Here is a 457759-nt window from a genome sequence, read left to right as displayed (position 1 = left end):
CGGCCGGCAACGCGCGGGCGGCGGACGGCGGAACCGCACAGCGGGACCGCGGACAGCGACGGGGAGGTCGGGATGGTGCTCCAGCCCATCGGGCGGGTGGGGACGCCCCTGGCGGACGAGGCCTACCGTCGGATCAGCGAGGCGATGCTGGCCGGGGACCTGCCCCCGGGCTCGCGCCTGGTCATGGACACGATCGCCGAGCGGCTCGGGATCAGCCGGACCCCGGTACGGGACGCCCTGCGCCGCCTGGAGCGGGAGGGACTCGTCGAGCCGACCGGCCGCAAGGGGTACACCGTCCGCGCCATCGCCGCCGCCGATCTGGCCCACCTCTACGACTCCCGGATCGCTGTCGAGGCCTACTCTGCGCGCCGGGTGGCCGAGCTCGGCGAGCCCGCGATCCGCACCATCGAGGCCGTCATCGAGACGGCTGTCGAGAAGGGGGCGGAGACCGCGGCCGAGGCCTACCACCTGAATCGGCTGGTCCATCGGTCCGTCGTCGAGGCCACCGCGAACCCCATCCTCGTCGAGCTGTTCGACAGCGTGTGGGACCGCGCCAAGGCCCTGCAGATCTTCGAGCAGTTCCACACCTTCGCCCACGACGGGGGAGGCGAGCAGCTCTCCGAGCACTACGATCTCACCGCGGCGATGCGGGTCGGGCCGGATCAGGCCTTCGCAGTGATGGAACGCCACATCGTCGACGGGTTCGGGGCGCACCGCAACGGGCGCTGACGCCCCGCGTTTCGGGGCCGGCGCCGAGGAGCCCCGCCTCTCGGACCCGGTCAGTCCTTGAGTGGGTCGAGTCCCAGGCCGCGCCCCTGTTCCGCCGGTCTGGTCGCGCTCGAACGGACCGGCCCCCTTCAAAGCCTGACTCAGGGCAACAAGAAGCAGCTCGGTCAACTTGTAGGTGATCTCGCGCCCGAGCTGATGGGCAGAGTCGGTATCGGGCCGGTCGACGCAGCTCAGGCGATCGTGTCGTATGCACATCGTGACCGCTGCCGCGACGATGCCGCATTCGCTGCGCTGACCGGGGCCAGCCCGCTGCAGGCCAGTAGCGGCCGGATCGTGCGTCTCACCGGGCCACTCGCGGCGGGGATCGTCAGCTCAACCGTGCCCTGCACGACGTCGTGCTGACACACTGGCGGATCTGCCCGCGCACCCACGCCTACGTCGCGACCCGTGGGCATGGTGATCGCGTCGGTGCGCGATCACGTCGCCTACGTCGAGGAGATGGACGTGCTGCCCGAGCACGGCCGGCGTGGCCTGGGGTCCCGGATGCTCGCCCGGGTTGCCGAGTGGGCGCAGGAGCGCGGGTACGTCGCGGTCACCCTGTCCACGTTCCGTGACGTCCGTGGAACAGGCCGTTCTACCGCCGCCACGGGTGTCGTGACCTGCGCCCGGACGAGCGGAGCCCGGCATGGGCGCGATCCGGTGCCCCGAGGCATGCCACGGGCTGCGGGTCGACGCCGGGTGTTCATGCGCTGCAACCTGCCCCGGGCCGACCGGCGCGGTTCGCAGGTCCGGGTGGCTCGTCGGACCCGCCGGATCGCCGGGATGATGCTGGAGATGACCGACGTGAACCTGCCGCTGCATCCGTTGTTGGCCGCGCGCTGGAGCCCGGCGGTGTTCGACCCGTCGCATGTGGCCACCACCGAGCAGGTCGCGGTGATGCTCGAGGCCGCTCGCTGGGCGCCCTCGGCGGGCACCTCGCAACCGTGGGCGTTCCTCGTCGGGCTGCGGGGCGATCCGGTGCATCAGCGGCTGGTCGCGCACCTCGCCCGGAGCTCGGCGGCGTGGGCGCCTGCTGCAAGCATCCTGGTCGCGAACCTGGCGCACCGCTTCGTCGAGGGCACGGACTGGGACTACTCCGAGTTCGCCCTCTACGACCTCGGTCAGGCGGTCGCCCACATGACGTTCCAGGCCCAGGCGCTCGGGTTGTCCGTGCGCCAGTTCCGCGCCTTCGACCGGGCCGGCGTCGAGGCGGAGTTCGCGGTGCCGGCGCATTGGCAGGTCACCACCATGGCGGCTTTCGGTGTGTCTCCTGCCGGCGCCGCACCCGGCGACGATCCCGCAAGGCCGGTTCCGCAGCGTCATCGCCGTGCCCCGGAAGAGATCAGCTGGCCGTCCCGCCCGCAGTCGGCACCGCACGCAGGAGAGACGCCATGAACACCGGGGCGCTTGCGCGGCCGTCCCTATTGCTGGGTGGCGAGGTCGCCGGCCTCTCACCCGCGATCGGGTTCGGCGTCGGCACCTCGGTCTCCGTACCGGTCCTGCGCGGCCTGCGCCCGGCCGATCTGTCGGCCGTCGAGCCGGGCGGCTCCGCGATGGTCCTGCTGACCGTCGCGACTGCCACCGGTCGGCTCCGTCGGGCCGGGGCAGGCCGCGGTCTGCTTCAAGGAGCCCTCACCAGGGGTCTGAGCTTCCTGCTCGGCGACCTCGGCCTGGCCCGGACCAGCGACCACCGGGTCGCTGCTGCTGGGGAGCGAGATGCTCCTGACCGTGCTGCTGGCCGCAGTCGTCCTGCGCGAGCGGGTCGGCCCACGGTCCGCCGATGCGCTGGCCCTCGGGCTCGCGGGCACCGCACTGGTCTCGTTCGGTATCGCGCCGAGCGGCACCATGAGTGATTCCTTCGCCGGCAAACTTCTGTTCCTCCTTCTGTTCCTCGCCGCGGTGGCCTGCGGCGCGGCGTTCACCGTGTGGTCCGGCACGCCAGGGACGGGAACGGTGTGGGCCTTTCGCCCACCGCCTGGCAGTTCCTCGTCGCCACCATCGCGATGAGCCCGTTCGTCCTCGGATCGTGGGTCACCGGTGGAACCCGACTGGTCACCGCCGATCCCCACACCATCGTCGCCGCCCTCGTGGTCCTGTGCTGCGGCCTGGGCGTGCTCTTCGCCTTCAACTTCGGGATCGGGACCGTCACCGCGACCCGCGCCGCCTTGCTGGAGAACCTGCAGCCGGTGCCGGAACGGCGACGGCCGTCGCTCTTCTCGGCGAGTCGCTCGGTGTTTGTTCAAGCACTCGGCAGCGGCCTCGTCATCGTCGGGCTCACTGTGCTGCTTCAGCGCCGCGCGCCCGTGCCCGGCACCGCCGACAAGTCGCAGGACCCGCCCGCCGCCTCCGCGACCCGACCGCCCACAACCCCGCCCTGCGCTCTGCCCACCAGCCCGCGTGACCCCACCGAGCCCGACGAGGACGGACCGAGGCCACGTACGAGCATGTACTTCGATCGCACACCCCTGTTCTGTGACACCGTGCTCGCTGCGCGGGTCGAGCGGGCCGAGGTCGACCTGATCTCCGCGGCCGCACGGGCCGCCCGTCGACGGCGAGACGGCGGGCGGGGACTCCTGCTACCGATCGCCGGGGGCGTCGCGAGCTTCGCCGACGACGGCTCGCCCTACAAGGTCGCCGGCCCGGGCTTCGCCGGCGTACCGCGCGCCGACGAGCTCGACGCGATCGAGTGCGCGTTCACCGAGCGCGACGCCCACCCAGGTCGAGCTCGCTCACCTCGCCGACCCCGACATCGCTGCGTTGCTGACGACCCGTGGCTTCCGGCTCGAGTCCTTCGAGAAACGTCCTCGGTCGACGGCTCGACCGACACTCCGGGCCGCCTGCACCGCCTGGCATCGAGGTCCGTCCCAGCGGGGACGACGAGTTCGACGCGTGGCTGGGCGTGGTCGCCGACGGCGTGGCCCGGCCCGACGTCCAGGGCGTGCCCTGGCACGAGGAGTTCCCGCGTGCGACCTACGAGCTGGCCGAACGCGACGCCGCGGCCGCCGGTGTGATGCGCTACGCCGCCTTCCGCGACGGCAGGCTCGCCGGCGGAGCCGGCCTTCGCCTCACCGGCGGCATCGCCCAGTTCGCCGGAGCCGCCACGACGCCCGCGCACCGCCGGCACGGCGTCCAGACCGCGCTCCTCACGGCCCGCCTCGTCGACGCGGCCGCCGCGGGATGCGAGATCGGGGTCATCATCATGCAGCCCGGATCGAAGTCCCAGCAGAACGCGCAGCGCCGGGCTTCGACCTGCCGTACACCCGCGCCGTTCTGGTCACGAGCCTGCCAACTCGAGCACCCGGGAGGAATCGGTCTGATCGGCCGGGCAGGTAGCTACCGAGGCCGGGTCCTACCGCGCCCGTAGCCTGCAGGAAGCAAACCTCGACCTGCGCCTGCTGTGCCGGGTCGGAGCCGCCCTCCACGGACGGCCTTCGAAGGCCTCACCGCGACCGACCTCGCTCACCAGACCGGACAACAGGTCCGCAGCCCGGGCGTCGAACCTGTGTACACCGGACGCCGGCGGGGCAAGGCATTACGGATCGAGGACGGCGACGAAACATCCGCCCAAGTGATCCCTAGCGTGAGCCCGTGTCCAGGACCGAGGTGCGCGGTGGCGATGTCGTCGCCGTGTTCACCGTGATGTTGCTGGTGGTCGCCGCCGCCGTGGTGGGGCGATGGCTGCTCGCGGCAGGGGTCGGCATCTTCCTCGGTTGGCCACCGTTACTGGCGGAGTGGCTCCCGCACGTCGGCCCCGGTACCCCAGCCGTAGTCGTCGTGGCTGTCGCGGTGGCGGCGTGGGGCCCGAGCGTCGCCGGCCGAGCCGCATGGGGGCCCCTGCTGTGTACTGCGTGGGCGGCCGCGTCTGCCTGGACGCTCGGCCTGGCGCTGGTCGACGGCTGGCAGCGCGGCGTGGTCGAGCGGCTCTCGAGCAGCCAGGAGTACCTGCACGACGTCCCGCGGGTCACGTCGGTCGCCTCGATGCTGCGTGAGTTCGGCGACCACATCCTCACCACACAGGTCGACCCGGCCCAGATCTGGTTCTGGGCAACGCACGTCGGCGGGCATCCGCCCGGGGCGTTCCTGCTGTTCGTGTGGCTGGACCGGCTCGGGCTCGGCGGCGGGGGACCGGCAGGGATGGTGGTGATCCTGTCCGGGGCGTCGGCGTGCGTGGCGGTGGCGGTCACGCTGCGCGGCCTGGGGCAGGAGGACCTGGCGCGGCGCGTGCTGCCGTTCTCGGTGCTGTTCCCGGGCGCGGTGTGGGTGGGGGTCTCGGCCGACGGCTTGTTCGCGGCCTGGCTCGCCTGGGGGGTTGCGCTGGTCGCGGTGGCGGCCTCGCTGCGCGGTGTCCGGGCCGATCTCGTCGCGCTGGCGGCGGGGCTCCTGCTCGGGTACGCGCTGTACCTGTCCTACGGGCTGGTGCTGGGGGGCCTGTTCCCCGTCGCGGTCCTCGCGGCGACGCGCCGGTGGCGCGTGCTCGCCGGCGCACTCGGAGGCGTGGTAATCGTGGTCGCAGCCTTCACCGCTGCCGGGTTCTGGTGGGTCGAGGGCTATGAGCACGTGCGGGTGATCTACGCGGCGAGCATCGCTGCGAGCCGTCCCTACTCCTACTTCGTGTGGGCGGACCTCGCGGCGGTCGCGTTCGCGCTCGGCCCGGCCGTGGTGGCGGCGCTGCTCCGGATCCCCGTACTGCCGCGGCCGGCGGCGTTCCTCGTCCTCGCGGCGCTCGGGGCGATCGTGCTGGCCGACGTTTCGGGCATGTCGAAGGCCGAGGTGGAGCGGATCTGGCTGCCGTTCGCGGTCTGGACGGTGGTGGCGTGCGGGGCGCTTTCGCATCCTCGGCGGTGGCTGGTGGCCCAGGCTGTCCTGGCGTTGGCCGTCAACCACCTGCTGCTGACCGTCTGGTGACCCGCACGACCCACACCAGGGCGGACGCTCCGGCCATCGCGAGCACGAGCCACAGCCAGCGGGTCAGGTAGGGGGCCTGGTCGAGGCCGGTCGCGCCGAGGTGGACCGGCCCGCCCTGCCGGATGATCCCGGGCAGGAAGACGAGCAGCGTGAGACCGGCGCCGAGCAGCGGGACCCGGACGTGGTTCACCAGCGGCACCGGGGCCGCCGGCAGGCGCACGAGCATCCGGTCGACCGCGGTGTACAGGGGGGCCAGGACGAGATCGTGGAAGAGCAGCGCTCCGGCGAACCAGGCGAGCATCCAGGGGATCGACGGGTGCAGCGACGGGTCCCGCACCACGATCGTCGCCGCGTACGCGCCCAGCGCCAGGCAGGCGAGTACTCCCACGGCGCGCAGCCCGGTCACGTCCGCGGTCCGCTCGTGGTGAAGGCGATCGAGCGGACCCACTTCGTGCAGTGCACGCCCGGCAGCGCCGGAACGATCACCCGGGCCGGGAAGCCGTGATCCGGGCTGAGGTCGGCGCCGTTCACGCGCAACGCGAGGAGGGCGTCGGGGTCGCGCACCTGCGCCCCGGTCAGGGTCGCTCGGGCGAACGGGCCTACCTCCACGGACGACACGAGCGCGCTCGTCGGTGCGGGCACCCCGGCCAGCGCGGCGAGGTCGTGCAGCCGCACGCCGCTCCAGGTCTGCTGGGTCGACCAGCCCTCGACGCAGGCGATCGGCAGGGCAGCGGTGTGCTGCGGCAGCGCGATGAGCTGCTCCCGGGTGAGCCGCAGCGAGCCGAGCTCGAGCCGCCAGCCCGCGCTCACGGCGGCCAGGGCGACGCCGGACGCGGCGAAGGTGCGGTTCACGGGGAAGTCCCCCGGCAGGGTCCGCCCGCGGGGCAGGAGCAGGGCGGTGGCGCGAAGCGGCCCGTCGACGGTCTGGCCGATGGTCATGCCGGCGAGCAGCAGCGATCCGCCGGCGACGAGGGCGAGAGCGCCGCGTCGGCTGAGCGTCGGTGGGTCCGGTTCGGGGGCGACGAGGTCACCGGGTGGCTCGGACCGGGTCTGCGCGAGCGGAGTACGCAGCTCGGTCCGGAAGGAGCGGGAGCGGAGCCCGCGCGTCATGGCCGGGAGCTTGAGGGCGACGTGCAGAACGAAGCCGGCCGTGAACACCCAGGCCCCGGTGTAGTGGGCGGCGTAGAAGCTGAAGCCGAACACGTAGTCGTACTGGATGTTCAGCAGCCCGGTGACGATCTCGAACAGGATCCCGCCGACCAGGAGCACCAGCGTGGCGCGCTCGGCGGCCCTGAGCGGGTTGCGGGGGAGGGCGGTGAACAGCTTCGGGATCACCGACCACAGCTTCGCCAGTACCACCGGGACCAGCACGATTCCCAGGCCGACGTGCAGTCCCTGGGTGAGCCGGAAGAGCCAGGACGGCCGCGTCGGCCAGCCGAGGAGCGGGAGGTGCAGGGCCCCGACGTCGGCCGGAATCGTCTGTCCGGGACCGTAGGCGACCCAGTCGAGCAGCCCGGTCACGATCACCAGGGGGAGTGCGCACAGCAGCACGAGCCCCAGCACCGACGTCAGCCACGGGCCCCGGATCGGGCTCCGCCAACGGATCCGCATGGCCGGCGACGCTAGGCCGGGTATGCCCGCCGCGCGGGCGCTGCGGGGAATCGGTAAGCAGCTCGTCAGACCCCTTACCGACCGGTGACGAACCGGTTCGGGAGAGCGCGTTCGGGGACTACCGTGAGCCGTGTGTGCGCCCGTGTCCTGGTGGTGGACGACGACGAGACCGTCCGTGACGTCGTCGGCCGTTACCTCGGCGCCGCGGGGCATCGCGTGGCACTCGCGGCGGACGGCCCGGGCGCGCTGCGGGCGGCCCGGACCACACCGCCCGATGTCGTGGTGCTGGATCTGATGCTGCCCGGGCTCGGGGGTCTGGAGGTCTGTCGGGCCCTGCGCGCCGATGGCGACCTCCCGCCGATCGTCATGCTCACCGCGCTCGGCGAGGAGGATGACCGACTGCTCGGTCTGGAGCTGGGCGCTGACGACTACGTCACCAAGCCCTTCAGCCCGCGGGAGCTGGTGCTGCGGGTGGGCTCCATCCTGCGTCGGACCGGCACGGCCTCCAGCGGGGCCGGCCCCGTGCTGGTCGACGGGGGACTCCGGGTGGATCCGGCGGCCCGCAGCGCCGTGCTCGACGGCCACCAGCTGGCCCTCACGGCCCGGGAGTTCGACCTGCTGGCGTTCCTGCTGGCCCATCCCGGGCAGGCCTTCACGCGCGAGGAGCTGCTCGCCCGGGTGTGGGGGTGGGAGTTCGGCGACCGCTCCACCGTCACCGTCCACGTACGTCGGCTGCGGGAGAAGGTGGAGACCGATCCGACGGCGCCCCGGCGGATTGCGACGATCTGGGGAACCGGCTACCGCTACGACCGCGAGAGCTGACCGTGCTCACCGAGCTCGCCCGGGCGGTGCCGCTGGCGCTGCTGTTCGCGCTGCCCGTCACGGTCGTCGGCGGGTTGCTGCTGCATCGAATGCGGCGGCGGTCGATCACGGCGGCGATGACGACGCTGGCGCTGGTTCCGCTTGCGGCGGCGCTCGGCGGTGTGGTCGGGGTGAGTGGGCTGATGTACACCCCGCAGCTGGTCGGGACGATCGCGGTGTGCGTGGTGGTCGGGCTGGTCACGGTGCCCGTGGCGTGGTGGCTCGGCAGCCGCTTCGCGCGGGAGGCACTCTGGCAGCGGGAGGCGAGCGCCGCGGAGCTGGAGACGGTGCGACGGGGCGAGCGGGCGCGCCGCGAGCTGGTGGCGTGGATGAGCCACGACCTGCGCTCGCCGCTCGCCGGGATCCGTGCCATGACCGATGCCCTGGCCGACGGGGTGGTGCGCGAGCCGGCCGAGGTCGAGGACTACCTCGGGCGGATCCGCCGCGAGTCGAACCGGATGGCCGGCATGGTCGAGGACCTCTTCCAGCTGTCCCGCGCCACCTCGGCGGGCCTGACACTACGGCTCGTCCCGGTGGCGCTCGGAGAGCTGGTCTCCGACGCCGTCGCCGCCGAGGCGCCCGCGGCCGAGGCGGCCGGGGTGCGGATCGTCGCGGAGGACCCGGAGGGCTGGCCGGTGGTGCACGGCAGCGACGCCGAGCTGACCCGCGCCATCCGGAACCTGTTGACCAACGCCATACGGCACACTTCCGCGGGCGGCCGGGTCGTGCTCTCCGGCGGGATGCGCGAGGGCCGCGTCCGGCTGGGAGTCCTGGACGGTTGCGGCGGCATTCCCGCGGAGGACCTGGACCGGGTGTTCGACGTCGGGTTCCGCGGCAGCGCCGCCCGGACCCCTCGGGAGGGGCCGGGAGCCGGTCTGGGGCTGGCGATCGCGCGGGCCTTCGCCGAGGCGCACGGCGGGAGCCTCGAGGTGCGCAACCAGGGTCCCGGCTGCCTGTTCGAGCTGTCACTGCCGGGGCTGCGACCCGAGCCGGCCCCGCCGCGCGCGGTAGCCCAGGCCTGACCGGGCCCTCAACCCGCGATCGGGGTGAGCTCCACGAACGTCCGACCGCCCACCGTTGCCGAGCAGGCGGTCGGGACGAGGCCGGCGTTCCCGGCCAGGGCACACAGCGCCTCGGCGCCGACGCACGCCCACGGCACGGCGGCACCCACACGGCGTCGCGCGGAACCAGAGACCTGAGCCGTGCCGGACCAGAACTCGCGTGGCTCGGGCCCGGCCTCGACCAGCGCGGTCCCGCCCGGCACGAGCAGGGCTGCGACGCGGGCGAGCAGCCGGACGGGGTCGCCACCGATGCCGATGTTGCCGTCGGCGAGGAGCACGTGCGCCCAGGCCCCCTCGTCGGGCAGGGGCCCGAAGACGTCCCGGCACACCATCGCCGCGCCCCGGCGGCGGCACAGTGCCCGGGCGACGAACGAGCTGTCCACGCCGAGCGCGGGGACGCCGCGAGCGGCGAGCGCCGCGACCAGCCGGCCAGGCCCGCAGCCCAGGTCGAGGGTCGGTCCGGTGCACCGGTCGAGGAGCCAGACGTCGTCGGCGTCGGCGACAGCCCGCCAGCGGGCTGCGTCCAGGAGCAGCGGCCGGCCGTCGTCCCGGACGAGGCTGCCCGGGTGGCCCGCGAGCAGGGCGTCGAACGCGGCGGGGCGGAGCGCGTTCGTCACCGGGCGTCGCCGAATGACGCCGCGCGGAGAGCCTCCACGCGCTCGACGGCCCGGGCGAAGCGTGAGCCGGGAACGTCGGCGGCAACGGAGCGGGCGTCCTCCGCGGTGTCGACGTCGGTCAGCTCGGGCAGCAGGGCCACCCGCAGGCCAGCGGTGCGGAGGGCGTGCAGCGTGCGTTCGCCCGTGTCGGCGCGGGACATCGGGACGTCGGCGACCGGTCCGGCCCCGCGGGGGTCGCGCAGCCCGAGCGCCCACCAGCCGCCATCGCGCGCCGGACCGAGGACGGCGTCGGCACCGCGAAGCCGGTCCACGCACTCGACCAGCAGCAGGACGTCGAGCTGCGGTGTGTCCATTCCGACCTGCAGGGTCGGGACGCCGGGATGCCGTGCGGCGGCGTCGGCGTGCGCGGCCGCGATACGTTCGCCCAGACCGTCTCCGCGCTGTCGAATCCCGCCGGCTCGGACGAGCGCCCGGCGGAGCTCGACCCGCCGGGCCGCGCCGGCCAGCCGGCCCGTGAACGCGACGAGGGTGCGTCCGCCGGGCACGGCTGCGGTCGCGTCGAGCGTGTCGAGCAGGGCGGCCGCGGCGACATCGGCCGCCTCCTCGGCCGAGGCGGGCGGGCACAGGCGCGTCTTCACGCGACCGGGCTCCGGCGCCTTGGCCAGCACGAGCAGGGTCGCCGCCGTCCCCGCTGTCGTCCCGGCCGCTGCCGCCCCCGCCGCTGTGGTCGCCCTCATCGGAGCAGCCCTGCCATGTCCCGTACCGCCCGCGCCGTGCCGGCGACCGAGCCGGAGACCTTCGAACGTCCACCGGCGCGGCGGGCGTACCGCACCGGCACCTCCTCGATCCGCCAGCCGGCCGCGCCCGCACGCAGCAGGAGCTCGAGCGGGTAGCCGAAGGCCCGGTCGACGATCCCGAGCCCGAGCAGCGCCGCGCGCCGGGCCACCCGGATCGGCGCGACGTCGTGCACCGGCACCCCACGCCGGCGCAGCTCGGCCGCGATCAGCGCGTTGCCCACGCGGGCGTGCCAGGGCCAGCTGCCCGGCTCCGGTATCCGGCGGCCGACGGCGAGGTCCACCCGGCCCGCGGCGACGTCCGCAGCCATCGCGGGCAGGACGTCGACATCGAGCGACCCGTCGCCGTCGAGGACCGCGACGAGCTCGGCGCCGGCGTGCTCCAGCCCGGTGTGGACGGCGGCGCCGTAGCCGCGGCGATCCTCCACGACGACGCGGGCGCCGTGCGCCCGCGCCACCTGCGCGGTGCCGTCGGAGGAGCCGTTGTCGACGACGAGGACGGGCCACCCGGAAGGCAGCGCGGTCAGGACCCAGGGCAGAGCCTCGGCCTCGTCGAGGCAGGGCAGGACGATCTCGACTCGGTGCACGTTCTGATCTTCGGTCCTGCCGGGCGTATCGGACCGGGTTCCGGTGCTTACCGATCGATGACGGCCGGGCGCGAGAGAGACGCCGGCGCGCGCAGCGGGTCCGTCGCGAAGGCTGTCACCCCGTCGGTGAACGCGACCCGGGCCGTGAAGCCGAGCCGCTCGTGGGCGAATGCCGGATCGGCGACGACGTGTCGTACGTCCCCCGGCCGCGCGCCCCCGACGACCTGCGGCTCCGGGCCTCCCATGGCCATCGCCAGCGCCATGGCGAGCTCCCCGACCGTATGCGGCTCACCGGAACAGACATTCGCGGCGGCGAACCCGTCGACCGGCGCGGTCAGCGCGGCCATGTTCGCCGCGGCGACGTCGGCGACGTGCACGAAGTCGCGTCGCTGCCGCCCGTCCTCGAGCACCCGCGGTGCCTCCCCGCGCTCCAGCGCGGAGCGGAACAGGGACGCCACGCCCGCGTACGGGGTGCCGAACGGCATCCGCGGCCCGTAGACGTTGTGGTACCGGAGCGACCAGACCGCACCGCCGGTCTGCCGTGCCCACGCCGCCCCCAGGTGCTCCTGCGCCAGCTTCGTCGCGGCGTACGTGCTGCGCGGGTCCGGCGGGGCGCTCTCCGGCACCAGGCCCGGCACGAGCTCGCGTCCGCAGGCCGGGCACCGCGGCTCGAAACGACCCGCGTCGAGATCGGCGACGGCGCGCGGACCGGGCCGGACGGTGCCGTGCTCGGCGCAGTCATAGCGCCCCTCGCCATAGACCACCATCGACCCCGCCAACACCAGCCGGCCGATCCCGGCGCGGTGCATCTCGGCCAGCAGCACCGCTGTACCGAGGTCGTTGTGCGCGGCGTAGTCCGGCGCGTCGGACGGGTCGACACCGTGCCCCACCATCGCCGACTGGTGGCACACCGCGTCCATCCCGGACAGCAGGGGGCGCAGCACCGCCGCGTCCCGGACGTCCCCGTGGACGAACCGGTGTGCCCGGGTCCACGGCGGCGCCTGCGCGGCGTGCGCCTGAGGCAGCAGGGCGTCGACCACGACGACCTCATGTCCCTCCGCGGCCAGCAGATCGGCGGCGTGCGACCCGATGAACCCGGCACCGCCGGTGACGAGAACGCGCACGATCTCGGACCGTAGAGCGCCGCTTGCGCCGCGGGTGCGTCTCGTCATCGCTCCGTAAGAAGCGCAGCTCCGGGCCCTCGTGAGGCGGCGGCTCCTGCCCTGGTGCCGGCCCGGCGGGCGTCGGAACCACCCGCGGACGGCCTCACGCCGGTCGGTCGCCGGTGCGGGCCGCTGGAGGCCGGCGCGAACGGAGGATCTGTTCACTCTGCTGTCGCCGGCATCTCCCAGTAGTCCTCCTCCGAGAGCTCCTCGTCCTCGACCTCAGTCGTCCGCTGGGGTGCATCACGCACCTTCTTCAGCAGGTCGAACAGCTGGCGCGCCTCCTGCTCGGACAGCGCACCGAGACCGAACTCGTTGCCGAGGAGCGCAGGCGCGCTCGCCTCGACGGCCGCGCGGCCGGCATCGGTGATCCGTGCGAGGGTGGCGCGTCGGTCCCTCGGGTGCGGAACGCGCTCGACGAAGCCGAGTTTCTCCAGCCCGGCAACGGTGCCCGTGACGCTGGTGGGATGCACCATCAGGCGTTCACTGATGCGGCCCATCGGCATCTGCCCGTAGCGGCTGAAGTGCAGCAAGGTGAGCAGCTCGTGCCGGGGGTAGGTCAGCTCGTGCTCTTTGAGTAACCTGCTCGCCTGCTCGCGGATCATCGCCTCGACCCGCAGGATCGACAGGGAGGCGGCGAGGCGCTCGCCGCCGTCCCAGCCGTGTTCCCGCCATCTCGCGGTGATCTGCAGGATCGAGTCGGCATCCCTCTGTGTTGGCTCGATCGTCGTGCCCCCGTCCCTCGTCAGCGGCCGGCCCGTCGGTGGGGGCCGAAGCCTACCCGGGGTCCGGCTGCCTGCAGGCAGTGTCAGCAAGTTACTCGTAGCCCCTATTGATTTACTAGGGATCCCTAGTACTTTGCTGTGCTGAGACGCCGGTCACCTCTCCGGAGATCCGGTCGTCGTCCAACGAGGACGGTGTTGTCCTCGTGAGACGCAGGGGAGTGCGCACCGGGATGCTCGAGAGCGCCGATGTCGCGGGTCGATGGCCCGGCGAGGAGCCACTGGCCGAACGCCGTCGCCGGATCACGCAGGAACTGGGCGGGCCGGATCGGCTCGCCCGGCTGCGCACACGCGGGAAGCCGACGGTGCGGGACCGGATCGCCGCACTCCTCGACCCGGGATCGTTCGACGAGATCGGGATGCACGCCCACTCGGCGCGTCACGAGGATGCGGCGGACACGCCCGGTGACGGCAAGATCGGTGGCTACGGTCGGGTCGACGGGCGTCGCGTCGCCGTCGTCGGGGACGACCTGACGGTGAAGAGCGGGACCAGCTCACAGAACGGCGGTCGCAAGGTCGAGCGCATCTACGACCAGGCCCTCCGGTCCAGGATCCCGTTCGTCTTCCTCGGCGAGTGCGGCGGTGGGCGGATACCGGACATCCTCGCGTCGTCGGACTTCTCACGGCTTTCGGCCCTGCCGGTGTACGGCCACCGTGCCCGGCGCATCCCGTCGATCACGTTCATCACCGGCGACTCGTTCGGCGGCTCGTCCTTTCACGCCGCGCTGTCCGACGTCGTCATCCAGCTGCGGGGGTCGTGCATGTCGGTCACCTCGCCCCGGGTGGTGGAAGCCGCGGCCGGTGAGATCGTCACGCCCGAGGCGCTCGGCGGGGTGGACGTCAATGGCTCCCTCAGCGGACAGACCGACGTGGTCGTCGACACCGAGGAGGAGGGCGTCGCGACGATTCGCCGCCTGCTCTCGCTGTTGCCCTCCTCGGCCCACGAGATGGCTCCGCGGGCACCGGTCGCCGACCGGGACCGGTCCACGCCGATCACCCGGTTCGTCAGCTCGGACCGCCGGCGCGGCTACGATATTCGACGGGTTCTCCGACTGATCGCCGACGACGACCCGCTCGAACTCGGAGCCGGCATCGGTCGAGGCATCGTGACCGCGCTCGGCAGGATCGGCGGGCATGCCGTCGGCATCGTGGCCAGCCAGCCGCTGCATCACGCGGGGGCGTTCGGCGTCGACGGCCTGAACAAGATCACCCGGCTGGTCCTGCTGTGCGACTCGTTCAATCTCCCACTGGTGTTCCTCCAGGACACGCCGGGCCTCATGGTCGGCCCGGACGAGGAGCACCGACGTCTGCTGTTCACCGCGATGCACCTGCAGCAGGCGCTGGTCAACTCGAGCGTGCCCAAACTGACGGTGGTGCTGCGGAAGGCCTACGGCCTTGCCCACCATCTGCTCGCGGGCTGCGGAATGGGCGCCGACCTGCTCTGTGCCTGGCCGGGCTCGGAGTTCGGGTTCATGGATCCCGAGGTCGGCGCGAACGTCCTCCACGGACGGGAGCTCGCCGACCTCGAGGGCGACGAGCGTCGGGCGCGGCGGCGGCTCCGCGCCGAGGAGCTCCGGCGCGAGACCGACGTCTGGGGGCCGGCCGGCGCCATGTCCATCGACGACGTCATCGAGCCCGACGAGACGCGCCAGGTCCTCTGCGCGCACCTGGACCGGCTGATGGACGGCCGGACGCCCGCCGATCACGACCACGCCCTGGCGGGCTGGCCGACGTCTTGGTGAGTGCCGAGCGCGAGCGCACGCGCGACATGACCACACCCACGACGCGGCCGAACGGGTCGCCAGAGCGAGTGGAGCGAGATGCAGACGGCTTCCGAGTATCTGAAGTCCCTCGATGACGGTCGGCAGACGTACTTCGAGGGCAGCAAGGTCACCTCGATCCCCGACCACCCGGTCATGGGGACCGCCGCCGAGTGGGTGTCGACGTCGTACGACACCTACTACGACCCGGCGGAAGGAGCCACGAGCCCGATCCTCGAACCGCCCCGCTCGGCGGACGAGCTGCGCGAACGAATTCCGCAGCTGCGTCGGGTCGACATCGTCACGCGCACCACGTTCGGCTCGCTCATGGCCATGCTCACCGCGGCTGCTCGGCTGCAGGGGGTCGAAGCGGCCCGCAGCGACAACGTCCTGGCCTACCGTGAGTCCGCGGTAGTCGGCGACATCCGGATCACCGAGTGCATCACCGACGCCAAGGGCGACCGAAGCCTCGCACCGAAGGACCAACCGGATCCGGACGCCTACGTCCGCATGGTCGACCGCGACGACTCCGGAATCGTCATCCGAGGCGCCAAGCTGCACATCACGGGTGCCTCCTTCGGACACGACCTGATGGTCATGCCCACCAAGCGGATGAAGACAGGCGAGGAGGACTACTCCGTCGCCTGCGCAGTCCCCGTCAACACCTCCGGCGTGAAGATCATCAACTCGTCCTACGCGCCGCGCTCGGCCGACACGCGACATTTCCCCGTCACCTCGCGCGAACACATGCCCGACGGCTTCGTGATCTTCGACGACGTCTACGTGCCCAACGAGCGGGTCTTCCTCGCGGGGGAGGGGCGCTATGCAGCAGTGTTCGCGCACTCCCTGGGCCTGTGGGAGCGGATCGGCGGCACGTCGGCGATGGCCGAGCAGGCCGACCTGCTCGTCGGCTTCGCCCACCTCGCGGCCGACGCCAACGGCACCCTGAGGTACTCACACGTCAAAGAGAAGATCGCCGAGATGGTGATCCACGCCAGTCTGATCCGAGCGGGTCTGGAGGCGGCGATCCTGCACTGCGTCGAGACCCCGGAGGGCTTCGTCCACCCCAACGAGCTGTACACGAACGCCGCGAAGTATCACGGCGCGGCCAACTACAACCTGATGGTCCGCCACGTGCACGACATCGCCGGCGGCGTCGTCCTGACCGCTCCGACGATCGGTGACCTCGAGAACGAGGAGACCGGGGTCTTCGTCAGCAAGTACATGCAGGGGCGCAAGGGCGTGGAGGCCGAGCACCGGCTGAGGCTGATGCACGCGATCCGCGACCTCACGGCCGACTCGCACGGCGGATGGCACTCGGTCACGAACGTGCAGTCGGGCGGCGGTCTCTACGCCCAGCGCATCGTGTCGTCCAATCACTACGACCTCGAGCGCGCACGCGAGCTCGCGCTCGAGGCGGCCGGCATCACCGAGTGGGCCAGCTGATGCTCAGTCACTCGAGAATCCTCGCGGCTGCCACGTCCGGCTACGGTGCGCGTCCGGCGGTGGCCAGCGCCGAGGCGGGCACGGTGACCTACGCGGAGCTCGCCGCGCGGAGCCGCGCCGTCGCCGCCGGGCTCCTGGGGATGGGCCTGCAGGCCGGGGACCGCGTGGTCTGGCTGTCCTACAACAGGGTCGAGTACCTGTACACCTACTACGGCACCGCGCTCGCCGGTCTCGCCCTCGCACCGCTCAACTACTGGCTCCGGCCCACGGAGATCCGTGGCCTACTGGAGCTGCTGGAGCCGAAGGTGGCGTTCGTCGAGCGCGAGCTGCTCGAGCCCTTCACGCAGGCCGCCGACGGGGTGACGATCCGAGTCGTCGCCATCGACGGGCCCGCGCCCGAGGTCGAGTCGGTCTCCTGGGACGCGTTCCTCGACGCCGCGGCCGACGGCGCGCTGCCCGAGGTGCCGGACGACGCACTGCACGAGATCGTCTTCACGAGCGGAACGACGGGGCAGTCCAAGGGGGTCATGCGCTCGCAGCGCAAGCGCATCATCGACTCCCTGGCCGCGGCGACGACGTTCCGGCTGCACCGGGACGACCACCTGCTCGGATCCGGCCCGCAGTTCCACATCGGTGGGGGCGCGGTGCCGGGCCAGCTCCTGGTCCAGGGCGGTCGGGTGACGATCATGCGGCGCTTCGACCCCGGGCACATCGCCGCGGCGATCGGCACGGGCGTCACGTACTTCATGGGCGTGCCGGCGCACTTCAACCTCCTGTTCGCCTCCGGGGAGCTCGATCGCGTCGACACCCGCGGGGTCCGCGGGGTGTACCTCGGCGGCAGCGTCGCCACGCTGGGCCTGTTCGAGCGGATCCGCGAGGCCTTCCCCAACGCCGAGATCAGCCACGGCTACGGCTCGACCGAGTCCGGTCCGCACTCCATCGGGGTTCGCGGCGAGGTGTTCCTGCAGCGCCCGGGCACGATCGGGCTGCCGGTGCCGGGTACCGAGGTCCGTGTCGAGGTCGACGGGCGACCGGCCGGCCCCGATGAGGTCGGCGAGCTCGTCCTCCGCGCGCCGACGACCATGGATGGCTACTACGGCAGGCCCCAGCTGACCGCCACCGTCCTCGACGCGGCCGGCTGGTACCGCACCGGCGACCTGGTGCGCCGGGACGCCGACGGGTACTTCTACGTCGCGGACCGGAAGAAGGACATGATCATCTCCGGCGGCGAGAACGTGTACTCCCGCGAGGTGGAGGACGTCCTGAGCCTGCACCCCGCAGTCGACGAGGTCGCGGTGATCGGCACGAAGGACCCGATCTACGAGGAGTGCGTCACGGCGGTCGTCCGGTTGCGCGATGACGCGCCGCCGGCGGATTTCGACGTACTCCGGGCCTTCGTGCGCGAGCGGCTCGCCGGCTACAAGGCGCCGCGGCGGGTCGAGTTCGTCGACGAGATGCCGCGGAACCCGGTCGGCAAGATCGACAAACTGCAGCTGCGCGAGCAGTTCGGATCGGTGTTCGCCGGGTCCGACGCGCCTGTCCACACGGAACAGGGGGCACGATGAGGTACCCACGAGTCCCGAGGTTGCTCGGGGCCCTGGCGGCAGTAGCGGCGATGCTCGGTCTGGCCGCCTGCGGCGGCTCGGACAGCTCCGCCGCCTCCGCGGGTGGACCGATCACCTACGCGGACTGGCAGATGGAGGGAGCCGGGCGTGGCGCGGCGCTGAAGTCCGCGGTGGAAGGCTTCGCGACCTCGCCCGGTGGCGGCCCGATCACCGCCGAGCAGATCGCGTTTCCGCAGTTCCAGGACACGTTGCTCACCCAGCTCGGCGGTGGGAACGGCCCTGACGTCTTCAACCTCACCGTCGACGACTTCTACAGCCTGCAGTCCCAGGGTCTGCTCGCCGACATCGGCGACGTCGTGCAGCGACCGTCGTCGGACTTCATCGAGCCCGACCGCTATGCCTTCGTCGACGGGAAGCGCTACGGCGTGATCCACAGCGTCCAGAACTACGCGCTGTTCATCAACAAGGAGCTCTTCGCCAAGGCCGGTCTCACGCCGCCGACGACGTACGAGGAGTTCCGGGTAGCCGCTGCCACGCTCACCACCAGCGACACCTTCGGCTTCGCGCTGCGGCACAGCATGAGCGATGAGGCGGGCTGGTGGTACGACCTGTCGAACTGGGTGTACGGCTTCGGCGGCCGCTGGTCGTCCGACGACGGCACTCCCACGGTCAACAGCCCGGCGGTCGTCGACGCCGTCACGCAGTTCGCGGACATGGTGAAGAGCAAGGATCACCCCTATGGCAGTGACGGGGCCACCAACCGTCGGATGTTCTGGGAGAACAAGCTCGCCATGATGATCGACAACGCGGCGGTGCCGGCGAACCTGCTGGGAGAGAACCCGAACCTGCAGCTCGAGGTCGTCCCCGTGCCGTTCCCGACGAAGTCCACGGTCATCATCCCGATCTTCACCGTGCAGAACGTCGACACGAAGCAGCCCGAACAGTCCGGCAAGTTCCTCAACTACTTCCTCAGCCAGCCCGTGCAGGATCAGCTGACGACCGCGACCAGGGGCAACATCCTCGCCACGTCGACCGCTCCTCCCCAGGACCTGCTGGCCGCCAGCCCGTGGTTGAAGACCTTCTCGGACGGGACGAAGGACGCGGTCCTGGCTCTGCCGACCGGCTTCGAGACCAACGCCGCCGAGTTCCGGACGACCGTGCTGCGCGAGGTCGACCAGGTCATCACGAACGGCAAGCCGGTCCAGCAGGCCCTGGACGACGCGCAGGCCGCGGTCGGGGGCCTGAAGAGGTGACGCTCGCCGAGGCACCGACGTCGGTGACGCCCGTGCGACGGACTCCCGTCCGTCGCACGGGCGGTTTCGGCCTGGCCCTCGTCATGCCGACCGTGGTGCTGCTGCTGCTCGTCCAGGCCTACCCTCTGGTGGAGGGACTGCGCCTGAGCTTCACCGAGACGTCCTTGGCACGGCCACGCGCGGGACGCGCGGTCGGGCTGGACAACTACGCCGAGCTGCTCGGTGATCCGCGCCTGCTGCACGTGCTCTGGGTGACGTTGGTGTACACGGTGGCGTCCGTCCTCGGATCGCTCGCCCTGGGACTCGTCGCGGCCCTCGTGATGAACCTCGGCTTCCGAGGGCGTGGCGTGCTCCGATCGATCCTCACGGTGCCGTGGGCGGCGCCCGGAGTGGCGACCGCCCTGGTCTTCATCTGGATGTTGGATGGCCAGTACGGCGTGACGAACTACGTCCTGACGTGGCTCCCGTTCATCGAGGACTACCAGCGGTGGTTGAGTGATCCTGCCCTCGCCATGCCCGCCGTCGTGGCGGTGACGGTCTGGAAGGTCTTCCCGTTCGCGGCCATCGCCCTCCTCGCGGCGCTGCAGTCCATCCCGGGCGAGCTCTACGAAGCCGCCAAGGTCGACAAGGCGTCGGCCTTCAACCGGTTCCGCCAGGTCACGATGCCGGGGATCACCGCGACGCTGCTGACGCTCGCGCTCTTCCTCACGATCTGGTCGTTCCGTCGCTTCGAGATCATCTGGCTGCTGACGGGGGGTGGTCCGGTCGACGCGACGAACACGCTGATGATCGACCTGTACCGCGAGAGCTTCCGGAACCGGCAGTTGGGCTACGGCTCGGCGATCGGCATGCTCGGCCTGCTCCTCTCCGTGGGAGCGGCGATCCTGTACTTCTTCGTGAGCCGCAGGCTCGGTCGGCGCTACGGAGGGACGGCATGACGATCTTCGGCCGGTTCGGGCTCGTCGGGAAGCTCCTCGGGGTCCTCGTGCTCTGCGTCCTCTGCGTCTTCCCCGTCTACTGGATGTTCGTCACCGCCACCCTCCCGACCGCCCGGCTCTTCGACCGGACACCGGTCTTCTGGCCGGACCTGGGCAACCTCTCGGTGTTCGTCGACGTCGTCACCCAGACCCCCATGGCAGCGTGGCTGCTCAACTCGACGCTCATCGCCGTCGGCACCACGATCGTCAGCGTGGCCTTCGGCGTCACGTGCGGGTACGCCCTGTCGCGTATCCGCTTCCGCGGACGCGGCGTGCTGGGGTTCACGCTCTTCGTCACGCAGATGCTGCCGGAGGCACTGCTCGTCGTGCCGCTCTACGCCGTGTTCGCGGCCGTGGGTCTGCTCAACGACCTCGGTGGCCTCGTGATCGTGAACGCGGCGTTCGTCCTCCCGATCGTCGCATGGATGATCAAGGGTGCGGTCGACGCCGTTCCCGCCGAGATCGAGGAGGCCGCGCGGGTGGACGGGTGTCCCCGCCTGGCCGTCCTTCGTTTCGTGGTCCTGCCTGTCATCAAACCGTCGGTCGCGGCGGCGGCTGTGCTGGCGTTCTTCGCTGCATGGAACGAGTACCTGTTCGCGGCGACGTTCGCGACCGACGACGCCGTGAAGCCGACCTCGGTGGGCCTGACGACCTTCATCGGCGAGTACTCGACGCCGATCAACGTCGTGATGGCGGGTTCGCTGCTCTACGCGCTACCCGCCGTGGTCTTCTTCATGCTCCTGCAACGTCATGTCGTCAGCGGCCTGGGCGCCGGCGCGGTGAAGGGATAGGTGGGCCGATGGGCCGCATCGAGATCCGGGGCGTCACGCGGCGCTTCGGGGCCACGACCGCACTCGACGACGTCGATCTCGTGGCCGAGGACGGCGAGTTCCTGGTCCTGCTCGGCCCGTCCGGCTGCGGAAAGTCCACCCTCCTGCGGATGATCGCCGGGCTGGACACGCCGACCTCCGGACGCATCGCCGTCGACGGCGAGGACGTCACGGACCGGGCGCCCGGGGAGCGTGATCTCGCCGTCGTGTTCCAGTCGTATGCGCTCTATCCACACATGACCGTCCGCCGCAATCTCGCCTTCCCCCTGCTCATGGACGACTTCCGGTGGTGGCACCACATCCCGTTGCTCGGCTCGGCGTTGTACCGGCGCGAGCGAACCGACCGGGAAGTCGCGGAGCGGGTCGAGCGAGCCGCGGAGATGCTTGCGATCACGGAACTGCTCGACAGGCATCCCCGCACGTTGTCCGGGGGCCAGCGGCAGCGCGTAGCACTCGGTCGAGCCCTGGTGCGCGACCCCGTCGCGTTCCTCATGGACGAGCCGCTCTCCAACCTGGACGCCAAGCTGCGCTCGGAGACGCGCTACGAGATCCTCGCCCTGCATCAGCGGACCGGGCGCACCGTCGTCTACGTCACCCATGACCAGGTCGAGGCCATGACCATGGGAACCCGTGTCGTCGTGCTGCGCGACGGTGCGGTTCAGCAGCAAGGCCCGCCGGCCGAGATCTACCGTGACCCCGCAACGGTCTTCGTCGCCCGCTTCCTCGGCAACCCACCGATGAACATCGGGCCGGGGGAGTGGGATCCGGGCAACGGGCTCCGGTGGTGGGGTGGCCGACTGCCGTGCCTGCCCGAGCCCGGCCTCTCGGTCGCCGGCGACACGCTCGTCGGCGTGCGGGCCGAGGACCTCGTGCTCCGCTCGGACGTCGGGTTGATCGACGAACCCGGCTTCCGAGGAACCGTCGAGCTCCACGAGGAGATCGGACACGAGACCCTGGTTGCGGTCACCCCCCTCGCGGACGACACGTCTGCGGCGGTTCACCGGGCGCGGATCTTCGTCCGGCACGTCGGTGACGCACCCGAGGTGGGGGCCGGGGTCAGAGTGACGGTGCGTGACGGTGGCCGGATCACGCTGTTCGACCCGGTCACGGAGGAGCGTCTCGGTGCTGCCCACGGGGCGGGCATCCCGTCGTCCCTCGGGTCCTGAGCCCGAGCCGACAGAAGCACATCAGCAGAACTCGACAAAGGAGGACGGATCTGATGGTGCCCGCGCGGGCTGACGTGACCGGGAGCGTCGTACTGGTGAAGGTCGCCGTGGGCGACACGGTGGAGGCGGACCAGGAGATCATCATCCTGGAGTGCATGAAGATGGAGATCCCCGTCCTCGCGCCGGTTGCCGGCATCGTCGAGCGCGTCGACGTCGCGCCTCACGATTCCGTGAAGGAGCGGCAGGTCGTCGCCGCCATCCGCGAGGAGCGGTAGCGGGACGCCATCCAGGCGCCACCGGCTCCGCACCCGGAGCTGGACGCTCCGCATCTGACGAGCGCGGCGTGGTTCGGCTTTCTGGGGTTGGGGGATCGCCTTGCGCCACAGGACCGACGTGGTCACCTGCTCGGTATCCTGCTGGTGAATCCAGCTGTCCTCGGCCTTGGGTTCCGCCTGTGGCTCCACCTGCCGAAGGGGTTTGACCTGAGGTTCCTTTCTTGTGAGTAGCTGGATCGACAAGCCTGACGCCGAAAAAAAGATATCCTAGTTCTCTTCCCTCGAGCTGCAGGCGCCCGCTATGGTCGCAACAGTCGCTCCGTCTCGCTCACCGTCCACAAGCGACTCATCCCCTCAACGTGGAGGAGTGGTCCGCATGTCGCGACCCTGGATCTCGCGTGCCCGAATGCTGGTCGCCGCAGTCGCAGTGACCGTCCTGGCTGCATGTGGCAGCACGGGCGGTGGAGCTCCCGCCGCGCCGTCCTCCCAGCCCGCGGGGGAGCCCGATGTCAACGCCAGCGCGGTGTTCGCCTATGCGATCGGCCCCTCGACCCTGGACCCCGCCAAGAACACCCAGCGCGGCGGCCCCGATCTCTACCTGTTGCCCTTGTACGACCGCCTGACCCGAATGGGGACGGACTACTCGGTGCAGCCGATGCTGGCGACCGAGTGGACGTTCGCCCCGGACGGCAGCACGCTCACCCTCAAGCTCCGACCCGACGCCACCTTCGCCGACGGCTCGAAGATCGACGCCGCTGCGGTCAAGGCGAATCTCGACCGGATGCGCTCGATCCCCGGCGGGGTGAGTGTCGCCTCGCTGAAGCCGATCACGAACATCACCGCGGCCGACGCCACGACCGTTGTGATCGACCTGCAGAAGGGCACCGGAGCCCAGCTGCCGGTGCTGTTCGCCGAGAACACCGGCATGATCATGAATCCGAAGGCCTTCGCGGACCCGAACGCCGACCTCACCACGAGCATCGGGGCCGGTAACGAGTCCGGGCCCTACACCCTGGCCGCGATGCAGCCCGGGCCCGGCGGCAAGATCGACTATGCCCGGCGGACCGACGTCGCGAACTACTGGGACAAGGACGCGGCGAAGATCGCCAAGTTCACCTGGCTGAACATCCCCACCGCAGCGCAACGGATCAACGCGGTCCAGGCCGGGGACATCACGATGGGCCAGGTCACCGGTGTCGACGTCGCCCGGGCCAAGCAACTCGTCGACAGCGGGCAGGTCGCGGGGGAGTTCTTCCGGCAGCCGCTGATCGACCAGGTGTTGTGGCTGCAGGCCTCCCGCCCGCCGCTGGACAACGTGAAGGTGCGGCAGGCGATCCAGCTCGCGTTCAACCGGGACGCGATCAACCAGGGCCTGTTCAGCGGCAACTGCACGCCGACGGCTCAGGACTATCCCGCGGGCACGCACTGGGCGTCGAGCCCGGAGCTGGCCCAGCTGAACCCCTACGACCCGGAGAAGGCCAAGCAGCTGATCGCCGAGTCCGGCGTCGGCGTTCCCAAGTTCACCCTCTACGCCTCGGAGACCTGGAAGGCCCAGGGACAGGCCGTGCAGCAGGCGCTGCGGGACGTCGGGATGGACGTGACGCTGGCGGTCGACACCCGCGCACCGGGCGGCCCGACCTTCGCGAAGGGTGACTTCGACGCCCAGCAGGGTGCGTTCGTGATCAGCACGGACCCGGCTCAGCTGGTCAACGACCTGTACTTCGCCAACGTCAACCTGGTGCCGCAGGCCGACCGGGCTCCGTACGAACCGCTGCTGGCCAAGGTCGGGGACCCGACGCTGAGCCGCGACGAGCGGGCGAAGGCCTTCGACCAGATCGCACAGATGCTCTACGAAGGCGCCTACTCGGTGCCGCTGTGCTACGGCTCGCAGGTCTGGCTGACGGACGGCACGGTCGGGAACCTGCACACGATGCCCGGCACGGACATGGGTCTGGTCGACGTCCGGTACCTCTACATCGCTCCGAAGAAGTAGCCGTGCTGAAGCTCGTCGGACGGCCGCTGCTCGCCCTGATCCCGACCCTGCTCGTCGTCACGTTCGCCGTCTTCCTGCTGGTGGAACTCGCACCCGGGGACGCCGCTCACGCCCTGGCCGGCGAGAACGCGCCGCAGGAGGTGGTCGACGCGATCACCGCGGAGCTGCACCTCGACCAGCCACTGCTGGTGCGGTACGGGGAGTGGCTCTGGGGGGCGCTGCACGGCGACCTCGGACGGTCGTACCTGTCGAACCAGCCGGTGTCCGATCTGCTGCTGGAGAAGCTGCCGGTGACGCTGTCGCTCGGCGTCCTCTCGCTCGTGCTCGCGGTGCTCCTCGGGTTCGTCCTGGGGATCCTCGCGGCCCGGTGGCCCGGTGGCCTCGTGGACCGCACGGTCACCACGGTCTCGTCGGTGATGCTGGCGATCCCCTCCTTCTGGCTCGCCCTGGTCCTGGTCCTGCTCTTCGCGGTGACCAGGAACTTCTTCCCGACGATCGGCTACACCCCGCTCGGGGAGAGTCCGACGGACTGGTTGCACCACCTGACGCTGCCCGCGATCGCCCTGGCCATGAACCCGGCCGCGACGATCGCATTGCAGCTGCGGTCCGCGATGATCGCCGAGGAGGGCAGCGACTACCTGATGGCGGCTCGCGCAAAGGGCCTCACGGTCCCGAACCTGCTGTACAAGCACGCCCTGAAGAACGCAGCCGTGCCGGTGGTCGCAGTCCTCGGCTTCCGGATCGCCGCCCTGCTCGGCGGCACGGTGATCATCGAGACCATCTTCGTGTTGCCCGGGCTCGGGCTGCTCGCCCAGCAGACGGCGCTCAACCAGGACGTCCCGGTCATCCTCGGCATCGTCACCGTCACCACCCTGTTCGTGATGGTGGTGAACGTCCTGGTCGACGCCTCCTACGGCCTGATCAACCCGAAGCTGCGAGGTGCGCGATGAGCGACGGTGTCCTCGTCGGTCCCACCCTGACCCCGCCGGCTGCCGCGCCGACCCGCGCGGTACCGCGGCGCGGGCGCGTGCTGCGCCGACTGCTCCGCCAGCCCGTGGCCACCGGCGCGCTGGTGTTCCTGCTGCTGGTGGTGCTGGTAGCGGTCCTGGCGCCGTGGATTGCACCCTATGACCCCGACCAACAGGACCTGATCGGGCGGTTGGCGCCGCCCTCGGGCGCTCATTGGCTCGGCCAGGACGACTTCGGCCGGGACGAGCTCTCCCGACTCATGTTCGGTGCGCGTATCTCGCTGCTCGCGTCCCTGCAGGCGGTCGGGATCGGGGTGCTCGTCGGGGTGACCGGAGGACTGCTGGCCGGGTTCGTCGGCGGCCGGCTCGACGGGCTGTTGGGCAGGCTGGTCGACATCCTCATGGCCGTCCCGGGGCTGCTGTTCGCCATCACCGTCGTCGCGGTGCTCGGACCGGGACTGACGACCGCGATGCTCGCTGTCGGGCTGCTGCTCGCACCCCCACTGTTCCGGGTCTCCCGCGCGACGACCCGCGCCGTGCGGGAGGAGACCTACATCGAGGCTTCCCGGGCTCTCGGATACTCCACTCGCCGCACCGTCTTCCACCACGTTCTGCCCAACATGGTCGCGCCGGTGCTGGTGCAGATCACGATCCTCCTCGGCCTGGCGATCACGATCGAGGCGAGCCTGAGCTTCCTCGGACTCGGCGTGCAGCCGCCGACCGCGACCTGGGGCTCGATGCTCTCGGACGCCAACGCCTACATGGCCCAGGCGCCCCACCTCATCTACGTGCCCGGCGCGATGATCGCCGCGACCGTGCTGGCGTTCTCGCTGCTCGGCGACGGTCTGGCCCGAGCACTCGGCACCTCCCGCTTCGCGGTGACGGAGAAGTCATGAGCGAGCTTGCGAGCGAATCGTGGGCACAGCGCCTGCGCGAAGCGCCGACCTCGCGCAGCGAGGGAGAGCAATGAGCCTGCTCAGCATCCGCGACCTGACGGTCTCCTTCCGCGGCCCCCGCGGCTGGACCCCGGTGATCGACCGGGTGTCGTTCGACGTCGAGGCGGGATCCGTCGTCGGCCTTGTGGGGGAGTCCGGTTCGGGGAAGACCGTGACGGCGCTGAGCGCGCTCGGGCTGACGCGCACCCAAGGCGCCCGGGTGAACGGACAGGTGCTCTTCGACGGCGAGGACCTCACCGCGATGAGCGAGAAGGAGCTGTCGACCCGGCGCGGCCGCTCCATCGGAATGATCTTTCAGCAGGCGATCCGCACCCTGGACCCGGCGTTCACGGTCGGCGAGCAGATCGCCGAGGCGGTGCGCCGGCACGAGGGTCTGTCCCGGTCGGCGGCCTGGGCCCGCGCGGTGGAGATGCTGGACCGGGTGCACATCCCGCGGGCCGCCGAGCGCGCGAAGGAGTACCCGCACACCTTCAGCGGCGGGATGTGCCAGCGCGCGATGATCGCGATGGCGCTGGCCTGCTCGCCCCGGTTGGTGTTCGCCGACGAGCCCACCACCGCCCTGGACGTCACCGTGCAGTCCCGGATCCTGGCGCTGCTGCGGGAGATCCAGCGCGAGACCGGCGTCGCCATCGTGTTCATCAGCCACGACCTGGGCGTGATCGCCGAGCTGGCGCAGCGGGTCGTGGTCATGTACGCGGGGCAGGTCGTGGAGCGGGCGACCGTGGAGGACCTGTTCCTGCGGCCGCGGCACCCCTACACCGCGGGCCTGCTCGGCTCGATCCCGGCCGTCGGGCGCGGTCGCCGCCTGGTAAGCATCCCTGGCGTCGTGCCGCCCCCCGGTGGCATGCCCGTCGGCTGCCGGTTCCATCCACGGTGCGCGCACGAGCAAGCCGGCCTGTGCGACGCGACGGCGCCGGAGCTCGAGCTCGGCGACGCGGCCCGTTGCCTGCGGACCGGCGAGCTCGACCTGCGGGGCATCACCCTCGACCCGGTCGGGGGTGTCCGGTGAGCCTGCTGGAGGTCGAGGGGCTGGTGAAGCGGTACCCCGTGCGGCAGGGCTTTCTCGGCCGCGCCAAGGAGTGGTTCACCGCGGTCGACGACGTGACGTTCACCGCCGAGCGGGGCGAGACCGTGGCGCTGGTGGGGGAGTCGGGGGCGGGGAAGTCCACGACCGGCCGGCTGGTGCTGCGCCTGATCGAGCCGGACGCGGGCACGGTCCGGTTCGACGGCGTGGACGTCACCACGCTCGACCGGGCCGGGCTGCGCCGGATGCGCCTGCGGATGCAGATGATCTTCCAGGACCCGTACAGCTCGCTGGACCCGCACCTGCCGGTCGGGGAGTCGGTCGCGGAGCCGCTGGCCGTGCACTTCGGCATGGGGCGCACGGACCGGCTGCGGCGCACGGCCGAGCTGCTCGACGTCGTCGGGATCTCCTCGGACGTGGCGGAGCGGTACCCCGCCGAGCTCTCCGGCGGACAGCTTCAGCGCGCCGCGATCGCCCGGGCCCTGACGATGAAGCCGGACCTCATCGTCGCCGACGAGCCGGTGGCGGCGCTCGACGTGTCCGTGCGGGCCCAGGTGCTCAACCTCATGTACGACCTGCAGGCCGAGTTCGGCCTGACCTACCTGTTCATCACCCACGACCTGTCGCTGGTCGAGGTGATCGCCGACCGGGCGATCGTCATGTCCACCGGCCGGATCGTGGAGCAGGGGCCGGTGGCGTCGCTCTTCGCGGCGCCGCGCGAGGCCTACACCCGGGCGCTGCTCGACGCGATTCCGCGCCCCGTGCCGCTTTCACTGCGCCGACAGCCCGTGCGCCCGGACCCGGAGCCGGACCTCGAACCCGCCCTCGAAGCCGCGAAGGACTGAGAACTCATGACCGACCCAGGACCGTTCGAGATCCGCGGCCGCACCGCGGTCGTCACCGGGGCCGGCAGCGGCATCGGGGAGGGCCTTGCCCGTGCGCTCGCCGCCGAAGGCTGCTCCGTGGTGGTGTCCGACGTCGAGGGCGACCGTGCGGCCGCCGTGGCGGCGGACATCGGACCGTCGGCGCTCGGCGTGCGCACCGACGTCGCGGACCGGGACTCGGTGGCGGAGCTGGCCGCGGCGGCGCGGGACCGGTTCGGCGCCGTGCACCTGCTCTTCAACAACGCGGGCGTGTCCTACCACCGGCGCGGGATCCACGCGACGTACGAGGACTGGCAGTGGGTGTTGGGGGTGAACCTCTGGGGCGTCGTCCACGGGGTCACCGAGTTCCTGCCCGCGATGCTGGAGTCCGGCGAGGACTGCCACATCGTGAACACGGCCTCGATGAACGGGATCGTGCCCAGCGCGCACAGTGCGATGTACTCGGCGTCGAAGTACGGGGTCGTCGGGCTGACCGAGACCCTGCACAACGAGCTTCAGGGCACTCGGGTCGGTGTGACCGCGCTCTGCCCTGCGGGCGTCACCACCAGGATCACGGACTCGGTGCGCAACCGACCGGACTGGGCCGCGCAGGCGGACGGGACGCGGCCGCCGCACGCGCCCAGCTCGTCCTTCGACATCTCGCCGCCCCTGCAGCCCGCCGAGGTCGCGCAGCTGACCCTCGACGGGGTGCGGAACCGGGCGCTCTACGTCTTCACCGATCCGAAGGTGCAGGCGCTCCTCGAGGCTCATCACGCGACGATGCTGGCGGCGTTCGCGCCGCTCACCGCGGCGGCCGCCGGATGACCGCCGGGGAGTACACGGGCTTCACCGTGGACGTGTCCGAGGGCATCGCGGAGATCACGCTGGGCCGCCCCGACCGGCTCAACGCGCTGTCCATCCCGGCGCGCCGCGACCTCGTCGAGGTGCTCACCGCCTGCCAGCTCGACGACGCCGTGCGGGTCGTCGTGCTCACCGGGACCGGCCGCGGCTTCTGCGCCGGGATGTGGCTCGGCGGGCTCGACGAGGGCGAGGCTCCCACGCTCGTCCCGCCGGTCGCGGCCGGGCACAAGGCGCCGGTCAACCTCGCCGCGCAGCTGCGGACCTACAGCCAGGAGCTGGCCCGCACGATCCGCAGGCTGGACAAGCTCACGATCGCCGCGGTGAACGGGTACGCCGTGCAGATCGGCCTGAGCATGGCGCTGGCCTGCGACTATGTGCTCGTCGCGAGATCGGCCACGCTCGGCAGCGGCACGTTGCGGATGGGCTACCAGCCGGACGAGGGTGGGCACTGGCTGCTGGTCGAGCACCTCGGCGTGAAGCAGGCGCTGGATTTCGTGATGCGCAAGCGGATGGTCGACGCCGAGGAGGCGGTTCGGCTCGGGCTCGCCACCGAGACCGTCGACGACGCCGACCTGGGCAAGCGTGCCCGTGAGCTGGCCGCCGAGCTGGCCGCCGGCCCGCAGGTGGCGATGCGGCTGCTCAAGCGGGCCGTCTACAACGCCGCGCACCAGACGCTGGACCAGGCGGGCGACGACATCGCCGTCCGCACCGCGATCAGCGACTTCCACCCGGACGCCCGCGACGGGGCGAAGGCGTGGCTGCGCAAGGAGACCCCGACGTTCAACCGGTGGCTGGAGGAGCCCGATGGATCGTGAGCTGGCGGGCGACCGGCTGTTCTTCCAGCAGAACACCCGGCGCTTCCTGGAACGCGAGAGCCCGCTCGAGGCGGTGCGTGCGCTGCACCCCGGCGGCCCCGGCTTCGACGCCGGATGGTGGCGGAAGGGCGCCGAGCTGGGCTGGACCTCGCTGCTCGCCACCGAGTCCGACGGCGGCGGGAGCCTCTCCGACGGCCCGCTCGCGGACGCCGTGATCGTGGCCGAGGAGGGCGGCCGGATGGTGGTCCCGGGGCCGTTCCTGCCGGTCAACGTGGTGATCGCGGCGTTGACCCGGGCCGGGAGCGCCGAGCAGCGCGAACGGCTGCTGCCCGGGTTGCTCGCGGGCGAGACCGTCGCGGCCTGGGCCCGCGCGGAACCCGACGACGGCCTCGCCACGCGGGCGGAGGTCGACGGGGACGCGGTCGTGCTGGACGGGGTGAAGGACGTCGTGGAGGCGGGGGACGCCGCCGAGGTGTTCCTGGTCGTCGCCCGGAGCGTGGACGGGATCGCCCAGGTCCTCGTGCCGCGGGACGCTCCCGGCGTCACCGTGGAGCCCTGTCGCAGCCTCGATCTCGTGCGGCGCTTCGCCCGCGTCCGGTTCGACGGCGTCCGGCTCCCGCTCGATGCGGTGCTCGGTACGCCGGGCGGCGCCGAGGCCGACGTCGAGCATCTGCTGCAGGTCGCGCTGACCCTGCAGACCGCCGAGTCGGTGGGCGCGATGGACCGCGCCTTCGAGTTCACTTTCGCCTACCTCGGCGACCGGCACGCCTTCGGCCGCCCCATCGGCTCCTACCAGGCGCTCAAGCACCGGGTCGCCGACATGCTGCTGGTGCTGGAGTCGGCCAAGGCCACCGCGGACGGCGCGGCCCGCGCGGTCGATGCGGGCGATCCCGAGGCGGGGCGGCTGGTCCGGGTGGCCGCCGCATACGTCAAGGACGCCGCGCCGCGCTTCGTGCAGGAGTGCGTGCAGCTGCTCGGCGGCATCGGGGTGACCTGGGAGCACGACGTGCACCTCTACCTGCGCCGGGTCACGGTCAACCGCGCGGTCCTGGGCACGCCCGAGCGGCTCCGCGAGCAGATCTGCGTCCGGCTGGGCGTGTGAGGGGGAGACGATGACGAGTACCGCAGCACGGTCGGAGACCGATCGCGCGGACGAGCCGCTCGAGGACTTCCGGGCCCGTGCCCGGGCCTTCCTCGCGGCCGAGATGCCCCCGCAGCGGGAGGGCGCGGGTCCCGTCGGGATGGCGGAGGCGCGCCGCCTGCAGGCCGTGCTCTTCGACGGCGGGTTCGCCGGCATCGCGTTCCCCCGCCGCTACGGGGGAGCGGGGCTGACGCTGGACCACCAGGCCGTGTTCGCCCAGGAGGCGGCGGGCTACCGGATGCCGTTCCCGCTGGCGGTGTCGGTGGCGATGATGGCGCCGACCCTGCTCGACCACGGGTCGGACGAGCTCAAGGACCGGCACCTGCCGCGGATGCTGCGCGGGGACGAGGTGTGGCTGCAGCTGCTGTCCGAGCCCTCCGGCGGCTCGGACATGGCGGGCGCGCTCACCCGCGCGGTCCAGGTGGGCGACGAGTGGGTGATCAACGGTGCCAAGATCTGGACCACCGGCGCCGACCAGGCGCACTACGGTATGTGCCTGGCCCGCACGGATCTCGACCGGCCGAAGCACACGGGGCTGTCCATGTTCGCGGTGCCGCTCGACGCCCCCGGCGTGCGGATCGAGCCGATCGTGTCCGCGCACGGCGGTGCGGCGCATTTCTTCCAGGAGTTCCTGGACGAGGTCACGCTGCCCGCGGGGAACCTGATCGGCCCGCTCAACGACGGCTGGAGCGTGGCGCACTCGCTGCTCTACCACGAGCGCAACGCCACGGCGGGCGTCGGGCACGGCCGCGGCTACCGTGCGGAGTCCGATGCCGGCGAGGCCGACGGCTCCGGTGTGGACGACCTGGTCGCGCTGGCCAGGAGGGCCGGGACGCTGCAGGACCCGGCGGCCCGGCAACTACTGGCCGAGGCGCACATCGCGGCGGTCGTGTCCCGGCAGGTCAGCGACCGGGTGATGACCGGGCTGCGGATCGGTGCCCTGCAGGGCGACTGGGGCTCGCTGCTGAAGCTGGGCATGGGGATCGACGCCCCGCGCCGCGGCGAGATCGCGCTGGCACTCGGTGGCGCGGCCGGGGTGGTCTGGCCCACGGAGGCGGGCGACAACCTCGACGCGCACTCGGTCCGGTGGCTCACGAGCCGCTCGATCGCGATCGCGGGGGGCACGAACGAGATGCAACGCAACATCGTCAGCGAGCGGCTGCTGGGCATGCCGCGCGAGGCCGCCGCGGATCGCGGCGTGCCTTTCCGGGAGGTGCTCGCCCGCCGGGCTGAGCGCCGGAAGCAGGGGGAGTGATGCCGTCACTCGACTCCCGCGCCGTCGTCGTCACCGGGGGAGGGTTCGGCCTGGGTCGGGCCTATGCCCTGGCCGCGGCGGCCGAGGGCGCCGCTGTGCTGGTCAACGACATCGACGGGGACCGCGCCAAGGCTGTCACCCAGGAGATCGTGGACGCGGGCGGGCGCGCCGCCGCCCATCCCGCGACGGTGACCGACCTCGACGCGGCGCACGGGATCGTCGCGGCCTGCGTCGCCGAGTTCGGGCACGTCGACGGCCTGGTCAACAACGCCGGCGTCATCGCACACGGTGATCCGTGGGCGGTCACCGCGGAGGAGATCCGGCACCTCGTCGATGTCAACGTCGTGGGCGTACTGAACGCCGGGATCGCCGCGATGTCGGCGATGCGCGGGCAGGGTGGCGTGATCGTCAACGTCACCTCGGGCGGCCACCTCGGCATGCCGGGGCTGGCTCTCTACGGGGCCACGAAGGGCGCGGTCGCCTCGCTCGTCTACGGCTGGGCGATCGACCTGGCCGGCACCGGCATCCGGGTCACCGGGTTCTCGCCGCTGGGCCGCTCGGGGATGGGCACCTCGGACGCGCTGCCCGAGGCCGAGCACGTCGCCCCGGCCGTCGCCTACCTGCTCTCGGACGCCGCAGCGCCGCTGCACGGCCAGGTCGTGCGGTTCGACGGGACCCGGCTCAGCCTGCTCCGTCCGCCGGCCTATGCCGAGCCCGTGGTGACCGCCGACCCTGGGTGGTCTGTTTCGGCCGTCGCCGACGCGGTGCGCGACACCCTCGCCGCCACCACCCATCCCATCGGCCATCCGCCCGTCCGACCGGTCGCCTGACCGGCCCGCCCGCGAAAGGACCCCCAATGACGGCGATCGACCCGGACAGCTACACCGGTCTGATCCTGCGTAAACAGGGCCGAGTGCTGCACGCCGAGCTCCACAACCCCGGCCGCAAGAACGCCCTGAACCACACGATGATCCAGGAGCTGCACCGGCTCTGGACCGAGGTGGACGAGGACGACGACGTGCACGTGGTCGTCCTCTCCGGACACGGCGACGCCTTCTGCGCGGGCATCGACCTGCGCAACCTCTCGCAGACATCGGGGCCCGAGAAGAACTCGTCCAAGCGGCTGTCGGTGAAGGGGCCGCGCGACACCTTCTGGCGGATGCTGGACTGCGAGACGCCGATCATCTCCAAGGTCCGCGGCCCCGCCTACGGGCTCGGCGTCAACATCTGCCTGAGCGCCGACATCGTGATCGCATCAGAGAACGCGCGGTTCTGCGACTCGCACGTGAAGAACGGGATCGCCCCGGGAGACGGCGGGGCCGCGCTGTGGCCACTGCTGATCGGCTTCCACCGGGCGAAGGAGTACATCATGCTCGGCGACCCGATCCCGGCGCAGAAGGCCGCGGACATCGGGCTGATCAACTACTGCCTGCCGGACGAGGAGCTCGACGCCTTCGTCGACAAGATGGCCGACCAGCTTGCCCACGGCGCGCCGATGGCGATCGCCTTCGCCAAGCTGTCCGTCAACGTCATGCTCAAGCAACTCATGGCGGGCGCCTTCGAGACGTCGATGGCCTACGACATGCTCACGCTGAAGTCGAACGACGTGAAGGAGGGGGCCACGGCGTTCGTGGAGAAGCGGGCACCCCGGTTCACCGGGACCTGACCGGGTGCGGCGCCGCGGGGACCCTGCGGCGCCGCACTGCGCGCTCAGTCCGACGAGGGAAGGGTCTTCGCCTGCACGGGCTCCAACGGCTCTGCGCCCACGGCGAGCGAGCCCGCGCCCGCCTTCGTACACAGCAGCTCCAGGCCGGAGTCCGGGTGACCGTAGCGCTTGCCGACCAGGGTGCCGCCTGCACGCGCCGCATCCGGGGTGCCCGTGGCGGCCCCGCCCGTGAGGTCCGCGACCGGGGCGCCACCACAGGTCAGCTCGATCTCGGTACTAGGCGGTCGGACCACGACGAACTGCCCCTCGCAGGTCGTGCTCCGCAGTCGCTGACCCGGCTTGAGCATCATCAGGGGCCTCCTCGCGCGTGGACTCCCGCCCATTAGATACCCTATTTCGCCGTTCTGGAAGAGGTCATGACTGCTAGAACGCTTGCCATCGCAGTACCAGTACGGTCAATTGGTGGCGGCCTGGTCGCGCTCGGCGGTTCCGGCGTGCGGCCGGACGACGGGCCGCACCTGCTCGAGGTGGTCCCGCATGAGGGTCTGCGCGGCGGTGGCGTCGCCCGCCTCGATCGCGTCGATGATCTCGGTGTGCTCGCGGTCCACCCAGCGACGCATAGCCGGGTCCGGCTGCACACCGCGAGTCTCGGTCAGTCGCATGAGCGCGAGTTGGAAGAGCCAGATGGCGCGGTTGCCGGCCGCCTCCGCGAGTTGGCCGTGCCAGCCGTGGATGGCGCGCCCGGCCCTGCCCTCGACCTGACGGTGCGCCTCGAGCGCCGCGCGCAGCCCCGCGACCACCGCCCGGTCGGCGGACCGCGCCAGTCGGTCGACGATCGCCAGCTCCAGCGCCGCGCGTACCTCGAACAGGTGTGCCGTGTCCACACCCTCGTAGTCGAGATGGATGGCGAGCGACTCGGCCACGGCGTCGGCCGACGGCACGGCGACGAACAGCCCGCCACCGGGGCCACGTCGGGTGCGGACGACCTGGTGGAACTCCAGCAGCCGCACCGCCTCGCGGACCACCGCCCGGCTGGCGTCGTACCGGTCCGCGAGGATGAGCTCCGAGCCGACGTGGCGGTCGACGGGCCAGCCCTGGTCGATGATGTCGGTGAGGATCTCGGCGGCGATCACGCTGGCGAGCTTGGCCGCCGGCTTACCGCTGGACATGTCGCCGAAGGTCGGCGTGCGCCGGACCTTCCGGGTGGTGAGGTAGCCGGTGACCCGGTCGAGGTGGTCGGCCATCTCCCGGCCGGCGAGCTGCGGATCCCCCGCGCCGACGGCGTCGACGATCCGCCGGTGGGACGACTCCGCCGCCCGCCGTTCCCGGCGGATCTGGGCGTGCGAGCGCCGCTCCGACGCCGAGTACCAGCTCGTGACCTGGACGAGGATTCGGGTGAGCAGCTCGAGCGCGGGGTTCGCCGAGAGGGACGCGAGGCGGCCGTGCAGATCCGTCCAGGGCTCGTCGCCCTCCTCGGCGCTGTGCTCGGCCAGGCCGGCGGCGAGGGCCTCGTGCTCCGCCGGCTTGGCGTGCCGAGCGGCGAGCTCGGCCGCACGTCGCTCGATGATCGTGCGCGCCTCCAGCATCTCGGCGACGCCGACCTGCGCGTAGGCGAAGTAGACCATCGCAGCCGTGCCGACCGCCGTCTCGTCGGGGGCCGTGACCATGAGCCCGCCGCCCGAGCCCGCCTTCATGCGCGCGACGCCCAGGTACTCCAGCAGCCGGATCGCCTCTCGCACGACGGCGCGGCTCACGCCGTGCCGGAGCACCAGTTCGGTCTCGGTGCCGATGATTTCGCCGACCGGCCAGCCGCGCTCCATGATGTCGAGCCGAATCCGCCTAGCCACCCGGTCGACCAGGCGGGGGCCAACCTGGCGGGCGGTCGTCATCTCGGGTCGCCCGGCGGGACGGGGCGCGGCGACCAGCGGGCTGCGCTGCGGAACTGCTGCACGAGAGCCTCTTCCACCCGGGGTCACCTGACCGACGACCCGAGGAGTCTAGCGAACCGGTCGACCGGGTCCGGCGACCGTAATTAAACAGCCTAGTTGAGTCAAGACATAGCTATTGCCCCAGATGAGAGGGAGACTTCGGTGGTGACAAGTGGACCTGATCCGTCATCGGCAGTGCCGCCTCTCGACGGTGTTCACGTGGTCGACCTGAGCCAGGGCGTCGCCGGCCCGTTCTGTGCCGAGCTCCTGGGTGAGCAGGGTGCCACCGTGACCAAGGTGGAGCCGCCGGGAGGGGATCCGACGCGTCGCCGGGGCCCGTTCCCCGGCGATCGGCCCGATCCGGAGTGCAGTGGGCTCTTCCTGCACCTCAACCGGCACAAGCGCGGGATCGTCGTGGATCCCGGCAGCCCCGACGGCGTCGATCTGCTGCGCCGGCTCGTCGCGGCGGCCGACGTGGTCGTCGACTCCTGGACCCCGGGTGCTGCGCCCACCGGGCTCGAGCCCGAATCGCTCCGCGCCCAGCGACCGGACCTCGTGGTCACCTCGGTCACGCCGTTCGGCCAGACCGGGCCGTACCGCGATTACCAGATGACGGAGATCGTCGCGTTCGCCATGGGTGGGCCGATGAACTCCAGCGGGTTGCCCGACCGGGAGCCGGTCAAGATGGCCGGCGACGTCGTGCTGATGCAGAGCGGGTGCACGGCGGCCTCGGCGACCCTGGGTGCGCTGTGGCACGCGCAGGAGCGCGGCGTCGGCCAGCACGTCGACGTCGCGACGTACGAGACCCAGAACGGCAGCCTCGACCGGCGGCGCTACTACCTGCTGTCCTACCAGTACTCCGGCTACGTCACCCAGCGCGCGCACAAGGTCGGCGCGGCCCGGATCGCGATCGGCGGCCGGTTCCCGACCAAGGACGACCGCATGATCACCACCGGCGCGGTGTGGGCGGCGCACCTGCCACGGATGGTGGACGTGCTGGGGGACAGCGAGCTGCAGCGACGCTTCGCCGAGCGCGGAGAGACGCTGGTCGTCGAGGAGCCGGAGTGGATCAATGCTGCCATCGCGGCCTGGGCAGCGGGTCGCACGGCGCGCACCGCGATGCGGGAGGCGCAGCGCGCCGGCTGGCCGGTGGTCGTGGTCAACGACCCGAAGACCCTGCTGAGCGACGAGCACCTCGTCGCCCGAGGCTTCTGGGTCCGCGGCGGATCGCCCGTCGGTCCGATCCCGTACTGCGGTCCCGGCTGGCGGGTGACCGACGATCCCGTTCCCGCGGTTCGCGAGGCGCCACGACTCGGGGAGCACACCGACGAGGTCCTCTCCCAGGTGCTCGGCCTCGATGCGGCGCGGATCGCCGAGCTGCGGGAGAAGGAGGTGATCGCGTGACCGGGGTGCACGGTGTACCGAGCCCGGACGGCATCGCGGACTTCGGGCCCCTGCAGGGCATGCGGATCCTCGACCTCACGGCTGCGCTGGCGGGCGCCTTCGCGACGATGCTCCTCGCGGACATGGGCGCCGAGGTCATCAAGATCGAGTCCGTTCAGCACTACCCGACACCGAGCCGTGGGCCGCGCAACCCACCGCGGGGCGATGCGCCGGGCGCCGTCGCCGCGAGCCGGGACTACCCGGACTCCGACCCCGGGGAGGACCCGTGGAACCGCTTGTCCTGGTTCAACTCCCACTCTCGCAACAAGCGCAACGCCACGATGGACATCACCAGGCCGGAGGGGCGCGAGCTGTTCCTGCGCCTGGTCGAGGTGTCCGACGGACTGGTCGAGAACAACGCTGCGGGTCTGCTGGAGAAGCTCGGTCTTCCACCCGAGGTGCTGCTCGAGCGCAACCCGCAACTCGTCGTGGTCCGCATGCCGCCGCTGGGATCCACGGGCCCGGACGCGAACGCGACCGGCTTCGGCTGGCACTTCGAGGAGCTGGCCGGGTTCCTGGAGGTCCAGGGCTATCCCGACGGGCAGTCCGTCGGCTCGATCTTCATGGACGGATCCAGTGGTCCGGCCGGGGCGAACGCCTTCCTGACGGGCCTGTTCCGCAGGAGGCGCACCGGCAGCGGCTGCGTGGTCGAGGTCGGGCAGGTCGAGAACATGATCGTCCACATCGGTGACCTCGTGATGGACGCCGTGCTCAACGACCGGGTCCCGGCCCGCGACGGCAACCGCTCGCCGGACTTCGCCCCGCAGGGTGTGTACCCCTGTGCCGGGCCGGACGACTGGGTGGTCCTCAGCGTGCGCGACGAGCGGGACTGGGAGGCGCTCCGGAGCCTGGTCGGGGACCCGGCACTCGCCGACCCCGCCCTCGAGGCCGTCGACGAGCGCAGACGACGGCACGACGAGATCGACGCCGTGCTCGCCCGGTGGACCCGGACGCAGTCGAAATTCGACCTCTTCCACGCACTGCAGGGCGTCGGCATCCCGGCCGGGCCCGTGATGGACGAGGCCGACGCGACCTCCGACCCGCAACTGCACGAGCGGGGCTTCTTCCACCTCCTCGAACACCGCCGTGCGGGCTGGCACTTCCATCCCGGGGCCAACGTGCAGCTCACCGGCACCCCGACGCAGATCGTTCGGGCCGCACCGATCACCGGACAGGACAACGAGTACGTCTACAGGTCCGTCCTGGGCGTCGACGACGAGGAGTACGCCGCGCTTGTGCGGGCCGGTCACGTCGGCGACACCTACCTGTGAGGAGGCCACACATGGACCGCACGACCCCTGCGCTCGCCCTGGCGTTCAACCTGCGCGCTCCAGCGTGGGGCCCTCCCGCGGAAGAGCTCTACGCCGCCGCCGTCGACATGGCCGAGTGGGCCGACGAGCTGGGCTTCGACGAGATCCTTCTCAGCGAGCACCACGTGACCGACGACGGCTATCTTCCCTCGCCCATCGTGATGGCAGCGGCGATCGCGAGCCGCACACGCCGGATCCGACTACGGCTGTCGGTAGTCCTGGCGACCTTGATGCACCCGGTGCGCCTGGCAGAAGACCTGGCCGTGCTCGACGTCCTGTCTCGCGGACGGCTGACCGTCGCGCTCGGCGCCGGCTATCGCAAGGAGGAGTTCCTCGCGTTCGGGGTGAACTGGAAGCGCAGGCCCTCGATGATGGTCGAGACCGTCGAGACGCTGCGCGCGGCGTGGACCGGCGAGGCCTTCGACTTCCGCGGCGCCCGTGTCCGCGTACTGCCACGCCCGGTTCAGCCCGGCGGGCCGCCCCTGCTGATCGCGGGCACGTCAGAAGGGGCGGCGCGCCGGGCCGCAAGGTTGGGCGTGGGCTGGGAGCCTCTCGGCGGTCAGTTCGTGGCGGAGTACCGTGACGAACTCGCCCGCCTTGGCAACCCGACCCCGCCGGACGAGGCGCCGGCAGCCGCGCATCCGCCCTTCGTCCATGTGGCCGAGAATCCGGCGGCCGCCTGGGCCGTCGTCGGCAAGCACGTGCTGCACAACGTCAACGAGTATGCGAGCTACGCGCGGCGCAAGGATCTCACGCCGTTCCAGGCAGTGTCGGACCCCGACGAGTTGCTGGCGACCGGCGCAGCCGTGGTCCTGACCCCGCCCGAGTGCGTGGACCTGCTCCGGAGGATCGGCCCCGAGGGACGGTTCCGGTTGAACCCGCTCGAAGGCGGGATCCCGCCGCAGACGGCCTGGGAGAGCCTGCGACTTGTCGAACGAGAGGTGCTGCCGGCGGTGCGGGCCAGCGCGCCCGTCGCGACCTGACAGCCACACCCTCGACGCCGGGCGCGCTCTGCGACGACCTGGCCGGGTCGTGGGGTTATGCGAGGCAGTCCATTGAGGCTGTCGCGACGCGCGTTAGTGGTGGGAGAGAGCGAAGCCCCAGCCGGGCGTTCGGGACTGCCCAGGGTTCGGTTGACTCCTGGCCTGTGAGGACGTGCTCCTCGCTGGAAGGATCGACATCGTGCACGGCCTGCAGGAGGGCTGCGCCGCCGGACGCTTCGGCGGGGAAGAGTTTCATCTCGGTGATCTCACGCTCGGCAAGGGCCATCATCTCCGAGACGGTTGAGTGCCGTCCAAGGGGGCCGGAGAGGGATATCTCATCAGCGCTGCCGCCGCTTCTAGTACTGCAACGGCAGTCGCGGCGTGTCGTGAGTGGCTGAGCACCGTTCGGCGGTGAAGATCACCGCGTGGTGGATCTTGCCGGTGGGTGGCCTCGTTGGACGAGCTGGTGGAGTGGGTCGGGTCGTCGGTTCGCCCGTGCGGAACCGCGGGTCCGCGTCCGCGCCTACGTGCGAGGGCTACTGGCGGGTTTGGAGGGCAAGAACGGGTGGACGTTGGCCGAGCATTCCGGGGCGGTGTCCCCGGATGGGATGCAGCGGCTGCTGCGGACCGCGGACTGGGACGTTGAGGGCGTGCGCGATGACGCGCGCAGCTAGGTCCTCGATGAGCTCGGGGACCCGGCCTCGGGGGTGTTCGCGGTCGACGAGTCCGGGTTCATCAAGAAGGGAACCCGCTCGGCCGGGGTGGCCCGCCAGTACACCGGCACCACCGGGAAGATCGACAACTGTCAGGCCGGGGTGTTCCTGGCCTACGCGAGCTCGCGGGGGCGGGCGTTGATCGACGGGGAGCTCTACCTGCCGACCTCGTGGACCGAGGACCCGGATCGCTGCGCGGCTGCCGGGATCCCCTCCGAGGTCGGGTTCGCCACGAAACCGCAGCTCGGGATCGCCATGCTCACCCGCGCCTGGCGGGCCGGGCTGCTCGACCGCGAACTCGGGTCGACAGCCGGGGCGCCGTGGGTGACCGCGGATGAGCTCTACGGGCAGAACCCGACCTTTCGCAACTGGCTGGTCGACCACGAGATCCCGTTCGTGCTGGCCACCCGCAACGACGATCTGCTGACCAGCCCGGACGGGCACCGCCGCCAAGCCAAGGTGCTGGCCACGATCGCCGGGGCGCGCGACCCCGACACCGACACCTCCGGCTGGGAACGGCGCTCGATCGGCGCCGGCGCCCACGGCGAACGCGTCTACGACTGGACCGCGGTCGCCCTGCACACCGAGGGCCTGCCCGACGGGTGGGGACACTGGCTGCTGGTGCGCCGCCAGACCGAACCCCCGCACGGCAAGACCGTCCGCGAACTGGCGTTCTACCGCTGCGCCGCCCCCTCGGCCACCTCGCTGCGCGAGCTGATCCGGGTGGCCGGGGCGCGCTGGGCCATCGAGGAGTGCTTCCAGGCCGCGAAGAATGAAGCTGGCCTCGACCACTACCAGGTCCGATCATGGCGGGCCTGGTACGCCCACATCACCCTGGCCATGCTCGCCGCCGCCTACCTCGCCACCACGCGCGCCCACGAGATCGACCGGGACGACCATCGGGCGACCGAAAAGGGGGACCTCCAGGCCGTCACGGCGAGTCCGATGACGAGCTGATCCCGCTTTCGGCCAACGAGATCCGCCGCCTGCTCGCCGCCCTTGCACTCGCCCCGGCCACCTGCCTGACCAGCACACTCGCCTGGTCGACCTGGCGCCGCAGACGACAACACCAAGCCCGCGCCTGTCACTACCGCCGCCGCGGCCAACGACCACCCGTCTGATCAACTGCCGGTTCAGTACTGATGAACACCAGCGATGGCAGCGTCATCTCGTCCGGGATCAACTACACGTTCTGGTGCGAGCTGCTCGGCGGCTGAGCGCTCCTAGTACTGCAACGGTGGCGGGCGAGCTCACCGGATCTGGGGCGGCTCAGAACTGATCACCACAGGCCGCCCTGAGGATTCGCATCACCCGTCTGCATGAACGATCCATGTCGAGCTGATCGAGTGGTGAGAGGTAGAGGTTGCGCTGAAGATGTGGTGAAGCCCTGTGCGGAGGATCGAGGTCGTTGAGGAGGTTTAGTGACCCTCACTGTGTTCGTCCTGGACGATCACGAGATCGTCCGGCTCGGCGTCACCTGGCTGCTCAAGAGGGAGGGCGATCTTGAGGTCGTCGGCGAGGCAGGCACTGCCGCTGAAGCGCTGGTCCGCATTCCGGCACTCCGGCCCGACGTCGCCATCATCGACGTACGCCTTCCTGACGGCGACGGGGTGTCGGTGTGCCGGGAGGTGCGCGCCACGATGGAGCTACCGCCAGCATGCCTGATACTCACCTCGCACTCCGACGACGAAGCCTTGTTCGGGTCGATCCTGGCGGGCGCCTCGGGCTACGTGCTGAAGCACGTCGCGGGCGCCCGTCTCGTCGACGCCGTACGCACTGTCGCTGCTGGGGGCTCGCTGCTCGATCCCAGAGCCACTGCCATGGTGCTGAACCGCCTTCGCAATGGAAAGGAAGACCACGAAGAAGACCCCCGCTACGCCGCCCTCTCGGCACAGGAACGTCGCATCCTCAAGCTGATCGCCGACGGGCTGACCAATCGACAAATTGGCGCGGACCTCTACCTGGCGGAAAAGACAGTCAAGAATTACGTCTCCACGCTGCTGCGCAAGCTTGGCCTCTCCCGCAGAACCGAGGCCGCCGTCTACGCCATCGAACGCCGTGACGGCCTGCCGTCTCGAAGGGTCCCGCGCGCCGGTCCGTGATGGAGGCTGGGAACGCACACACCAGGAGCGCCTCAGCGAATGATGCCCCTCGGCGGCGCCGCGTGCTCAGCGCACGAAGCCGGCCGCCCGGCTGGTCTGCATGTCCTCGTGGCCGTTCGCTCGGCCGACCAGCTCAAGCACCGCCGCGTGGGAAACCGTCGTCCACTCGGCGTGGAAGCCTCTGCCGAAATCGTCGCGGCGAATGGTCAGCTTCTCGTCGTCAAACTCCGTCAGGATGCCGCCGGCGGTGTCCGTGACGGGGTTCGGCCCGACGCGCGGAGCTCGGGTGTAGACCAGCACGACCTCCCGGCCGAGGAGCTCGGCCAAGACGTCGGCGAGGACGCGCGTCGGCATGTTGGTCAGCGTCCACCAGAACGGGGACGGGGTCGATCGCTTCATCTACTCACTTCGTCACACCTGCGCAAGTTCGCTTGGTCAAGATGGCGCCGCGAACGCCAACATCAAGTCCGCGCATGCCACCACGGACAACGCGGCCACCGGTCCAGGGCTGGCTCACCGACGGAGCCACCATCCTGCGCCGGCGTGGAAGAAGCCCGAGGCGCCCCACCTTGTGGGTCCGGCCCGGGCGCGCCAGTTGGCCCGTCGGACGCTGTAGGTGGCGTTGACGAGGAGCAAGAGGAGGACCGCATAGGTCCGTCGTCCCCTTGTGACGTAAGCCCTCCGTCGCTTGGCTACACCGCAGTCAGCAGGAGGTGTTCATGATCGATCGCGTGACGCTTCGCCTCTCGGCAGCACTGCTTGTCGTGGGCTTCATTCTTTACGTAGTGGTGGGCCTCCTCCACCCCGACGGGCCGGCCAACAACCACGAAGTGGTGTTTGCCGAATACGCCAGCAGCGCCAGCTGGACTGCTGTGCATCTCGGCCAGTTCGCTGGGATGGCGGTGATCATCGCCGGACTTCTCGTCCTCTATTTCGCTCTTGACGTTCGAGCTGGAGGCGCGGCCTGGGTGGCACGACTGGGAGCCGTCTCTGCAGCGGTGGCGCTTGGACTTTACGGCGTCCTGCAGGCGGTGGACGGGATCGCTCTCAAACGGGCCGTTGATGCCTGGGCGAGCGCGCCGGAAGCGGAGAAGGTGGCCCGCTTCGCCAGCGCCGAGACGATTCGGTGGCTGGAGTGGGGCACCAGGAGCTATCAGAGCTTCATGTTTGGTCTCGCCTTGATCCTTCTCGGCAGCGCAGTGGCCTCGACGGCAAGACTGCCGAGAGCCCTTGGCTACGTGATGGGGCTGTCCGGTCTTGCCTATGTCGTGCAGGGTTGGGTGGTCGGATCCGAGGGCTTCCCGGTAAGCAACACGTTCGCGATCCTGGGCGGCTATGTCCTCATCCTGGCCTGGATCATATGGCTTGTTGTGGTCGCCTGGCGAACAAAGGAGTCGTCCGGAGCACCTTCATAGCGATCGACCCGTGGCTCTTCGCACGATCGGCGTCGGACTAGACCCCGGGCAGTCGTCCGCTGGCCCGCAGCACCCTACGGCCACCGATCCGGCCTCGCCGCGCCAACGATCCGGCCTCGCCGCGCCGCCGAGCTCGTCGCCGCAGTTCAGACCCTCATGAGCGAGTGCCGTTGCAGTACTAGGAGGCCAGGCAGGGGAGTAGTTCGCGTCTACCGACCTGTGCTTGCAGCGGCGACGATGTTGGTCCTGCACGCGATGCCGAGGGGACTGCCCGGACCGTTGTGCACCCCGGTTCGGGCAGGTGCCGAGGGTGGGCGGCCGGATGCCGCACGGCCGGCGAACCTCACCGCTCCACCCACACTGGATCGGCCTCGGGCGTCCTGTGGGGAGGTCAGGCTGCTTGCGGCATCTCCTCGACCGCCTGAGCGCCGGTCAGGCCGATCAGCCGGTGGCCCCGGTTGCGGGCGTGGCGCAACGAGCGGAGCCAGTCGTAGAGCGTGCCCAGCCGGTTGCCCCAGCCGACCAGGAACATCACGTGCACGTAGCGCCAGAGCAGGTAGGCGAGGTACCCGGTGATCGTGACGCCACGTACCTGGGCCACTGCCTGGCGGGCGCCGATCGTGGCCATGCTGCCTTTGTCGACGTAGCGGAACGGGGTGGGTGTGCTCGTGTCGCCCTTCACCCGGTCCGCGATCCGCTTGCCCACGTAAGTGCCCTGCTGCATCGCCACCTGCGCCACCCCGGGCAACCGGTCCGCCGTGGTGACCATGTCCCCGATGGCGTAGACGCCGTCCGCGCCGGGGAGGCTGCAGTCCGGGCCCACGGCCAGTCGGCCGGCGCGGTCGGTCGGGGTGCCGGTCGCCTTGGCGAGCATCGCGGCCAGCGGCGAGGCCTGCACCCCGGCCGCCCAGATCTTGGTGCGGGCGACGATCCGTTCCTGGCCCGCCGAGCTCCGCACCGCGATGGACTCGGCATCGGTGTCCGTGGCGGCGGTGTTCAGGCGGACCTCGACGCCCATCGCCTCGAGCCGGCGCCGGGTGTACCTCTGCAGCTTCGGCGCGAACGGGGGGAGTACGGACGGGCCCGCGTCCAGCAGCACGATCTTCGCCCGGCGGGTGTCGATCGAGCGGTAGTCCTCGGGGAGCACGTGCCGGGCGAGTTCGGCCAGCTGACCGGCGATCTCGACGCCGGTCGGCCCGGCCCCGACCACGACGAACGTCAGGTAGGCCGCCCGCTCGGTGTCGTCGGTGGCGAGCTCGGCCAACTCGTAGGCGCCCAGGATGTGGCTGCGCAGCGTGCGCGCGTCCTCGATGGTCTTCATGCCCGGCGCGAACTGCGACCACTGCTGGTGCCCGAAGTAGGCGTGTGTGGCCCCACCGGCGACGACGAGGTAGTCGTAGGGCAGCTCGATCTCCTGTGCGGTCGGGGTGGCGGCGCGGACCACCTTGCGCTCGAGGTCGATGTCGTGGACCTCGGCGAGCACCGTGCGGGTGTTGCGCTCCTTCCGCACCACCCGGCGCAGCGCCGGCGCGATCAGACCGGGCGGGAGGATCCCGGTCGCGACCTGGTAGAGCAGCGGCTGGAACAGATGGTGATTGGTGCGGTCGACGAGCGTCACCTCGACGTCCGTGCGGGCGAGCGCCTTCGCGACCCGGACCCCGCCGAACCCGCCGCCCACCACGACGACCTTGGGGCGGTGGCTCTCCTGCGCGCGCCGAGGAGTCGACTTGTGCATTTGTATCCCCTTCATGGCGGCCGGCCCGACCTGGCCACCGGCCAGCGACGGTGGCCTCCGGCGGCGACCTACCCGATTTGTTGCCCTCGTCCGGTAATCCGGCTCCGAGCCCGTCAAGCCGGCCAGGGCGGTTTCGCTCAGCGGTGAGGCTGACGAGAGAAGGATGGTCGCCGTGGCCCTCGCAGCCGATCCCGTTTCCCCTACGGCTGCAGGGGCGTTCCCGCCAATCGAGGTGGGGCTAACCCCTCGGGCACGGCTGGATCGCCGATGGCAATCTGCGCTTCAGGCGCCCGGACGTCGACATCGCCGTGCCGTCACCAGAGGCAGCTGACCGGGGCGTGCCACTCGCCGGCGCTTCTGCTCGATGAGGAGCTGCGCCGCAGGTCGAGTGTGGAGTTCCCGTGTCGGGCACGCGGCCCGCACCCCTGAGTCTGCTGCCTGCGCTTCCCGACTCGGCGCCGGCGCCTCGGTCCCGCAGCGGTTCCAGCTCCACCGGCCCGCAGCTCGTCACGGCGGACCGATCGCCTGACGCGGACGGGCAAAGGGGGACGCACAGGCGGCGGCAGGCTCGTGGTGTTCGCACGCTCGGCCGGTCGCACACCCGAGGTGGCCGCGAGCCCATCGGGTTTCGAGCATCTCCGCGCCGAAGTGTAAGTGGGGCTCGACGCGAGCCGCTGCAGCAGCGGGTCGAGAACACTGGCGAATCACGCCGGGTTGCACACTCTTCCCGCTGCCCGGGGTTGCTCGGGGCTGAGCGCAGGGACAACCTCGGGCCGCTCTGGTCATCGACGATCGCGTCGTCAGGAGCGTCGTCCTGCCAGGAGGTCGGTGTGGTGCACGGCGGCCACGTCCGGGTGTGCCCGGAGCCGTGCTTTGAGCAGGTTGTCCCCGAAGGTGCCCGAGATGACGTTCGCGGGGTCCTGGGTGATACCTCTCGCCTCGCCGGCCAGGTCGGCCGGGAGGTCGATCCGGGGGACGGTGGAGTCGAGGGCGGGGTTGAAGAAGAACGGGATCGAGAGGCGGACCTCGCCGGCGGGCGGGGACACGACGCGGTGGATGGTGGCCTTGAGGTAGCCGTCGGTGGCGTACTCCATGAGCTCGCCGATGTTCACGACGAACGCGCCGGGGATGGCGGGGGCGTCGATCCAGCCGCCGGGGGTCTCGACCTGGAGGCCGCACTTGCCCGGCTCGATCATCAGCAGGGTGAGCACGCCGGGGTCCTTGTGCGCGCCGACGCCCTGCCCGCGCTCCTCGCGGCCCGGGTAGCGGACGAGCTTGTTCAGGGTGGAGGGGCGGTCGCCGAAGGTCTCGGCGAAGGCCGCCGCGGGGCTGCCGAGGGCCAGCGCCCAGGACTGCATGAGCCGCCGCGCGATCGCCGAGCAGCGCCGTTCCCAGTCGGTGACACCTCCCGGAGCTCGGGCTGGGCCGTCGGCCAGAGGTTGGGGCCCTCCAGGCGCATGTAGGCCGGCGCGGTCGGGTCGTCGACGGGGGCGCGATCGGCGCCGATGTCGATCTGCTCGCGCCAGTCGACCCGGCCCTGGGTGAGCTCGCCGCCGGTGCGGGTGTAGCCGCGGAAGTGCGGGCTGCGCAGCATCTCGACGCGCTGCTTGTCCTTGAGCGGCAGCGCGAAGAACTGCTTGGCGACCGTGAAGGCCCCCGCGGTCACGTCCTCCGGGATGCCGTGTCCGACGAGGTAGAAGAACCCGATGTCGTGGGTCACCTTTCGCAGGGCGGTGCGGAACTCGGCCGCCGCCGCGTCGCCTGCAGCACGTGTCGGGGCGTGGAGGTGCTCGGGGGCAGGGCGCCCCAGTCGTGCAGGAGCTGGAACCGGTCGTCCTGGGCGCTCTCCTCGCCGTAGCCGCGCAGCACGGAGAAGCCGTCGAGCCGCTGCACCGCCGCGCGGAGCAGCGTGCTCTTGCCGAAGCCGGCCTCGCCCTCGATCGCCAGGACGGCGGGACCTCCCGCCCGAGCTCGCGCCGCGGGCGTGTCATCAGCTTCTCCAGGTGGTTCACGGCGCAACATCCCGGGTAGTCGGTGGACCGGGTGGTCAAGGGCCGCGCGTTGCCTCGGAGGGGTCATGGAAGATCGAGACAAAGCCCAGGGGGAGGTTCCGGCGCTTTCTGCGGTCACGCGTGCGGCCGTCCGCGCCGCCGTTCTTGCAATCCTGTCAGACGACCACAGCTACGAGGCGGGGCTGCACAAGGCTCGGACCGTCGCCGAGGGCGTGCTGGCCGCGCTCGGTCCCCAAGGACTGATCGAGTTGGTCTTGGCGCTCACGTCGCAGCTCGCCGCGGAGATCGAGGAGAAGGCCAGCGAGAACGGGCTGCTCGCGGCCGACATGGCTGAGATCCGCTTCCTCGATTGAGGGATCGGGTCATCGAGTGATCGCCTTCCGAGAGCTGTGAGTCGCGCGGTCCGAGACCTCGATCAGGTGCACGGTCAGCACGTGCACCAGAGCCTCGACGGAGACGGGGTGCCACCAGCACCGTCGAGCCCTACAGCCGGTCTTGCCGCCGGCCGCGGCGCCCGAGGAGCGTCCGCCGAGGGCCGGCCACTCATCATTGTCGTGTGATGCCCGCCGGGGGCCCGGCTCGGATCGTCGAAGGATGACCCCGCCTCTCTGTCATTCCGGCAGCGCGTGTTGCCCGCCGGTGGTCCCCCGCGCAGGGACGGCCGCTCGAAGGCCCACAGGTACCCCTTCCGCATCGGGACCGGCAGGTTTCATGATCGCGTTGTCCGGTGGGGTGTTCACGATGGGGTCGGACGAGCAGCGCTACCCCGAAGACGGCGAGGGCCCAAAGCGCACCGCCCACGTCGCGCCCTTCGGGATCGCCGCGCACGTGGTGAGCAACGACGACTTCGAGGGGTTCGTCGCCGCCACCGGGTACCTGACGACAGCCGAGCGCGAGGGCTGGTCGTTCGTCTTCGCCGGCCTTCTGCCCGACGACTTCCCGCCGACCCGGGCCGTGGTGGGCGTGCCCTGGTGGCGGCAGGTGCACGGCGCGACCTGGCGACGCCCGGAGGGCCCGCACTCGGACCTCGACGGTCGCCGCGCCCATCCCGTCGTTCACGTGTCGTGGCTGGACGCGCGCGAGTACTGCCGTTGGGCCGGCGGTCGGCTGCCCACCGAGACCGAGTGGGAGTACGCCGCACGCGGCGGCATCGACGCCGCGCGCTATCCGTGGGGCGACGAGCTCACTCCCGGGAGCGAGCACCGCATGAACGTCTTCCAGGGCCGGTTCCCCGACCTCGACACGGCCGAGGACGGCTTCGCCGGCACCGCACCGGTCGACGCGTTCGCGCCCAATGGCTACGGGCTGCACAACATGACCGGCAACGTGTGGGAGTGGTGCGCGGACGAATTCGGGCCCGGCCGGCCCGGTCAGCTGAGCATGCGCGGCGGCTCCTACCTCTGCCACGAGTCCTACTGCTGGCGCTACCGCTGCGCCGCACGCTCTGCCAACACCCCCGACAGCAGTGCCGGCAACATCGGCTTCCGCATGGCGACGAGCGCGGGTGCGTGCGATCAGGACAGATAGCGGACGTTGACGCTGTGGATGGTGCCGTCGAACGGGAACGGCGCCCGGTCGTAGTAGTCGAGCGAAACGGGGCCACCGTGGCAGACGCCGATGTCGAGGCAGTCGTTGGCGGAGAACAGCAGCGGGGCACTCACCGGCACCCGGCCGGAGGCGAGGTCGCTGCCGTCGACCGAGATCGTGACGTCGAGCGGACCGCCGGGTCTGGCCTCCGCGTACACGGTCTCGATCTTGATCTTCGCCGGACCGGCCGGGAGCGCGCGCAGCGACCGGATCTTCGTCCGCATCACGATGAACAGGTTGTACTCGTAGCAGAGCACACCGTCCTCGAGATAGCAGGTGAGGCCGCCACCGGCTCCCCCCAGCGCGTAGAGGACACCGTTCGCGCGGTCGGGGAGCTCCGCGTCGATCATGACGACGTTCGCGCGGTTCCCGAGCGCCGGCGCGCAGAACTCGGGCATGCGGACGATGCCGCCGGTGAAGTTCCACTCCCGGTAGGGAGTGGAGATCCGTTGCTCCGGGTGCAGGGCGATGTAGAGCCCGCCACCGACCGGGTAGACGCTGTTCTTCGCCGCCTCGATGGCGAAGGTCTCCTTCATCTGGGCGAGTTTCTCGGGCATCTCGGCGGCCAGGTCGTTGGCCTGCGACCAGTCCTCGTCGAGGTGGTAGAGCTCCCAGGTGTCGCGGTCGGGGGTCCAGTCGTCGATGCCGGCCGGCCGGCCGACGGCCCAGGGGGTGCGCGGGCCGAAGGCGGAGGCCATCCACCCGTCGTGGTAGATGGCGCGGCTGCCCATGATCTCGAAGTACTGGGTCCGCAACCGGCCCGGCGCGTCGGCCCGGTCGAACGTGTACGCGAAGCTGACACCGTCGATCGGGTCCTGCGGGACGCCGTTGACGACCCGTGGTGGGGTGATGCCGACCACGTCGTAGATCGTGGGCACGACGTCGTTGCAGTGGTGGAACTGGGTCCGCGGAGTCGCGTCGGGCCGGATCTTCGCCGGCCACCGGACGGCCATCGGGTTGCGCGTCCCGCCCAGGTACGACGCAAGGAGCTTCATCCCCTTGTACGGCGTGCTGCCGGCCCACGCCCACGCGGCGTGGTACTGGTTGTCGACCTTGGGAGAGCCGAGGACGTCGAGGCCGCCCAGCTCGTCGAGGGCCTCGATGTGCATCGCGACCGTGGTCGGAATGCCGTTCTGCGACAGCAGCTCACTGATCGTGCCGTCCGCGCCCTCTCCCGACGAGCCGTTGTCCCCCCAGATGTAGAACACCAGGGTGTTGTCGGCGTAGCCCAGCCGTTCGAGCTCGTCGATCACCCGGCCGGCCTGTACGTCGGCGTGCTCGGCGAACCCGGCAGCCACCTCCATCAGCCTGCGCTGGAACGGGCGCTCCTCCTCCGGGACGTCGCCCCACGCCGTCATGCTCGGGTGGCGCGGGGTCAGCTGCGTCTCCGGCGGGATCCACCCCATCTCCTTGGCCCGGTGGAAGACGCGCTCGCGGTAGGCGTCCCAGCCGTCGTCGAACTTGCCGGCGTACCGGTCGGCCCACTCCTTCATCACGTGATGCGGACCGTGCAGGCAGCCGGTGGCCCAGTACAGGTAGAACGGCCGGTCGGGCTCGAACGCCTGGTGTCGGCGCAGCCAGCCGATCGCGTCGTCGGCCAGGTCCTCACTGAGGTGGTAGCCCTGCTCGGGAGTCCTGGGCGGCAGCACGATCGACGTGTTGCGGACCAGGTTGGGTTCGTACTGGGACGCCTCCCCGGCGAGGAAGCCGTAGAAGTACTCGAAGCCGACGTTGACCGGCCAGTTGTGGAACGGCCCGGACGCGGTCGTCTCGATGGCCGGGGTGTTGTGCCACTTGCCGAACGCGGCGGTGGCGTACCCGTAGTCCTTGAGGACCTCGGCACCCAGTGCGCTGCTCCTGGGGATCTCGCCCGCGTACCCGTCCCAGTCGTTGGCCAGCTCGGCGATCTGGCCGTTGCCGATCCGGTGGTGGTTGCGCCCGGTCAACAGGGACGCCCGCGTGGGTGAGCACATCGCGGTCGTATGGAAGCGGTTGTATCCGATGCCCTCGTCTCGGATGCGGGTCAACGTGTCGGTACGCACCTCGCCGCCGAAGGTGCTCGGCAGCCCCGGCCCGGCGTCGTCGATCAGGACGATCAGGATGTTCGGTGCGGTCTCGGGCAGTCGTCTCGGTCGCTCGCGCTGCCGATAGACCGACTCCTGCATCGTCCGGCCGGCGGTGCTCGCCGACGGCGTCGGCGGGAACGGCAGCACATCCTGCGGGTTCATCGGCGACTCCTCGAGAGGCGACCAGGCTGGCGCTCGATCGCGACCTCGCGACACGCCGTCGGCAACGCACGCTAGGAGACGAATCGGGCGGGACGACTCACCTGGACGAGGTGAATGCGGCCTGCCCGAGAGCCGGCGCTTCACCGAGGACGAGTGAGGTACGACGCTGATCGCCGAGGTCCAAGGCAAGGCCGATGAATCAGGAATCGAGCCGACATCACCCACGGTCAGCTCCCATGCCGCCCGGGCCGAGGACCTGCACCACGCCCCGGAACACAACTCGGGTGCCCCGAGTTCCAGACCCCCGACGCAGAGAACACGGTTGCCCGCGAAAAAGTACGGGCCCTGCGACAGGACCGTCAGGAACCAGGGCTCAGATGACGTGCGCAAGGGACCACGGCGCGCGTGAGGGTTGTGCGGCCGTCTGTGCTTAGCCCGTTCGAGTGGCCGCGCTGCTGGACGGGCGTCGAGATCTGCGGAGCTTGGACCGATTGCGTAGGTTTCGGTCGGGTGATGATGCGCCCCTCTGGCCCTACAAACCCGCTCGGGTCCTGCGGCAGGCTGGAGCCCCGACAGCACAAGGCTCCCCTCGCGAAGCTAGGACGGCGTCGTGGACAGCTCTGTGAACGACGCAGTGAACGATGTGGCGAACGGCGTCCGGATCGGGGTCGTAGAGGGCCGCTGGCGGCTGAGGGCGCCAGCGTCGGACACGGCCCCGCGTCCGGGTTCGGGGCGAGCTTGGGCAGACGCTGAGTGGTGTGGGGTGGCCGGAGGAGCAGGCCCACGACGTCGAACCTCGGTCGACGTGGACGTGCCCGCCGAGGTGGAGGTCACCGCCGACGTGGTGCCCGACGGGCGGGCGCGTCAGCTCCGCTGTCGGGTGGGTGACTGGGGACGCTGGCGACCCAAGCCGGTGGATCCCGGGGCGCGTGGCCGCGGCCTCGACGTGATGGTCGGGTTGATGGCGACGGTGGTCTTCCGCCCGGGTGAGGCGGGGTCTCGGACACTGCGATCGGCACCGAGGTCACACTGGTCAGCCGTCCGGTCGGGGCGCTCGCTGAATGAACCTGGGGCCGGCCAACCGGCCTGCTCTGCTGGATGTGGCGGCCCGTTCGCTGTCTGCCTCGACCACGACGGTGACGGGCTTCGAGGTAGTCGGTCGGGCGGTCTTCGCAGGGGGTCTGTCGTTTGAGCGAGCCGAGGACTAGAACAGCGCGGAAGCCGACTCGCTCGACCGGTCTCCGGGCCGGGCCCCGGCCTGTCGGCGGGCTGTGATGGTCGGGCCGACTGCTACCCCAGTAGGGACCGACCCGGGCGGCACGTTCCAACGCAGCATTTCGCCCGAGCCCGGACAGATTGCTGCGTTGAGAGCGGGGCTTCTGCGCTGGCTCGGTAAGGCGGCGTGGCCCGAAGAGCGGGCGCAGGAGATCGCGGCTGCGACCGGTGAGTCCGTCGCCGGCCTCGTCCAGAGCTCGAGGCCGGCGGCCGGGGCGGACGCCGTGGTGTGGGTGGAGGCGACTGTCCTGGCAGGTGGCGAGCAGCGGCGAGTACTGGTAGTGCTTCGCTGCCGCGGATCCGCGAAGATGCTGGACGGGCGGCCGACAGGTTTGCGTGCCCTCGGCAACCTTGTGGACGAGGTCGTGATCCGTCCGGCCGAGATCAAGCCAGGTCAGGACCCCGTGGCCGAGGTCTGCTTGCTGAGCAAACGGATCCGTGTCTGAGCGCCCCGGTTGGACCTGACACCAGTTGTCTGGAGCCTCCGAGATCCTGGCTGGCCGGTTGCAGGCGTAGGTAAAGCTCATCGGTGCTTGCAGCAGTGGTTGGGGATCATGCGGCGGCAGTCCCGGCGCAGCCCGGTGTGGACGGCGGCTCCAGAAATGACCCAGCAGCCCCGACCGACTCGTGCACAGCTCGAGACGGCCTCCGACCTGCGCTGGCCGAGTTCGGAACCACCGCCTGACCGAGTTGCACGGCCGCTTCGCGGCCAGTTGCACGGCCGCTTCGCGGCGTGGAGACGGTGGAACTGCTCGAGGGAAGGGCAGGCGCTTGTCGGTGAAGGACGGTGCTGTGGAGGACGTGCGCGACGACTGGGACGACGCCCTGCGTCTCGAGGCGTGCGTTGTTCGCCTGCCGGAAATATCGGTCAGGTGCCGCGCTCGTCATTCTGGTAGGCGTGGACCCTCGCCCCTGATCGGCAGCCAATAGAAGACGTTGAAGGCGACGATGAGGGCCACACCTGAGGCGGGAACGAAGGCGCCGGACAGGGTGGCGATGGCCAACCAGGCCAACGCCAGCTGGAAGCGTCTCCCGACCGACGTCGCGCCCCCGGGATCGATCGAGTCGCGGAGGAGCCGGTGTCGGCGCGCATACCGCCAGATGGCGTTGAACATCAGCGCGGTGACCGCGAACGCGAGACCGTAGAAGACCACGGCGACCCGCTGGTCGTCTGCGCTGCGCAGCGCCTCGGCAAGGACCGAGGTGGCGAACGGGAGGAACGCCACGATCATCAACAGAAGTGTGTTGAGGAGCAGTACGAGCCGGTCGGCAGCACGGATGTGGTCGAACATGACGTGGTGGTTGGCCCACACCTGCCCGATGAACAGGAAGGTGACGGCGTAGGCGAGGTAGGACGGCCAGAGCGCGAGGAGCTCGTGCAGCAAGGTACGACCGCCCTCGGGTGGTCTGATCTCCAGGACCAGCAGGGTGACGGTGATGGCGAAGACGCCGTCGCTGAACGCGACCGTCCGGACCGTCTCTCGGTGCACCGCGGCGGGATCCGCCTTCGCCCTCCCTCTGAAGGCCCGAAGGGTTGTCGATGCCCGCACCCTTCTCGCCATCACCGAACCCCGTGGTGGAGGCGTGCCGCCCAGGCTGCGGCGCCGGAGCTGACTGATGGCGGTCCAATCCGTGACGGTGGAACGAAGACGGGCGGAAGGGGGCCGATGGCGGGGCTGACGGCGAGCTCGCGCGGCGCCGGGGCGAGGACGTCAGGGGCGGGCGTCGGCTGGCTTCCGCTGCAGCCCCGCGGGCCTGTGGCTCCGGTTCTCATCGTGCTCCTCGGTGCTACATGTCCAGGACGAGATCGGTGGCGGGCCGGGCGCAGCAGATGAGCACCTGCCCGTCCGCCGGGGGCTCGAGCGGCTCGGGGGAGTAGGACGTGTCGCCGGCCAGCACGGGGGTGACGCAGGTGTGGCACACACCCGATCGGCAGCTCCAGCGGGTGGGGACGTCGCAGGCGTCGGCGAGCTCGAGCACGGTGCGCAGCCCCGTCGGGAAGGGTGCGGTGATGCCGCTGCGGGCGAAGGTCACCAGCGGTCCGCTTCCCGGCGGTCCGGCGGGCTGGTGGGGCGATCGACGGGGCTGCCCGACCACGCCGGGGTTGAGCGACGGCACAGCACCGAACAGCTCGGTGTGGATGCGGCCCGGGTCCATGCCCATCGCGGTGAGCCCACGCTGCATGTCGGTCATGAAGGACGCCGGCCCACAGACGTAGGCGCTCGCGTCGGTGGGAGGGCTGAGCGTGGCCAGGCCGTGCCGATCGAGTCGGCCGCTGTGTGCGCCGTACTGGTGGCACTCCTCGATGGTGGCGGCACTGAAGAACACGTGCTCATGGGTGTGTGGCAGGGCCTTGAGCAGGGCGTGTGCCTCGTCCGCCAGGGGCTGCTCGCGCGGTTCCCGGGTGCCGTGGAGCCACCAGATGTCCCGCTGGCTCCGCCGGGTGGCCAGCTCGTGCAGCATCGACAGCACGGGCGTGACACCGATCCCGGCAGAGATCAGGAGAACAGGCTCGGTGCCCTCATCGAGGACGAAGTCCCCGCGGGGCGCGGCCACTTCGACGACTGCTCCGGGCTGCAGGGCCGTCGTCAGATAGCCGCTGGCGACGCCGTGCGGCTCGTGTTTGACGCTGATCCGGTAGGTGCCGGCGTCGGGTGTCGAGGACAGGGAGTAGCTGCGTACCGGGACGGGTTGTCCGGCCGCCGGTAACCGCAGCGTCAGGTACTGGCCGGCGCGGGCGGGCGGTAGCCGACGGCCGTCCGTAGCGGCCAGCCGGATGGAGGAGACCGTGCTGGTCTCGCGGCGCACCGCGGCGACGCGCAACGTGCGGAATCCGGCCCACGCAGGCTCGGCGGCTACCGGGGCGACGGCTGCGGCGGTGTCGGCGGTGAGCAGGTCGCGGAAGGAGTCCCGCCAGCCGGGGCTCAGGGCGGGGATGTGCGCTGCGAGGCGCAGCTTCGACAGGTCCCGGTCGGGAAGGTAGAGCAGTGCGTCGGTGTCGGCGACGCTCAGGGCGCCGGGGCCGTTGCGGGTCTTGACGATGTGGTCTCCGGCGTGAATCCGGCCCTCGGTGAGGACGCGCATGTAGAAGCCGGGACGGTGGTGGCCGACCAGCAGCGCGGGGAGCTCGGGCTCGCCGAGGCGCATACCGACGCGGTAGCAGGTGACTCGCGGCTGGGTGACCTCGAACTCGGCCTCTCCGATGCGGTAGCGGTCGCCGATGCAGACCTCGTCGTCGGCCATGCCGTCGACGGTGAGGTTCTCCCCGAACTGGCCGTACTCGAGGTCGCCGCGTCCGAAGTAGTGCTGCCAGTGCGCGTAGGACTGGATCTGGTAGACCAGCACGGCCCGCTGCTCGCCGCCGTGGCCGGCCAGGTCGCCCTGCCCGTCGCCGTCGATGTTGAGCCTGCGCGCCGGCACCGGGCCCTGCACCGGTCGCTTCCAGATCCCGGTGTGCACGGTCCGGCCCTGCCAGGACACGTCCTTCGGCATGCCGACGTTCACCGAGAGGACGCGGGGAGCCGGAGTCGCTGCCGCAGCGGCGGTCGTCTTGTCCGGGCCGGTCATGTGCTTCTGCCGGGGGCGAGTTCGTCGGGAGTGAGGTCCCGGTCGATGCCGTGCGCGACGACGGACTGGCCGGGTTCCAGCCGCAGTCGGGTGCCGTCGAGGTGCACCTCGGCCTTGTCCGGCTCGAAGGACACCATCCCGCTGATGCGCCGGACCTCGGTCCACGCGTTCTCGTAGGACCAGGCCGCGCGAGGGGCATCGCCGATGTCGTAGTAGCTGCAGAGTCCCTTGTAGGGGCAGAACGTCTGGCCCTCGACCGGTGTCGTCGCGGACTCGTCGGTGTCCTCGCGCGGCACGTACCACCGCGGCGCGAAGCCGGATTCGTAGAGCGCCAGCGGCCGGGTCGTGTCGGCCACGAGCCGGCCCTCGCGGTGCACGGTGAGATGGCGACTGGTCCGGCGGATGTCGATGCGGTGGTAGCTGTCGGCGGCATGCCCGACGATCCGCTCGTCCTCCTCGTAGAAGGCGTCCATGGCTCGCCACGCGAACGCGACCCGAGCCTTCAGCTCACCGGCACAATCGGGCAGCTCGACGTGCTGGTAGGCCGCGCGCGGTCGGTCGCCGGTGCCTGCGCGCACCGTGTACCAGGTCGTCAGCCCGAGGTCGCGGTGCCGCGTCGCGTGCGGGATCGGGTGCAGGACGCCATCGACGATGCCGCTCGGCGGGAAGTAGGCCACCGGGTAGCGGCCGGGCTCGTGCAGCAGCACGACATCGTCGCTGTCGGCGATCCACTCGCCGCCGAAGCGGACCCGCATCCGACGACGCAACGGCTCGGCGTAGAGCAGGCGCTCGGGCAACGGGTCAGGGACGAGGAAACGTCCGACCGAGCCGACGGCGAGTGGTCCTTGCTGCCAGGAAAGGCCCATCGTTCCAGTCCTCCGATCATCCAGGTGGGGCGTCGGTGCGTCAGGTCAGGGGCTCGCCGCCGTCGATGTGCAGCGTCTGCCCGGTGAGGAAGGCGCTGGTCATCGCGAACAGGACCGCGTCGGCGACGTCGGCGGCGGTGCCGATGCGTCGGATCGGGTTGCGGACGCTCCCGTCGGCGGAGTAGTCGGTCTCGGCGTGCTCACCCAGGGCGCCCCGTGCGTCGACGTCGACCACACCCGGGGAGACCGCGTTCACCCGGAGGGGGGCCAGCTCCAGGGCCAGCGACCGGACCAGGACGTCGACGGCGCCGTCGATGACGGCCACCCCGAGCGAGCCCACCGAGATCTTGGCCGCGGCCACGCCGGAGAACAGGACGAACGATCCGCCCTCGTTCATCCTGGAGGCGAGCTGCTCGACGACCATGAGCGGGCCGATCACGTCGCTGTCGAAGGACCGCTGCAGTGCGGCCCTCTCCAGCTGCGGGAGGCGCCCCCGGATGCGCGCCGAGGCGGTGAAGACCGCGTGGTCGATCTCGCCGAGCCGTTCGGTGAGCGCCCCGATCGAGTCGTCGTCGGTCAGGTCGACACTCTCGGTGCTGATGGCGGGCTCGCCGAGGTAGGCAGCCGCCAGGGCGGGTTCGTCCGGACCTGCGGCGATGACCTTCGCCCCGGCGTCGCGCGCGGTCAGGGCCGTTGCGTAGGCGATCCCGGTGCCTCGCCCGAGCACGAGCACGGTTTGGGCGTGCAGGAGGCCGGTCACAGCAGAGTTCGGGCCAGGAAGCCGCGAACGAGGCTCGCGGCGAGGTCCAGATGGCTTTCCAGGAGGAAGTGGCCCCCGTCCAGCAGGTGGATCTCGACGGCGGGGACGTCCTGCGCGAAGGCCAGCGCGCCCTCGGCGCGGAAGATCTCGTCGTTACGGCCCCATACCGCCAGCACGGGCACACCGCTGTCGCGTAGCCAGGCCTGCAGCTTCGGGTACAGTGGCAGGTTGCTCGCGTAGTCGGCAAACAGCGCCAGCTGGACCAGGTCGTTGCCCGGGCGGGACACCTGGGCGAAGTCGTGCTCCCAGGTGTCCGGACTGACCAGGCTCTCGTCCGACACCCCGTGCAGGTACTGCCAGCGGATCGCTTCACGGGTCAGTGCCTGCCGCACTCCGACCTCGGTCTGCGGGTTCTGGTCTTGCCAGTACGCCCGCACCGGTCTCCAGAAGTCCTCGGCGAACCCGGCCTCGTAGCCGTTGCCGTTCTGGGTGATGACGGCACCGATCGCGTCCGGGTCGGCGAGCGCGAGCCGCCAGCCGACGGGTGCCCCGTAGTCCTGGACGTAGAGGACGTACTTGTCGGCCCGTAGTTCGCCGAGCAGGTCCGCGGTGAGCCCGGCCAAGGCGTCGAAGGTGTAGGCGAACTCGTCGACCGGCGGCGCGTCCGACAGGCCGAAACCCAGGTGGTCGGGCGCGATGACCCGGTACCGATCGGCCAGTAGCGGGATCAGGTGGCGGAACATGAACGAGCTGGCCGGGAAGCCGTGCAGCAGCACGACGGCCGGCGCATCGACCGGGCCTGCTTCCCGGTAGAACAGCCGTCGGCCGCTCACGGTGGCGTAGCGGTGGTGGACCGACGTCATCTCGACTCCCTCCAGCGTCCCCGGTGCCCGACGGCGGTTCGCGAGCCCTCTCGGAGGGCGGTCGACCGTCGCCTGCATCGGACTCTGCCTGGACCGCCGGGCATCTCGAATCTCTCGGTGGGTAGCCCCGACGGGTAGTTCTTCCCCGGCCACGGCGCTAGCGTGAGTTCTGTGCAGGTGCCCGACGGCTCGTCGGTACGGCGGCCCGCGGCGGGACTCTTCGGCCGCCGCACCGAGTGCGGCGTGCTCGACCGTCTGGTGGAGGCAGTAGCGCACTCCGGGGAGAGTCGGGCCCTGGTGGTGCACGGCGAGGCGGGCGTGGGCAAGACCGTGCTGCTGGAGTACGTGGCCGAGCATGCTGCGGGCTGTCGGGTGGCTCGCGCCGCAGGGGTGCAGTCGGAGATGGAGCTGGCCTTCGCCGGGCTGCATCAACTGTGCGCGCCGCTGCTCACGCACGTGGCGGCGCTGCCGGTACCGCAGCGTGATGCGCTGCGAACCGCCTTCGGCGTGGTTGCCGGGCCGGCACCGGACCCGTTCCTGATCGGGTTGGGCGTGCTGAGCCTGTTGTCCCACGTCGCCGAGGAGCAGCCGCTGATCTGCCTGGTCGACGACGAGCAGTGGCTCGACCATGCCTCGGCACAGGTCCTCGCGTTCGTCGCCCGTCGTCTCGGCATGGAGTCCATGGGGATGGTCTTCGGGGCCCGAGTGCCGAGCGACGACCTGGCGGGCCTGCCCGAGCTGGTGGTCCGCGGCCTGCCCGATGCCGACGCTCATGCGTTGCTGGACTCGGTGCTGACCGGGGCGATCGACAGACGGGTCCGGGACCAGATCGTTGCAGAGACACACGGCAACCCCCTGGCGCTGTTGGAGATTCCGCGGGAGCTGAGCACCGCGGAGCTGGCGGGCGGGTTCGGCCTCCCCGGCGCGACATCAGTGGCAAGCAGCATCGAGGAGAGCTTCCGGCGCCGCATCAACGCCCTTCCTGATCAGCCCCGGAGGCTCCTGTTGCTGGCTGCTTCCGATCCGACCGGCGACCCGGTGCTGGTGTGGCGAGCGGCCGCACTGCTCGGGATCGACACCGACGCGGCGGCGTGGGCAGCCGACGCCGGTCTGGCCGAGTTCGACACCCGCGTCCGGTTCCGCCACCCGCTGGCCCGCACGGCCGCCTACCGCTCGGCGCCGACTCAGCACCGGCAGCAGGCACATCAGGCCCTGGCCGAGGTCACCGACGAGCGCCTCGATCCCGATCGGCGGGCCTGGCACCGCGCGAAGGCGGCCCTCGGGCCGGACGAGGACATCGCCTCCGAGCTCGAGGACTCGGCCGGACGGGCCCGAGCGCGCGGCGGCTTCGCCGCGGCGGCTGCGTTCCTCAAGCAGGCAGCGACGTTGAGCCGCGACTCGGAGAACCGAGCCAGGCGTGCCCTGGCCGCCGCGCAGTCCAAGATCCAGGCAGGAGTGTTCGTCGTAGCCCGGGATCTGCTGGCCATGGCGAGCTCCGAACCGCTCGACGACGTCCAGCAGGCGACACTGGACATGACGCAGGCTCAGTTGGCGTTCAACACCAGCCGGGGCGGAGACGTCCCGGCGTTGCTGCTGGTCGCGGCCAGGCGGCTCGAAGCGATCGACCCGGATCTCTCGCGTGCCACCTACCTGGACGCCTTACTGGCCGCGATCTTCGCTGCACGCCTCGCGGGTCCGGGCGGTGATGTCCTCGAGGTGGCTTGCGCGGCCGGCGCAGCCCCGCCACCGCAACACCCCCCGACCGTCTCCGATCTTCTGCTCGACGGCACGGCAGTGAGCCTGTACCGGGGGTACGACGCGGGCATCCCGATGCTGCGCCGGGCTCTGGCCGACTTCGGCACGGGCATGCCCCCGGACGACCAGCTGCGGCGTCTGTACTTGGCGTGCATCACCGCCGCTCGGCTCTGGGACGACCATCGCTGGGACGAACTCTCGGCACGGTATCTCCAGCTCGCACGCACCACCGGCGCACTCAGCGAGATCCCGCTGGCCCTCACCGCCCGCGCCCACATACTGCTGTTCACCGGCGACCTGACGACGGCGGCGGCGTTGACCGACGAGTTGCAGACGGTCATGGAAGCCACCGGCAGCGGCCTCGCCCCCTATGGCGCCATGGGGCTGGCCGCGCTCCGCGGCGACGAGGCGACGGCCCACGTTCTGATCGAGGCCACCATTCAGGACGTGACCCGGCGCGGGGAGGGCATCGGCATCACCTTCGCCGAGTGGGCGAACGCCGCGTTGAACAACGGCCTCGGTCGCTACGACGAGGCGGCGGCCGCGGGTCGACGCGCCATCGCCTATGGCAACGATCCCGCTTCGTTGTGCTGGGCACTTGTCGAGTTGATCGAAGCCGCCGCGCGTTCCGGGATGACCGACACCGCGGCCGACGCCTGCGGCCGGCTCACCGAGCTGACCGCCGCGAGTGGCACCGACTGGGCACTGGGGGCTCAGGCGCGGTCACATGCGCTGCTGAGTGAGGACGGCGACGCCGAGCGCCTGTACCGCGAGGCGATCGCCCGCCTCGACAAGACCCGCCTCGGCGTCGACCTCGCTCGCGCGCACCTTCTGTACGGAGAATGGCTTCGCCGGGAGCGCCGGCGAAACGATGCACGCCGACACTTGCGCACAGCACACGAGATGCTGGGGGCGATGGGTGTGGCGGCATTCGCGGAACGCGCGAGGCGGGAGCTGAGAGCCACCGGCGAGACAGCACACAAACACAGCTCGGTCGCACTGCACCAGGAACTGACCGTCCAGGAGACACAGATCGCCCAACTCGCCCGTGACGGGCTGACGAACCCCGAGATCGGCACCCGGCTGTTCATCAGCGCTCACACGGTTCAATACCATCTACGCAAAGTCTTCGCCAAGCTCGGAATCACGTCACGAAGCCAACTCGATCGTGTGCTGCCCTAGAGGCCTGTCGAACGAAATCTGTCGCGCTGCGTCGTCACGACGACTATCTCGAGCTCTCACGGAGATCGGTCGGGCTGCCGGCGCTGTACTCCGCGGGCGACCCGGTCGAACTGGCTTACCTGCTCGGCACGGACTCACAGCAGGTCAGCGCGCGGTCGCTCGCCTACGTCGGGGGTCTTCGCGGCCGGGGCAGTCGGCGACGGCGTCCTTGCTGGGTGCACCGCGAGTGCGGCCGCGAGTCGCGGGTAGACCCGCAGTGCGTTGCCGGAGTAGATGGCCTCCCGCTGCTCCTCGGTGAGCGAGGCGGCGTCGACATAGCGCTTGGTGTCGTCGAAGTGGTGACCGGTCCGGGAGTCGATCCCGCGCACCGCCCCCACCATCTCCGAGCCGAAGAGCACGTTGTCCGTGCCGACCACACCGAGCAGCAGGTCGATGCCCGGCTGGTGGTAGACGCACGTGTCGAAGAAGACGTTCCGCATGAGGTGCTCCTCCAGCGGCGGGCGGCCGAGCATGTCCGCCAGGCCGCGGTAGCGCCCCCAGTGGTAGGGCACGGCGCCGCCGCCGTGCGGGACCACCAGGCGCAGCGTGGGGAAGCGGCCGAACAGGTCTCCCTGCAGCAACTGCATGAACGCCGTCGTGTCCGCGTTGAGGTAGTGCGCACCCGTCGCGTGGAACACAGGCGTGCAGCTCGCGGACACGTGCACCATCGCCGGCACGTCGAGCTCGCACATCGCCTCGTAGAGCGGGAACCAGTAGGCGTCGGTCAGCGGCGGCGAGTCCCAGCGGCCACCACTGGGGTCCGGATTGAGGTTCACCCCGACGAACCCGAGCTCCGTGACGCACCGGCGGAGCTCGGCCACCGCGGCCTCCACCGGCTCACCCGCGGTCTGCGGGAGCTGACCGACCCCGGCGAAGCGGCCCGGGAACAGGCCGACCACCCGCGCGATCAGGTCGTTGCACGCACGGGCCCACGCCGTGCCGACTGCGAGATCGCCCTCGTGGTGCGCCATCGCCGACGCCCGCGGCGAGAAGATCGTGAGGTCGGCACCGCGCTCCCGCATCAGGCGGAGCTGGTTGACCTCGATGCTCTCGCGGATCTCGTCGTCGCCGATAGCCGGGTACGCGGGTGCCGCGTGCCCGCCGAGTGCAGCCTGGAGCTGGTCCTGCCTCCACGACGTGTGTGCCGGCGGCGCGGTGGTGTAGTGGCCGTGACAGTCGATGATCACTGGTACCTCCGTGGAGAGCAGCAGGACGGCGCCCGCTGATCCCACTTGGACTGTTGGCGATGGAAGACATCGTGCTGGCAGCATCGAACCCGGAACTGGCCGGAACTCGACGCCCCACGTGGCCGTGGTCGGGCCGGCGTGGGTCAGGGGTTCAGCGGGTTCGCCTGCTCGTTTCCACGGTCGGGAGTGCCTCGACGACGCTCTGCAGGTGCGCGCGCATCGCCTGTTCGGCCGCGTCGGCGTCGCGCGCGCACAGCGCGTCGATGATGGTCAGGTGCTGGGGCAGCGACACCGACGGACGTCCCGGCTGCATGGCCAACCTGAACTGGTGGCGCACGTTCTGCCCACGGAGGCGCTCCAGGATCGAGCCCGCCGTGCGCTGCCCGGCGGTGTCCCGGATGAAGGCGTGCAGGTCGCGGTTGAGCGCCGAGTAGCCGAGCAGGTCGCCCGTGGCGACCGCCTGCTCCATGGCCGTCCCGATCCTCCGCAGTCGCTCCCGCCCTTCGTCGGTCAGGCGAGTTGCGGCCTTGGCAGCGAGCAGCCCTTCGAGGACCATCCGGACCTCGGTGATCTCCACGGCCTCGTCCAGTGAGACGGCTCGGACCCGGGCGCCGCGGTTCTGCACGCGTTCGACCAGGCCTTCGCTGGTCAGTTCGAGCAGGGCCGCGCGTACCGCCGCGCGGCTGGCCCCGAACTGCTCGGACAGGTCGGCCTCGACGAGCCGCTGGTTCGGCGCGAAGTCTCCGGCGGCGATCGCGTCGCGGAGCGCGTCGACGACCCTGGCCGCCGGGCCGGTGCCCTCCCGACGCTCCGCCGAACTCATTGTCGCCATCCTCCGCGCCACGATCGGGACCAATGCTGTGTCAGGGTAGCCGTCCTGCGCGCGGACGGAACCTCTGACGCTCATGGCCGCGGGTGGGCGATGCCCTCGAAGAGCGCTCGGGCGGTGCGTACCACCGTGGACCGGGCCACGCGGGGCGGCTCGCCGTCGCGCAGGGCGACGTCGACCTCGAAGGAACCCGTCGGGTGCTCGACGGCGAGCGGTCCCCCCGTGCCGCGGGCGAGCAGGTCGTGCCCGACGCTGCCCTCGAGCAACGCCGACGTCACCACGCTGACGGCGCCGAGCACGCCGATCGCCGGGTGCGGGCGGACCGGGATGAAGGTGCGGGTGCTGATCGCGCCGCCGTCCCTGGGTGGTGCCACGAGGGTCGTCTTGGGGACCGGTGCCGTGGACACGTCGCCGAGGCCCATCAGCGCGGCGGCCCGCGTCCGCAGGTCGTCGATCCGCGCCGCGAGACCCGGAGCGGCGGCGAGCTCGGCCGGGGTCTCGTAGCCGCTCAGTCCCAGATCGGCTGCGCGGATCACGACGACCGGCATGCCGTTGTCGATGCACGTCACGTCGATGCCGTCGATCCGGTCGACGACGCTCCCGGTGGGGAGCAGGGAGCCGGTCGTGGAGCCCTCGGTGTCGAGGAAGTCGAGCAGCACCGGCGCGGCGGTGCCGGGCACGCCGGCGATCGCCGTGTCCCCGCCGAACTCGACCCGACCGCCGGGCGTGGCGAACCGGGAGACGGCCGACGCGCCCGTGTTGAGCATCCGGATGCGCACCTCGGTCCGCTCGCGACCGGCGGGCACCAACCCACGGCCTACGGCGAACTGCCCGACCGCAGCGAGCAGGTTGCCGCAGGTCTGCCGCTCCGACACCGTCGCGGCGTCGACGCCCACCTGCAGGAACAGGTAATCGAGATCGTGGTCGGGGTCCGTGGAGGGCCCGACCACGGCGACCTTGCTCGTCACCGGGGTCGCCCCGCCGAGCCCGTCGATCTGCGCCGGGTCCGGGCTGCCCATCAGCCGCAGCAGCAGGTCGTCGCGGTCGGCCGGGTCGGCGGGCAGGTCGGAGGCGAGCAGGAACAGGCCCTTCGAGGTACCCCCGCGCATCAGGGACGCCGGCATACCGGGGCTCATCCGATGGCCTCCTGTCCGGACGGCGAGGCGGGGAGGTAGCGGACGCCGAGGCCGGCCAGCACGTCTCGCAGCCCGTACCGGTCCAGGCTCAGTTCCCCCTCGCGGAACGCCCGACGCGCGGCGTCCTCCTTCGCCAGCCGCGCGCGGCCTGCGGTGACGGCCTCGGCCACCCGGTTCCGTGCGACGACCACCGCCCCGTCGTCGTCGGCGAGGACGGCGTCGCCTGGGTGGACGACCTCCCCACCGATGACGACGGGGACGTTGACCGCGCCGGCGCTCGCCTTGACCGAGCCCTGGGCGCTCACCGCCGCCGACCATACCGGGAAACCCATCGCGCGCAGGTCCGCGAGGTCGCGCACGCCAGTGGTGGTGACCAGGCCGCGGACGCCACGTCGCACCAGGGCGGTCGCGAAGAGCTCACCGAAGAGGCCGTCGACGCACGGCGAGCTGGTGGTGACGACCAGCAGGTCGCCGGGGCGGCACTGCTCGACGGCAGCGTGGATCATGAGGTTGTCACCGGGGCGGCACAGCACGGTCACCGCGGTGCCGCCGGTCTTGACCCCGTCCTGCCGGGCGCGGACGTCGGGACCGAGGTAGCCGGTGCGTCCGAGTGCCTCGTGCACGGTGGCGACGCCGTAATCGGTGAGCGTGGCGACGTCGTCGAGGTCGGCTCGCGGCGGGTCGGTCACGATCACTCCGCTGCGAGGGGTCGTGGCCGGCGTGGTGGTCGAGGTGCTCACGTGGTTCCTTCCTGTGGGCCGGTGGACGTCGCGGCCGCACGGCGGCGCGCCGACGACGGGCGGGTGCGCTGGCCGAAGAGGGCGAGCACGATCGCGCCGAAGGTCCAGGTCGCGGCGATGAAGATGAAGACGCTCTGGTAGCCGCTGCCGGTGTAGAGGGCGGCGATCACGAGGGGGCCGATGGCGTTGGACAGCCGGCCGATCCCGTATGCCAACCCGGTGCCCAGCGAACGTCCGCGGATGTCGAACTGCTCGGGGGAGTAGGCGTAGGCCAGCGCCGTGTAACCCCGCTCCATCATGTTGACCAGGAACCCGAAGACCACGATGAGCACCGGGTCGAAGGTCAGGCCGTACAGCAGACCGGCGACGGCGATCGCGAGCCCGAAGACGACGAGCAGCCACTTGCGCTCGAAGCGGTCGGTGACCAGCGCCGCGAGGAGCGAGCCCAGCGGAGCGCCGACCGTGGTCAGGGCGACGTAGAAGATGGACTTCTCCACACTGAACCCCTCCGAGCTCAGCAGCGTCGGGGCCCAGCTCGAGTAGCCGAAGAAGCCGATCGTCTGGGTCACCCACAGCACCGTCAGTACCGCGGTGGGCACCAGGTAGCGGCGCTGCAACAGAATCCGCAGCGGAGCCTTCTGCGCGGGCGCGGTGGTGTCCGGTGCGGCCTGCGCCGGCTCGGGTAGCGGACCGTGCTGGGCCTCGACCTCACGCTCGACCCTGCTCAGGGCGGCCTCGGCCTCGGCATACCGGCCGCGGCTCTCGTACCAGCGCGGGGACTCGACGATCTTGCGGGAGAAGACCAGGAAGACGATCCCGAGCGCCCCCCAGAGGTAGACCAGGCGCCAGCTCCAGTCCGCGAGTGGCACCACCGCGCTGGCGATCAGGTTGGTGACCGGCGTGCCGCAGATCCCGATCACGATGGCGTAGGCCTGGTACCGGCCGCGGACGGCGGCCGGGTAGATCTCGTTGACGTAGATGACCGCGACGACCGTCATCGCGGCCAGCCCCGCCGAGGTGAGCACCCGGAACGCGCCCATCGACACGATGTCCCAGGCCAGGGCGGAGGCCAGGGAGAACACCGAGAACCAGATCGTGGTGGCGATCAACGTGGTCTTGCGCCCGAGGCGGTCCGCCAGCCTGCCGGCGACGATCGAGCCGATGAACATGCCGACGAAGGACAGCGAGGTGACGTAGGCGACCTGGTTGACCGTCACCCCCCACAGCTTGACCAGCTTCGGTGCCGTGGTGGCGAAGGTGTTGATGTCGGCGAACTCGAAGAAGTACGCGAACGCCACCGCAACGATCGTGACCTTGTGGAAGCGGCTGATCGGGAGCCGGTCCAGGCGGTTCGTGGCGTTGGTGTGCACGACGGCGCCGTCGCCGTCGGGGTGGGCGCTCATGCCGTCTCCTCCGGCCAGTACAGGGCCATGGGGTTGTCGACGAGCAGCTGTCGGCGCTGGTCGGCGGTGTCGGTGACGTGGGCGAGGTGGTCCACGAGGAGCCCGTCGTCGGGCATGTGGTCGGTCAGGTTCGGGTGCGGCCAGTCGGTGCCCCACAGCGTCCGGTCTCCGAACTCGGCGAGGACCTTGCGGGCGAAGGGGACGACATCGGTGTAGGCGCGGCGCTGACCGTCGAGGGCCGCCGGGCCGGTGACGGACAACCGCTCAGGGCAGCTGATCTTGACCCAGCACCGGTGCCGGCCGGCGAAGCGCAGGAAGCGTGCGAACTCGGGACCGTTCGGATCGCGGGTGACGTCCGGTCGACCCATGTGGTCGATCACCAGCGGCACCGGCAGGGTCCCGAAGAAGTCCTCCAGGTCGGCGAGGTCGGCGGCCTCGAAGTACACGACGACGTGCCAGCCGAGCGCCGCGATCCGGGCCGCGATGCGCGAGAGGGCGTCGGTGGGGGAGGCGTCGACCAGTCGTCGAACGAAGTTGAACCGGACCCCGCGCACGCCGGCCTCGTGGAGGGCCGTCAGCTCGGCGTCGGTCACGTCGGGTCGGACGGTGGCGACACCGCGCGCACGGCCCGCCGCCGAGCGTACGGCATCGACCATCGCGCTGTTGTCCGCGCCGTGGCACGTCGCCTGGACGACCACGCGGCGCCTGATCCCGAGCCGATCGTGCAGCGCCTGCAGGTCCTCCTTCCCGGCATCGCACGGCGTGTACTTGCGCTCCGGGGCGAACGGGAAGGTCGCGGCGGGCCCGAAGACATGGCAGTGCGCGTCGACCGCGCCGGCCGGCAACTCCAGCGCCGGCCTCGACGGTGCCGGGTGGGGGGCGAGCCAGCCAGGGGTGACCCCGGAGAGGGCCGAATCCGGCGGCGTCGTGTCGGTGGGCAACTTTGGCCTCCTCTGCGAACGAGACGTCGTGGACGTCCGGTGCAGAGGGACCGTACGTGGGCGCCACCTCTCCACACAAGATGGGTCGCAAGATTGTTAACAATTTTGGGGACGTCGGGACAGAGGTTGCTGGGTAGAACCAGGCCTGCCGCTGTACTGGGTTGCGTTCGACCTGCTGAGCCTGGCCGCTGCTCCCGTGACGCGCGCGGGCTGGAGGTCGTCGCCACGACGACAGCGTCTCTTCGGTGTTCACCGCGAGGGGTGCCTACCGCGGCAGCGTGGCGACCTCCTTCGCCGCGTCCGCTACGTGGCTCCAGGGGTTGTCGGTCAGGCCACGTTCAACTCAGGGGTGCGTGGTGGGCGCGGGCGGTCACGACCCGCCGCACGAGGTCCGTCATCGCCCGGATCTGCAGTGGATCCGCAGGAATCCGCGACAGTGCCCGCGCTGCGCGCGTGATCGTCCGGGACGCGAGATCGCCGAGAGCCGCCACAGCAGGGAGGTCTACACCGCTGGATCGCCTAGCTCACCCAAGGGCACGCGGTAGCCCGGGCGTCATGCCTACGCGATGGTGAACGCCGTCCGAGCATGCCGCTGCCCGAATTTCCCACAGCCGCTCACTCCCCAGCGTAGGAAGGACCCTCGACGATGAGTGAACTCGATCAGGAACGCGTCATCATCGGAGCCGGTTTCGCCGGTGTCGGGGCGCTGATCGAACCGCGCAGGCGAGGCATGAGCGCACGTCTCATCGAGGCGGGTACGGATGTGGGCGGGGACGTGGTACTGGAACCCCTATACCGGAGCCGGGACGACCCGGCCGACGGGCCGGTCGACGAGCAGGTCCGCGCGGTGCTCGCCGAGGGCGTGACTACGCGATCGACACCACCGGCGTCGCGGCGGTGGTCCAGCAGGCGTGGCCGCCCTGGCGCAGCGCGGCAGCCTCGGCATCATCGGCGTGCCTCCGACCCCGAGGCGGCGCTGACGCTGGGCTTGATCCACGCCCAGGTCATCGGGATCACGGTGAAGGGCATCGTCGAGGGCGACAGCGACCCGGACGTGTTCCTGCCCGAGGACCGTGGCTGATTCGTGCAGCCGACGGCCTTCGCCGACGTCGACAACAACTACACGATCTCCCAGGAGGAGATCTTCGGTCCGGTGCTGACGGTGATCCCCTACGGGGACGAGGACCAAGCCGTCGCGATCGCCGATGACAGTGGCTTCGGCCTCGGCGGCTCGGTCTGGACCGCCGACGGGGACCGAGGCGAGGCCGTGGCCCGACGGGTCGCGTCCGGCACGATCGGGATCAACGGTCACGTCAACGACCCGACCGCGCCCTTCGGCGGGATCAAGGCCAGCGGTATCGGGCGCGAGCTGGGGCCGGAGGGCTTGCACGGCTACCAGGTGTTGAAGTCGATCTACCTCGACTCGACGTCCTGACTTGTTGGATCGTGCACATCCCCGTCGTCTCCATCGCGGGGATCGTGCACGCGCAGACCTTCGATCACGGCGAGGAAGCGAGGGGCGACGGGCTCGAGGTGCATCGCCCTTGCGTCATCGCACCATCACTGTCAGCGATCGGGCGGCTCGGTAGGATCCGGGACGTGGGTCGGACGGGGAAGGAGCAGCTGCGCGGCAACGTCGCGAGCGCGATCCGGGACCAGATCATGGCCCGGACCGTGCAGCCGGGCGAGCCTCTGCGACTGGGCCAGCTTGCGGAGCAGCTCGGGGTGAGCGTGACGCCCGTCCGCGAGGCGCTCCTGCTGTTGACCCAGGACGGCTGGGTGACCCACGAGCCGAACCGCGGCTTCCGGGTGTCGGCGGTCCGCCGTAAGGACGTCGAGGACACCTACCTGATGTGGGGTACCGCCGAAGGGGAGCTCGCGGCACGTGCTGCCACCCGGGCCACGGCTCGGGACGTGGACGAGCTGCGGAAGCTGGACGCGCAGATCCGCGACGCAGACCCGTCCGACGGGCACCTGGCCACATCGCTGAACTCGGCGCTGCACCATTACGTGTCGGTGATCGCGGACGCGCCCAAGTTGGAGTGGTTCGCCGGGGCGGCGAGCAGGCTCGTCCCTCTGCAGTTCCCGGAGAACTTCCACGTCGTGCCGGGGTGGTCCGACGTGAACCGCACCCAGCACACCCCACTGATCGACGCCATCGCCGCAGGGGACGTCGACCAGGCACGCCTGCTGGCCAAGGACCACTTCATGGGCACGGGCGATCTGCTCATGCAATGGCTGGACTCTCTGGACTTCTGGGGCGAGCCGGACGTGCCGCAGGCCCCTCGGGGTCCGGGCCGCCTCGCCGGCTGACCGGCCGGGAGCAGACCGGAATCAAGCGCCCGAGCGCCCCGCCGAGGGTCCGGGTTGGTGTCGAGGCGTGCAGCTCCTCGGGGTCGCGGGGCGCGCACCGCCGCCCAGGGTGTGACGATCACACGTCCTGATGCGCGGCTGAGTCGAGGAGCACGACCCGATGACTGCCGGGATCACGAGGCCGCGCTTCCAGCAATCAGCACACGTGCAGGCGAGGGCCGCGTGCGCAGGGGCGTCGGCGGACGTCGAGCTTCGCCGCGTCGTCGCGCAGGCACCCAGGTCGCAGGCTCTGGACAGTGCGCCGACAGAACGTATATTCTTCTGCACGAGAATATACGATCGGGTAGTCGCCTGATCGTGCTCCCATCACGGAGGTCGACGGTGACCGACTCGCAGATCGCTGCCCCCAGTGCCGACGGCACTCCGGCAGTCGATCCCGCCCAGCAATCCAGCCGCCGCATGCGGAACCGGGTGCTCGTGTCGAGCTTCTTCGGGTCCGTCATCGAGTGGTACGACTTCTACCTGTTCGGCATCGCCTCGGCGGCGGTGTTCAACCAGCTGTTCTTCCCCGAGTTCAGCTCCACGGCGGGCACCCTCGCCTCCTTCGCCACCCTTGCCGCCGGCTTCATCGCCCGGCCGGTCGGCGGCATCATCTGGGGACACTTCGGGGACAAGGTCGGCCGTAAGGGCATGCTCGTGCTGTCCATCGTGCTGATGGGGGTGTCCACCACAGTCGTGGGTCTGTTGCCCACGTACGCGACGCTCGGTGTCGCCGCGCCTCTGCTCCTGGTGCTGATGCGGCTGATCCAAGGTGTCTCCGCGGGCGGTGAGTGGGGCGGCGCGGTGCTCATGTCCATGGAGCACGCGCCCAGGCGTCGGGGCCTGTCCAGCTCGGTCGCGCAGATGGGCCTCTACGGCGGCATCCTGCTTGCCAACGGGGTGTTCGCGCTCACCTCCGCGCTCACCGGGGACGCCTTCCTCAGCTGGGGCTGGCGCATCCCGTTCCTGATCTCCGCCGTCCTCGTGGTGATCGGTCTGTGGATCCGGCTCGGGGTCGAGGAGAGCCCGGTGTTCAAGCAGGCCCGCGAGCAGGCGGAGCAGGCAGCGGGCGTCAAGCCCCGCGTGCCACTGTGGGACGTCCTTCGTCACCCGAAGAACCTGCTGCTGTCGATCGCGCTGGTGCTGGGTGCGTTCGCGGCGAGTGCCGTGTACGGCACCTGGATCGTCAGCTACGGCATCGAGGACGGCTTCCCGCGGGCCGACGTCCTCAACGCGGTGCTCGTCTCCGCGGCGATCGGCCTGGTGTTCCAGCCGGTGTTCGCCTACCTGTCCGACCTGTGGGGGCGCAGGGTCGTCGTCGGGGTCGGTGCGGTGCTGCAGGCGCTGAGCATCCCGGTGATGTTCGCGCTGATGGACACGGGCGGCGTGGGTGCGATGTATCTGGGCATCTCGCTGGCGGCGTTCGCGCACGCCATCGTCTACAGCCCGCTGGGGGCGTGGCTCGGTGAGCTGTTCCCGACGACCCAGCGCTACACCGGCGCCTCGCTGGGCTATCAGATCGCCGGCACGGTCGGCGGCGGTTTCACCCCGCTGATCTGCGCCTCACTGCTCGCCGCCTCGGGCGGTGGCACCGCCGGGATCTCCCTGTTCATGGCGGCGACCTGCCTGCTCACGGTGATCGCGGTGTTCTTCGCCGCCGAGACCAGCCGCAGCGCCCTCTAAGCCGCAACCCCCAGAGGAAGTTCATCATGACCCTCACCGACGTTCGCCCGGCCGAGACCCAAGTCGAGGAAAAGCTCGGCATCATCGACACCGACTTCCACCCGATGCCGCTGCCGACCGACCCGCAGGTCGCCGAGCACCTGCCGCAGCGCTGGCGTGACTACATCGCGCGCTACGGCCCGGGCAGCTTCGGCGGCGGGATCGCGCCGTCGCAGCGCGAGTTCACCCACCGGCTGGACGCGCTCGACGCCGACGGGCGCGTGGGGGTGGACCCGCACCTGGCCGTGGAGCAGGTGGTCGACAAGTACGACATGTCCGCGGTCGTGCTGACCTGCCCGCAGACCTACATCATCACCCACGGCGGGGCGAACATGCCCTACGAGTGCGCGTTCGCGATCTACCGCGCCTACAACGACGCCCTGGCCCACACCTGGGCGGGCGCGGACGACCGGTTCAAGGCGAGCATCACCCTGCCCCGCGACCTCGCGGGCGCCGCCGACGAGATCGTGCGCTGTAAGGAGGGCCCGAACGGCGACTCCTACGTGCAGGTGCTGATGTCGCCGGCCGGGCAGGACCCGCTGGGCAAGCAGCGCTACTGGCCCATCTTCGAAGCGTGCGAGCACTACGACATCCCGCTGGGCTTCCATGTGCCGGGTATGGGTCGCCAGCCCACCGGGGCGGGGCGGCAGAACTTCTACGCCGAGATGCACGCGGCGTTCGCGGTGCTGCCGATCTCGATGGTGCCCAGCCTGATCTTCGAGGGCGTGTTCGAGCGCTTTCCGAAGCTGAAGATCGCGCTGCTGGAGCTGGGCTGGGACTGGGCGGTGCCGTTCTCGTGGCGGCTCGATGCGACCTTCGAGAAGCTGCGCGACGAGCTTCCGCACCTGACCCGGAAGCCGTCGGAGTACCTGCGGGAACACTTCTGGTTCTCCACGCAGCCGATCGAGGAGCCCGAGAATCCGCAGTGGACTCCGGACGTCTACGCGATGTTCGAGGATTCCGGGTTCGCGGACCGGTTGATGTTCTCCTCCGACTACCCGCACTGGGACTTCGACTCGCCCTACGAGTCGGTGCCGCGGACCATGCCGCTGGAGCGGCGCCGTCGCATCCTCGGGGCCAACGCCAGCACGCTCTACAAGATCCCGCTGCGGCCGGGCCACGGCATCCCCGCGGTGGGGGCCTGACATGGCCGAGCTCCCGACGTTCGTCGAGAAGGCCCGCCGCAGACGGGCCGGCCGGCTCCTCGACGCCGCCGACGCCCAGCGCGCCGCGGCCCGGGTGCTGCCGCGCGGTATCCGGGAGTACGTCGACGGCGGCTCCGAGGGGGAGGTGACGTTGCGGCGCAACGCCTGTGCCTTCGAGGACGTGGCGTTCGCGCCACGGATGGCCACCTGGGTCGACCAGCCCGACCTGTCCACGAAGGTGCTCGGCACCCCGGTCGACCTGCCGGTGCTCACCGCGCCCTGCGGCGGGATGCGGCTGGTGCACCCGGACGGCGACCTCGGCCTGGCGACCGGGGCCGCGCGGGCCGGGACGATCCACGTCGCCAGCTCGGCGGCCGGGTACACGCTGGAGGAGATTGCGCAGGTCGAGGGGCCGCAGTGGTTCCAGCTCTACCGCTTCTCGAGTCAGGCCACGATGGAGAACCTGGTCGGTCGGGCGCAGGCGGCCGGCTACTCCGCGCTGGTCGCCACGATCGACACGGCTGTGGCGGGCTTCCGACCGCGGGACTACAAGAACGGCTTCAGCTACTCGATGCGGGTCAACGCCCGCAACGCCGTGAAGCTGGCGCCGCAGCTGCTGCCGAAGCCGGCCTGGCTGACCCGGTACCTGCTCGACGGGCTGCCCTTCGAGATCCCGAACACCGCCGAGGTGACCGTCGACGGCAAGCCGATGGTGCTCACCGAGATGACCAAGGGCGGCACGGGCTCGCACTCGCCGACCTGGACCGACCTCGAGTGGCTGCGTGCCAACTGGCACGGCCCGCTGGTGGTCAAGGGGATCATCACGCCCGAAGACGCCCTGCGGGCGGTCGCCACGGGAACCGATGCGGTCATCGTGTCCAACCACGGGGGCCGCCAGCTCGACGGCTCATCGGCCACGCTCACCGCGCTCCCACGGATCGTCGACGCCGTCGGCGACCGGACCGAGGTGTTGCTGGACAGCGGGATCCGGCGTGGCAGCGACGTGCTCAAGGCGTTGTCGCTGGGCGCCCGCGCCGTGCTGGTGGGCAGGCTGCCCGCCTGGGGCCTGGCCGCGGCCGGCACCGCGGGCGTCGAGCGGGTGCTGGAGATCCTGCGCACCGAGATGGTCCGCACGATGCGGCTGATGGGCTGCCGCAGCGTCGCCGACCTGGACCCGAGCTGGTTGGACCCCGAGACGGTCCCCGGCCACCGCACGAAGGAGGTGGAGGTCCTGTGACGACCTCGCCCACCCGCCCGGCCCGCACGACCCGCTTCGTGGTCGGCCGGGTCGATGAGATCCCGCCGGGGGAGCGCCGAATCGTCGAGGCGAACGGCCGCGAGATCGGCGTGTTCAACATCGGCGGCACGTTCTACGCGATGCTCAACCGCTGCCCGCACCTCGGGGCGCCGCTGTGTGAGGGCGGGGTCGTCAACCAGATCGAGTCCCCGGTCCCCGGCGACGTCCGCCTGGACGAGGGTCAGACGTTCGTGACCTGCCCGTACCACAACTGGGAGTTCGACGTCGAGGACGGCCGGTCCTACTGGAACCCGCGGCTGCGCGCCCGGCCGTTCTCCGTCGCCCTCGAGGGAGCGGACGAGGTCAAGGCCGCGCTCGACCGCGGCGAGCTCGGCCGGATCCCCGGCCCCTACACCGCCGAGACCGTCGACGTGGCGGTCGAGTCCGACTACATCGTGCTGTCCCTGCGGCCGGCCCGCCAGGAACGACAGCCCGGAGGATCGTCATGACCACCCCCCTGCTGCAGGGCACCACGCGTGACGCGTTGTGGACCGGCCCGGTGATCGACTGCGACGTGCACGCCACCCCGCCGTCGCTCGAGGCGCTGTTCCCCTACACCGACCCGGTGTGGGTGCAGGGCGCCCGGGAACGTGGCTGGAAAGGGCCCAACGGTCAGGCGCTGGCGTACCCGCCGAACGCACCGACGACGGCGCGCGACGAGTGGCGCCCCGAGGGCCGGCCCCCGGCGTCCCGCCTGGAGGACCTGCAGCAGCACGTCCTGGACCCGTGGCGGACGGAGGTCGCGCTGGTCAACACCGCCTACGGCGTGGACTCGCTGCGCCACCCGGACTGGGCCCCGGCGCTGGCCCGCGCGGTCAACGACTGGCTGATCGCCGAGTGGCTGGACCGCGACCCCCGCCTCGTCGGCTCGATGGTGGTCCCGGCCCGCGACCCCGCCGCGGCCGCAGCCGAGATCGAGCGCGTCGGCTCGCACCCGCGGATCGTGCAGGTGACCATGCCGGTGCGCTCGGAGCGGCTCTACGGGCAGCGGGTGTTCTGGCCGATCTACGAGGCGATGACCCGCCACGACCTGGTCCTGGGCCTGAGCTGGGGCGGCACTTCGGAGGACGCGCCGTCCCCGACCGGTTACGCCTCCTGGTATGCCGAGGAGTACGCGGCGGAGATCCAGGTCTTCGGCGCGCAGATGACCAGCCTGATCTACGAGGGGATCTTCCAGAAGTTCCCGGACATGCGGGTGACGATGCTGGAGAGCGGCTTCGCCTGGGTTCCCACCTGGAGCTGGAGCGTCAACAAGAAGTGGAAGGGCCTGCGCCGGGAGATCCCGTGGGTCGACCGGCTGCCCACGGAGATCATCCGGGACCACTTCCGGTTCTCCATCGCCCCGGCCGACCTGGGCCCGGACGCGCACGCCCGTCGGGTCATCGAGTGGCTGGGGTCCGAGGACATCTTGATGTTCGCCACGGACTACCCGCACCTGCACACCGACGACCTCGCCCGGGTGCTGAGCGTCATGCCGGAGTCCATGCGGCCCAAGGTGATGCACGAGTCCGCGCGGCAGTGGTACCGGCTGGACAAGGCGCTGCAGAAGACCGCGTCGTGAGTTACGCCGTCGTCACCGAGGCCCACCCCAACCGGCTGCGGGGGATCCTGGAGTCGGGCGGGACGGCCGTCGGTCTGGCCTGCCACACGGGGGACCCGCACGTCGCGGAGACCCTGGCGATGGCCGGGTTCGACTACCTCTACCTCGACCAGCAGCACAGCGTGGGCGGGCTCGCCAGCCCGGTCGAGATGCTGCGGGCCACCGCCCGGACCGGCACCACTGCGCTGGTCCGGGTCGCGGCCAACGACCCGGTGCTGATCGGCAGGGCGCTCGACGCCGGCGCCGAGGGCGTGATCGTGCCGAACGTCGAGTCGGCCGACGCCGCCCGCCGGGCCGCCGCGGCGGCGCACTACCCGCCGCTGGGGGTGCGCAGCTGGGGGCCGACCCGTTCGGCCTACGGCCTCGGGCCGGACCCGGCCACGGTCAACGGCCAGGTGCTGTGCCTGGTCATGATCGAGACCGCGGAGGGCGTCGCCCGGGCGAAGGAGATCACCGCGGTCCCCGGCGTGCACGGCGTGTACGTCGGGCCCGGTGACCTCGCCGTGAGCCTCGGCCTCGACCCGGTCACCGGCCCCCGCGACGAACGGCACCGCGCCGCCGTCGCCGAGATCGTCGCCGCCTGCGCCACAGCCGGCATCGCCGCCGGGATCACCGGCGACCCGGTCACCGAGGCCGACCGGGGCTTCCGCATGGTCACCGCGGGCTCCGACGTCGGCTTCCTCAAGGCCGGCCTGGCCGCTGCCCGCGCCCGTCGCGACGCACTCACCACCGCCACCGAAGGAGAAGTCCCCGCATGAGCACTGTGAACACATTGCGCGGCCCGATCGACAGCACGCAGATCGGCACCACGCTGATGCATGAGCACATCATGGCCCGCAACCCGGAGCTCGAGCAGAACATCGTGCACCCGGAGTACGACGAGGCCGCGATCTTCGAACGCGCTCGGAAGAGCCTGACCTCGCTGCACGAGGACAAGGGCATCGACACCTTCGTCGACCTGACGGTGCTCGGCCTGGGTCGGGACATCCCCACCGTGCAGCGCCTCGCCGAGGGCGTGCCGCTGAACATCGTCGTGGCCACCGGCTACTACACCGCCAAGGACCTCCCGACGTACTTCCACACCCACGGCCCGGACGGGCTCGTCGGCAAGACCCTCGGCGGCCCGGACGTGCTGGAGACGATGTTCGTCGAGGACATCACCAAGGGCATCCCGCGCACGGACGGCGTCAAGGCCGGGATCATCAAGATCGTCACCGACGAGCACGGCATCACCCCGGACCTCGACCGCGTCTACCGCGCCGCCGCCCGCGCGCAGGCCGAGACCGGCGTGCCGATCTCCACCCACACCAACGTCCATCACGCCAACGGCCGCGACCAGCAGAAGTGGTTCAAGGCCAACGGCGTCGACCTCGAGCGCACCGTCATCGGGCACAGCGGCGACTCCACCGACCTGGACTACCTCCGGGAGCTGATGGACAACGGCTCCTTCATCGGCATGGACCGCTTCGGCATGGAGTTCGTGCTCGACGACGAGTCCCGCGTCGACACTCTCGCGAAGCTCCTCGAGCAGGGCTACGCGGAGAAGATCACGATCTCCCACGACGCCGGGTTCTTCTCGATCAACACCCCGCCGTCGTGGCGCGCGAAGCACACCCCGAACTGGCACCACCACCGCATCTCCGACTACGTGCTGCCCGAGCTACGCAAGCGCGGAGTCACCGAGGACCAGATCACCCAGATGATGGTCGTCAACCCCGTGCAGGTGCTCACCGGTGACGCCGAGGCAACCAAGGCCGTGGCCGCGAAGGTGCTCGGGCCGTGACGGAGGACCTGACCGCAATTGTCGCGGCGATCGAGGCCGAGGCGGACGGGATCGTCTCGCTGCGCCTGGAGCCCGCGGTGGGGGAGAAGATGCCGGCCTGGGAGCCCGGCGCGCACGTCGACCTCGTCCTCGGCCCGGGCCTGGAGCGGCAGTACTCGCTGTGCGGGGACCCGACGGACCTGTCGGCCTGGCGGCTCGGGATTCTCCGGGAGCCGGAGAGCCGCGGCGGGTCGGCCCATGTCCACGAAAAGCTGGCCGTCGGCGACCAGGTGGTTTGCCGTGGGCCGCGGAACAACTTCGCCCTGGTCGAGGCGGACGAGTACCTCTTCATCGCGGGTGGCATCGGGATCACGCCGATCCTGCCGATGATCGCGGCCTGTGAGGCGGCGGGGAAGCCGTGGCGGTTGTTCTACGGCGGTCGTCAGGAGTCGACCATGGCGTTCCGGGCCGAGCTCGCGGCCCACGGCGAGCGGGTCGTGTTCTGGCCGCAGGACAGCCACGGCCTCCTCGACCTGGCCTCGATCCTGGGTACCCCCACCGCCGGCACCGCGGTCTACTGCTGCGGGCCCGGGGTGCTGCTCGACGCCGTCGAGCAGCAGTGCGACCCGTGGCCCACGGGGTCGCTGCACCTCGAGCGGTTCCGGCCCAAGGAGGGGGCGCTCGACGGGGCCAACATTCCGTTCGAGGTCGAGCTCGACGCGTCGGGTGTCACCCTGACCGTCGGAGCCGGCGAGACCCTGGCCGAGGCGATCGAGGCGGCGGGGGTGGACCTGCCGACCTCGTGCCGGGAGGGCACCTGTGGGACCTGCGAGACCTACGTCCTCGAGGGGGAGCCGGACCACCGTGACTCCTACCTGAGCGCCGAGGAGCAGGAATCTGGTGAGGTGATCATGCCCTGCTGTTCGCGATCTCGGTCTCCCCGCCTCGTGCTCGATCTCTGACGGGTCCGCTCAACCCGCCAGGCGCCCCGAACCCGGGGCGCCTTCGGCCTGCTCTGCCTCCTCAGAAGCCGGCGGGGCCGACCGCGGCGTGAGCCATCTTCGACTGCTGCGGCTGACGTGCGCAGCAGTCCGGTCTCAGCATCAGTCACGCCAGGCGTCATCCGGGTCCGGAGCCCCACTCGAGTGACACTACGTATGGCACGGAATTGCGGCCGCTTGCCGATTCGCGGCCGAGCTCCCCGCCGGCTGGGGCGTCATCGCCGGCCCGCCAGGTTCCGCACAACATGGGTGCGGTCGATCTTCACCTGGTCGTGGTCGGGGAGAACGACCGTCTACGTCCGACACCGTGATGCCGTCGACCGGGCGGCGCCGCTGCCCGGCTGGGCCGTCGACACCGGCGTGCGACCGCTCGTCCTGGTCAGTCTCGGCACGGTCTTCCACCGCACATCGTGCGCCTACGAGGCGATCATCGAGGCGCTGGCCGAGGAGCAGGTCGTCGTTGGTGTCGCGCTCGGAGCCGATCAGGATCCAGCGCGGCTCGGTCCGCTGCCGCCGCACCTGCACGTCGAACCCGCCCTGAGGCTCACTCGCCTGCTCGACCGTTGCGTGCTGCTCGTCACCCATGGTGGCTTCAACAGTGTGAAGGAGGCGATGAGCCGGGGCGTACCGATGGTGATCATGCTGCTCACGTCCGACCAGCACCTCAGCCCGAACGATGCGCCGCGCTCGGGTCGCGGAGACCGTCGCCCCGGACCAGCGGCACGCCGACCGCGTCGGCAAGGCGGTGCGGGCTGTCCTGTGGGGATTCCGGTCTTCGCCCGCGCCGCACGACGGCTGGCCACTGAGATGGCCGCCGCAGCCACCGTTAGAGGAGGCGGCCCGGCGCTCGAGAGCTGATCTGATCGTCTGCCCGAACGGGACGTCGTTTCCGTGCGGTGCCGCGGAGCGCTTTCAAGGTGGGCGCCAGCAATGGCAGCGAAGGACCCAATCTCGAGCAGGACGCGAAGGAAGCAACGGGGGCTCCACGAGCGGCTGCGGGAGAGCTGTGCCCTTGCTCGGGCCCTTCGCGAACACGCCAGTCTGACGACAGCCTTTCCTTGTCAGGTCGGCAACCGTCATCGGCAGGTGCGTGAACTACGTATGGTCCTGATCCCCGGGATCGACCAACGTCATGGCCTCGCCACTATGCAGGGATGAGCGTTGGGAGATCATGAGCCGGGGCACCTGCGCGTGATGACTCCCGGCGCTCGGCCACCACCTGAGAGTGTTGGAACGTATTGAGTGAAGAACCAGCCCGACCGGGGCGACCGCCGTCGCACGGTCGGACTCTCCGGCGATGAGTGGAGCGCCCGATGTCGATGATCGTGATGACCATGCCGATCCCGCCTGAGAAGTACGAGGAGTGGCGCGACGGGATGAGCAAGTTCAGTGGAGCGCGCCGAGACGAATACAACGCGGCGAGGACGCGGCAGGGCGTGACCAGGCAAGGTGTGTTCGTCGACCACACCCCGCAAGGACCAGTGGAGATCATGGTGTTGGAGGCGGACGACCCGGAGCGGGCACTCCAACTCATCACCACCTCCGAGGAACCGTTCGACGTGGAGTTCCGAGAGTTCTTGATGAACATCTTCGGCCTGGACCTGTCCAAGCCGCCTCCTGGTCCGCCTCCCGAGAAGGTCCTCGACTGGAGCGCACCCGTGGCGGCCCAAAGCCGATAATCGGCGAAGCCGTGCGTGCCTCGAGCTCGCACCTGAGGACGAGGCAAGAAGTTCGTCACTCCGTAGGTCTTGACCAGTGAGCGGTCGACCGAGGCCGAGGACCGGGCCGTCCCGGCCAGCGAGGCCTCGGCGGTCGAACTGCATGCTGCCGAGACCGAGACCTCAGTGACCCGCGACGCAATCAACGGAGTGCGGTCGGGTGTCGTGGGTACTTTCCCAAGATGTCTGAGCGCACTGCGCACCTGCTGACCCCGACCGGGGTCCGCACGCTCTTCTTCGAGACCGTCCCCACCGGGGACGGCACCTTCCAGCTGGCCGCCTCCGAGCCGTTCTCGATGGCGCAGGGCGATGTTCTGAACTTCGGCGAAGTCGGGCTGAGTCTCGGCGACTACCTCAACTTCCGCACCTTGGGCACCTTCACCGACGAGTAGGCGGACCTCACCCGGGCCGGAGCCTGCCGGGGCGCACCCCGGCGGGGGCCAGAGTGGCTCGGACCCCCGGACGGGTCGCAACCGCACCAGCCCGGCCGATGAAGCGCGTGTGGTGGCCGCGGTGAGCTCAGGTCTCGGGCCGGCGCATCGCCGCAGCGACCGGGTGCCCGAGCGCATGGCGTCGAGGAACCCTGGCCCGCCGCACGTGCCCGCCCTGCCGACTGCGACCCGATCACCGGCACCCGGAGCCGGGCGAGCCGTCACAGGTGTGGGCCAAGTCGACCGGTAGGCACGTCCGAGAACGCCTCATACGACCAGCGCGTCACACGGGCCCGATCCTGTGAAGTCGTCCGCGCCGGAGCGCAAGTCGTCGCCGACAGCGTCGATGGCTCGTTGCGAGCGGCCCCGCATGAACTGCCCCGGCGTGTCCGAAGAGCTCCGGACCCGCCGGGGCGGTTCTTCGTGCAAGTAGGCAGCGTCCTCGGGCTCGAGGTGCCCGCGGACGCGGGTCAGCGGATGCCCTCGGTGATGATCGCCGTGAAGCGGGCGGCGTCGTCCGGGTCGCCGTCGATGGCGATGCCCGACCCGACGGGGCGGCGCCACAGCCAGGCGTCGAGGTCCGCGGCGCTGGCACTGATGGTGAACGTCGACTCCGCGGCCGGCGCTGTCGTGTCGGCGACGCGGAACCCGGGCTGCCGGTCCTGGTGGTTGCGGCCGTCGCGCGTCGGGCCGGTGACGTCGCCGAGCTCCACGACCCAGTCGGCGCCGGTGTCCGGTGTGCGTAGGGAGCCGAGGGGACCTCGGCGGCGGAACTGCGCCCCAGCCGTTCCGCCGAAGAAGTGCCTCAGGACCTCGTCGACGCCGTCGGTGGCCAGCTGTGCGTCGACGGGCGTGGCCGCCCCGGCGGTCAGTTGGGCGTCCAGCCGGTGGATCAGGGTCTCGTGCGCGACTCGCCGGCGCACGAAACCCACCGTCCGGTCGTTCGACCACGTCCACACCGCGGTGCTTGCGGGGGCGTCCTGCAGCACCCGGACGAGGCGCGCGAGCTGGTGGTCGAAGTGGTCGAGCAACTCGGGGCGGTGCGCTTCTGGGCTCGGTTGCTCCGGGGCCGGCGGGGTGGTGAGTCGGCCTTCCACGACCGTCGCCCAGAAGCCGAGGACGACACTCAGGTGGCGCAGAAGGTCATCGGCGTGCCATCCCGGGCAGCTGGGGACGGCCGCTGACGGCTCCGCGGACGTCAGGGCTGCGCGTAGGAGCGATGCCTCGCGGCGAATGTGGTCGATGTGGTCCAGCGACACGGTCTGCACCCGACCCCGATCGTGCTCGGTTCTGGGGAGGACTATGCCAGAACCGCGGCTCGTCGCCTGCCGTTCCTCCTCGAGGGACCGGCTGAGCTGACCGAGTCGGTGGCCGTCTTCCTTCAGCGGGTCGACGTCGTGCGGGGTCAGGCCGAGGGTGGTGTCCGGTCCAGCACGTAGGAGCCCGGCGCCGGCTCCAGCGGTGGGTGGTTGGCGTTGCTGCCCGTGGCGGGGGCCGGGCGTTCGTCGCCCGACCTCTCCACGAGCCAGTCGGCCCAGGCCTCCCACCAGGTCCCCTGGCGCCTCTCCGCGGTGGCGCGCCAGTGCTCGGGGCCGTGCGAGGGGTCCCCGCCGATGAAGTAGCTGGCCTTCGGGTTGCCGGGCGGGTTGACGAGGCTGGCGATGTGGCCCGCGTTGCTCAGGACGTAGGTGCTCGGACCGCTCACCAGCTCGGTCGTCCGGTAGCACCCGGTCCAGGGGGTGAGGTGGTCGTTGAGCGCTCCGGTGACGAACACCGGCACGGTGATCTTGCCGAGATCGATCGGCGTTCCCAGCACCTCGAGGTGTCCCTCGGCGAGGGTGTTGGACCGGAAGATGCCGAGGAACTCCGAGTGCAGTGCTGCGGGCAGGTTGGTCCCGTCGGCGTTCCAGGCCAGGATGTCGAAGACCGGGGGACGTTCGCCCATCAGCCAGTTGTTGACCACGTAGTTGAAGATGAGGTCGTCGGGGCGCATCCAGCTGAACACCGTGCCCAACGACCGGGCGGTGATCACTCCGCGGCGCTGCGAGTCCGCCCGGGCCATCTCCAACGCCCGCGGGGCGGAGAAGGCGCCGAGCGGCGCCCGGACGCCGAAGTCCAGCAATGTGACGCCGTACGACGCGGAGTGGATGGTGTGCTCGCCCTGAGCGGCGAGGTGGCCCAGGACGACCGACTGGAGGATGCCCCCGGCGCAGAAGCCGAGGGTGTTGACGTCCTCGACGCCCGCCACGTCCTTGATGACCTCGCAGGCGCTGAGGATCCGCCGGGCGTAGGTGTCGATGTTCCAGTCCGCCTGTTCGGCGGTGGGGTTGCGCCAGCTGAGCATGAAGACGCGAAGCCCGCGGCTCGTCGCGTACTCCACGAAGCTGCGTCCCGGCCGTAGGTCCAGGAAGTAGTACCGGCCGATGGGCGGCGGGACGACCAGCAAGGGCCGTTCCCGGACGGTCGGGGTGCTCGGCCGGTACTCGATGAGCTCGGCCACCTCGTCCCGGTGGATGACGTCGCCCGGGGTGAGGGCCAGGTCCTCGCCCACCGTGAAGGCACTGCGATCGACCTGCGAAGGCAGCCCGCCGTTGTGCCGGACGTCGTGCGCGAACTGGCGGGCCCCGCGCACGAGGCTGGCCCCCGCGGTGTCGAAGGCACGCTTCAGCGCCGCGGGGTTCATCGGCAGCTGGTTGGTCGGCGACAGCGCGCTGGTCAGCGCGGACACGGCGAACCGGGCCCGCTCGACGTCGTGCCAGTCCGCGGAGCCCTTCTCGTACTCGTCGACCAGGCGGCCCAGCTCGGCCCCCAGGGCGAGGTAGCCCTGACCCAGCCGCCGGAAGATCGGGTTCATCGACCAGGCCGGATCGACGAAGCGCTTGTCCTTCGGGTGGGGCGTGTGCTCGTCGGTCCCGCGGGCGATCGAGACCAGGTCCCGGACGAGCCGTCCGGCACCCCGGCTGACGGGCCCGGGCTGCGCGAACGCCGAGGTGATTCCCTTCAGGACCCCGACGACCGACGGGATGCCGACCGCCTCGCCCCCCTCGACCACGCCGAGCGCCTCGGCCTCGTCGACGGGGACGGGCTCGGCCACCGGTCCGGGCCGCGCTGACCGGGTGGTCCGCTCCTGGTCGGCGCGGCCAGGCACTGCCTTGGTCATCGAGCGGCTCCCATCCTCGCGTGGTGAGGCGACTTTCGAGCTAGGACGCTGTGCGGGCGGCCGAGCGGGCCGCGACGAAGTCCCGGATCACCGGGTAGATCTCTTCGTTCCAACGGGAGCCCGCGAACACCCCGTAGTGCCCGACGCCCGGCTGCAGGTGGTGGTGGTGATCCCTCGTGGGGAGCCCGGTGCACAGCCCATGGGCGGCCTCGGTCTGCCCGGGCGAGCACAGATCGTCCTCAGCTCCCTCGACGGTGAGCAGGGCGGTCCTCCTGATGAGGGAGAGATCGACCTGCTGCCCGCGCCAGACGAACTCGCCGCGGGGGAGGGCGTGCTCCATGAAGACGTGCTGCAGGGTCTCGAGGTAGAACTCGGCCGGTACGTCCATGACCGCGCCGTACTCGTCGTAGAAGCCGCGGATCCGCTCGGCGGTCGCGCCGTCGCCCGCGACCAGCGCGCGGTAGAGCTGGACGTGCGAGCTCAGGTGCCGCCGCGTGTTCATCGACATGAACGCGGTCAGCTGCGCCAGCCCCGGGTACACGCGCCGCCCGGCACCGGCGTACCGGCGGGGCACCCGCGAGACGAGGAACCGCTCGTAGAACGACAGCGGACGCCGCTCGGCGAGCTCGTTGATCTTGTTGGGGTTCACCCGGGTGTCGATGGGGCCCGCCATGAGCGTGAGGCTGCGCGGCTGGGCGGGATCCTCCGCCCGTGCGAGTACGGCGACGGCCGCGAGCACCAGCGGGGCCGGCTGACACACGGCCAGTGCGTGGTGGCCCGGGCCGAGGTGGCGCATCGCGGCCAGCACGTGGTCGATGTACTCGTCGAGCCCGAAGCGGCCCTCGTCGACCGGGATGTCCCGGGCGTTGTGCCAGTCCAGCACGTAGACGTCGTGATCGGCCAGCAGCGTGCGGACCGTGGGCCGCAGCAACGTGGCGAAGTGCCCGGAGATCGGCCCCACCAGCAGCATCGGCGTCCTCCCGGTCGCCCCTGGCGTGGCGAAATGCAGCAAGGTGGCGAAGGGCGTGGCCAGCACGGGCCGGACATCGACCTCGACGGGCTCGCCCGCGACCGTGACCGACTCGATGCCCCAGTCCGGACGGACGTGGGTGGGGCGGCTGCCCGCGACGATCTCGCTGACGGCCCTCAGCCTGCGGGTTCCGGCAAGCCCCGCGACCGGCGCGGGCAGGCCCGACAGGGAGCGGTGCAGCAGCTCGGACGACATCCGCGCCGGCTCGGTCAACCGCCGATGCCATTCGTATACGGGGTAGAGCATCCGCCCGAGCTCCGTTCGCTATGCGACCTGCATCACAGAGAAGGTAACTCAGCGTCGTGGCATCGACCACCGCTGTGGCGACAGATCGATCATCTCCGGCGCTCAAGGCCGTCCGGGCTGCAGATCCTCGGCGAGCGCTTCGCCGGCCCGGACGGAACCGACCACGCGGGGTTGGGCGTGCTCGACGTGACGACGACCCGGCGGGTCCGGCGAGCGGTGGGAGAGGTCCTGACCGCGGCGCCGCGCGCGCAGACGCCGCTCTTGCTCACCCCGTACCCATTCCTCCCGGCCGTCGCGGTGATCGTCGTCCTCTCCCTCTTGCCGCTGGTCCGTGAGCTGTACAAGGAGCGCGGCACGACGCGACCGCTGACGACGATCACGGCAGCCGGCGATTCCTTCCTGCGGTGGCGGAGGTCTGCATGGTCGACAGTGCGTTCCGCCGGAGAGGCCGGCGGGACGAGGTGAGCCCAGGAGAGGGAGCCGATCGCCATGAGCATTCCCGCCACCATGCGCGCGCTGCAGCAGACCTCGTCGAAGGGTCCGCAGGACACCAGTCTGATCACCAACGCGCCGGTGCCGCGCCCCGGCCGGGGCGAGGTGCTGATCCGGGTCGCCGCTGCCGGCGTCAACTTCGCCGACATCTCGAGGGCCCACGGCACGTTCCCGGGCGGCCCGCGGCCCCCGTATCTCGCGGGCTTCGAGGGCGCCGGCGAGGTCGTGGCGATGGGCGAGGAGGTGACCGGCCCACGGCCGGGGACCCGCGTGGTCGGCGTGGGATACGGGGCCTTCGCCGAGTACATGGTCCTGCCCGCAACCGCGGCGACGCCGGTGCCGGCCGGTTGGACGGCCGAACAGGCGCTGGGCCTGGTCGTGAACTGGCCGACCGCACTCGCCGCGCTCAAGCCCGTGGGCCGCCTCGCCGCCGGGGAGACCGTGCTGGTCCACGCCGCGGCGGGCGCGACCGGCCAGGCCGCGGTGACCATGGCCAGGCACTACGGCGCGACGGTCGTCGCCACCGCTTCGCCGAGCAAGCACGGGACGGTGCTCGGGCTGGGCGCCGACCACGTACTGGACTCCCTCGACGGCGACCTCGCCGCCGAGGTGCTGCGGCTGACCGGTGGTGCCGGTGCCGACCTGGTGCTGGAGTCGGCGGGCGGTGCCACGTTCGAGGCCAGCCTCGCCGCGGCGAAGCCGGTCACAGGCCGGGTCGTCGTCTACGGCGTGGCAGGCGGCCAAGCCTCGATCACCAACCGGGACCTGGTGTACAGACACCAGGTTCATGTCATCGGCCTCAACATCGGCGTGCTGATGCAGGCCGCGCCCAGGATCTTCGGCGAGATCGTGGATGAGCTGTCGACCCTCGTCGCCGCCGGTGTCCTCACCCCCGCTCACCCCACCGCCTACGACCTGGTCGACGGCCCGAGGGCCCTCGCCGAACTGGAATCCCGGGCGACCACCGGCAAACTGGCCCTGCTGCCCGGAGGCCCGTCCACCGCGTGAATGCGCGTTGAGCTGGGATTCGATTCCTGTGGAACGGCGTCCCGGTCGTCATGGACGACGGCTCCGACGAGCGGGGCCGGTCCGGACGAGGGGCAGCGGCGCATGAGGAGCACACACCCGGCGGCGGAGGTTTCCCCTGTGGTCGACGGTCCGGGCGGCGGATCGCGAGCGGACGCCGCGGGACCACCGCCCGCCGGGGGAGGACCGCGAATCGATCGCGGGCCCGACCACCGGGGCGCGGCCTACGCTCGCGGGATGACGGCGCACATGCGGGAGGCGGCGGACCAGGAACGGTTCGTCGCCGAGACCGAGCGGTTCCGCCGGGAGCTGTCGGCGCACTGTTACCGCATGGTCGGCTCGGCACACCAGGCCGAGGACCTCGTGCAGGAGACGTATCTTCGGGCCTGGCGTTCCTACGCCGGCTTCGAGGGCCGTGCGTCGATCCGGTCCTGGCTCTACAGGATCGCCACCAACGTCTGCCTGACCGCCCTGGAGCCGCGCCGGATGCGGGTGCTGCCGACGGGCCTGACAGCTTCCTACGACGGACCCGACCGCCCGCCGACTCACGTTCCGCCGGGCGAGGTCTCGTGGCTGGAACCGTTGCCGGACCACCGGGTCGCCCCGGCCGCCGATGACCCGGCCGCGACGGTGGTCGCGCGCGAGTCGCTCCGGCTGGCTCTCATCGCGAGCTTGCAGCACCTGCCGGCCCGCCAGCGTGCGATCCTCATCCTGCGCGAGGTCCTGGCGTTCTCCGCGGCCGAGACCGCGCAGATCCTCGGCACCACCACGGCGGCGGTCAAGAGCGGACTGCAGCGCGCCCGCGCCCGGCTGGACGAACTGGACCCGGAGCCCGGGGACGTGCTCGAACCGACCGACCCGCGGGCACGTGCGCTGCTCGACGGCTACATCGCCGCCTTCGAACGCTCCGACGCCGGCCTGCTGCAACAGGTGCTGCGCGCCGACGCCACGCTGGAGGCCACCCCGTTCCGCGAGTGGTACGCCGGCCGGATGAACTGCATCCACATGCTCGACAGCTACGTGCTGGGCGCGCCGGGCGACTGGCGCATGATCGCCACGATGGCCAACGACCAGCCCGCCGCCGTCGTGTACCACCGGCACGCCGACGGCGCACTCCGGGCACACGGCATCGTGGTGCTGACTGCCACCGCCACCGGCGTTTCACGCGTGACCGAGTTCCACGAACCCGCGCTGGTCACGATGTTCGGCCTCCCGGATCTGCTCGCGGGCTCGTCCTGACGGACGGCAGTGCCGCCTGTGCTCTCCCGCTGTCATCGTCGCCGCGTCGAGATCCGGAGTCGCCGCCTGCGGTGTCGGGTTCGTCGCGCTGCGGGTGCTGCCGACCAGTCGCCGTCGTCTGCCGTAGCGAGAATGCTCGGCCTCGACGGGGTCTCCTCCTGCAGTTCGACTCGAGCGAGGCAGGCCTGTCAGAAGGGGCCGGATGTCGTTCGCGCCGACAACTGTCTCGATATCCCCAGAAGTGGTGCGACTCGAGCAGCGAAGTCGTACAGCAGTGCCTCGTCGTCGTCGGTGAACGCCATGTCGACCGAGAACCGGATCAGTGAAGCCCCGCCGACCAGCCGTCCCTCGTGCTCCAGAGGCACACCGAGCATCGCGGTGAGCGGATAACGCAGCAGGAACTCCAGCTGCTCCGGTGAGGCCCCCGGAAGAAGTTGATCTCGGTCGATGCGGAGACGGACGGCTCGGCGAGAGTCGACGACGGGGCGCCAGATTCCGCTGCGCGGCCGAGTGCCGTGCGGTCCATGACCGATGCGATCTTCGAACGCAGGTGAGGATCGGGGTGGTGGGCTGCCACGGGAAGGAGCAGCGAGTCGTCCTCGGACAGCATCCGCACGGAGGCGGCCGTGGCGGACGCTACGGCCAGTGTTTCCGTCGTCGAGCTCAGCAGGGTGCGCAGCGTACTGTCGACCTGGTTGTCGACCCGGGTGCGCAGCCAGGCCCTGGTTGCGGCCGGTTCACCCACGCGTCCCCGCATTCCGCGCCCGAGCCGTGTCGACGCGCGCTTCCAGGCCGTCGCGCAGGACTCCGGTTGCCCGATCCCGGTCCGCGCGCGAACCCGACGTCTGATTCACAGACGATACAAGTCCCGACCTGGGCCAGGGCTGTGTCTCGTTGTCTCAGCCCGGACATGCGCCGCCGTCGCAGACTTCGCGGCAGCTGCGACCGAGGGGAAGCCGCCGGCGGTCGAGACGCCCTTTCCTCTGTGTGCCAGCCGGTCGCCGCGCTCCCAGACCACCGTCTCGTTGCCCTACGCGTCTGTCCTGCTGCTGCCCGCTCTGCACTTTCTTCTTTCGGGGGTCACCTACCGCCCGGCCCACCCATGAAGAGCCCGGCTAGCGCGTCAGTAGGACTGAGGTACATCTCAGGCTGGTATTCCTGGAGCAGAGCAAAGCCATGGTGAGGGACGGTTCCTCGGGGCGCAGATCACGCACAGCTCGCTGCCGACGGCGACGGCCTCGTGGACGAGCTCTTGATACGAGGCTTCGACAGGTTCGTCGCCCTGTGCATGCGTACCTGCGGCCAGGTTGACGACCACCGGCTGTCGTGATCTGCGGTCCAGCAATTCGTCGATCTCGTCGCGAAGGGCCTGGGTGGATTCGCGGCCAGGTTCTCCTCGCAGGATGACGATCCAGGCGTCGGCCCGGGATTGTGTGAGCACAAGCCGTTCGTACCCGGTGGCCATATTCCAGACCATGCGCCTTGGCTGCTGCAGCCCGGAAGCGGCCACCACATGATTTGGCCGAGATTTAACCTTGAGCGCCTCAGAGTCGCATGTCATCCGTGGAGGCAGTACGACCGCATTCGAAGTTTCCCAGATTTGCGCATCCGGTGCCGCGCGCCGCTGCCGTCGATTGTTCACACCGATGCGGCCTCGACGAGATCCGTCAATGCAGAGGAGTCCGGGCTCGCGCCTCAGCTGTCGGCTGGTCGCGCCGGCCGTACGTGCCGACGTCAGCTCGCTGTGGTGATATCGGCGCGCCAGCGGGCCAGGAGCCGGGCGATCGGATCGGGGTGGTGCTCGTCTACACGCTCGGCTCGAACGGCCTCGATCAACTGGTCGTCGGCGAGCAGCTGATCGCACGGCACGTCAGCCGGCACTGCCCAGCGGGCCGACCGGTCGATGTGAGGACGCCGCGGTGCCCTCGTCGTGTCCTCGCCCGTGCGAGGCATCAGGCGATCGTGCCGAAGCGACCGGCGTGGTCTGTGGCTCCAGCAGTGGCCGATCCGGTGGCAGTGGCGCCGTCGTGGGGCTGGGGGGGTTCCCAGCCGAACAGGTCGGGCGCTGCGGGCAGGGTTATTCCGGGATGCGTCCCTGCTGGCACTCTCGGTGATCAGTGCGTAGCCGATGGGTTGCAGATCGGCGTCGAACGCCAGCTGGATCTCTGTTGTGGGCGTGCCGCTCCGTCGCCTCCACGGACGTCACCTGCTCGGATGACGCAGCGCGTGGCAGGCTTTCGAGGGCGGGCCGGTCCGATGATTGCTGTGCCGCCCATCGGCTTCCCGAGCGAAGCCGAACGTCCTTACCGGAACCGGCCTGCCGGTGGGCGGCACGGGCGCGTTGTCGTCGGCGTGCACGGGCTCATCTCAGGTCGGGACTGGTCGCCAGCGATGAGGCTCCGGCCCCGGCAGCACCCATCTTGACCGCCAGGACCTCGAAGCCTGAAGGGTCCGGACCCCTCGAGCGCCGTGTGCTCACGGTGACAGTGACACCGGTGCTGGGAGTACGGGCTTTCGGCCCTCCCGGCCTCAGACGGGCGAATCAACGTCCAAGGCTCCAGAAGCACGGTGCGACCGCCCGAGGGAGGGGTCACGCGACGGCCACGCCGCTCACTGGATTTCCTGGGTATCGGCACACCTCTTCTCGGGTCGCGAGGCCGCGCTCGAATGGCTCACGGCGGTGGGGTTCGAGGTCGTCGCGGGCGGCCCGTAGCGCGGGCTCAGCAAGAGCAACCAGTTGGGGCCGGTTCACGGAACCGGCCCTCTCCCCGTCGAACTGCTCGGCCACGACGACGCCGACAAGCCGTTGGCGGCCGGTCTGCGTCGGTGCCGGCTCGCTACGCTGCGCCGGAAGCTCGAGGCGTTCGGCTTCCTTCAGAGGCCGCGACCGAAAGGTTCCCGGACGGACAGACTCGCGGTCGTCCAGTGCCGGAGAGTCCTGCCTGGGGGTCGGAGCGGTCAGTCCGCCGGACGGTCAGCGAGGCGTCACCGGCGTGCCGAACCTGCTCCGGCGAGGGGGCGGCGATGAGGTGACGCCGGCCGGATGCCCGGTGCCGCGCTCGCGCTTCCACGGGAGGGAGTCGACCGCCACCGGACCGGGCCCGAGCGCGGCGATCAGCAGGAAGATCCAGCAGTAGAGGGCGGCTGCTTCGCCGCCGTTCTGGATCGGCAGCAGCGCCGTGCCCTGATGAACCATGAAGTAGGCGTAGCCCATCGAGCCCGAGCAGACGATGGCCGCGGTGCGCGTAGCAAGACCGAGGGCAACCGTCGTGCCGCCGACGAGCTGGATCAGGGCGGCCCACCAGCTCGGCCACTCGGCGAACGCCACGACGCCGCTCTCGCGTCCGTGTGCGCCTCCCAAGATGCCGAACAGCGACGCCGCACCGTGGCAAGCGAACAAGAACCCGGCGACGACGCGGAAAGCGGGAAGGGCCGCCCGAGCGGCGCGCTGCGTGATGGTCGGTCTCGAAGAACCACCCTCCTCTACGCCGTACCGCTTCGACGGGAAGGACGAGCTACGTCCGTCGGACATGAAGGCACCTCACCGGGGGAGCGACGTCGGGGTTCTCGTCTCGACGCCGGTGCTTCTCAACTTCGGAACAATGTGGGTCGTCCTGCGTCAGGCAGGTCGTCGTCTGGTTCCAGGCGCGGCTCCTGTGAGAGCGAAGAATTCCTGGTCGGTTGTCGTTGGCGCTGTCAGCTCACACCGACTCCCAGCGTGGCCAGGAGCACGAGCACGACGGTGGCGACCGCCACGAGTCCGTGTGCGGCCACCACGGCGACCGGGAAGTGCTGCTCGGCGGGACGGTTCGGCTCGGCAGAGCCGCCGGGTGCCGGGGCGGTGGCGCCCGTGTGCGCGGGGACCCCGGAGGCGGTGTGGGCGCGGTATCCGGGGATCCAGCGGGCGAGCATCGTGAAGCCGAGCAACGCCACCACGACCAGCAGCGCGAGCGCGACCCAGGTCAGCACCGCCCGGTCGGTGACCAGGTAGACGATCCACACCACCAGACCCGCGGCAGCCAGCAGGAAGTGCCCGAAGATCAGCGCGGGCGGGAAGCTGCTGGTCCGCGGGCTCCGCGCGCCGCCGTGTGCGATCCACCTGCCGAGCAGGACGAAGCCGCCAGCGGCTGTGACGACCCAGGCGATCAGTGCGGCTGTACTCATTGCTCGTCTCCTCGCAGTGGCGGTGGCAATCTGCTGGTGGGGAGCTGTTGGCCGAGGGCACATCTGTCGGGGTCCGGCCGGATCACGCGGGGGTCACCCAGGCTCGTAGCCCTCGGCCTGAGTGGTTTCCTCGGCGACCCGCACGCCGTACCGGTAGGCCAGCTTGCCGCCGAGATAGCCGGAAACGCCCAGCACGACCAGGCTGATCGTCGACAGCGTCAGCGGGCCGATCTCGACCGGCACCACAGGCCCGGCGCCGGCGCCTCGCCAGAAGAAGTTGCCGATGTAGGCCCCGGTGACCCCGAGGTTGAGGGTCATGTGAACCAGGCCGGTGCGAAACGCGCGGGTCCCGCCCGGGATGGCCATCAGGTCCAGGAACCCGATCATCGCCGCCGCCAGCGCGCCGACAACGCCGATCGCGATCAACCATCGTGACCCCTGCTCGAGACCCGCCGGAGTGGCCACCACGTACGACCCGATGTCGAAGACCAGGCTGGCCACCCATGCCCCGATGGGCACGGTCACGAGGATCGGGTGGAAGGGATGCCCGTAAGGGCCGGCCAGCAGCGCACTCACCGGCCGCTTTGCCCGAACCCCAGCAGTCATGACGGCTCCAGCCCCTGGCTTGATTCGCCAACGAAGTTTGGTCTTATCCGGTTCGGCAGTCAAGATGCCCTGCACTGCCCGATCGCGTGAACGATCAGGACACAAGCCTTGGTGTTACCCTCGCCCGGTGAGCGGTGATCCGGCGATCCGGGCGGTTGCCGCCCTCGAAGGTCCCCTACGGCAGGCGATGTTCTCGTTCATCCGCGCTGCGGGCGGCCCCGTCACCCGGGACGAGGCCGCCGAGGCGGTCGGGATCAGCCGGAAGCTTGCCGCCTTCCACCTGGACAAGCTCGTCGACGCCGGGGCGCTCCGTGCGGACTACCGGCCGGCCACCGGGATCCGCAAGGTCGGCCGGGCTCCCAAGGTGTACTGGCCGACAGAGGCCGACATCCGGATCAGCATCCCGCCTCGCCGACACGAGCTGCTCATCGACATTCTTCTCGACGCGGTCCTGGTCCGGAGCGACGAGGTGGACGGCGCGGCTGACGCGGACACAGATACCACTCACGACGCATACCGAGCCGCCCACCAGCGCGGGTACCAGATCGGGATCGCCGAGCGCGGCCACACACGTCCGGGGCGTCTGGGGGCAGAACGTGCGCTTACCGCCGTCGTGAACATCCTGCAGCGCCAGGGATTCGAACCCCGCCGCGAGGCGTCCGACTGCGTGCGGCTACGCAGCTGCCCGTTCCACCCCGCTGCCGCCAAGGCGCCCACACTGGTATGCGGCATCAACCAGGCCTTCCTCGCCGGCCTGATCGAGGGGTTCGGCGGCGCCGACGCGCTCGAAGCAGCGCTCGTTCCACGACCTGAGGAATGCTGCGTCGAACTCCGCAGTCCGCGTCGATCAGCGTAGGTGCGCCAGACGTCTGCTTCAGCCGCAGCGATTGCCGCCCCGTGCCGACCAGTTGACGCCTGGTGCGGTCGGATGTGATGGCGGATCCTGAAGCAGCCGCTGCTGGCCCTCCTCACGGCCGTCGCCGCTGTCGTCGCGGTCGCCCTGCGCGCGGTCGTCGCGGTCGCGGTCGTCCTGGTGCAGGTAGTGACCGTGGGCATCAGCGCCATGATCGCCGCGGGCGCGCTACTGGTCGGAGGATCAGACAACGGCACGAGGTCGGGGCATCCCAGGTCACTCTGGCCGACGTGAGTCGCCCTGCGCCGCCGGTCCGGCAGACATCTCGGTGGTGGGTTCGACGACCGCGGCGGCTCCGGGGAGGTCGGCGTCGCCGGCGGGTCGCTCCGGGTCCGGGCCGGGCAGCGGGACCGGGCGGGTGTGGAACAGCACCGTGACGCACAGGGCGAGCCAGACCCCTCCGACGAGCCAGCCGTCGAGAACGTCGGTGAGCCAGTGCACGCCGAGTTAGAGCCGGGACAGTCCGACCGCGACGATCAGGACCGCCGCAAGTACGACCTCCGCTGTTCGGGCCACGGTGCCGCGCAGGACGAGCACCGCCACGGCGGCGACGATCCCGAGCACCACGGTCGAGCCCAGGGCGTGTCCGGACGGTAGGGAGTAGTTGGTCTCGACCACCAGCCGGGTCGCCTCCGGGGGCCGCGGTCGGTCGTAGATGTTCTTGAGCGTCTCCACGAGGAGGCCGGCGCCGGCCGTCGCCACGGCCACGACGCCGGCCTCCCAGCGGCGGCGGCGGAACCACAGCACGAGCACGACGACGGCGGCGAGGACGGCCATGGCCGCCGTCCCGCCGACCAGGCTGACCGCCATCGCGGCTGCGGTGGCGAAGGGTGCGCGGTGGTCGACCAGCCACTGCAGCGCGGGGATGTCCGCGACAGAGATGCCGTCCGGGTCGGCGACGGCGTCGACGACGCCGGCCTGGAGCGCGAACAGCCCGGCGGCGGTCCCGGTACCGGTCAGCGTGACCGTCGACAGTCGCCTCACTCGCGGCACCTGTCGGAAGGCCGACAACCCAGCGGCGACCAGCCACACCATCAACAGCGCCGCGGCCAGCCACTGTTCGGCGTCGGCGAATCCCATCCCTGCTCCACTCGTTCTGACGCCCGACCGGGGCGGCGTCTCGACGATAGGGATCGCACTCCCTGCGGGGACCCAACGGAGGGTTAGCGCAGGGCAAGGCATCGCGGACGGACGCGCTATGGAGGGGCGGCGCCAGGGGGCCGGTTCGGCGACTCGAAGGAGGACGGTGAAGGTGGTGGGTCGGGTGCGGGTGAGGGTGAGCCGCCCGCCCTCGGCCTTTGCCAGGCTGCGGGCCAGGGCGAGCCCGATGCCGTGACCGTCGGCGCTCGTAGCAATCGTCCAGTTACTCGTCCCAGCGTGGTTGTGCTGGGCACGCCGCGCTCGTCCGTGTTGCGCTCCTGGCGATCCCGGGCTGTGGGAAGGCCCGAACTCCGGCCTCACCCGAGCGGTGAGGGGGGTCCCGCTCGGGTGAGGCACTCGGACAGCGGCGGAGCATGGCGCTGCCCGCCAGCGCGGCGCGCCCGCTGACCGCTGCCCCAGGAATCTAGAACCTCCAGTCGGGTGGAGGGTCAAGCGCTGCCGGCGCTACGGTCGCTCGGTGCGTATCGGGCAGCTCGCCGCGCGGACCGGAGTGCGCGTACGGACGATCCGCTTCTACGAGCAGGCAGGACTGCTCCCCGCCCCGGAGCGCACGCCCGGCGGCTTCCGGGAGTACGACGAAGAGGCGGTGACCCGCTTGCGCTTCACGCGATCGGCACAGTCGCTCGGCCTGTCCCTGGCCCAGATCGCCGAGGTGCTCCGGGTCCGCGACCAGGAAGGGCCGCCCTGCGAGCACGTGACCGAACTGATCGAGAACCACATCGAGACCGTGGAGGCGAAGATCAGAGACCTGACCACTCTGCGCGACGACCTGCGCGCCCGCGTCCCGCGGGGAGCGCGACCGGATCCGGGTCGCTGCAGAGGCGGGCAGGTCTGCTACCTCATCGAGGATCCGTCCGAGGTCCACGCGGAGTAGACGTCGTTCACGGGAGGCTCCGCCGCGCATCCCCGGGCTGCTCCTGGTGACCAAGAGCGCGAATGCCGACGGCTGCAGGTGGGCGCGATCTGAGCTCACGGGACCATGTCGCGATGACCGCCACCCATGCCACCGTCGCGACGTTCGCGTTGGACCTCTCCCGCGAGGAGGAGAACGGCCGGGCGCTCCGGGAGCTCATCATTCCCGGTGCCCGGCGACATGCCGGATTCGAGTCGGGCAGCTGGCTGCTGGACCGGGACGCTCGGCAGAGCATCGCCGTCGTGACCTTCAGTTCCCGGGAGGCGGCCGAGTCGTTCCGCGTCGACGTCGAAGGCAATGAGGAGGGTCGCTCGACCCGGGGCATCGCGTTGATCGACATCCGGGTTCTAGAGGTCACGGCGACAGCGGCCCCGTAGGCGGCCCCGGGCGCGGCCGCGCAGCGATCGCGACGGCCCCTCACCGGGGCGGGCGAACGGGACGTCACCACGACCTGGCGACGGTCAGATGACGAGCGCCGAGGACCTCGTGGACGTAGGTGGCTGGGCGGTGGTGACCACGCCGGTGGCCTTGCCGGCCGCCTTGGCCGATCGGCGACACTCGTCGGGAGCCGGGCTCAGTACTCCTTCTTGATGGTGAAGTACGAACCGCGGATGGTCCCGGCCAGCTTCGACTTCTGGCGGGCGAACTTGAAGCGGGAGGCGAGCTCCTCGGGGATCTCCATCCCGTCGGACAGCTTGAAACCGACCGCCCGCTTGCCGGTGTCGTCGAGGGTGTACATGACGTTGATCGACAGGCCGCTCTCGTAGAAGACGTAGGCCATCCGGATGTTCTCGACCTGGAACGCCGTTGCCTCGAGCGGCGGGGACGAGATGACGATGTCGCGTTCCTCCCGCAGGATCCGGTGCACCCACTCGATGGTCTCCTGGGCGTCGGCCGCGGGCTCCACCGTGAAGTCGTGGTCGTACTTGTTCTTGAAGTAGCGGGCCTCGTTCGCCCGCAAGCCCGCGAGCGCCGACGCCACCGGCGACGACTCCACTCCGGTGGTCGACACGGTCTGGAAGTCCACGGCGTAGGTCATGACACGAAGTCCCCTCGGTCGGCCGGATGATTCTCGAGCCCGTCGCTGGGCATCCTGCCCGTGAAGTGCCTGTCCTCAAAGATCCGTAGCTGCGGCAGACCGCGAACCACCGTGGCGTCAGGTCCCGGCAGTGCCGCCTGCTGGACGCCGCCTCTGTGCCAACGGGCCCGCAGCCGCGCCTGAAACCCTCGCCGAGGAAGTCACCCGGGCTGCTCCTCGTGCCGGGCTCGGGCGGCTTCGGTGGCCTCGGCCGAGATGGCCTCTGCGGCTCGGGAGGTGGGAGGCGGTTCTTCCCCTCCCGTCGGCGGGTAGCCCTGGCTGCGGTTGGGGGTTGGACGACGGGATCCGACGAGGGCTGGAGAGTCGATGGGCGAGATGCGCGTCGCGAGCGCCGAGCTGCGCCGCAAGGTGGTTCCGGCCGACGCGGCGGCGGCGTTGATCCCCGCGGGAGCGAACGTGGGGATGAGCGGCTTCACCGGGGCCGGCTACCCGAAGGCGGTTCCCCTGGCTTTGGCCCGGAGGATCTCCGAAGCCACGGCCGCCGGCACCCCGTACCGCGTGAGCGTGTGGACCGGTGCGTCCACCGCTCCGGAGCTGGACGGTGCCCTCGCCGAGGCCGACGGCATCGAGCTACGACTGCCCTACCAGTCCGACCCGGTGAGCCGCCGGAAGATCAACGCCGGGCTGATGGAGTACATCGACGTGCACCTGTCCCACGTCGCGCAGCTCGTGTGGGAGGGCTTCCTCGGCCACCTCGACGTGGCGCTCGTCGAGGTCAGCGGTATCACCGAGGACGGGCGGCTCGTGCCGTCCTCCTCCGTCGGGAACAACAAGACCTGGATCGACCAGGCCGAGCGCGTGATCGTCGAGGTCAACTCCTGGCAGAGCACCGAGCTGGAGGGCCTCCACGACATCTACTACGGCACCGCCCTGCCGCCCCACCGCGTCCCCATCCCGCTCGCCCGTCCTGGCGACCGCATCGGCACCCCCTACCTGATGTGCCCACCCGAGAAGATCGTGGCCGTCGTCGAGACCGACCGGCCGGACCGCAACACCCCGTTCACCGAGCCCGACGACGCCTCGCGACGGATTGCGGGGCACCTGCTGGAGTTCCTCGAGCACGAGGTGGCCCGTGGACGGCTCCCCGCGAACCTGCTGCCACTGCAGTCCGGTGTCGGCAACGTGGCCAACGCCGTGTTGAACGGGCTGGGCGCGGGCCCGTTCGAGAACCTCACCGCCTACACCGAGGTGATCCAGGACGGCATGCTCGGGCTGCTCAGCTCGGGAACGCTGTCCGTCGCGTCGGCCACGGCGTTCTCGCTGAGCCCGGTCGCCGCCGAGGAGATCAACGCGAACGCAGCTGCGTACCGGGACCGGATCGTGCTGCGGCCGCAGGAGATCAGCAACCATCCCGAGGTGGTGCGCCGGCTCGGTGTCCTCGCCATGAACGGCATCATCGAGGCCGACCTCTACGGCAACATCAACAGCACGCACCTGATGGGCAGCCAGATCCAGAACGGTATCGGCGGCTCGGGCGACTTCGCCCGCAACGCCTACATCTCGTTCTTCCTGACCCCGTCGACCGCGAAGGCCGGCGCGATCTCCAGCATCGTGCCGATGGTGTCCCACGTCGACCACACCGAGCACGACGTGCATGTCCTCGTGACCGAGCAGGGCCTCGCCGACCTACGCGGCCTCGCTCCGCGACGGCGGGCGCGCCAGATCATCGACCGCTGCGCCCATCCGGACTACCGGCCCCTGCTCGAGGACTACCACCAGCGCGCTCTCGCCGGGTCTCCGGGCAAGCACACGCCGCACCTCATCGGCGAGGCGCTCGGCTGGCACGAGCGATACCTGGCGACCGGAAGCATGCGGGCCTGATCCTCACCAGCCCGGACGGGCCGGCCGGACTCCACCTGCCGACCACGTCCGACCCCGCCCGGGCGCACATCTCGGTGCTGGCGGGCACGGCTCGGGCGAGCGGCCGACCCGCCACGAGCCGACCACGGTCCGGCCGGCCGCGGCTCCGGCTCATCGCCCGCAGCGGGTGAAGTGCCGCCGCGGCGCACCGGGTCGAATGCCGGACGCGGTCCCCGCCGCGGGCGGCGGGGCGGCGCCGAAGGGCGGCGCCGGGGCCGCCTCGACAGGGATGGAGCTCCTATGGACACCGTCGACTCCACGGGTCGTTGGGCACTCCGTGGAGATCCGGCCCTGCTCACGGAAGCGGCCACGGCCCTGCGCGTCGCCCGTGCGGAGCAGATCTTCGGGGACCGGTTCCCCGGCGAGTACGTGATGTCGGCGATCGCCCGGCTCCTGGAGGCCATCGCGCGCGAGATGCGCGAGAAGGACACGCCCAGCCACGGCGTGGTGTCGGCCGCCACCGACATCTCCGCACACGTCCTGAGGTACCTGCCCGAGCTCAGGGAGGCGACGAGCCGTCGCCACGACGCCGCAGGAGCCGATCCCGCCCGCACGTACCCCCGGACCACCTGATCAAGGCCGCGCTCGCCCCCCGCGGGCGAGCCCTGAACCGACGCTGACGGTCCCCGTGGCCGTCCTCCGGGAAGGATCCTCCGATGAGTGGCCGACCGAACATCGTCCTCGTCCACGGCGCGTGGGCCGACGGCTCCAGCTGGAGCGCGGTCGTCGAGCGCCTGCAGGCCGACGGCTACACCGTGAGCGCGCCGCAGTTCGCCGAGGGGGCGCTGGCGGCCGACGTCGCCCGGCTGCGCCAGGTCCTGGCGCGCCAGCACGGCCCGACCCTCCTCGTCGGCCACTCGTACGGCGGCCAGATCGTGACCGCGCTGGGTACCGACACGCCCAACGTCGTCGGCCTGGTCTACATCGCGGCCTTCGGCCTGGACGAGGGCGAGTCGATCGGCAAGCTGCTGGCGCAGGGTCCGCCCGGCCCGGCCCTGGCGCACCTGGACGTCGACGAGCAGGGGTACGCCTGGATGCCCGAGGACGACTTCCTGAACCAGTTCGCCGCCGACGTCGACCCGGTCAAGGCGCGGGTCATGTACGCCGTGCAGCAGCCGCTGGCCTGGTCGGCCGTCGACGAGGTGATGGGCGTCCCGGCGTGGAGGTCGCTGCCGTCGTGGTTCCTCGTCGCCGAGGGCGACCGCACGATCCCGCCCGACGCGCAGCGCGCCTTCGCCGCCCGGATGGGGGCCACGACCGTCGAGGTCGCGACGAACCACGTGGCGATGGTCTCCCACCCGGACGACGTCCTGCAGCTCATCGTGACGGCGGCCGAGGCAGTGGGGGCCACGCAGTAGCGACCCCGCGTGGTCGGCCGGGCGTCAGCTGAGCACGGTTTCCTCGTAGCGGGTCGGTGCTGTGATGTCGAGCAGTTCCCATTCGCGCATCCAGCCCTGGGTGCGGTCGAACATCTCGCGCGTGTAGGGCTGCGGCACGATCCGTTCCCCTGGCCCGAAGCGGCGCACGTCCACCAGCTCGAGCAGGTCCGCCGGCATCTCCCGGGCCCAGTGGGGGGTGTAGCGGTGCGGCTCCAGGTCGATCTCCTGCTGGGCCCGTAGCAGCGCCCGGAAGTAGCGCTCGACGTCGTCGGGGTTCACCTGCGCGGAGAGCAGGAAGCCCATGACGAAGGTGGTGTCCACGAGCTTGCGGAATCCGCGCTGCTCCAGCACGTAGGCGGCCGCGCCCCAGACGTTCACCGCGGGCGCCCGGCCCTGCAGCAGCAGTCGGGCGCGGTCGAACGGCCTGCCGAAGAAGCCGAGCGTCACCTGCTCGCGCGGCATGAACGCCTCGAGGGCCTGCAGTGCGGAATAGTGGCTGCCCGAGTGGTACCCGACGCCGACCTCGACGCCGGCAAGGTCGGCGGGTTCCTGCAGCGCGGAGTCCGCGGCGACGTAGATCCCTGCCGGGCACACCGAGTACGCCTTGCCGTACATCTTCCCGTGCTCGGCCGTGGCGGCCGCGTTCACCGCCCAGTGGCAGGCGCAGGACACATCCGAGGGTCGGCCGGCCTGCATGTCCTCGAAGGCGCCGCTGCGCACCTGCAGCGGCGCCTCGCCGGCCGCGCTGACCCCGCTCGCCGAGCCACCCGCGAACCCGGCGTCGAACTCGTAGTCCAGACCTTCCTCGGCGAAGAAGCCCCGCTCCTCGGCGACCCACTCGTGCAGCCGCACGTGCGGCTGGATCCGGAACACCATCGTGATCACTCCCACCCGGTGGACCCCGGGCCGACGCGGCCGTGGACGCCCACGATTCTACGAACACGAGTCGAGCACCGACAGCGTGCGAGAGATCCGCCCACCACGATCTCGTGTCCGGACCCGAGAGGCCCGTTCGGATCCGCGAGTCGCCACATCCGCATCGTGTGGTTCCTGCACACGGCTTGGATCGGCCGTGGTGTCGGTTGGATCTGTCGGATGAGGAATGGAGCACCCGGGCGGAGCTGCGGGCGCCTGTCCTCCGGCTTCAGGCTGCCGTATCGCATCCGGTCATGCGGCAACAGCGTAGATGCTGCCGGAGGTGGCGACGAAATGCCGAAGATAATCGTTCCTGTTCCTGTCCCTCGCGAGACGCCACTTCGCAGGAGCCGCCAAGGGCTGCGGCGCAGATTTCTCGCACCAGACAACCGATGCCGATGCAGATTCCGCCCGTAACCGAGACAGGATCATTCTGCTTCGGACGACGCGTTCGGAAGGCCGCACATCGATCTACTGGTCGCGCCGGGTCAGCACAAACCCTGGGACACGCAGAGGCCCGGGCGCTGGGCGCAGGAGGCCCTCGCCCTCGCTGTACTGCTGTTCGTCCGGGCGTGCCTCGAGGAGGCGGGCGGGCTCGTCGAGCAGCCGCGGGCGTACTCGTGTGCTCCGTGGCCGCCGAGGCGGCTGTGGTTGTGGGGGAGATGGTGACGACGGCCGCGGGCAGGTAGCTCGCCGGTTGGTCGACGTGGTCGAAGGCGTTGACCTCGCCGGTCGGGTCGAGCATCGCGGGCCCTCCTTCCGAGGCGGGTGGGGCGGCCGGGCCGCCGCGTCCGCGCCGCGAGCACCCGGGGTCACCTGTCCCTGGGGGAACCTGGAGCTGCCCCGGCCCGCATCGAGCCGGAGAAACCTGGTCGGTCGCCGGACACGTCGTTGACAGCTTCTTCCAGTGGGAATAGTTTCCTTAGGAAGGAATTCTGCACGCAGAGACGGGAGGGATAACGGTGCCCGAGGTCGTGTTCAGCGTGGATCAGTCGAAGTCGATGCGAGATCAGGCGGTACCCGGCCACAACCGCTGGCACCCGGACATCCCGGCGGCCGCGTCGGTCCGGCCGGGTGCGGAGTTTCGGGTCGAATGCCGGGAATGGACCGATGCGCAACTCGGCAACAACGACTCGTCGAACGACGTACGGGACGTCAACCTCGACGTTGCCCACATGCTCAGCGGGCCGGTCGAGATCCAGGGTGCCGAGCCCGGCGATCTGCTGGTCGTGGACATCCTCGACCTGGGTCCCTGCCAGCCACCGCAGGAGTACGGCGACGCCCCCGGCCAGGGCTGGGGTTACACCGGGATCTTCGCGAAGGCCAACGGGGGCGGCTTCCTGACCGACCACTTCCCCGACGCCTACAAGGCGATCTGGGACTTCCACGGTCAGGACGCCACCTCGCGGCACATCCCCGGGGTGCGCTACACCGGCATCACCCACCCGGGCCTGTTCGGCACGGCGCCGTCCGCCGAGCTGCTGGCCGAGTGGAATCGCCGCGAGCAGGCGCTGATCGACCAGGACCCGGATCGGGTGCCGCCGTTGGCCCTGCCGCCGCTCGAGGACGGGGTCCTGGCCGGCACGTTGAGCGGGACGGAGTTGGAGCGCGTCGGACGCGAGGGTGCGCGCACGGTCCCGGCCCGGGAGAACGGCGGGAACCACGACATCAAGAACTTCACCCGGGGCAGCCGCGTCTACTACCCGGTGCACGTGGCCGGGGCGAAGCTGTCCGGCGGCGACCTGCACTTCTCGCAGGGCGACGGGGAGATCACCTTCTGCGGCGCCATCGAGATGGGCGGTTTCATCGACTTCGGTGTGGACCTGATCAAGGGCGGGATGGAGAAGTACGGCATCACCACCAACCCGGTGCTCATCCCGGGGCGTGTCGAGCCGCGCTACAGCGAGTTCCTCACCTTCATCGGGGTGTCGGTCGACGAGACGTCGGGGGACAACCTCTACCTGGACGCCACCGTCGCCTACCGGCGGGCCTGTCTCAACGCCGTCGAGTACCTGAAGAAGTTCGGCTACTCCGGAGAACAGGCCTACCTGCTGCTCGGCTCGGCGCCGATCGAGGGACGGGTGTCGGGCGTGGTGGACATCCCGAACGCCTGCTGTTCGCTCTACCTGCCGACCGGGATCTTCGACTTCGACATCCGGCCGACCAGCGAGGGCCCGCAGTCGGCGGACCGCGGCGCGTGCGCGACCAGCAGCTGAGGACGCAGGTAGGACGCAGGTAGGACGCGGAAGGACGCGGAGGAGACCTGAATGCGGGTCGACGTCTTCGCCTGCCCCCACTCGGGGCGGAGGGGGCGAGCGCGCACGAGCTGCGCGTCGTCAGCGAGAAGCGCGGCAGCCCGGTCCGCCACCGGCCGGAGCCGCCGCCGTGGGTACTGCACCGACCATCGAGAGTGAGAGGCGAACCGATGCTGCTCGCCGTGGTGTTGTTGTACGTCGGAGCCGTCCTCGGCGTGAACGGGATCTGGCTGATCGGCCAGGCGCGGGCGGCGGAGGACGTCGAGCGGGTCCCGGCCCACGCGGCTGCCGCCGCCGGCGAGTCGGCGGACGTCCCGAGCTCGGTCGGCGGCCGGGGAGCCGAGCCGGCCCCGGCGCGGGCAGAACGCTCGCCGCTGTTGCTGCAGAACCGGGAAGTCGCGGTGATCAACATCTTCACCGGCTTCGTGGGCGTGGTGATTGCGCTGATCTTCCTGGTCCAGGGCGCGGTCGGCAACAACCTCGCCGCCGTGCGCGGCGGGGGATTGATCCTGCTGTTCGCGTTCACCTACCTCTGGGTGGCGTTCAACCAGTACCTCGACGCGGGCGGCCGCGCCTTCGGCTGGTACTGCCTGTTCGTCGCGATCACCGCGGTCCCGGCCGGGGTCTACACGCTGCAGAACGCGAACGGGAACATCGCCCTGATCTGGCTGGGGATCAACTGGTTCCTGTGGGCCATCCTGTGGGCGTTGTTCTGGGCGCTCCTCGCGCTCGAGCTGCCGATCGCCCGTCCCACCGGATGGCTCACCATCTTCGAGGGCGTCGGCACGGCGTGGGCCCTGGGCTTCGCCGTGCTGATCGGGGTGTTCTCGTTCTAGCCGGACGTCGACCGGTCGGCACCGAGCAGGCCCGGCACCGAGCAGGCCCGCTGCCGGGCGGCGGCGGCCGGGTGTTCCCGGCTCAGCTCCGGGGCGGAGCTGCGAGTTGGGCGATGACGTCGAACTCGAGCCCGTCCGCCCGTGCGAGGTAGACGCTCTGCAGCAGGTGGTTCCCCGCCATGCGCACCACCCCCCGAGGGCTCTCGTAGGCCAGCTCGTCCGCCGCCGCGCACAACCGATCCAGCTCGATGCTGCCGGCCCGCTCGGCGAGCCTCGCCATGAAGGTCAGCGCCTCGTAGCAGGACTCGCCCATCGAGTTCAGCGTCGGCGCGGTGTGCCCGAACCGTTGGACATAGCGGCGGGAGAAGTCCAGGCCCGCCCCGGTCACCAGCGTCTCGAAGAACCCCGATGTGGCGTACAGGCCGTGGGTGTTCTCCGCGCCGCTGGCCAGCAGCATGTTCTCCTCCATCAGCGGACTCAGGCGCACGCACCGCCGGTCGAGGTCGGCGGCGACGAAGGTGCGGTTGAACCGGACCGCGTCCGATCCGACGAGGAACATCAGCACACCGTGCGCCCCGCTGCGGCCCACGCGCCGCACGGCCGAGGAGAAGTCCTCCGTACCGAGCGGCACGAACACCTCGTCAAGGACCTGCACGAGCGGCGAGGACCGCGCGAACCGTCGCGCCACCTGCGCCGACGCCCGCGGCCAGACGTAGTCGTCGCCGGCGATGCACCAGGTCCGCACGCCCAGCTCCCGCGCCATCCATTCCAGCGCCGGGAGCACCTGCCGGTCCGGGGTCTCTCCGGTGAGGAAGACGCCCTCGGTGCGCTCCCCGCCCTCGTACAGGGTGGAGTAGACGTACGGCACGCGGCCGGCGACCACGCGGTCGATGCACTGCCGCACCGCGGAGATGTGCCAACCGGCAACGGCCTGGACGGTTCCCGCATGGACCAGGTCCGCCACCTCGCGCGCCACCCGCGCCGGCGTCTGCCCGCCGTCGACGACGTGCAGCCGCAGCTCGCGGGTGAGCACTCCGCTCCCGGAGTTGATCTCGTCCACCGCGAGCTCTCCGCAGGCCTCGCAGGACGGCCCGAAGATGCCCGCCGGGCCGCTGAGCGGAACGACGAAGGCGACGTCCAGCGACTCCGGACGTCGACCCACCAGGGCGGTCGTGCCTCGCATGGCACCCCCTCCGCGACGTGCGGCACAGCCTCACCCGACACTTCGAATCGGTAGTGTTTACGATGACAGCGATTTCGTCACCCGTCGGAGAGGACTTCCCGTGGCCTCAACGTCCCTCGTGCCCCGAGGGGCGTCGTCGACGGCCCGGCCGACCCAGTCGCTGCACACGCTGCTCGCCCGGGTCACGCACCGGGTGGCGCGGCAGGTCGAGGCCACCCTGGCCGGCTGCGGGCTCGCCCTCGAGCAGTGGCGCGTCCTGGACCTGCTCGCCGACGGGCAGGGGCACTCCATGTCGGAGATCGCCGAGCATGCCATGGTGCCCGCCCCGACACTGACGAAAATTGTCGATCGGCTCGTGGACAACGCCGTGGTCCACCGTCGGGTCGACGAACGGGACCGCCGCCGGGTCCTCGTCTTCACCACCGATCACGGCGCCGACCTGCACGCGCGCATCGCCCCGCAGATCAGCAGGGCGGAGGACGATGCGGTGGCGGAGCTGGAGCGTGACGACGCCGCGCAGCTCGTCCGGCTCCTCGCCCGGCTCGCCACGTGAACAGCCGGGGCGCTCGCGAAGCAGCGCCCGCACCCATGATCGAGCTCGGCGACCTCGCAGGCGACGTAGGGTTTCACGCGAAGCGGTCAGCGATGGTCGATGACGGGGCGCCAGTGACCAGGCCGGCGCGAGCGGTGGCGAGTGCCAGAGCGACGCATCCGGTGATCTTCTCGGCATCGGCGGCCCAGCGCATCGGCTGCTCGGCCTCCGGGACCGCGTAGCAGCTCGCGAGGAGATCCGAGAGCTCGTCGAGGAGGTCCCCGATCGCGTGTGCGCGGGTCTCGTGGCGGGTGGTGGGCCTCACTGGTGACTTCTCTTCTGTGGTCGTAGTGCGAAGGGCTGGATCGCTGTCGAGGTCGGGAGCGGGTCGCCGTGGATCTGATTGGCAGGCACCCCGGCCGCCAACAGCCGGTCGGCGGCGGCCTTCTGCATGCGGGGCGGGCCACAGATGACGACGTCGTGGTGTCGCCAGGTCCGGCCACGCAGTGCGGTCCCGACCAGGGAACCGGGGCGTTCGTCCTCGGTCGGGGGGATGACGGGGGTGAGGGCGAGCCAGGGGCGGGGGCGGGCGCCCAGGGCGGCGGCGAGGAGGGCACGCAGCTCGGTGTGGCTGCGTGCGCTGACGTAGAGGTGGGTGTGCGGGGGGTCGTCGCGGGTGGCGAGTGCGGCGATCAGGGCGCTGATCGGGGCGATCCCGGTTCCGGAGGCGAGCAGGAGCAGGTCGCGGCCGGTGCCGAGGACGTCGGGGAGCCGACCCAATGGAGGGCCGAGGCGCCAGGTGTCCCCGACCCGGGTCTGGGCGACCAGGGCCGGGCTGACCAGGCCGTGGCGGACCGCGCGCACGCAGAACCGCATCACATTGTCAGGGCGAGCGGGCTCGGTGGGGGACAGGTGGCGCCACATCCCAGGGCGTTGAGGGATCTCGACGCTGAGGTACTGGCCGGGCTCGTGGGGGACCGGCTCCAATGTCTGCACGACGATGCAGGCCAGGTCAGCGGCGGGGCGGTCGTGTTCGACGACACGGCCGAGCCACAGAGCGGGGCCGCGGTCGGCTGCGGCGGCGGTGAGCAAGTCGTGGGTGGCCGCGGCGTAGGCCGTGGTCCAGGCGGCCGCCAGCGGCGGGGTCCAGGTCGGGCCGTGGATGTGGGCGAGCGCCTCGAGCAGCGCGTTTCCGGCCGTCTCGTAGTGGGCGGCGGTGATGCCGTGTTTGCGATGGTCACGGCCGAGGTCGGCGAGGCGGCGGGCGAGCTCCTCGGGGTGGTCGAGGCGTTGGAGCAGCCAGATGAGGGTGTCGGTCAAGGGGGCTCGTCGGCCGTGGGAGTCGAGCGGGAACAGCGTGCGCAGTCCCGGGGCTCGGGTGAACAGCGCGGCATAGAACTGGTCGGTCAGCTCCGCCGTCTCGTGCTCGATGCGGGACCGGGTTCGTTCCAGCAGGTTCAGCAGCGCGGGGTCCAGGGTGTGGACTCCGCGGTCCCGACGGTTTCGCGAGCTGCGTCGGCCGCGGTTGCCGAGCGTGCTCGGATGCGTGGTCTGCTCCTGTGGCCGCCGGGTCGAGCGGGTTCCGGGGGTGGTGGGGGGCTGCATCAGCGCCTGCCGGGGTGGGCCGGGGCGCCGACCGCGGCCCGTCGGCACGTTGCAAGCTGCTCGGCGGTGCAGGCCAGTACCGCGCCTGCTGCGGCAGGGGCGCCGTACTCGGCGAGCAGAGCCTGGTCGGCTGCGTGCCCAGCTGCTTGTACGAGCTGATCCGGCCCGATGTGTGTGTGCAGTGATGCGCGCAGTAGCAGGGAGTAGGTCCAGACGCGCATCGCCGCTCCGGTGGTGCCGGACTCCGTGCCGGGGCCGCTGCTGAGCTCGGGGATGAGATCGAGCTCCGGGCTGGCCGGCACGTGAATGGTGATGGCGGCGAGGGCAACGGCTTCGGCGTGCCCCCGTTCGGCATGGTCGGGAAGGCGGAGCCGCAGGAGCGCGGGGACGACTGCCACCTCACACCGTCCGGTCGGCCGGTACCCGGGTGAAGCGGCGGGTGCGGCGGACCGCTCCGTGCAGGTCGTGGGCCATCTCGGGGGCGGGGACGACGAGGACCGGGCAGACGGCGTAGAGCATGGCGTCGCGCTCGCGCGTGGAGTCGGCGGCCACCCGCAAGGCCTGCAGGGTGTCAGCGGCCCGGCCACGCCGACGATCACCCGCTGACGAGCAGACGTCATCAATGAGCTCCTTCCGCATCTTCTTCGCCCGAATCGGCACCCGACGCACCGCCGTGGGCCGGCTGGGGCGGGCATGCGGGAGTCGGCAAAGGACTGAGGAGGACACCCGCATGCCCGATCCAGGCACCTCCTGGACGCGGTCCACGATGCCGCGCGACCGACGTCACGGCAGGGGGGCTGACCGACCAACAACGACACCGTGAAGCTGCCGGACCCCGGCAGGAGTCCCACCTCGCCCGCGGCCTACGCCTCCCCGGCCGTTGAGCCCGACCGCGTCGAGCTCGGCCTTGTCCGGGCAGCGTCCGGTGGTGGCGGCCTCGACGAGCACCGACAGGAACCCATCGGGCAACTCGACCGGCACGCCGCCGCCGGCTCCCTGCGCCACGCGCAGCAACCACGCGGCCTCGCCATGCCGGTCGGGCATCCACGGCGACTTCTCAGGTGTACGGGTCGTCTCTCTCCTCTCCCCGCCGGGCCCTACGAGGGTGCTCGGCGTCCGACCCCGAACCTGCCGGAGTACGGCAGTTTCATGGCCGGAGACTTGGGCGCGGTCAGCTCCTGCGGCGAGTCGGGTGACGAGGGCACCGTTGCAGTGAGGCCCTCCCTGTTGGCCGGCTCCGACACGGCATGGGAGTGGCGTGGTCGTTGTCGTGTTCCTGGTCCGGCAGGTGCCGGGTCGGAGGAGGTCAAACGTGCATCCGTGCGAAGCAGGCCCGGCGACGTTGATGGCGGCCGCGGCGAGGCTACGGTCGGCTCCACCGGTAGCTGCCCACTGCGGGACGAACGTCCGCTCCGCCACGGTGCGCCTTCTCCAACAACTCGCCGCGGGCCTGGCCCACGACGACCCGGGCCTGCCGCCCTATGTCTGCCGTGCCGCACTCGCACTGGCGACGCAGCTGCTGGCGGCCGACCTTCCCGACGCCCGGCCCGCGCCACGTGGCTCGAGCCCCGCGCCGGCCCTGCCCGGGCTCCGGTCGTCGCCAGGGCACACGGTGGTTACTACGTCCCCAGTGCTCGGGGAGGCGCGGTGACCACCGTTGTCGAGCCTCCGGAGGTGGCGCCACGGGCGATCTCGGCTGCGTCCCGCATGGGCATCACGCCGCGAACCGATGCCCGGCCCGGAACCCGTGCCGGCGCACCCGAGCCCGCGTCGGTCACCGTTGCGGTGACCGACGCGGACGCGGTGTCGATGCCGCGTAGCGTCCCGAGGCTGGTGCGACGAGCCCACCAGGAGCGCATCCGCGTGAGCGGTGCCTCCGAGCAGGCGGGCGTCCCGGTGACCGTGGACCTGTCCGCGCTGCCGGTGCTCGGCCCGGCGGTGTGTGCGCAGCTGCTGTTGCTGATCCGGCTGCTGAAGGACCTCGCCGCGCCCGCTCGGGTCGTCGTCGTCGGTGTGGCCTCGACGGTGCGGTCGTGCCTGGCGGCCGGCCTGCCTGACGGGGTGCAGCTGGTCGACCGGCGCGGTCGGGTCTGGGGGCAGTGACCTCCTGCGCGGCCTTGATCCCGGGGTCGCCCGTCCGGAGGTCACCGGCACGTCCCGTGGCGCCGGGCCCGGGCGCAGGCCCCGGATCGTCCGGTGCCCGCTCGATCTGCGCAGGATGCCCGTGACCCTTCCCGGGCACCTGCTGATCGATGTGCGACGTGTCCGGCCCTGGTCGGCGCTTGCGGCCGGTGCAGGGTTGCGTGCAGCCGCAGCACCGACAGGACGGCGTCAGGGCTCTCGTACGGCAGCAGCAGGACCGCGGAAGCGCTCACGGCGGTGCGGCACCGGCCAGGTTGCGAGCTGTAGCCGACACCAGCTCCGGACCGACGATCTGCAGGATCTACCTCGGTAGATCCACATGGCGCGTTCCTTCCCACGGCTCGCTGTCGGGGAGATCCGAGCAGTTGCGTCGAGCGGGGACAGCGACTCAGGCAGCGCCGGATCCTCGACGTCCACTGCGCATTCGAGTGGTCGCGGCCGTGGCCGGTGAGCCAGGCCGAACGACTGGGCTGGGGCGGCCGGCCACGCTCCTGCGGGTCCGCACGGTCCAGGGGGTGAGCCGACGCGGGAAGCCGAGCCGCCGCAGCCATGCCGGCCGGGTGTCGATCATCCAGACGATCCATCGGTCGTCCCGTTCCTGACGAAGTCCGACGTCGCGCACGCGTTCGGGCTTGGTCTGCACCGGCGTGGTCAGCACGGGTTTGCCCAGGACGGCATCGGCGAGCCACTCCCGCTGCGGATCGAACGACAGGGGCGACGGAGCCGGCGGTTGCCGCGCGGTGTGTACCCGCAGTCGCGAGTCACCCCACGACGTCACGGCCTCCGAGGGCAACGTGAAGCAGTACCCGCCCCTGTCCACCAGGATCGTGTCGACGTGGGGGCTACCGCGGGTTCGCTTCAGCCCCAGGTCGCGCAGGTGTCCCAGATGCTCGCCCGCGGGGCCGCGGACCGCGGCGCCCAGAAGCCCGTCCACCCACAACACGGTCGGTCCACCGACGCGAGGAAATGCTCCGTCACGCTGCTTCCGACCCCATCCGAAGAACACCGTTCACCTGCTCGCTCGACAGCTGATACTCATCCCGCCGGCGCTCTGCGCCAACCACACCTGCGTCTCGGTCATGTGGTTCCACTCCTCGAGAAGACTCCGTCAAGGGGATGTCGCGCACCGAAGACAGGTGACGCGCTGCGCGCAGATGCAAATGAGCACGGCCCTGGGGCGCGTCGGGCCGTGCTCAACGACGGGGACCGGTAGCCCGTCACGCTGCCGCGTCGACCATCTGCGACCCGATTTCCGGACCTCGGCACCAGGGTCGCCACGACCGTCGCATCGCCCGCGACGCCACATCTACCACAACTGCACGGACAGCCGCGAGATTGCCGATGCTCGGCAACCAGAGATCGGTCGAGGTTGCGGACCCGCGACCTGCCCGCCGCGGGGTTCTGCGGGCATGGTGGGTGGTGGGCCTGCCGAGGGACTCGGCAGTCACCCTCGTCGGCAGGCCCACCACCACGTTCTCGTACCGGTCAGGCCCCCGGCGATCTGCCGGGCCGCGTACGCGGGTTTCTTCGAGCGAAGGGGTGTGCTGTGGAGTCGGCTGTGCGGCCGCGGGTGATCGTGGGCGTAGGCGGGCGTGGCTCTCATCCACGCGGCACCGACGATCCGCGGCTGTGCCGGCGATGCCCGGTCCAGGCCACCTGCCTCGACTGGGTCCTGGTCACCGGGGCGCAGGGCGTGCTCGGCGGACAGGAGCCCGACCGGCGGCGGGCGATCCGAGCACGGCTGCTCGCCGAGCTCGGTGGGCGCTCCATGGCCCGCTCGCCCGAGCCTGCCGAGGTCGTCCGTACCCGGACCCCATCTCGAATCAGCAGCCAGCGCACGAAGTAGGCCAAGCCGATGGACGCTGCCCGATAGCCGCAAAGGAACAGGTCGCCTCGACCCAGGTCCGACTCAGCAGAATCGCGCGAGCACTGCCTGCGTGCTTGCCTGTCAGCACCTTATGGAGATAATCATGCGCAACGGCTGCGCCCTTTCCGGTGTTCCTCTCACTCGGATCGATGGGCACGCTTCAGCTTCTCGATGGATTCTCGCCGCAACCACGCACGGCCTCGACATGGTGGTAAATCTGCACACCGACCCGTCGTCGAATCCGGGCAGCAACAATCACGACATCGTTCAGGAGTGGGGTGAGCAGTCTTTCCCGGCGAGCGATCCCCCCGCCAACTGGTAGTCGACCCGTAGGGCTCTACGAATGATGTGCGCGGCATTGATGAGGAGAAGCACCATGCTGAGCAACCATGAGCGGCATCTGCTCGGTGAGGTCGAGCGCCGACTCCGCTCCGACGACCCTGCCTTCGCGGACCGCCTCGGCGATGGGCAGCAGCGGCTGCCTGCGGAACGCCACCGCGCCGACGCCCGATTTCGCCCCAGCGGGCCGGTCGTCGCCCTCGGCGTCCTCGCGGTCGGCTTGCTCGTCCTGGGGATCGCCGCGCCCGCGGTCATCGTCGCGGCCCTGGCCGCGGCGGTCGGCTGGCTGAAGACCGTGCACATCGAGGTCGAGGAGGGCGGACGGTGAACCCCACTCAGCAGCCAGACGCAGATCACGGCCCGCGGACCCGCCCCGACAGCGGTCCCGGAGGCAGTGCCGCCGGAGCGGCCGAGGCGGACGGGAACGCGCCGACGCAGCGTGCTGGGCGCTTTCGCTGCTCGGTCGAGGAGATAGACCAACCTCCGCGCCACGCCGGGCGGGTCGCCGTCGTCGGCGCCGGCATGGTCGGCCTGGCCACCGCATGGTTCCTGCAGCAACGCGGCGTCGACGTCGACGTCTTCGAGCGCCGCCAGGTCGCCGCCGGGTCGTCGTGGGGCAACGCCGGGTGGCTCACCCCCGCCCTGACCATGCCGCTCCCCGAGCCGGCCGTGCTGCGCTACGGGCTGCGGGCCGCGCTCGACCCGGCCTCCCCGGTGTATGTGCCGATCAGTCTCGAGGCGAGCCTGTGGCGCTTCCTCACCGGCTTCGCCCGCAACTGCACCACCCGCCGGTGGCGGCGGGGGATGGTCGCTTACCGCAGCGTCAATCGGCAGGCCCTCGACGCGTTCGACGAACTCGCCGCCGGCGGCGTCGAGGGCCCGACCCGGCCCGCCGATCCGTTCCTGGTGTGCTTCGCCCACGACGGCGAACGTACAGCGCTGCTCGAGGAGCTCGGCGAGCTGGAGCAGCTCGGGCAGAAGGTCGGCTACGACGTCCTCACCGGGCCGCAGGCACGTGAACGTGCCCCGATCCTCACCGACCACGTCACGGCGGCGGTGCAGCTGCACGACCAGCGGTTCATCGACCCCCCGCAGTACCTCGCCGCGCTCGCCGACGCCGTCCGCGCCCGCGGGGCCCTCATCAGTGAGCACAGCCGGGTCCTGGGCCTGCATGACGACGGCCACCACGTCTTCGTCCGCTGCCGCAAGGCGATCCACCGCTATGACGCCGCAGTGATCGCAACGGGCGCTTGGCTGCCCGAGCTGGGCTACCCGTTCGGCGTCCGCGTGCCGGTACAGGCCGGCCGCGGCTACAGCTTCACCGTGCCGGCGCGACACCTGCCCGAGGGCCCGATCTATCTTCCCGTGCAGCGCATCGCCTGCACCCCGCTCGGTGACCGGCTGCGGATCGCCGGGATGATGGAGTTCCGCGACCCGGACGAGCCCCTCGACCAGCGCCGCGTCCAGGCGATCGTGGCCGCTGCCCGGCCCTTCCTGCAGGGGGTGGACCTCGACGACCGCCGCGACGAATGGGTCGGGTCCCGCCCGTGCACCCCGGACGGGCTCCCCGTGGTCGGCCCCACCTCGTCGCCGCGGGTCTTCGCCGCCGGGGGGCACGGCATGTGGGGCATCGTCCTCGGCCCCCTCACCGGCCGGCTGCTCGCCGAGGCTGTCGTCACCGGCACCGCCCCGTACGAGCTGCACGCCTTCCGGCCGCTGCGATGAGCCGGCCCGAGCAGCACAGCTCCGTAGTGCGCGCGGACGCGCCGGGCGCCCTCGCCGCGTTGCAGGTCGGGTTCGCCGACGGTGACCTGACCCCCGTCGAGCACGTGGAATCGGTTCTGCAGCGGCTCCGACACGATCCGCACAACGCGGTGGTCGCCCTCGACGAGGAGCGAGCCCTGCGGGACGCGGCCGCGCTCGCTGTCGAACTACGCCGGCGCGGGCCGCGCAGCCCCCTGCACGGCGTCGCGATCGGGGTCAAGGACCTCATCGACGTCGCCGGGCTACCGACCCGCGCCGGCTCCGCCGTCCGGGCGGAGGCGCCACCGGCCCGCGCCGACGCAGCCGTCGTCGCGCGGCTACGCCGAGCCGGCGCCATCGTGGTCGGGAAACTGCACACCCACGAGTTCGGGCACGGCCCCACCGGCGACGTGGCCGCCCCCGGACCGGCCCGCAACCCCCACGATCTCGGCCGGATCACCGGGGGATCGTCCTCGGGGCCGGCCGCCGCGGTCGCTGCCGGTCACCTCCCGCTCGCCATCGGCACCGACACCGGCGGCAGCGTGCGGATCCCCGCCGCGCTGTGCGGCGTGCTCGGCCTCAAACCCAGATGGGGGGCGCTGCCGACGCGAGGCGTGTTCCCCTTGTCCCCGTCCCTTGACCACGTCGGGCTCCTCGCCGCCGACCCGTACGCAGCCCTCGCCGGCTGGGAGGTCCTCGCCGCACCAGGACCGCAGGACCCGGTCGGACCGCCGCGACGGCTGCGCGTCGGCGTGCCCTACGACCGGTACTGGTCCGAGACCGATCCCATCATCTCGCTCGCCGTGGCCCGCGCCGCGCACGCGCTCGACGCGGCGGAGATCCACGTCGTACCCGTCAGCACCCCCGAGATCGGGCAGCTCGCCGCCACATACATGCCGATCCTGGGCCGTGAGGCCTACGCGGTGCACGCCGGCACACTCGCCGAGCGGGCCGCGGACTACCAGCCCGCCACCGAGGCCGGCCTGAAGTCCTGTGCCGAGTACCGCGAACACGACTACCAGCAGGCCAAGCAGACGGCGCGACGGTTGTCGGGGACCCTCAGCACGCACCTGGCCGACGTCGACGTCCTGTTGACCCCGACCACCCGCATCCGCGCCACACCGCTGGGAGCGCAGTTCGTGACCGTCGGACAGGAGCGCACCACGGTCGCAGCAGCGCTGCTGGAGCTGACTCTGCCGTTCAACCTGCTCGGATGGCCCGCTGTGTCCGTCCCTGCCCCCGGGGTAGGGCTTCCCGTCGGCCTGCAACTGGTCGCCACCGGTTGCGCCGGGAGCGACGAACGAACCCTGCTCTACCTCGCCCGCCTCCTCCAGGCCACGTGACCACCGACGACGGGCTCATCGACTACTCCGACATGCCGCGATCGAGTGCCGGCGGAGGACGAGGAGCTGGCCCGCTTCCTCGCCGCGACGCTCGACGACGCGGGAGTGCGCGCGGCGGTCACCGCCGAGCGCGCGGTGCTCGCGACCCTCGAGGCCGGCTGCAGCGCACCGGTGGCCGCGCACGCGGACGTCGTCGAGGACCTCGACGACGCCGGCCGCGTGGTGGAGCGGTCGCTGCGCGCGGTCGTGGGGATCGGAGAGGTGGGCGACGGCGCGCTGTTGCGTGCGTCCGCCAGGAGACAGGGACAACGCCGAGAAGCTCGGGGCGGCCCTCGCCCACGAGCTCCTCGCCGACACCACCGTCTGCCGCTCTGCGTGGTGGGCCTCGGCGGTTGGTCCGACGATCAGATGAGGCCCAGGGCGAGCATGGCCTCGGCCACCCGGGCGTAGCCAGCGATGTTCGCCCCGGCGACGTAGTTCCCGGGAGCCCCGTACTCCTCCGCGGTCTGGTGGCAGCGGGCATGAATGTCGATCATGATGTCGCGCAGCCGGGCCTCGGAGTGCTCGAAGGTCCAGGAGTCCCGGGAGGCGTTCTGCTGCATCTCCAGCGCCGAGGCGGCCACCCCGCCGGCGTTGGCGGCTTTGCCCGGGCCGAACGCGACCCCGGCCTCATGGAGCACCCGCACCGCGTCGGGCGTGGTGGGCATGTTGGCGCCCTCGCCGACGGCCAGGCAGCCGTTGCGCACCAGCGCGGCCGCACCGGCGGCGTCGAGCTCGTTCTGGGTGGCCGAGGGCAGCGCCACCTGGCAGGGCACCTCCCAGATCGAGCCGCCGTCGACGAAGGTCGCGCTCGACGCCTTGTCCGCATAGGCGCTGATCCGCTCCCGGCGGACCTCCTTGACGTCCTTGAGCAGCTCCAGGTCGATGCCGTCGGGGTCGTGCACGAAGCCTCCCGAGTCGGAACAGGCGACGACGCGCCCGCCGAGCTCGTGGACCTTCTCGATCGTGTAGATCGCGACGTTGCCCGAGCCGGAGACCACCACGTCCTTGCCCTCGAACGACTGGCCGCGCACTCGCAGCATCTGCTCGACGAAGAACGCGCTGCCGTACCCGGTGGCCTCACGGCGGACCTGCGCACCGCCGTAGAGCAGGCCCTTGCCGGTCAGTACCCCGGACTCGTAGCGGTTGGTGATGCGCTTGTACTGGCCGAACAGGTACCCGAGCTCGCGCCCGCCCACGCCCATGTCGCCGGCCGGCACGTCGGTGTACTCGCCGATGTGGCGGTAGAGCTCGAGCATGAAGCTCTGGCAGAACCGCATGACCTCGCGGTCCGAGCGGCCGCGCGGGTCGAAGTCCGAGCCGCCCTTCCCGCCGCCGATCGGCAGCCCGGTCAGCGCGTTCTTGAACACCTGCTCGAAGCCGAGGAACTTCACCGTGCCCAGCAGCACCGTCGGGTGGAACCGCAGCCCGCCCTTGTACGGGCCCAGCGCGCTGTTGAACTCGACCCGGAACCCGCGGTTGATGTGGATCCCGCCGTGGTCGTCCTCCCACGGCACGCGGAAGATGATCTGCCGCTCCGGCTCGCAGATCCGCTCGACGATCTTCGCGTCGGCGTACTCGGGGTGCTTGTCCACAGCGGGGCCGATGCTCTCCAGCACCTCACGGACGGCCTGGTGGAACTCCGTCTCGCCCGGGTTGCGGGACAGCACCCGCTCGTAGATCGGCTGCAGCGCCTTGTGCATGTCGTACCGTCCGTACCCTTTCGCCGCTCTGCCGCTCTTCGTCGGCCCCTGCATCCTGACCGGTGACCCGGCTTCTGCTGCACACCGGGTCGGGCATCCAGAAGGTCGGCATCGGCGAGCCAGTGGTCGCATCAGCGCGGACGGCCCGACCGTCACGGGGCGGCATGAGGGTTCGCACGCCCTTCCGGGGTGGCGGGCCACCAGATCGGTCGGCCGATGTCCAGAGCGAGTGCCGGAACCAGGACGGAGCGCACGACGAGGGTGTCGACGAGGACGCCGACCGCGACGAGGAAGGCGATCTGGACGAGGAACAGGATCGGGAGCACGGCCAGGGCGGCGAAGGTCGCGGCCAGCACGACCCCGGCGGAGGTGATCACTCCTCCGGTCACGCTCAGGCCGCGGATCACCCCGGTCCGGGTCCCGGCCTGCAGGGTCTCCTCCCGGACCCGACTCATCAGGAAGATGTTGTAGTCCACGCCGAGGGCGACGAGGAAGACGAACGCGAACAGCGGCACGCTCGGGTCCGCGCCCGGTAGGCCGAGGACGTGGTTGAACACCACGGCGCCGACGCCGAGGGTGGCGGCGAAGGACAGCACCACGGAGGCGATCAGCAGCAACGGCGCGACCAGCGCGCGCAGCAGCAGGGCCAGCACCACGAACACGACCAGCAGCACCGCGGGTACGACGACCTGCAGGTCGTGGGCCGCCGTGTCCTGGGTGTCGAGCTGGGTCGCCGTGACCCCGCCGACGAGCGCGCCCGCCTCGGGAATCGCGACCAGGTCCTGGCGCAACCGGTCGACGGTCGCGACGGCGGCCTCGCTGTCGGCGGGATCGGCGAGCACGGCATCGAGTTGCACCCGGCCGTCCACGACCTGGTCGGACCCGCGTTCCACCGACACGACCCCGGGCACGGCGCGGGCGGTCTCGACGACGCGCTCCTCGGCGGCCGCCTCGATGAGGAGGATTGCCGGCGAGCCGGTGCCGCCGGGGAAGTGGCGGCTCAGCGCGTCCTGCCCCTGCACGGAGTCGACCGCGGACTTGTCGACGAAGAAGTCCGACTGCGCCACTCCGGAGGCCTGGAACTGCGGCACGAACGCGGCCAGCGCGCCGAGCACGACGGCGGTGCTGATCCACAGCCGCCGCGGTCGACGGCCGACGGCATCCGCGACCCGTGCCCACAGCCCGGCCGACGCCTCCGCGGTGCCCGGGCGCGGACGGAAGGGCCAGAACGCGGCACGCCCGAACAGCAGCAGGCCGGCGGGCAGGAATGTCAGGGAGGCGAGAACGGCCGCGACGATGCCGAGTGCGGCGACCGGGCCGAGGCCGCGGTTGGAGTTGAGCCCGGACAACAGCAGGCACAACAGCCCCAGGATCACGGTCCCGGCGGAGGCGAGCACGGGCTCGACGGTGGCGCGGTAGGCGGTGCGCATCGCGACCCACACGCCCTCGGCGCGGCGCAGCTCCTCGCGATACCGGGCGATCAGCAGCAGCGCGTAGTCGGTCGCCGCACCGACGACCAGGATGAACAGGATGCCCTGGGTCTGGCCCGACAGCGTGATCAGATCCGCGTCCGCGAGGAGGTAGACCGCGATCACCGCCAGACACAGCGCAAGGCCCGCGGACAGCAGGACCAGGACCGGGAGCAGCGGGCTGCGGTAGACGAACAGCAGGATCAACGCGACGACCCCGGCGGCCACGGCCAGCAGCAGACCGTCGATCCCCGAGAACGCCGCGGCCAGGTCCGCGGCCAGCCCGGCCGGACCGGTGACGTGCAGGACCAGGCCGGCAGGCAGATCCGCCGCCAGGCTCTCACGCAGCTCCGGAACCGTCTCGTCGAGCTCACCGCGGGCCGGCGCCGGGTAGGAGACGACGAACTGCGCGGCCGCCCCGTCCGGCGCCGGGATCACCGGCGAGACGCCCTCGACCCCGGGCTGCCCCGCGGCCTCGGCAGCGTGCGTGCGGATCGCCTCGAGGTCCTGCGTCGTCAACCCGGCGGGCCGCTCGTAGACCACGACGGCGGGCAGCGGCTGGGCGCCGGTGAAGCGCTGCTGCTCCTGCGCCGCCCTGGTCGACTCGGCATCCGCGGGCAGGAACGTGCTGCTGTCGTTGGTCTGCACCTCCGCCAGACGTCCCTGGAACGGGCCCCCGATCCCGCCGACGGCGAGCCAGGCCAGCAGCACGATCGCCAGCACCAGCCAGCGACGCACCGCAGGTGCCCGACCCTCCCTCGGATCCGAGGTGCCTCCCCGGCCGAGGGGCCTCGACCCCCGAGCGGCCGCAGCAGGGTCAGAAGTCGGCGAAGGTGACGAATCACCCGAAGAAGGGCGCACGCTCGGATATTAGCTTGATCATCGAGATACTCGGTGCGACGGGGGACGGGTCTCCCGTCCGGCCCGCGCCGCACTGCCGTGATGCCTGCCGACGCGTCGGCAACGGGTGCCGTCGGCCGGAGCGGCGGTGTCGATCGAGATGGTCACCGGGACATCGGGGAGCTCGGCTCGAGCGGCCTGCAGCGCGCGTTCGACGCTCCCACCCGCGATGGTCGACCAGGCTTCGCTGTAGGCCGGGGAATCCGGTGGAGTGTGGGCGTGCGCGATGCTGCGCATGCACGACCCGCAGCTCCGTACGTCGCGCCGACGCTTCCGCCCGTGGCCCCGTCCAGGGCGGCGAGCGAAGACGGATGTGCGCTGACGCCGACGACGACGTCCCCCGCGATGCAGCGACTCAGGGCGCAGCCGCCACCTCCGCGTCCGACATCGCGCCTGGCACGTCGGCCGGTGCAGACCCCGTCCGTGTCGTGTCCTTCGCGGCTGAATTGGTCGGCGTCGACCTCTCCAGGAACCGCAGCAGCTCGACGGGGAAGGGCAGGACCAGGGTGGAGTTCTTCTCCGCCGCCACCTCGACGACGGTCTGCAGCAGCCGCAGCTGCAGCGCGGCGGGATTGGCGGCCATCACCTGGGCCGCCTCCGCGAGCTGCTTGGAGGCCTGCAGCTCGCCCTCGGCCGTGATCACCCGGGAGCGGCGCTCGCGCTCGGCCTCGGCCTGCCGCGACATCGAGCGCTTCATCGACTCCGGCAGCACCACGTCCTTGATCTCCACACGGTCGATGTGCACGCCCCAGCCGACCGCCGGGTTGTCGATCATCAGCTCGAGGCCCTGGTTGAGCCGCTCGCGGTTGGACAGCAGGTCGTCGAGCTCGCTCTTGCCGATGATCGAGCGCAGCGACGCCTGGGCGACCTGCAGGATCGCCGAGCCGTAGTCCTGGACGTCGACGGCCACCCGGACCGGGTCGACCACGCGGTAGTAGACGACGGCGTCGACCCGGACGGTGACGTTGTCGCTGGTGATCCCGTCCTGGGCCGGGATCGGCAGGGTGATCACCTGCAGACTGACCTTGTGCAGGTGGTCGGCCACCGGGACCAGCAGCGCAAGTCCCGGTCCCAGGGTCCGCGGGCGCACCCGGCCGAACCGGAACACCACCCCCCGCTCGAACTCCTGCACCACGCGGACGCTGGTGGCGGCGCCCACGAGGCACAGCGCCCCCACTGCGAGCAGAACCCAGACAACGATCATCAGTGCCTCCGATCGGGAGATGCTCTGGCGTGCAGGACTGCCGCGCCGGCGGATCACACAGGCGCAGCGCCGGGAGACGGTGGTCAGGACGGGGACGAGCCGGTGAAGACGTTCGGGTACCGCCAGGCCAGCCACACCAGCCCGGTGGTCGACATCGCCGCCAGCGCCCCGCCCGGCGTACCGAGAAGCAGCAGGCACCACCGCACGCTGCACGCATGTTCGTCGAACACCACGCACCTCCTACATCACAGGCGCACACCCGAGTTATATCGTAATACGATAGAAACGGCAAGGATGACCCGGTTCCGGGTCGGGAGGTGGTCACATCACACTGTGACCGTGCAGGAGGAGGACGGACCGGCGCCGACACCGCTGACCAAGCAGGACTTCGAGGCCTTGGCCCGGTTCCGCTTCGGCATCCGTCGCTACCTCCGGTTCAGCGAGGAGACCGTGCGCCGCCACGGGATCACCCCGCAGCAGTACCAGTTGCTGCTCGCGCTCAAGGGCTTCCCCGGACGCGAGTGGGCCACCGTGGGCGAGCTGGCCGAACGGCTGCAACTGCGCCACCACAGCACCGTCGAACTGGTGAACCGGGCCCAGGGCCAGAAGCTCGTGCGGCGGATCCCGGATCCCGACGATCACCGAGTGGTCCGGGTCGGCCTGACCTCGGACGGCGAGCAGATCCTCGCCGAACTGAGCGCTCTACACCGCAGCGAACTGGAGCGGATGAGCACCGTGCTCGCCCTGCCCAGCTGGGAGGCCGGCGATTGACCTGCTCACCGCGCGGGATCGCGTCCGGCGCGGGTATCACCGGCGGCTACCGCGTGTTCGAGGGCGACGACGGTGACCCCCCGGGGAACGGTTCAGGAGTTCTTCAGCGCTGCGCGGACGAGCCCGCCGCCGACGATGAGGCGCTGGATCTCGCTGGTGCCCTCGTAGAGACGGAGCAGCCGAACGTCGCGGTAGATGCGTTCGACGGGGATCTCGCGCATGTAGCCGGAGCCGCCGTGCACCTGCACGGCCAGGTCAGCGGCCCTGCCTGCCATCTCGGTGCAGAACAGCTTGGTGGCAGAGGGGGCGATCCGGCGGTCCTCGCCGGAGACGTAGGCCCGGGCCGCGTCGCGGACCATGGCCCGGCCGGCGAGCACACCGGTCTGGATGTCGGCGAGCATGGCCTGGACCAGCTGGAACTCCCCGATTCGGGTGCCGCCCTGGGTGTTCTGGGTGGCGTGGGCGACGGACTCGTCCAGGGCCCGCTGCGCGGTGCCGACGGCGAGTGCGGCGATGTGCACGCGGCCTCGGGCCAGGGAGGTCATGGCGGCCTGGTAGCCGGTGGCCTCGTCCCCGCCGACCAGGGCGTCGGCGGGGACCCGGACGTCGGTGAAGGTGACGTCGGAGGTCCAGGCACCCTCCTGGCCCATCTTGTGGTCCTTCGGGCCGACGGTGACGCCTGGGGTGTCCGCCGGGACGAGGAACACCGCGATCCCGGGGTTGCCTGGCCGGGGGTCGGCGGTGCGGGCGAACACGACGAACAGGCCGGCGAGGGGGGCGTTGGTGATGAACTGCTTCTGCCCCTCGATCACCCAGTCGTCGCCGTCGCGGCGGGCCCGGGTGCGCAGGCCCGCGGGGTTGGAACCGGCGCCGGGCTCGGTGAGGGCGAAGGACGCGACGACCTCGCCGGAGGCGATGCGCTCGAGCCAGGTCTTGCGCTGGGCGTCGGTGCCGAACCCGACCAGCACCTGACCGGCGATGCCGTTGTTGGTGCCGAACATCGAACGCAGGGACAGGGTGGTGTAGCCGAACTCCATGGCCAGTTCGACGTCCTGGGCGAGGTCGAGACCCAGCCCGCCCCACTCCGCGGGGATCGCGTACCCGAACAGCCCCATGTCGGCGGCGGCCCGCCGCAGGTCGTCCGGGATGCTGTCGGTCTTCATGATCTCGATCTCGCGGGGGACGACGTCGTTGCGGACGAAGTCGCGCACCTGGCGGCGGATGGACTCGAAGTCCTCGGCGGACACCTCTGTCATGCCTCCACGGTGCCGCGCGATCTGTTGCAAGTCCAAGACCGATTCGCGCACTATTGTTGCCTCATCCACATGAAAGGGGCCGGGTGGACTCGCATCACCTCCGCGCCTTCGTGGCCGTCGCCGAGGAGCTGCACTTCGGTCGCGCGGCCGAGCGGCTGCGCCTGGCGCAGCCCTACCTGAGTCGCACGATCAAGGCCCTGGAGGAGGACCTCGGCGCGGTGCTGTTCGCGCGCACGACCCGGCGCGTCGAGCTGACCGCGGCCGGATCGGCGCTGCTGGAGCGGGCGCAGCGGATGCTCGCGGCGGAGCAGGAGGTGCGGGCGGCGGTCGCGGCGGCGCAGGAGGGGCGCGGCGGTCGGGTCCGGATCGGCTTCGCCGGGCCCTCCGCACACCCGGCGGTCGGGACCCTCTCCCGGGCCGTGCGGGAACGCCATCCGCTGATCGATCTGGAGTTCCAGCCCGGCCGTTACGGCGCTTCCGCGGTGGCGGACCTGCTGAACCAGGACAGCGACCTCGTGCTCGCGCGCTTCGCCGAGCCGCCGGCCGGGGTGTCGGCGCGGCCGATCGCCACCGACCGCTTCGTCCTCGCGCTGCCCGAGGGGCACCGCCTGGCCCGGGGCGGACCGGTGCGGCTGACGGATCTGCGCGACGAGCCGTTCGTCGCCTTCCCGGAGTCGTTCGGGTCGGCGGTCCGCGCCATCCTGGTCACCCACTGCCAGGCGTTGGGCTTCACACCGCGTCTCGCGCAGATCTCGCCGGACACCTGGACCTCGATCGCGCTGGTCGCGGCCGGGGCGGGCCTGCACTTCACCTCGGCCAGCGCCGTGGCGACCCTGCCGCTCGACGGCGTGCACATCGCCGAGGTCGCAGACCCGCTGCCGCCGGTCACGGTGTACCTGATCCGGCGCGAGGACGACGAGGCTCCCGCCCTGCACCGCGTGCTGGCGACGGCGGCGGAGGTCTTGCCGACGGCGGACCGGCGGGACCCGTGAACGGGCCCCGCCGGTCCCCGGGTGCTCAGGCCTCCTGGCGCTCGAAACCCTTGTAGCCGGCGTCCGCGACCTCGGCGAGCTGCCCGCGGTAGGCGCCGATGCCGGCCATGTAGAACATGACGGCGTTGCGCTTGCCGGGGATGTTGGCACCGAAGATCCACGAGTCGGCCTGCGGGAACAGGGTCATGTTCGCGATCTCCTCGCAGGTGGCGGTCCAGCCGGCCTCGGCCTCCTGCGTCGGCTCGATCGTGCGTACGCCGTCGCGCTCGGCGTCGGCGACGAGCGCGGCGATCCACTCGACCTGGGCCTCGATGCTCGGCGGCAGGTTGGTGAACGGGCCGTTCGGGCCGAGGATCATGAACATGTTCGGGAAGCCCGCCTTCGACACACCCAGGTAGCTGGTCGGGCCCGCCTCCCAGTGCTCGTCGATGTGGCGACCGCCGCGTCCGCGGAGGTCCATGGCCCGGTAGTTGCCGTCGACGGCGTCGAAGCCGGTGGCGAACACCAGCACGTCCAGCTCGTGCTCGACCCCGTCGGCGGTGCGCACGCCGGCCGGGGTGATCTCCCGAATCGGGTTCTCCTTGATCGAGACCAGCTCGACGTCGTCCCGGTTGAAGGTCTCGTAGTAGCCCTCGTTGCACAGCGGCCGCTTGGCGTAGAGGTCGGTCGGGGTGAGCTTGCGGGCGGTCTCCGGGTCCTCGACGATCTCGCCGATCTTCGACCGGATGAACGCCGCGGCGGCGGCGTTGGCCTCGGGGTTCGTGGCGATGTCGCAGAACGTCCCGAACATGAACCGGAAGCCGTTGCCCTTGTCCCAGTTCTCCTGGAACACCCGGCGCCGCTCCTCCTCCGACACGCTCATGGCCTCGACGGTGCTCTCCTCGAACCCGAAGGCCACCACGGAGTTGCGGACCTGGTGCCAGATCTCGTCGAAGTTCTCCTTCGTGCGCGCGACCTCGGCCTGGTCGACGGGGCCGTTCCCGGAGGGGACGCAGTACTGCGGGGAGCGCTGGAAGACGGTGAGGTGCTCGGCCATCCGAGCGGCGGCGACGATGAACTGGGTGCCGGTGGAGCCGGTGCCGATCACCCCGACCCGCTTGCCGGTGATGTCGAGGTCCTCGGGCCAGGCGTTGGTGTGCACCAGCCGTCCGGCGAAGGAGTCCCGGCCGGGGATGTCGGGCATGTTGCTGCGCGCCAGCAGACCGAGGGCGTTGACGAGGTAGCGGCTGGTCAGCTGCGCGCCGTCGGCGGTGCGCACCGTCCAGAGTGCGGTGTCCTCGTCGAACGTCGCGCCGGTGACCTCGGTGTTCAGCGTGATGTCGCGACCGAGGTCGAACCGCTCGACGACGTGCTCGAGGTAGGCGAGCACGTCCGGCTGGTCGAGGTAGCGGGTCGACCAGTCCCACTCCTGCAGCAGGTCCCGGTCGAAGGAGTAGCGGTAGACGAAGCCCTCGGTGTCGGACTTGGCGCCGGGGTAGCGGTTGAAGTACCAGGTGCCGCCGACCCCGCCGCCCTTCTCGAACGCCTTGACGGTCAGGCCCAGCTCGTTGCGCAGCTTGTGCAGCATGTAGATGCCGCCGAACCCGGCGCCGATCACGATGGCGTCGACGTCCGGGGCGACGTCCGGGGTGGGCGTGCTGGTGCTCATCGGAACTCCGGTGGTCTCGAGAGGCGGGCGGGTCAGGCGCGGAACCAGGCGGCGACGGCGGCGATCTCCGAGTCGGCCTCGGGTGCGTTGCCGGCCATGAAGGGGAAGACGTGCTGCATGTCGTCGACGACCGAGAGGGTCACGTCGACGCCCACCGCGCGGGCCTGCTCGGCGAGCCGGGTGGCGTTGTCGAGCAGGGACTCGGCCGCGCCCGCGTTCACGTAGAGCGGCGGGAAGCCGGTGAGGTCGGCGTGGAGCGGGTTCGCCAGGGGGGTGCGCGGGTCGATCCGGCCCTCGGCGAGGACCCCGGCGATCATGCCCTCCAGCAGCGGGACGGTGATCAGCGCGTCGGTGGCGTCGTTGGTCACCAGGGTCTCGCCGGAGTTCTCCATGTCCAGCCAGGGGGAGAACGCGATCACCCGGGTGGGCAGCGGCAGGCCCTGCTCGCGCAGGGCGAGCGGGATCGCCACGGCGAGGTTGCCGCCCGCCGAGTCGCCGATCGTCGTGATGTCGGTGATGCCGCGCTCGCGCAACGCGGTGAACGCCGCGACCCCGTCCTCGACCTGCGCCGGGTGGGGGTGTTCGGGGGCGCGGCGGTAGTCGAGGACGAAGGCGGTGACGCCGAGGGCCTTCGCGACGTGCGCGGCGAGCTTGCGGTGGCTGGCCGCCGACCCGACGGCGAAACCGCCGCCGTGGGTGTAGAGCAGCACCTTGGTCGTGTCCGCGCCGAGCGGCAGCGCCCAGATCCCGGGGACGCCGCCGACGGTGTCCTCGCGGTAGGTGACGTCCTCGGGCTCGCGGGTGGGCTGGTGCCACTCGTCGAAGATGCTGCGGAACAACCGCGTCGTCAGACCCGGGGTGGTCGCGAGGATCTCGGCCCAGTCGGCGTAGAGCGCGCGCAGCACATCGGACCGTGGGTCGCTCTGCACGGAGTCGGTGGTCGGGTCCGCCGCGGGCGCCGAGGGCGTCGTCGTCATCGTGTGTGTTCCTCCTCGAACCGGTTGTGACGTGGCCCTCACCTTCCTCGGCGGCGGGCGGCTCGGCGTGTTCCGTTCTGGAACGGGTGGCGGTGTTCCAGAACGGAACACCCCGGGGGCGGCGCGGCAGGCCTAGCGTCCGGCGTTGGTGGTCGTCCCGGCCGCCGTCAGGCACAGTGAACGGCAGTGGTGGCGCCGATGTGCCGGGCGCCGTCGTCGAGGGATCACGAGGCAACGATGCGTCGAGACCAGGTGCGTAACCCGCCGACCACCCTGACGTCCGCCGAGCGTGAACGCATCCGCGCGACCCGCGAGTCCCTGCTCGACGGCGGGCTGCTCAGTGCCGCACCCGGGGCCGTCGGGGTGCCCCAGTACATCGAGAAGAGCTGGCGGCGCTGCATCGGGGAGAACGTCCCCGCCGCGGCCACCGACCTCGCCTACCGCGCCCCGGACGACGTCCACCCGACCCTGCGCCGCGCCGCCGGTCCGGTGCTCGAACGGCTGCAGGACAGCTTCGCCGACGTCCCGGTCGCGATGGTGCTCTCCGACGCCGCGGGCCGCATCGTCCTGCGCTACGCCCCCCACCGCCGGCAACGGGACGTCATGGACAGGGCGAGCGCCGCGGAGGGCTTCGACTTCTCCGAGCACTCGATCGGCACCAACGGCATCGGCACCGTGCTCGTGGAGCGCACGCCCGTGCTGGTCCGCGGGCCCGAGCACTACAACGCCCTGCTCGAGCAGCTGACCTGCGCGGGCACCCCGATCATCGAGCCGTACACGGGTGTCCTGGTCGGCAGCTTCTCCCTGGCCTGCACCCTGCGGGACGTGCACCCGCTCATGACGGTGATGGCCGGGGACATCGGCCGCCAGATCGAGGCCCGCATGGTGGACGAGGCGGGCGACCGCCATCGTGGGCTCGTCCGCGCCTACCTGTCCCTCGACCGGACCTCGGGCCCGGCCCTCGTCGTCGACGAGGACACCGTGCTGGCCAACCGGCTGGGCCTCGCCCACACCGGGCCGGAGCTGCACGCCCTGCTGTGGCCGTACCTGAACGAGCACGCGCCGCCCCGCCCGGAGCGGATGCCCGTGCCCCTCGCCGACGGCCTGCGCGACGCCCTGGTCGAGCCGATCGGCGACGGGGCGCGGCGGGCGTTCAGCGTGCGCCCGCTCCCCACCGCCATGCGGTCGCCGTCGGCCGCGCTCTCCGGCGGCGCCCGCTCGCGGGCCGACGCCGTGCGCAGCGCCGAGGGGCCGGCGCGTGAACCGGTGCACTTCGACCCGGCCGTCGAGCGCCAGATCGAGATCGCGGCGCTGCACGGCGAGACCATCGCGGTGACGGGCGCGGGTGGGACCGGCAAGCTGTCCACGGCGCTGCGGGCGCTGCGGGGGCGTGGTACCGGGGAGCCAGTGGTCGTCGAACCGGCTCTGCAGCCCGCCTGGTTCGACGCCGCCCGCTCGGCGGCCTCGGAGGGTCGCGGCGTGGTGGTCCGCAGGGTGCACACCGCACCCACGCCCACCACGGCCCAGCTCCAGGCGCTGATCGAGACCGGCGCCCCGATCGCGCTCACCGCCGAGCTCGACGGTGCCGACGACGCCGTGCTCGGGACGGTGCGCCGCGTCGCGACCACCGTGCGCCTTCCCTCGCTCGCGCAGAGTCGGGAGCACCTGCCGGCGCTGGTGCGCGAGATGCTGGCCGAGCTGCCCGAGCCGGAGTCGGGCACCCGGCTCGCCCCGGCGGTGTGGGAGCGCCTGGCGGGCTGGCACTGGCCGGGGAACCTCGCCGAGCTCCGCACCACGGTGGTCCAGCTGGCCCGGCGGGCGCGCGCGGGCACCGTGGAGGTCGACGACCTGCCCGAGGAGCTCCGCACGGTCCGCCGTGCGCACGGGCTGATGGAGTCCGCCGAGCGGGACGCGGTCGCCGAGGCGTTGCGGGCGGCGGACGGCAACCGCAGCCGGGCCGCGCAGGCGTTGGGCATCGGCCGGAACACCCTCTACCGCAAGATGCGCGAGTTCGGACTGGGCTGACGGCCCGGCACCGGGTCCGGCCGGGCCGCCGGCTCGACAGGTCACCGGATCGTCGGCGCGGGGCAGCCTGACCACTGGATCCGGCCGAGCAACGGCTCCCGACAACCTCGTGGAGCACGAGACCGCTACAGCGCGAGCCCGCCGTCGACGACGAGTTCGGCGCCGGTCATGAAAGGGCAGTCCCCGGAGGCGAGGAACAGCACTGCCCGGGCGATCTCCTCGGCAGTGCCGCGCCGGCCGAGCGGGGTGGCTGCGGTGACGGAGTCGATCTGCTCGCCGGGCAGGACGTCGATCATCGTCGTGCTGATGAAGCCCGGGGCCACCGAGTTGACCCGGACACCGTGCGGGCCCAGCTCGACGGCAGCGCACTTGGTCATGCCCCGCACTGCCCACTTGGTGGTGGAATAGCCGATCTGGTTGGCGTAGCCGCGGTGCCCGCCGATCGACGACACGTTGACGATGGAGCCGGTGCCCGCCCGCTTCATTCCGCCGGCGACCGCCCGCATTCCGAGGAACACTCCGAGCTGGTTGACGCGGTAGTGCCTGTCGAAGTTCTCGACGCTGGTCTCGCTGATGTCGTGGCCGGGGTCGAGGATGCCGGCGTTGTTGACGAGCAGGGTGATCTCGCCGAGCTCCTTCCGGGTCCGGTCCAGGAGCTCGGCCCACGACTGCTCGGAGCTCACGTCGTGAGGCAGGTAGCGGTGTGGCCCGCCGAGCTCGTCGGCCAGCGCGCGACCGTGCTTCTCGGAGCCGCCGGCGATCACGACGGAAGCGCCGGCGCCGGCGAGCGCGGCGACGACGGCGGCGCCGATGCCGCGGCTCCCTCCGGTGACGACGGCGATCTCGCCGGTGAGGTCGGTCGCTCGGGCGGATCCGAGGGCGGTGGTCTCGGTGGTCATGATCGTCCTTCCCTGGGTGTCAGGTCGTCGAGCCAGCTCGCGAGTGCGTCGGTGACCGCCTCCGGTTGTTCCTCGGTGACGAGGTGGCCGGCGTCGGCGATGGGGGCGAAGGTCGAGTTCGGGAGTCGCTCGTGGATCGCGTGGGCGTGGTCGACGGCGATCCCGTTGTCGCCCTCGCCGTGGAGGACCAGTGTCGGGATGGTGATGTCGGCCAGGTCGGGCAGCCGGTCCGGTTTGTCGATCCACGAGCGGTACTCGCCGTACAGGGCTCGAGCGGGGCGGCGGCGCCACTTGGCGGTCCACCGCTGCGCCAGGTCGGGCTTCTCGGCGAGCGCCTGCTTGCCGAAGATCACCGGGCGGAACGCCTCGACGACGGACTCCGGGATCGTCCCGTCCGTGTCGAGGGGTGCGAGAAGGGCGCCGAAGGTCCGCCGCTCCTCAGCGGTGTAGGCGGCCGCCTGGGTGGCCATGAGGACGAGGCCGGCCAGCCGCTCGGGGTGGCGGAGCGCGAGCTCGACCGCCATGAACCCGCCGACGGACATGCCGAGCAGCACGAACCGTTCGGCCCCGGCCGCGTCGGCCACGGCCAGGCAGTCGTCGACGAGGTCGTCGAGCGAGCGCTCGGTCCCGAATCTGCTTGTGCCGGCTCGGCTGGTGTAGGCGATGGTGCGGTACCGGTCCCTGAGCGCCCTGGTCTGGGGCGCGAACATCGTGCGGTCGAGCAGTGTGCCGTGGCTGAACAGCACCGCGGGTCCGGATCCCTCGTCGGCGACATCGGAGTCGGGTAGCGGATCGGGCGTGCTCATGTCGTCATCCCTTCTCGGTCACGGCGGCGGGCGCCGGCGTCCCGGCGACGTCGGGGGAGGCCGTCGCGGCCTCGTCGGCGAAGACCTGCTCCAGCGTCTTGCCGGTGACGCGCGGGCCGAGGGCCCGGATCACCAGGGCGCCGACGGCCAGCAGGACCCCCATCGCGACGAACACCCCGCCGAAGCCGACCGTGCCGAACGCGAAGCCGATCGCGACGGGCGCGGCCAATGCGCCGACGTTGCCTGCGGTGGAGACGAGCCCGGCCCCGGTGGCGCGAACGGCCGTCGGGTACACCTCGGAGGAGTAGGGGAAGAAGATCCCCGAGATGCAGGTGATGCAGATCGACAGCGCCATGCCGATGAACAGCAGCACCACGCTGTCGCGGGGGATCACGGCGAGCGCGACGGAGGAGACGGTGGCGAACGAGAAGAACGTCACCAGGAGTGTGCGCCGCTCGAACCGGTCGCTGACGACGAGGGCGATCAGGTATCCGATCGGCTGAGCGACGAAGAGCAGGAAGCTGTAGAGCGAGGCGAGCCCGGGTGCGACGCCGATCTCGAGGAACAGCGACGGCATCCAGGTGAAGAAGCCGAAGAAGGCGAACAGGAACACGAACGACGAGATCCAGGTGGCGGTGGTGACCCGGGCCAGACCGTTGCGCCACACCCCCAACGGCGAGCTGGACACGTGCGGGGTCGGCGGGACGACCGCCGTGGCGGGCACCGGCGCGAGCGGTCGGCCGGTCGCGGCGACGACCCGGGCCTCCAGCCGGGTGACGACGGCGTCGGCCTCGGCGGCCCGGCCTCGGCTGAGCAGCCAGCGGGGCGACTCCGGCAGCGAGCGCCGCCACCACAGCAGCACCAGGACCGGCAGGCCGCAGAGGACCGAGGCGATCCGCCAACCGTTGTCCAGGGGCACCACGAACGAGCCGAGCAGCGCCGCGACGACGTTGCCCAGGGAGAAGAAGAAGGTGACGCCGCTGACGAAGCGGCCGCGGTTGCGTCCGGTGGCGAACTCGGAGATGTAGGGCGAGACGATGGCGGCCTCGGCGCCGGCGCCGAGCCCGGCGACGATCCGGGCGATGATGATGAAGGTCAGCCCGTCGGCGAAGGCGATGGAGACGGACGCGGCGCAGAACAGCAGCAGGGCGTAGAGCATCACGCTCTTACGACCCAGTCGGTCTCCGAAGAGACCGGCTGCGACCGCGCCGACGATCATGCCGACCGGCGCGGCCCCGCCGATCAGGCCGATCTCGCCGTTGGACAGGCCGAACTCCGCCTTGAGGTAGGGGAGCATGAAGCCGATGATCACGATGTCGAGCGCCTGGAAGAGGTGCCCGAGTCCGCCGGCGAGCAGGATTCCGTACTGCGGGCGGGCCATCGGGAGGCGTTCGAGCCGGGCGAGGATCTGCGGATCGGGCCGGGAGGTGGGCGGGGGAGTGGCGTCGACCATGTCGACCTCCGTTGGTCGAGGTGGACGTGCGGGACGGATAAGCGTGGGCGGCCTCGGGTGTCTCAGGTGGTGCCGGCGACCCGGGCGGGGTGGGTGTCGTCGGTGAGCGATCGGCCCGCCGTCTCCGGCAGCACCTTCGCCAGGACGAGACCGATCACGAGAGCGATCGAAGCCAGGTAGAGGGCGGGTGCGAGCGGGCTGCCGGTACCTGCGGCGAGCGCCGCGGCGACCAGGGGGGCGGTGCCGGCGATGGGGCCGGCGCCGAGGCTGAACGCGACCGCGGCACCGCTGGAACGGGTGCGGGCCGGGAACAGCTCGACCAGCACGATCGACGACATCACGTTCAGCCCGGCCTGCGGAACGGCGAACAGGCACATGCCGAGGAACGCCGCCCAGGGTGAACCCGATCCGATGAGCAGCAGCACCGGCACTGCGAGCACGGCGTGCGCGAGCGCGGCGCCGACGTAGACCGGCCTGCGGCCGATGCGGTCCGACAGCCGCCCCGCGAGCGGGCACAGCACGACGTAGACCAGCAGTGCCGCCGAGCTGACGAGCAGTGCGGTGCGCCGGGAGCCGTCGACCGACATCGCGTTGGCGAAGTAGGTCGCGAGGTAGTAGAAGCCGACGCCGGTGATCGCCGCGCAGGCGAAGGCGACGAGAAGGTTCCGCCGCTCGGTGCGCAGGGTGTCGCGCAACGGGCTGCTGGAGACGCCGTCCTGGGCCTGCAACTGCTGGTAGACCGGGGTCTCCTCGAGCCGCAGCCGCAGGTAGAGCCCGGTGAGCCCGAGCGGTGCGGCCAGCAGGAAGGGCAGCCGCCAGCCCCAGGATTGCATCTGCGCGGGATCGAGCGTCGACTCCAGGAGCAGCACGAGCACCGTTCCGGCCACGATGGCCAGACCGCCGGAGGCGGAGATCAGCGCGGCACGTGCGCCGCGCCGGTCGGGCGGGGCGTACTCCGCGAGGAAGGCCGAGGCGCCCGTCCACTCGCCGCCCGCGGACAGGCCCTGCACGCAGCGGAGCAGGACGAGCAGCAGGGGCGCCCAGAACCCGATCGTGGCATAGGACGGGAGGACGGCGATGAGGGTCGTGGCCACGCTGATGCCGAGGACGGCGGCGGACAGCGCGACCCTGCGGCCGTACCGGTCGCCGACCGAGCCGAGCAGTGCGCCGCCGAGCGGGCGGAACACGTAGGCGACGCCGAACACCGCCAGCGAGGCGAGCAGCGAGACGACCGAGTCCGTGGCGGGGAAGAAGACCCGGCCGAGGGTGACGGCGACCGCGCCGTAGACGGCGAAGTCGAACCATTCGGTGAAGTTCCCGATCAGCGTCGCGGTCACGACCCTGCGAGGCATGGCGGAACTCATGGCGAGGCTCCGATGGTGTGGCGGGCACGGCCCGGTGGAAGGAGTGGAGGTGGGCCGCCGGCGGGATGGCCGGCGGCCCGGTCGGGTCCAGCCGGCGGCGACGCTCGCGACCTGCCGGTCAGGTCATCGAGGTGACCGGTGGGAGGAGTGCTCATGGCCTGCTTCCCGTGCGAGGTCCGGCTACCGGCCGGGGACCACGAGGGGTGCCGTCTCGCTGCCGTGGGCCGGGGTCCAGTTCGGGATCGGGGTGAAGTAGTGCAGGTCGAAGACACGCTCGGTCAGACCCCACCGGCCGTCGCGGCGTTCGAACCGGTCGCGGTAGACGCCGCCCACCTGGGTCGGTCCGAGCTCGACGTTGGTGACGAGGCAGTCGAGCGCCGAGACCGCGGTGCCGGTGTCGCCGTCGGCACCCAGGTCGACGACGACGTTGCTCATCCAGTGGTGCATGCGCGGGCTCTGGGACCAGAGCAGGTGCGCGGCCTCCACGATCCCGTCGACGCCGGCGAAGTCGCCGAAGGGCTCGCCGAGGCGCAGCTCGGCGCCGTCGTGCCAGATCGAGCGCAACAGGTCCACGTCCTGGCTGTCGAAGGCGTGGGCGTACTCGGCGATCAGGCGGTGGACCGCGAGGGTGCTCTCGAGCCGGTCGAGGCGGAGGTCGATGTCGGTCACGGGCTCGTCCTCACTTCGAGTAGTCGATGATGCCGCGGATGATCTTTCCGTCGCGGAGGTCCTGGTAGCCGTCGTTGATCTCGTCGAGGGTGTAGCGGCGGGTGATCAGCTCGTCGAGCTTGAGCTGCCCGGCGTCGTAGAGGCGCAGCATCCGGACGATGTCGTACTGCGGGTTCGACGAGCCGAAGAGCGTGCCCTTGATCGTCTTCTGGTTGAAGACCATGTCCGAGCCCGAGACGTGCACAGTGAGGTTGGCGGGGTTCGCGACGCCGGTGACGACGACGGTGCTGCCCTTGCCGATGACGTTGAAGGCGTCGGTGATGACCTCCTCGGTCATCACCCCGACGACGCAGATGGCCTGGTCCGCGCCCTCGCCCCAGGTGAGCTGCTTGACGGCCTCGGCGGCCTCGCCTGCGGTGGCGAAGACGTGGGTGGCGCCGAACTCCTGAGCGGCTTCGCGCTTGAACGCGACCGGGTCGACGCAGATCACGTACTTCGCGCCGGCGTGTGCGGCGCCCTGGACGGCGTTCATGCCGACCCCGCCGAGGCCGTAGATCACGACGGTGTCGCCGGGCTTCACCCCGCCGGCGTTGACCGCGCTGCCCCAGCCGGTGGGGACCCCGCACCCGACGAGGACGGCCTTGTCCAGCGGGAGCCAGTCGTCGACCTTCACACAGGAGAGCTCGGAGACGGTGGCGTACTCGGAGAAGGCGCCGAGCATGCAGAACGCGCCGATGTCGCCGAGCTCGGCGTCGTGCATACGGAAGGTGCCGTCGGGCATGGAGCCCTCGAGGATGGTGGCACCCTGGTTGCACAGGTTCTGGCGACCGGTGGAGCAGTAGCGGCAGATCCCGCAGGAGGGGATGAAGCTGCACACCACGTGATCGCCGGGCTGCACCTTGGTCACGCCCGGGCCGACCTGCTCGACGACGCCTGCCGCCTCGTGGCCGCCGACGATCGGGAAGCGGACGACGTTGTCGCCGTCGACCATGTGCAGGTCGGAGTGGCAGAGGCCGGCCGCGGTCATCGTGAGCAGGACCTCGCCCGCCCGCGGCTCGTCGAGCTCGATCTCGCGGACGTCGAAGGGGGTGTGGTAGCCGGTCAGGACGGCGGCGCGTGTCTTCACGACGGGTCTCCTCAGGTGGGGGTGATCGGTGGTGGTCAGCCGTGGAAGGTCCAGACGGACTTGGTCTCGAGGTAGCCCTCGAGGCTGTCGGGTCCCAGGTCGCGGCCGTAGCCGGACTGTCGGTAGCCGCCGAACGGGGCCGCCGGGTCGGTGAGTCCCCAGCCGTTGACGTAGACCGTCCCGGCACGCAGCGCCCTGGTGGCGCGGTGCGCGAGGCTCACGTCGCGCGTCCAGATGCCCGCGGCGAGGCCGTACTCGCTGTCGTCGGCGCGGCGCAGCACCTCGTCGGTGTCGTCGAAGGGCAGCACGGTCAGCACCGGGCCGAAGATCTCCTCCGTGGCGCAGGCCATGTCGTCGCGGGCGTCGGAGATGATCGTGGCCGGGTGGAAGAACCCGTCCGCGGACACGTACGGCCCGACGTGGACGGTGGCGCCCTGCTCGACCGCGAGGGTCACGTGCTGCCCGACCTTCGCCTTCTGCGAGGCGTTGACCAGCGGGCCGAGCTCGGTGCCGTCGTCCAGGCCGTGGCCCGGCCGCAGACCGTCGGCGATCACATGAAGCCGCTCCACGACCTGGTCGTGCACGGAGCGGTGGACGTACAGCCGCGAGGGGGCGCTGCAGGTCTGGCCGGAGTGCCAGAAGATGCCACCGGCTGAGCCCTCCACGGCCGCGTCGAGGTCCGCGTCGGCGAAGATGATGTTCGCGCTCTTCCCGCCGAGCTCCAGCGTCACCCGCTTGACCCGGTCCGCCGCTCGGCGGGCGATCTCCTTGCCCACGGCGGTCGAGCCGGTGAAAGTGATCTTGTCGACGCCGGGGTGGTCGACCAGAGCCTGGCCCGCCTCCTGTCCGCGGCCGGGCACGACGTTGAGGACTCCCGCGGGCAGACCGGCCTCGACGGCCAGCTCGGCCAGCCAGAGCGCGGAGTGCGGGGTCTCCTCCGAGGGCTTCAGCACGATGGTGCAGCCGGCGGCCAGGGCGGGCGCGAGCTTCCAGCCGCACAGCAGCAGCGGGAAGTTCCAGGCGGTGATCGCGCCGACCACGCCGACGGGGTCCTTCTCGGTGGCGATGTGGACACCCGGGTGGGAGGTCGGCACCGTCGAGCCGACGATCTTGGTGGGCCAGCCGGCGAAGTAGTGGAAGCTGCGGGCGGCGAACTCGACGTCGATACCGCGGGCGGCGGCGCGGACCTTGCCCGCGTCGAGCACCTCGAGCTCGGCGAACTCGTCGGCGTGCTCGAGGATGGCGTCGCCGATGCGGTGCAGGACCTTGCCGCGCTCGATCGGCGTCAGGGTCCGCCACTCCGACGCCGGGTCGAACGCCCGGCGCGCGGCCTGGACCGCACGGTCGACGTCCGCCGCGTCGCCGCAGGCGGCGGTGCCGATGCGGTGGCCGTCCGCGGGGTCGAGCACGGGGAGGGTCTGTCCGCTCAGGGCGGGCAGGGCCTGCCCGTCGATGTACACGTGGGGCGGTAGATCCAGCCTCGTGGCCACGGCGGGGGAAAGGGCGCGCGTGTCAGCGCTGAGGGTCATCAGCGACTCCTTCTCGATACTTGATACAATTGCACACCGTGTCAGCGAGTACAACCACTGGCTTGTCGATACTCCGCTGAGCTGCAGATTCACTCTGGCTGCGGGCCAGGGCTCCGGGGTAGCGGGGGGTGCATGGACCACCATGGCACCTTGCGCAAGTTGTATCAAGGATCTAACGTCGAGTGCAGAGACGGGAGCTCACTGCTCTCGCCAACGGTCCCCTGGAGGCGTCGATGCCCCCCACGAACACCTCGGATGCCTCGGCTCCTGCGCAGACCCGGCCCTTCCGCGAGGGCCTGGTGTCGCTCGAGCCGCCACGTCTGCTCGGATCCCGCTGTGGCGCGTGTGCCACGGCGACCTTCCCGCCCCGCGAGTTCTGTCCGGCCTGCCGCGCGGTGGACGGGCTGGAGCAGACCGAGCTCGACCGCCGCGGGCGGATCCACTCGTTCACCGTCGTCCGGCAGGCCCCGCCCGGGGTCGCGGTGCCCTATGTCCTGGCCTGGGTGGACCTGCCCGCCGACCAGGTGCGGTTGATGTCCACCGTGGTGGGTGCGGAGCCGGAGGCGGTCGAGCTCGGCCTGCCGGTGGAGCTCGAGCTCACCCCGTTCGCCACCGGCGAGGACGGCGCCGAGCTGCTGGGCTTCCGCTTCCGCGTGATCCATGGGGAGGAGGACGCATGAGCCTCGCACCCGCCCATGTCGCCGGCGCCGGGATGGTCCGGTTCGGCAAGTACCCGGCCGACGTCACGCTCGAGCGCATGGCGGTCGGGGCGGCCCGCACCGCGCTGGCCGACGCCGGAGCCGACCTCGGACAGGTCGACGGGCTCTACGTCGGCCACGTGTTCGGCGGCCCGGTGGCCGGGCAACGGGTCGCGGCGCAGGTCGGACTGGACGGCAAGCCGGTGTCCAACCACGAGAACTACTGCGCCAGCGGCGCCACCGCGGTCCGCGAGGCCTGGATCGCCCTGGCCGCCGGGTTGCACGACGTCGTCCTGGTGATCGGCGTGGAGAAGATGACCGACCGGATCTCCGGCGGGGTCCGCCCGGACCCCGGTGACCTCGACGCCGCCGTCGGCTACGTCATGGCCGCGGGACACGCGATGAGTGCCCGCCGCTACATGGCCGACCACGGGGCCACCCGGGAGCAGATCGCCGCGGTGGCCGTGAAGAACCACGCGCACTCGGTGCACAACCCCTTCGCGCAGTACCAGAAGCCGATCTCCCTGGAGCAGGTCCTCGGGGCGCGGCAGATCGCCGAGCCGCTCGGGCTGCTGGACTGCAGCCCGATCTCGGACGGCGCCGCGGCGGTCGTGCTGTGCAGCCCCGCGGGCCTGCGCCGGCTGGGGCTCTCCGGCGCGGTCCCCCGCGTGCTGGGGGTGGGGCTGGTCAGCGGGGCCGTGCAGACCGGGCTCGGTGATCTCAACGCCGAGGACGTCTCACGGCGGGCCGGCGAGGAGGCGTGGAAGCTGTCCGGGGTCGGCCCGGACGAGATCGACCTCGTCGAGATGCACGACTGCTTCACCATCGCCGAGATCGTCCGCATGGAGGGCCTCGGCCTGGTTCCGCACGGACGGGGCGCGGCGTGGGCGGCCGACGGGCACACCGCCCTCGGCGGACGGCTGCCGGTCAATCCTTCCGGGGGCCTGCTCTCGCGCGGCCACCCCGTCGGCGCCACCGGGGCCGCGCAGGTGTGCGAGCTGACCTGGCAGCTGCGGGGCACCGCGGGTGGCAGGCAGGTCGACGGTGCGCGCACCGCCCTGGCCTACTGCAAGGGCGGCACCGTCAACGGCACCGACGGCGGCTCGGTCACCACGGTGGTGATGGCGCGATGACGACCTCCACCCTCCGGCCGGTGCACGTCGTGGGAGGCGGTGGGCTCGGCCCGCTGGTCGAACGGGCGCTGGAGACCGTGGACGCCGTGGCCCCGTCGGCGTGCGTCGTCGCGCCGGTGCCCCGGCCTACCCCGCTGGCCGAGCTGACCGACGACCGGCTCGCCGAGGAGGTCGTCGGTGCGCTCGAGGCGGTGCTCGCCGCGGTCCAGGGCGAGCTCGCCCACCTCGGGTCCGGCGCCCACCTCGGGTCCGGCGGCCGCCTCGTGTTCGTGCTGCCCGCCGAGCCACTCATGGCGGTCGGCGGCGGCACCGCGTGCTCCGCGGTGACCAACGGCGTGCTGTCCATGGCCCGCACGCTGTCCATCGAGCTCGTCCGGGACGCGGTCACCGTCAACGTCCTGGCCGTCGCGGCCGAGAGGTCGAGCGGCGGCACCGACCCCACTGCGTCGCTGACCGCCCAGCTGGCGGCCCTGCTCGGGCCGGGCGGCGAGCGGATCACCGGGCAGGAGATCTACCTGACCGCCGGCTCCGACTTGGGAAGGCTGCGCCCATGACCGCCCTCACCGGCAGGATCGCCCTGGTCACCGGGGGTGCAGGCGGCATCGGACGCAGCATCTGCGGCACGCTCGCGGCCCGTGGCGCCACGGTCCTGGTCGCCGACCTCGACGGGGAGGCGACGGCCGCCGCGGCCGCCGCGATCGACGTCGAGCACCCGGGCCGAGCGCACCCGCTGGTCCTGGACGTGAGCGACGCCGCGTCCCGGACCGCGGCGATCAGGTTCGGCGCCGACCTCGGCGGGGTGGACCTGCTGGTCAACTGCGCCGGCGTGCTGCGCGACGCGCGGATCGGGCGGCTCGAGCCCGCCCTGTTCCGGCGACTGCTGGAGATCAACCTGCTCGGCCCGCTGGCCCTGACCCGCCTCGCCGCGCCCGGCATGGCCGCGCGGGGCGGGGGAGCGGTCGTGAACCTGGCCTCGCGCGCGTGGCTCGGCACGTTCGGGTCCACGGCCTACTCCACGGCGAAGGGCGGGCTCGTCGGCGCGACGCGGTCGCTCGCCCTCGAGCTCGGCCCCGACGGGATCACCGTCAACGCGGTGGCCCCCGGCTTCGTGGAGACCCCGATGACCGACGGGCTGCCCCCGGACATCCGCGGCCGCACCCTGGCGGCCATCCCGGTCGGCCGGGGCGGCCGTCCCGACGACGTCGCCGGCGCCGTCGCCTACCTCGCCGAGGCCCCCTACGTCACCGGGCAGGTCCTCGTCGTGTGCGGCGGGCGCAGCATCGGCGACCCCTACGCCGCATGAGGAGACCCACCGTGCCCGACGCCGCACCGCAGCCGACCGAGGGGCCCCTGACCGGGACCAAGGTCGTCGAGTTCGCCGGGCTCGGGCCCGGCCCGTTCGCCGCGATGCTGCTCGCCGACGCCGGAGCGGACGTCCTCCGGATCGACCGCCCCACCGGCCCCGTCGACGGCGGCGCGCTCACCCGCGGCCGCCCCTGGATCGGACTCGACCTCAAGGACCCCGCCGACCTCGACACCGCCCGGGCGCTGGTCCGTCGCGCCGACGTGCTCGTCGAGGGATTCCGGCCCGGCGTCATGGAACGCCTCGGGCTCGGCCCCGACGACTGCCGGGCGGACAACCCCGGCCTGGTCTACGGGCGGATGACCGGCTGGGGGCAGGACGGGCCGCGTGCCCGCGAGGCCGGTCACGACATCAACTACCTGGCGCTGACCGGGGCGCTGCGCTCGATCGCCCGCCGCGGCGAGGCCCCGGTCCCGCCGCTGAACCTGGTCGGCGACTACGGCGGCGGCGGGATGATGCTGGCCTTCGGCATCGTCACCGCCCTGCTCGAGCGGCACCGCAGCGGGCGCGGGCAGGTCGTCGACGCGGCCATGGTCGACGGCGTGAGTCTGCTGATGACCGGGATCTGGAGCCGCGCCGCGCAGGGCCGCTGGTCGGACGAGCCGGGAACCAACGACATCGACACGGGTGCGCCGTTCTACGACGTCTACGCCACCGCCGACGGCGAGTACATGGCTGTCGGCAGCATCGAGCCGCAGTTCTGGGCCCGGTTGCTGCAGGGCCTGGGGCTCGACCCCGACACCCTGCCCGCCCAGTGGGACCGCGAGGCGTGGCCGCAGTTGAAAGAGGTCGTCGCCGACGCGTTCGCCACCCGCACCCGCGCGGAGTGGACCGAGGTCTTCGCCGACCTCGATGCGTGCGTCACCCCGGTCCTGTCCCTGGCCGAGGCCCCCGTCGACGCCCATCTCCATGCTCGGCGGACCCTCGTGCAGCGGCCGGACGGGCCGCAGCCGGCCGCCGCACCGCGTCTCGACCGCACCCCACTACAGGCCAGGGAGGCCGGAGCGGTGGAGAAGGCCCTCGGTCGCTGGGGCGTGTCGCTCACGGCAGGTGCGCGGTGACCGCGGCGCAGTCCACCCCGCCGGGCCGGGTGATAGTTTATCCAGAACTGAACGGGCGATCGGGGGGAGCCGGCGTGGCTGGACGAGCACGCGCTGCCGCTCGCCCCCGTCTGCAGCGCCGGGCGATGAGCGTCGAGGTGGCCGAGCACATCCGCTCGATGATCTTCGACGGGCGTCTGAAGGCCGAGCAGCGCGTCCCGCAGGACGCCATCGCCGAGGAGCTCGGCGTGAGTCGCCTACCGGTGCGCGAAGCGCTGATCACCCTCGAGGCCGACGGTCTGGTCGCCTCCGAGCCGCATCGCGGCACCTTCGTCGTACCCATCCGCGCCGAGGACATCACCGACCACTACCGCCTCTACGGCATGGCCCAGGGGCTCGCCGCGGCCGGGGCGGTCCGGCGGATGACCGAGCCGGTGCTGACCAGGCTCGAAGAGCTGCATGCGCAGATGTGCGCCAGTGAGGATCCGGACCTGCTGCACGACCTGAACTGGGAGTTCCACTCCCTGATCAACAGAACGGGCGCGAGTCGCCGGACCCTGTCGGTGCTGCGACACCTGTCGCACAACCTGCCGCGCGAGGTCTACAGCCTGCCGGCCGCCGCGAGCCCGCAGGCCAACCGTGGGCACGCGCGCATCATCGCCGCGCTGCGCGCCGGCAACGAGGCCGAGGCCGACCTGGCCAACCGCGAGCACGTCCAGCAGGAGGGCGACCAGGTCGTCGCGGCGCTCAAGCGCGACGGCATTCTCGCCGACTGACGACCACCCCGCCGGGCCGTGCCGCTCCCGACGCGTTGCCTGTATCAAAGATCCGAACAAGGGAGGTTCGGGACGTGACCACTCCCGTCGCTGTGGTCGGCGTCGGCACCACCGACTTCGGCGCCCTCGGACGCACCGCCGACGACCTGGCCGGTGAGGCGTTGCGTGTCGCCCTGGACGACGCCGGTCTTTCCGGTGTCGATGTCGACGGGCTGCTGACCCACCGCGTGGACAGCTACGAAGGCCTCGCGGCCGAGCACGGACTCGACCCGCGCTGGACCGTCGCGCTGCCGCCGGAAGGACGCATGACCGGCCCGGCCCTCCAGCTGGCCGCCGCCGCACTGCGCGAAGGCCTGTGCCACACCGTGGTACTGGTCTACGGCAACGACGGACGCACCCGTGGCGCCACCTACGGCGCCGGCAACTCCGGCTCGACCGCCGCGGGCGAGGGATACGGCACCACCCCCGCGCTGACCGCGCCGTACGGGATGACCTCGCCGGGGGCGTTCTCGGCGCTGATGCTGCAGCGTCATCGCCACCTGTACGGCACCACCGAGGAGCAGCTCGGCGCCGTCGCCACCACCTTCCGCGCGCACGCCGCCCTCAATCCGCAGGCTCTGCGCCGCGACCCGCTGACGCTGGAGGACTACCTCGCCTCCCGCTACGTCGTCGCGCCTCTGCACCTGTTCGACTACTGCCAGATCAACGACGGTGGCGTCGCGCTCGTGCTCACCACGCTCGAGCGGGCCCGCGACCTGCGCCGCGCCCCGGTACACGTGCTCGGCGCCGCCCAACGCGCCCGGCTGACCGGGTCCGACGTGCCGCCGGAGGACTTCTGGGCCGATGCCCTGACCGAGGTCGGGGAGGCGGTGCTGCGGTCGGGCGTGCGGAGCCGCGGGGACGTCGACGCGCTCATGGTCTACGACAACTTCAGCCCGAACGTGCTGTTCACTCTCGAAGGTCTCGGCTGGTGCGAGCCCGGCGAGTCGGGGGACTGGGTTTCCGAGGGGCGGATCGCCCTGGGTGGTGAGCTGCCCTGCAACACCTCCGGCGGTCAGCTCTCCGAGGGCTACCTGCAGGGTTGGGGCCTCGTCGTGGAGGCGGTGCGCCAGCTCCGCGGCGAGTGCGGGGCGCGTCAGGTGCCCGGAGCTCGCACGGTCCAGTACGCCTGCGCCGCCCCGATCGTGTCCTCGGTGCTGTTCGGACGGGAAGCCTGATGGACGTCCGACCTCACGTCGACGGGCTGCGCGCCGGCCTGCTGCGGGTGGCCCGCTGCGGGGCCTGCGGGACGGCCGCCTTCCCGCCGCCGCGGGTCTGCCCGCGCTGCGGCGCCCGCGACGCCGTCGAATGGTTCACCGCGTCCGGCCGCGGCACCGTCTGGAGCGCCGTGGTCTTCCACAAGACCTACCTGGCCGAGCACCCCGCGCCCTACCCGGTCGCCGTGGTCGAGCTCGCGGAGGGCCCCCGACTCGTCACCACCCTCGCCGGCCTGCCCGGCGAGGACCTCCGGGACATCGGGCAGGCCGTGACCGCGGAGATCGACGCGAACCGCGAGCCGCCGCGTGTCGTGTTCCGTCCCGACCCAGAAGGAGAAGCGCCATGAGCGCCTCGACCGGCATTCCCCTGCACGCGGCGTCCGACACCGGGCCGGCCGCCCTCACCGTCCCCGAGGTCCTGGACGATCTCGCCGCGCGTCGTCCCGGTGCCGAGGCCGTCGTCGGGCCGGAGGGGCGGGTCACCTACGCCGAGCTCGCCGACCGCACCCGCCGCCTCGCCGCGTTCCTCGCCGACACCGGCCTGCGCCGTGGCGACCGGATCGGGATCCTGCTGCCCAACGGCGTCCGCTGGATCACCGCCGCACTCGCCGCGCACCGCGCCGGACTCACGGTCGTCCCGGTCAACACCTGGTACCGCGCCGCCGAGCTCGACCACGTCCTGAGCACCTCGGAGGTGCGCCTGGTCGTCACCGACACCACGATCTTCGGCCGCGACACCCTCGGCGAGCTCACCGCGGCCGGCTTCGGGCGGCCCTTCGCCGACACCGACCCCCCGCCGGCCGACGGCTACCGCGGCGCGCTGGTCTGGCCGGCCGAGGTCGAGCTGCCCGGGCGGGCCGACCCCCGGCCTCTCGACCCGCCCGCCCCGAGCGACCTGGCCCTGCTGCTCTTCACCAGCGGCAGCACCGCCCGCCCCAAACCCGTGCCGCTGGAGCACGGCAAGCTCCTACGCAACGGCTACGAGATCGGGCGCCGCCAGCACCTCGTCGCGGGCGACCGGCTCTGGATCGCGGCCCCCTTCTTCTTCGGCTACGGCTGCTCCAACGCCCTGCCCGTCGCCCTCACCCACGGCGTCACGCTGTGTCTGGAGGAGCGCGTCGACGGTGACCGCTCGCTGGAGTTCATCGCCCGCGAGCGCTGCACCGTCTACTACGGACTGGCGCCCACCACGCGCAACCTGCTCGCTGCTCCGTCCTTCGGCCGCCACGACATCTCCTCGCTGCGGACCGGCACCACCGGCTTCACCGCCGAGGACAAGCGCCTGGTGGTCGAGGAGCTCGGGGTGGCCGAGATCTGCAGCATGTACGGGCTGACCGAGGGCTACGGGCACTCCACCGTCTCCGACGCCCACGATCCGCTCGAGGTGCGACTGCACACCTCCGGGACTGCTCTGTCCACTCAGGAGATCCGTATCACCGGCCCCGACGGCGGTCTCGCCACGGGGGAGACCGGCGAGATCGAGTTGCGCGGCTGCGTGATCGAGGCCTACCTCGGCGGGGCGGAGCTGAACGAGGGCGTGTTCCGGCCCGGCGGCTGGTTCCGCACCGGCGACCTCGGCTTCCTCGACGACGGCCGGCGACTGCACGTCGTCGGGCGCAGCAAGGAGATGCTCAAGGTCAAGGGCATCAACATCGCGCCCCTCGAGGTCGAGGAGCTCCTCTGCAGTCACCCCGAGGTGGACCAGGCCTACGTCGTCGGCCTGCCCTCGTCCGACGGCGACGAGACCATGGTCGCCGTCGTGGTGGCCCGCCTCGGACACGATCCCGCACCAGACCTTGCGGCCGCTCTCATCGCCCACGTCAAGGCCCGAGCGGCCGGTTACAAGGTCCCGAGCCGGATCGAGGTGTTCAGCCAGGACCAGCTGCCCCTCACCGACACGGGCAAGGTCAGTAAACGGGCTCTGCGTGACGTCCTCGCCGGGGGTGTGGCATGAGCATGCGCACCCTCGCCGCCGGAATCGGCTTCACCGAAGGGCCGTTGTGGACGACCGACGGCCGGCTGCTCGTGGTCGCCATGTCCCGCGGGCTCGTCGTCGAGATCGATCTCGACGGCGGTGTCCTCGCCTCGATCGAGGTCGGCGGCGGACCCAACGGACTCGCCCAAGGCCACAGCGGCGCGATCTGGGTCGCGCAGAACGGCGCCGCCCTGCGCCCCAGCCGATCCGCCCGGCCCACCCCCGCAGGACTGCAGCGCCTCGACACCGACCAGGTCGTCGACGTTCCCGTGCCGGGAGCGCTGGCGCCGAACGACCTCGCCACCGGGCCCGACGGGCGCATCTGGTTCACCGACCCCGGCCTGCCCGGCAACACCGGCGACGGTCGGCTCTGCGCCCACGACCCGGTCACCGGGACGACCTCGGTCCTCCTTGACGGCCTCGCCTTCCCCAACGGGCTCGCATTCGGACCGGAGGGGGACATCCTGTACCTCGCGCACACCCACGACGGCGTCATCACGCAGCATCGGTGGACCGGCGACCGGCTCGTCCCCATCGGGACTCCCGGGGTGCTCGCCGCGGGTGGCCCGGACGGGCTTGCCCTCGACGCCGACGGCCGGCTCTACGCCGCCGCCCCCGACGCAGAGGCGATCTTCGTCTTCGAGCCCGACGGCCGGCCGGTGGGCGAGATCCGATTCCCCGAGCCCACCTTCCCGACCAACCTCTGTTTCGCCGGCCCGGGGCTCGACGTCCTCGTGGTCACGGGCGCCAAGGGCGGTCGGGTGCTGCTCGTCGAGCTGCCAGGCCGTACCCGCGGCCTCGCCCTGCGGGCGGGAGCAGCGTGACAGCGGGCTCATCGGCCGGCGACCTCCCCGAGCTGCTCACCGAGCTGCGCGGTCTCGTCGCTGCGTGCCCCACCGGATCGCGGCTGCCGGCGGAACGTGAACTGGCCGTCCGGCTCGGGGTCGGACGGGCGGTCGTCCGCTTGCCCTGCGCGAGCTGGTCCACTCGGGGACGATCCGGACCCACGCCCAGTCCGGCAGCTACGTGTGCTGATCGAGGGAATGCGCGCGACGAAGGTGTCGAGACCGGCGGCCCGGCCGGCTGTCCCGTGCGGAACGGCGTCGTGACCGAGCGCGATGCTGCGGTCGGCGCCGAAGACGTAGCGCGAGCGGTTCTGCGGATCATCGCCCGGCCGGGTCGCCTCCCGGCCGGGTCGCCTCCGCGGGCGCCACCAAGGGCTTCCCCGACATCAGCAACTACGTCGCCGCCGAGGGCGGCGTCGTCGGGATGCTCAACCCGAGGGCCGCCGAGCTCGGCCCCTCAGCATCCGCGTCGACGCGCTGTCGCCCACGAACGTCGGCACCGACCTGTTCCTGTTCGACGCTACGTCACCGCATCGAACTGCACGTCGACGCCGGCGTCGTGCGCTGACCCGGGGCGCCCCGCCCGAGGCGGACCACCCGTGTCGAGAGGGTGGAGTTGACCTGTGAACGCGCTGTCCGGGCGCCCTTCTCGGGCGCGGTCGGACGCGGCAGCCCGGCCCGACCATCCTGCAAGGGGTAGGGCCGGGCCAGGGCCCGGTCAGATCCGGGACAGTCCCTCGACGGCAACGGCGTCGTCTGCGCCGGTCTTGCGGTCGGGTTCCGTGACGACGGGCTCGTCCTGCATCCGCCGGTTCTTCGTCTCGCCGAGCGTGACGACACAGATCAAGCTGAGCAGCCCGAACCCGGCGATCATCAGGCCGACGGCGTAGCTGCCGAAGCTGCTGGACAGCTGGGCGGCGACCAGTGGGGAGACGGCGCCGCCGAGGACGCCGCCGAGGTTGTAGCCCATGCCGGCGCCGGTGTAGCGGTACCGGGTCTGGAACATCTCGGGCAGATACGCGCCGACGGGCCCGTAGGCGATACCGAAGATCGCGAGCGTGCCGATGAGGCCGATCGCGAATCCGATCCCGGAGCGGGTGCCCATGATCGGGAACAAGGCGAGCGCCCACGGGATGGACAGGGCGCAGCAGGCGAGGATGACGTTGCGGCGCCCGAACCGGTCGGACACGATCCCGGAGATCGCGGTGGTCGCGCCGAACACGACGGCGGCGGCGATGTTGAGGATGAGCACAGTACGCCGGTCCAGGCCCGCACCGGTCTCGCTGGCACCGTAGCTGGTGAGGAACGCGGTGCCCATGTAGAACAGCGCGAACAGGATGGTCAGCACCCCACCGCCGAGCAGGACCTCACGGGGCTGCATGCGGAAGACCTCGAGGATCGGCGCCCCGACGGAGGCGGTCGCCCGCCGCTTCTGGGCGGCGCGGAAGGCGGGGGTCTCGTCGATGGTCACCCGCACCCACAGCCCGATGCCGACCAGAACGACGGACAGCAGGAACGGTATCCGCCAGCCCCAGTCGAGGAAGGCGGGGCCGGTGTCGCCGAGCACGACGTCGATGGCGAGGAAGGTGCCGCTGGACAGCGCGAACGCCAGCGCCGGGCCCAGCTGCGGGAAGATCGCGTAGAGGCCGCGCTTGGTCGGCGGGGCGTACTCGGCGGCGAGCAGGGTCGCACCCGCCCACTCACCGCCGACCGCGAGGCCCTGCAGGAACCGCAGGACGACGAGGATGATCGGGGCCGCGATGCCGAGGGTGGCGGCCCCGGGCAACAGGCCGATCACCACGGTGGAGATACCCATCAGCATCAGCGTGGCAATGAGAGTCTTCTTGCGGCCGAGCCGGTCACCGTAGTGGCCGAACAGAATCGCCCCGAGCGGTCGGGCGATGAACGCGACGGCAAAGGTCGCGAACGAGGCCACGATGGCCGCGGCGGTGCCGAGGGCAGGGAAGAACACCTTCGGGAAGATCAGGGCTGCGGCGGTGCCGTAGATGAAGAAGTCGTAGAACTCGATCGTGGTGCCGGCGCAGCTGGCGAAGGCCACGCGCCGCAGTGGCGTCGAGCGAGTGGTCGTGTGCTCCATTGAGTCTCCGTTGGTTCAGCAGAACAGAACTGGGGGTGAGGCGGGTCCGGGCGACGTGCGCTCAGCGGATCGAAGATCCGATCCCTGGCGCCGTCGTCGATGCCGGTGACGTGGCGGGCTTCTCCCGGAACGATGGTGCGGCGTAGGAGCCCGGCATTGTCGACCAGCACATCGATGCGGCGGTCGCTGTGGACCCGCTCGATCCACCCGGCTCATCGTCGAGGTGGTGGCGGTCACGGGGTGCTGTGTCCGGCGGCGGTTCACGATGGACTGCCGGCTGGTGCGCCGGTGAGCCGAGGGGTGCCGGGGGACAGATCCAGGTCGCGCGGGAGGAGTTCGGTCTTGGCGCGGCCGTGATGGGCGCGGACCCCCTCCGGCGTCGGGCTGTGCACGACGGTGCCGTGGCGGACGACGGATACCTGCAGCGGCCGGCTGGGCCTCGTCCGGCCGAACAGGTGGCCGATCAGGTCCGGGGTGGCGACGACGCGCTCGCGGACGGCGTGCCCGGTGTCGTCGAGCTCGCGGGAGGCGCGCTTGATCCCACCGATCGACGCCTTGCCCACGCTGCGCTTGGCGACCGGGCGCAGCGGAGCGTCGGCGCCGGGGGCGTCGGCGATCGCGACGAGCTTGTAGATCATCTCGGCGGTGGGCGCGCCGGCGCCCGTGACCAGCCGGGTACCGACACCGAAGGTGTCCACGGGGGCATCGGCGAGCGCGGCGATGCGGTGCTCGTCGAGGTCGCCGGTGACCGTGATCCTCGTATCGCGAGCGTCGAGGGAGTCCAGCAGCGTGCGGGCCCGAGCGGCCTCGACGGCCGGATCGCCGGAGTCGATGCGGATCGCGCCGAGGTCGGTGCCGGCCACGTCGATCGCAGTGCGGATCCCGGCGCCGGTGTCGTAGGTGTCGACCAGCAGGGTGGTGCCGGTGCCGAGCGCGGCGACCTGGCCGGCGAACCCGGCTCGCTCGTCGGCGTGGGCGAGAACGAAGGCGTGCCCGCTGGTACCGGCGACGGGCACGCCGTAGCGCAGCCCGGCCTGCAGGTTCGAGGTGGCGGTGAACCCGACCAGGTACGCGGCGCGCGCAGCGGCGACCGCGGCTTCTTCGTGAGTGCGCCGGGATCCCATCTCGATCAGCGGCCGGCCGGTGGCCGCAGTGACCATCCGTGCGGCAGCGGTGGCGACGGCCGAGTCGGCGTTGAGGATGGACAGGACGAGCGTTTCCAGCAGCACGCACTCGCCGAACGTGCCGGAGACGGTGAGCACCGGCGAGTACGGGAAGTACAGCTCGCCCTCGCGGTAGGCGTCGATGTTGCCGGTGAAGGCGAACTCGGCCAGGTAGGCGGCGGTCGCGTCGTCGGCGACGCCGGTGGCGCGCAGCATTGCGATCTGGCCGGCGGTGAACCGGAACTCCTGCAACGCCTCGGTCAACCGGCCCAGTCCCGCGACGACGCCGTAACGACGGCCGGCCGGTAGGCGACGGGCGAAGACCTCGAAGGTGGCCCGGTGCGCGGCGGTGCCGTCGGCGAGGGCTGCGCGCAGCATGGTGATCTCGTATGCGTCGGTGTGCAGGGCCGTCGACGCGGCAGTGGTCGTGAGGGGGGTGACGAACGTGTGTCCCGCGTCGCGGGCACGGCGGTCGATGGTTCCGGTCACGGGCTTCCTTCCAAGGTCGTGTGCGGGTCGGTGTCGTGATCAGTTCTGCGACAGGGCAGCGCGTGCAGCTCGTTCGCCGAGACCGGGACCGGGCAGGCCGTCCGGCCGGTGTGCCGCGGCTGCGGCCTATGGGATCCGCAGAGGCCTACGACGATCTCCTTGTTGCGCGCCTCAGCTGTCGTGGAACCAGTCTCACGGTGGCCGTTCGTGCGCGACCTCCGTCGACCGGTCGACGGCCGGGCCGATTGTCGGGTCCACCGATCGGTCGGCCCCGTACCCCCGCCCGTCCGGACGTGAATCTTGAATTGCGGCCGCAGTAGATCTTTGTCGTGCCGGATCGGCGCGAGGGGCTCGCCCTGGTCGTCCGGGCCGCCGGGCTGCGCCTGGGTGGAGCAACGCCTATCCGGGCGGCGTCACTGACCAGCCAGGACAGTTCGCGCGCCCGGTATCCGCCAGCGCGGGTGGGGCTTCAGCCCGACGCGTCCTCCGATCGCGCGACAGTCGGTTCCCCCTGAGTGTCAGACGTCCGGCCGACGGCGGCCCGGTGAGGTCCGCGGCAGAGTTCTCCTTTGCCACAGGGCACCCCAGCCACGCGAACCGAAGGAGAAGAAGAGATGACCGCGTTCTGGACCATGATCCGCAGCACCGCCCGCCGTCTCGACGAGTGGACGCCCTCAGCCTTCACGCCGACGGCGTCCATACAGGACCCGGCGGTGGAACTGGCTCGGCTGACCCAGGGCCGCCTGCCCAGGGACTTTCGGTACCCGGTCGGCTTCCACCGCTGAAGGCAGCCTCGGAGGCGAAGTCCACGCGGCCGGTCGAGGCGAGCCCAAGCGCCGCGGCCCGTCGCAAGATCATCCCGATCGCCCGAACCTGGGCGCGCTCCTCGAGCTCGTGGTAGCGCGACCACCTGCATGGGCCGCTCCCGACCAGGCTCATGTGTCCGCCCGTCGGAGATGAGCCAACGACCGCGTGGTTCCGCCCCGTAGGACGGACCCCGGCCGCGCGCCTACGCGCTTCCCGTTCACGGAACGAGCACCGTTGTGGTCGCCGGGCCGTCGGGACTCGTGTCACGGCGACCGGCGGGCGTGTCAGACGGCAGGCTCGAGGGCGGCCACACCGGTCGGGCGGAACCCCTTGACCAGCAGGTAGACGCCGAGGGAGAACTCCCATGCGGCGATCGGGAGCGCCAGGAGCGCGGCGATCGGCGCCGCCCGGTCGTACAGGCCGAAGAGGATGGCGATGTCCGAGGCCAGCAGCATCGGGGCGCCGACGAGCCCGATCACGGGGAGGATGCGCGGGACGAGGCGGGACCGGTACAGCACGTAGCCGAGGCACAGCGCGTTGAAGACCGGCGCCAGGCTCTGGGAGAGCAGGAACGCCTTGTCGTAGACCGCGACCAGGGCCTGCCCCGTGGGGATCAGCGCCGCCGGGTCCGCGCCGGCTGTTCCTCGCACGGCGAGCAGGGTCAGCAGGGCGACCACCCCGACGAGGATGAGGGCGGCCTCGATCACCCGCGAGGCGACGAACCCGAGGGCCGCGGTCTCGCTCTGCCGCTTCACCACGGGGAAGAGCACCACCGCGGTGCCGACACCTGCCAGGGCCACGACGACCTCGGACAGGGCACCCCACTGCACGGCGGCGTCGGTGCCCGTTCCGAGGAGGAACCTGGCGGGGTCGTGGAGGGGGCCGAACAGCGCGAGGGTGGGGATCGACACGAAGGTGACCAGGTAGAGCGCGCCGGCGGCGAACGCCCTCCTGCGCAGCGGGTCGGGCCGGGTCGTCGTCGGCCGGATCGTCGAGGTCGTGGTCGTCATGACGGTCTCCCGGGGTCAGTGGGGTCGGTCGAGCAGGGGCTCGGTCTCGAGACGGAGGACCGCGACCAGGGGCAGGCCCAGGTCGCGCACCTTCCGCAGCAGGCCGTGCAGGGCCGCCTGGTCGGCCACCGCGCCGCGCAGTGTGGTGACGTGCTCGGTGGTCGTGAGGGTCATGCCGTCGAACCAGGCGGTCCAGCGGGGGTCGAGGCGGCCGTCGAGCCGGATCTCGTAGTGGCTCGGCGTCACGGTGTCCTCCTCTCGTCGGTGCACGGCGAAAGGTAGGGAGGAGCGTGGTGAGCCGGCCTCACCCTTCGTGGTGATCCGGTGGGTGAGCCGTCAGCGGGGCGGGAGCAGGCCGAGCTCCTCACCGCGGCGGACCGCGGCGCGACGGTTGCTCACCCCGAGCTTCGCGTAGATGTTCTTGGTGTGGGTCCGGACGGTGTTCACGGACACGAACAGCCTGCGGGCGATGTCCGGCCCGTCGAGCTCGGTCCCGAGCAGCCGCAGCACGTCGAGCTCGCGCGCACTGAGCTGCGCGATCAGCTCGACCGAGGTCGACGCGTCGGGGACACCGTGCTCCAGCACCCTGCGGGCATGGTCGGCTCCGGGTTCCTTCGTGGCGGCCACCGACCTGAGCAGCAGCACCACAAGCGGGCCCTCGTCGAGGAGGACGCGGACGTGGCCCTGCGGCTCGGCCAGGACGAGGGCGCGCCGCAGCGCCGCGACCGCGGCGTGTTCCTCGCCTCGCGCCTGCTCGGCGAGCGCGCGGGTGACCAGCACGGCGACGAGGCTTCCCGCGCGGCCGCCCTCCTCGGCCAGGTGCAGCAGACGCTCCAGCAGTTCGACGGCGGCGGTGATCGACGGCTCGTCGCCTGTTGCCGCGTGCCGGGCGACGAGGGCGCGGGCCAGCGTCAGGTGTTCGAACTCGCGCAGGTAGCTCAGGTCGTCGGACGTCGACAGGTTCCGTTCCGCCGCCCAGGCCAGCGCCTCGGACCAGCGGCCACGCCGCGCGTCGAGTCGTGCCCGCAGCGCAGGGACCGGCTCGACGTTCGGGAAGTAGTCCCCGACGTAGCGGCGCTCGGCCTCGTCGAGGAGGGCGTGCGCGCCGTCGGTATCGCCCTCGCTCTCCCGCAGTCGCGCCGCGACGACGCACCGCCGGTACGGGTTCTGCGGGAGTCCGCCGCGGTCGCCCAGATCGACGGCGGTGGCGAGACGCCGTCGGGCGCCGTCGAGGTCGCCGCGCTCGAGCAGGACCGCGGCGATGCCGACGTGCAGGTCCGCCGCCCCACGCAGCGGCGTCCCGCCCTCGGGGCTCACCACCGCCATGGCCCGCTCGAGGACGGTCGTCGCGTCGCCGAGCCGGCCCTGGGCCAGACGGATGTCGGCCAGCGCGAGGGAGCAGCCCGCCACGTCGGAGCGGTGCCCTGCGGCCTCCAGGGCGGTCGCGGCCTCGGCGTACCAGCGGTACCCCTCGTCGAGGCTCCCTGCTGTCCAGTGGGCCAGGCCCAGGATGCCGGCGGCACTGCCGCGGCCCAGGTGGTCGTCGGGCCCGGCGAGGTCGAGCGCGGTCCCTGCTCGGGTCCGGGCCCCGGTCAGGTCGCCGGAGAGCAGAGCCAGCCCGGCGCGGTAGAGGGCGATCGCACCGGGCAGCCGACCGAACGCCACCTCGTCGACGACCACCGCCTGCCGTCCGTTGTCGTCGACGGCGGCGAGGCCGCGCTCGGCGTCGCGCAGGCGTTCCTCGACGCCACGGGTCTCGCCGTCGACCATGAGTGCGCCGACGTACCCGACGCTCAGCACGGGCCGGGCGCGGACCAGCTCGTCCGGCAGTGCCTCCAGCCAGCGCCGCATGGTGGTCTCCTGCCGGTTCTGCTGCAGCGCAGGCAGGGTCAGCTCGATCAGCTCCGCCGCGCGAGGGACGTCCCGGCCCGCGAGCGCGTGGGCGACGGCCTCGGCGCGGTCGCCGTTGCCCTCGTACCAGGCGCAGGCCCGCCGGTGGAGCTCGGGCACGGTGTCGGGGTGCTCGTCGCGCAGGTGGACCTGCAGGACGTCGGCGAACAGGTGGTGGTACCGGTACCACCGGCGGCGGTTGTCGAGCGGGACCAGGAACAGGTTGCCCCGCTCGAGGACCTCGAGTGTGGCCCGGCCGTCGCGCCGACCGGTGACCGCGTCGCACAGTTCGGCGGTCATGCGGCCGAGGATCGAGGTCTGCAGCAGGAAGGTGCGGTTCTGCTCCGGCTGGCGCGCCAGCACCTCCCCGACCAGGTAGTCGACGATGTAGCGGTCGTCCCCGGCGAAGTCACGGATGAAGCCGGGCACGTCCTCACGACCCTGCAGTGACAGCGCCGCGAGCTGCAGGGCGGCGATCCAGCCCTCGGTCCGCCCCTCCAGCGCGGCGACGTCGTCGGCGGTCAACGCCAGCCCCATCGCGTCGGTGAGGTACTCCGCCGCCTCGTCGGGGGTGAACCGCAGGTCCGCGGCCCGGATCTCCACGAGCTCCCCGCGGCTGCGCCAGCGCGGCAGGGGCAGGGGCGGGTCGGCACGCGCGGCGATCACCAGGTGGACGTGCGCCGGGAGGTGCTCGACCAGGAACGCCATCCCCTCCTGCACCGCCTGCGAGTCGATGACGTGATAGTCGTCGAGCACCAGCACGACCTCGCCCGGCGAGGCCGAAAGGTCGTTGACCAGGGTCGCGAGGACCGTGTCCAGGTCGGCCGGCCCCGACTCCAGCAGCGACACCGCCGTCGCCCCGACGTCGGGTGCGGCCGTCTGCAGCGCGGCGACGAGGTACGACCAGAAGACCGCAGGATCGTCGTCGCGCTGGTCGAGCGAGAGCCACGCCACCGAACGGTGTTCCGGGCGCCGAGCGAGCCACTCGGTCAGCACCGTCGTCTTGCCGAACCCGGCCGGCGCCGAGACCAGGGTGAGGGCCGCGTCGGCACCCTCGTTCAGGCGCCGCGTCAGCCGGACTCGCTCCACCACGCCGCGGCGCCGCCGGGGGACGTGCAGCTTGGTCGAGACCAGAGGGCTCAGCAGGACCACCTCCCTCGCCGGCCGGTGCACTGCAGCCGACGAAGCGGGCCAGCAGGGCCGCGCGGTGTCGACGAGGTCAGCCGCACCGGCGGGTCACCCGCCGCAGGGCCGCCGTCAGAGGTATTACCACCGAACCGGCTCCGGCACCCACCATGAACCCGAAGAACGGGAGCTCGGCCGGGTCGAGGCCCGCTGCGTCTCGCGGACCACGACCAGGGCGGGCAGCAGCAGGCCGAACGGGGCGGCCCGGGACGTCGTTCGCCCACGCCGTGCTCTGCAGCGCCGGCGGGACGAACGGCAGCAGCACCGCGACCCGCACGATCCCGACGACGATCGCGACGTTCAGGACCGGAGGCTGCGGCTCTGGTTCCGAGGCACGGCACGGGGCATGACGCCGCGAGGACCATCCCACCTCGCGGCGCCACGCCCGATCGGCGAGCTCAGGGCCGGGTCACACCCGCTCGAAGCCGTGGTAGTGCGCCACGGCCACGCCGTCGCCGATCTGCTTGTACGTGCCGACCCCGCCGAGGAACGGCATGAACACGCGTCGCTTGCCGGGGATGTTGGCGCCCATGTACCAGGACGCGGCCTGCGGCATCAGCGTGGTGTCGGCGATGTCGTTGGTGGCGGCCACCCAGTTGTCCTCGGCGTCCTGCTCGGGCTCGATCCGGGTGAGCCCGCCCGCCCGCATCTGCTCGAGCGCGGCGGTGATCCACTCCACGTGGTACTCGATCGACGTCATCATGTTCGACAGCACCGACGGGCTCTGCGGCCCGGTGATCGTGAACAGGTTGGGGAAGCCGACCGACATCAGGCCCATGTAGGTGCGCGGGCCGTCCGCCCACTTCTCGCGCAGCGTCAGGTCCCCGTTGCGGATCTCCATGGCGTTGAGCGCGCCGGTCATCGCGTCGAAGCCGGTCGCGAAGACGATCACGTCGACCTCGCGCTCGGTGTCCCCGGCGACGATCCCGTGCGCCGTGATGCGGCGGATCGGCTCCTCGCCCAAGTCCACAAGCGACACGTTGTCCCGGTTGTAGACCTCGAAGTAGCCGGTGTCGACGCACATGCGCTTGCTCGCGATGGGGTAGGTGCGCGGGCTGAGCTTCTCGGCGACCTCCGGATCCTTCACCGTCTCGCGGATGCGGCGGCGGACGTACTCGGCCACGGCCTCGTTCGCCTCGGCGTCGACCAGGACGTCGGCGAACTCGGAGGTGAAGCAGAGCCCGCCCACGTCCCAGCGCAGGGCCAGCCGACGCTCGACCTCGGCGGGGTCGGTCTCGCTGAGCAGGTCGGTGCCGTCGCCGCACTGGAACCCGATGCGCTCCATCCGGCTGATCGCGCGGAACTCGGGGTAGCCGGGCCGGACCTCGGCGAGCCGCTCGTTCGGCCCGTTGTGGGCGGGCACCGCGTACGACGGGGTCCGCTGGAAGACGACGAGGCTGCCGACCTCGGGAGCGATGGCGGTGATCGTCTGCAGTCCGGAGGAGCCGGTGCCGACCACGGCGACCCGCTTTCCGGCCAGGTCGACGGGCTCGTGCGGCCAGCTGGAGGTCCAGTAGACCTCCCCGGCGAAGTCCTCGAGCCCCTCGAAGCGGGGGCGCGAGGGCACCGACAGGCAGCCGGTCGCCGCGATCACGTAGGTGGCGGTCCGGCTCTGCCCGTCGTCCGTGGTGACGGTCCAGCGGATCGCGTCCTCGTCCCACACCGCCGACGACACCCGTCGGTCGAACTCGATGTCCCGGCGCAGGTCGTAGCGGTCGGCGACGTGCCGGGCGTAGTCGAGGAGCTCGGGCTGGGCGGCGTAGCGCTCGCTCCAGTCCCACTCCTGCTCGAGCTCGGGGTCGAAGGAGTAGGAGTACTCGACCGACTCGATGTCGCAACGGGCGCCGGGGTAGCGGTTCCAGTACCAGGTTCCGCCGACGTCGTCGCCCGCCTCGATCACGCGGACGTCGAAACCCGCCTCCCGCAGGCGCTTCAGCTGGTACATGCCGGAGAAGCCGGCCCCGATCACGATCACGTCGTGGTGCGTCACCGCTCAGCCCTCCCGGCCGGTCTCGAGGAACGCCGCGATCTGGCCCGCGACGAGCTTGAGGCCCGTCTCGGCCCCCGGCAGCACATTGATCATCTGGAAGAAGGCGTGCATCTCGCCCTCGGCCTCCTCGAACACGACGGGGACGCCCGCGCCCCGCAGGGCCTCGGCGTAGGCGACGCCCTCGTCGTGCAGCGGGTCGAACTCGGCGACCACGACGAGCGCGGGCGGCAGCCCCGCGTGGCTCGGCGCGCGCAGCGGGGAGGCCTCGGGGTTCGTCCGCGCGGACGGGTCCGGCAGGTAGTGGTCCCAGAACCAGGCCATGGTGTCCCGGTTCAGCAGGAGCTGGTTCTCGGGGGCCTGGTAGGAGGGGGTGGTGAAGTCGCAGTCGGTCACCGGGTAGACCAGGGCCTGGTAGCCGATCGCGGGACCGCCCCGGTCCCGCGCCCGCAGCGTCATGACCGCGGCGATGTTCGCGCCCGCGCTGTCCCCGGCGACGACGAGCGGCACGCCCGCGGGCGCCAGCTCGGTGGCGTGGTCGGCGACCCAGGTCAGGCCGGTCCAGCTGTCCTCGATCGCGGTGGGGAAGGGGTGCTCGGGGGCCTTGCGGTAGTTGACCAGGACGACCACGGACCGGGTCAGCTCGGCCAGCCGGCGTCCGATGTGGTCGTACTGCAGGTCGATGTCCCCGAGCACCCACCCGCCGCCGTGGAAGTAGACGACGATCCCCTGCGGCTCACCGAACGGGGTCAGCACCCGGACGCGGAACCGGCCGCCCTCGCCGTCGAGCTTGAGGTTACGGACCGCGGCGACCTCGGGCCCGGGCCCGCTCAGCCCGGCCATCACCGGACCGTTCAGCCGGGCGACGGCCGGGGTCGACTCGTGGATCGCGGGTCCACCTGCCTCCGCGAGTTGGGCCAGCAGCGCTTGCGACGCCGGTTCGAGCGGCATGCACCTTCTCCTCGTCGAGTTCGGACACTCTGCGGCGTCCCGTGACCCGGTCGTCTATGACGCCGATCACGGCTCCGGTGCCACACGGTAGGTCCGCCCGAGGTGCGCGGACAGCGCAGACGGGGCCACATCACGGCCGTTCCGGCCAGCGCTCGTCCACGCGGGGTAATGCAGTCGTTTGCCGGCGGCGGGGCTCGTGACAGACTCGGGGTGCGCGGCGAGGGGGCCAGGCATCAACGGAGGCGGTCATCGATGACGGCGGTTCGCCGGTCGGACACCATGCCGTCGCCCCGCGTCGTCGCCGCGATGACGGACTCCTGGGACCACCCGCGCACGATGGTCGGGGTCTCGATCCTCTGCGAGTGGGCCGCGGTGGCGGGTGTGCCGGCCGAGACGCTGCTGCGGGGCTCGCACATCCCGCCCGCGCTCCTCACGGACCCGGAGCAGCTGATCGAGGCCCGGCAGGAGATCGCGGTGATCCGCGCCCTGCTGCGCACCTTCGGCGACCGCCCGGGCCTGGGGGTGGAGATCGGCAGGCTCTACCACCTCACCGCCTACGGCTACTACGGCTTCCTGCTCGCGTCCTGCTCGTCGGTCCGGGAGACCATGCGGCACGGGTTGCGGTACGCGCCGCTGACCTTCGCCTTCTCCACGATGAGCGTCTACGAGACGGATGCGCCCGCCGTGGTGCAGGACCTGGCGGCCGAGGACGTGCCCCGCGACATCCGGCGCTTCGTCGTGGAGCGGGATCTCGCGGCCGCGGTCCAGCTCCAGCGCGAGCTGCTGCCGTGGCCGCGACGGTTCCCGCTGCGCGAGGTCCGGCTGGCGGACGACGTCGGGCGCTCGCCGCTACCACCGGTGTTCACCGAGCATTTCGCCGTGCCCGTCAGCGGCGGGCACGCCCGCACGGAGCTCGTGTACGACCCCGGGTTCCTCGACGAACCGCTGCCGATGGCCAGCCCGCACACCGCCGCGATGATGATCCAGCAGTGCGAGCGCATCCGCACCGAGCGCCTGCACCGGACCGGCATCGCCGCCCAGGTCCGCGCGCAGCTGTGGGGGCGGGAGTCCCTCGACGTCGGGCTCGAGGAGATCGCCGAGTGCCTGCACTACCCGCCGCGGACACTGCGGCGGCGCCTCGCACAGGAGGGCACGACCTTCCGGGCGATCCTCGACGAGGTGCGCTGGACGGTCGCCGAGGAGCTCCTGCGGACCCCGGCCGTCTCCCGTGGCGAGATCGCCCGGCGGCTGGGGTACCGGGACTGGTCGAGCTACCTGCGCGCGCGCCGCCGCTGGCAGGGACGGACGAGCGCCTGAGGGCGACATTCCGGCGGTATCTGGTCCACGGTTGTTGCCGGGGAGGCGTGGAACGGCGCGTGTGCTTGGGCCCGTACCCGGCGGGCTCAGGCAGGTGCGGGTCTCGGGTGCGACGGGCGGCCCGGGGCGGACCGCCCGCCCGACTCAGAGGTGTTCTTGGCCGCGTACTCTGCGATCTTCGCGATGTTCCCGCTGTCCACGAAGGACGGGCCGGTGAGGACCGGCTTGCCGCCGCCGAGGTCGTTGCCGTTGGTCAGGTTGAGCCACGGCGACTGCACCGCATGTAGCCCTGGACGTAGGGCTGCTGGTCGATGGCGAAGGGGATCGCCCCGCTCTGGATGTCCTTGGCGAGGGCTCCCACCGCCGCCCCGAAGATCAGGATGCTGACCACGGCACCCTCGGTGAACGCGGTCAGCCCGAGATCCCGGGACAGCGGCTCGAGCGCCCCGATCGGGCCCGGTCAGGCGGACCCGGTGACGGTCAGAGCGCGCCGGCGGCGGCGTGCAGGTTCTTGGCCGCCAGGGCGAGGCCCTCGGTCTGGGAGTAGGCGGCGTCCTCGTGCTCGATGTTGACCGCCATGTCCGGGTCGACCTCGGCGAGCGCGCGCAGGAACTCGGTCCAGTAGGCGACGTCGTGGCCCTCGCCGACGGCGACGAACTTCCAGGCGGGGTTCTCCGGCCAGGCGTTGCACCAGAAGCCGTAGCCGGTCGGGACCTTGCCCTCGGCGTCGGCCGGGACGCGGGTGAAGGAGGTGTCGAGCACGCCGCGGATGTCGACGCCGGGCTGGATCGCGGCGTCCTTGGCGGCGGCGTGGAACACCAGCGGGCCGAGCCAGCGGATGCAGGCCACAACGTCCATGCCCTGCCACATCAGGTGCGACGGGTCCATCTCGGCGCCGATGTTCGTCGCGCCGATGTCGTCGACCAGCTTCTTCAGGGTGACGGGGGAGAAGACCAGGTTGTGCGGGTGCATCTCAATGGCGACCCGGACGTCGTTCTCCCGGGCCAGCGCGTCGATCTCACTCCAGAACTCGCGCGCGACGGACCACTGGTAGTCCAGGACGTCCATGTAGACGCCGTCCCACGGGTTGACCACCCAGGAGGGGTACTTGGCGTCGGGGTCCGAGCCGGGGGTGCCGGACATGGTGACCACGTGCTTCACGCCGAGCAGGCCGGCGAGGCGGATGGTGCGACGCAGGTCGTCGGCGTGCTTGGGGCCGACGCCGGGCAGCGGGTTGAGCGGGTTGCCGTTGCAGTTGAGGCCGGTCAGCTCCAGGCCGCGCTCGGCGAAGACGGCGAGGTACTCCTCGCGGGCCTTCGCGGAGGTCAGGAGCAGGTCGATGGTGCAGTGCGGGGCCGGGATGAACCCGCCGGTGTTGACCTCGACGGAGGTCAGCCCGTTGGCCCTCAGGACGTCGAGGGCCTCGGTGAGGGTGTGGTCGTGCAGGCAGGCGGTGTAGGCGCCGAGCTTGAGGGCCATGATCGGAATCCTTCGGTGAGGGGTCAGACGGAGGGGATGTCGGCGGCCGCGCCGCCGGCCTCGGCGGAGCGCACGACGGCCTGGACGATCTCCATCGTGCGCAGGGCGTCGGCGAAGGTCGCGCACGCCGGGATCGGGTCGGACACGCCCGCGACCTGGTCGAGGAACGCGCGCGCCTGGTAGGTGAAGTTCTCGCTGTTGCCGCCGCCCACGCCGGGGGCCTCCATCGGCATGCCGCCGGCGAAGTAGGGCAGTTGCGGGCCGGCGATGATCTGCCGGGCGCCCCGGGTGCGGGCCTCGGGCTGGGCGTCGTCGAACAGGTACTCGGCGGGGCGGTTCTGGTCGAACGCGGCGCGCCCGCCCACGCCGAGGACGTCGAACGCCAGGCCGTTGGGCAGCCCGAACGCGGTGCGCGACACCGAGAAGCTACCGACCAGTCCGGAGGCGAAGCGGGCGGTGAAGGTCGCGGAGTCCTCGTTCTCGACCTCGCCGTACTCGTCGGAGACGGGGGCCGCGTTGTGCCCGACGACCGCGCCCAGCGGCAGCGGGCGCTTGCCGATCTGCGTAGACAGCGCGGCGCCGGCGACCGACACGATCGGGCCCGCGACGTACTCGGCCGTGTCGATCACGTGCGAGCCGATGTCGCCCAGCGCGCCCGACCCCTTCGGGCCCTTGAAGCGCCAGCTCAGCGGGCCGCGGGAGTCGGTGGCGTAGTCGCACCAGTAGCGGCCCTGGAAGACCGAGAGGTCGCCGAGCTCGCCGCGCCGGGCGTGGTCGCGGATCGCGGCGACGGAGGGGTTGCGCCGGAAGGTGTACCCGACGGCGGTGACCAGGTCGGTCGAGCGCTCCAGCGCGACCATGGCGCGGGCGTCGTCGAGCGAGCCCGCGAGGGGCTTCTCGCACAGGACGTGCTTGCCCGCGGCGACCAGGGCCTCGGCGATCGGCCGGTGCAGGTCGTTGCCCACCACGATGCTGACCGCGTCGACGGTCGGGTCCTCGGCGACCTGCTCCCACGAGGAGTACGCCTGCTCGTAGCCGTAGCGGCGGGCGGCGTCCTCGCCGAGCTCGACGTTGGCGTCGGCGATCGCGGCCAGTCGGATCTCCGGCAGTCCTGGGCCGAAGACGGTGCCGGCGTTGCGGTACGCCGCGGCGTGGCTGCGGCCGGCCATCCCGGCGCCGATCACGGCGACGGACAGGGGTCGGTCGGTCTGGGGCTCCGTGGACATCGTTGTGCCTTTCGACGCGTGCGGCGTACCAGATGCCGGTCCCTGGAACGTTCCGGTCCCGGTCGGCGAGACAGCCACAATTTCGACCGGAACGTTCCGGTTGGGCGACACGGACGGTAGGGTCTACCTCGTTACCATGTCAAGACAAAGTTGGAGCCTGGTGCGTACCGGGGCGAGCGGAGGTGCACGTGGCGTCGAAGACCGGGCGGGTCACGATCGTGGACGTCGCGCGAGTCGCAGGCACCTCCGTGTCCTCGGCCTCCGTGGCCCTGCGCGGCGAGCCCGGCGTCTCGGAAGACACCCGCCGCCGGGTCCTCGACACCGCCCGGCGGCTCGGCTACCGACCCGACCAGCGCGCACGGACTCTGCGCGAGCAGCAGTCCCGGCTGCTCGGCGTCACGTACACGGTGTCGCAGGCCTTCCACGCCGAGGTCGTCGAGCACCTGTACCGAGCCGTCGCCGACAGCGGCTACGACCTCGTGCTGTCCGCGACGACGCGCGAGCGCGGTGAGCTCGAGGCGATCGAGAGTCTGGTGCAGGACCGCTGTGCCGCGCTGGTGCTGGTCAGTCCCGAGATGGGCAGCCACGACCTCGCCGCGGTCAGTCGGAGGGTCCCGACGGTGCTGGTGGGATCGGAGCTGCGTGCCGAGTCCGTCGACTCCGTGCGCGCCGACGACCGCCGAGGCGTCGCGCTCGCCGTCGAGCACCTGGTGGCGGCGGGGCACCGCGACATCCACTACGTCGACGGCGGCCGGGCGATCATGAGCGACACCCGCCGGGAGGGCTACCTCGAGGCGATGGCGGCGCATGGTCTGGCCGCGTGTGCCCGGGTCGTCGGGGGGCGCGCCGACGAGGAGTCCGGCGTCGCCGCAGCCGCCGAGCTCATGGCCGCGCCGGATCGGCCGACGGCCGTGCTGGCGCACAACGACATGACCGCCTTCGGCCTCCTGTTGACCCTGCGGATGAGCGGTGTCGACGTGCCGGGCGAGCTCTCGGTCGTCGGCTACGACGACACCCGGCTCGCCTCGTTGCGCAACGTCGAGCTCACCTCGGTCAGCCAGGACCCGGCCGCCCTCGCCGCGGCCGCGGTCCGCTGCGCGATCACCCGGGCCGAGGGGCGGGAGGCACCGGCGGGGGAGTACGTCACCCCGCCGCGGCTCGTCACGCGCGGAAGCTCGGGAGCTGCGCCCGGGCCGTCCCGCTAGCTTCTTCCGGCGGCGCTCGCCCGCGAAGGGGACGCACACGAGCCTCCCCGCGCTCACACACTGTGGCGATGGCGCGGCTGGTCCGTCAGTGCTCCTTCGTGCCACGACCGAGGCGCAGCGCCGAGACGAGGAAGAAGATTCCGCCGAGGGTGGCGTAGCCGGCCACGTTGACCAGGGACGGGTTCGCTGCGCCCGCCATGAGGAAGAACCCGGTGCCGGCGATCACGGAGATACCGCCGCTGAGCATCATCGGCCACTGCCCACCCAGCGCACGCCGGTTGATCCCGACGACGAGCTGGATCAGGCCGGCGACGACGGCCCACACGCCCCAGACCCGCAGGACCGCGGGGATGCCCGAGGCGGCGGCGATGCCCAGTCCGAGTGCGGCGAGGAGGCTGACGGCGATGGTGAGGTACAGCCCCCGGGACGACGAGGTCGACCCGGTCGACCTCGACGCCCGTGCGTCGACGACGGCGGCTGCCACGTCGAACAGCGGGTAGAGCACGACCAGGACGGCGACGGAAGGCCCGAACTCACGGCCGCTCAGGGCCAGCAGCGCCGCCCAGACGACGGCGAACCCGAACCGGACGAAGTAGAGCCGTCGCAGAGCCGGAGCGAATCCGGCAGCGGCGGAGGTGACAGCGGTACTCACGGAGGCTCCTTCGAGGACGAGCAGCGGCACGAGGGAGAACGTTCTGTCTCATGCTGTGACCGACGGTCACAGAAGGAGGCGAGCGTGTCAAGACTGAACGTTCTATCTGGTAGTTTTCGTTCATGGAACGCAGCGTCAGTGCTCGGCCGTCCGAGGCGCGTTCACGACTGCTCGACACCGCGAGCCGGATCTTCTACGCCGAGGGCCTGCACACGGTGCCGGTCGATCGGATCCTGGCGGAGGCCAACACGACCCGGGCGACGTTCTACCGTCACTTCCCGGGCAAGGAGGACCTGGTGGTCGCCTACCTCGAGGGGGCCGATCGCCACCTCCGGGACCGTCTCGAGGAGACTCGGGCGGCTCGCCGGTCGGCGGAGGACACCGTGCGCGCGATCGCTGCGGACGTCGCCGCGGACATCCGAACGCCGGAATTCCGCGGCTGCGCCTTCCTCAATGCAGCGGCGGAGTATCCCGACCCGGCGCACCCCGTACATCGACGGGTGCTCGCTCACCGCGAGTGGTTCCTGAGCGCACTGGCGGATCCGTTCGCCCAGATCGGGGACCGGCTCGCCGAGCCTGCCGCACGACACTTCGTCATGCTGCGGGACGGCGCGATGGCAGCCGGCTGCCTGTCCGACCCGGCAGCCGTGTGCAAGACCTTCCTCGACGGCGTCGAAGGACTCCTGTGGTCCCGTTCCGTCCCGGGTGCGCCGCGAGGCTGAGCCGCTGATCTCGATGCGACTTCCGTTGGAGCAGGTTGCAGACGGGTACACGGTGATGGAGGCGGCACCATGGTGCGGGACGATCGTGGACATGTTCCTGTAGCGACGTCACGACGAAGGAGTCCCGATGCCGATCGACGTCCGGTGCGAGGGTGCCGTCGCGGTGATCACCATCGACCGGCCGGAGGCCCGCAACAGCCTCGATCCCGAGCACAACGCGGCCCTCGGCCGGGCCGTGGCGGAGTTCGAGGCCGACGACGGCCTGCGCGTCGCCGTGCTGACCGGCGCCGGGGACGAGGTGTTCTCGGCGGGCGCGGACCTCAAGAAGCTGATCCCGGCCTACCGGGACGCCGTGCGGGCCGGGGAGGAGCCGGCGTGGAACTTCGGCGGGTTCACCGCGACGCCGCGCGAGAAGCCGATGATCGCGGCGATCAACGGCCACGCCCTCGCCGGCGGTCTGGAGATGGCGCTGGCCTGCGACATCCGGCTGGCGTCGCCGAACGCGACCCTCGGGCTGGCCGAGACGAAGTGGGCGATCATCCCCGGCGCGGGTGGCACCGTCCGGCTGCCCCGTGCGGTCCCGCTGGGCCTGGCGATGGAGATGATCCTGACCGGCGACCCGATCGACGCCGCCGAGGCCCACCGAGTGGGCCTGGTGAACCGGATCGTGCCGCTGCCGGAGCTGCGGGCGGAGGCGGTCGCCCTCGCGCAGCGGATCGCCGGGCGCGGTCCGCTCGCGGTGCGGGCGGCCCGGGCGTCGGTGCTGGAGGGGCTGGGCACGGACCACGACGCGGCGATGGCGGGTGAGTTCCGTCGGTTCCTGGAGGTCATGCGGACCGACGACGCCGTGGAGGGAGCCACGGCGTTCGCCGAGAAGCGGGCGCCGGTCTACAAGGGACGGTGAGTCCGGCGGCCTCGACCGATGCATGCAACTCGGGCGTCTCTGCGCTCCGAAGAAGGCCGCTCACTCGACTCGGCTCGGTGCAGCTATCTGCGCCGAGGGGCGGAGTGGCGCAGTAGATCGTGCCCGCGCACGGCGAGCTGCAGCCGCTGCTGGGTGTCGCTGCTGCTCAGATCCAGCCCGAGGATCCTGGTGATCCGATCCAACCGGTAGTACAGCGTGCGCCGTTGGACGAAGAGGACCTCGGCCGTGCGGGCCTTGTTGCCGCCGGCGTCGAGGAAGGCACGCAAGGTCGGTAGGAGAGGGTTCGAGCTCTGCGCGTCGTGGGAGAGGAGCGGGCCGAGTTCGTCCTCGACGTACCGGGCGAGCTCCGGACCCTCGGCGAGCGCCACGAGGAGTCGGAGGGCGCCGAGGTCGTCGAACCGGAGGAACTGGTCTGCCCTGGTGGCCACCGCCGCCGATGCGGCGCTGCGGCCCTGCCGGACTGCAGTCTGGAGCCCGGCGGCCGGTACGGCTCGGCTCAGCCCGCCCCAGTTGCCGGCGTCGGCCAGGCTGCGGGCGAGCCGGTCCCCGGTGACGTCGCGGTCCAGCGCCACGACGGCGAGGGCGAAGTCTCCGATGTCTCCGACGACGGCGTTGAGCCCGAGCCCACCGACGGCCCTCTCGACGGCCTGCAGCGACGAGTCGTCGCGCCCGTCGGCTTCCCCGCGCGCCGAGACGACGACGAGGAGGGGTTTGTCGCGCAGGTCGCGACCGAGCCCGAGAGCGTTCTGCACGAACTCCTCGCCGGTGATGTCGCCGAGCATGAGCCGGTTGAGCAGAGCCCCTTGTCGCTGGGCCGAGCGGGCCCCGCTCTCGCGTTCGCTGAGCAGGCTGATCGCCACGGCCGCGGCGGCGCGCTCGAGCGTGTTGAGGTCGGCGGGTGTCGGCTGCGTGGCGCCGTGGAGCAGGTGCATCCAGCCCCAGGACTCGCCCCGCAGCACGACCGCACGCCGTGCGCAGGCCACGACGTTGCGGAACGAGCCCGGCCGGGCGGTGGGCGCGCCTCGACGTTCGCTGATGGCCGGCCTGTGGCGCTCGTGGATCGCTCGCGAGTGTGCTCCCCAGTCGGCGACGATCGCGTCGGACTCCGGCGTGGCCCCTGAGTAGGCCAGCATCTGGTGGGCGACGTTCTCGAGGACGACGGGGAGCCCGGTGCGCCGGGCGACCTCGTCGGTCATCGCGAGGTAGTCCTGGTCGGCGAGCAGCAGGTTCATGAACGCCTGCCCGGTCGCCTCGTCGGCGATCAGCTGTGACATGCGGTTCTCGACCAGCACCTCGTGCACCTGGGCGGAGGCCTCGACGAACGGGATCTCGTCGCGCAGTCCGACGAGGGGGAGGTCGACCGCCTCGGCTTCTTCGACGACGGCAGCAGGCATGACGTCGAACATGCGGCCGGCGAGCTCGATGACCAGCACCGAGGCGCGCGCGTCCGAGACCCGCCGGACGAACGCCCGTTGAAGGTCGCCGGTGTCGCCCATGCCGAGGCCCGCGGTCAGCAGCATCTCCTGACCGGAGAGGAAGCGGTGGATGTCGGGGATCTCGCCGGCGTGGACCCAGCGGACGGGCCGGTCGAGGTGCTTCTCACCTGCGTAGATCCGGACCTCGGTGCGCTGGAAGACCTCGAGTTGCAGCGCCTTGCGTACCGTCAGGACCTCGGCCACCGGGCACCTCACTTCGTGCAGTAGTGCGGAGAAGTGTTGCACGTTCTGTATCTGCCGTGACCTCCGGCACCGGCCGCACACTTCTCGGCATCGCCACCGGCAGTCACCCGCAACGCCACCACCGTGTAGCAGGCGGACGCATCAACGAGGAGTGGGCAGTGTCGACACCCAGCAAGCTGGTCAAGGCCGCAGCGGCCTCGGGCCCCGGACGCACCAGCAGTCCGGAGATCGTCGAGACCGTGGCCGAGGTCATCGCGGACGTCCGCGCGAACGGTGACGACGCGGTCCGGCGCTACTCGGAGAAGTTCGACTCCTGGAGCCCGGAGTCGTTCCGGCTCGGCCCGGACGAGATCAGCTCGGTGCTCGCGTTCGTGCCGGGCACGGTGCTCGACGACCTCCGCTACGTGCAGCGCCAGGTGCGCGGATTCGCCCAGGCCCAGCGGGACTCGCTGACCGACTTCGAGGTCGAGACCCTGCCCGGGGTGTACCTGGGGCAGCGCCACATCCCGATCTCGGCCGTCGGCGCCTACGTCCCCGGCGGGCGCTACCCGCTGACCGCCTCGGCGCACATGACCGTGGTGACCGCCAAGGTCGCGGGCGTGGACCGCGTCGCGGCGACCACGCCTCCGGATCGGGGCACGCCGCCGCCGATCAGTGTGGCCGCGATGCACCTGGCCGGCGCCGACGAGATCTACGTGCTCGGCGGGGTCCAGGCCGTCGCGGCGCTCGCGCTGGGCACCGAGACCGTGGACCCGGTCGACATGATCGCCGGTCCGGGGAACGCCTACGTCGCCGAGGCCAAGCGTCAGCTGTTCGGTGAGGTCGGCATCGACCTGTTCGCCGGCCCGACGGAGACGCTGATCGTCGCCGACGAGCACGCCGACCCGTTCGTCGTGGCGACCGACCTGCTCAGCCAGGCGGAGCACGGCCCGGACTCCCCGTGCGTGCTCGTCACGACCTCCGAGGAGGTCGCGCGGCGCACCCTCGACCACGTCGAGGAGCAGCTGGTCGACCTGCCCACCGAGCCGGTGGCCCGCAAGGCCTGGCGCGACCGGGGCGAGGTCCACGTCGTCGCCTCGCTCGACGACGCGTGGGCGTTGGCCGACGAGTACGCCAGCGAGCACGTGCAGATCCTGACCGCCCAGCCGCGCCTGGCCCTGGAGAAGATGCGCAACTACGGCGCCCTGTTCCTGGGCGACAAGACCTGCGTGCCCTACGGCGACAAGGTCATCGGCACCAACCACGTGCTTCCCACGCTCGGCGCGGCCCGGTACACCGGCGGGCTCTGGGTCGGGAAGTACCTCAAGACCGTCACCTACCAGGAGGTCCAGGACGCCCGCGCGAGCGCCGAGCTCGGCGAGCGCTGCGGTCGCGCCTCCCGCCTGGAGAACTTCGAGGGCCACGCCCGCTCCGGCGACATCCGCGCAGCCCGCTTCGGTTCGGCCCGGCTCGAGTGGACCGACCACGAGTTCGACCGCTCCTGATCGACGCTCGCGCCCTCCCGGCACCGAGCTCCCGCCCGCCCGCCCCGGGTACGGCGGCCAGCACGACGAACGAGCAACGAGGCACGTCTCGCCCTGGCCCACTGGAGGCACACCATGTCCGCACTGGACGAAACGCAAGGACCCAGCGCGGTGGGCGCCACGCCCGCCGGCGCCCCGCCGAAGTCCGAGGACGCCGAGCTGCTGGCCGCGCTCGGCTACGAGGAGCGGTTCGACCGGAAGGTCAGCCTGTGGGCGAACTTCGCCCTCGGCTTCGTCTACCTCTCGCCCCTGGTGGGCGTCGTGTCGCTGTTCGCCGTCGGCCTGGCCGCAGCGGGACCGCCGTCGATCTTCTGGATCCTCATCGTCGGGCTGGGGCAGCTGCTGGTGGCGCTGGTCTTCGGCGAGGTCGTCTCGCAGTTCCCCCTCGCCGGCGGCCTCTACCAATGGTCGCGGCGCCTGTGGAGCGGCCGCTACGCCTGGTTCACGTCGTGGACCTACATCGCCTGCATCACCATCGGCATCACCAGCACGGCGCTGTTCAGTTCGGACTTCGTCGCGAGCCTGTTCCTGGGAACCGCCGACGAGCCCGGGGTGGCCTCCACACCGGGGCAGCGGCTGGTGATCGCGATCGCCATCACCGTCGTGTGCTTCCTGTGCAACAGCTTCGGCACCCGCACGCTGGCGCTGATCTCCAAGATCGGCCTCGCCGCCGAGCTGATCGGCATCGTGCTGGTCGGCCTGTACCTGCTGATCTTCGCCCGGAAGAACTCGCCGTCGGTCTTCCTCGACACCATGGGCACGGCCGGCCCCGGCGGGTACTTCGGCGCCTTCCTGGGCGCCTCGCTGGTCGGCCTGTTCCTCTACTACGGCTTCGAGGCGTGCGGTGAGGTGGCCGAGGAGGTCCCCAACCCGGCCCGGAGCATTCCGCGGGCCATGCAGCTCACGGTCGTCGTCGGCGGCCTGGCCGCGATCTTCGCCTTCGCCGGTTACGCCCTGGCCGCGCCGGACCTGCCCGCCATCGTCTCCGGCGCCGACACCAACCCGATCCCGGCCATCCTGCAGGGCTCCATCGGCACCGTCGGCACCAAGCTGATCCTCGTGGTCACCCTGACCTCGTTCATCGCGGGTGTGATGAGCCAGCAGGCGGCCGCCAGCCGGATCGTGTTCTCCTTCGCCCGCGACGACATGTTCCCGGGCAGCCGGATCTTCAACCGGCTCTCCAGGCGCTTCCACGTGCCGTTCAACGCGCTGATCGCGGTCAACGTGCTCCCGCTGGTCATCTTCGTGTTCGTCTACTTCTCGCCGGACTCGCTGACCAAGATCGCCGCCTTCCAGGTTCTCGCCGGATACTTCGCCTTCCAGATGGTGGTGTTCGCGGCCCTGCGGATGCGGCTCAAGGGCTGGCGCCCGGCGGGGGCGTGGACCCTGGGCAAGGCCGGTACGGCCGTCAACGTCCTGGCTCTGGCCTACGGGGTCTTCGCCATGGTCCTGCTCGCCATGCCCACCGGGGACGCCGACGCCCCGTTCGTCGACCGGTGGATCGCCCTGATCGGCTTCCTGATCGTCTCGGCCGTCGGCCTGGCCTACCTGTTCATCGCCAAGCCCGACCGGAAGTCCACCGCTCCCGAGGGCGACGCCATCGACATCGCCGCCACGCTGCGCGAGCGTCAGACTCGGCTGCAGACCACGGCAAGGAGGACCTCATGACCCGCGTGCTCTACCTCTTCGGCGGCTGGCCCGGGCACAAGCCCTACGAGGTCGCTGCGCAGTGGGCCCGCCCGCTGTTCGAGGAGCTGGGCTTCGAGGTCGACGAGACGAACGACATCTTCTCCCTCGACGCCGACCTGACCGGCTACGACCTGCTCGCGCTGAACTGGAACAACGCCCTGCTCTCCGAGGGGCTCACGGCGGCCCAGGAGGACCGGCTGCTCGAGGCGGTCGAGGCCGGCACCGGCGTCGCCGCCTGGCACGGCGCGGCCGCCGCGTTCCGGACCAGCCTGAAGTACCACTGGCTGCTCGGTGGCAGCTTCCTCGAGCACCCGGCCGGCGAGGGCGTGAAGTACCCGTACGAGGTCACGATCGTCGACCGCGACCACGAGATCATCGACGGGGTCGGCGACTTCCGGGTCGCCTCGGAGCAGTACTACATGTCCGTCGACCCGAACAACCACGTGCTCGCCGAGACCCGCTTCACCGGCGACCAGCTCGCCTGGCTCGACGGGAAGACCGTCCCGCAGGCATGGACCCGCACCTGGGGACAGGGCCGGATCTTCTACAGCGCCGTCGGTCACGACCTCGACGACCTGCAGAACCCGGACGTCACCCGGCTCTGCCGGCAGGGCTTCGCCTGGGCCGCCCGGGACGCGAAGTAACCGCCGCCACCACGCCCTCCACCCGACAAGGACCACTCGCATGCCGAAGCTGACCGGCGGCCAGATCGTCGCCCAGACATTGAAGAACTACGGCGTCCCCTACGTCGCGGGTATCCCCGGCCACGGGATCTGGTCGCTGACCGACGCCTTCCTCGAAGAGGACTCGCGCATCCCGTTCGTGCAGACCTTCCACGAGCAGAGCGCCGTCCATCTCGCCGACGGCTACTGGCGGGCCACCGGCAGACCGATGGCGGCGGTCACCTCCATCGGCGCCGGCGCCAGCAACACCGTCATCGGCATGGGCACCGCCTTCACCGACTCCACCAGCTGTCTGGTCATCACCGGGGGCCCGCCCACCCACATGCGCGGCCACGGCCTGCTCCAGGAGCTGGACCGCTACACCGCCAACGACTTCCCGAAGGTCGCCGAGGCGGTCTCGAAGCGGCACTGGGTGGTCACCCGGGTCGAGGAACTGCCCTTCGTGATGCACCGCTGCTTCAACTCCATGCTGACCGGGCGCCCCGGCCCCGTGCACCTCGAGGTCCCGATGGACGTGCAGGCCGAGGCCGCCGAGGTCGACCTGCACGACCTCGCCCGGCGTCTCCCGGTCGGCCGGCAGCACCCCGACCCCGAGGCCGTGGAGCGTGCGGCCGAGGTCCTGCGCGGCTCGCGGCGTCCGGTCATCGTGGTCGGTGGCGGCGCCATCACCGCCGAGGCCGCCGACGACGTGCTCGCCCTGGCCGAGCGCTGGCAGATCCCGGTCGTGACCACGTGGAACGGCAAGGGTGCCTTCCCGGAGGACCACCCGCTGTTCGCGGGCAGCGTCGGTCAGACCGGCACCATCACCGGCAACCGCATCGCGAGCACGGCCGACGTCGTCGTCTCCGTCGGCTGCCGCTTCACGGACTGGTCGGCCTCGAGCTACGCCAAGGGCATCAGCTTCTCCATCCCGGAGGCCAAGCTGATCCACATCGACATCGACCCGCACGAGATCGGCAAGAACTACCCGGCCGAGGTCGGGATCGTCGCCGACGCCCAGCGGGCCGTCGCGGCGATCGTGACCGCGCTGCCGGAGAAGCTCCCGGCGCCGCGCTCGGAGTACCTCGCGGAGCTGGAGACGCTGCAGAACGAGTGGGAGCAGAAGCTGGCCACCCGCCGCGACAGCGACCGGTTCCCGTTCACCTCCCAGCGCCCGCTGGGCGCCCTGCGCAACGTGCTGCCGCGCAACGCGATCATCGTCGCCGGGTCGGGCAACACCCAGGGTGCGGTCAAGCAGACCTTCCCGGTCTACGAGCCCCGCACGCACCTGACCTCCGGCGGCTTCTCCTCGATGGGCTGGGCCGTCCCGGCTGCCGTCGGCGCCAAGCTCGGGCAGCCGGACCGTCCGGTGGTGTGTGTCCTCGGCGACGGCGACTTCCTGATGACCTCCCAGGAGATCGCGCTGAGTGTGACCACGGGCGCCCCGGTGATCTTCGTGGTGCAGAACAACGCCGGCTACATGTCGATCCGCGGTGGCCAGCGCAAGCAGACCTCCCGCCACATCGGCACCGAGTTCTCCTACCCCGACGGCCGTCCCTACAGCCCCGACTTCGCCGCGATGGGCCGCTCGTTCGGCATCGAGTCGTGGAAGGTCGAGGACGACGCCTCGCTGGAGCCGACCCTGCAGAAGGCGGTCGACTCGGGGGCCCCGGCGCTGATCGAGGTCCCCACCGACCGCGACGCCGCCGGTCCGTGGGTGCCCGGCTGGTGGGACTTCCCGGTCCCGGCCTACATCACCGACGAGCGCCAGGACGAGTACGCCCGGAACCGGGCGACCGAGCAGCACCTCTGACGAGCGACGGGCCCGCCGACCGACCGGGCCCACCCCACCGACACGAGCACCGCCGCGCCCGCCCACGGGGCCGGGTCGCGGCGGTGCTCCATCCTGCCCGACCACCGGGTCCGACACCCGCTCCTGGGAGATTCAGCGTGAGCAGCCGAGGTCCTGTCCCGTCCCCGACCGCCCAGCAGAGCCAGCCTCTCGCCCTGCGGCCGCTCGACCACACCGACCGGCCGACGAGGACGAGAACCGAGCACGACCTGCTCGGCGACCGCGAGGTTCCCGAGCAGGCGCTCTACGGCGTGCACACGCTTCGCGCAGTGGAGAACTTCGCCGTCTCCGGCATTCCCCTCGGCGCCCGCCCGCTGCTCGTGCAGGCGCTCGCGGCGGTCAAGCAGGCCGCCGCGACCGCCAACCGCGACCTGGGCCTGATCTCCGCCGAGCAGGCCGACGCCATCGTCACCGCATGCACCGAGATCCGCGACGGCCGCTGGCACGACCACTTCGTCGTCGACGTCGTCCAGGGCGGTGCGGGCACGTCGACCAACATGAACGCCAACGAGGTCATCGCCAACCGCGGCCTGGAGCTCCTCGGACACCGGCGCGGCGACTACCGCCGCCTGCACCCCCTCGAGCACGTCAACCGCAGCCAGAGCACCAACGACGCCTACCCGACCGCGCTCAAGATCGCTCTCGCGCTGTCCGTCGACACCCTCTGCGCCGCCATGCGTCGGCTGGCCGCGGAGTTCGCGGCCCGCGCCACCGACTTCGCGGATCTGCTCAAGATCGGCCGGACCCAGTTGCAGGACGCCGTGCCGATGACCCTCGGCCAGGAGTTCGCGGCGTTCGCGGTCATGATCGAGGAGGACGCCGACCGCCTCGAGGAGACCAAGGCCCTGATCGCCGAGATCAACCTCGGGGGCACGGCCATCGGCACGGGCATCACCACCCATCCCGAGTACGCCGCCCGCGCGTGTGCGGCGCTGCGGGACCTGGTCGGCCTACCTCTGCGGACCGCGGCGAACCTCGTCGAGGCCACGCAGGACGTGGGCGCCTTCGTGCAGGTCTCGGGGGTGCTGAAGCGGACCGCGGTGAAGCTCTCGAAGATCTGCAACGACCTGCGCCTGCTGTCCTCGGGCCCACGGGCCGGCCTCGGGGAGATCGTGCTGCCCGCCGTGCAGGCCGGCTCGAGCATCATGCCCGGCAAGGTCAACCCGGTCATCCCCGAGCTGGTCAACCAGATCGCCTTCCAGGTCATCGGCAACGACGTCACGGTCAGCCTGGCCGCCGAGGGCGGCCAGCTGCAGCTCAACGCGTTCGAGCCGATCATCGCGGAGTCCCTGCACGAGTCGGTCGCCCACCTCACGGCGGGGTGCGACACCCTCCGCGAGCGCTGCGTCGCCGGCATCACCGCCGACGTCGCGGTCCTCACCGAGACCGTCGAGCGTTCGATCTCCCTCGTCACCGCGTTGTCGCCGTACATCGGCTACGAGACCGCGACGGAGGTCGCCCACGAAGCCCTCGAGTCCGGTCGCTCCGTCACCGATGTCGTGCTCGACCGGACCGAGCTGACCGCAGAGCGGCTGGCCGAGATCATCGCCCCGTCCCGACTGGTTGCCCCGGCCCCGACCGGTCACATCTCCGCCTGAACAGCCATGGGCGGTCCTCCTGCACGAGGGTCGTAGGGAGAGCGGCATCCGCCTCGCGTAGCGGATGGTGCATCGGCGGGCGACGATACGAGTACCGGCACTGTCGAGCGACGTACCGAGCCCGAGGCTCCTGCCCACGGGCGATCAGCTTCGGGAGAACTGCACATGGCCGAGAAGCCACAGAGCGACGACGCGGCGGGGGAGCCGGTGGTCCAGGAGCGGACGGACCACGAGCAGGCGCACGAGCCGTCCGAGATCACCTACGCGGAGTACCTGCACCCCGCGCGGCCGCGCAGCCTGCGCCATCGCGCGCGGGTGAAGTCGCCGTTCGCCCGCCGGTCGGTCGCGCAGGACGGGCCGGCGACGGGGGGGAACCCGGCGTACGTCGACTGGCTGCTCAGCCAGTCGATGCTCGCCGACGCCAACGAGATCGCCCGGCAGTTCTCCGGCCAGGGCACGATGTGGCAGAACCCCTTCGCCGCTCCGGGGCCGCGTCACGCCGTCGAGACGGCGTCGGTGTGGTTCACCGCGTACCCCATCTCGTTGATCACGCGGTCCGGGGAGTCCTTCCTCGCCGCGCTGGGTGACGAGGAGCTGTGGAAGGCGTTCGCCGCCATCGGGATCGACGGCGTCCACACCGGCCCGGTCAAGCGCGCCGGCGGTATCGCGGGCTGGCAGCCCACGCCCAGCGTCGACGGCCACTTCGACCGGATCAGCACCCAGCTCGACCCGGCCTTCGGCACGGAGTCGGAGTTCCGGGCGATGTGCGGGATGGCGACCTGGTACGGCGGAACGATCATCGACGACGTCGTGCCCGGGCACACCGGCAAGGGCGCGGACTTCCGGCTCGCGGAGATGAAGTACGGCGACTATCCCGGCATCTACCACATGGTCGAGGTCGAGCCGGAGGACTGGGGGCACCTGCCCGACGTCCCGCACGGGCGGGACTCGGTCAACATCGACACCTCGACGGAGGACTGGCTGGAGAAGGCCGGCTACATCATCGGCCGGCTGCAACGGGTGATCTTCTTCGCCGAGGGCGTGAAGGAGACGAACTGGAGCGCCACCCGGCCGGTCGTCGGGGCGGACGGTGTGGAGCGCCGGTGGGTGTACCTGCACTACTTCAAGGACGGCCAGCCCTCGATCAACTGGCTCGACCCGTCCTTCGCCGGAATGCGCATGGTCATGGGCGACGCCCTGCACTCGCTGACCGACCTCGGCTCCGGCGGTTTGCGCCTGGACGCCAACGGCTTCCTCGGCGTGGAGAAGAGCACCGAGGGCATGCCGGCGTGGTCGGAGGGCCATCCGCTGTCCGAGGCCGCCAACCAGCTCATCGGCAGCATGGTCCGCAAGGTCGGCGGGTTCACCTTCCAGGAGCTGAACCTGACCATCGACGACATCCGGATCACCTCCGAGGCGGGCGCGGACCTGTCCTACGACTTCATCAACCGGCCCGCCTACCACCACGCCTTCGCCACCGGCGACACCGAGTTCCTCCGGCTGACCCTGCGCAGCTCGCTCGCCTGCGGCGTCGACCCGGCCTCGCTCGTGCACGCCATGCAGAACCACGACGAGCTCACCTACGAGCTCGTCCACTGGGCGTCCGGCCACAAGGACGACGTCTACACCTACAAGGGCGAGGAGATCACCGGGGGTGAGCTGGCCGAGACGATCCGCGCGGACCTCGTCGCGCACCTCACCGGCCCGCAGCGCCCCTACAACCTGATCTTCACCACGAACGGGATCGCCTGCACGACCGCGTCGGTCATCGCCGCGGTGCTCGGTTTCCCCACCCTCGACGCGATCGACGACGGCGAGGACCGCGACCGCATCCGGCGGGCGCACCTGCTGCTGGCCATGTTCAACGCCCTGCAGCCCGGTGTCTTCGCACTGTCGGGCTGGGACCTGTGCGGCATGCTCACCCTTCCGCACGAGGACGTCGCGGAACTCATCGAGGGAGGCGACACCCGCTGGATCCACCGTGCCGCCCACGACCTGATGGGCGCGGCCCCGCGGATCCGCAAGTCCGAGGCCGGCATGCCCCGCGGGCGCAGCCTCTACGGTTCCCTGCCCGCGCAGCTCGAGGACGAGACCAGCTTCGTACGGCAGCTCCAGGCGATCCTCGCCGTCCGCCGCCACTACGGCATCGCGACCAGTCGCCAGGTCGACATCCCCGACGTCTCCCACAAGGGCATGCTGGTCCTCGTCCACGAGCTCGACGATCCCGGCCACCTGCAGCTGACCGTGCTCAACTTCGCCAACGAGCACATCTGGGGGAGCGTGCGCTCGGAAGCCCTGCCCCCCGGCGGCCAGGTCTGCAACATGTTCAACGACCGGGCCGTCGGCACCGTCGACGACCTGCAGAGCTTCGGCGTCGAGCTCGCCCCGCACCAGGGCATGTCGCTGCTCGTGCGGCCTCCGGAGCCGGAGGACGAGGAGGTCTGACGTCCGTCGCGGGCTCGCGCTCTCCCTCGCTGCTCACGCCGATCCGGCAGCGGCCGCCCAGAGGAGATCGCGGGCCAGCCGATACCGGTCGGTGGCGGCGTCCGGCTCGAGGAACCCGACGACGAGGCGATCGTGGTCGTCGCGGCTCAGCCGGAGCGCACGTACGTCGTCGAGCAGCAGGAACTCCTCGTACGTCCCTCCCAGCGCGATGCGTGCCCGCGTCTCGGACAGACGGCGAGTCGTGCTGCACCTCTCGTCGTCGGCGGTCTCGTCGCGCGACCCGGTCTCGATGCGAATCTGATCGACAGGGACCCCGTGCGACGCGACCGCGTCGAGGACGGCCGTGTCGGGCCCGGCGAGACAGAGGAAGATCCGTTCGCAACAGTGGTCCGCCAACACCCGGCCGAGACTCGCGGGGCTGACGAGCCTCGGGGCGTCGAGGACCCGGCCGGCCTGCCGGTCGGCGCCGGCCGGCGGCATCGTCTCCTCGGGTGCAACCACGTGCGGCTCTTCTCCTGCTCCGGCCGACACAGACTGTGCGACGCCGCCACCTCGGCACGTGCGCCTCGATCGGGCAACGGGAAGTGTATCCCCGCAGGTGGAGACCCAAACGCCGAATCGGGCAGCACTTCGTGCGGCCTTCATGCTCTGTGCAAGACGATCAAGGCGGGCTGCACACGTCGAACCTGCCGCGGGCGGCTGTCGTGGGCTTACGCTCGACCGGTCTCGACCGCCCGTGTGTTCGGGCGTGACCGCGGCCGACCCGCACCCCCGCGGCCGCCGCGAGGCCCAGCCAGACCGACGACCGCCAGGGAAAGACGCCGTGATGTCCGAAGCCTCGAACGACCCGTACATCCCTCTCGGTGCCCCCCGGGAGGGAGTCCGCGATGCCGGGCCGCCGGAGGGTCTCGCCCCGGCCGCGGTGCTCACGCTCGACGACGCCGACGAGATCGACACGGACGTGCTCATCGTCGGGTCGGGCATGGGCGGCGGGACGCTCGCGTATGCGCTGCGCGAAGCCGGCGCCGAGGTCCTCGTGGTCGAGCGTGGCGGGTTCCTGCCGCGCGAGCCGGAGAACCACCAGCCCGAGCACATGTATCTCAAGGGGCGCTACAAGAACGCCGGCTACTGGTACGACGGCCGAACCGGGGAGCCCTTCGCGCCCGGCACCTACTACTGGGTCGGCGGGAACACCAAGTTCTACGGCGCGTCGTTGCCCAGGTTCCGCTGCAGCGACTTCACCGAGGTCGAGCACCAGGAGGGCGTGTCGAAGGCCTGGCCGTTCTCGTACGAGGACCTGGAGCCCTACTACGGCGAGGCCGAGCGGCTCTTCGACGTGCACGGCCAGGTCGGCGAGGACCCGACCGAGCCGAAACACTCCACGTCCTACCCGTTCCCCCCGCTACCGCACGAGCCGGCGGTCGAGCGGCTCGCCGAGTCGATGCGCAAGCAGGGCCTGCACCCCTTCCACACACCGAACGCGCTGAACATCAGCAGCCCGGCCGACCGGGCAGCGATCGCCACGGCCGACGGCTGTCCGGACGACACCGGGATCAAGGCCGAGGCGGAGAACAAGGTCGTCGTGCCGGCGCTGCAGGCCGGGCGGGTCACGATGATGGTCCGCACCGAGGTCACGCGCCTGCTGACCTCGGACGACGGTCGGCGGATCGTCGCCGCGGAGGCCCGCCACCAGGGCCGGATCATCCGGATCAACGCCAAGCGGGTCGCCCTGGCCGCCGGTGCGGTCAACACCGCAGCGCTACTGATGCGCTCCGCCACCCGCGCTCAGCCCCACGGCCTGGCCAACTCGTCCGGGCTGTTGGGCCGCAACTACATGGTCCACAACAGCACCTTCTTCGTCGGGGTGAACCCGCTGCGGGTCAACGACACCCGGTGGCAGAAGACGTTGGGCATGAACGACTTCTACGAGGTCGGCGAGACCAACCGCTACCCGCTGGGCAATCTGCAGATGCTCGGCAAGCTGCAGGCGCCGATGCTCAAGCCCGCCCGGCAGTGGGCACCCACGTGGGCGCTGAAGTTCATGGCGGCCCGCAGTATCGACATCTACCTCACCACCGAGGACCTCCCCTCCCTCGACAACCGGGTCCGAGTCGACGGCGACAAGATCCTCATCGACTGGGTGCCGACCAACGTCGCCCCGCACCACGAGCTCGTACGCCGGGTCACCCGCATCGTCCGCAAGGCGGGCTACCCGCTGATCTTCACCCAGCAGATGGGGATCGAGACCAACTCGCACATGTGTGGCACCGCCGTCGCCGGGCACGACCCGGCCTCCAGCGTGCTCGACGTCAACTGCCGCAGCCACGACATCGACAACCTCTGGGTCGCCGACGCGTCGTTCTTCCCGTCGTCGGCCGCGCTGAACCCTGCGCTGACCATCTCCGCCAACGCCCTGCGGATCGCCCCGTCCGTCGTGGACGGTCTCTGAGACGCCGCGAGCCCGGACGGTGGCGGTGCAGTGCTGATCGACGGCGAGCCCGACCTGGGGCCGTGGTGTGCGGCGCCGGTCGGGGTGGTCCTCGACCGGCTGCTGACGACTCCTGCTCGCGGCCGCCCGACCGTGATCGCGGTCGACGGCCGGGGCGGTGCGGGCAAGTCCTCGATCGCTGCCCTCCTGCAGGCCGAGGCCCACCGGCGGGGGCTGCGGTCGGCGGTCGTCCACACCGACGACTTCGCGTGGCACGAGTCGTTCTTCGGGTGGGACGGGGCGCTGCGCCGCGCGGTGCTCGAACCCGTGCGCCTCGGCGAAGGGGTCGACCACGTCCCGCCTGCATGGCGCGCCCGGGGCCGCCTCGGTTCCGTCCCGGTCCCGGTCGGCTGCCAGGTGCTCCTCGTCGAAGGATCGGGGTCGGCTCGTCGCGCGCTCGCACCCGTCGTCGACAAGACGGTGTGGGTGCAGGTGGACGGTCGGTGCGCGGTGCAGCGGTTGCTCGGCCGGGACGGTGACACGCCGCAGAACCGGGCGTTCCTCCGCGAGTGGGCGGCCGTCGAGAGGCCGTTCATGCTGGCCGAGCGGCCGTGGGAGCGCGCCGACCTGGTCGCCATGTCCGGGGGAGCAACGACGTTGATGATCAGCTCGATCGGCAGGACGTCGCCGCTCGTCCCCGATCCCGGGACCTGGGGTCAACGCGAAGGGCTGTCCTCGCGGTAGGGGTGGCGCGGCCGTATCCGGGGGCCGACGCCGGAACGCGTGGCGACGTCCAGAGTGGTTCCCCCTTCGACGACGTCACGTGTGGTCGGCGTGTCACCGTCGCTCCTCCGATCGTCCAGTTCCACGTCGTCGTGTCTGCCCCCGTCGGTGGGCGAGGCGCTCAGCGTTCGGTCAGGGCTCCCGGGGTCCGATCGGTCGGCCTCAGGGACGAGGCGGCCAGTCCCGCCGCGAGGACGAGGACGAGCACGAGCACGATGGCGTTGCGCAGTCCGACGTGATCGCCGAGCACCCCGATGAAGGGGGGACCGACGAGGAACGCGAAGTAGCCCGCCGTCGAGACCGCGCTGACGCGTCGAGCGGCGTCGGAGGGGTGGTCGGCCGCGGCAGCCATCGCCATCGGGAACCCGAGGGCTGCGCCCAGGCCCCAGAGGCCCACTCCGACGCCCGCCAGCGCGAGCGTCGGGGCGAGCACGACGAGTGCGATGCCCACGGCACCCAGTGCCGCGCTGTAGCGCATCGCCGTGACCCGGCCGACCCGCGTCACCACGCGGTCCCCGCCGAACCGTCCGACCGCCATGGCCAGGCCGAACAGCGAGTAGACGATCGAACCCGTGGTCGCCGAGGATGCGAAGCCCTCCACGACGATGAGCGGGAGCCAGTCCCCGGCGGATCCCTCGGCCATCGCCATGCCCAGGAGCACGATGCAGAGCAGCAGGAGGCGTCGGTCCCGCCAGACCGACGGGCTCGCGCGCCTCGCCGCGTCCTTCGCGACCTCGTCCCGCCCGGCAGGAGTTCCGTGTGGGACGGGGGCCACGGACCAGGCACCGACGAGCGCGAGCACGAGGGTGACCACACCCAGGTGAAGCGCGACGGGGACGTTCGCCGCGTTCAAGGCGATTCCGCTCAGGCCACCGACGAACGTTCCGAGGCTGTAGCAGCCGTGCATGATCGGCAGCGCGGACCTTGCGGTGATCCGTTCGACCTCCGAGGCCTCGACGTTGAGCGCCACCTCGACGAGGCCGAGACCGGCGCCGTAGAAGCACAGCCCGGCGAAGGCCGACCACCCGGCCCCGAGCGCCGGCGACAGCGCCACCAGTGTCAGGCCGGCCACGAGCGCACCGGCACCGAGCTGCAGCGCCGGTCGCGTTCCGCGACGGGGGACAAGGGTGGAGGCGGTGACGATGCCGATCATCGAGCCCACGGACAGCCCGGCGAGGATGAGCCCCATCTCGCTGGTCGAGGCGTGGACGGCATCGCGGATCGCCGGGGTGCGGACGACCCATGAGGCGAAGCCGAGGCCGATGGTGAACATCAGGGCGAACAGCGCCCAGCGCCGGCGCCGACTGCTGGGCGTGGACCGCACGCGCATCGTGCCCTTCCAGGTACGGGGTGGGCGGGTCTCGACCGGTCGGACTCGACGTGGGAGCGCCGGACCGCGGCACCGGAGATCGCTCGGCTCCGGGTTCGACACCGCTGAGGTCGACAGAGCATGCGGGAGCCGTGCCCACCCTCGCCATGCACGACATGAGCAGCCTCGAACCCTCGGCTGCACGCACTGTGCAGTTCTTCCCGCGATCAGACTCCCGGTTCCTTCCGCGGCATTGACCTAGTGAACACCGGTGATACGATTAACTTCGTTCGATGTCGCGCCGGGCTGAGCCCGCACATCGAGCAAGCATCCAGTCCTGGTGTCGCCGCCGAACCGCCGCCGCGACACCGCATCCGGGACCCGTCGACGAAGTGGGAGATCCAATGGGACAGCTGGACGGGAAGGTCGCCTTCATCACCGGGCTCGCTCGCAATCAGGGGCGTTCGCACGCGCTGACCCTGGCGCGCGAAGGCGCCGACATCATCGGTCTCGACCTGTGCGCCAAGCCCTCGTCCACCGCCTACGCGGGGGCGACCGAGGAGGACCTGCAGGAGACCGTCCGGCTCGTCAAGGAGACCGGACGCAGCATCCACGTCGAGCAGGCCGATGTCCGGGACTACGAGCAGGTGAAGGCGGTGTTCGACCGCGGGCTGGCGCAGTTCGGCCGGGTCGACATCGTCGTCCCGAACGCCGGGATTTGCGCCGGCGCGAAGACCTGGGAGATCGAGGTCGCGGACTGGCGCGAGATGATCGACATCAACCTCACCGGTGTGTGGCACACGGTGAAGGCCGCGGTCCCGCAGCTGATCAGGCAGGGCGAGGGGGGCTCCGTCGTCTTCATCGGCTCGACCGAGGCACTGAAGGGTGCGGAGAACATCTCGGCCTACGCGGCCGCCAAGCACGGCGTGACCGGCCTCATGACCTCCCTGGCGCGGGAGCTCGGGCAGTACAACATCCGGGTCAACTCGGTGAACCCGACCTGCGTCGACACCCACATGATCCAGAACCCGTTCGTGTGGGGGCTGTTCCGGCCCGACCTGGAGCAGCCGAACCGCGCCGACGTCGAGGGTGCCTTCACCGACACCCACATCCTCCCGGTCCCGTGGATCGACCCCGCCGACGTCAGCAACGCCATCCTCTACCTCGTCTCCGACGCCGGGCGCTACATCACCGCCACCGCTCTGCCCATCGACGCGGGCTTCATCGTCAAGTCCTGAGCGGGCGCGAGCGGCCGACCCGTCCGTCGCTCGTGCGCGGGGCGACGGACGGGCCATGTCACCACGTTCTTCCGGAGGATGACGTGATCGCCGAACTGAGGAAACACGACACCGACGAGGTCCTCGACTTCGCCCGACGATGGTTCCGATACGGGGGCGGGCCGGCCATCGAGATCATGGCGGGCCTGGGCCTGACGCAGCTGCAGTTCTTCACCGCGCTTCTCGAGGCGCTGGACACGGATCCTCCGGCCGATCTCGGCGAGCAGGTGATCGGCGAGATGCGGCGGGTCGCACGGCACCGGATCTGGCTCATCAGCTGAACGCCCCGGAGGTCGTCGCCGGTAGGATCGGCCCGGGTCGGACGCCGAGTTCCCACGTGCGCGGCCATCCGCACGCCGGCAGGGGGAAGCGCGTCATGGTCACGATGAGGGACGTCGCCCGGGCCGCCGGAGTGTCGCAGGCGGCGGTCTCCTACGCGTTCAGCAACTCGCCGAAGGTCTCCGACCAGCAGCGGCAGCGCATCTACGCCATCGCTGCCGAGCTGGGCTTCACCGGTCCGAACGTCGTGGGGAGGAGCCTTCGCTCGGGCCGGATCGGGGCGGTCGGCGTCATGGTCGTCGACTCGCTGGTGCATGCGGTCGACGATCCGTCCACCACGTTGCTCATGAAGGGCATCGTCGAGGTCGGCGAGCTCGCGCACGTCGCGCTGACCCTGCTGTCCGTCGCCCGCCCCGGTGACCGCGGCACGGAGGTGTCCGCGAACCCCGCCCTGCGCGGACTGGTCGACGGCGTCGTGCTGCACAACGTCCCGGGTGACCATCCCGCCGTGGAGGCCCTGCTCGCGCAGGCGGTGCCGATGGTGGCGATCGACTCGCCCGTCCGTCCCGACATCCCCCTGGTCACCGTGGACAACGTGCGCGCGGGACGACTGCAGATGCAGCACGTCCTCGACCGGGGCCACCGGCGGATCGGGATCGTCACCGACCGGCTCCGGCCGGTCGCCCGGGGCGGCCTCGTCACGCTCGCCACCGTCGAGGACGCCACCGAGGTGGTCGTGCGAGATCGCCTGCGGGGCCACCTGGAGGCGTGCCGGCAGGCGGACGTCCCTCCGTCGGACCTCACCGTCGTCGAGACGACCGGGATCGATCGGCTCCACGGCCTCGAGGCGGCCGAGGTGCTTCTCGCGCGTTCGGACCCGACCGCGATCGTCGCGACGTCGGACGTCCATGCCGCTGCGGCGTGGGAGGTGCTGCGGCGGCGCGGGGCGCGCGTGCCCGAGGACGTCTCGATCATCGGGTTCGACGATGCGCCCGTTGCGGACCTGCTCGACCTGACCACGATGCGCCAGCCGTTGGTCGACAAAGGACGCACCGCGGCGCGTGTCCTTCTCGATCGCCTCGAGGGCACGGACCGCCGGCACCAGCTACTGGATGTCGTTCCGATCATCCGCAGCTCGACGGCGGGGGCTCGCACCTAGGCCGTGTCTCCCAACCCGCCACCACCGCTCCCGGCGCCCACGCCGTCCCCGCCGGCGTTGCCGGGCCACCCGAATACGCCCGGCATGAGGGCAGCCTGGTCCCGAGCGTGATCCCGGATCCTGCCGTCACGCAGCTCGAGGCCGACGGCGTCCCGCACACCGTGCACCCGGTCTCCGCCGCACCCTGCCCGGTGGTGCGCGAAGGCCTGAGCTGCAGGGCACCTGCGGTTCAGGAGACCTGGAATCCGGCGTAGTCGTTCGCCTTCGACTCCGCGTACTTCGCCCGGTACAGCGGGAGACCGCCCGGGTAGTTCAGCATCTGGACCGGCTTACCGGGGATGTTCGCGCCCACGTACCAGGACCTGGCGTGGAGGAAGAGCGTGGGCGCGACCAACTCGGCCACGTGGTGGGTCCACTCCTCCTCGGCCTCGGGGGTCGCTTCGATGCGCCGGTGGCCGTTGCTCAGCAGGTGCTCGAGAGTCTCGACGACCATCTCGCCCTGGATCTCCGCGCAGGTCGGGCCGTTGCAGAAGCCCGAGGGGCTCTGTGGGCCGTAGAGGAACAGGAGGTTCGGGAACCCCGCGGTGGCCATGCCGAGGTGGGTGCGCACCCCGGAGGCCCACTTGTCGCGCAGCAGTGACCCGTCGGCGCCCCGGATGTCGATCGCGGTCAGCCCGCCGCTCACGGCGTCGAACCCGGTGGCGAGCGCGATGATGTCGAACTCGTGTTCGACCCCGTCCGCGGTCAGGATGCCACGCTCGGTGATCGACTGGATCGGCGTGTCGTTGACGTCGACGAGCGCCACGTTGTCCTGGTCGAAGGTCTCGTAGTAATGCTGCTCGAGCGAGGGGCGCTTGACCCCGAACGGGTGCGGTGGCGTGGTCGGCGCGAGCTTCTCCTGCAGCGTCGGGTCGTTGATCCGCGCGCGTACCTTGTCCCGCCAGAACGCGTAGGCGTACTCGTTGGACTTCGGGTCGAACAGCGTGTCCTGGAACGTGGCGAGCCAGAAGCGGAAGCCGCCCGCCTGCCAGAGACGCTCGTACCCGGCGGTGCGCTCCTCCTGGGTCAGGTCGATCGCGTTGCGGGGCTCGAAGTCGAAATCGAAGCCCGCGAAGGTGTGGCCGCGCGACTCGAAGCGCTCGGGGAGCGTGGCTTTGATGGCCGCCTGGTCGGTGGGGCCGAGCTTGCGCTGACCCATCGGGAGCGCCAGGTTCGGCGTGCGCTGGAAAAGGGTCACCTGCGCGGCTTCGCCGGCCGTCTCCTGGACGACCTGGACGCCGCTCGCCCCGGTCCCGATGACGGCGACGCGCCTGCCGGCGAAGTCCAGCCCCTCCTGCGGCCACAGGGCTGTGTGGTGCCAGCGTCCCTCGAAGGTGTCCTGGGCCAGGCCGGGAATCTGCGGAATATAGGGCTTGGAGGCGAACCCGAGGCAGGCCACGAGGTACGTGCAGCGCATGGTCGTGCCATCCGATGCGCGCACCACCCATTGGTTGTGGCCGCTGTGGAAATGCGCCGCAGTCACCCGGGTGTTGAACTTGACGTCCTTGCTGATGTCGAGCTTGCGGTCGAGGTAGCCGAAGTAGTCGCGAACCTCGTTCCAACCGGGGTAGAGCTCCGTGTACTCCCAGTCCCTCCACAGATCGTCCCGGGAGAACTGGTAGATCGCGCCCTCGGTGTCGACCCGGGCGCCGGGGTAGCAGTTCCAGTACCAGATCCCGCCGAGTTCCGGGCCGGCCTCCACGATCTTCACGGAGTGACCGAGGCCGCGCAGTCGGTCGAGTTGGTAGATGCCGGCGAAACCGGCCCCGATCACCAGGACGTCGAAGTCCTCGACAACGTCGGTTGTCGTGCTCATGCTCTTGCTCCCTCACCACGAAGCTGGTGTTGTTCGACCCCGCGTCGCTGAAGGGCACTGGAAACCGGTGCTGCGGAGCCTTCTGGTGTCTCACCGCCACAAGGTCGACCAGAAATCGACCGACGGCTGACCGCGACGACGGCGAGCCCTGCAGGTCGACAAATGCCCATGCGGGCCTGGCGAGCCTCCTGGTCCGTCAGGTGCTCGGAGGGGGGCCGGCGGGCCTCGCGCATCTGCTCGAGCACCGCGGAGTCCGTGGATCCGGCAGCATCCCCACCTCCTACCGGCGCGTGGTGAGTCGCCGCACAACAGTCGCCCCACCCATCCGAGGAGTCAAGGACCCACGAGGCCGCCCACGTCGGCGGCAGCGGGTCGCCACTGCAGGGGACGCAGGTCGGTGGGCTGGCAGGCCCTTCGGCGTGATCGCGCGGTCGCTCAGGTCGACGGCGGCCGGTATCGGACATCCCGCTGCGTGGCCTCGTCCAGCTGCTCGGGGGTCAGCAGGACGGTCGTCCGGGAGATCGCGGCCCCGGAGGCGGCCGTTCGAAGGCTCAGGGCCGCCGCGGCGACGTCGTCCGGTACCTCGCCGATCACGACGACGTCGTGGGGCCCGAACGCGAAGTAGCAGGCCTCGACCCGTCCGCCGACGCTCTCCACCGCCTCGACGATCGCTGCCCGCCGCGCGCTGCCGCCCTGGTCGAGCACACCGCGCGCCCCGTCGGGCGAATAGCTCACCTGCCACAGGTACCTCGGCATCGTCGCCACGCCTTCCTCGGGGGTGGGCCGTGCCGAGCCATCCTCCACCAGCTGAGCCGCCCGCGCGAGAACCCGTCGCCGGGCGAGATCTCCTGCGTGCGGGCGCCCCGTCCTCCGATCGCCCGACAGCCGGATCCCCTTGCGTATCGGGCCGCGGGTCGACGGTGGGAGGCCGGGATCGGCGGCAGAGTTCCCCCATCACAGACCACACCAGGCCACTCGTGAAGGGGAACCACGTGAGCAGCGCAGCCACACTCGCCGTCCCGACCACCCGGGATCATCGTCGTCGCCTGCGCGACGTCGACGACGTCGACTACGCCCTGAAGGGCGTCGCGACCTCCTCGAGCGTCCGCCCGCCGACCGAGCGGCTCACCAGGCTACTCAAGGATCTCGTCCGGGACGCCGTGGACGGCACCCGCCCGCTCACCGCCGCTGACCGACGAGTCTCACGATGAGCGCGCTGCTGCTGTCCGCCCGCCTGGACCGCCTGCCGATCGGCCGGTTCCACCGCCGGGTGCTGCTCGCTCTCGCCGTCGCCTTCGTCTTCGAGTTCGGCGACCTCAACACCTTCGCCTACGCCGCGCCGGCGCTGCAGCAGCACCTGCACCTGACAGTGGCCGAGATCGCCTTCGTCACCTCTGCCGCCTTCCTCGGCATGTTCCTCGGCGCGGTCGGCGGCGGCCGCTTCGCCGACGCCGTCGGCCGGCGGCGCGCCCTGCTCCTGTCGGTGACCTTCTTCTCGGTCAGCTCGCTGCTCAACGCGGTGGTGTCGACCGTGCCGACCCTGGCCGTGGCGCGGCTCCTCACCGGCATCGGGCTGTCGGCGATGACGATCGCCGCGACCGCGTACCTCTGCGAGGTCATGCCGGCGCGGCTGCGCGGCCGGATGCAGTCGGCCGTGATGGCCATCGGGCTGGTCGGTATCCCGGTCATGTCCTTCGCCGCGCGCGGGATCGTCCCGCTCGGCGCCGAGACCTGGCGCTGGGTCTTCGTCTTCGGCGCCCTGGGACTGCTCGCCCTGCCTCTCATCGCCCGGCTGCCGGAGAGCCCCCGGTGGCTGCACCAGCACGGCATGGAAGAGCGGGCCGCCGCCGCGGTCGACCGGATCGAGAAGGCCACCGCTGCCGATCCCGGCTCACTACCTCCGCTGCCCCCGACCCCGGACGTGGCTCCGTGCACGTCGCGCCCCGGCTACCGTGCCCTGTTCCGCGGGCCCCTCGGCCGTCGCACGCTGATGCTCGCCGTCGTCTGGGTCTTCCAGACCCTCGGGTTCTACGGCTTCGTCGCCTGGGTGCCCACCCTGCTCGCCGCGCACGGCTTCGACCTGGTGCACAGCCTGACCTTCTCGGCCCTGACGACCCTGGGCGCGGTGCCCGGGGCGCTGCTGGCCTGGCCGCTGTCGGACCGCTTCGGCCGCAAGACGCCCATCGCGCTGATCGCCACCGGCATCGCCGCCTGCGGCCTGGCCTACGGCCTGACCTTCGACCCGGTGGCGATCGTCGTCTTCGGCTTCCTGGTCAACGCGCTGACCCAGACGTTCGCCGCGCTGCTGTACGCCTACACCCCGGAGCTGTACCCCACCGAGCTGCGCAGCTCCGGCAACGGCCTGGTCTACGGCGTCGGCCGGCTGGCCAACATCCTCGGTCCGATGATCGTCGCCGCCGTCTTCGGCACGTTCGGCTACAGCCCCGTCTTCCTCTACATCGCCGGCTCCTGGGCCGTCGTCGCCCTCACCATCGCCGTGTTCGGTCCGCGCACCGGGATGCAGCAGCTGGAGAACCTCCAGGGTGCAGAGTGCGCGCCCGCGCAGCCGGTCCTGTCGGGCCCGCCGGTACCGGCGACCCGCTAGCTCGGGCTCCCATCCGTAGTCCCTTGCTTCAGACCACCGAGATGTGGACCTGCCGAGGTCCACATCCGTGTGTGTCGAGAGCACCGGACTGAGGACGTTGTGCCCTGCGCGGCCCGGCACCGTCCGGCGCACGCTGAGGTCGTCGGCAGGCGGGTACGCCGACCTCATCGGGGAGGAACGACGGGTAGGCGCTGTCTCGGGCGGCGCGGGACGAGGGAGGAACCGATGACGCACACGACCGAGCGCAGCTCCACGCGGGTGCGCGGGTTCACCGATCCCGAGCTGGACTTCCAGCTGCTGCGCCAGCTCGGGTCGGCGGCGTACGGGGGCGCGTCGATCGGCGAGCCACTCGCCGTCGCCGCGACGCTCGGGGACGGCGTGGCGGGCTGGACCGACGGGTTCGCTGCGCTCGCCGAGCGCCAGCGCGCCGACGCCGAGGCGCGTGCCGCGGCAGGGCATGCGGTCAGCGCCCGGGACCGGTTCCTGCACGCCTGCAACAGCTTCCGCGCGGCGGAGTACTTCGCCCCTGCGGGCACCGCCCGGCAGGCCGAGCTCGGGCTGGCCAGCCGGGCGGCGTTCCTCGCCGCGGCCCCGTACCTGCCGGGGCGGGTCGAGGAGCTGTGGCTGCCGTGGGAGGACCAGCGGTTGCCCGGCTACCTGTGCACGCCATCGGACGACGCCGGGCCCGGGCCGACCCTGGTCGCCACGAGCGGTTTCGACGGCACGCTGGAGGAGACCTACCTGCAGGTGGGTCGGGCGGGCCTGGAACGGGGCTGGCGGGTGCTGCTGATCTGCGGACCCGGGCAGATGGACGTCACCCGCACCGAGCCGCACACCCACTTCGTCCCCGACACCGAACGGTGGGTCACGCCGTGGCTGGACCACGTGCTCGCCCGGCCCGAGGTCGACCCCGAACGGCTGGCGCTGCTGGGCATCAGCCTGGGCGGGTACCTGGGTCACCCGCGCCGCCGCCCACGACGACCGGATCCGGGCGCTGGTGGCGAACTCCCCGATCGTGGACCTGCACGCCTACCAGGTGGCGTTCGTGGCCCCGTACGTCGGCGGGGACCCGGAGGTCGTCCTCGCCCCCGGGGACGACCTCCGGCTCGACGACATCGACACCCTGCCGGACACCGAGATGCCCGCCGCGGCCAAGGAGCTCGCACGCTCGCTCATGACGCGGTTCGGCCGGGCGAGCTTCCTCGACACGTTCGCCTACCTGCGCGGCTTCCGCGTCGATCCCGCCGCCGTGACCTGCCCGGCGCTCGCACTGGTCGGCTCCGGAGAGGGCGGCGAGCCACGGGCCCAGTTCGAGCGGTTCTGCGCCGAGGTCGCCGGCCGCGTGACCGCCCACACCTTCACCGCGGACGACGGCGCCGACACCCACTGCCAGCTGGGCAATCTCGCCTACTCGGCGGCCGTGGTGTTCGACTGGCTGGAGGAGCTGTTCGCACGGGGATGACGAGCTCGACCCCTCGCTCGGTCCTGGCGGCCGAGCGAGGCGGGGCGACACAGGGGATGCTCCTATGGATGTCAAGCGACGGCTGGGGCGTCGTGGGATGTGAGTAGTTCTTGGTAGATCTCTCGGGCGATGTAGCGCTTGAGGCAGCGGATGATCTCTTTCTTGGACATGCCCTCGGTGGTGCGGCGGTCGCGGTAGGCGCGGGTGCGTGGGTCCCACCGCAGTCGGCAGAGCACGATCCGGTAGAGCGCGGCGTTGGCTTGCCGGTCCCCGCCACGGTTGAGCCGGTGCCGGTGGGTGCGTCCGGAGGAGGCGGGCAGTGGTGCTGCCCCGCAGAGCATGGCGAACGCCGCCTCGGAGTCGAGCCGTTCGGGGTTCTCCCCTGCGGTGACCAGCAGCTGTCCGGCGACCTCGGTGCCGACCCCGTTCAACGCGACCAGGCCCGGGTTGATCGCGGCGACCAGCGGGCCCAGCAGTGCGTCGAGTTCGGCGATCTCGGCGGTGAGGCGTTGGTGGCGCTGAGCGAGGCTGCGCAGCGCGATCAGGGTCGCGGTGGCGGGGTCCTTGGCCCGGCTGTGGTCAGGGCGGCGAGTCGCGCAGTGGGTGATCAACCGACGGGTGGTCAGTCCGCGCAGTTCGGTGCGCAGTGTCTCCGGAGCCGTCACGACCAGCGATTTCATCTGGGTCTGTGCTTCGGCTCGGTTGCTGATGGCGCTGCGTCGAGCGACTCGCAGCGCGCGTAGTGCTTCCACCTGTCCGTCGCGGTGTTTCGGGGTGCCGGTAGCGCGTCCGGACAGCGCGGCGCGAGCGGCGGCCTCGGCGTCGACCGGGTCGGACTTGCCCTGCCAGCGGCGGGTCTTGCGGTCGGGGCGGTCGACCTCGACCACCTCGATCCCGGCGGCGTGCAGGTGGCGTGCCAGGCCTGCGCCGTAGACACCGGTGCCCTCGACCCCGACCCGTAGTAGCAGTCCGAAGCCCTGCAACCAGGCCAGCAGACTCCGATAGCCGGACGGCGTGGTCGGGAACTGGCGGTGGCCCAGTAGCCGGCCCGCGGAGTCCAGCACCGCAGCGGTGTGGGTGTCCTTATGAGTGTCGATCCCACCGGTGACCTGCAGCTCATGGGCGGAGCCCATCGCAGAACGGGTGGGCTGTGTCATCGTGGTCACTGTCGTCCTGTCCTTCGAGCGTGCAGGGCGGCACGCACCAGCCGGGCTGGCGGACAAGACAGTGATGGGTGCCTGCTGGCACAGGCTCCTATGAGGTCACGACGCCGTCTGGTGAGTGCAAGCGAGCCCCGCAGTCAGCCGAACGACAGATCCACTTCAGGACCCGGGGTCAGTCAGCGCTTGGGTCAGAACGACCGGCTGCGGGGCTCGCCTACATCCTCACTGTCAGCGCTCGAAGCCTCGTTCGATCCCGGCCCAGACGCCGTCGTAGTCGGACTGGCGGTGGACCGCGGCGTGCGCGAAGTCGGGGACGGTGATGGGCCAGCGGGTCTCGAACATGAAGGCGAGGGTGTCGGCGATCTTCTGGGGTGCGAGTTCGGCGGCGCTGGCCTTGCGGTAGGTCTCGGCGTCGGGGCCGTGGGCGCTCCACATGTTGTGCAGGCTGGCGCCGCCGGGCAGGAACCCTTCGGCCTTGGCGTCGTACACGCCGTGGACCAGGCCCATGAACTCGCTCATGATGTTGCGGTGGTACCAGGGCGGGCGGAAGGTGTCCTCGCCGACGAGCCACCGCGGGGCGAAGACGACGAAGTCCGCGTTCGCCTGGCCGGGCGTGTCGGTGGGTGAGGTGAGCACCGTGTAGATCGACGGGTCCGGGTGGTCGTAGGAGACCGTGCCCAGGACGTTGAACCGGGAGGTGTCGTACTTGTACGCGGAGTGGGTGCCGTGCCAGGCCACGACGTCGAGCGGGGAGTGGTCGTAGTCGGCGGCCCACAGCGCGCCGGCGTACTTCTGCACGACCTGGACGGTCTCTTCGCGGTCCTCGTAGGCGGCGACGGGGTAGAGGAAGTCGCGCGGGTTGGCCAGGCCGTTGGCGCCGATGGGGCCGAGTTCGGGCAGGACGAAGGGCTGGCCGTAGTTCTCGCAGACGTAGCCGCGGGCGGGGCCGTCGGGCAGCTCGACGTGGAACCGGACGCCGCGGCCGACGACGGCGATCTCCCCGGGTGCGACGTGCAGGCGGCCGTACTCGGTGTGCAGCAGCAGGGCTCCCTGCTGGGGGACGACCAGGAGCTCGCCGTCGGCGTCGACGAAGTAGCGGTCGGTCATCGAGAGGTCCGCGGCGTAGAGGTGGATGCCGATGCCGGCGCGCTGGCGGACGTCGCCGTTGACCCCGACGGTGTAGAGGCCGTCGACGAAGTCGGTGGGCTGGGCGGGCAGAGGCAGCGGGTCCCAGCGCAGCCGGTTGGGGTCGGTGATCCCGGTGCTGTCCGGGGCCGAACGCAGCAGGCCGGTGTCGATGCGGCGGAACGGCGGATGCGCGGCCGAGGGCCGGATCCGGTACACCCAGCTACGCCGGTTGACCGCGCGAGGCTCGGTGAACGCGGTGGCGCTGTGCTGCTCGGCGTAGAGCCCGAGCGGGGCGCGCTGGGGCGAGTTGCGGCCCACCGGGAGCGCCCCGGGCACGGCTTCGGTGGCGTGTTCGTTGCCGAACCCGGACGCGTAGGTCAGCGCCGCTCCGGTGACCTGCGCGGCGGCGGGTGAGGGCAGGGTGCTGGTCATCGACATTCTCCTTCGCCGGTCGAATGTGCGAGTCGGTTCGAGGGTGTCAGAGGTGGGAGCCCGCGTCGACGACGATCACGAGGCGCATTCCCGCCGTGGGGCCGGAGCACCGCTCGCCGTCAGGAAAGCCCGGGCTAGCTTCCGGGCGGCATCGGTGGGGCGTCGCCGGGGACGAGCGTCGCAGCGATCTTCCGCCACAGGACGTCGGCGGAGTTCTTGTAGTCGCCCGTGGTCGGGTCGAAGGCGGCCTGGTCGAAGGTGACGGCGACGGCGACGGCGACCTTCTGCGAGGGCAGGTAGGCGTAGGCGCCGGCCTCACCGGAGAACAGCGGGTTCTGCAACACCCAGTTGCCGGAGGAGATGATTCCGAGCCCGTAGGTGTAGCCCGGCGACTGCGGGTGGCAGGTCGTGCATCCGGGCAGGGTCGTCGTCCTGCCGATCAGGTCCTTGGTCACCATCTTCTGGTAGGACTCGGGCGACAGGAGCCTGCCCGACCCGATGGCCGCGGCCGTGGCGTTCAAGTCGTGGATGTCGGTGGTCTGGATGGCTCCGTGCGTGATCGTCCACGACGGGTTCCAGTAGGTCGACTCCTCGTAGAAGGGCGTGCCGGCGGGAATCTTGAGCGCCTGACGGCGCTCGGACGTGTAGGCGTGCAGCGCGGGCTCCTGGGTCGCCGGTGTTCCCGGGTCGGTCGTGTCGTCCAGCGCCGAGGGGGCCCAGGACCTTCTGCTGCAGGAGCGAGGCGACGTCCTGTCCCGTGATCTTCTCGAGGGCGAGTCCGAGGATGATGTAGTTGGTGTGCGAGTAGTTCCAGTTCGTCCCGGGCTCGTAGAGGAGCGGGTGTGCGGTGCTGATCGCGATGAGCTCCTCGGGGGTGACGGTCCGGAACGGGTTCGCGTGCTGCGCGCCGTCCAGCTCGGGGGTGGTCACGTAGTCCACGTACTCCGAGGTCATCTGGGCCAGTTGCCGAGGGTCACCTTGTCCGTGTAGGGATGTCGGGCAGCCACGTCGAGACCTTGCCGTCGATGGTGACGCTGACGATCACGGCCTTGAGATGGGCATCGGCCATGGCGTCCCTGACGACCCTCATCACCGCGTCGGCCTTGGCCGGGTCCACCGACGCCGACGACGGACCGCTGCTCGACGTCGAGGACGACGGCGGCGCGGTGCCCGACGTGCACGCGAGGCACACTTCGGCGGCCTGTCCTCCGCCTCGGCCGGGCCATCGACGTCCCGGATCCGGGACGGTGAGCACCCCGTCGAGGTAGAGCGGGCGAGGAGATGTGAGGTCCACTAACAGCACCACACGCCACTCGAACCGGGGCGGTTCCGATGACTGACACATCCGCTGCGCGCACCGTGCGCGCGGCTCGCGGCCCGCAGCTGTCGTGCAAGGGCTGGCAGCAGGAAGCGGCGCTGCGGATGCTGATGAACAACCTCGACCCGGAGGTGGCCGAGCACCCCGACGAGCTCGTGGTCTACGGCGGGAGCGGTCGAGCGGCCCGCAACTGGGCCGCGTTCGACGCCATCGTCGCCTCGCTGCGGGAGCTGGAGGACGACGAGACCCTCCTCGTCCAGTCCGGCAAGCCGGTGGGGATCCTTCGCACGCACGAGTGGGCCCCACGGGTGTTGCTCGCGAACTCGAACCTCGTGGGGGACTGGGCGAACTGGGAGCACTTCCGCAGGCTGGAGGCGGCCGGCTTGATGATGTACGGCCAGATGACGGCCGGCTCCTGGATCTACATCGGCACCCAGGGCATCCTCCAGGGCACCTTCGAGACCTTCGGTGCCGTCGCCCGCAAGCGCTTCGGCGGCTCGCTGGCCGGCACCATCACGCTGACCGCCGGCGTGGGAGGCATGGGCGGCGCCCAGCCGCTCGCGGTTACCATGAACGACGGCGTGGCCATCTGCGTCGACTGCGACCGGACACGCATCGACCGCCGTATCGAGCACCGGTACCTCGACGTCCGCGCGACGAACGTCGAGGACGCGCTGCGTCGCGCGGTCACCGCCCGCGACGCCAGCCGGCCGCTGTCCATCGGCCTGGTCGGCAACGCGGCCGAGGTGTTCCCCCAGCTCCTCGCCGGGGACGCGCCGATCGACGTGGTCACCGACCAGACGTCGGCCCACGACCCCCTCTCGTACCTGCCCCGTGGCGTCGCCTTCGAGGACATGAGGACGACCGCGGAGAAGGACCCCGCGTGGTTCACCGAGCAGGCCCGGCTGTCCATGGCCGCCCATGTCGAGGCGATGGTCGGCTTCATGGACCGTGGGGCCGAGGTCTTCGACTACGGGAACTCGATCCGCGACGAGGCCCGCAAGGGCGGCTACGCGCGGGCCTTCGACTACCCCGGCTTCGTGCCGGCCTACATCCGGCCGCTGTTCGAGGAGGGGCTGGGCCCGTTCCGGTGGGCGGCGCTGTCGGGTGACCCCCAGGACATCGAGGCGACCGACCGGGCGATCCTCGAGCTGTTCCCGGACAACGAGCACCTGCGGCGGTGGATCACGCTGGCCGGCGAGAAGGTCGCCTTCCAGGGTCTTCCCGCCCGCATCTGCTGGCTCGGCTACGGGGAGCGCCACCGTGCCGGGCTCCGCTTCAACGAGATGGTGGCCGCCGGGGAGCTGAGTGCGCCGATCGCCATCGGGCGCGACCATCTCGACTCCGGGTCCGTCGCCTCGCCGTACCGCGAGACCGAGGCCATGATCGACGGATCCGACGCAGTGGCGGACTGGCCGCTGCTGAACGCCCTGGTCAACACCTCGTCCGGTGCCACCTGGGTGTCCATCCACCACGGCGGCGGTGTCGGCATGGGCAGGTCCATCCACGCCGGGCAGGTGACCGTCGCCGACGGGACCGAGCTGGCCGCGCAGAAGCTCGTCCGCGTGCTGACCAACGATCCCGGGACGGGAGTCATCCGCCACGTCGACGCCGGATACGCCCACGCCGCCGAGGTCGCCGCGGAGCGAGGGGTGCGCATCCCGATGCGGGACGACGGATGACGGAGTTCGAGACGCTCTGGTCGGAGATCGCCGGGATCGGACGGGCCGGGCGCCCCGGCGGCTACCGGCGCTTCGCCTGGACCGACCCGGACCTGGCCCTGCGACAGTGGTTCGTCGACTGCGCCGGCCGGCGCGGGATGAGCACCGAGCAGGACCGCAACGGGAACCTGTGGGCCTGGTGGTTCCCACCGGGCTGGGCCGGGGACCCACGGGCCGCCTTCGTCACCGGCTCGCACCTGGACTCCGTCCCTGACGGAGGTGCGTTCGACGGGCCGCTCGGCGTGGTGTCGGCGTTCGCCGCCGTCGCGCAGCTGCAGGAGGCCGGCGTCGAGCCGAGGACTCCGATCGGTGTCGTCGCCTTCTCGGACGAGGAAGGTGCTCGCTTCGGTGTCGCGTGTGTCGGCTCGCAGCTGTCGACCGGTGCGCTCGCCCCGGAGCGCGCGTTGGGCCTGCGTGACGCCGACGGCCGGACGCTGGCCGAGGTGCTCACGGCCGCGGGACGCGACCCGGGGTCGGTCGGCCGGGATCGACGCCTGCGTGACCGCGTCGGGGTCTTCGTCGAGCTCCACGTGGAGCAGGGACGGGCGCTGGACCTGCTGGACCGTCCCTTGGCGGTCGCCTCGTCGATCTGGCCGCACGGACGGTGGCGGCTGTCCTTCACCGGGCAGGCCAACCACGCGGGCGCGACACGGATGGTGGATCGGCGCGACCCGATGCTGGCCTACGCAGCCTCCGTGGCGTCGGCGCGGTCGCGCGCCGTCCAGCACGGGTGCGTGGCGACCTTCGGCAAGCTCAGCGTGCTGCCGAACGGGGCCAACGCCATCGCCTCGTCGGTGGAGAGCTGGCTGGACGCGCGCGCGGGATCGCCGAACGAGCTGGATCTCCTCACCCGGGAGATCTTCACCGACGCCGCGGAGCACGCCGAGGCCGAAGGTGTGCGGCTGCAGGTCAGCGCCGAGTCCGAGTCCCCGATCGTGGAGTTCCCGCACGCGGTGCGCGACCGCATCGTCCGGGCGCTGACGGCCTTCGGCGACGTGCCGGTCCTGGCGACCGCCGCCGGCCACGACGCCGGCGTCCTGTCCACGGTCGTGCCCAGCGCGATGGTGTTCGTGCGCAACCCGACGGGCGTGTCCCACGCGCCCGACGAGCATGCCGAACCGTCCGACTGCCACCTCGGGGTCGCGGCACTCGCCGCGCTGATGAAGGAGTGGGCAGCGGTATGACATCGCCGTCGGACGCCCTGCGCCGGACAGCCCGTGCGCCGCGGGCAGACGACCCGCAGGGGCAGTGGTGGTGCGAACACGCATGGCTGGGCGGCGGGTCCGTGGAACACGGCGTCCTCGTCACGGTCGCCGAAGGACGCTTCTCCCGTGTCGTGCCCGGGGTCGAGCGTCCCGCCGCGGTGCCCGCCCTGCGCGGGCTGGTCCTCCCCGGCCTGGCGGACGCGCACTCCCATGCCTTCCAGCGGGCTCTGCGTGCACGCACGCAGCACGACCGAGGCTCCTTCTGGACCTGGCGCGACCTCATGTACCAGGCGGCGAACAGGCTCGACCCCGACACCTACCGGGAGCTCGCCACGGCGGTCTTCACGGAGATGGCACTGGCCGGGGTGACCTCGGTCGGCGAGTTCCACTACCTGCACCACGACGCCCGCGGGGTGCCCTACGACGACCCCAACGCCATGGGCCGGGCACTGGTCGACGCCGCAGCCTCTGCAGGCGTGCGCCTGACCCTCCTCGACACCTGCTACCTGAGCTCGGGCGTGGACGGGTCGCCACTCGGCGACCTGCAACGTCGCTTCGGGGACGGCTCCGGCGAGCGTTGGACGGAGCGCGTCGACCTCCTTCGTCGCGAGTTCAGCGGCTCGGACACCGTGATCGTCGGCGCGGCCCTGCATTCGGTGCGCGGCGTCCCGCTCCAGCACATGCCCCCGGTCGTCGAGTGGGCCGACGCCCACCGCGCCCCCCTGCACGTGCACTCCTCGGAGCAGACGGCCGAGGTGGAGCAGTGCCTGGCCGTCCACGGACGAACCCCGACAGCCCTGCTCCACGACGCCGGGGTCCTCGGCCCGCGCACCACCGCCGTGCATGCGACGCACCTGACCGAGTCCGACCTGGCGATGCTCGACTCCACCGCCACCGGGGTCTGCTTCTGCCCGACGACCGAACGCGACCTCGGCGACGGCATCGGGCCCGCCTCCGCCCTCCTCGCCCGCTCGGCCGGCCTCTTCTCCCTGGGCTCCGACAGCCACGCCGTCATCGACCTGTTCGAGGAGGCGCGCGCGGTCGAGCTCAACGAACGACTACGGAGCCGCGGGCGCGGGATCTTTCCGGCCGACCTGCTGTTGACGTCGGCGACCTCGGACGGCCAGCACGCCCTGGGCCGGCCCGACGCCGGCCTCATCGGTCCCGGACACCGCGCCGACCTGGTCGCGGTCGACATGGAATCCGTCCGGACCGCGGGCGGCGGCCCGCGAGCCGAGACCGCGGTCTTCGCGGCCACCGCCGCCGACGTGACCGACGTCGTCGTCGACGGGCGGACGGTGGTCCGGGACCGGCGACACCTGACGGTGCCGGATGTGTCCCGCCGGCTGGCCGCCGCAGCGGGTCTGCTGTTCGGGGGACACACCAGGCAGGAGGGGGCCGTGCGGTGACGGTGCTGTTCACGAACATCGGAGAACTGACCACGAACGACCCGACGCAGGGCGACGGGTCGCGGTTGGGCCTCGTCCGCGCCGCGGCCGTGCTGGTCGACGCCCACCGGGTCGCGTGGGTCGGCCCCGGGAGGGCGGCCCCGGCAGCCGATCAACTCGTCGACGTCGGCGGATGCGCGGTGATCCCCGGATTCGTCGACTCCCACGCCCATCTGGTCTTCGCCGGCGACCGGGCGGAGGAGTTCGCCGCGCGCATGACAGGAGCCAGGTACGAGGCCGGCGGCATCCAGACCACTGTGCGGGCGACCCGTCGGGCGGACGACCAGACCCTGCTCGCCACCGTCACGGCGCTTCGGCAGGAGATGCTGGCCCAAGGCACCACGACCGTCGAGTGCAAGAGCGGGTACGGCCTGACGGTCGACGACGAGACCCGGTCGCTGAGGATCGCGGCTCGGGCCACCTCCGAGGTGACGTTTCTCGGCGCCCATGTCGTGCCGCCGGAGTACCAGGGGCGCCGGGACGACTACGTCGATCTCGTCCGCGGTCCCATGCTCGACGCGTGCGCCCCACTGGCCAAGTGGGCCGACGTGTTCTGCGACCGGGGAGCCTTCGACGCCGACGAGGCCCGCGCGATCCTCGAGGCCGCAGCAGAACGCGGACTGCAACCGCGCCTCCACGCCGGCCAGCTGCAACTCGGCCGAGGTATCGCACTGGCGGTCCAGCTGGAGGCGGCCTCCGTCGACCACTGCACCTTCGTCTCCGACGACGACCTCGACGCCCTGGCCGCGGCCCGTGACGTCACCGTCGCCACGTTGTTGCCCGGAGTGGAGTTCTCGACACGCTCACCGTGGCCCGACGGCAGACGGATGGTCGACGCCGGGGTCACGGTCGCACTGGCCACCGACTGCAACCCCGGCAGCTCCTACACCTCCAGCATGGCCTTCTGCATCGCGCTGGCGGTTCGCGACATGGGACTCAGCCCTGCCGAGGCCCTGTGGTCGGCCACCTGTGGCGGTGCGGCGGCACTGCGCCGCAGCGACGTCGGCGTCATCGCACCGGGACGACGAGCCGACTTCCTCGTGCTCAAGGCGCCGTCGTACGTCCATCTCGCCTACCGTCCCGGAGTCCCGCTGATCGGCAGCGTCGTACGCGCAGGGGTCGCGGTGCCCACGTGACGAGGCGGACCGCGCCGGCGGCTACCGGAGGGGGCCGACTGCAGACTCGGCCGCTCGCACGACGTCACCACGACGGACCAGCTCGGTGACCTGCTCGAGTTCGGGGGAGAGCCACCGGTCGGGGCCGACCCCGGCGATGCTCCGGCGCAGCAGGGTCACGACCGCAGTCGAGGCGGACCCGGGCTCGAGCGGAGCGCGAAGTTCCAGCCCGCGTGCCGCGGCGAGGATCTCGATGCCGATCACGCGCTGCAGGGCGTCGATGGCCCTGCGCAGCTTCCGCCCGGCCGACCAGCCCATCGACACGTGGTCCTCCTGCATCGCGGAGGAGGGGATGGAGTCGACGCTCGCGGGGTTCGCCAGGCGCTTGAGCTCGCTGACCATCGCCGCCTGGGCGTACTGGGCGATCATCATGCCGGAGTCGATGCCGGGCGACCCCGCCAGGAAGGCCGGCAGCCCGTGCGAACGGCTCGGGTCGAGCAGGCGGTCGGTGCGTCGCTCGCTGATCGACGCCATGTCGGCCGCGGCGATGGCGAGGAAGTCCAGGACGTAGCCGACGGGGGCTCCATGGAAGTTCCCGTTGCTCTCCACGCGCCCGTCCGGAAGCACCACGGGGTTGTCGATGGCGCTCCCCAGCTCGATCGCGGCAACGTCCGCGGCGTGCCGGAGGGTGGCTCGCGCCGCTCCGGCGACCTGGGGCGCACAGCGCAACGAGTAGGCGTCCTGAACCACGCTGCAGTCCTCGCCACGATGGCTTTCCACGATCGCGGAGCCGGCGAGCAGACGGTGCAGGTTCTGCGCCGAGGCCACCTGCCCGGGATGGGGTCGCACGCCCTGCAACTCCGGCGCGAAGACACGGTCCGTGCCCAGCAGGGCTTCCACGCTCATCGCCGCCGCGACGTCGGCGGCGGTGAACAGCGCGCCGAGGTCGTGAACGGCCAGGGCGAGCATCCCGAGCATGCCGTCCGTCCCGTTGACGAGGGCCAGCCCCTCCTTGGCCGCCAGCCGGAGCGGCTCGAGGCCGTGCGCGGCCAGCGCCTCCCGACCCGTCACGACGTCGCCGTCGCTCGTGCGGACCTGGCCTTCTCCGATGGCGGCAAGGGCGCAGTGCGCGAGCGGAGCGAGGTCGCCGGAGCAGCCGAGGGAGCCGTACTCGTGGACCACCGGCGTCAGTCCGAGGTTCAGCATCGCCATGTACCGGTCGGCCACCTCGGACCGCACACCCGTGTGGCCGGTCGTGAAGGTCTGCAGCCGCAGGAGCATCAGGGCACGGACGACCTCGCGCTCGACCTCCGGGCCGGTGCCCGCTGCATGGGACCGGACCAGAGCGTGCTGCAGCGCGTCCCGCGACGCCTTGCCGATCCTGGTCGTGGCCAGCGCACCGAAGCCCGTGGACACGCCGTAGATCGCGCGGTCGGATGCGGCGAGCTCATCGACGGCCGCCCGTGCGCCGAACATCGACGCCGCGGCGGTGGCGTCGATCTCGACCCGGGCGTCGTGCCGAGCCACCGCAACCACCTCGGGCACCGTCAGCGGACTGCCCCCGACGACGACTCGGCGGACGTCCGCGCCTGCATTCTGCGAAGCCACGGCGCACCACTCCTCTCGCCCGCCTCCGGCGTGCTCCCTGCGGACGCGACCACCTCCGCAGTGTGCGGACCGGCCGACCCGCCCGCCAGATCCGACTTCCGGACAGCGTCCGGCCGGGCGCCGGCGGCGGAACGGAGTGCCGGACGCGGGCCCGGGCGTAGAGGGCCTCACGAGCTGTCCGGCCGTGCGCATGAACATTCGGCCGCGGGGGTACACGCGGGCCGCCCGGCTGTGTGTGGAGATGCGAGATGCCCAGACCGCCGGTCCGAGTGGGCGTTGGGTCGGCGGCACTGAAGACTGTTGACAGTTTTCAGAGTGGGCCTCTACCGTGACCCTCGCCATGCGCCGGTTCGGACTGCCGACCGGGAGGGCGAGTCGAAGGAGATTCGTGACGCCGATGAGCAGCTACTGGTCGAGTTGGTCGGATCTGCCGGAGCGGGAGGTGCTCCCGGGGAACTTCCGGACGGCGGTGACCGGCAAGGAGATGGGCCTCAACCGCATCCGCTGGGTGCACCCGACGGAGCTGCCCGCGCACACGCACCCGGACGCCGAGCAGGCGATGGTGATGACCAGCGGGCGGATCGCCTTCACGGTGGGCGGTGAGAAGACCGTGCTGGCCGAGGGCGACGTCGTCGTGATCCCGAGGGGTGTCGAGCACTCGGGGCACAGCATCGAGGGTGAGGCGACCTTCATCGAGGTCTTCGCACCCACCCGGATCGAGAACCTGGTCGGCTTCCTCGGAGGATCCTCGATGCCGGAGCCCTCCGGAGGTGACCCGCGATGAGCCTCCGGCAGATCAGCGCGCACGTGCACGTCGAGACCGCGCACCTCGGGAGCAACAACTCGATCGTCGTGGGTGCCGAGGGCCTGGCGCTGGTCGACACCCCGCACCGCCCGACCGATGCCATGGCCTGGCGGAAGACGGTCGACGGCTTCGGCACCACGCGGTTCGTGGTCAACACCGACCATCACCCGGACCACACGATCGGCAACTTCTGGCAGGGCGGCGAGGTCGTCTCGCACCGCGGTACACGGGAACGCCTGCTGCACGAGGCGCCGAGCCGCGACTACCTCGCGAGCCTCTTCGCCCGGATCGACCCGGAGGCCGTCGCGCTGCTGGACACCTACCGGGTCCGGGTGCCCACGGTGGTGTTCTCCGACGCCCTGGACCTGCACCTCGGGGACGTCCACCTGGAGCTGAGCTTCCAGCCGGGGCACACCGCGAACAGCCTCATCGCCTACGTGCCCGAGGACGGGGTCGTCTTCACCGGCGACATCGTCTGCGAGGCCGGCCTGCCGTCCTTCCAGGACTCCCGGCTGTGGGACTGGTTCGACGCGATCGAGGAGGTCGCGTCGTACGACTTCGACGTGCTGGTCCCCGGGCACGGTGAGGTGGCCGACCGCGGCGTGCTCGAGCGCTACCGCGACTGGGGGCGCGAAGTGGTGGGGCAGGTCGCCGATGCGATCGGCCGGGGTGTGGACCGCGAGCAGGCCAGTGCGGAGATCCGGTTCCCCGACAACATCCACGTCGACACCGAGGACTACGTCGGGTACCCCGACGACCTCATCGAGATGTTCCAGCGGCGTTCCATCGAGCGCATCTACGAGGACCTCCGCGAGAGGCCCGACCTCGCGGCGCGATAGGGCCGCCACCGACTCGATCTCCGGCGCATCCCGCGCCGCGTCCTCATTGGAGAACCCATCTATGCGCATCACGAAGCTCGCCGTCGCGCTCGTCGCTGCGACCTCACTCGGCCTGCTGGCCGGTTGCGGGGGCGGAGGCAGCACCAGCACCGCGGTCACGCCCGAGGGCACCCAGAAGGCGCAGGCCGCGCAGCAGACCGTCGACGCCGCCAAGGCGGTCCCGGGCACGGAGGACCTGGGCCCCGCGATCGACGTCAGCTCCCTGCGGGGCAAGACGATCTACAGCATCCCGATCGACAGCAAGGCCGAGTTCTACCAGGCCGGTGAGCAGGCGATGCGGGGTGTGGCCGAGAAGGCCGGCGTCACCCTCGTGACCTTCCCCTCGGACGGGACCCAGACCTCCTACCAGCAGGGGATCGCCCAGGCGATCAACGCGGGCGCCGCGGCGATCCTGCTGAACGGACCGCTGCCCTCCACCCTGGGGCCGCAGATCGACGCCGCGACGAAGGCCGGCATCCCGGTGGTGCCGCTGCACATCTCGGACAAGGGCAGCCCGGTCACCCCGGGGCTGAAGTACGAGGCCTTCGCGCCGTTCAACGAGGCCGCCCACCTGATGGCACTCGCCGCGGTCGCCGGGCAGAAGGGCGCGCCCGTGCACGCCCTGATCATCCAGTCGTCGGAGACGGGCCCGGCCAAGGGCATGGTCGACACGATGCAGAAGGCCCTGGCCGACGAGGCGCCGGCCGGGTCGGGCGCCGAGGTGATCAACGTCGCGGTGCCGCAGTGGTCGCAGCAGATCCAGAGCCAGGTGCAGTCGGCGCTGCTGAAGAACCCGAACATCAACGCCGTCCTGCCGATCTACGACTCGATGGCGCTCTACGCCGCGCCCGGCATCAAGCAGGCCGCGGGCGGCCGTAGCGTGCCGATCTACACCTTCAACGGCACCCCGTCGATCCTGAAGATGGTGCAGGACGGCCAGGTCGCGATGGACGCCGCCGAGAACCCGGACTGGGTCGCGTACGTGAACATCGACGTCGCGTTCCGGGCGATGCTCGGGGCCGAGCCGGTGCCCGCGGAGTCCGGCCCGCTCCGTGTCATCGACGCCTCCAACGTGGCCGAGACCGGCACGCCGCCGCAGAGCGGCAAGGGCTTCGGCGACGAGTACGGCCCCGCGTTCCTCAAGATGTGGGGCCTGGCCTGATGACCACTCCCGCGCCGCTGTTGGGTGTCACCGGCCTGACCAAGGCGTTCAACGGCGTCCCCGCGCTGCGCGGGGTCGACCTGGACGTCCGGCCCGGCGAGGTCCACGGGCTGCTCGGGGCCAACGGTTCCGGCAAGTCCACCCTGATCAAGATCCTGGCCGGCTTCCACGATGCCGACGGCGGCACCGTGACCGTCGCCGGGACGACGGTGCGCAGCCCGTTCGGGGCCCGCGGTCTGCGCGACCACGGCCTGGGCTTCGTGCACCAGGACCTCGGGCTGGCCGGCGCGGGAACCGTCCTGGAGCACATGGCCCTGGACTCCGGGGGCGACGCCCCGGGCTGGAGCCGGGTGAACTGGAAGGCCGAGCGCCGCCGCGTCACCGAACTCCTGGAACGCTTCGAGATCGACGTCGACCCGGCCGCCGCGATCGACACGCTCACCCCGGTGCAGCGGGCGATGGTCGCGGTGGTCCGGGCCGTCGGCTCCCAGGAACTGCGCTCGGGCAGCGGCGGCGGGCAGATCCTCATCCTCGACGAGCCGACGGTGTTCCTGCCGCGCCACGAGGTGGGCCTGCTGTTCGCCCTGCTCCGCCGGCTGCGGGACCGCGGCGACGCGGTGCTGCTCGTCTCGCACGACCTCGACGAGATCCTCGAGGTCACCGACCGGGTCACCGTGTTCCGCAACGGGCGCACCGCCGGCACGCGCTCCACCGCCGGCGCCACCCGCGACGACCTTGTGCAGCTCATCCTCGGCGCCCGGGACGAGCACGTCCCCAAGGGCGACGCGGCGGTCCGCACCGACCGGCCCGCGCTGCTGTCGGCGCGCGGACTCCGGGGGAACCGCGTCCGCGACCTCGACCTGGACCTGTTCGCGGGCGAGGTGGTAGGGGTCACCGGGCTGGCCGGCTCCGGCTTCGAGGAGCTCCCCGACCTGCTGTTCGGGGCGCGGCACGCGCCGGCCGGGCGGATCGAGCACGCCGGCCGGACGATCTCGAGGCCCACCCCGGCGCGGTCGATGGAGGCCGGGGTGGTGCTCATCCCGGCCGACCGCAAGGGGCAGGGGGGCGCGCTGGGCCTGTCGGTCCTGGAGAACGTCTCGCTGCCCTTCCTCGCTGGTCGGGCGCGCGGGTGGCGGGTCGACTGGAAGGGCCTCGGCCGGCAGGTGCAGGACACCTGCGACCGGCTCGGCGTGGTCCCGGCCAATCCGCAGGCGATGTTCGGGCACCTGTCCGGCGGCAATCAGCAGAAGGCCCTGCTGGGCAAGTGGATGGACACCGACCCGCAGGTGATGCTGCTCGCCGAGCCCACCCAGGGCGTGGACGTCGGCGCCCGTCGCGAGATCTTCGTGCTCATCAGGGAGGCCGTGGCGCAGGGCATGGCGGTGCTCTGCGCGACGTCGGACTACGAGCAGCTGGTGGAGATGGCCGATCGGGTGCTCGTGCTCGACGGCGGCCGGATCAGCGCCGAGATCACCGGATCGAACATCACCAAGGACGTCCTGGCGTCCGCGGTCTACGCGGAGGAGGCATCGTGAGTGCCACGGAGGAGAAGAAGGCACAGAAGGAGAAGGAGAAGGAGGCGGTCCGGGCGTCGGCCGCTCCCGCCTCCTCCGCCCGCAGGAAGCGCAAGGCACCCGCGGAGCCGGAGCGGTTCGCCCTCCTCGGCGTGTGGGCCGTGCTGATCCTGGCCTTCAGCCTCGTCGTGCCGCAGACGTTCCCGACCGCGGCCAACGTCTCCAACATGCTGTCCTCGCAGGTCGTGCTGCTGATCCTGGCGATCGGCCTGCTCTACCCGCTGCGGGCCGGCGACTACGACCTCTCGGTGGCGGCCACGCTGAACCTGGCGACCGTGGTCGTCGCGGTGCTCAATGTGCAGCAGGGCTGGGGCATCGGGTGGTCCGTCCTGGTCGCGATCGCCGCGAGCCTGCTCGTCGGCGTGATCAACGGGCTCATCGTCACGGCCTTCGACATCAACCCGTTCATCGTGACGCTCGGTATGGGCACCGTCGTGCAGGGACTGGTCTACCTGCTCTCGAACTCGGCGACGATCAGCGGCGTCGACCGGACGCTGTCGGACGCGGTGCTCTTCCAGCCGTTCCTCGGCATCCCGATCGGCTTCTTCTACGCGCTGGCGCTGGTCGTGATCGCCTGGTACGTCTTCGACCACACCGCGTTCGGGCAGCGGCTGCTGTTCGTGGGACAGAGCCATGACGTGGCCCGGCTCAATGGCGTGAACGTCTCGCGGCTGCGCTGGCGCTCGCTCGTCATCTCGGCCGGCTTCGCGGGCCTCGCCGGCGTCGTCTACGCGGGCACCACGGCCAGCGCCGATCCCGTCTCCGGCGCGTCGTTCCTGCTCCCGGCCTTCGCGGCCTGCTTCCTCGGCTCGACCGTCCTGCGCATCGGTCGGTTCAACCCCTGGGGCACGTTGATCGCGGTGTACTTCCTCGTCACCGGCATCACCGGGCTGCAGCTCCTCGGGGCCCAGCAGTACGTGCAGCAGCTCTTCTACGGCGGCGCGCTGGTCATCGCGGTCGTCCTGTCCACGCTCGTGCGCAACCGCGGCGAGCGCAAGCGGCGCGCCGAGGCCGCCGCAGCGTGATCACCACTCTTCTCCAAGGAGCACCACAGTGAAGGCACGCGGAGCCGTCATCCACGAGATCGGCGCGAAGTGGGAGGTCCAGGACCTCGAGCTCGACGAGCCGCGGGACCACGAGGTCCGGATCAAGGTCATGACGAGCGGGCTGTGCCACTCCGACGACCACTTCGTCACCGGCGACCTGGCCGTCACGCTGCCGATGGTCGGCGGGCACGAGGGCGCGGGGATCGTCGAGGCGGTCGGGCCGGGGGTCACCAAGGTCGAGGTGGGCGACCACGTCGCCACACTGTTCATCCCGGCCTGCGGCAAGTGCCGCTACTGTGCGCGGGGCCAGCAGTACATCTGCGACAACGGTGCAGGCATGGAGCACGGGCGTGCGATGGACGGCACGGCCCGCTTCCATGCGACGGACGGCACGGACGTCGGCGGCGTCACGCGGCTGGGCACGTTCGCGAACTATCTGGTCTGCCACGAGAACCAGGCCGTGAAGGTGCCGGACGACATCCCGTTCGAGCTGGCCTGCCTGGTCTCCTGCGGCGTGGCCACGGGCTTCGGCGCCGCGGTCAACGGCGGTCCCGTCCGCCCCGGGGACGTCGTGCTGGTCGCCGGGCTCGGCGGCGTCGGCGCGAACGCCGTGCAGGGCGCCCGGATCGCCGGTGCCGCGCACGTGATCGTCGTGGATCCGGTGCCGTACAAGCAGGAGCGGGCCGAGGACTTCGGCGCCACCGCCGCGTTCGGCTCCATCGCCGAGGCCCGGCCGCTGATCGACCAGCTCACGAACGGGCAGGGCGTGAACGTCGGCATCGTGACCGTCGGGCGGGTGGACGGCGACATCATCGGCGACGTGTTCGCGGCCGTCGGCAAGGCCGGGCGGTGCGTGCTGGTGTCCGTCGGCTCGTCGGACCGCCACCTGGCGGTGAGCCCGCAGGACCTCACCAACTTCGCCAAGTCCATCAAGGGCGTGATGTACGGCGACTGCAACCCCACCGCCGACATCCCGGGTCTGCTGGAGCTCTACCGCAGCGGCGTCCTGCGCCTCGACGAGCTGGTGACCCGCCGTTACTCCCTCGAGGAGATCAACCAGGCGGTCGAGGACATGCACGCGGGCCGCAACATCCGCGGCGTCCTCGTCCACCAGCACTGAGACCGGCACCGAGCCCCTCCGCGAACAGGAACCCACGCATGACTGGAGTGACCGACACCCCGGCCGCGCCCGCGGCCCGGACCGTGGAGCACACCGACACCCGCTGCTGGCTCAGGACGGGCATCCGGACCCGTGACGTCGAGACCGTCTGCGTCGATCTCCATGGCTGACGGCACGGCGTCGGTCGCGCCGCTGCCGATCGACCGCACCAACCTCACGCTTGCCGACCGGGTGGAGACGCTGCTGCGCGACGCGGTCGTCCAGGGCGAGCACCCACCAGGCGCCCGGCTGTCCGAGGCGGACATCGCCCGGTCCTACGGGGTCAGTCGTGGCCCGGTCCGGGAGGCGCTGCGCCGGCTCGAGCACCACGGGCTGGTGACGGTCGAGCCGCACCGCGGGGCGTTCGTCCGGACCCTCGACCTGGAGGAGGTCCGGGAACTGTTCGAGGTCCGGATCGCCCTGGAGGCGGAGGCGGCCGAGCTGGCCGCCGGCCGGATCGACGCGGCGGGAGTCGCCGAGCTGCGCCGGCTCGCACAGACCGCGGGGGAGGAGGTCGCGCGCAGCGGGCGGTCGGGGGTCTTCGACACCCACGACCTGCACGATCTGGTGGTCCGGCTCGCCGGCAACCAGCGGCTGGCCCGCACCGTCGCCCAGGTCAACGCCGAGCTGCGGCTGGCCCGCTCCCGCTCGGGGGCGACCGGGTCGCGCGCGGTCGAGGCGGTCGGCGAGCACGACCGGCTCGTCGACGCCCTGGTCTCGCGCGACGCCCGCGGCGCGCGCGAGGCCATGCGGGACCACCTCGGGGCGGCCCTGCGCAACACGCTGACGCTGCTGCAACCCACGTACGCGGACGGGAGGGCCGGATGAGCACGATCTTCCAACCCTGGAAGCTCGGGCGGATCGAGCTGGCGAACCGAGTGGTGATGGCGCCGATGACCCGTAACCGCGCGGACGTGGCGGGGGTGCTGCCGGACTCGGCGGCCACCTACTACGCCCAGCGGGCGGGGGCCGGGCTGATCATCACCGAGGGCACCCAGCCGAGCGCCGCGGCCCAGGGCTATCCGGGAACGCCCGGCCTGCACACCGACGACCAGGAGAAGGCCTGGTCCCGGGTGGCCGACGCGGTGCACGCCACGGGCGGGCGGATCTTCTGCCAGCTCATGCACACCGGCCGGATCTCGCACGAGAGCCTGATCCCGGCCGACGCCCGGGTGGTGGCCCCGAGTGCCGTGCGCGCCCGGCTCGAGGTGGCCCGCGCCGACGGCGTGATGGTGCCCGCACCCGAGCCCGTGCCGCTCGACGAGGCCGGGATCACGCAGGTGATCGAGGACTTCGCGGCGTCAGCCGCCCGCGCCGTCCGGGCCGGCCTCGACGGGGTGGAGCTGCACGGGGCGAACGGCTACCTGCTGCACCAGTTCCTCTCCCCGGGCACCAACCTGCGCACCGACCGCTGGGGAGGCTCGCCGGAGGGGCGGGCGCGGTTCGTCGTCGAGGTGACCGCGGCCGTGGCCGAGCGGATCGGCGCCGACCGCGTGGGGCTGCGGATCTCGCCCGGGGGCCAGTTCAACGACATGGCCGACAAGGGCAACGAGGACACGTACCTGGCGCTCGCCGACGCCCTCGCGCCGCTGCGCCCCGCCTACCTGCACACCTTGCGCAGGCGGTCCTCCCCGCTCCACACCGAGTTGCGGAGGCGCTGGCCCACGACGTACCTCCTCAACACCGGCTACCTCGGCGGCAGCGAGCTCGCCGACGTCGCGCCGCTGGTCGGGGAGGAGGCCGACCTGGTGAGCGTGGGGCGGCTGTTCATCTCGAACCCGGATCTCGTCCGGCGCTGGCGCGAGAACCTCCCGCGTGCGGCCTGGGACGAGTCGACCTTCTACACGCCGGGGGACGCGGGCTACGTGGACTACCCCACCCACTCGGCTGACGCCGATCCAGAGCAGGGAAGTGACGCATGAGCACGATCCAGGCGCCCTTCGACGGGCGTGTCGTGGTGATCACTGGGGCCGCGTCCGGCATCGGTGCCTCCACCGCGGAGGTGTTCCGGGACCAGGGCGCGACCGTCGTCGGCTGGGACCTCTCCGGGACGAAGGAGGCGGGCCCGCTCGACCTGACGGACGCGGCCGCGACGAAGGCCGCCGCCGAGGCGGTCGTCGCCGAGCACGGCCGGGTCGACGCGCTGGTCAACTGCGCCGGGATCATCACCGACAACCTGCCGGTCGAGAAGACGGACCCCGCGGACTTCCGGCGGACCTACGAGGTCAACGTCGGCGGGATCGTGCACGCCGCCCAGGCGCTGTACCCCGCGCTCGCCGAGGCGCGGGGCGCCATCGTCAACGTGGCCTCGCAGGCGGCGCTCGTCTGCCTGCCGCACCAGTCCGCGTACTCGGCGTCCAAGGGGGCGGTCGCGGCGTTGACCCGGTCGATGGCGATCGACTGGGCGGAGGCGGGAATCCGGGTGAACGCGGTGTGCCCCGGCTTCACGCTCACCCCGATGGCCAAGCAGCAGATGACCCCCGAGCTCGACGCCGCCGTGTCCCGGCGGGTTCCCCTCGGGCGGATGTTCGAGCCGGAGGAGATCGGCCAGGTCATCGCGTTCCTGGCCTCGTCCGCCTCGTCCGCGGTGACCGGGGTGGTCATGCCCGTCGACGGCGGCTGGACCGCCGGGGAGCCGGCCCTGCCGATGGGGTCCGCATGAGCGGGGTCGCGTACGTGACCGGAGCCAGCTCGGGCATCGGCCGCGGTGTCGCCGTGCGGCTGGCCGCCGACGGCGCCCGGGTCGTGCTGCTCGGCCGGGACGAGAAGCGGCTCGCCGAGGCGGCCGCGGACTGCGGGCCCGACGCCGTGACGGCGGCGTTCGACGTGGCCGACGCCGCCGCCGTCGACGCCGAGCTGCCGGGCCTGCTGGAGCGCACCGGCCCACCCGACGTGGTGGTGCACGCGGCGGGCCAGACGGTGGTCGGCGCGCTGGACCAGCTCACCGCCGAGCAGTGGCACCGCCAGCTCGACGTGAATCTGACCAGCATCCACAGCCTCAACCGGCACCTCTGGCCGGCGATGGTCCCCGCAGGGGGCGCGATCGTGCTCGTGGCGTCCACGGCGTCGTTCGCGGCGTTCCCGCAGGACGCGGCGTACGTCGCGTCGAAGGGTGCGGTCCTCGCCCTGACGAAGGCGATGGCGCTCGACGGGGCCCCGGTGGGCATCCGGGTGAACGCGGTGTGCCCGGGGTTCATCCTGACCCCCAACCTCGAGGGGTACTTCGACGCCCAGGAGGACCCGGCCGCCGCCGCGGCGGGAGCGGCCGCGGCCGCGCCGCTGGGCCGGATGGGAAGCCCGGCCGACGTGGCGGGGGCCGTCGCCTACCTGGTCTCGCCCGACGCGGCCTTCGTCACCGGCACGTCCGTGCTGGTCGACGGCGGGCTACTGGCCCGGGTGCCGGGGTGAGCGCTCACCTCAGCCGTAAACTGTTGACAGTTGGCAGGTTGAGGTTGGAAAGTGATGACAGGGGGCACTGAAGCCCCCGGACGAGCACGATCGATCGACCTCCAGGAGGTTCCATGACCACCCCGGCGCGAACGCTGCGCGCCCTGCTCGGGGCGCCGGACCGGCCGCTGGTGCTGCCGGGTGCGGCGAACGCCCTGACGGCCCGGGTGGTGGAGGACGCGGGCTTCGACGCGGTCTACGTGACCGGCGCGGGCGTGACCAACACCTACCTCGGGATGCCGGACCACGGCATCCTGACCCTCGACGAACTCTGCGGACACGTCGAGGCCATCTGCGACGTCGTGGCCCTGCCGGTCGTGGTCGACGCCGACACCGGCTTCGGCAATGCGCTCAACGTGCAGCGCGCGGTGCGCAGGCTGGAGCGGGCCGGCGCTGCGGCGATCCAGCTCGAGGACCAGATCAGCCCGAAGAAGTGCGGGCACTTCACCGGCAAGGAGGTCGTGTCGCTCGGGGAGATGGTCGGCAAGGTGCAGGCCGCCGTCGACGCCCGGCGCGACGACGACCTGCTGATCGTCGCGCGCACCGACGCCCGGGCGTCCGAGGGCCTCGAGGCCGCCTGCGAGCGGGCCGCGGCCTACCGGGACGCCGGCGCCGACGTGATCTTCGTGGAGGCGCCGGAGAGCGCCGACGAGATGCGGTACATCACGACCCAGGTTCCGGGCCTGCACATCGCCAACATGGTCGAGGGCGGCCGGACCCCGCTGCTGCCCCGCAGGACCCTCGGCGAGCTCGGCTTCGCGGTGGCGCTGTACGCGAATGCCACGATGCGCGGTGCGGTGGTCGGGATGCGCGAGGTCCTCGCGCACCTCGGCAAGCACGGTGACACCCGGGAAGCGGGACACCTGATGATCAGCTGGGAGGACCGGCAGGCGCTCGTGCGCAAGCCCGAGTTCGACCGGCTCGAGGAGCGGTACGCAGCGACCGCGGAACGGAGGCGGGTCCGGTGAGCACGCACGACCTGAGGTTGCGCGGGGGCCGCGTCTTCCAGCACGGCGCCGGCCTGCAGGAGCTCGACGTCCTCGTGACCGGCGGGGTGATCAGCGGGCTGGTGGCCCGGGACGCCGAGGTGGCGGCCGCCCAGGAGGTCGATCTCGCGGGCAAGGTCGTCCTGCCCGGTGGCATCGACCCCCACGTGCACCTGGGCAAGGACATCCGGGTGCCGCGCGATCCCGAGGACGGTGAGCGCGAGACGGCCTCGGCCGTCGCGGGCGGCATCACCACGATGCTGATCTACCTGATGAGCGCGGACCCCTACGAGAAGGTCTTCGCCGAGTCGGACGCCGCGATGGCGGGCAACTCGCACACCGACTACGGGTTCCACTTCGTGCTCGGCACGGACGAGCAGGTCGCCTCGATCCCGGACTATGTGCGCGAGCTGGGCGTACCCAGCTTCAAGTTCTTCATGAACTTCCGCGGCGACGAGGGCAAGTACCTCGGCCTGCCGGGCAACGACGACGCGTACATGTACAACCTGTTGGGCACCGCCGCGGACGCGGGAGCGCTCGTCTGCCCGCACCCGGAGAACATCGAGCTGGTGTGGAAGCTGCGTGAGCAGCCCCGGGACGAGACGATCCCGCCGCTCGAGGCCTGGTACCGCAGCCGCCCCCCGGTCGTGGAGGCCGAGGCGGTGCAGCGCGTCGCCTACTTCGCGAGCCAGACCGGCGCGTCGGTCTATGCGGTGCACACCAGCAGCAAGGCCGCGCTCGACGCGATGGGCATGCAGCAGACGGCGTACCCGAACCTGTTCACCGAGACCTGCACCCAGTACCTCACCCTGACCACGGACGCCGACTGCGGGACCTACGGCAAGGTCAACCCGCCCATCCGGCACGCCGAGGACGTCGAGGCGCTGTGGGAGGGCGTCCGGACGGGCGCCGTCGACACCGTCGGCTCCGACCACAACTCCCGGCACCGCACCGCCAAGGAGAAGGACATCTGGACGGCGTCGGCGGGCTTCCCCGGCACCGGCCTCGTCCTGCCGACGACGGTCGGTGAGGGCCTGCGCCGGGGCATCGACCTCGAGCGCCTGGTCGACGCGACGAGCACGCGGGCGGCGCAGCTGTTCGGGCTGTTCCCGCGCAAGGGGACGATCCGGGTCGGCTCCGACGCGGACCTCGCCGTCGTCGACCTCGACGCGACCACCACGGTGCGCGCCGAGACCCAGCACTCCGTGGCGGAGTACTCGCCGTGGGAGGGCCGGGAGATCCCGCTGAAGGTGGTGCACACGCTCGTCTGCGGGCGGTTCGCGGTGCGCGACGGCGAGCTCGCCGACACGCCCACCGGCACCTACCTGTCCCGGACCAACGGCGGCGCCGCGGCGCTCGCCTCGCAGAAGGAGCTCGTGTGACGGATCCCGTGTGGACGGTCGGCGGGGCGGGGGTCATCGACGAGACCACCCTGCGCCACTACGACCTGGCCGGCTTCGGCAAGCCCGTCGGCCTGGGCGCCCGGCCCGCCCTGCTGATCATCGACGTGCAGTACCGCACCGTCGGCACCACCCCGGCGCCGTTCGAGGAGGCGGTCAAGGAGTTCCCGACCAGCTGCGGTGAGGTCGGCTGGGCCGCGGTGGAGCGGATCGCGGAGCTGGTCGCGACCTTCCGGGAGAAGGGCTGGCCGATCCTGTACCCGCACGTCGCGCCCAAGCAGTCCTACGACGCGGGCCGGTTGGGGGCCAAGGTCCCCGGGATCATGGACATCCCGGCCAAGGGGTACGAGTTCGTGGCCGAGGTGGCCCCCGTCGAGGGCGACGTGCTGGTGCCCAAGCGGCACCCCAGCGCGTTCTTCGGGACGCCGCTCGCCAGCTACCTGGTGGAGACCGGCGCCGACTCGCTCGTCGTCACCGGCTGCACCACCTCGGGCTGCGTCCGGGCCAGCGTGGCCGACGCCTTCTCCTACAACTTCCGGGTCAGCGTGCCGGCGGACGCCGTGTACGACCGCAGCGCGGTCGTGCACGAGGTCAACCTCTTCGACATGGCCCAGAAGTACGCGGACGTGACCACCACCGGCGCCCTGCTCGGCGCGCTGGCGGAGCTGCCCGCACGGGCCTGACCCGTGCCGCGCGGCCGGGCGCTCAGTCGGGCTCGGCCGCGCGCAGCACGGCGAGGGCGCTGTTCAACGAGCTCGAGAGGTGGGCCTCGAGGAGGGAGGCGGCGTGGTCGCCGTCCCGGTCGTCCAGAGCCGCGACGATCGTCCTGTGCTCGTCGAGAGCGGTACGGGCGCGCCGGGGCTGGTGGGCCGAGCGCGCCCGGGCGAGCTGGATCTTCCGTCCGACATCGGTGAGGGCCTGGATCAGCGGAGGACTGGCCGCCAGCCGCGCCAGCCGGGCGTGGAAGTCGGGATCGGCGGGGTAGGAGCCGGTGGCGTCCGAGCCCATGCTGGACTCCGTGTCGTCGAGCATCCGGCCGAGCTCGTCGATCCGCTCCTGCGGGGCGTAGCGGGCGGCGAGCCGCACGGCGTGCGTCTCCAGGGCGATCCGCAGCTCGTAGAAGTCCGAGAGCTCGCGCGCCGAGAAGGAGCGGACGTACACGCCGCGATGGGTCACGGCCTCGACCAGGCCCTCGCTGGCCAGGCGCTGGATGGCCTCGCGCAGCGGTCCGCGGCTGATCCCCAGCGCCTGCGACAGGTGCACCTCGTTGAGTCGCTCACCGGGGGAGAGGGTGCCGTCGAGGATCATGTCGCGGAGGACCTCCAGGCTGCGCCCCGCGAAGGTCGCGACGGGGCCCAGCTTGGCGGGGCGGTTCTGCTCGGTCACCGGGTCTCCTCGCCGCGGTCGCTGCGACGGGGGCAGTCCGGGTGGACGCCCCGCCGGGCCGCGATCGCCGATCGGTTCGAACTGTCGACACATCGAATAGTAACTGAGCTGCTGCGGACCGCGGTCGAAGGCGACCGTATCTCGCAAACTGTTGACAGTTGTCAGTTTGTACCGCAGCCTATGACCCAGCCGCGGAGAGCCGCGGCCGGCAGGACAAGGAGGTGCTGGCGGTGGAATCGGACAAGCGGTCCCTCGCGGGCCGAGCGGGTACCGGAGCGCGTCCCGGGGTGAACTCCGGGGCGGAGGTGGACGCGGCTGCCGTGCCGCAGTCGATCGACCGCAGGGTCGTGGCGGCCGGACTGGTCGGGTCCGTGGTCGAGTACTACGACTTCGGCATCTACGGCTACCTCGCCACGGTGCTCTCGGTCGTCTTCTTCGCGAACGGCACCGACCCCACCACGGCGCTGCTCGCCACGTTCGCGACCTTCGCCGCGGCCTTCGTGCTCCGCCCCCTCGGCGGACTCATCTTCGGTCACCTGGGTGACCGCTTCGGCCGCTCGCGCATCCTGGCCGCGACGATCCTGTCGATGTGCGCGGCCACGGTGGCGATCGGTGTGCTTCCCACGTATGCGGCGATCGGCGTCGGGGCCGCGTTCCTGCTGGTGGCGGCGCGGTGCGTGCAGGGCATCGCCTCCGGTGGCGAGGTCGGTGGTGCCGCGGCGTACGTCGCGGAGAAGTCGCCGCCCGCCCGGCGCGGGTTCCTCTGCTCCACCGTCCAGCTCGGGGCGCTGTCGGGCGCGTTGCTCGCGTCCGTCGCCGTCACGATCCTGACCTCGGTGCTGACGTCCGAGCAGCTCGCGGCCTGGGGCTGGCGCATCCCGTTCCTGATCAGCCTGCCACTGGGACTGGTGGGTCTGTGGATCCGGTACCGCCTCGAGGACTCGGTCTCCGACGAGGAGCTCGAGGCAGGGGAGGGGGAGGCGTCCGCTCCCGCCGTCGAGCTCGTCCGGGCGCACCTGCCCGGCCTGCTGCGCACCCTGGGCCTGTCGACGCTGCTGTTCGCCGGCTACTACGTCACCTATGTGTACGCGTCGACGCACCTGCAGCGGACCGGCGGGTTCAGCCCGGCCGCCGCCTTCTGGTCGACCACGATCACGCTGATCGTGTCGTGTGCGGCCATGCCGTTCTTCGGCAAGCTCTCCGACCGGTGGGGCCGGCGACCGGTGCTCCTGATCGCGGCGATCGCGTTCGGCGTGCTCGCGGTGCCGTGCTTCGCCGTCATGAACGCCGGCGCCCTGGCGCCGGCCATCCTGGCGCAGGTGGTGCTCGGCCTGCCCGAGGCCGCGCTGATGGGCGTCGTCTTCGCGACGTTCGCCGAGATGTTCCCGTCGCGGGTCCGCTACACCGGCATCGCGTTGGGCTTCAACCTCGCCAGCATGGCGGTGGGCGGCACCGCGCCGCTGATCTGTCTGTGGCTGCTCGGCCTGACCGGCAGCCCGCTGGCCCCCGCGTGGTTCCTCGTGGCGGCCGCCGTCGTCACCGTGGGGACCGCGCTGACCCTCACCGAGACCCGCGGCACCGCGCTGCGGACCGGCTGACCCCGGAACGAGGAAGGACCCCCGTGCCCGAACAGTCCGAAGTGGATGTCGACGTCGTCGTGGTCGGAGCCGGCGGCGGCGGGCTCACCGCCGCGCTCGCCGCGACCGACGGCGGCGCGACCGCCGTCGTGCTGGAGAAGGAGGAGCGCGCGGGCGGCAACACCGCCCTGTCCACCGGATCCGTGCCCGGCGCCGGGACGCGCTGGCAGGGTGAGGCGGGCATCGACGACTCAGCCGAGCGGCTGGCCACCGACCTGCTCCGCCAGTCCGGTCCGCACGACGCCGAGGATCTCGTCCGAACGCTCGCCGCGGCGAGCGCGGGGCTGGTCGAGTGGCTGGTCGACACGCATGCGATCGACCTGCGGCTCATCACGGACTACAAGCACGTCGGGCACTCGGTCCCGCGGCTGCACGCCCCGCCGTCCCGCAAGGGGCAGGCGCTCGTCGCCGATCTGCTGCGGGCCTGCAAGGCCGCGGACGTCGAGGTCCTCACGCACTCGCCGGTCGAGCGGCTCGTGGTGGAGGACGGGGTGGTCCGCGGGGTCGTCGTGTCCGGCGGCCGGTCGGGTACCTACACCCTGCGCTGCCGCGCGGTCGTGCTGGCCGCCAACGGGTTCGGTGCCAGCCCGGACATGATCGCCCGGTTCGCCCCGCAGGCCGTGGGGCTGGAGTACCTCGGTGCGCACGGCAGCACCGGCGAGGCGGTCCGGTGGCTGCTCGACCTCGGGGCCACGCTCGGCAACGCGGAGGCCTTCCAGGGGTACGCGGCCGTCGCGAGCCCGCACGGCTCGATCACCTCGTGGACCACGGTCGAACACGGCGGGATCGTCGTCGACGCGCAGGGGCGCCGGATCGGCGACGAGTCGATCGGCTACTCCGGTTTCGCCGCCGACGTCGCACGTGCCGAGGGCCCCGTGCACGTCGTGTTCGACACCTCCATCCGGGACTCGGTGGCCGCGCACGAGGAGGAGTTCGCCGACCTGCTGGCCGCCGGCGGTGTCAGGGAAGCGGCCGACGTCCCCGCGCTGGCGGCAGCGATCGGGGCCGACGAGGCGGAGCTCGGCCGCACCCTGGACGCCGCCCGGGCCGCGGCGGCGGGGGAGCGGCCGGACCCGACCGGGCGGTCCGACTGGGGACGCGGGCCGCTGCGCCCGCCCTACGCGGCGGTGCGGGCGATCCCCGCGCTGTTCCACACCCAGGGCGGGGTGCAGGTCGACGCCGACGCGCGGGTGCTCGGCCAGGCGGGCCCGATCGCCGGCGTGTACGCCGCGGGCGGGGTCGCCGCCGGCGTGAGCGGGCGCGCGGGTGGCGCCGGCTACTCGTCGGGCAACGGCCTGCTCGCGGCCCTCGGCCTCGGCATGCTCGCCGGCCGGCACGCGGCCGTCCCGCGCTGACCCGACGCCGCTCCGGCATCCGACGAGGAGGACCTGTGTCCGGCCACCCCCACACCGCCACTCCACAGTCCCGCAGGGCCGCCCTCGGCAGCTTCGTGGGGACGACCCTCGAGTGGTACGACTTCTTCATCTACGGCACGACCGCCGCCCTGGTGTTCGGGAAGGTCTTCTTCCCGACGCAGGAGGGTGTGGTCGGTACCCTCGCCGCCTTCGCGACCTTCGCCGTCGGGTTCGTCGCCCGCCCGCTCGGGAGCATCCTGTTCGGCCACTTCGGTGACCGGCTCGGCCGGCGCAACGTGCTCATCACCACCTTGCTGATCATGGGTGCGGCGACCGTGCTGATCGGCTGCATCCCCTCCTACTCCTCGATCGGGGTCTGGGCGCCGGTGCTGCTCGTGCTCTGCCGGATCGCGCAGGGCGTGGCGCTGGGCGGCGAGTGGGGCGGCGCCGCACTCCTGTCCGTTGAGAACGCGCCCGCGCGGCGGAAGGGCCTGTTCGGGTCGTCGACGCAGATCGGCTCGCCCGCCGGGCTGCTGCTGGCCAGCCTGGTGATCGCCGGGGCGTCCGCGGTCAGCGGCGACGCCTTCGAGCAGTGGGGCTGGCGGATACCCTTCCTGGCCAGCGTGGTGATCGTGGTCGTGGGGCTGGCGATCCGGCGCGGACTGGCGGAGTCCTCCGACTTCGCCGAGACGGCGCACGCCGGCAAGGTCGAGACCCTCCCGATCGCCCAGGTGTTCCGCGAGGACTGGCGCTCGGTCCTGCTCGGTGCCGGGCTGGGCGCCGCGAACAACGCGATCTACTACACGGTGGCCACCTACACCCTGGCCTACGTCACGGGCACCCTCGGCGTGCCGAAGGGCGAGACGATCAACCACCTGACGATCGTGTCCGTCTGCTACCTCGTGTCGATCCCGGTCTTCGGCTGGCTGTCGGACAAGGTCGGCCTGCGCAGGCAGGTCGCGATCGCGGCGGTCGCCGCGGCCCTGTTCGTGTTCCCGTACTTCGCCATGATCGAGACCGGCGAGTCCTGGATCATCCTGCTCGGGATGGTGCTCGGGCTGGCCGTCGTCCAGTCCGCCGCCTACGCACCCCAGCCGGCCGTGTACAGCGAGCTGTTCCCGGCCCGGACGCGCTACACCGGGGCATCGCTGAGCTACGCGCTCCCGACGACGATCGTCGGGGGCACGGCACCGTTCCTGGCCACCTGGCTGTACAGCGTGACCGGCAGCAACACCGCGATGGCCTGGTACGTCGTGGCGCTGTCGCTGCTCGCCGCCTGCTGCGCCTGGGGTGCGCACCGCCGGCACGCGGCACAGCAGCGGGCGGCGAAGGTGGAGGTGCGCAGTGCCTGAGCTCGACGACCTGCTCGGCTGGACCGCGGATCGCTCCGCCGCGGGCGCCGTAGGGCTGCCCGGGCCCGTCCTGCGCACGGCACTCACGATCGTCGCCGACGACGTCGCGGCGATGGTCGGGGCCCACGCCGAGCCCGAGGTCCGGGCGGTCTCCGCCCAGGCGGGGGGCTCGCCGGAGGCGTCCGTGGTGGGACGTCCCGGGGTCCGGGCCGATCGTCGGAAGGCGGCGCTGGCGAACGCCGTCGCCGCCAACTGGACCGAGCTCGACGGCGGCTACCGCCCCGCGACCTGTCACGGCTCGCTCTACACCCTCCCGGCCGCGTTGGCCGAGACCGAGGCGGGCGGCGGCAGCCTCGGCGACCTCCTGACCGCGGTCGTCGTCGGGTACGAGGTGGTCACGCGGATCGCGCGGGCCTACCGGCCGCCGCTCCCGCTGGTGCTCCATCCGCACGCGACCCTGTCGCCCATCGGCGCGGCGGCGGCGTTGGCCGCCGCGCGCCGGCTGCCGGTGGAGGAGTTCTCCCGGGCCGTGCTCGGCGCGGCCTCGATGTCGTTGACCGGCCCGTTCGGGCACGCCACCGAGGGCGCCACCGTCCGCAACGCCTGGGCCGGCGCCGGCGCACAGCTCGGCTTCGTCGCCGTGGACATGGCCGCGGCCGGGCTGACCGCGAGCCCCGGCGTGCTCGACGAGGTGTTCGGCCGGGTGGGTGGAGCCGTCGCGGGTCCGGCCGCGCTCACCAAGGACCTCGGGGAGCGGTACGCGGTGCAGGACGGCTACCAGAAGCCGTACGCCTGCTGCCAGTACCTGCACTCGAGCGTCGAGGCCGCCGCGCTGATCGCGACGGAGACGGAGGGCGCGGAGGTCGAGCGGATCGACGTCCGGGCGCATCCCCTGGCCGCCGCCCTGTGGAACGCCGCACCGGAGACCACGCTGGCCGGGCGCTTCTCCCTGCCCCACGCCGTCGCCACCGTGCTGGCTGCACGGGACACCGCCGCCACGGTGTTCTCCTGCGGCTCGCTGCGGGACCCGGACGTGGCGCGGCTCCGGTCGCTCGTGGCGATCGAGGAGTGGTCCGATCCGCCCGCGCCGCCGCACGACCGGCCCGCCACGGTCCGCGTGAGCTTCGCCGACGGCCGCGTCCTGACGAAGACGGTCCTGTCGGCGTCGGGCGGGCCGGACCGTCCCCTCACACGCGAGGAGCTGCTCGCCAAGTACCGGACACTCACCGGCGACCTCCGCCCCGGCTTCGCCGGTCGGGTGCAGGTCCTGACCGATCCGTCGACGCCCCTCGACCTCGACGCACCGCTGCGCCCGCTACTGGACGACCTGCTCGCCGAGGGGGACCGATGACCCGCACGACCGCCGAGATCCTGGTGGACGGCGTGCTCGACCTGCCCGAGAACCTGCCGGAACGGGTCGAGGAGGCCGCGCGGCTGCACCTGCTCGACGCCCTCGGGGTCGGGCTGGCCGCCTCCCGGCTCGGGCCCGCGTCGGGCCTCCTCGGCGTCGCGCGTCCGGACGGGCCGTGCACCGTGCTCGGTGCGGCCTCCGGCACGACACCGGCCGACGCGGCGCTCGTGAACGGCACCCTCGTGCACTCGCTCGAGTACGACGACACCCACACCGGCGCGGTGATGCACGGCAGCAGCGTCCTCGCCCCGGCGGTGCTCGCCGCCGCCGAGGCCGGGAAGGCCACGGCACCGGAGGAGGTGCGCGCCTTCGTCGCCGGATGGGAGGTGCTCGTCCGGCTCGGGCTCGCCGCCCCGAGCGGCTTCCAGCGCGCCGGCTTCCAGGGCACCTCGGTCGCCGGGCCGGTCGCCGGTGCCGTCGCGGTCGGCCTCCTCGCCGGCCTCGACCGCGAGGGTCTGCTCGACGCCGTCGCCGTCGCCGCGAGCTTCTCCGCCGGGAACTTCACGTTCCTCAGCCGCGGGGCGTCGAGCAAGGCGGCCCAGGCCGGCATCGCCGCCCAGGCGGCGATCTCCACGGTGCACCTCGTGCAGGGCGGGATCACGGGAGCCCGCGACGTCTTCGAGGGCGACCGGGGGTTCTTCGGCCTCTACGCCGATGATCCGTCGGCGGCGGACCGGCTGCGCCGTCTCTCCGGTGATCTGGGCTCCCGGTGGTATCTGATGGACGCGGCCTTCAAGGGCGTGCCCTGCTGCCACTTCCTGCACCCGTTCGCCGAGGCGGTGGCGGCGCTCGGCCTGCCGGACGGCGGGTACCGGCGGATCCACCGGATCCGCTGCCGCGTCCCGCAGGGCCAGGAGACGGTGATCGCCCTCCCGTGGGCCGCCAAGCAGGCCCCGGCACGGGCCGACGAGGCCCGGTGGAGCCTGCCGTACGTCGTCGCGCTGCAGGCGGTCCGCGGGCGGGTGCTGCTGTCCGACTTCGTCGGGCCCCCGGATCCCGAGGTGCTCGCCGTCGCCGCGCGGGTGGACTGGGAGATCTGGCCCGACTCCGGTTACCCGGCCGTCTTCCCGGCGGAGATCGAGGTCGAGTGGACCGACGGCAGCGTCCGGACCGTCACGATCGACGACGTCGACGGCGGCGTCGGTCGGCCGTGGGCGGCGGACCGGGTCGTCGAGAAGTTCCTCGGCAACTGCGAGGCCGCCGGGCTGCCGGCGTACTGGTCCGTGGGCTTCGCCGCGGAAGTGAAGGATGCGGGCCTTCCCGATCTCGGCTCCCTGCGCTCGCTGATCAGCGAAGCGGGGTGAAGGTGGGCGGCCCCAGCACGCCTGCGGTGCACGGCCCTTCCCCGCGAGGGTCCCTGCTCGGGGGCGTGCGGGACGGCTCACCGACTACGACGAACTGCGCCGGGGCCGCCGGATGAAGGTCCTCAGCGACCTCTGATCCCGGTCATGGCGTGGAACGGCGCTCCACCCGGCGGAGCTCGGCCTCGGCCCACCGCCGCTTCTCGTCCGGCGTGCCCGGCGTCAGCGGGCGGACGGCGACCGGATTCTTGTCGGCGTCCATCGCGACCATCGTGAAGTAGCAGCTGTTGGTGTGCCGCACGGTCTGGTCGGTCAGGTTCTCCGTGGTCACCCGGATCCCCACCTCCATGGAGGTCCGGCCCGTGTAGTTGACCGAGGCGGCGAACGTGACGAGCTCGCCGATGTGGATCGGCTCCCGGAAGACGACCCGGTCCACGGACAGCGTGACCACGTAGGTCCGCGCCCAGCGGCTCGCGCACGTGTAGGCGACCTGGTCGAGGAACTTGAGGATCGTGCCACCGTGTACGTTCCCCGAGAAGTTCGACATGTCCGGCGTCATGAGGACGGTCATCGACAGCCGGTGGCGGTCGTCGGGCTCGTCGGTGGTCATTGCGGCTCCCGCGGCTGTGCGCATCACCGGGGCGGTGGTCGAGTCGGCCCGCACCGGGGCCTGGGTGGCGGTCGCTGCCGCGTGAGTCCGGCGGACGGGCTCGGACCCGGCGAGCAGCGGGCTGCCGCCGAAGCGAGGCGCCCGGCGTGCCGAAGGGGCAGCCGGGCGCCGTACAGCAGCAGGCCGGGCTACTTCCTGAAGACGTCCTTGGCGGCGTCCTTCACCTTCTCGCCTGCCTGCTTGACCTTGCCGGAGGCCTGGTCGCCCTGGCCCTCGGCCTGCAGCTCCTCGTCGTCGGTGGCGCGGCCAACACCCTCCTTGGCCTTGCCCTTCAGCTCCTCGGCCTTGTTGTCGATCTTGTCGTCCATCGCCATGGCTGCTCCTTCGATTGCCGGACCGGCCGTCGTCGAGGTCGGCAGCGAGGAGGTACCCCGGTGGTCGTCCTCCGGAACATCGCGCCGCGAAGGCCCGGGAACCGGGCCGAAGGTCCCGAAGGTCGACGACCGACGACCTCGTCTCCGACGACCCTCGGATGGGGCGAGGCGCAGCTGGCCCGACGGACCGTGGAGGGCCGGAAGACGAGGAGGGACCATGAGCGTCACCGCCCGCACCGCGGTCGTCGTCGGAGTCGACGGATCGGACACGGCCCTTGCCGCCGTCCGGTGGGCAGCCGTCGAGGCCGAAGGGCGAGGCGCACCCCTGCGGCTCGTCGCGGCCGTGGTGTGGAGGACCTACCATCCGCGCACGCTGGCGCTCGCCGCCGAGTACGAGCGGCAGGTTCTCACCCAGGCTGCCGAGAAGGACCTGCAGGCCGCCCTCGAGGTGGCGCGGCAGACCGCCCCGGAGCTCGACATCACGACCGAGGTCCGCGCCGGCGGGGCCCCTTCGGTGCTGCGCGAGGAGTCGGCCACCGCCCAGCTGGTCGTCGTCGGTTCCCGCGGCCGTGGTGGCTTCGTCGGGCTGCTGCTCGGGTCGGTGGCCATCGCCGTGGCCGCGCAGGCGGCGGGGCCGGTGGTCGTCGTCCGCGGCGACGGGGCCCCGCGCGACACGGCCGCCCCGATCGTGGTCGGGGTGGACGACAGCCCGCACGGCGAGGCCGCGCTCGGGTTCGCCTTCGACGAGGCTGCGCGCACGCGGGCCCCCCTGGTCGCCGTGCGCGCCTGGGGCGACCCGGTCCACGATCCCTACCTGGCCGGCTTGATCGACTGGCACGCGGTCGAGACCGACGAGCGCCGACTGCTCGACGAGTGCCTGGCGGCCCGGGCCGCCGAACACCCCGAGGTGCCGGTCGAGCGGGTCCTGCTGCGGGACCCGCCGGCGGCCGCCCTGGTCGCGCGGTCGCGCGGCGCCGGGCTGGTCGTCGTCGGTTCGCGCGGGCGCGGCACGGTGCGCGGCGCGCTGCTGGGTTCGGTGAGCCAGGCTGTGCTGCCCCACGCGGCGGCCCCGGTCGCCATCGTGCGACCCGAGGCCGGCGCGGAGTAGCCGACGAGGCGACCTCGAACGACTCAGGTCAGGCCGATGGCGGGGTGATCGTGCGTGGCCACGGCGGCAGGTCGGCGGTCCGGACGTGCTCGGGGTGGGCGCTCAGCGCGCAGATCGCGGCGAGGCGGACGCTCGTCCAGTCCGCCCGTGACCACCCCCTCGGCCCGGCAGCGGGCGGGTGCCATCCGTGTGCGCGCGCTTCGGTGAGGACGCCGTGCGCGTAGCCCGCCAGAAGCAGGAGGCCGGCAACGGCGGCGGACGCCTCGAGCCCGATGGTGGTGGCGTCGTGCACGGCGGCCGCGTGTTGGTCGATCGCGGCGGCGAGTCCGGGGAGCACCGCAGCGGCGGCGAGCCCCGCGGTACCGAGCTCGTCGTGCAGCGCACGCAGCCAGCGCCGGGCCGAGCGGAGCGTGCGGGGCACGGGCCGGGATGCGAGGGGGCGCGCGGCATCACTCACGATCCCGCAGGTTAGCCGTGAGGTCCGCCGCCGCCCATCCCCTCCCGTCGGCTGTGGTGAGCGACTCAGGTGGGGGACGCGGCGCGGCCCCGGACGCAGAGGTCCGGGGGCCGTGCCGTCGGGGGGACGAGGTGCGGTCGAGCCCGTCGTCAGCGGGGACCGGTGGTCGGGCGACGTTGAATCCGCCGCCGTCGGCGGACTGGGCCGGATGCTGCCGTGCTTGCGCCTATGCGGCGGCTTCGCTCCGCGAGGCGCACACGTGCAGCCTCTCCAGCAGGCCCAGGACCGCCAGCGGCATCAGGACCTGCTCGGTCGCCGCTACCAGCCGCATCTGTCCTTGGCGTCGAGCCGCCAGGCGTTCAGCCTGCAGCAGGCTGCGCACCCCGCAGGCCGCCAGAAAGTCCACGGCGGAGAGATCCACGATCAACCGGTCACCGGGGTCGAGCGCTGCCGCCGCGTCGCACAGGCACGAGTCGAACTCCTCAACACTCGTCAGGTCGATTTCCCCGCTGATCTCGACCACGGCCGGCCGGCTCGTGTCGGCCCTGCGAAGACGCAGGCGGCGATCCTGGGATCGCGCACGTCCGCGAGCCTGACCACAGACATCGTCCGAATCGGTCATCGAGCACCAACTACTCGAAGGGCCAAGACCGGCGGGGCCGGACCTGAGGCGTCGTAGGCGCGGTCGTCACCCCGACAGGTCACCGCCATCGCACTTCAGGCCCATGCAACCCGCACCAGAACGGTCCCACCCCGGACGGCGTCACGCAATCCGGCGCAGCCGCACGTCTCCTCTGGGCTCCGCCCGAGTCGTCGGCTCTCCGCGCCGCGAAGACCCCGGAAACCGATCTCTGCCCCACCTCAACGTATAGCGCCCCGGGGGGCTTGCCACAAGACCCGGTGGGTGCCGCACACTCTGCGGCCGTCACCGGACTCCGCACTCCGTGGACGGTGGCTGCAGCCGACGAAGTGGGGGAATCCGTGGTGGGTAGCGGCAGTGGCGCGGCGACGGTCGCGCTCGGTCGTCCCGTGCTGAGGCTCGAGCAGATCGACCGCGGCCGGATCGGACTGGTCGGCGGGAAGGGCGCGCACCTGGGGGAGCTCTCGCGGATCGAGGGCGTCGACGTGCCGCCCGGCTTCTGCGTGACCACGGAGGCGTTCCGACGGGTGACAGCGGGGGTGCCGTCCTTCGAGGACCGGCTCGACCGGCTCTCGCGCCTGGACCCGGACGACCGGGAGGCGATCGCGGGCCTGAGCGCCGAGATCCGCGAGGTCGTCGCGGCCCTCCCGGTCCCGGACGACCTCGCCGCGGCCATCACCGGCCCGCTCCGTGACGCGACCGCCTATGCGGTGCGGTCCAGTGCGACCGCCGAGGACCTCCCGACGGCCTCCTTCGCCGGCCAGCAGGACACGTACCTGAACGTCGTGGGAGCCGCGGCCGTCCTCGACGGCGTCCGGCGGTGCTGGGCCTCGCTGTTCACCGAACGTGCGGTGGCCTACCGGTTGCGCGGCGGCGTCGAGCACCGGCAGGTCCGGATGGCCGTCGTCGTGCAGGAGATGGTCGTCCCGGACGCGTCGGGTGTGCTGTTCACGGCCGACCCCGTGACGTCGAACCGGCGGGTCACCAGCGTGGAGGCCGTCCTCGGGCTCGGCGAGGCCCTGGTCTCCGGCCTGGTGAACGCCGACCGCTTCACGGTGCACGACGACACCGTCGTCGACCGGGCGATCGCCGCGAAGCAGTGGGCGGTCCGGGCCACGGCCGGCGGCGGGACCCGGTCGCAGGAGGTCGCACCGCAGGCCCGGCAGCAGCCGGCGCTGACCGACGCGCAGGTGCTGCGCCTCGCGGACCTGGGCCGCCGCATCGAGAAGTACTTCGGGTGTCCGCAGGACATCGAGTGGTGCCTGGCCGGGGACGACGTCCGGATCGTGCAGAGCCGGCCGATCACCACGCTGTTCCCCGTCCCGCCGGCCGACGACGACGGCGCCCACGTCTACCTCTCCGTCGGGCACCAGCAGATGATGACCGACCCGCTGACGCCGCTCGGGCTCTCGTTCTGGCAGATGACGACACCGCGGCCGATGGCCGAGGCCGGCGGACGGCTGTTCGTCGACGCCACCCCGATGCTCGCCTCGGCTGCCGGCCGGCAGAACCTGCTGGAGGCCATGGGCCGGTCCGACCCGCTGATGGCGGACGCGCTGCGGACGGTCCTGGATCGCGGCGACCTCGTCGGGGAGCCCTGGGCGGACGACGGACCGCGCGCCGTCCCGCCGACGGACCCGGTCGACCCCGACCCGGTCGTCGTCGAGAAGCTGGTCGCGCAGACCCAGGCGTCGCTGGCCCTCCTCGACCGCGAGATCCGCACCCGTCACGGATCGGAGTTGCTCGACTTCGTCCGCGAGGACCTCCAGGAGCTGCGGCGGCTGCTGTTCGACCCGTTCGGCCACCGGGTGTTCATGACGGCGATGAACGCGGCCTGGTGGCTCGACGAGCACCTGCGCGAGTGGCTGGGGGAGGAGGGCGCGGCCGACACGCTCAGCCGGTCCGTCCCGAACAGCGTGACCTCGGAGATGGGGCTGGCGCTCCTCGACGTCGCCGACGTCGTCCGTGCCCACCCGGCAGTGGTGGAGTTCCTGCGCGGCGTCACCGACGACGGCTTCCCGGGCGACGACTTCCTGGCCGACCTGCCCCGGGTCGCGGGCGGGCGCGAGGCGCGGGACGCGATCCGCCGCTACCTCGACACCTACGGCATGCGCTGCGCCGGCGAGATCGACATCACCAGGCCCCGGTGGAGCGAGCAGCCCACGGTCCTCGTTCCCGTGTTGCTCGGTCACGTCGAGCACGCCGAACCCGGGGCGAGCCGCCGGCGCTTCGAGCAGGGGCGGCAGGAGGCGTGGGAGAAGGAACAGGACCTGCTCACCCGGCTGCGGGCGCTGCCCGACGGGGACCGGCGGGCGGCCGAGACGAAGACCATGATCGAACGCCTGCGGACCTTCATCGGGTATCGCGAGTACCCCAAGATCGGCATGGTCAGCCGCTACTTCCGCTACAGGCAGGCCCTGTTGCGGGAGGCCGACCGCCTCGTGCGCGACGGCGTCGTGGGCGACCGCGAGGACATCTACCACCTGCGGTTCGACGAGCTGTGCGACGTCGTCCGCACCGGGCGCGCGGACCGACAGGTCATCGCGCGGCGCAAGGAGGAGTACCGCGGGTACCAGGCGCTCACGCCACCGCGGGTGCTCACGTCGGACGGCGAGGCCCTCTCCGGGTCCTACCGGCGCGACGACGTCCCGGCCGGTGCGCTGGCCGGGCTCGCGGTGTCCGCCGGAACCGTCGAGGGGCGCGCCCGCGTCGTCCCGGACATGGCGCAGGCCCACCTCGACACCGACGACATCCTGGTCACCGCCTACACCGATCCCAGCTGGTCACCCGTGTTCGTCACGATCAAGGCGCTCGTGACCGAGGTCGGCGGCCAGATGACCCACGGTGCGGTGGTCGCCCGTGAGTACGGCCTGCCCGCCGTGGTGGGGGTGGAAGGGGCCACCCGCCTGATCCGGGACGGCCAGCGGATCCGGGTGAACGGGACGAGCGGGTACGTCGAGCTCCTGAGCTGACACGGGGCGGATGCACGGGCCGGTTCGGGTCAGGACGACGGACGGAGTTCGATGACGTGTTCGGCGGCGGCGTCGATCCGCTCGCGGCTGTAGAGCAGGGGGAACGCCTCGTCGCGGCTCCACGGCCCGAACAGGTCCGTGGCGTGCGGGTCGTCGAGCCGCCCGGACTGTCCGGGGGCGTTCATCGCCAGGGACGAGTCCCATTCGCCGACGTCGACGACGAGCCGGAAGGTCGCCCCTGCACTCTGCACGAAGTTCGGTCCGTAGGCGGTGTTGCCGACGGTGTCGCCGCTGCCGCCACGCGGCTCCGGCCCCGCGACGAGCTGCTCCCCGGGTACGTCGGTGAGCAGCGCCGCGAGCGGGTGCCGGGCCCGTGCGACGTGCAGCCGGCCCCAGTGCCAGGTCGCGCGATCCGGGCCGAGCAGCTCGGCGAGCTCGGCCACGGCGGCGGGCAGCGTCCACACGACCGTCTCGGCGAGGAACTTGTCGGGGTTGGGGCCGAGCCGCGTACCGGGGTTCTCGACGAGCTCCAGGTCGACCCGGGCGTCGGCGAGCAGGTCCTCCGCGGGGGAGATGCGGGCGGCCGTCTCCGCGGGGTTCGCCACGTGCTCCTCGAGTGCCCGGGTCAGCAGGGCGGGCCGCAGGTGTCGGCGGTACCAGACCTCGAACACCGCGGCGGCGGCCGAGTCGGCGGTGAGGGTCCCGTCCCAGCCGAGGAGCAGGGCGAGCCCGTCGGTGTCGCCGGGGACGTCCAGCTTGCGGACCCGGGCGAGGATTCGCCGAGCGGGGGTGCTCAGGTAGTCGCCCTGGAGCGCGACCATGGACTCGGGCGTGGCGTCCGTCGTCTGCGCGAGCACCTCGTCGAGGCGGTGCCGCCGGGAGGGCGCGTACCAGTCGTAGGTGACGTGCCGGTCGGCCGGGAAGTCCTCGGGCAGGTTGCACTCGTTGGCCGTGGCGAGGAACCCCTGCTCCGGGTTCACGGCGCCGGGGAGCTGGTCGGCGTCGTAGAAGCCCGCCCACTCGTAGCGGCCGTCGCCCGGCACGGGAAGCGTGCCGTCCCAGTTCGGGCGGATCGGGGTGAGCCCCCCGGTCTTCCAGGCGATGGTGCCCTCGGTGTCGGCGAAGACCTGGTTCTCCGGCGGGGCGCCCCAGCGGTTCATGGCGGCGAGGAACTCGTCGTGGTTCTGCGCCCGCATGTAGTCCATGCTTCCCAGGTAGGGCGCCATGCCCGGCTCCAGCCACGCGGCCCGGACGACGAACGCGGTGTGCCGGGAGGGGTCCTGGTGCACGACCGGGCCGTGCCGGGTGAACAGCAGCTCGACCTCGACCGGCTCGCCGCCTCTGACCTCGATCACCTCCGAGACGCGCTGCATGGGCTCCCAGCGGCCCTGGTACCGGTAGGAGAGCGGGTCGTCCGGGTCGGTCTCGTAGACGTAGAGGTCCTCCTGGTCGATCGCGAAGATCGTCAGCCCGAACGCGATGCGGCCGTTGTGCCCGATGGAGATCCCGGGCAGCGCCGGCTCGCCCCCTCCGATCACGTCGAAGCCCGGTGCGGAGAGGTGCGCGATGTAGCGCAGACCGGGGAGAGCCGCCGCGGCGCGGTGCGGGTCGTTGGCCAGCAGCGGGCGGCCCGAGCGGGTCCGCGACCCGGCCAGCACCCAGTTGTTGCTGCCCTCCGGCAGCACGTCGCCCTGCGCGTCCAGCGGGTCGCGGGGCCCGAACACCGGCGCCGAGGTGGCGAGGTCGTAGACGGCCAGCACGTCGTCCGGGATGAGGTCGAGGTCCAGCCCCTCGGGAACCGTGAGATCCCGGTGCGGTTCGCGGCGCCGCCGCAGTTCCTCGACCTCACGAGGAAGGTCGCGCACGGTGCGCGCGCGGGCGACCTCGTCACGCACGTTGTAGAAGAGGCCGTGGCTGCGGATCCGGGCGACGTCCTCGGGCTCCCACAGGGCGGGCTCGTAGCCGAGCTCCCGGAACTCGATCGGGAGCAGCGAGGGGTCCCGCCGGGTCAGCTCGACGAAGGCGTTGATGCCTTCGACGAACGCGACCGTCGCCCTCTTGGTGTCCGAGCCGTACGAGAGCCACTCGCGGCGCATGTCCCCGCGGTAGAGGAACAGCCGCGCCGCGCGGTCCCGCTCGACGTGCTCGGCGCCGAACACCTCCGACAACCTGCCCAGCCCGCGCCGCCGCCAGAAGTCGATCTGCCACAGCCGGTCCCGGGCCGCGTTGAACCCCTGCGCGCGGAAGGCGTCATAGGTGTCGGTGGCGTAGATGTGCGGCACGCCCCAGCGGTCGACCACGATCTCCGCCGGCCCCTTCAGCCCGGGCACGGTGTACGACGTTCGTCCCGGTCCGTTTCGGTGCGCTGCCACTGTGCCCTCCAGCCTCGTCGCCTTGTGCTCGACCAAGTCAAGCAAGGGGACGGGTGGTCGTGTCGGCAGAGTTCCGTGGCGATCCGGCCAGCCACGCACTGCCCCTTCGGGCAGCGGCCCGGCACCCGAGGTCCCGGTGCCCGCTCGAGTGCGCCGTGGGCTCTTGACCTGAACCGTGGTCGAGGGTGCACGGTTGGCCACATGGCTGTCGCGTTCAACCACACCATCGTCGCCACCCGCGACCAGGAGGCCGGTGCGCGTTTCCTCGCCGAGGTGCTCGGGCTGCCGGCGCCGACCCGCTTCGGGCCGTTCAGCGTCGTGGCGCTACCCGACGGGGCGAGCCTCGACTTCATGGACAGCGAGGAGGTGCACCCGCAGCACTACGCGTTCCTCGTCTCCGAGTCGGTGTTCGACGCCGTCGTCGGGCGGCTGCGGGAGCGGGGCGTGCCGATCTACGCCGACCCCTGGCACGGCACGCCGGGCCACAACACGAACGACGGCGGCCGCGGGGCCTACTTCGACTCCCCGGAGGGTCACAACCTCGAGGTGATCACCCGGCCGTACGGCAGTGGTCAGGGGTAGCCCACCCCGGCCGGCTCCCTGACCGTGCCTCTCGTCACAGCCCGAGCGCATCTCGAGGGCACCCCGAGTGCCGTCGAGGGTCGCAGGTACGTGCCACCGGGGTAGGCGGCCCGGCCGACGACGTGGACCGAGGCTCAGCTCGGCGTGGCGGCCAGCTTCGTCGCGAGGGCGGCGAGGGTCTCCTGCGCCGCGGCGAACTCGGCGGCGGCTCGTTCGCGCTGGTCCGCGAGGGCAGGGACGGTCTCGGCGAGGCCGAGTGGGACCGTCACGGCGGTGACGGCCATGCCGAGCGACGCACCCAGCACGATCTCCAGTACGGGGACGGCATGGTCCCAGCCCTCCTGCGGCGTGCCGGGGTCGTACACCGCGCCCTGGCTGCTCACGACGACCGCCGGGCGGCCTGCGAGGGGCTGGGTCGGCCCGTCGAACGGGACCGTGACTCCGGGAATGTGGATGTAGTCCAGCCAGGCCTTGAGCGTGGAGGGGACCGAGTAGTTGTAGAGCGGGGCGCCGACCAGCAGGACGTCCGCGTCGGTCAGCTCCTCGATCAGTTCGCGCTGCAGGGTCTCGGCCTCCAGCGGCGGTGCGGCGCCTGCGGGGCGCAGCCGGGGCGGCCAGTGCAGTGCCGGGTCCGGGAAGTGGGGGAGTGCGTCGCGGTGCAGGTCGCGGCGGATGACGAGGTGGTCCGGGCCGGCGTTGCGCCAGACCTCCGCGAACCGGGCGGTCAACACCCGCGTGCGGGAGTGCCGGAGGTCGGCGGAGGAGTCGAGGTGCAGCAGCGTCGGCACGAACCCGCACGCTACCTGTCGGGTCCAGGGCCTGCGCTCAGGTTCGTGCGGGTGCGGTGAGGCGGGCGGTGAGGTCGGCGGCTCCGGGGCCGGCCAGCTGGGGCAGGGCGGCGTGGCGCCCGGTGCACACGAGGAGGAGCGCGGCCATGGGTCCGTGGACCTGCGGGCCCTCGCCGGCGGACCACGGCGTGTCGGTGGCGGTCAGGTGGAACCCGGTCACCGCCCGCGTCGCGGGGGCGGGCGGTGGCCATCGCATGGACAGCACCCGGGTCGCGGCGACGGCCGCGGCCGTCGGCGGCATGTCGTGCCTGCAGCCGAGCGGGATGGCGATGTCCTGGGAGTGGACGAGGATGTCGATGAGTGTCTCGAGCCGGGTGACTCCGAGGGTGTGGTGCCGGGAGCCGACCGTCGCGCGGATCTCGGCGACGATCTGCCCGGTCGGCACGGCTGCGGCGCGGCGACGGGCCACCTCCTGGATCGTGCGGTCCAGGCTGCCGCGCCACCGTGCCAGCGTCGCGAGCAGGTCGCGGAGGCCGAGCTGTTGCTGGGTCAGGTGCGCGGCGACGTCGCGCACGGTCCAGCCCGTGCACAGCGAGGGCTGCTGCCACTGCTCGTCGGAGAGACCCTCGAGCAGGTCGGCCAGGCTGCGCCGCTGCGCGTCGATGACCTGCCAGACCTGGTCGGGGTCCATGACGGCCGGGCGACGCGGCTGGTCGGTCATGTCGGCACCTCCGTGGGGCGTGGACGGACCACACCGGTGACGAGCGCTTCGATCTGCGGGTAGGGGTCGAACGCCGGATCGGGAACGGCCAGTTCGTGCAGGACGATCCCGGTCCAGTGGTTCATGATGATCGGGGCGTCGCGCTCGGGGTCGGTGGAGCCGGCGATGCGCAGCCAGTTCATGAACCAGGTGTTGACGCGGGCACCGGTCGCCAGGAGTTGAGCCCGTAACGACGGGTGGATGCCGGCCTCGACCAGGATCGCGTACCGGGCCAGGGTCAGCACGCGCTGTCGGCCGGTCGCCTCCTGCGCGAACACGGCCAGGGAGCGGGCGAGCTCCTGCGGGGTGACCGGGTACATCCTCGTGGCGAGGTCCTCCCAGTTCGCGCGTTCCCGGGCGGCGAACCGCTCCACCACCGCGTTGAGCAGGGTGTCCCGGGTGCGGAAGTGGTTCGAGGTGGACCCGGCGGACAGGCCGGCGGCGGCATCCACCGCGCGGTGGGTCAGCCCGTGCATCCCGGACCGGCCGAGCACGGAGATCGCGGCGTCGAGGAGCTGCTCCCGGCGGCTGCTCATGACCGGGATACTACGACGGTCGGTCAGATCACTACAAGCGTAGTTGTGGTGAGCCGCCGGGTCCCCGGGGACAGCGGCGTTGTGGGCCCAGTGGCGTGGGGCCGCGACGTCAGGCCCAGATCAGGTTGTCGGCGAGCCCGGATGCCGAGGCTTCGTCGTGGGTGAGCAGCTCGTGCGGGTCGCGACGGAGGGCTTGCAGGACGACGAGCGCGGCAAGGTGACGTTCGTCGGGCTCGCGGAGCACGCGGGTGCGGGTGCTGCCCGCCGGTCCGACGAAGGCCCGTGGCGCCGGGTGGTTGTGGCAGGTTCCCGCGATCACGGTCCACGGCGCGTGGTCGCGCGCGGCCGTCCGGGCGCGCAGGAGGAAGGGCGAGGTGCCGTCGATCCGGCAGTCGAGCCCGGCCCGTCGGACGATCTGGGCGACCAGTTCGACGTCGAGGGCGTCGGCCCCGTCGTCGCGGTCGTCGCCGTCGTCGCCGTGGTTCCGGGTCGGCGTCCCGGTCACGCCGCTGATCACCCGCTCCCGACCAGCCGTCATCGTCTCGTCGTCCCTTCACTCGATCGACCCCGGCACAGGAACTCGGCCCGCTCGCTCGGGGTGCGGGGCAAGCGGAGGTCGGCAGGGGGAGGCGACCCCGCACGCTGCCCGGGTACGTCCCGGACGACATCCACGGTGCCGCGGAACCCGCGTCGCGGCACGGACTGAGGGCCACCAACTACGCCCCACGGGTTTGCCGAACATCGGCAAGGTTCGCTGAGGAGGGATCAGGTGGGGTCGGGTGCGGGGAGGTCACGTCGGGGCCAGCCGAGCAGGCGGGCGCCCAGGACGGCGGCGTGCACGGTGAACCGTTGTGCGGGGTCGGTCGGGTCGTAGCCGGTGAGCTCGGCGATGCGCTCCAGTCGGTAGGTGACCGCGCGCACGGACAGGTGCAGCCGCCGCGCGGTCTCGGTCACCACGCACCCGGTGGCGAAGTAGGCATCCAGGGTCTCCAGCAGCGGACCGGCGCCCCCGCGTGCCTTGGCGAGCGGGCTGGCGACGGCGTGCACCAGGTCGGTGATGGCGGGCTGGTCGCGCAGCAGGACCCGGTAGATCAGCAGGTCCTCGGCCCGCACGACGGGCATCTCCAGCCGCAGGCGCGCGGCCATGCCCAGCGCTTCGCGGGCCTCCTCGTAGGAGCGGGCGATGCCGTAGGAGCCCGGGTACGGCCGGCCCACCGCGATGCGCCACGGGCCGCCGCGCGGGACGCGGCTCAGGTCGCCGTGCATCAGCTCGCCCAGCCCGCCGCGCAGGGCCCCACCGGATGGCCCTGAGGCGATCTGTCCGGTCGGTGTGGCGGGCGCGACGACGACGATGCTGCCGTCCTTGGTGGCCACGAGCACGTCGCGGTCACCGATCCCCTGCACGACCGCCCGCTCCAGGCTGCTGAGCGCGGCCTCCGCGTCGACGAGCCGACCGGTGGGCGCGGCCAGGGCCACCTGGTGGGGCTGGGCCATGTCCAGTCCGAACGGCTCGGCCCGCTCGACCAGCGCGCCGATGTCCGCGTCCCCGCGCAGGAGGTCCTCGATCAGCTCGCGCCGCAGCGTCTCCTCGCTGCGCATCATGTCCCGGCGCGCCGCGGTGTAGCCCTCGGCGAGGCCGGCCACGGCGCGGTCGACCGCGCGCATGACCGCCTCGGCGGCGGTGGCCGTGGTCGCGGCGTCGGGGAACGTCACGACCCCGGGCAACTCCCGCCACAGCCGCCAGGCCGCCGACAGGTACAGCTGCACGGCGTTCCCGGCGGACACCCCGAGCTCGGCGGCCCGACGGCCGTTGAGCCCGACCGCGTCGAGCTCGGCCCTGTCCGGCCGGCGCCCGGTCGTGGCGGCCTCGACCAGCATCGACAGGAACCCTCCGAGCAGCTCGACCGGTACCCCGCCCGCGCCCTGGCCGGCTTCCTGCGCGACCCGGTGCAACCAGGCGCTCTGCTCCCCGTTCCGTGCTCGCCGGTCGGGCGGGCCACTGGATCCCGTGGTCGGGTGGGTCATCGGTGTCGTTCTCCTCCGCGGCACCTCGGCGACGTCCGGCGTGCCGGCTCCACATTGCCGGAGACCGGCAACCCTGGCCAGGGTCAACCCTACCGGCCGGATCCCCGCGGCTACTCGGTCCCGGGCGCCGCGCGGTAGGGAACTGCACGCATCAGCGTGACCTGCATCGCCTGGCCGTTCGGAAGCACGTACCGCACCTTCTCGCCCTGCTTCGTCCCGGGCAGGGCCTGGCCCAGCGGTGAATCCGGCGAGCAGGTCATCAGGTCGTCCGGGTACGCGCCCTCCTCGTGGTGGGCGAGGAGGAACGTCTCGGTCTCCTGGTCGTCCTCGTAGCGCACGGTCAGCACCATCCCGGGTTCGGCCACGCCGTCGTCCGGAGGGTCCTGGCCGACCAGCGGGTTCTGCAGCAGCTCCTGCAACTTCCGGATCCGGTTCTCGCGCTCCCTACGGTCGGTCAACAGCTGCTGATCGGTGTTGTGGTCGGCGCTGTCCCCGATGAACTGCTCGGCAGCGGAGCCGCCGAGTCCCTCGGTGCGCTGCCGCAGCAGCCCGATCAGTTCTGCCTTGAGGTGCTCGTAGGCGCTCGGTGCCAACCAGACCTGGGCCTCGGTCATGTCCTTCACTCCTCATCCGGAAAAGAGGAAGTCGGGTCGACCCGCGATTCGGGCAGGGCGACACGACTGTCGGGGATGCGAACGAGCACGGCCCGAAGCGCGTCGGACCGTGCTCGATGACGGTCGAGCCCGTGATCGCTGGAAGGAGGCGTCGACCGTTTCCGGCTGTCGGCACCCGCATCGTTCCGGGGCCGGTGGCCGGTACGGCAACGTGTACCACAACCTCCGAAGTAGTCCGCAAATCTTGCCGAGTTCCGGAAACGAGAGCCGCTGTGAGGTTGCGGGACCTCGCCCTGCCCGCACCGGAGATTCGCGGGCATGGTGGATGGCGGGCCTGCCGACCTCCTCCGTGCGGCGCCACACAGTCGGCAGGCCCACCAGCTTCTGACCAGCACCGGGTCTCGGCCGTACGCCGGAGCCCGGTGCGGTCATGTCGAGTGAAGGGGTAGCTGCTGTGGAGTCGGCTGTGCGGCCACGCGTCATCGTGGGCGTGGGCGGACGAGGAGCTCGTCGACGCGTCGTGGACACCGCGGTGTCGCTGGCCCGCGGGACCGGCGCGGTCCTCTACGCGGTCGACGTCCGTCGCGGTGACGGGACGAGCAGCCGCTGCGGGGCGCCGGCGATGCAGAACGCCTATCACGCGCTGGCACAGGCATCGGCCCCGGTCGACGACGTCGACGTCCGCATCGTGGTCACGACAGGCGATCCGGACGAGACGCTGCTCCGCCTGGCCGACCGCCCCGGGGACCTGCTCGTCCTCGGTCACTCCCGACGGGCGCCCACCCGGGGCGCCGAGCGGCCCCTCGCTCTCCGGTGCGCCGCGCGGGCGCGCTGCTCGGTGGTGGTCGTGCCGTGTGAGCAGCCGCAGGTCGAGGCGTGAGACGTCGAGACATGCCCGCGACTCCGGCACCGGGCAGAGGAAGTGCGCCGTGTTCGACCAGCCCGCCGACACCGAGAAGGGTCGCGGTCGCCCACCTCACCGCGAGTGTTCGCCGCCGGCGGGCACGGTAGGTGGGGCATCGTGCTCGGACCGTTGACCGGGCGGCTGCTCGCCGACGCCGTCGTCACCGGCGACATGTCCTATGAGCTGCAGGACTTCCGAGCGATCCGATGAACCGCCACGTCCAGGGTCACGGCGAGGACGACCCTGGCCGTCCCTCGCCGACACCGGCCTCAGGCCAGGCCCTTGCTCGTGTCGTTGCGGGTCGCGTCGCCGAGCTGGGATCCGCCGTCGACGTCGAGGATCGTCCCGCTCACGTACGAGGCGGACGGGCTGGAGAGGAAGACCGCGGCCTCGGCGACCTCCTCGATCTCGCCCCAGCGCTTCATCGGGATCCGCGCGTAGTGGGCCGCACGGGTGCTGTCGTCGGGCGCGAGCCGGGCCATGCCCTCGGTGCCTGCGATGGGGCCGGGGGAGATGCCGTTCACGCGCACGTCGGGGCCCCATTCCATGGCCAGTACCCGGACGAGCTGGTTGATCCCGGCCTTGGCGGCGCAGGCGTGCGCCTGCATGGGCATGGCGTTGACCGCCTGGCCCGCCGTGATCGCGATGAGTGAGGCGCCCGGGGTGCGGAGCAGGTCGTAGCAGCCGCGGAAGACGTTGAACGTGCCGTTGAGGTCGATGTCCACGACCGTGCGGAAGGCGTTGGCCGACATCGTCGCGGCGGGGGCCAGGAAGTTGCCGGCCGCGCCGGACACCACGACGTCGAGCGGGCCGAGCTCCGCCGCGACCTGCTCCATCGCGCCGCGGATGGCCTCGTAGTCGCGCACGTCCGCCGAGAGGCCCAACGCGCCGGGGCCGATCGAGTCGGCCGCTGTCTTCGCCTTCTCGGGGTTCCGCCCGGCCACGGCCACCCGCGCCCCGAGTTGCGCGAACCTGCGGGCGATACCGAGGTTGATGCCGCTCGTGCCGCCCGCCACGAAGACCGTGCGATCCGCCATCAGGCCGTCGTCGAACGCGCTCATCGTCCTGTCCTCTCCGTCGAGTCCCCTGACAATCATGGAGTGCTGAACGCGCGTTCAGTTCGACTGCCGAGGTGATCTCGGACACCGAGCCGATGCTCTGCGGCAGAGGGCTCGGCCGGAGGGCCTCACGCGTCGCACGCGGCGGTCATTGAGCGCTCGTGTGTCTCGGGGAGGCGGCGCAGGCATCCGACGGCGATCGCCAGCAGTCCCGCTATGCACAGGCCGAGGGTGATGGGGCCCCAGGCCGAGGCGGTCAGCGGAGCGGCGACCACGAGGATGACGGCGCCGCCGGCCACCCCGCCGAGGTTGTAGCTCACTCCCGAGCCCGTGTAGCGGTACCGGGTGGAGAACATCTCCGGCAGGTAGGCGCCCAGCGGGCCGTAGGCGGGGCCGAGCAGGGCGAGCAGGACGACGATCCCGGCGCCGATCGCGAAGGGCGAGCGGGTGTCGAGGAGCGGGAAGAGCACGAGGGACCACACGGCCAGGCCGATGCAGCCCGCAGTGACGAGTCGGCGGCGTCCGAGGCGGTCGGACAGGATGGCGGCGTAGGCGGTGGTCGCCACCGAGACGAGCGCAGCGATGATGTCGATCACGAGGATGCCGGCCTTGCTCATGCCCAGGCTGCCGGTCGCGTAGCTCGTGAGGTAGGACGTGGCGACGGACATGGCGGCGAACACGCCCGTGGCCAGGCCGGTCGCGAGCAGCATCGTCCGGGGCTGGCGCCGCCACACCTCGAGGAACGGCACGCCGCGGCGGGTGGTCGTGCGGGTGGCGTCGGTGAAGACGGGCGTCTCGTCGGTGTGCAGGCGCACGTAGAGCCCGACCCCGATCAGCAACGCGCCGAGCAGGAACGGCACGCGCCACCCCCACGAGACGAAGGCGTCGCTCGTCTCGCCGATCCCGAGGTCGACGGCGAGGAAGGTGGCGGTCGCGAGCGCGAACGCGACGGTCGCGCCGACCTGCGGGTAGAGGGCGAAGCGTCCGCGCTGCCCGTCGGGGGCGTTCTCGGTCGCGAACAGGGCGGCGCCGGCCCATTCGCCGCCCACGGCCAGGCCCTGGACGGCGCGCAGGACGATCAGCAGGATCGGGGCGGCGACGCCGAGGGTCGCGGCGCCGGGCATCAGCCCGACGGCGACGGTGCACAGACCCATCGTCGTCAGCGTGACGATCAGGGTCCGCTTGCGGCCGAGCCGGTCGCCGACGTGGCCGAAGAGGATCGATCCGATCGGCCTGAACACGTACACCAGGGCGAAGGTCCCGAACGCCGCGATCGTGCCGACGACGCCGCCCACGTCGGGGAAGAAGACCTTGTGGAAGACGAGCGCGGCGGCCGTGCCGTAGATGAAGTAGTCGTAGAACTCGATCGTGGTGCCCGCCATGCTGGCCAGGTTGATCCGGCGGACCGCCGAGCGGTCGGGCGGCAGGCCCGCGGAGGGCGTCGGGCCGGGGGACGGCGGGGTACGGACGGCAGCGGACACGGGTCCCTCTCCGGTCGGTCTGGTGGGTGACCTCCAGCGTCGACCTGCGGGAACAGCGCCGGGATCGACCGGCCGGCCGGGCCCGTTGATGACTCAGGGCTCGGGCGATCGGGGGACGGTCGGTGTCGTACGGACCCGCGGTGGTCTCAGCCTCCGACCAGCGAACGCAGGAAGAGCAGGAGGTTGGCGGGACGCTCGGCCATCCGCCGCATGAGGTACGGGTACCACTGGCCGCCGAAGGGGACGTAGACCCGCACCCGGTAGCCCTCGGCGGCCAGTCGCTCCTGGAGGTCCCGGCGCACGCCGTAGAGCATCTGGAACTCGAAGTCGCGGGGATCGACGCCGAGTCGGTCGGCCTCGGCCCTGACGTGGTCGATGCACACGTCGTCGTGCGTGCCGAAGGCCGGGTCCGGCAGGTTCGCGAGCGCCCAGCTCGCCAGGTACCGGTACTGGGCGGTGATCTCCTCCCGCTCCTGCAGCGCCTTCTCGATCGGCTCGAGGAAGGCCCCCTTGACCAGGCGGATGCGCGGCTTGACGTCGGTGAACGAGCTCAGGTCCTCCGGGCAGCGCCGCATCGCGGCCTGCTGCGCCACACGGGTCCGCGGGAAGGACGGCAGGAACGTCCGGTAGATCTCCAGGGTCTGGGGGCCGACCGAGCTGTGCTCCATGTCCACCTCGACGGTGACCGCGCACTCCTCGGCGACCTCGAGGAGCTGCTTGAGGTGGCCCGCGCACACGCTCTGGTCCAGGCCGACTCCCAGCTGCGAGAGCTTCACCGACACCGTCGCACCGGGGGCGCGGTCGGCGATCGCGTGGATCGTGTCGACGTAGGCCGCCGTCGCCGCAGCGGACTCCCGCAGGTCGTCGACGGTCTCGCCGAGCAGGTCGAGGCTCACGTCGATGCCCTTGGCGCCGAGCGACCGCGACACGGCGATGACGTCGTCGAGGGTGGTGCCGGCGACATACCGGGAGACGAGCCCACTGGTCAGGCGACTGCGGCTCACCAACTCCTCGAGCCGCTCGTTCCCGGCGGCCAGGAGCAACAGCTTCCTGATCATGTTCTTCCTCCTGCTTCGCGTGCGTCGGATGGCGTGAGCGCATCGAGGACAGGGAGGAGGGGCCGGCGCCGGTCCAGGGACGCGGCGTCGCTGTCCTTCTCCGGGCCCCCAGAGTACGATGTAATCACAGATCACACAATGGGCTGGTCGACGTGCTCATGCGGCGGCCGGGGAGTCCCGAGCCGCGGACCGCTGCCGGTCCGCAGGCCGGACTCTCAGGGAGACGGCGTTGAGGGTGGTGCCATGGCGATGTCGAAGCTGGAGAGCCCGTCCCTGCTGACGGACAGGGTCTTCACGGCGATTCGCGAGCAGATCATGAACGGCGGGATGCCGGCCGGGCACCGGCTGCGGATTCGCGACCTCGCAGCGGAACTCGGTACCAGCGTCATGCCGGTGCGGGAGGCGATCCGCCGCCTGGAGGAGGCGGGGCTCGCCGAGAGCGTCCCGCATCGTGGCGCGGTGGTTCGCGGGTTGACGCTGGCCGAGCTGCGCGACGTGTACTACGTGCGTCGGGTCCTCGAGGTCGATGCTGCCCGACTGGGCGCCCCGAACATGACCGACGAGGACGCCGCGGTCATGGCGGCGCACTGCGCGGCGATGTCGGAGGCGGTGGCGGCCGGCGACGTGGTGACCGCGCTCGATGCCGACGAGGCCCTCCTGGCCACGCTCTACGCCGCGGGCGGCAACGCCGTCCTCCTCGACACGATCCGGGGTCTGTGGGAGCGCTGCCGGGTGTACAAGATCGTCGGCGCGCGCCGGGCGGTCGAGGAGGACGACGGGACCTTGTGGTCGTTCCAACCGCGGCTGGTCGAGGCGGCGCGCGACCACGACGCCGTGGCCGCCGCGGCCGTCACCGAGGCGTCGCTGCTCAGTGCCACGGCCCGCATCGAGCATCAGCTCGGGGGCGTGGGCTGATCGGACGCGCGAGGCAGACGCTCGCTCAGCGCATCTGGCCGGCCCCGACGTACGGGTGCGGGCTGTGCAGCAGGTCGCCCTCCGCGAAGCGGGAGAGCCGGAAGTCCCGGGCCGGGATGGTCGGGACGGAGCTGTCGCCGCTGAGCACGAGGTCCGCGACCAGGGCGCCGACGGCCGGGGAGATCTTGAACCCGTGCCCGGAGAATCCTGCCGCGACCACGAGGTCGTCCACCGGGGCGAGGGAGATCACCGGGTTGAAGTCCGGGGTGACGTCGTAGCAGCCGGCGTAGGTCGAGGCGATCGACGGGTCGGCCAGCCCCGGGAGGCGGGTGCCGACCTTGTCGATGGTGAGCTCGATGAACTGCTCGGTGGCCCGGTTCGAGTAGTGGTCCGGGTCGGCGGGTTCGAGCTCGGCGAGGTCGGAGTTGCCGAAGAGGAGCTCCCCGCCGCTCTCCGGCCGGATGTACTGCAGGGACACGAGGTCGGAGAAGACGGGGACGGGCCCCAGCTCCTGCCCCGGGTCGATGAGCACGATCTGCTCGCGGTGCACCGTGATCGGCAGCTCGACGCCGTGCGCGGCGAGCAGCGGCACCGACCAGGGACCGGCGGCGAGGACCACGGCCCCGGCGGCGAGGACCGATCCGTCGGTGAGACGGACGCCGGTGGCGCGCCCGGCCCGGACGACGATCTCGGCGACGGTGGTGCCCTGCCGGAGCCGGACTCCGCCCCGGCGGGCGGCGGTGAGGAAGCCCTGGGCGGTCCGGTAGGCGTCGCCGTGGCCGCCGCGCTCCTCCCACGCGAACGCGCCGAACGGTTCGAGGTCGGCGACCGGCCAGAGCTTCTGGACCTCGGCGTGGTCGATGTCCTCGGTCCGCACGCCGACCGCGCGCTGGTCGGCCATCGAGGCGTGCAGCGCGTCGACGTTCTCCGGGCCGACCCCGACGACGTAGCCGGTCTGGTGGAAGCCGATGTCCTCGCCGAGGACCTCGGCGGCGTTCTCGAACAGGTCCAGGCTCCGGCCGGCCATGGCGGCCAGGGACGACACCCCGTAGTGGCAGCGCACGACGCCGGAGGACTTGCCGCTGCCACCGGACCCGACGGTGTGGCGTTCCACGACGGTGACGTCCGTGATGCCCGCCTGCGACAAGGCCCAGGCCGTCGCGCATCCCTCCAGCCCGCCACCGATCACCACGACGTCCGTGGTGTCGGTGGCGGCTCCTGCGGTCGTCATGTCTTCTCCTTCAGGGCGGTCGACTGTGCGGACGCGTCCGTCGTGCTCGGGTGATCGGCCCCGCGGCTCCCGGACGCCGCTGCCGCAGAGCGTCCGAGGCGGAAGCGGCTCCAGTCGAAGCCCCCGGCGGGCGGTCCCCAGATGACCAGGAACTCCGCCGGGTCCGGCCCGTCGTTGCGGACGCCGTGGGGCAGGCCGGGCGGGGCGATGAAGGCGTCGCCGGGGGAGAGGTCGGTGGCCGTCCCGCCGACCAGCAGGGTCGCCCGGCCGCGGACGAGGACGTAGACCTCCTCGAGCTCGCCGGCCGCCGCGCCGTCCTCGCCCGGCATCGGAGGGTGGGCGTGCACGCCCTCGGTGGCGCCCGGCGGGAAGGACCACCGGTTGATCGCCACCGGGAGCTGTGTGCGCTCGCGGAAGAACCACTGGACGCCGACAGGGATCGTGCCGTCGTGCAGCACGTGACCGAAGGCGCCGTCGCCGGATCGCTCGACGTGGGTGTCCAAAGGTGGCCTCCTCAGCCTCTTCAGCCCATGTACGGGTAGGTCCAGTCCAGGTCGGGCGACAGGTTCTCCTTGATGAAACGACCGCTGACCCAGCGCTGCAGGGCCAGGACCGACCCGGTCTTGTCGTTGGTGCCCGAGCCGCGGCCGCCGCCGAAGGACTGCTGGCCCATCGTGGCCCCGGTGGGCTTGTCGTTGACGTAGGTCATGCCCGCGGCGTCGCGGAGCCGGTCCAGGGCGGTCGTGATGGCGCCGCGGTCGTTCGCGAAGACCGAGCAGGTCAGCGCGTACTGGCTGGTGGCGTCGACGAGGTCGAGGGTGCGCTCCCAGCCGTCGTCGCCCGGGCCGTCGTCGTAGACGTGCACGCCGAGGAACGGTCCGAACAGCTCGTCGGACAGGCTGAACGCCGTCGGGTCCTCGGTGCGGACGATCGTCGGGTCGACGAACCAGCCCCGCTCGGTCGAGGTCGTGCCGCCGACGAGGATCTGGTGGGCGCCGTCGGCCTTGGCCCGGTCGATCGCGCCCTGCAGCCGGTCCACGGCGCCGCGGTCGATGACCGCTCCGAGGAAGGTCTTGTGGTCGACGACGTCGCCGACCTGCAGACCCGCGGTGGTCTCGAGCAGCGGCCCTTCGAGCTCGGCCCAGAGGCTGCGCGGGAGGTAGGCGCGCGAGGCGGCCGAGCACTTCTGGCCCTGGTACTCGAAGGCACCCCGGACCAGCGCGACCAGCACCGCCTGCGGGTCCGCGCTGCGGTGGACGACGACGGCGTTCTTGCCGCCGGTCTCGCCCACCAGGCGCGGGTAGCTGCGGTAGTGGTCGATGTTCTGCGCGGTGCTGCGCCAGATGGTGCGGAACACGGTGGTGGAGCCGGTGAAGCTGATGCCGGCCAAGTGTTCGCTGGCCTGCGCGACCGCGGTGACCAGGCGGCCGTCGCCGTGCACGAGGTTGACCACCCCGGGCGGGAGGCCGGCCTCCTCGAACACGCGCATCACGACCTCGCTGCTCAGGGCCGACTTCTCCGAGGGCTTCCAGACCACCACGTTGCCCATCAGCGCGGGGGTCGCGGGCAGGTTGCCGGCGATCGCGGTGAAGTTGAACGGGGTCAGGGCCAGGACGAAGCCCTCCAACGGCCGGTGGTCCATGGTGTTGCGGACACCGGTCACGGAGAAGGGCTGGTTCTGGTAGATCTGCGCGGCCAGGTGGGCGTTGTACCGGAAGAAGTCGACCAGCTCGTTGACGTCGATCTCGGCCTGGTGGAAGGTCTTCGACTGGCCGAGCATCGTCGTGGCCAGCAGCTCGTCGCGGTACTTGCCGGTGACCAGCTCGGCCGCCCGCAGAAAGACCGACACCCGGTCCCACCACGCCGTGCGCGACCACTCGTGCCGCACGGCCAGCGCCGCGTCGATGGCCGCCTGCACGTCCTCCTCGCGGGCGAGCGGAATGCGCCCGAGGCGCAGGGACCGGTCGTGCGGGGCGATCACGTCGGCGGTCGCGCCGAGCGGAAGCCGCTCACCGGCGATCACGGTGGGCAGGTCGCGGACCTGACCGCGGACCCGCTCGATCTCCGCGTGCAGCCGGACGGCCTCGGGCGACCCGGGGGCGTAGCCCCGGGGCAGCTCGTTGACCGGATCGGGGACGCGCGGGTTGCCCGCAACGCTGAGGCCAGAGGTAGTCATGGGGTGCCTCCTCGAGGCTGGGGAGGAAGGGGACTAGCTGAAGTTGCGCTGAAATTTCAGAACGAAGGTACGTATGATGCCAACGTGGGTCAACACCTGGATGCGGCCGACTCGCTGGACGGAACGGCTCGCCCGAAGGCCGTCGAGCGCCCGGTCAGACTGGTGGACCGGGCGTACGAGCAGCTCCGCGACGACCTGGTCGCGCTGCGGATCGAACCCGGCGAGCCGCTCGACGAGAAGCGGCTCAGCGCTGCGATGGGCGTCGGGCTCACGCCGGTGCGCGACGCGATCAAGCGCCTGACCCTGGAACACCTGGTCGTGACCTACCCCCGGCGGGGCACCTTCGCCTCGGAGATCGCCGTCAGCGACGAGCTCTGGCTGACCGAGGTGCGCGAGGAGCTCGAGGGGCTCGCCGCCGCCCGCGCCGCGGTCCGCGCCACCGCGGCCGAGCGCGAGGAACTGCGGCGCCTCGCGGACCTCGGGAAGTCGCACCCGGCCGTCGACCACGGCTCGACCTCGTACATCGAGATCGACACCGCCATCCACCGGGCGATCTACGCGGCCGCGCACAACCCGTTCCTCGAGAACAACCTCAACCAGTACGCCACGCTGGGCATGCGCATCTGGCACTACGGACTGCGCCGGGTCGCGCAGCAGCCGTCGGCCGGCTGCGACCAGGCGCAGGTCGTGGACGCCATCATCCGGGGCGACGAGGACGCCGCCCGAGCCGCCGCCCGGGCCCACCTGCGCGACTTCTCCGACAGCGTGCGCGCACTCCTCGCGCGCTGAGCCGGCCTGCACCCTGACGGGAACGCTCCCTCGGCCCTTGTCGGAATCCGGACCCCGGGGCTACTTTCGTCGACGAGTGGTATTCGAAGCGCGCGACCGTCATCGGACGGGTGGGCGGGTCCTCGACGCCGATGTAGATCAGGGAGTGCCATGGCAGCGACGAGTCCTGACGAGCACGCACGTCGTGCCGGGCAGGTGCGGGTCGCCGTGGACACCGGCGGCACCTTCACCGACGTCGCGGTCCGGCGACCGGACGGCTCGGTCGAGGTGTGGAAGGTGTCCTCGAGCCCGCAGGCGCCGGACGACGCGGTGGTGCGCGGGGTCGAGGAAGCCCTCGAACGGGGCGGGGCGGACTTCGGCTCGGTCGAGCGGTTCGTCCACGGCACCACGGTCGCGACGAACACCCTGCTCACGCGAACCGGTGCCCGGGTCGGGCTCGTCACGACCGCCGGGTTCGCGGACATGCTCCACATCGGGCACCAGAGCCGCTCGGCCCTCTACGACCTGTCGGTGCGGCGGCCGGCCCCGCTGGTCCCGCACGAGCTGACCTGGGAGGTCACCGAGCGGGTGGCCTCCGACGGCGCGGTGCTCGTCGCACCCGTCGCCGCGGAGCTGGACGGGCTCGCCGAGCGGATCCGGGCCGCCGCCCCGGAGGTCGTCGTCGTCTCGTTGCTCAACGCCTACGTCGACCCGGCGCACGAGCAGCGCGTCGTGGAGCACCTGCGTCGGGCCGGGGCGGCCCCGTCGGTGCTCGCCGCCACGTCGGTCACCCCGGAGATGCGGGAGTACGAGCGCACCTCCACCGCCGTCATCTCCGGATACGTCCAGCCGGCGATCGCCGACTACCTCGAGCGGCTCGAGACCCGGCTCGCCGAGCGGGCGATGCCGACGCGGGTGTGGGTCATGCAGTCCAACGGGGGTCTGCTCGGCGCCGGCAGCGCCCGCGAGCACAGCGTCCGGACCGTGCTGTCCGGCCTGGTCGGCGGAGTCGTCGGCGCAGCGCGGTGGGCATCGCAGCTGGGTCTGCCGCAGGTGGTGAGCTTCGACATCGGGGGCACGAGCACCGACATCGCGCTGATCCGCGACGGCGTGCCCGGCGAGATGACCTCCGGCGAGCTCGAGGGGTACCCGCTGCGGATGCCGGCCGTGGACGTGCACACGATCGGTGCGGGTGGCGGCTCGATCGCGTGGCGGGACGCGGGCGGCAGCCTGCGGGTGGGTCCGCAGAGTGCGGGCGCGCGTCCCGGCCCGGTCTGTTACGGCCGCGGCGGCGAGCAGATCACGGTGACCGACGCCCACGCCCTGCTCGGCCGGTTGGGGAGCAGCCTGCTCGGCGGCCGGCTCGCGCTCGACCTGGACGGCGCCCGCGACCGGCTGGCGGCGTTCGCCGACGAGCTCGGTCTCGACGAGGACGAGGCCGCCGCCGGGGTGCTGCGCGTCATCACCGCGACCATGGCCCGGGGGGTGCGCAAGGTCAGCATCGAGCGCGGCATCGACCCGCGCGACTGCGTGCTGATGGCCTTCGGTGGTGCCGGCCCGCTGCACGCCACCGATCTCATCCGCGAGCTGGGGATGAAGGGCGCGGTCGTGCCGCCGCATCCCGGGATCGCCTCGGCGGTCGGCATGCTCGACGCCCCGGTGCGGCACGACTTCGCGGCTGCCGCGGCCGCGACCAGCGCGGCCGAGCTCGACACGGTGGCCCGCGCGCTCGAGGAGCTCACGGCGGACGCGATCCGGTTCCTGGAACGGCGCGAGCGCGTCGATCCGGCACTGGTCACCGTCGACCGGCTCGTCGACGCCCGCTATCTGGGGCAGAGCCACGACCTGACCGTGCCCTGGCAGGCGGACTTCGCCGCGCTGCGCAAGGCCTTCGACAACGCGCACCTGGAGCGCTACGGCTTCGACGACCCCGACGCCGTGCTGGAGATCGTCGCCGTGCGGGCGAGCGCGGTCGTCGAGGCGCCCGGCGCAGCCGACCTGCCTCGGACGTCGGCCGAGGGCGCCCCGCCGGAGCCGGTCGAGACCCGCTCGGTCCGCTTCGGCGCGCACCGGCACGCCTGCCCGGTGTACCGCCGCGACGACCTTCCCGCCGGCGTCGAGCTGCCCGGTCCGCTGGTGCTCGAGCAGCTCGACTCGACCGTCGTCGTCGCCCCGGGCCAGGTGTGCCACCACGACACCTTCGGATTCCTCCACATCCACGAGGAGCGCCCGTGACCAGCGACCACTTCGCCGACGACCGCACCGACGATCTCGGGCCCGTGGAGTTGGAGATCGCCCGCAACCGCTTCGAGTCCACGGCGGAGGAGATCGGGACGGCGCTGATCCGCACGTCCTACTCGCCGAACATCAAGGACCGTCGCGACTGCTCGGCGGGGGTGTACTCCCCGACGGGCGAGCTGATCGCGCAGGCCGAGCACATCCCGCTGCACCTGGGGCTGATGCCGACCATGGTGCGCAACGTGCTGGCCGAGGTCGGGACCGGCTCGCTCGAGCCCGGGGACGTGCTCATCAGCAACAACCCCTACCTGGGCGGCTCGCACCTTCCCGACACCTGCCTGGTGACCCCGGTCTTCGCCGACGGCCGGATGGTCGCGGTGGTGGCGAACATGGCCCACCACGTCGACGTCGGTGGGATCGTCCCGGGCTCGATGGCCACGCACGCGACGGAGATCTTCCAGGAGGGCGTGCGCATCCCGCCGGTCAAGCTCGTGTGCCGCGGCGAGCTCCGCACCGACCTGATGGCGCTCCTGATGGCGAACGTCCGCACGGCGGACAAGACCCGCGGCGACCTCATGGCCCAGCTCGCGGCGAACCGGCTCGGTGAACGCCGCATCGGCGAGATGGTCGCGGAGTGGGGCCCCGAGCTGTTCCGGCAGTCCTGCTCGGCCCTCGTGCGCTACGCCGAGCGGCGCACCCGGGCCGCGATCGCCGCCCTGCCGGACGGGTCCGCGAGCTTCACCGACCACCTCGAGCACGACGGCGTCGAGCCGCGCTCGATCCCGATCACCGCCACCGTCCGCAAGCACGGGGACGTCCTGGAGATCGACCTGACCGCCAGCGCCGACCAGGTGCCCGGCGCGGTCAACTGCTCCTACGCGGTGACGGAGGCCTGCGCAGGGTATGTGGTCAAGGCGCTGACCGACCCGACGCTGCCGTCCAACGCCGGCCTGATGCGCCCCGTCCGGGTCCTGACCCGGCCCGGGTCGGTCTGCGCCGCGGAGTTCCCGGCCCCGGTGGCGAACGGGAACACCCAGACCGCGCAGCGCATCGTCGACGCCCTCCTCGGTGCCTTCGCCCGGATCGTCCCGGACCGGGTCCCCGCCGCGTCGAGCGGCAGCATGAGCATCGTGACCATCGGCGGCCGCGACCCGCGCACCGGGCGCTACTACTCCTACGTCGAGACCTACGGGGGCGGACAGGGAGCCGGCCCGCACGCCGACGGCGACAGCGCGGTGCACACGCACATGACCAACACCCGCAACACCCCCTGCGAGGTGATCGAGCGGGAGTACCCGCTGCGGGTCGACCGCTACGCGATCGCGCGCGGCACCGGCGGCGCCGGCCGGTGGCGCGGGGGAGACGGACTCATCCGCGAGATCACCCTCACCGACGGCGCGGCGACCGCGGTCGTGGCGACCGCCCGCGTCGACAGCCGACCCTGGGGCGTGCACGGGGGCCGGGACGCGACCGGCGCCCGCATCGCCGTCACGCACCGGGACTCCGGCACCACCGAGCTGCCCGCGATGAGCTCCGTCCGGCTCGAGGCCGGAACCACCCTCTCGGTCCGGACCGCCGGCGGCGGCGGCTTCGGCGAGGACCGATCGACGGCCGCGGGCGTGGAAGGATCGGCCGGTGCCCAAGCGTGATCGCTCGGTGATGGAGCAGGCCTTCCAGGAGATCAGACGAAGGATCATCACACTGCAGGTCGAGCCGGGGCAGCGGCTCGACGACGTCGCGCTGGCCAAGGACCTGGCACTCAGCCGCACCCCGGTCCGGGAGGCGCTGTTCCGGCTCGGCGCCGAAGGACTCGTCACCCCCGGCGAGCGGGGAGGGTTCACCGTCCGGCCGCTCGACCTGTTCGACGTCAGCCAGCTCTTCGAGGCGCACATCGTCGTGGCCAGAGCCGTGGCCCGGCTCGCCGCGACCCGGGCGACCGACACCGAGATCGACCGTCTCGCCGAGCTCACCGACGCCGTCGAGGACGCCGTCCGGGCGGGCGACCCGGCCGGGATCGCCGCCACGAACGCCGAGCTCCACCGCGCGGAGGCGCGCTATGCCCGCAACGAACACCTGCGCGTGCTGGCGAACAACGTGCAGAACCTGGGCCAGCGCCTGTCCTACCTCTGCTTCGGCGGGGACCGCGGCGGCGTCCTCGACCTCGACGACCACCTCAAGCGGGTGTGCACCGACCACACCGCCATGATCGAAGCGCTGCGGGCCCGGGACGTCGACGAGGCCGAGCGCGTCGCCGCGCGCCACGTCCACCTGTTCCGCGACCGGGTCGTCGAGTTCTTCGAGGCGACCCCCGTCGAGTCCGTCGGCTTCGACCACGACCTGCCGCCGACGTAGAACGCGAGAGGATGCCTTCCGATGGTCGTGATCCATCGCGACGAGCTCATCGAGCTGTGTCGCAACGCCTTGCTCACCGCAGGCGCCGGCGCTCGCGACGCCCGTGTGTTGGCCGAGGCGACCGCCGAGGCCGAGGTCATCGGCAACCGGGCCGTCGGGGTCGGGCATCTCTTCGACTATCTCGACGGCTACGCGAAGGGTCGGATCAGCAAGGACGCACAACCCGTCGTGCGACGCGCCGCGCCGGCCGTCCTGGACGCCGATGCCCGGTCCGGCCTGGCGCAGACCGCCTTCACGGACGCCTTCGACGACCTGCTCGAGGCCACCCGCGAGTCCGGACTCGCCGCGCTGTGGATCCGCAACTCCTTCACCTGCGGGGAGCTCGGCTACTACGCACGCCGTCTCGCCGCACAGGACCTCGTCGCACTGGCGGCGGCGAACAGCCCCGCGCTGATGTCGATCGGTGGCGCCCCGAGGTCCGTCCTCGGCACCAACCCGCTCGCGTACGGCTTCCCGCGTCCGGGCAGGGCGCCGGTCGTCATCGACCAGGCCTCCTCGGCCACGGCGTTCGTCAACGTCCGGCGGGCGGCCGAGGCCGGCGAGCCCATCCCGGCGGGGTGGGCGCTCGACCGTGGCGGCGAGCCGACCCGGGACGCCGCCGCGGCCCTCGACGGCACCCTGCTGCCCTTCGGTGGTCACCGCGGCGGGAACGTGGCCCTGCTGGTGGAGGTGCTCGCCACCCTCTCGGGCGCATCGTTCTCGCTGGATGCGGCCCCCTTCCACGAGGGGAGCAGCTCGCCGGGCATCGGCGTGTTCGTGCTCGGCATCGATCCTGCGACCTTCGCCGGCTCCACGGAACGGCTCGCCGGGCAACTCGACATCCTGTGCGCAGAACACGACGTCCGGTTGCCCGCACTCGAGAGGACGGCTCCGTCGGATCGGGTGGAGCTCGAGGCGGCCGCCCTGCAGCGCCTGAAGGATGCGGCCGCGACGGACCAGGCCGCCACGTCGACTCAGCGGATCCCGACCGACGAGCACTGACGGGGAGCAGAGATGTCGAACCACGACGTGATCGTCGTCGGCGGCGGACCCGCCGGCGTCGGGACCGCCTACGAGCTGCGGGACTCGGGCCTGGACGTGGTGGTCCTCGAAGCGGCCCCCGCGGTGGGGGGCCGGACACTCAGCGTCGATCTTCCCGGCGGGAAGGCCAACACCGGGGCACTGTTCCTCTACCGCGGCACCCGCAGCGAGGAGGTGGCCGCGGAGCTCGGGCTCTCGACGGTGCCCTTCCTCCCGACCACGTACGGGATCTCGGAGGGCGGCCGCACCTCGGTCTCGTCCGACCTGCAGGACCTGGTCGACGGGCTCCACCTCGCCGACGACGAGCGTGCGGCGCTGCTCGGGACGCTGCAGGACGCGGTCGCGGAGTACCGGGGGTACACGGCCGGGGGGCAGCTGTCGCGGTCCAGCACGAGCCTGGCCGCCGAGACCGTCGCCCAGCGGTTCGCGACGCTGCCCGAGCGGGCCCGCCGCATCCTCGAGACCGCGGTGCAGGGTGGCTCCGTCGGACGCACCGACACCCTCAGCGCGCAGTACGCGCTGCGCTACTTCGCCAGCTATCCGGCCCTGGAACGGGAGAACCGGCTCCTTGCGCTCGAGGGTCAGCAGGCCCTCTCCCTCGGCATGGCGGCCCGCCTCCCCGAGGGCAGCGTGCACCTGTCCACCGCCGTCGAGCGGGTCGTCCCCGACGAGGCGTCGGAGACCTACCTCGTCACCGCGACCGGGCCCGACGGGCCCGTGGACTTCCGCGCCCCGCAGGTCGTGCTGGCCGTGCCCGCCCCGCTGGTGGACACCCTCGTCGCCGGCCTCCCGGAGTGGAAGCGGACCGCCCTGGCCGTCGCCGAGACCCCGGGCAGCACGGTCATGATCGTGGCCGCCGACGTCACGGGGGTCGAGGAGCACCGCGACTGGTCGTTCGTCACGACGGTGGGCGCGGCCTTCGACTGCATCATCAACCCGGCCCCCGGCCCGCAGGACTTCCGCGACGGTCCCGAGGGCGAGGAGATCGTCCACTACATGTGCTACGGCAACAGCGCAGGTCATCGGCCCGACGTCGTCGAGGACCCGGCCCTGCGCGAGGCCTGGCTGGAGGACTTCCTCACCGTGGCTCCGGGGCTGCGCGGACGCATCCGCGCAGTGCACCTCCAGACCTGGGAGCACTGCTTCGCGCTGCTGAGCCCGCAGCGTGCGGCCGCGGTGCCCGAGCTGCGCAGGGAGGTCGGTGGACTGCACTTCGCCGGGGACTGGACGTCGGAGACGGCCGGGACGCACGGCGCGTTGGTGGAGGCCGGGCGGGTCGCGGCAGAGATCCGTGCGCGACGGATCGCGACGGCGACGATCACCGGCTGAGAGGGATCAGGCGTCGATCGTCAGGTCGCTCAGCGGCTTCGAGCAGCAGATCAGGACCTTGTTCCGGGCGATCTCGCGCGGGCGGATACCCCCGTTGTGCTGCATGTCCACCACACCGGAGAGCATCGTCGTCTTGCACGTGCCGCACATTCCCTGCCCGCAGGACGACATCGGGGTCAGGCCGGCCGCGTACGCGGCGTCGAGCACGTTCTCGTCCTCGGCGCACGTGATGACGCGGCCGCTGCGGACGAACTCGATCGAGTAGGTCCTGGTCTCCGCGGAGCCCGGTCCCGACTCGTCCGCGGCGACCTCGGTCGTCGCGTGGGCGGAGAACTCCTTCATGGTGAGGTCCTCGAAGGAGAACGACTCCTCGCAGTAGTTCTGCATGTCGAAACCGGTCTCGCTGAGCATCTGCCGGACGGCGGCCATGTAGGGCGCGGGCCCGCAGCAGAACACGACGCGCTCCGCCAGGTCGGGCACCAGCATGTGCAGCATCTCGACGCCGAGGAACCCGCGCAGTCCACCCCAGGGTTCCCCGGGTGTGTCCCGCTCGCAGACGGGGACGACGCGCACGGTGGGCGCCGTGCTCGCGATCGTCTCGAGCTCGCGGCGGAAGATGATGTCGGAGGGGGTCCGGGCACTGTGCACGAACACGACGTCGGCGTCCGAGCCGAGGTCGTAGAGGGTCCGGGTCATCGACATGACGGGCGTGATGCCGCTGCCCCCGGAGAGGAACAGGTACTTCCCGGCCGGACGGCGGGCGATCGTGAAGACGCCGAAGGGGCCCTCGGCGGAGATCCGCTGCCCGGGCCTCATCGTGTCGTGCAGCCAGTTCGAGACGAGGCCTCCGGATTGACGCTTGACGGTGATCCCCAGCAGATGAGGACGCGTCGGCGGCGTGGAGATCGTGTAGCAACGGCTGACGGAGCGGCCGTCGATCTGCAGGTGCAGGGTCACGAACTGGCCGGGCTGGTAGTGGAACAGCGCGGGTCGGGACGCCTCGAAGAGGAAGGTCCTGACGTCGTGGGTGACCTCCTGGACCTGGCGGCAGACCAACGTCGAGTTGTCGGTCTCGCCCCACACGGCGAAGCCGGAGGGAGGGCCCGGGAGCAGCTGCTCCGCGGACCGGACCTCGGACGTGTGGCCGGCGTCGAGTCCGGCCGGGCTGTCCACCACCGTCATCGCTGTGCGCCTTTCGACGTTCTGATCCGCGTTCGCCGGTTCCGACGATGACTCGCGGGAGCCCGGCACGCTGATTAACCACTCAGTGGGCATGTATGTCCATCTGGTGACCGCAGCGTAAGGTCTCGGCCTCTGCGGCTGCAAGGTCGCGCGGTCGGGCATGCCGGCAGGTCGGCGTCCGGAGAAGTCCGGTCGCGTCCCTTGACTCTCGTCCGGACGCGTCCTACCCTCCCATGAAACTGATATACCAATCAGCAAGCGCTGGTCTCACAGGCCTGGTGGGCGCGAGTGACGGGCGATGCCCGCCGGACGAGCCAGGGCTTTCCTCGGGAGATATGCGGCCCGCGGCGGTCGGCCACAGCGGTCGGCGCGACGTCGGTAATGAGTACCGCTGAGTGTGGCGCGTCGTCGTGGCGCTGTACGTCAACCGCAATGACGACGCTTCCGCAACAGAGAAGTGGTCGGTCTTGACATGCAACAGTCGCAGGATGACCGTTGTGATCTGGATCGCACTACTGTCCCGCATAGCGAAACACCAGCGAACGGAGTGGCGATGACCACCCAAGTGCGGAGTGTGCAGCCCGATGTGGCAGCCGGGGCTTCGGCTGTCGAGGCCGCCATCAAGGCAACTGCGCTGACCAAGATCTACGACCCTCGTGGCGGGTCCGAGTCACGCCACCGGGGGTGGCGGCGCGCCAAGGACTCCGAAGCCGAGAAGAAGCCGAAGGCCGCCGCGGACGACGTGACGTTCTCGGTAGCGCCGGGTGAATTCTTCATGATCATGGGTTTGTCCGGATCGGGAAAGTCGACCGTATTGCGCATGCTCAACCGGTTGATCGAGCCCAGCTCCGGCGAGCTGCTGATCGACGGCCGGAACGTGGCCACGATGCCCGATGCCGAATTGCGCGAGCTCCGCAACCGCAAGATCAATATGGTGTTTCAACACTTCGCGTTGTTCCCCCACCGCACCGTGCGGGAGAACGCCTCGTACGCGCTGCACGTGCGCAACGAATCCACGGCGAAGCGGGACGAGCGCGCCGACTGGGCCCTGCAGACCGTCGGTCTGGGCGACTGGGGCGACTCGCTACCGGGGGAGTTGTCGGGTGGGATGCGGCAGCGGGTCGGGCTGGCCCGCGCGCTTGCCTCGGAGGCGGACATCCTGCTGATGGACGAACCGTTCAGCGCGCTGGACCCGTTGATCCGCCGCGACATGCAGGACCTGCTGATGGAGCTGCAGCGCGACCTGAACCGGACGGTCGTCTTCGTCACCCACGACCTCAACGAGGCCATGCGCATGGGCGACCGAATCATGATCATGCGCGACGGCAAGGTGGTGCAGCTCGGCACCGCCCAGGAGATCCTCAACTCCCCGGCCGACGACTACGTCACCGAGTTCATCTCCGACGTGGACCGCTCCAGGGTGCTCACCGCGGGCACGATCATGCAGGAGCCGCTGGTCACCGCCACCGAGCGGGACGACCCGCAGGAGGTGCTGCGCCGGCTGAGCAACGTCGAGGGTGTCGGCGCGTACGTGCTCGACGACGAGGGGCACATCGCCGGCATCACCCGCGCGGACCTGTTGGCCGCCGGGGTGGGGCGCCAGCGCGCGACCGTCGGGCAGTTGGTGACCAACGAGTTCAAGACGGTCGGGGCGGACGCGCCGCTGAGCGACATCTGCACGTTGGTGGGCCGCAACAGCGTGCCGCTGGCCGTCACCGACACCGACGGGAGGCTGGTCGGCGTCGTCCCGCGCGCGACCCTGCTCAACGCGCTCGCCACCCCGCACCCCAGGAAGGACGACGGCAATGCCTAGCATCAACGTCGGGGCGCCGGTCGGTGCGTTGGTCGACTGGCTGACCGCGAATCTCGGCGCGCTGTTCCACTTCATCTCCACCGTGATGCTGGCGCTGCTCGACGCGGTGCTGATCGTGCTGACCGCGCCGAGTCCGTACGTGGTCATCGCGATCTTCGTCGTGCTCGCGCTGCTCGAGCGCAAGTGGGGATTCGGTCTGTTCACACTCATCGCGTTCCTGCTCATCGAGGCGATGGGACTGTGGATCGAGGCCATGCAGACCCTGGCGGTGGTGGTGGTGGCGACCGTGTTCGCGGTGGCCATCGGTATCCCGGTCGGGATCTGGGCCGCGCGCAGCCGCAAGGTCAGCAGCGTCGTCCGTCCGGTGCTGGACTTCATGCAGACGCTGCCGGTGTTCGTCTACCTGATCCCGGCGGTGTTCTTCTTCGGCATCGGGGTCGTGCCGGGTGTCATCTCGACGCTGGTGTTCGCGATCCCGCCGGCGGTCCGGCTGACCGAGCTGGGTATCCGCAACGTCGACAAGGAGGTCGTCGAAGCCGCGATCGCCTTCGGTGCCAAACCGCGCCAGATGCTGCGCGAGGTGCAACTGCCGCTCGCGATGCCGTCGATCATGGCCGGGGTCAACCAGACCCTCATGCTCGCGCTGTCCATGGTGGTCATCGCCGGGCTGGTCGGTGCCGGCGGCCTCGGAGCGGTCGTCGTCCGCGGCATCAGCACCCTCGACGTCGGCGCCGGCTTCGAGGGCGGCATCGCCGTGGTGTTCCTCGCCATCTACCTCGACCGCCTGACCAGCGCCCTGGCCAGACCCCGCCGGCGCCGCCCCAAGGCCCGCACACAGGCCCCCGCACCGGCCAAGACCACCGAGACCGACCAGCCCGCGCTGGCGTCGTCATGACGAAGGAGTCATCGAAGATGCCCCGCTCGCCTCGCCGACGCCGCGTCTCGCTGCTCGCCGGGCTCATCGCCCTGCTCATCACTTCCATCACCGCCTGTAGCGGCCAGACGACCACGTTCAGCGGCGGCTCAGGTGGTAACAGCTCCGGCTCGGGCGGCAACGGAGGCGGCAAGAACGTCAGGATCTCGGTCGTCGCCGGGTGGGACGAGGACGTCGCCGCCAGCAATCTCTGGAAGGTGCTCCTCGAACAGCACGGCTACACCGTGAACATGCAGGAGCTCGACGTCGCGAGCACCTTCACCGGCGTGGCCAACGGCCAGCTCGACCTCTATCTCGATGCGTGGCTGCCCAGCACCCACGGGGTGTACTGGAACCGCTTCCAGGGCCAGCTCGAGGAGGTGACGAGCTGGCAGGACGGCGTGAACACGCTGGTCGTGCCGAACTACGTCAACGACATCAACACCATCGCCGACGTGAAGACCCACGCCGGTGACCTCGGCAACCGCATCGTCGGCATCGAGGCCGGGGCCGGCGAGATGAAGGCCATGCGCGAGAAGGTCATCCCGGCCTACGGTCTCGACAGCATGACCCTGGTCGAAGGCAGCTCGCCCGCCATGCTCGCGACGCTCGACGCCGCCATCAAGCAGAACCAGCCCGTCGTCGTGACGCTGTGGAAGCCGCACTGGGCGTTCAGCCGTTACCCGCTCAAGGTGCTGGAGGACCCGCAGGGGGCCTGGGGCCAGCCCGACCAGATGAAGATCATCGCCACCAAGGGGTGGAGCGAAGCCAACCCCGAGGTCGCCGGGTGGCTGAAGAACTTCAAGATCACTCCCGAACAGCTCTCCAGCCTGATGCTGAAGATCCAGGAGGCCGGCAAGGGCCAGGAGGAGACGGCCACCAAGCAGTGGATCTCCGAGAACCAGCAGGTGGTCGACGCCTGGTTCACGGGTACGAGCAGCTGACCTCCCTGTCGAGGTGAGCCGGAGGGCCCGGCTGATCGGCGCGCGCCGATCGGCCGGGCCCTGCCGTCCGTGGCTTCCGCGTCGGGGTGACCACACTGTGGGCGCTTCTGTTCATCTACTGATGAGAAGTCGTACGCTCCGCCGGCGACGTCGAGCGGCGGGAGGGAAGCGTGGGCAGGACGACGACCAGATGGTCGCGTGGATCGGGCAGGCCGAAGCCGACGAGGCTGCCCGCGGTGGCCTCGCCCGGGGCGCGCACCACCTGGCCGGAGGTGGATGCCCTGCTCGCCGAGGGGGCCGTGGAGTACGCGCTCGACCGACTGCGCGCGTCGCTGCACCGGCACGGCATCGCCGCCGCCCTGCTGACCGACCCCGTGAACGTCCGCTACGCCTCCGGGACCTCGATCATGCCGGTGTGGACGATGCACTCGATCGACCGCTACCTGCTGGTGCCGGCGGAGGGTGAGCCGGTGCTGTGGGAGTACGCCTCGGCGCCCCCCGAGCTCCGTTCCCCGTATCCCGGCATCGAGGTTCGGGCGGCGACGGGCTGGTCGGTCCTGGGGGTCGGGGAGCAGGCCGACCACCGGTCCGCCGCGTTCGCGGCGGACGTGACCCGCGTGCTCCGCGACCGGGGGATCGTGCACGATCGCATCGGCGTCGACCGGCTCGACGCGTACGGGTTCCTCGCCCTGCAGGAGGCCGGGCTGCACCTCGTGCCGGCGCAGCTGGCCGTCGAACACGCGCGGGCCGTCAAGGGCGCCGACGAGATCGAGCTGATCCGCCGGTCGGTGGCGGTCGCCGATGCCGCCGTCACCGACTTGTACCAGGCGCTGCGTCCGGGGATGACCGAGAACGAGGCGTGGGGCCGGCTCCTCGGCCGGGCGTTCGCGCTGGGCGCGGAGTTCGCCGAGTGTCGCCTGCTCGCGTCCGGGCCGCGGACGAACCCGTGGTTCCGCGAGGCCAGTGACCGTCCCCTGCAGCGCGGCGACCTGGTGGCGTTCGACACGGACCTCATCGGTCCGGCCGGTTACCTGGCCGATCTCTCCCGCACCTACCTCGTCGGCTCCGCGAAGCCCTCGGCGCGCCAGCGCCGGCTCTACGCCGACGCCCAGGACTTCCTGGCCGACATCATCGCCGAGCTGAAGCCCGGGGCCGCGTTCGACGAGGTCGGTGAACGGCTGAGCCGCCGCCTGCCCGCCGCCTACCACGCGGAGCGCTACCCCTTCATCGCGCACGGCAGCGGCCTCAGCGACGAGTACCCGATCATCGCGTTCCAGGACCACCACGCCGGCGAGATCGAGGCCGGGATGGTCTTCAGCGTGGAGGCCTACGTCGGGGTCGAGGGCGAGGACGAGGGACTCAAGCTCGAGGAGCAGGTGCTCGTGACGTCCGCGGGCGTGGAGGTCCTCAGCCACGCGCCCCACGACGAACGGCTGTGGGCGCCGTGACCGGGGGAGGAGCAGCGTGAGGTTCTCGGAGAAGGTCGCGATCGTCACAGGAGGCGCGGGAGGCGTCGGGAGGGCCCTGGTGCGCACGCTGACGCGGGAAGGTGCCGCCGTGATGGTGGCCGACGTGTCGGCGGAGGGGTGCCGCTCGGTCGAGGAGGAGGTCGGGACCACGGGCGGTGGTGCGATCGGCTCCGTCGTCGGCGACCTGCAGGACAAGGTGTACTGCGAGCGGGTGGTCGCGGAGACCGTGGAACGCTTCGGCGGCGTCGACATCTTGTTCAACAACGCCGGGATCATCCCCCGCGGCACCATTCTCGAGACGTCCGACGACATGTGGCACGCCGCCTTGGGCGTGAACCTCACCGCCATGTTCTATCTGTGCCGAGCGGCCATCCCTGCCATGAAGCGGCGCGGAGGAGGGGCGATCGTCAACACGTCCTCCGTCTGGGGTGTGTACCCGGGGCCGGGACACATCGCCTACTGCACGAGCAAGGGGGCGGTGGCCTCCTTCACCAAGAGCCTGGGACGCGACCATGCTCCCGACGGGATCCGCGTCAACGCCGTCTGTCCGCACGAGATCAACACGCCGATGCTGCGCTCGGGGTTCGAGCGCCGGGGGCTGGACCCGCAGAAGGCCGTGGACGAACTGAACAGGACCGTGCCCCTGGGGCACATCGCGGAGCCCGAGGAGATCGCGGACGTGATGGCGTTCCTGGCCTCCGCCGAGGCGCGCTACATCGCCGGCGAGACCGTCGAGGTCACGGGCGCCAAGCCCGTGGGCAGCTGAGGAGAGCACCGGTGCAGCTGGACGGGAAGATCGCCCTGGTGACCGGCGGCGGGCGCGGGATCGGCCGCGGCATCGTCGATCGCTTCCTCGAGGAAGGGGCGCAGGTGGCGGTCGTCCAACGCCGGCCGCTGGACGACGCGCTGACGGGTCACCCGAGGGTTGCCCAGGTCCAGGCCGACCTGAGCGACTCCTCGTCGACCGCCACGGCGGTCGAGCGCACGGTCGAACGGTTCGGCGGTGTCGACGTCCTCGTCAACAACGCCGGGATCATGTTCGAGCGCACGATCTCGGAGATCCGGCCGGAGGACTGGGATCTCATGATGGCGGTCAACCTGCGCGCGCCGCTGTTGCTGGTCCAGGCCGCCCTGCCGCACATGCGACGGCGTGGCGGGGGCAGCGTCATCAACATCGGGTCCATCGAGGGGCTTGGCGCGAATCCCGGCCATGCCGCCTACTGCGCGACCAAGGCGGGCATCCACGGGATGACGCGCGCCATGGCGGTCGATCTCGGTGCCGACGGCATCCGGTGCAACGCCATCGCCCCCGGGTGGATCTCGTCCGACCTGAGCGAGACGTACCTGGAGTCGCACGCCGACCCGGCTGCGGCCCGCGACGCCCTGAACCGCCTGCATCCCCTGGGCCGCGTCGGGCGGCCCACCGACGTCGGTGATCTCGCCGTGTACCTGGCGAGCGACCGGTCCGGCTTCCTGACCGGCGAGATCGTGGTGCTCGACGGTGGCCGGACGGCGAAGCTGCCGCTGCCGTCTTGACCCTCGGGTCGACGGCGTGGTACCACCTCACTTAGTGGGCACCTGTCACTGAAGAGTGAGCACTGGGTATCGCACCGCGATCCGCCGGTCGGCCTCCGACGGTCCCCCTCACACATCTCCGGCTCATCCTCTGGGAGACGCGTTCATGACCATCGAGCTCGAGCGGTCGTTCCGCCGTGGAGACCAGCGCGACCTGACGGACCTGGTCGACGGCCGCACTGCGGGGTACAGCCTCGAGGCGCCCTTCTACACGAGCCGGGAGGTCTTCGACCTGGACATGGAGGCCGTCTTCACGAAGCACTGGCTGTTCGTGGCCGCCGCGGCGGAGGTGCCCGAGCCCGGCGACTTCGTCACGATCGAGGTCGGCCCGTACTCCGTGATCGTCGTCCGGGACGACGACGAGCAGGTGCGGGCCTTCCACAACGTCTGCCGGCACCGTGGCTCGCGGATCCTCGACGACCGGTGCGGCAGTGTCGGGAACCTGGTGTGCCCCTACCACCACTGGACCTACAACGTCGACGGGCGGCTCCTGCACGCCGAGAACCAGCCCGCGACGTTCGACCGCAGCCGTTTCGGGCTCAAGCCGGTGCACGTGCGCGATGTCGGCGGGTTCGTGTTCGTCTGCCTCGCCGACGAGCCCCCGGCCGACTTCGACGAGGTGGCGGCGCGGATCGAGCCGTACCTGGCTCCGTACGAGCTGGGGCGGACCAAGGTCGCCCACCAGGTCGACCTCGTCGAGGAGGGCAACTGGAAGCTCGTCATGGAGAACAACCGGGAGTGCTACCACTGTGACGGCCACCCCGAGCTGCTCGGTGCCTACTTCCCGCTGCACGGCTACACCGCCGAGGACGTCCCGCTGCGGTTGCGCCGGGTCTGGGAGCGCTTCGAGAAGGCCACGGAGGCCCTGGAGGCGTCGTGCCTCCGTCAGGGCTTCCCGAGGGAGACGCTGCGCGAGCTCGAGGACCGGCCCACCGGGTTCATGATCTCCCACGCCCCGCTCGACGGCGCCGGGAAGTCGTACCACGTGGGCGGCGAGGCCGTGTGCCGCAAGCGGCTCGGAGTCATCGCCGACGACCGCTTCGGCGACTTCCACCTGCACATGCAGCCGAACTCGTGGTTCCACGTGCTCTCCGACAACGCGGTGGTGTTCACCGTGCTGCCCCTCGGGCCGGACCGGACCTTCCTGCGCACCACCTGGCTGGTCCACGAGGACGCCGAGGAGGGCGCCGACTACGACCTCCCGACCCTCACCCACGTGTGGAACGCCACCAACGCCCAGGACAGCGCCTTCGTCGCGCGCGCCCAGCGAGGTGTGGAGGACCCCAGCTACCAGCCCGGCCCCTACTCGGAGGTCGAGGGCGACGTCGACGCCTTCGTCACCTGGTACGTCTCCCGCGTCCGCGCCCACCTGTCCGCCCGGGCGTACTGATCGGACCGGGCAGTCGGATGGGCCGGACCGAGGTCGGGGAGGCCGGGCTCGCGGAGCCGGGTCCTCGGTACCGTGCCCCCATGGCGTCTGCGGAAGGATCGGCCAAGCTCAACCAGTCGGTGAGGAAGGCGATCACGCTCCTGCGCGCCACCGCCGCCGATCGGGACGCCAACGTCTCCTCGCTGGCCAGGAGCGCCGGGCTGCCGCGGGCGACGGCGCTGCGGATGATCCAGACGCTCGAGCAGGAGGGCTTCCTCCTGAGGATCCCCGGCGACGACCGCGTGCTGCTCGGACCGGAGCTGCTGCGCCTGGCCCGGAACACCGACGAGCAGCTGCTCCTCCGCGAGGCATCCCGCCCGATCGTCGGCGACCTGGTCGCCGACGTCCGGGAGACGGCGACGCTGAGCGTCGTCGCGCCCGACGGCGGCCTCGACCTCGTGTCCCAGGTCGACGCACCGGCTCAGCTGCGCCCGCAGTCCTGGGTGGGGCAGCGCTTCCCGCTGCACGCCAGCGCGAGCGGCAAGGTGCTCCTGGCCAGCTACGACGACGAGCGCCTCGAGCGCTTCCTCGCCGAGCCGCTCGCGCAGTTCACCCCCTCGACGATCACGACCGCGGAGGCGCTCCGCGCGGAGCTGGTGCGCGTCCGTGAGCAGCACTACGCGATCTCCCGGGACGAGGAGGAGGAGGGTCTGTCCGGCGTCTCCACCGGGATCCGGGGACCGGCCGACGAGCTCCTCGGCGTGCTCACCCTGGGCGGTCCCACGCAGCGGCTGTCCCGGCAGCGCGGACGACACGCGGTCGACCACCTGCTGCGTGCCGCCGGTCAGATCGAGGCGGCGCTCCGGCGGGGGCGCGGGTCGGAGTCGGTGCTCGAGGTCGTCGACCGGTCCGGAGGCTGACGGGTTCCCTCCGTAGTTGCACAGATATGTCAGCGGGACCGGCGGTTACGCTGTCGTCGTCCGGCAGAGCTCCCGGGAGGAACGATGAGCAGCTCCATCGATGCGGGTCCCGGGGCTCGCGGGCGGGAGCGGTTGATGGATCAGGCGTACCGCCGGATCCGCGACGACATCGTCGCCGTGCGCCTGCAGCCGGGGGCCCCGCTCGACGAGAAGGCGCTCAGTGCCTCCCTGGGCCTGGGGCTCACCCCGATCCGCGACGCGCTCAAGCGGCTGACGCTGGAGAGGCTCGCCGTCATCTATCCCCGCCAGGGGACCTTCGTCTCCCGGATCAACCTCGCCGACGAGGCCCGGCTGACCGAGATCCGCGTGGAGCTCGAGGGCCTCGCGGCGGCGCTCGCGGCCGAGCGGGCGACGGAGGAGGACCACGGGACGCTGCGGGCGTTGCTCGACGACCTGGAGCACGGCGGCCACGACCGTGCCGAGCACACCGAGCTCGACGCCCGGGTGCACCGGGCGATCTACGCCGCCGCCCGCAACGAGTTCCTCGAGGCCACTCTGAACCAGTACGCCAACCTGGCCCTGCGCATCTGGAACTTCTGTCTGCAGGAGAACCTCGCGGTCGCCCAGGCCGTCCGCAGCCAACGGGCGGTCGTCGAGGCCATCGTGCGGGGCGACGCGCTCGCCGCGCGGATGGCCGCCGAACAGCACCTCCGGGGTTTCTCCGAGGAGGTGCGTTCGACGGTCCTCGCCACCCGCACGTGAGGGGGTCGTCGGGCCCTCCTCGAACCGTCAGCGCTCCACGTTGTGCATCACGTGCTTGGTGCGGGAGTAGTCGTCGAGCGCGTAGATCGACAGGTCGCGCCCGTAACCGGACCCCTTGAAACCGCCCCACGGAACCTCGTTCGCGAGCACGAGGTGCGCGTTGACCCACACCGTGCCGGCCTCCAGCTTCCCCGCGACGTCGTGGCTGCGCTGGGCGTCCTTGGTCCAGACCGAGGCCGACAGGCCGTAGGGGACGGAGTTGGCGCGCCCGATCACCTCGTCCTCGTCGGTGAAGGTCTCGACGGTGACGACCGGGCCGAAGATCTCCTCGCGGGCGCACTCCGCGCCGTCGGGCACGTCGACCAGCACGGTCGGAGCGACGAAGTAGCCGGCACCCTCCAGCGGGCCGCCGCCGACGGCCGCGCGGACGCCCTCCGCCTCGGCACGCTGCAGGTAGCCGGTCACCCGGTCGAAGTGGGTCTTCGACGTCAGCGGGCCGATCTCGACGTCGTCGCCCGCGCCGGGCTCACCGACGACCATCGAGGAGACCTCGTCGACGAGCAGCCGGGAGAACTCGTCCGCCACCGACTCGTGGACCAGCACTCGGCAGGCGGCCCCGCACTCCTGGCCGGAGTTCCAGTAGCCGGCGGCGCGCAGCGCGGTCGCGGCGGCCGCCAGGTCGGCGTCCTCGAAGATCACCACGGGGGCCTTGCCGCCCAACTCCAGATGGACCCGCTTGAGCGACTCGGCCGCGGCGCGGGCCACGGCCTTGCCGCTGCGGACCGAACCGGTGAGAGCGATCATCGCGATGTCGGGGTGCTCGGCGAGCCGGGTGCCGACCACTGGGCCGTAACCGGTCACGACGTTGACCACGCCGGCCGGCAGGATGTCGGCCACGAGCTCGGCGAACTTCAGCGTGGTGAGCGGGGTCTGCTCCGACGGCTTGATGACCAGGGTGTTGCCCGCCGCCAGGATGGGCGCCATCTTCCAGGCGGCCATCAACAGCGGGTAGTTCCACGGGGTCACGACGCCGATCACGCCCAGCGGCTCGCGGAGGATGACCGACAGGTGGTCCTCCGCGTAGCGGCCCGCCGCCGCGGAGGTGGGTGCGCGCAGCGCCCCGGCCATGAAGCGGAAGGTGTCGATGGTCTGGGCGACGTCGTCCTGCGCGACGGCCCCCGGCTTGCCGGTGTTGGCCGACTCCAGCCGGGCGAGGAGGTCGGCGTGCTCGGCGACCCGGTCGGCGACGCGGTGCAGCAGCTCGGAACGCTCCTTGGGCGTGAGCCTGCCCCACGAGTCCTTCGCGCCGTTCGCGGCCGCCACGGCACTGTCGGTGTCCTCGACCGTGCCCTCCGCGACCTGGGCGATCGTCGAACCGGTACTCGGGTCGATCACGTCGATGGACGTCCCGGACCTCCCGGGTCGGAACGCGCCGTCGATGAAGTGCCCGCCCGGGGGCAGGTCGCCTTCCCGGAGGATCCCCCCGGTCCGTACCCGGCGCACCGCCGGCCTGATGGCCTCGGCGGTGATCCCCATCGTCGTACCCGGCGCCGTCCCCATGGTCGTCTCCATCGTCGCCGTCTTCGCCAGCTGCGCGATCCGGGCGGCGGCGGCGGGGTCGAGCTCGGCGACGGGAGGACGCGGCGCACCGACGGGAAAGCCCACCGCCGCCAGGCCGGCCTTGACCGCCGCGATGAACGGTTGCGCCATGATCGCCTCGATGAGTGGGTAGATCTGGGACCAGGTCTTCCGGGCTCCCTCGAGGTCGCCCGCACTCACCGCGTCGTAGACGGCCACGAGCTCGCGCGGCACGACGTTCGCCGTCCCCGCCATGACGCCTGCGGCGCCCTCGGCCAGCGCCGCGAGGAGCAGGCTGTCCCAGCCGACGAAGGTCGAGATGACGTCGCCGTGGTTGTGGATCAGCCGGGCCGACTGGTCCATGTCGACCGTCGTGTTCTTGATGTACCGGATGTTCTCGACCTCGCGGGCGAGCGCGCCGATCGTGTCCGGGTCCAGGTTGACCCCGGTCGCCACCGGCAGGTTGTAGAGCATCACCGGGATGGTGACCGAGCCGGCGACCGCCCGCAGGTAGGTGAGCGTCTCGTCGACCGAGAGCGGCTCGTAGTACGGGGCCACCGTCATGACCACGTCGGCGCCCACCGACTGTGCGTGCCGCGAGAGCGCGATGGCCTCCGCGGTGCTCGTGGCGCCGGTCTGCGCGATCACCGGCATCCGGCCGGCCGCCTGGTCCACGACCGTCTCGACGACCAGGCGGCGCTCGTCGCTGCTCAACGCGGTGAACTCGCCGGTGGAGCCGCACGCCACGACGCCGTGCACCCCTCCCTCGATCGACCGGTCCACCACGGCTCGCAGTCGCGTCACGTCGAGTCCGCCGTCGGCGGCGAAGGGGGTGGCGAGCGCGGTCAGAACGCCGCCCAGCTGCACTGTCATCTCTTCTCTCCTTCAGGGTCGTCGGTCGGCGGCCAGTGGGAGGCCGCGGACGGTGCGCTGCTGGCGCTCGGTGGCGAGCAGGCTCGCGGCCTCCTGCGCAGCCGAGAAGCCGGTCGAGATCGCGGTCTCGGTGTAGAGCGTCCCGAGGTAGTCACCGGCCAGGATGACGCGGCTGCCCCGCCGGGTCAGGGTCGGTTGGAGCGCACCGCGCCCCGGGAAGCAGTAGGGCGCACCGGTCTCCCAGCGCTGGACCTGCGCCTCGACGACCGAGTCGCCGAAGCCGCTGCCGAGGACCTGGTCGAGGTCGTCGGTGTAGATGCGCAGGATCTCGTCGTCGGTCCTGGGCAGCAGGTCGCGGGCCAGGCCGGCCGGGGAGAAGGTCATGATGCTGCTGCCCGGCTGCCGGGTCGTCTCGCCGCCCCGGACGAGGCTGGCCTGGTTGAGCACGATGTTGAAGGACCGCTTGGGTGTGGCGATGCCGTACGCGGCGTCCCACGGCTGCGGGGTGGACTCGTCGGTGAGGAACGCGGCGCTCACGTAGGGCCCGTAGACCACCTTGCCCAGCGCGTCGCGGATCTCCTGCGGGAGATCGACCGCGACCCGGTGGCTCACGGTGGCGGGTGTGGCGAGGACGACGCAGCGGCCCTCGACCTCGTTGTCCCTGCCGTTCTGCCGGTACCGGACGACGACGGACCGCTTCCTGTGGACGATCTCGTCGACCCGGGCGTCGAGCTGCACGCGGTCGCCCAGGGCGGCGCCGATGCCCTGGGTGAGGGTGGACGGGCCACCGACGATGTTCCGGTTCAGGCCCTGGCCGATGTTCCACACGAGGCTGAAGTAGCCGATCCCGGCACCGGCGGCGATCTCGTGCGGGTCCGCCGCGGAGCGGGTCACGGTCGGGTAGAACAACGCTGCCGCGTCCTCGGGCAGGTCGCCGACGAAGTCACGGAAGCTGCGGTCGTTCTCGAAGTCGTAGATCCGCTGCTGCCTGACGGCCGGGTCCTCCCCGGGGCGCCGGCGCACGATGCGGGCGTACCGCAGGACCTGCCCGCTGACCTTGACGCCGGCCCTGACGAGCGCGACGCGGGAGGACATCGCCATCGGGATCCGGAACGGGTAGGCCTGCACCGGGCCCTTGATCAGCAGTCTGCCGTTCATCGCCACGCCCGCCAGCGAGCCGGGCACCTGCGCGGCGCTGATGCCCACCTCGGACAGCAGCGCGTCGGTGGACGACCCGGGGCCGGCGAACACGTGCCCGCCCCAGTTCAGCCAGAACCGGCCCCGCCGCTCGGAGCGGATGCGGCCGCCGACCCGGCTGCCGGACTCCAGCAGCACGGTGTCCCAGTGCCGCAGCCTCCATCCGGCGCTCAGGCCCGCGAGGCCACCCCCGACGATGACGACGTCCTTCATAGGGCGGCCATCCCTTCTCAGCGTGAAATCTCGCTGATATACCTGAGCAATGTAATGGCGGCCGAAGACGGCGTCAACGGCCCGGCCTGCGGTATCGCCGAGACGGTGGTGTCGATCAGTCCTGGACCGGGCTCCAGATGTCGCCGACGGTGAGGCCCGTCGGGAACGGGTCGTCGGGCTGCAGGACGTGCTGCACGTGGCCGGTGATCCACGCCCGGCCCTGGATCGAGGGCACGACGGCCTCCTGGCGACCGACGGTGGTGCGTTCGTGCAGCACTCCGCGGAACGTGGTGCCGAGTACGCCCTGGTGGACGAAGGGAACCCCGAGTCCGAGCTCGCCGCGGGCATGCAGGACGGCCATCCGCGCCGAGGTGCCGGTACCGCCCGGCGAGCGGTCCAGGATCCCCGCCCACGACGTCGGGTCGTCGAGGACGATCCGGCCGGACGGCATGACCACGCTGTTGCGGCCCGAGATGTCGGGGGAGTCGGGCGGCCCGTGGAGCATGGCCAGGTCGATCGTGGTGACGTCCGGCCGGTCCGGGTGTGCGACCGGCACCTGCTCGCGGGCCGCCGCGAGGAGTGCCGTGCCGGCGCGGGTGATCGCCGGGGCGTGCTCGGGGCCGAGGGCCACGCCCAGGTCGGCGGCGCGCGCCATGACGTAGACCTGGCCGCCGAAGGCGACGTCCACGACGACCGTCCCGTACTCGGGCACCGAGATCTTCCGGTCCAGGGCGATGACGAACGACGGCACGTTGCGCACGCGAACCCACCGCACGCGACCGCCCTCGACCCCGGCGGTCGCCTCCACGGGGCCGACCGCCGTGTCGATCCGGACGAGCGTCTCCGGCTCGGCCGACGGCAGGCTGCCCGTCTCCAGCAGGGCGGTGACCGTGCACATCGCGTTGGCGCCCGACATGGGCCGGAAGCCACCTTGCTCCAGGATGACGATGCCGACGTCGGCGGTGGGATCCAGCGGTGGCAGGACGAGCACCCCGCACATCGAGGGATGCCCGCGGGGCTCGCGCAGCAGCAGCCGGCGTAGCCAGTCCAGCTCCGTCCCGCACCAGCGCATGCGCTCGGACCAGGTCCTGCCACGCACGAGGAGATGGACGCCGGGCAGAACCCGCCCGACCTCGCCCTCGCAGTGCACGTCGATCGACGTGATCGTGCTCGGCCCGGAAGAAGGCGGTGCACTCATGCCGCACTCCTCCTCCGTCAGGTCGAGGGGACGCTAGGGGCGGGCGGGTGTGGCGTCAATGACGAATAGAGTCGCGTGGGTGCAGGACGGTCGCGTCATACGGGATTCGTCGGTGCAGTCCGTCCACCGCGCGGTCTCGATACTCCAGGTGCTCGCGATCCACGGTGCTGCCGGGGTCACGGAGATCGCCACGGAGCTCGGCGTGCACAAGTCCACCGTGTTCCGGCTGCTCGCCACCCTGGAGGCGCGCGGGCTGGTCGAGCAGCACACGGAGCGCGGACGGTACCGGCTCGGCTACGGGGTGGTGCAGCTGGCAGCCGGAGCGACGAAGGCGGACGACCTCTCCCTGCTCAGCCGCCCCGTCTGCCGTCAGCTCGCCGAGACCGTGCACGAGACGGTGAACGTGACCGTCCACGACGGACGCGCGGTGATCAGTATCGACCAGGTACTCGGGTCGCCGACGATCACGACCAACAACTGGGTCGGGCGACGGGCCCCGATGCACGCCACGGCCGCCGGCAAGGTGTTCATGGCGCAGATGGACCGCGGGGAGCTCGACGCGCTCCTCGCGGAGGGCCTGGAGGCCTACACACCGCGCACGATCGTCGACCCGGCGACGTTGGGCCGGGAGCTCGCCCTGATCCGCGAGCGCGGCTACGCCACCACGATGGAGGAGAGCGAGATCGGGCTGGCGGCCGTCGGGGCCCCCATCCGGACCCTGGACGGTCGCGTCATCGCCGCCGTGACCGCGTCGGGGCCCACGTTCCGGATGAACGAGGACACCCTCCCGGGCATCGTCGACCACGTTCTCGCGGCGGCCGCGGAGATCTCGCAGCGCCACGGTTACCCCAGGCGCGGATGACGAGGAGGGTCCGCCGGTGCAGCACGGCAGTCGGGGCCGGTCCTCCTAGGCGTCCCCGTAGACCGGGATCCGGGCCCCGCTGATCGGCGCGGCGTCGGGCCCGGCGAGGAAGGCGATGACCCGGGCGATCGCCTCCGGGCTCACGGCTCGAGCGGCGAGGTCCGGCGACATCCACGTGCGGTTGGCCGGGGTGTCGATGACCGACGGCAGGACGGCGTTGACCCGGATCCGCCGGGGGCGGAGCTCCTCGGCGAGGAGTTCGGTCATCCGCACGACCGCCGCCTTGCTCGTGGCGTGGGCGAGGGGGGCGGCGCCGCTCACGGCCGTCTTCGAACCCACCGTGACGATGGCGCCTCCACCCGCCGCACCGAACCGGGCGGCCGCCTCGCGGGCGCACCACAGCAGCGATGCGACGTTGGACTGCCACATCGCGTCCCAGACGTCCGGGGTGAGCTCGGCGAGCGAGCTGGGGCGGAAGCCGCCGGCGAGTGCCACGAGCACGTCCGGGGTGCCGATCGAGTCGATCGTCGCCCAGGCGGCGGTCACGTCGTCGGGCTCGGACAGGCCGGCCGCGACCGGGTGGACCCGGTCGAGACGGCCGATCTCGTCGAGCGGGTCGCCGGGGCGGTCGAGTGCCACGACCTGGCGCCCGGCGCCGAGGAACTCGGCGACGACCGCTCGGCCCAGCGCGCCGGCGGCGCCGGTCACGACGACGAGGCGGTCCGTCGAACTTCCCATCGTGCACTCCTCCTGTGTCCGGATGATCTGCGCGAGGAGTGTCCCAGAGGTCGGGGACCGAGGAGGCGGCCGTGACGGCAGGGACGGCTCGACACGGCCGTGGACCCGGCGCCGATAGGTCCCGATTGCTCCGCGTTGTCTACGACGATCGCGTGAAGCTCGTTGTGTAATGCAACGTGACTGCCCCGCCGCGGGATCTGTCACCACGTCGGCCGCGCGGACGCGGCCGCGGGGGTGATCGGCGAGCGTGTGCCGCCGATCGTGAAGGGGGAAGAAGCACCGACCAGACCACACCACACCGGGAGTGCACCGGGCCCGATCCGTGCCCGCGCTCCCGGCGCGCCGGCCGTCTCCCACGCCGACGGCACCGCGGCCGGACGCCCTCACCGGTACCCCTGCGGACGTGTGCGTCCGTACGGCTCCGGTACCGGACCCGAACGCTCGAGAGTGAGTCCTCGTGACAGGAACACCCGTCGACCTCGTGACCCCATCGACCGACACGATCGGCACCGAGTCCGCGCTCGCCGCGCTCCTGGCCGACGTGGTCGGGGTGGAGCGGGTCGAGCCCGCCGACAACTTCTTCGACGCACTCGGCGCCGACTCGATGGTGCTGGCCCGCTTCTGCGCGCGGGCGCGCAAGCGGGAGGACCTGCCGTCGCCGTCGATGCGCGACGTCTACGACCATCCGACGATCGCGAGCCTGACCGCCGCCCTCGCCGTCGCGCCCGTCCCCGAATCGGCCCGGGGCCCGGACACGGCCGAGCCGGCGCGCACGCGGGCGGGCACCGCCGGCTACCTCTTGTGCGGTCTCCTGCAGTTCCTGGCGTTCGTGGCCTACTGCTACGGCTTCGCCATCGCGACCACGCTCTCCTACGAGTACGTCGTCGCCGGCGGCGTCGGCCCGGCGAGCCTCTACCTTCGTGCGGTCGAGGCGGGCGCGGCGATGTTCGTGGCGATGTGCCTGCTGCCGGTCGCGGCCAAGTGGGTGCTCGTCGGCCGGTGGCGCCCGCGCGAGATCCGCATCTGGAGCCTCGACTACTTCCGGTTCTGGCTGGTCAAGACGCTCGTCCGGGCGAGCCCGCTGCTGCTGCTCACCGGCGGCCGCTCGCACACCAGCTCGGCCTCGCCGCTGATGGTGCTCTACCTGCGGGCGCTCGGGGCACGGGTGGGCAAGGGCGTCACGATCTACTCCCGGACGCTCCCGGTGTGCACCGACCTGATCACCATCGGCGCCGGCACGGTCGTCCGCAAGGACGCGCAGCTGAACGGTTACCGCGCTCGCGGCGGAGTCGTCGAGACCGGGCCGGTGACGCTCGGGCGCGACGTCGTGCTCGGGGAGGGAGCCGTGCTGGACATCCGTACCGCGATGGGTGACGGGTCCCAGATCGGGCACGCCTCCGCGCTCGTCGCCGGACAGTCGGTGCCCGCGGGGGAGTCGTGGCACGGCGTGCCCGCCGTGTCCGGCGGCGCCGACCTGCACACCGGTGGATCGATGCGGAGCGGCAGCGTGCGCCGTGCCGTCCACGCCGCGGTCCAACTGGTCCTCGCGGTCGCGGTCTACCTCCCGGTGGCGGTCGGGTTCGCGGGGGTCCTGCTCGACGAGACCCCGCTCGGCGGTGTCCTCGACCCCGGGGCGATGGCCTTCACGACCTGGGCGTACTACCGCAACGCGCTGCTGGTGACGACGGTGCTGTTCGTCGGCGTCCTGCTGCTCGGCCTGGCGGGCGTGGCGGTGGTGCCGCGGCTGCTGAACCTGCCGCTGCGGGCGGACCGGACCTACCGGCTCTACGGCTTCCACTACGGCCTGCACCGCACGATCGGCCGGCTGACCAACGTCCGGTTCTTCAACCGCCTGTTCGGGGACAGTTCGTACATCGTGGGCTACCTGCGCTGGATCGGGTACGACGTCGACGCCGTCGAGCAGACCGGGTCGAACTTCGGGACCGAGGTGCGGCACGAGACGCCGTTCCACGTCACGGTCGGTCGGGGCACGATGGTGGCCGACGGGCTCTCGGTCATCAACGCGGACTTCTCGGCCACCTCGTTCCGGATCTCCCGGGTGACCATCGGGGCGCACAGCTTCCTCGGCAACCGGATCATGTACCCGTCGCAGGGCCGTACCGGCGAGAACGTCCTGCTGGCGACCAAGGTCCTGGTCCCGATGGAGGGGGAGGTGCGCCACGACACCGGGCTGCTGGGGGCGCCGTGCTTCCCGATCCCGCGGACCGTCGAGCGCGACCACCGGTTCGCGGTGCGGAGCCGGACCGAGCTGCGGCAGCGGCTGTCCCGCAAGAACCGCTACAACCTGCGCAGCATGGCGCTGTTCCTCGTCGTGCGCTGGGTGCACCTGCTGGGCATGGTGCTGCTGGCCATGGCGGCCTCCGACATCTACCGGGCCGTCGGCGTGGAGGCGGTGGCCGCCGACCTGGTCGGGTCGCTGCTGTTCACGGTCGTGTTCTTCTGCCTGGTCGAGCGGGCCGTCCTCCGGTTCCGGTCGCTGCGACCGCGGTCCTGCTCGATCTACGACCCGTACTTCTGGTGGCACGAGCGGTTCTGGAAGCTCGTGATCCCCGACTTCGACCAGGCGTTCGCCGGCACGCCGTTCAAGAACCTGCTGTCGCGCGCGCTCGGGGTCCGGCTCGGCCGGCGGGTGTTCGACGACGGCTGCTTCCTCCCGGAACGCACCCTCGTGACGATCGGCGACGAGGCCACGCTGAACTTCGGCACGGTCGTGCAGTGCCACTCACAGGAGGACGGCGCGTTCAAGTCCGACCGCAGTGCGGTCGGCGCCCGGGCCACGCTCGGTGCCGGTGCCTTCGTGCACTACGGCGTGACGGTCGGCGACGGGGCCGAGCTCGACGCCGGGACCTTCGTCATGAAGGGCGAGGAGATCCCGCCGGGAGCCCGGTGGGAGGGCAACCCCGCCCGGGAGGCCGCCCCGCACACCGCGCCCCCGCGCTCGACCCGCACGTGATCGCTGATCCACTCCAGGTGGAGCAGGTCGGGGGATCCTCCGGGCCCTGATGCTCGGTCCTCCGTCGCGCCCGGCCGAGCGGGCGGCTCAGTCCTGGCCGCTCGGCTGCCTGAGCCGCTCGCAGTCGTTCTCCACCGAGGTCCACAGGGCGCGCGCCGTCGGGTCCTCCGCGACCCACTCCGCCGCCCGTCGCGCGGCGTCGACGTCCCCGTTCTCGGCCAGCACGTGCAGCTCGACGAGCTGCTCCACCCAGTCGGTTCCCTGCTTCACGTCTGTCATCGAACAACGATTGCGCATGCGCACCGGCGAACGCAGCCTCCCGGTGACGGACGACACAGCAGCCGGCGTGCGTCCTTCGCCGAGTGGTCGGACACCCGCCCGGGATCGGACCGTCGCGACGTCACGCCGCTGTGCGCCCGACCAGGTGGAACACGCGGCTGAGCTGCCGGTACGGGTCGCGTGAGGCGGCGCGGAGCTCGACCTCGGCGACGGCCTCGACGTCCGTGGCGTCGAGGGGGAGGTCCAGCCAGTCGGTGAAGAGCCACACGCCGTACCAGGCCTCGGCCTCGAGCCCGCCGTCCCGCAGCAGCCCCGACAGGCCCTCGACCGTGTCGGCGCGGGTCTCGGTGCCGAGCACTCCGATCTCGGAGCCGGCGTCGAAGGCGGCCAGGGCGTCGGACCAGCGCTGCTCGAGTGCCGGCCGGACCGCCAGGGTCCGGCCGTTCAGTGCCATCAGCGACAGGACGCCGCCCGGGGCGACGCAGCGGCACAGCGCCGCGACCATCGGCGCCGGATCGGGCAGGTACATGAGCACGCCGTGGCAGAGGACGGCGTCGAAGAGACGGCCACCGGTGAGGACGTCGGCCCGTTCGCCCGGGCCCTCGAGCAGGCGGACCCGCCGCCGCACGGACTCGGGCTCCGCCTCGAGGCGCTGCCGCGCCCGCGCCAGCATCGCCGGCGACGGGTCCAGCACGGTGACCTCGTGGCCGAGCCGGGCCAGCGGCAGGGACTGGTGTGCGGCGCCACCGCCCACGTCGAGGACGGCCGCCGGCGCGGTCGGGAGGTGGCGGAGCAGCTGCTGGTGCAGGACGTAGGTCCGCACCCGGCCCTTGACCGTGGCGTAGGCGCCGTCGACGAACGCCTCCGCCAGGGCCGCCCAGGCGTCGTCAGGCACCCGTCGGGACCTCGGCGCAGTCGGCACCGCAGCCGGGACCCGGGGTCGGCGCCGGCGCAGGGCGGTGCAGGACCGCCCGCGTCGGCGTGACGACGAGTGCGTCGCCGGACAGGGCCGCGCTCCCGTCGACGATCAGCGAGTGCTCCTCCGCGGAGTGCGGCGGCCAGACCAGCGTGACCGGGGGGCGCGCGGTCGCGTTGGCGCGGGTGCGCCGGCCGAGATCGCCGACGGCGACGCGGCCGTCGGTCACCACCGGCGAGACGGCGGCGACGTGCGGCCTGCCGTCGTCCCCGATGGTCAGCAGGTAGGCGAAGCCGAAGCGGGCGACGGTCGCGGCCAGGTCGTCGGTGGGAACGGCGATGCTCACGCCGTCGAGGTTAGAGCCGGTTCCGTGCGTGGTGAGGCCGCCGGGCAGGTGTGGCGTTGACCGACCACGGCCATCGACATACGCTCTGGTATAAACCGGCGGGTCGAAAGTCGGGGCGCGACGACGCGGCGGGAGGGTCGATGGCCGAGATCGGCCTGCGGGGCAGTGCCGTCCGCGATCCCGGGCACCGCGAGGAGCAGCGTCGCCGGATCCTCGCGGCCGCGGCGGAGGTGTTCGCGCGCAAGGGCTACGAGGCCGCGACGATGGAGGACATCGCCGCGCAGATGGGCGTGAGCAAGGGCGTCCTCTACTACCAGTTCCGCAGCAAGCAGGAGCTCGTCGTCGAGACCCGGCGGGCCACCTCGGGGGCCGCGGTCGAGCGGCTGGACGAGATCGTGCGCCGACCCGGGTCCGCCCGCGAGCGCATCGAGGCCGCGCTGCGGGACCTCGCGGCGGCGGCGTTCGATCCCCTCGCGAAGCACGTGATCCTCCTGCCGGTGCTGCACGGCCTCGACGCCGAGCACCTGGCCGAGGTCCGCACCATCGAGCGCCGCTACGAGCGCCTGCTCGAGACGCTGCTGCGCGAGGGCGCGGCCGAGGGCGGCCTCGTGGTCGACGACGTCAAACTGGCCGCGTTCACCCTGATCAGGGCTTGTTTCGGCCCGGCGGTCTGGTACCGCCCGGACGGCCCGCTGACCCGCGACCAGATCATCGACCGGCTCGTCGCCCAGTTGCTGCGTTCCCTCACCGTGGAGGTCTCGTGACCCTGCTCGTCGCCAACCGGGGCGAGATCGCCGTCCGCCTCGTCCGGGCCGCCCGCGAGCTGGGCCTGCGGACGATCGCCGTGTACGCGCCCGAGGACGCCGCCGCACCGCACGTCACCCTCGCCGACGAGGCCCACGAGATCCCGGGCTACCTCGACCAGGAGGCGATCGTCGGGGTCGCTCGGGACGCAGGCGCCACGCTGGTCCACCCCGGTTACGGCTTCCTCAGCGAGAACGCCTCCTTCGCCCGGCTGTGCGCGGACCACGGCCTGACGTTCGTCGGCCCGCGTCCCGAGCTGCTGGACCTGTTCGGGGACAAGGTCCGCGCCCGCGCCACGGCCCGGGAGGCCGGCGTCCCGGTCCTGCCCGGCACGGACGGCGCCACCTCGCTCGACGAGGCCGCGGCCTTCCTCGCCGAGCACGGCGCCGTGATGCTCAAGGCGCTCGCCGGTGGCGGCGGCCGCGGGATGCGCGAGGTGACCAGGCCGGACGAGCTGGCGGAGGCCTTCGCCCGCTGCCGTTCCGAGGCCGAGCAGGCGTTCGGGTCCGGGGAGCTGTACGTCGAGAAGCTGGTCGGGGCGGCGCGGCACATCGAGGTGCAGATCGTCGGGGACGGCACGCAGGTCCGGCACCTGGGGGAGCGGGACTGCTCGATCCAGCGCCGGCACCAGAAGCTGGTCGAGATCGCGCCCGCGCCGTTCCTCGACCCGGCGGTCCGGCGGCGGCTCCACGAGGCGGCTCTCCGGATCGGCGAGCACGTCCGCTACCAGAGCCTGGGGACCGTCGAGTTCCTCGTCGACGGTGGCGACGTGTGGTTCCTCGAGCTCAACCCGCGGCTCCAGGTCGAGCACACGGTGACCGAGGAGGTCACCGGTGTCGACCTCGTCGAGACCCAGATCCGGCTCGCGCAGGGGGCACGCCCGGACGTCTCCGGCGAGCCGCGGGGCTTCGCGATCCAGGCCCGGGTCAACACCGAGGAGCTCGACGAGGACGGCACGCCGCGTCCCCGCGCGGGCCTGCTCACCGCGTTCGACCCGCCCGCCGGCCCGCACGTCCGCGTGGACACCTACGGTTACGCGGGCCTGCGGACGAGCCCGCGGTTCGACTCGTTGCTGGCCAAGGTGATCACCCGCGGCGCCACGTTCGCGGACGCGGTCCGGCGCGCGGACGCCGCCCTGGCCGAGTTCCGGATCGAGGGCCTCGCGACCACGATCCCGTTCCTGCGGGCGGTGCTGACCCATCCGGGCTTCACCGCCGGCCCGTCTGACACCGGGTTCGTGGCCGCGCACCTCGCCGAGCTGCGCGACACCGAGCTGCCCGGCCGGTTCCCCGCGACCACCGCGGCCCCGAAGGCCGAGGCGGTCCCCGCCGACGGGGTGGCGGCGCCGATGGACGGCGTCGTCGTCGAGTTCGCCGTGGAGCCCGGTGATCGGGTGCGCCGTGGCGAGCGGCTGCTGGTGCTCGAGGCGATGAAGATGGAGTTCACGGTCCGCGCCGAGACCGCGGGGACCGTCGGGCGGCTGGTGGCCGAGGTCGGGGCCGTCGTCGAGGAGGGTGCACCGCTGCTCGTGCTGGAGCCCTCGACGTCGGACGACGACGTGGTCATCGCCGACATCCCGGCCGTCGAGGAGGGCTGGGAAGGCGAGGCCGAGGAGGTCCACCGCCGCCGTGCGCTCGGCCGTGGGATGGGCGGCCCGGAGAAGGTCGCCCGCCAGCACGAGACGGGCCGGCTGACCGTCCGCGAGCGGATCGACGCGCTGGTGGACAAGGGCAGCTTCTCCGAGATCGCCCCGCTCACCGGCTTCGCCACCTACTCCGCGGACAACGAGCTGACCTCGCTGCTGCCGGTCAACTTCGTGTCCGGCACGGCGCGGATCGACGGCCGCCGCGCGGTCGTCGGGGCGGACGACTTCACCATCCGCGGCAGCTCCGGGGACGCCGCGATCTGGCAGAAGCAGGTCTTCACGGAGGAGTACGCCGGCGCGATGCGGCTGCCGATCGTGCGGCTGCTCGACGGGGCGAGCGGCGGCGGCAGCGTCGTCACCGCCCAGCGCAACGGCTACCACTACCTGCCCGTCAACCCGGGGTGGGACGCCGTCGTCGACAACCTGTCGCTGGTCCCGGTCGTGTCCGCCTGCCTCGGCCCGACGGTCGGGCTCGGCGCCGCGCGGCTGGCCATGTCCCACCTGGCGTTGATGGTCGAGGGCATCGGGCAGGTGTTCACGGCCGGACCGCCGGTGGTGAAGGGCAGCTCCGGCGAGGACCTGACCAAGGAGCAGCTGGGCGGCGCCGAGGTGCACCGCCACAACGGGCTGATCGAGCGGTTCGTCCGCAGCGAGGAGGAGGCCTTCGGTGTGATCCGCGGCTTCCTGTCCTACCTGCCGCAGAGCGTGTTCGAGGTGCCCCCGGTGGTCCCGAGCGAGGATCCGGCGGACCGGGCGGACGAGGGTCTGCTGCGGGCCGTGCCACGCAACCCCCGCGAACCCTACGACGTGGACGCCCTGCTCGAGGCCGTCTTCGACCAGGGCTCGGTGTTCCGCTACGCCGAGTACGGCGGCGCGACGGTCACGGCGCTGGCCAGGCTGGACGGCCATCCCGTCGGCGTCGTCGCCACCGACCCGACCCGTGGCGTGACCATCTCCGCGGAGGGTGCGCAGGCGATCACCCGGCTCGTCGACCTCTGCGAGACCTTCCACCTGCCGCTGGTCAGCCTCACCGACCAGGGCGGCGCGTCGATCGGCTCGGGTGCGGAGCGCAAGGCCACGATCCGCTTCGGCGTCCGGGCGATCGCCGCCGTCTACCAGGCGCGGGTGCCGCAGGCCGAGATCATCGTGCGGCGGGTGTTCGGGGTCGGCGGGGCCGGGATCGTCAACCGGCACCGGCCGAACCGGACGTGGGCCTGGCCGTCCGCCACCTGGGGCTCGCTGCCCGCGAAGGGCGGGGTCGAGGCCGCCTTCCGCGCGCAGCTCGAGAACGCCCCGGACCGGACGGCGGAGATCGCCCGGATCGAGCGCGAGCTGGAGGCGCTGGCCTCGCCCTTCCGGACCGTGGAGCGGTTCGGCGTGCAGGACCTGATCGACCCCCGCGAGAGCCGGGCGGTGCTGTGCGAGTGGGTGCGGGACGCCTACCGCCTGCTGCCCGAGCAGCTCGGCCGCCCCGCCTTCGGCACGCGCCCCTAGGAGACCCGCATGTCCGAGCACGAGCTCACCGCCCGGCTGCGGGCGGAGGACGAGCTGATCACCGACCGCCTGCGGCACTGGGCCCGGACCACCGGCGACCGCACCTTCCTCCACTACGGCGAGGACGACGTCTCGTTCACCTACGCCGAGTTCGACCGCCGCACGGACGCGATCGCCGGCAACCTCGTCGGCTCCGGCGTGGCGCGCGGCGACCGGGTGTCGGTGTTCAGCCTCAACCCGATGATCACCGCGCTGGTGATGGTCGGCTGCTGGAAGGCCGGGGCGGTCTACGCGCCGGTGAACTTCTCCTACACCGGGCGCCTGCTGTCGTACCAGCTCGACGACACCCGGCCCGTGCTGACCGTGACCGATCCGGCGCTGCTGCCCGCGCTGAACGCGGTCGCGGACGTGCTGGAGCAGCCGCCCGCCGTCGCCCTCTACACCCCACCGGAGGGCGCCCACGACCACGCGGCCGCGCCCGACCTGCATCCGGCGTTCCGGTCCGTGGCCTGGGGCGATCTCGTGGCCGCCGCGGACGCGCCGGAGATCACGATCGCCTTCGACTACCCGGCCAACATCTTCTACACGTCCGGGACCACCGGCCCGTCGAAGGGCGTGCTGCAGCCCTTCCGCTGGATGGCGCAGTACACATGGGGGCTGCGGATGCCGCTGTCCGAGGAGGACGTGGTCTACAACGACCTGCCGATGTACCACGTGGGCGGGGCGCTGGCGAACTTCGGCCGCGCGCTCTGGCAGGGCAGCGAGGTCGCCGTGTGGAACCGGTTCAGCCCCACCCGGTTCTGGGAGCGGATCCACTCCCGGGGGGCGACCGCGGCGATCCTGCTCGACGTCATGATCCCGTGGCTGTCCAAGGCGCCCGCCTCCGCCGACGACCGGCGGAACACCTTGAACAAGGCGTACATGCAGCCGTTGCCGTTGCAGCACAACGAGTTCTGCCGCCGGTTCGGGATCGACCACGTGGGGGCCGGGTTCGGACAGACCGAGGCGGGTGCGCCGCTGGGCGTGCTGATCGAGGAGACCGCACCCGGTGAAGGGACGCCGGCCGATCTCTATCGCGGGCATTCGCACCCGGCGCTGGCGGAGATCGCTGCGGCGAAGGGCGTGCCGGTGCTGCAGGCCTCGGAGGCGGGACGGAAGGGCCTGATGGGGAGGCCGAGCCCGTTCTTCGACGTCACGGTCCGCAGCGAGCGCGACGAGGAGTGCGAACCGGAGGAGCCGGGCCACCTCGCCGTCCGACCGAAGGTGCCGGGGCTGCTGCCGGAGTCCTACCTGAACAAGCCGGAGGCGACGGTCACCGCGACCCGCAACCTCTGGTTCCACACCGGCGACGCCGCGCTCGTCGGCGAGGACGGGCTGTTCTACTTCGTCGACCGGCTCGGGGACCGGATCCGGGTCCGCGGCGAGAACCTGTCGTCGTTCCAGGTGGAGGACATGCTCAACCAGCATCCGGTGATCCGGATGAGCGCTGCGTTCCCGATCCCGGGCGCCGAGGGGGACGAGGACGACATCGTGGCCTACGTCGTCCCCACCGAGGACTCGCTCACGGTCGACGAGGTGGTGCAGTTCGCCGAGGACACCATGCCGAAGTACATGCGCCCCAGGCACGTCCGCATCGTCGACGACATCCCGCGCACGCCCACGAACAAGGTCGAGAAGTACCGGCTCCGGCAGCGCATCCTCGCGGAGCTGACGGGAGGGTAGGCCCGGGCGTGGGTGCGTCGCTCACGAAGACGACCGCACCCGCCCTTGCTGGAGCGATCGCGGGCCCGGGGCACCCTGGACAGCCCCGTCCTCGGCGCCGGTCGCACCGACGCGGGGAGGGCGACGCCGCCGACCTCCCCGCACGCCGTGCCGACGACCGGATGTCGGGTTCAGTCGACGTGCTCCTTCAGCAGGTCACCGATGCAGGCGTCGATCTGCTCGCGGTCACGGTCGGCGAGACAGAACATCGCGAAGTGGGCCCACAGCGAGTCCACGACCCGGAACTCGCTGTTCGGGATGAGGCGCTGCTCGGCCTCGCAGTCCTCCGGTGGGAAGAACATGTCCCGGGAGAACGGCACGACGTACGTCTTCGCCGTGATCCGCCCGAGTGCGGCGGCCAGGTCCCCGTTCGTGTGCAGGCTGACGTCGCCGTGGCGCCACTTCCAGCCCATCCAGATGAGGTTGTTCGGGTCCATGGGTGCGAAGTAGTTCTCCCAGAACCGGTGCAGGAAGTCCTCGAGCGAGGAGAAGCCGTAGGCCCGGTAGGCCTCGGAGTTGTAGAACTCCGGGCACAGCCCCATCACCGACCAGGTCTGCGCGTGGCGGCGGAGACCCACGTGGACGTCGCTCTGGTCCTTGTAGAACCCGCCGTCCCAGGCCGGGTCGGACTTCAGGGCGTCCTCGTGCGAGCGCACGAAGATGTAGTCGTGGGCGGTGGTCCTGGCCGTGCCGGCGAACGGAAGGGCCCGCTTGACCATGTCCGGGTACCGGACGGCCCACTCGTAGGTCTGCTCGGCGCCCATCGACCAGCCCAGCACGAGCTCGAGCCGCTCGATCCCGAAGACCTCGGTCACGAGCCTGTGCTGCGCCCGCACGTCGTCGCTGATCGTGACGTTCGGGAAGGCGCCGCCGTTGAACGGGGGCGGGGTGTTGCTCGGTGAGGACGAGAACCCGTTCGCGAACTGGCCCGGGAAGATGATGAAGTACTTCGAGGGGTCGAGCGGCCGGCCCTCCCCGACGAAGATCTCCATCGACGCCGACGTCCCGGACCACATGTGCGGGAACAGGACGGCGTTGTCCTTCGCGTCGTTCAGCGTTCCCCGGGTCTTGTACGCGAGCCGCGCGTTCGGCAGCGTGATCCCACCGGCCAGCTCGAAGTCGCCGAGGTCGAGGTACTCGTGCCGACCGTGGATCTCCTCCGAGTAATAGTTCCCCATCGCTCCGGCACTCCCTTCGGACGTTCCCCTGGTGACGTGGGTCACAGCGTCCTGCTGTCGGGGGCCGAGGGGGACCGCCATCCATCCCAATACCGGCGGCGCCGGGTCACCGCTAGCGTGAGCGAGGTGCGGAGCTGGAGCATCGACGCGTATCTCGCACGTCTCGCGGCCAGGAACCCGTCGCCCGCCGGCTCCGCCGTCGCCGCGCTCAACGCGGCCCAGGCCGCGGCGCTGCTGGCGATGGTGGCCCGGTTCCGCGTCGGCCGGGACCACCCGGTGGGCGAGATCGCGCAGAGCGTGCTCGGGCGGGCGGAGGAGCTGCACCAGGCGGCGCTGGGCCTGGCCGAGGCGGACATCGGCGCCGTCGACGAGGTCGCCGCCGCCTACGCGCTCCCGCGAGCCACCGAGGCCGAGCGGGCGCGGCGCAGCGCGGCGATCGCCGACGGCCTCCTCGCCGCCGCGGGCCCGCCGGCCGAGCTGGTCCGGATCGGCGCGGAGCTCGTCGGGCTGTGCGAGCGGATGGCCGAGGTCGGCAGCGGTGCCCTCCTCGCGGACGTGGCGGCGGCGGCCGACGCCACGGCAGCGGCGCTGAGCATCAGCCGCACGAACGTCGAGGCCGACATCGCGCCGCGCCGCGGCACGGCGGAGGCCGAGGACCTCGCCGCCGTCGTCGGCTCCGTGGACGACCTCCTGCGCCGGGCCGCACGCGTCCGCGACGAGATCCGCCGTGCCTCCGGGTGAGGATCAGGAGAGGTTGACGATGTTGCCGTCGGCGTCGATGTCCACCCGGTGGGCGGCCGGGCTGGCGCCGAGGCCGGGCATGGTGCGCATGTCGCCGCAGATCGGGTAGATGAACCCGGCACCGACGGACGCCCGGACCTCCCGGACGGGCAGGCGCCAGCCCGTGGGCGCCCCCGTGAGCGACGGGTCGGACGACAGCGACAGGTGGGTCTTGGCGATGCAGACGGGCAGGTGGCCGTAGCCGTTCGCCTCGTAGGTCGCGAGCTGGCGGGACGCGGCCCGGTCGTAGTCCACCCCGTCGGCGCCGTAGACCTGCGTCGCGATCGTCGCGATCTTCTCCTCGAGGCCGGCCGAGTCCGGGTAGAGGAAGCGGAAGCGGGACGGCTCGTCGGCGGCCTCGGCGACCGCCTCGGCCAGGTCCCGCGCCCCGCGCCCACCGTCGGTGAAGTGCGTGCAGACGGCGACCCGCGCGCCCATCTCCTGCGCGATCTCGGCGATCGCCGCATGCTCGGAGGCGTGGTCGCCGGGGAAGGCGTTGACGGCGACGACCGGCGACACCCCGTGCATCCGGATGTTCTCGATCTGCTTGCGCAGGTTGGCGCCGCCGATGTGGACCTCGTCCGGGTTCTCGGCGAGGAGCGCCTCCGGCAGCGGCCGGCCGGCGACGATCCGGTGCCGGCCCGAGTGCGCCTTGAGCGCCCGCACGGTCGCCACGACGACCGCGGCGTCGGGGGTCAGGCCGGAGGCCCGGCACTTGATGTTGAAGAACCGCTCCGCGCCCATGTCGGCCCCGAACCCGGCCTCGGTGACGAGGAAGTCGCCGCCGTGGATGCCGATGAGGTCGGCCACCACCGACGAGTTCCCGTGGGCGATGTTGCCGAACGGGCCGGCGTGCACGAGGACCGGCGTGTTCTCCAGCGTCTGCATGAGGTTGGGCTTCAACGCGTCCCGCATGATGGCCGTCATCGCGCCGGCGCCGCCGATGTCCTCCGCGGTCACCGGTGTGCCCTGCGGGGTGTAGCCGACGACGACGCGGCCGAACCGCTCGCGCATCTCCTGCAGCGACCGGGCGAGCGCGAAGATCGCCATGACCTCGCTGGCCGCGGTGATGTCGAACCCGGTCTGGCGCGGGATCCCGTCCGTCCTGCTGCCGAGGCCGACGATCACGTTGCGCAGCGCCCGGTCGTTGACGTCGAGCACCCGGCGCCAGGTGATGGCGTGCGGGTCGAGGCCGGTGTCGTTGCCCTGGTAGAGGTGGTTGTCCAGCACCGCCGAGAGCAGGTTGTGCGCCGCGGTGACGGCGTGGAAGTCGCCGGTCAGGTGGAGGTTGAGCACGTCCATCGGGACCACCTGGCTGTAGCCGCCGCCGGCCGCGCCGCCCTTGATCCCGAAGGTCGGGCCCATGGACGGCTGCCGGATCGCCACCGTGGCCCGCCGCCCGGTCTGGCACAGCGCCTGCCCGAGGCCGACGGTGGTGGTGGTCTTGCCCTCGCCCAGCGGGGTCGGGGTCACGGCGGACACCACCACGTACTTGGCCCGGGGCCGGTCCGCGAGCTCGTCGATCGCTGCGAGCTTGATCTTGGCGACGTGCTCGCCGTACCCCTCGAGCAGGTGCGGTCCGATCCCCATGGCGGCGGCCACGTCGTCGAGCGGTTTCAGGGACGCGGCCTGCGCGATCGTCAGATCCGGCGGAAGGAACATGGCAGTCTCCTCGGTCGTGGCAGGGGCGTCAGGCGGTCACCCGAAGGGAGTCGCGGTCGTCCACCTCGAACCGGCCGTCGCGGATGTCCGCGGCCCAGGCGGCGGTGGGGACGAGTGCCCCGAACGGGAAGAAGTGCACCGCGCGCAACAGGCTGCGGGGGTCGGCGGCCGCCGCGGCCGCCAGGCCGAGGAGGGTCGCGTCGGGGTGGTGGACCGGTGAGGTCGCCAGCTTGAGCACGCTCCCGGCCTGCTGCCGGAGCACCTTGAGGGACGGCCCCACCCCGCAGCGCAGGCCGTACCGGAGCAGGCGCGCGGGGGAGGTGAGGCCGGGCAGTCCGGCGTGGACGGGCACGTCGACGCCCGCGGCCCGGATCCGTCGCTCCCAGGCGACGATCGGCCCGGGGTCGAAGCAGAACTGGGTGACGAGGTGCAGGTCGAACCCGCGCGCCCGGGCGATGCCGCACTTCGCGACGAGGGCCCGGAACAGCTCGTCGTCGTCGACGTCGGGGTGCCCCTCCGGGTGGCCCACGATGCCGACGCGGTGGATGCCGGCCTCCTCGAGGAGGCCCGCGTCGAGGATCTGCGCCGACTCGGAGAACTCCCCGACGGGCGTGGTCAGGGACCCGGCGAGGAGCAGGACGTCCTCGACCCCGGCCGCGGTGAGGTCGGCCAGCATGCGCTGCAGCGCGGGGCGGTCGGACACGGCCCGGGCCGCCAGGTGCGGCACCGGGCGCAGGCCGGCCTCCCGGACGGTGCGGGCGACCGCCACCGTGTCGGCCCACGGCTGGTCCGGGAGGAACGTCAGGTAGACGGACGTCCCGGCCGCCAGGTGGTCGCGCAGCGGCGGGAGCGTCGCCGCCTCGCGAGGGGTGATCTCCACGCTGAACGGGAACATCAACCTGCGCACGGCGTCGCTCAGCTCGGCGTACGTGGGTGTGGTCATCGTGTGGTACCCCTCAGCCCCGGCGGCGCCGGATCTCGGCGTTGATCGCGGGCACGACCTCGTGCATGTCGCCGATCACCGCGTAGGTCGCCTTGGTGACCATCGGCGCGGCCTCGTCCGTGTTGACCGCCAGGATCGTCTTGGAGCTCGCGCACCCGGCCCAGTGCTGGATCGCCCCGCTGATGCCGCAGGCGATGTAGAGGTCGGGGGAGATCCGGCTGCCGGTCTGGCCGATCTGCTCGTGGTGCGGGCGCCAGCCCATGCTGGTGACCACGCGGGAGACGCCGAGCGCGCCGCCGAGCAGCTCCGCCAGCTCGGCGACACTCGCGAAGCCCTCCGCGCCGCCGGCGCCGCGCCCGGCGCCCACCACGACCTTGGCCGACGTGAGCGCGCCCGACAGGTCCGGCGCGGCGGGCTCGGTCGACACGACCCGCGTCACGAGGTCCGCCTCCGCGACTTCCGGGGAGAACTCGCGCACGGTCACGGGCACGGGCGGAACCTGTTCGGCCTGCACGGCGTGGCCGGCGACGGTCAGCACCGCGGGGCGGAGGGGCAGGAGCATCTCCTCGAGCGCGGCGCCGCCCACCACCTGGCGGGTGACCCGCAGCGCCTCCCCGTCGTCCTCGGTTCCCAACCCGACGACGTTCGCCGCCATCGGCACGTCGAGCCGCGCGGCGAGGTGGGCCATGACCTCGAGGCCGCGCGGGCTCCCCGGGGCGACGACGGCCTCGGCGCCGGTGGCCGCCACGGCCGCCTGCACGGCGGCGGCCCAGACGGCGCCGCCGTAGGCCGCGAAGGCCTCGCCGGTGGCGTGGTGCACCTCGCCGACGCCGTGACCCGCGAGCTGGTCGACCACGCCGTCCGGGCGCGTGCCGACCACCAGGGCGTGCACCGGGCCCCCGGTCCGCCTGGCGAGGGTGCGCCCGAACGTGACGGCCTCCAGCGACACCTCGGTCGCCCCCGTCGCGTCGGTCTCCACGAGCGTGAGGATCATCGGGCCACCCCCAGGCGCTGCAGCAGGTCGACCACGGCCGGCGCGGCGTCCGGTCCGGCGCCGATCACCTCGACGGTGCTCGGCTGGGCCGGCGGCAGTGTGAGCCGCACACGGCCCGAGCCGCGCGGCTCGTGCCGCGGTGCCACGGTCTCGACCGGGATCTTCTTCGACTTCATCCGCCCGACGACCGACGGGTAGCGCGGCTCGACGCCGCCCTCGAGCACGGTGACGACCGCGGGCAGCGGCACCGCGTAGGTCTCGACGCCGTCCGGCCCGTCGCCGCGCGCCGTCGCCACCCCGCCGTCGACCTCGACCGTGCGCACCCCGTTGACGACCGGCCGCCCCAGCGCGTAGGCGAGCCGGACACCGACCTGGAAGTCACCGGTGTCGGCGGCGTCGTTGCCGAGGAGGATCAGGTCGTACGTGCGGCCCTCCGCGGCGTGCGTCTCCACGACGGCGGCGATCTCCCGCACGACGTCCACCGGCCCGTACCCGACCGGGTCGGCGTCGATGTGCACGGCCGCGGCGCAGCCGACCGCCAGGGCGGCGCGGAGCTGCTCGACCGCCGCCTCGGGCCCCAGGGTGAGCACGGTCGCCGTGCCGCCGGTGGCCGTGGCGATGCGCACGGCCAGCTCGACGGCGCAGTTCTCGTGCGCGCTCACGGTGAAACCGACGAAGCGGGCGTCGACCGCCTGCGCGTCGGGCGTCAGCAGCACCTCGCCCGCGACGTCGGGCACCCGCTTGATGCAGACCAGTACGTCGGCCATGGCTCAGCCCTTGATCCGCTCGTTGGCCGGGTCGAACAGCGGCGTGGCGTCGGCCGACCCGACGGTCACCGGGTACAGCTCCTCCATGTAGGACACGGCGAGCCGGTTGCCGACCACCGCCTGGTCCGGCGGCAGGTAGGCCATCAGCACGTGCGTGCCCAGGGAGGGCGCCGAGCCCGCCGAGGTGACGTAGGGGTGGTGACCGTGCCCGTCCGTCAGCACGCCGCCGTCGCGGGTGAGGATCGGTTCGCCGCCGAGCATGTAGCGGTTGCGGCCGGTGGCCGACCGGTGGTCGTCGACGGTGAGCGTGCACAGCACCGCCCGGGGCTCGGCCGCGCGCTGGGCGAGGTAGGCCTCCCGGCCGACGAAGTCGGCGTCCTTCACCTTCGGCCGCATCATCCCCGCCTCGACGATGGTGCGCTCGCCGTCGAGCTCGAACCCGAACGCGCGGTAGCCCTTCTCCAGCCGGCCGGTGGTGCCGTAGACGCCGATCCCGACCGGGACGGCCCCGTCCGGCCGCCCGGCCTCGTGCAGCAGCTCCCACACCCGCGCGCCCTGCTCCATCGGGACGTAGAGCTCCCAGCCCAGCTCGCCCACGTAGGAGATCCGCGACGCGAGCACGCCGATGCTGCCGACGGCGATGTCGCGGCAGGTGAGGAACGGGAAACCGGTGTGCGAGATGTCGTCGTCGGTGAGGCGGCCGAGGACGTCGCGAGCCCGCGGGCCCCAGATCCCGATGGTGGTGAACGACGAGGTCCGGTCCACGACCGCGGCGCCGTCGGGCAGGTGGTCGGCGAACCACTTCAGGTCGGCCATGCCGTGCAGGCCGCCGGTGACCACCCGGTAGCGGTCGTGGGCCAGGCGCATCACGGTGAGGTCGGACCGGAAGCCGCCCCGGGCGTCGAGCACCGGCGTGTAGATCACGCGGCCCTCGGCCACGGCGGCCTGCGCGACGACGATGCCCTGGATCGCCTGCTCCGCGGCCGGCCCGACGACGTCGAAGATCGCGAAGGCGGACAGGTCGACGATGCCGGCCCGGTCACGCATGGCGAGGTGCTCGGCGTTGATGATCGGCGACCACCAGCGGGAGTCCCACTCGTGCTCGCGCGGCATGACCGCGTCGCCGTACTCGCCGAGCAGGGTCTCGTTCGACGCGTACCACATCGGCCGTTCCCAGCCGACGGTCTCGAAGAACTCGGCACCCGCGGCGCGCTCCGCGGCGTGCATGGGCGCGAGCCGCTTGCCGCGCTCGCCGGCCCACTGCTCGCCCGGGTGCACGATGCCGTAGGTCTTGTTGAACGCCTCCGACGTCCGCGAGCGCACGTGCGCGCGGGTGCGCTGGTGCGGGTAGAACCGCGCGATGTCGGAGTGGTGGAGGTCGATCTCGGAGTACCCCTGCGACATCCACTCCGCGACCGCACGGCCGACGCCGGGACCCTCCTTGATCCACACCGCCGCCGCCGACCAGAGGCCCTTCACCTCGGGCGTCTCGCCCAGGATCGGGGCGCCGTCCGGGGTGAGCGACAGCAGGCCGTTGATGGCGTAGCGGATCTCGGCGCCCTCGGCGGCGAGCGCGTCGGGCATGAGCTCGAGCGCCTGCTCCAGCTGTGGGTCGAAGTCGTCGGCCGTGAACGGCGTCTCGGTGGGGGAGAGCCGGGCCTGGTCGATCGACGGGATCTCCTCCGGGTCCCACAGGATGGGCCGGTGGGCGTAGGAGCCCACCTCCATGTCGGCGCCGTGCTGGCGCTCGTAGCAGAAGGTGTCCATGTCCCGGATGATCGGGAAGGAGATCTCGCCGGGCTGCTCGGCGAGCTGCGGGATCGGCCCCACCGAGATCATCTGGTGGACGGCCGGGGTGAGCGGGATCGCCGCGCCCGCCATCCTGGCGAGCTTCGGGCTCCACACGCCGCAGGCGATCACCACGTAGTCGGCCTCGATGTCGCCGCCGGTGGTGCGCACCCGCCGGATCCGCCCGCGCTCGACGTCCATGCCGATCACCTCGACGGTCGACACCACGGTGAGCGCGCCGAGCGCCAGCGCCGACTCCCGCATCAAGGTGCCCGCGCGCAGCGAGTCGACCACGCCCACGGACGGCGTCCAGAACGCCCCGAGGATCTGGTCCTTGTCCAGGTACGGGACGCGCTCGACGACGTGGTCCGGGGTCACCAGCTCGGCCGGGACGCCCCAGGCCCGCGCCGACGACATCCGCCTGCGCAGCTCCTCCATCCGCTCCTCGGTGCGGGCGACCTCGTACCCGCCCGACTCGGTGAAGACGCCCAGCTCCTTGTACTGGCGCATCGAGTCGAGCGTGAGGTCGGCGATCTCCCGCGAATGGTCGACCGGGAAGATGAAGTTCGAGGCGTGCCCGGTGGAACCGCCCGGGTTGGGCAGCGGGCCCTTGTCGATCTGCACGATGTCGCGCCAGCCGAGGCGGGCGAGGTGGTGCACGAGGCAGTTGCCGACGATGCCGGCGCCGATCACGACGACGCGGGCGGTGCGGGGCAGGTTCGCCATCGGTGGTCCTCCTAGTCGCCCAGCTCGCGGCGGCGCCGGGTCACGTACTCGGTGAGCTCCTCGCGGATCGCGTCGTCCAGCGGCGGGGGCTCGTACTCGTCGAGCTTCTTGTGCGCGACGTCGCGGGCCCGGGCGGCGGCGTCCTTGGCGCCGTTGCGCATCCACCGCTCGTAGTTCTCCGAGCTGTTGACGAACGGCCGGTAGAAGCAGGTGCGGAACCGTTCCATCGTGTGGGCCGCGCCGAGGAAGTGTCCGCCGTGGCGGACCTCGTCGTGCGCGTCGAAGGCCAGCGACGCCTCGTCGATCTCCAGGGGCGTGAACTCGTGCTGCAGCATCTCCAGCACCTGCACGTCCAGGACGAACTTCTCGTAGCTCGAGACCAGCCCGGCCTCCAGCCAGCCGGCCGCGTGCATCACCCAGTTGATGCCCGCGAGGAAGGTCGGGAGCATCGTCATCAACGACTCGTACCCGGCCTGGGCGTCGGGGGTCTGGCTCGCGGTGAGGCCGCCGCCCGAGCGCACCGGGAGCCCGAAGTGGCGGGCGATCTGCCCGGTGCACAGCAGGCCGATCGCGGACTCCGGCGTGCCGAAGCAGGGCGAGCCGGACTGCATGTCGATGTTGGAGAGGAACGACCCGAAGATCACCGGGCAGCCGGGCCGGACCAGCTGGGAGAGCGCGACGCCGGTGAGCGCCTCGGCGATCTGCTGGACCAGCGTCGCCGGGATCGACACCGGCGACATCGCCCCCATCAGCAGGAACGGGGTGAGCACGACGGCCTGGTTGGCCTCGCTGTAGGCGAGCTGCGCCTCCAGCATGCGCTCGTCCCAGCGCAGCGGCGAGTTGCAGTTGATGATCGAGATGGTGGCGGGGGTGGCCTCGATCGACGCCCGGCCGCCGAAGAGGATCTCGGTCATGGCGATCGTGTCGGCGGCGTTGACCCCGGACACCACGTTGCCCATGTAGATCTTGTCCGTGAGCGTCTGCAGCGCGTAGGTCATGTCGAGGTGCCGGGAGTCCAGCGGTGTGTCCTCCGGCTCGCAGATCACCCCACCGGCCGAGTCGAGGGCGGGGAAGCTCTGGGCGAGGCGGGTGAGGTTGCGGAAGTCCTCCATCTTCGCGTCCCGGCGCACGTCGCCCTCGCGCACGAACGGCGCACCGTAGACGGCCCCGAACACCATGGCGTCGTCGCCGATGTGCACGGTGTTGGCCGGGTTGCGGGCCTGCACGTCGAACGACCGCGGCGCCTTGGCGACCTGCTCGAGCACGAAGTCGGGATCGAACCGGACGATCCCGTGTCCGTCCGACTCCTCGACCTTCTGCCCGGCCTGGCGGAACAGCTCCAGCGCCCGCGCCGACCCGAACTCCACGCCGATCTCGGACACCAGTCGGCGCCAACCTGCGTCGAGGGTGTCCATCGCGTCGGCCGAGAGGATCTCGTAGCGAGGCATGGTGTTGCGGAACATGTGCTTCTCCGCTCTTGACGTGCTGAGAGACCGGCGTCACAGTAACCGCCATCGTGGGAACTCGGGTTCCATAATGTGAAACTTTGGGCGGCACTCATGGCGGCGCAGACAGGCAGTCAGGCGGTCGAACGCGCGAGTGCCCTTCTCGGCCTCATCGTCGAGTCCGGCGCACCGCGGACGTTCAGTTCGCTGGTGGACGAGCTGGGCCTGGCCAAGTCCACGACCTCCCGGTTGCTGCAGGCGCTCGAGCGCAGCCGGCTGGTGTACCGAGACCGCACCGGGGCGTTCCGCCCGGGCGCGCTGTTCTCGCTGCACGCCGCCCGGCCGAGCGCCCTGCACGACCTCTCCGAGCTCGCCCGCCCCACCATGGAGCACCTGTCCGAGCTCTCCCGGGAGACGGTGAACCTCGCCGTGCCGCGCGGCGGCCAGCTCGTCTCGATCGACCAGGTCGACAGCCGCTACCTGGTCGGGGCCACGAACTGGGTCGGCGTCGACGTGCCCGCGCACTGCACCGCCTCGGGCAAGGTCCTCTACGCCTCCGGCGCGCTCCCACGGCCGACCGGGCCGCTGGAGCGGCGCACGGCGCACTCGCCGGTCGACCGCGCGCAGCTCGAGCACGCCCTCGTCGAGGTGCGCCGCCGGGGCTGGGCCGCCTCGCTGGACGAGCTGGAGATCGGACTCACCGCCGTCGCGGCTCCGGTGCGGACCGTCGACGGCTCGGTCGTCGCCGCCGTCTCGGTCTCCGGACCCACGAGCCGGATCAACGACTACGGCATCACCAGGCTCGGCGACGTCCTCGTCGCCGAGCTGCGCGGGCTCTCCGCGCTGCTGGGGCATCAACCAGGACGGAAGGAAGGCTTCGCCTGATGGATCACGACGCGATCCTGCGCGGGCTCTACGACGAGACCCTCGTCGGCAACAAGCCGCGCGTGCTGGAGCTGACGCACGAGGGGCTGGAGGGGGGCCTCACTCCGGAGACGATGCTGTTCGACGCGCTGATCCCCTCGCTCGAGGAGGTCGGTGCCCGGTTCGAACGCGGCGACTTCTTCGTGCCCGAGATGCTGGTCGCGGGCAAGGCGATGAGCGGCGCGCTGGACATCCTGCGTCCGCTGCTCGCCGAGACCGGTGCGCAGACCGTCGGGACGTTCCTGATGAGCACCGTCAAGGGCGACGTCCACGACATCGGCAAGAACCTCGTGAACATCATGCTGGAGGGCGCGGGCTTCCACGTGATCGACCTCGGCGTGCAGGTGTCGCCGGAGAAGGTGATCGCCGGGATCCAGGAGCACAATCCCGACATCGTCGGGTTCTCCGCGTTCCTCACCACGACCATGCCGATGTTCAAGGCCAACATCAACGCGCTGCAGAAGGCCGGCCTGCGCGACCAGGTGATCGTGATGGTCGGGGGCGCCCCGGTCACCCAGGAGTACGCGGACGCCGTCGGGGCGGACGGTTACGCCGCCGACGCCGCCACCGCCGTCCGCAAGGCCAAGGAACTGCTCGCCGCCCGTCGTGCCGCCGTGGGGGTCTGATGCACACCGTTCTCCGTTCCGCGACCCGCGAGGTCGTCATCGGTCCTGATCAACCGTTCTGCCTGATCGGTGAGCGGATCAACCCGACGGGCCGCAAGATCTTCGCCGAACAGCTGCGCCGGGGCGATCTCACGCGCATCCAGGTCGACGTCGAGCAGCAGGTCGCGGGCGGGGCGACGATGCTGGACGTCAACATGGGCGTCCCGCTCGCCGACGAGGCCGAGCTGCTCGCCAAGGCCGTCACGATGGTGCAGGAGCTCACCGACCTGCCGCTGGTCATCGACTCGTCGGTGGTCGAGGCGCTCGAGGCCGGGCTCGCGGCGTACGACGGCAAGGCGCTGGTGAACTCGGTGACCGGCGAACGGGAGCGGCTGGACGCGATCCTGCCGATCGTCGCCCGGCACGGGGCGGCGGTGATCGCGCTGCCCAACGAGGAGGACGAGATCCCGGACGAGCCGGAGCGCCGGCTGGAGATCACGCGCAAGATCCTCGACATCGCCGTCGGTGAGTACGGCATCCCGGTCGAGGACATCGTGGTCGACCCGCTGGCCATGCCGGTGGGGGCGGACACGACGCTCGTGCGCACGACGCTGCGGACGATCGAGCTGATCTCCGGTGAGCTGGGCCTGAACATGACGCTCGGCGCCTCCAACGTCTCCTTCGGCATGCCGGGCCGCCCGGCGCTCGGCGCGACGTTCCTGCCGATGGCCATGTCCTTCGGGCTGACCAGCGCGATCATGGACGTGCGGTCGCCGCAGATCGTCGAGGCGGTCAAGGCCGCGGACCTGCTGCTCGGCAACGACGAGTGGGGCGCGGCCTGGATCGCGCGCGCCCGGGCGGCGGCCGCGGGGAAGACGGCCTGACGTGACCGCGCTGCCGGAGCTGCCCCCGTCGGACCGGGTCCGCATCCGGTTCGACCCCGACGGAGCCAGGCCTCGCGAGGTCCGGGTCCCCGCCGGGGCGACGCTGTTCGACGCCGCGAGCTGGAACGGCATCGCCGTCGACTCCACCTGCGGGGGCCATGGCACGTGCCGCAAGTGCCGGATGCGGGTCGTCGAGGGCGACGTGACGGTGTCCCGACTGGACCCGCGCGCGTTCGGGCCGGAGGAGCTGCGCGCCGGCTGGCGGCTGGCCTGCCGCGCGCGGGCCGAGCAGGACCTGCGGGTGGAGGTGCCGCCGCTGGTCACCCGGCCCAAGGCGGCCACGGTCGGCGTCGGGCGCCAGGTGATCCTGCGTCCCGCCCTGCAGAAGCGCTGCCTGACGCTGCCCGAGGCGACCCTCGCCGACCAGCGCACCGACCTCGAGCGCCTGCGCGACGCGCTGCCCGACCTCGAGCTCCGGGTGGACCTGCCGGCGATCCGGAGCCTGGCCCGGGCGCTGCGGGCCGGGGACCACACGGTCACCGCGGTCGTGGTGGACGACGTGCTCGTCGACGTCGAGCCGGGGGACACGAGCGGGCGGCTCTTCGGCATCGCCTTCGACCTCGGCACGACGACGCTCGTCGCGACGCTGCTCGACCTCGCCACCGGCACCCCGGTCGCCGTCGCCTCGCGCCTCAACCCGCAGCAGTCCCACGGCGCCGACGTGATCACCCGGATCAGCGCGACGATGACCGACCCGACGGCGCTGGACCGCCTCACCGCGCTCGCCCACGACGGCCTCGACCGGCTCGCGGGCGAGGTCTGCGCCGACGGCGGCGTCGATCGCGGCGAGGTCTACGAGATCGCGGTGGCGGGCAACGCCACGATGACCCACCTCGCGCTGGGGCTGGACCCCGAGCCACTGGGCGTCGCCCCGTTCGTGATGGCCTCCCGGTCGTTCGACGACCTCACCGCCGCCGACCTCGGGGTGCGGGCACACCCGCGGGCCCGGGCGTACGTGTTCCCGGCGCTCGGTGCCTACGTCGGCGGCGACATCGTCGCCGGGGCGCTCGCCTCCGGGATGGACCGCGACCGGCGCGTCCGGCTCTTCATCGACATCGGCACGAACTGCGAGATCCTGCTCGCGGCCGGCGACCGGCTGCTCGCCACGGCCGCCCCCGCCGGGCCCGCGTTCGAGGGTGCGGCGATCCGCTGCGGGATGCGGGCCGCGCCCGGGGCGATCGAGGGCGTGAAGATCAGCGACGACGACGTGGTGCTGCAGGTCATCGGGGACGTCGAGCCGACCGGGCTGGCCGGGTCGGGTCTGGTCGACGCCGTGGCGGCGATGGTGGCGGCAGGACTCGTCGACGGCTCGGGGCGCCTGGTGGCTCCGGACGCGCCGGGTGTGCCGCCCGGGTTGGCGGCGCGGCTGCAGCAGGTCGGTCAGGAGCGGGTCTTCGTCCTGCACTTCCGGGGTGACGATCCGGCGGACTCGCTGTACCTGTCCCAGCGCGACATCCGGGAGCTGCAGTTCGCCAAGGCGGCGATCTCCACGGGCTGGCAGCTCCTGCTGGAGGAGCAGGGGCTGACCAGCGCCGACGTCGCCCAGGTACTGCTCGCCGGGTCCTTCGGCAGCTACCTCGGCCCCGCCGCCGCGGTGCGGATCGGACTGGTGCCGGACGTCGCGCTGATGCGCATCGTCAGTGCGGGCAACGTGGCGGGGGAGGGGGCCAAGATGGCGCTGCTGTCCGTGCGCGAGCGGGCCGCGGCCCAGGCGCTGCTGGAGGAGGTGCACTACGTCGAGCTCTCCGACCGCGAGGACTTCAACGACCGGTTCGTCGAGCGACTCGCCTTCCCGGTCTGACCGCCTCGACCATCCGGACCGGGTCGCGGTGGTCGCGTGCGGGGCGCTCGCCCGCCACGTCGCCGACGTCGCCGGGCGTCGCGGCTGGCCCGTCGACGTCGTCCCGCTGCCCCCGCTGCTGCACAACCGGCCCGAGCGGATCGCCGCCGCCGTCGAGCGCGAGCTGGCGCGCCTCCGCCCGCGGTACGGGCGCGTCGCCGTCGGCTACGCGGACTGCGGCACCTACGGGGCGCTCGACGACGTGTGCGTCCGCTGGGCGGTGCCCCGGCTGTCCGGTCCGGACTGCTACTCGGTCTTCGCCGGCGCCGAGCGGATGCGGGCGGTGCTCGAGGAGGAACCGGGCACCTATGTGCTGACGGACTACCTGGTGGCGTCCTTCACGCGCTCGGTCGTCGTCGAGCTCGGCCTGGACAGGTACCCGGAGCTGCGCGACGACTACTTCGGCCACTACCGGCGCGTCGTCTGGCTCGCCCAGCACCCGACCCCCGGCCTGCGCGCGGCGGCGGCGCGGGCGGCCGACGTCCTCGGTCTGCCGGTGGAGGAGGTCGTCGTCGGCGACGTGCTCCTCGAGCGGGCGGTCGGGGAACTGGTGGCGCACACCGCGCTCGGCGGGACGAATCGCCCCTAGCTCGCCTCGCGCAGGGGGAGGGACGGCCCGACGACCACGGCCTCGACCATGAACCGCACCCCGCGACCCTCGTCCTGCCAGTCGACCTCCGCGACGCCGGACAGGTGCACGGTGGCACCCGTCGCGAAGTCGACGAACGCCAGCGCGGCGGCGGGATCCACGGCGATGTTGCCCAGGCTGTTGAACATGTTGTTGCCCGGGAGGTCCGGCCACCACAGCGTCTGCTCGTCCTGGAGGGCGACCCGGCCGCCGCGGTGGGAGGCGTCCGCACCGCGGGTGGGGTGGCTGGTGCCGAGCAGGAACGTGTCCGCGCGGCGGATCAGGTCGACGTCGGCGGGGTCGAGTACCGCACCGCGGCGGACCGTCGCGGGACCGGCGGCGGGTGCGGGTTCGAGGTCGCGCGGGTGGATGAACCGGGGGCAGTTGCCGTAGGCCTGGTCCACCTGGACGGCGAGTTCCCGGTCGTCCGCGCTGGTCAGCCGGCCGTTGATCCGGAGCCTGCGCCGCCGGGCGGGATCCAGGGCGAGCATGCCGATCTGCTGCCCGGCAGCGAGCCCCTCGAGGGGATCGCCGGGTGGGGGCACGGCGTGGACGAGCAGGTCGGCGGGCCCGCGGACGTCGACGAATCCGGGTGGCCCTGCCAGAGGCGTGATCCACAGCCGGTCGGTCCGGTCGCGGGCGGTGATCGCGAGGAACGTGCGTTCGGCGAGGAACCGGGCGGCGCCGCCGCGGAGGTCGGCGGCGTCGAGCATCCCGACGAGGCGCGCGGCGTCGTGGACGACGCCGGCACGGCGCTGCACGGCGAGCTCGCCCGGGTGGAACCCCTTCTCGTCGTCCACGACCACTCCTAACGGCTTATCTGCGTCGAACCATTAGGCAGGCTGCCAGGTTCTCGCTCCGAATGCAATGGCTGACGGAGTACTTTCCCATTAGGTAGGGTCCGGGCATGGACCTCGACGCGCCGGGCACGTCCGCGCCGCTGCTCGGTGAGCCCACGCCCGTCGAGCTGATGAACACCGTGTGGGCCGACCGTGTGGGGGTCCACGACGCCCTCGCGACACCCGACGAGGCGGTCGCCTGGCTGCGCAGGGTCCTCCCGGAACCGCCGGTTCCCGACCTGGACCGGTTGCGGCTGCTCCGGGACGCCCTGCGCCGGCTCGCCGCCGAACGGACCGGCGATCCGCGCCCGTCCGCCGCGTCCGCCGTCCCCACCCGCACCGACGCGCTCCGCGTGCTCGACGACGCGTGCGCCGCCGCGCCGACGTGGTCCTCGCTGCGCTGGGAGCCCGGCGAGGAACCTCGCCGCGAGGTCCGCAGCGACGCCGCCGCGGACCGGGTCCTGATCGCCGGGCTCGCCGAGCAGGCCGTCCGCTTCTTCGCCGGGGAGGAGGCCGCGGACCTCCGCGCCTGCCTCGCCCCGGGCTGCGTCCTCTACTTCGTCCGCCACCATCCCCGCCGGGAGTGGTGCTCCGCGGGCTGCGGCAACCGCGCCCGCGTCGCCCGCCACTACCGGCGCCGGCGCCCGACGTCCGACTGAGGCCGTGTCTCCCCACCCGCCACCACCGCTCCCGGCGGCCCCGCCGTCCCCGCCGGCGTTGCCGGGCCACCCGAATGCCCCCGGTATGAGGGCAGCCCGGCTGCCTTGCCGGGAACGACGTGGATCACCGGGCCCGGCGGCGCCGGATCGAGAGCGAGCAGGACGCCCCCGAGGAGCCCGAAGACCAGCGACGCGATGGCGAAGCCGTTGGTGGGCCGATTCTCCGGCGGCGGGTAGGCCTGGCCGGGGACGAACCCGGCGGCGGTGCCGTGAGGGGCGAGCACCCGGGACGGGGGTGCCGGCCCCCGAGAACCGGCGCGGTGGGCGCGGACTGCGGAGGATCGGCGACCGGCGCGACCGCGCACCCGGCGGCGGGGCATGCCCCGGGGTGGGTACGGTGGGGCCGTGACACATGTTGACCCCCCTCGGGGTGGTTCGGCACGTGCTTGCCCCGACCTGGCTTGACACCCGTATCGGCCCGTCGTGATCGTGAGGCCAGCCTCATCGTGGAGTGCCGGAGGAGCCGTGTGAACGCCGACGAGTGGAGCGAGATCCATCGCCTCCACGGGGCCGGTATGTCGATCAAGGGCATGGCCGCCCACCTCGGGATGTCCCGCAACACGATCCGGCGTGCGCTGTCGTTCGACGCCCCGCCGCCGGACCACCGTCACGGCCGCGGGTCGGCGACCGACGCCTACGCCGAGCAGATCCGCTCCCTGCTCGCCGACGAGCCCGGCCTGACGATCACGCAGATCGGGCAGCGGATCGGGTGGGAGCGCTCGCGCACGACGCTCGCCAAGCGCGTCGACCGGGAGCGACAGATGGTGGGCGGCGCGGCCGGCCCGCTCACGCGGACGGGCTGTGCGGTGCCTGAGTTCGCCACGGAGTTCATCGGGCGGCGCGCCGAGCTCCGCGAGCTGCGGGAGCTGCTGGGCGGCCACCGGCTGGTCACCGTGATCGGGGTCGGCGGGGTCGGGAAGACCAGGCTCGCCGCCCGGACCGCGGTGGAGCTGCGCCGCGCCTTCGCCGACGGCGTCCGCGTCGTCGAGCTCGCGTCCCTGCGCAACCCGGCGCTGTTGCCGCAGGCGGTGTTCGACGGGCTCGGGATCGCGCACCGCGACCAGCCGGACCGCTCGGCCGTCGACGCGCTCGTGGAGCACGTGCGCACCCGGCACATGCTGGTCGTGCTGGACAACTGCGAGCACGTGCTGGAGGCGGCGGCGCGGTTCGTCGACGACGTCCTCCACGCCACCTCCCGCGTGCACTTCCTCGCCACCAGCCGTGAGGTCCTCAACCTGCCGGGGGAGCGGATCAGCGTCCTGAACCCCCTGTCGACGGCCGGTGACCGGACGCCGGCGATCGCCCTGTTCGAGAGCAGGGCCCGGGACGTCCTGCCGGGTTTCACCGTCGACGACACCAACCGGGACGCGGTGCGGCGGGTGTGCGAGCGGCTCGACGGTCTGCCGCTGGCGATCGAGCTGGCCTGCGCGCGGCTGCGGGTCCTGTCCGTCCACGAGCTCGCCGAGCGCCTGTCGGACAGCGTGGACCTGCTCTCCACGCGGGGACGTGGCGGGGCGGAACGGCACCAGAGCCTGCAGGCGGCGATGTCCTGGAGCCACGAGCTCTGCACACGCGAGCAGCAGCTCCTCTGGGCCCGTGTCTCGATCTTCGCCGGGGGCTTCGACACGCGGGCCGCGGAGGCCGTCTGCGCCGACGAGGCGCTGCCGGCGGGGTCCGTCCTGGACTGTCTGTACGACCTGGTGGGCAAGTCGATCCTGCAGCGTGAGGAGTCCCGCGGGCGCGTCCGCTTCCGGATCCTGGAGACGATCCGCGAGTTCGGCCAGGCCATGCTCTCGCCGGAGGAGAGCGAGCGGCTGCACCGGCGGCACCTCGAGTGGTGCGCCGGGCTGGTCACCGAGTCCGTCCGGTCCTGGTTCAGTGACGAGCAGTTCGAGATCTCCGAGCGCCTGCGCGCCAACCTGGCCAACGTCCGCAAGGCGCTCGAGACCGCGCTCGCCCTCCCGGCCGACGCGCACGGCCCGTCGGCGGCCGAGCTCGTGTCCGCCCCGTGGTTCCTCTGGGCCTGCGGGCTCTCCGCCCGCGAGCACGCCATGTGGCTCGGCCGGGTGCTGGAGCGGGAGGACCTGGGCCCGGCCCCGCGGGCGGCCGCGCTCGGCACCCTGGGCCTGGTGCGGACGATGCAGGGCTACCGGTCGGCGGCCGAACCGGTCGTCGCCGAGGCGCTCGAGCTCGCGCGCCGGGCCGGGGACGTCCCGGCCACCGCCTTCGCGCTCGACGCGCAGGGGCTGGGCGCCTTCTTCGACGGGGACCACCGGCGCGCCGAGACGCTGCTGACGGAGTCGCTCGCGCTCTACGAGAGCCGTCCGGACGTGCGCGGCGACCTGTCCTGCGCGGTGCGGGTGCACCTCGGGATGCTGCTCTGTTTCGACGGGCGGACCGGCGAGGCCCGGCGGTACTTCGACGACGTGCGCCGCCGCTGCGAGCAGGTCGGCGAGCGGTGGATGTCGTCCTACGCCGTGTTCGGCCAGGGGCTGGTCGCGGTGACCGAGGAGCGCTACCCGGAGGCGATCGAGCTGGCCCGCGCCAGCCTGTGCCTCAAACGGGACTTCGAGGACTCCGTGGGCACCCCGCTCGCCGTCGAGCTGCTCGGCTGGGCGGAGGCCGGCGCGGGGTCGGCGGCCCGCTCGGCCGCCCTCGTCGGGGCCGCGTCGGTGCTCTGGCGTGCCTTCGGCCAGCAGCTCTACGGCTCGGCGCAGTGGATGGCCCGGCGGGACCGGTTCGCGCTGCGCGCCCGCACCGAGCTCGGCAACGCGGCCTACGAGGCCGGCACGCGGCGGGGCGCGGCGATGGGCATGACCGAACTGCTCGACCTCGCCCTCGACCGGTCCGCCCCGGACGTGCCGGAGGGCGAGATCGAGCTGGTGGCCGCCCTGTCGCCCCGGGAGCGCGAGGTGGCCCGCCACCTCGCCGCCGGTCTCACCAACCGGCAGATCGCCGCAGCCCTGGTGCTGTCGCACCGCACGGTGGAGGGCCACGTCGAGCACATCCTGCAGAAACTGGGGCTGCAGAACCGCAACCAGGTCGCGGTCGCCCTCGCCGCGGCCCGTACCACCGCCCCCACGGGGTGACCGCAGGGTGACCACGTGGCGGACCACGTGGTTCCCCGGGTACGCCCGCGGCCGCACGTCGGCATCGTGATCCACGTCCTCAGCGACGTGCGACCAACGGAGGCCGACACCCATGACACAGACCCTCGAGAGGCCCGGCGACGCGGAGACGGGGACCGACGTCGACTACGTCGCCCTCGCCCGCAGCATCAAGCCGGTCATCGACGCCGAGGCGGACACGATGGAGGCCGGCGCCACCATCACGAAGCCCGTCGTCGACGCGATCGCCGAGAACGGCCTGTTCTGGCTGCTCGTGCCGCGCGAGTACGGCGGGGCCGGGCAGGACATCGTGACCTCGCTGAAGGTCGTCGAGGAGCTCTCCCGCGCCGACGGCTCCGTCGGCTGGGCGTTCATGGCCAACGCCTTCTCGACCGGCGTCGCGGTGGGCTTCTTCTCGCCCGAGGGTGCCGAGGAGATGTACGCGGGCGCGGACAAGGCCATCACCGCGGGCATGATCCTGCCGACCGGCACCGGTGTTCGGGTCGACGGCGGCTACAAGGTCACCGGCACCTACGGCTTCGGCAGCGGCTCGCACCACGCGTCCTGGATCGGCGCGGGCTTCGTCGTCCTCGGTGAGGACGGCAAACCGGAGATGGACGGCCCAGACGACAACCCGGTCCCGGTCTGCCGGATCGCGTTCGTGCCTCGTGCGGAGGTCGAGTTCCTGGGCGGCTGGGACGTGATGGGCATGGCCGCCACCGGAAGCGACAACTACAAGGTCGACGGGCTGTTCGTGCCCGAGGCCCACACGATGGACACCTTCTCCACCGAGCCGGTCCGCCCCGAGGCCGTCTACAAGCTGGGCATGCTCGGCATCGGCGTCGGCGGGCACGCCCCGGTGGCCCTCGGCATCGCGCAGCGCGCCCTGGAGGAGATCGCCCAGATCACCGCCGACAAGAAGCGCCCCGGCTACCCGACGGTCGTCGGTGACTCGGAGATGTTCCGCCGCGGGTTCGTGGAGCACGAGGCGCTGCTGCAGGCCGCCCGCCTGTACGTCTACCAGGTCCACGCCGACGCCGAGGCCGCCGCGGCGGCGGGCACCATCACCGACGAGCACCGCGCTCGCCTGCGCCAGGCCGCGACCTGGGTGCAGAAGGTCGCCCAGGACGTCGTGACCTGGGCCTACAACTGGGGCGGCTCCGCCTCGATCCGCAACCCCAGCGTGCTGGGCCGCTGCCTGCGCGACATCTCCGTGGGCGCCCAGCACATGCTCGTCGAGCCGATGACCCTGGTCGAGGCCTCGGCCCCGATCATCGCCGGCTACCTGAAGAAGGAGAACGCCTGATGTCCAACGCCGACAACCTCACCGAGGCCTTCGCCGCCGCCGACAAGGGCGACGCGAGCCTGCTGGTGGACCTCTACGCCGACGACATGACCTGGGCCGGGTTCAAGGCCGACGGCACCCAGACCGTCTACACCAAGGCGTCGTTCCTCGAGGGCTTCGGCATCCTCGCCCACCTCGACGAGGCGAGGAACGAGGTCGTCCGCACCGAGGAGACCCCCGAGGGCCTCGTGATCGCCTGGATCCGGGCCTACCGCCGCAAGGGCGACGACGTCCTGGACTTCACCCTGGTCATGGTCCACCAGTTCGTCGACGGGAAGGTCACCCGCGGCGCGGACGTGGCCCCGCCGAGCTTCGGCGAGTACTGGACGCGCCTGGGTCTCGCCTGATGGGGCAGCTCTACGGCAAGGTCGCCCTGGTCACCGGTGCGGCCCGCGGACAGGGCCGGTCCCACGCGATCCGCCTGGCGGAGGAGGGCGCCGACGTCATCGCGATCGACGTGTGCGCCCCGGTCGAGACGGTCGAGTACCGCGGTGCGACCACGGCCGAGCTGGACGAGACGGCGGCGGAGATCGAGAAGCTGGACCGCCGGGTCGTCGCGACGCAGGCGGACGTCCGCGACCTCGCGGCGCTGCAGTCGGCGGTGGCCGACGGCGTCGCGGAGCTCGGCAGGCTCGACGTCGTGGTGGCCAACGCGGGCATCTTCACCACCGCTCCGGTGCACGAGCTGACCGAAGAGCAGTGGGACACCATGATCGACATCAACCTGACGGGCGTGTGGAAGACCGTCAGGGCCACCGTGCCGCTGCTGATCGAGCAGGGCAGCGGCGGGTCGATCGTGCTGATCAGCTCCACCGGCGGCACGCAGGGCTTCCCCCACTTCGCGCACTACGTCGCGGCCAAGCACGGCGTCATCGGGCTCGCCCGAACGATGGCGAACGAGCTGGGACAGCACAGCATCCGGGTCAACGCCGTGCAGCCGACCTCGGTGCTCACGGACATGATCGACCACGAGGGCATGTACAAGCTGTTCCGGCCGGACCTGGAGCACCCCACGCGCGAGGACTTCCGCGAGGCGCTGCTGAGCGGGATGAACATCCTCCCGACGCCGTGGGTGGAGCCGCGCGACATCAGCAACGCGGTGGCGTGGCTCGCCTCCGACCAGTCCCGGTTCGTCACCGGGACGACCGTGCCGGTGGACGCCGGCGCGCTGCAGAAGATGTGACATCCCGGACCGGGGCCGTGGTCGCACGGCCCCGGCCCGGCGACCTGGGTCGTTCAGGAAGGAACGAACATGGCAGGACGCGTGGAAGGAAAGGTCGCCCTGGTCACCGGCGCGGCGCGCGGCCAGGGCCGGGCGCACGCGGTGCGGCTGGCCGAGGAGGGCGCGGACATCGTGGCGGTGGACGTCTGCGCCGACCTGAACGTCCCGTACCCGTCCTCCACCCCGGAGGACCTCGCCGAGACCGTGGCGCTCGTCGAGAAGCTGGACCGGCGGATCGTCTCCGCACAGGTGGACATCCGTGACCTGAGCGGACTGAAGTCCGCCGTGGACGGTGCGGTGGCCGAGCTCGGGCGCCTGGACGTCGTGGTGGCCAACGCCGGGATCTGTGTCCCGGCGATGTGGGACCGGGTCACCCCGGAGCTGTTCGAGTACCACCAGAGCGTCAACGTCACGGGTACGTGGAACACCGTGATGGTCGCGGCGCCCCACCTGGTCGCCGCGGGCGGCGGCTCGGTGATCATCACCAGCTCGGCCGCCGGGATCACCGTGCAGCCATTCCTCGTGCCCTACACGACCAGCAAGTTCGCGGTCCGGGGCATGGCGAAGGCGTTCGCCGTGGAGCTGGGCGAGCACGACATCCGGGTCAACAGCGTGCACCCGTGCGCGGTACAGACCCCGATGGGCGGCGGCGACGTGCTCGGCATCATCGGCGAGGCCCTCGAGGCGCACCCGAACCTCGGCGGGATGTTCACCAACATCCTGCCGCTGGAGCAGGCCGAGCCGCGGGACATCGCGAACACGGTGCTGTTCCTGGCCTCTGACGAGTCCCGCTTCATGACCGCGCACGAGCTGTCGCCGGACGCGGGGGTCACCGAGTACTGATCGGTTACGCTGCGGGACACCTGGCAGCGTGGGAGGCCCGGAGATGCAGGCGGTGGCTTCGGCGAGTCTGGACGCCAAGCGGCTCGGCAAGGTCTTCGCCGTGCTCGAGCGGGTCGACCGCTCGCACGACGTCACGGAGTTCGCCGGGCGCACGATCGAGGCGCTCGGGTCCGTGCTCGGCTACCGGAACACCACGTTCTTCGCCGGGCCGAGCTACGGCGGGCTGTTCCTGGACCCGTCGCCGCTGCTCGAAGGGACGCAGCGGCGGCTGATCCGGGAGTACCGGCAGCGCTGGGACCGGCACGACGTGTTCGCGAGGCCGGCCGCGGCCGCCCGGCTGCACCGGGTGTCCGCGGTCTCGGTCGACGCGGGCGACCCGGCGGCGTCCGCGGACCGGGCGTATCGCGACTGGCTGGGCGGCCACGGGATCGAGAGCCTCACCGCGATCCACGTGGCGCCGGGCGGGAAGCAGGCGCTGTTCGGGATCTTCGGGCCCCGCGGAACGGTGGGGCCGGTCGATCTCGCCGTGCTGCGGCTGCTCGGCCGGCAGCTCGGCGCGATCGCCCGGCACCTCCCCGCGTCCGCGGCCGGGCAGGCGGGCGTGCCGCGTCTGTCGCCCCGGCTCGCGGAGGCGGCGGAGCTGGTCGCGAGCGGGCTGACGAACGCGGTGGTCGCCCGGACGATGGGCGTCACCGAGGACACCGTGAAGAAGTACGTCAGCAGGCTGCTCGCGGAGACCGGGACCCGCAGCAGGACCGAGCTCGCGCTGGTCCTGCAGCGGGGCCGGGCCTAGCTCAGGGCGGCGAACAGGCCGCTCAGCTGGGCGGTGTCCACGTACTCCTCGATCCGGGTGACCTTCCCGGCGTTGTCGACGTGCACGGCCAGGGCGGCGGGCGCCCGGAAGACCGTGCCGTCCGGCAGGGTCCCGGTGACGGTGTACTGCGCCCAGGCGAGCCCGTCGACGGCGGGGGAGGTCCGCACGTCGTCCATCCGGAAGTCCGGCACCACCTTCCGGATCGCCCGGACGCTCTCCAGGGTGTCCGGGACCGTCGGTGCCTCCACCTCGTCGAAGGAGTGCCATGTCACGGCGCCGGGCGCGAACACCTCCCCGGCCTCCAGCGTCATCAGGGCTTCCACCACGCGAGCAGCATCGCTCACTGGGCACGCTCCTTCTCGTACTTCTCGGTCATGTGCGCGACGGCGTCGAGCTGGGCCCGAGAGTGCCGCTCGCGACCCTCGGACGCCAGCCGGGCGGCCTCGACGGTCGGGGCGTACTGGCCCTGGAAGTGCGGCGCGACGGCCCGGGCGAAGATCTCGAAGGACCGCTTGGTGGCCGTCGGGTCGGCCCAGTCGTGGCCCATCAGCAGCATGGTGCCGAAGCCGCCGGCCTGGTCCACGAGGCGCTGCACCTGCGCGCGGGCCTGGTCCGCCGTGCCGATGACGCCGATCCCGGCGCCGTTGATGAAGTCGATCATCTCGTCCAGGTTGTCCCCGGAGACCGCCATCTGCGGGAACGCCGCGACCTTCTGGAAGTAGCGGAACCAGTGCTCGATCCCGTGCGCGACCTCGCGCCGGGCCTGCTCCTCGGTCTCGGCCAGGTGGAACGGCCCGACGAGCCGCCACCCCGAGCGGTCCACGGTGGTCCCCGCCGCCGCGGCGCGCTCCTCCATGACGTTCCAGTGGTGGGCGAGGGCGTCGAAGCCGTCGGCGCTGAGCGTGGCGCCGATGCTGAGCAGCCCGAGCCCGTGAGTGCCCGCCAGCCGGGCGCCGGTGGGGGAGGCCACCGCCGCGACGGCGATGTCGAACAGCGGGTCCGAGTACGGCGCCATCTGCAGCCGGGCGTCGATGAGCTCGTGGGTGCGGGTCTTCGCGTTGACCGTCTCGCCGCGGAAGAGCCGCAGGATGATGTCGAGGTTCTCCTCGAGCAGCTCGCGGGTCTCGGTCGGGTTCAGCCCGATCATCGCCGAGTCGGTGGGCAGCGATCCCGGCCCGACGCCGAACAGCGTCCGGCCCCGGGTGAGGTGGTCGAGCATGACCATGCGGTCCGCCACCCACAGCGGGTTGTGGTAGCTGATCGAGGTGACGCCGGTGCCCAGCTTGATCCGCCGGGTGCGCTGGGCGGCGGCGCCGATGAGGATCTCCGGCGAGGCGTAGATCTCCGAGCCCGCGCTGTGGTGCTCGCCGAACCACGCCTCGTCGTAGTCGAGCGCGTCGAGGTGCTCGATCAGCTGCAGATCCTGCTCGAACGCGACGGCGGGTTTCACCCCCGGGGCGTGGACGGGGGCGAGGAAGATGCCGAACTTCAGCCTGGCCATGCGGTGACCTCTCCTTCCGGCGGCGCGCCGTCGCGCCGCGGTCTGCGTGTGCCGCAGACCCACCTTCGGAGCGGGGACCGTCGGGGCACAGTGCACGAAAGTGCATGCCGCCCCGTCCCCCTTCGTGCACTCCCGACGCCCCGACCGACGTGGTCGGCTCGGGGACGAATCCCCTGCAACCGCTGAAGGGACCCACTGATGGCTCTGCGCACCGCGCAGCAGTACCGCGACGGCCTGCGCGACGGCAGGCGCGTCCACTACCGGGGCGAACGGGTCGACGACGTCGTCGCGCACCCGGAGCTGCGGCCGGCCGTCGACCACTCCGCGCTCTGCTACTCGATCGCGGACGACCTGCCCGATCTCGCGGTGCGCAAGAGCGCCGAGGCGGGGACCTACTCGGCCTTCTACCACCTCCCGCGCACCCCGGAGGACCTGCGGGACCGCGGTGCCCTCATCGAGGAGGTGTCGCGACGCGGCGCCGGCACCATCGTGCTGAAGGAGGTCGGCTCCGACGCCCTGTTCGCCCTCCTGCGCGCCACCGAGGGCGCCGGTCTGGAGCGCGCGCAAGCCTTCTACCAGCGGTGCCTCGACGAGGACCTCGCGCTCGCCGTGGCGCAGACGGACGTGAAGGGCAACCGCACCCTCGGTCCGTCCCAGCAGGCCGATCCCGACCTGTACCTGCGGATCGTCGACTCCGACGCGGACTCGATCACCGTCCGCGGGGCGAAGACGCACACCTCGTTCTCCGCCAACGCGGACGAGATCGTCGTGCTCCCCACCCGCGCGATGGGGCCCGCGGACACCGACTACGCGGTCTCCTTCGCGATCCCGGTCGACACCCCCGGGCTCGATCTCTACGTCTCGCCGTACGCGGCCGGTGAGCGGGACGGGTTCAGCTTCCCGCTGTCGTCGAGGCACAAGCTGCTGGAGTCGCTGACCGTCTTCGACGACGTCCGGATCCCGCGCGAGCGGGTGTTCCTGGAGCGGCGGCCGGAGCTCGCGGGCCCGCTGGCGATCGCGTTCGTCGACTACCACCGGTTCACGGCGATCAACTACAAGCTCCCGTTGCTGGACGTCATCGTCGGCGCCGCGCACCTGGTCGCCGAGGCCAACGGCATCTCCCGCGCCGGACACGTCCGCGACAAGATGGCCAGGCTCATCGCCTGGTCGGAGACGGTCCGGGGGCTCGCCGAGCTGGCCGCGCTGCGGGCCCGCGAGGGCGCCCAGGGGGTCTGGCTGCCGGACCCGCTGGCGGTGAACATGGCCAAGTACACGTTCGCGCACGGTTTCCACGAGGCCACGGCGACGCTCGTCGACCTCGCCGGCGGGCTGCTCGCCACCGGTCCCGGCGCCGAGGACTGGGCGAACCCGGGCATCCGTGCGGTGCTGGAGAAGTACTACGCCGCCGCGGTCCCGGCGGAGCAGCGCCTGCGGATCCTCAACTTCATCGGCGACCTCACCGCCCGCGACTACGGCGGCTACCAGTCCGTCCTCGCCACCCACGCCGAGGGCTCGCTGGAGGCCGAGAAGATGCAGATCGCGCGCTCCTACGACCCGACGGACGCGATCGGCTACGTCCGCCGGCTGGCCGGACTCGGGGAGGACCGGTGACCACGGTCGCGCCCGGCCGGTTCCGCGAGGTCCTCGGCGCCTTCTGCTCCGGCATCACCGTGATCACCGCGACCGACCCCGACGGGGCGCCGATCGGGATGACGTGCCAGTCCTTCAGCTCGCTGTCCCTCGACCCGCCGATGGTCATGTTCGCGCCGGCGCGCACCTCGACCACCTGGCCCCGGATCCGAACGGCGGCCGGGTTCTGCGTGAACGTCCTCGCCGACGACCAGCACGGGGTCAGCGACGCCATGTCCCGGCGGGGCACGGACAAGTTCGCGGGCGTCGCGTGGACGCCGTCGCCGACCGGAGCGCCGCGCCTGGCCGGGGCCGCCGCGTGGATCGACTGCGAGCCGGCCGCCGAGTACGACGGCGGTGACCACACGATCGTCGTCGGGGCCGTACGCGAGCTCGGGAGCTCGCCGTCGCTGGAACCGCTGCTCTACCACCGCGGGCGGTACGCGCTCGTCCGCAGCCACCCGACCACCGGGGACCCCCGATGACCGCAGAGGAGACAACGATGTCCGCCTACGACGACAAGCCCTGGCTCGCCGTCTACGACGACGGTCAGCCCGCCACCACGACGGTGGAGTTCGGGACCGCCGTCGAGATGTTCCGCGCCACCGTCGCCCGGCACCCCGACGCCGACGCCATCCGCTACTTCGACGCCCGGATCAGCTACGCCGAGCTCGACGCGCTCAGCGACGCGTTCGCCGCGGGCATCACCGCCGAGGGCTTCGCGCCGGGCGAGCGCGTCGCGCTCTACCTGCAGAACGTCCCCCAGTTCGTGATCGCCCAGGTCGGCGCGTGGAAGGCCGGCGGGATCGCCGTCTCGATCAACCCGATGAACAAGGAGCGCGAGCTGGCCGAGGTGCTGGCCGACTCCGGCGCGTCGGTCCTGGTCTGCCTGCAGTCCCTGCACCGCGACGTCGCCGCGGGGGTCGTGCCCGGCACCGCGGTCCGGACCGTGCTCACCACCTCCGAGCGCGACCTGCAGACGCGGGACGAGCCGGCCGTGTTCGCCGGCGTCGAGCGGATCGCCTGCCCCGGCACCACGGACCTCCTCGAGTTCCTGGAGCGGCACCGGGGCGCGGCGTCCCCGGCCGTCGACCTCACCGCCGACGACGTCGCCTTCCTGACCTACACCTCCGGCACCACCGGGCCGCCGAAGGGCGCGATGACCACCCACCGCAACGTGGTCTTCAACGCCCAGACCTACCGGGACTGGGTGGGCCTGGGGCAGGACGACGTCGTGCTCGGCATCGCCCCGCTGTTCCACGTCACCGGGCTCGTCGGGCACATCGCGGTCGCGCTGCTCACCGGGGCGCCGCTCGTGCTGATGCACCGCCTCGACCCCGCGCTCACCCTGCGGACGGCCGAGGCGGAGCGCGCGACGTTCACCGTCGGGTCGATCACCGTGTTCATCGCGCTGATGAACGCGCCCGACGCCGAGAAGGCGCAGCTCGCCACCCTGACCAAGATCTACTCCGGCGGGGCGCCGATCCCGCCCAGCACGGTGCAGGCCTTCCGGGACACCTTCGGCCACTACATCCACAACATCTACGGGCTGACCGAGACCACCTCGCCGTCGCACGCGGTGCCGCACGGCGCGGAGGCCCCGGTCGACCCGGCGTCGGGCGCGCTGTCGGTCGGCGTCCCCGTCTACGACACGGTGGTGCGGATCGTCGACGAGAACGGCGCGGAGCTGCCCGTCGGCGAGATCGGCGAGCTGGTCACGGCCGGGCCGCAGGTCGTGGCCGGGTACTGGAACAAGCCGGAGGAGACCGCGAAGGCGCTGCCCGACGGGGTGCTGCGCACGGGCGACGTGGGCTACATGGACCCGCAGGGCTGGTTCTACATCGTCGACCGCAAGAAGGACCAGATCAACGCCGGCGGCTACAAGATCTGGCCGCGCGAGGTCGAGGACGTCCTCTACGAGCACCCCGCCGTCCGCGAGGCCGCGGTCGTCGGCGTGCCGGACGAGTACCGGGGCGAGACGGTCAAGGCCTTCGTCTCGCTGCGCGCCGGCGTGCAGGCGACCCCCGAGGAGATCGTCGCCTTCACGAAGGAGCGCATGGCGGCCTACAAGTACCCGCGGCAGGTGGAGATCCTGGACGAGATCCCCAAGACGGTCAGCGGGAAGGTCCTGCGGCGGGAGCTCCGGAAGCACCCCTGAGCGAGGGGTCGGCGGGTCGCCCAGTGGCCCTACGCCCGTTCGAGGCGGACGACGACCCATTTCGAGGTGGGGGTGCCCGACTCGAGGGCTTGGGAGTCGAGGGGGACCAGGGGGTTGGTTTCGGGGTAGTAGGCGGCGACGCAGCCTTTGGGGGTGTCGTAGGAGACGAGTCGGAAGTTCTCCGCGCGGCGCTCGATCCCGTCGTCCCATTCGGAGATGAGGTGGACGTGGTCGCCGTCGGTGTAGCCGAGTTCGGTGAGGTCGGCGGGGGAGACGAACACGACGCGGCGGCCGGAGTGGATGCCGCGGTAGCGGTCGTCGAGGCCGTAGACGGTGGTGTTGAACTGGTCGTGGCTGCGGAGGGTCTGCAGCACCAGGCGCCCCTCGGGCACGTGGGCGACCTGGAGTGGGTTGACGGTGAACACGGCCTTGCCCTCTGCGGTGGGGAAGGTGCGGGTGTCGCGGGGCGGGTGCGGCAGGGTGAACCCGCCGCGCCGGTTGATCTTGTCGTCGTAGGCCTCGCAGCCGGGCACGACCCGGCCGATCCGGCGCCGGATGTGGGCGTAGTCGGCGGCGAACTCGGTCCACGGGATGCCGTGGCGGCTGCCCAGGGTGGCGTGCGCGATCCCGCACAGGATGTCGATCTCGGAGCGCAGCAGCGGCCCGGCGGGGGTGGCGCGGCCGCGGGAGGCGTGCACCGCGGACATGGAGTCCTCGACGGTGACCCGCTGCACGCGCCCGCCGGTGCGGTCCTGCTCGGTGCGCCCGAGCGTGGGCAGGATCAGCGCGTCGTGCCCGGCGGTGAGGTGGCTGCGGTTGAGCTTGGTGGAGATCTGCACGGTCAGCGCGGCGGAGCGCAGCGCGGCCTCGGTGACGTGGGTGTCGGACATGGCGGCGGCGAAGTTCCCGCCCAACCCGACGAACACCTTCGCGTGCCCGTCGCGCAGGGCGCGGACCGCGGCGGCGGCGTCGTGGCCGTGCCCGCGCGGCGGCTCGAAGCCGAACTCGGCGCCGAGGGCGTCGAGGAAGGCGTCCGGGGCCTTCTCCCAGATGCCCATGGTGCGGTCGCCCTGGACGTTGGAGTGCCCGCGGACCGGGCACAGCCCGGCGCCGGGTTTGCCGATCATCCCCTGCAGCAGGGCGACGTTGACGAACTCGCAGATCGTGGCGACGGCGTTGCGGTGCTGGGTGATCCCCATGGCCCAGCAGTTCACGATCTTCGTCGAGGTCGCGAACAGCTCCGCGGCCGCCTCGATCTGCGCCCAGGTCAGCCCGGTGGCGGCCACGACGGCGGCCCGGTCGAGGTCACGGATGTGGCTGGCCCAGGCCTCGAACCCGACGGTGTGCCGGGCGACGAAGTCGGTGTCCACGGCGCCGCGCTCCAGCAGCAGGTGCCCGAGGGCCTGCCAGAGCGCCAGGTCGCCGTTGGAGCGGATCTGCAGGTAGGTGTCGGCCAGCCCGGTGCCGCGCCCGGCCAGGCCGGTGGGGGTCTGCGGGTTGTCGAAGCGCAGCAGCCCGGCCTCGCGCAACGGGTTGATCGCCAGGATGCGCGCGCCGTTCTGTTTGGCGATCTCCAGCGCGGACAGCATCCGGGGGTGGTTGGTGCCCGGGTTCTGCCCGGAGATCACGATCAGGTCGGCCTCGTGCAGGTCCTGCAGGCTCACCGAGCCCTTGCCGATGCCGATCGTGCGGGCCAGCCCGACCGAGGTGGACTCGTGGCACATGTTCGAGCAGTCCGGCAGGTTGTTGGTGCCGAAGGCCCGGGCGAAGAGCTGGTAGACGAACGCGGCCTCGTTCGACGCCCGCCCGGAGGTGTAGAACAACGCCTCGTCCGGAGAGTCGAGGGCCTGCAGGTGCTCGGCGACCAGGGCGAACGCGGCGTCCCAGGAGATCGGCTGGTAGTGGTCGGCCCCGGCGCGGCGGACCATCGGCTCGACCAGCCGGCCCTGCTTCTCCAGCCAGTGGTCGGACTGCTGCTCGAGCTCCGGGATCGGGTGCGCGGCGAAGAACGCCGCGCCGACGGTGTCGCGCTGCCCCTCCCAGGACACGGCCTTGGCGCCGTTCTCGCAGAACTCCGCGGTGTGCCGGGGCTCGGTCGGGTCCGGCCAGGCACACGACATGCAGTCGAACCCGTCGACCTGGTTGAGCGTCAACAGGTTCCGCGCCGACTTCACCGGCCCCATCTGCCGCAGCGCCCGGGCCATCGACACCCGCACCGCCCTGAGCCCCGCCGCATGCGTGGCCGGCCGGCCCACCCGCAGCCGGGACTCCTCGACATCGACACGAGCATCGACACGAGCATCGACACGAGCATCGACACGGGCGGCGTCGGCGGGCGGGGTGGTGCGGCCTGGTGACTGCTCGACGGACAACGACGCTCTCCTCGGACGACGGGACCTGACTCGACGCCGGCGAGGTCGTCGGCATGAATTCACGCCAGGGTGTTGACCCTCACCGCCACGCGGCCTACCTTGCCATGCAGTTGGTATATCAGTCCACAGCAATAAGTATGGCGAACACGAGGGGGTCGGCTGGATGTCCGTGACGGTGGATCGACGAGAGGCCCTGAGCCCCGAGCGGGTGCTCGGCCGGTCTCTGCAGGAGACGGACCCGGAGGTCCACGCCGCGATCAGCGCCGAGCTCGGCCGTCAGCGTCACACGCTGGAGATGATCGCGAGCGAGAACTTCGCTCCGCTGGCGGTGATCGAGGCGCAGGGCTCGGTGCTGACCAACAAGTACGCCGAGGGGTACCCGGGCCGGCGGTACTACGGCGGCTGCGAGCACGTCGACGTCGTCGAGCAGCTGGCGATCGACCGCCTGAAGGCGCTGTTCGGGGCCCAGTTCGTCAACGTGCAGCCGCACTCGGGGGCGCAGGCCAACGCCGCGGTGATGGCGGCGCTGCTGCAGCCCGGCGACACCATCCTGGGGCTGGACCTCGCGCACGGCGGCCACCTCACCCACGGCATGAAGCTGAACTTCTCCGGCAAGCTCTACGACGTCGCGGCCTACCACGTCCGCGAGACCGACCACCGCGTCGACATGGCGGAGGTCGAGCGCCTGGCCCAGGAGCGGCGGCCGAAGCTGATCATCGCCGGCTGGTCGGCCTACCCGCGCCAGCTGGACTTCGCCGAGTTCCGGCGGATCGCCGACTCGGTGGGCGCCTACCTCATGGTCGACATGGCCCACTTCGCCGGGCTGGTCGCCGCAGGGCTGCACCCGAGCCCGGTACCGCATGCGCACGTGGTCACCTCGACCACGCACAAGACCCTCGGCGGGCCCCGCGGCGGGGTCATCCTCGCCGAGCAGGAGCTGGCGAAGAAGTTCAACTCCAGCGTGTTCCCCGGTCAGCAGGGCGGTCCGCTCGAGCACGTGATCGCGGCGAAGGCGGTGGCGTTCAAGCTGGCCGCCGAGCCGGAGTTCCGCGAGCGGCAGGAGCGCACGCTGGAGGGCGCGCAGATCCTGGCCGCGCGGCTGCTGGAGGAGAAGAGCGTCGGCGTCGTGTCCGGTGGGACGGACGTGCACCTGGTGCTGGTGGACCTGCGCGACTCCACGCTCGACGGCAAGCAGGCCGAGGACCGCCTGCACCGGGTCGGCATCACGGTCAACCGCAACGCCGTGCCCTTCGACCCGCGGCCGCCCATGGTCAGCTCCGGAGTCCGGATCGGCACCCCGGCCCTGGCCGCCCGCGGCTTCGACGCCGACGACTTCACCGAGGTCGCCGACGTGATCGCCCTGGCGCTGCGCCCCGACGCGTCGGACGCCGAGCTCACCGCCCTGGCCGAGCGCGTCGCCGTGCTCGCCGCCCGTCACCCCCTCTACCGGGAGCTGCAGGCATGAGCACCACCATCCCGCCCGGCGCACACCTGCCCGACCGCCCCGATTTCCTGTGGCGGACGCCGGAGCCGCGGAAGTCCTACGACGTGGTGATCGTGGGTGGGGGTGGGCACGGGCTGGCCACTGCGCACTATCTGGCGCGCAATCACGGGATCACGAACGTGGCGGTGCTGGAGAAGGGCTGGTTGGCCGGCGGGAACATGGCCCGCAACACCACGCTGATCCGGTCGAACTACCTGTGGGACGAGTCCGCGGCGATCTATGAGCACTCGCTGAAGCTGTGGGAGGGCCTGGAGGAGGATCTGGGGTATCCGATCCTGTTCTCCCAGCGGGGGGTGCTCAACCTGGCCCATACCGAGCAGGACGTGCGGGACTCGGTGCGCCGGGTGGAGGCGAACAAGCTCAACGGGATCGACGCGGAGTGGCTGGGCCCGGACGAGGTCGCCAAGCTCTGCCCGATCGTCAACGTCTCCGCCGAGATCCGGTATCCGGTGCACGGGGCCACCTACCAGCCGCGGGCGGGGATCGCCAAGCACGACTACGTCGCGTGGGGGTTCGCCCGGCGCGCCGACGCGGCCGGGATCGACCTGATCCAGGACTGCGAGGTCACCGGCTTCAGCACCGACGGGGACACCGTGACCGGGGTGCGCACCACCCAGGGCGAGATCGCCTGCGGGCGGGTCGCGTTGTGCGCGGCCGGGCACACCAGCGTGCTGCTGGACCTGCTCGGGGTGCCCGCCCCGTTGCAGTCGCACCCGCTGCAGGCGTTGGTGTCGGAGCTGCTGGAGCCGGTGCACCCGACGATCGTGATGTCCAACGCGGTGCACGTCTACGTGTCCCAGGCGCACAAGGGCGAGCTGGTGATGGGGGCCGGGGTGGACGCCTACAACGGGTACGGCCAGCGCGGGGCGTTTCACATCATCGAACGCCAGATGGCCGCGGCGGTGGAGCTGTTCCCGGTGTTCGCCCGGGCGCACCTGCTGCGTTCCTGGGGCGGGATCGTCGATGTCACCCCGGACGCGTCCCCGATCGTCGGGCACACCCCCTACGGCAACGTGTTCGTCAACTGTGGCTGGGGCACCGGCGGGTTCAAGGCCACCCCCGGGATCGGCTGGTGTCTGGCCGACACGCTCGCGCACGGGCGCCCGCACCCGTTCGTGGCCCCGTTCGCCCTGGACCGGTTCACCACCGGCGCCCTGGTCGACGAGCACGGCGCCGCCGCCGTCGCCCACTAACCCCCACCGAGCCCAGCAGTTCACGGAGACCCCTGATGCAGTTGATCCACTGCCCCTGGTGCGGCCCCCGCGAGGAGGTCGAGTTCTGCTACGGCGGCCAGGCCCACCGCACCTACCCGCACGACCCGGCCGCGTTGTCCGACGAGCAGTGGGCGCGGTTCGTGTTCTTCCGGGACAACCCCAAGGGCCCCTTCGCCGAACGCTGGAGCCACAGCGCCGGGTGCCGGCGCTGGTTCAACGCCGTGCGCGACACCCGCAGCTACCGCTTCCTCGCCACCTACAAGATCGGCGACCCCCGCCCGGAGGTGACCCCATGAGCAGCACCGACAGCCGCGTCGAGGGGTACGGCCGCGTCGACCGCACCCGCACCCTGACCTTCACCTTCGACGGCCAGGAGTACACGGGGCATCCCGGCGACACCCTGGCCAGCGCCCTGCTCGCCCACGGCGTCCACCGCGTGGGGTCGAGCGTCAAGTTCGGCCGGCCCCGGGGGATCGGCGCGGCCTGGACCGAGGACGCGACCGGGCTCGTCCAGGTCGAGGAGCCCTTCCCCGAGCCGATGCTGCTGGCCAGCACCATCGAACTGGTCGATGGTCTGGTGGCCCGCGGGGTGAGCGGCCAGGGCCGGCTCGCCGAGGTTCCCGACACCGCGCGGTACGACCGCAAGCACACACACTGCGACACCCTGGTCATCGGAGCCGGCCCCGCCGGGCTGCTGGCGGCGCGCACCGCCGTGCGGGCGGGGGAGAGCGTCGTCCTGGTCGACGACCGCCCCACCCCCGGCGGGAGCCTGACCGGCACCGAGCGGATCGGCGGACGCCCCGCGCTGCAGTTCGTGGCCGACACCGTCGTCGAGCTGACCGCCCACCCGGAGGTGCTGCACCTGCAGCGCACCACCGCGTTCGGGCACTACGACGACGGGTTCGTCCTCGCCCTCGAGCGCCGCACCGACCACCTCGGCACGGCCGCCCCGCGGCACCGCTCCCGGCAGCGGGTGCACCGGATCCGGGCGGAGCAGGTCGTCGTGGCCACCGGCGCGCACGAACGACCGATCGTGTTCACGGACAACGACCGGCCCGGGATCATGCTCGCGGCCTCGGCGCGGGACTACCTGCACCGGTACGGCGTGGTCGCGGGCCGCGAGATCGTCGTCTTCACCAGCGACGACGCCGCCTACTCCGCCGCGGCCGACCTCGCCGCGGCGGGCGCCGCGGTCACCGTGGTCGACGCCCGCACGGACGTGCCGGCGGTGGCCGCCGGCTGCGTGCGGCAGCGGATCCCGGTGCACTGCGGCGTCGTGGTGGTCGGGACCACGGGGGAGGAGCGGATCCGGCAGGTGCAGCTCGCCGCCCCCGGCGAGAAGCCCTGGACCCTGCCCTGCGACCTCCTGCTCGTGTCCGGGGGCTGGAACCCGACCGCCCACCTGTTCAGCCACGTCAAGGGCGCGCTCGCCTACGACCCCGCGCTCGGCGCCTTCCGTCCGGGCGACACGCTGCCCGGCGTCAGCGTGGTCGGTGCCGCCAACGGGACCCTGGACCTGGCCGGGTGCCTGCGCGAGGGGGCCGGCGGCGACGCGCCGAGCACCGCCCCCGAGCCGGAGCGCCTGCCGACCAAGGTGCTCTGGCGCACCGCGGGCGACGCGGACCGCCAGTTCGTGGACATCCAGCGGGACGCGACCGTGGCCGACATCGCCCGGGCCGTGGGCGCGGGCATCCGCTCGGTCGAGCACGTCAAGCGGTACACGACCATCGGCACCGCGCACGACCAGGGCAAGACCTCCGGGGTGATCGCCTCGGGGATCACCGCGGACATCCTCGGCACGACCGTGGACGCGTTGGGCACCACGACCTTCCGCCCGCCCTACACCCCGGTCGCGTTCGCCGCGCTGGCCGGTCGCGAGCGCGGACAGCTGTTCGACCCGGTGCGGACCACGGCCCTGCACGACTGGCACGTCGCGGCGGGCGCGGAGTTCGAGGACGTCGGGCAGTGGAAGCGCGCCCGGCACTACCCGCGCCCCGGCGAGGACATGGAGGCCGCGGTCTTGCGCGAGTGCGCGGCCGTCCGCACCGGCGTGGGCATCCTCGACGGCTCCACCCTGGGCAAGATCGACGTCCAGGGCCCGGACGCCGCGGTGCTGCTCGATCGCGTCTACACGAACATGATGAGCAGCCTGAAGGTCGGCCGCGTGCGCTACGGCGTGATGTGCGGCAACGACGGCATGGTCATCGACGACGGCACGGTGCTGCGCCTGGCCGAGGACCGCTTCCTGGTCACCACGACGACGGGCGGTGCGGCGCCGATCCTCGACCACCTCGAGGAGTGGGTGCAGACCGAGTGGCCCGAGCTGCGCGTGCATCTCGCCTCGGTCACCGAGCAGTGGGCGGTGTTCCCGGTCGTCGGGCCGCGCTCGCGCGACGTCCTCGGCGAGGTGTTCCCCGGCCTCGATGTGTCGAACGAGGCGTTCCCGTTCATGTCCTGGCGGGACACCGAGCTCGACGGCGTCCCGGTGCGGATCGCGCGGATCTCCTTCTCCGGCGAGCTCGCCTACGAGGTCAACGTCAGCTCCTGGTACGCGCGATCGCTGTGGCTGCGGCTGCTCGACGCGGGCGCGAAGTACGGCATCACGCCGTACGGCACCGAGACGATGCACGTGCTGCGCGCCGAGAAGGGCTACCCGATCATCGGGCAGGACACCGACGGCACCGTCACCCCGCACGACCTGGGCATGGAGTGGGCGGTGTCGAAGAAGAAGCCGGACTTCCTGGGCAGGCGGTCCTTCGCCCGCCCGGCGAACCACGATCCACTGCGCAAGCAGCTGGTGTCGCTGCTGCCGACCGACGCGCGGACGAAGCTGCCCGAGGGCTCGCAGATCGTCGAGTTCCGCGCGGACGGCGTGCTGCCCCCGCCGCCGGTGCCCATGCTCGGGCACGTCACCTCCAGCTACCACAGCGCCGAGCTCGGCCGGCCGTTCGCGTTGGCCCTGGTCAAGGGCGGACGCGCGCGCGTCGGCGACGTCGTGCACGTCCCCGTCGCGGGTGTGCTCGTGCCCGCCGAGATCGGCTCGTCCGTGCTCGTCGACCCGGAAGGAACCCGTCGCGATGGTTGAGCGCACCCTGTTCCGCACGCACCCGCTCGAGGACCGGATCCCGGCGCTGGACGCCGCGGAGACGGCGGGCCTCCGGATCGAGGCCGAGGCCGAGGTCGCCGCGGTGGATCTGCGCGTCGACCCGGCCGGGCCGGGCGTCGACGCCGCCGCGCGGGCGCTCGGCGCACGGTTGCCCACGCAGCCGAACACCTGGACGCGCACCCACGACGGGCAGGCCGTCTGGCTGGGCCCCGACGAGTGGCTGGTCACCAGCGTCGCCGCGCGGCCGCACGAGTGGGAGCACGCCCTGATCGGCGCGGTCGCGCCCTACGGCGGCGCCGCCGTGGACGTCTCCGCGCAGCGCACCAGCATCCGGGTGAGCGGTGCCCGGGCCCGGGAGCTGCTGTCCTTCGGCTGCGCGCTCGACCTGCGCCCGGCGTCGTTCCCGGTCGGGTCCGCCGCGCAGACCACCGTCGGGCTGGCCGGCGTGCTGCTCCTCGCCCTCGGCGCGGACGACTTCCGGCTCCTCGTGCGGCCCTCCTTCGCCGGCCACCTGGCCGACTGGCTGCTCGACGCCGCCCTCGAGTTCCGGGCCGACACGACCGCCCGCCCGACCGCCGCCGCCTTCCCCTGACCGACCACCGTCGCGGTCGTCGACGACCGCCACGTGAGGAGAGACCCAGCATGAGCACCACCCCCCGCGTCGTCATCATCGGAGCCGGGATCGTCGGGGCGAACCTGGCCGACGAGCTCACCCAGCGCGGCTGGGACCAGGTCACCGTCCTGGACCAGGGGCCGCTGCCGCTGACCGGCGGCTCGACCTCGCACGCGCCCGGCCTCGTCTACCAGACCACCGCGTCGAAGACGATGACCGCGTTCGCCACCTACACCGTCGAGAAGTTCCGCTCCCTGGACGTCGACGGGGCGTGGTGCTTCAACCAGGTCGGCGGGCTGGAGGTCGCCACCACCCCGGAGCGGCTGGCCGACCTGCACCGCAAGCAGGGCTGGGCCACGTCGTGGGGGGTGCCCGGCGAGGTCGTCGGGCCCGAGGAGTGCGTGCGGCTGCACCCGCTGCTCGACCGGGACCAGGTGCTGGGCGGCTTCCACACCCCGACCGACGGCCTGGCCAAGGCCGCCCGCGTCGTGGTCGCCGTGGCGCGGCGGGCCGAGGCCCGCGGTGCGGTCTTCCAGGGCTCGACCCGCGTGGTCGGGATCAACCAGTCCGGCGGCCGGGTCACCGGCGTGCGGACCGACAAGGGCGAGGTGCCAGCGGACATCGTGGTGTCCTGCGGCGGCTTCTGGGGCCGGGAGCTCGGGAAGCTGGTCGGGATGCGGGTGCCGCTGCTGCCGCTGGCCCACCAGTACGTGCGGACCGGGCAGGTCGCCGACCTCGTCGGCCGCAACGACGACGTGGTCGAGGCCCGCCTGCCGATCCTGCGCCACCAGGACCGGGACCTGTACTACCGCGAACACAACGACTGCCTCGGCATCGGCTCCTATGCCCACCGCCCGATGCCCGTGCGCATCGGCGACCTCCCCGAGGTCGACGACGACGACATGGGCGAGGCTGCGATGCCGTCGATGCTGCCGTTCACCGAGGAGGACTTCGCGCCCTCGTGGGAGCACAGCAGGCTGCTGCTACCGTCCCTGCGGGACGCGAAGATCGAGACCGGGTTCAACGGGATCTTCTCCTTCACCCCGGACGGCGGCCCGCTGATCGGCGAGTCCCCGGACGTCGCCGGGTTCTGGATCGCCGAGGCCGTCTGGGTGACCCACTCCGCCGGCGTCGCCCGCTCGGTCGCCCAGCTGCTCGTCGACGGCCGCAGCGAGACCGACCTGCACGGCTGCGACGTGGCCCGGTTCGACGAGATCGAGACGACCGACGCCTACGTCGACGAGACCTCCCAGCGGAACTTCGTGGAGATCTACGACGTGGTGCATCCCCTGCAGCCCAAGCTCTCCCCGCGCGACCTGCGGGTCAGCCCGTTCCACGCCCGGCAGAAGGAGCTGGGGGCGTTCTTCCTGGAGGCGCACGCCTGGGAGCGTCCGCACTGGTACGAGGCCAACGCCCCGCTGGTCAAGGAGCTGCCCGCCGAGTGGCAGCCACCGGGCCGCGACACGTGGTCGGCGATGTTCCACTCGCCGATCGCCGCGGTGGAGGCGTGGAAGACCCGCACCGCCGTGGCGCTCTACGACATGACCCCGCTGACCCGCCTCGAGGTCTCCGGGCCCGGGGCGCTTGCGTTCCTGGAGCGGCTGACGACCGGGAAGATGGACAAGTCCGTCGGCTCGGTGACCTACACCCTCGCGCTCGACGAGGCCGGCGGCGTCCGCAGCGACCTCACCGTCGCCCGCCTCGGTGAGGACCTCTTCCAGGTCGGCGCCAACGGGCACCTCGACCTCGACCACTTCCGCCGGCACGCCCCGGCCGACCACAGCGTGCAGGTCCGGGACATCACCGGTGGCACCTGCTGCATCGGGGTGTGGGGGCCGCTGGCCCGCGACCTGGTCCAGCCGCTGAGCGCCGACGACTTCTCGAACGAGGGGCTGAGGTACTTCCGCGCGAAGGCCGCGCGCATCGCCGGCATCCCGGTCACCGCGATGCGGCTGTCGTACGTCGGTGAGCTGGGCTGGGAGATCTACACCAGCGCCGAGTACGGGCAGAAGCTGTGGGACGTGCTGTGGGAGGCCGGGCGTCCCCTCGGGGCCGTCGCCGCCGGCCGCGCCGCGTTCAACAGCCTGCGGCTGGAGAAGGGCTACCGCGCCTGGGGCACCGACATGACCACCGAGCACAACCCGTACGAGGCCGGGGTGGGCTTCGCGCTGCGCCCGCAGAAGGGCGAGTTCGTCGGCCGCGCCGCGCTCGAGGGCGTCTCCGCCGACACCGTCACCCGCCGGCTCACCTGCCTCACCGTCGACGACGGCCGCAGCGTCGTGCTGGGCCACGAGCCGGTGTTCCTCGACGGCCGGCCGGCGGGCTACGTCACCTCCGCCGCGTTCGGGCACACCGTCGGGACGCCGGTCGCCTACGCCTGGCTGCCCGCCGTCGAGGTCGGCACGCCCGTGGAGATCCAGTACTTCGGCCGCCGGGTGCGCGCGACCGTGGCCGCCGAGCCGCTGGTCGACCCCGACATGACCCGCATCCGCCGCTGACCGCCCGAGGACGGAACCCCATGCGCACCGACACCCTCGACGAGTTCCTCCAGGCCCTCGCCGCCCGCGTCCCGGCACCCGGCGGCGGCGCGAGCGCCGCGCTGCACGCCGCACAGGCCGCGGCCCTCGTCGGCATGGTCGCCCGCTACAGCGACGGCCCGAAACTCGTCGACCACGCCGCCGTCGTCACCGCCGTCCGCGACGACTCCGACGCGTGCCGCCTGCGCGCGCTGGACCTCGCCGAACAGGACACCGCCGTGTTCGGCGCGGTCGCCGGCGCCAACGGGCTGCCGCGCTCGACCCCGCAGGAGATGGCCGCCCGGTCCCTGGCGATCGCGGCCGCCCTGATCGAGGCGGGGCGCGTTCCCGCCCAGGTCGTCGCCCTGGCCGAGCGGATCCTCGGCCTGGCCGAGCGGTTGCTCCCGGTCGGCAACCCGAACGTCGTCAGCGACGTGGCGGCGGCCGCGGACGCCGCCCGCGCGGCGGCGTCCACCGCCCGCGTCAACGTCGAGATCAACCTCGCCGGCATCACCGATGCCGCCGCGCGCACGGAGCTCACCGCCGCCCTCGGCGGGGTCGACGACCTCCTCACCCGCGCCGACAAGGTCACCGCCGCCGTCCGGGAGCAGATCCTCCGATGACCTCCACCCTCACGGCCGTTCTCGACGGGACGGAACTCGCCCGCGAGATCCGTACCTACGCCGCCGCGGCCGCCGCCGAGCTCACGGCCTCCGGGACCCCGCCGCGGCTGGCGGTCGTGGTCGCCACCGACGACGAGTCCAGCGCCTGGTACGTCCGCTCGATCGCCGGGGCCGCGGCCCGGACCGGGATCCGGTGCGAGATCGTCGACCTCGGGCCGGACGTCGGCCCGGAGCGGATCCGCGCCGCGCTGCGCACCCTCAGCGCGGACGCCGCCGTCCACGGGATCGTGCTGCAGACCCCGTTGCCGCCGGACGCGAGCAGCGAGGACCTGGCCGACGCGATCGACCCCGACAAGGACGTGGACGGCGCCAACCCGCTCTCGCTGGGCCGTCTCGCCGCTGGCCTGCCGGCCTTCGCCCCCGCGACCGCCGCCGCGGTCCTCGCGCTGCTCGACCACCACGGGATCCCGCTGAGCGGGCGCAAGGCCACCGTGGTCGGGCGGTCCACCGTCGTGGGCAAGCCCGCCGCCCAGCTGCTGCTGCAGCGCGATGCGACCGTCACGATCTGCCACCGCCACACCAAGGACCTCGCCGAGCTCACCCGTCCGGCCGAGGTGCTGGTGGTCGCGGTCGGCCGGGCCGGGCTGATCACCGCCGAGCACGTGGCCCCGGACGCGGTCGTGATCGACGTGGGCACCAACCCCACGCCGGACGGCGCCCTGGTGGGCGACGTCGACGAGGCCTCGGTCGCCGGCCGGGTCGCCGGCCTCACGCCGGTCCCCGGAGGGGTGGGTCCGGTCACCACGGCGTTGCTGCTGGAGCACACGGTCCGGTCCGCGGCCCGGACGCGGGCGGAGGAGAACCCGTGACGACGACCCTAGCTCGGCCACCGCTCGCGGCCGTCCCCTCGGGTGCCCACCGGCCGGGCGTGACCGACCTGCTGCGGCGCCTGCACGGACCGGACCCGCTGGTCTGCGGGATCCTCAACGTCACCCCGGACTCGTTCTCCGACGGCGGTGCCTTCGGTGACCGCGCGGCCGCGGTGGCCCACGGGCTGCGGCTCGTGGCCGAGGGCGCCGACCTCGTCGACGTCGGCGGTGAGTCCACCCGGCCGGGCTCGCGCTCGCCCGGCGTGGCCGAGGAGCTGGACCGGGTGGTTCCCGTGATCGAGGAGCTGGCGGCCCGGATCTCCGTGCCGATCTCGGTGGACACGTCCCGGCCGGAGGTCATGGCCGCGGCGGTCCGGGCCGGTGCCACCGTGATCAACGACGTCCGTGCGCTGGGGAACCCGGGTGCCCTCGAGGCGGCGGCCCGGCTGCGGGTGCCGGTCTGCCTGACACACATGCCGAAGCCGCCCCACCTCATGCAGCGCGACCCGAGCTACGTCGACGTCGTGGGGGAGGTGCGGGAGTTCCTGCTGGAGCGGACGGACGCCTGCGCGCGGGCGGGCATCCCGCGCGAGTACGTGATCGTCGATCCCGGGTTCGGCTTCGGCAAGACCCTCGACCACAACCTCGCGCTGCTCGGCTCCCTGCGGGCCTTCACCGAGCTGGGCGCCCCGGTCATGGTGGGACTGTCCCGCAAGGCGATGCTCGGCAGGATCACCGGCCGGCCGGTGGACCGGCGTCAGGCGGCGTCCGTGACGGCCGCGGTGCTGGCCGTGCAGCGCGGCGCGCAGGTGGTGCGGGTGCACGACGTGGCCGCGACCGTGGACGCCCTGGCGATCCTCGACGCCCTGGGATGAGCGGGATGGGCTGAGCAGGCGTCAGATGATCGCCCGGACGGCCTTCTCGAAGCCGAGGACGTGCTCGCGGGCCAGATGCTCGGCCGCCGGGCCGTCCTGGCCGGCGATCGCGCGCAGGAGCCCGACGTGCTCGCCGACGTGCCGGTCGAACTCCGGCATCCGGTCCAGGAAGAGGCAGAAGATCCGGGTCGCGAGGTTGTTGTAGCGCACCAGGGTGTCCTCGAGGTGGGGGTTGCCCCCTGCGTGGTAGATCGCGCGGTGCACGCGCAGGTCCCAGCGCATCAGCTCGCTGCGCCCGAGCGTGCGGACGTCGAGCTGCTCGGTGTCGTCCGCCAGCCGGGACAGCTCGGTGCGCAGAGCGGTCCCGGCGGTCTCGGCCGCCCGGCGCGCGGCGAGTGGCTCGAGCTGCTCGCGGATCTCCGAGATGTACGCGAGGTCGGTGATGTCCACGCCGGTCGCGAACGTGCCGCGGCGAGGGTAGGAGATCACGAGCCGGTCCAGCTCCAGGCGCTTGAGCGCCTCGCGCACCGGGGTGCGGCCGACGCCGATCGTGCGCACCAGCTCGGCGTCGTCGAGCGGGGCCATCGGCGGGATCTCAAGCATGATCAGCCGGTCCTGGATCGCGGCGTAGGCGCGGTCGGCGAGCGACAGCGAGCTCTGCTCGATGTCCTGGGGCGCAGCGGTCACGATCTCAGTCTAGGCACCTGACATGCGGGTGGCGAACTCGCCGAACTCATCAGTGATACCTCTTGTCCAATACTGATATACCAATCTAGTATCTGGGTTCCCGACGACGTGACCCGCGCCGACCCCGACTGGAGGAGCGCGCATGACCATCTCGGTGTTCGACCTGTTCAAGGTTGGTATCGGACCGTCGAGCTCGCACACCGTCGGACCGATGCGGGCGGCGTACCTGTTCGTCACCCGGCTCCGCGAGTCCGGCGACCTCGCACGCGTGGCGGCGGTCCGCTGCGAGCTGTTCGGCTCGCTGGGGGCCACCGGCCACGGGCACGGCTCGGTCAAGGCGGTGGTCCTCGGGCTGGCGGGGGAGCAGCCGCACCTCGTCGACCCGGTCGCCGCCGATCCCGCGGTGCAGGCGGTGCGCACCGAGGGCCGGCTTGTGCTCGGCGGCGAGCACAAGATCGAGTTCTCGGTCGACGACGACATCGTCCTGCACCGGCGGCACAGGCTGGACTTCCACTCCAACGGCATGGTCTTCGCGGCGTTCGACGCCGACGGCGCCGAGCTCGACCGCCGCGAGTACTACTCCGTCGGCGGCGGCTTCGTCCTCGACGGGGATGACGCCGGCCGCCCGGTCCTGGTCGAGGACCCGACGCCGGTGCGGTACCCGTTCACCACCGGGGACGGGCTGCTCGCGCTCACCCGGGAGACCGGGCTGCGGATCAGCGACCTCATGTTGGCCAACGAGCTGTCCTGGCGCAGCGAGGGGGAGGTCCGTGCCGGGCTGCTGCACATCTGGTCGGTGATGCGCGAGTGCGTCGAGCGCGGCACCCACACCGCCGGCGTCCTGCCCGGCGGGCTCCGGGTCCGCCGGCGGGCGGCCGCGCTGCGGGCGCGGCTGGAGTCCGACGCCGACGAGACCGACGCCCTGCACGCCATGGAGTGGGTCACCCTCGCCGCGCTCGCGGTCAACGAGGAGAACGCCGCGGGCGGGCGCGTCGTCACCGCACCGACCAACGGTGCCGCCGGGATCGTGCCCGCGGTGCTGCACTATGCGGCGCGCTTCCTGCCGGGGTTCCACGACGACGCCGTGGTGCGGTTCCTGCTCACCGCCGGCGCCGTGGGCCTGCTGTTCAAGGAGAACGCCTCGATCTCCGGGGCCGAGGTCGGCTGCCAGGGCGAGGTCGGCTCGGCCTGCGCCATGGCCGCGGGAGGGCTCGCCGAGATCCTCGGCGGCACCCCGGAGCAGGTGGAGAACGCCGCCGAGATCGGCATCGAGCACAACCTCGGGCTGACCTGCGACCCCGTCGGCGGGCTGGTGCAGATCCCGTGCATCGAGCGCAACGCCGTGGCCTCGGTCAAGGCCATCACCGCCGCCCGGATGGCCGTGCGCGGCGACGGCGCCCACCACGTCTCGCTCGACAAGGCGATCAAGACCATGCGCGAGACCGGCGCGGACATGAAGGACAAGTACAAGGAGACAGCCCGAGGTGGGCTGGCCCTCAACGTCGTGGAGTGCTGATCGACATGCTGGAGACCCCCGTGACCCGCTCGTTCACCCTCACCCTGAGCTGCCCGAACCGCACCGGCATCGTCCGGGCCGTCAGCGCCTACCTGTTCGAGCACGGCTGCGACATCAGCGAGTACCAGCAGTTCGACGACTCGGTGCGGTCCCGGCTGTTCCTGCGCACCAGGGTCACCGCGGACGCCGGCGTCGACCTCGACGCCATGGCCCGCGGCTTCGAGCCCGTCGCCGCGGACTTCGGGATGGACTTCACGTTCTCGCCGGCCGAGCCCGTGCGGATCCTGGTGATGGTGTCCAAGCTCGGGCACTGCCTCAACGACCTGATCTTCCGCTGGCGGGCCGGCAGCCTCGGCGCCGAGATCGTCGCGGTGGTGTCCAACCACGAGGACCTGCGCCCGATGGCCGAGGCCGCCGGGCTGCCGTACGTCCACGTCCCGGTCACCCCGGAGACCAAGCCCGAGGCCGAGGCCCGGCTGCTTCAGCTCGTCGACGAGTACGAGGCCGAGCTCGTCGTGCTGGCCCGGTACATGCAGGTCCTGTCCGACCAGACCTGCAAGGCCCTGCACGGGCGGGCGATCAACATCCACCACTCGTTCCTGCCCGGGTTCAAGGGCGCCAAGCCCTACCACCAGGCCTACGACCGCGGGGTCAAGCTCGTCGGGGCCACGGCCCACTACGTCACGCCGGACCTCGACGAGGGGCCGATCATCGAGCAGGAGGTCATCCGCATCGACCACACCTACGACCCGGCGGCCCTGCAGACGGTCGGCCGTGACGCCGAGGCCCTGGCGCTGTCGCGGGCCGTGCGCTGGCACTGCGAGCGGCGGGTCCTGCTGAGCGGGCACAGCACCGTCGTCTTCCGGTGACGGTCCGGGCGCTCAGCGGCACGACTCTCGCCGCGCCGCAACGCTTCCGCCACTCGGACGCGACCACGGGTCCCGTGACCTGCCGGTGAGTGGCGATAGTCGCTCTGGCGACTATCGCCACTCACGAGGTGGCAAAGGCCTCGACGGTCAGTCCCGCGGCCCGAACACGACGACGGAGCGCAGGACGTCGCCGTGGTGCATCTTCTCGAAGGCGGTCTCGATGTCGTCGAGGCCGATCTCCTCGGAGACGAACTTCTCCAGCGGCAGCCGGCCCTGCAGGTGCAGGTCGACCAGGTAGGGGAAGTCCCGGGAGGGCAGGCAGTCGCCGTACCAGGAGGACTTGAGCGCGCCGCCGCGGCCGAAGTACTCGATCAGCGGCAGCTCGGGGGCCTTCAGGTCCGGGGTCGGGACGCCGACCAGCACGACGGTGCCGGCCAGGTCGCGGGCGAGGAAGGCCTGCTTCCAGGTCTCCGGGCGACCGACCGCGTCGACGACGACGTCGGCGCCGAACCCGTCGGTGGCGGCCTGGATGGCCTCGACGGCGTCGGTCTCGCGGGCGTTGACGGTGTGGGTGGCGCCGAAGCCGCGGGCCCACTCCAGCTTCCGGTCGTCGGTGTCCACGGCGATGATCGTGGTGGCGCCGGCCAGGGTGGCCCCGGCGATCGCGGCGTCGCCGACGCCGCCGCAGCCGATGACCGCGATCGAGTCGCCGCGGCCGATGCCGCCGGTGTTGATCGCGGCACCGATGCCGGCCATCACCCCGCAGCCGAGCAGGCCGGCGACCTGCGGGGTCACGGCCGGGTTGACCTTGGTGCACTGCCCGGCGGCGACCAGGGTCTTCTCGCAGAACGCGCCGATGCCCAGGGCCGGGGACAGCTCCTGGCCGGACTTCAGCGTCATCTTCTGTGTCGCGTTGTGGGTGTTGAAGCAGTACCAGGGCTTGCCCTTGCGGCAGGCCCGGCACTGGCCACAGACCGCGCGCCAGTTGAGGATCACGAAGTCCCCCGGGGCGACGTCGGTGACGCCCTCGCCGACGGACTCCACGATCCCGGCGGCCTCGTGGCCGAGCAGGAACGGGAACTCGTCGTTGATCCCGCCCTCCCGGTAGTGCAGGTCGGTGTGGCAGACCCCGCACGCCTGGATCTTCACGACCGCCTCGCCGGGACCGGGGTCCGGGACCACGATCGTCTCGACGGAGACCGGCTTGCCCTTCTCGAGGGCGACCACCCCACGGACCTTCTGCGACAACTCGGTACTCCACTTCGTGGTCGGGGAAGAGGTCTCATCTCAGCCCCGGCGTTCGGACCGGGGTGGGTTCTCGAGGGGCACGCCGTCCGGCGAGAGGACGGGTGCGGGGAGGTCGGCGCTGGACCGCAGCGGCGCGGCCCCCGCGAGCGGCCGGCCGGCCGACTCACGCAGGAACCACGTACTGACGAGCCCGACGACGCCGGCTCCGACGAGGTAGTAGCCGGGCCAGTCGAGGTTGCCGGTGGCGGCGACGGCAGCACCGATCGCCGTGGGTGCCGTCCCGGCGAACGCCGAGACGAACACGTTGAAGACGATCGCCAGGCTCCCGTACCGGATCAGCGTCGGGAACAGCGCCGGCAGGGTCGACGGCGTCACCGCGGCGAAGCAGAGCAACGTCGCACCCATGATGAGGAGGCCGGCGATCTGCCCGGCCAGGCCGTGGCGAAGCAGCCAGACGGCGGGCAGCCCCAGCACGACGAGCGCCGCGCTCCCGGCGAACAGGATCGGCTTGCGGCCGATCCGGTCGCTCAGCCGGCCCACCGGAAGGATCACGTACAGCATCAGCAGCATGACGACGACCTGCAGTCCGGTGGACAGCGCCTCGCTCGTCCCGCTCTCGCCGAACCGCGGCAACGTGCCGGTCAGATAGGTCGGCACGTAGTTCGTCAGCACGTAGTTCGTGACGTTCCAGGCGACGACGAGCCCTGCCCCGACCAGCGCCGCGGAGCGGTACCGGGTGACCAGGATCTGGAAGGCCCGGCGCGGGGACATCGTCGAGATCGCGGGCGAGCGCTCCAGGAGCTGGCGGAACGCGGGCGTCTCCTCCAACCGCATCCGCAGGTAGATGCCGGTGATCCCGAGCGGGAGCGCCAGCATGAACGGCAACCGCCAGCCCCACGACAGCAGGTCGTCCGAGGGCAGCAGCGCGATGAGGACGGCCGAGGTGCCCGCGCCCAGGGTGTAGCCGACCAGGGTGCCGAACTCCAGCCAGCTGCCGAAGAAGCCGCGGCGCCGGTCAGGGGAGTACTCGGCGACCAGGGTGAGCGCGCCCGTGTACTCGCCGCCCGCGGAGAAGCCCTGCAGCATGCGGATGACCAGCACGAGCAGCGGAGCCGCGACGCCGATCGTCGCGTGGCTGGGGACCAGGCCGAGCAGGACCGTCGCGACGGCCATCATCAGGACGGTGGCCGACAGGACCTTCGTCCGGCCGATCCGGTCCCCGAGCGGGCCGAACACCAGACCGCCGAGCGGGCGGACCAGGAACGCCGCCGCGAACGCCCCGAGGGTGAGGACGGGGGCCCAGTCGCCGGCGTCGGGGAAGAAGACCCGGTCGAGCGCCACGGCGGCCAGGTAGGAGTAGATGCCGAAGTCGTACCACTCGGCGACGTTGCCGACCGCGGCCGCCTTCGTCGCGCGACGGACCGTCGTCTCGTCCTCGATGACGGGCGGTCCGACCGAGACGAACCGGTCCTCGGGCACACCGCTCATGACATCCCTCCTCGGCACGGGACACAGGGCACGGACGGACAGCGACGCAACATGAACAGCCTTGATCGTCGGGGTAGGTGCCTGATATATCTATCGACCGTAAGAGATGTGTCACATGCGGTCAACCCTCCACCCCGGAACTCAGGGGCCGACGAGGTCCCTGAGCCGCGCGGTGATCGTCGCGGCCGCGTGGGTGAGGGCGCGCGCGGCCGACGGGAAGTCGGCGGGGTCGAGCGCGCCGCTGCGCCCGGACACGCTGAGGGTCCCGGCGAGCTGTCCGCTCGCCCCGTGCAGCCCGACGGCGACCGCGTTCAGGTCGGCCTCGAGCTCGCCGTGCGTCGCGGCCCACCCGCGCTCCCGCACCTCGTCGAGGTCGGCGAGGAGCGCGGCGCGGTCGACCAGCGTGTGCTCGGTGAAGCAGGTACGGGGCCTGTCGAGCGCCTCCTGCAGCGCCTCGGCGCCGAAGCCGGCGAGCAGCACCTTGCCGCCGGCCGTCGCGTAGAGCGGCGACCGCAACCCGATCCAGTTCCGGTCGGTGGGCGGCTCCTGCACCACGACCGTCGCGTGCGAGCCCTCCAGCACGCTGACGCTCACCGTGCCGGACAGCTCGGCGGCCAGCCGTGCGCAGACCGGCTTGCTCTCCGCGGCGATGTCGAGCTGGGCCGCGGTCGCCCCGGCGAGTCGCACGATCCCGAACCCGAGCCGGTACTTGCCGCGGGTGCCGGTGCGCTCGACGAGCCGGTGCTTCTCGAGCGCGGCGAGCAGGCGCGACGCCGTGGACTTGTGGATCCCCAGCTCACGGGCCACTTCGGTGGTGCCGGACGGGCCTCGGCGAGCGAGCAGCGGCAGGATGGCGAGGGCGCGATCGACCGCCTGTGTCGCGGACGGTTGTTCCGCATTGACGTTCTTGTTGCGCATGCTGCAACTCCGGAGCCGGTTGTCGACGAACCTGGCGTCCCCGATTGACGGTGACGGTGAAGGATCTCATCCTCGTGTTGCGAATCGCATGACGTGTTCCGCGATAGGCAACAGGAGCAAGGATGATCTATGTTGGCGCGGCCTCGGACATCCCCGACGGTGAAGCGGCCCGGGTGCAGGGCGAGGTGAGCATCGCCGTCTTCCACGTCGACGGCGTTCTCTACGCGATCGACGACACCTGCACCCACCAGGACGCCTCGCTGTCCGACGGGTGGGTCGAGGGGTGTGCGGTGGAGTGCCCGCTGCACGCGGCCTGCTTCGACCTGCGCACCGGCAGGCCCAGCGGGCCACCGGCCAAGAAGCCCGTCCGCACCCACCGGGTGGTCGTCTCGGACGGGCACGTCTGGGTCGAGGAGTCGGTGGGGATCGAGACCGGGGCCCAGCCCGGCGTTCCCGTCGACGCGGTGGCGGAGGAGGTCGCCTGATGCGCACCGTCACCGTCGTCGGGGCCTCGCTGGCCGGCCTCGCCACCGCCCGCGCCCTGCGCGCCGAGGGGTTCGACGGCCGGATCGTCGTGGTCGGCGACGAGGAACACGCACCCTACGACCGGCCGCCGCTGTCCAAGGAGTTCCTCTCCGGCGCGCTCTCGACCGAGGACCTCGCGCTGACGACCCCCGAGGACGCCGAGCTCGCCGCCGACTGGCGGCTCGGTCACCGGGCCGTCGCGCTCGACACCGCGGAGCGGACCGTCGTGCTCGACGACGGCGAGCGGATCGCCACCGACGGTGTCGTCCTGGCCACCGGGGCCCGCGCCCGGGCCCTGCCGGGACCGGTGCCGGCGGGCGTGCACACGCTGCGCACCCTGGACGACGCGGTCGCCCTGCGGTCCGAGCTGGTCCCGGGCGCGCGGATGATCGTCGTCGGGGCGGGGTTCATCGGGTCGGAGATCGCCTCGACCGCGGCGGGCCTCGGCGTCGAGGTCGACGTCGTCGAGGCCGCGACCGTCCCCCTCGAGCGCCCGCTGGGTGCGGAGATGGGCCGGGTCTGCGCCGGCCTGCACGCCGCCGCGGGCGTGCGGCTGCACACCGGGTGCGGGGTCGCCGAGATCGTCGGGTCGCCCCGCGTGCGCGCGGTCCGGCTGACGGACGGCCGGGAGCTGCCCGCCGACGTCGTCGTGGTCGGGATCGGGGCGATCCCGAACGTCGAGTGGCTCGAGGGCTCGGGCGTGACGCTCGACGACGGGGTCGTGACCGACGCGCAGGGCGCCACGTCGACACCCGGCGTCGTCGCGGTGGGGGACTGCGCGAACGCGCACCGCGGCTACACCGGCTCCATGCTGCGGCTGGAGCACTGGACGAACGCGGTGCAGCAGCCGGTCGGCGCCGTCGCGGCCCTGTTCGGCCGGGTGCACACCCCGGCGCCGCACCACGAGGTGCCGTACTTCTGGTCCGACCAGTACGGACGCCGGATCCAGTTCGCCGGTCACCGCACGCCCGGCTGCCGCGTCGAGGTCCTGGAGGGCGACCCCGCGGAGGCCGACTTCCTCGCCCAGTACGTCGACCCGTCCGGCACGCCGGTCGCCGTGCTCGGCGTCGACCGCCCCCGCTCCTTCGGCCGGATGCGCCGCAGGCTCGGCCGTCGTCCCGCCGCCACCCATTGACCTGCGCCGCCGACCCGCCATCGTTGAAAGGACACCAGTGAGCACCGTCGAGATCCCCGGACAGCAGTCCGCCAGCAGCCTGATCCCGACCCTGCCCGGTTCGCACTACACCGACGCCGCGATCTTCGAGCTCGAGCAGTCGCGGATCTTCCAGACCAGCTGGTTCGCCGCCGCCCGCAGCAGCGACCTCGCCAAGCCCGGCAGCTTCCGGAAGGTCGAGGTCGGCGGGGAGAGCGTGCTGCTCGTCCGCGGGCGGGACCGCGGGGTGCGGGCCTTCCTCAACGTGTGCCGGCACCGCGGCGCCCAGCTCTGTGTCGAGCCCGAGGGCGCGCTCCGCAACAAGATCCAGTGCCCGTACCACGCCTGGACGTACGGCCTCGACGGCGCGCTGATCGCGGCCCCGAACCTGAACTCGATGGCCGACGTGAACCGGGACCGGCTGGGCCTGCACACGGTCTCCCTGCGGGAGTGGCTCGGGACGATCTGGATCTGCCTCGCCGACGAGCCGCCCTCGTTCGCCGACACGGTCGAGGCCGCCGTGACCGCCCGCCTCGGCGACCCCGCCGCGATCGACGGCTGGGCGATCGACACCCTGGCCGTCGGCCGCCGGATCACCTACGACGTCAAGGCGAACTGGAAGCTGATCGTCGAGAACTTCATGGAGTGCTACCACTGCGCGACGATCCACCCGGAGCTCACCGAGGTGCTCCCGGAGTTCGCCGACGGCTACGCCGCCCAGTACTACGTGGGCCACGGGGCCGCATTCGGCGACGACGTCAGCGGCTTCACCGTCGACGGCAGCGCCGGCTTCGAGACGATCGCGGGTGTCGACGCCGACCACGACCGGCGCTACTACGCGATCACCGTGAACCCGCAGGTCTTCATCAACCTGGTGCCCGACCACGTGATCTTCCACCGCATGTACCCCGTGGCGGCCGACCGCACGATCGTCGAGTGCGACTGGCTCTACCCGCAGGAGGTCCTGGACAGCGGGCGCGACCTGGACCGCTCGGTCGAGTTGTTCCACCGCGTCAACCAGCAGGACTTCGACGCCTGCGAGCGCACCCAGCCCGCGATGTCCTCCCGGGCCTACGCCGCCGGCGGCGTGCTGGTGCCCAGCGAGCACCACATCGGCGAGTTCCGCGACTGGGTCGCCGCCGCGATCGGGCACTGACACACCCGCCACACCCACCCACCCATCCGGCCGGCCGGGGCCACCGCCCGGCCGGCCGAACCCGTTCGTGCAGGGGACCGAGCTCGACGCCCGGGGCGCCCGATGCCTCGGACGGTGGTCGACCCGGCCTCCTCCCGCGCGGACGCTGACGCACCGCACTCCCAACGAAGGGACGCAAGCGATGACAGTCAAGGAACCTGCGACCGGGACGGGCACCGGCGCGAGCCCCGACGAGCCGGAGGTCGTCACCACGGCGGGCACGGGCGCGGCCGATCGGCGGCATCCGACCGACCGCGTCGTGTTCGGGGTCGCGGCGCTGCTCGTCCTGGGCTTCATCGTCTGGGGTATCGCCGGGACGGACAGCCTCTCAGCGGTCTCGGGTGCGGTGCTGTCCGGGATCATGGGCGCCGGCGGGTGGTTCTTCATCCTCGCGGCCAGCGGCTTCGTCGTGTTCGCGCTCTGGCTGGCGATCAGCCGCTACGGCCGGATCCCGCTCGGGTGCGACGACGAGCGGCCGGAGTTCCGCACCAGCTCCTGGGTCGCGATGATGTTCTCCGCGGGCATGGGCATCGGGCTGATGTTCTTCGGCGTGGCCGAGCCCCTGTCGTTCTTCACCGAGCCGCCACCGGACACCGCGCCGGCCGGAACCCCGGCGGCGCTCGACGTGGCGATGGCGACCACGCTCTTCCACTGGACCCTGCACCCCTGGGCGATCTACGCCGTCGTCGGCCTGGCGATCGCCTACGGCACCTTCCGCCGCGGCCGCAGCCAGCTCATCTCCGCGGCCTTCGCCCCGCTGCTGGGCACCCGGCGCACCGAGGGCGGGCTCGGCAGGGCGATCGACATCTTCGCGATCTTCGCGACCCTGTTCGGCTCCGCCGCGTCGCTGGGCCTGGGCGCCCTGCAGATCGGCGGCGGGCTCACCGCGCTGGGCTGGATGGACAACCCGGGCACCGGGCTGCTCGTCGCGGTCATCGCGGTGCTCACCGTCGCGTTCATCGCGTCGGCGGTCAGCGGGGTGGCCAAGGGCATCCAGTGGCTCTCCAACATCAACATGGTGCTGGCGGCGTTCCTGGCGTTCTTCGTCTTCGTCGTCGGCCCGACCGTGCTGATCCTCAACCTGCTGCCCGGCAGCATCGGCCACTACCTGGCCGACCTCGCGTCGATGGCCGCCCGGACCGGCGCCGACGGCCCGGCGACGGCCGAGTGGCTGCAGAGCTGGACCGTCTTCTACTGGGCCTGGTGGATCTCCTGGACGCCGTTCGTCGGCATGTTCATCGCCCGCATCAGCCGCGGCCGCACGATCCGGCAGTTCATCGCCGGCGTCATCCTGATCCCCAGCGTGGTCTCGCTGGTCTGGTTCGCGATCTTCGGCGGGGCCGCGATCTCGGCACAGCAGGCCGGGCAGGACCTGGCCTCGGGCGGGCAGGAGGAGAAGCTCTTCGGGCTGCTCCAGTCCTTCCCGCTCGGCACGCTGCTCAGCGTCGTCGCGATGCTGCTCGTCGCGATCTTCTTCGTGTCCGGTGCCGACGCGGCCTCGGTCGTGATGGGCACGATCTCGCAGAAGGGCTCCATCGAGCCCGGCCGCGGCATCGTGATCTTCTGGGGCACGGTGATGGGCGCCATCGCCGCGATCATGCTCATGGTCGGCGGGGACGACGCCCTGACCGGCATCCAGAACATCACGATCATCATGGCCCTGCCGTTCGTGGTCATCATGGTGCTGCTCTGCGTGTCGCTGTGGAAGGATCTGCGCGCCGACCCCCTGATCCGCCGATCGGTGCGCGCGGGGGAGGCCGTCGAACAGGCCGTCGACTACGGCATGAAGGCCCACGCGGGCGACTTCATCCTCAACGTCAAACCGAAGTCGAGGGCCGACGCCGCCGAGCAGGCCGAGGCCCGGGGCGGGCACACCATCCTGCCGGGCGAGCCCGGCCCCACCTTCGGCAACTGAAGCCGACGGCCCCCGCCCGCCGCCCGCCGGAGCTCCGGCGGGCGGCGGTGCGTTGCGCGCAGCCCCCGGGGCGTGGGGCAGGCTGGCGCGCATGACCGACGCGACCGCTCCGGACGGGGCCAAGATCCACGCCGACGTCGTCGGGGCGGGCGAACCGTTGGTGCTGCTGGCGGGGCAGGCCAACTCGCACCACTGGTGGGACCCGATCCGCGCGGACTTCGCCGGGTTCCGCACAATCGCCGTCGACACCCTGGTCACCGGGGCGTCGACGGCACCGTCCGGCGCGGAGTTCAGCACTCGGCGGTTCGCCCGGGACGTGGTCGCCGTGCTGGACGAGCTGGGCGTGGCCCGCGCCCACGTCTACGGGACGTCGATGGGCGGCAAGATCGCGCAGTGGCTGGCGGTCGACCACCCGGGACGGGTCGGCGCGCTGGTCCTGGGCTGCACGACGACCGGCGGACCCGGTGCGCCGGTGGCCGGCAAGGACGTGGTGGGGCCGCTCGCCGGCCCGGCTCCCGCGGCGCAGCGGGCGTTGGCCGAACTGATGTTCACCCCTGCCTGGCTCGCCGCCCACCCCGGCCCGTACTCCGTCCTCGGCGACGACGGGATGTCGCTGCCCGCGCGGCGCGGGCACCGGCGGGCCAGCGCCGACCACGACGCCCGGGAGCAGGTCCACTCGATCACCGCACCGACGCTCGTCGTGCACGGGAGCGAGGACCTGTTCTGCCCCACCGAGAACGGCGAGGAGCTCGCCGAGCGGATCCCGGGCACCGCGGTGCACCTGATCGAGGGCGCGCGGCACGCGTACTTCGAGGAGTTCCGCGAGGAGGCGAGCCCGCTCGTCGTCCGGTTCCTGCGCGACCACCCGCTCAACTGACGCGCCGCCCTCCCGCCGCACACGGGCGTGTCGAGTCAGGCTGTGGCCCGCCCGGACGTCTCTGACGACGCCCGGTGAGTGTCCCCCTAAGTGCACTGGGTCACAGTGATCGTCCCTCCCTACCGTCTCACCAGCGCAGATGCGCTCAGGTCACGAGCGCCCCGGCGTCGGGGCGGGGACGGAGAAGCGATGAGCGGGGAGCTCACGGACGTCGGGACCGGCGTCACCCTCTTCACGGCCGGCGAGGTGCGCGGCACCGCCCGGTGGTTCCACGACACGTCCGACGTCCTGTCGATCGACGACGACGACCTCGAGGAGACGATCGCCTTCGTCAACAAGGGCGGGATGACCTTCCTGTCGCCGATCCTGCCGGACCTGAGGGCGATCGTGTGCACCGCCGGCAGCCGGGAGTCGCACCTGGCGATCCTGTCCCGTGAGTCCGACGTGCCGTGCGTGCTCGCAGCGGAGCTGACCGGGGAGGTCGCGGACGGTGACTCGGTCGTCCTCGACCTCTCCGACGCCGATACGGCCCGCATCGGCGTGGTCGCGGCGGTGACGGCGTGACCGCGCAGCTCACGGCTCCGGAGAACGTCAAGGCGCTCTACACCGACGCCTCCTACGAGCCCACCCTCGAGGAGTGGAACTGGCTCGTGCACGAGGGCGGTGCCGCCTACAAGCGCGAGCTCTCGGCGCGCACCGTGTTCGAGTCCGAGCTGTTCGGCATGAACACCTACATCCTGATGTCGATGATGGAGGACTACCTCCGCGTCCCCGAGCGGCTGCGCGAGATCCGCCGGCACGCCACCCCCGCGGAGCTGGTCCGGCGCGCGCTGCCGATCGGCAGCAAGCGCAGCTTCATCAACCTGGCGGCGATGCCGCTGCACTACCTGACCGGTCGCGAGCTGTTCGTCGACCTCGGCGAGAACTCCCTGTCCGACGGGCTGGAGGACCAGCTCGAGGTCCTGCGGTTCTGGCGCGAGGCCACCATGGCGATGCGCACGGACGGCGTGCTCTACAACATGCACGCCGATCCGCAGGACTCCAGCCACGTCGTCGACGACCGGTTGCTGGCCGAGATCCGGGCGAACCTCATCCCCGCCGACGAGGAGGTGAAGACGGCGATCCGCAAGTTCGGCGCCCGGCTCACCGCCTACGCGTTCCTGGAGAACTGCGACGCCCGCACCGCGGTCTGCGACACCGGTCCGTACCGGCTCGAGGACGGCACCTTCCTCGCCCTGCGCGAGACCTGCGCCGACGGCTCCGGGGACTTCCCCTGGCTCGACGGCATCCGGGAGACGTTGCCCTACCACCACTTCGTCATCGCCTACCGGTTGCCGAACACGGTCCGGATGGACAACAACGTCTGGGGCACGGCCTGGTTCACCCCGAGCGACTACCAGGCCGACATCCTCGAGACCCGGGTCTTCTGCACCGACGGCGACATGCTGCGCCCCCTCGGCCTCGCGGAGATCGACGAGGCCACGAAGGCGATCCGGAAGGCGCACCGGGCGCTCTACCAGCGGCTCGCGGAGACCGACCCGGAGGAGCGCAACCTCTACGCGACCCAGATGTACGCGTGGAAGACCAAGCCGTGGGCCCGGCTCGCCGGGTGCTACGACGAGATCGACTGGACGGTCACGCCGCGGCTCGCCGAGTCCTACCAGAAGTTCTCCGATCCGGATCTCGCCCTGCAGCTGATCGGCGGGATCTTCGTGCCGCAGGACCGGGACAGCTGTTTCCGGCCGTTGGGAGGCTGAGCATGTCCGTCATCGGTAAGGGCACACCGTCCTACACCTTCACCCGCACCACCGGCCGCGTCCGGAACTTCCGGTCGCCGCAGGACGTCATCGAGTCCCTCGACACCGACCTCGAGTCGACGATCGCGCTGGTCGCGTCGGGCGGGACCACGTTCCTCTCGCCGATCCTCGGCCGGCTGGGCGGGATCGTGTGCCTCGACGGGACGCTCCGGTCCCACCTCGCGATCGTGTCCCGCGAGTTCGAGGTGCCGTGCCTCGTCGGGACCGACCTGACCGGCGAGCTCGCGGACGGCACCGAGATCGTCCTCGACATCGACGACGGGGCGGGCGTCGTCCGGGCGGGGGCCGAGCCGGACAGCACCGCGCCCGCGCAGGACGTCAGCGCCGCCTGGTGGTCGTACGTCCGGCGCGTCGGCGACGAGATCGCCGTCAAGGACTTCGACGTGCAGGTCACGCCGGAGGCCCTCGACGCGCTGCTCGCCGAGGAGCTGACCGACGACCGGCTCGACGACCTGGTCCAGCACATGGGCCGCGCGTTCAAGCCGGAGATGACCCGGCGCTCCGGCTTCACCTCCGAGCTGTTCCCGATGCTGCCGTACATGTCCCTGTCGGTGATCGAGGACTTCCACAGCTACGCCGAGCGGATCGCGGTGATCGACGCCGCGGTCCCGGCCGAGGAGCTCGGCCGTCGGCTGCGGGAGGGCCCGAACCGGGTGAGCCCGCTGTGGATCTGGATGATCGGCTACCACTACCTGTGCGGCCGGGAGTGCCTGATCCACATGGGCAAGCTGGGCCGGGAGGAGCGGCGGGAGGAGATCCGCACCGTCGTGGACTTCTGGCGCCGCCTCACGCTGGCACACCGGGGCGACGGCACCCTCGACTACAAGGACGCCGGCTTCACCAACCGCTACCTGCCCCAGCCCGTGGTCGACGAGCTCGCCGACGCGGGGACCGTGCTCGACCCGGCGGCGTCGAAGACCCTCAAGCGGCTCAACGCCACCGTCTCCGGCTACTCGTTCCTCTACTTCTGCGACTCCCGCGTGGGCATCTGCGACTCCGGCCCCTACCCGCGGCGCGGGGCGGCGGCGCGCCGGACGATCGTGCGGGACTACCTCTCGCTCGGCCCGAGCGCGTGGGCCTACCCGTGGGCCGAGGACCTCGAGCCGCCGTTCGCGGGCCTGACCATGACGCTGACGTTCGATCCCGCCTCCTTCCGCGAGTTCGAGATCAACGACTGGGGCACGACCTTCACCGAGCCGGACCAGCTGCTGGCGTCGGTGACGGAGGCGGCCGTGTTCGGGTACCGCGCGGACGGCTCCCGGGAGCTGCTGCCGCCGGAGACCTGGCCGGAGGTCGCCGCAGCGATCAGCAAGCAGCACATGACGCTATACCAGCGCTTCGCGGCGATGGACCGGCGGGAGCGGATCTTCGCCGCGACCCGCATGTACACCTCGGGCCTGCGCCCGTTCGCGGCCCTGGCCGGGGTCACCGACTCGATCGACTGGTCGATCTCGGACGACACGCTGGCCCTGTACCCGGAGCCGTTCGACGACGACGACCAGGCCGCTGCGATCTTCGGGACCGCGCTGGTGGCCAACGACATGCCGGGCTCGTTCTCGCCGGTGCACAGTCGGGACAGCTAGGAGAGTCATGCGCCAGTCGATGCAGATCCTCACCGCGGCCGACGAGCTGCTGTGCCACCAGACCCCGGAGACGTTCGCGACGATCGCCCACGCGGACATCTCCTGGACCGAGAAGCTGTGGGGCTCGCTCTTCGCCCGCGACGGGTCGCTGCAGGTCGACGTGGGTCTGGGCAAGTACCACAACCGCAACGTGATCGACATGTTCGCCGGAATCTCCCGGGGGAAGGAGCAGCTGACCGTCCGGGCCAGCCGGCAGCTCGACCTCGACCCGGAGCGGGTCGGCGTGGGGCCGCTGGACTACGAGGTCCTCGAACCGCTGAAGAAGGTGCGGTTCGTGCTGCGGGAGAACCACATGCTCCCGATCCGGTTCGACCTCACCGTCACCGGCGTGCTGCCGCCCTTCCTCGAACGCAAGGACGCGCAGCGCGAGCCGCACGGCTTCCGCATCCAGTCCGACCTGCTGCGGTACCACCAGTCGTCGACCGTCAGCGGCGCCGTGTGGATCGACGGCGAGAAGATCGAGGTGCGCGACGAGGAGTGGTTCGGCTTCCGCGACCACTCGTGGGGCGTGCGGATGGACGTGGGCGAGCCGGCGCCGGACGTGTTCAAGCCGCAGCGGCTGGAGCAGGACTTCCTCCTGACTTGGAGCCCGATGTACCTGCGCCGGCCCGACGGCTCGCACTACGAGATCCACCACTACCACCAGGCAGTGGACCACGAGACGACCTACTTCTCCGGGTTCGTCAACGAGGCGGACGGACGTCAGGTCCCGCTCAACGGCATGGTGGACGAGCTGAAGTTCGACCCGGTCAACCGGAGGTTGCTGGGCGGCAAGATGATCTTCGACGCAGGCTGGGGCGCGACCCGGACCGTGGAGATCGAGCCGATCAGCGACACTGGCTTCCACCTCGGCACCGGGCTCTACTTCGGGTTCAAGGGGCACCGGCACGGCCAGTGGCACGGCCCGCAGCACATCGACGGCGAGCGCTACGCCGACGTGTCGGCCCGGGAGACCGTCGAGGAGGTCCACCAGCTCCGCGACTGCGTGATCCGCGTCCGCGAGGGCGAGGCCGTGGGGTACGGGATCTTCGAGTCCATGGTGATCGGCGAGCACCCCCGGTACGGCCTGACCCGGGAGAGCTCGTTCCTGTAGTCCGCTCCCGGCGCTCTGAGCCCGTCATGGAGCCATGACGGGCTCAGAGTCGTGTCCGAATCGCGTCATGGAACCATAATGCGCTCGGAGCCGCGTCGAAATCGCGTTGTGGAACCACAATGCGAGGTGAGGCGGGGTCGGTCAGCGCGAGCGGGCGAGCAGGGCCAGCTCCATGCGGGACTGGCAGCCCGTGGCGGCCAGGATCCGGCTCACGTACTTCTTCACGCTGCCCTCGGCGAGCGAGAGGGTCTCGGCGATGTCGGCGTTCGAGAGGCCCTCCGCGACCAGCTGCACCACCTGCCGCTGCCGCTCGGACAGCCCGGCCAGCGCGGCCTTGGGGCGGGACACCGGCAGGCTGCGGGCGATGGCCGACAGCTGGCGGCTGAGCAGCCGCAGCGTGGCGAGCTCGGCGGGCCCGAGCTTGTCCGCCCGCGGATCGAACATGCCGACGAGCGCGGTGTGCCCGCCCGGGAGCTCCAGCCGCAGCGCGGCCGCGCACTCCATGCCCCACGTCGCGTGCAGGAAGTGCCGCACGTAGGCCTCGGCGGAGGCGGGGAGGGTGCCCCGCGCCTGCAGCTCGCTCAGCGACGCCAGCCCGCTCGACACGAGCTGGCGCATGGCCATCGGCGTGCCGAAGATGTCGTGGCGCGACCACCGCTCCTGGTACTCCGGGAGCATCCGGGCGGTGTTGCCCTCGGTCAGCGGCGACAGATCGCCGAACACGTTGTGGAAGGTCGCCCCGGCGAAGAACGAGACGTGCTGGAGCGCGAAATGGCTGCTCAGCGCGCCGACCATCTGCTCCTTGAAATCCGGGAGCGAGGCTGCGGTGTCGCAGCACTCCAGCACGTCGAAGGCCCGTTCGTAATCGGCCTTGCGCAGCACAGGACGAGTCTGGCGCCGAGGGGACCGGGGAGTCGTCGCTGACGCCTGACTGTCCACCAACGTGGACTGGGTCACAACGCTCACGGTACCTACCTTTCCACCTCGTGAACAGCAGGGGATCCGATGGGGTGAGGGCCCGGATCCGCCGCCGGTGGCTCACCCGCCGCCACGCCCTCGACGGTTCCGCTCACAGTGAGGTGACGATGTCCGAATCCCGCGATGGCACGGTGGCTGCGCAGACCCCACCGAAATGGGGGGCCACCGAGATGCTCCCGCTCCCGGCCCGGTTCAACGGGGCGGTCCGCGCGTTGGCCGCGAAGCGCTTCGCGGCGACCGACGCGGACTGGAAGGACGTGGTGTTCGACCGCCAGTTCGACCTGTTCTCGCTGGCCGACGCCCGCGCGATCGAGCAAGAGGCGCTCGACTCCGGCTACCGCTTCGACTTCTCGGCGACGGTGTCGCTGGAGTCGGAGCCGGACAAGTACAAGCGGCCGGAGAAGGCCGCGTCGTCCTTCGCCGAGGGGCCGTCGGCCGACGGCCGCCGTCAGGTCGGCGTCGGCGACAACGTCCTGCGCAAGGCCGAGACGGTCACGGGCCCGGTCGCCCTGATCTCGACCACCGAGCAGGTCATGGGCTTCCTGGCCGACGGGGTGCCGGCCGGCACCATCGCCGTGATCGACGACTCCGGCGGCACGCTCACCGCGCCGATCATCGAGGGCTTCGCGGGCGTGATCTGCCTCGGCGGCTCGGTCCGCTCCCACCTCGGGATCCTGGCCCGCGAGTACGACGTGCCGACGCTCATGAACTGCACGATCGACACCCTGCGCGACGGCGACGTCGTCGAGATCGAGGTGACGGCGGCCCCGCCGGCGGCCGACGCGTACGAGACCGGCGACACCGGGCACGCCCGGATCTGGATCCTGGAGAAGGGCGCCTGAGATGGGAACCGAGCTGACCTACGCCAAGCTGCTGGAGAGCAACAACTACCTGCGGCAGCTCTCCGACACGACCTACTGGCTGTGCATCACGCGCACGGTCCAGGAGTCGAAGCTCTTCCCGATGAACCCGTACATGCTGCTCAGCTACCTGAACAGCTTCTACCGGCTGCCGACGCTGCTGCGCGAGATCGACTCCGTGACGCCGGCGGAGGAGCTCGGCGACCGGGCCCGCGAGGTCAGCCTCAAGGTCGACACGGTGAACGCGGCCTGGGGGATGCCCGCCTTCTACCTCATCGGGCGCGAGATGCTCATGAACTGGGGCCTGCTCGGCCCCGCCGACGCGGTCGACGACGTCGTGGACGTCCTGGACTTCTCCCGCCGGTTCAACCTCGCCTACCACCGCAACGACGGACACCTGACGAACAAGGAGTTCGGCGACCGCTCCCAGTTCCTGCCGGAGCGGACCCTGCAGGTGTTCGAGGCCGACCTGCACGGCGTGACGCCGGGGGACCGGCTGCACACCGCGGCCACGAAGCTGATCGCGCAGCTGTCGCAGTACGCCTTCCTCGCCCACTGCGAGTGCCGGATCGGGATCCACAACTCGGGTCCCTACAACTTCGGCGACAACCGGCAGATGATCGTCCGGGACTTCTTCGAGCTGACCGAGGGCGACTACCCCTGGCTCGACGGGATCGCGACGCAGCTGCCTCATCCGAACCTGACGATCCCGATTGTCTTCCAGGACACGAACTTCCACCTGATGGACGACTGGGCCTCGTTCGAGGCCGAGCCGAGCTACGCCGCCGCGAACATCGCCGCGGTCGGCATGTACACCTCGGACGCGCTCACCGACGGCTACGTGCCGGTCGGGATGGAGAACGCCGAGGTCCTCGCCGAGACCATGGAGCAGTACCGCGAGATCCTGAACCAGGCCACTGCGGACCTGTGGAAGCGGATCGCCACCTGGACCCGCGAGCAGATGATCGACGCCGGTGCCCTGGTGTACTCGTCGGTCGCGAAGGACTTCGCGCACCTCGCGGGCACCTACCGGCAGTCGGACTGGTTCAAGCTCGACGACCGGGTGCAGCGCTTCAAGCCGCTGATGAACGACGAGTACGGCCGCGACAACCTCGGCGAGATGGTGGGGCTGCTCGGGTTCCCGCACCAGAAGACCAACGAGTACACGATGGCCCGCTACTCCGGGCTGAACCAGAACATGCTGACCGGCATCCCGTACTCGGTCCTGACCGACGACGATTTCGCCCGGACCGCGGGCTCCGCCCTGTCGGGCTCGTCGAGCCTGCCGGTCAAGGCCGGGCTGTGGACCACGAGCGCCGGCCGCCTCGAGCTCGACGAGTACAACCGCCGGGCCCGGGAGTTCACCCCGGCCGTCCTGACCGGCGGCAACCGTTACCTCGACGAGGAGTGGGTCAAGCGCAACCACACCTCCGAGCGCGCGGACGCCCTCTACAAGCTCGCCCAGCGCGGCAGCCGCACCCTCGAGGGCCGCGGGGCCGGGCTGCGCCGGGCCGACCTGCAGGGCTGACCGGACGGCGGCCGGTCGCGGTGTCCCACCGCCGCGACCGGCCGCGCACCATTGAGGAGATCCAGTGCAGATCGGAGACCTGATCAGGCGGGCGGGCCGGCAGTTCGGCGCCGCGCCCGCGCTGGTCGAGGGCGAGCGGGTCGTGACGTTCGCCGAGTTCGACGCCCTGACCGACCGGCTGGGGCACGCCCTGCTGGCCCGCGGCCTCGAGCCCGGGGACCGGGTGGCCGTGCTGCTGCCCAATGGGATCGACGGTGTCGTCGTGTACTACGCCCTGGCGAAGTCCGGGCTGGTCCGGGTGCCGCTCAACGCCCGGGAGACCCCGCACGAGCTGGCGTTCAAGATCGAGGACTCGCAGGCGCGCGGGCTGGTCGTCGCCGGCGACGCGCCCGCCCCCGTGGAGATCACGATCCCGGTGGACGACCTGCCGTCGATGATCGCGGACGCGCCCGACGGGCCCTGCGACGTCCGGCGGGACCCGGACGCCCCGCTGCGGCTGGCCTACACCGGCGGCACCACCGGCAAGCCGAAGGCCGTCGTGCTCACCACCCGCAGCGAGCTGGCCGAGGTGGACAACTTCCTCGTCGACCTGCTGCCGAACCTGCGGCCGGACTCGGTGATGCTGCACGCCGCGCCGATCACCCACGGCAGCGGCGCCTTCTTCCTGCCGCACCTGGTCAAGGGCGCGGCCAACGTGATCGTGCCGAAGTTCTCGCCGGCGGCCTTCCTCGAGGCCGCGCAGAAGCACCGCGCGACGTCGACCTTCATGGTCCCGACGATGATCGCGATGCTGCTGGAGGACCCGGCGGCCGCGGCGGCGGCGTCGTCGGGGGCACTCGCCCTGGAGCGGCTCTGCTACGGCGGCGCCCCCATCGCGACGACGGTGCTGCAGCGGGGGATCGACGTGCTCGGCCCGGTGTTCGCCCAGCTCTACGGGCAGGCGGAGGCGCCGCTGGCGATCACCTGCCTGCAGCCCTGGGAGCACACCCCCGAGCGGCTGACCTCGGCCGGCAAGCCGTACACGTTCGTCGAGGTCGACATCCGGGACGCCGAGGGCCGCTCGCTCGGCGTCAACGAGGTCGGCGAGGTGCTCACCCGTGGGCCGCACACGATGGACCGGTACTGGCGGCGGCCCGAGGCCACCGCCGAGACCAAGGACGCCGACGGCTGGGTCCATACCGGCGACATCGGCCGCTGGGACGCCGAGGGCTACCTGCACCTGCTCGACCGCCGGCACGACGTGATCATCTCCGGCGGGTTCAACGTGTACCCCCGCGAGGTGGAGGACGCCCTGCTCGCGCACCCGGCCGTCGTCGAGGCGGCCGTGGTCGGGATCCCCGACGAGAAGTGGGGCGAGCGCGTCACGGCCGCCGTCGTGACCCGCGCCGAGGTGGGGGCCGACGAGATCCGCGACTTCTGCGCCGGCCGCCTGGCCGGCTTCAAACGACCCCGGGCCGTCGAGATCTGGCCCGACCTGCCCACCAGCCCGGTCGGCAAGTCGCTGCGCCGCGAGGTGCGCGACCGCATGCTCTCCCGGAAGGACGCCTGATGCTCGATCCGTACCAGCTCACCGTGCACTCCCTGACGCTGCGCCAGCTCGCGTCGGCCGAGCAGCTCGCCGAGGTCACCGGGCAGCCGGTCGCCGAGGTCGAGGCCGGGCTGGAGAAGGCCGCCGCGGACGGCGCCGTCGTCGCCGCGCGGGGCAACTACATGATCAGCCCCGCCGGCCGGACCCTGCTCGACGAGGCCTACCCGGCGGCGTTCGCCGACATCCGGGCCTCGCAGGAGGTCGCCGACGCGATGGAGGCGTTCGAGACCGGCGTCAACAAGCAGGTCCTGGCCCTGACCACGGACTGGCAGACGAAGGAGGTCGGCGGCGACCGGGTGCCCAACGACCACGGCGACGCCGACTACGACGCCGCGATCATCGACAAGCTCGCCCGGGTGCACGAGAAGACCGGGAAGGTGCTGCGGCCGCTTGCCGCCGCCGACCCGCTCGTCGACCGCTTCCTCGACCGGATCGGCGGCGCGCTGACCCGGGCCGAGGGCGGCGAGACCGACTACGTGAGCGGCGTGCGGGTCGACTCGGTGCACACGGTGTGGTTCCAGATGCACGAGCACCTGCTCCGGCTGACCGGGCGGGAGCGCCCGGAATGAGCGCGGTCCTGCAGCCGGAGACGGGGCACCGCTGGATCGTCGTCCCGGACGACCCCCAGGCCGAGCCGAGCCGGGACCTGGTGGGCGGCAAGGCGTGGAGCCTGTGGCGGATGCGGTCGCTGGGCCTGCGGGTCCCGCCCGTGTTCGTGGTGACGACCGAGGCGTGCGCCGAGTACTTCGCGGGTGACGGGCTCCCCGAGGGCCTCGTCGACGAGCTGGCGGCGGGCATCCGGCGCCTGGAGGCCGAGCTCGGGCGCTCGTTCGGCGGCGGCGACCGGCCGCTGCTCGTGTCCGTGCGCTCCGGCGCCGCGATCAGCATGCCCGGGATGATGGACACGATCCTCGACCTGGGGATCACGGACTCCGTCGAGGCCGCGCTCGCGGCGGAGACCGGGGACCCGGCCTTCGCCGCCGAGGTGCACCGCCGGTTCACCGGCTTCTACGGGCGCCTCGTGCTGGGCTGCACCGAGGAGCTCGAGGACCTCCCGGACACCGCCGCCGTGCGGGCCGCGGTGCTGGACGACACCGGGTCGCGGGTGCCGGCGGACCCGTGGGAGCAGCTGCGCGAGGCGGTCGCGGCCGTGTTCGCGTCCAGCCGCTCGCGGCGCGCCGTCGCGTACCGCAAGCACTACGGCATCCCGCAGGACCTCGGCACCGCGGTCACGGTGCAGGCCATGGTGTTCGGCAACCTCGACGCCGACTCCGGCACCGGGGTGCTGTTCACCCGCAACCCGGTCACCGGGGCGAAGGAGCCCTACGGCGAGTACCTCGAGTGCGGCCAGGGCGAGGACGTGGTCTCCGGCCGGGTCACCCCGAAGCCGTTGTCGGAGCTGGCGTCGCGGGCCCCGGAGGTGCACGCGGAGCTGCTGCGCGCCGCCGACTGCCTCGACCGCGAGGGCCGCGACGCGCAGGACATCGAGTTCACCGTCCAGCACGGTGAGCTGTTCCTGCTGCAGTCCCGCTCCGCCAAGCGGACGGCACAGGCGGCGGTGCGGATCGCGGTCGCGCTGGTCGACGAGGGGGCGGTCACGCCCGCGGAGGCGGTGCGGCGGGTGACGGCCGAGCAGGTCCGGACCCTGCTGCGGCCGCGGCTCGCGGACGGCGCCGCCGACGGCGTCGCGGAGCTGGCGTCGGGGACCGCGGCCAGCCCGGGCGTGGCCTGCGGCGTCGCGGTGGCCACGCCGGAGGAGGCGGGGCCCGGCACGATCCTGGTCCGACGTTCCACCAGCCCGGACGACGTCCACGGCATGATCGCCGCCGCCGGCGTCGTGACCGAGCAGGGCGGGGCCACGTCGCACGCCGCCGTGGTCAGCCGCGCCCTCGACACACCCTGCGTCGTCGGGTGCGGCGCGGGCACGGTGGACGCGCTGGTCGGCCGGACGATCACGGTCGACGCGACCGCCGGTCGGGTCTACGAGGGCGAGCTGCCCACGTCGGCGACCAGCGAGGACGGCGACGCCGACCTGGCGCGGCTGTGCGAGTGGGCCGAGGCGGCGGCGCCGGTGCGGGTCGCGGGATCGGGGCCGGAGCCGGTGTTCGACGCGGACACCGTCCCGCCGGAGGAGCTGGGGGAGTCCGTGCCCGCGGTCCCGCCGGGCACCCGCACGGTGCGCGGCGCGGTGTTCGCGACGTCCGAGGGCGTGCGGGCCGCGCTGGACGCCGGGGTGGAGGTGATCGTCGCGGAGAACCGGTTGCCGGTGCTGCTCGCGGCGATCGAGCACGGAGACGCAGCCCGTGTAGTCGACCATCAGAGCAGTGGAGGCAGGTCGTGAGCGCGCCGACGGAGCAGACGGGTTCGGAGTCCGTGCCGGAGGCGGTGACCTACCGCGAGGTGCAGGAGATCCTGCGGACCTTCCGAGACTCGGACTGGATCAGGATGACCGTGGACCTGCACGGGATGCGGATCACGGTGGGCAAGAACGGCCCGCCCGTGGGCGGGGCCCCGCAGGCCGGGAGTGCCCCCGCGCCGCCGGTCGCCGCCCCCGCCGCCCCCGCGCCGGCACCGGCCCCGGCCGCCGCTCCGGCACCGGCTGCGGCACCCGCGCCGGTCAGCCCGGCACCGCCCGCCGCGACCGTCGACACCACGGGCTGCGTCGCCGTGACCTCGCCCGCGGTCGGGGTGTTCTGGGTGGCCCCCAGCCCCGGCCAGCCGCCGTTCGTACAGGTCGGCGACACCGTCGAGCGGGACCAGCAGCTCGCAATCGTCGAGGTCATGAAGCTGATGAACCCGGTCGTCGCGACCGGGGCAGGCACCGTCGTCGAGGTCTGCGCGGCCAACGCGGAGATGGTCGAGTACGAGCAGGTGCTGTTCTGGATCCGGCCCCATGGCTAGCCCGGCGGTTCTCGACGCCGGCGTCGCGGCCCGCCCGCTGCGTCGCGTGCTCGTCGCCAACCGCGGGGAGATCGCGGTCCGGGTGATCCGGGCCTGCCGCACGCTCGGGCTGGAGACGGTCGTGGTGACCTCGACGGCCGACCGCGTCGGGATGGCGGCCCGGCTCGCCGACCGGGCGGTGTGCATCGGGCCGCCGCCGGCCGGGCAGAGCTACCTGGCCGTGCCGTCCGTGCTCAGCGCGGCGCTCGGCACCGGCTGCGACGCAGTGCACCCCGGCTACGGGTTCCTCTCCGAGAACCCCGAGTTCGCCGCCGCCTGCGTCGCGGAGGGGCTCACCTTCGTCGGGCCCCGGCCCGAGGCCGTGGCGCAGGCCGGGGACAAGGCACGGGCCCGTGAGCTGGCCCGGACCGCCGGCATCCCCACGCTCGACGGCTCGCCCGTGCTGGACACCACCGAGGAGGCCGTGCGCGCCGCCGCCGGCCTGGGCTACCCGGTGCTGGTCAAGGCCGCGGCGGGCGGCGGTGGCCGCGGCATGTCGGTCGTCGAGGACGAGGAGGAGCTGCGCACCCGGTTCCCGGCCGCGGCGGAGGAGGCGCGGGCCGCCTTCGGTGACGGCCGGGTCTACCTGGAGCGCTTCGTGCGCCACGCCCGGCACATCGAGGTGCAGGTCCTCGGCGACAAGCACGGCACCGTCGTGCACGTCGGCGAGCGGGACTGCACGCTGCAGCGGCGGCACCAGAAGGTCGTCGAGGAGTCGCCCGCGCCGAACATCCCCGAGCAGGTGCGCCAGGACATCCGGCGCAGCGGCGTCGCTTTCGCCGAGGCCCTCGGCCTGGACAGCGCCGGCACCGTCGAGTTCATCTACGACGCCGACCGGCAGACCTACGCCTTCCTCGAGTTCAACGCCCGCATCCAGGTCGAGCACCCGGTCAGCGAGCTGGTCTCCGGGATCGACCTGGTGGCCGCGCAGCTGCGCGTCGCGGGCGGCGAACCGCTCGGGTTCACCCAGGACGACGTGCACCTGGCCGGGCACGCCGTCGAGGTCCGGATCACCACTGAGGACCCCGCGCGGGGGTTCGTGCCGCACCCCGGCACGGTCACCGCCTGGGCACCGCCTGCGGGGGAGGGCATCCGCGTGGACAGCCACTGCGAGCCCGGGTACGTCGTCACGCCCTTCTACGACTCCCTGCTGGCCAAGATCGTGGTCCACGGACCCGACCGCGCGACCGCGATCGACCGCATGATCGCCGCGCTCGACGCCCTGCGGGTCGAGGGCGTGCCGACCACCCGCGAGTTCTGCCGGGCCGCGCTCGACCATCCCGACTTCCGCGCCGGACGCGTCACCACTGACTGGATCGCGACCCGCGGACTGCCCGACTACCTGGAGAAGGTCCGATGAACTACCTGGACGTTGCCCCGCGGACCGAGGGCGGGGGCCGGCGGCGGATCGAGATCGTCGACCAGACGCTGCGGGACGGCCCGCAGAGCTGGTGGGGGATGAAGCTGCGCCGGGACATGGGCCTGCCGATCGCCGGCGAGCTCGACCGCACCGGCTTCCACACCATCGACCTGGTGGGCAGCTCGATCTTCGAGGTCCTCGTGCGGCACTGCAAGGAGGACCCCTGGGAGCAGCTGATCTCGCTGTCGCGGGCGATGCCCCGCACCACCGTCCGGGCCGGGACCCGCAGCAACGGCATCGTGACCTTCGGGCTGACCGCCGACAGCGTCATGGACCTGTGGGTGCAGCGGCTCGTCGCGCACGGCATCGGCAGCTTCTGGATCTACGACGGCCTGTTCAATACCGACAAGATCGGCCGTCTGGTGAAGACCGCGCAGGCCGAGGGCGCCAAGGCGATCCCTTGCATCCTCTACGCGGACAGCCCGTACCACACGGACGAGTACTACGCGGCCCGCACGAAGGAGCTCGTCGCGCTCGGGGCGGACGGCATCGAGCTGGAGGACGCCGCGGGCCTGCTCACCCCGGAGCGCACCCGCACCCTGGTCGCCGCGATCAAGGCCGCGGCCGGCGATCTCCCGGTGGAGATCCACTTCCACAGCAACAACGCGCTCGCCCCGCTGAACTACCTGGAGGGCGTGCTGGCGGGCGCGGACGTGGTGCACACGGCGTCGAAGCCCCTGGCGGCCGGAGTGTCCCTGCCGTCGACCGAGAACACCGCGGCCAACCTGCGCTACGCCGGGTTCGACGTCGACCTCGACGAGACCCGCTTCGCCCCGGTCGCCGAGCACCTGCTGCGGGTGGCGGAGTACGAGGACCTCCCGGTCGGCACGCCGGCGGAGTACTCGCTGTTCCTCTACCGCCACCAGCTGCCCGGCGGCATGACCGGGACCTTCAAGGACCAGCTGCGCGCCCGCGGGATGGAGGACCGCTTCGAGGAGGTCCTCGACGAGATGTCCCGGGTTCGCGAGGAGCTCGGCCACCCCGTGATGGCCACGCCGTTCTCGCAGCTCGTGGGCACCCAGGCGGTGCTCAACATCGTCACCGGCAGCCGCTACTCGGTGGTGCCGGACGAGGTGATGATCTACGCCCACGGCTTCTACGGGAAGCCCGTCGCCCCGCTCGACCAGAACGTCCTCGACACGATCATGAGCTCGGCCAAGGCGAAGAGCTACGCGGACTGGCAGCCGCCGCAGCCGAGCCTGGCGGAGCTGCGCCGCCGGTTCGGCGAGTCGATCTCCGACGACGAGCTGATCCTGCGCCTGCTGGTGCCGGAGAGCGACATCGACGTCATGCGGGCCACCCCGCAGCGCAACCGGGACTTCGCGCCGACCACGAAGCAGGCCCGGTTCATCCGGCAGCTCGTGGAGACCTCCGTCGGCGCCTACCTGCACATCGACGGTCCCGGCTTCGAGCTGACCCTCGAGGGGGACCACTGATGACCACCGAGCTGGGTGTCGGCCGCCCGACGAAACGCCGGTCCGGGGCCGCGGTGGGCGGGCTGCCCGTCGCCGACCCCCGGCCGCTGCTCGACGGCGACGCGGTCCTCGGGGTCCGCTGCACCGCCTGCCGGTACCCGGTGGCGCAGGACGGCGTGCCGTGGTGCCCGGCCTGCTACGGGCCCGTCGAGCCGGCCCGCTTCGCGACGACGGGCGCGGCCTGGTCGTCGACCGTCGTCGCGATCCCGGTGGGGGAGCGGCGGCCGCCGTTCGGCCTGGCCTACCTGGACCTGGACGACGGGCCGCGGGTCCTCGTGCATCTCGCGGAGCCCGCCGTCCTGCCGATTGGCACGCGCCTGCGGATCACCGGCACGGACCTCGGCGACCTGGTTGCCGCCACGATCGACGACGAGGTGACCCCGTGAACCAGCCGATGCTGTGGGGCGTCGGGACCAGCGACTACTGCCTCCAGCCCGAGCGCCGCGTCGAGTCGCTCGCCTGGGCCGCGGTCGCCGAGGCGGTCCGCGACGCGGGCGTCACGCCCGGGCAGATCGACGCCATCGTCGTCGGGTCGGTGTTCGGCCCGCCCGGCGTCGCGACGCGGGTGCAGCGGGGGCTCGGGCTGCCCGGGGTCCCGATGTGGACCGTCGAGAACGCCTGCGCGAGTGGCACCAGCGCCTACCACGAGGCCGTCGAGGCGATACGGCTCGGCCGGTTCGGCTGTGTGCTTGTCCTCGGCGTCGACCAGATGTCGACACTGTTCTCGGGCGCGATCGTGCCCGAGGCGACCGACCCCGAGGGTGCCGCGTCACTGCCGCTGCCGGGGCTGTACGCGTTGCAGGCGCAGCGGTACGTGCAGGAGTTTGGGGTCACGCCCGAGCAGCTCGCCGCCGTCGCCGTGAAGAACAAGCGCCACGGCCTGGACAACCCCCGTGCGCAGCTGCGGAAGAAGGCACCGACGGTCGAGGAGGTCCTCGCGTCCCGCATGATCGCGGACCCGCTGACCTTCCTGCAGTGCTGCCCGACCAGCGACGGGGCAGGCGCCCTGATCGTGGGACCCGAGCGCGGCAACCCGGAGGACCTGCGGATCGAGGCCTCGGCGATGGTCTCCGGCGCGCTGTGGGACCACCGCACGGACGACGTCTGGGGCTACGCCAGCGTGGTCCGGGCCGCCGAGCAGGCCTACGCGCAGGCCGGACGGACGCCCGGGGAGATCGACGTCCTCGAGGTGCACGACGCCTTCACCATCGGCGAGATCCTCACGCTCGAGGCCCTCGGCCTCGCCCCCCGCGGCAAGGGCGCGGAGCTGGCGCCCTCCGGCCACACCGCCCGCGACGGCGCCCAGCCGGTGAACCCGAGCGGTGGGCTGCTGTCCCGCGGACACCCGTTGGGCGGCACGGGGACCGCGCAGATCGCCGAGGTCGCGTGGCAGCTGCGCGGCCGGGCCGAGGCCCGGCAGGTCGCCCGGCACCGCGTCGGCCTCGTCGAGACGATGGGTGGCGGCGCCGCGGGCATGGACGGCAACGCCTGCGTCGTCACGATCCTGTCGGTCCCGTGAGGTACCCCGGGTTGCTGGGGTTCCGCGAGGTCGCGGGTCTGCGGACCCGCTCCGGCGGGCGGGTGCGGCCCGGCCTGCTGTACCGGAGCGGCACGCCGCAGTTCCTCGACCTCGCGGCCGGCCGCCGGCTGCTCGCGGACACCGGCATCGCGTCCACGATCGACCTCCGCCTGCCGCACGAGGTCGACCAGGAGGGCCGGGGCCCGCTCGACCGGCTCGGGGTCCGCCACGCCCCGCACCCCGTGCGCCTGCGGGCCCTGGTCGCCCCGGGGTCGGCGGTGGCGCCGATGCCGGGCGACGACCCGCTCGTCGGCACCTACCTGCGCTACCTCGACGAGGGCGCCGAGGCGGTCGCCGGGTCCGTCGTGGAGCTGCTCGAGCCCGGCACGCTCCCGGTCCTCCTGCACCGCACGGTGGGCAAGGACCGCACCGGTGCCGTGATCGCCGTCCTGCTCGACGCCCTCGAGGTGGAGCGCGAGGACATCGCCGCCGACTACGCGCGGGGCGCGGCGGACGCCGCCGAGGCCATGGCCCGGCTGCGGACCATGGTCTCCTACGGCGACGCGGTCGACGTCTACCCGCCGGAGGCGCTGACCGCCGAGCCCGGCACGATCCTGCGCTTCCTCGCCGCCGTGGACGACCGCCACGGCGGCAGCCGGGCGTTCCTGCTCGACCACGGGCTCACCCCGGCGATGCTCGACGAGCTCGGCGCGCTCCTCGTCGAGCACCCGGGGTAGGTCAGTCGTCGGACAGGGCCTGCTGCGGGGTGAGGCCGAGCTGGTGCCCGGGCACCCCGCCGCTCTGCGCGGGGTGCGTCACGACGGCGACGGCGACACCGCCGAGGAACGCCGCGGCCACGACGGCGAGCAGGACGCCGGCGAGCACGGCCGAGCCGCTGATGAGCGTGGTGAAGTTCAGCAGCACCAGGACGGTGACGAACACGATCCCGACGAGCCCGAGGGCCGGGGCGATGCGCGTGTTCCACACGCGCTCGTCCACCCGGTGCCGGGCGAAGAACACCAGGATCGCCACGGCCGTGAGCACCATCAGGACCAGGACGCTCACCGTCGCCACCCCGGACATCCAGGTGAACAGCGTCAGCACCGGGTCCGCGCCCGCGAGCGCGAAGACGCCGAGCAGCAGCACCGCCGAGCTGCTCTGGGTGAGCGAGCCGACGTACGGCGAGCCGTGCCGCGGGTGGGTGCGGGCCAGCGCCTCCGGGCCGACGCCCTGCCGGCCGAGGGCGTAGAGGTAGCGGGAGATGGCGTTGTGGAAGGCCAGCAGCGCGGCGAACAGGCTGGTCAGCAGCAGGACGGCCATCACCTCGGCGTAGACCGGCCCGATGTACTGCGCCGCCGCCGCGAAGACCAGGCCAGCGGTGTCGGCCTGCGCCGCGGCCTCGACCTGGCTCGGGCCGTAGGCGATGACGATCGTCCAGCTGGCGATCGCGTAGAAGACCCCGATCAGGATGACCGCGATGTAGGTGGCCCGCGGGATCGTGCGCTTCGGCTCGCGGGCCTCCTCGCCGTAGATGGCGGTGGCCTCGAAGCCGACGAAGGAGGCGACCGCGAACATGACCGCGATCCCGGCCCCGCCCCGGAAGAACGTGGCGGGCGAGAACGAGGTGAGCGAGTAGCCCTCCGGCCCGCCCTTCACGAGGATCGTGACGGCGAGGACGGCGACGACCGCGATCTCGAGGACGAGCAGGACGCCGAGCACCTTGGCGCCCACGTCGATGCTGCGGTAGCCGAGCAGGCCGACGACGGCGATCAGTACCGCGGCCAGGACCCACCAGGGGATCTCCGGCCCGCCGTACTGCGTGATCAGCCCCTGCAGCGTGGTGGTGGCCAGGCCGTAGACCGCGGCCTGGATGGCGGTGTAGGTCAGCAGCGCGAGCCCGGCCGCGCCGAGCCCGAGCCGGGCGCCGAGCCCGCGGGTGACGTAGGCGTAGAAGGCGCCGGCGTCGACGACGTGGTGGCTCATCGCGGCGTAGCCGACGCTGAAGACCAGCAGGACCACGGCGACGACGAGGAACGCCATCGGCACGCCGGGGCCGTTGCCGATCGCGAGCATGACCGGCAGTGCGCCGCCGATCGCGGTCAGCGGGGCGGCCGCGGCCACCACGAGGAAGACGATGCCGGCGACGCCGATGGAACCGCGCAGCGTGTGGCCGCGGTCGGCCGTGGGGGCGGGGGCGGTCTGCTCACTCATGGTCGGCTCCCGGGAGGGTGTCGCCGGCCCCGTTCGCGGCGGCCCGGGCCGCGCAGTGCGCGCTGCGGGTGCGGGGGACGTCGAGGGCGGGGTTGCGGTCGAAGAAGCCGACCGGCTTGAGGGTGAAGCCCGTGTAGTCGACGGGCATGATCGGCCAGTCCTCGGGGCGCGGGAAGTGGGTGAGCCCGAAGGTGTGCCAGACGACGAGGTCCTGGCCGTCGAGGTCGCGGTCGTGTGCGACGTACGCGGGCAGGCCTGCGCCGCCGGCGTGCTGGTTGACGAAGTCGCCGGCGGCGTAGCGCTCGGCCGGGTCGAAGCGGGTGACCCACAGGTGCTTCGTGGCGAACGTGGCGCGGCGGTGGATGGACGAGTCCTCGTCGGCGAGCAGCTCCGGGTTGCCCTCGGGAATGAGGGCGTAGGCCACGGGGTCGCCGAGCCGGTTGCGCGAGTCCGGGTTGGTGACGTGCCAGACCCGGCCCTTGCGGGTGTCGGCGAGGCGCTGGGCCTCGGACTCGCGGCGCAGCGGGGTGCGGCTGTGGGTGAAGGCGTTGCCGCGCGGGTTGTCCGGGCCCGTGGGGACGCGCCGGACCTCGACCTCCTCGACGAGGTTGGCCGGACCGTCGACGGCCATGTCGAGCCGGGCGCTGAAGAGGTGCTGGTGGTAGGGGGCGCCGAGGCCGGGGGCGAGCTGGGAGGCGTAGGGGTTGACCTCGTCGTACCCGGGGCCGGGGTAGGCCGAGGTGAAGACGACGCCGGTGGCCTTGGCCTCGCACTCGATGGTGCCGTCGAGGTAGAGGTACCAGTAGAAGCCGTAGTCGTAGTTGCCGATGGTGGTGAAGAAGGAGATCACCATGCGGCGCTGGCGGCGGGTCTCCGCGGAGCCGGCCCACAGGTCGGTGTGCTTCCAGAGGATCCCGTAGTCCTCCTCGTGGAGGCAGATCGCGTGGGGAAGCACCCGGGGGTGGCCGAACTCGTCGGCGATCACGGCGTCGAGGTACGTGATGTCCCCGACGCAGTCGCAGCCGAGCTCCAGCGCGTTGGCGTACCGGCCGATCATGTACTCACCGGTGTCGAAGTAGTTCTGCCAGGACCGGACCGGCGAGGGGTCGGCGTAGGGGACGACCATCTCCGAGATCGACGCGCGGTGGACGATCGGGCGGTCGCGGTCGCCGTCGCGGAAGGAGATCTGGTGCAGCACCAGGCCCTCGCGCGCGTCGAAGCCGACGCGGACCGACCAGTTCTCCCACTCGAGCAGGCTGCCGTCGAGGGTGAAGCTGGGACCCTCGGGTTGGGTGATCTCGATCGGTTTCTGCGAGGTGCGCAGGGGACCGGTCACGGCGACGTCGTCGAAGTTGCCGGACTCGGTGGGGATCGGCACGGCTCCGAGGTCGATCACCTGGGTCACCGTCCGGGCGACCACGTCGACATGGCCGACCAGCCCGTCGACGGGGTGGGCCCAGGCGTGGTCGGTCGGGTGCTCCTGCACGAAGGCGAGCCCGCGCAGGATCCGGCGCCCGGTCTCCTCGGGGTACTCGAACACCCCGGCCGACAGAGGGGCGACGCGGACCGTGGCCACGTCCAGGTCGCGCGCGGCCAGCGCGGCGAGCCAGCGCTCGTCGGTGGCCAGGACCTGTTCGACCAGCTCGAACTCCTCGTCGAGCACCGGCAGCTGCCCGTCGGCCGCGGGGTCGAGGCGCCGCTCGGCGAGCACCGCCTTCGCGCTGACCGAGACGAGGACGTCGCGGCCCCCGGGCGTCACGGTGTCGTGCAGGAGGGCACGGACGACGCGCTCGGCGGAGGTGGGGTCGGGCCCGTACAGCACCTCCTTCGGGGGCTCCTCGAGGCCGAGGTGGACCACGCGCGAGGTCTCCGGGAGGAGGCCGGCGTCGGTGAGGACCTGGCGGGCGATGCTGATCTCGTCGCCGGTCAGCGGGCTGAGCGGGTGCGCGGGACCGGCGTCGGTGGCGATCGGCGGCATGTGGGATCTCCGTTTTTCTCCGGGTGTAGACAATAGGCTGGGGCAGACCGGCCGGTAGGGGAAGTGGGAATTCCTTTCGGCATCGGTCAAGACGCCGGACGGGCGGTCGCCCGGCGGCACCTCGACCAGCGGAGCCGCGCGTGCGGAGCAGGCCGGTCCGGTTACCGTGGACGTGTGCGGCGGCGAGGAGAGCAGGGTGCCCAAGCAGGTTGACCACGACGAACGCCGGGCCCTGATCGCCGAGGCGACCTGGCGGTTGATCGCGGAGCGCGGCATCGACGCAGCGACCATGCGCGAGATCTCCTCGTCGATCGGCATGGCCAACGGTGCCCTCAAGTACTACTTTCCGGACAAGAATGCGCTCGTCCGGACGGCGTTCACGCACGTCTTCGAGGCGACGAACGCGCGGATCAGGGCGCGGCTGGCCGGGACGACCGGGCTGGCGGGCCTGCGGGTCTTCTGCCTCGAGGTGATGCCGGTCGAGGACGTGACCCGGCTCGAGGCGCGCGTGGTACTGCCCTTCTGGCAGCGGGCCCTCGCCGACGCCGAGCTGGCGGCGGTCTACGTCGAGGCCATGGCGGTGTGGCGCGAGCAGATCCGCGGTTTCCTGCGGGCGGGCCGGGCGGACGGGTCGGTCACCACCGGGGTGCCCGACGCCGTCCTGGCCGAACAGCTCCTGGCGATGCTCAACGGCGTCCAGGCGCTGGCCCTGCTCGACGGCGGCGCCGCCACACCCGACCTGCAGCGCGGCATGATCGACGCCTTCCTCGACGGCCTCGGCTAGGCCGTCGCGGCGTGCTGCTCCTGCAGGCGCCGGCCGGTGCGGTCGGGCCGCAGGAACAGCGCGGCCGCCAGCCCGGCGACCAGGAGCACGGCGCCGGTCAGCAGGAAACCGTGGTTCAGGCCGGACGCCATGGCGTCGACCATCTCCGGGGTGCGCTGCTGCCCCGCGGCCGGGGCGCGGTAGCCCGCGGCCTCCATCAGCACCCCGATGACGAACGGCGAGCAGATCGCGCCGATCGACGCGACGCCGCCGAGGACGGCCATGACCAGGCCGCGCTGCTGCGGCGCGACGGCGTAGGCCAGCGCGCTCGGGACCATCGGGTAGATGATGCTGCAGCCTGCGGCGACGGTGAGCAGCACCACCGCGAGGGCACCGCCGGTCACGGGCAGGAGCAGGAACGAGACCCCCGCGAGGACGGCGGCGACGCCGAACGGCACCGCGATGGCGGAGCGCACGCTCGCTCCGCGGCGCATCAGCCGCCTGCCGAGCACCCCCAGGCCCAGCAGCAGACCCGCGCCGAACAGCCACGGCAGGGTGGACACCACCCCGACCTCGCCGAGGGACAGGCCGATCACGCCGGTCAGGTACTGCGGGGACCAGGTGGTGAGGAAGCCCTGGGTCCAGAAGTTGCCGAACCCGCCGATCACGGCGGCGGCGAAGGTGCCGCTGAGCAGCAGGGCACGGACGGGCACGACTCGCAGGGCGTCGACCCCCGCCGCCTCCGCCGGGGCGGCGGTGTCCCGAGCGGGCGTCCTGCGGCCGGCGAAGGGCCCGTCGGAGCCGACCAGCAGCCAGACCACCGACCAGACGAGCCCGACGACGCCGAGCACACCGAACGCCCAGCGCCAGCCGAACTCGACGATGACCCAGGCCAGGGCCGGGGCCGCGACCACCGGGCCGAGCGCCGACCCCGCGGCGACGAGGTTGCTGGGCAGGGCCCGGTCCTCGGGGGCGAACCAGCCGTGCACGGAGGTCAGCGACATCGCGGTCGCCGGCCCCTCGGCGCCGCCGAGCAGGATCCGGGTGACCAGCAGGATCGCCGCGCCCCCGCCGAGCAGCATCGGGAACTGCATGACGGCCCAGAACACGCCCATCGCGAGCAGGATCCAGGTGGCCTGCACGCGCCGGGACAGGATCCCCACGCCGAACGACACGACGGAGTAGAGGAAGAAGAAGGCGCTGCCGATGAAGCCGAACTCCACGGCGGAGATGCCGAGCTCGGGCATGGCCTCACCGGCGACGAGGCCCAGCACCGCCTTGTCGGCGAACGCGATCACCTGGAACAGGACCAGCAGGGCCGTGACGACCCAGGCCCGGCGGTTCATCCGCCCCGTCCGGACGGCGGCGGTCAGCGTCCCGGTGCCGGGCGCGTCGGTGGAGGAGGACATGGTTCTCCGATCGGACGGGTCCGGGGCGTCGTCGCCCGGCGGACCGGTGGTGGACGTCGATGACGAGCAGCGACCGAGGGGAGTGCAGGGTTCGGGTCAGTAGAGTTCGATCTTCAGTCGGGCGGTGCGGGCGCGGGAGACGCACAGCGCCATCTGGTCGCCCGCGGCCCGGTCGGCCGCGGACAGGCAGCTGTCCCGGTGGTCCGGCACGCCCTCCAGCACGCCGGACACGCAGGACCCGCAGACGCCCTCCTCGCAGGATGTGAAGACCTCGATCCCGTTCTCGTCGAGGACGGAGAGGATCGAGCGGTCGGCCGGGACCTCGAACTCCTCGCCGGTGTCCAGCTCGACCACGAACGCCTGGTCGGCGGAGGTGTCGATCTCGGCGGCGACGAAGTGCTCGACGTGGACATGGTCCGCCCCGACGGTCGGTCCGAGCGTGGCGGCGACCTGGTCCATGAAGCCGTCCGGACCGCAGGTGTACACGCGGCTGGATGCGGTGAGGCCGCCCGCGTGGGCGCGGAGCACCGCGGGCTGGTCGGCACGGGGCACGCCGAGGTGCAGGTGGACGCGGTCCCGGAAGTCCGCTCGGCGCTCGAGCAGGTCCGCGAACGCCGCCTCCTCCCGGGAGCGGGCGAAGTAGTGCAGCGTGAAGTCCGCGCCCCGCCGGTGCAGCTCGTAGGCCATGCTGAGCAGCGGTGTGACGCCGATGCCGCCGGCGACCAGGAGGTGGTGGTCGGCGTCGTCGGCCAGGGCGAGCAGGTTGCGCGGGGCGCCGATCGCGAGGGTGTCGCCCACGCGGACCTCGTGCAGGGCGGCCGATCCGCCCCGGGACGCCTGCTCCCGCTTGACCGCGATCAGGAGGGAGCCGGCGTCGTCCGGCGGGCTGCACAACGAGTACTGGCGCTGCACGCCCGTCGGGCCGACGACGTCCACGTGCGCGCCCGCCTCGTAGGGCCCCAGCGGGGATCCGTCGGTGGTGACGAGCCGCAGGCTGCGGATGTCGGCCGCCTCCTCGGTGACCTCGCTGACGCGGACCGCGACGGTAGCCGTCATCGGACCCTCCTCCTTCCCGTGCGATCAGGTACGTGCGATCAGGTCCGAGCGATCAGGTGTGGTGCGGTGTCACCGCAGGTACAGACCGCCGTTGACGTCCCAGCAGGCGCCGGTGACGGACGCGGCGTCGGGGGAGGCGAGCAGGGCGACCATCCGGGCGACGAACGCCGGGTCGCCGAGCCGGCCGACGGGGATGCCGGCGCGCAGCGCCTCGATCCCGTCCTCGCCGACGACCGTGCGCACGGTCTCGCCGTCCTGCGGGCCCGGCGACACGGCGTTGACCGTCACCCCGCGCGCCGCGAGGTCACGGGCGAAGACCTTGGTCGCGGTGAGCACCGCGCCCTTGGACGCGGCGTAGTGGGCGCCGGTGGCGGTGCCGCCGTTCTGCCCGGCCAGCGACGCCATGTTCACGATCCGGCCGTAGCCCTGCTCGGCCAGGTGCGCGCCGAAGACCTGGCAGGCCCGGAAGGTCCCGCCGAAGTTGACGGCCATGACGGCGTCCAGCTCGTCCGCGCCGATCTCCATGACCGGGGTGGCCTGGGTCCGGGCCGCGTTGTTGACCAGCACGTGCACGGCCCCGAAGACCGCCAGGACCTCCCGCAGGAGTGCGGCGGGCGCGTCCCGGCCGGCGACGTCGACGGTGAAGGCGCGAGCGGACGTCGCCGTGCCGTCGAGCTCCTTGGCGAGCGCCTCGGCGGCGGCACCGTCGAGGTCGGCGACCGCGACCCGGTAGCCGTCGGCGTGCAGCCGGCGGACGATCGCCTCGCCCAGCCCCCGGGCGCCGCCGGTGACGACCGCGACCTGCGGCGCGCTCACAGGAGGAACCCGGCGGCCGGGACCGCGGACTCGCTGTCGACGAGGCGGACGATCTTCTGCACGATGCGGTCCCCGGCGGGCCCGTCCGGCGAGAGCCGGATGCGGTGGACCAGGTCGGCCGCCCACAGGTCGTGGTTCTCCCGCTTGTAGGCGACGAGGACCTGCGCGGACCGGACGACGACCTCGTCGTCGGACACGGACTCCGGGACGAACCGGGACACCGTGCGGACGGTGCGGGCCGCGTCGACGGCGGCGATCGCGTAGCCCTCGGTCATGCGGGCCACGCGCATCCGCCGCATCCGGGCGTCGTCGTAGACCATGTTGAGGATGTCGTCGAAGCGCTCCGCCTCGGGGTCGATCGGGATCACGTAGAACCCGTCGTCGGTGTAGAGCGCGTCCCAGGCCTCGTAGGCCTTGCGGTCGAGCAGCTCCGCCTCGCGCCAGATCAGCTCGATCGCCCGCGCGACCCGCGGGTCGGTCGTCGGGATCGGCACCGGGACGGCGGCGGTGGGGGTGACGGTCTCATTCATCGCTCATCATCGCCTTCCAGTGGGCGTACGCGGCGCGCATGCCGGTCTCGTCGGTGACGTGGGAGGTCGGCCAGCCCTCGGGGCCTGGCTTCTCCCGGGCCAGGCCGCGGTTGACCAGGATCGGCATGGCGGGTGCGGCCGCCGCGCCGCGCTGGACGCGGTCCCAGCCCTCGGCGTCGTCCGGGGTGCCGAAGCCGAAGGGGCCCTGGAAGTGCTCGTGGATCCGGAGCCGCTCGCGGTTGACGGCGTCGAGCTCCGGCGGGCCGTCCGGTCCGATCGCGACGTGCTCGATGCGCGTCTCGTTCACCGAGATCGGCCGCAGCACGCGGAAGAAGGCGGCGGACATCGACACGTTCGGGAACAGGTTCAGGTTGAAGCCGGTGCCGTGCATCGCGCGCACGACCTTGCGCACCTGGGCCTGGTCAAGGGTCTTCGACAGCTCGGCGACGAGGTCGTCGAACCGGCCCTGCAGCGGCTCGGAGCCGTCGTCGGCGTCGAGGTCGGAGTGCTCGGGCACCATCTGCATGACGCTGTGGCCGTGCCCGAGGTCGTGCGTCGTGCACGTCGGGTCGGTCATGAACGACATCATGTCCGCGGTCTCGGCGTCGACCGACGCCATCCACGAGCGGTGCACGATCGGGAAGTGGTAGCCGTCGGTGGTGTTCTCCAGCTGGATCTTCCAGTTGCCGCGGAAGCTGAACTGGTGGCGGCCGAGCACCTTGATCGGGTAGCCGCCGCCCTGCTTCATGAAGCGGTCGATCCACAGCCGGGCGTCGCCGAGGAAGTCCTCCAACGGCTCCGCGTCCTCGTTGAGCGTCGCGAAGATCATGCCGCCGTACGACTCGGTGCGCAGCTTCCCCAGCGAGAGGTCGCGCTTCTCCATCACGCCCTCGTAGCCGTCCGGGTACGGGATGCCCCGCAGCGACCCGTCGAGGCCGTAGGACCAGGCGTGGTACGGGCAGGTGAAGCCGTTGACCTGGCCGCTGGGCTTCTCGCAGACGCTCGCGCCGCGGTGTCGGCAGCGGTTCAGCAGGGTCCGCACGACCCCCTTGCGGTCCTTCGTGACGATCACCGGCTGGCGGCCGACGAAGGTCGACTTGAACGACCCGGCCCTCGGCAGCTCGCTCTCGTGGGCCACCCAGATCCACGAGCGCTCGAAGATGCGGGTCATCTCGAGCTCGAACAGCTCGGGGTCGGTGTAGAGCCGTCCCGCGACCCGGTCCTCGCGGACGAGGTCGGCGGGGGCGGTGCCCAGGACGTTCTCGATCATCGCTCGCCTCCGGTCGCGGGGAGCGCGACGTCGTCGCGCACGGTGAGGGCCCGGCCGATGCGGGCCTCGATCTTGGCGAACCGCCAGAGCTTCACGCCGCCGTCGCCGACGGACGTCGTGCGCAGCAGGTTGCAGGCGGCCTTGACGGTCTCCTGGGTGTCGACGTCCGCCAGGATGTAGCAGGTCCACGGCCACCCGTCGGACGGCCCGACCATGTGGGCGTCGTCGTCGATGTCGCCGATGAAGTCGACCCCGGGCAGGCTCTTGAGGCCGTCCATCATGGCCACGAAGGACTGCCAGACGTGGCCGGTGGTGATGCCGTCGGTGGGGAGGTCGAAGAAGTTCTGGTTGATGCCGATGCAGAACAGCACCCGCAGGGGCGCGGCCATGGGGTCTCCTCGTGGTGGTCGGGTGCGGGGCCGTCAGCGGAAGCCGGGGGTGGTCGGGGGCAGGCCCATCAGGACCGCGCCCGCCGCGTCGTAGATCGCCGGCCCCAGGAACGCGTGCTGCTTGGGGACGAGCGCGTCCCCGAGCAGGCGCTGCAGCGGGTGGGTGGTGCCGATGGGCGCGGTGCCGGACACCTCGACCAGCCCTGCCACCACGTCCGACGCCGTCTTCGCCAGGTGGGCCGACGCGAGCCGCAGCTCGGCGTTCTGCCCGTCGGTCGCGGGATCGCCCCGCAGCACGGTCTCCCAGGTCTGCGCGGTTGCCTCGTAGAAGAAGGCACGCGCCGAGCGCAAGGCGGCCTCGGCCCGCGCGACCTCGGTCCGGTAGTACGCGCGGTCGGCCAGCTTCGGCGCGCCGGTGACGCCCTTGTAGCCCCCGCCGACCTCGCGGGCGTGGACCAGCGCGGCGCGGGCGACGCCGGCGCCGACCACGGCCAGCACCTGCGCGGCGTAGGCGATCGTGGGGTAGCGGTAGAGCGGCTCGTCGACGGTCGGCGCGCCGCCGCGGACGAACGTCCACTCCCGCGCGACCTCGACGCCGTCGACGACAAGGTCGAACGACCCGGTGCCCTGCATGCCGACGACGTCCCACTCCTGCACGATCTCGACCTGCTCGGGCCGCAGCACCGCCGTGCGGGGCTTGCCGCCGGAGGCCTCGTCGCCGGGCATCCCGACGCCCAGGAGGTCCGCGCCCATGCAGCCGCTGGCGAACTTCCAGCGCCCGGTGAGCCGGTGGCCCCGCGCGGTCTCCTCGCCGCGCTGCGGCGGGAAGAGCGCGCCGGCGAACGCCACGTCCGGGCCGTCGGCGTAGATCTTCTCCTGGGTCTCGACCGGGAGCGCCGCCAGGTAGATCTGCGCGGAGCCGAAGCTCGCCACCCAGCCGGTCGACCCGTCGACCTCGGAGATGCGCTCGATCTGCGAGAGGAACTCCGCGGGCGGCAGCGGGTCGCCGCCGAAACGGGCCGGGGTGGCCGCGCGGTAGAGACCCGCCTGCTTGAGCCGCGCGACGAAGTCCTTCGGGACATACCGCAGCCGGCGGAACTCGTCGCGACGGCCGACCAGTTCGGCGAGCACGTCCGCGAGCGGAACGTTTTCCCGCGTCCCGGGAAGAGTCCGTTCTCCCGATTCCTCGATGCGCAGCATCGCTCCTCCTCGTCGCCGCGGTGAACGGATTCGAGAGTAGGAACGGCGAGGGGGCGGCGAAATCAGAACCATCCCTGCCCGGATAGGGACATCCCGCCCGTTCCGTAGGGGATTCCTTCAGTCCGCCCCCGCGGACCCGCGCCCTACGCTGTGCCGATGTCGGTCGACCCGAGCGCGCCGGAGATCGTCACCGAGGACCTGGTGACGCTGATGAACGCGGCCAGGACGTGCGTCCTGGTGCACGACGCCGAGACCAAGAACATCCTCTGGGCGAACCCGGCCGCCTGCGAGCTGCTCGGCTGGCCCCTCGACGAGCTGCGTCCGCTCAAGGCCAACGACATGAGCAGCACCGCGCCGCAGTACCACCGGGTGCTCGGGCGGGCGTGGCTGCAGGAGGCGGTGGAGCGGGGCAGCAGCCGCATCGAGTGGCACTACCGCACGCGCAACGGCCGGGTCGTGCCCACGGACGCCCTGGCCAGGCGCGTCGAGCTGGCGCAGGGGCCCGCGGTCATGGTCGAGTTCCGCGACATCGAGCGGGAGCAGGCCACCGAGCAGGCGCTGCGCCGGACGACCTCGTCGATCGACGCGCTGGCCCGGCACACCTCGACGATCGCCCTCACGCTTGACGCCGCCGGGACCGTCCGGTTCGCCACGGACACGGCGCTCGCCCTGCTCGGGATGGTGCCGGAGGAGATGGGCCGCCGGCTCGACGAGTTCGGCACCCTGCGGGCCGGGGGACGGCCCGTGAGCTGGGCCGACGTCGCCGCGCAGGCCGACCCGACGATCGAGGTGCAGCTGCAGGTGCCGCGCCCCTCGACCGACGAGGCGGTCTGGCTGGAGGGCACCCTGGAACGGCTCGCCGAGCCCGACGGCGACGGCCTGCTGATGATCCTGCACGACGTCTCCGGCCGCGTGCACCGCGAGGTGCTGCGCGAGCGGGAGCTGCACCGGGAGAACTACCAGGCCCGCTACACGGCCATGGGCGACATGGCGATGGCGATCGCGCACGAGCTGGGGCAGCCGCTCGCCGCGGCGGGGAACTTCCTGGCGGGCACCATCCGGCACGCCGGCGTCCTCGAGGACGAGGGGTCGCTATCGCGGGAGTCCGCCGACCGGCTCCGCTTCGGGATCGGCAGCGCCGTCCGGCAGATCGACCGGGCCAGCGCGATCGTGAACGCCGTCCGCGCGTTCGTCGGGCATCTCGAGCAGTACCGCCAGGTCGTCGACCTCCACGACGTGGTCGACGAGTGCCTGTACTTCGTGCGGCTGCGGGCCGTCGATCCCGGTGTGCGGGTCGTGGTGCACCGGCACCCGGAACCCCTGCCGACGGTCTGCGAGCGGGTGCTGACCGGGCAGGTGCTGCTCAACCTGTGCTTCAACGCCGTCGACGAGATGGCCTGCTGCGCGCCGGGGGAGCGGGAGCTCGAGATCACCACGAGCGTCCGCGACGGCGAGGCCGTCCTGACCGTCGACGACCGCGGCCGCGGGCTGCTGCGGGACCCCTTCGCCGAGTCGTTCACGTCGAAGGAACAGGGCAGCGGGATCGGGCTGGCGCTGAGCTACCGGATCATCACCCGGCAGCACGGGCGGATCTGGGCCGAGCGGCGCGCGGGCGGCGGATCCCGCTTCGGGTTCGCCCTCCCGCTCGCCGTCGAGCACCGGCCCGAGTAGGGGAAAGCCTCAGGGAGAGCGGAGGAAGTCTTGATACCGGAGCCGCCCGACCGGGCCATACGTTGCGGATATCCGCCGACCGGCCCCGGCCGGCCGCGACAGTCCAGGAGGAGCTGTGCCCGAACCGACCCGGACCCAGTCAGACTTCCGCTCCGCCATGGCCAACCTGTCCGCCGCCGTCAACGTGGTCACCACCGACGGCCCGCACGGACGGGCCGGCATGACGGTCAGCGCCGCCTGCTCGGTCACCGACTCCCCGCCGACCGTGCTGGTCTGCGTGAACCGCTCCAGCCGGTCGCACAATGTGCTGGTCGGCAACGGCCGGCTCTGCGTGAACGTCCTGGCCGGTGAGCACGAAGACCTCGCGATGCACTTCGCGGGCGCGACGAAGGTCCCGACCGCCGAGCGGTTCACCGACGACCGGTGGGACCTCACCAGCCACGGCGTGCCGGTGCTGCGCGGCGCCGCGGCCACCGTGATCGGCCGGATCCGGACGCGGCGCGAGCTCGGCTCGCACACCGTGCTGTTCGTCGACGTCGAGCAGGTCGGCACCCAGGACGACGGCGGCGCGCTCGTCTACTTCCAGCGGCGCTTCCACAGCCTGGGCGCCCCCCGGCTCAGCGCGTGACCGGCCCCGTCCGCGAGGAGGAGCGCCCGTGACCCAGGCCGAGGACACAGGCCAGCGCATGACGCTGACCTGCTACAACGACACGCACGGCTTCGGCTGGCGGCACGTCGACCTGTTCGTGCACGACGCCGAGGGCCGCGAGCTGAACTGGGTGCACTGGCAGGTCCCCGGGGACGGCCCGGAGGAGGCCGATCTCGTCACCGCCCGCGTCGAACCGACGCTGCGCCGGACCTCGGAGTGGCGGCACTCCGTCGGCCCGAGCGGTGTGCACTACTGGGTCGCCGACGTCGAGTGGGAGGACGAGTGAGCGCGCTCTACGCGCCGTGGTCGCTCCGCGGGTTGGTCGCGGACCTGGCCGCCGGACGCACCACCCCCGCCGCGGCGGCGGAGCGGTCCCGCGAGCGGGTCGCCGAAACCGAGCCGGAGCTGCGGGCGTGGGTCGTGCCGCCCGCGGAAGCCTCGACGGGCGAGGGGTCGGGGCCCCTCGGAGGGGTCCCGCTGGGGGTCAAGGACATCATCGACGTCGAGGGCCTCCCCACGCGGTGTGGCTCGTTGTTGCGGGCCGACGCCGCGCCCGCGGGGGCGGACGCCGCCGTCGTCGCCGCGTGGCGCCGCGCCGGGGCCGTCCCCGTCGGCAAGACCGTGACCACCGAGTTCGCCTACTTCGCGCCGGGCCCGACCGGCAACCCGGCCGCCGCGGGACACACCCCCGGCGGCTCGTCCAGCGGCTCGGCCGCCGCCGTCGCGTCGGGACAGGTGCCGCTGGCGCTCGGATCGCAGACGGCGGGGTCGGTCACCCGGCCCGCGGCCTTCTGCGGCGTCGCCGCGCTGGTCCTCACCCACGACCGGCTCCCGGTCGACGGGGTGACGGGCCTGAGCCCGAGCCTGGACAGCCACGGCGTGTTCGCCGCCCACGTCGACGACCTCGCGCTGGCCTTCGCCGCGCTGACCGGGGAGCCCGAGACCGACTGGGCGGGGGCGCGTCCGCCCCGCCTGCTGTTCTGGCCGGCGGGGTCGAGCCCGGTCGATCCCGAGATGCGGAAGGCGCTGCTCGGGGCCCGTGATCGCTGGACGGCGGCGGGGGCGGTCGTCGACGACCTGCCGGATCCCGAGCTGGTCGACGCGCTGACCGCGGCGCACCCGGTGGTGATGGCCGCCGAGGCCGCCGTCGAGCGTGCCGCGGAGGCGAGCCGGGTCGACGAGCTGAGCGCGCCGCTCGCGGAGCTGCTCCGCCGCGGCGCCGCCACCGGCCCCGTGGACCTGGACGCCGCCCGCGCAGTGGTGGCCGAGGGCCGGGCGCGGATCGGCGCGCTGCTCGCCTCCCACGACGCCGTCGTCGGGCCGGCAGCCCTCGGACCTGCGCCGGCGGGGCTGGGGGCCACCGGCGACCCGGTGCTGAGCCGGCCCTGGCAGGCTCTCGGGTTCCCGGCCCTCACCGTGCCGGGTCTGTCCACCCAGGACGGCCTGCCCCTCGGCGTCCAGCTCATCGGGGCCCCGCGCGGGGAGACCGCGCTGCTCGGGACGGGGTGCTGGGTGGAGTCCCTGCTGCGGTGACCGCTGCGGGGGCGGCCGGGACACCCGTCCGCCCCACCGTCAGACCTCGACGCGGTGCAGCAGGATGTCGCGGACCAGCGCCCCGAGACTGTCCGCGCCGGTCTTCGCCTTGATCCGGGCCCGGTGCACGTCGATCGTCTTCACGCTGGTGCCCAGCCGGCGGGCGACGGCCTGGCTGGCCATGCCCTCGATCACCAGCCGGAGCACCTCGCGCTCGCGCTGGGTCAGCTCGGCGACCCGGCGTTCGACGTCCCGGCGCTCGGTGTCCGCGACGAACCGCTGCCGGGCCAGCGCCTGCTGCTGCTGGACGACCTCGAGGATGCGCTGCGGCTCGTACGGCTTCTCCAGGAAGTCGACCGCGCCGTGGGTCAGCGCGCGGACCGACATGGGGATGTCGCCGTGCGCCGAGCAGAAGATCATCGGTGCCGGGTAGCCGCGGCTCTCCAGCTCCTCCTGCAGCTGGAAGCCGCTCATCCCCGGCATCCGGACGTCGACGATCACCACCGCCGGCTCCGCCGGGTCGAACTCGGCCAGGAAGGTGGGCGCGTCGGGGTAGTCGAGCGCCTGGATGCCCACGCTGGCCAGCAGGAACCGCAGCGACTCGCGGAGGTCCTCGTCGTCGTCGACGATGTGGACCACCGCGTCGCCGGGCTCCGGTGGCATGGTCACGGCCGCATGAGGACCGAGCCGGACGGGTGGTCGCTCGCCCAGCGACCGGGCAGGGGAGCGACGAACACGTTCTCGGTCCGGGTCCGCGAGATCTTCCAACACCCGCCGACCTTGCGGAAGGCGTTGTTGAGCCGGCTGGAGCGCAGCAGGGACGTGCCGTCCGCGAACAGCCAGGGCTGCATGTGGATCCACTGGCCGGTCGCGGTGTCGCCGTCGACGTGGATCTGCTCGGAGGTGAGGTAGTGGGCGTTGAGGACCAGCGCGGGATCACGGTCCCGGGACCAGAAGCCCTCGAAGTGCGTGCGCACCGCGGCCGCTCCCTCCGCCCGCCCGAACTGGCCGTCGTAGTACTCTCCCACACCCTCCCAGACGGCGTCGTCGGTGTAGAGGTCCATGATCAGGTCGATGCGCTGCCCGTCGTCGGTGACCCCGAACTCGGGGAGCGGGGTGTCGCAGAGCCACATGTAGCGCGCCTGGAGGCGGCGGATGTCCGCCTCGGCCTCGAGGACCTCGACGCGGCGGGTCAGGGCGGCGATCGTGTCGGTGTCGGTCATGTTCGGATCCCGATCCTCAGAGGACGACGGTGACGGTCTTGGACTCGGTGTTGGCGAGGATGCCCTCGAACCCGAGCTCCCGGCCGATTCCGCTGGCCTTCACCCCGCCCCAGGGCAGCTGCGGCGCGAGCGGCGACCAGCCGTTGACCCCGACGGCGCCGGCCTCCAGGGCGGCCGCGACCACGTGGGCGCGCCGCACGTCCGAGGTCCACACGGTCGCCGCGAGCCCGTAGCGGTTGTCGTTGGCCAGCGCGATCGCCTCGGCGTCGTCGTCGAAGGTGATGACGGTGCCGACCGGGCCGAAGATCTCCTCCCGCGCGATCGTGAGGTCGTTGCCGCCCGCGAACACCGTCGGCGCCACGAAGTGCCCCGGGCCCTCCGGGGCGGCCCCGCCGGTGACGAGGGTGGCGCCCTCCTCGAGACCACGGTGCACGTAGCCGAGCACCCGGTCCCGCTGCGCCGCGCTGACCAGCGGGCCCATCGTCGTGTCCGCGGCCAGCGGGTTCCCGAGCACCTGCGCCTCGGCGGCCTGCTTCAGCCCGTCGAGCACCGCGTCGGCGACCGAGCGGTGCACGAGGATCCGGGTGCCGGCGGCACACACCTGGCCCTGGTTGGTGAACAGCCCCATCGCCAGGCCGCGGACCGCGGACTCCAGGTCGGCGTCGGCGAAGACGATCTGCGGGGACTTGCCGCCCAGCTCGAGGGTGGTGCGGGTGAAGTGCGTGGCGGAGTTGCGCAGGATCCGGCGGCCGACCTCGGTGGACCCGGTGAAGCTGACCTTGTGCACGCCGGGGTGGAGGGTGAGGGCCTCGCCGGTGACGTCGCCGGGGCCGGGGAGGACCTGGACCGTGCCCGCGGGGAAGCCCGCCTCCTCGACCAGCCGGGCGAGATGCAGGATCGACAGCGAGGCGTCCTCGGCGGGCTTCACGATCACGGTGTTGCCGGTGGCCAGCGCCGGGGCCAGCTTCCAGCCCAGGATCATCAGCGGCGCGTTCCACGGGACGATCGCCGCGATGACGCCGATCGGCTCCCGGCGGGTGTACGAGTGCGTCGGGGCGCCGAAGTAACCGTCGGTGCCCAGCAGCTCGCCGTTGATCTTGTCGGCCCAGCCCGCGTAGTAGCGCAGGGACGCGACCAGGTTCGGCACGAACAGTCCCCGGGCGATACCGAGCGGCACCCCCATGTCCTGCGCCTCCAGCCGGGCGAGCGTCTCGACGTCCCGCTCGACGAGGCCGGCGAGGGTGTGCAGGAGCGCGCCCTTGGCCGACGGCGGCGTCGCGGCCCAGTCGCCACGCAGGGCCCGGGTCGCCGCCGCGACGGCCCGGTCGACGTCGGCGGCGTCGGCCGCGGCCACCTCGACGAGGGGCTCGGCGGTGGCCGGGTCGACGGAGGTGAACGTGCCTGCGCCTCCGGTAATCCAGGCCCCGTCCAGGTACAGCTCGGCGGTCGGGGTCAGCGTGCTCGTCATCAACGCGCTCCTCGTGGGGTGGGTCGTGCTCGGGCACCGGCGGCGCGGCGGCCGCCCGGCGGGCACACGAGCGGCGGGCCGCCGGCCCGGATGCCCCACGGTCCGACGTGGCGACGAAAGGAGCAATTGGAGGAACTACCTATGGCGCGTGGGCCGGGCGAGGGCCGAACCTGGAGGGTCGACATCGCGCCGGCGCGCGGCGCGGGACGCATTCCGAAACGGAAGGTGAACGGCGTGATCATCAGCCCGTGATACGGGTCCGAAGCCCAGGGGAAACCCTTCCGAGGGCACGAGGGATTCCCGATGTCCCTGCCGATTCCCCCGAATCTACCGTCCGGAATCACTTCCTCGTCCACCCACACATCGGGAGCGAGTGGGGCGCCCATGAGGTGCTGCCCGGGCCGGGGTCCGACGACTCCGACGAGGCCGTCGCCGCCTGGGTGCGCCGCGGGCGGTCAGCGGCAGGCGGCGGCGACGGAGTCGTAGAGGTCGAAGGAGCCGACGAGCCGCAACACGCGGCTCAGGACCGGGTTGCCCGACACCACGACCCGCACCACGGAGCCGCGCCGGCGCAGCGTCTGTTGCGCCTCGGCGAGCCTCCTGGCGGACCGCGCCGCGACGAACCCCACGTCGCTGAGGTCCAGCACGACGCGGTCGGCCTCCTGGCCCTCCACCCAGGCCCCGACGTCGGCCGAGCCGGTCAGGTCGATCTCACCGAAGAGCATCAGCAGGGCCAGCCCGGGTATGGGGCGCACGGCGAGCATCTCGGCCAGCCCGTCCCGCGAGTACTCCCGCGCCGACGACGTCACGGGTTCCGGGGGGTGTACCGGACGAGCTTCTTCCACGCCACGATCCTTCGAGTCGACGGGGCTCCGGGGAGCGACATACGGCCGACTGCGTGACCGGGCGGAACGAGGAACGGGCACCGACCTCGCGGTGCCGCGGCTGCCACTGCATCAGGGGAACGGCGCGAACGCAAACCCGACGGGCGTCGTGCCGCTGAACGATCGCCACGGCTACTCCGGAGGCCGCCCGGTCGGAGGGTGAACGGGGGATCCGGGGTTGAACGGGAAGGTCACCCTGTCGAAGGGCCAGCTCCGGCTGATCCAGCCGGGGACGAACTCGTCGAGCGTTCGTCGGACGGGCTCGCCGGCGCGACGGTCGGTCCACCAGGAGACCTCGGCGCCGCGTCGGCCGTCGACGGTCGGCACGCGATCGATGTAGACGCAGCCGAGGAGTGTGGACTCGTCGGCGTCGAGTACCGCGTAGTCGAAGGAGAGGTGTGCGCCCGCATCTCGTCGGCGTGCCGCGCGAGGTCGGCCTCGTCCTGGTCGCGCGTGAGCGTGGCGGGTCCCCATGATCGCGACGCCGGGACACACGAGCGCGCCCGCCCGGAGGACCGGGCGGGCGCGGCGTCGAGGGAAGTGGTCGAGGCGTCCGGGTGCGAGCTCGGTACCGCCGGGTTCACCTCGTGCGGCGGTCCAGGAGGCGCTGGAGCTTGCCGACCGAGCGTTCGAGGGTGTCGGGGTCGACGACGTCGCAGGTCACCGAGACGCCGATGGTGTCCTTCACGGCCTTGATCAGCTCCGCGGCTGCGGCCTTGCGGCGCTCGGCCGTGGCGTCCGCGCGGGCTTCGACCCGGACGGTGAGGGCGTCCATGCGGCCCTTGGTGGTGAGTTCGAGCTGGAAGTGCGGGGCGAATCCCGGGGTGCGCAGGACGATTTCCTCGATCTGGGTGGGGAACAGGTTGACCCCGCGCAGGATGATCATGTCGTCGGAGCGGCCGGTGATCTTCTGCATGCGCCGCATGGACGGGCGTGCGGTGCCGGGTAGCAGCCGGGTGAGGTCGCGGGTGCGGTAGCGGATGATCGGCAGGGCCTGCTTGGTGAGCGAGGTGAACACGAGTTCGCCCTCCTGGCCGTCGGCGAGCACGGTGCCGTCGAGGGGGTCGAGGACCTCGGGCAGGAAGTGGTCTTCCCAGATGTGCAGCCCGTCCTTGGTCTCCACGCATTCCTGGGCCACGCCGGGGCCCATGACCTCGGAGAGGCCGTAGATGTCCACGGCGTGCATGTCCATGCGGTCTTCGATCTCGGCGCGCATCTGTTCGGTTCACGGTTCGGCGCCGAAGATGCCGACCGTGAGCGAGGTGGAGCGGGGGTCGATGCCCTGGCGGTCGAACTCGTCGAGCAGGGTGAGCATGTAGGACGGGGTGACCATGATGACGTCGGGGGCGAAGTCGCCGATCAGCTGGATCTGCCGCGGGGTCATCCCGCCGGAGATCGGGATGGCGGTGGCGCCGAGTTTCTCGATGCCGTAGTGGGCGCCCAGCCCGCCGGTGAACAGGCCGTAGCCGTAGGCGTTGTGCACCTTGTGCCCGGGCCGGCCGCCGGCGGCACGGATGGAGCGGGCGATCAGGCCGGCCCAGGTGTCGATGTCGCGCTCGGTGTAGCCGACGACGGTGGGTCGGCCGGTGGTGCCCGAGGAGGCGTGGATGCGGCGGACCTCGGCCTGTGGCACGGCGAACATCCCGAACGGGTAGTTCTCGCGCAGGTCGGCCTTGGTGGTGGTGGGGAACTTCGCGATGTCCGCGAGGTCGCGGCAGTCGTCCGGGTGCACGCCCGCGGCGTCGAAGGAGCGGCGGTAGTGCGGCACGTTGTCGTAGGCGTGCCGCAGCGTCCACCGCAGCCGCTCGAGCTGCAGCGTGCGCAGCTCGTCCGTCGACAGGCGCTCGGCCGCGTCGAGGGTCTGCGGGTCCGGCGCCTCGCCCAGCCGGCGCGCCGCGGTCGGGCTGGTCACTGGTCGGGCTCCTTCTTCGCGACGAGGGTGAGGACGTCGTAGCGGGCGACGGATTCGCCGTCCTGGCGGGTGACGTCGGCGTCCCAGCGGACCTCGCCGTAGCCGGCGGACTCGCGCGGGGTGAGTTGTTTGCAGGTCAGGGTGACGGTGAGTTCGTCGTCGAACTTGACCGGGGTGAGGAAGCGCAGGTTGTCCACCCCGAAGTTGGCCAGTACCGGGCCGGGGTCGGGGTCGACGAACAGCCCGGCGGCGAGGGAGACGATCAGGTAGCCGTGCGCGACGCGCTCACCGAACAGCGGGTTCGCCGCGGCGGCCTGCGCGTCGGTGTGGGCGTAGAAGGTGTCGCCGGTGAACTCGGCGAAGTGCTCGACGTCGGCCTGGGTGACCCGCCGCGGCCCGGCCACGATGGTGTCGCCGGGGCGCAGTTCTTCGAGGTGCAGCCGGAAGGGGTGCCGCTCGGTCTGGTGCCGTTGCGCCCCGGGGACCCAGCGGCCGGTGATCGCGGCCAGGGTGTCCGGGTCGGCCTGGATGGCGGTGCGCTGCATGTGGTGCAGCACCCCGCGGAGGCCGCCCATCTCCTCCCCGCCGCCGGCCCGGCCGGGCCCGCCGTGCACCAGCTGGGGCAGCGGGGAGCCGTGCCCGGTGGACTCCTGGGCGTCGGCCTCGTTGAGCACCAGCAGCCGCCCGTGGAACGCGGCGGTGCCCAGCACCACCTCGCGGACGAACCCGGGGTCGGCGCTGACCAGGGAGCCGGCGAGGCTGCCCTGCCCGCGGGCGGCGTAGTCGATCAGCTGTGCGGTGGTGTGGTAGGGGAGGATGGTGCAGACCGGGCCGAAGGCCTCGACCTGGTGCGGCTCGGCCCGCTCCGGGTCACCGACCAGCAGGATCGGCGAGACGAACGCGCCCCGGTCCGGGTCCGCGTCGACCACCTCGACCTGCTCCGGGTCGCCGAACACGATCCGCCCGGCGTCGGCCAGGGCCTTGACGCTGCGGCGGACCTCCTCGCGCTGATCCAGCGAGGCGAGCGCCCCCATCCGGACACCCTCGCTTGCCGGGTTGCCGACCACGGTCGTGGCCAGCCGGGCGGAGACGGCCTCGACGACGGCGTCGACCCGCTCGGCGGGGACGAAGGCGCGGCGGATGGCGGTGCACTTCTGCCCGGCCTTCACGGTCATCTCGGCGACCAGGGCCTTGACGAACAGCTCGACCTCGGTGTCGGTGGCGTGCGGGCCGAGGGCGGAGAAGTTCAGCGAGTCGGCCTCGGCGGTGAACCGCACGCAGTTGCGCACCAGCGTGGGGTGGCTGCGCAGGGTCTGCGCCGTGGACGCCGACCCGGTGAACGAGACCAGGTCCTGGCCGGTGAGGTGGTCGAAGGTGTCGCCCAGCGCGCCGGCCACGAACTGCAGCGCCCCGGCGGGCAGCAGCCCGGAGCCGACGATCAGCTCGACCAGCTTCGCGGTCACAAACGCGGTCGGCGACGCCGGCTTGATCAGGCTCGGGACGCCGGCGAGGAACGCGGGCGCGAACTTCTCCAGCGGCCCCCACACCGGGAAGTTGAACGCGTTGACCTGCACCGCGACCCCGCGCAGCGGGACACACAGGTGCTGGCCGACGAACGTGCCGCCGCGCCCGAGCGGCTCCACCGCCCCGTCGAGGTAGACGGTGTCGTTCGGCAGTTCGCGCTTGGCCTTCGAGGCGTAGGCCAGCAGCACCCCGATCCCGCCGTCGACGTCGAACTTCGCATCCCCCAACGTCGCCCCGGTCCGCGCGGAGACCGCATAGAGCTCCTCGCGGTGCGAGCGCAGATGCTGCCCCAGCGCCTTGAGCAGCCCGGCCCGCTGGTGGAAGGTCAACTCCCGCAGCCCCGGCCCACCGACCTCACGCCCGTACCGCAGCACGGCGGCGAAGTCGACGCCGGTGGACGAGACCCGGGCGATCACCTCCCCGGTCACCGCATCGAACAACGGACGACCCTCGTCGGACGCGGTGTACCAGTCACCGCAGACATAGCTGCGCAGAAGTGGGGTGGTCATGCGATCCCTCTCGTGGTGGAGGCGGGTCAGACGGTCTCGAGGAGCAGGGCCGCGCCCTGGCCGACGCCGACGCACATCGACGCCAGGCCGCGGCGGCCGCCCTCGCGGCGGAGCCGGTTGGCGAGCGTGACGGTGATCCGGGCGCCGGAGCAGCCCAGCGGGTGGCCCAGGGCGATGGCGCCGCCGTCGGCGTTCACGGTCTCGGGGTCCAGGCCCAGGCGGCGCACGCACGCGAGGCTCTGCGCGGCGAAGGCCTCGTTGAGCTCGACCGCGTCGAGGTCGCCGACCTGCCAGCCGGCCAGCCGCAGCGCCTTCTGCGTGGCGGGCACCGGGCCGAGGCCCATGACGTGCGGCGCGACACCGGCGCCGGCACCGACGACGATCCGGGCGAGCGGGGTCAGCCCGTGCTCCTCGACGGCCCGCTCGCTGGCGACGACGACCGCCGCGGCGCCGTCGGACAGGGGAGAGGAGTTGCCCGCGGTGACGATCCCGCCCCTGCGGAACACCGGGCGCAGCCGCCCCAGGGACTCGGGGGAGGCGTCGGCGCGGGGGCCCTCGTCCGCGGTGACCTGGACGGGGTCGCCCTTGCGCTGCGGGACGGAGACGGTGACCAGCTCCGCGTCGAACCGCCCGTCCTTCGCCGCGGCGACCGCACGGGTGTGGCTGCGCAGCGCGAACTCGTCGCACTCCTCGCGGGTGATGCCGTCGAGCGCCGCCACCTCCTCGGCGGTCTCACCCATCGACAGGGTCGCCGGACCCTCGGTCTCGGTGTGGACCTCGGGCGCGGCCTCGTCGAGAGTGCGGAAGCGCGGGTTGGTGAAACGCCAGCCCAGCGACGTGTCCGCGACCTCGCCCGGCTTGGCCCACGGCGTGCCCGGCTTGGCCATCACCCACGGCGCCCGGGTCATCGACTCGACCCCGCCGGCGACGACGACGTCGGCCTCCCCGGCCTTGATCGCCTGGGCGGCGTTCGTGACGGCGGTCAGGCCGCTCGCGCACAGCCGGTTCACGGTGTAGCCCGGGACCGTCGCCGGGAGCCCGGCCAGCAGAACGGCCATTCGGGCCACGTTGCGGTTGTCCTCGCCGGCCTGGTTCGCGGCGCCCAGGACGACCTCGTCGATCGCGTCGGCCGGCACCCCGGCCCGCGCGACGGCCTCGCCGACCACCAGGGCGGCCAGGTCGTCGGGGCGGACGCCCGCCAGCGCCCCGCCGTACTTGCCCTGCGGGGTGCGGACCCCGCTCACCAGGAATGCGGTGTTGCTGCTGCCCATGAAGCCGCTCGGCCTCCGATCGGTGTCTGCGTCGGCGAACGATCGTTCGGTTGCCGGGCAGGTTAGCATGGGCGCGTGGCGATCCGACAGGGGCGAGGGTGCCGACGGCGTCCGGCGCGCGCGTCCCGTGGGCCCGACGGCCAGGGCTCGGCCGTCGCCGTCGCGGCACGAACCGCTGCCGGTGGAGCTCGAGAAAGCGCTGGTGGAAGCGTCAGGGGCGGTGGCCAGGGGTCGGCCGGGACGGGCAGGCTCATCAGATGGGGGAGACGACGTCGGCGAGCACGTCACACTGCCGCGTGGGTCCCTGACGGCGGTCGCCGGGGTCGAGAAGTGCGACAGCCCGATCGTTCGGGCGATCATGACCCGCCGGCCTCTGACTCACGGCGTCGGTCTCAGGGGGTTCCGAGCGGCCCGACACGGGGAAGGCGAGGTCCGCGAATGACACGTGCAATCCCGGGAGCCGACGGCCGGCCGGTCGGCCGGGTGCGACGCACGGGAGGAGCGCGATGACCGCCGTGACGGCGGGGCCGCCCTCCCGGCCGAACCGGCGCGCCCGAGGCACCGCCGGTGCCCGCCGCCCCGTCTACGACGCCCGGTCCCTGCTGGCCGTGGCGGTGCAGGAGTTCAACGCCCGCGGCTACGACGCCACCTCGATGGAGGACCTGTCGCGGGCCGCCGGGATCACGAAGTCCTCCTTCTACCACCACGTCAGCGGCAAGGAGGAGCTCCTCCGCGCGGCGCTGCAGCGAGCGCTCGACGGGCTCTTCGGCATCCTCGACGAGCCCGCCTCCCAGCGCGGACCCGCGCTGCGGCGGCTGCAGCACATCATCGGGCGCCAGGTCGAGGTGCTCACCACGGAGCTGCCCTACGTGACGCTGCTCCTGCGGGTCCGCGGCAACACCGACATCGAGCGGTGGGCCCTGGCCCGCCGCCGCGCGTTCGACGCCACCCTCGCCACGCTCGTCGCCGAGGCGGTGGAGGACGGCGAGGTCGCAGCGGGGGTGGAGCCCTGGCTGGCGGCCCGGCTGTTGTCCGGCACGGTGAACTCGATCATCGAGTGGTACCGCCCCGGCCGGCCCGGTTCGGAGAGCCTTCCCGCCCAGGTCGTGCAGATGGTGTCCACGGGGATCATCCCGCCGGCCTGACGCCCGCCCGGGTGAGTTCGGCCCCACGCTTGCATGTGCGGCGGGAGTGCGTCATCATCAGACGAACGAACATTCGGTTTTGGAGGTTCGCGATGACCGCGACCGAAGAGCGCTCCCACCCTGCGTTCGAGGACGAGTTCCAGGCCACGATCGACGCCGACCAGCGGATCGAGCCGCGGGACTGGATGCCCGAGGCCTACCGCAAGACGTTGATCCGCCAGATCGCGCAGCACGCGCACTCCGAGATCATCGGCATGCAGCCCGAGGGCAACTGGATCGGCCGCGCGCCGTCGCTGCGGCGCAAGGCGATCCTGCTGGCCAAGGTGCAGGACGAGGCCGGGCACGGGATGTACCTCTACGCGGCCGCCGAGACGCTCGGCGTGGACCGTGAGGAGCTGACCGAGAAGCTGATCGAGTCGAAGCAGAAGTACTCCTCGATCTTCAACTACCCCACGCTGACCTACGCCGACGTCGGCGTGATCGGCTGGCTGGTCGACGGGGCGGCGATCTGCAACCAGGTCCCGCTGTGCCGCTGCTCCTACGGCCCGTACGCCCGGGCGATGGTGCGGATCTGCAAGGAGGAGTCGTTCCACCAGCGGCAGGGCTACGAGCTGCTGCTGGCCATGGTGAACGGAACCCCGGAGCAGAAAGCGATGGTGCAGGAGTCGGTGAACCGGTGGTGGTGGCCGTCGCTGATGATGTTCGGTCCCGCGGACGGGGACTCCCCGAACACCCAGCAGTCCATGGCGTGGAACATCAAGCGGCACACGAACGACGAGCTGCGCCAGCGGTTCGTGGACATGACGGTCCCGCAGGCCGAGGCCCTGGGTGTCACGCTGCCGGACCCGGAGCTGCGGTGGAACTCCGAGCGGCAGGCGCACAACTTCGGTGAACCGGACTGGTCGGAGTTCAAGGCCGTGATCACCGGTGCGGGCCCGACCAACACGCAGCGGATCGCGCACCGCCGCCGGGCGCACGAGAACGGGGCGTGGGTGCGCGAGGCCGCCCGCGCCTATGCGGACAAGCAGGCGGCGAAGAAGCGTGAGGTGACGGCGTGATCCCCGGCGACGAGACCCCTGGCGGGATCGACGAGGTGACGGCCGAGGGGGGCCACGGGGCCGTCCCGACGACGGGCGTGCCGACCGGCGCCATCGAGAAGGGGCAGGGTGTGAAGCGGCGCGACTGGCCGCTGTACGAGGTGTTCGTCCGCGGCAAGCGCGGCCTGAACCACGTGCACGTGGGCTCGCTGCACGCCGCGGACGCGGAGATGGCGTTGCACAACGCGCGCGACCTCTACACCCGCCGCAACGAGGGCGTGTCGATCTGGGTGGTCAAGGCCGAGGACATCACCGCCTCGAGCCCGGCGGAGAAGGACCCGTTCTTCGCGCCGTCCGGCGACAAGGTCTACCGGCACCCGACCTTCTACGCGATCCCGGAGGAGGTGCCGCACCTGTGAGCCACGTGGAGCAGGGCGAGCACGACGCGACCAACGCCTACCAGTCGCTGTCGGAGACCACCGCGCACGACGACCCGCGCTGGGCCTTCGGCACGGGCTTCGAGGACGTCGAGGCCGAGATCACCGCGCCGGTTCCCGAGGGCGTCGACGCGGCGGACCTCGCGGCGTACTGCCAGATGCTGGGCGACGACGCGCTGATCTACAGCCAGCAGCTGTCGGAGTGGGTGGCCAACGCGCCGGAGCTGGAGGAGGAGGTCGCGCTGGCCAACACCGCGCTCGACCTGCTCGGCCAGGCCCGCGTGCTGCTGGCCCGGGCCGGGCACGTCGAGGGGGCGGACCGCGACGAGGACGCGCTGGCCTACCTGCGCGACCAGGCCGGGTTCCGCAACGTCGCCCTCGCCGAGCAGTCCGACGAGCTGGACTTCGGCCGCTGCATCGCCCGGCTGCTGATCTTCTCGACCTGGCGGCTCGCGCTGCTGCACCGGCTGCTGGACTCGAAGGACCCGGTGATCGCCGCAGTGGCGGGCAAGGGCGTCAAGGAGCTGACGTACCACCGCGACTACGCCGCCCGCTGGGCCCTGCGCCTGGGCGACGGCACGGAGGAGTCGCACCGGCGCGTGCAGGCCGGGCTGGACTGGGCGTGGCCGTACGTGGAGGAGCTGTTCCGCACCTCGGACGAGGAACACCGGCTCGTCGAGGCGGGCGTCGCGGTCGACCCGGCCGGGACGCGCGAGGAGTTCGAGGCCGTGCTCGCGCAGGTCCTCGACCGGGCCACCCTGACCCGGCCCGACGTGCCCCCGGTGGGCACGATCGGCGGTCGCAGCGGCCGGCAGGGCGTGCACACCGAGCGCCTCGGCCACGTCCTGGCGGAAATGCAGAGCGTCGCCCGCGAGCACCCGGGGGCGACATGGTGACCGATCCCGAGCTGCGGGTGGACCTGGGCGCGCGGGACGTCGTCGCCCGGGTCGTCGATCCCGAGATGCCCATGCTCACCCTCGACGACCTCGGCGTGATCCGCTCGGTCGAGGAGGACGGGGCCGATGTGGTCGTCACTATCACCCCGACCTACTCCGGCTGCCCCGCCATCGAGGTCATGCGGGACGACATCCGCATCGCCTTGGGCGAGGCCGGCTACGACTCCGTCGCGGTCCGCACCGTGTTCTCGCCGGCGTGGAGCACGGACTGGATCAGCGAGGCCGGCCGGCGCAAGCTGGCCGAGGCCGGTATCGCCCCGCCGGGGAAGGCGCCAGCCCGCGCCGCCGGCCCGATCCCGCTGTCCCTCGGCGCCCCGTCGACGCAGGTCCGCTGCCCGCGCTGCGGCGCCCCGTCGACCGAGGAGTTCTCCCGCTTCGGCCCGACGGCCTGCACGGCGCTGCGGCGCTGCCCGTCGTGCCAGGAGCCCTTCGAGCACATGAAGGAGATCTGAGGTGACCCCCGCGACCACACTGCCCGCCGTCGGCACCCGGGCCGACGACGAGGTCGTGGCGCCCCGCGAGAGCGGCTTCCACCGGCTGCGGGTGTCCGCGCTGGAGCGGCTGTGCGACGACGCCGTGGCCGTCACCTTCGCGGTGCCGGACGACCTGCGCGAGGACTTCACGTTCCGCCCCGGGCAGTACCTGACGCTCCGCCTCGAGACCGAGGCGGGGGAGGAGCGGCGCTCCTACTCGATCTGCGCCCCGGCCGGCGCCGAGCCGCGGGTCGGCGTGCGCCGGGTCGACGGCGGGCTGTTCTCCGAGTGGCTCGTCGACCGGCTCGAGGTCGGCGACGAGATCGAGGTCGGTCCCCCGGCCGGGTCCTTCACCCCCGACCTCGCCGCCGGTACCCACCACGGGCTCGTCGCCGCCGGGTCGGGCATCACCCCGGTGCTGTCGATCGCCGCGTCGCTGCTCGCCGCGCACGCGGACACCCGCGTCACCCTGCTCTACGGCAACCGGCGCACCGACACGGTGATGTTCACCGAGGAGATCGCCGACCTCAAGAACGCCTACGGCCCCCGGCTGCACCTGCTCAACGTGCTCTCCCGCGAACCCACCGAGGCGGACATCTTCAACGGCCGGCTCGACGCGGACCGGATGCGGATCCTGCTCGGGTCGCTCGTCGACGTCGAGGGCGTCGACCACTGGTGGCTGTGCGGGCCGCTCGGCATGACCGAGGACGCCGTGACCGTCCTCGGCGAGCTCGGGGTGGACAAGAAGCGGGTCCACCGCGAGCTGTTCTACGTCGACGAGCCGCCGCCCGCGGTGCACCGCGCCGAGGACGACGCCGAGGTCGGCGAGGGCAGCGAGGTCACCGTCGTCCTCAACGGGCGGTCCACCCAGCTGACCCTGCCGCGCAACGAGACCGTCCTCGACGCCGCACAGAAGGTCCGCGGCGACCTGCCCTTCGCCTGCAAGGGCGGCGTGTGCGGGACGTGCCGGGCGCAGGTCACCGACGGTGAGGTCACCATGCGCCGCAACTTCGCCCTCGAGGACGAGGAGGTCGAGGCCGGCTTCGTGCTGACCTGCCAGACCCTGCCGGTGTCCGACACGGTGACGGTCGACTTCGATGTCTGAGGGCCTCGTCGAGGTCGAGGTCGAGGTCGAGGTCGAGGTCGAGGACCGGGGGCCGGTCCGGGTGCTGACCCTGTCCGACCCGAAACGGCGCAACGCGCTGTCCGTCGAGATGCGCCGCGAACTGCGGGACGCGGTGCGCGCGGCGACGGACGACGACACCGTCCGTGTCCTGGTCCTGACCGGCGCGGAGGGCTTCTTCTCCGCCGGCGGGGACATCTCGTCGATGAGCGACGACGAGCAGCTCGGGATCCTGCGTCTGCAGCTGCTCGCCGATCTCGTCGAGGCGATGGTCGCCGGGCCCACGCCGGTGATCGCCGCGGTCGAGGGCGGCGCCTACGGGGCGGGGCTGTCGCTGGCCGCCGCGGCGGACCACGTGGTCGCGGCCCGCGACGCCCGCTTCTGCGCCTCGTTCGGCGGTGTCGGGCTCGCGACGGACGCCGGCCTGGCCTGGACCCTGCCGCGGCGCATCGGCCAGGGCCGCGCGGCCGAGATGATCCTCTTCGGTGAGGTCGTCGACGCCGAGCACGCCGCGACGATCGGCCTCGTCGAGCGCCTCGCCGAGCCGGGCGGAGCCGTCGAGCTGGCCCTGGAGCGGGCCGAGCTGCTGGCCCGGCGCTCCCGCCCCGCGCTCGCCGCGACCAAGGAGATCTTCGCCGCCGGCCACACCGACCTGCGGCAGGTCCTCGTCGCCGAGGCCCGCGCCCAGCGCACCCTCTTCACCGGCCCGGACTTCGCCGAGGGCGTCGCCGCGTTCCGGGAGAAGCGCAAGCCGACCTTCCGCGCCTGACCCGCAGGACGACCGCCGACGAGCCACTCAGACGTCATCAGGTGCGCCCGGCGCCGTGATCAGCGCTTCCCTGCGGTGGTGGCGGTCGAGGGGCCCTCGACGCACATCACCGACGATCATGGGGACGGGGTTGTGCGGGCGCCCCCCGGACCTGCTTCCCTCTGATCGCCGCCTACTGAGCGCCTCCGCCTGTGATCGGCTTCTGCGTGCATCAGCGGCCGTTCCAGCAGCCGCCCGTGCACCCCGAGAGCGATCATGAGATGCGGACGGCGCCCGTGATCGGCGCTGTCGCGCCGCGGCGCAGAGCGGGGGCGGCGCGACGACACACCCGTTCGGTGTGACGCGATCGTCGCTGCGCGGGGCGAGAAGTGCGTTAACTTTGCCAAGCGCCTTCGCGGGACGAGGGCCGCGTCGTCGTTCGTCGGTGACCCGGCCCCTCCGTCCTGCGGGCCGGTGCGTGACGACGGCCCCCTCCACCCCGATCGACAGTGATGCCGTACATCGAGGAGAGCGAATGAGCGACAGTCCCGAAGCACCCGCGCCGCCGCTGCGCATCGGTGTGGTGGCGGAGTCGACGAAGGCGGAGACGCGGGTGGCGTTGACGCCGGAGACGGTCCGCAAGGCCGTCGACCTCGGCTACGCCGTGACGGTGGAGTCCGGGGCGGGTGTGCGGGCCGGGTTCGACGACGCCGCCTACGCCGCCGCGGGGGCGGAGGTGTCCGAGGGGCCGGTGTGGGACGCCGACGTGGTGGTCACGATCAACGCCCCGCAGCCGGACGAGATCGAGAAGCTGCGGTCCGGTTCGACGCTGGTGGCGATGCTGGCGCCCCGCTTCGAGGAAGAGCGGGTGGCCGCGCTCGCGGCGCAGGGCGTCACGGCGCTGTCGATGGACGCCGTGCCGCGGATCAGCCGGGCGCAGTCGTTGGACGTGCTGTCCTCGATGGCGAACATCGCCGGGTACCGGGCGGTGATCGAGGCGGCGCACGCGTTCGGCCGGTTCTTCACCGGGCAGGTGACCGCGGCGGGCAAGGTGCCGCCGGCGAAGGTGCTGGTCGCCGGGGTCGGCGTGGCGGGGCTGGCGGCGATCGCGGCGGCGAACAGCCTGGGCGCGGTGGTGCGGGCGACCGACCCGCGGGCCGAGGTCGCCGAGCAGGTCCGCTCGCTGGGTGGTGAGTACCTGGCGGTGGAGGTCGAGCAGGAGGCCAGCACCGACGGGTATGCGAAGGCGACGTCGGAGGCCTACGACCGGCGCGCCGCGGAGATCTACTCCGAGCAGGCCCGCGACGTGGACATCATCATCACCACGGCGTTGATCCCGGGTCGGCCGGCACCGCGGTTGATCACCGCCGAGCAGGTCGCGTCGATGCGTCCGGGCTCCGTGATCGTGGACATGGCCGCCGCGCAGGGTGGCAACGTGGCGGGCACGGTGGCCGGGGAGGTGGTGGTGACCGACAACGGGGTCACGATCATCGGCTACACCGACCTGCCGGGCCGGTTGCCGGCGCAGGCCTCGCAGCTCTACGGCACCAACGTGGTCAATCTGCTGAAGCTGCTCACCCCGGCCAAGGACGGGCGGCTGTTCCTGGATCTCGACGACGTGGTGGTGCGCGGGCTGACCGTGGCGCATGCGGGGGAGACGCTGTGGCCGCCGCCTCCGGTGTCGGTCAGCGCGGCCCCGGTCGCCCAGCCCGCCGCAGAGCCCGTCACCAAGGAGCCGGAGAAGAAGCGCTCGCCGCTGGCGCGGGCCGCGGTCGGGATCGCCGGCGCGTTGGCGCTGTTCGGGGTCACCGCGTTCGCCCCGCCGGAGCTGGCCGGGCACCTGACGGTGTTCGTGCTGGCCATCGTGATCGGCTTCTACGTGATCGGGAACGTGCACCACGCGCTGCACACCCCGCTGATGTCGGTCACCAACGCCATCTCCGGGATCATCGTCGTGGGCGCGATCCTGCAGATCGGCACAGGAAGTGCCCTGGTCACGGCCCTGGCCGCGGTCGCGGTGCTGCTGGCCGCCATCAACATCGTCGGTGGCTTCGCGGTGACCCGCCGCATGCTGTCGATGTTCTCGCGTAGCCCGGGCAGGAGCTGACATGCAGACGTGGACGACGGCGGCCTACCTCATCGCCGCCCTGCTGTTCGTGGTCAGCCTCGCCGGGCTGTCCCGCCACGAGACCTCCCGCTCCGGGGTGGTGTTCGGCATCGCCGGCATGACGATCGCGCTCGTCGCCACGGCGATCGTGGCGCTCGGCTCGGCGTCGGGTCTCGGGATCGCGTTGCTGCTGGTGGCGCTGGTCATCGGCGCGGCGATCGGGCTCTGGCGGGCCCGGGTCGTGGAGATGACCGGCATGCCCGAGCTGATCGCGCTGATGCACAGCTTCGTCGGCCTGGCCGCGGTGCTGGTGGGCTGGAACGGCTTCCTCGAAGTGGAGTCCGGCCACCTGCAGCTGGAGGGGTCGTTGCTGGGCATCCACCACGCCGAGGTCGCCATCGGGGTGTTCATCGGCGCGGTGACGTTCACCGGCTCGGTCATCGCCTACCTGAAGCTGTCGGCGAAGATCGCGTCGGCGCCGCTGATGCTGCCGGGCAAGAACGCGCTGAACCTGGGCGCGCTGGTGGTGTTCGCGGCGCTCACGGTCTACTTCGTGATCACGCCCGCGGTGTGGGTGCTGGCCGTGCTCACGGTGCTGGCGCTGCTGCTGGGCCTGCACCTGGTGGCGTCGATCGGCGGCGGGGACATGCCCGTCGTGGTGTCGATGCTCAACTCCTACTCCGGGTGGGCCGCGGCGGCGTCGGGCTTCCTGCTGGGCAACGACCTGCTGATCATCACCGGCGCGTTGGTGGGCTCCTCCGGTGCGTACCTGTCCTACATCATGTGCAAGGCGATGAACCGCTCGTTCATCTCCGTCATCGCGGGCGGGTTCGGCGCCACCGCGTCGACGGCGGCGGCCGTGGAGGGCGAGCACCGGGAGGTCGACGCCGCCGGTGTGGCCGAGCTGCTCGCGTCGGCCCGCTCGGTGGTCATCACCCCCGGCTACGGGATGGCCGTCGCCCAGGCCCAGTACCCGGTCGCCGACCTGACCCGGCGGCTGCGCGAGCAGGGGGTCGAGGTGCGGTTCGGGGTGCACCCGGTCGCCGGGCGGCTGCCCGGGCACATGAACGTGCTGCTCGCCGAGGCGCAGGTGCCCTACGACATCGTCCTGGAGATGGACGAGGTCAACGACGACCTCGCCGACACCGACGTCGTCCTCGTCATCGGCGCCAACGACACGGTCAACCCGGCCGCGGCCGAGGACCCGGGCAGCCCGATCGCGGGCATGCCCGTGCTGCGGGTGTGGGAGGCCGGGAACGTGATCGTGTTCAAGCGGTCCATGGCCACCGGCTACGCCGGCGTGCAGAACCCACTGTTCTTCCGGGAGAACACCCAGATGCTCTTCGGCGACGCCAAGGAGCGCGTCCAGGACATCCTCGCCGAGCTCAAGACCCGCGCACCCGTCGGCTGACGCCCGGGCGGCAGGCGCACGGCGCAACGCGGTCAGGACCGGAGGAAGTCGAGCAGGTCGGCGTTGATCGTGTCGGCCTGGGTGGTCGGCATGCCGTGCGGGAAGCCCTCGTAGGTCTTCAGGGTCCCGTTCTGCAGGAGTTCCGCGGACAACGGGGCGGAGTCGGCGTAGGGGACGATCTGGTCGTCGTCGCCGTGCATCACCAGCACGGGGACGGCGATCGACCTGAGGTCCTCGGTGAAGTCGGTCTGCGAGAAGGCGACGATCCCGTCGTAGTGCGCCTTCGCGCTGCCCATCATCCCCTGCCGCCACCAGTTCGCGATGATCGCCTCCGACGGTTCCGCGCCCGGGCGGTTGAAGCCGTAGAAGGGCCCGGAGGGCAGGGCCCGGTAGAACTCGGACCTGTTGGCGGCCAGCTGGGCCTGGAGGTCGTCGAACACCTTCTTGGGCAGTCCGCCCGGGTTGGCGTCCGTCTGCACCATGAGCGGCGGAACGGCGCTGATCAGCACGGCCTTCGCCACCCGGCTCGCCCCGTGCCGCGCGATGTAGTGCACGACCTCGCCGCCGCCGGTGGAGTGCCCGACGTGCACCGCGCCCTGCAGGTCGAGATGGGCGGTCAGCGCGGCGAGGTCGTCGGCGTAGTGGTCCATGTCGTGCCCGTCGGGCGTCTGGGTGGAGCGTCCGTGTCCGCGCCGGTCGTGGGCGATGACGCGGAATCCCTGCTGGAGGAAGAACAGCATCTGGGTGTCCCAGTCGTCGCTCGAGAGCGGCCAGCCGTGGCTGAAGACGACGGGCGTGCCCGTTCCCCAGTCCTTGTAGAAGATCTCGGTCCCGTCGGGCGTGGTGATCGTGGCCATGCGCTGCCTCCGGTGGGATGTCGCGGGGATGTGACCTGGACGCCGACAACGTGCAACGCGGCTCCACTCTCGTCGCGGCCCGGGCGGGCGCATACCGCCGACTGCACGCGGCGGGGCTCAGTTCTGCGGCGGCGACGGCTCCGGGCTGCCGAAGATCGCGTTCCGGATGGCGGTGATGACCAGGTCGAGGCGGTGGACCACGGGGTGCAGCTCGGCCGCGGCTTGGGGATGGCGGCCGGCCACGGCGGTGACGGTCAGCGTGAGCGACGACAGCTCGACGATGACGTCGCGGCGGAGCGTGTCCGCCATGCGTTCGGCCTGGTCCGCACGGGCGCGGAGGCGTTCGGTCCGCGCGGTCTCGGCGGCGTGGGCGGTGAGGCGGTCGCGCATCGTCGCGACGCCGCGGCCGACCGTGGCCAGCTCGCGCAGGCCGTCGTCGCGGATGGGGTGGGCGTAGTCCCCGCCGGCCACCGCGGCGACGTCGTCGCCCAGTCGGGTGAGCGGGGCGAGCACCCAACGCCGCTGGAACCGCATCGCGACGACCCCGAGGGCGATCCCGAGGGCGGCGACGGCGCCGAGGACGCCGAACAGCCGCAGGCGCGCCGACGACGAGGCCGCCATGGCGGCGTCCGCCTCGCCGCGGATCTGGGTGCGGAGGGTGTCGACGCGCTGGCGGAGCACGTCGAAGCGCCCCTTGCCCACGTCCTGGGCGGCCAGGGCCGAGGCCTGCGCGACGTCGCCCGCGCGGCGGAGGTCGATGAACGGCCGGGCGACGTTGGCCGACCAGTTGTCGTAGGCCACGGCGACCGCGGCCAGGCTGCCGGCCAGCTCGGGCACGAGGGTGCCGAGCAGGTTCTGCTCGGCGGCGATCCGGGGCGCCGCGGCGGTGAACGGGTCGAGGAAACCGTCCTGCCCGGTGAGGAGGTAGCCGCGCAGCCCGGTCTCCTGGTCCACGTAGGCGGTCTGCAGCCGCTCGACCGACGTCAGCGCCGGACCGATCCGCTGCATCATCTCCTGGTCGGCGGTGGACGCCTGCGCCATGCTGCCCACCGCGACGGCGAGCAGCCCGAACAGGGCGACCAGGACCACCAGCACGAGCGCGCGCATGCGGCCCCGGAGCGACCCCTTGAGCTCCTGCCACCACGCCGGCCGGCCCGGCCGGTGCGGGTCGGCAGGGGTGGTCGCCCTCTTGTCGTCGACACGATCCACATCCGCCTCCTCGCCCGCGCGAACCTCGACGGTCGAGAGTTCCGAAAGGATCTCCCTGCGGCAAGACGAATCGCCGCCGGGCCCTGACCTGCGCGATCTACGGAGGCGGACGCGTGAGGCCGTTCCCCTCCGGCTGATCGGCCGTGCTCGGCGCGGTCCCGGACACCTACCGGGGCACACGCCTCAGGGTCGGTCGAGGCCGAGGCCGAGGGCGGTGGGGTGGCGGGGCTCGTAGAGCCCCAGGTCGCCGAGCCCGGGGACCCGCAGACGCGTGCTCAGGCCCCAGCCCTGGTCCTCCACCGGGCCGGCCTCGACGCCGGCGGCGAGCACCGCCGCCCGCGTCGCCTCGACGTCGTCGCACATCAGGAACAGCTCGTGCCGCCCGCTGGTGGCGGCGTCGGTGGGATGGACCGCGAGCTCGGCCGGGGGCGCGGCGAAGATCAACCAGCCGTCGCCGGCGTCGACGTGCGCCAGGCCCAGCACGTCGCGCAGGAAGGCGCGGGCTCGGTCGGCGTCCTCCGCGTAGAGGACGGTGTGCACTCCGGTGATCACGTGGCCTCCTCGCCGTTCCACCCCGTCCGCGCTGACCCTGCCAGAAGGGGACGGGATCGGGCGCCCAGGGCGGTTGGCGCCGGTCCCGGGCTCGGCTTTACTGGTCCGACACGGAGGGCCCGCCCACCCCTCCCGAGGCGGAAGCGGTTCGACGGTGAACACGTTCCGGACCAGTGCGCGCGGGCGGCTCCGCACGGCCGCTCTCGCGATCGCGATGCTGCTGGTCGCCGCGGCGTGCAGCACGGCCTGCAGCGTGCCGACCGGTGACGACGGCCGGGCCGGCGCGCCCTACCGGATCGGTGTGCTGCTCGGCCTCACCGGCGCCGATGCCGCGGTCTCCCGGCCCGGGCACCGGGCGCTGCAGCTCTACGCACAGCGCACCACGGCCCTCGGCGGGGTCCACGGCCGGCCGGTCGAGCTCGTCGTCGCGGACACCGGGGGCGACGCCGGTCGAGCGGCCGACGAGTACCGCAGGCTCGTCGTGGAGGAGGACGTCGTCGCGGTGGTCGGGCCGGGCTCGCGCACCGAGGCCGTGGCGCTACGGCCGCTCTCCCGGACCCTGCGCACACCGGTGACGGCGATGGCGGGGGCGGACGGCGTCATCTCGCCGCCGGCCGAGGCCAGATACATGTTCACGCAGGTCCCGGCGAGGGTGGAGGCCCTGCGGGCGCAGCTGACGTACGCGCGGGAGCAGGGCTGGCGACGGGTCGCGATCCTGTCGTCCGACGACGACCACGGGCGGGAGGCGGCGCACGCGCTGCCCGGCATGACCGCCGGGTTCGGGCTGGAGCTGGTCGGGAACCAGGTCTTCCCGGCCGACGCGATCGACATGACACCGCAGCTCACGACGCTCGCCGCCACCCGCCCGGACGTCACGCTGGTGTGGTCGGCGGCCCTCCCGACCGCGATCGTCTCCCGCAACGCCTTCGTGCTCGGCTACCCGGGCGTGCTGTTCCCGGCCTCCGGGGCGGCCGGCGCGCACTACATCGGGCTCGGCGGTGACGCGGTCGAGGGCACCCTGCTGCAGGGCCCGAAGATGCTGGTCAGCGACCAGATCCCGGCCGACGACCCACAGGGCCCCGTGCTCGCGGACTTCGTCGACGCGTGGGAGGTGGAGTACGGCACCAGGCCGTCGCCGGCCGCCGCCGGCGCCTGGGACGCCGTCCACCTGACGGTCGAGGCCCTGCGGGCGACCGACCCGGCCCCCACCGGGTCCCAGGAGACCCGCGACGCGATCCGCGACCGCCTGGAGCGGACGACCGGGGTCCCGGGCACCCTCGCGGTGTACACGTTCACCCCCGAGCGGCACGGCCCCGCGGGCATCGCCGGCCTCGCGGTCATCCGGGTCGACGGCGGCCGGTTCCTGCTGGAGCAGGCCTACTGACGCTCTCCGACGTCAGTCGCTGTCCAGCGGGACCTCGCCGAACACCACCAGGCTGACGACGAAGTAGGCGACGTACAGGGCGAGCAGGACGATCCCGTGCCACCGCCGCAGCCGGCCGGTCGCCAGGAAGATCGCCGACAACGCCGTCATCACGAGCATGACCGGGAGGTGCCAGGAGAGCACGTCGTCGCCGACGGTGATCACACCGCCGACGAGCAGGACGATCCCGAGCTTGCCGGTCACCGAGAACACGACGCTGCCGATGACGTTGGCGACGCCGATCTCCGGCGCGCCCCGGCGGGCGGGCTCCACGGTGAGGAAGATGTCCTCGAGGGAGAGCGCCAGCGTGGCGATCGTGACGCCGAAGACGGTGCCGGCGATGTCGAAGGTGTCGAGGATGCCGTCCGTCCCCCGCGCCGCGACGAACGCCCCGACGACGAGCCCGGCGAGCGCCAGCACGGCGAGCCCGAGCCCGCCCCAGCGGGACTGCCGGCGGGCCTTGAGGAACCCCTGGTCGATCCGCAGGTCGGTCGGGAGGTCGAAACCGCCGGACCCGGTGGTGCCCCCGGAGCCGCCGGCCGTGGTGCCCCCGGAACCGCCGGCCGGGGTGTCCCCGCCGCCGGTGGCCGTCATGGTCGCCGTGCCCCCCGCGCCGACCTTCTCGAGCTGTTCGTAGAGCTCCGCGTTGCGGAACACCGGTCGTCGGGAGGAGTACTCGCGATAGCCGATCCAGCCCACGAACGCCACGAACAGGACCACCAGCACGACGCCGGTGACGAGCGTCAGCACCCCGGTCAGCGCGAGGGCGAACATCACCACCGGGGCGGCCACGAACAGCACGAGGTAGTCCCGGGGGACGTCGACGCGGCAGGGGGCGATGATCGCCGCCAGGGCGAGCACGATCCCGGTCATCGCGATCGTGGTCCCGATCACGGTGCCCAGCGCGACCTGTTGCAGGCCCTCGACGTTCAGCACGACGCCGAAGGCGAGATCGTCGAACTCGATCCCGGTGAACACGACCGCGATGAGGAACAGCGAGATCGCCCACCTGCTGGCGACCCCGACCAGTTGACCGATGAGCTTCTCGGCGCAGTAGACCAGCACCGCGATGCCCAGGACGAATTCGACGATCGGGATCACGGGCCGCTCCTCGCCGGGCCGACGTCAGAGACAACGTGATTCCGATGGTGATCGCCGTCACTCCGTATTGCAACGGGTTGACAGCTGCACTGGATCAGGTATAGAGCGACTGCTTCATCGGCCCGGGCCGGCCGCCTTCTGCAGGGTGGGCCCGAGCTGGTCGAGCAGCCAGCCGACCGACACCACGTTCGGGGCCTGCAGGGCCACGGCCTGGTCGAGGGTCAGGGGGAGGTAGCGCCCCTCGCGGACCGGGCGCAGCTGTTGCACCAGCGCGTTGCCCTCGAACCTCGCGCGGTCGCCGTCGCCGGCGAAGGTCATGAACAGGAGGTCGGCGGAATCGAGCATGCCGACCTGTTCGTAGCTCACGCCGACGGTGCCCGGGGCGAGCGCCGCGGAGGCGGGGGCGTCGCGGAAGTTGTCCGGGATCCGCAGCCCGAGCGACCGCATGAAGGCGGTCGAGAGGTTCTGTTCGCCGACGACCATCGGGAGGATCTCGCCGCGCGCCTGGCCGTAGAGGTACGTGCGGTCGCCGAGGCCCGGGAGCTCGGACCGCAGCGTCGCGACGCGGGCGTCGGAGTCGGCGACCAGGGCGTCGACCGCGGCGGCCTCCCCGATGGCGCGCCCGACCTGCCGGGCGTCGTCCTGCATGGACGAGGCGTAGAGGCCCTTCTCGTAGACCACGACGGGAGCGATCTGCGACAGGCGCTCGTAGGTCGTCCGGTCGCGGATCATCGACGCGGACACGCCGAGGATCAGGTCGGGCCGGTAGGAGGCGACCTTCTCGACGTCGACGCCGGCGCTCACGTCGGCCTGGATGCCGAGGACGTCCTCGGGCAGCGGCGTGCGGATGTAGGGCAGGTTCGCCGCGCCGGAGTAGTTGCGCACCGCGCCCACCACGGGTGCGCCGACGGCGTTGGCCACTGCCACGTCGTTGTAGCCCAGAGCGACGATGCGCTGCGGCTTCGCCGGCACGGTGGTGGTGCCGTAGGCGTGCGTGATCGTGACCGGGAACTGGTCCGCCCCGCCCGGTGCGGGCGCGGCCGCCGTCGGCGCGGTGGAGTCGGCCGGGCCGCTGCTGCAGCCGGCCAGGAGGACCGCACAGACCACACCGACGATCGCGACCGCCGTTCTCGACACACCCATCACGACTCCGTAGTTAGGCTCCGCTCACCTAAGTCGATCAGGTCGTCGTGGGTCAAGACCATCCCGCTGCTAGGTTGATCGCCGACGTCCGTCCGCGGAGGAGATGCCTGGTGGCCACGATTCCGGAGCTCATGCAGGCGAACCTGCTGGAGGTCTTCAACGAGCGGGACGCGGAGCGGCGGAGGGCCGCCGTCGCTCGCACCTACGTCCCCGACGTGGAGTTCTCCGATCCGGAGGGGACCGTCACCGGACACGAGGCGGTCGACGAGAAGGCGCGGGATCTCCTCGACCGGTCACCGGGGTTCGTGTTCACGCCCGACGGGCCGGTCCGCGTCGCCCGCGACCTCGGCCACCTCGCGTGGGGGTTCGGCCCCGAGGGGGAGCCGCCGGTGGTCCGGGGGATGGACATCGCCCTGGTGAAGGACGGGCTCATCGCCAGGCTCTACACCCTGCTGCTCACGGACTGACGCGCGCTCCGCGCCGGCGACCGATGAGCCGGCGGGCCTCCGGCGGTCTCATCCTGCATGGACGCGACGAACCTGGCCGAGCTCTACGACCTGCCGACGCTGGACTGGGACCGGATCCGGGCGGGACTCGACGCGGGGTTCCCGCAGGCCCCCGGCGCGGGCGGGCCGAACCGGCACACCTGCTGGCTGACCACGCTCGGGCCGGACGGCAGCCCCCACGTGACGGCGGTCGGGGCGCTCTGGGCCGACGGCGCCTTCTGGTTCGAGACGGGGGAGGGGACGCGGAAGGGCCGGAACCTCGCCCGCGACCCCCGGTGCGCGCTGAGCCTCGCCACGGAGGAGTTCGATCTCGCCGTGCACGGGTCCGCGGAGCGGGTCACCGATCCGGCGACCGTCGCGGCGATGGCACGGGATGGGCCGCGGAAGGATGGCCGTGCCGGGTCGACGACTCGGGGCAGGCACTGACCGCCGAGTTCAGCGCCCCGTCGGCAGGCCCGCCCCCGTGGGCGGTCTACCGGATCACGGCGCGCTCGGCGACCGCACTCGCGACCACCGGTTCCGGGGGCGCCACGCACTGGCGGTTCTGACCGGGCTCGGACGCCGGGACGCCCCGATCGTCAAGGGTGACGGGCGTGGCGGGAGGCGGCAGGGCGGCGGTGAGCGCCCCGACCCCCCGTCGGCCGGGCGTCGCCGGCCGGTGTGGCGGGGCGGCTCAGCCGGTCGTCGCCGGTGCCGCGGGCAGGCCCGCGCCGAGCCGCCTGAGGTGGTGGTCGGCCGCGCCGAACATCGCGTCGACCGCGAGGATCCGTTTGTGCAGGTGGCCGATCGGCAGCTCGTCGGTCATCCCCACCCCGCCGTGGGTCTGGATCGCGTACTCGCCGACGAGCCGGCCGAGCCGTCCGACCTGCGCCTTCAGCACTGCGACGTCCTGCGGCCCGAGCCGGCCCGCCTCCGCCAGTGCGGTCGTGTAGAGCAACGTCGAGCGCGCCTTGACGTACGCGATCTTCATGTCGGCGAGGCGGTGCGCCACCGTCTGGAACGTCCCGATCGGCACGCCGAACTGCTCGCGGGTGGACGCGTACTCGGCGGTGCGGCGCAGCAGCTCGCCCGTCGCGCCGACGGCCTCTGCGGCCAGGACCACGAGCGCGCGGTCGAGGGCCTCGCGGAGGAGCTGCTCCGCGTCCGCGGCGAGCAGGGTGGCGGGCGCGGCGTCGAACCGCAGGTGCGCGGCGCGGCGGCCGTCGACCGTGGTGAAGCCGGTGGCCGCGGGGACCGAGGGATCGACGAGGAAGACGGCCGGGCCCGCGTCGAGCCGCGCGGTGACGACCAGCACGTCCGCGGACGCTCCGTGCAGCACCACCCGCTTCTCGCCGGTCAGGGCGTACCCGTCCCCGCTGCGCTCGGCCGTCGTGGTGATCAACGCAGGATCGGGTGTGCCGCGGCCCTCCTCGTGGGCCAGCGCGCCGATCGCGTCCCCGGAGGCGATCCGTGCCAGCGTCTCCTGGTCCTCGACGGCAGCCAGTACACCGCCCGCCAGCACGACCGACGCGACCCACGGCTCGACGAGCAGGTGCGCGCCGAACACCTCGGCCACCGCGACCACGTCCACGATGGACCCGTCGAGCCCACCGACGGCCTCGGGGAACGGGAGGGCGGTGAGCCCGAGCCCGACCAGCCGCGCCCAGACCTCCGGCGACCAGCCCCGCTCCGAGCGGACTATCCCCTGGCGGGCCTCGAAGGAGTAGTCGCGTTCGAGCGACCGCGTGACGGTGTCGCGGAGCAGGACCTGCTCCTCGGTGAAGGTGAAGTCCACGGCGGCCTCCGGTCAGGAACGCAGGGTGCGGGCGACGAGATCGCGCTGCACCTCGTTGGTGCCGGCGTAGATCGTGGTCGCGCGGCTGTTCAGGTAGTACGGCACGGCGACGAGCGCGAGGTCCCCGCCGAGCGGCTCGACCTCCGACCCGACGTGCAGCGCCTCGCGCTGGTCCGCCAGCCCGTCCAGGCCGACGACCCGGGTCATCAGCACCGAGATGCGCTGCGTGAGCTCGGAGCTCATGACCTTGTTCAACGACGGGTAGGCCGGGTCCTTCGCGATCGGGTGCCCGCTGATCGCGAGCTTCTCGAAGTGCTCGTAGGAGGCGAGCTCGGCCTCCAGCTCGCCGAGGTCCCGCTGGAAGGCCGGGTCGTCCGCGAGGGAGCCGCCGAAGCCCGACGGCGTCTCCGCCGCGACCGCGCGGGCGACCTCCAGCCTGCGGCGCAGCATCGGGCTGTGCGCGGAGCCGCCGCGCTCGTGCTTGAGCAGCTGCTTGGCCACCGACCAGCCGTCGTTCTCGGCGCCGACCCGATTGGCCTGCGGCACCCGGACGTCGGTGAAGAACACCTCGCACTGCTCCGGCGCGCCGTCGAGCCCGATGATCGGGCGCACCTCCAGGCCGGGGAGGTCCATGCGGTCGAGCAGCAGGAACGTGATGCCTTGCTGCTTCTTCCCCTCGCGGCTGGTCCGGACGAGCAGGAACATCCGGTTGGCGTGGTGGGCGTAGGTGGTCCAGATCTTGCTGCCGTTGAGGACGTAGTCCTCCCCGTCCGGCACGGCCATGGTGCTCAGCGACGCGAGGTCGGAGCCGGCGCCGGGCTCGGAGTAGCCCTGGGTCCAGTAGTCCTCGCCCGAGAGGATCCCGGGCAGGTAGCGGGCCTGCTGCTCGGGCGTGCCGAGCTCCATCAGCAGCGGGCCGATCATGCGCAGGCCGTTGGGCAACAACGGGGGCAGGCCGCGGCGCTGGTACTCCTCGGCGAACACGTAGCGCTGCTCGACCGACCAGCCGGTGCCGCCGTGCTCGACCGGCCAGTCCGGGGCGGACCAGCCGCGGGCGTGCAGGATCCGGTGCCAGGCCATGACCTGCTCGAACGGGCCGAAGACGCTGGTGGTCTTGCGGCCGGCCTCGCGGATCTCCGGGGTGGGCGCGGTGTCGAGGAACTCCGCGACCTCCTCGCGGAACTTCTCCAGGTCGGCGTCCGGCGCGATGTCCATGCGGCTCAGCCCTTCCGGCTCGTGAAGGCGGCGATGCGCTCCCGGGCGTCCGGGCCGCGGCCCTCGCCCTCGGTGACCTCCCACTGCAGGCCGGCGTCGAGCGGGCGGCCGTCGGTGGCGTCGAGCAGGCGCTTGTTCGCCGCATGGGAGAAGGGGGAATGCGCGGCGATCCGGCCGGCGAGGGACGCGATCTCGGCGTCGAAGTCCGCCACCGGGACGGCGTACTCGGCCAGCCCGATCCGGACGGCCTCGGCGGCGTCGATCATGTCCGCGGTGAACATCAGCCGCTTCGCGGTCGCGACCCCGACGCGGCGGGGGAGCCGCTGGCTCATGCCCCAGACCGGGGTCAACGCCCACTTGGCGTGGGTGTCGCCGAAGCGCGCGTCGTCCGCGGCGATCAGGAAGTCCGCGGCCAGCGCGACCTCGAGCGCACCGGTGTAGCAGTGCCCGTGCACGGCCGCGACGACCGGCTGCGGCAGCTTCTCCAGCATCCGCAGGGTCTCGCTGTGCCAGCCGCGGGACGGCACCACCTCGCCGGCACCGATGTCCGCCAGATCGTGACCCGCGGAGAAGCACCGGCCGGCGCCGCGCAGCACGACGCACCGGACCGCCGCGTCCTCCCGCAGGGTCTCGACGTACGCCCTGAGCTCGGCGAACATCGCCACCGTGAGCGCGTTGAGCTTCTCCGGACGGTTCAGCGTCAGCACCGTCCAGCCGTCGTGGTCGGTGCGGAGCACGAGTTCGCCCACGGACGCCCCCTTCCCAGTCTGAACGAACGAACGTTAACCGTCCGGAGGCGCGGGGAGAAGGGTGGCCCTACGGAGGCGCCGTGGCCTGGGCGAGCAGCCCGTCGACGATCGCCTCGAGCGCCCGGGGGAACGTGTCCCGGGCGGCCAGGACCGGCCACCGGTCGCCGATGCCGACGAGCCGGGGGAGCCGGGACGCGTCGAGGGTGCCGAAGAAGTCCGACCGTCCGGGCGCCCCTGCGGGTCGTCGGGCCTTGCTGTGGGCGCGGACGAGGGTCTCGCCGACCGTGAAGTACCAGACGTTGCGGAAGACGTCGACGGCCTGGTCGGGCGTGCAGCCGTGGTCGATCGCCCCGGCCACGACGGTCTCGACCATCCACATCGACGGTTCGCCGAGGCGGCCGGCGAAACCGTCGACGCTGAGGACCTCCGCCGCCCAGGGCCACGCCACGAGGAAGTCGTGCAGCGCGAGGGCGGCCACCACGATCCGGTCCCGCGGCTCGTCCGGCAGCTCGGGGCGCGGGGTCCCGGCCGCCTGGTCGTCGATGAGCTGGACGAGCAGGTCCTGCTTGTCCCGGACGTGGTGGTAGAGCGTCGTCGGCCCGACGCCGACCTCGGCGGCCAGCCGGCGAATGGTCAGCTTCTCCCAGCCGTCCTCGTCGATGATCCGACGGGCCGCCGTCAGGATCTCGGCGCGGGAGGTCACCGGCGGTCGACCGGTGCGACCGGGCGCGGACGGCACGGACGTCTGGCGGGGCACCGCCCCATCATGCTGCCCCGGTCCGCCCGACGAAGCCGGAGGACCCGAAATGCACTCGACGGCCGAGGGCGTCGGACGTACTTTCCGAACATGTTCCGAAACTACGTGACCAGCTTCGTCCTGTTCGACACCGCGATCCGGCTGCGCGACGGCGTCGCCGAGCCGGGCGCCCGGCCCGGAACCGGCGTCGACGGCGCGTGGACGATCGCCGCGCACCGCGCCGACGGCGACCGGGCCCTGCACTCCGACGTGTGGGAGCGCCACCCGGCCGGGGAGGAGGTGCTCTGCGTCCTGTCCGGCGCGGTCACCGTGTACCTGCGTGACCACGGCGACGGGCGCACGCCGGCCGCCAGCCTCACCTCCGGCCGGGCCCTGGTCGTCCCCGCCGGGTGCTGGCACCGTTTGACGCTCGTCGAGCCCGCGGACCTGCTGGTCGTCACCCCGCGCGCGGGGACCGAGCACGAGCGGGCGCGCACCGGCGAGAGCGGCCGGGAGGTCGGGTCGTGACGGCGAGCGTGGGCGCGACGACCGGACGTCCGGCGCTCGACGCCGGCCGGTCAGGCCGTATCCTCACCGCGGCCGCCCTCGTGCAGTTCCTGGTGTCGCTGGACCTGTCGGTCGTGAACGTCGGGCTGCCGCAGATCGCCGCCGGCCTCGGGTTCGGCGACGTGGGCCTGACCTGGGTGATCCACGCCTACGCGCTCGCCTTCGGCGGGCTGCTCCTGTTGGGCGGGAAGGCAGCGGACCGGTACGGCCGCAGACGGGTCCTGCTGGGCGGGCTCGCCCTCTTCGGGGTCGCGTCCCTCGCCGGCGGACTCGCCCAGGTGCCCTGGGAGCTGGTGGCCGCGCGCGCCGCGCAGGGCGTCGGTGCCGCCGCGCTCGCCCCGGCCGCGCTGGCCCTGCTGACCTCGGCCTTTCCCTCGGGTCGTGCGCGCGTCCGGGCCTTCGGGGTCTGGAGTGCGACGAACGCCGCCGGTGCCGCCCTCGGCGTCCTGGCCGGCGGCCTGCTCACCGAGTACGCGGGCTGGCGCGCGGTGATGCTCGTGAACGTGCCTATCGTGGTCGCCGCGCTGGCCCTGGCCGCCCGGGTCGACGCCGGTCCGGCGCCGGTGCGGGGCGGACGTCCGGACGTCCTCGGGGCCGTCCTGGCCACGGCCGGCACGACGCTGCTGGTGTTCGGGATCGTCCGCACCGATCGATACGCGTGGACCTCGCCGGTCACCCTGACGACCCTGGCGGTCGCCGCCGCGCTGCTGGCCACGTTCGTCGTGGTCGAGCGGACCACGTCCCGCGAGCCGTTGGTCCGGCCCGGCCTGTTCGCCCACCGCTCGGTCGCGGGCGCGAACGCCTACAACCTGTTGGTCGGCGCGGCGATGGCCTCGGCGTTCTACTTCGTGTCCCTCTACCTGCAGCGGGTGCTCGGGGTCGGACCGGCCCTGACCGGCCTGATGTTCCTGCCGTTCGCGCTCGGTGTGGTGGTGGGGTCCGTGCTCGCCGTCCGGCTCGGGTACCGCCTCGCGCCCCGCACCCTGCTGGTCGTCGGCGGAGCGCTGACCGCGACCGGGTTCGCGTGGTTCGGCCTGATCAGCGCCGACGGGTCGTTCGCCGTCGACGTGCTGGGGCCCTCGATCGTCGCGAGCATCGGGTTCGGGCTCTGCCTCGGACCGGTGGTCTCCACCGCCACCGACGGCGTCGCCCGCCACGAGTCCGGCAGCGCCTCGGCACTGCTGAACAGTTCACGGCAGATCGGTGCCTCGCTGGGGCTGGCCGCCCTCGGCACCGCGGCCCACGACCGCACCGGCCCGGTCCTCACCCCCGAGGCGCTGACCGGTGGCTACGCGCTCGGACTGACCCTGAGCGCCGCGCTGCTGGGCGCCGCGGTCCTCATCGCCCTCGCCGTCCTCCGCCGGACAACATCCGGCATCGGCCCACGGCCGTCGGCTCGGCTGTCGCCACCTACCTCGGTTACCTGGCCGGGTCGGGGTGCTCGGCGCGGCCGGCTGCTGCCGTGGCGGAGGTCCTGACGCCGCCCCTCGGTCGGGACCGTGGTGAACGGGGACGGGCGGGGAGCGGCAGAGTCTCGGCCATGTCCGACGAGCGAGCGACCGCCCCGCGGGTGGTGCACGACCTGCGCCCCCTCCTGACCGACGACGCGACCGTGCCGGCCGGGGTGGTGTGGCGGCTGACCGAGCCGGGCCGCCAGCTCGACGCCAACGTCCTGCACCTCGGCGCCGGTCAGGTCGTCGAGACCCACACGGAGTCCGACCTCGACGTCCTCCTGGTGGTCGTCTCGGGGAGCGGCACCCTCGAGGGCGCCGACGGCCCGCTGGCCCTCGCCGCGGGGACGATGCTCTGGCTGCCGCGCGGGTCCACCCGCCGGCTGCGCGCGGGCGGCGAGGGTCTCGGCTACCTCACCGTGCATCGCCGGCGTCCCGGGATGCAGATCAAGCCGGCCCCGCGGGGTGACGACGGCGTCCGTGATGTGTGCTAGGGCGCAATGATTGCGTTATCGGGGCTGAGCCGGTCACGATGACGCGGTGATCCCCGACGACCGCCGCCCGACCGCCGCCGACGGGAACGGCCCGCCGCTGCCCCGCCACCTGGGTGACTTCACGCTCGACCGCCGCGTCCTGGTGACCCTCGCCTGGGCGGTGCCGATCGGTGCCCTCGGCGCGGCCGCGGCGTGGGCGCTGCTGCGGTTGATCGCGCTGATCACCAACGCCGTGTTCTTCCAGCGCCTGTCCACCGAGATGGTGAGCCCCGGGGGCGCGCCCCACCCGTGGTGGCTCGTGCTGTGCGCGCCGGTGGTCGGCGGCCTCGTCATCGGGGTGATGGCGCGGTACGGCTCGGAGAAGATCCGCGGCCACGGGATGCCCGAGGCCATCGAGGCGATCCTGATGCGCCACAGCCGGGTCGCTCCGCGGATCGCCGTGCTCAAGCCGACGTCCGCGGCGATCAGCATCGGGACCGGCGGGCCGTTCGGCGCGGAGGGCCCGATCATCATGACCGGCGGCGCGGTCGGGTCGATCCTGGCACAGCACCTGCACCTGTCCGCCGACGAACGCAAGGCGCTGATGGTGTCCGGCGCCGCGGCCGGCATGGCGGCGACGTTCAACGCGCCGCTCGCGTCGGTCCTGCTCGCCGTCGAGCTGCTGCTGTTCGAGTGGCGGCCCCGCAGCTTCCTGCCCGTCACCTGCGCGGTGGCCGTCGCGACCGTCGTGCGCGCCCCGCTGCTGGGCGCCGACCCGCTCTTCCCGGTGGACCTCGGGGGCGCCGACGCCACCCCGGTCGTCGACCTGCTCTGTGTCGGCGCCGGGCTGGTCGGCGGGCTGCTCGCCATCGCGGTGACCGCGCTCGTCTACTTCTCCGAGGACCAGTTCGCCCGGCTCCCGGTGCACTGGATGTGGTGGCCCGCGATCGGCGGGCTGATCATCGGCGTGGGCGGGCTGATCGAGCCGCGGGCGTTGGGGGTCGGGTACGACGTCATCGACGAGCTGCTCACCGGGCACGCCACGATGTCGTTGATCGTCGGCATCCTGCTGGTGAAGAGCCTGATGTGGGGGCTGTCGCTCGGCTCGGGCACCTCCGGCGGGGTGCTCGCCCCGGTCTTCATGATCGGCGCCGCACTCGGTGCGGTGGAGGGGCTGGTCTTCCCCGCGGTCGCCCCGGGGTTCTGGGCGATGGTCGGGCTGGCGGCGGTGGTGGGCGGGGTCATGCGCTCGCCGCTCACCGGGGTCGTGTTCTCCCTCGAGCTGACCCATGCATGGTCCGCGCTGGTGCCGCTGCTGATCGCGTCGGCCTCCGCCTACGGGCTCTCGGCCCTGCTGCTGCGCCGCTCGGTGCTGACCGAGAAGATCGCCCGGCGCGGCTACCACCTCTCCCGCGAGTACGACGTCGACCCGCTCGAGGTCCTGCTCGCCGACGAGGTGATGGCGGCCGCGCCCGCCGTCCTGCCGCCCGACGCGCCGCTCCCGGCGTCGCGCGACCTGCTGGCCGCCACCCTGGCCCGCCGGGGCGCCGACGGGAGCCCGCGGGCCGATGCGCCGCTGCAACGGCTGTATCCCGTCGTCGACGACGGCGGCCGGCTCCACGGCGCGGTGCCCCGGCAGTCCCTCGTGGCGCCCGGCGAGGCCCGGACGGTGGCGGACGTGCTGATCGCCGATCCGGTCGTGGTGCACGCCGACGACACCCTCCGCGAGATCGCGTCGCGGTTCGCGCGGCACGGGATCACCGCGGCGCCGGTCGTCGACCGCGCGGACCCCGCGCGGCTGGTCGGGCTCGTCACCGTCGACCACCTGCTCGACGGCCGCCTGCGCGACCTCGCGGAGGAGCACGACCGCGAGCGCCCGCTGGGTCCGCGGTCGTGGCGGCCACGCTCGGGCCGTCGGCGGGACGGGTACGCGACACTACGGACATGACCGACGCGGCCGCCGTCCCCGATCCGCCCACCCGCGAGCAGGTCGACGCCGTGATGCGGACGGCCCGGGTGCTCGTGGGGGTCACCGCCCGCTCGTTCGCCGCGATCGAGGACCGCGTCACCCTGCCGCAGCTGCGGATCATGGTCATGATCGCCAGCCGCGGGCCGCTGAATCTGGGCGCCATCGCCGCGAGCCTGGAGGTGCACCCCTCCAACGCCAGCCGGGCCTGCGACCGGCTCGTGGCCGCCGGGCTGCTCGACCGCCGCGACGACCCGGCCGACCGGCGCAACCTGCTCCTGCAGCTGACCGAGGCCGGCGCACAGCTCGTCGACGACGTGACCGTGCAGCGCCGGCAGGCCATCCAGGACACGCTCGAGAAGATGCCCGTCCGCCGGCGTCGGGGCCTGGTCGCCGCGCTGAGCGCCTTCGCCGACGCCGCCGGGGAGCCCGCGGAGGCCGCGTGGAGCCTCGGGTGGACCACCGAGAACCCCCTGCGCTCCCTGCCGGGGCCGGCCGCGGACCGCGACGGCGCGTAGGCGTCGTCGCTGCAGCGTGTGATTCCTCTCACCGCCTCCGCACTGCGGTGAGATGTTGTCCGGACGGCGACCGCGGCGGTAGACCGGAAAAATGACCTTCGACCTGCAGGGCAGGGTCGCCCTGGTGACCGGTGGTGCGCGGGGTCTCGGGCGGGCGCACGCCCGGGCCCTCGCGGCCCGCGGCGCGGCGGTCGTCGTGGCCGACGACGGCTCCACACTCGACGGTGCCCCGGGCGAGCCCGGAGCGGCCGCGGCCGTGGTGGACGAGCTGGTGGCGGGCGGTGGCCGGGCGGTCGCCTGCGTCGCCGACGTGGGCACCGAGGCGGGCGCGCGGACGGCGGTCGAGACCGCGCTCGCCGAGTTCGGCCGGCTCGACGCGCTCGTGGCGAACGCCGGGGTGCTGCGTGACCGCTCGGTCGCCAGGATGACCGCCGACGACGTCGACACCGTCCTGCGGGTGCACCTCGCCGGGAGCATGTACTGCGTCCTGCAGGCCTGGCCCGCGCTCAAGGAGTCCGGCAGCGGCCGGATCGTGCTCACGTCGTCGGCGTCCGGGCTGTACGGCAACTTCGGCCAGGCCAACTACGCCGCGGCCAAGTCCGGGATGCTCGGGCTCGGCTCCACGCTCGCCCTCGAGGGGGAGCGGTACGGGATCCGCGCGAACGTGATCGCTCCCGTGGCCCGTACCCGGATGACCGAGCCGCTGATGCCACCGGAGCTGCTCGCGGGTCTCGACCCCGCGCGGGTGAGCGGGCTCGTCGCGTACCTGAGCTCGGCCGACTGCGACGAGTCGGGATCGGTGTTCGAGATCGGCGGCGGGCTGGTGGCGCGGGTGCGGATCGTCGAGTCCGACGCCGTGGCCCTGCCCGACCCCGAGGACCCGGCCGGCGACGCCGCGATCGTCGAGGCCGTGGCGGCCCTGGCGGAGCTCCCGCCCGGCCGCGCCTACCCGTCGTCGTCGGCGGCGCTGGCCCGGATCATGGAGGCCGCCGGCTCGGTGGCGACGCCGTAGCGGTCGGATCCGGAGGACTGCGGTCGGCGCGTCCAGCATGTGGTCCCACGTCCGAAGGTCCGGACGTTTCCCCTGGTCAGGGCCGATGTGGTGGCGGCGACACCGAGCGTTCATGCTCTTGACAATCGGTTCGGGTGACGGGTTGAGTACGTGCCGTGCGCACCTGGGACCGCGGGATCTGGTCGCGGCGCCGGCACGTCGACTTCTGCCGCACCGAGGCCGCCCTCTGTCGGTGACGGCCACCGCGCCCGCCCGCCGGCGATCCGCCGGCGCGGCCGCACCGTCGTCCCCGACCCTGCGTCCTTCCGGAGCACAGCCATGTCCGCCGTACCCGCACTCTCCGACCAGCCCGCCCCGTCCCTGGACGAACGCCGCACCGACATCGGCGACCGCCTCCTCGCCTCGCTCGAGGCGTTGGTGGACAGCCACCGCGCCCGCGCCACCGGCGACGCGGCCGCCGACAGCGAGCTGATCGCGGCCGAGGTGGCCCACCACCTCGCCGTGGCCCGCACCGCCCTGCAGCGCACCCCGCGGCTGCGCGCGGGCTGACCGCACATCCCTCCGGCGGCCGCCGTCGAATCGCGGCGGCCGCCGGCGCGCTCAGGTCGCGATCGAGTCCAGCTGCTTGCCCGCGTAGTCCATCCGTGCGATGAGCAGGCCGATCAGCTGGATCACGAGCAGCACCGGGATGAGCATGAAGGCGGCGGTGAAGGAGCCGGTGACGTTGCGGACCCACAGGGCGCCGTAGGGCACCAGGACGCCGAGGAAGCCCGCGACCATCCAGGTCAGACCCATCCCCACCCCGCGCATGCGGGTCGGGTACAGCTCGGCGGTGTAGGTGAGGACCGTGCCCCACACCCCGATCAGGCCGAAGTTCGACGCCAGCCCGAACACCCACAGCTGCCAGGACTCGGTCGCCAGCGCCCACGGGATCAGCGTGACGATGAAGATGACGTTGCCGGTGAGCATCGCGCGGAACCGGCTCCACCGGTCGGCGATCCACCCCATGAGGTAGTAGCCGAAGGCGCCGGCGACGCCCCACCAGATGTACCAGTTGCTGTACTCGGCGGTGGACCAGCCGTGGGTCTCCTTGAGGTAGAAGGGCGCCCAGTAGCCCAGCGTGTACCAGGACATCGTTGCCGTGGCGGCGACGAAGAGGGCGACATAGGTCCGCTTGCGCTGGCCCGGCTCGAACAGCTGGCCGACCGACGCCTTGCGGGCGCGCTCGGCCCAGGTCGGCCGGTCCTCCGGGGGTGCGTCCTCGGTGCGCGCCATCACGGCGTCGCGGTTCCGCACCCACGCCGGCGACTCCGGGCAGAGGAACCGGACGTAGATCGCCAGCAGGCCGATCGCCGCCGGCACCAGGAACGCCCACCGCCAGCCGTGGGGCGCGATGATGTAGGTGCCGGTGAGTCCGGCGACGACCACGCCGTAGCCGTAGAGGGACCGGGCCGCGCTCAGGATCTTGGCGCGGTGCCGGGCGGGCCAGGTCTCCACCGTCAGTAGGGAACCGATGGCCCACTCACCCGCGATCGTCACGCGCATCAACGTGTAGAACACGATGAAGAACAGCCAGTTCCGCGACACCACGATGAGCACCAGGAACGCACACGTCAGCGCCACGTTGACGATGAACGCGGTGCGCCTGCCGATGCGGTCGGCCAGCCACGGCCAGAAGTAGGCGGCGAACGCGGCGAGGATGCCGGTGACCGTCACCGCGAGGGTCAGCGAGTTCAGGCTGATCCCGAAGTCCTCCAACAGGTACGGGACGATCAGCGCGTAGAGCGCGATGACGATCCCGTCGAGCATCCAGCCCAGGCCGAGCGCGGTCGCGATGTGCCAGTGCGTGGACGTGAGCCGTTCGGACGCGTCGCCGTCGCTGACGTTGCGGAAGGACCGCGACCGCGCGTGCCGCTCCTCGAGGGGGCCCGGCGGACGGTCCGCCCCCACGCGTCCGGTGACGCTCACGGGTTCTTCGACGGTCACGGCGTCATCTCCTCGGGTCCGCACGTCGTCGTGCGAGGCTGTGAGCTGGGACACTGCGTCCGACGAAGTTAGGGCGGTTCGTCCGGCACTGTCGCTGTCGGAACCGCCAAGCGTCCCCGGCCCGACTGTGGAGGTTCTGCCGATGCGTCGGCGGTCCGACTGAGCGAACGTTCAGCACAGTTGTCGACGTCGACGCTCCGGAGGGCCAGCCCATGCCGACCAACGCGATCCGCGACCGATGGGCGGCGGGCGAAGCCGCCGTGGACTGCTGGGTCTCCGGCTCCTCGGTGCTCTCCGTGGAGGCGGTCGGCCGGCTCGGCTACGACTCCGTGGTCATCGACATGCAGCACACGATGGCGGAGTACCGGGACGTCGTCACGGCGGTGATCGCCCTGGCGGCCACCCCGACGGTGCCCGTGGTGCGGGTCCCGGGCAACGACCCGATCCTGGTCGGGCGGGTGCTCGACGCCGGCGCCCGGGGCGTGATGTGCCCGATGGTCAACACCCGCGAGCAGGCCGAACGGTTCGTGGCCGCGTGCCGGTACCCCCCGGAGGGCTCCCGCTCCTACGGCCCCTACCGGGCGGCCGACGGCGCGCGGTACTTCACGGAGGCGAACGCCGACATCGTGACGTTCGCCCAGATCGAGACCCTCGAGGCGCTGGCGAACCTCGACGAGATCGCCGCCGTACCGGGGCTGGACGTGCTGTTCGTCGGGCCGACGGACCTGTCGATCTCCGGCGGGGGACGGCCGTCGATGTCCTACACGGACCCGCTCGTCGACGAGCGGCACCGGGCGATCGTCGACGCCGCGCACCGGGCGGGCAAGCGCGCCGGGATGCTCGCGCTCGGTCCGGGCGACCCGGAGATCGGCCGCGGCTGGGGCATGGACTTCCTGTCGGTCGCCATGGAGCAGCGCCTGGTCGCCACGGGTGCCGCAGCCGCGTTGAAGCACGGCCGCTCGGTCGCCGGCCCGGCGCTCGCGCAGGCATGAGCGGGCGGTACGTCGTCGGCCGGGCCGCCGACATCCCCGACGGCGGGCGGGTGCTCGTCGAGGTGGGTGGGCGGCAGGTCGGCGTGTTCAACGTCGGCGGCTCGTTCTACGGGTTGATCAACCGCTGCCCGCACCAGGGGGCGGAGATGTGCAAGGGCAACGTCGTCGCCGGACTGACCTCGCCCCGGCCCGGCGAGTTCGACTACGACGAGGACACCGCGCTGCTGATGTGCCCGTGGCACGGCTGGGAGTTCGACGTCCGCACCGGACAGTCCTGGTTCGACCCGCGGACCCGGCTGCGCACCTACGACGTCGAGGTCGCCGGCGCCGACCAGGTCGACGGCGTGCCGCACGCCGGCCGGGTGCCCGGGCCGTACACCGCCGAGACCGTCGAGGTCGGCGTGGAGGACGAGTACGTGGTGGTCGACCTGCGGAAGGCCCGGAAGGCCCGGAAGGCGGCGGGGACGCGGGAGGGGCGATGACGACCGCGCTGCTGGAGAACACGACCCGGGACGCGGTGTGGGCCGGGCCGGTGATCGACTGCGACGTGCACGCCAACGTCCCGTCGCTCGAGGCGCTCTTCCCGTACCTGTCCCGGCACTGGATCGCCTGGTGCACCGAGCGCGGCTGGCACGGCCCCGTCGGCGGGGTGAACCTCGCCTACCCGCCGGGGTCGGACCGTTCGTGCCGGCCCGAGTGGCGACCCGCCGACCGGCCGCCCGCCTCGGAGCTCGGGCTGCTGCAGCAGCACGTGCTCGACCCGTGGCGGGTCGAGCGCGCGATCCTGACCTGCTACTACGCCGTCGACTCGCTCCGGCACCCGGACTGGGCGGCGGCGCTGGCCCGGGCCGTCAACGACTGGCTGGTGGCCGAGTGGCTCGACCGGGACCCGCGGCTGGCCGGCACGCTGGTGATCCCGGCGCGTGACCCCGCCGCGATGATCGAGGAGATCCACCGGGTCGGCGACCATCCCGGGTTCGTCCAGGTGCTGCTGCCCGTGCGGCACGCCACGCTGTGGGGGCAACGGCAGTTCCATCCCGTCTTCCAGGCGATGGCCGAGCACGGCCTGGTGGCCGGGCTGCACTTCGGGGGGATCACGACGGACGCGCCGTCGTCGAGCGGGTACTCCTCCTACTACGTCGAGGAGTACGCCGCGGAGTGGCAGTCCTTCACCGCGCAGGTCACCAGCCTGGTGTCCGAGGGCGTGTTCCAGGTCTGCCCGGAGCTGCGGGTCTCGGTGCTCGAGGGCGGGTTCACCTGGCTGCCCGTGTGGGGCTGGCGGATGGACAAGGAGTGGAAGGGGCTGCGCCGGGAGGTCCCGTGGCTGGACCGGCGGCCGTTGGAGATCATCCGCGAGCACATGCGGTTCTCCGTCGCCCCGGCCGACCTGGGCACCCGCGCGCAGACCGCCACCGTGCTGGAGTGGCTCGGCTCGGACGACATGCTGATGTTCGCCACCGACTACCCCCACGGCTACGACGACGACATCGCCGAGCTCCTCGCCGCGGCGCCGCCGTCGATGCGGCCGCGCCTGATGGCCGGCACCGCCCGCGACTGGTACCGCCTCTGATCCCGCCCCCGAACGGAGGTCGACGCACGAGTCAAGCGGTTGCATCATCGAACGGTGCCCCCGCGGGACCGGCGACGGGCACGGGGGCGAGGCACGAGGAGGTGCTTCCGTGAGCCGTCGGGACGCCGCGACGCGGGACGAGGCGTGGGACGCCCTGATGGCGCGGCTGCAGGAGACCGGGCTGCTCGACGGGCACGGCCCGATGGCCGACCGGATGCTGGAGCGGGTGTTCACACACAGCGCGTACCGGCACGTCGAGCGGGACGTGCTGCGGGAGAGCTGGCGGCGCAACCTCTCGGTGTCGGTCGAGGGCGTCCGGGCCCGCCGGCACCCGGGGGAGGTCGACGACGACGGCCCGCTCCGGGAGGTCGGGGAGGAGCGCGCCCGACAGGGCGTCGGCGTGGCCGAGATGCTGCAGACCTCGATGCAGCACCAGAAGATCTTCGTGGACCTGGTGCGCGAGCTCGCGCCGCCGTCGCCGTACCGTGACAGCCTCCTGCTGGAGCTGTTCGCGATCAAGCAGGCCTGGTCGGCGTGGAGCATGGTCGCGCTCGCCGCGGGCCACCGCGAGGCCGAGCTCGAGATGCAGCGCCGCGCGCAGGAGCACCAGGACGGCTTCGTGCGCCGGATCATCTCCGGCTCGATGGCCGCGTCGGAGATCGGGAGCGGCGCAGCGGCGTACGGCCTGGACCGCGACCGGGAGTACCGCGCCTTCCGGGCCCGCCCGGCGCCGGGCCCGGACTCGTTGCGGCTCATGGAGCGCTACCTGCGCGTGGCCGCGACGGCGGAGCGCCGCAACGGGATGATGACGGTGGTCGACGGCGACCTCTGCGGGTTCGTCGCGGTGCTCCCGGCCGAGCCGCCGCCGACCGCCGTCGGGGTCTCGCCGCCCGTCCCGCTGCACGAGCTGCCCGCGGTGTTCCGGCTGGCCACGCGCGCCCTGGAGACGGCGCTGGCCCTGGGCCGCACCGAGGTGGTGAGCGTGGCGGACCTCGGCCTGCACCCCGCCGTCGTCGCGGACCACGACCTGGGCGAGCTCATGCACGACCGCTTCGTGAAGCCCTTCGAGCGGTTCGGCGCCTCGGGCGCGGCGATCCTGGAGACCGTCGAGCGCTACCTGCGCAACGGCAGCCGGCTCGAGGCGACCCGGCAGCAGCTCTTCCTGCACACCAACACCGTCCGGTACCGGCTCACCCGCTTCGAGTCGATCACCGGCTGCTCGCTGCGCGACTACGACGACCTGGCCCAGGTGTGGTGGGCCCTGGCCTGGGACCGTCTGCACGGGTCGCGCGGCGGCGCATCCGTGGCGTCGTAGGGCGCGATTTTGTCGGGTCGCACAACCGCGGCGCACCGCACTTCGGCACGACCGCCGTAGTCGATCGCCACCCGTGCGGGGCACGGTTGCGGGGCGGGCACCGTCGCCCGCCCGGAAGGGGGACCGTCGCGGATGAGGATGACCCGGGCCCACAGCGTGGCGGACCTGCGCCGCGCCGCCCGCAGGCGGATGCCGAAGGCCGTGTTCGACGTCGTCGACGGCGGTGCGGGGGACGAGCACACCCTGCGGTGGAACACCGAGTCCTTCGAGCGCATCCCGCTCCGGCCGCGGGCGCTGGTCGACGTGGCGCACGTCGACACGACCACGACGGTGCTGGGCGATCCGGTGTCCATGCCGTTGCTGCTCGCGCCGTGCAGCTTCGCGCGCATGTGCCACAGCGACGCCGAGCCGGCCGTGGCGCGCGCCGCGGGTCGGGCCGGCACGATCTACGCCGTCCCCGGGGGTTCGGGGGAGCGGCCGGAGGTCGTGATCCGCTCGGCGGGCGGTCCACTGTGGTACCAGCTCTACCTCAAGCCCGACCAGGCGCAGAACGACGAGCTCGTCGACCGGGTCGCGGCGGCCGGCTACCGGACGTTGTGCGTCACGATCGACACGCCGATCAAGCCCTACCGGGAGAAGGACCTGCGCAACGGCGTCACGCTGCCGGTGGCCCCGTCGCCGCGGCTCGCGCTGGCCGGGCTGGCCCATCCGCGCTGGTCGCGGGACTTCCTGTTCGGCACCGGCGGCGCGGGCCTGGACCTCTTCGCCGCCAAGCGGGCCTACGACAACTTCACGGACGCGATCATGCACAGCCGGTCCGTGAGCGCGGGGGAGATCCGCCGGTTGCGGGAGCGCTGGTCGGGCGCGCTGGTGGTCAAGGGGGTGCTGCGCGGCGACGAGGTCCGGGAGATGGCCGACCTCGGCGTCGACGGCGTGGTGGTGTCCAACCACGGCGGCCGCAACCTGGACGGTGCCCCCGCGACGATCGACGTGCTCGCCGAGGTCGTCGACGCGGCCGCCGGCCGGCTCGAGGTCCTGCTCGACAGCGGGGTCCGGCGGGGGACGGACGTGGTCCGTGCGCTCGCGCTCGGAGCCCGCGCCGTGCTCGTCGGGCGGCCCTACATGTTCGCCCTGGCGGCGGGCGGCGAGGCCGGCGTCGACCGGGTCCTCGAGCTGCTGCACAACGAGATCATCCGGGCGATGTCGCTGGTCGGCGCCACGTCGGTCAAGGAGATCGACCGGTCGCTGGTCGGGCCCGCACCGTCCGCCGACGTCCGGGGAGGGACGGCATGACGCTCGAGGCCACCGTCGAGGCACCGGTCCGGGCCGGTACGACGCTCGGGATCATCGACGCGGACGTCCACCCGTCGATGAACCCGGCGATCCCCGGGGTGCTGCGGCACCTGCCGCCGCGCTGGCAGGACTACCTCGTGCACACCGGCCTGCGGGCGGGCGCGCCGGGCGGCGACCGCCCCCGGCACCGGGAGTTCGCCAGCCGGTGGGACGCCGTGCCGCCCGGCGGCGGGGCGCCCGGCATCGACCCGGCCTTCGCGCGCGAACAGCTGCTCGACTCCTACGACATGAGCGCCGCCGTGCTCAACGACATCGGCGGCTTCCCGCTCAGCGGCGGGATGCGGGTGCCCGCGGAGTTCTGCGCCGCCTTCTGCACCGCGCTGAACACCTACCGCGAGGAGGTGTGGTTCGCCGACGACCCGCGCTGGTACGGCTCGATCAACCTGCCCTACGAGATCCCGGACCTGGCCGTCGAGGAGATCGTGCGGCGCAAGGAGGGGCCCGCGGGCGACCGCTGGGTGCAGGTGATGCTCGCCCCGGACAACGAGCGGGGCATCGGGCACCGCAAGTACTGGCCGGTGCTGGAGGCCTGCGAGCACTACGGGCTGCCGGTCGGCTTCCACGTGCTCTCCGGCCGGCGGATCACGCCGTCGGGTCCGGCGAACTTCTACTTCGAGGAGCACTGCGACTTCGCCGGGCTGAACTTCCCGGTGATCGCCAGCCTGGTCTTCGAGGGCACGTTCGACCGCTTCCCGGGGCTCAAGGTCGCGATGGTCGAGCTCGGCTGGTCCTGGGTGGTCCCGCTGGCGTGGCGGATGGACCACGCCTACCGGATCATGCCGCGCGAGGTGGAGCTGCAGCGGCTGCCGTCGGAGTACATCCGCGACCACCTCTGGTTCACCACGCAGCCGATGGAGGAGCCGGAGAACCCCCGCTGGTTCGACGACGTCCTCAGCCTGTTCGAGTCCTCCGGCATGGCCGACAAGCTGATGTTCTCCTCCGACTACCCGCACTGGGACTTCGACGAGCCGGACTCCTTCCCGCTGTCGGTGCGGCGGGACCACGAGCGCTTCGGCCGCATCCTCGGCGGCAACGCGAGCGCGCTCTACGGCCTGCCGCTGCTGCCCGGCACCGGGTACCCGGTCGGATAACCCCTGCAGCGCACGAGGTCCCGGCCTTCCCGGCCGGGACCTCGTGGCAGGCGCGTCTCACCCGTCGGTGAGCGACCTGTCGCGCGTCTCCGGGAGTACCCACAGGCACCCGACGGAGATCAGCAGTAGCGCCGCCAGGCAGATGCCGAGGGCGATCGGTCCCCAGCCGGACGCGGCCAGCGGGGCGGCAGCCACCAGGATGCCCGCGCCACCGGCGACCCCGCCGAGGTTGTAGCTCAGGCCGGCGCCGGTGTAGCGGTGCCGGGTGGAGAACATCTCGGGCAGGTAGGCGCCGAGCGGACCGTAGGCCAGGCCGATGAGGCCGAGCAGGACGACGATCCCGGTGCCGATCGCGAGGGGTGAGCGGGTGTCGATCAGCGGGAAGAGCACCAGCGACCACACCACCAGCGCGATGCATCCCGCCAGGACGAGCGGGCGCCGGCCGAACCGGTCGGAGAGGACGGCGGCGGCCGCGGTGATCGCGACCGTGGCGAGCCCCCCGATGATGTCGATCACGAGGATGCCCGCCGTGCTCATCCCGAGGGCGCTCGTCGCGTAGCTCGTCAGGTAGACCGAGGCGATGGACATGACGGCGAAGATGCCGGTGGTCAGGCCGGTCGCCAGCAGCATCGTCCGGGGCTGGCGCCGCCACACCTCGAGGAACGGCACGCCGCGGCGGCGGGGTGTGCGGGCGGCGGCGGTGAAGACCGGCGTCTCCTCGGTGTGCAGGCGCACGTACAGCCCGACCCCGATCAGCAGCGCGCTGAGCACGAACGGCACCCGCCAGCCCCAGCTGAGGAAGGCCGCGCTCGTCTCGCCGATCCCCAGGTCGACGGCGAGGAAGGTGGCGGCGGCGAGCGCGAACGCGACGGTAGCGCCGACCTGCGGGTAGAGGGCGAACCGCCCGCGCCGGCCGTCCGGGGCGTTCTCGGACGCGAACAGGGCGGCACCGGCCCACTCCCCGCCCACGGCGAGGCCCTGGACGGCGCGGAGCGCGACCAGCAGGATCGGGGCGGCGATCCCGATCGTCGCCGCACCGGGCAACAGCCCGACCGCGACGGTGCACAGGCCCATCATCATCAGCGTGAGGATCAGTGTGCGCTTGCGCCCCAGGCGGTCGCCGATGTGACCGAACAGGATGGATCCGACGGGCCGGAACACGAACGCGACGGCGAAGGTCCCGAACGCCGCGAGGGCGCCGGTGACGCCACCGATCTCCGGGAAGAAGACCTTGTCGAAGACCAGTGCGGCGGCCGTGCCGTAGATGAAGTAGTCGTAGTACTCGATCGTGGTGCCCGCCATGCTGGCGAGGTTGATCCGGCGGACCGCCCGGCGGTCGGGCGGCGGGCCGGCGGCGGGGGCCGGGCTGGACGGCGGGGTGCGGACGGCGGTGGTCATGGTTCCTCTTCCGGTCGGTGTGGTGGGGTGATCCACAGGGTCGTCCGAAGGGGACGCCGCCGGGATCGACCGGCCGACCGGGCCCCGGGATGAACCGGGGCTCGGGTGATCGGGGGACACGCACCGTCCTCCGGGGCGATCAGCCGAAGGTCGACTCCCGGCCCGCCGCCGGCCGCGCGCCGTTACCGGACGGGCTGTCCGCCCCGTTGCCCGACCGCTTCGCGGCCCACTCCGCCTCGTGCTTGTCGAACATCGCCCGGGCCGCGGCGGTGCGCTTCTCCGTCAGCTCGGACTGGTGCTCCGTGACCCATCGGTAGGAGGCCTGCCGGGGCGCGTTCGACCGCTCGAAGTGCGGGATGACGTACCGGGCGTAGAGCTCGTAGGAGCGCTTCGTGTTCTCCCACGTGGCCCAGTCGTGGGCGTTGAGGAGCAGGGCGCCGAAGCCGGGCATCTTCTGCTGCAGGCGCTCGATCCGGGCGATCGCGTCGTCCGGCGTGCCGATCACGCCCGCGCCCTGCTCGGCGTACCACTCCACGAGGTCGACGCCGTCGGGAGCGAAGATCCGCGGCATGTTGTTGTTCAGGTAGTCGACCTGGGCCTGCAGGCCGTGCCGGGCCTGTGCCATCGCCTCCTCGCGGGTCTCGGCGAGGTGCATCCCGACGACGAGCCGCAACCGGCTCGGGTCCATCGTGCGGCCGTGCTCGGCGGCGACCTCGTTCGCGACCCGCCAGTTGACGTCGAGGGCGTCGAACCCGGCGTTCTCGCCCGCCGCGACGCACAGCATCCCGAGGTCGTACCGGCCGGCCAGGCGGCCGCCCGACGGCGTCACGGCGCTGGCCACGCACACCTCGGGGTGCGGGTCGGAGTAGGGCGGGAGGTGCAGGCGCGCCTCGACGAGCTCGTACCAGTCCGTCCGCTCGGTCACGACCTCGCCGCGGAACAGCCGGAGGATCACGTCGAGCGCCTCGGCCATCCGGTCGCGCTGGACCGCCGGGTCCATGCCCAGCATGAGCGCGTCCGACGCCAGCAGTCCGGGACCGGCGCCGAACATCACGCGGCCCTGCGTCATGTGGTCGAGCTGCACGATCCGGTCGGCCACCATGAGCGGGTTGTGGTACGGCAGCGACACCACCCCGGTGCCCAGCCGCAGGTGCCGCGTGCGCTCGGCCGCCGCCGCGATGAACAGCTCCGGGGACGCGATGGTCTCCATGCCCGCCGAGTGGTGCTCGCCGATCCAGGCCTCCTGGAAGCCGAGGTCGTCGAGCAGCTCCATCAGCTTCAGGTCCTGCCGGAAGAGCAGGGTCGGGTTCTCGTCCGTCCGGTGGAAGGGGGCCATGAAGACGCCGTGCCGGAGCTTGACCGCCATTCCGTTCCACTCCTCTGATCGCCGGTGACCACCGCTCTCGACCCTACTTCACGAACGTTCGCTCAGCGAGGGCGTCGAGGGCCCGGTCGGGCCGCGGGGACAATGGCCGCGTGCGGTACGTGGCGATCGGGGACAGCTTCACGGAGGGCGTCGGGGACGAGCAGCCCGACGGGACGACCAGGGGATGGGCCGACCGGGTAGCGGCGGGGCTCGCGGCCACCCGGCCCGACGGCGTCCGGTACGCCGACCTCGCGATCCGCGGGCGTCTGCTCGAACCCGTCGTCACCGAGCAGCTCGACGCCGCGCTGGCCCTCGATCCCGCGCCCACGCTGATGACCCTCAACGGCGGCGGCAACGACATGCTGCGCCCGCGGGCCGACGTCGAACGGCTGGCCGCGCTGACGGAGCGGGCCGTGCAGCGGTGCACCGACGCCGGCGTGCGGCTCGTCCTGCTCAGCGGCGCCGATCCCTCGTCGCAGCTGCCGTTCGGGCGGGCCGTGCACACCCGGGCCGAGCTCCTCACCACCCGCGTGGCGGAGATCGCCGCGGCGCACGGCGTCGAGCTCGTCGACGTCTTCCACGACACCAGGATCCGCCGGCCGGAGTACTGGTCGCCCGACCGCCTCCACCTCAACGCCGAGGGCCACCGGCGCGTCGCCGCGCTGGTCCTGGCGGCGCTCGGCGAGGGCGCGGCGGTGCAGGAGGTGCGCACCGACTCGCCCCGGAACCGCCGGCTGACGGCGGAGCTGCGGTACTACCGCGAGCACGTCCTGCCCTGGATCGGGCGGCGCCTGCGCGGCCGCTCCTCCGGCGACGGCCGCACCGGCAAGTACGTCGGCTGGGTGCCGGTGCACCCGCCGCGTCAGGACGCGGGGGCGGACAGCCGCGCGTAGACGTCGCCGGAGCGGCCGAGCGGGCGGTACCGCTCCAGCAGCCGCGCCAGCTCGTCGGCCGTGAGCCAGCGGTCGCTCGCGAACCGCAGGGTCTCGACGGGGGAGTAGTTGTAGGTGTAGGGCCCGAGGTCCGCCACGAGGTCGAGGGCGGCCAGTGCGGCGTCGTGCGCGGGCGGCAGGTACTCGAACGACAGCGCCCGCACCGGCGTGTGGAGCCCGGCCAGCACCTCGGCCTCGAAGCCCTCGACGTCGATCTTGCAGAAGGCCGGGGTGCCGTGCGCGGCGACGAGGTCGTCGAGGGTCACGACGTCGACCTCGACCTCGTGGTCCCACCGCACCCAGGAGAACCCGCTGTCCGCGGAGACGGCCCGGATCCAGTCCGGCGACATCGACGAGACCGTCGGGGTCCGGGTGGACACCCCGATCCGCGCGCGCCCCGGCTCGGCGCCGACCGCGCCGGGCAGGATGGTCACGCCCCGATCGCGACCGAAGAACAGCCGGAGCACCCGCACGCAGTCCGGCTGCGGCTCGACCGCGATCACCCGGGCGCCGATCCGCCGCCACGCCCGCACCCGGCTGCCCACGTGCGCACCGACGTCGAGCGCGAGGTCGCCGTGGCCGAGGAACTGCCGGTAGAACCGCACCATCCGCCGGTGCCGGCCGGGGATGCCGTGGTACATCGCCAGGGACCGGCCCATTCCCCACGCTCGCGCCAGCATCGGCCGACCGTACCGTGGCCGGCCGTCCCCGATAATGCATTCGTCCGGGATAACCGATTGCCAGACCCGGCTAGCGTTCCCGCTGTCAGCTCATGATTCCCGGTGTGCCCCAGGCACACCCGCAGCGGAAGACCGGACCGTGGCCAAGGCAGTGCTCACCCCGCAGGCGGCGAACTTCCCCGCCTGGTACCAGGACGTCGTCGCTCGTGCCGAACTGGCCGAGACCGGCCCGGTGCGCGGGAGCATGGTCGTCCGACCGTGGGGCTACGCGATCTGGGAGCTCGTGCAGGCCGACATGGACCGGCGGATCAAGGCGACCGGTGCCGTGAACGCCGCGTTCCCGATGTTCATCCCGATGAGCTTCCTCGAGAAGGAGCAGGAGCACGTCGACGGCTTCTCACCGGAGCTGGCCGTGGTCACCCACGGCGGCGGGGAGGAGCTCGCCGAGCCGCTGGCGGTGCGCCCGACGTCCGAGACGGTCGTCAACCACTACTTCGCCCGGTGGGTGCAGTCCCACCGGGACCTGCCGCTGATGCTCAACCTCTGGAACAGCGTGGTGCGCTGGGAGCTGCGCCCACGACTGTTCCTGCGCACCACCGAGTTCCTGTGGCAGGAGGGGCACACCGCGCACGCCACCCGCGAGGAGGCGGTCGAGGAGACCCGGCGCATGCTCGAGGTCTACCGGCGGTTCATGGAGGAGACGCTCGCGATCTCCGTGGTGACCGGCGAGAAGTCGCCGGGCGAGCGGTTCGCCGGGGCCGAGCACACCTACACCTGCGAGGCGCTGATGCGCGACGGCAAGGCCTTGCAGATGGGGACCAGCCACGACCTGGGCCACAACTTCGCCCGCGCCTTCGACATCCGGTTCTCCGACGCCGAGGGGGAGCACCGGCACGCCGCCACCACGTCCTGGGGCACGTCGACCCGCATGATCGGCGGGGTGATCATGGTCCACGGCGACGACCACGGGCTGCGGCTGCCCCCGGCGATCGCGCCGCACCAGGTGGTGGTCCTGCAGCTCGACGAGGAGGCCGAGGTCGCCGCGGTGGCCGCGCGTCTCGAGGCGGAGCTGCGCGGCGCGGGCGTCCGCGCGCACCTCGACGCCCGCACCCACACGTCGTTCGGGCGCCGCTCGGTCGGCTGGGAGCTGAAGGGCGTCCCGGTCCGGATCGAGCTGGGTGCGCGGGAGCTCGCGTCGGGGCGGGCCACCCTGGTGCGCCGCGACGACCGCAGCAAGACCTCGGCCCCTCTCGACGGCGCGGCGCGGGCCGCTGCCGCTCTGCTCGACGAGATCCAGGAGGGGCTGCTCGCCGCGTCGCGCACGTTCCGCGAGGAGCACACCCACCCGGTCACCGACCTCGACGAGTTCGCGGCGCGGGTCGGGGAGGGCGGGCTGTTCCTCGCAGCCTGGTCCGGTGACGAGGAGTCGGAGCGGGTGCTCGGCGAGCGGAGCGGCGCCACGATCCGCTGCCTGGTCGACGCCGAGCCGCCGGCCCCGACCTGCCTGGTCACCGGGCAGCCCGCCCGGCACACCGTGCTGCTCGGCCGCGCCTACTGAGCACGGATCACCGGGGCGAGGCCGCCACCCGCACCCGGTGGTGTCCGCCCGCGGACAGGAAGCCAGCCAGCGCCCGTCCCTCCTCCGCGACCGCGGCCCGGTCGGCCCGCGAGAACCGCCGCAGGGGAGTGACGGTCACCGTGCCGTCGTCGACGGTCCACAGGGCGGCGACGCGGCCGTCGACGAGGACGGCGCGCTCGCCGGCCACGGACAGGCCGCGGTGGTCCGCGTCGACGATGCGGCTGCGGTCGTCGTAGCCCAGCAGCGCGTTGTCGAAGGCCGGGAGGAACCGCACCGGGGCCGGGGCGTCGGGGTCGGGGCGCGGCGCGTCGGGCAGGTCCAGCAGCTCACGGCCGCGCTGGTCCCGGAAGGCGACGAGCTCCTCCCGGACCGCGGCCACCGCGCCGGGCAGCCCGGCGAGCCCGGACCAGGCGCGCAGGTCCGCGGTGGCGGCCGGGCCGAACGCGGCGAGGTAGCGACGGACCAGGGCCTGCCCGACGGGGTCGGTGCCGTCCGGGGCGGGCGGGTCGCAGTCGCGGCCGAGCCAGGCTGCCATCGGGAGGTTCTGCGCGCCGGCGGTCCGTCGCCACAGCCCGCGGGGCGGGAGCTGCACCATCGGGACCAGCGCGGCCACCGCGGCCTCGCCGAGCGGTCGCGGCCCGGCCGTCGGCCAGCGCTCGGCCAGTACGCGCCCCAGCTCCGGCATGGTGCGCGGCGTGCCGTCGGCCATCACCTCCGCGGCGGCCGTCGCGACGTCGTCGAGGTCCACCCCGTCGAGGTCGCGGCGGTACACCCCGAGCATCCGCTGCCGGAGCATCGCGTCGTGCCGGGCCCGCCAGGCCAGAGCGTCCTCCGCGGTGACGAGATGGATGGTGCGCCGCATCAACGTGGTCCGGACGACCCGCCGGTCGACGAGCAGGCCCGACAGCACCTCCGGGTCGAACGCCGGTAGCCGCGACCACAGCCCGGCGAACGGCTCCTGCGGCTCCTGGGCCTGCAGGCCACACAGGTGCTCGACGGCCGCGAGGACCGGGAGATCCGCCCGGTCGAGCAGGAGCTGGCGGGCGAGCGTCGCGCGGTTGGGCGCACGGGCGCCGAGGCGGGTCACGGGCACAGTGGTGTCAGCTCGCGGTGCGGCCGTCGATCGACTCGCGGAGGATGTCCGCGTGCCCGGTGTGCTGGGCGGTCTCGGCGATCACGTGCACCAGCACCTGGCGCGCGCTGCGCACCCCGCCGGGCTCGTTCCACGGCGCCTCGGGCAGGTCGTAGGTCATGGCCGACGGACCCTCGACCACGAACCGCATCCATCCCTCCCCGACGGACGCGACGTGCTTGATCAACCCGCCCAGGCACAGCGCACTGGCGGTGGGGCGCGCGCCGGCCTGCTCGTCGGTCAGGTCGCGGGTGGTCGTGACCAGGGCGGCGCGGGCGGTGGCGAGCTCCGCGAGGAGGGCGGTGCGCTCGGGGTCGAGGGTGAGGGTCTCCTCGGTCACGGTGTGTCCTCTCGGTGGGTATGCGCCCAGCCTCCCGACAGAAGAGGTCAGGTACCGGCCTCTACTCGGGGCATCATCGGGGCCGTGCGTCACACCTCGGCGAGACTGCTGTCGCTGCTCTCCCTCCTGCAGGCGCGGCGGGACCGGCCGGGGTCGCTGCTCGCCGAGCGGCTGCAGGTCAGCCCGTGCACCGGGCGCCGGGACGTCGACCGGCTCCGGGAGCTCGGCTACCCGGTCCGGGCGATCAAGGGGCCCGGACGGGGGTACCGGCTCGCTCCGGGCGCCGACCTGCCACCCCTGCTGTTCGACGACGACCAGGCCGTCGCCCTCGCCGTGCGCTGCGGACCGCGGCCACCTCGGGCGCCGGGATCGGCGAGGCCGCCGCCCGCGCCCTGACCACCGTCCGCCGGGTGATGCCCGCGCGGCTGCCGGCTCGTCCTCGGGGCGTGGTCGTGGGTGGGACTGGCGGCCGGTATCGGCCGGTTCGACGCCGAGGTCGCGGTCGTCGGGCCGGCAGAGCTGAGGGCGGCCTTCGGATAGCTCTCCCGCCGCTTCGCCGACGCCGCCCGGTCCTTCCCTCCGTGTCCCGGCCCCTGCTAGCGTCCCCGTCAGGGGCGCCGTCCTGCGCCCAACCCCCGGATCCGGTGTCCACGCCACCGGCGCAGCGGGGGCAAAGGGGGCGCGGGCCCTCGGGGTGCCGGTCGCACCACGCCTTCTCCGGCGGGGATCGCACGAGCGTGGATCGTGGGTCGCCGCCGCGGAGAGGACGCGAGATGACCGAGCACCGTTCCTTCAAGAGGCTCGTGCGGGCCCGCATGGCGAAGACCGGGGAGAGCTACACCGCCGCCCGCGCGAGGCTGCTGGCCGCCCCGGAGCCCGGCCCCGCCCCGGTCCTGGTCACCTCCGACGCCGCGATCCGGGAGCGCACCGGCCGCGGCTGGGAGGAGTGGTTCGACCTGCTCGACGCCGAGGGCATGGCCGGGCGCCGGCACCGCGAGATCTCCCGGTTCGTGGCGGACCTGCTCGGCATCGCGCCGCTGGTGTGGGCCGCGCAGGCCGTCACCACCAGCTACGAGCGGGCCCGCGGCGGCAAGGTCGTCGGGCAGAAGGACGACGGCTTCACGGTCACGGCCTCCCGCACGGTCGCCGTGCCGGTCGAGGCGGTGTTCGACGCCGTCGTCACCGAGGAGCGGCGCGGCGCGTGGCTGGGCGCCGAGCTGCGGGAGCGCACCGCCACGCGGCCGCGGCGGGCGCGCTTCGACCATGTCGACGAGCCCGGCGGACGGGTCGCGATCACGATCGACGCCAAGGACCCGGGCCGCTGCGTCGTCGCCGTCGAGCACTCCCGGCTGCCCGACGCCGCCGCGGCGGAGAAGGTCAAGGCCTGGTGGCGGGACCGGTTGGACGCGCTGAAGGAGGATCTCGAGCGGCCGCGCGGGTAGCACTCCGGGGTGCACACCGCCCTCCCGAGCTCCGTCCTGCTGTGGAACGCCGACGAGCTGAGCGACCCACCCGCCGCGCCGTGCTGCCTGCGGTCCACCCGCGCCGGGGAGCGGGCGGCGGTCTACCAGACCGGGCCCGGCGGGGGCGTCGTCGCGCTCGTCGAGTTCACCGCCGACGCCGAGCCCCGCGCGGACGGCGGCTGGCACGCGGCCGTCGTCGTGCGCCCGGTCGCGCAGCCGCTGCCGCGGGCGGCGCTGCTCGCCGACGACCTCCTCGCGCCCGTCTTCCGCCACCTCCGCAGCCGGCGCCGGTTGCCGGAGGCGGCGGGGGAGCGGCTCATGGCCCTGCTGGACCCGGCCCCGCGCTGACCCGGTCGAGCACCTCCAGCACGTGCTCGTAGGGCCGTCCGGTGGCGCGGGTCATCCCGAGCTCGCAGGTCCGGTTGCAGGAGGCGTGGGCGTCGAACGTCCGGCCGGCGAGCTCGGCGGCCTGCGGTGCGGTGGCGGCGGCCGTCAGCTCCGGGTGGAGCAGCCCGCGGTCGCCTGCGAAGCCGCAGCAGCCCCAGGTGGCGGGGACCGTGACCGAGCGGGCGACGGCCGCGGCGACCGTGCGCAGCGGGCCGTCGAGGCCCATCCGGACCGCCGAGCAGGTGGGGTGCAGGGCGAGCGACTCGAGCGGGGTGATCGTCAGCCGGCGGAGCAGCCGCTCGGCGGTGAAGGCGACGGCGTCGACCACCCGGATCGCGGAGTACCGCTCGTCCCCGGCGTCGGCGACCAGACCGCGGAGGCCCTCGGTGCAGGAGGACGCGTCGCCGACGACGGGCAGCTCGCCGCCGCGGGTCGCCTCCCACAGCGCCGGCAGCACCCGGCGGGCCATCACGGCGTACCCGTCGGTGAGGCCCTTCGACTTCCACGGCGTGCCGCAGCACAGCGAGGCGACCCCGGCGGGCCGGGTGAGCACGACCCCGGCGCGGGCGCAGAGCCGCTCGAACGCCGCGGCGGCGCCCTGCTCCCCGGAACGTCCGCCGCCGGCGGGGCCGAACATGGTGCCGGTGCAGGAGGCGAACAGCACGGCGTCCGCGTCCGGGCGGGCCGTGTCGGACCGGGGCCTGCCGCCGCGGGGCAGCTCGGGGGACCAGGCGGGCAGGACCTCCGGGTCGACCACCCGCCGGCCGAGTGCGGTCGTGCCGGCGACGAGCCGGTCCGGGAGGGCGTCGGCGGCGGTCAGGGCGGTGGCCGCGGCGCGGGTCGTGCCCGCCCAGTGCTTCGCCGCGACGACCCAGCCCCGCTGCGCGAGCGGGCCCACCTGCTCCGCTCGCAGCCGTTTCACCAGGTCACCGGTGTTGATCAGGACGGGACAGGCCGTCTGGCACATCCCGTCCGCGGCACAGGTGTCGATGCCGTCGTACTCGTAGTCCCGCTCCAGCTCGGCCAGGAGCGCCGTGTCGCCGGTCTCGCGGGCCCGCTGCATCTCGCGGCGCAGCACGATCCGCTGCCGCGGGGTGGTCGTCAGGTCCCGGCTCGGGCACACGGGCTCGCAGAACCCGCACTCCACGCAGCGGTCGACCTCCTGCTCGACGGCCGGGGCGCTCTTGAGGTGCCGCAGGTGCCCCTCGGGGTCCTCGTCGATCAGCACGCCCGGGTTGAGCACGCCGCGCGGGTCGCACAGCCGCTTGATCTCGCGCATCACCTGGTAGAGCTCGTCGCCGTACTGCCGGCGGACGAACGGGGCCATCATCCGGCCGGTGCCGTGCTCGGCCTTGAGCGAGCCGCCGTGCCCGAGGACCAGGTCGACCATGTCGTCGGTGAACCGGGCGAAGCGGTCCAGCGGGACGTCGCCGCCGAGCCGCTCGGTCAGCATGAAGTGGATGTTGCCGTCCTTGGCGTGTCCGAAGATCACGGCGTGGTCGTACTCGTGCTTGTCGAACAGCCGGCTCAGCGCCTCGCACGTGGGCAGCAGCGCCGGCACCGGGACGACCACGTCCTCCAGCAGCGCCGTGGTGCCGGTCGGGCGGGCGCCCGCGACGGTGGCGTAGAGGCCCTTGCGGATGTGCCACAGCGCGGCCCGCGCGGCCGGGTCGGCGGCCAGGGTGCGCGGCCCGGACACCGGCAGCGTGCCGAGCACGCCGGTCGCGGCGCCGGCCAGCTCGTCGGCCTCCTGCGCGGTCGCGGCCTGGTACTCCACGAGCAGCGCCGCGTGCCGGTCGACCTCCAGCGCCCGCAGCGCCGTGTCCGCCCGGGGGTCGGTCTGCCCGACCCGCAGCGAGGTCGCGTCGAGCAGTTCGACGGTGGTCGCCCCGGTGGCGACGATCTCCGGCAGCGCGCCCGTCGCGCCGGCGAGGTCCGAGAAGACCAGCAGCCCGGTGCGGGCGTGCGGGAGCAGCGGCACGGTGCGCAGCACGATCGACGCGATGAACGCCAGCGTGCCCTCGCTGCCCACCACGAGATGGGCCAGCACGTCCGCCGGACGGGTGTGGTCGAGCAGCGAGTTCAGCCCGTAGCCCATGGTGTTCTTCATCGAGAACTGCTGCTCGACGCGGGCGCGCAGGGCCGGGTCGTCCCGGACCCGGTCGCGGAGCCGGGCCAGCCCCGCGTGCAGCTCGGGTTCGAGGGCGCGCAGCCGGTCGTCGGCGTCGGGTGCGGCGGTGTCCAGGACGGTGCCCGACGGCAGCACCAGGACCAGCGAGTCCAGGGTGGCGTAGCTGTTGGCCGTGGTGCCGCAGGCCATGCCGCTGGAGTTGTTGGCCACGACCCCGCCGAGGGTGCAGGCGGACTCGCTCGCCGGGTCCGGGCCGATCTTGCGGCCGTAGGGGACGAGCCGGGCGTTGACCTGGCGGACGGTGGCGCCGGGCCCAGTGCGCACCCGGGCGCCGTCGTCGAGCACCTCGATGCCGCGGAAGTGCCGGCGGGTGTCGACGAGGATCCCCTCGGTCCCGGCCTGCCCGGACAGGCTCGTGCCGCCCGACCGGAAGGTCAGCGGGACGCCGGTCAGCGCCGCGTCGGCGAACAACGAGCCGACGGCGGCCGCGTCGGCGGGCACCGCCACGGCCTGCGGGACGAGTGCGAAGTGCGAGGCGTCGCGGGACCAGGCGAGCCGGTCGACGAGCCGGGTCTGCAGTTCGGTGGTGGTGGTCACCGGCTCCTGCTCCTCGGGTGGGTGGTGCGGGGTTGAGCAACGCTAGCGCGCCCACCCGGTTCCCGGGATGTGCTCAGGCCGCCTGACGGGCGTCGGCCGCGGGCCGGACCTCGGCGTTCGCGGTCTGCTCGGCGATCTCCCGCAGCAGGGCGCGGCGGATCTTCGGCTGCTGGGACAGGGCGACCGCGAAGACGGTCAGCAGGAACCACATGGCGAGGCTGCTCAGCACGATGAGCAGGATCGGGATCACCCACCCACCGAGCCGCTGGGCCAGCCCCTGTGCGGCGAGGATGCGCCACAGCAGCATCAGGTTGACCAGGTAGCCGATCGCATAGGCGACCACGAACGCGATGGCGAACTGCTTGAGGCTTCCGGACTGCTTGCGTCTCCGGATCGGCTCGTCGCGCACCGGCAGCAGTACCGACAGGACGTTGCCGACGCCGAGCCAGAGCAGGATGAAGCAGACGACCAGCGCGCAGGCCTTGACGATCGCGCCGGCGTCACCGGCCCGCCAGGCGAGCAGGCCGCTGAGCAGGAACCCGATCGGGGCGATGAGCGCCGCGACGGCGAGGTTCTTGATCACCAGCAGGTGCCAGAGCCGGGAGCCGCCCTCGAGGGCGGCCCGGACCCGCAGGGCGTCGAAGCACATCGCGTTGATGCACACCGCCCCGCCCAGCATCACCGAGATCACCCAGAGCCCCAGGTAGGGCAACCACCTCTGGTCCCTGTCCCACTCGAAGACGCGGATGAAGCCGAGGTAGAGCAGACCCAGGGCCAGGCTCACCGCCAGGCTCTTGACCGCGGTGCGCGGGCGGCGACGCAGGATGTAGGCGATCTCCCCGCGCAGGCCGTGGGCCAGCGCGGGCCCGTGCCGGCTGACCGCGTTGCGCCCCTGCAACGGGAGGTGCCCGTCGACGGCCGCGGCGCCGGGCTCGTCCTCGCCGGCGTCGATGCGGGCGAGCCGGGCGTCGAGGACGGCGAGGTGGGCCTCGAGCAGGGCCAGCCGCGCTACGCCCACCGCGGCGACCGCGTCGCGTTCGGCCCGGGCGGCGTCGTCGTGGGAGACGGGTCCCGCGCTCTCGGACGACACGTCCGCAGGTGAGTCGGTGCCGTCGAGGTCGGTGCTGTCGACGTGGGGGCCGGGGCCGTCCAGGTCGGAGCCCTCCAGGAACGCCTCGCGCAGGGCCGCCCGCCTGGGGTCGAGCCCGTCGCCCCCGGTCGACCGCCGCTCGGCCACCCGGTGTTCGGCGAGAACCCGCCGGACTCTCGACCTCAGGGCGTCGACCTCCGGACGCTCCTTCCACTTCGACGAGAGCGCGGCCCGTTCCGCCGCCCCCGCGCGCTCGACGAGCTCACTCAGGTCGTCCACCGCGGACATCGGCCACTCCTGCACCTCGACCACCCCGGCGGGGCGTGCTGGGGTCGACCGTCGGCGCAACGAGGCGGATCGGCACCGCCCGCCGTGGGTGAGTCGCACGGGTCGCGCACCGGATCCGGCGTTGTCGGCAGGTAGTCTGTCGACAGTCGGAGGGAGTCCCGTGTCCGTCGAGCCGTTGCCGAACATCGACCGCAGCACGTTGCGGGAGCGCGTGTTGAGGGCGCTGCGCTCGGCGATCACCTCCGGCGCGTACCGGCCGGGGGACCACCTGGGCGAGGTCGAGCTCGCGGGCCGGCTCGGGGTGAGCCGGGGGACCGTGCGCGAGGCGTTGCGGCACCTCCAGCAGGAGGGCCTGGTGACCGCGGGCAACCGCGGGATGCTCCGCGTGAACACCCTGTCCGCCGAGGAGATCCGGGGCCTGTTCCGGGTGCGGGCCGCGCTCGAGGGGCTGGCCGTCACGGAGATCATCGCGCGGCCGGACCGCTCGGCGGCGGTGGCCGCGTTGCGCGCGGCGATCGACGAGCTCGCCGGCGCGGGGGAGGACTTCGCGGCGAAGGTGGAGGCCGACCTGGGCTTCCACGTGCGGCTCTGCGAGCTGTCCGGCAACCCGATGCTGGTCGAGTCCTGGCGGCACCTGGAGGGCCGGATCCGGGTCACGATCATGAACCGGGACCCGGAGGAGGCGCCGGCGATGATGACGCCGGGCCGGCACGCGCCGATCATCGAGGCGATCGAGCGGGGTGACCTCCCGGGCGCGCTGGCCGTGGTGGAGGAGCACATGGCCGCGGCCGCCGACCACTTCACGAGCACTCCCGCCCGCTGACCTTCCGCTCGTCCGTCTTCGGGAAAGTTCTGTCCGACTGTTGACAGTGGGGCCGCGAGCCCGCATGGTTTTCCTACCACTGCCGAGTGTTAACAGTCGGACTGTCGAGACAGAGTCCGGGACGACTCGGCCGACGACGGATCAGCGGAGATCACATGTCTGGAGAACACGCGCCCGCGGTGCTGGGCACGCCGGCCCGCAAGCGGGTCGCCCTCGGCTCGTCGATCGGGGCGACGATCGAGACCTACGACTTCATCGGCTTCGGCACGGCCGCGGCCCTGTACTTCAACCACGTCTTCTTCCCGTCGACCGACCCGCTCTCGGGGACCCTGCTGTCCTTCGCGACGCTGGGCATCGGCTTCGCGGTGCGCCCGCTGGGCGGCATCATCGGCGGGCACCTCGGCGACCGGATCGGCCGCAAGCCGGTGCTGGTCGGCTCCCTGCTGCTGATGGGCGTCGCGACCGTCCTCATCGGGGTGCTGCCCACGTACGCGCAGGTCGGCGTGTGGGCGGGGATCCTGCTCGTCGCCGTCCGGGTGGTGCAGGGCCTGGCCTTCGGCGCCGAGTGGGGCGGCGCGATCCTGATGACCTTCGAGCACGCGCCGTGGCGCAAGCGGGGGCTCTACACCGGCATCACGCAGGCCGGGTTCCCGGTCGGGCTGCTGCTGGCGAACGCCGCGTTCCTGCTGTCGGTGCCCCTGGGTGAGCAGTGGGCGTGGCGGGTGCCGTTCCTGCTGTCCGCGGTGCTGATCGTCGTCGGCATCGTGATCCGGCTGAAGGTCGAGGAGTCGCCGGAGTTCGAGAACCTCCGGTCCGAGGGCGAGGTCGCGAAGAACCCGCTGCTCGAGGTGCTGCGCGACGACTGGCGCAACGTCCTGCGCGCCTTCTGCCTGCGGATCACCGAGACCGCCGGCTACGCCATCTCGGTCACCTTCGTGCTGTCGTACCTGGCGAGCGAGGAGCTGGCCGCGCGCTCGACGACCCTGTTCGCGCTCATGCTCGCCGCCGGCCTGGGCATCGCCGCGACCGTGGCGTGGGGTGCGCTCACCGACCGGATCGGCCGCCGCCCCGTCTACCTGATCGGCACCGTGCTCTCGGTGGCGTGGGGCGTCCCGTTGTTCCTGCTGCTCAACACCGGGCAGGCCGTGGCGATCGTGTTGGCCTTCGTCGTCAGCTACGCCGTCTGCCAGAACTGCCTCGCCGGCGTCCAGGGCGCCTGGTTCTCCGAGCTGTTCAGCGCCCGCACCCGCACCAGCGGCGCGTCGCTGGCCTACCAGCTCTCGGCCGTCGTCTCCGGGTTCACCCCGCTGATCGCCACCGCCCTGTTCGCCCGCACCGGCTGGGTCGGCCCGGCCCTGCTGTTCAGCGCCTACGGCGTGCTCGGCCTGGTCGCGACCCTGCTGACCCGCGAGACCTGGGGCCGCACCGAGCGCGCCGAGGTCGCTGCCCTCGAGCGGTCTCTCGCCCGGCCGCCCGTCGACCCGCCCGCCCCCCGGCTGACCACCACGGCGTCCACGAAGGAGACCCGATGACGACCACCGAGCTCCCGACCACGGCACGGGCGGCGAAGATCGCCCGGCTGGAGGCGGCCGCGGCCCGGATCCGCCACCACGCCCTGACGATGGGGGAGGTGCAGGGGCAGGGCTACATCGGCCAGGCCCTCGGCGTCGCCGACGTACTCGCGGCCTTCTACGCCCGGGGCGACGGCGAGCTGCGGCTGCGCCCCGAGGACCCGGAGTGGGACGGCCGCGACCGGTTCCTGCTGTCCATCGGGCACTACGCGATCGCGCTCTACGCGGCGCTGGCCGAGGCGGGCACGATCCCGCTCGCCGAGATCGAGACCTACGGCTCGGACGACTCCCGGCTGCCGATGTCCGGGATGGCCTCCTACACCCCCGGTATGGAGATCTCCGGCGGCTCGCTGGGCCACGGCCTCGGCGTGGCCTGCGGGATGGGCCTGGGCCTGCGGCACCGCGGCAACCCGGCCCGGGTGATCAACCTGCTCTCCGACGGCGAGCTCGACGAGGGCTCCACCTGGGAGGCCGCGATGGCCTGCGCCCACCACGGGCTGGCCAACGTCACCGCGGTCGTCGACGTCAACGGCCTGCAGGCCGACGGGCCGACGCCCGGCGTCCTGAAGACCGAGCCGGTGACCGAGAAGTGGCGGGCCTTCGGCTGGCACGCCGTGCGCGTCGACGGCAACGACGTCGGCGCCCTGCTCGACGCCCTGGACGAGATCCGCGACCACGCCCTGCAGCCCGGAGCCGGTCCGTCCGTGCTGATCTGCGACACCCGGACCGGGCGCGGGGTCCCGTTCCTCGAGAGCCGGGAGAAGGCCCACTTCATGCCGGTCGCCGAGCACGAATGGCAGGCGGCCCACTCCGCTCTCGATGCAGCTCCGGAGGCTCGGCGATGACCGCCCCTGCGACGAAGCGCCTGACCACCTCGGCGATGATCGCCTCGTTCGCCGACCCAGGTCAGCGGACCTCGCCCGCGCCGTTCGGGCACGCCCTGAACCGGCTCGCCGAGGAGCGCCCCGAGATCGTCGGGCTGTCGGCGGACCTGGCGAAGTACACCGACATGCACGTGTTCCGGGACGCGAACCCGGACCGGTTCTTCCAGATGGGCATGGCCGAGCAGGCGATGCTCGGCGCGGCCGCGGGGCTGGCCGAGGTCGGGCTCGTCCCGTTCGCCTCGACCTACTCGGTGTTCGCGACCCGCCGGGCGTACGACTTCCTCTGCCTGGACATCGCCGAGCCCGGCCTGAACGTCAACGTCGTGGGCGCGCTGCCCGGCCTGACCACCGGCTACGGGCCCAGCCACCAGGCCACCGAGGACCTCGCGATCCTGCGCGCCTGCCCGAACCTCACGATCGTCGACCCCTGCGACTCGGTCGACATCGAGCAGGCCGTGCCGCAGCTCGCCGACCACGCCGGACCGACCTACCTGCGGCTGCTGCGCGGCAAGGTCCCCTCCGTGCTCGACGAGTACGACTACCGCTTCGAGCTCGGCAAGGCCGCGCTGGTGCGCCCCGGCCGGGACGTCCTGTTCGTCTCCACCGGACTGATGACCATGCGGACCCTGCAGGCCGCGGCCCGGCTCGAGGCCGACCACGTCGACGCCGCCGTGCTGCACGTCCCGACGATCAAGCCGCTGGACACCGCGACGATCCTGCGGGAGCTGCGCACCGACCGGCTCGTCATCACCGCGGAGAACCACACCGTGGTCGGGGGGCTGTCCGAGGCCGTCGCCGCCACCGCCGCGTTCGCCGGGATCGCCACCCGGATCCGGCCCGCCGCCCTGCCGGACGAGTTCCTCGCGGCCGGTGCCCTGCCCACCCTCCACGACCGCTACGGCCTGTCGACCGACGCGCTCTGCGCGCGGGTCAAGGCCGCCCTCTGAGCCGACCTCTCCAGGAGAACCCAGTGTCCGTGTCCGAGTACACCGCCGTCGTCACCGGGGCCGCGTCGAAGCGTGGCATCGGCCGCGCCACCGCCCACGCCCTCGCCGCCGCCGGCTGGAACGTCGCCGTCCTCGACCTCGACGAGGCCGCCGCCAAGGCCACCGCCGACGAGATCGTCGGCGCCCACCCGGTCCAGGCGTTCGGCCTGGCCTGCGACGTGACCGACGAGACCTCGGTCGCCACCGCCGTCGACACCCTCACCGCGGACGCCCCGCCGGTCGGGGCCGTGGTCAACAACGCCGGCATCACCTCGCCCACCCGGTTCCTCGACGTCGACGGCGCCGAGTGGGACCGCATCTTCGCCGTGAACGTCCGCGGCGCCTACAACATCACCCGCCGACTCGCGCCCGGGATGGCCGAGCGCGGCTTCGGCCGGGTCGTGTTCCTGTCCTCGGTGTCCGCCGAGCGCGGGGGCGGGGTGTTCGGCGGCGTCGCGTACTCCGCCGCCAAGGCCGCCCAGCTCGGGTTCGCCCGCGCCCTGGCCCGCGAGCTCGGCCCGCACGGCGTGACCGTCAACAGCGTGGCCCCCGGGCTGATCGACACCGACATCACCGGCGGGGCGCTCGAGGGCGAGCGCAAGGAGGCGCTGCTCTCCGGGATCCCGGTGGGGCGCAACGGCCGGGTCGCCGACGTCGCGGATCTGATCACCTACCTCTGCCGCCCGGAGTCCGGCTACATCACCGGCGCCACCTACGACGTCAACGGCGGGTCGCACATCCACTGAGGGCCGTCGGAGCGTTCCGCTTCGCTCCTATGATTGTTACGGTGCGGACACGCCAGTAGGCCGGGCAGGGACGCCCGGCCGGCCCCAGGGGGTGGCCCAATGACGACCGGCCAGGCACGCTCCGCCGCCACCGGCTCGCTCTCCTACACACCGGGAGAGCGGCGCCGGGTCCTCACCGCCGCGTGCCTCGGCTGGGGCATGGAGTACTTCGACTTCATGCTCCCGTCCCTGCTGGCGGCGCCGATCATGGCGGCGTACGGGATCGGGCCGGGCACGTTCAGCGTCGCGATCCTGGTGCAGCTCATCGGGTCCGCGGTCGGCGGGCTCGCGTTCGGGTACCTCGGGGACCGGTTCGGCCGCCGCCGGACGCTGATCTGGTCGATCCTCATCTACTCGATCGCCACCGGCCTCGTGTTCTTCGCCCCGAACTTCTGGGTGTTCATGGTGCTGCGGTTCTTCACCGGCGTCGGGACCGGCGGCGAGTGGGCCGTCGGGTTCGCCTGGCTCAACGAGGCGTGGTCGCCGAAGCGCCGCGGGCTGGGCGGCGGGCTCGTGCAGTCCTCGCTCTGGCCCGCCTACGCGCTGGCGATCCTCGCGGCGCAGACCCTTCCGGACTGGCGTTACGCCTTCCTCATCGGCGTGCTGCCCGCCCTGGCCTGCGTCTGGGTGCGGTACGCGACGCCGGAGTCGAAGCAGTGGACCGAGCTGCAGCGGCGCAAGGCGGCCGGCGAGCTGTCGTCGGACGTCGCCGCGGTGGCGCGGCGGTCGAGCTGGCGCCAGCTGTTCATGAAGGACAGCCTGCCGATCGTGCTGGTCGGCCTGGTCGCGGCCTTCGGCGCGCAGTGGGTGCCGTACACGGCGACCACGTGGATGCCGTCGCTGCTCAAGAGCGACCTCGGGTTCGACGCGAACGCGGCGAGCCTCGTGCTCTATCTCGCCTCGGCCATCTCGTTCGTCGGGTTCGTCCTGGCGGGCTGGCTCTCGGACAAGCTCGGCCGGCGCCCCGTGTTCCTGGTGTTCTCCGGGCTGCAGGCCGTGGTGTTCCTGGTGATGTTCGGGCTCGCCGTGTCCGGCAGCGGGCTCGGGGCGTTCACCTGGATGTACCTGCTGACCAGCCTGTTCCTGGGCTACTTCGGCATCTTCGGGGTGTGGTTCGGGGAGCTGTTCCCCACCCGGATCCGGTCGCTGGGCTCGGCCGCGGCGTACAACGTCGGGCGCGGGCTCTCCGGGGTCGGGACCTTGATCGGCGGGATCGTCGCGGCGGGCTCGGGGTACGGCATCGCCGTGTCCATCGCGGGCTTCGGCGCGGCGCTGGTGTTCCTGTCCGCGTTCTTCCTCAAGGACCGGGCGGGACGGGAGATCACGGCGGAGGACTGAGTGTTCGAGGCTGTATGGCCGTTGGGCCGCAAGGTGCTGGACGCCGTCGAGGCGGGTGAGCGGCCGACCGAGCTGGGCGGGCGGCGGGTGGCCTACCTGTGGGACGAGCTGTTCCGCGGCCCCGAGATGTTCGACGTGATCAGCGAGCTCGCGCGCGAGCGGCACGGTCACGTCGAGTTCGTCGGGTGGGAGACCTTCGGCAACTTCCACGCCTCCGCGGCCGAGGAGAAGCGGGTCCTCGGCGAGCTGCCCGAGCTGCTGCGGGCGCACCGGGTGGACCTGGTCGTCGCCGCCGTCGGTGCTTGAGGCTCCTGCATGCCTGCCGTGATGCGGGCCGCAGCCGCCGCCGAGCGGGCCGGGGTCCCGGCCGTCGCGATCGGCGGATCCGGGTTCGAGCCGATGGGCCGGGCGATCGGGAGGTCCCTGGGCATCCCGCACGTGCCGATCGTCAGCTACCCGGGAGTCATCCTCACCGACGAGACGGACGTGTTCCTCGGGAAGATGCGCGAGATCGTGGCGCCCGCCGTCGTCGACGCCCTGACCAGGACGTACTCCGCCGAGGACACCGCGTCGGACGTCGAGCCCGGCCCGCGGGAGGTCGTCGTGCGCGGGGACCTCGACACCGTCCTGGAGGCCTTCGACGAGCGGGGCTGGACGGACGGGCTGCCGATCGTCCCGCCCACCGTCGAGCGGGTGGAGGAGTTCCTGCGGCACACCCGCAGGGACCCGGAGGAGGTGCTCGGTGTGCTCCCGCCGGACCTGCGCGAGGCCACCGTCTGGTCCGTCGCGGTCAACGGCGTGATGGCCGGGTGCCGGCCCGAGTACATGCCCGTCCTGCTCGGGATCGTCGAGTGCGTGGCCGCGCCGGAGTTCCGGGTCCAGGACGCCGGCTCGACGCCCGGGTGGGAGTCGTTGATCGTCCTGTCCGGACCCGTCGTCGAGCGGCTGGGGTTCAATTCGCGTACCGGCGTGCTGCGCGTGGGGAACCGCGCCAACACCTCCGTGGGCCGGTTCCTGCGGCTCTACCTGCGCAATCTCGCCGGGCTGCGGATCCCGCCCGAGCACACCGACCAGGGCGCGATCGGCGCCTCCTTCCACGTGGTGCTGGCCGAGAACGACGACGCCGTGCGCGAGCTCGGGTGGCCGTCGCACCGGGAGGACCTCGGGTTCGCGGCGGAGGACTCGGTGGTGTCGGTGCGCAGCTGCCTCACGGTGAGCGCGCCGATCTACACGGGCGGGGACGCGGTCGACGACCACCTGGAGCCGCTCGCGCTGGTGTTCGGCAACGCGATGGGGCCGTGGTCCTACACGGGCATGGAGTTCGGGGCCTGGCACCCGCTGCTGGTGCTCGGCCCGTCCATCGCCGCGGCGCTCGCCCGCCACGGCTACGACAAGCCCGCGCTGCGCCGGTACCTCGCCGAGCACATGCTGATCTCCGTGAAGGAGCTGGAGCGGTGCGCGTGGGCCGTCGGGTCCACGAGCTTCCGGGTGTCGTCCCTGGTCGAGCGGGGCGAGCTGGACCAGCGCTACGCCGGGGACGATCCCGAGCGGCTCGTGCCGATGTGTCCTCGGGCCGAGGACATCGCGATCGTGCTGGCGGGCAACGAGGGCCGCAACCAGTCCCGCGGTTACGTCCAGAACCACGTACAGGGGGTGCCGGTGAGCCGGCGGATCGGGACATGAGCTGGGACTCGAGCTGGGACGTCGCCGTCGTCGGGGCGGGGATCGCGGGCCTGACGGCAGCGCGGACGGCCGCCGGGCGCGGGCTGCGGGTCTGCGCGTGGGACGCGCTGTCGCCCGGCGGGCGGCTCGTCAACATCGGCGAGGTCGTCGGCTACCCCGGCGTGAAGACGACCGGGCCGGACCTGATGAGCGCCCTGCTCGAGGAGGCCATGGGCGCCGGCGTCGAGATCGCGTACGGCGAGGTCACGGCGCTGTGTCCCGGGTTCACGCTGGCCACGGAGGAGGGGGACGCGACCGCGCGGGCGGTGGTGGTCGCGACCGGGCTCACGGACGGCCGGCTGGACGTGCCGGGGGACTGGACCGGGCGCGGGGTCGCCACCTGCGCCACCTGCGACGGGCCGCTGTACGCCGGGAAGCCGGTCGTGGTCGTCGGCGACGACGAGTGGGCGGCCCACGAGGCCCGCGAGCTCACCGCGTTCGCCTCGCAGGTCACGATCGTGGCGCCGGGCGAGCCGCAGTGGTCCGCCGCGCCGGACGGGATCCAGGTCCGGCGGGGGACCGTGCGCGCGGTGCTCGGCGAGGATCGGGTGACCGGCCTGGCGCTGGCGGACGGCACCGAGCTGGAGGCGGGCGGGGTGTTCGTCTACACCGGTGCCGAGCCCCGCACCGGGCTGGTCTCCGACACCCCGGGCCTGTTCGCCGCCGGGGACGTCGCCGGCACCGCTCCCTACCTCGTCGCCGCGGCGGCGGACGGCCTGCGCGCCGGCCTCGCCGCCGTCGACTTCCTGGAGGACTCGTGAAGATCGTCGACCCCACCTTCGGTCTCCCCGGCGACACGGACGTCGCCCCCGTCGCCCACGACGGCATCCCGGCGGACGCGCTCTGCCTGCTCTCGAACTCCAAGCCCGGTGCCACCGAGCTGCTCCGCGAGGTGGCCGCGCGGCTGGAGGCCGAGCGCGGGTTCCGCGACATCGGGTTCGCCTCGAAACCGCAGGCGGCCCATCCGACGGCGGAGGAGACCCTCGACCACCTCGCCGCGCAGTACCGGATGGCGATCGTCGCCATCGGCGATTGAGGCAGCTGCTCGTCGTGGAGTCTCCACGACTCGGTGGAACTGGAGCGCCGTGGCGTCGTCCCGTTCCTGATCGTCACCTCGACGTTCCTGCCGCTGGTGCGCGCGCAGGCGAAGGCGCGCAAGGTCGAGCCGCGCGTGATCGTGGTCGACCACCCGGTCGGCGGGCTGAACGCGGAGGAGTTCGCCGGCCGGGTCGAGGCCGCGTACGCCGGGATGGTGCGTGAGTTGGAGGACCAGTGACCGACGTGCTCGACGTCCCGGACCTGGACCCGGCCGAGTGGTTCGGCTACGCCGAGGAGCAGGGCTGGAGCGACGGGCTGCCCACCGTCCCGCCCACCGAGGACCTGGTCGACGCGATGCTGGCCGCGTTCCCCGGCGACCCGCCCGAGTTCGCCCCGCTCCCGCCCGCCCGGATGATCCCGACGCTGCGTTCGGTCGCCGCCAACGCCGTCATGGCCGGATGCCGGCCCGCGGACCTGCCGGTCGTCGTCGCGGCGCTGCTCGGCACGATGGATCCGCACTACAACCTGCACGGCTCCCTCGCGACGACGCATCCCTGCGCACCGATGGTGCTGGTCAGCGGCCCGGTGCGGGACCAGGGGTTCAACTCCGGTGGGAACTGCTTCGGGCAGGGGACCCGGGCGAACGCCGTCGTCGGACGGGCCCTGTCGCTCGTGCTGCGCAACGTCGGCGGGGCCACGCCCGGTGTCATGGACCGCTCCACGCAGGGCTCGCCCGCGAAGTACACGTTCTGTTTCGCGGAGGCGGACTCGCCGTTCCCGGCCCTGCACGTGCAGCGCGGGTTCGCCGCCGGGGACTCCGTGGTCTCGGTGATGGCCGCCGAGCCGCCGCACAACATCAACGACCACGGCAGCCGCACCGGCGAGGAGATCCTCGTGACGATCGCCGGGACCATGGCCGAGTCCGGCTCCAACAACGTCTACGTCCGCGGCCCCCACCTGCTCGTCCTCGGCCCCGAGCACGCGGACACCCTCGCCCGGGACGGCTGGACCGTCGAGACGATCCGGGAGCGGCTCTGGGAGCGGGCCCGGATCCCGTTCGACCGGATCTCCGAGGGCAACCACGTGCAGTTCGACGAGTCCGGGATCAAGCCCGAGGAGGACGGCTACACCGTCTCAGACGGTCTCCGGCAGCTCCACGTCTGTGTCGCCGGTGGACCAGGCAAGCACTCCGCGTGGATCCCGTCGTTCGGGGCGACGGAGCTGGTGTCGCGCGTTGTCCCCGGATGAGATCGAGGAGCTGCTCGTCTCCGGTGCGGGAGACGGCCTGCCCGTCGTCGAGCCGACCGCGGAGCGGCTCGCCGGGATGGGCGGCGACGACGTCTCGCTCGGCCCGGTCCCGCCCCTCTTCGAGGCGCTGACCAGCAGGAAGGCCGCCTACTACGCGGTCCTCGCCGGATGCCGGCCCGTTGAGCTGCCCGTCGTGGTCGCGGCGCTGCGTGCGTGCCTGGAGCAGGAGTTCAACCTGCTCGGTGTCCAGACGACCACGGGCACGGCCGCGGTGTGCGTCGTCGTGGGTGGCCCGGTCGTCGAGCGGCTCGGGTTCCATCCCGGGACCAACGTCCTCGGCCCCGGCAACCGGGTGAACGCCTGCGTGGGCCGCGCGGTGGCCCTCGCGCTGGCCGGGATCGGCGGCGCACGCCCGGGCGAGACGGACATGGCGACGACGGGCCAGCCCGGCCGCTACACCTTCTGCCTCCCCGAGCACCGGACCCCGTTCGGCGGCGTCTCGGGGCTCGACGGCGACGCGGTGAGCGTGCTGGCCGTCGGCGGGACCGCCGAGGTGCTGCCCCGGGCCGGCGGGGGGACGGTCGCCGAGATCCTCGACCCGCTCGCCGACGCCCTGGCCGGCGCGGTCCGCGCCGCCGGCGACCCGACCCGGATGTCCTCGGGCGCGCAGGCCGTGGTGCTGCCGCCGGAGGTCGCGGGGCGGCTGGCCGCGCTGGGGGAGACGGCCGCCTCGATCGCCCGGGCGCTGTACGAGGGCGGCGGCGTGCGGGCCGGGCACCCGGTCGCCGCCTCGCCCGACGACGTCCAGGTGATCGTCTCCGGCGGGCCCGGCATCAAGATGCTGCACCTGCCGGGCTGGATCGGCGGCTCCCGGGCCGTCCACCGGGCGCTCAACCGGTGAGCTCGCTCAGGGCGCGATGTCCCGCCAGCGCACCGGGCGCTCGTACACGCCCGGGAACCGGGTCTCGACGTACCGGCGGAACTCCGCCATGTGCCGTCGCATCGCCTCGCGGGCGCGGTCCGGGTCGCGCGCGAGCAGGGCTGCGTGGATGGCCTCGTGGGCGCCCAGCACCGCCGCCCGCCGCCGCGGCGGGTAGCTCACCCCGAGCGGCATCCCGTCCGTGATCAGGTGCAACGAGGAGATCAACAACTCGAACAGCTCGTTCCCGGCCGCGGCCGCGACGGCCAGGTGGAACCGGTCGTTCTCGGCGAGGAAGTTCTCCTCGTCGTCGAGGAAGGCGCGCATGCCCGTGATCGAGTCGGCGATCTCGGCGGCCGCGGCTGCGTCGGTCCCGTTGGCGGCCAGCGCGGCCAGCTCCGGCTCGAGGATCTCCCGGACCTGGATCACCGACCGGAACGACACGGTCCGCAGCTGCAGGAACAGGCCGAGGACGCCGGCGAGATCGGTGCCGTCGGGCTGCATCACGACGGGCCCGCCGCGCGGCCCGGCCTTCACCGTGATCACGCCCGTGAGCTCGAGAAACCGCAGTGCCTCCCGCAAGGTCCCGCGGCCGGCGGAGAAGCGGGCCATCATCTCCCGCTCGCCGGCGAGCCGGGTGCCGGGCCCGAGGCCGTCGCCGGTGATGTCGTCGACGATCCGCTGCGCGATCATCAGCGGGACCTTCTGCGGGCGACGCAGGTCCGGGCGCCGGCGCGCGGAGCGGGGAACGTCCGCGGGCGGCTCCGCCGTCATGGTCCACCGCCTCCCCGCTCCTACGATGCGCAGGATTGTAGGAGCAGAGGGTGCGGCTCAGCTGCTGGTGCGGCGGCGTTGCGACCACATCTGCGTGGCCCGCTCGAACTCGACAGCGGCGTCCCAGCCGATGGCCGGCGGGCCCAGCTCGGTGCGGAAGGAGCGGACGGCCTCGCGGGCCAGCGCCGGGTCCTGCGCCGGTCCGGCGGCGAGCCGGTGGGCGGTGTCCTCGACCTCGTCGTCCGGGACGGCGGCCCAGGCCAGGCCGATCTCGACCGCCCGCCGCCCGTCGATCTCCTGGCCGAACAGTCCCGTCGCGGCCGTCGCCTCGCGGCCCGCGGTGCGGCCGGCGAGCGTGAAGAACCCGCCGCCGGGGTGCAGGCCGATCCGCAGGAACCCGGCGAGCAGCCGGACATCCTCGGCGACCACCCGCAGGTCGGTGGCCAGCATGAGGTTCATCCCGGCACCCACCGCGGCGCCGCGGACCGCCGCGATCGTGGGCACGGCCAGCTTCCCGACCCGCACGAACGCCTGGTAGACCGCGCCGGTGTCCCGGTAGGTGGCGTCCTCGGCCTGGTCGGCGCCCGGCCGCCAGCGCCGCCGGTCCGCGCCGGAGCAGAAGGTCCCGCCCGCGCCCCGCACCACGGCCGCGCCGATCGCCGGGTCGGCGTCGACCTCCTCGCACGCCGCGACCAGCTCGCGGCCCATGTCGGGAGTCAGCCCGTTGCGGACCTCGGGGGAGTCGACGGTGAGCGTCGCGACCCCGTCGGCCTTCTCCAGCACGATGCGGCCCATCTCAGCGCTCCTCCTCGGTCCGGCGGACGAGCACGTCGACCGCCACCACGCCGTCCCGCCCGACGATCAGCGGGTTGATCTCCAGCTCGGCGACGGTCGGGTCCGTGGCCGCTCGGGCCACGGCGACGATTGCGTCGACGGCCGCGTCGACGGCCGGCGGCTCGGCGCCGCGATGCCCGGCGAGCAGCGGCCAGCTGCGCAACTCCCGCAGCAGGGCGCGGGCCGCGTCGCGATCCAGCGGGGCGAGCGCGGTGGCCAGGTCCCGGTGGATCTCCGTGGCCACCCCGCCGAGCCCGACGGTCACGACGGGAGGCCAGCCGTCGCCGCCCGTCGTCGCACCGACGAGCAGCTCGAGCCCTGCCGGGGCCCGGCGCTGGACGAGGACGGCGCCGCCGAGCCCGAGCAGCTCGGCGGCCACCTGCCGGACCTCGGCGGGCGGCACGTCCACCCGCACGCCGCCGACCTCGGACTTGTGTGCCGGGCCCTCGGCCTTGAGCACGACCGGGCCGCCGAGCTCGCCCGCGATCCGCTCGGCCTCCTCGGCCGTGGCGGCGGTGCGGCCCTCGGGGCGGGGGACGCCGATCGCGTCGAGCAGCTCCCAGCCGTCGGACGGCAGCGGGCCGGGCGGCGCGGGAACCGCGGCGACGGCGTCGGGCCCCGGCTCCCGGACCAGCTCCACGAGCACCCGGGAGGCCACCGCCACGGACCCGAACACCGGGATGCCGGCCGCGGTGAGCAGGGCGCGCGCCTCCGCCGTGCGGTCCGGCCCGGCGAGCCAGGCGACCGCGCACGGCACGGTGCCGCCCCGCATCGCCGCGGCGAGGTCCTCGGCCAGGGCGACCGCCTCCTGCCCGGTGACCATCGTGACCAGGACCAGCAGCGAGTCGACGGACGGGTCGGCGCACACGATCGCGCAGACCTCGCCGAAGGCGCGGTCGCCGCGGTTGAACAGCTGGGCGGTCACGTCCACCGGGTTGGCGAGCGCGCCGAACTCCGGCACCAGGCGCGCGAGCTTCTCCTGGGTCTCCGGGGCGAGCTCGGGCAGCCGAAGCCCGAGGCCCTCGCACCGGTCGGCGGCGAGGATGCCCGCGCCGCCCGACGTCGTCACCGCGGCGACCCCGCGGCCCGTCGGCCGGGGCTGGCCCCGCAGCATGGTGGCGGCGGCGAGGAGCTCCTCGACGTCGTCGACCAGGACGACGCCGTGCCGGCGCGAGACCAGGCGGAACGCGGTGTCGTCGCCGACCATCGCGCCGGTGTGCGAGACGGCCGCCCGCTTCCCGGCCGCCGAGCGCCCGGACCGCAGCACGACCAGCGCCGTGCCGTGGGCCGCGGCCGTCTCGGCCAGCCGCGCGTAGGCGGCGCCGTCGCGGAGGTTCTCGACGTACACCGCCAGCACGGAGATCTCGGGCCGGCACACCAGGTACCGCCCGATCTCGGTGAGGTCGACGTCCGCCTGGTTGCCGGTGCTGACCCAGGTCGTGAGGTCGAGGCCCCGTTCGGCCGCGAGGTCGAGGACGGACCCGCCGATCGCGCCGCTCTGCCCCACGTAGGCGATGCCGCTGCTCCCGGTCAGTGGGCGCTCCGCGGCGGCGGAGAAGCTCGCGAACAGCCGGCTCGGCGTGTGCACGATCCCCTGGCAGTTCGGGCCGAACACGCGCACGCCCGTCTCGCGGGCGGCCGCGACCAGGTCCTCCTGCAGCGCCGCACCCTCCGGGCCGACCTCGGCGAACCCGGACGCGAACACGATCACCGCGACCGCTCCCGCCCGGCCGGCGTCCCGGACGGCTCCGGCCGCCCGCGCCGCCGGGACCATGGCGAGGACGAGATCGACCGGGCCCTCGACGTCGGCGAGCGAGGCGGCGCAGGGCAGCCCGGCGAGCTCGTCGTACTTCGGGTTGACCGGCACCACGCGGCCGGCGAAGCCGCGCTCGGCGAGCCAGCGCAGCGGGCGGGCCATCGGGTTGTCCGCCCGCCCGGACGCGCCCAGGATCACGACGGTCCGCGGGTTCAGCACCCGCTCCCAGTCGGTTCCGGGGCTGTCGGACAGGGTGCCGGACGGGTCGGTGCCGGACGCGGTGTCGGCCAACGCGGCGGTCCTCCTCGACGTCGAGGTGCGGGCAGGCGGAACCTGTCTGCACAGGTCACGGCCGTGATCGCGGCCGGGCCCGCGATCTCACCGTAAGTCGACGATGACGTCATGTACAGACCGGGCGGCGGACCGTCTCAGGCGCGGCAGGTCAGGGGGCGTCCGCCGTTGTAGGCGACCATGTCATCCAGCGCCGCGATGACGTCGATGGGCGCGCCCCGCTCGGCCCCGGCCAGCTCGGCGTAGGCGCGGTGGAGGTTGCCGACGATGCGCTCGGCGTCGGGCCAGTCCGCAAAGCGGCCGAGATCGGTGTCCTGCGCGGCCCGCAACGGTGTGACGCCCGCGGCGCGGCCGCGCTCGGCCACGTCGAGGACGAACCGCAGGTAGTCCAGGGACGCGTCGATCGGCGCGCGGTCGTGGAAGACCGGCCCGTGGCCCGGGACCGTCGTCGCCGCGCCGAGCGGCGCGACGACCGTCTCCAGCACGTCGATCGCCCCCACGACCGAGCCCATGAGCAGGAACGGCGTGCCGCCGTTGAACACCAGGTCGCCGCAGAACAACGTGGAGCGTTCGGGGAACCAGACCAACGAGTCGTTCGTGGTGTGTGCGGGTTGCCCGACATGCAGCACCTCGGCCCGCAGGTCCCCGAGGTGCAGCGCGATGCGGTCGGTGAAGGTGAGGAAGGGCGGGTCGAGCGGCAGCGAGCCCCACTCCGGGTTCTCCCAGAACGGCAGGTCCCGGGGCGGGCCGAACGCGATCATCTCCGCGCGGGCGCGCTCGTGCGCGACGATCGTCGCGGCGGCGAACAGCGCGTTGCCCCAGGTGTGGTCGCCGTGGTGGTGGGTGTTGACCAGCGTCCGCACCGGCGCCGGGCTCACCGACGCGATCGCGGCCGCGAAGGCCCGGGTGCGCCGCTCGGTGGAGCACGAGTCCACCGCGACCACGCCCTGCGGGCCCACCGCGAACCCGGTGTTGTTGATCCACCACGTGCCGTCGGGCTGCACGTAGGCCCAGATCCCGTCCGACACCTCCTCCAGGGTCGGGGGAGCGGGGGTGGTGATGTCGTAGGTGTGGGCGCTCATGCGTGCCTCCCCCCTCGGCTCCGTCCCACCTTGGCAGGCGGGGGTGGGGTCGGGGAGCGGCAAACCTCAAGTTCAGCTCCGCGTCAGGGCACCTTTGCTGAGCACGGTTACGCCTCCCCGGCCCGGGCGCTGCAGGATCTGTTGCGGCTCGACCGCGGGGTGGCCGCGCAGCGGGTCGCGGTGGCCGAGGCGGTCTGCCCGCGGGTCGGGCTCGCCGGCGCGGCGCTGCCGGCACGGTTGCCGGCCACGGCCGACGTGTTCGCCGCCGGGGACACCTCGCTGGCCCAGGTCGCGGTGATCGTGCGGCTGTTGGCCTCCCCGGCGGCGGGCCGGTTGTCCCCGGAGCTCTGGGCCGGCGCGGAGACCCAGCTGGCCGAGGCCGCCGCCACCTACACCCCGCGGGAGCTGCAGCAGTGGGGCACCGCGCTGCTCGACGCGCTCGACGAGGACGGCCCCGAACCCGACGACGGCCCGCCGCCGCAAATCAACGAGCTGCGGCTGACCCGGTTCGCCACCAAGCCCGGTGGGCGGCTGGTCGGGCGCTACGACGACGCGGCGCTGTTCGAGGCGATCGCCACGGTGCTGGACGCCAAGGCCGCCCCGCTCACCGCCGACGACGAGCGCACCGCCGCCGAACGCCAGGCCGAAGCCTTGGCCGAGGTCTGCGGCTGGGTGCTCGAGCACGGCGAGCTGCCCGCGGTCGGCGGCCGCCGCCCGACCCTGACCGTGCAGATCCGGCTCGAGGACCTGGAAAACCGGGCCCGCGCGGCGATGTTGGAGTTCGCCGGGCAACTCTCGCCGACCGCACTGCGCCAGCTGGCCTGCGACTGCGGGGTGGTACCGATGGTGCTCGACGGCGCCGGGCAGCCCCTCGACGTCGGCCGGCTCACCCGCTCGATCCCCGACGGGCTGCGCCGGGCGGTGATCGCCCGCGACGGCGGCTGCGCCCATCCCGGCTGCGACCGCCCACCGTCCTGGTGCGAAATCCACCACCTGATCCCCTGGGAACACGGCGGCCCCACCGCCCTGGGCAACCCGGTCATGCTGTGCAAGGCCCACCACCGCCAGATCCACTCCACGGACTGGGTGGTCCGCCTGCGCGACGGCATCCCCGAATTCATCCCGCCCGCCTGGGTCGACCACGAGCAACGACCACGAGCCCGACCACGGACGTGGGATCTCGCAGGTGCCCGCAACGGTCGGACACCCGACGCCGAGATCAACGGCCTCGTCTCGGTCGGCGGACGGTGACCGGAGGGCCGAGCCCACTCATCCCGGTGGGGCCAGCCAGCGTGCTGCGGCGTCGAAGGTGTCGGCCGGCGTGCTGTTGAAGGCGATCGCGGCGTCGGGGGCGTGCCGACGGAGGAGGTTGATGATCCGTTCGAACAGGTCGAGCTGGTCGGGCGAGCGGACTCCTCCGCCGACGACCACCACCTCCCACCGCCGCCTGTCGAGGGCCTCGGTCACGACCGCCTCGACGTCGTCGCTGCCGTCGAGCCCGAACAGGCAGGTCTCGACCCCGACCCCGGCATCGGCGAACCGCGCCAGGCCGGCGGCGATTCCCTCGGCCACGGGGGTGGGGTCCCAGGGCCCGGGCACCCGGTAGGGATCGAGCCCGATCACCAGGACCCGTGGCAGGGGCGCGGCGGTGTCCACGGTGTCGATCAGCGGCGCGAGAGGCGGCGACGGTTGGCGGTGACCGTGCGGTGGACCGGGGTGAGGCTCTCGGACAGCACGAGGCTCGCGGCGCGGGGGACTGCCCAGGCCGAGGCGACGGCGGCGCGGGTGAAGGCGGTGCCCTTCTCCGCGACCATCCGCCGGTACTCCCGGCGGTCCCGCGCGTTCGGCGGCCAGCCGCCCGTGGCCATGCGGACCGTGCGGTGAACGACGACCTGGGGCGCCGACCATGTGATCTCGGCGAGCTGCCGCCAGGGGGCGAGCACCTCGTTCCACCCGTTCCTCCTGCGCGTCACCGGATCACGGTAGCCGGTCGGTCAGGGCCTCCAGCGCCTCGGTCCACCGCCGTTCGCGGGTGGCGGCGTCCTGCTCCCACCACGGCTCGCCGCGCTCGCCGAGGCCGTGTTTCGCCAGGTCGACGCGACGACGGGCGGCCAGGACCGCCTGGGGGTCGTCGGCGGCCCGGGCGGTGCGGACCGCCGCCCGCGCCTTCCCGAGGTGATGTTGCAGCTCGGCCCGGACCTCCTCGGGCAGCTCCGGATCGGTCGCGCGCCAGCGCCGGCCGTCGACCACGATCCAGCGCCCGTCGGCGGTGCGCTCCGGAGGCATGGGCCGAGCCTCCGGCACCCGGCCCGCCCCCGCACGTCGGGCGTCTACCCGTCCACGTCGTCGAGCAGGGCGTAGAAGGGGGCGACGGCGGCGTCGTCGAACGGCACGAACGGGCCGTAGATCGCCCCGGATGGCGGCGGCCACGCGAGGAGCGCGGCGAGCAGCGCCGGGGCGAAGTAGCTGGAGGAACAGCTCGCGTTCACGTACCCCAGCTGTGCGGCGACCTCGCGGTCGATCGCGGCCGTCCGACGACGACTCGACCGTGATCCCCAGCCGGGCCAGGACGGCGGCCCCACTACGGCGTAGCTCACGCGCGCGGTCCACGAGCGGCGGAGTGGACGCCTGGCTCGACGAGGTGCAGCAGGGGACCCGGGTGACCCGCGGGACTCAGCCCCCGACCGCCGCCGCCTTCTCGCGGGCCCGCAGGTCCTTGCGGAGGATCTTCCCCGAGGCGGACTTCGGGATCGCGTCGAGGAACTCGACCACGCGGACCTTCTTGTACGGGGCGAGCCGCTCCGCGACGAAGGTCATCACGTCGTCGGCCGTCAGCGTGACCCCCTCCTGGACCACGACGAACGCCTTCGGCACCTCCTCGCCCTCCGCGTCGGACACCCCGATCACGGCGGCGTCGGCGATGCCCGGATGGGTGAGGAGCACGGCCTCGAGCTCCGCCGGCGGGACCTGGTAGCCCTTGTACTTGATCAGCTCCTTGACCCGGTCGACGATGCGGAAGAAGCCGTGCTCGTCGACCGTGGCGACGTCGCCGGTGTGCAGGAAGCCGTCCGCGTCGAGCGTGGCGGCGGTGGCCGAGGGGTTGTTCAGGTAGCCGGACATGACGTTCGGCCCGCGCACCCACAGCTCCCCGCGCTCACCGGGTCCGACCTCCCGACCGGTCTCCGGGTCGACGAGCTTGCTCTCGACGTTCGGGATCGCGTACCCCACGCCGTTCAGGTCGTCGTCGGGGTGCCGCTCGTCCATCGAGTGGCTGACGGGGGAGAGCTCGGTCATGCCGTAGCCTTGCAGCACCACGCAGCCGAGCCGGCGGGCGACCGCGTGCCCGAGCTCGGCGTCGAGCGGGGCGGCGCCGGAGAAGATGACGTCGACGCAGGACAGGTCGTGCTCGTCGACCAGCGGGTGCTTGGCCAGGGCGACGGCGACGGGCGGGGCGATGTACAGCCGGTTCAGCCGGTACTCCGCGACCACCCGCAGGAACTCCGCCATGTCGAAACGCGGCATGGTGACGACCGTGGCCCGCCGGTGCAGGCCGTGGTTCATCATCACCGTCATCCCGTAGATGTGGAAGAACGGCAGGACGGCGAGGATCCGGGTCGTCTCGTCCGTGGTCCCCAGCGGCGTGAACTGCAGCAGGTTCGCCACGAGGTTGCGGTGGGTGAGCACCACGCCCTTCGCCAGGCCCGTCGTGCCGGACGAGTAGGGGAGCACCGCGGTGTCCCCGGGCCCGACCTCGAGCTCCGGCGGGGCGGCACTACTCCCCAGGAGGTCGACCAGCGAGGTGCGGCCGTCGACCGGGTCGAGGGTGACGACGGCGTCGTCGGGCAGGCCGGCCCGCGCGGCCGCCGCCGTGGCCCGGTCCAGGAACGGGGAGACCGTGACCAGCATCGTCGCGCCGGAGTCGATGAGCTGGTGGGCGAGCTCGGCGGGGGAGTAGAGGGAGTTCGCGCTGGTCACGACGCCGTTGGCGCGCAACACACCCTGGAACACCGCGACCCAGGCGGGCGAGTTCGGGGCGAACAACGCCACGACGTCGCCCCTGCGGAGCCCGCGCTCGTGCAGGGCGGCGGCGATCCGGGTGACCATGCCCGTGAGCTCGTCGAAGGTGACCGACGAGCCCGTCGCGCCGTCGATGAAGGCGGGGGCGTCGCCTCGGTCGCCGAAACCGGCGCCGAAGAGGAACTCGGGCAGCGGGACCTCGGGGATCTCGACGTCCGGGTACGGGCTGCGGAGGATCACGCCGCCCCCAGCACACGGTAGATCTCCCGCACGTACCCGGCGCTGCGGTCGGAGCCGATGATGCCCGGCGCCATGCGGTTCATCATGTAGGAGATCGTCAGCCGCCGTCCGAGATCCATGATGATCATCGAGCCGCCCCAGCCGCCCCAGAAACAGATCCGCTCGTCGGGGATGTACGGCAGCGTCTCCCGTTGCGGCAGACCGTAACCGATGCCCCACCGCAGCGGCACGCCGAGGACGAGGTCGACCCCGTGGGCCTGCTCGTCGAAGATCAGGTCGATGGTCGCCGGGGAGAGCAGGCGGACACCGTCGACCTCGCCGCCGCGGGCGATCGCGGACAGCATCCGGGCGACCGAGCGAGCGTTGCCGTGGCCGTTCGCGCCGCCGATCTCGGCGCGGCGCCAGGCCTCGGTGTTCGCGTCCTCGGCGTCCACGAGCGGGCCGGTGAGCGTCCGCACCGCCGGGCCGGCCGGGTCCGCGCCCGAGAGGTCGACGGTCACGGGCGGCGGGGGGACGACGTCGGCGATCCGGCCCCACGCCTTCTCCGGCGCGCCGATGGTGAAGTCGGCGTCGAGCGGGCCGGCGATCTCCTGCGCGACGAACTCGGTGAGGGTCCGGCCGTCGACGCGCCGGATCAGCTCGCCGAGCAGGTGCCCGTAGTTGAGCGCGTGGTAGCCCGATGCCGTGCCCGGTTCCCACCACGGCGCCTGGGCCGCCATCCGCGCGGCGGCCCGCTCGGCGTCGTCCATGTCCTCGACCGTGGCCGGCCGGTCCAGCCCGGAGACGCCGGAAGTGTGCGAGAGCAGGTGCCGGACCTGCACGTCCTCCTTGCCGGCCGCCGCGAAGTCCGGCCAGTACCGCGCCACCGGGACGTGGACGTCGAGCTGCCCGCGGTCGACCAGCATCAGCGCGGCCAGCGCGGTCACGGTCTTGGTGGTCGACCACACGTTGACGATCGTGTGCTCGTCCCACGCCGTGGTGCGGGCCTGGTCGCGGTACCCGCCCCAGAGGTCGACGACGCGGTCGCCGTCGAGGTCCACGACCAGCGACGCGCCCAGCTCCTCGCCGCTGTCGAGGTGGGCCTGCAGCTGTCCGCGCAGCGGGTCGAAACGGTCCTCGCAGGTGCCCTGGAGCTCGGCCATGATCGGTGCTCTCCTCGTCGAGTGCGGGTCGTGCGGGGGGTCAGGGGATGGGAACGCGGGCCGCCCCGTGCAGCAGGGCGGTGACCGCGAGCTCGACCTTGGCGGCGTCGGGCGGGTCCCCGGTGAGCAGGTCGGCGTAGATGAACGACTCGGCGATCCGCACCACCAGGTAGGCGAGGTCGCCGAGCGGCATCGAGGTGCGCAGGTGCCCGCGGCCGCATTCCTCGGCGAGCAGGCGCTCGACCTCGCCGACGACGTGCTGCTGCAGCGGGCTGGCCTTCGTCGTGATCAACCGCAGCGCGCGCTCTGTGTCGCGCTGCAGGAACGAGCGGTAGTACGGCGCGTCGATCAGGGCCTGGGAGAAGTCGCGCAGGATCCGCCCGATCCGCTCGGGCCCGGAACCGGGCGCGGCGGCCGCCGCGTCGCGCAGGGTGGGGTCGGCGAGCGAGGTCAGCACCGCGACGAGCAGCTGGTCGCGGTTGCCGACCCAGCGGAACAGCGTCGTGCGGTCGACGCCGAGCCGGCCTGCGATCCGCTACAGGTCGATGCGTTCACCTGCCATGAAGGCCCGGCGAGCGAGCCGGACCGCCTCCCGGGCGTCCGACCGCACCGCGGTCCGGCTGTGATCGGCGACGCCCACTCGTGCAGCATATGGGCAGGATGTTGCAGCGAACAAGCAGAACGTTGCAACCGGACCGATGGGCCGGGCTCCGGAGCCGGCCGGGATCAGTTGCCGGGCGGCGGCCCGCCCGGGCGGCCATCGGCGGGCGGGGCCCCGCCGCGGGGTCCCCCGGCGTTCGGCGTGGTGGTCGTGTCCACGTTCACGGCGAGGGAGACGGTGTAGCCGGCCGTCACGTCGCCGGTGACGGTCGCGAGCTGGGTGGCGCCGCCGTCGTCGCCGAAGACGGTGTCACTGTCCAGGCCGACCCGCGAGAAGGTGGTGACGGACCGCTCGTAGCCGGGCTGCGCGTAGACCTGCTCGCACATCGTCCGGGGCAGCGCGACCTGCGAGGTGGCGATCGCGTTGCCGGCGGCGGTGATGCCGGCCTGGTCGGGGTAGACCTCGAAGTGGACGTGCGGCCAGCGCCCGGAGTAGCAGGCCGGGACGATGCTCGTGAACCGCACCGTGCCCGCGGCGTCGGCGATCTGGACGCCGCGCAGGTAGTTCTCGTCCTCCAGCCCCTCGGAGTAGAGGGAGTATCCGCCGCTGCGGTCGCAGTGCCACACGTACACCGCGACGCCCGCGAACGGCACGCCTCCGCCGGCGAGGTCGGTGAGGGACAGCTCGAGGGTCATCGGGACGCCCCCGGCGACGCCACTGCCCGCGCCGAAGCTGGAACGGATGTCGCTGCGCACGATGCCGCTCTCGCTCAGCACGTTCGGTCCGTTGGAGCCGTCGCCGGGGTAGGGGCCGGCGGTCTCGTCGGGGATCTCGGTGGAGCCGGTGGCGCCGGCGCTCGTGGTGGCGCCGCCACCGCTCGTGGTGGCGCCGCCACCGGTCGTCGTGGGGCCGGCGCCGCAGGCCGCCGCACCGAGCGCCACCGCGCCGAGGCCGACGGCGCGCAGCATCCGCCGCCGGCCCATCAGGGTGCCCAGGTCGAAACCGAGGCCCTGGTCCTGGACCTCCTCGTCGGGCCGGGGCAGCGGCCTGCCCTCGTACCGGGGCGTCTCGCGGGCGGACGGGCGGGTCACGGGTCCTCCTGGTCGGTCGGGATGCGCCACGGTACGAAGCCGACGTAGGTGACGACCCGGAGGAACCTGTCCGCCCGCTGTGACGCGATCAGGGCATGCTCGGCCGGGTGGACGGCGCGACGATGGTCGCACCGAGCTGCAGCAGCCGCTGGAGGTCCTGCGCGGTCCGCCAGATCTGCTCGACGCGCCCCTCGGCGATGCGGAACACGAAGATCGCGGAGAAGACCTGCTCGATCCCCGCCGCGGGCACACCCAGGAAGGTGTCCTGCTCGCAGAGGTTGGTCGCGCGGACGACCACCCGGTCGCCCTCGGCGATCACGTCCTCGACGACCCAGCGCTGCCGGATCCGCCCGAACGACGCGACCAGCGCGCGGATCCCGTCGGGTCCCGGCGGCAGGCCGGGTGGGCCGCCGGCCATCGACCACGTGGGCGACGCGGTGCGGCAGAGTTCCTCGACGTCGCCCGCGGAGATCAGGTCGAGCCAGCGCACGGCCAGCTCCTTCGGGGCCGGCGGCACGGTCGGAGTGGGCGGGGTGGGTGCGGTGGTGGTCATGTCGGGTCCTCTCGCCTCGGGTGACGGGGAGAGCGTGGCCCGGCGGGCCCGTGCGCACATCGGTGGGCGCTGCCCATACCGGCGGCGCACCGCTGCCCACACCGGGCCGACCGACCACCGATCGTCGCGACCGATGGGCCCGAACGGGCGCCCGATCGGCGGTGATGATGTGATCTGCTGGTTCCGCGGACCGCGATGGACCGCGACACTGCACACGAACACGACGAGAGGGGTGTCAGGTGGCCGACGGCGACGCCGATCTGCCGAAGTCGATCCAGGGTGAGCAGCTGGAGGAGACGGGGATCGTCCGGGCCTCGGACGAGGACGTCGACCTCTACGTCGACCGCGTCTCCGACGAGGTCCTGGCGTGCCGGGAACGCGGCCGCCACCTGTTCCCCACGATCCGGCAGGCGGGGATCCACTTCACCGAGGTGGACGACGAGGGATTGTTCGTCCGCCGTCTGACGTGCACGTGCTGCCTGCTCGCCGTCAAGGTGGAGAGGTGGGAGGGCGTGCGGCAGCGGGGTCGGACCCGGTTCCACCGGGTCGCGTCCAACCTCGAGTACCGGACCGGTCCGGACGGGCAGACCTACCTCGCGGAGACCGGTCGCGGCCGCATGACGCCGCGCCAGATCGGCGACTCGGTGGCCTCGAAGGCGCTGGCGGGCCAGACCCTGTCCGCCCTGCGCAAGGCGGCCAAGGAGGCCGCGAAGGAGGCCGCCAAGGAGGCCGGCGGCGCGGCCGGGCGGAAGCGCGCCGCGCGGACCACGGCCGAGGCGGGCTGATCGATGGGCATCAGGGAGATCCGGTACTGCGACCTCACGGGCTCCGAACAGGACGTCGAGTCGCACGAGCTGAACATCGACCAGATGCGGGTGCAGATCGACCTGGCGGCTCCGGAGTACCGCAAGCTGCTGGGGCTGCTGCAGCCCTACATCGACGCCGGCCGGGTGGACGCGTCGATCCCGGACCTGCGGTCGGCCGCGAAGCGCGGCGGGAGCGGCCAGGTCAGCACGAGCACCGGGCTCACCGCCGAGGAGCGCGAGCAGCTGCGCCAGTGGGCCGAGGACAAGGGGATCGAGGTCCCGTCCAACAACCGGTTCAAGCGGTCGCTGGTCGAGCAGTGGCGCGAGGAGCGGGCGGCGGACCAGCCGGCCTGATCGCCCCGGTCGTCCGGCTGCTCACGGTCGTGCGGCCGCGCCGAGCCGCACCGGGCGGTGTCCCGCGGCCGTGGCCGCCGGACACCGCCCGATGACGAGCGTCAGGCCCGGGCCGGGGTGGCGTCCGTCGACTCGCCCAGGTCGATGGTGGCGGTCTCGCGGAGCGCGAGGATGCAGGCGATCGTGACCACGCACCCGGCCGCGATGATGATCGAGACGGTGGTGGTGCCGCCGCCCCCGGCGAGGACCGAGGCGAACACGACGGGTGCGACGCCCGCGCCGATCCCCGCGATCTGGTAGCCGAGCGAGGCGCCGGTGTAGCGGGCCCGGGTGGAGAACAGCTCGGTGTACAGCGCGGCGAGCGGGCCGTACATGCACGCGTGCACCACGCCCTGCCCGACGACGACGGCGACCGCGAGCAGGAACGTCGAGCCGCTGTCGATCAGCGGGAACAGCAGGAACGCCCAGACCGCCATGGCGACCGCGCCGGCGAGGACCAGCGGGCGGCGGCCGAAGCGGTCCGACAGCGCGGAGAACCCGATGATGCCGGCGATCGCGGCGACCGAGGAGACGGTGAGCGCGTTGAGCACGGTCTGCCGGGGGAAGCCGGCCTGCACGGCGTAGGAGATGACGAAGGTCGTCAGCGTGCCCTGCGCGACGAAGGCGCCGAAGCCGACACCGATCGACAGGAGCAGGTTGCGCGGGTGGTTGCGCAGCACGTCGAGCAGCGGCGGCGCGGCGGGCTTCGTGCGGGCGGCCTCGGCGAACACCGGCGTCTCGGCCACGCGCGCCCGGACGAACAGGCCGACGGCGAGCAGCACGACGCTGAGCAGGAACGGGATCCGCCAGCCCCAGGCGAGGAAGGCCTGCTCGCCGGTCGCGCCGGCCGACAGCGCCAGGACCAGGGTGGACAGCACCATGCCGCTGGGCGCGCCGGCGTTGGTGAAGCTCGCCCACAGCCCGCGCCGCGAGGTGGCGTGCTCGGCGGACATCAGCACCGCGCCGCCCCACTCGCCGCCGACCGCGACGCCCTGGCCCACGCGCAGCAGCACGAGCAGGACCGGTGCCCAGCCGCCGATCTGCGCCGAGGTGGGCAGCAGGCCGATGAGGGTGCTGCCCACGCCCATCAGCGTCATGCTCAGCACGAGCATCCGCTTGCGGCCCAGGCGGTCGCCGAAGTGTCCGAACAGGATCCCGCCGAGCGGCCGGGCGAAGTACCCGGTGGCCAGCGTGCCGAAGCTGGCGACCGTCCCGACCAGCGGGTCGAGGTTCGCGAAGAAGACCTTGTTGAACACGACGGCCGAGGCCGTGGCGTAGAGCAGGAAGTCGTAGTACTCGATCACGCTGCCGAGGTAGCTCGACAGCACGGCCCGGCGCAGCTGGCTGCGCGGGTGCGGCTGCGGGTGCGTCATTGCGGTGCCCTGTCTGCTGGATGACCGGCCCGGGAACCGGGCACGTCGACGGGCGCCGATGGTAAGGAGCTTGATACCCGAGGTCAATGGCTGACCGGTCTCAGGTTCCGGAATACTCTCGCCGCATGACCCAGTCAGCGGCCCGTCCGGCCGGCCGGCGCGGCCAGCGCCTGACCTACCTGGTGAAACGGCTCGAGATGGCCGAGCGGGCGCGGATGGAGGAGGTGCTGCGGCCGCTCGGGGTCACGTTGCACCAGTACACGGCGCTGAGCATCCTCGAGGCACGCCAGGGGCTCTCGTCCGCCCAGCTGGCGCGCCGGCACGTCGTCACACCGCAGGCGATGCACCAGCTGATCGCGACCATGGAGCGCGACCGGCTCATCGAGCGGCGCCCGGACGAGGCGAACCGGCGGATCCTGCGGGCGTGGCTGACCGGGCACGGCGTGCAGGTGCTGAAGGAGTGCCACCGGGCGGTCGACGACGTCGAGGAGCGGATGCTCTCCACGCTCACCCCCGAGGAGGCCCTGGCCTTCGGCAGCGCGCTGGAGCGGTGCCTGGAGTCGCTGACCGTGTCGCCGGGAGGTGACATCGCCCCGACCGCTTGACTAGTTATCAAGCTCCTTGCTATCAATTCGGTGTCAAGGAGCTTGAGCACAAGTGGGCTCCATGGTCCCGATCGACCCGGCCGCACCAACGGTGGTGGACGCATGAACCCGACTCTCGTCGCCGGCCCCAACGCGGGCCTGGGGACCTGGCCCGCGCGGCGGGCCCGGATCACCCCGGACCGCGTGGCGCTGAGCGACCCGCACCGCTCGCTCACCTACGCCGGGCTCGCGGACCGCGTGGCCCGGTACGCCGGGACGCTGCGCCGGCTCGGCGTGGGCCCGGGTGACCGGGTCGCCTACGCCGGGGTGAACGCCGTCGAGGTGTTCGAGACCTTCTTCGCGACGTGGCTGCTCGGTGCGATCGCGGTCCCGCTCAACCACCGCCTGTCCGGGCCCGAGATCCGGTTCATGCTGGAGGACTCCGGGGCGTCCGTCCTCGTGCACAGCGCGGACACGGACGCGCTGGTCGCTACCGCGCTCGGCGCACGCCCGGCCGCGCTGCGGCACGTGGTCGCGGTGCACGGCGGAACCGACCGCCTCGACTACGAGGCCGAGATCGCCGCGGGCCCGGTGCTCGCGGCCGAGCCCGCCGTCTCCCTCGACGACCCGGCGTTGATCCTCTACACGTCCGGCACGACGGGTCGGCCGAAGGGTGCCGTGCTGACCCACGGCAACCTGACCTGGAACACCGTCAACTTCCTCGCGCACGTCGACGTGCTGAGCACCGACCGCGCGCTGTGCATCGCCCCGCTGTTCCACTGCGTCGGGCTCGGCCAGGTCACGCTGCCCACGTTGTTCAAGGGCGGCAGCGTCGAGGTGCTGCCCAAGGCCGATCCCGGGCTGGTCCTGGAGCGGATCTCGGCGGGGCGGATCACCGGTTTCTCTGCGGTGCCGACGATGCTGCAGATGATGTGCGAGCACCCGGGCTGGGCGGCCGCCGACCTGGGCTCGCTCACCCTGGTGCAGTACGGCGGGTCGCCGGTGCAGGAGCGCGTGGCGCGGGCCTGGCTGGACCGTGGGGTGCGGTTGATCCAGGGCTACGGCATGACCGAGGCGGCGCCGGGGGTCTACATGAGCACCCACGACGGCACCGCCGCGCACCCGACGGCGGTCGGCGTGCCGCACTTCTTCACCGACGTCGCCCAGCTGCGCGACGGGCGACCCGAGCTGCCCGGCGGCGAGCCGGCGGAGCTGGTGGTGCGCGGGCCGCACGTGTTCGCGGGGTACTGGAACCTGCCCGCGGAGACCGGCGACAGTCTGGTCGACGGGCAGTGGTTCCGGACCGGCGACGTGCTGCGGGTCGAGGCGGACGGGTGGGCGCACGTCGTCGACCGCGTCAAGGACATGTACATCTCCGGCGGGGAGAACGTGTACCCCGCTGAGGTGGAGGCCGTCGCGGTGCAGCTCGACGCGGTCGCCGAGTGCGCCGTCGTCGGGGTCGCCGACCCGCGCTGGGGTGAGGTCGGCGTCGCCTACGTGCAGGTCCGCGAGGGGGCGGCCCTGACCGAGGCGGCGCTGCGCGCCCATCTCGAGTCCGGGCTGGCCCGGTACAAGGTTCCGAGGTACGTCGAGTTCGTGGCGGAGCTGCCGCGCAACGCCACCGGCAAGCTCCGCCGGGTGGACCTGCGCCGGCGCGCGGCCGACGAGCATCCGATCGAACGGGTCGCGGCGGGGTCGCGGCCGGAGGGAGCGTCATGACCAGCGCCGCACCGCGGCCGGAGCAGCCGGCCGCCGAGGGGGTCGAGGCCCTGCTGCCGAAGTCGTTGCAGGTCGAGCGGCACGGGGACGTCGCCGTGCTCCGGCTGACCCGGCCCGCCAAGCGCAACGCGCTCGACGACCCGACCGTGCTGGGGATCGAGACCTTCTTCAGCGCGCCGCCGGCCGGCGTGAAGGCAGTGGTGCTCGACGCCGAGGGCGACCACTTCTGCGCGGGCCTCGACCTGTCCGAGCTGACCGAGCGGGACGCGTTCGAGGGTCTCGAGCACTCGATGATGTGGCACCGCGCGTTCGAGCGGATGGAGCGCGGCCGGCTCCCGGTCGTCGCCGTCCTCAAGGGCGCGGTCATCGGCGGCGGGCTCGAGCTGGCGTCGGCCACGCACCTGCGGATCGCCGAGCCGAGCGCGTTCTACGCCCTGCCGGAGGGACAGCACGGCCTGTTCGTCGGCGGCGGCGGGTCCGTTCGGGTGCCGCGGCTCATCGGGGCGCACCGGATGGCCGACATGATGCTGACCGGCCGGGTCCTCGCGGCCGAGGAGGGGCAGGCGCTCGGGCTGTCGCACTACCTCGTGGGGCCGGGGGAGGGCCTGGCCAAGGCGGTCGAGCTGGCCCGGAAGATCGCCGCGAACTCACCGGTCACCAACTTCGCGGTGCTGCAGGCGCTGCCGCGCATCGCCGAGGCCAACCCGGCCGAGGGGTACCTGATGGAGTCGATGGTCGCCGCGCTGGCGGGCAGCAGCGAGCAGGCGCAGGAGCGGATGCGGGCGTTCCTCGCGGGCCGGGGCGGGCGGGTCCGCCGGTGACCGCGATCGGGTCGACCACGCCCGAGCTGCTGCGCCCGGTCGCCGACGACGTCCGGGGGACCACCGAGATCGGCCGGTTCCTCGGCTGGCTGGAGCGGGAGCGCGGGCTGGCGTTCGAGGGCTACCCGGCGCTGCACCGCTGGTCGGTCGACGACCCGGAGGGCTTCTGGTCCGCCGTCGCCGGGTTCTTCGGCGTCCGGTTCACCGCGCCGCCGGAGCGGGTGCTCGGCCGGCGGGAGATGCCCGGGGCGGAGTGGTTCCCTGGTGCGACCCTGAACTACACCGAGCACGCCGTCGGCCTGCTCGACACGGGCGCCGACGACGCCGAGGTCGCCGTCCTGGCCTACTCGCAGACCCGGGACCGCCAGGAGTTGACGTGGGGCGCGCTGCGCGCGCGGGTCGCCCGGGCCCGCGCCGGGCTGGAACGGCTCGGTGTCGGCCGCGGTGACCGGGTGGTCGCCTACCTGCCCAACATCCCGGAGACCCTGGTGGCGTTCCTGGCCACCGCGAGCCTCGGCGCGGTGTGGGCGAGCTGCGCCCCCGAGTTCGGCACCCGCAGCGTGATCGACCGGTTCGGGCAGATCGAGCCCACCGTGCTGCTCACCGTCTCGGGGTACGGCTACGGGGACAAGGCGATCGACCGCCGCGCGCAGGTGGCGGAGATCCGGGCCGGGCTGCCGACCGTCGAGCACGTCGTGCACGTCCCGTACGGCCCCGACGACCTGCCGGACACCCTCGCCTGGGCGGACCTGCTGGCCGAGCCCGGCGACCTCGCGTTCGACCCGGTGCCCTTCGCGCACCCGCTCTCCGTGCTGTTCTCCTCGGGGACCACCGGCAAGCCCAAGGCGATCGTGCACTCGCACGGCGGGATCCTGCTGGAGCACCTGAAGAACCACGGGCTGAGCTGGGACCTCCGCGCGGGCGACCGGATCCTCTGGTTCTCCACCACCGCGTGGATGATGTGGAACGCGCTGGTCTCCTCGCTGCTGGTGCGCGCGTCGATCGTGATGATCGACGGCAACCCGCTGTTCCCGGACATCCGCTGGCAGTGGCGGCTCGCGGCCGAGACCGGGGCCACGCTGATGGGCGCGAGCCCCGGCTATCTGATGGCCTGCCGCGCCGAGGGCGTGCGGCCCGCGCGCGAGTTCGACCTGTCGCGGGTGCGGCAGATCGGGGCGGCCGGCAGCCCGCTGCCGCCCGAGGGCTACCGCTGGGTGGCGGACGAGTTCGGGCCGGACGTGCTGCTCAACGTCGGCAGCGGCGGCACGGACGTCTGCTCCGGGATCGTGCAGGGCAGCCCCCTGCAGCCGGTCCGGGTCGGCGAGATCTCCGGGCCCTGCCTCGGCGTCGACGCGCAGGCCTTCGACGAGAAGGGCGAGCCGGTCGTCGGCGAGCTGGGCGAGCTGGTGATCACGACCCCGATGCCGTCGATGCCGGTCGGTTTCTGGGGCGACGCCGACGGCAGCCGCTACCGCGGCACCTACTTCGACCGGTACCCGGGCGTGTGGCGGCACGGGGACTGGGTGCGCTTCTCGCCGTGGGGCGGCGCGGTGATCGCCGGGCGCTCCGACGCGACGCTGAACCGCGGCGGCGTCCGGCTGGGCACCGCGGAGTTCTACCGGGTGGTCGAGGAGCTGCCCGAGGTCGTCGACAGCCTGGTCCTGCACCTCGAGGACCCGGCCGGGGGCAACGGGGAGCTGCAGCTCTACGTCCAGCTGCGGGAGGGAGTCGTGCTCGACGACGGGCTGCGCCGGCGGATCTCCACCGCGCTGCGGACCGAGCTGTCGCCGCGGCACATCCCGGACCGGATCGAGGAGGTGCCCGTGGTGCCGAAGAACCGGACGGGCAAGAAGCTGGAGCTACCGGCCAAGAAGATCCTGCTCGGCGCGGCGCTCGACGACGTGGCGAGCCGGGACGTGCTCGCCGACCCGACCGCGTTGGACCCGTTCGTCGCGTTCGCCCGGAGCCGGGCGTGAGCGCGGCCGGGGTGGACCGGGTCGCCGTCGTCGGCACCGGGGTGATCGGGATCAGCTGGGCGGCGCACTTCCTGGCCCGCGGGCTCGACGTCGTCGCGACCGACCCGTCGCCCGGCGCCGAGGAGCGGTTGCGGAAGGAGGTGGCCGCGCTCTGGCCGACCCTCACCCCGGTCGACGGGGCGACGCCGGAGCGGCTGGCGTTCACCGCCGACCCGGCCGAGGCCGTCGCCGACGCGGACTTCGTGCAGGAGAACGGCCCGGAGCGCGAGGACGTCAAGCACGAGCTGTTCGCGGTGCTCGACGGGGCCGCGCGACCCGACGTCGTGCTGGCGTCGAGCTCGTCGGGGCTGCTGCCGTCGGCCATCGCCCGCGGCTGTCCGGCGCACCCGGAGCGGGTGGTGATCGGGCACCCCTTCAACCCGCCGCACGTGATCCCGCTGGTCGAGGTGGTGCCGGGGGAGCGGACCGCCGAGGAGGCGGTGACGCGGGCGCTCGCCTTCTACACCGCCGTCGGCAAGAAGCCGATCCGGCTGCGCCAGGAGCTGCCCGGCCACGTGGCGAACCGGCTGCAGGCCGCGCTGTGGCAGGAGGCGTACTCGCTGGTCGAACGGGGTGTCGCCTCCGTCGCGGACATCGACACCGCGATCTCCCAGGGGCCGGGGCTGCGGTGGGCGGTGCTCGGGCCGTTCGCGAACCAGCACCTGTCCGGCGGCCCGGGCGGGATCGCGCACGTCCTCGAGCACCTCGGCCCGCCGACCGAGAAGTGGTGGCGGGACCTGGGGCAGGTGACGCTGACCCCGGAGCTGGTCGCGACGCTCGTCGCCGGGGTCGACGCCGAGCTCGCCGGGATCGACCCGGCCCAGCTGGCCGCCCGCCGGGACGCCGTCCTGCACAGCCTGCTCGACGCGAAGGGCCGGACCGAGCTGCCGTGATCGGGCCCTCCGGCCCGTGTCGGGCGGCCGGGTGGGCCGGGACAGTGGCGGGATGACGACGGTCCGGGAGACCCAGCCGGTGCTGACCGGGGCGCGGGTCAAGCTGCGCCCCTGGACGGCCGACGACGCCGAGGCGGTCTTCGCCGCGTGCCAGGACGCCGAGATCCAGCGCTGGACCACGGTGCCGTCGCCCTACTCCCACGACGACGCCGTCGGCTACGTCACGAGGTTCGCCCCACAGGCCTGGGAGCAGGGCGACGCGGTGTTCGCGATCGTCGACCCCGCGACCGGCGAGCCGGTGGGCAGCATCGGCGCGCACGGGGTCCGCGGCGGGACGGCGAACATCGGCTACTGGCTCGCGGCCGCGGCCCGCGGCCGGGGGCTGGCCCGCGACGCCCTGCGCACGCTCGCGCGCTGGTGCCTGCGGGAGGTCGGGGTCGCCCGCGTCGAGCTCGAGGTGGAACCGACCAACACCGGGTCGCGGCGGGTGGCCGAGGCCGCCGGCTTCACCGCGGAGGGCACGCTGCGGCGCCGCCTCGTGGTGCGCGGGCGCCGGATCGACGTCGTCATGTACTCCCTGCTGCCCGACGACGCCGCCGCGACGACCCTGTGACCCGTCGCGGTCAGAGGGCACCGGCCTGACGCAGGCGGCCGAGCTCGTCGGCGACCATCACGATCGCCGCGATCCGGCCGTCCGGGCCGAGGGTGAGGACGTCGACCACGGTCAGGGAGAGTCGCTTCCCGGTCGGGGCGAGCTCCCCGACCGCGGTCGACCACGGACCGGTGTGGTCGGCGACGAGCCGGAACGCCACGGCGAGCTTGCCGGGCGTCTCCACCACCTCCAGCACCTCGCGCTCGTGCCCGGTGAAGGCCGCGTGCAGCGCGCGGGCGCGGTCCACCATCTCGGCGACGGTGATCGACATGCCGTTGACCAGCACGGGATCGGTGTAGACGGCGGCGAAGTCGGCCTCGGGATCGGGCCGGGTGTCCGGCGGGACGGCCCAGAGGGCGAGCAGGCGGTCGACGGTCACGGGGTCCTCCTCGGTTCGGCTGATGAGGAGATGCTGCTCGTCACGAGAGCTGCGCGGATCGGTAGGAGATGCCCAGTTCGGGCGATGGGGTCGCCGGGATCCGCTGCCACGATCGGGGGATGGAGCTGCTCGAGCGCGAGCGGGAGCTCGCGGAGCTGGAGGCCGCGCTGTCCGCGGCGGCCGACGGTGCGGGCGAGGTCGTGTTCGTGCACGGCGAGGCCGGCATCGGCAAGACGAGTGTGGTCCGGGCCTTCCGCCGCCGCCTGACCGGGCGGGCCCGCGCCTTCCTCGGCGCCTGCGACGACCTGCTCTCGCCGCGCACGCTCGGCCCGCTGCGCGACGCCGCGCCGAAGGACGGCCCGCTGGCGACGGCCCTGGCCGGGGGCGACCGGGACGCGGTCTACGACGCGGTGCTCGACCTGCTCGCATCGGACGCGTCCCCGGCGGTGCTGGTGGTCGAGGACGTGCACTGGGCCGACGAGCC

421 protein-coding genes and 5 pseudogenes (1 of these 426 running past the window's edge) are annotated in these 457759 nt (G+C 72.2%); 253 read left to right on the top strand and 173 right to left on the bottom strand.

The genetic code is table 11. The features are described from left to right. The first annotated feature begins 72 nt into the window (after positions 1-72). From ACQP04_RS23935 to ACQP04_RS23905, 7 genes and pseudogenes are all read left to right on the top strand, one after another. A complete protein-coding gene (locus ACQP04_RS23935) occupies positions 73-729 on the top strand; it encodes a GntR family transcriptional regulator (RefSeq protein WP_433502809.1) in 657 nt (218 codons plus the stop codon). Positions 730-924: 195 nt separating this feature from the next. Next, on the top strand, positions 925-1131 hold the full coding sequence (locus tag ACQP04_RS23930) for a transposase (RefSeq protein WP_433508428.1): 207 nt from the start codon (positions 925-927) through the stop codon (positions 1129-1131). A gap of 51 nt (positions 1132-1182) precedes the next feature. Continuing rightward, positions 1183-1329, top strand: a pseudogene (locus tag ACQP04_RS23925) (GNAT family N-acetyltransferase); the annotation flags it as partial. Between the two features lie 234 nt (positions 1330-1563). Further along, positions 1564-2163: a nitroreductase family protein gene (locus ACQP04_RS23920; protein ID WP_433508427.1), complete on the top strand. Its 600-nt coding sequence runs from the start codon at positions 1564-1566 to the stop codon at positions 2161-2163. Positions 2164-2484: 321 nt separating this feature from the next. Then, complete coding sequence (locus tag ACQP04_RS23915) at positions 2485-2775, top strand: hypothetical protein (RefSeq protein WP_433502808.1); 291 nt, start codon at positions 2485-2487, stop codon at positions 2773-2775. Between the two features lie 892 nt (positions 2776-3667). Then, complete coding sequence (locus tag ACQP04_RS23910; RefSeq protein ID WP_433502807.1) at positions 3668-4132, top strand: GNAT family N-acetyltransferase; 465 nt, start codon at positions 3668-3670, stop codon at positions 4130-4132. A 275-nt stretch (positions 4133-4407) separates the two neighbouring features. Continuing rightward, complete coding sequence (locus ACQP04_RS23905) at positions 4408-5673, top strand: hypothetical protein (RefSeq protein WP_433508426.1); 1266 nt, start codon at positions 4408-4410, stop codon at positions 5671-5673. Here the strand turns inward: ACQP04_RS23905 and ACQP04_RS23900 are convergent. After that, positions 5645-6079 (bottom strand): hypothetical protein, encoded by a 435-nt coding sequence (locus tag ACQP04_RS23900; protein ID WP_433502806.1) that lies wholly within the window; start codon positions 6077-6079, stop codon positions 5645-5647. The two genes, ACQP04_RS23905 and ACQP04_RS23900, sit on opposite strands and share 29 nt — an antisense overlap. Then, on the bottom strand, positions 6076-7284 hold the full coding sequence (locus tag ACQP04_RS23895) for a molybdopterin-dependent oxidoreductase (RefSeq protein WP_433502805.1): 1209 nt from the start codon (positions 7282-7284) through the stop codon (positions 6076-6078). Before ACQP04_RS23895 ends, ACQP04_RS23900 begins: the two co-directional genes overlap by 4 nt. A 123-nt stretch (positions 7285-7407) precedes the next feature. On the opposite strand from ACQP04_RS23895, the gene ACQP04_RS23890 reads away from it, so the two are divergent. After that, a complete protein-coding gene (locus ACQP04_RS23890; RefSeq protein ID WP_433502804.1) occupies positions 7408-8106 on the top strand; it encodes a response regulator transcription factor in 699 nt (232 codons plus the stop codon). Between the two features lie 2 nt (positions 8107-8108). Beyond that, complete coding sequence (locus ACQP04_RS23885) at positions 8109-9167, top strand: sensor histidine kinase (protein ID WP_433502803.1); 1059 nt, start codon at positions 8109-8111, stop codon at positions 9165-9167. An 8-nt stretch (positions 9168-9175) separates the two neighbouring features. Here the strand turns inward: ACQP04_RS23885 and ACQP04_RS23880 are convergent, their stop codons facing one another. The 5 genes from ACQP04_RS23880 to ACQP04_RS23860 form a co-directional block, all read right to left on the bottom strand. Then, the gene (locus ACQP04_RS23880) at positions 9176-9823 is read right to left on the bottom strand and encodes a methyltransferase domain-containing protein (protein ID WP_433502802.1); all 648 of its coding nucleotides are present in this window, start codon (positions 9821-9823) and stop codon (positions 9176-9178) included. Next, positions 9820-10560: a TIGR04282 family arsenosugar biosynthesis glycosyltransferase gene (locus tag ACQP04_RS23875; protein WP_433502801.1), complete on the bottom strand. Its 741-nt coding sequence runs from the start codon at positions 10558-10560 to the stop codon at positions 9820-9822. The genes ACQP04_RS23880 and ACQP04_RS23875 overlap by 4 nt, the downstream gene beginning before the upstream one ends. Next, the gene (locus tag ACQP04_RS23870) at positions 10557-11204 is read right to left on the bottom strand and encodes a glycosyltransferase family 2 protein (RefSeq protein ID WP_433502800.1); all 648 of its coding nucleotides are present in this window, start codon (positions 11202-11204) and stop codon (positions 10557-10559) included. Before ACQP04_RS23870 ends, ACQP04_RS23875 begins: the two co-directional genes overlap by 4 nt. A gap of 47 nt (positions 11205-11251) precedes the next feature. Continuing rightward, positions 11252-12328, bottom strand: coding sequence for an NAD-dependent epimerase/dehydratase family protein (locus tag ACQP04_RS23865; protein ID WP_433502799.1), 1077 nt, complete (start codon positions 12326-12328; stop codon positions 11252-11254). A 200-nt stretch (positions 12329-12528) separates the two neighbouring features. Beyond that, positions 12529-12972, bottom strand: coding sequence for a MarR family winged helix-turn-helix transcriptional regulator (locus ACQP04_RS23860; RefSeq protein ID WP_433502798.1), 444 nt, complete (start codon positions 12970-12972; stop codon positions 12529-12531). Between the two features lie 323 nt (positions 12973-13295). On the opposite strand from ACQP04_RS23860, the gene ACQP04_RS23855 reads away from it, so the two are divergent. The 19 genes from ACQP04_RS23855 to ACQP04_RS23765 all read left to right on the top strand — a co-directional run bounded on the left by ACQP04_RS23855 (position 13296) and on the right by ACQP04_RS23765 (position 33963). Further along, positions 13296-14891 (top strand): acyl-CoA carboxylase subunit beta, encoded by a 1596-nt coding sequence (locus ACQP04_RS23855; protein WP_433502797.1) that lies wholly within the window; start codon positions 13296-13298, stop codon positions 14889-14891. Between the two features lie 78 nt (positions 14892-14969). After that, positions 14970-16355 (top strand): 4-hydroxyphenylacetate 3-hydroxylase N-terminal domain-containing protein, encoded by a 1386-nt coding sequence (locus tag ACQP04_RS23850; RefSeq protein ID WP_433502796.1) that lies wholly within the window; start codon positions 14970-14972, stop codon positions 16353-16355. Beyond that, positions 16355-17920 carry a class I adenylate-forming enzyme family protein gene (locus ACQP04_RS23845; RefSeq protein ID WP_433502795.1) on the top strand — a complete coding sequence of 522 codons (1566 nt, stop codon included), beginning with the start codon at positions 16355-16357 and terminating at the stop codon, positions 17918-17920. The genes ACQP04_RS23850 and ACQP04_RS23845 overlap by 1 nt, the downstream gene beginning before the upstream one ends. A 50-nt stretch (positions 17921-17970) precedes the next feature. Beyond that, the gene (locus ACQP04_RS23840; RefSeq protein ID WP_433502794.1) at positions 17971-19173 is read left to right on the top strand and encodes an ABC transporter substrate-binding protein; all 1203 of its coding nucleotides are present in this window, start codon (positions 17971-17973) and stop codon (positions 19171-19173) included. A gap of 32 nt (positions 19174-19205) precedes the next feature. Then, on the top strand, positions 19206-20111 hold the full coding sequence (locus tag ACQP04_RS23835; RefSeq protein ID WP_433502793.1) for a carbohydrate ABC transporter permease: 906 nt from the start codon (positions 19206-19208) through the stop codon (positions 20109-20111). Beyond that, positions 20108-20941 (top strand): carbohydrate ABC transporter permease, encoded by an 834-nt coding sequence (locus ACQP04_RS23830; RefSeq protein ID WP_433502792.1) that lies wholly within the window; start codon positions 20108-20110, stop codon positions 20939-20941. Before ACQP04_RS23835 ends, ACQP04_RS23830 begins: the two co-directional genes overlap by 4 nt. An 8-nt stretch (positions 20942-20949) precedes the next feature. Next, positions 20950-22146 carry an ABC transporter ATP-binding protein gene (locus ACQP04_RS23825; protein ID WP_433502791.1) on the top strand — a complete coding sequence of 399 codons (1197 nt, stop codon included), beginning with the start codon at positions 20950-20952 and terminating at the stop codon, positions 22144-22146. 53 nt (positions 22147-22199) lie between these two features. Next, the gene (locus ACQP04_RS23820) at positions 22200-22421 is read left to right on the top strand and encodes an acetyl-CoA carboxylase biotin carboxyl carrier protein subunit (RefSeq protein ID WP_433502790.1); all 222 of its coding nucleotides are present in this window, start codon (positions 22200-22202) and stop codon (positions 22419-22421) included. A 376-nt stretch (positions 22422-22797) separates the two neighbouring features. Next, positions 22798-24414 carry an ABC transporter substrate-binding protein gene (locus ACQP04_RS23815; protein WP_433502789.1) on the top strand — a complete coding sequence of 539 codons (1617 nt, stop codon included), beginning with the start codon at positions 22798-22800 and terminating at the stop codon, positions 24412-24414. 2 nt (positions 24415-24416) lie between these two features. Then, on the top strand, positions 24417-25364 hold the full coding sequence (locus ACQP04_RS23810) for an ABC transporter permease (protein WP_433502788.1): 948 nt from the start codon (positions 24417-24419) through the stop codon (positions 25362-25364). After that, complete coding sequence (locus tag ACQP04_RS23805) at positions 25361-26278, top strand: ABC transporter permease (protein WP_433502787.1); 918 nt, start codon at positions 25361-25363, stop codon at positions 26276-26278. Before ACQP04_RS23810 ends, ACQP04_RS23805 begins: the two co-directional genes overlap by 4 nt. Positions 26279-26348: 70 nt before the next feature. Then, entirely contained in the window at positions 26349-27347 is a 999-nt protein-coding gene (locus ACQP04_RS23800) for an ABC transporter ATP-binding protein (protein WP_433502786.1), read from the top strand. After that, entirely contained in the window at positions 27344-28207 is an 864-nt protein-coding gene (locus ACQP04_RS23795; protein ID WP_433502785.1) for an ATP-binding cassette domain-containing protein, read from the top strand. Before ACQP04_RS23800 ends, ACQP04_RS23795 begins: the two co-directional genes overlap by 4 nt. Positions 28208-28213: 6 nt before the next feature. Further along, a complete protein-coding gene (locus ACQP04_RS23790; protein ID WP_433502784.1) occupies positions 28214-29050 on the top strand; it encodes an SDR family NAD(P)-dependent oxidoreductase in 837 nt (278 codons plus the stop codon). Beyond that, entirely contained in the window at positions 29047-29901 is an 855-nt protein-coding gene (locus tag ACQP04_RS23785) for an enoyl-CoA hydratase/isomerase family protein (RefSeq protein ID WP_433502783.1), read from the top strand. Before ACQP04_RS23790 ends, ACQP04_RS23785 begins: the two co-directional genes overlap by 4 nt. Beyond that, complete coding sequence (locus ACQP04_RS23780) at positions 29891-31003, top strand: acyl-CoA dehydrogenase family protein (protein ID WP_433502782.1); 1113 nt, start codon at positions 29891-29893, stop codon at positions 31001-31003. The genes ACQP04_RS23785 and ACQP04_RS23780 overlap by 11 nt, the downstream gene beginning before the upstream one ends. Positions 31004-31013: 10 nt before the next feature. Further along, positions 31014-32297 carry an acyl-CoA dehydrogenase family protein gene (locus ACQP04_RS23775; RefSeq protein WP_433502781.1) on the top strand — a complete coding sequence of 428 codons (1284 nt, stop codon included), beginning with the start codon at positions 31014-31016 and terminating at the stop codon, positions 32295-32297. After that, positions 32297-33127 (top strand): SDR family NAD(P)-dependent oxidoreductase, encoded by an 831-nt coding sequence (locus ACQP04_RS23770; RefSeq protein WP_433502780.1) that lies wholly within the window; start codon positions 32297-32299, stop codon positions 33125-33127. Before ACQP04_RS23775 ends, ACQP04_RS23770 begins: the two co-directional genes overlap by 1 nt. 26 nt (positions 33128-33153) lie before the next feature. Then, on the top strand, positions 33154-33963 hold the full coding sequence (locus ACQP04_RS23765; RefSeq protein WP_433502779.1) for an enoyl-CoA hydratase/isomerase family protein: 810 nt from the start codon (positions 33154-33156) through the stop codon (positions 33961-33963). Positions 33964-34007: 44 nt separating this feature from the next. Here the strand turns inward: ACQP04_RS23765 and ACQP04_RS23760 are convergent, their stop codons facing one another. Next, positions 34008-34313: a hypothetical protein gene (locus ACQP04_RS23760; protein WP_433502778.1), complete on the bottom strand. Its 306-nt coding sequence runs from the start codon at positions 34311-34313 to the stop codon at positions 34008-34010. A 105-nt stretch (positions 34314-34418) separates the two neighbouring features. Next, positions 34419-35810, bottom strand: a complete 1392-nt coding sequence (locus tag ACQP04_RS23755; RefSeq protein ID WP_433502777.1) for a FadR/GntR family transcriptional regulator — start codon at positions 35808-35810, stop codon at positions 34419-34421. 243 nt (positions 35811-36053) lie between these two features. Here ACQP04_RS23755 and ACQP04_RS23750 point away from each other — a divergent pair, with 243 nt between their 5' ends. From ACQP04_RS23750 to ACQP04_RS23730, 5 genes and pseudogenes are all read left to right on the top strand, one after another. Further along, the gene (locus ACQP04_RS23750) at positions 36054-37295 is read left to right on the top strand and encodes a CaiB/BaiF CoA transferase family protein (RefSeq protein ID WP_433502776.1); all 1242 of its coding nucleotides are present in this window, start codon (positions 36054-36056) and stop codon (positions 37293-37295) included. After that, on the top strand, positions 37292-38605 hold the full coding sequence (locus ACQP04_RS23745) for a CaiB/BaiF CoA transferase family protein (protein WP_433502775.1): 1314 nt from the start codon (positions 37292-37294) through the stop codon (positions 38603-38605). The genes ACQP04_RS23750 and ACQP04_RS23745 overlap by 4 nt, the downstream gene beginning before the upstream one ends. Before the next feature lie 11 nt (positions 38606-38616). Next, positions 38617-39627, top strand: coding sequence for an LLM class flavin-dependent oxidoreductase (locus ACQP04_RS23740; RefSeq protein ID WP_433502774.1), 1011 nt, complete (start codon positions 38617-38619; stop codon positions 39625-39627). A 428-nt stretch (positions 39628-40055) separates the two neighbouring features. Continuing rightward, positions 40056-41297, top strand: a pseudogene (locus ACQP04_RS23735) (IS701 family transposase). 464 nt (positions 41298-41761) lie between these two features. Then, positions 41762-42442 (top strand): response regulator, encoded by a 681-nt coding sequence (locus tag ACQP04_RS23730; RefSeq protein ID WP_433502773.1) that lies wholly within the window; start codon positions 41762-41764, stop codon positions 42440-42442. Between the two features lie 66 nt (positions 42443-42508). Here the strand turns inward: ACQP04_RS23730 and ACQP04_RS23725 are convergent, their stop codons facing one another. Continuing rightward, positions 42509-42796 carry a hypothetical protein gene (locus ACQP04_RS23725; RefSeq protein WP_433502772.1) on the bottom strand — a complete coding sequence of 96 codons (288 nt, stop codon included), beginning with the start codon at positions 42794-42796 and terminating at the stop codon, positions 42509-42511. A 365-nt stretch (positions 42797-43161) separates the two neighbouring features. Here ACQP04_RS23725 and ACQP04_RS23720 point away from each other — a divergent pair, with 365 nt between their 5' ends. Continuing rightward, complete coding sequence (locus tag ACQP04_RS23720; RefSeq protein ID WP_433502771.1) at positions 43162-43857, top strand: hypothetical protein; 696 nt, start codon at positions 43162-43164, stop codon at positions 43855-43857. A 391-nt stretch (positions 43858-44248) separates the two neighbouring features. On the opposite strand, the gene ACQP04_RS23715 is transcribed toward ACQP04_RS23720, so the two are convergent. The 4 genes from ACQP04_RS23715 to ACQP04_RS23700 all read right to left on the bottom strand — a co-directional run bounded on the left by ACQP04_RS23715 (position 44249) and on the right by ACQP04_RS23700 (position 47614). Beyond that, the gene (locus ACQP04_RS23715; RefSeq protein WP_433502770.1) at positions 44249-45592 is read right to left on the bottom strand and encodes an NAD(P)/FAD-dependent oxidoreductase; all 1344 of its coding nucleotides are present in this window, start codon (positions 45590-45592) and stop codon (positions 44249-44251) included. A gap of 800 nt (positions 45593-46392) precedes the next feature. Next, positions 46393-46950, bottom strand: a complete 558-nt coding sequence (locus ACQP04_RS23710) for a 2OG-Fe(II) oxygenase family protein (protein WP_433502769.1) — start codon at positions 46948-46950, stop codon at positions 46393-46395. After that, positions 46872-47312: a 2-oxoglutarate and iron-dependent oxygenase domain-containing protein gene (locus ACQP04_RS23705; RefSeq protein WP_433502768.1), complete on the bottom strand. Its 441-nt coding sequence runs from the start codon at positions 47310-47312 to the stop codon at positions 46872-46874. The genes ACQP04_RS23710 and ACQP04_RS23705 overlap by 79 nt, the downstream gene beginning before the upstream one ends. Further along, a complete protein-coding gene (locus ACQP04_RS23700; RefSeq protein ID WP_433502767.1) occupies positions 47309-47614 on the bottom strand; it encodes a hypothetical protein in 306 nt (101 codons plus the stop codon). The genes ACQP04_RS23705 and ACQP04_RS23700 overlap by 4 nt, the downstream gene beginning before the upstream one ends. A 55-nt stretch (positions 47615-47669) precedes the next feature. On the opposite strand from ACQP04_RS23700, the gene ACQP04_RS23695 reads away from it, so the two are divergent. Continuing rightward, positions 47670-47957: a hypothetical protein gene (locus tag ACQP04_RS23695; protein ID WP_433502766.1), complete on the top strand. Its 288-nt coding sequence runs from the start codon at positions 47670-47672 to the stop codon at positions 47955-47957. 358 nt (positions 47958-48315) lie between these two features. Further along, complete coding sequence (locus ACQP04_RS23690; protein WP_433502765.1) at positions 48316-49131, top strand: formylglycine-generating enzyme family protein; 816 nt, start codon at positions 48316-48318, stop codon at positions 49129-49131. Here ACQP04_RS23690 and ACQP04_RS23685 read toward each other — a convergent pair. From ACQP04_RS23685 to ACQP04_RS23660, 6 genes are all read right to left on the bottom strand, one after another. Continuing rightward, positions 49119-51419: an arylsulfatase gene (locus tag ACQP04_RS23685; RefSeq protein ID WP_433502764.1), complete on the bottom strand. Its 2301-nt coding sequence runs from the start codon at positions 51417-51419 to the stop codon at positions 49119-49121. The two genes, ACQP04_RS23690 and ACQP04_RS23685, sit on opposite strands and share 13 nt — an antisense overlap. A gap of 2159 nt (positions 51420-53578) precedes the next feature. Continuing rightward, positions 53579-54184, bottom strand: coding sequence for a TMEM175 family protein (locus tag ACQP04_RS23680; RefSeq protein WP_433502763.1), 606 nt, complete (start codon positions 54182-54184; stop codon positions 53579-53581). Between the two features lie 298 nt (positions 54185-54482). Then, positions 54483-56261: an MOSC domain-containing protein gene (locus tag ACQP04_RS23675; protein ID WP_433502762.1), complete on the bottom strand. Its 1779-nt coding sequence runs from the start codon at positions 56259-56261 to the stop codon at positions 54483-54485. Further along, the gene (locus ACQP04_RS23670; protein ID WP_433502761.1) at positions 56258-57127 is read right to left on the bottom strand and encodes a DUF427 domain-containing protein; all 870 of its coding nucleotides are present in this window, start codon (positions 57125-57127) and stop codon (positions 56258-56260) included. The genes ACQP04_RS23675 and ACQP04_RS23670 overlap by 4 nt, the downstream gene beginning before the upstream one ends. Positions 57128-57167: 40 nt before the next feature. After that, positions 57168-57887, bottom strand: a complete 720-nt coding sequence (locus ACQP04_RS23665; RefSeq protein WP_433502760.1) for an SDR family oxidoreductase — start codon at positions 57885-57887, stop codon at positions 57168-57170. Beyond that, positions 57884-58750 carry an alpha/beta fold hydrolase gene (locus tag ACQP04_RS23660; protein WP_433502759.1) on the bottom strand — a complete coding sequence of 289 codons (867 nt, stop codon included), beginning with the start codon at positions 58748-58750 and terminating at the stop codon, positions 57884-57886. The genes ACQP04_RS23665 and ACQP04_RS23660 overlap by 4 nt, the downstream gene beginning before the upstream one ends. A gap of 171 nt (positions 58751-58921) precedes the next feature. Here ACQP04_RS23660 and ACQP04_RS23655 point away from each other — a divergent pair, with 171 nt between their 5' ends. After that, positions 58922-61687 (top strand): AAA family ATPase, encoded by a 2766-nt coding sequence (locus ACQP04_RS23655; protein ID WP_433502758.1) that lies wholly within the window; start codon positions 58922-58924, stop codon positions 61685-61687. Positions 61688-61821: 134 nt separating this feature from the next. Here ACQP04_RS23655 and ACQP04_RS23650 read toward each other — a convergent pair whose 3' ends face one another. The 6 genes from ACQP04_RS23650 to ACQP04_RS23625 form a co-directional block, all read right to left on the bottom strand. After that, entirely contained in the window at positions 61822-62913 is a 1092-nt protein-coding gene (locus ACQP04_RS23650) for an amidohydrolase family protein (RefSeq protein ID WP_433502757.1), read from the bottom strand. A 151-nt stretch (positions 62914-63064) separates the two neighbouring features. Then, positions 63065-63736, bottom strand: coding sequence for a GntR family transcriptional regulator (locus ACQP04_RS23645; protein WP_433502756.1), 672 nt, complete (start codon positions 63734-63736; stop codon positions 63065-63067). Positions 63737-63816: 80 nt separating this feature from the next. Continuing rightward, positions 63817-64878 carry a 4-oxalomesaconate tautomerase gene (locus tag ACQP04_RS23640; RefSeq protein ID WP_433502755.1) on the bottom strand — a complete coding sequence of 354 codons (1062 nt, stop codon included), beginning with the start codon at positions 64876-64878 and terminating at the stop codon, positions 63817-63819. Then, a complete protein-coding gene (locus ACQP04_RS23635; protein WP_433502754.1) occupies positions 64875-65618 on the bottom strand; it encodes a 4-carboxy-4-hydroxy-2-oxoadipate aldolase/oxaloacetate decarboxylase in 744 nt (247 codons plus the stop codon). The genes ACQP04_RS23640 and ACQP04_RS23635 overlap by 4 nt, the downstream gene beginning before the upstream one ends. Continuing rightward, positions 65615-67021 carry an MFS transporter gene (locus ACQP04_RS23630; protein WP_433502753.1) on the bottom strand — a complete coding sequence of 469 codons (1407 nt, stop codon included), beginning with the start codon at positions 67019-67021 and terminating at the stop codon, positions 65615-65617. The genes ACQP04_RS23635 and ACQP04_RS23630 overlap by 4 nt, the downstream gene beginning before the upstream one ends. After that, a complete protein-coding gene (locus ACQP04_RS23625; protein ID WP_433502752.1) occupies positions 67018-67962 on the bottom strand; it encodes an amidohydrolase family protein in 945 nt (314 codons plus the stop codon). Before ACQP04_RS23625 ends, ACQP04_RS23630 begins: the two co-directional genes overlap by 4 nt. A 646-nt stretch (positions 67963-68608) precedes the next feature. Here ACQP04_RS23625 and ACQP04_RS23620 point away from each other — a divergent pair. The 14 genes from ACQP04_RS23620 to ACQP04_RS23555 all read left to right on the top strand — a co-directional run bounded on the left by ACQP04_RS23620 (position 68609) and on the right by ACQP04_RS23555 (position 80951). Next, complete coding sequence (locus ACQP04_RS23620) at positions 68609-69043, top strand: hypothetical protein (protein WP_433502751.1); 435 nt, start codon at positions 68609-68611, stop codon at positions 69041-69043. 3 nt (positions 69044-69046) lie between these two features. Beyond that, on the top strand, positions 69047-69397 hold the full coding sequence (locus tag ACQP04_RS23615; protein WP_433502750.1) for an aldehyde dehydrogenase family protein: 351 nt from the start codon (positions 69047-69049) through the stop codon (positions 69395-69397). A gap of 164 nt (positions 69398-69561) precedes the next feature. Continuing rightward, positions 69562-70275 (top strand): GntR family transcriptional regulator, encoded by a 714-nt coding sequence (locus tag ACQP04_RS23610; protein WP_433502749.1) that lies wholly within the window; start codon positions 69562-69564, stop codon positions 70273-70275. Between the two features lie 381 nt (positions 70276-70656). Beyond that, entirely contained in the window at positions 70657-71997 is a 1341-nt protein-coding gene (locus tag ACQP04_RS23605) for an MFS transporter (RefSeq protein WP_433502748.1), read from the top strand. 26 nt (positions 71998-72023) lie between these two features. After that, positions 72024-73181, top strand: coding sequence for an amidohydrolase family protein (locus tag ACQP04_RS23600; protein ID WP_433502747.1), 1158 nt, complete (start codon positions 72024-72026; stop codon positions 73179-73181). A gap of 1 nt (position 73182) precedes the next feature. Then, positions 73183-74418 carry an alpha-hydroxy acid oxidase gene (locus tag ACQP04_RS23595; protein WP_433502746.1) on the top strand — a complete coding sequence of 412 codons (1236 nt, stop codon included), beginning with the start codon at positions 73183-73185 and terminating at the stop codon, positions 74416-74418. Next, a complete protein-coding gene (locus ACQP04_RS23590; protein ID WP_433502745.1) occupies positions 74415-74927 on the top strand; it encodes a Rieske (2Fe-2S) protein in 513 nt (170 codons plus the stop codon). Before ACQP04_RS23595 ends, ACQP04_RS23590 begins: the two co-directional genes overlap by 4 nt. After that, the gene (locus tag ACQP04_RS23585) at positions 74924-76039 is read left to right on the top strand and encodes an amidohydrolase family protein (protein WP_433502744.1); all 1116 of its coding nucleotides are present in this window, start codon (positions 74924-74926) and stop codon (positions 76037-76039) included. Before ACQP04_RS23590 ends, ACQP04_RS23585 begins: the two co-directional genes overlap by 4 nt. Beyond that, the gene (locus ACQP04_RS23580; RefSeq protein WP_433502743.1) at positions 76036-76836 is read left to right on the top strand and encodes an HpcH/HpaI aldolase family protein; all 801 of its coding nucleotides are present in this window, start codon (positions 76036-76038) and stop codon (positions 76834-76836) included. Before ACQP04_RS23585 ends, ACQP04_RS23580 begins: the two co-directional genes overlap by 4 nt. Next, complete coding sequence (locus ACQP04_RS23575) at positions 76833-77861, top strand: phosphotriesterase family protein (protein ID WP_433502742.1); 1029 nt, start codon at positions 76833-76835, stop codon at positions 77859-77861. Before ACQP04_RS23580 ends, ACQP04_RS23575 begins: the two co-directional genes overlap by 4 nt. Continuing rightward, positions 77858-78802, top strand: coding sequence for a PDR/VanB family oxidoreductase (locus tag ACQP04_RS23570; RefSeq protein ID WP_433502741.1), 945 nt, complete (start codon positions 77858-77860; stop codon positions 78800-78802). Before ACQP04_RS23575 ends, ACQP04_RS23570 begins: the two co-directional genes overlap by 4 nt. Positions 78803-79090: 288 nt before the next feature. Further along, entirely contained in the window at positions 79091-79699 is a 609-nt protein-coding gene (locus ACQP04_RS23565) for a glycosyltransferase (protein WP_433502740.1), read from the top strand. Between the two features lie 455 nt (positions 79700-80154). Then, positions 80155-80520: a hypothetical protein gene (locus ACQP04_RS23560; RefSeq protein WP_433502739.1), complete on the top strand. Its 366-nt coding sequence runs from the start codon at positions 80155-80157 to the stop codon at positions 80518-80520. 221 nt (positions 80521-80741) lie between these two features. Further along, positions 80742-80951 carry a hypothetical protein gene (locus tag ACQP04_RS23555; protein ID WP_433502738.1) on the top strand — a complete coding sequence of 70 codons (210 nt, stop codon included), beginning with the start codon at positions 80742-80744 and terminating at the stop codon, positions 80949-80951. A 509-nt stretch (positions 80952-81460) separates the two neighbouring features. On the opposite strand, the gene ACQP04_RS23550 is transcribed toward ACQP04_RS23555, so the two are convergent. The 3 genes from ACQP04_RS23550 to phaZ form a co-directional block, all read right to left on the bottom strand. Further along, positions 81461-82249 (bottom strand): maleylpyruvate isomerase family mycothiol-dependent enzyme, encoded by a 789-nt coding sequence (locus tag ACQP04_RS23550; protein WP_433508425.1) that lies wholly within the window; start codon positions 82247-82249, stop codon positions 81461-81463. Between the two features lie 146 nt (positions 82250-82395). Continuing rightward, entirely contained in the window at positions 82396-84150 is a 1755-nt protein-coding gene (locus ACQP04_RS23545) for a PHA/PHB synthase family protein (RefSeq protein WP_433502737.1), read from the bottom strand. A 40-nt stretch (positions 84151-84190) separates the two neighbouring features. Continuing rightward, complete coding sequence (phaZ, locus tag ACQP04_RS23540; RefSeq protein WP_433502736.1) at positions 84191-85426, bottom strand: polyhydroxyalkanoate depolymerase; 1236 nt, start codon at positions 85424-85426, stop codon at positions 84191-84193. 177 nt (positions 85427-85603) lie between these two features. On the opposite strand from phaZ, the gene ACQP04_RS23535 reads away from it, so the two are divergent. The 3 genes from ACQP04_RS23535 (at position 85604) to ACQP04_RS23525 (ending at position 88183) form a co-directional block, all read left to right on the top strand. After that, on the top strand, positions 85604-85891 hold the full coding sequence (locus ACQP04_RS23535) for a hypothetical protein (RefSeq protein WP_433502735.1): 288 nt from the start codon (positions 85604-85606) through the stop codon (positions 85889-85891). Between the two features lie 24 nt (positions 85892-85915). After that, positions 85916-86926, top strand: a complete 1011-nt coding sequence (locus ACQP04_RS23530) for an NADPH:quinone oxidoreductase family protein (protein WP_433502734.1) — start codon at positions 85916-85918, stop codon at positions 86924-86926. A 255-nt stretch (positions 86927-87181) separates the two neighbouring features. Further along, the gene (locus ACQP04_RS23525; protein ID WP_433502733.1) at positions 87182-88183 is read left to right on the top strand and encodes an RNA polymerase subunit sigma-70; all 1002 of its coding nucleotides are present in this window, start codon (positions 87182-87184) and stop codon (positions 88181-88183) included. 188 nt (positions 88184-88371) lie between these two features. On the opposite strand, the gene ACQP04_RS23520 is transcribed toward ACQP04_RS23525, so the two are convergent. From ACQP04_RS23520 to ACQP04_RS23495, 6 genes are all read right to left on the bottom strand, one after another. After that, positions 88372-88677 carry a GAF domain-containing protein gene (locus ACQP04_RS23520; protein ID WP_433508424.1) on the bottom strand — a complete coding sequence of 102 codons (306 nt, stop codon included), beginning with the start codon at positions 88675-88677 and terminating at the stop codon, positions 88372-88374. Between the two features lie 650 nt (positions 88678-89327). Continuing rightward, a complete protein-coding gene (locus tag ACQP04_RS23515) occupies positions 89328-89648 on the bottom strand; it encodes a hypothetical protein (RefSeq protein WP_433502732.1) in 321 nt (106 codons plus the stop codon). 269 nt (positions 89649-89917) lie between these two features. Then, positions 89918-90136, bottom strand: a complete 219-nt coding sequence (locus ACQP04_RS23510; protein WP_433502731.1) for a hypothetical protein — start codon at positions 90134-90136, stop codon at positions 89918-89920. A gap of 1021 nt (positions 90137-91157) precedes the next feature. Further along, positions 91158-91715 (bottom strand): DoxX family protein, encoded by a 558-nt coding sequence (locus ACQP04_RS23505; protein ID WP_433502730.1) that lies wholly within the window; start codon positions 91713-91715, stop codon positions 91158-91160. Positions 91716-91879: 164 nt separating this feature from the next. Next, entirely contained in the window at positions 91880-92347 is a 468-nt protein-coding gene (locus ACQP04_RS23500) for a hypothetical protein (RefSeq protein ID WP_433502729.1), read from the bottom strand. Between the two features lie 93 nt (positions 92348-92440). Next, positions 92441-92923 (bottom strand): DUF2231 domain-containing protein, encoded by a 483-nt coding sequence (locus ACQP04_RS23495; RefSeq protein ID WP_433502728.1) that lies wholly within the window; start codon positions 92921-92923, stop codon positions 92441-92443. A gap of 157 nt (positions 92924-93080) precedes the next feature. Between ACQP04_RS23495 and ACQP04_RS23490 the strand changes: the two genes are divergently transcribed. Then, on the top strand, positions 93081-93809 hold the full coding sequence (locus tag ACQP04_RS23490) for a helix-turn-helix transcriptional regulator (RefSeq protein ID WP_433502727.1): 729 nt from the start codon (positions 93081-93083) through the stop codon (positions 93807-93809). 273 nt (positions 93810-94082) lie between these two features. On the opposite strand, the gene ACQP04_RS23485 is transcribed toward ACQP04_RS23490, so the two are convergent. Both ACQP04_RS23485 and ACQP04_RS23480 read right to left on the bottom strand, forming a co-directional pair. Continuing rightward, the gene (locus ACQP04_RS23485; protein ID WP_433502726.1) at positions 94083-94307 is read right to left on the bottom strand and encodes a hypothetical protein; all 225 of its coding nucleotides are present in this window, start codon (positions 94305-94307) and stop codon (positions 94083-94085) included. A 6-nt stretch (positions 94308-94313) separates the two neighbouring features. Continuing rightward, positions 94314-94946: a phosphatase PAP2 family protein gene (locus ACQP04_RS23480; protein WP_433502725.1), complete on the bottom strand. Its 633-nt coding sequence runs from the start codon at positions 94944-94946 to the stop codon at positions 94314-94316. A 538-nt stretch (positions 94947-95484) separates the two neighbouring features. On the opposite strand from ACQP04_RS23480, the gene ACQP04_RS23475 reads away from it, so the two are divergent. Further along, positions 95485-95901, top strand: a complete 417-nt coding sequence (locus ACQP04_RS23475) for a heavy metal-responsive transcriptional regulator (protein WP_433502724.1) — start codon at positions 95485-95487, stop codon at positions 95899-95901. A gap of 113 nt (positions 95902-96014) precedes the next feature. Continuing rightward, on the top strand, positions 96015-96317 hold the full coding sequence (locus ACQP04_RS23470) for a hypothetical protein (RefSeq protein WP_433502723.1): 303 nt from the start codon (positions 96015-96017) through the stop codon (positions 96315-96317). A gap of 197 nt (positions 96318-96514) precedes the next feature. Here the strand turns inward: ACQP04_RS23470 and ACQP04_RS23465 are convergent, their stop codons facing one another. Further along, the gene (locus ACQP04_RS23465) at positions 96515-96979 is read right to left on the bottom strand and encodes a phage tail protein (RefSeq protein ID WP_433502722.1); all 465 of its coding nucleotides are present in this window, start codon (positions 96977-96979) and stop codon (positions 96515-96517) included. Between the two features lie 366 nt (positions 96980-97345). Here ACQP04_RS23465 and ACQP04_RS23460 point away from each other — a divergent pair, with 366 nt between their 5' ends. The 3 genes from ACQP04_RS23460 to ACQP04_RS23450 all read left to right on the top strand — a co-directional run bounded on the left by ACQP04_RS23460 (position 97346) and on the right by ACQP04_RS23450 (position 100257). After that, positions 97346-98860 (top strand): acetyl-CoA hydrolase/transferase family protein, encoded by a 1515-nt coding sequence (locus ACQP04_RS23460; RefSeq protein WP_433502721.1) that lies wholly within the window; start codon positions 97346-97348, stop codon positions 98858-98860. 279 nt (positions 98861-99139) lie between these two features. After that, complete coding sequence (locus ACQP04_RS23455; RefSeq protein ID WP_433502720.1) at positions 99140-99472, top strand: hypothetical protein; 333 nt, start codon at positions 99140-99142, stop codon at positions 99470-99472. A gap of 83 nt (positions 99473-99555) precedes the next feature. Continuing rightward, positions 99556-100257 carry an alpha/beta fold hydrolase gene (locus ACQP04_RS23450; protein ID WP_433502719.1) on the top strand — a complete coding sequence of 234 codons (702 nt, stop codon included), beginning with the start codon at positions 99556-99558 and terminating at the stop codon, positions 100255-100257. A 24-nt stretch (positions 100258-100281) separates the two neighbouring features. Here the strand turns inward: ACQP04_RS23450 and ACQP04_RS23445 are convergent, their stop codons facing one another. Continuing rightward, a complete protein-coding gene (locus ACQP04_RS23445; protein ID WP_433502718.1) occupies positions 100282-101169 on the bottom strand; it encodes an ABC transporter substrate-binding protein in 888 nt (295 codons plus the stop codon). A gap of 986 nt (positions 101170-102155) precedes the next feature. Here ACQP04_RS23445 and fmdA point away from each other — a divergent pair. Then, complete coding sequence (fmdA, locus tag ACQP04_RS23440) at positions 102156-103409, top strand: formamidase (RefSeq protein ID WP_433502717.1); 1254 nt, start codon at positions 102156-102158, stop codon at positions 103407-103409. Between the two features lie 209 nt (positions 103410-103618). Further along, entirely contained in the window at positions 103619-104284 is a 666-nt protein-coding gene (locus ACQP04_RS23435) for an AmiS/UreI family transporter (RefSeq protein ID WP_433502716.1), read from the top strand. Between the two features lie 82 nt (positions 104285-104366). Here the strand turns inward: ACQP04_RS23435 and ACQP04_RS23430 are convergent, their stop codons facing one another. Continuing rightward, positions 104367-105467 carry a substrate-binding domain-containing protein gene (locus tag ACQP04_RS23430; protein ID WP_433502715.1) on the bottom strand — a complete coding sequence of 367 codons (1101 nt, stop codon included), beginning with the start codon at positions 105465-105467 and terminating at the stop codon, positions 104367-104369. A 100-nt stretch (positions 105468-105567) separates the two neighbouring features. Between ACQP04_RS23430 and ACQP04_RS23425 the strand changes: the two genes are divergently transcribed. Then, a complete protein-coding gene (locus tag ACQP04_RS23425) occupies positions 105568-106020 on the top strand; it encodes a MarR family winged helix-turn-helix transcriptional regulator (protein ID WP_433502714.1) in 453 nt (150 codons plus the stop codon). Between the two features lie 73 nt (positions 106021-106093). Here the strand turns inward: ACQP04_RS23425 and ACQP04_RS23420 are convergent, their stop codons facing one another. The 5 genes from ACQP04_RS23420 to ACQP04_RS23400 form a co-directional block, all read right to left on the bottom strand. Next, positions 106094-106324, bottom strand: coding sequence for a hypothetical protein (locus ACQP04_RS23420; protein WP_433502713.1), 231 nt, complete (start codon positions 106322-106324; stop codon positions 106094-106096). Continuing rightward, the gene (locus ACQP04_RS23415) at positions 106321-107604 is read right to left on the bottom strand and encodes a globin domain-containing protein (RefSeq protein WP_433502712.1); all 1284 of its coding nucleotides are present in this window, start codon (positions 107602-107604) and stop codon (positions 106321-106323) included. Before ACQP04_RS23415 ends, ACQP04_RS23420 begins: the two co-directional genes overlap by 4 nt. Continuing rightward, positions 107604-108002 (bottom strand): hypothetical protein, encoded by a 399-nt coding sequence (locus ACQP04_RS23410; RefSeq protein ID WP_433502711.1) that lies wholly within the window; start codon positions 108000-108002, stop codon positions 107604-107606. Before ACQP04_RS23410 ends, ACQP04_RS23415 begins: the two co-directional genes overlap by 1 nt. 1 nt (position 108003) lies before the next feature. Beyond that, positions 108004-108162 (bottom strand): hypothetical protein, encoded by a 159-nt coding sequence (locus ACQP04_RS23405; protein WP_433502710.1) that lies wholly within the window; start codon positions 108160-108162, stop codon positions 108004-108006. Positions 108163-108387: 225 nt separating this feature from the next. Next, positions 108388-108648: a hypothetical protein gene (locus ACQP04_RS23400; RefSeq protein WP_433502709.1), complete on the bottom strand. Its 261-nt coding sequence runs from the start codon at positions 108646-108648 to the stop codon at positions 108388-108390. Positions 108649-109467: 819 nt separating this feature from the next. On the opposite strand from ACQP04_RS23400, the gene ACQP04_RS23395 reads away from it, so the two are divergent. Further along, positions 109468-109707: a hypothetical protein gene (locus ACQP04_RS23395; protein ID WP_433502708.1), complete on the top strand. Its 240-nt coding sequence runs from the start codon at positions 109468-109470 to the stop codon at positions 109705-109707. Between the two features lie 427 nt (positions 109708-110134). Here the strand turns inward: ACQP04_RS23395 and ACQP04_RS23390 are convergent, their stop codons facing one another. Continuing rightward, entirely contained in the window at positions 110135-110680 is a 546-nt protein-coding gene (locus ACQP04_RS23390) for a hypothetical protein (protein WP_433502707.1), read from the bottom strand. Positions 110681-111292: 612 nt separating this feature from the next. On the opposite strand from ACQP04_RS23390, the gene ACQP04_RS23385 reads away from it, so the two are divergent. From ACQP04_RS23385 to ACQP04_RS23360, 6 genes are all read left to right on the top strand, one after another. After that, positions 111293-111592, top strand: a complete 300-nt coding sequence (locus ACQP04_RS23385; RefSeq protein WP_433502706.1) for a WhiB family transcriptional regulator — start codon at positions 111293-111295, stop codon at positions 111590-111592. 124 nt (positions 111593-111716) lie between these two features. Beyond that, a complete protein-coding gene (locus ACQP04_RS23380) occupies positions 111717-111935 on the top strand; it encodes a hypothetical protein (RefSeq protein WP_433502705.1) in 219 nt (72 codons plus the stop codon). A gap of 54 nt (positions 111936-111989) precedes the next feature. Next, the gene (locus ACQP04_RS23375) at positions 111990-112280 is read left to right on the top strand and encodes a DUF3040 domain-containing protein (RefSeq protein ID WP_433502704.1); all 291 of its coding nucleotides are present in this window, start codon (positions 111990-111992) and stop codon (positions 112278-112280) included. Positions 112281-112474: 194 nt separating this feature from the next. Further along, positions 112475-113677 carry an NAD(P)/FAD-dependent oxidoreductase gene (locus ACQP04_RS23370; RefSeq protein WP_433502703.1) on the top strand — a complete coding sequence of 401 codons (1203 nt, stop codon included), beginning with the start codon at positions 112475-112477 and terminating at the stop codon, positions 113675-113677. 26 nt (positions 113678-113703) lie between these two features. Then, the gene (locus ACQP04_RS23365) at positions 113704-115038 is read left to right on the top strand and encodes an amidase (RefSeq protein ID WP_433502702.1); all 1335 of its coding nucleotides are present in this window, start codon (positions 113704-113706) and stop codon (positions 115036-115038) included. A gap of 45 nt (positions 115039-115083) precedes the next feature. Further along, complete coding sequence (locus tag ACQP04_RS23360) at positions 115084-115488, top strand: hypothetical protein (RefSeq protein WP_433502701.1); 405 nt, start codon at positions 115084-115086, stop codon at positions 115486-115488. On the opposite strand, the gene gdhA is transcribed toward ACQP04_RS23360, so the two are convergent. The 4 genes from gdhA to ACQP04_RS23340 form a co-directional block, all read right to left on the bottom strand. Beyond that, complete coding sequence (gene gdhA / locus ACQP04_RS23355; protein WP_433502700.1) at positions 115443-116780, bottom strand: NADP-specific glutamate dehydrogenase; 1338 nt, start codon at positions 116778-116780, stop codon at positions 115443-115445. The two genes, ACQP04_RS23360 and gdhA, sit on opposite strands and share 46 nt — an antisense overlap. Before the next feature lie 152 nt (positions 116781-116932). Beyond that, a complete protein-coding gene (locus ACQP04_RS23350; protein WP_433502699.1) occupies positions 116933-118987 on the bottom strand; it encodes an MMPL family transporter in 2055 nt (684 codons plus the stop codon). Between the two features lie 517 nt (positions 118988-119504). After that, the gene (locus tag ACQP04_RS23345) at positions 119505-120353 is read right to left on the bottom strand and encodes a slipin family protein (protein WP_433502698.1); all 849 of its coding nucleotides are present in this window, start codon (positions 120351-120353) and stop codon (positions 119505-119507) included. Between the two features lie 83 nt (positions 120354-120436). After that, positions 120437-120583 (bottom strand): hypothetical protein, encoded by a 147-nt coding sequence (locus ACQP04_RS23340; protein ID WP_433502697.1) that lies wholly within the window; start codon positions 120581-120583, stop codon positions 120437-120439. A 109-nt stretch (positions 120584-120692) separates the two neighbouring features. Between ACQP04_RS23340 and ACQP04_RS23335 the strand changes: the two genes are divergently transcribed. After that, positions 120693-121124, top strand: a complete 432-nt coding sequence (locus ACQP04_RS23335; protein WP_433502696.1) for a MarR family winged helix-turn-helix transcriptional regulator — start codon at positions 120693-120695, stop codon at positions 121122-121124. 92 nt (positions 121125-121216) lie between these two features. Here ACQP04_RS23335 and ACQP04_RS23330 read toward each other — a convergent pair whose 3' ends face one another. Beyond that, positions 121217-122380, bottom strand: coding sequence for an acyl-CoA dehydrogenase family protein (locus tag ACQP04_RS23330; RefSeq protein WP_433502695.1), 1164 nt, complete (start codon positions 122378-122380; stop codon positions 121217-121219). 83 nt (positions 122381-122463) lie between these two features. Here ACQP04_RS23330 and ACQP04_RS23325 point away from each other — a divergent pair, with 83 nt between their 5' ends. Beyond that, positions 122464-123372, top strand: a complete 909-nt coding sequence (locus tag ACQP04_RS23325; RefSeq protein WP_433502694.1) for a LysR family transcriptional regulator — start codon at positions 122464-122466, stop codon at positions 123370-123372. 25 nt (positions 123373-123397) lie between these two features. Here the strand turns inward: ACQP04_RS23325 and ACQP04_RS23320 are convergent, their stop codons facing one another. Both ACQP04_RS23320 and ACQP04_RS23315 read right to left on the bottom strand, forming a co-directional pair. Then, positions 123398-125020 (bottom strand): flavin-containing monooxygenase, encoded by a 1623-nt coding sequence (locus tag ACQP04_RS23320; RefSeq protein ID WP_433502693.1) that lies wholly within the window; start codon positions 125018-125020, stop codon positions 123398-123400. 32 nt (positions 125021-125052) lie between these two features. Then, positions 125053-125997 (bottom strand): alpha/beta hydrolase, encoded by a 945-nt coding sequence (locus tag ACQP04_RS23315; protein ID WP_433502692.1) that lies wholly within the window; start codon positions 125995-125997, stop codon positions 125053-125055. Between the two features lie 237 nt (positions 125998-126234). Between ACQP04_RS23315 and ACQP04_RS23310 the strand changes: the two genes are divergently transcribed. Then, on the top strand, positions 126235-128022 hold the full coding sequence (locus ACQP04_RS23310) for a sigma-54-dependent Fis family transcriptional regulator (RefSeq protein ID WP_433502691.1): 1788 nt from the start codon (positions 126235-126237) through the stop codon (positions 128020-128022). Between the two features lie 125 nt (positions 128023-128147). Here ACQP04_RS23310 and ACQP04_RS23305 read toward each other — a convergent pair whose 3' ends face one another. The 7 genes from ACQP04_RS23305 to ACQP04_RS23275 all read right to left on the bottom strand — a co-directional run bounded on the left by ACQP04_RS23305 (position 128148) and on the right by ACQP04_RS23275 (position 135868). Further along, entirely contained in the window at positions 128148-128921 is a 774-nt protein-coding gene (locus ACQP04_RS23305) for an SDR family NAD(P)-dependent oxidoreductase (RefSeq protein ID WP_433502690.1), read from the bottom strand. Further along, positions 128918-129727, bottom strand: a complete 810-nt coding sequence (locus ACQP04_RS23300) for an alpha/beta fold hydrolase (RefSeq protein ID WP_433502689.1) — start codon at positions 129725-129727, stop codon at positions 128918-128920. Before ACQP04_RS23300 ends, ACQP04_RS23305 begins: the two co-directional genes overlap by 4 nt. 4 nt (positions 129728-129731) lie before the next feature. Continuing rightward, complete coding sequence (locus ACQP04_RS23295) at positions 129732-131180, bottom strand: MFS transporter (protein ID WP_433502688.1); 1449 nt, start codon at positions 131178-131180, stop codon at positions 129732-129734. 62 nt (positions 131181-131242) lie between these two features. Next, positions 131243-132532 carry an MFS transporter gene (locus ACQP04_RS23290; RefSeq protein ID WP_433502687.1) on the bottom strand — a complete coding sequence of 430 codons (1290 nt, stop codon included), beginning with the start codon at positions 132530-132532 and terminating at the stop codon, positions 131243-131245. A 192-nt stretch (positions 132533-132724) separates the two neighbouring features. Further along, on the bottom strand, positions 132725-133213 hold the full coding sequence (locus ACQP04_RS23285) for a nuclear transport factor 2 family protein (RefSeq protein WP_433502686.1): 489 nt from the start codon (positions 133211-133213) through the stop codon (positions 132725-132727). A 10-nt stretch (positions 133214-133223) separates the two neighbouring features. Beyond that, on the bottom strand, positions 133224-134339 hold the full coding sequence (locus tag ACQP04_RS23280; protein WP_433502685.1) for an NDMA-dependent alcohol dehydrogenase: 1116 nt from the start codon (positions 134337-134339) through the stop codon (positions 133224-133226). Positions 134340-134374: 35 nt separating this feature from the next. After that, on the bottom strand, positions 134375-135868 hold the full coding sequence (locus ACQP04_RS23275; RefSeq protein ID WP_433502684.1) for an aldehyde dehydrogenase family protein: 1494 nt from the start codon (positions 135866-135868) through the stop codon (positions 134375-134377). Positions 135869-136101: 233 nt separating this feature from the next. Here ACQP04_RS23275 and ACQP04_RS23270 point away from each other — a divergent pair, with 233 nt between their 5' ends. The 10 genes from ACQP04_RS23270 to ACQP04_RS23225 all read left to right on the top strand — a co-directional run bounded on the left by ACQP04_RS23270 (position 136102) and on the right by ACQP04_RS23225 (position 144933). Beyond that, complete coding sequence (locus ACQP04_RS23270; protein ID WP_433502683.1) at positions 136102-136548, top strand: Zn-ribbon domain-containing OB-fold protein; 447 nt, start codon at positions 136102-136104, stop codon at positions 136546-136548. Beyond that, positions 136545-137699, top strand: coding sequence for a thiolase family protein (locus ACQP04_RS23265; RefSeq protein ID WP_433502682.1), 1155 nt, complete (start codon positions 136545-136547; stop codon positions 137697-137699). Before ACQP04_RS23270 ends, ACQP04_RS23265 begins: the two co-directional genes overlap by 4 nt. Then, on the top strand, positions 137696-138253 hold the full coding sequence (locus tag ACQP04_RS23260) for a hypothetical protein (RefSeq protein WP_433502681.1): 558 nt from the start codon (positions 137696-137698) through the stop codon (positions 138251-138253). The genes ACQP04_RS23265 and ACQP04_RS23260 overlap by 4 nt, the downstream gene beginning before the upstream one ends. Beyond that, entirely contained in the window at positions 138250-139002 is a 753-nt protein-coding gene (locus tag ACQP04_RS23255; protein WP_433502680.1) for an SDR family NAD(P)-dependent oxidoreductase, read from the top strand. Before ACQP04_RS23260 ends, ACQP04_RS23255 begins: the two co-directional genes overlap by 4 nt. Before the next feature lie 11 nt (positions 139003-139013). Continuing rightward, positions 139014-140123 (top strand): CaiB/BaiF CoA transferase family protein, encoded by a 1110-nt coding sequence (locus tag ACQP04_RS23250; protein WP_433502679.1) that lies wholly within the window; start codon positions 139014-139016, stop codon positions 140121-140123. A 125-nt stretch (positions 140124-140248) separates the two neighbouring features. Then, a complete protein-coding gene (locus tag ACQP04_RS23245; protein WP_037039863.1) occupies positions 140249-140878 on the top strand; it encodes a GntR family transcriptional regulator in 630 nt (209 codons plus the stop codon). A 74-nt stretch (positions 140879-140952) separates the two neighbouring features. Further along, complete coding sequence (locus tag ACQP04_RS23240) at positions 140953-142095, top strand: thiolase family protein (protein WP_433502678.1); 1143 nt, start codon at positions 140953-140955, stop codon at positions 142093-142095. Then, the gene (locus tag ACQP04_RS23235; protein WP_433502677.1) at positions 142095-142481 is read left to right on the top strand and encodes a Zn-ribbon domain-containing OB-fold protein; all 387 of its coding nucleotides are present in this window, start codon (positions 142095-142097) and stop codon (positions 142479-142481) included. Before ACQP04_RS23240 ends, ACQP04_RS23235 begins: the two co-directional genes overlap by 1 nt. Next, positions 142478-144088: a class I adenylate-forming enzyme family protein gene (locus ACQP04_RS23230; RefSeq protein ID WP_433502676.1), complete on the top strand. Its 1611-nt coding sequence runs from the start codon at positions 142478-142480 to the stop codon at positions 144086-144088. Before ACQP04_RS23235 ends, ACQP04_RS23230 begins: the two co-directional genes overlap by 4 nt. Further along, on the top strand, positions 144085-144933 hold the full coding sequence (locus tag ACQP04_RS23225) for an SMP-30/gluconolactonase/LRE family protein (RefSeq protein WP_433502675.1): 849 nt from the start codon (positions 144085-144087) through the stop codon (positions 144931-144933). The genes ACQP04_RS23230 and ACQP04_RS23225 overlap by 4 nt, the downstream gene beginning before the upstream one ends. A 739-nt stretch (positions 144934-145672) precedes the next feature. On the opposite strand, the gene ACQP04_RS23220 is transcribed toward ACQP04_RS23225, so the two are convergent. Both ACQP04_RS23220 and ACQP04_RS23215 read right to left on the bottom strand, forming a co-directional pair. Next, positions 145673-147052, bottom strand: coding sequence for an MFS transporter (locus tag ACQP04_RS23220; protein WP_433502674.1), 1380 nt, complete (start codon positions 147050-147052; stop codon positions 145673-145675). A gap of 260 nt (positions 147053-147312) precedes the next feature. Next, positions 147313-148692, bottom strand: a complete 1380-nt coding sequence (locus tag ACQP04_RS23215; RefSeq protein ID WP_433508423.1) for a nicotinate phosphoribosyltransferase — start codon at positions 148690-148692, stop codon at positions 147313-147315. Between the two features lie 626 nt (positions 148693-149318). Here ACQP04_RS23215 and ACQP04_RS23210 point away from each other — a divergent pair. After that, positions 149319-149489 (top strand): hypothetical protein, encoded by a 171-nt coding sequence (locus ACQP04_RS23210; protein WP_433502673.1) that lies wholly within the window; start codon positions 149319-149321, stop codon positions 149487-149489. Between the two features lie 306 nt (positions 149490-149795). Here ACQP04_RS23210 and ACQP04_RS23205 read toward each other — a convergent pair whose 3' ends face one another. The 5 genes from ACQP04_RS23205 to ACQP04_RS23185 form a co-directional block, all read right to left on the bottom strand. Continuing rightward, positions 149796-150521, bottom strand: coding sequence for a DUF4386 domain-containing protein (locus ACQP04_RS23205; RefSeq protein ID WP_433502672.1), 726 nt, complete (start codon positions 150519-150521; stop codon positions 149796-149798). Positions 150522-150536: 15 nt separating this feature from the next. Continuing rightward, entirely contained in the window at positions 150537-150767 is a 231-nt protein-coding gene (locus ACQP04_RS23200) for a hypothetical protein (protein ID WP_433502671.1), read from the bottom strand. 90 nt (positions 150768-150857) lie between these two features. Continuing rightward, positions 150858-153563: a LuxR C-terminal-related transcriptional regulator gene (locus ACQP04_RS23195; RefSeq protein WP_433502670.1), complete on the bottom strand. Its 2706-nt coding sequence runs from the start codon at positions 153561-153563 to the stop codon at positions 150858-150860. 442 nt (positions 153564-154005) lie between these two features. Then, positions 154006-155586: a flavin-containing monooxygenase gene (locus ACQP04_RS23190; protein ID WP_433502669.1), complete on the bottom strand. Its 1581-nt coding sequence runs from the start codon at positions 155584-155586 to the stop codon at positions 154006-154008. A gap of 3 nt (positions 155587-155589) precedes the next feature. Continuing rightward, entirely contained in the window at positions 155590-156534 is a 945-nt protein-coding gene (locus tag ACQP04_RS23185; RefSeq protein ID WP_433502668.1) for an alpha/beta hydrolase, read from the bottom strand. A gap of 252 nt (positions 156535-156786) precedes the next feature. Here ACQP04_RS23185 and ACQP04_RS23180 point away from each other — a divergent pair, with 252 nt between their 5' ends. Next, positions 156787-157851 (top strand): AraC family transcriptional regulator ligand-binding domain-containing protein, encoded by a 1065-nt coding sequence (locus ACQP04_RS23180; RefSeq protein WP_433502667.1) that lies wholly within the window; start codon positions 156787-156789, stop codon positions 157849-157851. Positions 157852-157937: 86 nt separating this feature from the next. Here ACQP04_RS23180 and ACQP04_RS23175 read toward each other — a convergent pair whose 3' ends face one another. The 4 genes from ACQP04_RS23175 to ACQP04_RS23160 form a co-directional block, all read right to left on the bottom strand. After that, positions 157938-158129, bottom strand: a complete 192-nt coding sequence (locus tag ACQP04_RS23175) for a hypothetical protein (RefSeq protein WP_433502666.1) — start codon at positions 158127-158129, stop codon at positions 157938-157940. Next, positions 158105-158242 (bottom strand): hypothetical protein, encoded by a 138-nt coding sequence (locus ACQP04_RS23170; protein WP_433502665.1) that lies wholly within the window; start codon positions 158240-158242, stop codon positions 158105-158107. The genes ACQP04_RS23175 and ACQP04_RS23170 overlap by 25 nt, the downstream gene beginning before the upstream one ends. An 89-nt stretch (positions 158243-158331) precedes the next feature. After that, positions 158332-159330: a sugar phosphate isomerase/epimerase family protein gene (locus ACQP04_RS23165; RefSeq protein ID WP_433502664.1), complete on the bottom strand. Its 999-nt coding sequence runs from the start codon at positions 159328-159330 to the stop codon at positions 158332-158334. 23 nt (positions 159331-159353) lie between these two features. Beyond that, a complete protein-coding gene (locus ACQP04_RS23160; RefSeq protein ID WP_433502663.1) occupies positions 159354-160556 on the bottom strand; it encodes a Gfo/Idh/MocA family protein in 1203 nt (400 codons plus the stop codon). A gap of 188 nt (positions 160557-160744) precedes the next feature. Between ACQP04_RS23160 and ACQP04_RS23155 the strand changes: the two genes are divergently transcribed. Then, positions 160745-161761, top strand: coding sequence for a LacI family DNA-binding transcriptional regulator (locus ACQP04_RS23155; protein ID WP_433502662.1), 1017 nt, complete (start codon positions 160745-160747; stop codon positions 161759-161761). Between the two features lie 85 nt (positions 161762-161846). Here ACQP04_RS23155 and ACQP04_RS23150 read toward each other — a convergent pair whose 3' ends face one another. Beyond that, complete coding sequence (locus tag ACQP04_RS23150) at positions 161847-162413, bottom strand: hypothetical protein (RefSeq protein ID WP_433502661.1); 567 nt, start codon at positions 162411-162413, stop codon at positions 161847-161849. A gap of 122 nt (positions 162414-162535) precedes the next feature. On the opposite strand from ACQP04_RS23150, the gene ACQP04_RS23145 reads away from it, so the two are divergent. Both ACQP04_RS23145 and ACQP04_RS23140 read left to right on the top strand, forming a co-directional pair. Next, positions 162536-163135, top strand: coding sequence for a TetR/AcrR family transcriptional regulator (locus ACQP04_RS23145; RefSeq protein ID WP_433502660.1), 600 nt, complete (start codon positions 162536-162538; stop codon positions 163133-163135). Between the two features lie 127 nt (positions 163136-163262). Further along, complete coding sequence (locus tag ACQP04_RS23140; RefSeq protein WP_433502659.1) at positions 163263-164039, top strand: enoyl-CoA hydratase/isomerase family protein; 777 nt, start codon at positions 163263-163265, stop codon at positions 164037-164039. An 83-nt stretch (positions 164040-164122) separates the two neighbouring features. Here the strand turns inward: ACQP04_RS23140 and ACQP04_RS23135 are convergent, their stop codons facing one another. Next, positions 164123-165739 carry a PucR family transcriptional regulator gene (locus ACQP04_RS23135; protein WP_433502658.1) on the bottom strand — a complete coding sequence of 539 codons (1617 nt, stop codon included), beginning with the start codon at positions 165737-165739 and terminating at the stop codon, positions 164123-164125. Positions 165740-165897: 158 nt separating this feature from the next. Here ACQP04_RS23135 and hisD point away from each other — a divergent pair, with 158 nt between their 5' ends. From hisD to treS, 6 genes are all read left to right on the top strand, one after another. Further along, complete coding sequence (gene hisD, locus ACQP04_RS23130; RefSeq protein WP_433502657.1) at positions 165898-167223, top strand: histidinol dehydrogenase; 1326 nt, start codon at positions 165898-165900, stop codon at positions 167221-167223. Between the two features lie 150 nt (positions 167224-167373). After that, complete coding sequence (locus tag ACQP04_RS23125) at positions 167374-168930, top strand: APC family permease (RefSeq protein ID WP_433502656.1); 1557 nt, start codon at positions 167374-167376, stop codon at positions 168928-168930. Next, entirely contained in the window at positions 168927-169595 is a 669-nt protein-coding gene (locus tag ACQP04_RS23120) for a ThuA domain-containing protein (protein ID WP_433502655.1), read from the top strand. Before ACQP04_RS23125 ends, ACQP04_RS23120 begins: the two co-directional genes overlap by 4 nt. Positions 169596-169635: 40 nt before the next feature. After that, entirely contained in the window at positions 169636-171426 is a 1791-nt protein-coding gene (locus ACQP04_RS23115; protein WP_433502654.1) for a thiamine pyrophosphate-binding protein, read from the top strand. 194 nt (positions 171427-171620) lie between these two features. Continuing rightward, the gene (locus ACQP04_RS23110; RefSeq protein WP_433508422.1) at positions 171621-173063 is read left to right on the top strand and encodes an aspartate ammonia-lyase; all 1443 of its coding nucleotides are present in this window, start codon (positions 171621-171623) and stop codon (positions 173061-173063) included. Between the two features lie 165 nt (positions 173064-173228). Next, entirely contained in the window at positions 173229-175508 is a 2280-nt protein-coding gene (gene treS / locus ACQP04_RS23105) for a maltose alpha-D-glucosyltransferase (protein WP_433502653.1), read from the top strand. Positions 175509-175541: 33 nt separating this feature from the next. On the opposite strand, the gene ACQP04_RS23100 is transcribed toward treS, so the two are convergent. Continuing rightward, positions 175542-176153: a hypothetical protein gene (locus ACQP04_RS23100; RefSeq protein ID WP_433502652.1), complete on the bottom strand. Its 612-nt coding sequence runs from the start codon at positions 176151-176153 to the stop codon at positions 175542-175544. Positions 176154-176334: 181 nt separating this feature from the next. Here ACQP04_RS23100 and ACQP04_RS23095 point away from each other — a divergent pair, with 181 nt between their 5' ends. Further along, on the top strand, positions 176335-177957 hold the full coding sequence (locus tag ACQP04_RS23095) for a GMC oxidoreductase (protein WP_433502651.1): 1623 nt from the start codon (positions 176335-176337) through the stop codon (positions 177955-177957). A 30-nt stretch (positions 177958-177987) separates the two neighbouring features. Then, on the top strand, positions 177988-178680 hold the full coding sequence (locus ACQP04_RS23090) for a uridine kinase family protein (protein ID WP_433502650.1): 693 nt from the start codon (positions 177988-177990) through the stop codon (positions 178678-178680). A gap of 160 nt (positions 178681-178840) precedes the next feature. Here the strand turns inward: ACQP04_RS23090 and ACQP04_RS23085 are convergent, their stop codons facing one another. Beyond that, positions 178841-180049, bottom strand: coding sequence for an MFS transporter (locus tag ACQP04_RS23085; protein WP_433502649.1), 1209 nt, complete (start codon positions 180047-180049; stop codon positions 178841-178843). 383 nt (positions 180050-180432) lie between these two features. Here ACQP04_RS23085 and ACQP04_RS23080 point away from each other — a divergent pair, with 383 nt between their 5' ends. The 3 genes from ACQP04_RS23080 (at position 180433) to ACQP04_RS23070 (ending at position 182743) form a co-directional block, all read left to right on the top strand. Beyond that, complete coding sequence (locus tag ACQP04_RS23080) at positions 180433-181266, top strand: mycofactocin-coupled SDR family oxidoreductase (RefSeq protein WP_433502648.1); 834 nt, start codon at positions 180433-180435, stop codon at positions 181264-181266. An 83-nt stretch (positions 181267-181349) separates the two neighbouring features. Then, positions 181350-181586: a hypothetical protein gene (locus tag ACQP04_RS23075; protein ID WP_433502647.1), complete on the top strand. Its 237-nt coding sequence runs from the start codon at positions 181350-181352 to the stop codon at positions 181584-181586. Between the two features lie 95 nt (positions 181587-181681). Further along, entirely contained in the window at positions 181682-182743 is a 1062-nt protein-coding gene (locus ACQP04_RS23070) for a LacI family DNA-binding transcriptional regulator (protein WP_433502646.1), read from the top strand. A gap of 229 nt (positions 182744-182972) precedes the next feature. Here ACQP04_RS23070 and ACQP04_RS23065 read toward each other — a convergent pair whose 3' ends face one another. Together ACQP04_RS23065 and ACQP04_RS23060 are read right to left on the bottom strand one after the other, a co-directional pair. Beyond that, positions 182973-184598 carry a flavin-containing monooxygenase gene (locus tag ACQP04_RS23065; RefSeq protein WP_433502645.1) on the bottom strand — a complete coding sequence of 542 codons (1626 nt, stop codon included), beginning with the start codon at positions 184596-184598 and terminating at the stop codon, positions 182973-182975. 435 nt (positions 184599-185033) lie between these two features. Continuing rightward, a complete protein-coding gene (locus tag ACQP04_RS23060) occupies positions 185034-185354 on the bottom strand; it encodes a GYD domain-containing protein (protein WP_037040347.1) in 321 nt (106 codons plus the stop codon). 236 nt (positions 185355-185590) lie between these two features. On the opposite strand from ACQP04_RS23060, the gene ACQP04_RS23055 reads away from it, so the two are divergent. The 3 genes from ACQP04_RS23055 (at position 185591) to ACQP04_RS23045 (ending at position 188665) form a co-directional block, all read left to right on the top strand. Continuing rightward, a complete protein-coding gene (locus ACQP04_RS23055) occupies positions 185591-185809 on the top strand; it encodes a hypothetical protein (protein ID WP_433502644.1) in 219 nt (72 codons plus the stop codon). Next, complete coding sequence (locus ACQP04_RS23050; RefSeq protein WP_433502643.1) at positions 185806-187203, top strand: MFS transporter; 1398 nt, start codon at positions 185806-185808, stop codon at positions 187201-187203. Before ACQP04_RS23055 ends, ACQP04_RS23050 begins: the two co-directional genes overlap by 4 nt. Before the next feature lie 997 nt (positions 187204-188200). Beyond that, the gene (locus tag ACQP04_RS23045; protein ID WP_433502642.1) at positions 188201-188665 is read left to right on the top strand and encodes a hypothetical protein; all 465 of its coding nucleotides are present in this window, start codon (positions 188201-188203) and stop codon (positions 188663-188665) included. Positions 188666-188736: 71 nt separating this feature from the next. On the opposite strand, the gene ACQP04_RS23040 is transcribed toward ACQP04_RS23045, so the two are convergent. The 5 genes and pseudogenes from ACQP04_RS23040 to ACQP04_RS23020 all read right to left on the bottom strand — a co-directional run bounded on the left by ACQP04_RS23040 (position 188737) and on the right by ACQP04_RS23020 (position 192682). Beyond that, complete coding sequence (locus ACQP04_RS23040) at positions 188737-189798, bottom strand: IS110 family transposase (RefSeq protein ID WP_433508421.1); 1062 nt, start codon at positions 189796-189798, stop codon at positions 188737-188739. A gap of 258 nt (positions 189799-190056) precedes the next feature. Next, entirely contained in the window at positions 190057-191388 is a 1332-nt protein-coding gene (hmgA, locus tag ACQP04_RS23035; protein WP_433502641.1) for a homogentisate 1,2-dioxygenase, read from the bottom strand. Positions 191389-191522: 134 nt separating this feature from the next. Then, a complete protein-coding gene (locus ACQP04_RS23030) occupies positions 191523-191909 on the bottom strand; it encodes a hypothetical protein (protein ID WP_433508518.1) in 387 nt (128 codons plus the stop codon). Between the two features lie 244 nt (positions 191910-192153). Further along, positions 192154-192342: pseudogene (locus tag ACQP04_RS23025) on the bottom strand (serine hydrolase); the annotation flags it as partial. 19 nt (positions 192343-192361) lie between these two features. Further along, the gene (locus ACQP04_RS23020; protein ID WP_433502640.1) at positions 192362-192682 is read right to left on the bottom strand and encodes a hypothetical protein; all 321 of its coding nucleotides are present in this window, start codon (positions 192680-192682) and stop codon (positions 192362-192364) included. Between the two features lie 38 nt (positions 192683-192720). Here ACQP04_RS23020 and hutU point away from each other — a divergent pair, with 38 nt between their 5' ends. Genes hutU through hutI form a run of 4 tightly spaced genes read left to right on the top strand, consistent with a single transcriptional unit; the run spans position 192721 to position 198216 of the window. After that, positions 192721-194388 (top strand): urocanate hydratase, encoded by a 1668-nt coding sequence (gene hutU, locus ACQP04_RS23015; RefSeq protein ID WP_433502639.1) that lies wholly within the window; start codon positions 192721-192723, stop codon positions 194386-194388. Then, entirely contained in the window at positions 194385-195611 is a 1227-nt protein-coding gene (locus ACQP04_RS23010) for an allantoate amidohydrolase (protein WP_433502638.1), read from the top strand. Before hutU ends, ACQP04_RS23010 begins: the two co-directional genes overlap by 4 nt. Continuing rightward, the gene (locus ACQP04_RS23005) at positions 195608-197041 is read left to right on the top strand and encodes a formimidoylglutamate deiminase (protein ID WP_433502637.1); all 1434 of its coding nucleotides are present in this window, start codon (positions 195608-195610) and stop codon (positions 197039-197041) included. The genes ACQP04_RS23010 and ACQP04_RS23005 overlap by 4 nt, the downstream gene beginning before the upstream one ends. Further along, positions 197038-198216: an imidazolonepropionase gene (gene hutI / locus ACQP04_RS23000; RefSeq protein WP_433502636.1), complete on the top strand. Its 1179-nt coding sequence runs from the start codon at positions 197038-197040 to the stop codon at positions 198214-198216. The genes ACQP04_RS23005 and hutI overlap by 4 nt, the downstream gene beginning before the upstream one ends. Before the next feature lie 21 nt (positions 198217-198237). Here the strand turns inward: hutI and hutH are convergent, their stop codons facing one another. Continuing rightward, positions 198238-199803 carry a histidine ammonia-lyase gene (gene hutH, locus ACQP04_RS22995; protein WP_433502635.1) on the bottom strand — a complete coding sequence of 522 codons (1566 nt, stop codon included), beginning with the start codon at positions 199801-199803 and terminating at the stop codon, positions 198238-198240. A 397-nt stretch (positions 199804-200200) separates the two neighbouring features. Between hutH and ACQP04_RS22990 the strand changes: the two genes are divergently transcribed. From ACQP04_RS22990 to ACQP04_RS22925, 14 genes are all read left to right on the top strand, one after another. Then, positions 200201-200587, top strand: a complete 387-nt coding sequence (locus tag ACQP04_RS22990; protein WP_433502634.1) for a cupin domain-containing protein — start codon at positions 200201-200203, stop codon at positions 200585-200587. Continuing rightward, the gene (locus ACQP04_RS22985) at positions 200584-201447 is read left to right on the top strand and encodes an MBL fold metallo-hydrolase (protein WP_433502633.1); all 864 of its coding nucleotides are present in this window, start codon (positions 200584-200586) and stop codon (positions 201445-201447) included. The genes ACQP04_RS22990 and ACQP04_RS22985 overlap by 4 nt, the downstream gene beginning before the upstream one ends. Before the next feature lie 61 nt (positions 201448-201508). Beyond that, the gene (locus ACQP04_RS22980) at positions 201509-202648 is read left to right on the top strand and encodes a sugar ABC transporter substrate-binding protein (RefSeq protein ID WP_433502632.1); all 1140 of its coding nucleotides are present in this window, start codon (positions 201509-201511) and stop codon (positions 202646-202648) included. After that, a complete protein-coding gene (locus ACQP04_RS22975) occupies positions 202648-204183 on the top strand; it encodes a sugar ABC transporter ATP-binding protein (protein ID WP_433502631.1) in 1536 nt (511 codons plus the stop codon). Before ACQP04_RS22980 ends, ACQP04_RS22975 begins: the two co-directional genes overlap by 1 nt. Beyond that, on the top strand, positions 204180-205247 hold the full coding sequence (locus ACQP04_RS22970; RefSeq protein ID WP_433502630.1) for an ABC transporter permease: 1068 nt from the start codon (positions 204180-204182) through the stop codon (positions 205245-205247). The genes ACQP04_RS22975 and ACQP04_RS22970 overlap by 4 nt, the downstream gene beginning before the upstream one ends. A 28-nt stretch (positions 205248-205275) precedes the next feature. Further along, positions 205276-206388 carry an NDMA-dependent alcohol dehydrogenase gene (locus ACQP04_RS22965; protein WP_037039912.1) on the top strand — a complete coding sequence of 371 codons (1113 nt, stop codon included), beginning with the start codon at positions 205276-205278 and terminating at the stop codon, positions 206386-206388. A gap of 38 nt (positions 206389-206426) precedes the next feature. After that, entirely contained in the window at positions 206427-206558 is a 132-nt protein-coding gene (locus ACQP04_RS22960) for a hypothetical protein (protein WP_433502629.1), read from the top strand. Further along, positions 206551-207255 (top strand): GntR family transcriptional regulator, encoded by a 705-nt coding sequence (locus tag ACQP04_RS22955; protein ID WP_433502628.1) that lies wholly within the window; start codon positions 206551-206553, stop codon positions 207253-207255. The genes ACQP04_RS22960 and ACQP04_RS22955 overlap by 8 nt, the downstream gene beginning before the upstream one ends. Beyond that, positions 207252-208349 carry an alkene reductase gene (locus ACQP04_RS22950; RefSeq protein WP_433502627.1) on the top strand — a complete coding sequence of 366 codons (1098 nt, stop codon included), beginning with the start codon at positions 207252-207254 and terminating at the stop codon, positions 208347-208349. Before ACQP04_RS22955 ends, ACQP04_RS22950 begins: the two co-directional genes overlap by 4 nt. After that, complete coding sequence (locus ACQP04_RS22945) at positions 208346-209089, top strand: SDR family NAD(P)-dependent oxidoreductase (RefSeq protein ID WP_433502626.1); 744 nt, start codon at positions 208346-208348, stop codon at positions 209087-209089. The genes ACQP04_RS22950 and ACQP04_RS22945 overlap by 4 nt, the downstream gene beginning before the upstream one ends. Next, positions 209086-209835: an SDR family NAD(P)-dependent oxidoreductase gene (locus ACQP04_RS22940; RefSeq protein WP_433502625.1), complete on the top strand. Its 750-nt coding sequence runs from the start codon at positions 209086-209088 to the stop codon at positions 209833-209835. Before ACQP04_RS22945 ends, ACQP04_RS22940 begins: the two co-directional genes overlap by 4 nt. A gap of 113 nt (positions 209836-209948) precedes the next feature. Further along, positions 209949-210842 (top strand): isocitrate lyase/PEP mutase family protein, encoded by an 894-nt coding sequence (locus ACQP04_RS22935; protein WP_433502624.1) that lies wholly within the window; start codon positions 209949-209951, stop codon positions 210840-210842. Continuing rightward, the gene (locus ACQP04_RS22930; protein WP_433502623.1) at positions 210839-212242 is read left to right on the top strand and encodes a dihydroorotase; all 1404 of its coding nucleotides are present in this window, start codon (positions 210839-210841) and stop codon (positions 212240-212242) included. Before ACQP04_RS22935 ends, ACQP04_RS22930 begins: the two co-directional genes overlap by 4 nt. Beyond that, positions 212239-212943, top strand: a complete 705-nt coding sequence (locus ACQP04_RS22925) for an isochorismatase family protein (protein ID WP_197040421.1) — start codon at positions 212239-212241, stop codon at positions 212941-212943. Before ACQP04_RS22930 ends, ACQP04_RS22925 begins: the two co-directional genes overlap by 4 nt. 22 nt (positions 212944-212965) lie before the next feature. On the opposite strand, the gene ACQP04_RS22920 is transcribed toward ACQP04_RS22925, so the two are convergent. Then, positions 212966-213646: a GntR family transcriptional regulator gene (locus ACQP04_RS22920; protein ID WP_433502622.1), complete on the bottom strand. Its 681-nt coding sequence runs from the start codon at positions 213644-213646 to the stop codon at positions 212966-212968. 320 nt (positions 213647-213966) lie between these two features. Here ACQP04_RS22920 and ACQP04_RS22915 point away from each other — a divergent pair, with 320 nt between their 5' ends. Genes ACQP04_RS22915 through ACQP04_RS22895 form a run of 5 tightly spaced genes read left to right on the top strand, consistent with a single transcriptional unit; the run spans position 213967 to position 220705 of the window. Continuing rightward, on the top strand, positions 213967-215244 hold the full coding sequence (locus tag ACQP04_RS22915; RefSeq protein ID WP_433502621.1) for an MFS transporter: 1278 nt from the start codon (positions 213967-213969) through the stop codon (positions 215242-215244). 23 nt (positions 215245-215267) lie between these two features. Further along, positions 215268-216638 carry an FAD-dependent oxidoreductase gene (locus ACQP04_RS22910; protein ID WP_433502620.1) on the top strand — a complete coding sequence of 457 codons (1371 nt, stop codon included), beginning with the start codon at positions 215268-215270 and terminating at the stop codon, positions 216636-216638. A gap of 35 nt (positions 216639-216673) precedes the next feature. Then, positions 216674-217990 carry an MFS transporter gene (locus ACQP04_RS22905; protein ID WP_433502619.1) on the top strand — a complete coding sequence of 439 codons (1317 nt, stop codon included), beginning with the start codon at positions 216674-216676 and terminating at the stop codon, positions 217988-217990. Continuing rightward, entirely contained in the window at positions 217983-219341 is a 1359-nt protein-coding gene (locus tag ACQP04_RS22900; RefSeq protein ID WP_433502618.1) for an MmgE/PrpD family protein, read from the top strand. Before ACQP04_RS22905 ends, ACQP04_RS22900 begins: the two co-directional genes overlap by 8 nt. After that, on the top strand, positions 219338-220705 hold the full coding sequence (locus tag ACQP04_RS22895) for an MmgE/PrpD family protein (protein ID WP_433502617.1): 1368 nt from the start codon (positions 219338-219340) through the stop codon (positions 220703-220705). Before ACQP04_RS22900 ends, ACQP04_RS22895 begins: the two co-directional genes overlap by 4 nt. A gap of 142 nt (positions 220706-220847) precedes the next feature. On the opposite strand, the gene ACQP04_RS22890 is transcribed toward ACQP04_RS22895, so the two are convergent. Next, positions 220848-221312 carry an acyl-CoA thioesterase gene (locus ACQP04_RS22890; RefSeq protein ID WP_433502616.1) on the bottom strand — a complete coding sequence of 155 codons (465 nt, stop codon included), beginning with the start codon at positions 221310-221312 and terminating at the stop codon, positions 220848-220850. 188 nt (positions 221313-221500) lie between these two features. Then, positions 221501-221686 carry a CsbD family protein gene (locus ACQP04_RS22885; RefSeq protein ID WP_433502615.1) on the bottom strand — a complete coding sequence of 62 codons (186 nt, stop codon included), beginning with the start codon at positions 221684-221686 and terminating at the stop codon, positions 221501-221503. Between the two features lie 217 nt (positions 221687-221903). Here ACQP04_RS22885 and ACQP04_RS22880 point away from each other — a divergent pair, with 217 nt between their 5' ends. Continuing rightward, on the top strand, positions 221904-222794 hold the full coding sequence (locus ACQP04_RS22880; protein ID WP_433502614.1) for a universal stress protein: 891 nt from the start codon (positions 221904-221906) through the stop codon (positions 222792-222794). Positions 222795-222822: 28 nt separating this feature from the next. Here ACQP04_RS22880 and ACQP04_RS22875 read toward each other — a convergent pair whose 3' ends face one another. Both ACQP04_RS22875 and ACQP04_RS22870 read right to left on the bottom strand, forming a co-directional pair. Further along, the gene (locus ACQP04_RS22875; RefSeq protein WP_433502613.1) at positions 222823-223215 is read right to left on the bottom strand and encodes a DUF6401 family natural product biosynthesis protein; all 393 of its coding nucleotides are present in this window, start codon (positions 223213-223215) and stop codon (positions 222823-222825) included. 262 nt (positions 223216-223477) lie between these two features. Next, positions 223478-223873, bottom strand: coding sequence for an STAS domain-containing protein (locus ACQP04_RS22870; protein ID WP_433502612.1), 396 nt, complete (start codon positions 223871-223873; stop codon positions 223478-223480). A gap of 362 nt (positions 223874-224235) precedes the next feature. Here ACQP04_RS22870 and rph point away from each other — a divergent pair, with 362 nt between their 5' ends. Next, a complete protein-coding gene (rph, locus tag ACQP04_RS22865; protein WP_433502611.1) occupies positions 224236-226863 on the top strand; it encodes a rifamycin-inactivating phosphotransferase in 2628 nt (875 codons plus the stop codon). A 29-nt stretch (positions 226864-226892) separates the two neighbouring features. Here rph and ACQP04_RS22860 read toward each other — a convergent pair whose 3' ends face one another. Beyond that, a complete protein-coding gene (locus ACQP04_RS22860) occupies positions 226893-229193 on the bottom strand; it encodes a penicillin acylase family protein (protein WP_433502610.1) in 2301 nt (766 codons plus the stop codon). Positions 229194-229436: 243 nt separating this feature from the next. Here ACQP04_RS22860 and ACQP04_RS22855 point away from each other — a divergent pair, with 243 nt between their 5' ends. Beyond that, entirely contained in the window at positions 229437-229817 is a 381-nt protein-coding gene (locus tag ACQP04_RS22855) for a VOC family protein (RefSeq protein WP_433502609.1), read from the top strand. A 134-nt stretch (positions 229818-229951) separates the two neighbouring features. Here ACQP04_RS22855 and ACQP04_RS22850 read toward each other — a convergent pair whose 3' ends face one another. From ACQP04_RS22850 to ACQP04_RS22825, 6 genes are all read right to left on the bottom strand, one after another. After that, a complete protein-coding gene (locus tag ACQP04_RS22850; protein ID WP_433502608.1) occupies positions 229952-230605 on the bottom strand; it encodes an FMN-dependent NADH-azoreductase in 654 nt (217 codons plus the stop codon). Between the two features lie 37 nt (positions 230606-230642). Continuing rightward, on the bottom strand, positions 230643-231326 hold the full coding sequence (locus ACQP04_RS22845) for a maleylpyruvate isomerase family mycothiol-dependent enzyme (protein WP_433502607.1): 684 nt from the start codon (positions 231324-231326) through the stop codon (positions 230643-230645). Then, complete coding sequence (locus ACQP04_RS22840) at positions 231323-231901, bottom strand: TetR/AcrR family transcriptional regulator (protein WP_433502606.1); 579 nt, start codon at positions 231899-231901, stop codon at positions 231323-231325. The genes ACQP04_RS22845 and ACQP04_RS22840 overlap by 4 nt, the downstream gene beginning before the upstream one ends. A gap of 109 nt (positions 231902-232010) precedes the next feature. Further along, positions 232011-232439, bottom strand: a complete 429-nt coding sequence (locus ACQP04_RS22835) for a hypothetical protein (protein ID WP_433502605.1) — start codon at positions 232437-232439, stop codon at positions 232011-232013. Between the two features lie 227 nt (positions 232440-232666). Further along, complete coding sequence (locus ACQP04_RS22830) at positions 232667-233926, bottom strand: PucR family transcriptional regulator (protein WP_433502604.1); 1260 nt, start codon at positions 233924-233926, stop codon at positions 232667-232669. 110 nt (positions 233927-234036) lie between these two features. Beyond that, entirely contained in the window at positions 234037-234540 is a 504-nt protein-coding gene (locus tag ACQP04_RS22825; RefSeq protein ID WP_433502603.1) for a GreA/GreB family elongation factor, read from the bottom strand. A 430-nt stretch (positions 234541-234970) separates the two neighbouring features. Between ACQP04_RS22825 and ACQP04_RS22820 the strand changes: the two genes are divergently transcribed. Continuing rightward, entirely contained in the window at positions 234971-235420 is a 450-nt protein-coding gene (locus ACQP04_RS22820; RefSeq protein ID WP_433502602.1) for a universal stress protein, read from the top strand. Between the two features lie 293 nt (positions 235421-235713). On the opposite strand, the gene ACQP04_RS22815 is transcribed toward ACQP04_RS22820, so the two are convergent. The 3 genes from ACQP04_RS22815 to ACQP04_RS22805 form a co-directional block, all read right to left on the bottom strand. Next, positions 235714-236505: an SDR family oxidoreductase gene (locus tag ACQP04_RS22815; protein ID WP_433502601.1), complete on the bottom strand. Its 792-nt coding sequence runs from the start codon at positions 236503-236505 to the stop codon at positions 235714-235716. A gap of 125 nt (positions 236506-236630) precedes the next feature. Further along, complete coding sequence (locus tag ACQP04_RS22810) at positions 236631-237983, bottom strand: MFS transporter (protein ID WP_433502600.1); 1353 nt, start codon at positions 237981-237983, stop codon at positions 236631-236633. A gap of 146 nt (positions 237984-238129) precedes the next feature. Further along, positions 238130-239041: a proline dehydrogenase family protein gene (locus ACQP04_RS22805; RefSeq protein WP_433502599.1), complete on the bottom strand. Its 912-nt coding sequence runs from the start codon at positions 239039-239041 to the stop codon at positions 238130-238132. A gap of 243 nt (positions 239042-239284) precedes the next feature. On the opposite strand from ACQP04_RS22805, the gene ACQP04_RS22800 reads away from it, so the two are divergent. Further along, entirely contained in the window at positions 239285-239956 is a 672-nt protein-coding gene (locus ACQP04_RS22800; protein ID WP_433502598.1) for a GntR family transcriptional regulator, read from the top strand. 25 nt (positions 239957-239981) lie between these two features. On the opposite strand, the gene ACQP04_RS22795 is transcribed toward ACQP04_RS22800, so the two are convergent. The 3 genes from ACQP04_RS22795 to pruA are packed head-to-tail and all read right to left on the bottom strand — an operon-like array spanning position 239982 to position 243363. After that, a complete protein-coding gene (locus ACQP04_RS22795; protein ID WP_433502597.1) occupies positions 239982-241187 on the bottom strand; it encodes an NAD(P)/FAD-dependent oxidoreductase in 1206 nt (401 codons plus the stop codon). Continuing rightward, entirely contained in the window at positions 241184-241690 is a 507-nt protein-coding gene (locus ACQP04_RS22790; protein ID WP_433502596.1) for a cupin domain-containing protein, read from the bottom strand. Before ACQP04_RS22790 ends, ACQP04_RS22795 begins: the two co-directional genes overlap by 4 nt. Positions 241691-241710: 20 nt before the next feature. Continuing rightward, positions 241711-243363: an L-glutamate gamma-semialdehyde dehydrogenase gene (gene pruA, locus ACQP04_RS22785; protein WP_433502595.1), complete on the bottom strand. Its 1653-nt coding sequence runs from the start codon at positions 243361-243363 to the stop codon at positions 241711-241713. Between the two features lie 84 nt (positions 243364-243447). On the opposite strand from pruA, the gene ACQP04_RS22780 reads away from it, so the two are divergent. From ACQP04_RS22780 to ACQP04_RS22755, 6 genes are all read left to right on the top strand, one after another. After that, positions 243448-244152: a GntR family transcriptional regulator gene (locus ACQP04_RS22780; protein WP_433502594.1), complete on the top strand. Its 705-nt coding sequence runs from the start codon at positions 243448-243450 to the stop codon at positions 244150-244152. Between the two features lie 150 nt (positions 244153-244302). Next, positions 244303-246366: a hydantoinase/oxoprolinase family protein gene (locus tag ACQP04_RS22775; RefSeq protein WP_433502593.1), complete on the top strand. Its 2064-nt coding sequence runs from the start codon at positions 244303-244305 to the stop codon at positions 246364-246366. After that, positions 246363-248018 (top strand): hydantoinase B/oxoprolinase family protein, encoded by a 1656-nt coding sequence (locus ACQP04_RS22770; RefSeq protein ID WP_433502592.1) that lies wholly within the window; start codon positions 246363-246365, stop codon positions 248016-248018. The genes ACQP04_RS22775 and ACQP04_RS22770 overlap by 4 nt, the downstream gene beginning before the upstream one ends. Further along, entirely contained in the window at positions 248005-248721 is a 717-nt protein-coding gene (locus tag ACQP04_RS22765; RefSeq protein ID WP_433502591.1) for a GntR family transcriptional regulator, read from the top strand. The genes ACQP04_RS22770 and ACQP04_RS22765 overlap by 14 nt, the downstream gene beginning before the upstream one ends. 21 nt (positions 248722-248742) lie before the next feature. After that, positions 248743-249762 (top strand): Ldh family oxidoreductase, encoded by a 1020-nt coding sequence (locus ACQP04_RS22760; RefSeq protein WP_433502590.1) that lies wholly within the window; start codon positions 248743-248745, stop codon positions 249760-249762. Positions 249763-249774: 12 nt separating this feature from the next. Beyond that, the gene (locus ACQP04_RS22755) at positions 249775-251130 is read left to right on the top strand and encodes a flavin monoamine oxidase family protein (RefSeq protein WP_433502589.1); all 1356 of its coding nucleotides are present in this window, start codon (positions 249775-249777) and stop codon (positions 251128-251130) included. Positions 251131-251136: 6 nt separating this feature from the next. Here the strand turns inward: ACQP04_RS22755 and ACQP04_RS22750 are convergent, their stop codons facing one another. Then, positions 251137-252312, bottom strand: coding sequence for an FAD-binding oxidoreductase (locus ACQP04_RS22750; RefSeq protein WP_433502588.1), 1176 nt, complete (start codon positions 252310-252312; stop codon positions 251137-251139). Positions 252313-252865: 553 nt separating this feature from the next. On the opposite strand from ACQP04_RS22750, the gene ACQP04_RS22745 reads away from it, so the two are divergent. The 9 genes from ACQP04_RS22745 to ACQP04_RS22705 all read left to right on the top strand — a co-directional run bounded on the left by ACQP04_RS22745 (position 252866) and on the right by ACQP04_RS22705 (position 262077). Further along, entirely contained in the window at positions 252866-254125 is a 1260-nt protein-coding gene (locus ACQP04_RS22745; protein WP_433502587.1) for a quaternary amine ABC transporter ATP-binding protein, read from the top strand. Beyond that, a complete protein-coding gene (locus ACQP04_RS22740) occupies positions 254118-255020 on the top strand; it encodes an ABC transporter permease (protein ID WP_433502586.1) in 903 nt (300 codons plus the stop codon). The genes ACQP04_RS22745 and ACQP04_RS22740 overlap by 8 nt, the downstream gene beginning before the upstream one ends. Before the next feature lie 17 nt (positions 255021-255037). Further along, a complete protein-coding gene (locus ACQP04_RS22735; RefSeq protein WP_433502585.1) occupies positions 255038-255982 on the top strand; it encodes a glycine betaine ABC transporter substrate-binding protein in 945 nt (314 codons plus the stop codon). A gap of 236 nt (positions 255983-256218) precedes the next feature. Then, positions 256219-257430 carry a M24 family metallopeptidase gene (locus ACQP04_RS22730; protein ID WP_433502584.1) on the top strand — a complete coding sequence of 404 codons (1212 nt, stop codon included), beginning with the start codon at positions 256219-256221 and terminating at the stop codon, positions 257428-257430. 16 nt (positions 257431-257446) lie between these two features. Continuing rightward, the gene (locus ACQP04_RS22725) at positions 257447-258217 is read left to right on the top strand and encodes an SDR family NAD(P)-dependent oxidoreductase (protein ID WP_433502583.1); all 771 of its coding nucleotides are present in this window, start codon (positions 257447-257449) and stop codon (positions 258215-258217) included. Between the two features lie 11 nt (positions 258218-258228). Next, on the top strand, positions 258229-258987 hold the full coding sequence (locus ACQP04_RS22720; protein ID WP_433502582.1) for an SDR family NAD(P)-dependent oxidoreductase: 759 nt from the start codon (positions 258229-258231) through the stop codon (positions 258985-258987). A 145-nt stretch (positions 258988-259132) separates the two neighbouring features. Continuing rightward, complete coding sequence (locus ACQP04_RS22715) at positions 259133-260416, top strand: aromatic ring-hydroxylating oxygenase subunit alpha (RefSeq protein WP_433502581.1); 1284 nt, start codon at positions 259133-259135, stop codon at positions 260414-260416. An 80-nt stretch (positions 260417-260496) separates the two neighbouring features. Continuing rightward, positions 260497-261315 carry an IclR family transcriptional regulator gene (locus tag ACQP04_RS22710; RefSeq protein WP_433502580.1) on the top strand — a complete coding sequence of 273 codons (819 nt, stop codon included), beginning with the start codon at positions 260497-260499 and terminating at the stop codon, positions 261313-261315. A gap of 135 nt (positions 261316-261450) precedes the next feature. Beyond that, complete coding sequence (locus tag ACQP04_RS22705; protein ID WP_433502579.1) at positions 261451-262077, top strand: GntR family transcriptional regulator; 627 nt, start codon at positions 261451-261453, stop codon at positions 262075-262077. 27 nt (positions 262078-262104) lie between these two features. On the opposite strand, the gene dapA is transcribed toward ACQP04_RS22705, so the two are convergent. The 3 genes from dapA to ACQP04_RS22690 all read right to left on the bottom strand — a co-directional run bounded on the left by dapA (position 262105) and on the right by ACQP04_RS22690 (position 267136). Beyond that, positions 262105-264528: a 4-hydroxy-tetrahydrodipicolinate synthase gene (gene dapA, locus ACQP04_RS22700; RefSeq protein WP_433502578.1), complete on the bottom strand. Its 2424-nt coding sequence runs from the start codon at positions 264526-264528 to the stop codon at positions 262105-262107. 12 nt (positions 264529-264540) lie between these two features. Then, a complete protein-coding gene (locus ACQP04_RS22695) occupies positions 264541-265938 on the bottom strand; it encodes an FAD-dependent oxidoreductase (RefSeq protein ID WP_433502577.1) in 1398 nt (465 codons plus the stop codon). 115 nt (positions 265939-266053) lie between these two features. Then, the gene (locus tag ACQP04_RS22690; RefSeq protein WP_433502576.1) at positions 266054-267136 is read right to left on the bottom strand and encodes a proline racemase family protein; all 1083 of its coding nucleotides are present in this window, start codon (positions 267134-267136) and stop codon (positions 266054-266056) included. 112 nt (positions 267137-267248) lie between these two features. Between ACQP04_RS22690 and ACQP04_RS22685 the strand changes: the two genes are divergently transcribed. Further along, the gene (locus tag ACQP04_RS22685) at positions 267249-267998 is read left to right on the top strand and encodes an IclR family transcriptional regulator (RefSeq protein WP_433502575.1); all 750 of its coding nucleotides are present in this window, start codon (positions 267249-267251) and stop codon (positions 267996-267998) included. Between the two features lie 45 nt (positions 267999-268043). Here ACQP04_RS22685 and ACQP04_RS22680 read toward each other — a convergent pair whose 3' ends face one another. Next, positions 268044-268736 carry an SDR family NAD(P)-dependent oxidoreductase gene (locus tag ACQP04_RS22680; protein ID WP_433502574.1) on the bottom strand — a complete coding sequence of 231 codons (693 nt, stop codon included), beginning with the start codon at positions 268734-268736 and terminating at the stop codon, positions 268044-268046. Between the two features lie 481 nt (positions 268737-269217). Between ACQP04_RS22680 and ACQP04_RS22675 the strand changes: the two genes are divergently transcribed. Continuing rightward, positions 269218-271710 (top strand): Pls/PosA family non-ribosomal peptide synthetase, encoded by a 2493-nt coding sequence (locus ACQP04_RS22675; protein WP_433502573.1) that lies wholly within the window; start codon positions 269218-269220, stop codon positions 271708-271710. Between the two features lie 87 nt (positions 271711-271797). Here ACQP04_RS22675 and ACQP04_RS22670 read toward each other — a convergent pair whose 3' ends face one another. From ACQP04_RS22670 to ACQP04_RS22660, 3 genes are all read right to left on the bottom strand, one after another. Continuing rightward, positions 271798-271980, bottom strand: a complete 183-nt coding sequence (locus tag ACQP04_RS22670) for a hypothetical protein (protein ID WP_433502572.1) — start codon at positions 271978-271980, stop codon at positions 271798-271800. A 130-nt stretch (positions 271981-272110) separates the two neighbouring features. Then, positions 272111-272884: a methyltransferase gene (locus tag ACQP04_RS22665; protein ID WP_433502571.1), complete on the bottom strand. Its 774-nt coding sequence runs from the start codon at positions 272882-272884 to the stop codon at positions 272111-272113. Beyond that, positions 272877-273251: a pyridoxamine 5'-phosphate oxidase family protein gene (locus tag ACQP04_RS22660; RefSeq protein WP_433502570.1), complete on the bottom strand. Its 375-nt coding sequence runs from the start codon at positions 273249-273251 to the stop codon at positions 272877-272879. Before ACQP04_RS22660 ends, ACQP04_RS22665 begins: the two co-directional genes overlap by 8 nt. Before the next feature lie 140 nt (positions 273252-273391). Here ACQP04_RS22660 and ACQP04_RS22655 point away from each other — a divergent pair, with 140 nt between their 5' ends. Genes ACQP04_RS22655 through ACQP04_RS22645 form a run of 3 tightly spaced genes read left to right on the top strand, consistent with a single transcriptional unit; the run spans position 273392 to position 278916 of the window. Further along, entirely contained in the window at positions 273392-274015 is a 624-nt protein-coding gene (locus tag ACQP04_RS22655) for a TetR/AcrR family transcriptional regulator (protein WP_433502569.1), read from the top strand. Then, positions 274012-277194, top strand: a complete 3183-nt coding sequence (locus tag ACQP04_RS22650; RefSeq protein WP_433502568.1) for a carboxyl transferase domain-containing protein — start codon at positions 274012-274014, stop codon at positions 277192-277194. The genes ACQP04_RS22655 and ACQP04_RS22650 overlap by 4 nt, the downstream gene beginning before the upstream one ends. A gap of 9 nt (positions 277195-277203) precedes the next feature. Further along, complete coding sequence (locus tag ACQP04_RS22645; RefSeq protein WP_433502567.1) at positions 277204-278916, top strand: AMP-binding protein; 1713 nt, start codon at positions 277204-277206, stop codon at positions 278914-278916. 170 nt (positions 278917-279086) lie between these two features. Here ACQP04_RS22645 and ACQP04_RS22640 read toward each other — a convergent pair whose 3' ends face one another. Further along, on the bottom strand, positions 279087-280133 hold the full coding sequence (locus tag ACQP04_RS22640) for an alpha/beta fold hydrolase (protein WP_037040043.1): 1047 nt from the start codon (positions 280131-280133) through the stop codon (positions 279087-279089). Between the two features lie 126 nt (positions 280134-280259). On the opposite strand from ACQP04_RS22640, the gene ACQP04_RS22635 reads away from it, so the two are divergent. Further along, a complete protein-coding gene (locus ACQP04_RS22635; protein ID WP_433502566.1) occupies positions 280260-280874 on the top strand; it encodes a cyclodeaminase/cyclohydrolase family protein in 615 nt (204 codons plus the stop codon). Positions 280875-280877: 3 nt separating this feature from the next. On the opposite strand, the gene ACQP04_RS22630 is transcribed toward ACQP04_RS22635, so the two are convergent. Genes ACQP04_RS22630 through ACQP04_RS22605 form a run of 6 tightly spaced genes read right to left on the bottom strand, consistent with a single transcriptional unit; the run spans position 280878 to position 289256 of the window. After that, positions 280878-282575, bottom strand: a complete 1698-nt coding sequence (locus ACQP04_RS22630) for a formate--tetrahydrofolate ligase (RefSeq protein WP_433502565.1) — start codon at positions 282573-282575, stop codon at positions 280878-280880. Between the two features lie 28 nt (positions 282576-282603). Further along, the gene (locus ACQP04_RS22625) at positions 282604-283518 is read right to left on the bottom strand and encodes a methylenetetrahydrofolate reductase (RefSeq protein WP_433502564.1); all 915 of its coding nucleotides are present in this window, start codon (positions 283516-283518) and stop codon (positions 282604-282606) included. A gap of 13 nt (positions 283519-283531) precedes the next feature. Further along, positions 283532-284512 carry an electron transfer flavoprotein subunit alpha/FixB family protein gene (locus tag ACQP04_RS22620; protein ID WP_433502563.1) on the bottom strand — a complete coding sequence of 327 codons (981 nt, stop codon included), beginning with the start codon at positions 284510-284512 and terminating at the stop codon, positions 283532-283534. Beyond that, positions 284509-285279 (bottom strand): electron transfer flavoprotein subunit beta/FixA family protein, encoded by a 771-nt coding sequence (locus tag ACQP04_RS22615; RefSeq protein ID WP_433502562.1) that lies wholly within the window; start codon positions 285277-285279, stop codon positions 284509-284511. Before ACQP04_RS22615 ends, ACQP04_RS22620 begins: the two co-directional genes overlap by 4 nt. A 3-nt stretch (positions 285280-285282) precedes the next feature. Continuing rightward, on the bottom strand, positions 285283-287793 hold the full coding sequence (locus ACQP04_RS22610) for a GcvT family protein (RefSeq protein ID WP_433502561.1): 2511 nt from the start codon (positions 287791-287793) through the stop codon (positions 285283-285285). An 11-nt stretch (positions 287794-287804) separates the two neighbouring features. After that, the gene (locus ACQP04_RS22605; protein WP_433502560.1) at positions 287805-289256 is read right to left on the bottom strand and encodes a trimethylamine methyltransferase family protein; all 1452 of its coding nucleotides are present in this window, start codon (positions 289254-289256) and stop codon (positions 287805-287807) included. 96 nt (positions 289257-289352) lie between these two features. On the opposite strand from ACQP04_RS22605, the gene ACQP04_RS22600 reads away from it, so the two are divergent. The 5 genes from ACQP04_RS22600 to ACQP04_RS22580 are packed head-to-tail and all read left to right on the top strand — an operon-like array spanning position 289353 to position 294140. Further along, positions 289353-290123, top strand: coding sequence for an IclR family transcriptional regulator (locus ACQP04_RS22600; RefSeq protein ID WP_433502559.1), 771 nt, complete (start codon positions 289353-289355; stop codon positions 290121-290123). Further along, positions 290123-290788 carry a corrinoid protein gene (locus ACQP04_RS22595; RefSeq protein ID WP_433502558.1) on the top strand — a complete coding sequence of 222 codons (666 nt, stop codon included), beginning with the start codon at positions 290123-290125 and terminating at the stop codon, positions 290786-290788. Before ACQP04_RS22600 ends, ACQP04_RS22595 begins: the two co-directional genes overlap by 1 nt. Then, positions 290788-291651 (top strand): dihydropteroate synthase, encoded by an 864-nt coding sequence (locus ACQP04_RS22590; RefSeq protein ID WP_433502557.1) that lies wholly within the window; start codon positions 290788-290790, stop codon positions 291649-291651. Before ACQP04_RS22595 ends, ACQP04_RS22590 begins: the two co-directional genes overlap by 1 nt. Before the next feature lies 1 nt (position 291652). Beyond that, positions 291653-293512, top strand: coding sequence for an ASKHA domain-containing protein (locus tag ACQP04_RS22585; RefSeq protein WP_433502556.1), 1860 nt, complete (start codon positions 291653-291655; stop codon positions 293510-293512). Between the two features lie 28 nt (positions 293513-293540). Beyond that, positions 293541-294140 carry a DUF1638 domain-containing protein gene (locus tag ACQP04_RS22580; protein ID WP_433502555.1) on the top strand — a complete coding sequence of 200 codons (600 nt, stop codon included), beginning with the start codon at positions 293541-293543 and terminating at the stop codon, positions 294138-294140. Here the strand turns inward: ACQP04_RS22580 and ACQP04_RS22575 are convergent. Continuing rightward, positions 294137-294979, bottom strand: a complete 843-nt coding sequence (locus tag ACQP04_RS22575; RefSeq protein ID WP_433502554.1) for a pyridoxamine 5'-phosphate oxidase family protein — start codon at positions 294977-294979, stop codon at positions 294137-294139. The two genes, ACQP04_RS22580 and ACQP04_RS22575, sit on opposite strands and share 4 nt — an antisense overlap. A 107-nt stretch (positions 294980-295086) precedes the next feature. Here ACQP04_RS22575 and ACQP04_RS22570 point away from each other — a divergent pair, with 107 nt between their 5' ends. From ACQP04_RS22570 to ACQP04_RS22540, 7 genes are all read left to right on the top strand, one after another. Beyond that, a complete protein-coding gene (locus ACQP04_RS22570; RefSeq protein ID WP_433502553.1) occupies positions 295087-295677 on the top strand; it encodes an ABATE domain-containing protein in 591 nt (196 codons plus the stop codon). Positions 295678-296204: 527 nt separating this feature from the next. After that, positions 296205-298826 (top strand): ATP-binding protein, encoded by a 2622-nt coding sequence (locus tag ACQP04_RS22565; protein ID WP_433502552.1) that lies wholly within the window; start codon positions 296205-296207, stop codon positions 298824-298826. Between the two features lie 112 nt (positions 298827-298938). Continuing rightward, positions 298939-300150, top strand: a complete 1212-nt coding sequence (locus tag ACQP04_RS22560; RefSeq protein WP_433502551.1) for an acyl-CoA dehydrogenase family protein — start codon at positions 298939-298941, stop codon at positions 300148-300150. Further along, the gene (locus ACQP04_RS22555) at positions 300150-300536 is read left to right on the top strand and encodes a nuclear transport factor 2 family protein (RefSeq protein WP_433502550.1); all 387 of its coding nucleotides are present in this window, start codon (positions 300150-300152) and stop codon (positions 300534-300536) included. The genes ACQP04_RS22560 and ACQP04_RS22555 overlap by 1 nt, the downstream gene beginning before the upstream one ends. After that, on the top strand, positions 300536-301372 hold the full coding sequence (locus ACQP04_RS22550; protein WP_433502549.1) for a mycofactocin-coupled SDR family oxidoreductase: 837 nt from the start codon (positions 300536-300538) through the stop codon (positions 301370-301372). The genes ACQP04_RS22555 and ACQP04_RS22550 overlap by 1 nt, the downstream gene beginning before the upstream one ends. Positions 301373-301441: 69 nt before the next feature. Then, entirely contained in the window at positions 301442-302254 is an 813-nt protein-coding gene (locus ACQP04_RS22545) for a mycofactocin-coupled SDR family oxidoreductase (RefSeq protein ID WP_433502548.1), read from the top strand. A gap of 52 nt (positions 302255-302306) precedes the next feature. Next, positions 302307-303047 carry a response regulator transcription factor gene (locus ACQP04_RS22540; protein ID WP_433502547.1) on the top strand — a complete coding sequence of 247 codons (741 nt, stop codon included), beginning with the start codon at positions 302307-302309 and terminating at the stop codon, positions 303045-303047. On the opposite strand, the gene ACQP04_RS22535 is transcribed toward ACQP04_RS22540, so the two are convergent. Continuing rightward, on the bottom strand, positions 303044-303412 hold the full coding sequence (locus ACQP04_RS22535; RefSeq protein WP_433502546.1) for a hypothetical protein: 369 nt from the start codon (positions 303410-303412) through the stop codon (positions 303044-303046). The two genes, ACQP04_RS22540 and ACQP04_RS22535, sit on opposite strands and share 4 nt — an antisense overlap. After that, positions 303409-304569 (bottom strand): LLM class flavin-dependent oxidoreductase, encoded by a 1161-nt coding sequence (locus tag ACQP04_RS22530; protein WP_433502545.1) that lies wholly within the window; start codon positions 304567-304569, stop codon positions 303409-303411. The genes ACQP04_RS22535 and ACQP04_RS22530 overlap by 4 nt, the downstream gene beginning before the upstream one ends. 198 nt (positions 304570-304767) lie before the next feature. Between ACQP04_RS22530 and ACQP04_RS22525 the strand changes: the two genes are divergently transcribed. From ACQP04_RS22525 to ACQP04_RS22515, 3 genes are read left to right on the top strand one after another with little or no spacing between them, the layout of a single operon-like run. Then, the gene (locus ACQP04_RS22525) at positions 304768-306180 is read left to right on the top strand and encodes a 4-hydroxyphenylacetate 3-hydroxylase N-terminal domain-containing protein (protein ID WP_433502544.1); all 1413 of its coding nucleotides are present in this window, start codon (positions 304768-304770) and stop codon (positions 306178-306180) included. Then, entirely contained in the window at positions 306177-306683 is a 507-nt protein-coding gene (locus tag ACQP04_RS22520) for a flavin reductase family protein (protein ID WP_433502543.1), read from the top strand. Before ACQP04_RS22525 ends, ACQP04_RS22520 begins: the two co-directional genes overlap by 4 nt. 17 nt (positions 306684-306700) lie before the next feature. After that, a complete protein-coding gene (locus ACQP04_RS22515; protein ID WP_433502542.1) occupies positions 306701-308356 on the top strand; it encodes a class I adenylate-forming enzyme family protein in 1656 nt (551 codons plus the stop codon). A 29-nt stretch (positions 308357-308385) separates the two neighbouring features. Here the strand turns inward: ACQP04_RS22515 and ACQP04_RS22510 are convergent, their stop codons facing one another. Next, a complete protein-coding gene (locus tag ACQP04_RS22510; RefSeq protein ID WP_433502541.1) occupies positions 308386-310611 on the bottom strand; it encodes an FdhF/YdeP family oxidoreductase in 2226 nt (741 codons plus the stop codon). Between the two features lie 280 nt (positions 310612-310891). Between ACQP04_RS22510 and glyA the strand changes: the two genes are divergently transcribed. Genes glyA through folP form a run of 9 tightly spaced genes read left to right on the top strand, consistent with a single transcriptional unit; the run spans position 310892 to position 322048 of the window. Beyond that, complete coding sequence (gene glyA, locus ACQP04_RS22505; protein ID WP_433502540.1) at positions 310892-312193, top strand: serine hydroxymethyltransferase; 1302 nt, start codon at positions 310892-310894, stop codon at positions 312191-312193. Then, complete coding sequence (locus tag ACQP04_RS22500) at positions 312190-313425, top strand: sarcosine oxidase subunit beta family protein (RefSeq protein ID WP_433502539.1); 1236 nt, start codon at positions 312190-312192, stop codon at positions 313423-313425. Before glyA ends, ACQP04_RS22500 begins: the two co-directional genes overlap by 4 nt. Before the next feature lie 35 nt (positions 313426-313460). Next, a complete protein-coding gene (locus ACQP04_RS22495) occupies positions 313461-313742 on the top strand; it encodes a sarcosine oxidase subunit delta (protein ID WP_433502538.1) in 282 nt (93 codons plus the stop codon). After that, complete coding sequence (locus tag ACQP04_RS22490; RefSeq protein WP_433502537.1) at positions 313739-316531, top strand: 2Fe-2S iron-sulfur cluster-binding protein; 2793 nt, start codon at positions 313739-313741, stop codon at positions 316529-316531. The genes ACQP04_RS22495 and ACQP04_RS22490 overlap by 4 nt, the downstream gene beginning before the upstream one ends. Continuing rightward, entirely contained in the window at positions 316524-317144 is a 621-nt protein-coding gene (locus ACQP04_RS22485; protein WP_433502536.1) for a sarcosine oxidase subunit gamma, read from the top strand. The genes ACQP04_RS22490 and ACQP04_RS22485 overlap by 8 nt, the downstream gene beginning before the upstream one ends. 50 nt (positions 317145-317194) lie before the next feature. Next, entirely contained in the window at positions 317195-319663 is a 2469-nt protein-coding gene (locus tag ACQP04_RS22480) for a GcvT family protein (RefSeq protein WP_433502535.1), read from the top strand. Positions 319664-319683: 20 nt separating this feature from the next. Continuing rightward, positions 319684-320304 (top strand): cyclodeaminase/cyclohydrolase family protein, encoded by a 621-nt coding sequence (locus tag ACQP04_RS22475; protein ID WP_433502534.1) that lies wholly within the window; start codon positions 319684-319686, stop codon positions 320302-320304. Further along, positions 320301-321173 carry a bifunctional 5,10-methylenetetrahydrofolate dehydrogenase/5,10-methenyltetrahydrofolate cyclohydrolase gene (locus tag ACQP04_RS22470; RefSeq protein ID WP_433502533.1) on the top strand — a complete coding sequence of 291 codons (873 nt, stop codon included), beginning with the start codon at positions 320301-320303 and terminating at the stop codon, positions 321171-321173. The genes ACQP04_RS22475 and ACQP04_RS22470 overlap by 4 nt, the downstream gene beginning before the upstream one ends. A 59-nt stretch (positions 321174-321232) precedes the next feature. Next, entirely contained in the window at positions 321233-322048 is an 816-nt protein-coding gene (folP, locus tag ACQP04_RS22465) for a dihydropteroate synthase (RefSeq protein WP_433508420.1), read from the top strand. Between the two features lie 21 nt (positions 322049-322069). Here the strand turns inward: folP and ACQP04_RS22460 are convergent, their stop codons facing one another. Next, positions 322070-322735: a GntR family transcriptional regulator gene (locus tag ACQP04_RS22460; RefSeq protein WP_433502532.1), complete on the bottom strand. Its 666-nt coding sequence runs from the start codon at positions 322733-322735 to the stop codon at positions 322070-322072. A gap of 142 nt (positions 322736-322877) precedes the next feature. Between ACQP04_RS22460 and ACQP04_RS22455 the strand changes: the two genes are divergently transcribed. Both ACQP04_RS22455 and purU read left to right on the top strand, forming a co-directional pair. Next, entirely contained in the window at positions 322878-324251 is a 1374-nt protein-coding gene (locus tag ACQP04_RS22455) for an L-serine ammonia-lyase (protein WP_433502531.1), read from the top strand. A gap of 5 nt (positions 324252-324256) precedes the next feature. Then, the gene (gene purU, locus ACQP04_RS22450) at positions 324257-325120 is read left to right on the top strand and encodes a formyltetrahydrofolate deformylase (protein ID WP_433508419.1); all 864 of its coding nucleotides are present in this window, start codon (positions 324257-324259) and stop codon (positions 325118-325120) included. Between the two features lie 147 nt (positions 325121-325267). Here the strand turns inward: purU and ACQP04_RS22445 are convergent, their stop codons facing one another. From ACQP04_RS22445 to ACQP04_RS22435, 3 genes are all read right to left on the bottom strand, one after another. Continuing rightward, positions 325268-326368, bottom strand: a complete 1101-nt coding sequence (locus tag ACQP04_RS22445) for an S-(hydroxymethyl)mycothiol dehydrogenase (protein ID WP_433502530.1) — start codon at positions 326366-326368, stop codon at positions 325268-325270. A 39-nt stretch (positions 326369-326407) separates the two neighbouring features. Beyond that, positions 326408-327856 (bottom strand): MFS transporter, encoded by a 1449-nt coding sequence (locus tag ACQP04_RS22440; RefSeq protein ID WP_433502529.1) that lies wholly within the window; start codon positions 327854-327856, stop codon positions 326408-326410. 141 nt (positions 327857-327997) lie between these two features. Continuing rightward, complete coding sequence (locus ACQP04_RS22435; RefSeq protein ID WP_433502528.1) at positions 327998-328774, bottom strand: IclR family transcriptional regulator; 777 nt, start codon at positions 328772-328774, stop codon at positions 327998-328000. A gap of 122 nt (positions 328775-328896) precedes the next feature. On the opposite strand from ACQP04_RS22435, the gene ACQP04_RS22430 reads away from it, so the two are divergent. From ACQP04_RS22430 to ACQP04_RS22390, 9 genes are all read left to right on the top strand, one after another. After that, positions 328897-329259 carry a bifunctional 3-phenylpropionate/cinnamic acid dioxygenase ferredoxin subunit gene (locus ACQP04_RS22430; RefSeq protein ID WP_433502527.1) on the top strand — a complete coding sequence of 121 codons (363 nt, stop codon included), beginning with the start codon at positions 328897-328899 and terminating at the stop codon, positions 329257-329259. Then, positions 329259-330434 carry an NAD(P)/FAD-dependent oxidoreductase gene (locus ACQP04_RS22425; RefSeq protein ID WP_433502526.1) on the top strand — a complete coding sequence of 392 codons (1176 nt, stop codon included), beginning with the start codon at positions 329259-329261 and terminating at the stop codon, positions 330432-330434. Before ACQP04_RS22430 ends, ACQP04_RS22425 begins: the two co-directional genes overlap by 1 nt. A gap of 37 nt (positions 330435-330471) precedes the next feature. Further along, the gene (locus ACQP04_RS22420) at positions 330472-331608 is read left to right on the top strand and encodes an aromatic ring-hydroxylating oxygenase subunit alpha (RefSeq protein ID WP_433502525.1); all 1137 of its coding nucleotides are present in this window, start codon (positions 330472-330474) and stop codon (positions 331606-331608) included. A 181-nt stretch (positions 331609-331789) separates the two neighbouring features. After that, positions 331790-333562, top strand: a complete 1773-nt coding sequence (locus ACQP04_RS22415; protein ID WP_433502524.1) for a BCCT family transporter — start codon at positions 331790-331792, stop codon at positions 333560-333562. Between the two features lie 91 nt (positions 333563-333653). Further along, entirely contained in the window at positions 333654-334439 is a 786-nt protein-coding gene (locus ACQP04_RS22410; protein WP_433502523.1) for an alpha/beta fold hydrolase, read from the top strand. A 189-nt stretch (positions 334440-334628) separates the two neighbouring features. After that, on the top strand, positions 334629-335003 hold the full coding sequence (locus ACQP04_RS22405; protein ID WP_433502522.1) for a PEP-utilizing enzyme: 375 nt from the start codon (positions 334629-334631) through the stop codon (positions 335001-335003). Next, positions 335000-336196, top strand: coding sequence for a hypothetical protein (locus ACQP04_RS22400; protein ID WP_433502521.1), 1197 nt, complete (start codon positions 335000-335002; stop codon positions 336194-336196). The genes ACQP04_RS22405 and ACQP04_RS22400 overlap by 4 nt, the downstream gene beginning before the upstream one ends. A gap of 2 nt (positions 336197-336198) precedes the next feature. Next, positions 336199-337839, top strand: coding sequence for a PEP-utilizing enzyme (locus ACQP04_RS22395; protein ID WP_433502520.1), 1641 nt, complete (start codon positions 336199-336201; stop codon positions 337837-337839). Between the two features lie 7 nt (positions 337840-337846). Beyond that, positions 337847-338992 (top strand): hypothetical protein, encoded by a 1146-nt coding sequence (locus ACQP04_RS22390; RefSeq protein WP_433502519.1) that lies wholly within the window; start codon positions 337847-337849, stop codon positions 338990-338992. Positions 338993-339133: 141 nt separating this feature from the next. On the opposite strand, the gene ACQP04_RS22385 is transcribed toward ACQP04_RS22390, so the two are convergent. Next, the gene (locus tag ACQP04_RS22385) at positions 339134-339874 is read right to left on the bottom strand and encodes a response regulator transcription factor (RefSeq protein WP_433502518.1); all 741 of its coding nucleotides are present in this window, start codon (positions 339872-339874) and stop codon (positions 339134-339136) included. A 227-nt stretch (positions 339875-340101) separates the two neighbouring features. Here ACQP04_RS22385 and ACQP04_RS22380 point away from each other — a divergent pair, with 227 nt between their 5' ends. The 11 genes from ACQP04_RS22380 (at position 340102) to ACQP04_RS22330 (ending at position 352037) form a co-directional block, all read left to right on the top strand. Then, positions 340102-340812, top strand: a complete 711-nt coding sequence (locus ACQP04_RS22380; protein WP_433502517.1) for a PEP-utilizing enzyme — start codon at positions 340102-340104, stop codon at positions 340810-340812. Between the two features lies 1 nt (position 340813). Continuing rightward, positions 340814-342358 (top strand): hypothetical protein, encoded by a 1545-nt coding sequence (locus ACQP04_RS22375; RefSeq protein ID WP_433502516.1) that lies wholly within the window; start codon positions 340814-340816, stop codon positions 342356-342358. A gap of 64 nt (positions 342359-342422) precedes the next feature. Continuing rightward, positions 342423-343907, top strand: coding sequence for a class I adenylate-forming enzyme family protein (locus ACQP04_RS22370; protein WP_433502515.1), 1485 nt, complete (start codon positions 342423-342425; stop codon positions 343905-343907). Then, complete coding sequence (locus ACQP04_RS22365; RefSeq protein ID WP_433502514.1) at positions 343907-344515, top strand: hypothetical protein; 609 nt, start codon at positions 343907-343909, stop codon at positions 344513-344515. Before ACQP04_RS22370 ends, ACQP04_RS22365 begins: the two co-directional genes overlap by 1 nt. After that, positions 344512-346287 (top strand): pyruvate, phosphate dikinase, encoded by a 1776-nt coding sequence (locus ACQP04_RS22360; protein WP_433502513.1) that lies wholly within the window; start codon positions 344512-344514, stop codon positions 346285-346287. Before ACQP04_RS22365 ends, ACQP04_RS22360 begins: the two co-directional genes overlap by 4 nt. Next, entirely contained in the window at positions 346284-346847 is a 564-nt protein-coding gene (locus tag ACQP04_RS22355) for an acetyl-CoA carboxylase biotin carboxyl carrier protein (RefSeq protein ID WP_433502512.1), read from the top strand. The genes ACQP04_RS22360 and ACQP04_RS22355 overlap by 4 nt, the downstream gene beginning before the upstream one ends. Next, positions 346840-348246: an acetyl-CoA carboxylase biotin carboxylase subunit gene (locus tag ACQP04_RS22350; protein ID WP_433502511.1), complete on the top strand. Its 1407-nt coding sequence runs from the start codon at positions 346840-346842 to the stop codon at positions 348244-348246. The genes ACQP04_RS22355 and ACQP04_RS22350 overlap by 8 nt, the downstream gene beginning before the upstream one ends. After that, on the top strand, positions 348243-349742 hold the full coding sequence (locus tag ACQP04_RS22345) for a carboxyltransferase (RefSeq protein WP_433502510.1): 1500 nt from the start codon (positions 348243-348245) through the stop codon (positions 349740-349742). Before ACQP04_RS22350 ends, ACQP04_RS22345 begins: the two co-directional genes overlap by 4 nt. Further along, positions 349742-350167, top strand: a complete 426-nt coding sequence (locus ACQP04_RS22340) for a Zn-ribbon domain-containing OB-fold protein (protein ID WP_433502509.1) — start codon at positions 349742-349744, stop codon at positions 350165-350167. Before ACQP04_RS22345 ends, ACQP04_RS22340 begins: the two co-directional genes overlap by 1 nt. Beyond that, complete coding sequence (locus tag ACQP04_RS22335; RefSeq protein WP_433502508.1) at positions 350164-351300, top strand: thiolase family protein; 1137 nt, start codon at positions 350164-350166, stop codon at positions 351298-351300. Before ACQP04_RS22340 ends, ACQP04_RS22335 begins: the two co-directional genes overlap by 4 nt. Beyond that, a complete protein-coding gene (locus ACQP04_RS22330; protein WP_433502507.1) occupies positions 351297-352037 on the top strand; it encodes a tyrosine-protein phosphatase in 741 nt (246 codons plus the stop codon). Before ACQP04_RS22335 ends, ACQP04_RS22330 begins: the two co-directional genes overlap by 4 nt. A 1-nt stretch (position 352038) precedes the next feature. On the opposite strand, the gene ACQP04_RS22325 is transcribed toward ACQP04_RS22330, so the two are convergent. Both ACQP04_RS22325 and ACQP04_RS22320 read right to left on the bottom strand, forming a co-directional pair. Beyond that, positions 352039-353511 carry an APC family permease gene (locus ACQP04_RS22325; RefSeq protein WP_433502506.1) on the bottom strand — a complete coding sequence of 491 codons (1473 nt, stop codon included), beginning with the start codon at positions 353509-353511 and terminating at the stop codon, positions 352039-352041. Further along, a complete protein-coding gene (locus tag ACQP04_RS22320; protein WP_433502505.1) occupies positions 353504-355489 on the bottom strand; it encodes a primary-amine oxidase in 1986 nt (661 codons plus the stop codon). Before ACQP04_RS22320 ends, ACQP04_RS22325 begins: the two co-directional genes overlap by 8 nt. A 196-nt stretch (positions 355490-355685) precedes the next feature. On the opposite strand from ACQP04_RS22320, the gene ACQP04_RS22315 reads away from it, so the two are divergent. Beyond that, positions 355686-356273 carry a TetR/AcrR family transcriptional regulator gene (locus ACQP04_RS22315; RefSeq protein ID WP_433502504.1) on the top strand — a complete coding sequence of 196 codons (588 nt, stop codon included), beginning with the start codon at positions 355686-355688 and terminating at the stop codon, positions 356271-356273. Here the strand turns inward: ACQP04_RS22315 and ACQP04_RS22310 are convergent. The 7 genes from ACQP04_RS22310 to ACQP04_RS22280 form a co-directional block, all read right to left on the bottom strand. Further along, positions 356270-357661, bottom strand: a complete 1392-nt coding sequence (locus tag ACQP04_RS22310) for an MFS transporter (RefSeq protein WP_433502503.1) — start codon at positions 357659-357661, stop codon at positions 356270-356272. The genes ACQP04_RS22315 and ACQP04_RS22310 overlap by 4 nt on opposite strands. 96 nt (positions 357662-357757) lie before the next feature. Further along, positions 357758-358717 (bottom strand): PDR/VanB family oxidoreductase, encoded by a 960-nt coding sequence (locus ACQP04_RS22305; protein ID WP_433502502.1) that lies wholly within the window; start codon positions 358715-358717, stop codon positions 357758-357760. A gap of 69 nt (positions 358718-358786) precedes the next feature. After that, positions 358787-359533, bottom strand: coding sequence for an SDR family NAD(P)-dependent oxidoreductase (locus ACQP04_RS22300; RefSeq protein WP_433502501.1), 747 nt, complete (start codon positions 359531-359533; stop codon positions 358787-358789). Then, positions 359530-360063 (bottom strand): aromatic-ring-hydroxylating dioxygenase subunit beta, encoded by a 534-nt coding sequence (locus ACQP04_RS22295; RefSeq protein WP_433502500.1) that lies wholly within the window; start codon positions 360061-360063, stop codon positions 359530-359532. The genes ACQP04_RS22300 and ACQP04_RS22295 overlap by 4 nt, the downstream gene beginning before the upstream one ends. Beyond that, positions 360056-361333: an aromatic ring-hydroxylating oxygenase subunit alpha gene (locus tag ACQP04_RS22290; RefSeq protein ID WP_433502499.1), complete on the bottom strand. Its 1278-nt coding sequence runs from the start codon at positions 361331-361333 to the stop codon at positions 360056-360058. Before ACQP04_RS22290 ends, ACQP04_RS22295 begins: the two co-directional genes overlap by 8 nt. Beyond that, complete coding sequence (locus ACQP04_RS22285) at positions 361330-361722, bottom strand: hypothetical protein (protein WP_433502498.1); 393 nt, start codon at positions 361720-361722, stop codon at positions 361330-361332. Before ACQP04_RS22285 ends, ACQP04_RS22290 begins: the two co-directional genes overlap by 4 nt. Positions 361723-361755: 33 nt before the next feature. Continuing rightward, positions 361756-362853, bottom strand: a complete 1098-nt coding sequence (locus ACQP04_RS22280) for a flavin-dependent monooxygenase (protein ID WP_433502497.1) — start codon at positions 362851-362853, stop codon at positions 361756-361758. Between the two features lie 225 nt (positions 362854-363078). On the opposite strand from ACQP04_RS22280, the gene ACQP04_RS22275 reads away from it, so the two are divergent. The 4 genes from ACQP04_RS22275 to ACQP04_RS22260 all read left to right on the top strand — a co-directional run bounded on the left by ACQP04_RS22275 (position 363079) and on the right by ACQP04_RS22260 (position 366775). After that, positions 363079-364593, top strand: coding sequence for a PAS domain-containing sensor histidine kinase (locus ACQP04_RS22275; protein ID WP_433502496.1), 1515 nt, complete (start codon positions 363079-363081; stop codon positions 364591-364593). Positions 364594-364708: 115 nt separating this feature from the next. After that, positions 364709-365221, top strand: a complete 513-nt coding sequence (locus ACQP04_RS22270; protein ID WP_433502495.1) for a flavin reductase — start codon at positions 364709-364711, stop codon at positions 365219-365221. Between the two features lie 28 nt (positions 365222-365249). After that, positions 365250-365528, top strand: coding sequence for a hypothetical protein (locus ACQP04_RS22265; protein ID WP_433502494.1), 279 nt, complete (start codon positions 365250-365252; stop codon positions 365526-365528). Further along, on the top strand, positions 365525-366775 hold the full coding sequence (locus ACQP04_RS22260) for an amidase (RefSeq protein WP_433502493.1): 1251 nt from the start codon (positions 365525-365527) through the stop codon (positions 366773-366775). The genes ACQP04_RS22265 and ACQP04_RS22260 overlap by 4 nt, the downstream gene beginning before the upstream one ends. Before the next feature lie 39 nt (positions 366776-366814). Here the strand turns inward: ACQP04_RS22260 and ACQP04_RS22255 are convergent, their stop codons facing one another. The 7 genes and pseudogenes from ACQP04_RS22255 to ACQP04_RS22225 all read right to left on the bottom strand — a co-directional run bounded on the left by ACQP04_RS22255 (position 366815) and on the right by ACQP04_RS22225 (position 375566). Next, positions 366815-367438, bottom strand: coding sequence for a response regulator transcription factor (locus ACQP04_RS22255; protein WP_433508418.1), 624 nt, complete (start codon positions 367436-367438; stop codon positions 366815-366817). A 2-nt stretch (positions 367439-367440) separates the two neighbouring features. After that, entirely contained in the window at positions 367441-367998 is a 558-nt protein-coding gene (locus tag ACQP04_RS22250; protein ID WP_433502492.1) for a nuclear transport factor 2 family protein, read from the bottom strand. 16 nt (positions 367999-368014) lie between these two features. Next, a complete protein-coding gene (locus tag ACQP04_RS22245) occupies positions 368015-369466 on the bottom strand; it encodes an aldehyde dehydrogenase family protein (RefSeq protein WP_433502491.1) in 1452 nt (483 codons plus the stop codon). Between the two features lie 455 nt (positions 369467-369921). After that, positions 369922-370275, bottom strand: coding sequence for an STAS domain-containing protein (locus tag ACQP04_RS22240; protein WP_433502490.1), 354 nt, complete (start codon positions 370273-370275; stop codon positions 369922-369924). A gap of 655 nt (positions 370276-370930) precedes the next feature. Further along, positions 370931-372235: pseudogene (gene paaK, locus ACQP04_RS22235) on the bottom strand (phenylacetate--CoA ligase PaaK). Between the two features lie 23 nt (positions 372236-372258). After that, positions 372259-374295, bottom strand: a complete 2037-nt coding sequence (gene paaZ / locus ACQP04_RS22230) for a phenylacetic acid degradation bifunctional protein PaaZ (protein WP_433502489.1) — start codon at positions 374293-374295, stop codon at positions 372259-372261. A gap of 26 nt (positions 374296-374321) precedes the next feature. Further along, the gene (locus ACQP04_RS22225; RefSeq protein WP_433502488.1) at positions 374322-375566 is read right to left on the bottom strand and encodes a thiolase family protein; all 1245 of its coding nucleotides are present in this window, start codon (positions 375564-375566) and stop codon (positions 374322-374324) included. A 515-nt stretch (positions 375567-376081) separates the two neighbouring features. Between ACQP04_RS22225 and ACQP04_RS22220 the strand changes: the two genes are divergently transcribed. From ACQP04_RS22220 to pntB, 9 genes are all read left to right on the top strand, one after another. After that, the gene (locus tag ACQP04_RS22220; RefSeq protein WP_433508417.1) at positions 376082-376711 is read left to right on the top strand and encodes a TetR/AcrR family transcriptional regulator; all 630 of its coding nucleotides are present in this window, start codon (positions 376082-376084) and stop codon (positions 376709-376711) included. Positions 376712-376803: 92 nt separating this feature from the next. Then, positions 376804-377769, top strand: a complete 966-nt coding sequence (gene paaA / locus ACQP04_RS22215) for a 1,2-phenylacetyl-CoA epoxidase subunit PaaA (protein WP_433502487.1) — start codon at positions 376804-376806, stop codon at positions 377767-377769. 110 nt (positions 377770-377879) lie between these two features. Further along, a complete protein-coding gene (gene paaB, locus ACQP04_RS22210) occupies positions 377880-378167 on the top strand; it encodes a 1,2-phenylacetyl-CoA epoxidase subunit PaaB (RefSeq protein ID WP_271214979.1) in 288 nt (95 codons plus the stop codon). Next, positions 378164-379081 (top strand): 1,2-phenylacetyl-CoA epoxidase subunit PaaC, encoded by a 918-nt coding sequence (gene paaC, locus ACQP04_RS22205; protein WP_433502486.1) that lies wholly within the window; start codon positions 378164-378166, stop codon positions 379079-379081. Before paaB ends, paaC begins: the two co-directional genes overlap by 4 nt. Continuing rightward, positions 379075-379593, top strand: a complete 519-nt coding sequence (gene paaD, locus ACQP04_RS22200; RefSeq protein ID WP_433502485.1) for a 1,2-phenylacetyl-CoA epoxidase subunit PaaD — start codon at positions 379075-379077, stop codon at positions 379591-379593. Before paaC ends, paaD begins: the two co-directional genes overlap by 7 nt. Before the next feature lie 55 nt (positions 379594-379648). Then, on the top strand, positions 379649-380719 hold the full coding sequence (gene paaE / locus ACQP04_RS22195; protein ID WP_433508416.1) for a 1,2-phenylacetyl-CoA epoxidase subunit PaaE: 1071 nt from the start codon (positions 379649-379651) through the stop codon (positions 380717-380719). Continuing rightward, on the top strand, positions 380712-381506 hold the full coding sequence (locus ACQP04_RS22190; RefSeq protein WP_433502484.1) for an enoyl-CoA hydratase/isomerase family protein: 795 nt from the start codon (positions 380712-380714) through the stop codon (positions 381504-381506). The genes paaE and ACQP04_RS22190 overlap by 8 nt, the downstream gene beginning before the upstream one ends. Positions 381507-382020: 514 nt before the next feature. Then, positions 382021-383592 (top strand): Re/Si-specific NAD(P)(+) transhydrogenase subunit alpha, encoded by a 1572-nt coding sequence (locus ACQP04_RS22185; protein WP_433502483.1) that lies wholly within the window; start codon positions 382021-382023, stop codon positions 383590-383592. A gap of 1 nt (position 383593) precedes the next feature. Next, on the top strand, positions 383594-385003 hold the full coding sequence (gene pntB, locus ACQP04_RS22180; RefSeq protein ID WP_433502482.1) for a Re/Si-specific NAD(P)(+) transhydrogenase subunit beta: 1410 nt from the start codon (positions 383594-383596) through the stop codon (positions 385001-385003). A gap of 32 nt (positions 385004-385035) precedes the next feature. Here pntB and ACQP04_RS22175 read toward each other — a convergent pair whose 3' ends face one another. The 3 genes from ACQP04_RS22175 to ACQP04_RS22165 all read right to left on the bottom strand — a co-directional run bounded on the left by ACQP04_RS22175 (position 385036) and on the right by ACQP04_RS22165 (position 387621). Further along, positions 385036-385860 (bottom strand): alpha/beta fold hydrolase, encoded by an 825-nt coding sequence (locus ACQP04_RS22175; RefSeq protein ID WP_433502481.1) that lies wholly within the window; start codon positions 385858-385860, stop codon positions 385036-385038. Between the two features lie 117 nt (positions 385861-385977). Then, positions 385978-387069 carry a CHASE3 domain-containing protein gene (locus tag ACQP04_RS22170; protein ID WP_433502480.1) on the bottom strand — a complete coding sequence of 364 codons (1092 nt, stop codon included), beginning with the start codon at positions 387067-387069 and terminating at the stop codon, positions 385978-385980. Between the two features lie 183 nt (positions 387070-387252). Further along, complete coding sequence (locus ACQP04_RS22165) at positions 387253-387621, bottom strand: VOC family protein (protein ID WP_433502479.1); 369 nt, start codon at positions 387619-387621, stop codon at positions 387253-387255. Positions 387622-387775: 154 nt separating this feature from the next. On the opposite strand from ACQP04_RS22165, the gene ACQP04_RS22160 reads away from it, so the two are divergent. Continuing rightward, complete coding sequence (locus ACQP04_RS22160) at positions 387776-389005, top strand: ABC transporter substrate-binding protein (protein WP_433502478.1); 1230 nt, start codon at positions 387776-387778, stop codon at positions 389003-389005. 12 nt (positions 389006-389017) lie between these two features. Here ACQP04_RS22160 and ACQP04_RS22155 read toward each other — a convergent pair whose 3' ends face one another. Then, entirely contained in the window at positions 389018-390145 is a 1128-nt protein-coding gene (locus ACQP04_RS22155; protein ID WP_433502477.1) for a sodium:calcium antiporter, read from the bottom strand. A 114-nt stretch (positions 390146-390259) separates the two neighbouring features. Next, complete coding sequence (locus ACQP04_RS22150; RefSeq protein ID WP_433502476.1) at positions 390260-391288, bottom strand: ABC transporter substrate-binding protein; 1029 nt, start codon at positions 391286-391288, stop codon at positions 390260-390262. 110 nt (positions 391289-391398) lie between these two features. On the opposite strand from ACQP04_RS22150, the gene ACQP04_RS22145 reads away from it, so the two are divergent. Continuing rightward, positions 391399-391755: a nuclear transport factor 2 family protein gene (locus tag ACQP04_RS22145; RefSeq protein ID WP_433502475.1), complete on the top strand. Its 357-nt coding sequence runs from the start codon at positions 391399-391401 to the stop codon at positions 391753-391755. Positions 391756-391812: 57 nt separating this feature from the next. Then, positions 391813-392220, top strand: coding sequence for a pyridoxamine 5'-phosphate oxidase family protein (locus ACQP04_RS22140; RefSeq protein ID WP_433502474.1), 408 nt, complete (start codon positions 391813-391815; stop codon positions 392218-392220). Between the two features lie 247 nt (positions 392221-392467). Here ACQP04_RS22140 and ACQP04_RS22135 read toward each other — a convergent pair whose 3' ends face one another. From ACQP04_RS22135 to ACQP04_RS22120, 4 genes are all read right to left on the bottom strand, one after another. Then, the gene (locus ACQP04_RS22135; protein WP_433502473.1) at positions 392468-393568 is read right to left on the bottom strand and encodes an acyl-CoA dehydrogenase family protein; all 1101 of its coding nucleotides are present in this window, start codon (positions 393566-393568) and stop codon (positions 392468-392470) included. Between the two features lie 12 nt (positions 393569-393580). Then, on the bottom strand, positions 393581-394783 hold the full coding sequence (locus tag ACQP04_RS22130; RefSeq protein ID WP_433502472.1) for an acyl-CoA dehydrogenase family protein: 1203 nt from the start codon (positions 394781-394783) through the stop codon (positions 393581-393583). A gap of 5 nt (positions 394784-394788) precedes the next feature. Next, entirely contained in the window at positions 394789-395532 is a 744-nt protein-coding gene (locus tag ACQP04_RS22125; protein ID WP_433502471.1) for an enoyl-CoA hydratase/isomerase family protein, read from the bottom strand. 67 nt (positions 395533-395599) lie between these two features. Then, entirely contained in the window at positions 395600-396289 is a 690-nt protein-coding gene (locus tag ACQP04_RS22120) for a TetR/AcrR family transcriptional regulator (RefSeq protein ID WP_433502470.1), read from the bottom strand. A gap of 90 nt (positions 396290-396379) precedes the next feature. On the opposite strand from ACQP04_RS22120, the gene ACQP04_RS22115 reads away from it, so the two are divergent. From ACQP04_RS22115 to ACQP04_RS22085, 7 genes are all read left to right on the top strand, one after another. Next, on the top strand, positions 396380-396796 hold the full coding sequence (locus ACQP04_RS22115) for a cupin domain-containing protein (RefSeq protein WP_433502469.1): 417 nt from the start codon (positions 396380-396382) through the stop codon (positions 396794-396796). Beyond that, positions 396793-398313 carry an MFS transporter gene (locus ACQP04_RS22110; RefSeq protein ID WP_433502468.1) on the top strand — a complete coding sequence of 507 codons (1521 nt, stop codon included), beginning with the start codon at positions 396793-396795 and terminating at the stop codon, positions 398311-398313. The genes ACQP04_RS22115 and ACQP04_RS22110 overlap by 4 nt, the downstream gene beginning before the upstream one ends. Positions 398314-398375: 62 nt before the next feature. After that, on the top strand, positions 398376-398780 hold the full coding sequence (locus ACQP04_RS22105) for a cupin domain-containing protein (protein WP_433502467.1): 405 nt from the start codon (positions 398376-398378) through the stop codon (positions 398778-398780). A 46-nt stretch (positions 398781-398826) separates the two neighbouring features. Further along, positions 398827-400707 (top strand): chloride channel protein, encoded by a 1881-nt coding sequence (locus tag ACQP04_RS22100; protein WP_433502466.1) that lies wholly within the window; start codon positions 398827-398829, stop codon positions 400705-400707. Further along, positions 400704-401243: a MarR family transcriptional regulator gene (locus ACQP04_RS22095; protein ID WP_433502465.1), complete on the top strand. Its 540-nt coding sequence runs from the start codon at positions 400704-400706 to the stop codon at positions 401241-401243. Before ACQP04_RS22100 ends, ACQP04_RS22095 begins: the two co-directional genes overlap by 4 nt. Before the next feature lie 91 nt (positions 401244-401334). Then, positions 401335-402255, top strand: coding sequence for an SDR family NAD(P)-dependent oxidoreductase (locus ACQP04_RS22090; RefSeq protein ID WP_433502464.1), 921 nt, complete (start codon positions 401335-401337; stop codon positions 402253-402255). 318 nt (positions 402256-402573) lie between these two features. After that, a complete protein-coding gene (locus ACQP04_RS22085) occupies positions 402574-402804 on the top strand; it encodes a hypothetical protein (protein ID WP_433502463.1) in 231 nt (76 codons plus the stop codon). Between the two features lie 51 nt (positions 402805-402855). Here ACQP04_RS22085 and ACQP04_RS22080 read toward each other — a convergent pair whose 3' ends face one another. Beyond that, the gene (locus ACQP04_RS22080; RefSeq protein ID WP_433502462.1) at positions 402856-404241 is read right to left on the bottom strand and encodes an MFS transporter; all 1386 of its coding nucleotides are present in this window, start codon (positions 404239-404241) and stop codon (positions 402856-402858) included. A gap of 212 nt (positions 404242-404453) precedes the next feature. On the opposite strand from ACQP04_RS22080, the gene ACQP04_RS22075 reads away from it, so the two are divergent. The 6 genes from ACQP04_RS22075 to ACQP04_RS22050 all read left to right on the top strand — a co-directional run bounded on the left by ACQP04_RS22075 (position 404454) and on the right by ACQP04_RS22050 (position 410562). Further along, positions 404454-405233 carry an HpcH/HpaI aldolase family protein gene (locus tag ACQP04_RS22075; protein WP_433502461.1) on the top strand — a complete coding sequence of 260 codons (780 nt, stop codon included), beginning with the start codon at positions 404454-404456 and terminating at the stop codon, positions 405231-405233. Continuing rightward, complete coding sequence (locus ACQP04_RS22070) at positions 405230-405715, top strand: Rieske (2Fe-2S) protein (protein ID WP_433502460.1); 486 nt, start codon at positions 405230-405232, stop codon at positions 405713-405715. The genes ACQP04_RS22075 and ACQP04_RS22070 overlap by 4 nt, the downstream gene beginning before the upstream one ends. Further along, entirely contained in the window at positions 405712-406803 is a 1092-nt protein-coding gene (locus tag ACQP04_RS22065) for an amidohydrolase family protein (RefSeq protein ID WP_433502459.1), read from the top strand. The genes ACQP04_RS22070 and ACQP04_RS22065 overlap by 4 nt, the downstream gene beginning before the upstream one ends. Before the next feature lie 109 nt (positions 406804-406912). Further along, positions 406913-408118 carry a PucR family transcriptional regulator gene (locus ACQP04_RS22060; protein WP_433502458.1) on the top strand — a complete coding sequence of 402 codons (1206 nt, stop codon included), beginning with the start codon at positions 406913-406915 and terminating at the stop codon, positions 408116-408118. A 132-nt stretch (positions 408119-408250) separates the two neighbouring features. Further along, positions 408251-409411, top strand: a complete 1161-nt coding sequence (locus tag ACQP04_RS22055; RefSeq protein WP_433502457.1) for an alpha-hydroxy acid oxidase — start codon at positions 408251-408253, stop codon at positions 409409-409411. Then, positions 409408-410562, top strand: a complete 1155-nt coding sequence (locus ACQP04_RS22050; RefSeq protein ID WP_433502456.1) for an amidohydrolase family protein — start codon at positions 409408-409410, stop codon at positions 410560-410562. The genes ACQP04_RS22055 and ACQP04_RS22050 overlap by 4 nt, the downstream gene beginning before the upstream one ends. Before the next feature lie 57 nt (positions 410563-410619). Here the strand turns inward: ACQP04_RS22050 and ACQP04_RS22045 are convergent, their stop codons facing one another. Both ACQP04_RS22045 and ACQP04_RS22040 read right to left on the bottom strand, forming a co-directional pair. Then, positions 410620-411960 carry an MFS transporter gene (locus ACQP04_RS22045; RefSeq protein ID WP_433502455.1) on the bottom strand — a complete coding sequence of 447 codons (1341 nt, stop codon included), beginning with the start codon at positions 411958-411960 and terminating at the stop codon, positions 410620-410622. A 139-nt stretch (positions 411961-412099) separates the two neighbouring features. Continuing rightward, entirely contained in the window at positions 412100-413326 is a 1227-nt protein-coding gene (locus ACQP04_RS22040) for an LLM class flavin-dependent oxidoreductase (protein WP_433502454.1), read from the bottom strand. Between the two features lie 110 nt (positions 413327-413436). Here ACQP04_RS22040 and ACQP04_RS22035 point away from each other — a divergent pair, with 110 nt between their 5' ends. Next, positions 413437-414219 (top strand): SGNH/GDSL hydrolase family protein, encoded by a 783-nt coding sequence (locus ACQP04_RS22035; protein ID WP_433502453.1) that lies wholly within the window; start codon positions 413437-413439, stop codon positions 414217-414219. Here the strand turns inward: ACQP04_RS22035 and ACQP04_RS22030 are convergent. Continuing rightward, complete coding sequence (locus tag ACQP04_RS22030) at positions 414189-414938, bottom strand: FkbM family methyltransferase (protein ID WP_433502452.1); 750 nt, start codon at positions 414936-414938, stop codon at positions 414189-414191. The two genes, ACQP04_RS22035 and ACQP04_RS22030, sit on opposite strands and share 31 nt — an antisense overlap. Before the next feature lie 139 nt (positions 414939-415077). Here ACQP04_RS22030 and proS point away from each other — a divergent pair, with 139 nt between their 5' ends. Beyond that, complete coding sequence (proS, locus tag ACQP04_RS22025) at positions 415078-416496, top strand: proline--tRNA ligase (protein ID WP_433502451.1); 1419 nt, start codon at positions 415078-415080, stop codon at positions 416494-416496. A gap of 7 nt (positions 416497-416503) precedes the next feature. Here proS and ACQP04_RS22020 read toward each other — a convergent pair whose 3' ends face one another. Continuing rightward, entirely contained in the window at positions 416504-417604 is a 1101-nt protein-coding gene (locus tag ACQP04_RS22020) for a winged helix DNA-binding domain-containing protein (protein ID WP_433502450.1), read from the bottom strand. Positions 417605-417617: 13 nt separating this feature from the next. Further along, positions 417618-417989, bottom strand: coding sequence for a DUF664 domain-containing protein (locus ACQP04_RS22015; protein WP_433502449.1), 372 nt, complete (start codon positions 417987-417989; stop codon positions 417618-417620). Positions 417990-418073: 84 nt separating this feature from the next. Between ACQP04_RS22015 and ACQP04_RS22010 the strand changes: the two are divergent. The 3 genes and pseudogenes from ACQP04_RS22010 to ACQP04_RS22000 all read left to right on the top strand — a co-directional run. Continuing rightward, positions 418074-418426: pseudogene (locus ACQP04_RS22010) on the top strand (helix-turn-helix transcriptional regulator); the annotation flags it as partial. 336 nt (positions 418427-418762) lie between these two features. Further along, positions 418763-419431: a hypothetical protein gene (locus ACQP04_RS22005; RefSeq protein ID WP_433508517.1), complete on the top strand. Its 669-nt coding sequence runs from the start codon at positions 418763-418765 to the stop codon at positions 419429-419431. 9 nt (positions 419432-419440) lie between these two features. Next, positions 419441-419800 (top strand): hypothetical protein, encoded by a 360-nt coding sequence (locus ACQP04_RS22000; protein WP_433502448.1) that lies wholly within the window; start codon positions 419441-419443, stop codon positions 419798-419800. On the opposite strand, the gene ACQP04_RS21995 is transcribed toward ACQP04_RS22000, so the two are convergent. Both ACQP04_RS21995 and ACQP04_RS21990 read right to left on the bottom strand, forming a co-directional pair. After that, entirely contained in the window at positions 419769-422567 is a 2799-nt protein-coding gene (locus tag ACQP04_RS21995) for an FAD-binding and (Fe-S)-binding domain-containing protein (RefSeq protein WP_433502447.1), read from the bottom strand. The genes ACQP04_RS22000 and ACQP04_RS21995 overlap by 32 nt on opposite strands. A gap of 73 nt (positions 422568-422640) precedes the next feature. After that, entirely contained in the window at positions 422641-423945 is a 1305-nt protein-coding gene (locus ACQP04_RS21990; protein ID WP_433502446.1) for a hypothetical protein, read from the bottom strand. A 160-nt stretch (positions 423946-424105) separates the two neighbouring features. On the opposite strand from ACQP04_RS21990, the gene ACQP04_RS21985 reads away from it, so the two are divergent. The 11 genes from ACQP04_RS21985 (at position 424106) to ACQP04_RS21935 (ending at position 435241) form a co-directional block, all read left to right on the top strand. After that, positions 424106-424768, top strand: a complete 663-nt coding sequence (locus ACQP04_RS21985) for a GntR family transcriptional regulator (RefSeq protein ID WP_433502445.1) — start codon at positions 424106-424108, stop codon at positions 424766-424768. Between the two features lie 155 nt (positions 424769-424923). Continuing rightward, entirely contained in the window at positions 424924-426300 is a 1377-nt protein-coding gene (locus ACQP04_RS21980; RefSeq protein WP_433502444.1) for an MFS transporter, read from the top strand. Next, the gene (locus ACQP04_RS21975) at positions 426297-427184 is read left to right on the top strand and encodes a transketolase (protein WP_433502443.1); all 888 of its coding nucleotides are present in this window, start codon (positions 426297-426299) and stop codon (positions 427182-427184) included. Before ACQP04_RS21980 ends, ACQP04_RS21975 begins: the two co-directional genes overlap by 4 nt. Next, entirely contained in the window at positions 427181-428170 is a 990-nt protein-coding gene (locus ACQP04_RS21970; protein WP_433502442.1) for a transketolase family protein, read from the top strand. The genes ACQP04_RS21975 and ACQP04_RS21970 overlap by 4 nt, the downstream gene beginning before the upstream one ends. 23 nt (positions 428171-428193) lie before the next feature. After that, positions 428194-428955 carry an SDR family NAD(P)-dependent oxidoreductase gene (locus ACQP04_RS21965; RefSeq protein WP_433502441.1) on the top strand — a complete coding sequence of 254 codons (762 nt, stop codon included), beginning with the start codon at positions 428194-428196 and terminating at the stop codon, positions 428953-428955. A gap of 99 nt (positions 428956-429054) precedes the next feature. Further along, a complete protein-coding gene (locus ACQP04_RS21960) occupies positions 429055-430332 on the top strand; it encodes an MFS transporter (RefSeq protein WP_433502440.1) in 1278 nt (425 codons plus the stop codon). Further along, the gene (locus tag ACQP04_RS21955) at positions 430333-432015 is read left to right on the top strand and encodes a UGSC family (seleno)protein (RefSeq protein WP_433502439.1); all 1683 of its coding nucleotides are present in this window, start codon (positions 430333-430335) and stop codon (positions 432013-432015) included. Continuing rightward, positions 432012-432815: an NAD(P)/FAD-dependent oxidoreductase gene (locus ACQP04_RS21950; RefSeq protein ID WP_433502438.1), complete on the top strand. Its 804-nt coding sequence runs from the start codon at positions 432012-432014 to the stop codon at positions 432813-432815. The genes ACQP04_RS21955 and ACQP04_RS21950 overlap by 4 nt, the downstream gene beginning before the upstream one ends. Continuing rightward, entirely contained in the window at positions 432812-433330 is a 519-nt protein-coding gene (locus tag ACQP04_RS21945) for a UGSC family (seleno)protein (protein ID WP_433502437.1), read from the top strand. Before ACQP04_RS21950 ends, ACQP04_RS21945 begins: the two co-directional genes overlap by 4 nt. After that, positions 433327-434340 (top strand): hypothetical protein, encoded by a 1014-nt coding sequence (locus ACQP04_RS21940; protein ID WP_433502436.1) that lies wholly within the window; start codon positions 433327-433329, stop codon positions 434338-434340. The genes ACQP04_RS21945 and ACQP04_RS21940 overlap by 4 nt, the downstream gene beginning before the upstream one ends. Next, entirely contained in the window at positions 434327-435241 is a 915-nt protein-coding gene (locus ACQP04_RS21935) for a hypothetical protein (protein WP_433502435.1), read from the top strand. Before ACQP04_RS21940 ends, ACQP04_RS21935 begins: the two co-directional genes overlap by 14 nt. Before the next feature lie 6 nt (positions 435242-435247). On the opposite strand, the gene ACQP04_RS21930 is transcribed toward ACQP04_RS21935, so the two are convergent. The 4 genes from ACQP04_RS21930 to ACQP04_RS21915 form a co-directional block, all read right to left on the bottom strand. Beyond that, positions 435248-436033, bottom strand: a complete 786-nt coding sequence (locus ACQP04_RS21930) for a FadR/GntR family transcriptional regulator (RefSeq protein ID WP_433502434.1) — start codon at positions 436031-436033, stop codon at positions 435248-435250. A gap of 57 nt (positions 436034-436090) precedes the next feature. Then, on the bottom strand, positions 436091-436828 hold the full coding sequence (locus ACQP04_RS21925; RefSeq protein WP_433502433.1) for an enoyl-CoA hydratase-related protein: 738 nt from the start codon (positions 436826-436828) through the stop codon (positions 436091-436093). 1 nt (position 436829) lies between these two features. Continuing rightward, positions 436830-438914, bottom strand: coding sequence for an acetate--CoA ligase family protein (locus ACQP04_RS21920; protein ID WP_433502432.1), 2085 nt, complete (start codon positions 438912-438914; stop codon positions 436830-436832). A 137-nt stretch (positions 438915-439051) separates the two neighbouring features. Beyond that, a complete protein-coding gene (locus tag ACQP04_RS21915) occupies positions 439052-439996 on the bottom strand; it encodes an MBL fold metallo-hydrolase (protein WP_433502431.1) in 945 nt (314 codons plus the stop codon). Between ACQP04_RS21915 and ACQP04_RS21910 the strand changes: the two genes are divergently transcribed. Beyond that, complete coding sequence (locus tag ACQP04_RS21910; RefSeq protein ID WP_433502430.1) at positions 439985-441247, top strand: DUF222 domain-containing protein; 1263 nt, start codon at positions 439985-439987, stop codon at positions 441245-441247. The two genes, ACQP04_RS21915 and ACQP04_RS21910, sit on opposite strands and share 12 nt — an antisense overlap. An 18-nt stretch (positions 441248-441265) precedes the next feature. On the opposite strand, the gene ACQP04_RS21905 is transcribed toward ACQP04_RS21910, so the two are convergent. The 9 genes from ACQP04_RS21905 to ACQP04_RS21865 all read right to left on the bottom strand — a co-directional run bounded on the left by ACQP04_RS21905 (position 441266) and on the right by ACQP04_RS21865 (position 447640). After that, positions 441266-441652, bottom strand: a complete 387-nt coding sequence (locus ACQP04_RS21905; protein WP_433502429.1) for a hypothetical protein — start codon at positions 441650-441652, stop codon at positions 441266-441268. Between the two features lie 8 nt (positions 441653-441660). Continuing rightward, the gene (locus ACQP04_RS21900; protein ID WP_433502428.1) at positions 441661-441969 is read right to left on the bottom strand and encodes a hypothetical protein; all 309 of its coding nucleotides are present in this window, start codon (positions 441967-441969) and stop codon (positions 441661-441663) included. A 4-nt stretch (positions 441970-441973) separates the two neighbouring features. Then, positions 441974-442282 (bottom strand): hypothetical protein, encoded by a 309-nt coding sequence (locus tag ACQP04_RS21895; RefSeq protein WP_433502427.1) that lies wholly within the window; start codon positions 442280-442282, stop codon positions 441974-441976. A 44-nt stretch (positions 442283-442326) separates the two neighbouring features. Continuing rightward, positions 442327-442593, bottom strand: coding sequence for a hypothetical protein (locus ACQP04_RS21890; RefSeq protein WP_433502426.1), 267 nt, complete (start codon positions 442591-442593; stop codon positions 442327-442329). A 76-nt stretch (positions 442594-442669) separates the two neighbouring features. Continuing rightward, positions 442670-444253, bottom strand: a complete 1584-nt coding sequence (locus tag ACQP04_RS21885) for an AMP-binding protein (RefSeq protein ID WP_433502425.1) — start codon at positions 444251-444253, stop codon at positions 442670-442672. Next, the gene (locus ACQP04_RS21880) at positions 444250-445395 is read right to left on the bottom strand and encodes a serine hydrolase domain-containing protein (protein ID WP_433502424.1); all 1146 of its coding nucleotides are present in this window, start codon (positions 445393-445395) and stop codon (positions 444250-444252) included. The genes ACQP04_RS21885 and ACQP04_RS21880 overlap by 4 nt, the downstream gene beginning before the upstream one ends. Before the next feature lie 40 nt (positions 445396-445435). Further along, complete coding sequence (locus ACQP04_RS21875) at positions 445436-445852, bottom strand: QsdR family transcriptional regulator (RefSeq protein WP_433502423.1); 417 nt, start codon at positions 445850-445852, stop codon at positions 445436-445438. A gap of 269 nt (positions 445853-446121) precedes the next feature. Then, positions 446122-447087 (bottom strand): 3,4-dioxygenase subunit beta, encoded by a 966-nt coding sequence (locus ACQP04_RS21870; RefSeq protein WP_433502422.1) that lies wholly within the window; start codon positions 447085-447087, stop codon positions 446122-446124. Between the two features lie 88 nt (positions 447088-447175). Beyond that, positions 447176-447640 carry a nuclear transport factor 2 family protein gene (locus ACQP04_RS21865; protein ID WP_433502421.1) on the bottom strand — a complete coding sequence of 155 codons (465 nt, stop codon included), beginning with the start codon at positions 447638-447640 and terminating at the stop codon, positions 447176-447178. Positions 447641-447879: 239 nt separating this feature from the next. Here ACQP04_RS21865 and ACQP04_RS21860 point away from each other — a divergent pair, with 239 nt between their 5' ends. Together ACQP04_RS21860 and ACQP04_RS21855 are read left to right on the top strand one after the other, a co-directional pair. Next, positions 447880-448425, top strand: coding sequence for a hypothetical protein (locus ACQP04_RS21860; RefSeq protein WP_433502420.1), 546 nt, complete (start codon positions 447880-447882; stop codon positions 448423-448425). A gap of 3 nt (positions 448426-448428) precedes the next feature. After that, positions 448429-448800: a hypothetical protein gene (locus ACQP04_RS21855; RefSeq protein ID WP_433502419.1), complete on the top strand. Its 372-nt coding sequence runs from the start codon at positions 448429-448431 to the stop codon at positions 448798-448800. A gap of 101 nt (positions 448801-448901) precedes the next feature. On the opposite strand, the gene ACQP04_RS21850 is transcribed toward ACQP04_RS21855, so the two are convergent. Next, entirely contained in the window at positions 448902-450212 is a 1311-nt protein-coding gene (locus tag ACQP04_RS21850) for an MFS transporter (protein ID WP_433502418.1), read from the bottom strand. Between the two features lie 125 nt (positions 450213-450337). Here ACQP04_RS21850 and ACQP04_RS21845 point away from each other — a divergent pair, with 125 nt between their 5' ends. From ACQP04_RS21845 to ACQP04_RS21820, 6 genes are all read left to right on the top strand, one after another. Next, positions 450338-450817 (top strand): MarR family winged helix-turn-helix transcriptional regulator, encoded by a 480-nt coding sequence (locus tag ACQP04_RS21845; protein WP_433502417.1) that lies wholly within the window; start codon positions 450338-450340, stop codon positions 450815-450817. A 102-nt stretch (positions 450818-450919) separates the two neighbouring features. Then, positions 450920-452515 carry an acyl-CoA synthetase gene (locus ACQP04_RS21840; protein ID WP_433502416.1) on the top strand — a complete coding sequence of 532 codons (1596 nt, stop codon included), beginning with the start codon at positions 450920-450922 and terminating at the stop codon, positions 452513-452515. After that, positions 452512-453336, top strand: a complete 825-nt coding sequence (locus ACQP04_RS21835; RefSeq protein WP_433502415.1) for a crotonase/enoyl-CoA hydratase family protein — start codon at positions 452512-452514, stop codon at positions 453334-453336. Before ACQP04_RS21840 ends, ACQP04_RS21835 begins: the two co-directional genes overlap by 4 nt. Continuing rightward, entirely contained in the window at positions 453333-455312 is a 1980-nt protein-coding gene (locus ACQP04_RS21830) for an acetoacetate--CoA ligase (RefSeq protein WP_433502414.1), read from the top strand. The genes ACQP04_RS21835 and ACQP04_RS21830 overlap by 4 nt, the downstream gene beginning before the upstream one ends. Beyond that, entirely contained in the window at positions 455309-456244 is a 936-nt protein-coding gene (locus tag ACQP04_RS21825; protein ID WP_433502413.1) for a 3-hydroxyacyl-CoA dehydrogenase NAD-binding domain-containing protein, read from the top strand. Before ACQP04_RS21830 ends, ACQP04_RS21825 begins: the two co-directional genes overlap by 4 nt. Before the next feature lie 52 nt (positions 456245-456296). After that, complete coding sequence (locus tag ACQP04_RS21820; protein WP_433502412.1) at positions 456297-456857, top strand: GNAT family N-acetyltransferase; 561 nt, start codon at positions 456297-456299, stop codon at positions 456855-456857. Between the two features lie 10 nt (positions 456858-456867). On the opposite strand, the gene ACQP04_RS21815 is transcribed toward ACQP04_RS21820, so the two are convergent. Continuing rightward, the gene (locus tag ACQP04_RS21815; RefSeq protein ID WP_433502411.1) at positions 456868-457275 is read right to left on the bottom strand and encodes an ester cyclase; all 408 of its coding nucleotides are present in this window, start codon (positions 457273-457275) and stop codon (positions 456868-456870) included. Positions 457276-457394: 119 nt separating this feature from the next. Here ACQP04_RS21815 and ACQP04_RS21810 point away from each other — a divergent pair, with 119 nt between their 5' ends. Continuing rightward, a protein-coding gene (locus ACQP04_RS21810; RefSeq protein WP_433502410.1) for an ATP-binding protein crosses the window boundary here: on the top strand, positions 457395-457759 show its 5' end (the start). It continues 2200 nt past the right edge of the window; only the first 365 of its 2565 coding nucleotides appear in the window; it begins with the start codon at positions 457395-457397; its stop codon lies off the right edge, out of view.

It is taken from the genome of Pseudonocardia halophobica (assembly GCF_050948485.1).
GTDB classification, from domain to species: Bacteria; Actinomycetota; Actinomycetes; order Mycobacteriales; family Pseudonocardiaceae; genus Pseudonocardia; species Pseudonocardia halophobica.
The sequence above is the reverse complement of the archived record's forward strand: the minus strand, read 5'-3'. Positions and strand labels throughout refer to the sequence as shown.

Excerpts from the sequence above, each read along its gene's own strand:
- ACQP04_RS23935 (WP_433502809.1), top strand. The coding sequence starts at position 73 with ATGGTGCTCCAGCCCATCGGGCGGGTGGGGACGCCCCTGGCGGACGAG.
- ACQP04_RS23930 (WP_433508428.1), top strand. The coding sequence starts at position 925 with ATGGGCAGAGTCGGTATCGGGCCGGTCGACGCAGCTCAGGCGATCGTG.
- ACQP04_RS23920 (WP_433508427.1), top strand. The coding sequence starts at position 1,564 with ATGACCGACGTGAACCTGCCGCTGCATCCGTTGTTGGCCGCGCGCTGG.
- ACQP04_RS23915 (WP_433502808.1), top strand. The coding sequence starts at position 2,485 with ATGCTCCTGACCGTGCTGCTGGCCGCAGTCGTCCTGCGCGAGCGGGTC.
- ACQP04_RS23905 (WP_433508426.1), top strand. The coding sequence starts at position 4,408 with ATGTTGCTGGTGGTCGCCGCCGCCGTGGTGGGGCGATGGCTGCTCGCG.
- ACQP04_RS23895 (WP_433502805.1), bottom strand. The coding sequence starts at position 7,284 with ATGCGGATCCGTTGGCGGAGCCCGATCCGGGGCCCGTGGCTGACGTCG.
- ACQP04_RS23875 (WP_433502801.1), bottom strand. The coding sequence starts at position 10,560 with ATGAGGGCGACCACAGCGGCGGGGGCGGCAGCGGCCGGGACGACAGCG.
- ACQP04_RS23860 (WP_433502798.1), bottom strand. The coding sequence starts at position 12,972 with ATGATCCGCGAGCAGGCGAGCAGGTTACTCAAAGAGCACGAGCTGACC.
- ACQP04_RS23850 (WP_433502796.1), top strand. The coding sequence starts at position 14,970 with ATGCAGACGGCTTCCGAGTATCTGAAGTCCCTCGATGACGGTCGGCAG.
- ACQP04_RS23845 (WP_433502795.1), top strand. The coding sequence starts at position 16,355 with ATGCTCAGTCACTCGAGAATCCTCGCGGCTGCCACGTCCGGCTACGGT.
- ACQP04_RS23840 (WP_433502794.1), top strand. The coding sequence starts at position 17,971 with ATGCTCGGTCTGGCCGCCTGCGGCGGCTCGGACAGCTCCGCCGCCTCC.
- ACQP04_RS23830 (WP_433502792.1), top strand. The coding sequence starts at position 20,108 with ATGACGATCTTCGGCCGGTTCGGGCTCGTCGGGAAGCTCCTCGGGGTC.
- ACQP04_RS23825 (WP_433502791.1), top strand. The coding sequence starts at position 20,950 with ATGGGCCGCATCGAGATCCGGGGCGTCACGCGGCGCTTCGGGGCCACG.
- ACQP04_RS23820 (WP_433502790.1), top strand. The coding sequence starts at position 22,200 with ATGGTGCCCGCGCGGGCTGACGTGACCGGGAGCGTCGTACTGGTGAAG.
- ACQP04_RS23815 (WP_433502789.1), top strand. The coding sequence starts at position 22,798 with ATGTCGCGACCCTGGATCTCGCGTGCCCGAATGCTGGTCGCCGCAGTC.
- ACQP04_RS23805 (WP_433502787.1), top strand. The coding sequence starts at position 25,361 with ATGAGCGACGGTGTCCTCGTCGGTCCCACCCTGACCCCGCCGGCTGCC.
- ACQP04_RS23800 (WP_433502786.1), top strand. The coding sequence starts at position 26,349 with ATGAGCCTGCTCAGCATCCGCGACCTGACGGTCTCCTTCCGCGGCCCC.
- ACQP04_RS23790 (WP_433502784.1), top strand. The coding sequence starts at position 28,214 with ATGACCGACCCAGGACCGTTCGAGATCCGCGGCCGCACCGCGGTCGTC.
- ACQP04_RS23785 (WP_433502783.1), top strand. The coding sequence starts at position 29,047 with ATGACCGCCGGGGAGTACACGGGCTTCACCGTGGACGTGTCCGAGGGC.
- ACQP04_RS23780 (WP_433502782.1), top strand. The coding sequence starts at position 29,891 with ATGGATCGTGAGCTGGCGGGCGACCGGCTGTTCTTCCAGCAGAACACC.
- ACQP04_RS23775 (WP_433502781.1), top strand. The coding sequence starts at position 31,014 with ATGACGAGTACCGCAGCACGGTCGGAGACCGATCGCGCGGACGAGCCG.
- ACQP04_RS23770 (WP_433502780.1), top strand. The coding sequence starts at position 32,297 with ATGCCGTCACTCGACTCCCGCGCCGTCGTCGTCACCGGGGGAGGGTTC.
- ACQP04_RS23765 (WP_433502779.1), top strand. The coding sequence starts at position 33,154 with ATGACGGCGATCGACCCGGACAGCTACACCGGTCTGATCCTGCGTAAA.
- ACQP04_RS23760 (WP_433502778.1), bottom strand. The coding sequence starts at position 34,313 with ATGATGCTCAAGCCGGGTCAGCGACTGCGGAGCACGACCTGCGAGGGG.
- ACQP04_RS23740 (WP_433502774.1), top strand. The coding sequence starts at position 38,617 with ATGGACCGCACGACCCCTGCGCTCGCCCTGGCGTTCAACCTGCGCGCT.
- ACQP04_RS23725 (WP_433502772.1), bottom strand. The coding sequence starts at position 42,796 with ATGCCGACGCGCGTCCTCGCCGACGTCTTGGCCGAGCTCCTCGGCCGG.
- ACQP04_RS23720 (WP_433502771.1), top strand. The coding sequence starts at position 43,162 with ATGATCGATCGCGTGACGCTTCGCCTCTCGGCAGCACTGCTTGTCGTG.
- ACQP04_RS23715 (WP_433502770.1), bottom strand. The coding sequence starts at position 45,592 with ATGCACAAGTCGACTCCTCGGCGCGCGCAGGAGAGCCACCGCCCCAAG.
- ACQP04_RS23710 (WP_433502769.1), bottom strand. The coding sequence starts at position 46,950 with ATGCAGTCCTGGGCGCTGGCCCTCGGCAGCCCCGCGGCGGCCTTCGCC.
- ACQP04_RS23700 (WP_433502767.1), bottom strand. The coding sequence starts at position 47,614 with ATGTTGCGCCGTGAACCACCTGGAGAAGCTGATGACACGCCCGCGGCG.
- ACQP04_RS23695 (WP_433502766.1), top strand. The coding sequence starts at position 47,670 with ATGGAAGATCGAGACAAAGCCCAGGGGGAGGTTCCGGCGCTTTCTGCG.
- ACQP04_RS23690 (WP_433502765.1), top strand. The coding sequence starts at position 48,316 with ATGATCGCGTTGTCCGGTGGGGTGTTCACGATGGGGTCGGACGAGCAG.
- ACQP04_RS23685 (WP_433502764.1), bottom strand. The coding sequence starts at position 51,419 with ATGAACCCGCAGGATGTGCTGCCGTTCCCGCCGACGCCGTCGGCGAGC.
- ACQP04_RS23675 (WP_433502762.1), bottom strand. The coding sequence starts at position 56,261 with ATGACCGGCCCGGACAAGACGACCGCCGCTGCGGCAGCGACTCCGGCT.
- ACQP04_RS23670 (WP_433502761.1), bottom strand. The coding sequence starts at position 57,127 with ATGGGCCTTTCCTGGCAGCAAGGACCACTCGCCGTCGGCTCGGTCGGA.
- ACQP04_RS23660 (WP_433502759.1), bottom strand. The coding sequence starts at position 58,750 with ATGACGTCGGTCCACCACCGCTACGCCACCGTGAGCGGCCGACGGCTG.
- ACQP04_RS23645 (WP_433502756.1), bottom strand. The coding sequence starts at position 63,736 with ATGAGTTCGGCGGAGCGTCGGGAGGGCACCGGCCCGGCGGCCAGGGTC.
- ACQP04_RS23640 (WP_433502755.1), bottom strand. The coding sequence starts at position 64,878 with ATGAGCCCCGGTATGCCGGCGTCCCTGATGCGCGGGGGTACCTCGAAG.
- ACQP04_RS23630 (WP_433502753.1), bottom strand. The coding sequence starts at position 67,021 with ATGAGCGCCCACCCCGACGGCGACGGCGCCGTCGTGCACACCAACGCC.
- ACQP04_RS23620 (WP_433502751.1), top strand. The coding sequence starts at position 68,609 with ATGAGTGAACTCGATCAGGAACGCGTCATCATCGGAGCCGGTTTCGCC.
- ACQP04_RS23600 (WP_433502747.1), top strand. The coding sequence starts at position 72,024 with ATGACCCTCACCGACGTTCGCCCGGCCGAGACCCAAGTCGAGGAAAAG.
- ACQP04_RS23595 (WP_433502746.1), top strand. The coding sequence starts at position 73,183 with ATGGCCGAGCTCCCGACGTTCGTCGAGAAGGCCCGCCGCAGACGGGCC.
- ACQP04_RS23585 (WP_433502744.1), top strand. The coding sequence starts at position 74,924 with ATGACCACCCCCCTGCTGCAGGGCACCACGCGTGACGCGTTGTGGACC.
- ACQP04_RS23575 (WP_433502742.1), top strand. The coding sequence starts at position 76,833 with ATGAGCACTGTGAACACATTGCGCGGCCCGATCGACAGCACGCAGATC.
- ACQP04_RS23560 (WP_433502739.1), top strand. The coding sequence starts at position 80,155 with ATGTCGATGATCGTGATGACCATGCCGATCCCGCCTGAGAAGTACGAG.
- ACQP04_RS23555 (WP_433502738.1), top strand. The coding sequence starts at position 80,742 with ATGTCTGAGCGCACTGCGCACCTGCTGACCCCGACCGGGGTCCGCACG.
- ACQP04_RS23545 (WP_433502737.1), bottom strand. The coding sequence starts at position 84,150 with ATGACCAAGGCAGTGCCTGGCCGCGCCGACCAGGAGCGGACCACCCGG.
- phaZ (WP_433502736.1), bottom strand. The coding sequence starts at position 85,426 with ATGCTCTACCCCGTATACGAATGGCATCGGCGGTTGACCGAGCCGGCG.
- ACQP04_RS23530 (WP_433502734.1), top strand. The coding sequence starts at position 85,916 with ATGAGCATTCCCGCCACCATGCGCGCGCTGCAGCAGACCTCGTCGAAG.
- ACQP04_RS23525 (WP_433502733.1), top strand. The coding sequence starts at position 87,182 with ATGACGGCGCACATGCGGGAGGCGGCGGACCAGGAACGGTTCGTCGCC.
- ACQP04_RS23515 (WP_433502732.1), bottom strand. The coding sequence starts at position 89,648 with ATGGCCACCGGGTACGAACGGCTTGTGCTCACACAATCCCGGGCCGAC.
- ACQP04_RS23510 (WP_433502731.1), bottom strand. The coding sequence starts at position 90,136 with ATGCCTCGCACGGGCGAGGACACGACGAGGGCACCGCGGCGTCCTCAC.
- ACQP04_RS23505 (WP_433502730.1), bottom strand. The coding sequence starts at position 91,715 with ATGTCCGACGGACGTAGCTCGTCCTTCCCGTCGAAGCGGTACGGCGTA.
- ACQP04_RS23500 (WP_433502729.1), bottom strand. The coding sequence starts at position 92,347 with ATGAGTACAGCCGCACTGATCGCCTGGGTCGTCACAGCCGCTGGCGGC.
- ACQP04_RS23480 (WP_433502725.1), bottom strand. The coding sequence starts at position 94,946 with ATGGGATTCGCCGACGCCGAACAGTGGCTGGCCGCGGCGCTGTTGATG.
- ACQP04_RS23470 (WP_433502723.1), top strand. The coding sequence starts at position 96,015 with ATGACCGCCACCCATGCCACCGTCGCGACGTTCGCGTTGGACCTCTCC.
- ACQP04_RS23465 (WP_433502722.1), bottom strand. The coding sequence starts at position 96,979 with ATGACCTACGCCGTGGACTTCCAGACCGTGTCGACCACCGGAGTGGAG.
- ACQP04_RS23460 (WP_433502721.1), top strand. The coding sequence starts at position 97,346 with ATGGGCGAGATGCGCGTCGCGAGCGCCGAGCTGCGCCGCAAGGTGGTT.
- ACQP04_RS23455 (WP_433502720.1), top strand. The coding sequence starts at position 99,140 with ATGGACACCGTCGACTCCACGGGTCGTTGGGCACTCCGTGGAGATCCG.
- ACQP04_RS23450 (WP_433502719.1), top strand. The coding sequence starts at position 99,556 with ATGAGTGGCCGACCGAACATCGTCCTCGTCCACGGCGCGTGGGCCGAC.
- ACQP04_RS23435 (WP_433502716.1), top strand. The coding sequence starts at position 103,619 with ATGCTGCTCGCCGTGGTGTTGTTGTACGTCGGAGCCGTCCTCGGCGTG.
- ACQP04_RS23430 (WP_433502715.1), bottom strand. The coding sequence starts at position 105,467 with ATGCGAGGCACGACCGCCCTGGTGGGTCGACGTCCGGAGTCGCTGGAC.
- ACQP04_RS23415 (WP_433502712.1), bottom strand. The coding sequence starts at position 107,604 with ATGCAGCCCCCCACCACCCCCGGAACCCGCTCGACCCGGCGGCCACAG.
- ACQP04_RS23400 (WP_433502709.1), bottom strand. The coding sequence starts at position 108,648 with ATGCCCGACCGGCATGGCGAGGCCGCGTGGTTGCTGCGCGTGGCGCAG.
- ACQP04_RS23380 (WP_433502705.1), top strand. The coding sequence starts at position 111,717 with ATGCGCAACGGCTGCGCCCTTTCCGGTGTTCCTCTCACTCGGATCGAT.
- ACQP04_RS23375 (WP_433502704.1), top strand. The coding sequence starts at position 111,990 with ATGCTGAGCAACCATGAGCGGCATCTGCTCGGTGAGGTCGAGCGCCGA.
- ACQP04_RS23370 (WP_433502703.1), top strand. The coding sequence starts at position 112,475 with ATGGTCGGCCTGGCCACCGCATGGTTCCTGCAGCAACGCGGCGTCGAC.
- gdhA (WP_433502700.1), bottom strand. The coding sequence starts at position 116,780 with ATGCACAAGGCGCTGCAGCCGATCTACGAGCGGGTGCTGTCCCGCAAC.
- ACQP04_RS23345 (WP_433502698.1), bottom strand. The coding sequence starts at position 120,353 with ATGATCGTTGTCTGGGTTCTGCTCGCAGTGGGGGCGCTGTGCCTCGTG.
- ACQP04_RS23330 (WP_433502695.1), bottom strand. The coding sequence starts at position 122,380 with ATGACAGAGGTGTCCGCCGAGGACTTCGAGTCCATCCGCCGCCAGGTG.
- ACQP04_RS23320 (WP_433502693.1), bottom strand. The coding sequence starts at position 125,020 with ATGAGCACCAGCACGCCCACCCCGGACGTCGCCCCGGACGTCGACGCC.
- ACQP04_RS23315 (WP_433502692.1), bottom strand. The coding sequence starts at position 125,997 with ATGACGACGACGCCCTCGGCGCCCGCGGCGGACCCGACCACCGACTCC.
- ACQP04_RS23310 (WP_433502691.1), top strand. The coding sequence starts at position 126,235 with ATGCGTCGAGACCAGGTGCGTAACCCGCCGACCACCCTGACGTCCGCC.
- ACQP04_RS23305 (WP_433502690.1), bottom strand. The coding sequence starts at position 128,921 with ATGACCACCGAGACCACCGCCCTCGGATCCGCCCGAGCGACCGACCTC.
- ACQP04_RS23300 (WP_433502689.1), bottom strand. The coding sequence starts at position 129,727 with ATGAGCACGCCCGATCCGCTACCCGACTCCGATGTCGCCGACGAGGGA.
- ACQP04_RS23295 (WP_433502688.1), bottom strand. The coding sequence starts at position 131,180 with ATGGTCGACGCCACTCCCCCGCCCACCTCCCGGCCCGATCCGCAGATC.
- ACQP04_RS23290 (WP_433502687.1), bottom strand. The coding sequence starts at position 132,532 with ATGCCTCGCAGGGTCGTGACCGCGACGCTGATCGGGAACTTCACCGAA.
- ACQP04_RS23275 (WP_433502684.1), bottom strand. The coding sequence starts at position 135,868 with ATGACCCTCAGCGCTGACACGCGCGCCCTTTCCCCCGCCGTGGCCACG.
- ACQP04_RS23270 (WP_433502683.1), top strand. The coding sequence starts at position 136,102 with ATGCCCCCCACGAACACCTCGGATGCCTCGGCTCCTGCGCAGACCCGG.
- ACQP04_RS23265 (WP_433502682.1), top strand. The coding sequence starts at position 136,545 with ATGAGCCTCGCACCCGCCCATGTCGCCGGCGCCGGGATGGTCCGGTTC.
- ACQP04_RS23260 (WP_433502681.1), top strand. The coding sequence starts at position 137,696 with ATGACGACCTCCACCCTCCGGCCGGTGCACGTCGTGGGAGGCGGTGGG.
- ACQP04_RS23255 (WP_433502680.1), top strand. The coding sequence starts at position 138,250 with ATGACCGCCCTCACCGGCAGGATCGCCCTGGTCACCGGGGGTGCAGGC.
- ACQP04_RS23245 (WP_037039863.1), top strand. The coding sequence starts at position 140,249 with ATGAGCGTCGAGGTGGCCGAGCACATCCGCTCGATGATCTTCGACGGG.
- ACQP04_RS23235 (WP_433502677.1), top strand. The coding sequence starts at position 142,095 with ATGGACGTCCGACCTCACGTCGACGGGCTGCGCGCCGGCCTGCTGCGG.
- ACQP04_RS23230 (WP_433502676.1), top strand. The coding sequence starts at position 142,478 with ATGAGCGCCTCGACCGGCATTCCCCTGCACGCGGCGTCCGACACCGGG.
- ACQP04_RS23225 (WP_433502675.1), top strand. The coding sequence starts at position 144,085 with ATGAGCATGCGCACCCTCGCCGCCGGAATCGGCTTCACCGAAGGGCCG.
- ACQP04_RS23220 (WP_433502674.1), bottom strand. The coding sequence starts at position 147,052 with ATGGAGCACACGACCACTCGCTCGACGCCACTGCGGCGCGTGGCCTTC.
- ACQP04_RS23210 (WP_433502673.1), top strand. The coding sequence starts at position 149,319 with ATGACCGCGTTCTGGACCATGATCCGCAGCACCGCCCGCCGTCTCGAC.
- ACQP04_RS23205 (WP_433502672.1), bottom strand. The coding sequence starts at position 150,521 with ATGACGACCACGACCTCGACGATCCGGCCGACGACGACCCGGCCCGAC.
- ACQP04_RS23185 (WP_433502668.1), bottom strand. The coding sequence starts at position 156,534 with ATGCCGCTCGAACCGGCGTCGCAAGCGCTGCTGGCCCAACTCGCGGAG.
- ACQP04_RS23180 (WP_433502667.1), top strand. The coding sequence starts at position 156,787 with ATGACGGCGGTTCGCCGGTCGGACACCATGCCGTCGCCCCGCGTCGTC.
- ACQP04_RS23165 (WP_433502664.1), bottom strand. The coding sequence starts at position 159,330 with ATGGCCCTCAAGCTCGGCGCCTACACCGCCTGCCTGCACGACCACACC.
- ACQP04_RS23160 (WP_433502663.1), bottom strand. The coding sequence starts at position 160,556 with ATGTCCACGGAGCCCCAGACCGACCGACCCCTGTCCGTCGCCGTGATC.
- ACQP04_RS23145 (WP_433502660.1), top strand. The coding sequence starts at position 162,536 with ATGGAACGCAGCGTCAGTGCTCGGCCGTCCGAGGCGCGTTCACGACTG.
- ACQP04_RS23140 (WP_433502659.1), top strand. The coding sequence starts at position 163,263 with ATGCCGATCGACGTCCGGTGCGAGGGTGCCGTCGCGGTGATCACCATC.
- ACQP04_RS23120 (WP_433502655.1), top strand. The coding sequence starts at position 168,927 with ATGACCCGCGTGCTCTACCTCTTCGGCGGCTGGCCCGGGCACAAGCCC.
- ACQP04_RS23115 (WP_433502654.1), top strand. The coding sequence starts at position 169,636 with ATGCCGAAGCTGACCGGCGGCCAGATCGTCGCCCAGACATTGAAGAAC.
- treS (WP_433502653.1), top strand. The coding sequence starts at position 173,229 with ATGGCCGAGAAGCCACAGAGCGACGACGCGGCGGGGGAGCCGGTGGTC.
- ACQP04_RS23100 (WP_433502652.1), bottom strand. The coding sequence starts at position 176,153 with ATGAAGGCCGCACGAAGTGCTGCCCGATTCGGCGTTTGGGTCTCCACC.
- ACQP04_RS23095 (WP_433502651.1), top strand. The coding sequence starts at position 176,335 with ATGTCCGAAGCCTCGAACGACCCGTACATCCCTCTCGGTGCCCCCCGG.
- ACQP04_RS23085 (WP_433502649.1), bottom strand. The coding sequence starts at position 180,049 with ATGCGCGTGCGGTCCACGCCCAGCAGTCGGCGCCGGCGCTGGGCGCTG.
- ACQP04_RS23080 (WP_433502648.1), top strand. The coding sequence starts at position 180,433 with ATGGGACAGCTGGACGGGAAGGTCGCCTTCATCACCGGGCTCGCTCGC.
- ACQP04_RS23070 (WP_433502646.1), top strand. The coding sequence starts at position 181,682 with ATGGTCACGATGAGGGACGTCGCCCGGGCCGCCGGAGTGTCGCAGGCG.
- ACQP04_RS23065 (WP_433502645.1), bottom strand. The coding sequence starts at position 184,598 with ATGAGCACGACAACCGACGTTGTCGAGGACTTCGACGTCCTGGTGATC.
- ACQP04_RS23060 (WP_037040347.1), bottom strand. The coding sequence starts at position 185,354 with ATGCCGAGGTACCTGTGGCAGGTGAGCTATTCGCCCGACGGGGCGCGC.
- ACQP04_RS23050 (WP_433502643.1), top strand. The coding sequence starts at position 185,806 with ATGAGCGCGCTGCTGCTGTCCGCCCGCCTGGACCGCCTGCCGATCGGC.
- ACQP04_RS23040 (WP_433508421.1), bottom strand. The coding sequence starts at position 189,798 with ATGGGCTCCGCCCATGAGCTGCAGGTCACCGGTGGGATCGACACTCAT.
- hmgA (WP_433502641.1), bottom strand. The coding sequence starts at position 191,388 with ATGACCAGCACCCTGCCCTCACCCGCCGCCGCGCAGGTCACCGGAGCG.
- hutU (WP_433502639.1), top strand. The coding sequence starts at position 192,721 with ATGACTGACACATCCGCTGCGCGCACCGTGCGCGCGGCTCGCGGCCCG.
- ACQP04_RS23010 (WP_433502638.1), top strand. The coding sequence starts at position 194,385 with ATGACGGAGTTCGAGACGCTCTGGTCGGAGATCGCCGGGATCGGACGG.
- ACQP04_RS23005 (WP_433502637.1), top strand. The coding sequence starts at position 195,608 with ATGACATCGCCGTCGGACGCCCTGCGCCGGACAGCCCGTGCGCCGCGG.
- ACQP04_RS22990 (WP_433502634.1), top strand. The coding sequence starts at position 200,201 with ATGAGCAGCTACTGGTCGAGTTGGTCGGATCTGCCGGAGCGGGAGGTG.
- ACQP04_RS22985 (WP_433502633.1), top strand. The coding sequence starts at position 200,584 with ATGAGCCTCCGGCAGATCAGCGCGCACGTGCACGTCGAGACCGCGCAC.
- ACQP04_RS22980 (WP_433502632.1), top strand. The coding sequence starts at position 201,509 with ATGCGCATCACGAAGCTCGCCGTCGCGCTCGTCGCTGCGACCTCACTC.
- ACQP04_RS22975 (WP_433502631.1), top strand. The coding sequence starts at position 202,648 with ATGACCACTCCCGCGCCGCTGTTGGGTGTCACCGGCCTGACCAAGGCG.
- ACQP04_RS22960 (WP_433502629.1), top strand. The coding sequence starts at position 206,427 with ATGACTGGAGTGACCGACACCCCGGCCGCGCCCGCGGCCCGGACCGTG.
- ACQP04_RS22955 (WP_433502628.1), top strand. The coding sequence starts at position 206,551 with ATGGCTGACGGCACGGCGTCGGTCGCGCCGCTGCCGATCGACCGCACC.
- ACQP04_RS22950 (WP_433502627.1), top strand. The coding sequence starts at position 207,252 with ATGAGCACGATCTTCCAACCCTGGAAGCTCGGGCGGATCGAGCTGGCG.
- ACQP04_RS22945 (WP_433502626.1), top strand. The coding sequence starts at position 208,346 with ATGAGCACGATCCAGGCGCCCTTCGACGGGCGTGTCGTGGTGATCACT.
- ACQP04_RS22940 (WP_433502625.1), top strand. The coding sequence starts at position 209,086 with ATGAGCGGGGTCGCGTACGTGACCGGAGCCAGCTCGGGCATCGGCCGC.
- ACQP04_RS22935 (WP_433502624.1), top strand. The coding sequence starts at position 209,949 with ATGACCACCCCGGCGCGAACGCTGCGCGCCCTGCTCGGGGCGCCGGAC.
- ACQP04_RS22895 (WP_433502617.1), top strand. The coding sequence starts at position 219,338 with ATGACCCGCACGACCGCCGAGATCCTGGTGGACGGCGTGCTCGACCTG.
- ACQP04_RS22890 (WP_433502616.1), bottom strand. The coding sequence starts at position 221,312 with ATGACCACCGACGAGCCCGACGACCGCCACCGGCTGTCGATGACCGTC.
- ACQP04_RS22885 (WP_433502615.1), bottom strand. The coding sequence starts at position 221,686 with ATGGCGATGGACGACAAGATCGACAACAAGGCCGAGGAGCTGAAGGGC.
- ACQP04_RS22880 (WP_433502614.1), top strand. The coding sequence starts at position 221,904 with ATGAGCGTCACCGCCCGCACCGCGGTCGTCGTCGGAGTCGACGGATCG.
- ACQP04_RS22870 (WP_433502612.1), bottom strand. The coding sequence starts at position 223,873 with ATGACCGATTCGGACGATGTCTGTGGTCAGGCTCGCGGACGTGCGCGA.
- ACQP04_RS22855 (WP_433502609.1), top strand. The coding sequence starts at position 229,437 with ATGGCTGTCGCGTTCAACCACACCATCGTCGCCACCCGCGACCAGGAG.
- ACQP04_RS22845 (WP_433502607.1), bottom strand. The coding sequence starts at position 231,326 with ATGACCGACCAGCCGCGTCGCCCGGCCGTCATGGACCCCGACCAGGTC.
- ACQP04_RS22840 (WP_433502606.1), bottom strand. The coding sequence starts at position 231,901 with ATGAGCAGCCGCCGGGAGCAGCTCCTCGACGCCGCGATCTCCGTGCTC.
- ACQP04_RS22835 (WP_433502605.1), bottom strand. The coding sequence starts at position 232,439 with ATGACGGCTGGTCGGGAGCGGGTGATCAGCGGCGTGACCGGGACGCCG.
- ACQP04_RS22830 (WP_433502604.1), bottom strand. The coding sequence starts at position 233,926 with ATGACCCACCCGACCACGGGATCCAGTGGCCCGCCCGACCGGCGAGCA.
- ACQP04_RS22825 (WP_433502603.1), bottom strand. The coding sequence starts at position 234,540 with ATGACCGAGGCCCAGGTCTGGTTGGCACCGAGCGCCTACGAGCACCTC.
- ACQP04_RS22820 (WP_433502602.1), top strand. The coding sequence starts at position 234,971 with ATGTCGAGTGAAGGGGTAGCTGCTGTGGAGTCGGCTGTGCGGCCACGC.
- ACQP04_RS22815 (WP_433502601.1), bottom strand. The coding sequence starts at position 236,505 with ATGAGCGCGTTCGACGACGGCCTGATGGCGGATCGCACGGTCTTCGTG.
- ACQP04_RS22805 (WP_433502599.1), bottom strand. The coding sequence starts at position 239,041 with ATGATCAGGAAGCTGTTGCTCCTGGCCGCCGGGAACGAGCGGCTCGAG.
- ACQP04_RS22800 (WP_433502598.1), top strand. The coding sequence starts at position 239,285 with ATGGCGATGTCGAAGCTGGAGAGCCCGTCCCTGCTGACGGACAGGGTC.
- ACQP04_RS22795 (WP_433502597.1), bottom strand. The coding sequence starts at position 241,187 with ATGACGACCGCAGGAGCCGCCACCGACACCACGGACGTCGTGGTGATC.
- pruA (WP_433502595.1), bottom strand. The coding sequence starts at position 243,363 with ATGACTACCTCTGGCCTCAGCGTTGCGGGCAACCCGCGCGTCCCCGAT.
- ACQP04_RS22775 (WP_433502593.1), top strand. The coding sequence starts at position 244,303 with ATGGCAGCGACGAGTCCTGACGAGCACGCACGTCGTGCCGGGCAGGTG.
- ACQP04_RS22760 (WP_433502590.1), top strand. The coding sequence starts at position 248,743 with ATGGTCGTGATCCATCGCGACGAGCTCATCGAGCTGTGTCGCAACGCC.
- ACQP04_RS22755 (WP_433502589.1), top strand. The coding sequence starts at position 249,775 with ATGTCGAACCACGACGTGATCGTCGTCGGCGGCGGACCCGCCGGCGTC.
- ACQP04_RS22750 (WP_433502588.1), bottom strand. The coding sequence starts at position 252,312 with ATGACGGTGGTGGACAGCCCGGCCGGACTCGACGCCGGCCACACGTCC.
- ACQP04_RS22745 (WP_433502587.1), top strand. The coding sequence starts at position 252,866 with ATGACCACCCAAGTGCGGAGTGTGCAGCCCGATGTGGCAGCCGGGGCT.
- ACQP04_RS22740 (WP_433502586.1), top strand. The coding sequence starts at position 254,118 with ATGCCTAGCATCAACGTCGGGGCGCCGGTCGGTGCGTTGGTCGACTGG.
- ACQP04_RS22735 (WP_433502585.1), top strand. The coding sequence starts at position 255,038 with ATGCCCCGCTCGCCTCGCCGACGCCGCGTCTCGCTGCTCGCCGGGCTC.
- ACQP04_RS22715 (WP_433502581.1), top strand. The coding sequence starts at position 259,133 with ATGACCATCGAGCTCGAGCGGTCGTTCCGCCGTGGAGACCAGCGCGAC.
- ACQP04_RS22710 (WP_433502580.1), top strand. The coding sequence starts at position 260,497 with ATGGCGTCTGCGGAAGGATCGGCCAAGCTCAACCAGTCGGTGAGGAAG.
- ACQP04_RS22705 (WP_433502579.1), top strand. The coding sequence starts at position 261,451 with ATGGATCAGGCGTACCGCCGGATCCGCGACGACATCGTCGCCGTGCGC.
- dapA (WP_433502578.1), bottom strand. The coding sequence starts at position 264,528 with ATGACAGTGCAGCTGGGCGGCGTTCTGACCGCGCTCGCCACCCCCTTC.
- ACQP04_RS22695 (WP_433502577.1), bottom strand. The coding sequence starts at position 265,938 with ATGAAGGACGTCGTCATCGTCGGGGGTGGCCTCGCGGGCCTGAGCGCC.
- ACQP04_RS22690 (WP_433502576.1), bottom strand. The coding sequence starts at position 267,136 with ATGAGTGCACCGCCTTCTTCCGGGCCGAGCACGATCACGTCGATCGAC.
- ACQP04_RS22680 (WP_433502574.1), bottom strand. The coding sequence starts at position 268,736 with ATGGGAAGTTCGACGGACCGCCTCGTCGTCGTGACCGGCGCCGCCGGC.
- ACQP04_RS22655 (WP_433502569.1), top strand. The coding sequence starts at position 273,392 with ATGGCCGAGATCGGCCTGCGGGGCAGTGCCGTCCGCGATCCCGGGCAC.
- ACQP04_RS22645 (WP_433502567.1), top strand. The coding sequence starts at position 277,204 with ATGTCCGAGCACGAGCTCACCGCCCGGCTGCGGGCGGAGGACGAGCTG.
- ACQP04_RS22640 (WP_037040043.1), bottom strand. The coding sequence starts at position 280,133 with ATGGGGAACTATTACTCGGAGGAGATCCACGGTCGGCACGAGTACCTC.
- ACQP04_RS22630 (WP_433502565.1), bottom strand. The coding sequence starts at position 282,575 with ATGTTCCTTCCGCCGGATCTGACGATCGCGCAGGCCGCGTCCCTGAAA.
- ACQP04_RS22625 (WP_433502564.1), bottom strand. The coding sequence starts at position 283,518 with ATGACCACACCCACGTACGCCGAGCTGAGCGACGCCGTGCGCAGGTTG.
- ACQP04_RS22620 (WP_433502563.1), bottom strand. The coding sequence starts at position 284,512 with ATGATCCTCACGCTCGTGGAGACCGACGCGACGGGGGCGACCGAGGTG.
- ACQP04_RS22615 (WP_433502562.1), bottom strand. The coding sequence starts at position 285,279 with ATGGCCGACGTACTGGTCTGCATCAAGCGGGTGCCCGACGTCGCGGGC.
- ACQP04_RS22610 (WP_433502561.1), bottom strand. The coding sequence starts at position 287,793 with ATGGCGAACCTGCCCCGCACCGCCCGCGTCGTCGTGATCGGCGCCGGC.
- ACQP04_RS22605 (WP_433502560.1), bottom strand. The coding sequence starts at position 289,256 with ATGTTCCGCAACACCATGCCTCGCTACGAGATCCTCTCGGCCGACGCG.
- ACQP04_RS22600 (WP_433502559.1), top strand. The coding sequence starts at position 289,353 with ATGGCGGCGCAGACAGGCAGTCAGGCGGTCGAACGCGCGAGTGCCCTT.
- ACQP04_RS22595 (WP_433502558.1), top strand. The coding sequence starts at position 290,123 with ATGGATCACGACGCGATCCTGCGCGGGCTCTACGACGAGACCCTCGTC.
- ACQP04_RS22590 (WP_433502557.1), top strand. The coding sequence starts at position 290,788 with ATGCACACCGTTCTCCGTTCCGCGACCCGCGAGGTCGTCATCGGTCCT.
- ACQP04_RS22570 (WP_433502553.1), top strand. The coding sequence starts at position 295,087 with ATGGACCTCGACGCGCCGGGCACGTCCGCGCCGCTGCTCGGTGAGCCC.
- ACQP04_RS22560 (WP_433502551.1), top strand. The coding sequence starts at position 298,939 with ATGACACAGACCCTCGAGAGGCCCGGCGACGCGGAGACGGGGACCGAC.
- ACQP04_RS22555 (WP_433502550.1), top strand. The coding sequence starts at position 300,150 with ATGTCCAACGCCGACAACCTCACCGAGGCCTTCGCCGCCGCCGACAAG.
- ACQP04_RS22550 (WP_433502549.1), top strand. The coding sequence starts at position 300,536 with ATGGGGCAGCTCTACGGCAAGGTCGCCCTGGTCACCGGTGCGGCCCGC.
- ACQP04_RS22545 (WP_433502548.1), top strand. The coding sequence starts at position 301,442 with ATGGCAGGACGCGTGGAAGGAAAGGTCGCCCTGGTCACCGGCGCGGCG.
- ACQP04_RS22530 (WP_433502545.1), bottom strand. The coding sequence starts at position 304,569 with ATGGCCAGGCTGAAGTTCGGCATCTTCCTCGCCCCCGTCCACGCCCCG.
- ACQP04_RS22525 (WP_433502544.1), top strand. The coding sequence starts at position 304,768 with ATGGCTCTGCGCACCGCGCAGCAGTACCGCGACGGCCTGCGCGACGGC.
- ACQP04_RS22515 (WP_433502542.1), top strand. The coding sequence starts at position 306,701 with ATGTCCGCCTACGACGACAAGCCCTGGCTCGCCGTCTACGACGACGGT.
- glyA (WP_433502540.1), top strand. The coding sequence starts at position 310,892 with ATGTCCGTGACGGTGGATCGACGAGAGGCCCTGAGCCCCGAGCGGGTG.
- ACQP04_RS22500 (WP_433502539.1), top strand. The coding sequence starts at position 312,190 with ATGAGCACCACCATCCCGCCCGGCGCACACCTGCCCGACCGCCCCGAT.
- ACQP04_RS22495 (WP_433502538.1), top strand. The coding sequence starts at position 313,461 with ATGCAGTTGATCCACTGCCCCTGGTGCGGCCCCCGCGAGGAGGTCGAG.
- ACQP04_RS22490 (WP_433502537.1), top strand. The coding sequence starts at position 313,739 with ATGAGCAGCACCGACAGCCGCGTCGAGGGGTACGGCCGCGTCGACCGC.
- ACQP04_RS22485 (WP_433502536.1), top strand. The coding sequence starts at position 316,524 with ATGGTTGAGCGCACCCTGTTCCGCACGCACCCGCTCGAGGACCGGATC.
- ACQP04_RS22480 (WP_433502535.1), top strand. The coding sequence starts at position 317,195 with ATGAGCACCACCCCCCGCGTCGTCATCATCGGAGCCGGGATCGTCGGG.
- ACQP04_RS22475 (WP_433502534.1), top strand. The coding sequence starts at position 319,684 with ATGCGCACCGACACCCTCGACGAGTTCCTCCAGGCCCTCGCCGCCCGC.
- ACQP04_RS22470 (WP_433502533.1), top strand. The coding sequence starts at position 320,301 with ATGACCTCCACCCTCACGGCCGTTCTCGACGGGACGGAACTCGCCCGC.
- ACQP04_RS22455 (WP_433502531.1), top strand. The coding sequence starts at position 322,878 with ATGACCATCTCGGTGTTCGACCTGTTCAAGGTTGGTATCGGACCGTCG.
- purU (WP_433508419.1), top strand. The coding sequence starts at position 324,257 with ATGCTGGAGACCCCCGTGACCCGCTCGTTCACCCTCACCCTGAGCTGC.
- ACQP04_RS22440 (WP_433502529.1), bottom strand. The coding sequence starts at position 327,856 with ATGAGCGGTGTGCCCGAGGACCGGTTCGTCTCGGTCGGACCGCCCGTC.
- ACQP04_RS22435 (WP_433502528.1), bottom strand. The coding sequence starts at position 328,774 with ATGCGCAACAAGAACGTCAATGCGGAACAACCGTCCGCGACACAGGCG.
- ACQP04_RS22430 (WP_433502527.1), top strand. The coding sequence starts at position 328,897 with ATGATCTATGTTGGCGCGGCCTCGGACATCCCCGACGGTGAAGCGGCC.
- ACQP04_RS22425 (WP_433502526.1), top strand. The coding sequence starts at position 329,259 with ATGCGCACCGTCACCGTCGTCGGGGCCTCGCTGGCCGGCCTCGCCACC.
- ACQP04_RS22415 (WP_433502524.1), top strand. The coding sequence starts at position 331,790 with ATGACAGTCAAGGAACCTGCGACCGGGACGGGCACCGGCGCGAGCCCC.
- ACQP04_RS22410 (WP_433502523.1), top strand. The coding sequence starts at position 333,654 with ATGACCGACGCGACCGCTCCGGACGGGGCCAAGATCCACGCCGACGTC.
- ACQP04_RS22405 (WP_433502522.1), top strand. The coding sequence starts at position 334,629 with ATGAGCGGGGAGCTCACGGACGTCGGGACCGGCGTCACCCTCTTCACG.
- ACQP04_RS22395 (WP_433502520.1), top strand. The coding sequence starts at position 336,199 with ATGTCCGTCATCGGTAAGGGCACACCGTCCTACACCTTCACCCGCACC.
- ACQP04_RS22390 (WP_433502519.1), top strand. The coding sequence starts at position 337,847 with ATGCGCCAGTCGATGCAGATCCTCACCGCGGCCGACGAGCTGCTGTGC.
- ACQP04_RS22375 (WP_433502516.1), top strand. The coding sequence starts at position 340,814 with ATGGGAACCGAGCTGACCTACGCCAAGCTGCTGGAGAGCAACAACTAC.
- ACQP04_RS22365 (WP_433502514.1), top strand. The coding sequence starts at position 343,907 with ATGCTCGATCCGTACCAGCTCACCGTGCACTCCCTGACGCTGCGCCAG.
- ACQP04_RS22360 (WP_433502513.1), top strand. The coding sequence starts at position 344,512 with ATGAGCGCGGTCCTGCAGCCGGAGACGGGGCACCGCTGGATCGTCGTC.
- ACQP04_RS22350 (WP_433502511.1), top strand. The coding sequence starts at position 346,840 with ATGGCTAGCCCGGCGGTTCTCGACGCCGGCGTCGCGGCCCGCCCGCTG.
- ACQP04_RS22345 (WP_433502510.1), top strand. The coding sequence starts at position 348,243 with ATGAACTACCTGGACGTTGCCCCGCGGACCGAGGGCGGGGGCCGGCGG.
- ACQP04_RS22340 (WP_433502509.1), top strand. The coding sequence starts at position 349,742 with ATGACCACCGAGCTGGGTGTCGGCCGCCCGACGAAACGCCGGTCCGGG.
- ACQP04_RS22325 (WP_433502506.1), bottom strand. The coding sequence starts at position 353,511 with ATGAGTGAGCAGACCGCCCCCGCCCCCACGGCCGACCGCGGCCACACG.
- ACQP04_RS22320 (WP_433502505.1), bottom strand. The coding sequence starts at position 355,489 with ATGCCGCCGATCGCCACCGACGCCGGTCCCGCGCACCCGCTCAGCCCG.
- ACQP04_RS22310 (WP_433502503.1), bottom strand. The coding sequence starts at position 357,661 with ATGTCCTCCTCCACCGACGCGCCCGGCACCGGGACGCTGACCGCCGCC.
- ACQP04_RS22305 (WP_433502502.1), bottom strand. The coding sequence starts at position 358,717 with ATGACGGCTACCGTCGCGGTCCGCGTCAGCGAGGTCACCGAGGAGGCG.
- ACQP04_RS22295 (WP_433502500.1), bottom strand. The coding sequence starts at position 360,063 with ATGAATGAGACCGTCACCCCCACCGCCGCCGTCCCGGTGCCGATCCCG.
- ACQP04_RS22290 (WP_433502499.1), bottom strand. The coding sequence starts at position 361,333 with ATGATCGAGAACGTCCTGGGCACCGCCCCCGCCGACCTCGTCCGCGAG.
- ACQP04_RS22285 (WP_433502498.1), bottom strand. The coding sequence starts at position 361,722 with ATGGCCGCGCCCCTGCGGGTGCTGTTCTGCATCGGCATCAACCAGAAC.
- ACQP04_RS22275 (WP_433502496.1), top strand. The coding sequence starts at position 363,079 with ATGTCGGTCGACCCGAGCGCGCCGGAGATCGTCACCGAGGACCTGGTG.
- ACQP04_RS22255 (WP_433508418.1), bottom strand. The coding sequence starts at position 367,438 with ATGCCACCGGAGCCCGGCGACGCGGTGGTCCACATCGTCGACGACGAC.
- ACQP04_RS22250 (WP_433502492.1), bottom strand. The coding sequence starts at position 367,998 with ATGACCGACACCGACACGATCGCCGCCCTGACCCGCCGCGTCGAGGTC.
- ACQP04_RS22245 (WP_433502491.1), bottom strand. The coding sequence starts at position 369,466 with ATGACGAGCACGCTGACCCCGACCGCCGAGCTGTACCTGGACGGGGCC.
- paaZ (WP_433502489.1), bottom strand. The coding sequence starts at position 374,295 with ATGACCACCCCACTTCTGCGCAGCTATGTCTGCGGTGACTGGTACACC.
- ACQP04_RS22225 (WP_433502488.1), bottom strand. The coding sequence starts at position 375,566 with ATGGGCAGCAGCAACACCGCATTCCTGGTGAGCGGGGTCCGCACCCCG.
- paaA (WP_433502487.1), top strand. The coding sequence starts at position 376,804 with ATGACCGCGACCGAAGAGCGCTCCCACCCTGCGTTCGAGGACGAGTTC.
- paaD (WP_433502485.1), top strand. The coding sequence starts at position 379,075 with ATGGTGACCGATCCCGAGCTGCGGGTGGACCTGGGCGCGCGGGACGTC.
- ACQP04_RS22190 (WP_433502484.1), top strand. The coding sequence starts at position 380,712 with ATGTCTGAGGGCCTCGTCGAGGTCGAGGTCGAGGTCGAGGTCGAGGTC.
- ACQP04_RS22185 (WP_433502483.1), top strand. The coding sequence starts at position 382,021 with ATGAGCGACAGTCCCGAAGCACCCGCGCCGCCGCTGCGCATCGGTGTG.
- pntB (WP_433502482.1), top strand. The coding sequence starts at position 383,594 with ATGCAGACGTGGACGACGGCGGCCTACCTCATCGCCGCCCTGCTGTTC.
- ACQP04_RS22175 (WP_433502481.1), bottom strand. The coding sequence starts at position 385,860 with ATGGCCACGATCACCACGCCCGACGGGACCGAGATCTTCTACAAGGAC.
- ACQP04_RS22150 (WP_433502476.1), bottom strand. The coding sequence starts at position 391,288 with ATGGGTGTGTCGAGAACGGCGGTCGCGATCGTCGGTGTGGTCTGTGCG.
- ACQP04_RS22140 (WP_433502474.1), top strand. The coding sequence starts at position 391,813 with ATGGACGCGACGAACCTGGCCGAGCTCTACGACCTGCCGACGCTGGAC.
- ACQP04_RS22130 (WP_433502472.1), bottom strand. The coding sequence starts at position 394,783 with ATGGACATCGCGCCGGACGCCGACCTGGAGAAGTTCCGCGAGGAGGTC.
- ACQP04_RS22115 (WP_433502469.1), top strand. The coding sequence starts at position 396,380 with ATGTTCCGAAACTACGTGACCAGCTTCGTCCTGTTCGACACCGCGATC.
- ACQP04_RS22105 (WP_433502467.1), top strand. The coding sequence starts at position 398,376 with ATGTCCGACGAGCGAGCGACCGCCCCGCGGGTGGTGCACGACCTGCGC.
- ACQP04_RS22095 (WP_433502465.1), top strand. The coding sequence starts at position 400,704 with ATGACCGACGCGGCCGCCGTCCCCGATCCGCCCACCCGCGAGCAGGTC.
- ACQP04_RS22090 (WP_433502464.1), top strand. The coding sequence starts at position 401,335 with ATGACCTTCGACCTGCAGGGCAGGGTCGCCCTGGTGACCGGTGGTGCG.
- ACQP04_RS22085 (WP_433502463.1), top strand. The coding sequence starts at position 402,574 with ATGTCCGCCGTACCCGCACTCTCCGACCAGCCCGCCCCGTCCCTGGAC.
- ACQP04_RS22075 (WP_433502461.1), top strand. The coding sequence starts at position 404,454 with ATGCCGACCAACGCGATCCGCGACCGATGGGCGGCGGGCGAAGCCGCC.
- ACQP04_RS22070 (WP_433502460.1), top strand. The coding sequence starts at position 405,230 with ATGAGCGGGCGGTACGTCGTCGGCCGGGCCGCCGACATCCCCGACGGC.
- ACQP04_RS22065 (WP_433502459.1), top strand. The coding sequence starts at position 405,712 with ATGACGACCGCGCTGCTGGAGAACACGACCCGGGACGCGGTGTGGGCC.
- ACQP04_RS22055 (WP_433502457.1), top strand. The coding sequence starts at position 408,251 with ATGAGGATGACCCGGGCCCACAGCGTGGCGGACCTGCGCCGCGCCGCC.
- ACQP04_RS22050 (WP_433502456.1), top strand. The coding sequence starts at position 409,408 with ATGACGCTCGAGGCCACCGTCGAGGCACCGGTCCGGGCCGGTACGACG.
- ACQP04_RS22045 (WP_433502455.1), bottom strand. The coding sequence starts at position 411,960 with ATGACCACCGCCGTCCGCACCCCGCCGTCCAGCCCGGCCCCCGCCGCC.
- ACQP04_RS22040 (WP_433502454.1), bottom strand. The coding sequence starts at position 413,326 with ATGGCGGTCAAGCTCCGGCACGGCGTCTTCATGGCCCCCTTCCACCGG.
- ACQP04_RS22030 (WP_433502452.1), bottom strand. The coding sequence starts at position 414,938 with ATGCTGGCGCGAGCGTGGGGAATGGGCCGGTCCCTGGCGATGTACCAC.
- ACQP04_RS22005 (WP_433508517.1), top strand. The coding sequence starts at position 418,763 with ATGACCGAGCACCGTTCCTTCAAGAGGCTCGTGCGGGCCCGCATGGCG.
- ACQP04_RS21990 (WP_433502446.1), bottom strand. The coding sequence starts at position 423,945 with ATGTCCGCGGTGGACGACCTGAGTGAGCTCGTCGAGCGCGCGGGGGCG.
- ACQP04_RS21980 (WP_433502444.1), top strand. The coding sequence starts at position 424,924 with ATGTCTGGAGAACACGCGCCCGCGGTGCTGGGCACGCCGGCCCGCAAG.
- ACQP04_RS21975 (WP_433502443.1), top strand. The coding sequence starts at position 426,297 with ATGACGACCACCGAGCTCCCGACCACGGCACGGGCGGCGAAGATCGCC.
- ACQP04_RS21970 (WP_433502442.1), top strand. The coding sequence starts at position 427,181 with ATGACCGCCCCTGCGACGAAGCGCCTGACCACCTCGGCGATGATCGCC.
- ACQP04_RS21960 (WP_433502440.1), top strand. The coding sequence starts at position 429,055 with ATGACGACCGGCCAGGCACGCTCCGCCGCCACCGGCTCGCTCTCCTAC.
- ACQP04_RS21950 (WP_433502438.1), top strand. The coding sequence starts at position 432,012 with ATGAGCTGGGACTCGAGCTGGGACGTCGCCGTCGTCGGGGCGGGGATC.
- ACQP04_RS21930 (WP_433502434.1), bottom strand. The coding sequence starts at position 436,033 with ATGACGGCGGAGCCGCCCGCGGACGTTCCCCGCTCCGCGCGCCGGCGC.
- ACQP04_RS21925 (WP_433502433.1), bottom strand. The coding sequence starts at position 436,828 with ATGGGCCGCATCGTGCTGGAGAAGGCCGACGGGGTCGCGACGCTCACC.
- ACQP04_RS21915 (WP_433502431.1), bottom strand. The coding sequence starts at position 439,996 with ATGAGCGCCCACACCTACGACATCACCACCCCCGCTCCCCCGACCCTG.
- ACQP04_RS21895 (WP_433502427.1), bottom strand. The coding sequence starts at position 442,282 with ATGCCTCCGGAGCGCACCGCCGACGGGCGCTGGATCGTGGTCGACGGC.
- ACQP04_RS21880 (WP_433502424.1), bottom strand. The coding sequence starts at position 445,395 with ATGGCCGAGCTCCAGGGCACCTGCGAGGACCGTTTCGACCCGCTGCGC.
- ACQP04_RS21865 (WP_433502421.1), bottom strand. The coding sequence starts at position 447,640 with ATGACCACCACCGCACCCACCCCGCCCACTCCGACCGTGCCGCCGGCC.
- ACQP04_RS21855 (WP_433502419.1), top strand. The coding sequence starts at position 448,429 with ATGGGCATCAGGGAGATCCGGTACTGCGACCTCACGGGCTCCGAACAG.
- ACQP04_RS21850 (WP_433502418.1), bottom strand. The coding sequence starts at position 450,212 with ATGACGCACCCGCAGCCGCACCCGCGCAGCCAGCTGCGCCGGGCCGTG.
- ACQP04_RS21845 (WP_433502417.1), top strand. The coding sequence starts at position 450,338 with ATGACCCAGTCAGCGGCCCGTCCGGCCGGCCGGCGCGGCCAGCGCCTG.
- ACQP04_RS21840 (WP_433502416.1), top strand. The coding sequence starts at position 450,920 with ATGAACCCGACTCTCGTCGCCGGCCCCAACGCGGGCCTGGGGACCTGG.
- ACQP04_RS21835 (WP_433502415.1), top strand. The coding sequence starts at position 452,512 with ATGACCAGCGCCGCACCGCGGCCGGAGCAGCCGGCCGCCGAGGGGGTC.
- ACQP04_RS21820 (WP_433502412.1), top strand. The coding sequence starts at position 456,297 with ATGACGACGGTCCGGGAGACCCAGCCGGTGCTGACCGGGGCGCGGGTC.